This window comes from Alphaproteobacteria bacterium LSUCC0684 (assembly GCA_041228335.1).
In the GTDB taxonomy this organism is placed as follows: Bacteria; Pseudomonadota; Alphaproteobacteria; order Puniceispirillales; family UBA1172.
This window is the reverse complement of the sequence record CP166130.1, coordinates 745,283-1,206,655: the sequence shown is the minus strand read 5'-3', so window position 1 is coordinate 1,206,655 and position 461,373 is coordinate 745,283. Positions and strand designations below refer to the sequence as shown.

The following is a 461,373-nucleotide window of genomic DNA, read 5'->3' as shown; positions in this document are numbered from 1 at the left end:
CGAAAAACGCGATCACCTTCAACGCGACGCTGTTTGACCTGATCAGCGCCTATGGCAAGATCGCCTCGGCCAAAGAGACCGGCACGCTCACCATCGCCTCAAGTCGTCTTTACAGCGTCGAGGAAGCGATGAAACGCCTTGGTGAGTTGCTCAAGGTCAGTCCGGGCTGGGCAACCTTGCAATCCTTCCTGCCCCGGGATTATTCAGGTCCGCTCGATGAACGCTCGGCGCTGGCGTCCCATTTCACCGCCTCGCTTGAACTGGTGCGTGACGGCGCCTTGAAACTGCGCCAGGATTCTGCCTTCGGCCCGATCTGGCTTGCCACAACCAGGAGAAGACAAGTGCCATGACCACCTCCGATGTTCTTGCAACGCCGAGCCGGGTTATCGAGGCGATGATTTTTGCCTCAACCGAACCCGTGCCGGAACATTTGCTCAAAAAACATCTGCCGGAAGATATCGAACTTGCCGATATCCTTGCCCGGATTTCGGCGCGCTACGGGGAAGACAGCGGGCTTGAACTGCGAAAAGTTGGTGCATCCTGGGCTATTCGCACCCGCGCCGATATCGCCGCCCTGCTGACCGTGGAAAAGCAGTCCGAACGGCCCCTGTCGCGGGCGGCGCTGGAAGTGCTGTCCATTATCGCCTATCACCAGCCGGTCACCCGCGCCGAGATTGAGGAGATACGCGGCGTGTCGATCTCACGCGGGACCATGGACATTCTTCTTGAACTGGGCTGGATCAAGCCCCGTGGACGTCGCCGGTCTCCCGGTCGGCCCCTGACCTGGGGCACCACCGAAGGATTTCTTGATCATTTCGGCCTTGAGGATATCAACGCCTTGCCCGGTCTTGAGGAATTGGAGCAGGCAGGGCTACTCAGGTCCGGCCAGAGCATTTCCGATGCGAACGGTATCGGCGACATGCTCAATACCATGTGGGATGAAGATGACAGCGAAGATACCGGCGATGACCTGATGGAAGATCATCCCGATTTTGAATTTCCCGAAGACCTTGATGAAGACGAAGGGGAGTGAGCCGCCATGCTGACTTTTGAGAATGTCAGCCATGCCTATGGTGAAACCCCGTCGGTCGAGGATATTTCAATCCAGATCCGGAAAGGTGAGGTGGTTAGCCTTTTGGGTCCGTCCGGCTGCGGGAAATCGACCATTCTGCGCCTCGCATCAGGGCTGGAAAAGCTCCGGTCCGGCACGATCATGCTTGATGGCAGGGTGGTGGCGAGCGCGGATATGTTCATCCCGCCCGAAGAGCGCGGGATCGGGCTTGTCTTTCAGGATTACGCGCTGTTTCCGCATATGTCGGTGCGCCGGAACATCCTGTTCGGGCTTGATGGCGTCCATACGGGGATGAGCCGGGAAGACAAGGAGGCCCGGGTCAACACCGTTCTTGAACATGTTGATCTTGCCGGTCTCGGGGACGTCATGCCGGATGAGCTTTCCGGCGGCCAGCAGCAGCGGGTTGCGCTGGCCCGGGCGCTGGCGCCTGAGCCGAGACTGATCCTCATGGATGAGCCTTACGCCGGACTGGACAGCCGCCTGCGTGAACGTATCCGGGATGACATGCTTCATATCCTGAAGGAAACAGGCACCGCCGTCCTGATGGTCACCCATGACAGCGAGGAAGCCATGTTCATGTCAGACCGCATCTATGTCATGCGCTCGGGCCGGATCGAACAGACAGGCAGGCCGATCGATCTCTATTGCCGCCCTAGCAATGCGTTTGTCGCCGAATTCTTCGGTGAGGTAAACCGGGTCGAAGGCGTCATTCGCCAGGGCCATCTTGTCACGCCGCTGGGCGAGTTTGACATGCCGGAAGGAACAACAGGCCATAATGCCGCGCTCATTATCCGCAATGAAGGCCTCGTCATCGGCAATGGCAGCAAACCCAATGCCGAAGTCATGGAAACCCGCCTTCTCGGGCGCTACAGCCTTGTTCACCTGTCAATGCCTCTGCCGGGAGGAGAAGATCTTCATCTTCACGCAAGGGTGCCCGGCCTCAACATGCTTTCCCCCGGCCAGCAGGTGACCCTTTCGGTCGATCCGAGCCAGGTTTTCATCTTTGCCGAAGGATGATATGAATATCTCGGCCATAATGATCAAATGTACCGTTGCGGTTTGCTTGGCGATGGGGCTATAGTCATTCGGTAATTAACCTGACGGAGAGATTGTCACATGGGCATCACCGGTATCTGGCAGTGGATTCTTATCCTCGCCATTGTTCTTATTCTGTTTGCTCGCCCCGGAAAGATTTCGGGCATCATGGGTGATTTCGGCAAAGGTCTCAGGAATTTCAAGACCGGCATGAAAGATGAAAATGCCGTTGAAGCCGAAGATGTTGAAGTGATCGAGGCTGATCCCGAGCCGGCACCTGCACCAGCCAGGAAGAGAGCGACCAAGAAAAAGACTGCCAGGAAAAAGAAGGCCGCGAAAAAAGCGTCTCGCAAGGTCAAGGCCAAAAGCTGATCGCATCATCTCTTTTTCAGAGGAAAGTCTGTAACCGATGCTGGATCTAGGCTGGCAGGAATTCATGGTAATTGCGCTGGTGCTTGTGGTCGTGGTCGGCCCCAAGGACCTGCCAAAGGTGTTGCGTGCTTTTGCCAAATTCATGGGCAAGGCGCGCGGGATGGCACGCGAATTTCAGACCTCGATGATGGAAGTTGCCAATCAGGAGGAATTTCGTGATGTCAAAAAGGCCTTCGATGATGCGAAAAGCGGCCGCATCGAAGATCTTTCTGCTCCCATGGCGGAAGTCAAGGACGCTTTTGATGAAGCCCAGAAGGATGCCGGCCTCGACGAAAGCGTCAAGAGCATCAAATCCACCGCCGATGAGCTGAAAACAGCAACCGCGAAGGAAGCCGACAAGGTCGTTGCCGGGAGCAAAACTGAAAAATCCCGAAACGAACCCATTTCCTCCAAAACCCCCGTTTCTTCCAAAACACCGGGCGATAGTGCGTCATCATGAATGAAAAGGTCAGTGAAGATAATCTCGACGACGGATCGATGCCGCTGCTCTCGCATCTGGCGGAGCTGCGCAATCGGCTGATTGTCTGTATCGTTGTTTTTGTCGTGCTTTTCATCGCTTGTCTTGTGCGGCCCTTTGGTTCCGATACGCCGAATATCGCGGATATCGTCTACCTCTTCCTGCAGCAGCCGCTGGCGGATATTCTCAGGGCCCAGGGCGGGCGGATGATCTTCACCGCCCTGCATGAAGCGTTTTTCACCCAGATCAAGGTCGCCTTCTTCGTCTCGCTCTTCGTCGCCTTTCCCATCATCCTGATGCAGATCTGGCGGTTTGTTGCCCCGGGGCTCTACAAATCCGAGAAAAAGGCCTTCCTGCCGTTTCTCATCGCAACCCCGGTCCTGTTCTTTCTCGGCGGGGCGATGGTCTATTATCTGGTGATCCCGCTGGCCTGGAATTTCTTCCTTTCCTTTCAGATAGCCGGCGGCGACACCTCTCTCGCCATCGAAGTCGAGCCGAGGATTTCCGAATATCTCAGCCTCGTGATGCGGCTGATCTTTGCCTTCGGCCTTTCCTTCGAGCTTCCGGTTGTCATTCTGCTTCTGGCCAAGGCCGGGCTGGTGACGGCGCGCGGACTTGCTGAAAAACGGAAATACGCCATCCTGTTTTCATTCATTGCCGCGGCGATCATGACGCCACCGGATGTGATCAGCCAGGTGATGCTGGCGGTACCGGTGATCTTCCTTTATGAGTTATCCATCATTGCCACCCGTATCATGGTGCCGCAACCGGAAGAGGACCCGGAAAATGCGTAGCTTGCGCTTGTTAAATGGAGTTGCCGATGCATGACATCCGTTTCATTCGTGACGATGCGGATGGGTTTGACCGGGCGCTGGCCCGCCGGGGGATTGCCCCGCAGGCGGCGGATATTCTCGCCCTTGATACGGAACGCCGGCAGATTCAGACCAGCCTTCAGGAAATGCAGCAGCGCCGCAACGACGCCTCCCGCCAGATCGGACAGATCAAGAAAGAGGGGGGCGATGCCAGCGCCATCATGGCCGAAGTCGCCGCGATGAAGGATTCCATGGGGCAGATGGAAGAACGTGAACGGCAACTGGCCGAAGACCTCGGCGCCTTGCTCATGGGTCTTCCCAATATCCTTGATGAAAAGGTCCCTGATGGCGCCGATGAAGTAGAGAATCAGCTTGTCCGCAGCGTGGGCGAAGCCGTAAAGCTTCCTTTTCCGGCCCGTGATCACGTCGATATCGGCGAAGGGCTCGGCATGATGGATTTTGCCGCCGGGGCCAAACTTTCCGGTGCCCGGTTCGTCGTGCTTAAAGGCGGTCTTGCGCGGCTGGAACGTGCGCTTGCGGCCTTCATGCTGGATATCCATTGCGGGGAGTTCGGCTATCAGGAAATTCTCCCGCCCGCCCTCGTGAAGGGGGAGACCATGGCCGGCACCGGCCAGTTGCCGAAATTCGCCGAAGATCTCTTTCATACCGAAGACGACCGCTGGCTTATCCCCACCGCCGAAGTGCCGCTGACCAATCTTGTCGCCGGTGACATTCTGCCCGCCGATCAGCTGCCGATGCGGCTGACGGCCTATACCCCGTGTTTCCGTGCCGAGGCAGGTGCCGCAGGCCGTGATACGCGCGGCATGATACGCCAGCACCAGTTCTCCAAGGTGGAACTGGTTTCCATTTCTCATCCCGATCATTCCGATGAAGAGCTTGAGCGGATGACGTCATGCGCGGAGACCATTCTTCAGCGCCTCGGTCTTTCGTATCGGGTGATGCTGCTGTGCTCGGGGGATACCGGTTTTTCCGCCCGGCGGACTTATGATATCGAGGTATGGCTTCCCGGCCAGGATGAAGGCAGGGGCATGTACCGGGAGATATCCTCCTGCTCGAATTGCGGCCCGTTCCAGGCCCGGCGGATGAAAGCACGTTTCCGCGATTCCGGCAGCAAGGATACGCGTTTTGTCCATACGCTCAACGGCTCCGGCCTTGCCGTCGGCAGGACCATGATTGCCGTTCTTGAAAACTACCAGCAGGAAGATGGCTCTGTCCTCATCCCTGACGTGCTTCAGCCCTATATGGGAGGCATGTCCGAACTTCGTCGGGACGGGAGCTGACATGTTGCGGTCATCATCCGGTAAAATCGGGCGCGTGCTTATCACCAACGACGACGGGATTGACGCAAAAGGCCTTGCCATCCTTGAAGAGATCGCAACCGGCATCGCCGATGAAGTCTGGGTTTTCGCCCCGGATGACAATTGTTCGGGCTATGGCAGATCATTGACCCTCAAGCGTGAGTTGAAAGTCACCCATCATGGCGAGCGGCGGATGACCTGCGATGGAACGCCGACGGATTGCATGATCCTTGCCCTTAATCACTTCATGAACGATACCCGCCCCGATCTGGTCTTGAGCGGCATCAATCTCGGCATGAATGTCGCCGATGACATCACCTGTTCGGGAACGATTGGCGCGGCCTGGGAAGCGGTGGTGCATGGTGTGCCGGCCATCGCGCTTTCCCAGAAATACAGCATCGAAATTCCCCGGGATAATCCGGATGTTTTCGCCGCCGCCGGGGCACATGCCGGCAATGTCATCCGGATGCTGCTTGCCGAAGGCTGGCCGGAAGGCGTCATCATGAACGTCAACTTTCCGAGCCTTCCTGCCGATGAGGTAAAAGGGATCAAGCCGATCATGGTCGGCCGACACAAGAATTCCGATGATGTGATGCCGGGATCAGGGGAGAACACCTACCGTATCGGCATGGCCCGCCAGCGTCTCGACGTCGAAGAGGGGACCGATATCGGCGCGCTCCTCGATGGACATATCGCATTATGCCCGCTCAGCATCAACATGACAGATCGTGAGTTTCTGGGAACGCTTACGCAAAAGATCGCCTGACCATCATGACAGAAGAACCACTTCTGGAAAAAAAGGCCATGCTCATCATGCAGTTGCGTGGTCTTGGCATCCGGAACACCAACGTGCTGAAAGCGATAGAAATGACGCCGCGGGAAGGTTTTGTCCCCGCGGCATTACGTCCCCATGCCTACGATAATGTATCCTTGCCGATCAGCCAGGGGCAGACGATCAGCCAGCCCTATGTGGTCGCGCGCATGACAGCGGAGCTTGAACTTACCGGAAAGGAACGTGTGCTCGAAATAGGCACCGGGTCCGGATATCAGGCGGCGGTTTTGTCGCATATATGCCGCCGGGTCTATACGATTGAACGCCTGCGGCCTCTTCTGGTCGAAGCCGAACGCCGCCTTCAGGCGCTCAAGGTGACGAACCTGACCGCACGCCATGGTGATGGGGCGCTTGGCTGGCCGGAAGCCGCCCCGTTTGATCGCATCATTCTGACCTGCGCGATAAAAACGTCCCCTGAAAATCTGCTCAGGCAATTGAAGCCTGGCGGTATTCTGGTCGCGCCCGTAGGGGAGGCTGACATGCCACAGAAACTCAGGAAATATCGCATGGGTGATGATGGGGTGCATAAATCCGAAGATCTCTTTGATGTGCGATTTGTCCCGCTCATCACAGATGTTGGTATTGATCGGGGCGCAGACCCAATATAAAGTAAGGTATTACCGCGCAACAGGGTTTGTGACAGGCATTTATCATGTGGCATCTCCGCCTTTTCCTTATTTCGGTTCTTTTGCTTTCGGGCTGTGCCGGACTGAACACGGAACGTGCACTTCTGCCGGTGAAGGATGCCCCGAAACGCCAGAACCAGCAGGAAGTCCCGCCTGACGGGATTATCAGGGTTGAGCCTGGCGATACGATCTACACCATCGCCAACCGTTATGGGGTCACGCCAAGGCGGATCATTCTGGCCAATAATCTGGCCCCGCCCTATGAGTTGACGGGGCTTGACACGCTCGAGGTTCCCAAACCGCGATCACATATCATTGCGGCAGGCGATACATTGCAGAAAATCTCCAAACGCTATTCGGTGAGCGTCAGCGACATCATTCGCCTCAACGGTCTTGAAGAGCCGTATAGCCTGCGGCAGGGAATGGCGGTGGCGATACCGCGGCGTCTTGATTATTCCCTGCTTGATCTGCCGGTGGATCAATCCACCCCGGAAACGATAACCCCCGCAGAAAATATCGCCGTCAATCCGGTGCCGAAATCGGTCGGACAGCGCGTTGCATTCACCAGCGGGGGGACGTTTTCATGGCCGGTTGATGGCACGATCATCGAAACCTTTGGCGAAACCGCCCGCGGCGTGCATAACGACGGCGTGAATATCGGCGCCGAAACTGGCAGTGCCGTGAGGGCGGCGCAAAAAGGGCAGGTGGCCTTTGTCGGGGCCGGGCTTAAATCCTTTGGCAATCTTGTGCTGGTCAAGCATGATGGCGGCTGGATCACGGCCTATGCCCATCTTGGCTCGATTGAGGTGGAAGAGGGGCAGCGTCTCGATCAGGGTGATGTGATCGGCACCGTCGGGATGACGGGCCGCGTTGATTCACCGCAACTGCATTTTGAATTGCGCAAGGCCCGCAAGCCCGTCAATCCCCAGGATTACCTGACCTGATATCAGTTTTCCCGGATCAGAAAGTGATCTTGATACCGGCCTCACCGGCCGTGTCGACGATAAACTGCCAGGCAACACGCCCCGAACGGCTCCCGCGTGAGACGGACCAGGCGAGACTCTGCTTCTCAAGCTCCGCCCGCGCCGATCCCTTGGCAAGGCCGATGGCGTCGGCATAGCCGTTGATCATGGCAAGATAGGTGTCCTGATCAATCGAATGAAAACCTAGCCAGAGACCAAATCGATCGGAAAGGGAGACTTTCTCCTCCACCGCTTCCGAAGGATTGATGGCGGTGGAACGCTCATTTTCGATCATGTCCCGGGCCATCAGGTGACGCCGGTTTGATGTGGCATAGAAGATCACGTTCTCAGGCCGGCCCTCTATCCCGCCTTCGAGAATGGCTTTGAGCGATTTGTAAGAGCTTTCCCCGCTTTCAAAGGCGAGATCATCACAGAATACGATAAAACGCCGCCTGTCGGTTCCTATGGCGCTTAAAAGCTGGGGCAGGGTTGCCAGATCCTCGCGGTGAATTTCGACAAGCACCAGTGGATTTGCCACCGAAACCTCACCATGAATTGCCTTGACGAGCGACGACTTGCCGGTTCCCCGCGCCCCCCAGAGAAGAGCGTTGTTGGCGGCAAAACCTCTGGCAAAGCGCAAGGTGTTTTCCATCAGCTTGTCCTGCTGATAGTCAATTCCCCTGAGCAGGGACAAGGGAATGCGGTTCACGCTGCGGACAGGGTCAAAATCAAGGGTCGCTGACTGCCATACAAAAGCTGAAAATTCATCTGAAGGCGCGGAGACGCGCGCGGTTGCATTCCTCTCTTCCAGCGCCGAAGCTATCCGTTCAAGAAGTGCATAAAGAGCAGGATCAGCAACGTTCTTTTCAGTCATGTTCAGATTTCATCCGGTCAGTCAAAGCAATATGAAAGACATCCTAGCGAAAAACTTGACGTTTTGCTAAGGTTTATCATTGCGCATCCCAAGCTCAAGGTAGTATCGTGCCGCAACATCACGCTTGAAAAATTTGGAGATGGCCATGATCATTTCACCTGCCTTTGCTCAGTCCGCCGGTGCTGGTGGCCCTGGTGCCCTTGCCCAGTTGCTGCCGTTCCTGCTTATTTTTGTTGTTTTCTATTTTCTGCTGATCCGCCCGCAGCAGAAACGCGCCAAGGAACATCGCCTTCTGGTGAACAGCCTCAAGAAAGGTGATCAGGTGATCACTTCAGGTGGTATCGCCGGCAAGGTGACCAAAGCCGTGGATGAAAAAGACACCGTCGAGGTTGAGATTGCGTCAGGCGTGGTTGTGAATGTGGTTCGCGCGATGATCGCCGAGGTTCGCGACAAGAATGGCGAGCTGATGAAACCTGAAAAAGGCAAGAAGTAACCTTTACCACCTGACCTGAGCGTATCTTTGATGATTGTTTTCGAGAAATGGAAGATTGTCCTCATCAGCATGGTCTGTGCCATCGGGGTTGTGCTTGCACTGCCCAATCTGATGAACGGGCAGGATGAGGGGTTCTTCGCCGACCGGCAGATAAATCTCGGGCTTGACCTGCAGGGCGGCTCCTATCTGCTGCTTCAGGTTGAGCTTGATAAAGTGGTGACCGAACGGCTTGAAAACATGGCTGAGGCCATTCGAGTTGAGATGCGCGAAAACCGTATTGGAATCCGCGGGCTTGTTTCCGATGATACAAAGGTTGTCTTTTCGATCCGGGATGCAGAAGAGATTGCCGCGGCCAGGGAGGCGATACGGGATTTTATCGGCCAGGACATGCAGATTGAGGAAAGTTCAGGCCGTTTTGTCATAAACTATTCCGATACCGGTATGCAGGACCTTGCCCGGATTACCGTAGATCAGGCGATTGAAATTGTCCGCAACCGGATTGATGAAACCGGAACGAAAGAACCGATCATCCAGCGTCAGGGCCAGGACCGGATACTTGTGCAGCTTCCCGGTGTTGATAATCCGGATGATATCAAACGTCTTCTCGGCCGGACGGCGCGGCTTGGCTTTCAGCTGGTTGATATTTCGGCTTCAGCCGTTGAGGTTGAAGCTTCTGGCCGTATTCCGCCCGGATCGGAAATTCTGCCTGCCGCTGATGGTAGCGGCCAGCTTTATCTTGTCCGCAAGCGGGTGCTGATCTCGGGTGACATGCTTGATGATGCCCGGCCGGGTTTTGGTGAGAATAACGACCCTGTTGTCAACTTCACCCTCAACGCCACCGGCGGCGCCCGGTTTGGCAAGGTGACGGGGCAGAATATCGGCCGGCCCTTTGCCATCGTGCTTGATGACAAGGTGGTGAGCGCGCCGGTCATCCGGGCGCAGATTTTCTCCAATGGGCAGATATCAGGCAATTTCACCGTTGAAGAATCCGATGAACTTGCCTTGCTGTTGCGTGCAGGGGCTCTGCCGGCCCCGCTGGCTGTCCTCGAAGAGCGTTCCGTTGGCCCGGGCCTCGGTAGCGACAGTATCGAAGCCGGGAAACTTGCTTCCATCATCGGCCTGATTGGTGTTGTCGTCTTCATGGTGTTGAGTTACGGAAGATTCGGCATCTTCGCCACCATGGCTCTTGCCATCAACATGATCCTGCTGATCGCGGCTCTGTCCCTGTTGCAGGCGACGCTTACCCTGCCCGGTATAGCCGGGATCGTCCTGACCATGGGGATGGCGGTGGACGCCAATGTCCTTATTTTTGAGCGTATCCGCGAGGAATACGCAAAAGGCAGAACGATTGCATCATCGGTCAATACCGGCTTCAAACAGGCCACCGCGACCATTATTGACGCCAATCTCACGACACTGGCCGCAGCGCTTTTCCTCTTTTTCCTGGGGTCAGGTCCGGTCAAGGGCTTTTCGGTCACCCTCGCCATCGGGGTGGTGACATCCATGTTCTCGGCCGTGATGGTGACACGGATGATTGTGGTCTTGTGGCTTAATCGCACCAAACCCGGTCAGCTGGTTTTATAGGTGAAGCGATGCGTTTGCTGAAAATTGTCCCGCAGAATACCAACATCCCTTTTCTTGCCGCCCGCAGGATAGCGCTGATCTTCTCTCTTCTTCTTGTTCTTGGTTCACTCGCATCCTGGGCATTTATCGGTCTTAATACCGGTATTGATTTCCGTGGCGGATTTCTGGTTGAAGTCCGCTCCAAGAATGGGCCTGCTGATATTCAGGCCTTGCGTCAACAGCTCGGCCAGCTTGACCTTGGCGATGTCTCCTTGCAGGAATTCGGTCTTGATACCGACGTGTTGATCCGTGTTCAATCCCAGAATCTTGAAGACAGCGAAAGCCTTTCCGATGTTGACAAGGCGGCGGTGGCGCTGGTCCAGACGACCCTGGGCGAAGAATACACGATCCGCCGGACGGAATATGTCGGTGCGGTTGTTGGCGGGGAGTTGCGCCAGAAAGCGCTCATGGCAATCATCGCGGCGATCGGCGCCATCATGATCTATATCTGGTTCCGTTTTGAATGGCCTTTTGCCGTCAGTGCCATTATCGCGCTGAGCCATGATGTGATTACCACGGTCGGGGTTTTCTCGATCACGGGGTTTGAGTTTAATCTGGCAACCGTGGCCGCATTGCTGACCATCGCCGGATACTCGATCAACGATACCGTCGTCGTGTTTGATCGGGTCCGCGATAATCTCAAGCGATATAAATCCCGTCCTATTCCTGAGATTCTGACCATTTCACTTAATGAGACCCTGAACCGGACCGTCATGACATCACTGACAACGCTTCTGGCGCTCGTGTCGATCAGTGTTTTTGGTGGCGCGGTGCTGGCGGATTTTGCCCTGGCCATGATCTGGGGAATCGTTATCGGGACGTATTCATCGATTTTTGTCGCCGTGGGAACACTTGTCTGGTTCAATATCATCCCGGACGATGACGAAGATGTGCCCACCCCTGAATACGAACGCTGATGTCGGCATCTCTTCCCACGGCCCCCGTTATCAGCGACTACAGCGGCGGCAAGTTTGTTTTCAGCGACCAGTCCCATGAAGGGCCGATCATGATCATCGGGGAGGATGGGAGCGGATTTTCGATCCTGCCCTGGTATGTCAGGGATCGTGAAACCCTCAGCATTGATGACTTTGCGGCGGCTCTTGCCTCACCGCACCGGCCTGACCTGATGATTGTCGGCGTGGGTGAGATGATGAATCATCCCTTCATGGAACTGCGCCGTGATCTGAATGCTGCGGGCTTGCCTGCTGAAATTCTCACCACGGCCGCGGCCTGCCGAACCTGGAATCTTCTCTTGAGCGAAGGCCGGAAGGTTGCCCTGGCAGCGCTGGAGGTTTCGGAAAAGGGATAAGGATGGATTCCGTTTCCGCATTACGTCATGAATTCCCGGCGCTGGCGCTGACAACAGGATTTGCTGCCCGCAGGGACCGGGCATTTCTTGCTGATATGCTTCTTTTGTGGCTTGAATATCGGCGCGCAACCAGAGCATCGGAAAACCTGATCGCTGCCGCAAGGCTGACCTTTTGGCGTGAGGCGTTTGAAACGGGAAAGACCGATCATGTTCCCCTTGCTGAACGGATTTTGGATTGGTCCGGTCAACGTCTTGATCGCGCAAGGCTTGCCCATGCAACTGAGCGCCTCGTGGCCGCCGTGCTCGATGGCAGTGACGGTGGTTTCATCCATAAGGAATTTGCGGTGCTTATTGAAGATGGGCTGAAACTGGATGGCGAAGCTGAGGCCATGGCTTCCGTGCTGGCATGTCTTGCTGATGTGATGGAAGGAGGGGAGGCGCACTTTCCCGTCAAGCCTGGCTATCCGCCAATGGCGCTCATCGCCTGGTTGTGCCAGGATGCGTCACGCCTTGATTATCCCTCAAGACATCCCATGCTGGCGTTCAGGATGATGGTAGAGGTGCTTGCGCGCTGATATAGTCTTCCATAGATTTCAGCGCCCGTGCCGCAAAAAGTGCTTTACGGTCCCGTCCCTTGGGCCGGCGGGGTCTGCGGCCGGTCACCGGATCAGGCGTCATTTCACCTGTATCGAGATCGGGAAAGAGACCAAAATTGACATTCATGGGCTGGAACGTATCGGCATTGGCCCCGCCCGTGATATGGGCAAGGAGAGCGCCATGCGCCGTTTCAGGCGGCGGCGGGGTGAACTCAGCCCCCTTTTCCTGCGCAGCGGCCATGCGACCGGCCATGAGGCCGATGGCGGCGGATTCAACATATCCTTCAACACCGGTCATCTGGCCGGCAAAACGAAGCCGGGGCATGGATTTGAGCCGCAATTCCCTGTCAAGAAGCTTCGGGGAGCGGATGAAAGTGTTTCGATGCAGCCCGCCAAGTCGCGCAAAGGAAGCATTCTCAAGGCCAGGGATAAGCCTGAATACCTCTGTCTGCGGTCCATGGCGCATCTTTGTCTGGAAGCCGACAATGTTATAAAGCGTTCCGAGGGCGTTATCCTGCCTGAGCTGGACAACCGCATAAGGGCGTTTGCCGGTCCGGGGATCTGTGAGCCCGACCGGTTTCATCGGCCCGAAGCGTGGCGTGTCCACCCCCCGTTCCGCCATCACTTCGATGGGCATACAGCCCTCGAAATAAGGTGTGTTGGCTTCCCATTCACGAAAATCCATCTTTTCCGCTTCCAGCATAGCGGTGATCAGATGCGAATACTGCTCTTTATCAAGCGGGCAGTTGATATAGTCACTGCCATCCCCTTTATCATAGCGGGACTGAAACCAGGCGATATCCATATTAATACTGTCGCGATGCACGATCGGGGCGATGGCATCAAAGAAGGCCAGGTCCGCTTCGCCGGTAACCTCACGGATAGCCGCGCTGAGGTCAGGTGAGGTGAGGGGCCCCGTCGCAATGATCACGTTGGACCAGTCGTCCGGAGGCATGCCGCTGATCTCTTCCCGCTCAACATGGATCATGGGATGGGTGTTGATTTTCTCTTCGACCGCCTCGGAAAAAAGGTTCCGGTCAACGGCAAGCGCGCCGCCTGCCGGAACTGCTGTTTTATCGGCCATGGCAAGGATGAGGGAATTGAGCCGCCGCATTTCCTCATGCAAGACGCCAACCGCGTTTCCTGTTGCATCATCCGAGCGGAATGAATTTGAACAGACCAGCTCAGCCAGGCCATCCGTTTCATGGGCATCGGTGCCCCGGTGGGGGCGCATTTCATGCAAGATCACCCGAATACCCGCCTCGGCCACCTGCCAGGCGGCCTCACATCCGGCCATGCCGCCCCCGATGATATGCACAAGGCCGTTTGTCCCATCACGCATCGGATTATCTGGCTTTCTTCTTGCGCTGGCGCTGGCGCGCCATGACCATGGAAAGATACTGCCCGGTGATGGAAACCGCCGATGCCGCAATATCTTCCGGGGTGCCAACCGCAACAACCTCACCGCCGCCATCACCACCTTCAGGGCCGATATCAACAATCCAGTCCGCCGTCTTGATGACGTCAAGGTTGTGCTCAATCACGATAACGGTATTGCCGCTTTCGACGAGTTCTTTCAGAACGTCGAGAAGTTTGCGGATATCCTCGAAATGCAGCCCGGTTGTGGGCTCATCCAGAATGTAGACGGTCCGTCCCGTGGCCCGTCGTGACAATTCCTTGGAAAGTTTGATCCGCTGGGCCTCACCACCGGAAAGCGTGGTGGCCTGCTGGCCTATCTTGATATAGCCAAGACCGACGCGCATCATGGTTTCAAGCTTCTCACGCACGGTTGGAACCGCCTTGAAAAAGGACAAACCGTCTTCCACCGTCATGTCAAGAATATCAGCGATGGATTTGTTTCTCCAGGTAATTTCCAAGGTTTCCCTGTTGTACCTCTTTCCCTTGCAGGTATCGCAGGTCACATAGACATCAGGCAGGAAATGCATCTCGATCTTGATCAGCCCGTCGCCCTGGCAGGCTTCACATCGCCCACCTTTCACATTGAAGCTGAACCGGCCTGGCGCATATCCCCTCGTTTTGGCTTCGGGCAGACCGGCAAACCATTCCCGTATCGGGGTGAAGGCACCGGTATAGGTGGCAGGGTTTGACCGTGGCGTCCGGCCGATCGGGGACTGATCGATATCAACCACTTTATCCACCAGATGGAGACCTTCGATTTTTTCAAGCGGTGCCGGCACTTCGCGCGCATTGTTGAGCAGACGCGCCATGGTTTTCCACAACGTTTCCAGCACCAGCGTGGATTTCCCGCTTCCCGAAACGCCGGTAACGCAGGTCATCACCCCGAGGGGGAAGGAAACATTGACCTTCTTGAGGTTGTTGCCCGTAGCCCCTTTGAGGTGGATCATCCGCTCCTTGTTCAGTCGCCGGCGCTCATCCGGGATCATGATTTCCCGCGATCCGTTGAGGTACTGGCCGGTCAGCGATGCATCGACGCGGCAGATATCATCCGGCTTGCCTTTGGCGACAATATGCCCGCCATGAACGCCCGCACCCGGCCCCATGTCAATGACATGATCTGCGGCAAGAATGGCTTCTTCGTCATGCTCGACTACCAGCACGGTATTGCCGAGATCACGCAACCTCTTGAGGGTCTGCAGAAGACGATCATTGTCACGCTGATGCAGGCCGATCGAAGGTTCATCCAGCACATAGAGCACGCCCGTAAGCCCGGAGCCGATCTGCGAGGCAAGACGGATGCGTTGGGACTCACCCCCCGAAAGCGTGCCGGAAGCCCGCCCGAGGGAAAGATAACTCAACCCGACATTGGCAAGGAACATCAACCGCTCATTGATCTCCTTCAGGATCCGGCTGGCGATGGTGTTTTCCTGCTCGTTCAACTGAGATGATACCGAGCCGAACCAGTCAACGGCCTCGCCGATGGACAGCGTGGAAATCTCGGCAATGTCGTATTGGGCGACCTTGACGGCAAGCGCTTCGGGCTTGAGCCTCTTGCCGCCGCAACTGTCGCAGGGGTGATCTGCCTGGAATTTGGCCAACTCTTCCCGTATCCAGGCGGAATCGGTTTCCCGCATCCGGCGTTGCAGGTTTGGGATGACGCCTTCGAAAGGCTTGCTGGTGCGGTATGATCTCAGTCCGTCATCATATTGCATCTGCACCGTTTCCCCGCCGGATCCGAACAGGATGATCTCCTGATGGTTTTGGCTCAGTTTCTCAAACGGTGTATCCATATTGAACTTGTAATGGCGGCCAAGGGATTCGAGCGTCTGGATATAGTATTTCGCCGTCGAGGACGCCCAGGGCGCCACCGCCCCGTCGCGCAGGGTCTTGGCCGGATTGGGGATGACAAGCTGGCGGTCAAAGTGACTGGATTTGCCAAGCCCGTCGCAATCCGGGCAGGCCCCGAACGGGTTGTTGAAGGAAAACAGTCTGGGTTCGATCTCATCGATGGTGAACCCGGATTCGGGGCAGGCAAAGCGGGCGGAAAAAACATGTTCCCTGCCGCTGTCAGCTTCTTCTGCAATGACCAGTCCATCGGTGAGTTTCAGCGCGGTTTCAATGGAATCGGCCAGCCGTGTCGGCAGGTCATCGTCATCATGGCGGATCACCAGCCTGTCCACCACGATGGAGATATTGTGCTTCTTCTTCTTGTCGAGAGCAGGAAGCGATTCCATGTCGAACATTTCGCCATCGATCTTGACCCGCTGAAATCCGCGCGCGTGCAGGCTCAAAAGCTCCTTGCGGTATTCACCTTTCCGTCCCCGCACGATCGGGGCCAGAAGATAGAGCCGGGTGCCCGCCTCAAGGCCAAGCACCCCATCGACCATCTGGCTGACGGTCTGGCTGCGGATGGGCAGGCCGGTGGCCGGGGAATAGGGGATGCCGACCCGTGCCCAGAGCAGGCGCATGTAATCATAGATTTCGGTCACCGTCCCGACGGTTGAGCGCGGGTTTCGGGACGTGGTTTTCTGTTCGATGGAAATTGCCGGGCTGAGGCCTTCGATCAGGTCAACATCCGGTTTCTGCATCATCTCGAGAAACTGGCGTGCATAGGCTGAAAGCGATTCCACATATCGGCGCTGCCCTTCGGCGTAGATCGTATCAAACGCGAGGCTTGACTTGCCTGAACCTGAAAGCCCCGTCAGGACAACAAAGGAATCACGCGGGATATCGGCGGTGATATCCTTGAGGTTATGCTCACGGGCACCGCGGACATGGATAAGGCGTTTGGCTTCGGCGGGAGATGAAACCGTGGCGGAATTGCTGGTTGTTGTGTCAGGCATATCGGAACTATAGGGGGCAAGGTGGAAATTGCTATAAAAATTTTGTCTTACGCTCAATAAAATTGGCCGTATTCATCAGTTGTCAATTGCCCGTCTGCAAATGGTTTCGTATGCTGTTGCTGGTTATCAAGGGAGAAATACATCATGGCCGGAAGCGTGAACAAAGTCATCCTTTTGGGGCGCCTGGGGCGCGACCCTGAAGTGGTCAGCCTCAACGATGGCAACAAGATCATCAAGTTTTCCGTGGCGACCTCGGAACGCTGGAAAGACCGGAACAGCGGTGAGCAGCGCGAACGCACGGAATGGCACAATGTCGTCATCTTCAACGAGAATCTGGGCCGGATTGCCGAACAGTATTTGCGCAAGGGAAGCCAGGTGTATCTGGAAGGCCAGATGCAGACCCGGAAATGGCAGGATCAATCCGGGGCGGACCGGTATTCGACCGAAGTGGTGCTGGCCCGCTTCAGGGGGGAGCTTGCCCTTGTAGGTGGTCGTGACAGCGGCGATTCGGGGGGCTATGTCAGCAATGAGTCGAGTTCCTATCAGGTTTCTGACCAAAGCCCGCGTCCAGCCCCGCCCATGGGTGGTGATCTGGATGATGATATCCCGTTCTGATCTGTTTTCAGGTATTGAACCGCCAGGATTTTTTGAAATCAAAGAGCACCGCTCAGGCGGTGCTCTTTTCACTTTTGTGACAACAATATCTGGTATTTTTTCGTCAATTTTGCTAAATTATTAACAAGATTTTCTCTGTTGGAGTAAAGCGATTGACGGATCAGTCACGTCCCGGCGAAACCGGGATTTCCATCACCGAAGAAATGCGGAAATCCTATCTCGATTACGCGATGAGCGTCATTGTCTCGCGGGCCTTGCCCGATGTTCGGGATGGGCTGAAGCCGGTGCATCGCCGCATTCTCTATGCCATGATGGAAGGCGGCTACGACTGGTCGAAACAATATCGTAAATCGGCCCGTGTTGTCGGGGACGTGATGGGGAACTATCACCCCCATGGCGACAGCGCGATTTATGAATCCATGGTTCGGATGGCGCAGGATTTCTCCATGCGTGTCACGCTGGTGGACGGGCAGGGGAATTTCGGCTCCGTCGATGGCGATCCCCCGGCTGCCATGCGTTACACCGAATCCCGGCTTGCCAAGGTGGCCGAAGCCCTGCTTCGGGATATTGATCGCGATACCGTCGATTTCATCCCCAATTACGATGAAACGCAGGAAGAGCCATCTGTTCTGCCCGCGGAATATCCCAATCTTCTCGTCAATGGCGCCGGCGGTATTGCGGTTGGTATGGCGACAAATATCCCGCCGCATAATCCCACCGAGGTCATTGATGCCTGCATGGCCTATATCCGTAATCCGGCTATTACGCTTGATGAAGTGATGGAAATCGTCCCCGGGCCTGATTTTCCGACAGGCGGGATCATCATGGGCCGGGCCGGAATACGTAGCGCTTTTGAAACCGGACGCGGCAGCATTCCTGTTCGGGCCAAGGCAGAGGTGGAGCAGGGAGACAGGGACCGCATCGTCATCCATGAACTTCCATATCAGGTGAACAAGGCCCAGCTTCTGGAGCGTATCGGCGAACTCGTTCGGGACAAAACCATCGAGGGTATAAGCGATATCCGCGATGAATCCGACCGCAGCGGCATGCGGGTTGTCATTGACATGAAACGTGATGCCCAGGGTGATGTGGTGCTCAACCAGCTCTACCGTCATACCCGTCTGCAAACGACGTTTTCGGTCAATCTGCTGGTGCTTAATGGCGGCAAACCGGAACAGATGGGGATTCTCGATGTTATCCGGGCGTTCTGTTCCTTCCGTGAAGAGGTAGTCACCCGCCGGACCCGTCATCTGCTCACCAAGGCGAGAGACCGGGCACATATTCTGGCCGGGTTGATGGTGGCACTTACCAGCATTGATGAAGTGATCGAACTTATCCGCAAGGCACCGGATGCCGAACATGCCAGAAAATCACTGATGGAGCGGCTCTGGCCTGCCGAAGAAGTCGCGCCGTTCATCGCGCTGATCGCCGAGCCGGGGCGTGAGGTGGAGGATGGAAAATATCGTCTTTCCGAAACCCAAGCAAAAGCCATTCTTGAACTCAGGCTTCAGCGCCTGACTGGCATGGAGCGCGACAAACTTGCCGAAGAAACGCGAGAACTTGCTGAAAAGATCAGCGATTATCTTGAAATCCTTTCCAATCGCGAACGTCTAATCGAAGTCATTCTCGGGGAGTTTGCCCAGTCGCGTGAAATGGTTGGCGATGAACGTCGCACCGAAATCAGCGATCAGATTGGTGATCAGGATGATGAGGATCTCATCCAGTCCGAAGACATGGTGGTGACCGTAAGCCATCGCGGCTATATCAAACGGGTCCCGCTCTCGGTTTATCGGGCCCAGCGCCGCGGCGGCAAGGGGCGTGCCGGAATGCGGACGCGCGACGAAGACTTTGTGACGAGGCTTTTTGTCGCCAACACCCACACGCCGATCCTGTTCTTCACCTCCAAAGGAACGGTATATCAGTTGAAATGCTATCGCCTGCCGGAATCTGCACCGCAAGCGCAGGGCAAGGCAATGGTCAATCTCCTGCCCATTGATCCGGATGAGACGATCCAGACCGTCATGCCGATGCCGGACAATCCGGAACTCTGGGAAAGCCTTAATGTTGTCTTTGCGACCTCCGAAGGAAATATTCGCCGCAACATGCTCTCTGATTTCACCAATATCAAGCGCAACGGCAAGATCGCCATGAAACTGAAGGAGGGGGACAGCCTGATCTCCGTTCACCCCTGCACCGAGAATGATGATATCATGATGGCGACCCGGAACGGCAAGGCGATCCGTTTCAAGGCTGAGGCGGTTCGCCTGTTTCGTGGCCGCGACAGCACCGGCGTAAGGGGCGTGCGTCTTCTTGGCGATGACCGGGTTGTTTCCATGTCGGTGCTCGATGATCCTGAAAATCAGTATGTTCTTGCCGTGACTGAAAACGGCTACGGCAAGAGAACCAAGGCAGATGACTACCGCATCACCGGACGTGGCGGCCAGGGGGTTGCCAATATTGAGACTTCAGAACGCAACGGCAAGGTTGTGGCCTCATTTCCCGTGCTTGAAGATGACCAGTTGATGCTCGCCACCGATGGCGGAACGGTGATCCGTATCCGCGTTCACGCCCAGGACGGTGACAGTATCCGTATCGCCGGACGCAAGACTCAAGGGGTGACATTGTTCAGCATCGGCAAGGATGAAAAGGTGGTGTCCATCGGCCTCATCCAGGAAAAGGATGATGATGAGATAAGCGAGGATGAAGACATCTCAGCCGATGATTCCCCCGGAAGAACATCCGAAACAGCGGATAGTGACACATCCGAGACCGATGCTGCGAAGGGAGAAGACGGCAAATGAGCTTGATCGCAATCTACCCCGGCAGTTTTGATCCGGTGACAAACGGTCATCTGGATATCATCGAACGTGGGGCGACACTGACCGACCGCCTGATTGTGTCGGTGGCCATCAATATCGGTAAATCCCCGATGTTTACCATCGATGAGCGGGTAGAACTTCTCCGCCAGGAAGTCGATGCCATGAAGATCGAAAAGGGATTGACGGCGGATATTGAAGTTCAGACCTTTTCAGGTCTCCTCATCGATTATGCCCAGAGTGTTGGCGCCAAGATGATTCTGCGCGGGCTAAGGGCGGTGACAGATTTTGATTACGAATTCCAGATGACCGGCATGAACAGGCGGATGAGACGTGATATTGAAACCGTTTTTCTCATGGCATCGGAACGTAATCAGTTCATCGCATCAAGAATGGTCAAAGAGGTGGCACTTCTTGGTGGTGATGTCAGCGTTTTTGTCCCCAAACGAGTGGCTGAAGCCCTGAAGGAACGCTGCGCTGAGAAAAAATAACCGATCAGAAAAAGAGGGGGTTGAAAAAGCAGGCTGTTTCTCCTAAACCTGTCATCACCCTTACGGGCGGTTAGCTCAGTTGGTAGAGCAAGTGACTTTTAATCACTGGGTCACAGGTTCGAATCCTGTACCGCTCACCATGTAAACCCCTCGGGATACCTGGCGGTTCTTGCCTCGGATCCCGGGGGTTTTTATGTTCAGGCAGGGCGGCGATCCTCACAGATATAGAAATCACCAACCACGCGTTGATAAAGCGTGTCGATTCTGCGGTCTCGATCATAGATGAACGTCCAGGCCTGGTTTTCAAAAGCAAGCAGATCAAGATAATTATGCTTGCTGGTATCCAGCCAGAAGACATCCTGCGGCCGTGAGGGATTGTAGATCAGCATGGCATCCGTATGTGCCGTTAACAGCCGCGTGCGACCGTGCTGATCATGGCAGATCAATTCGAGCGTATCTGCCCGCGCGGTTTTGATGGCAAGACATGTAAGAACAATGGCAAGCGATACGCCAAAAACCTTGAACTTGAATGAAGCCGGGAAAAAATATCTCATACTAGGGAAACTCCTTTCCCTGTAACGGTACCAACAAGATATTAATAAATGCTTATGATCAGGATCACGTTTTCGTTATCGCTTCATCCTCTGTTGAGGCGGTTGCTTAATGAGGCAATCTTCTTCAGAATTGATGGAATATCGGCAAGGGAGAACCAGCATGACGGCACTTGACCTGGATTACGTGCGAAAGCAGTTTCCTGCTTTTGCGACCCCATCACTTGAAGGGCAGGCGTTTTTTGAAAATGCCGGAGGGTCCTATATGTGCCAGCAGGTAATTGACCGGTTTGCACGCTATTTTGAGCAACGCAAGGTTCAGCCCTATTATGCCTTCGCCGCGTCAAAGGAAGCCGGTATGGAAATGGATCAGGCGCATATAAGGCTGGCAGCCTATCTGAATGTACCGGTTGATGAAGTCATGTTCGGGCCGTCCACCTCGCAGAACACCTATGTGCTGGCCCAGGCTTTCGCGGGCAGGCTCAACGAAGGTGACGTGATCATTGTCTCCGGTCAGGAACATGAGGCGAATAGCGGTGTCTGGCGGCGGTTGCAAAATCGCGGAATAGATGTGCTGATCTGGAAGGTTGATCCCGAAGACGGACGCCTTCACCTCGATGATCTGCTGCCGCTTCTTGATGATCGCACCCGCCTCGTTGCCATGACACATTGCTCGAATGTCGTAGGAGAGATCAATCCCGTTCGCAAGGTGTCGGATATAGCGCATGATGCAGGTGCCTTGCTGCTGGTCGATGGGGTATCCTACTGTCCCCACGGGTTCCCTGATATCGATGCATTGGGGGCAGATATCTATCTCTTTTCCACCTACAAGACGTATGGTCCGCATCAGGGGGTAATGGTGATCCGGCGTTCGGCGCGGGCACTGCTTGAACCTCAGGCGCATTACTTCAATCACGATAATCCTTCAAAATGGATGGTACCGGCAGGGCCTGATCATGCCCAGGTTGCAGCATCCAATGGAATGATCGATTATTTTGATGCGCTCGATATCCATCATGGTGGCCGCGATGAAGAAGGCCGGCCCAGGCGGATAGAGAAACTTTTCCGGGATGCGGAAAAGTCCAATCTGGCACCGATGCTTGAATATATTACCGCCCGCAACGATTTGCGGCTGATCGGCCCGTCTGATCCTGCCTTGAGGGCGCCAACGGTTGCGTTTGTTTCAAGTCGGCTTTCTTCCCAAGAGATTGCCCGAAGGCTTGCGGATCACGGCGTGATGGCCGGAGGCGGTGATTACTACGCCGTGCGTGTCCTTGAAGAGATGGGGATTGATACGAATGACGGCGCGGTGCGTCTTTCCTTTGTCCATTACACATCCCGGGATGAGATCAGCCAGGCGCTGGCGGCTCTTGATGCGGTTCTGTAGATTCAGCCGGCGCTGTTTCGGATACGGGTCAGCGTGGTGGTAGGGGAAATAGCCTCGGGATCAATCGGCAGATGAATGAGGGATGGCTTTCCTGAGTTCAGGCAACGTGTAAATGCTTCAGCAAAATCATCTGTTTTTATTACTTTTTCTGCGTGAAATCCAAAACTCTCAGCCAGACTGGTAAAATCAGGGTTGATGAGGGATGTGTGATTGACTCGTCCGGGGAAATGGCGTTCCTGATGCATGCGGATCGTTCCATACATGCCGTTATCCACCACCAGGACAATGATATTCGCCCCGATCTGCCGGGCCGTGGCCAGTTCATTCATGGTCATCTGAAAACAGCCGTCGCCGGCGAAAGCCAGCACCGGACGGTCAGGATATCTGGCCTTGGCAGCAACAGCGGCAGGAATACCGTATCCCATCGAGCCCGACGTCGGCGCAAGCTGGCTCATGAAGTCACGGAAATGGTAAAACCGGTGAAGCCAGGTTGCGTAATTTCCCGCGCCATTGGTCATGATGGCATTATCTGGCAGATTCTCCCTGAGCCAGACCATGATTCTGGCCATATTCACTTCGCCAGGTGGGGAAGGTATCGTGTCCGTCCAACGCTGATAGGATAGATGCTCATCACAGCCTGCCATGGGGGAGAGATCCTGCGCCCGGGCCAGCATAGCTTTAACAAACGCCCCCGGCCTTCCATGGAGCGCAAGGGCAGGGGAGTAGACACGTCCCAACTCATTTATATCACTGTGCAGATGGATGAGCGGCATCTGCGGCTCAGGCATCGATAACAGCGTATAGGATTGCGATGGAATTTCAGAAAGCCTTCCTCCCAGCATGATCAGCAGATCAGCGGTCCTGATCCGGTCGAGCAGCTCCGGATTGCAGCCAAGGCCGAGATCACCGGCATAAAAAGGATCCCGTGCATCCATCAGGCGCTGACGGCGAAACGAGCAAGCCACCGGCACCCCGTATATCGCAGCCATTCGGGAAAGATCAGCGACAGCATATTTGTCCCAGCATGATCCGCCAGCGATAATGATGGGTCTTTTCGCCTTGCTGATCATTTCATGCGCCTGATTGAGCGCCGCATCATCAAGGGAAGGTGACGCAATTTCAACTCGCCCCGGAACAGATACCGATGCCGTATCATAGAGCATGTCTTCCGGAAGGCTTAGCACCACCGGCCCCGGCCTTCCTTCCATGGCAATCCTGAAGGCATTGGCGATGGCCTCAGGCAGGTTCCGGACGTCATGGATTTCTTCGACATGTTTGGCCATGTCGCCGAACATTCGCTCAAAATTCACTTCCTGAAAGGCATCGCGGCCACGCATGTCGCGCGCCACCTGTCCCACCAGCATCACAAGAGGGGTTGAATCCTGCTGGGCCACATGTATTCCGGCCGAAGCATTGGTAGCCCCGGGGCCGCGGGTAACAATCACCACCCCCGGCCGGCCGGTCATTTTGCCGTCAGCTTCGGCCATCATGGCGGCACCGCCTTCATGCCGTGCCAGCACGGTTTCGATCCGGCATTGCTGAAGCCCATCGAGCACCGGCAGAAAACTTTCACCCGGCACGCAGAACACCCGGTCAATGCCCTGTTCTTCAAGGCAGCGAACAATCATTTCGCCGCCATTCATGGAGGTGGTCATCAATACTCCTCAACGTCAAAAAAATACTGAAATGATCTTAGGTCGGTGATCCATCCCACGGCAAGGAGAAAACTTCCGCGTCAAGATCAAATGCATCCGCCGGATCATGGCTGACAATAAGTGCCGTCATCCCAACATCATCAATGAGAAGCCGGACAGCGGCAAGACAGTCCTTCCGGGTTGCTGGATCAAGGGCCGTAAAAGGCTCATCCAGCAGGATCAGCGGCTTTTCTCGCCCTTTGGCCCTGACCAGCGCGCGGGCCAGTGCCACACGCTGCTGCTGGCCACCTGAAAGCCGGGGAGGGAGCCGGTCTTTGAGCTGGTGAATGCCAAGTTGCTCCATGGATAGATCAACAAGATGTTTTTCCGCGTCCGATATTTTCAGTCGGGGATCAAGACCGAGGGCAATATTCGTCCAGGCATCAAGGTGGTCGAAAAGGTTGTTATCCTGAAAAAGCATGGAAAGCGGCCGTTCCGATGGGGGCAGCGCCACGATGGAGTCATCCTGCCATCGAATGTCACCGCTCACCGGAGAAAGAAACCCGGCCACAAGCAGCAGAAGCGTTGACTTGCCTACGCCAGAAGGGCCCTGAATGACGGTAGCAGCACCACGCCGGACATCAAGATCATAGGTGAACCTTGTTTGATCCCCATAGCTGAACTCAACAGAACGGATCTCAAGCATGCACTTTCTCCATGAACCGGAACAGGCGTGCAGCGGATTTGCCCGCCATCAGCAGAAAAACGGTCACGCCGAGCAGAAGAAGAGCAAGCGCCGCGGCTTCATCGCCGGCATATCGGCCTGTTGCCTGATAGAGCATCCAGGGCAATGTCTGGAAATGCTGGCTGGCAAAAAGTGCAATCACCCCAAGATCTCCCACCGAAAGTGCAGCCGAAAGCCCAAGGATGAGCCCGATCTCACGTTCAAGCAAGGGCAGGGTGATCATTCTCCATCTTGCCATCCCATCTATTCCAAGCATCAGGGCGAGCCTGTCCTGCTGGCGGAAAAGCCTTGTCATCCTTGGCTCCAGCACACGCACCGCCAGTGGCAGTGCAAGAAGGGTATTGGCCGCGACAACAACCATCCAGGCGGCAGCGAAAACATCACCCGCCGACCTCAGAAGAATAAAGGCAGATGTTCCGAGGACGATAGCCGGGATCACCAGATAGAGCATAATGCCCCCATCAAGAACGACCAGCGCAATGGATTTCCGTGGCGCGCTTGTCTGTTGCCGCATGATGAGGCCTGAACGGGCACCCGCCAGCACAAATGCCAGTGACGTGACCGCAATGGCGCTTCCGATTGCTATACTCAAACTGGTGGTGAGCGCGCGCCAGAAAATCGGCCTTTCCATCACCATTGCAAGCGCCGGGTCGAGACCTTTGATGATTACCATCGCAACAGGCAGAATGATGAGAAACCCAAGCAGGCCATGGACCAACACTATCCAGAAGGAAAGGGGGGATCTTTCACTTTTGCTCCATGTTTCGGCAAGATTCAGCGACATATCCTGGGTGGTGCGGACAAGAGGCTGTTTTCTGTTCAGGATGGCGATTACCGATACAACAAGGGCGGCACAGGCAAATTGCAGGAGACTCAACCCCGAAGCCGCCACCAGATCAAAGGAAAACCTAATCGCGGCGTAGATTTCAACTTCCATCGTCGTGACTTTTGGCCCGCCACCCAGCATCAGCACCAGTGAAAACGACGTGAAACAGAAGAGGAAGACAAGCAGGGCCGATGCAGGGATGGCTGATCGTATCTGCGGCCACTCAATGTGACGAAACCTTGCAACCCCCGTGATATTCAACTGGCTTGCCAGGCGATGATGGGCGGCAGGTATCGCTTCAAGCTGAGGCAGGAATATCCGAATAAGAAGCGGCACATTAAAAAACATATGCGCAAGAATAACGCCGTGCAGTCCATAGATCGTGATATTGCCGCAACCGGACATATCAAAAAGAGGCTCACATAAAGACGCAAGAAGACCTTTTCGCCCCCATATGGCAATCAACCCTCCGGCCGCCACCGTCGTCGGGATGACAAGGGCAAGCCCCAGCATCATTCGCATCATCCGGGTCCACCGCCAACCCGCCGTCCGATTGAGCGCTATTGACGAAGGTATCGCCAAAAACAGGCTGAACAGCACCGACAGGCTTGCCTGAATTAAGGCACTCCTCAGAACATATCCGGTCCGCTCATCAATACCGCCCAAAAGGCGTCCTTCTCCACTAAATGCAAGCGCAAGAATTGCCGCAAGGCCGAGCATCAGCAGAAGTAAAGCCGCCCCCAGCCCAATGGCCACAAGATATTGATGCTGATGGGAAGGGCGTGGCTCCATGTGTTGATCTATCCTACCTGCTCAACCCGTTAACCCAGGCTTTCGTCCAGGCATCGCGATTGCGCTGGACTTCTTCAGGCGAGAAGAGAAAGGCTCTGGCAGGTTCAATGAGTCCTCCAAAGCCCTCAGGGATATTTGCCTCCTTTGCCGCCGGATACATCCAGTTCGTTGTCGGCAGAAGGGACTGCATTTGCGGCTCAAGAAGCTTTTGCAGGAACAATCGGGCGAGAGCAGGCTTGGTGGATGATTTCAGCACGCCCGCCACTTCGACTTGCGCATAATGGCCATCGCTGAACGCCGCGGCGGCGAAGTTCGTTTTGCCTTCCGCTATCAGATGATAGGCTGGTGAGGTTGAATAAGAGAGAACCATGTCAGCTTCACCTTCAAGAAACATGGAATAGGAATCCCACCATCCTTTGGTGACCGTGACAATTTTTGGCGCGAGCTTTGCCCAGATTTCCGGGGCCTTGTCTCCATAAACGGCGTTGACCCATAGCATCAGCCCAAGGCCAGGTGTTGCCGTGCGCGGATCCTGAATGACGATACGGATATCCTTTGCCGGATCAATCAGTTCCGCAAAAGACCGGGGAGGGGTTTTCAACGTCTCGGTATTATAGACAAAAGCAAAATATCCCCAGTCAACCGGCACGAATTTGCGGTCATCCCAGAAACCGACATCATCCGGCAGCGCAAGTTTTCCCTTGAGATTTGACTGATGATCAGCAAAAAGACCTGTTTCCGATGCAATCGCGGTAAGAGACGTGTCAAGTCCAAGGGCGATATCAGCTTTCGATGTTGCCCCTTCAAGTTGGATGCGCCCTAGAATACCCACCGAACTGTCGAGGCCTATAAAGGTAACGATACAGTTGCAGGTTTTTTCGAATTCCGCCTTGATAGCAGGGCCGGGGCCCCATTCCGATGCAAAACTGTCATAGGTATAGATAACGAGTTCCGGCTTGTCTTGCGCCGTTGCCGGCAGACTCATCAGGCCTATCGCAGACCACAATATAAATATGTATTTCAGCATCTTGCACTCCGTTACTGCAGTTACATGCCAAGATGCTGTCGGTGGGAAAATTTCAAAAGCGCTTTTCGACTTCTGATCCTCTTTCCTCCGCCAGCATGACCTGGTTCAGGTTCAATGGGTTTATCTCAGCCGTAGTGTGAAGCCACGGCACCCCAAGAGTTCTTCTAATTTAGGGCGATGGATCGCCTTTGTCAAAGTCTTGCGCGTGTTATTTTAAATCGCGTAGCGCTTTCAGATTCAGCTGTACTTGATATGTCTTGATATTTTTTCAATCTTTATTCTCTGCTTCTATATCCAGGCTTTCTTTACATGGTTCAATTGATGTTCGTTTTTTTCTTGCCACCTTATTCGCGAATTTCCCTGCATTTACGGCAGCAGATATTTTTGTTCTGTTACGGGCAGCAGGTAGTTTTATTCTGTCGATGTATTCTTACTCCCTGGTAAGAGAGGATATATTTCGTAAATGTCGCATAATTTATATTATGTAAAATATGGGAAATATATTAAAGGGAAACGCAAAGCCCGTCATAACCCGGCTCAACCCCATCGGGACAAATAGCAAGAAGCTCATCATAATCAGCCTCCAGGCCAAGATGAGTCAGCACTGCACGTTTTGGCCTGCAGCGCTTGATCCAGGAAAAGGTCAGCTCATAATGCGCATGGGCCTGATGCTCTGTTTCACGCAAACTTTCGACAATCCACAAATCAAGGTCATTGAGATGGGCAAAACTATCTTCAGGAATATCAACAACATCGGTTGAATACCCGACGCGTTCATCAAAGACAAAGCCAAGGCTGTCCACCCGGCCATGATGCTGGAGCAAAACCTTGATATCAATCCCGCCAAGGTTCAGCCGATCCCCCGGGGAAATGACATGGGATTCAAGCGACGGTTTGAAATATGAAGGTGATTTTTCAGATTTAATAAAAAGATACTGAAACTTGCCGGTGATATCGTCGAGATGACCTGCCGTGCCATAAACGGGAATTTTGATAAAATCAGGAAAAAAGAACGTCCTCAAATCATCCATCCCGGCAATGTGATCGGAATGTGTATGGGTGATCAGTACGGCATGTATCCGCGGATTACCGGCAGCAAGAAGCTGGTTGCGAATATCAGGCCCGGCATCGACAAGAAGATTGAACCCGTCTTTCTGCACCAGCAATGCGCAGCGCTGGCGGCGGTTTTTGGGGTTGTCCGGGTTGCATTTCCCCCATCCAGCAGCTCCAAGCGCGGGCACTCCAACCGACGTTCCGCATCCCAGCATGGTCACCTTCATGAATGCGGCCCCATTTTATGAAATAATCTGCGGGTATTCGCGGCCGTAATTCGTGCCATGTCAACAACACTCTGCCTCTTGATCTCCGCAAGACAGGAAAGCGTATGAACAACATGTGCAGGCTCATTGCGCTTGATGTTCCTCACCGGCTCAGGGCTAAGGTAAGGAGCGTCGGTTTCAACAAGAAGCCGGTCATCAGGTATCGAGGCCGCGATGTCGCGTAAATTTTCAGAACGGGCAAAGGTCAGTATCCCGGAAAACGAAACATAAAACCCGATTTTCAACGCTCTTTCAGCAAGTTCAGCCCCGCTGCTAAAGCAGTGCATTACACCGCGAATCTCCCCTTTGGCGGCAAATTCTTCCAGCGTATTGGCCATATCTTCATCAGCATCGCGGGAATGGATCACAATCGGCAGGCCGGTTTCAAGGGCAATGGTCAACTGGGCACGGAAGGAGGCCATCTGCCGCGCCGGATCAGCTCGATCATAAAAATAGTCAAGCCCGGCCTCGCCCACCCCGACGCAGCGAGGATGATCAACGGCGGCGCGATAGGCGTTGAGATTATCGTAATCCTCCTGATCCTGGGCGTGGTTGGGGTGAACACCGGCGGTGAACCAGATATTATCCGCGCGCTCGGCAAGCTCACGCGGTCCATCCTGATGCGTCAGCCGTGTCCCGATACAGATCACATCCGAAACCCCGGCCTCCTTCATGCGTTCAAGCATGGCGTCACGATCATCGGTATAATGGGGGAAATCGATATGGGCGTGGCTGTCAATCACGCCCAAAGAGGCGGTATTCATTCAGCTTCCTCTTCAACATATCTTGGGAAGACAGGCTGCGGGCGATCAAGCCCCTGCCCGCCTGCCATGCGGTTGCCCGCACCTAGTTCGGCAAAGGAACGCTTATCCCCCTCTACCCCAAGCTGCTCGAGCATATTGGCCGCGGCTTCAGGCATGACAGGCTGAACAAGAATAGCCACCTGACGCAAGGTTTCGGCCAGGACCCAGAGCACCACCTTCATGCGTTCCGGGTCGGTTTTGCGCAGCGCCCAGGGGGCCATCTCATCGACATAGCGGTTTGCCGCACCCACAACATCCCACAGAGATTTGAGCGCTTCATGGAAAAGTTGGCTGTCGTAATGGTTACGCTGCACCTCAAGAAGATCATCCACCTGATTGAGCAGCACCATATCCGCATCAGCCAGCGATCCCGGAGCTTCCGGCATCACCCCGTCGCAGTTCTTGAAAATCATGGAAAGAACCCGCTGGCTGAGATTGCCGAGATCATTGGCAAGATCACCATTCATCCGGTGAACCATCGCCGCATGCGAAAAATCACCATCATTGCCAAAAGGGACTTCGCGCAGGAGGAAATATCGCATCTGATCAAGCCCGTAGGTTTCCGCAACCTTGATGGGATCGATCACATTCCCCAGCGATTTGGAAATCTTCTGGCCTTCATTTGTCCACCAGCCATGGGCGAAAACACGTTTTGGCAGCGGAACACCGGCAGCCATGAGAAAAGCCGGCCAGTACACCGAATGAAACCTGAGGATATCCTTGCCCACCATATGCAGATCAGCAGGCCAGCGCCGGGCGAAACGCGCCTCGCCATCTTCCTGCCCGTACCCTGCGGCGGTGATGTAGTTGGTCAGCGCATCAAGCCAGACATACATGACATGGGCATCATCACCTGGTACCGGCACGCCCCAGGAAAAACTGGCCCGGCTGACCGAAAGATCATTGAGCCCGCCAGAAACAAAGCTTTTGACTTCGTTGAACCGGGACCGTGGCGCGACAAAATCCGGGTTGTTTTCATAATGGGTGAGAAGCTTGTCCTGATAGGCGGAGAGCCGGAAGAAATAGGAAGGTTCTTCCACCCATTCTACCGGCGCACCGGTCGGGGCCTTGCCATCGACGATCTCGCTTTCACTGTAGAACGCTTCGTCGCGAACCGCGTACCAGCCCGCGTAACTGCCGAGATAGATATCTCCGTTGTCAACGAGCGTTTTCCAGAGCAACTGGCAAGCCTGATGATGTCGATCTTCCGTGGTGCGGATGAAATCATCGTTGCTGAAATTGAGTTCGGTTGTCAGATCACGAAAATTCTGGCTGACCTGATCGGTGAAATTCTTTGGGTCGATACCTTTTTCTTCGGCAGATTTCTGCACTTTCTGACCATGTTCATCGGTTCCGGTAAGGAACATGACATCATAACCGTCAAGACGCTTGAACCGTGCCAGCGCGTCACAGGCAAGCGTGGTATAGGCATGACCGATATGAGGTTTGTCGTTCACATAGTAAATCGGCGTCGTGATGTAATAGGACGTCTTCATGGGCAACAGGTTTCTCGAGGAACTTTTTCAATTAACCACAATGATTTAGCCCGAACACTCCGCATGTGCAAGGGGCATCTGCCCCCCGATCAGATCACCTCAACCCCTGGCCAGCCTCGCAAGAATGCCTGCGGCGACAATCGTCATGTCGAGATTAAGCCGTTCGGCCTCATCTATCCTGCGGAGAAGATCCTGCTGGTACTCGGCAAGTTTTGCGGCAGGAATGCGGGTTGTTATGGCATCAATGGCCTGATTTTCGATATCGAGTCCCGCCTGCCCCGGAGCAGATATGTATCCTGCCGCCTTCCGGGCAGACATCCGCGTGAGCCGGTCAAAAAGGAGGCGCATCATCGCCCTGCGTGAGGTATTCTTTGCCCCTCCCTGCCCCCATTGCTGCGCGAGCTCATCCAGCGATAGAGCCGATGGCCGGGCGCTTGCCAACACGGAACAGGTCTCGGCGTAAAGGTCCATGGCCCCGCTTTGGGCAAAAATCTGTGCCCGTCCCGGCGCACCTTCGGTGAGATGCGCTGCCACGTCAACCCAGCCGGAATCAGCTTCAGGGAAAAGCCGCCTGATAACATTGCGCGTATCCTCCACGCCAAGGGGCGACATTCTCAGCACCTGGCAGCGTGAGCGGATGGTCGGCAAGATCGGGATAGTGCAATGATGGATGAGGATGATCAATGCCTGTTCCGGCGGTTCCTCAAGGGTTTTCAGCATCGCATTGGCGCCATTGAAATTCATTTCATCCAGCGCATCAAGTATCACGATCCGCCTTTTTCCTCGTGCAGGTGTATGTGAAAGGAAGGGCGGGATGCGCCGTATCTGCTCAACGCTGATGCGTGAAGTGGCTTTGTCTTCTTCAAGTTCAACCACCATCATATCGGGATGCGAGCCTGCCCTGATGAGCGGTGTTTCAGGGCTGTTTTCAGGCCCCGCGGTATTTCCGAACATATCCTGCCCGCTGGGACCTGCAAAAAGATGCTCGGCCACACGATAGGCAAGAGATGCTTTGCCAATTCCGCGCGGTCCTGAAAGGATCACGCCGTGATGACGACGGCTGTGGCCGGAGATCAGCAGATCAAGGATATCGTCATGCCCGCGCACCTCCTCGCAATATCGGGGATGCGTTGAGATTTCCGCCGCCTCATTCATCGAAACTGGCCAAGTCTGGGTTCAACCTGCGCAATGATATCATCATGGATGACTTTTTCGTTCCGGCTTGCATCAATGACAATGAACCTCTCCGGATTCTGTTTCGCGAGTTGAAGATACCCTGCCCGGACCTGTTCATGGAAGGCATGACCTTTGTTTTCAAACCGTGTTTCCTCGTTTTCACCCCGTGTGCTTCGCTTGAGACCGATAGCCGGGTCGATATCAAGAAGGATGGTGATATCCGGAATGACGCCATCAAGTGAGCGTGTATTCAGTGTCGCGATAAGCTCCGGGTCCACACCGCCGACAATTCCCTGATATACGGTCGTGCTGTCAAAGAAACGGTCCGTAATCACTGCATCACCATCTTTGAGCGCCGGAAGAATGATACGGCAGAGATTATCACGCCTTGAAGCGGTCATGAGCAGGGCTTCGGTAACGCTGTCCCATCTCGCCTCGTCTCCCTTGACGAGGAGTTCACGGATAAGTTCCGCACCGTGGGTGCCCCCGGGCTCGCGTGTCTGCGTGACCTTGCCGGGCCAGACACCACTCAGCCAGTTTGCGAGCAGCTTGATCTGGGTGGTCTTGCCGCTCCCCTCTCCTCCCTCGAATGACAGAAACACACCCGGCATGACGCCATCAGTTTCCTTCAGCCGGTGCGGGCGCATTAACGCCGAAAATCAATTGCTTGAAAAACGCACCTATCCTGCGATGGAAAGGCAGTTGCGGAATATCTTTGGTGGCCAGCAGCGGGTATCGTTCATCATTTCCATCGATGGTGAGAATAACCTCACCCAGTTGCTGCCCCTTGACCACCGGGGCATTGATCGGGTCCTGAATTTCGGTTCGGCGGATGATATTCGTATGGGTCTTGCGATCCAGCACCGCACTGACGGTTTCCTTGACCGCAAGCGGAACACTTTCCTCTTCCCCCATCCAGACCTGGGCATTGAGGACGATCTCATCGCTTTGTATGAGATCATATTTCTGGAACAACCGGAAAGAAAGATCCATTAGCCGGGTACTTTCAAGGCGGCGTTCCTTCATGCTGCCAAGGCCATTGACCACCATGATGATCCGCATGCCGTCCCGTTCGGCCGAGGCCGTCAACCCGTATCCCGACTCCTGGGTGTGTCCTGTCTTGAGCCCATCGGCATATTCCAGACTATAGAGAAGCGGATTACGGTTGCTCTGCTTGATGTTGTTATAGGTGAAGGATGTTTCCGAATATATTTTATAGAGTTCGGGAAAATCACGGATGATTGATCGCGCCAGGATGGCGAGATCACGGGCGGTGGTCATGGTGACCTCATCTGGCCAGCCGGTCGAATTTCCGAACACCGTGTTTTCCATGCCAAGTTTTTTTGCCTGAATGGTCATTTCCTCGGCAAAGGCATCTTCGGTTCCGGCAAGCCCTTCGGCAATGACGATAGCGGCGTCATTTCCGCTTTGCACGATGATCCCGCGCAAAAGATCACCGACGGTAACCTGTTTCCCAACCTCGACAAAAGTCCGCGATCCACCTTTTCGGTAGGCTTTCTCCGATACAATGAATTTGTCATCCATCTTGAGGCTGCCTTTTTTGATCTGTCTGAAGGCAAGATAGGTTGTCATCATCTTGGCCATGGAGGCGGGTTTCATCGGTGCATCGGCATTTTTTTCATACAATGTCTTGCCGGAGTCAAAATCCATGATCATGACATATTCCGAAGGCGTGATGATATCGGCATGCACAGGTGCCGTGGCCAGAATTAGACCAAAAAGACATGCCGCAATCTGGCGATAAAGATGTAAACGTGATCGCATTGCGGTAAATTTCATGAAAAACATCCTCTTATGTATCAGATCTTTAAAAGACTATCCTCGTTATGTGGTCAAAAAACGGCCTATTCAAGGATAATTTTTGCTCCGGTAAATCCGCGTGAGATAACGCGGTCAAGGGCCTGATCGGCGGCATTGACCGATAGGAGAGGGCCGACCCGGACACGATGAATATACTGGCCGTCATTCTCGAAGGTGGAGATCCGGGCCGTCACATGATCTTTAAGCTTGTTTACGACATTTTCGGCGTTGCTCAGCTCGCTGAAGGCGCCAACCTGTACCCAGATCGTTGTATCCACCGGTGGAAGTTCAATAATCTCGGTGGAACGTGAAGATGTAATCAGGTCAATCGCCGAAACGGCATTGGTGCCAGCTTCAACTTCAGCCTCTCCCTTTTTACTGGAATTGAGCGACACTTTCGGCACCGCGGCAGCATTGGTCGGGGGGAGCTCAACCGAGGATGTTGTGCCGATGGAAGGAAATCTCCCCTCCTTGGCTTCACGTTCAAGGCGCAGGCTTTCTTCAGCCAGGATCTGCACCCGGACACGGGCAATGCCCTGTTCTTTGAACCCGAGAAGACGTGCCGCCTCCCGCGAAAGATCTATTATCCGTGAGGCAACAAACGGGCCGCGATCATTGATGCGAATAACAAGTGAACGCCCGTTTTCAAGATTGATTACCCGCACCGCCGAGGGCATGGGTAGCGTCTTGTGGGCAGCCGAAACCACCTCGGGGTCGAATATCTCACCATTAGCCGTCAGCCTGCCGGCAAATTCGTCGCCATACCAGGAGGCAATTCCGGTTTCGTCATAGGTAAGATCACGTTCAGGGTAATACCATATCCCCTTGACTTCATAGGGATTGCCGACTTTATACCGGGGGTCTGCCTTTACCTCGGCTGTCTCGGCTGATTTGCTTTCTTCGGCACGCTGGATTTTCTTGGCCACATCCACCGCCACTTCCAGCGTGGTGCACCCCGAAAGAAGAAAAACGATGCCGATGATACCAAAAACAAAGCGCATATATTATCTCATCGCGTCGGACAGGGTGCCCACCGCAATCGCAAAATAGTTTGACCTGTTCCATTTCAGGATAGCTTCAAAATTTCTGTAGACAAGATAGGCTCGTCCATCCTTGCCATCCGGCAGAACAAGCCTGGCCTCAATGTTCCGTTCAGGGAGTGCGGACCCATCAGCTCTGGTCACCCCCAACCCGGCCCAGTCGTTCAGCCCTTTCCATGTTTTGGCATCATGCAGCGCCATGGCGTTATCGGCCGCCGCCGCCCCACTTTTAGGAAGTCGCACCTCCCTGCCCCAGGTGATATCATCCCGCCAGCCGACCTGTTTGAGGTAATTTGCCGCCGAAGCAAAAACATCACCCTGCGTGCCCCAGATATCGCGGCGTCCGTCGCCATCATAATCCTGGGCATAGCGGATGAAGGATGACGGCATGAACTGGCTCTGGCCCATCGCGCCAGCCCAGCTCCCCATCATGGCATCGGCGGTGATATGTCCTTCATTGATGACCTGGAGCGCATAGAAAAGCTCCTTTCGGAAAAATTCCGAACGGCGACCGTCATAGGCAAGACTGGCAAGGGCGGGAATAACCTTGAAACTGCCCATGACGCGGCCGAAATCCGTTTCAATCCCCCAGAGCGCTACGATGAATCTGGGCTGAACACCATATTTCTTGCCGATCTTGGTGAGCAGATCCTGATGTGTCCTGAACCGGTCTCTTGCCCGTTCCTTCCTTGAATCCGGAACGACAAGATTGAGATATTCGGCAAAGGTCAGGGTGAATTCAGGTTGCTTGCGGTCAAGTTCAATCACCCTTGGAATAGGTTCTATTCCGGTCAGCGCCGCATCGAGGGTGGCTTCGCTGATCCCTTTGCTGATGGCTTCCTTTCTCAGGTTGGCAAGCCAGCTGTCAAAGCTTTCTTCATTGGCGGCGGCGTGAAAGGAAATACACGACGCCCCCAAAAGCAAAGCAATACCGCCCATCAAGTAACGCTGCATGAATGCCTCCCTCGGTGTTTATAAAAACAAGCCTATATCCAGCCCGGGGTTGTGACAACAGGAAACGCGATCTTGTGGTCAATCAAAGCAGAAAAACCAGATATAGCACGACCGGCACCGTCAAGGTGGCGACCATCGTGCTGAGGAAGATGGTGGAAGCCGTTCGCCCGGAATAGGCACCATAGACATGCGACAGCATGAAAACATTGGCCGCAACCGGCAGGCAGGAAGAAATGATGGCAACCTTGACCCAGAGGATATCCTGGCCGGGAAAAAAGATGAACAGCGCGGCAATCAGCCAGGGGTGGATAACCAGTTTGATCATGGTCAGGGTATTCAGTTCGGCCATGGCGCTGCGGATAGGTTGTCCGTAAAGTGTCGCCCCAAGCGCAAAGAGGGCAACAGGCGCCGCGGCCCCGGCGAGCATCATGATGAAACGATGCGCAATCACCGGCATTTCAACTCCCAAGGCAGAAAAGGCAAGGCCGGAGATCACCGAAATCATCAGCGGGTTGCGCGCCATGGTGCGGATGATCTGCAACGGCACATCCAGCATACCCTGCCCTTCCTTGGAGACGAAAATTGACGTCAGCGCCAGCAGGACAATCGTATCGGCCAGCAGGATCAGCGCCATCGGCAGGGCCGCCGCTTCGCCAAAGGCCAGTATCGCCAGCGGCACCCCCATATATCCATAATTCGGATAAACGCTATTGAGCCCGAAAATACCGGTTTCGGATCGGGTAAGACGAAATAAACTTCGCGCAATAAAGGCACTGATCAGGAAAATCACGATCGTGCCGGTCTCATATCTCCAGACAAACCCCCAGTTGAGGATATCCTGCGCATTGCTGGCGGCGATATTGATGAACATGAACGGCGGCAGCGCCACAAAGAACGCAAACCGGGAGAGCAGCTTCGCCCCGTTTTCATCGCAGAACGATATCGCGCGCGCGCCAAGACCCAGAAAAATAAGCGCAAAAAAGGGAATGGAGAGCGAAAGAACATCAAGCATGCCCTTCTCATAGCATAAACTTCCGTTAAGAAAATCTTCTAAATTCGCGGTTGCTGCATCCGCTTCATCCCTGTCTTTGCGATGAAACCAAAAAACCTCTCCTCTTGAGCCGACATGATCCGGCCTGGGGCAAATATTTCGATCATATAGGTTGTGATGGCTGGACTTCCCGCCCAAGTATGCTATAGAACGCAGCACCGGACGGGTGGCAGAGCGGTTGAATGCACCGGTCTTGAAAACCGGCAAGGGTTAACGCCCTTCGTGGGTTCGAATCCCACCCCGTCCGCCATCTTCCTCCCAGGTTTGTGATCTGTTTTCTGATGGACTCACCCGCTTTCCGGCGGGTTTTTGGCCGTTGGAAAGCAGGCCACCTCTTTAAATTATAAAAAACTAATATAAATTAATGCCATGGGCAGCACGGTGACTATTCAGGAATAGCCGCAGTGATTTCATTTTTGCCTTTGACTCTGGGTCCAATGGCGGCACAATGGCATTTCAAAAGTCATGCAAGCAGCCATCCCTTTGTCGGGTTGACTGCTGAATACAACAGCCCGTCTGGCAGCGATTAGCTACCGTCGCCTTGGGTAAATAAGCAGTATCGTTGCTTGCAATGACTTTTGGCGGCCCGATGCCAGGGTGACGGGCCAATCATCTGGAAACCAAGGGACAGACATGAATATCAAAAAATCGAGCGAAGCACCCATGATTGCTTCATCTCTGGTGAAGGATTTGAAACCTCCCTCGCCGGGTGAAGTTGATGTGCAGCGATACCCGCATCCCTCATGTCAGCAGAAATATCCCGAAGGCTATATCGAGTTTCCCATCGGCCATGCCGTTATTCGTGTGTTCAAGCACGATACCCTTTCCTTGTCCTATCGCCAGCGCATTGTTCTCGGCTATGCCATTCAGGGAAAATCCGACAAGGTCATCGCCCGGGAGCTTAATCTTTCGCCGGTAACCATCAAACAGCATCTTATGGCGATTCGCCGCCATCTTAATGCGTCATCCCGGAGCGAGCTCTGTTTTCGTTGTATTCTCTGCGGCCTTATCGAAATCATTCCGCTAAAGTCAGGTATCGATGATCAGGCGCTTGATGAGCCGGAAAGGACAGCCAGTTTCGGCAGGTTGCCGTAATTCGCCATCCTCCCCCCCTCCGAGGGGAAAACCTTTCTGGATTTCAAAGAAAGGCTTGGCTCAGATATCGAGGGTGTTTTCCTTTTCCCAGCTGGAGAAATGCGACACATAGGAATTCCATTCCTGCATCTTGAGCTTGAGATAGGCGGAAGAGAATTCATCCCCCATCGCCGATTTAAGCTCCTTATCCTTGTCATAGGCACGCAAGGCATCAAGCAGGTTGAGCGGCAGTTTCGGCGCCCCTTTGACCTTGTGCCCTTCGGCATACATGTCAATGTCATATCTCTTGCCGGGGTCGGCTTTATGGCGCAGCCCGTCAAGCCCTGCCGCGATGATGACCGATTGCAACAGATAGGGGTTGGCAGCCCCGTCCGGCAGGCGCAACTCGAACCGGCCTGGCCCGGGGACGCGCACCATATGGGTCCGGTTGTTGCTGGTCCAGGTCACGGTGTTGGGTGCCCAGGTAGCACCTGAAATGGTGCGCGGCGCGTTGATCCGCTTATAGCTGTTGACCGTCGGGTTGGTAATCGCCGCCAGCGCGCTTGCATGTTTCATGATCCCGCCAAGGAAATGCCGGCCGGATTGCGACAATCCCAGTTCCATGCTGTCATCAGCAAAGGCATTGGCCTTGCCGTCCTTGTCCCAGACCGAAATATGAACATGGCATCCGTTACCGGTCAGGCCTTCGACAGGTTTCGGCATGAACGTCGCGCGGTATCCGTGTTTTTCGGCAACGGATTTGGTCATGAATTTGAAGAAACTGTGCTTGTCAGCGGTATTCATGACGTCATCGAATTCCCAGTTCATCTCAAACTGGCCATTGGCATCTTCGTGATCGTTCTGATACGGCCCCCAGCCGAGCGCCAGCATATGATCACAGATCTCGGAAATAACATCATAGCGGCGCATCACCGCCTGCTGATCATAGCAGGGTTTTGGGCTGGTATCGAATTCATCTGAAATTTCGCTTCCATCCGGCGTCAGCAGAAAGAATTCGGCTTCAACGCCCGTCTTCACCCGCAAGCCTTCCTTTGCCGCCGCATCGATCAGTTTTGTCAGCACATTGCGCGGCGCCTGCTCGACCAGCTGGTCTTCCATCACGCAGTTTGCGGCAACCCAGGCGACTTCAGGCTTCCATGGAAGCTGGATTACCGAGTTCGGGTCTGGCACGGCCAGCATATCGGGATGTGCCGGGGTCATGTCGAGCCAGGTTGCAAAACCGGCAAAACCCGCCCCGTCTTTCTGCATGTCGGCGATGGCCTGGGCGGGGACCAGTTTGGCCCGCTGTCCACCGAAAAGATCGGTAAAGGAAATCATAAAATATTTGACGCCCTTTTCCCGGGCAAATGCGGCAAGATCAACGCTCATCTTCATTTCTCCTTCATCATTGGCCTTCTGGCCGGCAGTAATACACCTTGGCTCTTTTCTAAAAACTCCCCTGGCCCGGTATCCAGTTTGTTCCGGCAAGCGGAACACCGGCCATGGCTGATGCTTCGATGGTCAACGCGCAGAGATCTTCCGGCTCAAGGTTGTGCACATGGCTTTTGCCGCAGGCTCTGGCGATTGTTTGCGCTTCAAGTGTCATGACCTTCAGATAATTGCGCAAACGTCGTCCGCCTGCAACAGGATCAAGCCTTGACATGAGATCGGGGTCCTGGGTGGTGATGCCCGCAGGGTCACGGCCTTCGTGCCAGTCATCATAAGCACCTGCCGTGGTACCAAGACGCTGATATTCCTCTTCCCAGCGCGGGTCATTATCGCCAAGGGCAATCAGCGCCGCCGTACCGATGGAAACGGCATCCGCACCAAGAGCAAGGGCTTTTGCCACATCAGCACCTGTTCTGATCCCGCCGGAGACGATGAGCTGAACTTCACGATGCATATCTAGGTCCTGCAGGGCTTTGACCGCTGGCCGGATACAGGCAAGTGTAGGCTGGCCGACATGTTCGATAAAGACATCCTGGGTGGCCGCCGTGCCGCCCTGCATGCCGTCGATGACCACGACATCCGCCCCGGCCTTGACCGCAAGGGTGGTGTCAAAATAGGGTCTCGCCCCGCCGATCTTGACATAGATCGGTTTTTCCCAGTTTGTAATCTCCCGCAGCTCAAGGATCTTGATCTCAAGGTCATCGGGCCCCGTCCAGTCCGGATGCCGGCACGCCGACCGCTGATCAATACCGGCGGGCAGATCACGCATCCCCGCCACCCGGTCACTGATCTTCTGCCCCAGCAGCATGCCGCCGCCCCCGGGCTTGGCGCCCTGCCCGACCACAACCTCGATCGCATCCGCCCGGCGCAGATCATTCGGGTTCATGCCGTATCGTGACGGCAGATACTGATAGACGAGTATCTTTGAATGCCCGCGTTCTTCTTCGGTCATCCCTCCATCACCGGTGGTGGTTGAGGTTCCGGCCATGGTTGCCCCGCGACCAAGCGCTTCCTTGGCAGGTCCCGAAAGCGCCCCGAAACTCATGCCGGCAATGGTGATCGGGATATCAATTTCGATGGGTTTCGATGCAAATCTCGTCCCCAGCGTGACATTTGTTGCGCATTTTTCACGATACCCCTCAAGCGGATACCGTGAAATCGATGCCCCGAGGAAGAGCAGATCATCAAAATGCGGCACTTTCCTCTTGGCACCGCCACCGCGGATATCATAGATCCCTGTTGCCGCTGCCCGCCGGATCTCGGCATTGACGGGATCGGTAAAGGTCGCTGATTTAATCGGTGCTGTTGGCGGGATTGCTTTTTTCGATGCGTCATCCATGTTTTTATGTCCCTCAATAGCTGTCCGCGTGATCAATGTCGAAATGATAGAGGTTGCGGGCTGAACCGTAGCGCCGGAATTCTTCTGGCTTGGCATCCGCTCCGGCGTCTTCAAGCAGGGTCTTCAGCACCTCGATATGTTCGGGGCGCATTTCCTTCTCGATACAGTCAGCCCCAAGGCTTTTGACCGAACCACGGACGAAAATCTGCGCTTCATAGAGGGAATCGCCAAGCGCTTCGCCGGCATCACCAAGCACCACCAGATTGCCTTTCTGCGCCATGAAGGCCGACATATGGCCGATATTTCCATGAACGACAATATTGATCCCTTTCATTGAAATACCGCAGCGCGACGCCGCATTGCCCTTGATCACCAGCAGCCCGCCCCGCCCTGTTGCTCCGGCATACTGGCTTGCATCCCCTTCGATGATGACCTTGCCGGACATCATGTTTTCAGCAACACCTGGTCCGGCGGAACCATCGACGATGATCGTGGCCTGTTTGTTCATGCCCCCGCAGTAATACCCCGTTGACCCCCGGACAGTGACCTCGATGGGCACATCAAGTCCAACCGCAATGGCATGGCTGCCGCGCGGGTTGATGACCTCCCAGGTCTTCTGATTGGTATCATTACCGAGCGCGTGCAGCGTCTGGTTGAGTTTTCTAAGACCTTCGGCTTCAAGATCAAATTGCTGCATTTCAATGTTTCCAGAAATAGACGGTTGCTGGTTCCGGCTCCCATACGCGAGCCATCTCGATATCCGGCAGATTAACAAGCGCGCGATATTCTGAACCGAAAGCAACATAGCGGTCGGTTTCAGCCATCACGGCAGGTTTGCAGGCGATGGGATCACGCAAGACGCCAAAACCGTCTCTTGTGCCGACAACGAACGTATAAAACCCGTCCAGATCGGAAAGGCTGCTCTCAAGAGCTTCGCCGAGGCTCGCCCCCTCCATCATCCGATAGCTGAGATAGCTTGCCGCAACTTCGGTATCGTTATCGGTTTCAAAGGGCATGCCCTGATGCCGGAGCTTGCGGCGCAGGCTGTTGTGATTGGACAGCGAGCCATTATGCACAAGACATTGATCCGCCCCGGTTGAAAACGGATGCGCCCCCATGGTGGTCACCGCGGATTCCGTTGCCATGCGCGTGTGACCGATGCCATGGGTCCCGCCCATCCCGGAAAGATCGAAACGCGCCGCGACGTCCCTGGGCTGCCCGACTTCCTTGTAAATCTCGATGTGTTGGCCACGGCTCATCACGCGCATGGCGGCAAAATCGGCACGCAGGAGCGTATGAAAACGCTCTTCCTCCGCCACGGGGAGGCTGAACACCGCATGCGTATCCTTGATTTCCATTGAAACATTGATCCCCGCCTGCTCAAGGCTTTTGGAAAGATCAGGAAAATCTGTTTCCGGCCGGGATGACTGTATCGTGATCTTGCTTCGGCCTTCCTTGCCCTCTCCATAGATCGCGATACCTGCACTGTCCGGCCCGCGATCCGACATCTTGACCAGCATATCCGCCAGTAAAGAGCCGAGGCGAGGTTCAAGCGATCTGTCTTTCAGAAAAAGTCCGACAATGCCGCACATCTCATTTCACTCCATCATTCCATCGGTGAATGTAAATGATAGTAGCGAAATTATGGAAACTCACAAGAAACTTTTATTCTTGAGGGGATAAAAAATGGATGAGATGACCCCTGTCACCGGCCTGTGCCTATTTTGACTGGGGATAGGAGATCACCGAAAGATAGCGCGCCGGAAGTTCGACCAGCACTTCAGGCCCATGCGGGGCATCGGCCTCAAAAAAGAGCGTATCCCCGGCCTCAAGACGGAACAATCGGTCCCCATGCCGATACTCGACAATTCCTTCAAGCATATAGATCATTTCAACACCATCATGCTGAAAGGCGGGAAAGGTATCTGATGTTTCGGTCAGGGTGATCATATAGGGTTCAACCACCACCCCGCTGGCCACGGATTGCAGGTGACCAAGCAGGTTATACTGATGCCCGGCCCTTGTGCCCGCCCGCTTGACCTCGACGCTTTCACCGGCTTTGGTATGGCTGACATGGCGTGTTTCCTCAAAGCCGCGCAGAAACCCGGTAAGCGGCACGCCGAGCGCGGTAGCAAGACTCTGCAGGGTTGAAAGAGATGGGGAGATATTGCCGTTTTCAATCTTTGAAAGCATGCCTCTTGAAAGGCCCGTGCGTTCGGCGAGGTCGGCAACCGTGATCTCCTGCTGGCGGCGAAAGCCGCGTATAGCCCGTCCGATAGCGATCTCAAGCACTTTCTCACGTGCGTGACTTGCCTGATGCGGATTCTGGCTCAGCGTTATCTTTTTACTCATGACATCCGCCCCTGTCCTGCGATGCGATCTTCGGATGAGGGTGGCACAGATTTGCCCCGCTTGACCAGATCCGAGTGATGAGGCCGCAAGGTAACAGGCTCAGCATGAAGGCACATCATCAGGCGTTCAGGCGGGCCGAAAAATGGCCGGGGCGATGTTCACCAATATCAAGCATCCTGGCCATTTTCTCCCATATTTCGGTGACTTCATCAGCCTCTGCCTCGCCGACAAGATCGACGATTTTCTTGCGCAACGGCCCCTTGAGTTCGGCAAGTTCATCACGGGCTTTCATCTTGTACCAGTCGTTGCGATCCCTGAGGGAGATATCCTCAAACCCGGCCGCCGCGAGCGCTTGCTGATATCTTTCAAGCGAACACATATGCATATCAAGACCTTCGCTTTTGATATATTCCCGCATCTCCGGTGACGGAGGATTGTCATCAATGCGCATCCAGTCGCTGGCAGCGATTATCCCGCCCGGACGCAGGATTCGCGCGCAATCACGCATCAGGGCCTCCTTGTCAGGAATATGCAGAAAGGCATCCTTGCTGAAAATCACGTCAAAACTGTCCTCGTCAAATGGGAGCGGTCCGGGTTCAACGGTGTTGAAACCGGCGCGTGACTGAAGTTGATATTTCATCGCCAGTTCGGTGGCCCTCGCGATGACCAGCGGCTCGATATCAATGCCCATCACGGTATCGGCCCCGTGCTGACGTAAAAGATGAAAAGCCGCCCCGCCGCAGCCGCACCCGATATCCAGCACCCGCATCCCCTTAAGATCAATGCCCTTGAGCACCAGATCAATCTCTTCAACCCCGCCGGGTGAAAGAAACCCCTCCCCCCACACGGTTTCAAGAAAGCGGATCTGCTTGTCGCCGTAATGGCCTTCATCGGTGATGCTCATCAACGTCTCCCCATATCCTGTTGAGCGCCTTTACTTCATGTCATCATATATGACATAGATTGAGGCTTGTTATCGAAAAATTCGACCCATCTGAAGAATGGCGTATTGAAAACTCATCCACAGGACACGGAAATTGACACAGAAAAACAACCCCCTTCATGATTTCGGATTTGGCACCCAGATCAGGAAAAGCCCCTTTTTTGATGCCACCGTTCGCTGGGGTGCTAAGGGGTTTTCGGTCTATAATCACATGTATATACCCCGTGATTTCGGTGACCCGGAACAGAATTTCTGGAATCTCGTCAATGATGCCATTCTTTGCGATGTTGCGGTGGAACGCCAGGTCCAGATCAAGGGGCGGGATGCAAGCCGCTTCGTCCAGATGATGACGCCGCGCGATTTGTCCACCATGGCCGTCGGCCAGTGCAAATACGTGATCCTGACCAACCAGCATGGCGGGGTGCTGAACGATCCTGTTCTGCTCCGCATCGACGAAGACTGCTACTGGTTTTCACTTGCCGACAGCGATGTTCTTTTCTGGGCACAGGGGCTGGCCGCGCATGGCGGCTACGACGTCGACATCACCGAACCGGACGTCTCCCCGCTTCAGCTTCAGGGGCCGAAATCGCGCGAGATCATGACCGCCCTTTTCGGCGACATGATCCTTGATCTGAAATATTACTGGTTCAGGCGCGCAACACTCGGCCGGATTGAACTGATCATCTCCCGGACCGGCTGGTCCAGTGAACTTGGCTATGAGATTTTTCTGCTCGACAGCAAGGATGGAGATGAACTCTATCAGACCATCATGGAAACCGGCAGCCCGCTTGGCCTCAAGCCCGGGCACACCTCGACGATCCGCCGGATCGAAGGCGGCATGCTTTCCTATCACGCCGATATGGATATCAACACCAACCCGCTGGAACTCGGAATGGACCGGCTGATCAATCTTGATGGTGATGTTGATTTCATCGGCAAGGATGCGTTGAAGAAAGTTGCCGCCGAAGGTATCAGCCGCAAACTGGTGGGGCTGATCCTTGAAGGCACGCCGCTGGCCGGGCCGAACACCCGCTTCTGGCCAATCGGCAAAGATGGCCATCAGGTCGGCAAGGTGACGTCGGCGGTTTATTCGCCCAGGCTAAAGCAGAATATCGCGCTGGCCATGGTCGATATTGCGCATGTCGCGATGGATACAGCCCTCATGGTCGATACCGGAACGGAGTTTCGGCAGGCACGGGTAACGGAAATGCCGTTCCACGATCCCAAAAAATCCATCGCCAAATCCTGATCACTTTCCTTTCAGGTCAGGAATGGGGAAAACAAAATCAGCCAGCATGTATTGAGGGTAATGGATCTTTGCCAAGCACCATATCAGCGCCTTTTTCCGCGATCATCAGCACCCCTGCATTGAGATTTGCTGAAAGCATGGTCGGCATGATGGAGGCGTCGATCACCCGCAGATTATCCATGCCGTGAACACGAAGCTGGTGATCAACAACCGCCGTCGGGTCGGTCTTGGGCCCCATCCGGCAGGTCCCCATCAGATGATAAAGGGTGGTGCTTCGCTGCCGCGCAACATCCAGCAGTTCATCATCGCTCTGGATATCCTTTCCCGGATAGGCTTCATAATCGAAAAATGGCGCCAGCGGGGCGGTATTCATGAGTCTGCGGCTTAGCTTGATGCCGGCAAGCAGGACTCGCCGGTCTTCTTCATGGGCAAGGTAGTTCGGCTGGATGATCGGTTTATCAAAGGGATTGCTGCTCCGGGCACGAACATAGCCCAGGCTTTCGGGGCGTTGTTGCCATGAAGCCAGGGTAAATCCCGGCTCATCATCGAGCCATGCTTGCAGGCCTTCCTTGTAACTTGCCGGGGTAAAACTGATCTGAAGGTCGGAGTTCCGCACCATTTCATCCGAGTGCCAGAAACAGTAAACCAGCGTCGGGCCAAGTTCGAGAATTGACCGCCTGCCGAGAAAATATTTCGCAATTTCACCAACCAGCAGCGGCCCGCGCGCCAGCTCATTGATGGTGCGGATATTCTTGGCCCGTGCCGTAAGCCGTGTGCCGTAATGATCGCGCAGATTTTCACCTACGCCCGCCAGATCATGATGAACCTCAATCCCGAGATCCCGAAGCCATGCCCCGGGCCCGATACCGGAAAGCTGGAGCAATTGCGGCGAATTGATCGTCCCGCCGGAAACGATTACCTCACGCCCGGCAAAGATTTCGGTCTCTCTCCCATTGTTGTCTCCACGACGATAGGCAACACCGATGGCGCGCTTGCCTTCGAGCAGTATCCGTGTTGCATGCGCCCGGGTGATAACATGAAGGTTATGGCGTTTTCGTGCCGGTTTGAGGAATGCCCGAGCCGCACTCATCCGCAATTTGCCCGTGGATGTCCGCTGGATATAGGAGGTCCCCTCCTGCACCGCGCCGTTATAGTCAGGATTGCGGGGAATACCGATACTTTCCGCCCCCTCGATAAAGGCGTCGCAGAGTGGGTCACGCCAGGCGAGATCGGTGATCTTCATCTCCCCTGATTGGCCACGGAAAGTGGTATCCGCCTCCGTCTCGTAGGACTCGAAGCGCCGGAAATAGGGCAATATATCGTCATAGGACCAGCCTTGATTGCCTTTCTGCGCCCAGACATCGAAATCTAGCCGCTGGCCGCGATTGAAAATCAACCCGTTGATTGAACTTGAACCGCCGATCACCTTTCCCCTTGGTGTCGGGATCCGGCGACCGTTGGTGCCATCACTTGGCTCACTTTCATACATCCAGTTCACACTTGGATTGACCAGCGTCTTGATAAAACCGGCGGGAATATGGATCATCGGATTCCAGTCCGGCGGACCGGCTTCAAGAAGACAGACCTTGTATCGGCCACAAGAGGTGAGCCTGTTTGCCAGCACGCATCCGGCACTGCCAGCGCCAACTATTATGTAATCATATTGTTCTGTCATAGGCGGTATCTGGCATCCCTTACCAACTCCGGAAATTTGAATTCTGATCTTAACTTGGGGTTAATTTTCCCGGCAATAGTGATGCCGGCAGAAATCATACTGAAAAACGACATCATGTATTGACACGATGCAGTGATACCCCGGAAAAATACATCAAAAATTTCATAAAATCATGAAGATTATAAATTTTAGATGCTTCGGATCACCGTTTGCACACTTCTTGCATGTTTTCGATCACCTTACGCAAAGCCAATGAGGAGATGAGCCCATGTATTCGCCGGTTTTTCCAAGTGTGAAAACCAACGCCTTCTTTTTCTTTGAAACAGAAACAAGAAGAAAAGACAGGCAAGCCAAAACGCTTATGATGACGTTGAGTGTCATTGCCATCTTCATGTTTGCCGGTTTCGCACCACTCTAGCTGATCACCGCCCATCGTGATCTATCTTGAAGTCCACGGCCTTTATCCAGGGCCCGCCTGACTTCATGTCCACCTGCATGTCAAAATGCTGACATGAAGGGATGGCGATTCCGGCAGGACTCGAACCTGCAACCTGCTGATTAGAAGTCAGCTGCTCTATCCAGTTGAGCTACGGAACCGTACCCTTGATATATCAGATCCATGCGGAAAAATCTAAAGCGGAAATCCGCCCGATGCGTAAAATCTGCCTAATGTGTGCCTAATGTGTCCAGGCCTGACGTTTGCCGAAGGCAAAATTATCCGCATAGGCCCTGAGTTTTTGGCGGCGTTGCCCTGTTCTGAGAAGGACATACTCCATCCCGTTTGCCTCCGCATAGGCGATGGCATCCGCCGAAGTATCGAAATGAAGGTGAACCGTCTTCAGCGTATCAGCTGAAGACTGCCAGCCCATCAGGGCATCAGGCACGGCCTTGTCCTGCCGCGGGTATTCAAGCACCCATTCCGCTGACTTGGCCTTGCCGGACTGCATGGCCGTCCTGGCTGGCTGATAAATACGAACACGCATGTTCTTCTCCCATTCTATGCATCATTTCTAGGCCTGCTATCGGGCAAAATCAAGTTATCTTGCACCGCGCCTTGAGGCGGTGAAAGATCCAATATAAACAGAACGGGAAAAATGGTCGGAGCGAGAGGATTCGAACCTCCGACCCCCTGCTCCCGAAGCAGGTGCGCTACCAGGCTGCGCTACGCTCCGATCGGATGATTTCGTCTTAAATCGCCTGCTTCACCCTGTCAACAGGATAGGTGCCATGGATGAAAAAATCGAGGCGCGTTTGCAGAGAAGCGAGATATAAAGAAAAGCCTTCGGGAAATGGTCGGAGTGGAGAGATTCGAACTCCCGACCCTCTGGTCCCAAACCAGATGCGCTACCAGGCTGCGCTACACTCCGACACTGGCTTTCTATCCAGTATTTTTCTTTAAATCAACCCTCAAGTCACTTTCGCCAGATTATTCCGGCAGTTTCAGGTAAGTTCCCTCACCCAGGCCGAGTTTCAGCGCAGTTCCGGCAGGCAATTCCAGCACATATCTGGCCGGAGCTTCAGAAGGCAGGCTTTCGGTGCTGAACGGTGTCGTATGCGCATGGGTATTGATCCAGGAGCCGTCATCCGCAAAAAAGATGATATCAAGGGAAACATGCGTATCTTTCATCCAGAAGGCCCTTGGGGCCGCTTCGGGAAAAACAAAGAGCATCGCGTCCCCTGCCCCGAAATCCTCCCGCCACATGAGCCCGTGCGCCCGTTCCGCTGGTGTATCGGCAAGTTCTGCCGCTAGCTGATGCTGCCCTTTATCGGTATTCAGTATGAGGGTAATCGTATCCGCGGCACCGGCGGCAGCCGAAAGCAGAATCCCGACAAAAGCAAGCCTAACCGTGCGCAACATAGATCAATATCAGCAGCAGCGTCAGCACCCCAAGCTGAACAAGTGCCGCCGGACCTGGTATCACCGGCCCTGCCATCGGCAGATGCGAAAGATACCGCACGCCTGCAATAATTGTTCTGGCTGACCGGATGACCAGCCCGTCGAGACCTTGCGCAAGCCTCAGCACCCCGCGCATCACCGGCCCGAGGATCATCGGCGCAAGACGGCGATAAAACCAGTCGGCGTTCAGCACAGTAGAACGGATTTCTGGCGGATAATAACCCGATCGCATGAGGAAAACAAAAGCGAGCATGGCAAATATCAGCACCTGAAGCTGCCCGACGATATGGCTGGCATCATAGGGCTGGTAGTCGATGGCGAAGGGCAGTATCTGATAAAACAGCTGTGGCAATACCCCAATGCCAATACAGAAAACACTCGCCAAACCCATGGCTATCAGCATATTCACCGGCGCCTCTTTAACGTCATGGCCACCATCATGTCCAAAGAAGGTGAAATATGGAATCTTTATACCCGAATGATGCAGCACCCCGGCCGATGCGGCAAGGAGTATAATATAAATCACAACAAGACCTTCATAACCGGTGGCCGACATGATCAGCGCTTTGGCCACAAATCCGCTAAACAGCGGAAAGGCCGAAATCGACATCGCCCCGATGATACAAAATACCATGGTCATGGGCATGCACCGGTATAGCCCGCCAAGTTCGGACGCCTTTACCGTACCGACGCGATACAGCACCGCCCCCATCGACATGAACAAAAGGGATTTGTAGATAATATGGGCAAACGCATGCGCCACCGCGCCATTGATCGCGAGTTCGGTTCCAATACCTATTGCGACGATCATGAAGCCTAACTGGTTATTGAGGCTGAACGAAAGAACCCGGCGGAGATCATTTTCAATAACTGCGAAGAAAACAGGAAAGGCTGTCATGGCTGCGCCAATCCAGATGAGTTCCGGCGTTCCGGCAAATCCGCGTGCCAGCGCATAGATCGCCAGTTTAGTTGTGAAGGCTGAAAGCATGACCGTGCCGATAACCGTGGCTTCGGGATAGGCATCCTGCAACCAGCCATTAAGAAACGGAAATGCGGCCTTTATCCCGAAGGCAAGGAAGATGCACCATGTGCCGACGGATCCGAGCTCCATCGCACCAAACCACCAGCTTCCGGTTTCCTGCCAGAGAAAAGCCGCCCCTGCAATAAGCAACACACCTGAAGCGACTTGGACGAGAAGATACCGCATGGCGGCGTTCTTGGCCCGCTCTCCACCCGACGCGAGGATGAGGAATACCGACGTGACCGCTGTGGCTTCCCACCAGATAAAGAGGCTGATAAGATCGCCTGCATGCACCGCCGCTATCGCTGCCCCTGCATAGGCAAGGCCAGCGGTATGTTCCATCGGTTTTCTCTCATGCCAGCCATAAATTACATTGAGCGCGGCGGCGAGATGAAAAATCACCCCGAATGGAAACGTCAGATTATCCGCATGGTGAAGGATGAGATGCTGGCCAAGAACCGGTACTATCCAATGAAAACCTTCGCCGGCGGAAAGGCTCATGGCGGACAGGGCTATGGCCCCAAGCATGACAATCTGGCGAATATGATGAGGGATAAACGGCACAACAAATGCCGCCAGCATCATAACCAATCCGGGAGTGAGATCAATCATCGCCATAATAATCCTCACTCCGCATGATAAATTTACGCAAAATGATTCCGCCAATCACCACAAAAACGGACGACCCAAAAGCATAGAAAGCCGGAAACAGCGGAATATCCTCAAGATTGGTTTCACCATGACGGTGAACAATAAATTCCAGAACGATGAGCAAAACACCAAGGCCAAAAAGAATGAGTGTCATCCACGCGCCCATCTCCTTTAGTCGAATACTTGTTTCCGTAATTTTTTTCATGGCGAGACCATCATCTGGCTGAAAGGGGTCAGGTAACCGATGGCAAAGAACAGCACCAGGCTAAGTATGGCTGTCGCGACCGGCGGCAGAACGGTCAGGATCGGGCTGTCTATCTTGATCTCGGTGTTTGTGGGGCGGAAAAATGCCCGGAAGACCGGCTCAAGGAGGTAATACACATTCAGCAGGGATGATATCGCCAGCACCGCGACCATCACCGGCATTCCGGCCTCGATGGATCCCGTCATCAGCATGAATTTGGACCAGCTGCCTCCCATCGGCGGAATACCGATGATCGAAAGCGCCCCGAGGAAGAAGGCAATAAAAACAAGCGGCATCCTCGGCCCTAATCCATCAAGTTCGGAAATCTTTGTCAGATGCGCGCCCACATAAATCGCCCCGGCACAGAAAAAGAGGGTGATCTTGGCGCTGGCATGCATCACGATATGCACAACCCCGCCCTCGACCGCCGATGATGTCGCCAGTGCCGCACCAAGCACAATATAGGAAAGCTGGCTGATGGTGGAATAGGCAAGCCTTGCCTTCAGGTCATCCTTGGTGATCGCCACGATCGATGACGCGAGGATGGTAAACCCGGCAAGCCACGCGAGCCACTCCGATGCACCTGTTATCCGCAGAAAATCTATCCCGAAGATATACACCATGACCATCAGGATGGTGAATACCCCTGCCTTGACCACCGCAACCGCGTGGAGCAGCGCTGAAACCGGCGTTGGCGCCACCATGGCCGCAGGCAGCCAGCGGTGGATCGGCATCAGGGCCGCCTTGCCGACGCCAAAGGCGAAAAGCGCCACCATGGCCGCGGCATATTCAGGCGCAAGCCTGCCCGCCAGTACGCCGCCTTTGGTGAAATCGAGTGTTCCCGCCACCATCCAGACCCAGACGACCGCCGGCAGCAGCAGGATCACTGATGTGCCGACCAGTATCCCCATGTAAAGCCGTCCGGCACGGATGGCTTCCTGGCTTTCCTTATGTGTAACAAGAGGATACGTCGAAAAGGTCAGAATCTCATAGAAGATAAACAGCACCATCAGATTGCCGGACCAGGCGATCGCCATGGCCGCATGCACCGCGATGGCATAGCAGACCGCAAACCGTGTCTGGTGCTTTTCATGATTGCCGCGCATGTATCCGGTAGAATAGAGCGCGGCCGCAATCCAGAGGCCGGAGGCAACGCATCCGAACACCGCCCCGAGCGGGGTGACACGGAAACTGATCTCAAGCCCTTCGGCAATCGTGACCAGTACGAGTTCGGGCGTGTTTCCTGCCAGAACATCCTGCGCCACGGTCAGGGCCGCGACAAAGCTGATAACCGCCCCGAGAGGCCCGGCGCCGTCACGCCAGTTCGACCGCACGGCAAGCCACGGGATCAGGATTGCCACCACCAGAGGGGCGAATATTCCAACCCACATAGCCGTCGTGACATCCATCATGATCCGGCTCCTGCCATCAGGGCGGCGGCGGCGGCTTCAGCCGATGACGTCACCAGGGTTGCATCAATCCCGAACCAGATATTGGCAAGCGCGATCAGCCATAGCGGCAGGTAAACGGCTGGATTCTCCTTTATGATCACACCATGCGGAGCAGGTTTCATCCACAAGGCCTCCATCATTTTCCAGAGATAGATCAGCGAAAGCGCGCTCGACAACAGCACCAGCGCCGCAATCATCCAGTAATCGGATGCGATGATCGCCAGCACAAGATAGACCTTGGAAATGAACCCGGCGGTCAGGGGCAGACCGATCAGCGAGAGCCCGCAAATCGTCAGGGCCGACGCGGTAACAGGCATGAGCCGGCCAAATCCCTCGATCGTACCGATCCCGGCCCTTTTCCCAAGCGCGAGCGCGATCGCTCCCACCGCCATGAACATCCCGCCCTTGATCAGCGCGTGATTGGCGATATGGATGAAACCGGCGCTGATACCGGCGCTTGTCCCAAGCCCGAAGCCAAGCGTGATATACCCGATCTGGGCAATCGACGACTGGGCCAAAAGCGTCTTGAGGTCACGCGCCCAGATGGCCAGAATAGTGCCGACAAAAATCGCCATGAGCGATACCGGCAGCACCACCCATTCAAGCATGAGATCCACGATCTCGCCGAGATCATGAAACACGGTGAAGATCAGGCGGCCCAGCACATAGATGGAGGCTTTCGTTGCCACCGCGGCAAGCAGGGCAGAGACGGCCGTCGGCGCAAATCCATAGGCGGCTGGAAGCCACATATGCACCGGAAATACCGCGGCTTTAACGAAAATCCCCGCCACCATGAACGCCATGCCGACATATACCGGCGCCCGCGACGTTACATCAGGCAGGCGTTCGGCCAGGTCAGCCATGTTGAGCGTGCCGGTCATGGCATAGAGAAACCCGACCCCCATGACGTAAAATGTCGCCCCGACCGCGCCGATCACGAGGTAATTATAGGCCGCGATAAGGGCACGCCGGTCTTTCCCTGCCCCCATGGCAATCAATGTCACCGCCGAAAGGGCGGAGATTTCAAGGAAGACAAAAAGATTGAAAGCATCCGCCGTCATCACCAGACCAAGCAGCGCACCAACCGTCAGCTGCCAGGCGGCATAAACACGGGGAATATCACCCTTTGCAATTTCATTTTCTATCAATGGCTTGGCGTAAATAGTTGAAGCAAAGGCCAAGCTTGAAATCACCACCGTGACAAGACCGGATGCCCCGTCGGTCACGAATTCAATCCCCCAGGGAGGCGGCCATCCGCCAAGCGCATAGGAGATCCTCTCCCCCCCGGCGGCGGCTTTGTTCAGCCATGCGGCGATCAGGCTTGTCGCGGTGCTGGCAAGGGCCAGCATCCACGCGAGATTGGCCAGACGTGCTGGCATGACCGCTGTGACCGCCGCCATAAGCAGCGGCGTTACGACCACGAGTGCCGGAAGATTTTCGAAAAACACACTCATTCGGCCCTGCTCTCCTGGTCTTCTTTCGTCTTCATGGCAAGAATTTCATCTTCCTCGATGCTGCCGAAGGCTTCACGGATGCGGAGCACCAGCGCCAGCCCGAGCGCCGTTGTCGCAACGCCGACCACAATGGCCGTCAGGATCAGGACATGTGGAAGCGGATTTGAATAGAGAACACCGCTTTCGGCGCCATCAGGAACAATGATCGGCGCCGTCCCGCCCGCAACCTTGCCAAGGGAGATATAGAACAGAAACAACGCGGTCTGGAAAATGCTGAGACCGATCAGTTTCTTGACCAGATTCCGGCGTGAAATCACGATGTAAAGTCCGGTCATCATCAACATGACAAAGACAAGATAGTTCCACTGCATCAGGAGTGTTTCAAGCATCAGCCATCATCTCCCCTCCCGGCACCGTTAAAACCGGCAAAAGCATAGTAGAGCCCCAGCATGACGCTGGTCACCGTGACCCCCACGCCCAGTTCCACCAGCAATATCCCGTAATGCTGGCCATGGGCCATGTCATGGGCAAGAACACTGTAATTGAGATACGCACCACCAAGAATGAGGCTTGCGACACCAACCCCGCCATAGATCATCACGCCGACGGCCATGAGCACGGCAACAATCCCGGGCGGCGCAACTTTCTTGACATCCTTGAGCCCGAAAACAATTCCGTAGAGAATAAAGGCCGCCGCAATGATCACCCCGGCCTGGAACCCCCCGCCGGGCCCGAAATCACCATGAAACTGGACATAGAGACCATAAAGAATGATCGGTGCAAACAGGATCTTGGTTGTCGTGCGGAAGACAGGATTGGATTTCATCACTCGCCCTCCTCCTCACGGCGATCATCTTCCGCCGCATCCCGGGTCCGGCCCGCGAGCAGCAGCAGCACCCCGAGACCGGCGGCAAAGATCACGATGGTCTCGCCCAATGTATCAAACCCGCGATAGCTGGCCAGCACCGTGGTGACGACATTGGGGATATGAAGGACGTCATTGCTTTCCGCGAGGTACCGAGGCGCCACATGCAGATGGACAACCGCATCAGGTGCCCCGAACGGCGGCAGGCTGAAAACAGCCACCACCAGCATCCCCCCGGCGATGAGGCAGATCAAAAGCGGAAGAGCAACCTGCACCCTTCCTTCCTTTTCCTCGGCAGGCAGGCGGGCCATGGCCGCGAGCAGGAGCACGGTTGAAATGCCGGCCCCGACCGCAGCTTCGGTAAAGGCCACATCCACCGCATCCAGATTGACGAACATCGCAGCAGAGATGAGCGAATATGCCCCCGCCATCACGATCGCCGCAAACAATCGGCGGGTGCGCAAGACAAGCACCGCAATGACCACCATCATCGACACAAGGAAAATATTGATCAGCAGCACGGTCACGACTTTTTCCCCTTTTTGCTGGTGGAAACGGTCAGGTCCCTGCCCTCGGGCTTGACCCCGCATTGCCTGGCAACAAGGGCGATGGCATGCCCCGAAATGGGGCTGGTGAAGAAAAGAAAAACACCAATGAGCAAAAGCTTCACCGTCACGAGCCATGACGGTGAGATAAATATCATCCCGAGGATCATGAACGCCACGCCGGCGGTATCCACCATCCCCGCGGCATGAATGCGTGAAAACACATCCGGCATCCGGACAAGACCGAACGCCCCGATCAGGATGGCAAGACTGCCGATGGCAAAGCAGATAGCGGCAAGGATGAAAATCACGCTATCCATTATCTGTCCCCTAGCGTGCCGGTGCTGAACAGTTTGAGCACGGCAAAGGTGCCAATGAAATTCAGAATGGCGTAGAGAACCGAAATATCTACAAATTCAGGGCGTCCCATGGCAAATCCATGCAGCGCTATGCCGAGGATGATCATCGTGCCGATACTGTTGACCGCCAGCACCCGATCAAATGCCGTCGGCCCGAGCGCAACCCGGATCAGCGAAATCAGAATTGCCACCGCAAGGGCGGCGAGAGCGGCAACAGCGATCATCCCGCACCGCCTTCCGTTATGCTCATCCGGCGGTCCATCTCACCTGACCGGACGTCATCGCCGAAACTGCCATCAAGCGCATGCACCAGAAACCCGGTCTCATCGATATCAACCGTCACCGTGCCCGGGGTCAGGGTGATGGAATTTGCATAAGCCGCAACACCGGCTGGCGTCTTCTGGCTGTAGGGGACATGGAAAATTTCCGGATCAGGCCTGTTCCCCAGAATGACTCTGGCCGTGGCGATATTGGACATCAGAATTTCACGGAAAAGCCAGATCGAATATCCGGGCAGTCGCTTGACCATGTGAAGGGGGAGGCCTTCGGCATCGGCGGCATTGATCCTTTTTGCCATCAGCACGGCGAAAGCCACGCTCACCACGCCGAGCCCGGTGACCAGCACCGTGTAATGGCCGGACATCAACAGCCAGAGCAGCATCAGGATGACAAAATGAAGACCGGTCCTCAACATGATAAATACACTGCCCCCTATCCTGGAAGCATTCTAAACGGAAAATTCATCATTACAATACCGATAGCCCTCATGCGGAACGATTTTCCTGATCAATCCATGACGCCTGCGTTGTGCTCAAGCCCGAATCTCGATATATTTAAAGTTAACCGGATATTAAAGGGAGTGAAACCATGGCCGAGAAAACCGTCACAAGACCAAGCGGCGTACCTGAGGAAAACGTCTATGATGGCATGCATTGGACTCTGTACATCGCCATGATTGCCGTCATCGCCACGCTTTATGTCATGGTGAATGCTGGCTGACCTGCGGATGGGTTATTCCGGTGATACGGAAAACCGTGCAAAGGCCATCAGCGCAAGGACCAGTGAAAGCGGAAAGCCTATCACCAGAAATAAACCGATTGTCGGATCCATAACCAAATATCTCCCTCATTCGTTTTCTTTATGTATTAGTATACCGGCCCTGCCTTGGCTAGCCCAAACATGAATTTCGGGTGAACAAATTGGGAAAGAGGATGTCAACGCTCATCATGGCCGCGCCGAACGGTGCCCGCAAAACCAAAGCTGACCACCCCAATCTGCCGATTACCGTCGATGAAGTTGTCGCCGAAGCCCGCGCCTGCCGTGAGGCCGGGGCCGCGATGCTTCACGCCCATGTCCGGAACAGGGATGGGGCACATGTTCTTGATCACGGCCTTTACCGGGAGCTTCTTGACGCCATGAAGCGTGATGTTCCGGATATGCTCTGCCAGATTACCACCGAAGCCGTTGGCGTGTTCACCCCGAAAGAACAGGCCTCCTGCCTTCTTCAGGTCCAGCCTGCCTATGCTTCAGTGGCAATCCGTGAGATAACAGCCGATCAGTCACCGTCGGCGATTGATTTTGCCCGGAATGCGCTGGGCGATGCGGTGGCAAGCGGCACAAGAATTCAATATATTCTTTATGATATCAGCGATCTTGAGCTTCTGCGCCAGCTTCACGCGCGCGAAATGCTGCCTGACCGCCCGCTGGATGTGCTCTATGTTCTTGGCAAATACAATCCCGGCTTTGTATCAAGCCCCGAAGAGCTTGATCCGTTTCTTGCGGCGGACAAGGGCTTCATCCGCTCCTGGATGATCTGTGCCTTTGGCCCAGAGGAATATGATTCCATGCTCAAGGCCGCGGCTGCAGGCGGCCATGCGCGGGTTGGTTTTGAAAACAATCTCGCCCTTAAGGATGGCAGCACGGCCACGTCAAGTTCGGCCCTTGTTGCCCAACTGGCAGAACGCCTCACCCCGAAATCACCTGCCGAAGCCGCCCGGCTTTTCGCTTGACCCGTCCCGACGACAAATTCCGAAAGCAATTCCTCCTCAGGCGTTGAATTCCTTTTCCTTCAGCCGGACGAGCGCGGCAAGGGCATGGTTAACCGGTGCATCCATACCGACTTCTTGTGCAAGAACAGGCACCATCCCGTTGAGGATATCGATCTCCGAAGGTCGCCGGGCCAGATGATCCAGCGCCATCGAAGGCCGGGCTTCCCCCAGTTTGTCCGCAAATGCGGTGACATAGGCAACCGGATCATCATAGGAAAAGGCAACGCCCTTTGCCTTGCCCACGGCATAGGCTTCCTTGCCGCAGGCAAGAGCCATCTGCCAGAGTTCAGGTTCAGCCCGCAACTCGGCGATATTCAGGCCACTCACGGTGCAGGCTGCGCTCAGCGTGACATTGCAGACAAATTTCTCCCAGATCAACTGGTCGATATCACCATAGGATTCAGCCGGGAAACCAGCCCCTGTCCAGATATCGGTGATGGATTGCAGGCGTTCGGTCATGCCGCCGTTATATTCCCCCAGTCTGATCCGGGTCATCCCGGAATGATGGGCATGGCCGGGCGCTTTCAGCGATGCCCCGAACCCTTCGGCAACGCCGAGAAGAAGGCGATCAGCCGAAATTTCCTCCGCGGCAATGGCGCCGCTGCCGAACCCGTTCTGGATCGTCAGAACAGGGGCAGCAGATATGCCTTCCCGGGCAATCTTGCGCGCCGCCGCCCTGACCCCGGATGCCTTTGTCGCGATGATATAGAGATCGGCTTCAGGGAGGTGATCCTCCGCCCCGAGGGCGGTGATATTCCCGGCCGTATGATCACCGGAAAACCCGCTGACACGAAGCCCGTTCTGCTGGATTGCCTTGATATGATCCTGCCAGATATCAACAACCGAAACCGCCGCCCCGGATTTGGCAAAAAGTCCTGCATAAACAGAGCCCATGGCCCCTGCCCCGATAATAACAATCATGACCCAACACCTTTTATTTCCCTGATGAAGGTTGGCGTAGCCTTTCCCTTAAGGCAAGCAAAAACCGGCCCATTATGGGCCGGTTCGAGGGGGACTGCCTTGATATGATCAGGATTGGCGGGTGAAATCCGGGTAGGATTCAAGCCCGCATTCGGAAAGGTCAAGACCGCTCACCTCATCCTCTTCCGAAGGACGAAGCCCCATGATGGCTTTCAGCACATACCAGATGATAGCTGAGGTTACGGTGACAAAGACCCCGATGGCGATGATGCCGGTCAGCTGCACACCGAAACTGGCCCCGCCTGAAATACACACGGCAAGCGTGCCCCAGATACCGGCCACAAGGTGAACCGGAATGGCCCCCACAACATCATCAATCTTGAACTTGTCCAGGAGAGGAACGGTGATCACCACCAGGAGAGCCCCGACACCGCCGATGAAAGCCGAAAGCATCGGCGTCGGCGCAAGCGGTTCGGCCGTGATGGCAACCAGCCCGCCCAGTGCGCCGTTCAGCGCCATGGTCAGGTCGATCTTTCCATAGAGGATTTGCGTTGCGAGGATGGCAACCACGACACCGGCGGCAGCCGCGATATTCGTATTGACGAAGATATTGGCGATAGCCGCGACATCCGCCGCCGAGCCCATGGCCAGCTGGGAGCCGCCATTGAAGCCAAACCAGCCGAACCAGAGAATGAACGTCCCCAGTGTCGCCAGCGGCAGATTGGATCCTGGCATGGGGCGGATACCCCCGTCAGCTGTGTACTTGCCTTTGCGTGCGCCGATGATGATCGCACCGGTGAGCGCGGCCCAGCCACCAACAGAGTGAACGATGGTGGACCCGGCAAAGTCACTGAAGCCCATCTCACTGAGCCAGCCGCCACCCCATGTCCAGGAACCCTGAATAGGATAGATGATCCCCGTCAAAACAGCGGAGAAGATAAGAAATGTTGTCAGTTTGACACGTTCGGCGACGGCACCTGATACGATCGAGGCGGCGGCGGCGACAAACACCATCTGGAAAAACCAGTCCGAGGAGGCGGCATAATCCGTGCCATCCCCTGTATATCCGGCATCGGTTATGGACGCATCTGCAGGCGACCAGGGCAGCACCGTGCCAATATAGCCCGATACATCCATATACATGAGGTTGTAGCCGCAAAGCCAGTACATCAGGCCGGCGATGGAATAAAGACCGATATTCTTGGTGGACTGAACCGTCGCGTTCTTGGACCGTACGAGGCCGACCTCAAGCATGCAGAATCCAGCCGCCATGAGCATGACGATAAAGCCATGCACCAGAAAGGACAGGCTGTTGAAAATGAAAGCTGTTTCGGCATCCGGCGCGGCAAGCGCTGGAAGCGGGGCCAGGATCACGCCAAGACTGGCAGGACCGGCGAATTTGGCAAAACGTGAACGTAACATCGGGGGTACTCCTTGAAAAAACGTGCTTATAAAGCAGCCTGACCAGTTTCACCTGTCCGGATCCGCATGGCCTCGCTGAGCTCAAAGGTGAAAATCTTGCCATCGCCGATACGTCCGGTTTTGCAGACATCGGTGATCGCTTCGGTGACCTTGGCCGCGAGCGTTGCTTCAACAGCCAGTTCAACCTTGATTTTCGGCATGAAATCGATGGTGTATTCCGCGCCTCGGTAGATTTCGGTCTTTCCCTTCTGGCGTCCGTACCCCTTGACTTCGGAAACGGTCATGCCTGAAACACCAATTTCACTGAGTGCCCGCTGGATATCCTCGATCCGGCTGGGCTGAACAATCGCAATGATGTATTTCATCTTGGGCTTTCCTTTCTCTGTTTAGCCTGACGGGGGTCAAGCACATTTTTCTAATACCAGCTTGAAGTGATATGTAATTCTGCTAATTTTGCAGGAAGGTGATGCATTTTTTGCATCACACCATATCAGCACATGGAGTTGCCGGAATGCGGGCCTTGATCAATCTGAAATATGTTGAAACCGTCGGCCGCGAGGGATCTATCCGCAAAGCTGCGGAAAAGCTTGCGATTACGTCAACGGCGCTGAACCGCCGCATCCTCGCCCTTGAGGAAGAGCTTGGATACCCGCTTTTTGAGCGCCTGCCGTCAGGGGTAAGGCTGAACACGGCCGGCGAGATCTTCGTTGATTTTGTCCGCCGCCAGTTTTCCGATCTTGAACGCGTCAGATCCCAGATGGCGGATCTTGCCGGCATGCGCCGGGGTCATATCCGGATTATCAGCTCACCTGAAGCGCTGAAAACCTTTCTGCCGGAACAGCTCGCCCTTTATCGGGATCAATATCCGCAAGTCACGTTTGAGGTCAAACGCGCCCACGGAGCGGAAGCCGAAACCGCCCTCACCCGGATCGAAGCTGATATCGCGCTGACGATGGAACCTGTCCAATCACCGCAATTCAAGGTCATGGCAACGGCACCGCAGAAAGTCCATGTCCTGATGGCGGCAGATCATCCGCTTGCCGGGAAGAGTGAAATGCGCCTGCGGGACTGTATCGGATACCCGGTTATCCTGCCGTCAAAGAGGAACGGCATACGCCAGCTGATTGATCTCAGCCTGCTGATCACTCCCCTGCCCCTTGCCGTGGTCGGGGAAAGCGACAGCCTCGATTTTCTCCACACCTATCTTGAAAAGGAACATGCCCTGTCCTTTCAGGTTCCGATAGCGGTAAAGGCAGGCGGAGAAAGCAGGCTCCGCGCGATCCCCCTCAGCGAGCGGGATGTCAAACACGGGGTGCTGCATGTCGGGCATCTGAAGGACCGCGTTCTTTCGGTTGCGGCATCAAAATTTCTTGAACAGATCATCACCGCGCTTGCGGCAACCTTCCCTGAAACCTCCTGATCCGGCAGATCACGTGTCGTCTTTGACGATATTTCCGGGCCTGACCGTCAGCAAGAAAAGAAACACCAGTCCGGCAAGACAGGAAAGAACAACCATCGCCTTGAAATAGATCGCGCTGCCCATGAGAAACAGCATGCCGCCGACACTTGGGCCGATGGCATTGCCCAGCGCCCGAGGCGTCGTGATCCAGCCTTTTGCCCTGCCATAGACCTCCGCCCGAAAATACATATTGGTCACATAGCCGAAAGATACCGTCAGAATGCCATGCCCCATGCCGAAGATCATCATGCCCGCCATCACCAGAATGAGGCTCTGGCTCTGCGCCAGCAATATCGAAAACGGGATCATGGCAAAGGCGATAACGCCGGTGTAGCGCGCGTCGAACTGATGCCCGAACCGCATCTCCAGCAATCGCCCCACCACCTGAAACGGCCCATAGAGACTGGCGAGCAAAACCCCTGTCTCCGGCCCGAATTGCTGGCTGAACCATTTGATCCAGAGCAGGGTCGTGCCGGCAAACACCATATATTCAAAGGCGCTGGATGCGGCGAGCGTCACCAGAGCAACCTTTTCCTCACGCGACATGGCCGACCAGCGGAAAGGCTTGACCTCACTTTTCTGCCTTCCGGCCCCGAAATTGATCGAACGGTCAAGGGTACCGGCCCGCATCCCCATGGCAAAAAGAATAACCGCAATCACCGCACAGGTGATCTCAAGCCCGAAATTTGACAGCAATGGCGCCACCGATATCCAGGTGATCGAGCTTGCCACTCCGCCATAGAAGGTAATGTAGGAGATATTCTTTCGCGCCCGGGCCTCGTTCATCTGCACCGCCGCCCCGAAGGCGATTTCATAGGTCGTCATGGCAAAGGCTATCCCGATGGGAATCATCGAGATCACGATCCAGACAAATGAGGAGACCATCGGCAGGATAAGCATTCCTAAAGCCCCGAGGAAAAAGCCATGTTTCATGACCCATAATGCTCCGAGCCTGTCCACGAGAGAGCCGACCCACGGCGCCACCATGGCCTGTATCAGGAGGCATCCGGTAAGCGCCGCGAGGATCCGGCTTTCCTCGACCCCGGCATTGGCTGCAAGCGGCGTCTTCAGGAGAGCAAAGACATAGAACATGAGCCCATAGGCGGCAATCTGGCTGATGCCCAGGGAATGCACGGGCACCGGCAGCGAAAGCCTTGAAGAAGTCTCGGATTGGGTCAATTTTACCAAAATTGTCTGCGGTGATAATATTTCGTCTTATCATGAAACCCGAATGTGGAAAGTCAAAGAAAAACTGAAAATCAGGGCACATCTCCCCCTTCCCCGATCTGAAAAACGGATTTATCTTGGGGCCTGTTGAAAGGAAATTCTGTCATGGCAACATTTCTGGTCACCGGCGGCGCAGGTTTTATCGGCAGCAATGCCGCCCGTCATCTTTCATCCGAAGGTCATGACATCGTGATTGCCGATCTGTTTGAAAAGGATGACAAGTGGCGCAATCTGCATCATCTCGCGCCCCGGGACATCATCACCGCAAGCCAGCTTCCAGGCTGGCTTGCGTCTCTTGATGGAGGTATTGACGGCATCGTCCATATGGGGGCCGTGTCGGCGACAACCGAGCGCGACATCAACCTCATCATTGAAACAAACTTCCAGCTTTCAAAACTTGTCTGGCAGACAGCAACCCGCCTTGCCATCCCGCTGGTCTACGCGTCATCGGCGGCGGTTTACGGGGATGGCAAGGAAGGCTTCAGCGATGATCCTGAACTGATGCCGCAGCTTCGGCCGCTCAACCCCTATGGCTGGTCAAAACTTGTATTTGATCGTTGGGCGGTGATTGAGGCTGAACAAGGCAATGCGCCGCCGCGCTGGGCAGGGTTGCGGTTTTTCAATGTCTACGGGCCGGGCGAAGGCCACAAGGGCAGCATGCGAAGCCTTGTCCACAAATCCTTTTTCGATATCAGCAAAGGTGAGCCCATCCGTCTTTTTCGTGATCATGCAGGCCGGTTTGGTGATGGTGAGCAGAAGCGCGACTTCATCTATGTTCGGGATTGCGCTGCGATCATCGGCTGGCTGTTGTCATCCGGCACCCGAAATGGGATTTTCAATCTCGGCACCGGCGAGGCACGGAGCTGGAACGATCTGGCAAGAGCGGTGCTGGCATTGACCCCGTCGCCGACGTCGATCGAATATATCGACATGCCGGAACATCTTCGCGCGCAGTATCAGGATTACACCTGTTCGGACCAGTCAAGCCTGAAGGCCGCGGGCTGGAACGGAAAACCCACCAGCCTCGAAGATGGCATCGCCGACTATATTTCAGCTCATCTGCTGCCCGGCAGGGTTGACTGAGGATCGATCTCCATCACGTCCATGCCGGATAAATCCAGCCCGAAGAATGGAAAATTTCCTTTCCCGACGTCATCAAACACCTCATAATCATCAATAGTTCACTTTAACCAGGGTAGCCCCGCTCATGAATCTGCGTTTTGGTATCGGCCAGCCTGTCCGCCGTCTTGAAGATGCATCTCTTCTCACTGGCCAGGGCCGGTACACGGATGATCATTTTCCGGGCCAGGGTCTTGCCGTTGCATTTCTTCGCGCGCCTTTTGCCCATGCGAGACTGACCGAACTTGACCTGAGCGCTGCCCGCACCGCCGAAGGGGTGCATCTGGTTGCAGGACAGGCGGATCTCGATGCCGATCAGGTGGGGGAAATCCACTGCCAGCATTATGTCCCCTGGCACGATGGCCGCCCCATGGCAAGGACGACGAAACCGCCGATGGTGCGCGATATCAATCGCTATGCCGGGGATATCGTGGCCATGGTGGTGGCCGATACCCGCCAGCAGGCACGCGATGCGATCGAGCTCATCACCATGGATTTTGAACCCATGGAGGCGGTGACCGATATCTATGATGCGCTTGCGGAAACCGCGCCCCGGCTTTACCCGGAATATCCCGGCAATCTTGCCTTTGAATGGCATGCCGGCCGCCTTGAAGAGGCGAGGCAGGCACTCGCCGAGGCCGAAGGTGAAGGCCGCCGCATCATCTCCGTCGACGTGATCAACAACCGGATCCTGACCAACGCCATGGAAACACGCCCCATGGTGGCCATGCCGCTTGAAGACGGCGAGGATGGGCTCCGGATCTGGACGGGATCGCAGGGCGTTGTCGGCTTGGGCGAACAGATCGCCGCCGCCCTGAACATGGAGCGTGATCAGGTCCATCTCCTGACCGATGATGTCGGCGGCGGCTTTGGTTTCAAGATATTTCTGCACCCGGAGCAGGTCTGCATCGCCTGGGCGGCCCGCAAACTCGGCCGGATGGTCCGCTGGCAGCAGGACCGCAGCGAAGCATTTATCTCTGATCTTCATGGCAGGGATAATCGTTCGGTTGCCCGGGCCGTTGTCAGCGATGAAGGCCGCATCGAGGCGCTTGAGGTCACGGTCCATGCCAATATGGGGGCCTGGCTGTCTAATTTCGGCGTCTATATCCCCACTCTTTCCGGCAGCCGGACCCCGACAGGCGTCTACGATATCCAGATCGCCGGGCTGATCGTCAAGGGCGTGATGACCAACACCCCGGCGGTTGATGCCTATCGCGGCGCTGGCCGGCCGGAGGCGAATTACCTGATGGAACGCCTGCTTGACCATATCGCGCATGAACTCGGGATAGACCGGTTTGAGCTGCGTCGCCGCAACATGATCAAGGCCGAACAGATCCCCTATTCCATGGTGCTTGGCGGCACCATCGATAGCGGCGATATGCCCGGACTTATGGAAGACGCACTTGAAAAAGCTGACTGGAAGGGGGTTGAAACGCGCCGCACCGAAGCCGCCGCTCGCGGCAAGAAACTCGGTCTTGGTCTTTCCATGTATCTGGAACAATGCGGCGGCGGTGAGGAAAACGACATTGAGCTTGAATTCAGCCATGACGGCAATCTTACCGTCTACGCCTCCCAGCACGATAACGGTCAGGCGCATCGCACGACCCTGACCCAGATCGTCTCGCATCATCTGGGCTATGACGTGGATAAAATTCACATCGTTCAGGGAGATTCGCGCCGCACCCCGCGGGGAACAACCGGTGGCGCCAGAATGACGGCGGTTCTTGGCTCAACTCTGGCCGAAGCCGCTAAAACCGTCATCGCCCGCGCCAGCAAGGATGCCGCCGATTTTCTCGAAGTCGAAGGCGACGACATCACTTTTGAAGATGGTGTTTTTTCGGCGCCGGGGACGAACCGGTCCATCTCCATCCTTGAGATGGTGACCGAAAGAGGTCAGGATGGCGAACCCCATCCCTATAGCCTCAAGCAGAGCTACGCCACCAGGGGGGCCAGCTATCCGTACGGGTGCCACATCGCTGAAATCGAGGTGGATGCGGCAACCCTTGTGCCTGAAATTGTGCGTTACACGGTGGTGGATGATTTCGGCGTCGTGCTCAATCCGCTGACCCTGGAAGGTCAGATCCATGGCGGCATCGCCCAGGGCATCGGCCAGGCGCTTTACGAATACCTGCCCTATGATGAAGATGGCCAGCTCCTCGCCGGATCCCTGATGGATTACACCCTTCCCCGGGCTGATCATCTCCCGAATTTCCGCATTTTCACCCGCAACACGCCTTGCCGAAACAACACGCTCGGGGTGAAGGGATCAGGCGAAGCCGGGGCGATTGGCGCACCGCCGGCTGTTATTTCAGCTCTCTGCGATGCGCTCGGGATCGTCCATATTGACATGCCGGCAACGCCCCAGGCCATCTGGCAGAGGATGCAGCGGGAAAACTGAACCTATCACGAAGGTCACGGGGCAAGATCGGTTATCTCGGGGATACCGAAAATGGACGTCGTGTCCTCGCCGTTTTCCAGCCGCTCAAGAACGCCAGCCTCGAATTTCAGCCGCTCTCTTGCCGTTTTCAGCACCTCCGCATGACGCGCCAGCGGCACGACCACAACACCATCCTCGTCACCGATGATCAGGTCTCCGGGGGTGACCGAAACGCCACCACAGGCAATCGGCCCGTCAATCGTCCCGCCCCAGCCCTTGGAAGGTCCAGCCGGGCTTGCCGCAACAGCGAAAACCGGCATATCCCCTTCTTTGAGTTCGGTAATGTCACGCACCGCGCCGTCAAGAACGACTCCCGCAATCTTGCGCCGCCGGGCGAGAGCCGTGAGAATACCGCCCCATACAGCCCGGTTTTCAAATCCTCCCCCGTTGATCACCAGCACCTCCCCCGGCTCCAGCAATGAGACCGCGGCATGGATGGCGGCATTGTCTCCTTCGACGGCATCGACGCATCTTGCCTGCCCGACCAGTCGCATCCCCGGGGCAAGAGGCTTGATGCGGGCCGCCATGACCTGCTGCCGGTTCAGGCTGTCACCGGCTATGGCCGATGGAATATCCTTCCAGGACGCCAGCACGTCTTCGGGAAGCCGCGTAAAACCTGCGGTATATCGCTGAACACTCATCCGTTTTTCTCGCCTGAACCAAAACCTGAACCCGGGCGGGTATATTCCGGTCTTGCCGGCGCGAAGATATCGAAAATGACCGCTCCTTCCGGGCCGGCGATGATACCATGTTCAACGCCACCCGGCGCGACCCAGAAATCACCTTTGGCCACGCTGATCTCCTCCCCGCCCTGTAATCGGGTGGCGCTGCCTTCGATCAGCAGGCTCCATTGCTCCTGTGGATGGCTGTGCAGTTTGCCCCTGGCGTTGGGTTCAAGCCGGACGACGGAAACCATGGATTGGTCCGCCGCAAAAATATGGGTGGTGATCCCCTCAGCAAGTTCACGAAACATCCCTTTTTCAAGATTATTGAGGGAATAGAAAAAATTCTGCTGGTCCGTCACGATCGGCCTCCTCGACGCAAGAAAAATTAACCAAAGCGGCACATTCAGTCATCCGCCATATTCAGTCACGGTACTGGAAATAAAGCGGCTGTTCCAGCACCAAGCGTGCCGAGCAGACCGATAATTCAAGGGAATGAAGTGGCGAGAGTGACGGGACTCGAACCCGCGACCTCCGGCGTGACAGGCCGGCGCTCTAACCAACTGAGCTACACCCCCGCGAAGGGAAAGCCGCCGAAGCAGCTAAAAGGGTGATACGCAACACCACCAGAGGTGTCAAGTATCGAGTTACTTCATTACCGCTTGCCGCAATCCTGAAGTGAATGGTGGGCGGTGAGGGGTTCGAACCCCCGACCTACTGGGTGTAAACCAGTCGCTCTCCCAGCTGAGCTAACCGCCCACGGTTTTCCGTATAGAAGAAAAAAGAATGGCCGGCAAGTCTTTACCGGCCATTCAGGGAAATATCTGCAGATTAGTTGTTAACAGCCTGCTTCAATGGAGCTCCTGCCTTGAACTTCGGCTGTTTTGAAGCAGGAATGGAAATCGTTTCACCGGTGCGCGGGTTACGGCCTGTCGTGGCAGCACGGGCGCTCACTGAAAAAGTACCAAATCCAACAATGCGCACTTCATCACCGGCCTTCAGGGCAGATTCGATGGAACCAACAATACCATCAACTGCTTTTGCGGCATCAGCTTTTGAAAGACCAGAACGAGCGGCAACATCTGCAATAAGTTCGTTTTTGTTCACGGGATACCCCCCATATATCTAAAGGTTTGAAGCTCTAAGCTCTTCAGACATACTACGCAGAAAAGACCTAAATGCCAACGAAAAACGCAAGTTCCGGCCAAATCTCCAACACATTAAACTAGACTAATGCGCTGTAATTGCATCGGCGCCGTCAGGCGTGTCATCCTCATGAGTTACGCTTGCGGAATTCTCGTCATCATCACTCAACGGCACGGGTTGCGATACCAGCGCATGCATCAGCACTTCATCGACCACCGATACCGGAATGATCGTCAGCGCAGATTTGACGTTATCCGGAATTTCAGCCAGATCCTTTTGATTTTCTTGAGGAATTAGTACCGTCTTAATCCCGCCGCGCACCGCAGCGAGCAGTTTTTCCTTAAGCCCGCCAATGGCAAGAACCCGGCCACGCAGGGTAATCTCACCTGTCATGGCCACATCCCCGCGGATGCCGATACCCGTCATCACCGAGACAAGCGAGGTGATCATCGCCACCCCGGCCGATGGCCCGTCCTTGGGTGTCGCCCCTTCCGGCACATGAACATGGATATCGTATTTTTGCAGTTTTTCGGCAGAAATTCCCAGCATGGAGGCCCGGCTCTTGATGAAATATTCCGATGCCTGAATCGATTCTTTCATGACATCGCCAAGCTTGCCGGTGGAACTGACACGCCCCTTCCCCGGCACGGTGACGGATTCGATATTCAGCAACTCGCCGCCGACTTCGGTCCAGGCCAGACCGGTGACCACGCCCACCTGATCGGTGCCGTCAATCTCGCTGTGGCGATACTTCGGCACCCCGAGATAATGCTCAAGATTGTCTTCGGTAATCGCAACGGACACAGCCTTGCCTGAGACGATTTCCGTGACAGCCTTTCGGGCCAGACGTGCAATCTCACGTTCCATGTTGCGCACGCCCGCTTCCCTCGTGTAGCGCTGGATCGTCAGCCGCAAGGCCGCATCGGAAAGGGAGAACTCATCTTGCTTGAGACCGTGATTCTTGATCTGCTTGGCGATGAGGTGACGTTTGGCAATCTCGACCTTCTCATCTTCGGTATAGCCGGAAAGACGGATGATCTCCATCCGGTCAAGCAGGGGCTGCGGCATGTTCAGCGTATTGGCCGTGGTGATGAACATGATATCCGAAAGATCATAATCAACTTCCAGATAATGATCCTGGAAGGTGCTGTTCTGTTCCGGATCGAGCACTTCAAGCAGCGCCGATGAAGGATCACCCCGCCAGTCCGCGCCGAGTTTATCCACCTCGTCCAGCAGGATGAGCGGATTGTTCGTCCCCACTTTCTTGAGACTCTGGATAATTTTGCCTGGCATCGAGCCGATATAGGTCCGGCGATGGCCGCGGATTTCGCTTTCATCACGCACCCCGCCCAGCGCCATGCGGGTGAATTTCCGCCCCGTAGCCCTTGCGATCGACTGGCCGAGCGAGGTCTTGCCCACCCCGGGCGGGCCGACAAGGCAGAGGATGGAGCCTTTGACCTTCTTCATCCGCTGCTGAACGGCCAGATATTCAATGATCCGGTCCTTGACCTTTTCAAGCCCGTAGTGATCTGCATCGAGAATTTCGCGGGCAGCGATAATATCGCGCTTGATCCGGGATTTTTTGGTCCATGGAAGGGAAAGGATCGTGTCGATATAATTACGCACCACGGTAGCTTCGGCGCTCATCGGGCTCATATTCTTGAGTTTTTTGACTTCCGCCGTCACCTTCTGAAGCGCATCCTTGGAAAGTTTGACAACCGAAAGCTTTTCCTCGATTTCATCGATTTCACTGCGGCCGTCTTCGCCCTCGCCCAGTTCTTTCTGGATCGCCTTGATCTGTTCGTTCAGATAATATTCCCGCTGTGATTTTTCCATCTGCCGCTTGACGCGGTTCCGGATACGTTTTTCCACCTGCATGACGCCGATTTCGTTGTTCATCAGGCTGTATATTTTATCCAGCCTTTGCGTCACATCGATCATTTCAAGCAGGTCCTGCTTTTCCGTCAGATTGACCACCAGGTGCGATGCAACCGTATCCGCAAGTTTGCTCGGGTCTTCGATCTGGGCGAGGGAAACCATCACCTCGGATGGGATTTTCTTGTTCAGTTTGATGTAATCTTCAAATAGTTGCAGCGTCGCCCTGCTGAGCGCCGTGGATTCAGCCAGATTATCGCCAAAATCATCATCCGGGAAGGTAACGTCAGCTTTCAGAAACCCGTCGCTTTCGCTGAAATGCTGGATATGCGCCCGGCTGCCTCCTTCAACCAGGACCTTGATGGCCCCGTCCGGGAGTTTCAACAGCTGCAGAACGGTGCCCAATGTACCGGTTTGATAGAGATCATCGGCAACCGGATTTTCATCACTCGCCTGTTTCTGGGCCACCAGCATGATCTGCTTGTCACCGTTCATGACTTCTTCAAGCGCACGGACGGATTTTTCGCGCCCGACAAACAGCGGCACGATCATATGGGGAAAGACAACAATATCCCTGAGCGGCAATACAGGAAACGTCTGAACGCGTTGCGGTTCCGGTCCTTCTGTCATGGCAACCTTCCTTGGCATAACTATCCGTGGTTAGAATGACTTAAGAAGTATTTGGGTACTGGCCAGGCGTAAATCAAGAGCGGGGCCCGGCTGATCCTTGAAAAGAGGAGCGAAATCAAGCGGAAGAATCCGCTTCACTCTTCTTTTTGCCTTCCGAATGGACGATGATCGGCGGCGTGGCCTTGTCGATCACATCCGCGCTGACGATCACTTCGGCGACATCATCGGAGGTCGGGATATCGAACATCGGATCCATGAGCACGGTTTCGAGAATGGCCCGCAAGCCGCGCGCGCCGGTCTTTCGCTCGATCGCCTTCTTGGCGATGGATTCGAGCGCATCCGGCCTGAATTCAAGCGTCACGTCATTCATGGCAAAGAGAGACTGATATTGCTTGGTCAGCGCGTTCCGCGGCTCCGTGAGAATGCGGATCAGGGCCTCTTCATCAAGATCTTCAAGCGTTGCCAGCACCGGCAGTCGGCCGACAAATTCAGGGATGAGACCGAACTTGATCAGATCCTCAGGTTCGACATCCGCCAGCATCTGGCCGGTGGTCATATCGTCATCGGCCTTCACATCCGCCCCGAAACCTATGCCGGAGCCCTTGTTCCGGCCGGCAATCAGCTTTTCAAGCCCGGCAAAGGCACCACCGCAGATAAACAGGATATTGGTGGTATCGACTTGCAGGAACTCCTGCTGGGGATGCTTGCGTCCGCCCTGGGGCGGCACCGATGCAACCGTGCCTTCCATGATCTTCAGAAGCGCCTGCTGCACCCCTTCGCCTGAAACATCACGGGTGATGGAAGGGTTGTCGGATTTGCGCGAGATCTTGTCCACCTCATCGATATAGACGATCCCCCGCTGGGCGCGCTCGACGTTGTAATCCGCCGCCTGCAGGAGCTTTAGGATGATATTCTCCACATCCTCCCCGACATATCCGGCTTCGGTGAGCGTGGTCGCATCAGCCATGGTGAACGGCACATCGAGGATCCGCGCCAGCGTCTGCGCCAGCAGGGTCTTGCCGCATCCCGTCGGGCCGATCAGCATGATATTGGATTTGGAAATCTCCACATCACCCGGCTTGCCGGCATGGGCCAGTCGCTTGTAATGGTTGTGGACCGCGACCGAAAGAACCTTCTTGGCGCGTGGCTGGCCAATCACGTATTCATCGAGAAAATCACATATTTCACGCGGCGTCGGCACGCCATCTGAAGATTTGTTCAGGGATGCCTTATGCTCTTCCTTGATGATATCCATGCAGAGTTCCACGCATTCATCGCAGATGAACACCGTCGGCCCGGCAATGAGTTTTTTGACCTCATGCTGGCTTTTGCCGCAGAACGAGCAGAAAAGTGTATTTTTTGAATCAGATGTATCGCCGATGTTTGACATGTCGAACTCCTACAGCGCCATATTAGACAGGGATGGTCCGTCAGCACAAACAAAAATTGCCATGGTTTCGGATAAAGCCGGTAACGCGTCGATGATCAGCTTTCATCCTTCGGCTTCGGGCGCTTGTCCACCACTTCGTCGATAAGCCCCAGTTTGAGCGCTTCTTCAGGTGCCATGAACGTATCACGATCCATGATCTTTTCGATATCCTTCAGGGTCTTGCCCGTATGCTTGACATAGATACCGTTGAGCCTTTCTCGCAGATTAAGGATCTCCCTTGCATGGATTTCGATATCCGATGCCTGCCCGGAAAACCCGCCCGAAGGCTGGTGCGTCATGATCCGGGAATGGGGCAGGCTGTAGCGCTTGCCCGCAGCCCCGGCGGTCAGCAAAAGCGATCCCATGGAAGCGGCCTGCCCGATGCAGACGGTGGAAACATCGGGGCGGATATATTCCATCGTATCGTAGATGGCGAGCCCCGAGGTCACGACCCCGCCCGGCGAATTGATATACATCGAAATATCCTGTTTCGGATTCTCCGATTCAAGGAACAGAAGCTGGGCGCACACAACCGAGGAGACGGCATCGTCAATCGGGCCGACGATGAAGATGATCCGCTCTTTCAGCAGACGCGAGTATATATCGAATGCGCGCTCGCCTCGGCTGGTCTGTTCCACCACCATCGGCACCAGGGCTGAGGCTGTTTCCGCCATGCGGGAGAAATCGGTCATCGGGTCATCCTTCATCTAATCATGTGGCTGAAAAGCGCCTGCCGCTTTCCAGCATTATTTTTTCTTCGCCGCCTTCTTGGCCGCCGCCTTTTTGGCGCTTCCATCCTTGCCGGCAGCTTTCTTGGATGCGGCCTTTTTCGCCCCCGCCTTTTCTTCTGATGCCTTTGCCGGGGCCTTTTTCGCCGCCTTCTTGGCTGTCTTCTTGGCCGCTTCCCTTTCGTCGTCGTCGTCGGAACGGTAAAGTTCCTCTACCGAGATCACATGTTCATTGACCGTCGCCATTTCAAGAATGTAGTCGACAACTTTATCTTCAAAAATGGGCCCGGCCAGTTGCTGAGCTGCCTGCGGGTTCTGCTGGAAATATTCCAGCACTTCCTTTTCCTGCCCGCGATAGCGCTGGGCTTCGGCGAAGATGGCGCGTTTCTTCTCCTCATCAGTGACCTGAAGATTGTTGAGCCGGCCGATTTCGGTCAGCACCATGCCAAGGCGGACACGGCGACGGGCGATGCTGTCCGCATCTGCCTTCTCTTCATCCGAAAGATGCTCATCCGCCGCGTGATCATGGTCGTGATCGTGATCGTGATCATGATCGTGGTCATGGTCCTGCTGCCCCATCACCCGGCAGATGCTTTCATATTCCTGCATAACGAGGGTTGGCGGCACGTCAAATTCCCCGGCAACCTCATCGAGCGCGTCGAGCACCGAGGTCTTGACCTTGGCACGGATCGCGGTCTGATGCTGGCGATTGATCTGGTCACGCACCGCAGCTTTCAGGGCCTCGAGATTATCCATGCCGAGGCTTGCGGCAAATTCATCATCGATCTTGACTTCACCCGGCTCACGCAGCTCATGGATGGTGACCTCGAAGATGCTCTGCTTGCCGGCAAGGTGATTTGCCGGGTAGTCTTCGGGGAAGCTCACCGGTACATCCACGGTTGTCCCCGGCTTGGCGCCGATCAGCCCGTCTTCAAACCCCGGAATAAAGGTATTTGACCCGATCCCGAGGCTATGACCTTCGGCTGAACCGCCTTCAAAAGCCTCGCCATCGATACGGCCGATGAAATCGATCACCACCGTGTCACCGGATTTGACGGCCCGCGGCTTTGCAACAGGAATGGTGGGCTTGTTTTCTTCGGCAATTCGCGCCACCGCTTCATCGACTTCGGCTTCATCGACCTCGACAGCAGGCTTGCTGATGGAAAGCCCTGAAAGATCAACCGGCTCGATTTCAGGCATCACTTCAAGCGAGATGGAGGCCTTGAGATCACCGCCATCTTCATAGGTCTCGACATTCATGTTCGGGTTTGTCGCAACCCGGAGGTTGTTGTCATTGATGATCGAGCGTGTCGCTTCATCCAGCGCACCCTGCAGCACTTCACCGAGCACCTGTTTGCCATAGCGTGTCTTGACAACACTGGCCGGCACTTTACCGGGTCTGAAGCCGGGCATCTTGACTTCCGTTGCAAGGCTGGCGATCCGGGCATCAACGCGCTCATTGATCTGGGCGGCGGTAAGAGTGATGCTGTATTCGCGCTTCAGGCCTTCCGAGTTTGTCTGGGTAACATCCATGATGACGTCCTGTCTTTAGCATAAATTCAGTGGGGCGAGTGACCGGATTTGAACCGGCGGCCTCCAGAGCCACAATCTGGCGCTCTAACCAACTGAGCTACACCCGCCACGGGATAGAAAGGTCCTATACAAATGCCAATTCGGCGTCAACCCATACTTCATCAAACTGGCTTCATTTCGCCTGTCTTTTCTGGACAAGCAATATCACCTGTGCCTATTGTTGAAAAAACATCCTGCGGAGACAACCATGGCTTCCATCACCGAACGCGCCTCATGCCTTGGCACCGAAACTGCTTTCACCGTCTTGCAGCGGGCAGCACAACTCACGGCCGCCGGGCGGGATATCATCAATCTGGGCATCGGCCAGCCTGATTTTCCCACGCCTGCACATATCGTGGATGCCGGGATAAAGGCCCTCAAGGATGGCCATCACGGCTACACGCCTTCCGGCGGCGTCTTGCCCCTGAAAGAAGCCGTCGCGGCAGATCTCCATCGCCGTCATGGGGTTGAGATTTCACCTGAACATGTACAGATCCTCCCCGGTGGCAAGGTGATCATCTTCTTTTCCGCCATGCTTCTGGGGGAACCGGGGCGTGAGATCATCTATCCTGATCCCGGTTTTCCCATCTATCAGTCGGCGATCGCCTTCAGCGGGGCAACACCCCGCCCCTACCCGCTTAGAGAAGATCTCAATTTCGCCTTTTCCGCGGATGACGTTTTGGAACGCATCACGGAGAAAACATCGCTCATCATCGTCAACTCGCCGGCCAATCCCACCGGCGGCGTTACCCCGCGTGAAGAGATTGAAAAACTGGTCCGCGGGCTTGAGCGGCACCCGCAGGTGGCCATCATGTCCGATGAGATTTACGACCAGCTTGTCTTTTCCGGTCATACCATGACAAGTCTGCTGGATTTTCCTGAAATCCGCGACCGGCTCATCATCCTCAATGGCTGGTCCAAAACCTACGCCATGACGGGCTGGCGTCTCGGCTACGCCGTCTGGCCTTCATCGATGGTTGAAGCCGCCGACCGGCTTGCGGTCAATATCCATTCTTGCGTCAATGCCGCCGCCCAGCAGGCGGCGCTGGCCGCACTTACCGGCCCGCAGGACTGTATTGAAGAGATGCGGCAGGCCTTTGAACGTCGAGCCGCGCTGATCAGCCAGGGGCTCAATACCCTTCCCGGTATCACCTGCCAGACACCCGCCGGGGCATTTTACGCCTTCCCGAATATCACCGGCACCGGGATATCATCCCAGTCCCTCCAGTCATCCCTGCTTGAGGAGGCGGGCGTCGCGCTCGTAAGCGGCACGAGTTTCGGCGATATGGGGGAAGGCTTTATCCGGTTTTCCTGCGCCAATTCCGATGCGGCGATTACGACTGCCCTTGAACGGATTGAGCGCTGGCTTGCTGAAAATCTCGCCTGATCTCGCCTGACCTCACCACCCCCCATATCCCCTGCCTTTATTTTCATCATTGCTGATTAAATATTAGGCAATAATTATCTTCCTCGATGCGGGCCTGAACATTTCCCCGAATTTCATCTGCAAAACCAGCATGTTGCATGTATTTTTTCTCTGGAACAAAAGTTGCTTATTCTACTGTGTAATCCTTTGAGGAGATGTTGCCATGAAAAAACTTGAAGCCATCATCAAGCCCTTCAAGCTTGATGAAGTCAAAGAAGCCCTTCATGAAGTCGGGATCCAGGGCATCACCATCACCGAGGCAAAAGGATTTGGGCGTCAGAAAGGCCATACGGAACTTTATCGCGGGGCCGAATATGTCGTTGATTTCCTGCCCAAGGTCAAGATCGAAGTGATTATCAAGGATGATCTGGTGGAAGCTTCGGTTGATGCCATTCTTGGTGCGGCTGCCACCGGCCGGATCGGTGATGGCAAGATTTTCATTTCCCCCATCGAAGATGTCATCCGCATTCGCACAGGTGAACGCGGGTCGGATGCCATCTGATAACCTACAATAACCCCTAAATAGGAGCTTGCTCATGTCTGATGCAAAAAACATTTTGAAAATGATCAAGGAAAACGAGATCACCTATGTTGACCTCCGCTTCACTGATCCTCGTGGTAAGATGCAGCACGTTACCCAGCACATCGACACGATCGACGAGGAAAGCCTGACCGAAGGTTTCATGTTCGACGGCTCGTCCATTGCCGGCTGGAAGGCGATTAACGAGTCGGATATGACGCTGATACCTGATCTTTCCCGCGCGTATATCGACCCGTTCTTCACCCACCCGACGCTGGCGATTTTCTGCGACGTGCATGAGCCCTCAACCGGTGAGCCCTATTCGCGTGACCCGCGCTCCACCGCCAAGGCAGCGCTTGCACATATGGCATCGGTAGGCATTGCCGACACCGCCTTCTTCGGCCCTGAAGCTGAATTCTTCATCTTTGAAGACGTCAAGATCGACGTCTCCATGCACCGCGCCATGTATGCGCTGGACAGCGTTGAAGGCCCGTATAACTCGGCCCGTGAATACGAAGAAGGCAACCTCGGCCATCGCCCGGGTGTCAAAGGCGGTTACTTCCCTGTGCCGCCGGTGGATAGCGGCCAGGATATCCGTTCCGAAATGCTCAGTGTCATGGCTGAAATGGGCGTGCCGGTTGAAAAGCACCACCACGAAGTTGCCCCGTCCCAGCATGAGCTTGGGATGAAGTTCGGCACCCTCATCGAAACCGCCGACAACCTGCAGCTCTACAAATATGCGGTCCACAATGTCGCCAACGCGTATGGTGTTTCGGCAACCTTCATGCCCAAGCCGATTTCCGGCGATAACGGCTCCGGGATGCACGTTCACCAGTCGCTCTGGATGGATGGCAAGCCTCTCTTTGCCGGCAACGGCTATGCCGATCTTTCGGAAACCGCCCTGCATTATATCGGCGGCGTGATCAAGCATGCCAAGGCACTGAATGCTTTCACCAACCCGAGCACGAACTCCTACAAGCGTCTGATCCCAGGTTATGAAGCTCCGGTTCTGCTGGCGTATTCGTCACGCAACCGTTCCGCTTCCTGCCGGATTCCGTTCGTGAACAACCCCAAGGGCAAGCGCGTTGAAGTCCGTTTCCCGGATGCCACCGCAAACCCGTATCTTGCCTTCTCGGCCCTCCTGATGGCTGGTCTTGACGGTATCCGGAACAAGATCAACCCGGGCGATGCGATGGACAAGGATCTTTATGATCTGCCGCCGGAAGAGCTGAAAGATATCCCGACCGTCTGCGCATCCCTGCGTGAGGCGCTCGACAGCCTTGATGCGGATCGTGAATTCCTGACCCAGGGTGATGTCTTCACCAACGATCAGATCGATGCCTATATCGAGCTGAAGATGGAAGAAGTCGTTGCGTTCGAGCACACCCCGCACCCGATCGAATTCCAGATGTATTATTCATCGTAAACACACCTCATCTTTCAGGAAAGGCGGTCTTCGGGCCGCCTTTTTTGTTGCCGCAACTCCACAACCTCTTGTATTCATGCTTGCTCTTGCGTCAAGATGATGTAGAAATTGGGGGAGTTTTTAGAGGTAATACCCATGGCTGATCTCTTTAATACCGCCACCGCCGCTGAATACAACGCGGCTGAAATCGAAGTTCTCGAAGGGCTTGAGCCTGTCCGGCGTCGTCCCGGCATGTATATCGGCGGTACCGACACCCGCGCCCTGCATCACATGGCAGCAGAGATTCTCGATAATTCCATGGATGAGACCGTCGCCGGCCATGCCAGCCGCATCGATGTGTCGCTCAACGAGGATGGCAGCCTGACCATCGGCGATAATGGCCGCGGCATCCCGACGGATCCGCACCCGAAATTCCCGAAGAAATCAGCCCTTGAAGTCATCATGACGACCCTGCATGCCGGCGGCAAGTTCGAAGGCAAGGCCTACACCACCTCAGGCGGCCTGCATGGTGTCGGGGCCTCGGTGGTCAACGCGCTCTCCGAACAGATGGTGGTGGATGTGGCCCGGAACAGGACTCTTTACCGGCAGGAGTTTTCAAGGGGGGTGGCGGTCACAAAACTCGAAGAGGTTGGCGCTGTACCCAACCGCCGCGGCACGGAAGTCACCTTTCTTCCCGATGCGGAGATTTTCGGCGCCAACTGGGCATTCCGTCCGTCGACGCTGTTCCGGATGGTCAAATCGAAAGCCTATCTTTTTGCCGGCGTTGAAATCCGCTGGAAATGCGCCGCGAAATGGCTCGAAGATGCCGGCGATACACCTGCCGAAGCCGTGATCAAATACCCCGGCGGGCTCACCGATTACCTCAATGATGTAACGAGGGACCGGGCGCTCATTACCGCAAGCCCCTTTGCCGATATGGTGGAGCTCAAGGGGGAGAAAGTCGAATTTGCCATCACCTGGCTTGGCCCGGGTGAGGATGGTTTCGTCCAGTCCTATTGCAACACCGTCCCGACGCCGGATGGCGGCACCCATGAAACAGGTCTCCGGCAGGCGCTAACCCGCGGCATGCGCAGCTATGGTGAGATTGCGAGCAACAGGAAAGCCGCCGACCTGACCGCCGATGACGTCATGGCGGGCACCGGCGCCGTTCTCAGCGTCTTTGTTCGTGAGCCGCATTTTCAGGGCCAGACAAAAGACCGGCTTGTCAGTCAGGATGCCACCAGACTGGTGGAAACCAGCCTCAGGGACAGGTTCGAAACCTGGCTTTCGAGCGATCCGGAACGGGCGGGTTTTCTCCTTGATGCGGCGATTGAGCGGATGGAAGAACGCAAACGCCGCAAGCGGGACAAGGATGTGGCGCGTAAAACCGCAACCCGCAAGCTTCGCCTGCCCGGAAAACTTGCCGACTGCTCTTCGACCGACGCCATTGAAACCGAACTATTTCTGGTTGAGGGCGACAGCGCCGGGGGGTCAGCCAAACAGGCCCGGGACCGCCGCACCCAGGCCGTGCTGCCGCTTCGGGGCAAGATCCTCAATGTCGCCTCTGCCAGCGACGATAAACTGATGCAGAACCAGGAATTATCCGATCTCGCGCTGGCGCTCGGGGTGCAGGCAGGCAAGAACTTCAATCTCGAATCCCTGCGCTATGGCCGCATCATCATCATGACCGATGCCGATGTCGATGGCGCCCATATCGCCGCCCTGCTCATGACCTATTTCTATCAGCAGATGCCGGGGTTGATCGAAAGCGGCCGCCTTTTCATCGCCCAGCCTCCCCTTTACCGGCTGGCCCAGGGCGGGACCGTTCTCTATGCCCTTGATGATGCGCATAAGGACGAACTGATTGAACGTGAATTCAAGGGACGCGGCAAGATCGATATCAGCCGCTTCAAGGGACTTGGGGAAATGCCCCCGGCCCAGCTCAAGGAAACCACCATGAACATGGCTACCCGCCGACTGCTGCAGGTCAACCTGCCGAAACGTGACGCCGAAGGGGCCGATGATCGCCGCCGCGTCGATGGGCTGGTCAATACCCTGATGGGGCGCAAGCCGGAATTGCGTTTTGCCTATATCCGGGATCACGCCGCCGAGGTGCTGGCGGAACTCGATATCTGAACGCCTTCACTAAAGCCCGGACAGAAACTTCTCAACTTCGAGATTGACCGCCGCCGGTGCTTCGAGCGGCGGCAGATGGCCGCTGCCTTCAATCTCGACATAGGTGCTGCCTGCCATCGCATCGGCCATCGCCCGGACCTGATCCGGCGGGGTCAGCAGATCAAGGCTTCCGACAAGGAAGAGCCCGGGCATGGAGAGACCTGAAAGGGTGCTGAACTGCTCGCGCCGGGTCATGATCGCCTTCTGTTGCAGGATAAAATTATCGCGGCCGATCTCTGCCGCCATTTCAGTCACCGCGTCAGTGATCCGTGCATCATTGAGGTGCTGCTCGGCGATGAATTTCGGCATCAGCACCGATGTCACGCCCTTGAACCGGCCGATATTGCTCATGGCGATAAGTTTCTGCCGCTCTTCACGTTTCGCCTCGGTATCGGCTGTGGCGTTGCTGTCCATGATGATGAGCGCAGAGAGACGTTCAGGCGCCAGCCGCGCTATTTCGAGCGTGATATATCCCCCCATGGAAAGCCCGATGGGGATGATCGGGCCATCGGTTTCATCGATGACGCGTTCCGCCATGGCCGTGATCGTGTCAAGGCCTGTCGTATCGGTATGATGGACGGGGTACCTGCCGGCAAGATGGTCTTCAAGGCTGGCGTAAAGCTTCCTGGTGAGCAGAAGACCGGGGGAAAGAATAAGAGTTGCCACGTCGTTCATGCAGAATGCCGGTCAAGAGGATGAATATCGCGCCCCGCCATGCCATATCGGTTGACGCGGGGCATGCAATTCTGTATGTCTCATTTTGTTTTGCGGCGCAACACATAAAGGCGCCGGTCCATTCGCACAGAAATCGGATGATATTTTGACTTTCCATGATCTTGGTTTAAGCGACAAGCTGCTCGATGCCATAGCTTCCATTGGCTATGAAACCCCCACCCCTATCCAGCAGAAATCCATTCCGGTTGTGTTGATGGGACGTGACGTTCTGGGTTCTGCCCAGACCGGAACAGGGAAAACCGCGTCGTTCACGCTGCCCATGATCGACATTCTCGATTCAGGCCGGGCCAGAGCCCGCCTGCCACGCTCGCTGATCCTCACCCCGACCCGGGAACTCGCCGCCCAGGTGGCGGAATCCTTCAAGGCATTTTCCAAAAACCAGAATCTCTCCATGGCCTTGCTGATTGGCGGCATCAGCTTTGCCGAACAGGAAACCGCCCTTGATAAAGGGGTGGATGTGCTCATCGCAACCCCGGGCCGCCTCCTGGACCATGTTGAACGTGGCAAGGTCATGCTCACCGATGTCAAGATTCTCGTCATCGACGAAGCTGACCGGATGCTTGATATGGGCTTCATTCCGGATGTTGAGCGGATCACCTCCCTGTTGCCGAAAATCCGGCAGACTCTCTTTTATTCCGCCACGCTTGATGAAACCATGCACGGGATTGCATCCAAATTCGTGATGAACCCGAAGATCATTGAAATCGCGCCACCTGCCTCGACCGCCGATACGGTGGAGCAGTTCGTCACCCATACCGGCACCAGGATGAAGCGCGAAACCCTGCGCCAGCTGCTCAATCAGGAAGACGTTTCAAATGCCGTTATCTTCTGCAATCGCAAACGTGATATCAGCACCCTGAAATCGTCGCTTGAACGTCATGGCTTCAACGTGCTGGCGCTCCATGGCGACATGACCCAATCTGCCCGCAACGATGCGCTTGCGAGGTTCAAGGAAGGCTCGGTTCCTCTTCTTGTGGCCAGTGACGTTGCCGCCCGCGGCATCGATATCGTCGGGCTTTCCCATGTCTTCAATTTCGACGTGCCGATGAATGCCGAAGATTATGTTCATCGCATCGGGCGCACCGGCCGGGCCGGGCGATCGGGGCGGGCCTTCACCCTTGTCGCCACCGAAGATGACCGGCATTATCTCGCCGCCATCGAAAAACTGATCGGCAAATCCATCAACGTATTGGCCACCGATGCCTGCTCCACTGGCAAATCCGATCCCGCTGGCAGGAATACTTCCCGTCCCGCCAGATCCTCTATTGAGAAAAAAGCCGCCAAACGCCCCCAGAAAACCTTCAAGGGCGAACGGCCGATGCCGCCCGATTGCAGCGGCGACAGTTTCCGTGATTCCGATCACGTCCCGGCATTCTTGACTTCATAAAATTATTTTAACTCAGTGCTTTACTTATCACTTCTGATAAATCACTTGAAAGACTTGCGCTGGTTTTGATACGGGTCAGCGCCCCTTTCATCAGCGATTGCCGCTCTTCATCGTAGCGTGAAAATCTGGTCAGCGGCAGGACCATGCGGGCGGCGATCTGGGGATTCCTGTTGTCGATCTTGGCGATATGCTTGGCGAGGAACATATACCCCGTGCCATCGGCGGCATGGAAGTTGCGCGGGTTGGATGAGGCAAATACCGACAAAACCGAGCGCAGCTTGTTGGGATTGGTGGCATCGAAAGCCTGATGTTTCATCAACTGGGTGCAGTATTCCGGGGTTGAGATCATGGGCGCCGAACTTTCAAGCATGAACCATTTTTCCATCACCAGCGCATTGCCGGTCCAGCGCTCGCCAAAATCACGGACAGCATCCGCGCGCTGCGTGCTGTCTCCCTGATTGAGCGCATGAAGCGCGGCTTCGGAGAGAGTCATGTTCGGGGAGGTGGAAAGCTCTCTTGCCGCATCAGCAATGCCGTCGTAATCAGCCAGCACCGCAAGGCCGAGGATTCGGGCCGCCAGCGCGCGTTCCTTGGCATCGAGTTTGTCGGGCGCGGCCAGATATCCATCCAGAACCGGACCGATGACACCACTGAGCGCCGCGCCGATCTTTTTGGCAACCTGGCGCCGCGCTTTCCAGATCAGGATCGGATCAGGCCGATCAACGGCAGATTCGAGGATCGCCTGCGATGGCAGGGAAAGCATCTGGGCTTTTTCCGCGCCATCGAGGCGGCCATCCTTGAGCACGGCGGCAAGACCGTCGCAGAGATTTCCGATGAGGATTGATGTTCCCGCATCGGACGGCGCATCCATCATGGCCCGCACCGCATCACTCATCAGGGTCTGGCCGGCATCCCAGCGGCCGAAGGAATCGCTGTCCCCCGAAAGAAGCGTGATCCGGTCACGGGTATTGAGATCCGTTTCGATCCGCACCGGGGCCGAAAATCCCCGAAAATACGATGGCACCGCGTCCACCGGCACATCTGAAAGCGTAATGCTTTTCTCAAATGTATCGAGGATGACGGTATCATCCATGATCGCGCCCCCCTGCTCGATCATCTTGAGCGGCAGATCCCTGCCTTCAGGCGTGACCAGCCCCAGACGGATGGGGATCACCAGAGGCTTGCGCGGTGTTTTCGCGGCGGTATCGGGCAGGATCTGCTGGAAGGTCAGCGTCAGGCTCCGGCTTTTTTCATCAAAATGCCGCGCGATCGAGATCACCGGCGTTCCGGCCTGACTGTACCAGTTGCGAAACTGGCTGAGATCTGTGCCGCTCTTGTCTTCCATCGCCGTGATGAAATCCTCGCAGGTTGCGGCGGTGCCGTCATGACGCTCGATATAGAGGCGGATTCCCTTCATGAAAATATCGGCCCCGAGCATCACGCTTAACATGCGGATGACTTCGGCACCTTTCTCATAGACCGTCGGGGTGTAGAAATTATTGATCTCGGTATATTCTTCAGGCCGGATCGGGTGGGCCGTCGGCCCGCTGTCTTCGGGAAACTGGATGGAACGCAAGAGCGCGACGTCATCGGCTCGCTTCACCCCCCGCGAATGCATATCAGCGGTGAATTCCTGATCACGAAAGACGGTCAGCCCTTCCTTCAGGGTCAGCTGAAACCAGTCACGGCAGGTGATCCGGTTGCCGGTCCAGTTATGGAAATATTCATGGGCAACGATACCTTCGACGCGTTCAAGATCGGCATCGCTGGCGGTTTCCGGATCCGCAAGGATGAACTTGGAATTGAAGATATTGAGCCCCTTGTTTTCCATTGCCCCCATGTTGAAATGGCTCACCGCCACGATCATGAAGATATCGAGATCATAGGAAAGCCCGTAGACATCCTCATCCCAGCGCATCGATCGCTTGAGGCTGTCCATGGCATGAGCGGTGCGGCCGACATTGCCATGTTCGACATAGATCCTGAGGTCAACCTTCCGTCCGTCGCGCGTGGTGTAGTGATCCTCGACATGCTCAAGATCCCCCGCAACCATGGCAAAAAGATAACTCGGCTTCGGGAAAGGATCATGCCAGACCGCGTAATGACGCCCCCCTTCGATCTCGCCTTCCTCGATCAGATTGCCGTTGGAAAGGAGAACCGGCAGGCTCTTGTCCGCCTCGATCCGTGTGGTATATACCCCCATCACGTCGGGCCGGTCCGGATGCCAGGTGATATGACGGAACCCTTCGGGCTCGCACTGGGTGCAGAACATGTCACCGGATTGATAGAGCCCCTCAAGCGCCGTGTTTTCCGAAGGATTAATGGTGCTGATGGTTTCGACCAGCGCCTCACCGCCCGTGGGAATGCTGATCTCGCCCGAGGCCGGATCAAGGCCGGATTTATCGATCATCTCCCCATCGACATGGACCTGTTCAAGCGTGAGCCCCGGGCCGCCTTTCAGCACAAGGGGCGCATCGCCTCCATCAAGACGGCGGACCGACAGGCGCGAGGTCACCACCGCCCGGTCTTCATAAAGGGCAATCACAAGATCCACCTTGTCCACCGCATGGGATGGCGGCGCATAGGCATCACGCCGAACAGGGGCCGCAGCCAGGGAATCTCGCATCAATCAGTTCCCGCTGCTGCTGTCACGATTGGTGGTATAGGCTTCAAAGCAATGATCATTGCAATAGGGTTTGCCGACAACCACATCCTCACCGCAGAATTTGAAAGCGGTGGATTTGGGGTCACCGATAGGCCAGCTGCATTTGCTGCGGGACCAGGAAATCTTCCTGAGCGCGAGTTTGAGCGGCAGATTATCCACTTCCGCATCCTGCAATTCGACCGCAGGCGCGACCTTGACCTGGGGCTTTGATACCGATTTGGTGGAGATGGGGGACTGGCGCTTCGGCAGCCCGAGGCGGTAGACCTTCCCGGCAATGGCGTTCCTTGACACATCAAGCTCTTCGCCGATCTGGGAGATGGAAAGCCCCTTTTCCCAGAGCTGACGGAGTTTGTTTAGCCGGTCTTCTGTCCAGACGGGTGTATCTGCCATAATATAAATCCTCTTCCGGCCTCAGGCGGCCATTTTCAAAAACCTGAACATCAGATCACGTTGGTAATCCAGCATATGACGTCCGGGATGAGTTTTCAGCCCTTTTTTATGTGCCTCAATCATCCAGGGGGTAATCGGCGGTATCATGATTATATCAGCGATGACCGTTTGAGGGCCAGCACTATCCAGCCCGCAGGGGAGCGCATCACCCGCATGAAGACCAAGAGACGTGGTGTTGATCACCATATCCATCCCCGCAAGATCAGGCCCGCCTGCCTCAAGCTTCATCACCTCAACGGAAAGATCGGGAAAATACTGTCTGAGCCGGGCGGTCAGATCTTCGGCCCTGTCAATGCTCCGGTTGGCGACGGTCAGATGCGCGATCTCGTTTTCGGCAAGAGCAGCGGCGACAGCCCGCGCCGCGCCCCCGGCCCCGAGCATCAGGATTTTTCTGTCCCTGATCTCAATTCCCTCACCAAGACATCCGGCAACGAACCCCGCCCCGTCGAAATTATCGCCGATCAACCTGCCGCCATCAAAGCGAACCGCGTTGACCGCCCCCGTGATCTCTGCCGCCGTGCCAAGCTCATCGCAAAGCCGCGCCAGCGCCATCTTGTGCGGTATCGTCACGCATACCCCGCCCATGTTCGGCATGGCGGCAAGAACGCGGATCGTCTCTTCCAGCTTTCCCTCGGGAATATGCAGCGGCACCAGAACAGCGTCCACCCCTCTTTCGGCAAAAACGGGGTTGAAGACCATCGGCGCGCGCACATGCGCGATCGGGTCGGCAATGACGCCGAATACCCGGGTGGTGCCGGTGATCGAATGCTCTGGAGGTGTTTTGCTCATGGCGCGTATCCTAGCGTTTCCTGCGCAGGGAGCAAGAAAAATTGGCAATACATTCAGGTCGTGTCACCAAGCTGGTAGAGCGCGCCCTGATCCATGAGCGGCGGCGCCGGCCTGAAGGAGGTGATGGCCCGTTCCAGCTGCTGCGCCCCGGCTCGGGCCAGCGCTTCGGCTTCGGCGACAGAGACAGCCTCAAAACGGATTTTCTGCCCGGGTTTGAGCCGCGCCAGCGACGGCAGATCCGCGGAAATCACCGTTGCGATCTTGGTATAGCCTCCCGTTGTCTGGTGGTCAGCAAGAAGGATGATGGGCTTGCCCTCCCCCGGCACCTGAACAGACCCGGTGACGATCCCGTCCGAAAGGATATCCGCCGTATCAAGATGCATCAGTTGCGGCCCGTCCAGCCGCATCCCCATGCGATTCAACACCGGCGAGACCTCGAACATCTCCCCGAAAAATGTCTTCATTGCCGCATCGGTGAAACGGTCATCCTGCGGGCCGGGCACGCAGCGGATAGACGCGCGCGGGGAAAGCCGGTACTCCGAGATCCATTCCGGCGCCCCCGCCGTTTCGGAAGGTTTGAGCGGCAGGATATCGCCATCACGCAAGAGTCGGCCTTCCATTCCGCCTATTCCGGCGCTTGGTGACGTTGCCATCGATCCGAACAGGGGCGCAACATCAATTCCGCCAGCAAAAGCCAGCGTTGCCGTATTCGTATCTGGCAGGATGCCTAGGCGAATCACCCGCCCTGCGCTGAGATCAACGGACCTGTTCGATGGCACGTCAAGCACCTGCCCGGTCTCGTCCTGAACGGTCATGACCCCGCCGGTTGTTCCGGTGAGGGCGACGCGGCACGGGGAGAGAAGCTCAATCCCGACCCCACCAAGACAGATCTCAAGCCCCGCCGCATCCGCGCTATTGCCGACAAGAGCATTGCCGAGAAGTAGCGCCTCCTGGTCCAGCGCCCCGCCTTCGGGCACGCCAAGTCCCTGATATCCGGCGCGGCCCTTATCCTGCACGCTCGTATGCGGCCCGGCGGAGCGAATACGGATCATCGGCGTCATGAGGGCAGCTCCGGGCTGATGATGGCCTCGCCCGCTTCTGCCTTCTGCCACAGTTCTCTGAACATGGTTTCATCGACGGGCTCGAACGCCACCCGGTCACCGGGCCGGAACAGCACCGGATCTTCCCGCACCGGGTCAAAGAGCCGGACAGGGACACGCCCGATCAGGTTCCACCCCCCGGGGCTCGCCAGCGGGTAGATCACCGTCTGATCCATGGCGATACCGACAGTCAGGGCCGGAACATGTTGACGTGGCCGAGGTCGGCGCGGCAGGTAGAGCGCCGGGTCAACGCCTTTCATATACCCGAGCCCCGGCATGAACCCCATGATGGCGACGGTGAGAATATTGGCCGAATGGCGCGTGATCACCTCATCCGTGCTCAAGCCGGTCTTCGCCGCCACCTCGTTGAGATCAGGTCCGGCCTCGCCACCATAAAGAACCGGCAGGCGCCAGAGCCTGCCTTCCGGAATGGCATCGATCTTGAGGGCAGAAAGACGCGGCGCGACCAGCGAGATGAGCTCCGCCGCCGTTATCCTGAGCGGATCATACTGGATCAAGAGATTGGCCATGCCGGGGATGTAATCCCGCACCCCGGCCAGAAGGGGATCATCTTCGGCGCGCATCGTGTCGGCCAGCCCCCGCGCCAGCAGCGTGGCCTCGTTCTGGTCATGGTCGGCGAAATTGACAATAACACCGCTGTCGCCGGCGGCAAGATACCGCTTGAAAGGGTGAGCCCCTGATGTCGATGCAGCCTTGTTCATCCTGTTCCATCACATGAAGTTGCCGCATTTGCGGTTGAAATTACCTTTCAAAGCCAAGATACTGGCCAAAGCCAAGATACTGGTCGAAGCCAAGATACTGGACTGAATTGGCCGCTTCCGCAACCGTGGGATAGACACATGAAGTATAATCTCAACTCCGATATGGCAGAAGGCTACGGCCCGTGGAAGATGGGGGATGACGAAGGTCTTCTCGATCTGGTCCATTCGGCGAATATTGCCTGCGGCCTGCATGCCGGCGATTACAACATCATGGCCAGCGTCATGCGTATGGCCAGCGCGAAAGGTGTCAGCATCGGCGCCCATCCCGGCTTTCATGATCTGCATGGGTTCGGCCGCCGCCAGATCAGGCTGAGCGAGGCGGAAATTGAAAATCTGATCGCCTATCAGCTTGGTGCCGCGCTCGCCATGGCCGAACTGGTCGGCGCCAGGGTCACCCATGTCAAGCCACATGGCGCGCTCAACAACATGGCGGCGACGGATCAGGGCATGTCCATGGCCATCGCCCGTGCCGTCAAGGCCGTTGACCCGAGCCAGATTCTCCTCGCCCCTGTCCTGAGCGAGATGGTCACCACAGGCCGCAAGACAGGTCTTGCCGTTGCCGAGGAAATCTTCGCCGATCGCGCCTATATGCCCGATGGTCAGCTGGTGCCGCGCAGCCGGCCGGATGCCATGATCCATGATGCTGAAACCGCGCTTGAAAACTGCCTCAGAATGCTTGGCGACGGGATACTTCGCGCCGTCGATGGAACCGAACGCCCCATCAAGGGCCAGTCCATCTGCGTCCATGGGGATGAGCCGTCTGCCCTTGCGATGGTGAGGTCTCTCAAGTCAGGGCTTGAAGCCGCCGGTTTCACCCCGGCAACCTTGCCCCAGATCGTCAATGCCGCCTAGCCCGGATCACGCCGGAACTTCAGCGACGCTGAATTGATGCAGTAGCGAAGCCCGGTCGGCTCCGGCCCGTCGGGGAAGACATGGCCAAGATGCGCCGCGCAGGCATGGCAGTGAACTTCCGTTCGGGTCATGAAAAAAGACCGGTCCGTCGTCGTCCCGATGGATGCGTCATCCACGGGTTCGAAAAAACTCGGCCAGCCGGTGCCGGAATCATATTTTGTCGAGGAGGAAAACAGCGGCGCCCCGCAGCAGATGCAATCATACATGCCCTCGCCCTTTTCATCCCAATACGCTCCTGAAAAGGCAGGCTCAGTGCCGTGTTTACGGGTGACGCGAAACTGCTCATCGGTGAGCTGCGCCTTCCATTCCATGTCCGATTTTTCAATTTTCGCCATTGTTATCCTCAATCCTTTATCAGTCGGCATCGCCAAAAGCCTCGACCGCTGATGCGATCCGCGTTGCCGTGGTGATCCAGCATAAAGCGCCAAAACCGAAGGCCAGCGGGATGAAATACTCCGGCAGCACGCAGAACAGCACCATGACCGCGATGGTCTCCGCACCCTCGGTCAACCCGCCAAGATAATAGAGTGATTTGCGGGCAGGTTCAGCGGTGTTGATCCCTCTTTTCTCGGCCATGATGGCGAAGGCCAGAAACGACGTGCCGGTGCCGACAAAACTGACAATCAGGAACGCCGCGGCCACCGCGCGATCAGGCTCGGCAACAGCAAACCCCAGAGGCACGAGCGCGTAAAAGATGAAATCGAAAACGATATCAAGATACCCGCCGAGATCGGTGATCCCTTCATGCCGGGCAATCGCCCCGTCAAGCCCGTCGGCCAGCCTGTTGAGAAGAATAAGGCCAAGCCCGAGCATATAATGCCCAAGAGAGAGCGCAACAAAAGCCCCTGCCCCGATCACGAACCCGGCAACCGTCATCCTGTTGGCGCTGATACCAAGGCGGGAGCAGATCTTCCCCATCCGGTCCGTCACCGGATCGATGATCTGCCGGATGCGGGCATCAAGCATGGTTGGCCCCGGGCATGTTCAGGAATTGGGGATGACGAATACCTGATCAGGATAGATCAGATCAGGATCATCAATCTGTTTCTGGTTTTTCCGGTAAATGTCGATATATCGAATTCCCTCGCCATAGGTGCGGTAAGCGATACGCCAGAGCGCATCCCCTCGCTGCACCACCAAGAGGCTGTTATTTCCAAGGCTCTGCTGGATCTGGGCCCGGCTAAGCCTGAGGCTGGCCCGCGCCAGCACCTCCCCGCCATCCCCCTTGAGCTCGACCCTGAGCCGGAAGCTTTCCGCATCGGGATCAATATCGGCAACGGCAGCAAACATGCCCCTGTCATCGAGATCAGCGGCAACCGATACGTCATTGACGGTGAGATTTGCCGTAATGCCGCCGGTTGAATTGCCGCTGACCGCAAGACGTTTCGCCGTGAGCGCCTGTATCGTCCGGATCTGGACCGACGGCGACATCAGGGCCGGGCCGGCCGCGTCATCAGTATTCCCGCTTTCGCTCGGGGATGCGGCATTTCCCTGCCCGGCCACGCCTGAAGATCCCGCACCTGCCGAACTCGATATCTGCCCGGCCACGCCGGAAGATCCCGCACCTGCCGAACTCGATATCTGGCCGGTTACACCTGAAGATACCGCACCTGCCGAACTTGATACCTGCCCGGCCACCCCGGTTTGGCCCGCCACCACGGTTTGACCTCCATCAGATTGCTGGTCAGGGGCCTGCAGGACCCGGGCCACCGCATCCGTATCATCGGTAAAGGGAACAAGCGCCACAAGCGGCGTTTCCTCGCTGCCTGAAGGAATATCGATCACCACCGCCATGGGGCCGACGATCCGGTCTCCATCCGGCGGGATAATATCAACGCTCAGGAGATGCGAGCCCGGGTCGAGCAGCATATCGGGCACAATGACCCATTCCCCGGCCTCATTGGCCATCGTTGTGCCGATGATCTTGCCATCACGGATGAGATTGACGGTGCTATCCGCCAGCGCCTGACCGGCAACCACCATCGTGCCATCCTGCCGTACCCGGGCAAGGTTGATGCCAATCTCGATCTCGCCTCTTGCCTCACTTGTCAACTCGCCCGCAGGCGCGGCTGTCCCGGATGCGTTAGCGGTGTCTTCTGCGGCTCCTGCATCGCCTGCCGTTCTCGCGACGGAAGATCCGCCGGTTTCCGGCGATTTGCCTGCATCACCGCTCTCGGGCTGGCCTTCAACGGTCAGGCTTGCGCCGGGGGCTGTTTCGTCATCACCCGTGGAATAGAGAAAGAGGATGAGGGCAAGGCCTGCCGTGACCACCGATGCCAGAATGAGCAGATATGGTGCTGACTTCATCTATGCCCCCCTGGAAACATTGATTACATGTTACCCCAGGCCTGCTCAAATCGCAAAGAACAAAGCGCAGGCGTTTAATCATAAAGGGGGGCTAGCCAGAAGATGAAATTCATTCCAGTATGAAACATGTCCTGCCCGCGCAGGATTAAACGACCCGCGCAGGATTAAGCGAAAGGAACCGCCGCCATGAAAAATATCTGCATATTTGCCGGCTCCTCCAAAGGTCACGATCCGGCCCATGTTGATCACGCCTGGCGCATCGGGGCAATGATTGCCGCGCGCGGCCTCGGGATGGTCTATGGCGGGGGGCGGACAGGGCTCATGGGTGCCGTTGCCGATGGCGCCACGGAAAACGGCGGTCAGGTGCACGGGATCATCCCCCGCTTTCTCGATACGCTTGAGATCGCGCATCAGGGTATAAGCAAGCTCACCATCACCGAAACCATGCATGAACGCAAGACCATCATGTATGATGCAAGCGATGCTTTCCTCGCCCTGCCCGGCGGCTTCGGCACGATGGAAGAAGTGCTTGAAATCATCACCTGGCGTCAGCTCAAGGTGCATGACAAGCCCATCTGCCTCTTCAATGCGGATGGCTTCTGGGATCATCTGGTGACGATGTTTCACCTCTCGAGCGAGGCCGGATTCATCCGCCCCCATCAGCTCAATCTTGTCGCGTCTGCCGACAGTCTGGATGCTCTTGCCGATCACCTTGATCTTCTCGCCAACAGGGCTTGATATCATCCGTTGACGGGCATATAAATCACCCACGCCAACACGCATGACTAGAGGGGATGATCAATGTCCAGGATTAAAGTTAAAACACCTGTTGTCGAACTCGACGGCGATGAAATGACCAGAATTATCTGGCAGAAAATCAAGGACAAACTGATCCACCCCTATCTTGACATTGATCTGAAATATTATGATCTCGGCATGGAATATCGTGACGAGACCGAAGATCAGGTCACGATCGATGCGGCCAACGCCATCCGGGAATACGGTGTCGGCGTCAAATGCGCGACCATCACCCCCGATGAAGACCGGGTAGAGGAATTCGGCCTCAAGAAAATGTATCGCTCGCCCAATGGCACGATCCGCAACATTCTCGGCGGCACCGTCTTTCGCCAGCCGATCATCTGCAGCAACGTGCCGCGGCTGGTGCCGGGCTGGACGTCGCCGATCGTGATCGGCCGCCATGCCTTCGGTGATCAGTACCGCGCAACCGACATGCTGATCGACCGTCCCGGCACCCTGACCATGACCTTCACCCCCGAAGACGGATCCGAGCCGGTGACAAGGGAAATCTTCACCTTCCCGGATTCCGGGGTTGCGATGGGCATGTACAACCTTGATGAATCGATCCGCGGTTTTGCCCGGGCCTGCATGAATTACGGGCTTGATCTTGGCTGGCCGGTCTATCTGTCGACCAAGAACACGATCCTCAAGGTCTATGATGGCCGTTTCAAGGATATTTTCGAAGAAATCTACCAGTCCGAATACAAGGAAAAATTCGCCGCCGCCGGCATCACCTATGAGCATCGCCTGATCGACGACATGGTTGCCTGCGCCCTCAAATGGAGCGGCAAGTTCGTCTGGGCCTGCAAGAACTACGATGGCGATGTTCAGTCGGATACCGTCGCCCAGGGTTTTGGCTCCCTCGGCCTGATGACATCGGTGCTGTTGACCCCGGATGGCAAATGCGTTGAAGCCGAAGCCGCCCACGGCACGGTCACCCGCCATTACCGCCAGCATCAGCAGGGCAAGGCGACCTCGACCAACCCGATCGCATCGATTTTCGCCTGGACTCAAGGTCTGCGCTTCCGGGCCAAGTTTGATAACACCCCGGATCTGGCGCAATTCGCCGCCACCCTTGAAGACGTCTGCATCAAGACCGTTGAATCCGGAAAAATGACCAAGGATCTTGCGCTTCTGGTGGGGCCGGATCAGGAATTCCAGACAACCGATACCTTCCTCGACACCCTGGATGAAAACATGAAAAAAGCCGCCAATTTCTAAGCGGCTTTCTCAATAAATCAATATATTAAAGGGTGATATTCACCCTTTAATCAACCTTGCGATCGCCTCCAGCGCGGCCTCGGAACGGCTTGCATCAGGCCCGCCGGCCTGGGCCATGTCGGCCCTTCCGCCTCCGCCCTTCCCCCCGAGCGCTTCCGCACCGGCACGGACCAGCGTGACGGCATCGATCCGGCCTGAAATTTCAGGACTCACCGCCACCACCAGCGATGCCTTGCCCTCCTCGCGGGAGATGACCGCAACCACCCCCGAGGCACCGAGATTCTTGCGGATGGTCTCCGCCATGGGCTTGAGATCACGGGCCGGGGTATCATCAAGGATACGCGCCTCAAAGGTAACGCCGCCAATCTCTTTCGTCTCGGCATTGCCGCCGCCACCTTCCGCCAGCGCTTTGCGGAGCTCGGCGATGGTCTGCTCGGCCTTGCGCCGCTCGGCCATCAGGCTTTCAAGCCGGTCTTTCAGCATTTCAGGCGATGTCTTGAGCGACGCGGCCGCCTCCTCAAGCGATTTCAGCCTTGCATTAACCCAGTCCATCGCGCCGAGATTTGTCACCGCCTCGATCCGGCGCACGCCGCCTGCGACCGCGCTCTCACTGGTGATCTTGAAGACGCTGATATCACCGGTACGCCCCACATGCGTGCCGCCGCAGAGCTCCACCGACCAGGCAGATCGCCCCTCGATATCCGCAGGCCCGCCCATGGAAACAACACGGACTTCATCACCGTATTTCTCCCCGAAGAGAGCAAGCGCCCCTTCGGCAATCGCGGCATCCGGCGTCATCAGCCTCGTTGTGACCTCGGCGTTGAGCCGGATCCGGCTGTTGACGATATCTTCCACCTTGCGCAATTCATCCTTTTCAACGGCGCGGTTATGGCTGAAATCAAAGCGCAGCCGGTCCGGCGCAACCATCGATCCTTTCTGCATGACGTGATCACCGAGCACCTCGCGCAAGGCTTCATGCATGAGATGGGTGGCCGAATGATTGGATCGGAGCAGGTTGCGCCTGGCATGATCGATTTTCATGACCACCGCATCACCGACGGCAATTTTTTCCGCCATGATCTCGGCCTTATGGACAAAAAGACCCGAAGGCGTTTTCCAGGTATCCGTGATGCGGGCAATCACCTGATCCGTGCCCGGCCGAAGAAAGACGCCTTTATCCCCGATCTGGCCACCTGATTCGGCATAAAACGGGGTCTGGTTGCAGATCAGCGCGACGGACTGGCCGGCAGCGGCAGCCTCGCTTTCCTTTTCATCGGCAATGATGGCGGTGATCAGGCCCTCGGCACTGTCACGTTCATAGCCGAGAAATTCACTGGCGCCCAGCCTGTCGGCGGCGGCAAGATAGACCGGCGCAAGCGCGCTGTCACCCGAGCCTGCCCAGGCAGCCCGTGCCTTGGTCTTCTGTTCTTCCATCGCGGCATTGAACCCGTCCAGATCAACCGTCCATTTATAGCCGCGCATCACGTCCTGGGTCAGATCAAGGGGAAAGCCGTAGGTGTCATAGAGTTTGAACGCCGTAGCGCCGTCCAGCACCCCGCCTTCGGCGCGGCCTTCGACCTCATCAACCAGAATTTTCATCCCGCGGCCAAGCGTTTCCTTGAACCTCGTTTCTTCCATCTTGAGCGTTTCCGCAATCAGGTGTTCCGACCGCTGGAGTTCGGTGTAATGCCCGCCCATCTCGCGCACGAGCGCCGGCACCAGCCTGTACATCGTGGGTTCAGCAGACCCCATCTGATGGGCATGGCGCATGGCCCGCCGCATGATCCGCCTGAGGACATAGCCGCGACCTTCATTCGACGGCAGAACCCCGTCAGCGATCAGGAAGGCCGAGGCGCGCAGGTGATCCGCCATCACCCGGTGCGAGACGGCATGCGCCCCGTCCTTGGCGACGCCCGACACTTCGACCGAGGCATTGATCAGCGCCTGCATCAGGTCCGTGTCGTAATTGTCATGCACGCCCTGCATCACCGCGGCAATACGCTCAAGCCCCATGCCCGTGTCGATGGAAGGTTTCGGCAGGTTGATGCGCTCCCCGCCCTCGAGCTGTTCAAACTGCATGAAGACGAGATTCCAGATCTCGATGAAACGGTCTCCATCCTCATCGGGGGAACCGGGAGGGCCGCCGGGGATATGATCGCCATGGTCATAGAAAATCTCGGAACACGGCCCGCATGGCCCGGTATCCCCCATTGACCAGAAATTATCGGACGTGGCGATACGGATGATCCGGTCATCGCCGAGCCCGGCGATTTTCTTCCACCAGCCCGCCGCCTCGTCGTCATCGTGATAGATGGTCACCAGAAGGCGATCCTTCGGCAGGCCGTACACATCCGTGATCAGCGTCCAGGCATGGTGAATGGCCTGTTCCTTGAAATAGTCACCAAAGGAGAAATTGCCCAGCATCTCGAAAAAGGTATGATGCCGCGCGGTATGGCCGACATTTTCAAGATCATTGTGCTTGCCCCCGGCGCGGACACATTTCTGCGAGGTGACCGCCCGCGGGATCGCGCGCCGCTCACCGCCGGTAAAGACGTTCTTGAACTGCACCATGCCGGCATTGGTGAACATCAGCGTCGGATCATTGAGCGGCACAAGAGGCGACGAGCCGACAATCTCATGGCCGTTCTCGCCAAAATAATTCAGGAATGTATCGCGGATATCGCTGACGGTTTTCATGGTTCATCCTCATGACGTATGCTTGTGTTTTAGGTTGCACACAGCCCTTTGTCCAGTCCCGGATTGCAGATAACATGCCATGAAAAAGGGGCGGAAAACCCGCCCCTTCATGCTTTTCTGTATATGCCCTTCCCGTCCCGGGCGAAGGTAGGTCCGGTTATTCGCCGGCGCTTTCCTCCATCAGAGGATCGGCAAGGTTTTCGGCCGCGTCTTCCGCCGCCGAGGCCTGATCAAGCATCACCTCATCGAAAAGCCCGGCGTTCTGGCGCAGCGCCAGTTCGATTTCCTCGGCAATTTCAGGATGATCGCGCATGAACTGCTTGGCGTTTTCACGTCCCTGACCGATCCGCTGATCCTTGTAGGAGAACCAGGAGCCTGATTTCTCAATCAGGTTTGCGGCCACCCCGAGATCGATCAGCTCGCCTGTCTTGGAAATCCCTTCGCCATACATGATATCAAATTCGACCGTCCGGAACGGGGCCGCAACCTTGTTCTTGACCACCTTGACCCGTGTCTGGTTGCCGACCACCTCATCCCGGTCCTTGATGGCGCCGATCCGCCGGATATCCAGCCGCACCGAAGCATAGAACTTGAGCGCATTGCCGCCGGTGGTGGTTTCGGGATTGCCGAACATCACGCCGATCTTGAGCCGGATCTGGTTGATGAAGATCACAAGGCAGTTGGACCGGGCAATCGATGACGTGAGTTTACGCAGTGCCTGGCTCATCAGTCGTGCATGCAGGCCGACATGGGTGTCCCCCATCTCGCCTTCGAGTTCGGCACGCGGTACAAGCGCGGCAACGCTGTCGATGACCAGCACGTCGATGGCCCCGGACCGGACCAGTGTATCGGCAATCTCAAGCGCCTGTTCACCGGCATCGGGCTGGGAGATGAGCAACTCATCGAGATCCACCCCGAGTTTGCGTGCATAGCTCGGATCAAGCGCATGTTCCGCATCGACGAACGCGCAGGAGCCGCCGTTTTTCTGTGCTTCGGCCACCGCGTGGAGCGCCAGCGTCGTCTTGCCCGAGGATTCCGGCCCGTAGATTTCGATGATCCTGCCCTTGGGCAGCCCGCCAATACCCAGCGCGATATCAAGCCCGAGGGAGCCCGTTGAAACCGCCTCGATATCGTCAACGACATCCTGCTGGCCCATGCGCATGACCGACCCCTTGCCGAAATTCTTTTCAATCTGGCCGATCGCAGCTTCAAGCGCTTTCAGTTTTTCATCTTTTTTCATGCCGAGTTCCACTACCTGTGCCGTCATTTTCTGCTCCCTTATGTTGCACAGACTGCCGCGACTGACAATTGATGAAATGCGCGGGCCCGCCTGTCACTTCCGGTTGATCCGCCCCATGCTCGTCGGCTTTGCTGCTGCCAGGAAAACGTGGCGGAGGCGAATCCAAATATCCCATATATTTTCATGTTTTGTTCTTATTTGCAACAGGTTTTCTTGTTTTGTTCTCATTTTTCGTAAGAACAGCATGTTTTCAATGCCTTGGATGGCGATAGACCGTAATAAATTAAAGGGAGATCAGGTGGGAGCAAGCGGCAGGCGTATCCAGAACCGGCAGCCGGTATCACCGGCAATAGTATCGACCCCGTACTCCCCGTCCCAGTTGCTGACCGCGGAGGCAACGGTGGAAAGCCCGTAACCCCGGGCGCCGGTCGTATCCTTGGAGGTGAAACCGGGCTTGAAAATATCGTCCTTGTCGATGCCGGTGATCCCCGGCCCGTTATCGGCGACGGAAATCTCGCACCAGGTATCGACAAGCCGCACGGAGATGAAAGCCAGGGGATGCGGCACATTTACATCACCCACATTGCGGATGATCTGCATCAGGACCCGGAGCAGCGGTTTCGTATGCACCTTGACCGGTTTGGTATAGACCGGGCCAAGTTCAATCGTGACATGCGGCCCGGCAACATATCTGAGCGACGGCAGGATGCCATTCAGAAAGTTTCTGAGCTGTGTCTTGTCCATGATCGTCGGGGTATCGCTGCTCTGGGAGCGGACCATGTCGCGCATCAGGCCGGTGATGGCGCGGGCATTGGTGCGGATGGTTTCGATCGCTTCGGCGTTGATTTGGGTGATTTTTCTGTTTTCAAGCTGGTCACATGCGGCAAATACCGCCATCAGCATGTTGTTCACGTCATGGGCGACGCCCCGGATGACGATCTCGCGCTGGTCAATATCCTCAAGGGAAACCATACCGGTTCCCCCCCTCTTGGTGGAGGGTGGAGCGGTACTGTACTCAAATGGGACAGATTGCTTTTTGCCCATTCATCGTCCCTTCGCAGGTTGTATCAGTCCCGGACCGGGTTGGGAAAAGACGATGTACTGATTTATGGTTACTGTAACAGAAAGATATTAAAAAATCGTTAAAGGGAAACGTAATGGTAGATAAAATCAGAAACCCGCGGAAAACCCGAAAAAAACCCCCGTATCACGGGGGTTTTTAGTAAACTGGATATCCTGATCCGCCGTGCCGGGGCACCGCTGCCGCAATCAGTCGTCGCGATGGGTGCGTTCCATGCGTTCGTGGCGCTCCTGGGCATCGAGCGAAAGCGAGGCGATCGGCCGTGCTTCGAGTCGTTTCAGGCTGATCGGCTCATCGGTTTCTTCGCAATACCCGTAAGTGCCGTTTTCGATCCGCCGTAGCGCTGCTTCAATCTTGGAGAGAAGCTTGCGTTCACGATCTCTTGTCCGGAGTTGAAGTGACGCGTCGCTTTCCATCTGGGCACGGTCGGTGATATCCGGCTTCTGGAAATTTTCTTCCGAAAGTGTTGAGAGTGTCTCTGTTGCTTCGGAAAGGAGTTCCTGGCGCCATCTCATCAGTTTCTGACGGAAATATTCCGTCTGCAGCGGGTTCATGAACTCTTCTTTTTCCGATGGCCGGTAGCCGTCGGGCAAAACAATCGGGCTGTTCAGATTGACGATACTGGCGGTCTTGTTGGCAGTGTTTTTTGTGGCCATTGGTCTTCCATCCATCCTTTTGATCATTCAAATCGATGTTCTACACCTGCGACATTCAAAACATTCAACGGCGGAAGGGTACCGAACCAACTGAGGCATGGCTCAATATCTCCCCGTGAGATGGGTTTATAATTTCATCAAGGTGCTCTGGCAAGACTTTTATCACCAGACCCGAAGTCACAAAAATTTGATCAAAATCATTGAATTATCACGATTTAGTGATTTGCTAACGAAACGAAGTCAAAACAATAATATTCCGTTTATCGGGGCTGGGACCAGTTTCGGTAAAGGCAACAGAAACGCAACCCGAATGAGAGGGAAGAACGTGAGAGGGAAGAACGTGAGAGGGAAGAACGTGAGAGGGAAGAACGATTGAAGGACTGTTGAACAACATGGACCGAAGGCACGGAAGGAGTTGAACTTGGTTGCGGAGGGAAGACGTGTTTTCCAATGAGTAAACCGAAGAATTCAGTGACTTGAAAGGGTGACAGAATGAATATTCTAATTATCGAAGATGATCCCATTTGCGCCAAAAGCCTGGCGATCGCCGTCAAGAATGAGGGGCATTTCTACTATATCTGCGACAATGGCACCGAAGGGCTGAACGCGGCCCGTGAAGGACTTTACGATGCCATCCTTCTTGATATCAATCTTCCCGACAGTGACGGGTTCCAGCTTGCCCGGACCATCCGGCAGAGCAATACCGACACGCCGGTTCTTGTGGTTTCCGGCCGGTCATCGGTCACCGACCGGGTGGTGGCGCTTTCCGCCGGGGCTGATGGTTATCTGATCAAGCCTTTTGACCGCCAGGAATTGCTCGCCAACCTGACCGCCATCATCCGCCGCACCAATGGTCATGCGGATTCGCGCATCGTCACGGGGCCGATCGCGGTGGATATCAACAAGCATGAAGTCATGGTCGGCAAGAAGCGGCTCAAACTGACCTCCAAGGAATATCATATTCTGGAATTGCTCAGTCTCCGCAAGGGCTCGACCCTGACCAAATCTCATTTCATCAACCATCTCTATGGCGGAATTGATGAGCCGGAATCAAAGATCATTGACGTTTTCATCTGCAAACTCAGGAAAAAACTGGCTGATCTCACCGGCGGCAAGAACTATATCCACACGGTCTGGGGTCAGGGATATGTGTTGCGGGACACCGCCTCGGATTGATTTTCTCTTGCCCCCGGCAGGCGCTCCCCTATCTTGAAACACTATGGACAAGGGGGGCGTCATGAAAGAAAACCCGGGGGCAGATTTCAATCTGGGGGATTTCGTCTATCTTCCCCATGCCGCGGATTGGGGAATTGGCCAGGTCCAGTCCGTCATCGGCGCGCGCGTCACCGTGAATTTTGAACATCAGGGCAAGCAGCTGATCGACACAAGCCAGGTCCGCCTCCTGCCGGCGGAGATGAAAAACCGCTGAAAGCTCGCGGCCTCTTTCCCCCTTCCCGGGTATTCCCCCCGCGCCTCTAGCCCCGGCTGATCCTGCGTCATTTTCCCCCCATCCATCCGTCATCCGGGGCTTGCCGAAGCCGGGATGGCGCCTCATATAGAAAGGCATGAGCGTCAAACCTGTTCCTTCCGATCACCCGTCCCTGCCCGGCCATCCCAGAACCGGCATCCTGCTTGTCAATCTGGGCACGCCCGATGCAACCGATTTCCGGTCCATGCGTCGCTATCTCAAAGAGTTTCTTTCCGACCGGCGCGTGGTGGAAGCGCCGCGCTGGCTCTGGTGGATCATCCTTAATGGTATCATCCTGAACACAAGGCCCGGCAAATCCGGCGCCGCCTATGACCGGATCTGGCTGCATGATGACCCGGATGGCTCACCTTTACGGAAATACACCCGCGAGCAGGCGGAATTTCTGGCCGCTGACATGAACGAGGCCGTCGCCTCGGGCCGCGTCGTCATCACCTACGCGATGCGGTACGGCCAGCCGTCGATCCCCGATCGCCTGCAGGAATTGAAGGATGCGGGATGCAACCGCCTTTTGATCGTGCCGCTCTACCCGCAATACGCGGCGGCGACCACGGCGACCGTGAATGATGAGGTTTTTGCCTGGATGCTGAAACAGCGCTGGCAGCCCGCCATCCGCACCGTCGCCCCCTGGCATGATCATGGGGTCTATATCAACGCCCTTGCCGCCAGCGTTGAAGAGTCGCTCAAGGGCAAGCCCCGTGATCATCTGCTGGTCTCTTTCCATGGCATCCCGGAGCGATATTTCGTCCAGGGTGATCCCTATCACTGCCATTGCATGAAGACCGCCCGCTTGCTGCGCGAACGTCTCGGCTGGGATCCGGACCGCTATCACGTCGCCTTCCAGTCTCGCTTTGGCCGTGAGCCATGGATCAGGCCCTATACCGATGAGACGATAGAACGCCTGGCCCATGCAGGGGTGAAATCCCTTGCCATCATGGCCCCGGGCTTTGCCGCGGATTGCCTTGAGACACTGGAAGAGCTCAATATGGAAGGACGGGAGGAGTTCAAGGCCGCAGGCGGCGGGGAATTCACCTATATTCCCTGCCTTAACGCCGGCCCGCTGGGGATGGAGGTGATCCGCACGCTGGTTGAGGAAAACATGGGCGGCTGGCACTGATCCCCCGGGCATTGACCGCCCGAAAAGTGAAAATCCCGAAACGAACCCATTTCAGGGAAGATCAAACAGAAAGTTATGGAAAAACAAGGCGCTGTCGATATTGATCACCTCATCGGTGGTAAAATCGAGCAGAACCATGACGAGGATATCGTCGCTGTCATCTGATGTCGTTCCATTCCTGTTGAAGATCAGCAGATCCTTCATCTCGTCGTCATCATCAACATTTTCTTCAGGGATACGGCGATTGCTGAATTGCTCGAAGTAATGCTCCACGGAAAACCGCAGGTTTTCAAGCGGTTTCTTCGATGCATCTTTACCTGTCTCGATAATAAGGATATCACTTCCGGATGTAGCTCTTCCCGTAGTCGCATCCTTCTCCCATTTGAAATCGGTGACAACCTGGCGGTTGGTCTCCCCTTCCGCGTGGTCACCCAGATAGATATGAATGAAATCACCCCCGCTCCCCGTGGCGATGATGTCATTGCCCTTGCCGCCTTTGATGATATCTCTGCCCTGGCCTCCCTTGATCATGTCATCGCCTGCCCCGCCTTCGATTTCATCATCCCCGTTCTTGCCTTCGATCGTATCATCGCCGTCTTGACCATAGAGCTGATCATCCCCCTGGCCGCCTTTGATACGGTCATCTCCGCCGCCAGCCCAGATAAGGTCATCGCCTCTGCCAGTTATGAACACATCGTCGTAATTGCCGGTGGTGACGATGCGATCAGCCGCGTTTCCTATACCTGAAATCTCGAAACGTTCCACATTCCGGAGATAGGTGATCCGGTCAAGCGTTTCATCATCGCCGGGGAAATCATAGATCAGCCGGGTATAATCATAAACATGCCCGTCATTGCTCCCCCCGTCGGCCTGCACCCATTCCCCTTGATAACTGTCATATCTCCACTTGAGTTCGGCTGCATCCATCCGGATCGCGATATCAAGATGATTGCCGTTCTCATCAACACCGAACGTGGCCGCGCCAGGCGCCACCGATGCATACATATCCACCCCGCCGCCGCCATCAATGACATCCTGACCAGACCCGCTGGCAAGGCTATCATCGCCTCCCATGCCGATGAGGATGTTTCTGCCCCGGCCACCATCAAGTAGGGTATTCTTTGTTTGGGACGCGATGAGGTAGTCATCACCGTCTCCACCCGTGAACGTGTGTTTTCCATTGAATAAGAGATTTGTGAGATGGCTGCCATCGATGATATCATCCCCCGCCCCGCCGGATATCGAATTGGCAGCGGTTATATCGGAGCCGAAGAAATAATCCTCCTCTCCGTCAATCGAAATATGGGTCTTCCCTCTGCTGCTCTCGACCACCTTTGACGTTCCCAGTATCGTCACCCGGAGAGGCTGGCTGAAGCGGATCACCTCCCCTCCGTCGTCGGTGCGGCGAAACTCGACCGTCACCGTATCGGTAAGGGAATTGCTGGCGATATTGTCGCGGCTGCCGGTCAGCGCATTCACCTGCGCATGATCGCTGTTGAGGTCATACTGCCACCTGCCGCTCGGAAAGATGGTGAATTTGCCATAGGTACTGGTGACCTCTTTTCCTGTTTCTGTATCCGTGATTTCCTCTCCCCCGGTATAGAGGCTGAACTCGTCGATCATCTGAACGGTGTCGCTGTTGAGCTCAACGATCCCCAGCGCCCGCGACAACGGAATATGTATGGGGTCCTGAAGCGGCGCGTCATCCCGGACCGTGCCGGAGCTTCTCTTGTCTTTGACCGGCTCCTTGATCGTGACAAGGATCGTCTTGGTGCTGGTGCCGCCACGCGCGTCCATAACCGGAATGGTAAATGTGACCGATCCCGTGAAATCCGTGTTCGGGGTGAAGGTCCCCGTGCCCCCCACCGCCTTGTAGATGCCAAATCCCGTATCGATATCCTCGGTGGTGGCGGCAGGCGTGATCAGGTCCTCATCATCCAGGTCCTTTTCATTTGTTTCCAAAATACCATCCCCCTGCAGCGTGATGGTGAGCGCGATATTCTTGAAGGCATCATAGCTTCGCGGCGTCTCTGCGACCCTGATTGTATTGAAACTGACCGTTACATCCTCCGTGATGGTGGTTTCACCTTCGGTTGACGTGGTGAATCTCAGCCTGTGGGTTGAACCTGCGGTGTGATCTTTCCTCAACTCGATTGTCGTGTCATCGAGGGTGAAAACCAGGTCCTTCTCCGAAAATTCATTACCGTCGCTGTCAAGTTCAGCCAGGGTGGTGGTGATCGTCTGCCCCATCGGCGCGGAAACGGTGATACTGCCCACCGTGTCACCATCCAAAAGCCCGGCGCTGGGAACCTGAATGATATTGGGATGATCCGCAGAGCCAATAGACACATCAAGGGTAAACGGGATATTCTTGATCGTGATTGGGCTGATCCGGGATGATGCAATTTTACTTCCTATCCCGGTTGTCCCGTTTTCATAATCGAAATTCATATACATATCGATCCCGCCAGCGAACTGGCTGATCGCTTCATAATCGAGATAGGCATTTTCCTTGAGCCAGATTTCCCTTATGAGCGGATTATCCGTCTCCCGGTATTCAAACTGGCTTTCAAAACTGGGCAGTCTTGAGCTGAAACTTCCCTTTCCTCTCAGGATCAGGCTTGGCACGACATCTCCATACCCGTCATCTGAAATGGTCAGCGTGCCGATCCTCTCCGCGGCGTACCTGCCCTCATCAAAAGAAATCTTGTGGCCGTTATAGGAAAGCCCGGTCGGCCTCTTGTCGATGGTCAGCGTGAAGGTTGCAGGCGAAAGCTCTACCCCGGTGCCGGTCGTGCTCGGGGTGATGGTCAGCTCATGCGGGCCCGAATTCTTCGCGTTATGATTAACGGCCTTGAGCCAGATCTGGTTGCCCCCTTGGATTTCATAGTTTTCCGTATCTGAAATCGTGAACGTGTTTGTTCCTTTCGCGTCATCGGTAAAGGAAACCGTGGTCAGCTTGATCGCGCTGCTGGCAAGGCTGTTGTCATTGAGCGTATAGGCAGCAGGCGTAAAGACCATCCCGGTCGGCCTTTCATCAATGTCGTTCACCGTCAGGGTGAAATTCACCGTGGAAGGTTCCTGGCCGATGCCGGTGCTCGCGGATTTGATCGTCAGGGTGACTTGCCCGCCGGCTATGTCTTCATAGTCAAGGACAGACCCGGCCTTCAATACAAGCGCAACATAACTGTCATTGATCTTGATGGTGAGTTTGCCAATCGTCGCACTGCTTACAAATCCCTCGATAAAAGCGGTATTTGTACCACGCCCATCATCGGTGAAGGAAATGGAAGAAAGGGTTGTATCTGCTGCTATACTGCCTTCATCAAGGCTGACGGCCGTTGGCGCAAGCGACAATCCTGTTGGCTTGCGATCAATATCAGGCACGGCATCAAGATCAAAGTGATCAACGGTCAGGGTTTCACTGTAATCCTCCAGCACCATCACCAGGGTCCGGACGCCGCTGTCAAACACACGATAGATCAGCGTATCGACGATACTGCCATCATTGCTGGATCCGGTTGGGAAATGTCCCGGGAAACTCTGAAGCGTGTTGTAAATCGCAAGATATGCAGCCGCATCGGTGGTATTGGAAAGCCGTATTCGGTCATCTCCCCCGGCCGTGCTGCCATTGAAATTGGCATCGCCGGAAACCGTGCCACGGCTGAAATCGGAAATGACATCGGCATGACCGGTGCCGGCCTTGTGCAGATCATGGCTGTAGAGAACGATATCATCCCCCGCGCCAAGCGTGATCTGGTCCTGTTGCTTGCCGCCGGAAAGCAGGTCATCCCCGGCCCCGCCATCGAGACTGTCCTGCCCGTCGCCACCGGAAAGTGTATCCGCACCGGCCCCGCCCCGGATGATATCATTGACCGAGCCCCCGGTGATCGTATCGGCGGCATCGCCGAGGCCCGTGAAATTGATCTTTTCTATTTCGGTCAGGTAATCGTATTCATCATTTTCGTCCTGAACCCCGTCCCGATCGAGGTCAAACCAGGAACGGATATAGGAATACCCTGCCCCCGTCCCTGTTTTCCAGGTTGAACTCGCCCGGTCAAATCCCCAGAAATCCGTTGAACCAAGATCCAGATTGACCGCCGTATTCTCCCCGGAAACCCGGTCATCCGGATCAATGAAATAGGTATCTTCATCCAGATCACCCAGGGCGGCATCGCCACCATCAATGATATCATTGCCGACCCCGCCGGAAATCGAATCCAGTTTCGGACCACCGAAAATGATATCATCTCCCGCGCCAGCCTTGATCACAAGAAGCCCGGCATTGGCATTCCCGTAGATGATATCATCACCATCCCCCGCATTGATGGAACCACCCGATATTCCGGCGGTTTCGGCAATGGCATCAAAGATATCATCTCCGGAAGATGTAATGATGAAGGGAGTAGACGGAAGGGTGATTGTATTATCCTGATAAAGATAGTAATCATCTCCTGCCGTGAGCCTGAACAGACTTTCATCTGGCCCGAGCACATCAGTGACGCCATGGATCGTGATCGAAAAGGATTGGGTGAGTGTCTCCGCTTCATCAATTCCTGTCGTCAGCGGATCATCTTCACGGGACATGGAAAAATTTATTGTCTCGGTGAGGTTGCCGTTTGCGCCATCGGCATCATCGTCATCACCGTCAAGGGCATTCACCGTCGCATTGCTGTTGTCCAGCACATAGCGCCAGGAACCATCCCGATCAAAGGTAATGGTTCCATAACTGCCATCAATGGCCGTGCCATCAGCCGCAACATCGGTGCCGTTCACGCTTGCGATCATGTAAAGGGCGATATTGCGCCCCGGATCAATCGATGAAACACGCCCTGAGGTCGCCCCCGCCAGCCTGTTATCGGGCAGGGTTTCAGGTGCATTTTCCCGGACCCCGAGATCGCCTTTGACATCAAGCGCCTTTGCCACACTGACATTGACCTCAGCGGTCCCTTCAGCCCCGTGCTCATCCTTGATATTGATAGTGAATGTATCAGTACCGATGAAATCACTGTCCGGGGTATAGACAAGCTCGCCCGTGTTCGAAACCGTATAGGAGCCGTCGTTTGTCTGGACAGCGGCCGCGGTCTCGGCAAAGGAAACACTGTCGCCATCGCTGTCGGTGGTCGTTGAAACATGGGAAACCGATCTGTCCTCAAACCCCATCAGATCGAAAGCATCAGCATTGGTGAGATTGATCTCTATCCTGACCTGCTGATCAAGGTTATCCTCCGCTTCCGCCATGGCCGTGATCGTGACGGTTGTGGACATGCTGGACGTCACCGCAGCCTTGGTGCTGATCGCCCCGGTGTCTTTGTCGATGCTGAAAAGTCCTGCCGGGTCGGTCAGGGCAAAGGTGATCGTCGTATTCATTGGCCCGCTTGCCGTGACCGTGCCGATCTCGTCATCCGCCGCCTTCGCGCCGTTTAACCGCCAGCCGCCGGTGATGGACTCCCCGTTCGGAATATTGACCGTGATCGCAAGATCAGTATTGGCAATGAGCAGGTTTACAGCCTTGCTATCAAGATCTTCACCCACGCCGCTTGTCGTACTGCTGATATTGAGTGTGTAAACATAAATGGAGTTAAGGCCATTCACCAGACTGTCCCCGTCCAGAAGCACCCCGTCCTTTATCTGGAGAATGTAACTGTTGCGGATGGTATCGCCATCTTCATCCGTGCTGGCAACAATCTGAAAATCATCATCCATGAGCACATTCGGGCGTTTGTCATAATCCACAACACCCGTTCTCGAGATGCTGACAGAGGGAGTGTTGACCCCCGTCAGGTCATCACCCCCATATGTAATGGTAAAGAGGTCCATCGCGCCGCTGACCCGGCCTTCATGCACTGTTTTAATAGACGGGCTGATATTTATACGCTCAGGTTTCTCATCAACATCGCTCACCTGCAGCGTGAAGGTCTGGGCCGCGGGTGCGCTCCCTGTTCCGCTCACGCTCGGCGTCACCGTCACCACATGGCTCGTGGCCGTCTCATGGTCCAGATCAACCCCCGCCTTCAGCCACAATTGCGTCCCGCTTCGGATCTCGAACAGCACCTTGCCGCCAACCTCGACCGTATTCACCTCCGCCGTGTTCACCCCCGGCACATCATCCGTAAATCCGATTTCCGCCAGCTGCCGCGCTGCCGTCACCCCCTCCGCAACCCTCCCCGTGCTCGCCGTGAGCGTCATCGCGCTCGGCGCTTCGTCAACATCGCTCACCGCAAGGGTCACCTGCTGATCCGCCGTCAGAAGCCCCGAGGTTGCCCGAACCGTGAACGTGTATGTATCCTTCGTCTCAAAATCCGGCGTCACCGCCGCCTTGAACGTCACCTCGCCGCTGTCCTTGTCGATCTCGAACAGATTGCCGTCATCACCAGCCACCAACGACCAGATGATCGACGCCAGGTCATACGTCCCCTCCGCCGTATACACCACCTTCTCTGCCTCGACCTTCACCCTCTCCGGCAGAACAAGACCAGACCCGCCGGACGTGATCTCCGGCGCCTCATTCTCATCCGTCACCTGCAGCGTGAAGGTCTGCGCGGGCGGTGCGCTCCCTGTTCCGCTCACGCTCGGCGTCACCGTCACCACATGGCTCGTGGCCGTCTCATGGTCCAGATCAACCCCCGCCTTCAGCCACAATTGCGTCCCGCTTCGGATCTCGAACAGCACCTTCCCGCCGACCTCGACCGTATTCACCTCCGCCGTGTTCACCCCCGGCACATCATCCGTAAATCCGATTTCCGCCAGCTGCCGCGCCGCCGTCACCCCCTCGGCAACGCTCCCCGTGCTCGCCGTGAGCGTCATCGCGCTCGGCGCTTCGTCAACATCGCTCACCGCAAGGGTCACCTGCTGATCCGCCGTCAGAAGCCCCGAGGTTGCCCGAACCGTGAACGTGTATGTATCCTTCGTCTCAAAGTCCGGCGTCACCGCCGCCTTGAACGTCACCTTGCCGCTGTCCTTGTCGATCTCGAACAGATTGCCATCATCACCAGCCACCAACGACCAGATGATCGACGCCAGGTCATACGTCCCCTCCGCCGTATACACCACCTTCTCTGCCTCGACCTTCACCCTCTCCGGCAGAACAAGACCAGACCCGCCGGACGTGATCTCCGGCGCCTCATTCTCATCCGATACCTGCAGCGTGAAGGTCTGCGCGGGCGGTGCGCTCCCTGTTCCGCTCACGCTCGGCGTCACCGTCACCACATGGCTCGTGGCCGTCTCATGGTCCAGATCAACCCCCGCCTTCAGCCACAATTGCGTCCCGCTTCGGATCTCGAACAGCACCTTGCCGCCAACCTCGACCGTATTGACTGTCGCCGTGTTTGTCCCCGGCACATCATCCGTAAATCCGATTTCCGCCAGCTGCCGCGCTGCCGTCACCCCCTCCGCAACGCTCCCCGTGCTCGCCGTGAGCGTCATCGCGCTCGGCGCTTCGTCAACATCGCTCACCGCAAGGGTCACCACCTGATCCGCCGTCAGAAGCCCCGAGGTTGCCCGAACCGTGAACGTGTATGTATCCTTCGTCTCAAAATCCGGCGTCGTGCCCTTCTGGAACGTCACCTCGCCGCTGTCCTTGTCGATCTCGAACAGATTGCCGTCATCACCAGCCACCAACGACCAGATGATCGCCGCCAGGTCATACGTCCCCTCCGCCGTATACACCACCTTCTCTGCCTCGACCTTCACCCTCTCCGGCAGAACAAGACCAGACCCGCCGGACGTGATCTCCGGCGCCTCATTCTCATCCGATACCTGCAGCGTGAAGGTCTGCGCGGGCGGTGCGCTCCCTGTTCCGCTCACGCTCGGCGTCACCGTCACCACATGGCTCGTGGCCGTCTCATGGTCCAGATCAACCCCCGCCTTCAGCCACAATTGCGTCCCGCTTCGGATCTCGAACAGCACCTTGCCGCCGACCTCGACCGTATTCACCTCCGCCGTGTTCACCCCCGGCACATCATCCGTAAATCCTATTGCCGCAAGTTGCCGCGCTGCCGTCACCCCCTCCGCAACGCTCCCCGTGCTCGCCGTGAGCGTCATCGCGCTCGGCGCTTCGTCAACATCGCTCACCGCAAGGGTCACCACCTGATCCGCCGTCAGAAGCCCCGAGGTTGCCCGAACCGTGAACGTGTATGTATCCTTCGTCTCAAAGTCCGGCGTCGTGCCCTTCTGGAACGTCACCTCGCCGCTGTCCTTGTCGATCTCGAACAGATTGCCGTCATCACCAGCCACCAACGACCAGATGATCGCCGCCAGGTCATACGTCCCCTCCGCCGTATACACCACCTTGTCTGCCTCGACCTTCACCCTCTCCGGCAGAACAAGACCAGACCCGCCGGACGTGATCTCGAGCACATCGTTCTCATCCGTCACCTGCAGCGTGAAGGTCTGCGCGGGCGGTGCGCTCCCTGTTCCGCTCACGCTCGGCGTCACCGTCACCACATGGCTCGTGGCCGTCTCATGGTCCAGATCAACCCCCGCCTTCAGCCACAATTGCGTCCCGCTTCGGATCTCGAACAGCACCTTGCCGCCGACCTCGACCGTATTCACTGTCGCCGTGTTCACCCCCGGCACATCATCCGTAAATCCTATTGCCGCAAGTTGCCGCGCCGCCGTCACTCCCTCCGCAACGCTCGCCGTGCTCGCCGTGAGCGTCATCGCCGTCGGCACCTCATCCACGTCCTCAACCGCAAGGGTCACCTGCTGATCCGCCGTCAGAAGCCCCGAGGTTGCCCGAACCGTGAACGTGTATGTATCCTTCGTCTCAAAATCCGGCGTCGTGCCCTTCTGGAACGTCACCTCGCCGCTGTCCTTGTCGATCTCGAACAGATTGCCGTCATCACCAGCCACCAACGACCAGATGATCGCCGCCAGGTCATACGTCCCCTCCGCCGTATACACCACCTTCTCTGCCTCGACCTTCACCCTCTCCGGCAGAACAAGACCAGACCCGCCGGACGTGATCTCGAGCACATCGTTCTCATCCGTCACCTGCAGCGTGAAGGTCTGCGCGGGCGGTGCGCTCCCTGTTCCGCTCACGCTCGGCGTCACCGTCACCACATGGCTCGTGGCCGTCTCATGGTCCAGATCAACCCCCGCCTTCAGCCACAATTGCGTCCCGCTTCGGATCTCGAACAGCACCTTCCCGCCGACCTCGACCGTATTCACCTCCGCCGTGTTCACCCCCGGCACATCATCCGTAAATCCGATATCCGCCAGCTTCCGCGCCGCCGTCACCCCCTCGGCAACGCTCCCCGTGCTCGCCGTGAGCGTCATCGCCGTCGGCACCTCATCCACGTCCTCAACCGCAAGGGTCACCTGCTGATCCGCCGTCAGAAGCCCCGAGGTTGCCCGAACCGTGAACGTGTATGTATCCTTCGTCTCAAAATCCGGCGTCACCGCCGCCTTGAACGTCACCTTGCCGCTGTCCTTGTCGATCTCGAACAGATTGCCGTCATCACCAGCCACCAACGACCAGATGATCGCCGCCAGGTCATACGTCCCTTCCGCCGTATACACCACCTTCTCTGCCTCGACCTTCACCCTCTCCGGCAGAACAAGACCAGACCCGCCGGACGTGATCTCCGGCGCCTCATTCTCATCCGATACCTGCAGCGTGAAGGTCTGCGCGGGCGGTGCGCTCCCTGTTCCGCTCACGCTCGGCGTCACCGTCACCACATGGCTCGTGGCCGTCTCATGGTCCAGATCAACCCCCGCCTTCAGCCACAATTGCGTCCCGCTTCGGATCTCGAACAGCACCTTCCCGCCGACCTCGACCGTATTCACCTCCGCCGTGTTCACCCCCGGCACGTCATCCGTAAATCCGATTTCCGCCAGCTGCCGCGCCGCCGTCACTCCCTCCGCAACCCTCCCCGTGCTCGCCGTGAGCGTCATCGCCGTCGGCACCTCATCCACGTCCTCAACCGCAAGGGTCACCACCTGATCCGCCGTCAGAAGCCCCGAGGTTGCCCGAACCGTGAACGTGTATGTATCCTTCGTCTCAAAGTCCGGCGTCGTGCCCTTCTGGAACGTCACCTTGCCGCTGTCCTTGTCGATCTCGAACAAATTGCCGTCATCACCAGCCACCAACGACCAGATGATCGCCGCCAGGTCATACGTCCCCTCCGCCGTATACACCACCTTCTCTGCCTCGACCTTCACCCTCTCCGGCAGAACAAGACCAGACCCGCCGGACGTGATCTCGAGCACATCGTTCTCATCGATTATATCGTCGGTGTTATCTTTATTATCGCTGTCTTCTTGATCATCTGGGGCTGTATTATCATCAGGGTCTGTATTATCATCGGTGCCTGAGGATGCGTCGTCTTCCTCGGTTGGGTTGATCTCATCTGTTTCATTATTTCCTTCTTCCGATGTGTTAACCTCGGGATCATCCCTGTTTTCATTGCCAGTATCGTCGATATCTGCATTCCCTTCCACGGGCGGTGTTTTTTCACGATCAATTACCGGACGGATAAAAGACCCATCTTCTCCATCTGATCTATTGTTAATAAGAAGAACAGGGATTATAAAATCGCCCAGGTCAGGAACAAGATGCTCTGTATCGGGAAGATTTGTATTGATATCCGGTACATGTTCCGGTGTATTTACAGGCCCGGGTTCATGTAAACTCTGCACACTGGCATGAGTGGTATCAGTGGTATCAATTTTTGGCGTTGGGTCAGCGTTGATTGTGGGAATTGCTGTTTGACCACTAATGGGCAGGTCCGTTGTGGATATGTTGTTCTTTTCCGCAACAAAAGGTTCAAGTTCAGCAATATGCGATCTTACATCTTTATTGCGCGATGCCAGGGGCGGATGACGCCCTTCAAGATCAAGAAAATATAGAGGGACAAAGAGAGTTTCGGTATCTGGGAGAGATATTCTGGCTACATCATTCGGCTGGCTCTCACCCTCATCGCTCTCAAGTAATGTGAAGAGATACGCAATAAGAATACCGTCAATCAATAAAAGCAATAAAATTGCGTTTTTGCCTCTATTGTCTTTTTCCCCTTTGCGTTTGGGGTAGTTTATATGTCGGGCCTCTTCCCTTTGTCTGACCGTCTTCATTGCTTCATCCCCAGCGAAGTATTCATCTACTTGGATTTAAAGCACTTACCAGAACGGCATTAAAACTATAAATTTTATTCATATATAGTGATGCAATGAAAAGTGTAATTCAAGTAAAAAGCGACATCACATCCGATATGAAATCAGAAGATCAATATGCTTAAGGCTTTCCAAGTCTGAGCGCTGATGCTATAAAAACGCGTGCTGCGGTCGTGGTGTAGTGGTAGCACAAGAGCCTTCCAAGCTCTTAGGGCCGGTTCGAGTCCGGTCGACCGCTCCATTTATTTTTACTATAAATTTTAAGTGTTTGGCAAATTATTGTCATTGGGTAGTGTTCACACGTTCTTGACTTGGCTTATCCATCGCCAACGCCCATTCCTGGCGAACGCTTTGTTCCTTTTCTTTTTTGATGGATACTTTCGCCAGTGCATCAATCTCATATGGGGACATCAGGCAAGAGAGCGCCCAGACCGACGAGCCCCGAACGATGGGATCATAACTATCAAGGTGGACCTTGATCCAAGGGATAAGAGATTTCATGCCGGAATTTCCAGCAGCAATAAGCACGTTACGAAGATAACGGATATACCCGACACGTCGTACCGGCGTTCCAGCATACCGTTTCCTGAATCCAGTCTCGTCAAGGTTCAGCATCACCTCCAGAGGAGTCAGGCCCAAATCGGGCAACGGCTGAAACTTTATCTCGGCCGAGCGTTGGGCAAAACTGTTCCATGGACAAACAGCAAGACAATCATCACAGCCGAAGATACGGTTGCCCATCGCAGTCCTGAATTCACGCGGTATAGCCCCCTTATGTTCAATCGTAAGATAGGAAATACAGCGGCGGGCATCGAGTTGATATGGTCGAGGAAAAGCATTTGTCGGGCATATATCAAGGCATTTTGTGCAACTGCCGCAATGATCGGTGTTTTCCGTCCCCACAGCCCAATCCGCATCGGTAAGGATCACCCCCAAAAAGAGCCAGGAGCCATAGTCGCGGGAAACAAGGTTTGTATGCTTTCCCTGCCAGCCCAGACCTGCGCGGGCTGCGAGCGGTTTTTCCATTAGTGGCGCTGTGTCCACAAAGACCTTGACGGCAACCTTTTCCCTTACGGCAATTCTGCTGGCGATCTGCTTGAGTCTGCCTTTGATGACATCGTGATAATCCCTGCCGCGGGCATATACCGATATATTTCCACATCCTCTGGCATTGAGATTTTCCATCGGGTCGTGATCAGGGCCGTAATTCATTGACAGAACAATGGCGGTCCTGGCATCAGGCCACATAGCCTGGGCGTGAATTCGCCTGTCTCGAGTTTCCTCAAGCCAATGCATGTCCCCCATGAAACCATTTTCGATAAAGGCATCAAGTTGCTTGGCTTGTTGCTTGTCCGGGCCTGCCGAAGTAAAGCCTATACGATCAAACCCTGCATTATTTGCATCTTCACGAATGCGCGCACGAATTTTATCAGCATCGTCCTTCATAAAGTCACCATGCCCCAAAACGGCCAAAGATCAAAGTGAGCAGATGGTGAAAGATGGGACTGGTTACAATGGGTCTATATCACCCGAAGCTCGATTGGCTTCAAATTCTTTCTGAAATCTTTGAAATTCCCCAGCCTCAATCGCATCGCGAATGCCACGAGTCAGATCCTGATAATAGGTTATGTTATGACGGCTCAACAGCATCAGCCCAAGAACTTCATCAGCCTTGAAAAGGTGATGAAGATATGCCCGGGAATAGCGCGTGCAAGCCGGGCAATGGCACCCCGCATCGAGAGGGCGGGTATCATCTGCGTGCCGCGCGTTCTTGATATTCACAGCTCCCCGCCTCGTAAATGCCTGCCCCGTGCGACCAGAACGTGTCGGCAGAACGCAATCGAACATGTCAATTCCTCTTGCCACGGCACCAACAATGTCATCCGGTTTGCCAACCCCCATAAGGTAACGGGGTTTATCTGCCCGCATCAGAGGCGTGGTTACATCAAGGGTTTCGAACATGGCGTTCTGCCCTTCCCCTACGGCAAGCCCCCCCACGGCATAGCCTTCAAAATTCAACTCTTCCAGTGCGGCCACACTCTCAGCCCGCAGATCTGGAAAAATCGATCCCTGAACAATACCAAACTGCCCATATCCAGGACGATGAACAAATGCCTCCCGGCAGCGCTTCGCCCAGGCCATAGAAAGACGCATGGAGGAAGCTGCAACATCCTTTTCTGCAGGAAATGGCGTGCATTCATCAAAGGCCATGGTGATGGTTGCATCCAGCATACGCTGAATATCCGTAGATCTTTCTGGTGTAAGACGATGCTCAGAGCCATCAAGATGCGAACGGAAAGTCACCCCGTCATCATCAATTTTTCTGAGCGCCCCAAGTGACATGACCTGGAAGCCTCCGGAATCCGTGAGCAAGGGACCATCCCAGCCCATCATCCGGCGCACGCCACCCAACCGCTCAACCCGTTCAGGTCCGGGGCGCAACATCAGATGATAGGTGTTTGCCAGAATGATCATTGCCCCTGTTGCCCAGACATCATCCACCGTCATGGCTTTAACAGTCGCGGCCGTCCCTACAGGCATGAAAACAGGTGTCTGGATCACGCCATGCGCAGTTTTAACTTCACCTCGGCGAGCTGCACCATCGGTTGTCTTGAGGGTGAAGGAAAATTCAGTCATCACGGCGCTCCATCAGGCAGGCATCACCATAGGAAAAGAAACGGTACCCATGAGCAATGGCATGGGCGTAGGCAGCATCAACCAAGCTTTTGCCGGTAAAGGCCGATACCAGCATCAGAAGCGTGGATTTCGGCAGGTGAAAATTGGTCAGCAATATGTCAATGACACCAAACTTGTATCCAGGCAGGATATAGAGATCGGTTTCCGCCTCATACGGGCGAATATCACCATGATCCCGCCAACAGCTTTCAAGGATTCGTAATGACGTTGTTCCAACCGCAACGATACGCCCACCCTCTTTCTTTGTGCGAGTAATCATCTCGGCGGTCTTGTCTGGTATCACTCCCCATTCCTTGTGCATGACATGATCACGCGGGTCTTCGACCTTTACAGGCAGGAAAGTCCCCGCCCCGACATGGAGCGTTACTTGACTTATTGAGGCACCGGATGCCTTGATACGATCAAGCAGGCCAGGGGTGAAATGAAGTCCTGCGGTTGGCGCGGCAACAGCACCTGTGTGGCTTGCAAACATCGTCTGGTAATGATCAGCATCATCATTTCTGACACCTTGAGGTCGTGGAATATATGGTGGCAGCGGCATGGTACCGTGCGTCTCAAGCATGCGCTCTAAATCGTCCCCTCCATTAGAAAACGCAAGACCGCGCTCTCCATCCTCGCCGATAAAATCCACTTCAGCAGAAAATCTTTCGGAAAAAATTACCTGATCTCCCAGCCGAAGTTTTTTTGCCGGCCTTGCAAAGCATCGCCAGCGATGATCGTCCATTCGCCGATGGAGCGTAATGGAGATGGAGGCATCACCCCTCTTGCCAATTAACCTTGCAGGCAACACTTTTGTATTGTTGACGATAAGCAGATCCCCAGGGTTGAGGCAAAAGGGAAGATCTGAGATTTGCCGATCCTCGAGCTTTCCTCCCCGCATATCAAGGAGACGCGCGGAATCCCTTGGGTTAGCAGGTTCTGCCGCAATACATTCCGGCGGCAGAATATAATCAAAATCGGAAAGCCTCATCACAGATAAACCAGATTGATCAGAAAATCTGCACCACGCCTAGTACCGCACCGCTATCTTCGGTGACTACAAGACATTGCACACGGGCTTCCTGCATACGCTGTTCTGCGTCGGCCATTCGAACATGTGGCTGAGTTGTAAGTACGCTTCGCGTCATTAGGTCTTCGGCGGTGGCAGTGCTGATATCAATATCATCGACCATCGCACGCCGCAGATCACCATCGGTAATTATCCCCTCAAGTTTATCCGGGCTACCAACAATCGCTATGCCAAGACGACCATGTGTCATGGTGACAATCACATTCTTCATCACTTCATCAGGAGATACAAAGGGCAGATTATCCCGGATCATGGTATCTCCAACGGTGGAAAGAAGTCGGCGCCCAAGGGCACCACCCGGGTGAGTTGCTGCGAAATCCTCAGGTTTGAAATCACGCTTTTCCATCAGCGCAATAGCAAGCGCATCACCTACAACAAGCGTCACCAGTCCAGATGTAGTGGGTGCAAGGTTCAGCGGACAAGCCTCCCTGTCGACCGAGATGTCCAGTATTGTATCGGCATGTTTACCAAGAGTGGAATGAGAAGCCCCGGTAAGGGCGATAATCGGCGCCTCAAGCCTTTTGAACGCAGGTAGAAGACGGATAATTTCTTCGGTTTCGCCAGAATTGGAAATCATTATGACGACTTCACCACGGCGGACTTTACCAAGATCACCGTGAATAGCTTCCGCTGGATGCAGAAAAATGGAAGGCGTACCGGTTGATGCAAGGGTGGAGGAAATCTTGCGCCCAAAAAGGCCAGACTTTCCCATCCCGCACACGATAACATGACCTTCGGCGCCATAGATCAGGTCAACGGCCTTGCTGAAATTATCATTAAGATTTTGGGCAAATCGATCTATTGCCGCGGTATAGATCTTGGCCATGTGACGGGCGGATTCAATGGTCTTCATCGGATGTCCTTTTCTTTCGAGCTTTTACGCTTCTTTTGAAGATTTTGCAAAACCTTCTCCATCACGTCTCTGCGCTGATAGTATTCGTATCGCTTCGTCACGATCCTCTGGCGTATTGATATTGAAAAAAGGGTCGGGCACACCGGTGAAATCAACCTCGGTGATATCATACGCAGCGGTAAAGAGATCTATCTTTCGCATCTCTTGGTTCACAAGCTTATCGCGAAGATCTGCCCGGACACGAACCGGCCAGATAGCAAACACGGGATGACGCTGACCAAAGGATTTCGCCCTTGCCATATCAGCACCAGCCAAGATGGGCTTCATCAAATGCGCTACCAGATCACGGGGAATGAACGGGGCATCACCAGCAAAGCTCATGATATGTGTTACCATCGGGCTGTTCTGTGCCGCCCAGTCCATCGATGCTAGCACCCCGGCAAGCGGCCCTGGATACCCTTCGATACCGTCTGGAACCACTGGCAGACCAAATGACTGAAACCTTGCCGGATCACCATTGGCATTGATGATCATCCCATTGCATTGAGGTCGGGTGCGCTCCAAAACGTGGTCAAGGATAGAACGGCCGAGAAGATCGGTCATGGGCTTATCCCCGCCCCCCATGCGGCGGCCCAATCCCCCGGCGAGGACTACGCCTAGCACCTTTTGTTTCGATATCATCGGTGCTGCCTCTGCTGCCGACGCTGATAGGAAAGAGTATCCGCTTCATCGCCATCATCATCAGAGGCATCGAATATAATGCGCTCAAGCCCGGAAAGAGCAGTGAACCTCCGCCCCCGAGCTCGGCCAATCAGAGTCAACCCAGCTTTGCGTGCAAGATCTACTCCGCTTTCGGTGAACCCGGAACGTGAGACAAGTATGGGGATCTCCATCTGCACGGTCTTGATCACCATCTCACTTGTCAACCTGCCGGTAGTATAAAATATTTTGTCCTCTCCCCTCACTTTGTTCAAAAACATCCAGCCAGCGATTTTATCAACCGCATTATGGCGACCGATATCTTCCATATAAACAAGTGCCTCTTCACCTGATGCAAGGACACAGCCATGAATGGCCCCGGCAGAAAGATAAAGGCTCGGGGTGGTATTAATGGTCTTGGTCAGTCGCATCAACTTGCTTGTGTGTATTCGGGCATCCGGGTTCAGCGAGATGCGCTCAAAACGTTCCATCATATCACCGAAAACCGTACCTTGGGCGCATCCACTTGTTCGTATCTTTTTCTGAAGTTTAACTTCGTAATCGGTTTCACGCTCAGTCCGGACGACAATCACCCCAAGATCTTCATCAACATCGACCGCTGTCACCGTATCATCATCATGGAGCATGTGCTGATTACGCAAAAATCCAACCGCCATATATTCCGGCCAGTCCCCAAGCGTCATCGAGGTAACTATTTCCTGTCGGTTGAGAAAGATTGTCATGGGTTTTTCAACAACCACCGGCACTGTCACCGATGCCCCGCTTTCATCCACCCCGTTGATTTCCGCCGTCAACCCTTCAGCATCTGGATCAGGAAAAATCCGAGGATGAATATTTGCTTCTGCTATGCCTGTCATTGCCATCCTTCCTGTTGCCATGCCGCTTCAGAAGATTGCATCATAGCCAATTCGAGGGGAATATGCTAATACCCCGCAGAGGAGACCGGCATGAAAATGCATTTCACCGCATCCAGCAACCCGGATGCCATTGCCAGATGTGATGCCCTGATAACCCGATATGGCCAGTCCGGCCCCGGGGAGTGCGATATTGTTATCGCGCTTGGTGGTGACGGACATATGCTGAACACCCTTAAAGATGAGCGTTTCAGCGCCAAGCCTGTTTACGGCATGAATTGTGGAACCGTAGGCTTTCTGATGAATGATTATGAGTTGAGCGGGCTTGAAGATCGACTTCAGACTGCTGAAGAGACCATCATCCATCCCCTCAAGATGGTTGCAACTGACCGCAACGGTGTTGTGACTACGGCCCATGGGATCAACGAAGTATCCCTTTTGCGTGAAAGTCAACAGGCAGCCAGGCTTTCAATCAAGGTTGATGGTATCACCCGAATGGAAGAACTGGTCTGCGATGGGGCGCTTGTCGCAACACCTGCAGGCAGTACGGCCTATAATTTTTCTGCCCATGGACCGATTATTCCGCTGGGCGCGTCAGTCCTTGCTTTGACACCTATAAGTGCCTTCCGTCCAAGACGTTGGCGTGGCGCATTGCTACCCAATCATTCTGAAGTTGAATTCGTTGTGAAAGATGCTGAATTTCGCCCTGTATCTGCGACATCAGATTCTTTTAGAATCAGTTTTGTAGAGAAGGTTATTGTTAAAGAGGATAAACATATATCCTTGCGCATTCTCAGCGACCCTGGCCATGGTCTCGAAGAACGGGTCATGCGCGAACAGTTCCCTATATAACGTCTCTTCCATCCCAAGATAACCAAGCCTGGCCTGGACGATCAGATATATCTTTCAACAAAATCTTCCACACGTCGCCAAAATAACTGACGCACCTCTGGCAATTCCAGAAGCAGTTCATGCCGCGCATCTGCGTATTCGTGAATTTCTATTCCCGGTACTGCAGGCAGGCAATTTAAGCTATGTTTCAGCGAGACGACAACCTCGTCAAGAGGAATATGGGCTGAAACCGGCAGATCAACTGTCGACATCCATGAGGAGTCGGCTGTAGTTTCAGTGCAGGACTGGTAGGCAGCCCGAACCCAGCCATAGCTTGGACCTGTAGTCTTCAAGGCAGGGTTTTTGTTCCACCAATTCACTTGCAAAGCGTAGCCTTCGGGGTCACGCGTAAGTACATTCTGGGGGTTAAAGATCTCATCTCGAGCCTTGGACTGACGAAACATCACCGGCAGTTTGGACATGCCTGGAAGCAGGCATATCACTTGAGCGAGAGCCTCAATAAGCCATGGTGGTTGAACAGGCGGCATGATCATGGGGGCGGAGAGAATGACCCCGCTCAGAAAATCCCTCATCATTTTCGAATATCGAAGGGCAAGATGCCCGCCCATGGAATGCCCGAACAGGAATAAAGGAAGACGATGATCAACGAATCCCGCTTCTTGAGCAACTGCGGTCAGGGCTTTCAGATGCAGATCAAACCCATCGGTATGAACAACCATCGGGTATTTGGGAGACAAACGGCCACTAAGCCCCTGCCCCGGCCAGTCAAGGATCAGGCTATCAATCCCCATATTGGCAAAATGTGCAACGGTTTCAGCATGTTTTTCGATGAATTCCGTGAAACCCGGAAGGATAAGTACCTTGGCCCTTGACCGAGCCCCGTTCAAATGGCTACGATATCGGACATCGACCCCATCAACTTTGAGCCTCAAATCCAATACATCAGACATTCAGCAGCAGGTATTCCCTCTCCCATGGGCTGATGACTTGAAGATAGGCATCGCTTTCCGCCCGCTTGATCTCGTCAAAAATCGTAACAAAACGGTCACCAAGAATTTCGTGAAGAGCTGTTTCCTTCGAAAGCTTGTCAAGAGCGGTATCAAGATTGCGGGGAATAGTCGTAAGATCTTCACCTGATTTTGTCCGCTCTTTTTTAGCCTTGATCTGACGTTCAAGGCCAAGGCAAACCGCGGCCAGTGTTGCGGCAACGGCAAGGTATGGGTTTGAATCCGCCCCAGGGATACGGTTTTCAATCCGGCGGTGTTCCGGGGCTGACCGCGGGACTCTCAATCCTACCGTACGATTATCCACCCCCCAGGCAAGGTTTGTAGGTGAGTCTTCACCAGACAAAAGACGCCTATAGGAATTGATATAAGGTGCCATCAGGGGCATCGCTGCTGCAAGATACCTTTGCATACCACCAAGAGCATGGGTGAACATTTCTGAAGGACTGCCATCTTCATTGCTGAAAATGTTCCGGCCCGTAACCTTATCTACAACGGAAACATGGATATGCATGGCGCTACCGGGTTGATTCTGCATAGGCTTAGCCATGAAGGTTGCGTGCACATTATGATCGAGCGCCGCCTGACGAACGGTTCGCTTGAAAAGAAAAGTCTGGTCGGCAAGATCAAGAGCATCACCATGATTAAAGTTGATTTCCATCTGGGCCGCTCCGGCCTCGTGGCTCAGCGTATCAACGTCGAGGTGCTGCGCATCGCAGTAATCGTAGATATCCTCAAAAAGAGGGTCAAATTCATTCACCGCATCAATTCCATAGGCCTGCCGCGCCATTTCTGCTCGACCAGACCTGCCCACCGGCGGCGATAACGGCGTATTTGCCTCATCTTCCTTGCGAACCAGAAAGAATTCAAGTTCTGGTGCTATAATGGGCTTAAGACCAAGGGCATCAAAACGTGAAATAACCGCTTTCAACACCTGCCTCGGGGCCACATCCACCATCGATCCATCATGATAGATAGCATCATGGATGATCTGTGCCGTTGGCTCCTTGTACCAGGGAACAAGTCGCTGGGACATCATATCCGGAACCAGATATATGTCCGATACGGTTTCCAGAAGAACTTCGCTGCTAACGTATTCGCCCGTGACAAGTTGACCAAAGACATATTCAGGCAGACGCAAAGATCCGTCCTGAAGGCTGGTCTTGAATTTGTTAACTGGCACGATCTTGCCGCGAGGAATGCCTGCCATATCGCTGACGAGACATTCAACTTCAGTGATGGACTGCTCTTCGAGCCAGGCCATTAATGCATCAATCATAAAACATCCTGAATTCTGTTTGTCTGATTATCATTCCAAGCAGGTAAAAGGACAAGCCCTATCTTTCGTGACTATCTTCACCAGCATCGGAGTCTTCTGCGGCCTGGCGCATCCACATGTCATAATACATCCCCTTTGCAGCAAGCAGTGCCTGATGGGTTCCTCGCTCAGCAATCCGGCCTTCATTGAGCACAAAAATCTCATCGCAATTGACCACTGTTGAAAGACGATGTGCAATCACAAGTGTGGTTCGGCCCTTGGAAATGGTATCAAGAGAATGCTGAATTTCCTTTTCCGTTCGACTATCCAGGGCTGAAGTGGCCTCATCAAAAAGAAAGATGGAAGGGTTCTTGAGAATAGCTCTTGCAATGGCCACGCGTTGCTTCTCACCGCCTGAAAGCTTGAGCCCCCGCTCGCCGACCTTGGTATCATATCCATCCGGAAGATCAGCAATGAACGTATCCAATGATGCCAATTTGGCGGCGGCCCTGATATCAGACAAACTCGCATCCAGTCGACCATAGGAAATATTTTCGGCAATCGTTGAATTGAACAGCACCGTATCCTGTGGAACAACAGCAATTTCACTTCGAAGGCTAGCCTGCTGCACCATGTTGATCGGCTGATCATCAATACGGATAACGCCTTCTTCGGGATCATAAAACCGGAAAAGAAGTCGGGAAATGGTGGATTTTCCAGCACCACTCGGCCCAACAATAGCCACCCTCTGACCGGGCTCAACCGTGAGGTTCAGCCCACGAAGAACCCCGCGAGGCCCATAGGAAAAAACAACATTTTCAAAACTGATCCTGCCACCGCTAATTTTCAATGGCGGGGCATCTTTGGTATCAGTGATATCCTGCGTCTCCCGCAGAAGCGAGAACATGCGTTCCATATCCGCAAGAGATTGCCGAATTTCCCGATAGATATACCCAAGAAAATTCAACGGCAGATAGAGCTGGATCAGATAAGTGTTCACAACAACAAAACTACCGATGCTGAAATTGCCCGCATGGATATCATGTCCGGCAAGGCCCATCACCAGCATGAGCCCCGTTGCAATAATCAGCCCCTGACCGATATTGACAACCGAAAGTGACGTTCGAGACTGAACCGCTGCATTCTCATACCTGGAGAGAGCTTTGGAATATCTCTCAGCTTCAATCTCTTCAGCATTGAAATATTTTACAGTTTCATAATTGAGAAGTGAATCAACCGCCCGGGTAGCGGCGTGTTCATCCGCCTCGTTCATCTGCCGGCGAAACTTGATCCTCCACTCAGTCACGGTCAAGGTGAAACCGGTATATATAAGGACCGTTAGAAAGGTCACTGCAGCGTAGCCAAACCCGAAGAGTGACCACATGATGCCTGAAACAAGCACAAGCTCAATGAATAGCGGAGCAACCTCAAGGAGGGCAAAGGTGAGTAGGAACTCCATCCCTTTTGCACCGCGCTCGATTGCTCTGGTCATGCCGCCTGTCTGTCGGTCAAGATGAAACTTCAGGCTTAGTGAATGCAGATGGCGAAAGGTTGTGAGGGCGGCACCATGAACCGCTTTCTGCGCCACACGAACAAAGACAAATTCACTGCCTTCATCAAAAATCTGCTGGCTGACACGCGAAAGAGCATAAGCACCAAGAAGCCACCACATGATCTGAAGATCAAAACTGCCTTCACTGCCCGCAACGTGGTCAACCACCCATCCGTAAGCAAGCGGCGTCATCAGGGTTGCAGTTCTGGCAAGCGCAATCAGAACAAGCGCAAGGCCTATTCTGCCGGCTACCGTCCGATCACCCTTCGGGGAAACATACGATGCAAGGTCCCTTAAGGCAGGGCCAATGCCAATCCGTGCCCCTGTCCACTGGACGATCTGTTCTTTTGCCATGTTGGTCTATGGTCCTTAAATCAGGAAACCGAAAAGCTTTCGCCACATCCGCATCGTGCGGTTTCATTCGGATTGTTAAAGACAAAACCAGATGAAAACTTGTCTTCGCTCCAATCCATCTCAGAGCCGATAATAAACATTACCGCTGCCGGGTCCACAAGCACCGTAACGCCTTTTTCGGTTATAGCGTCTTCAAAAGGTTTTTTCTCGGTGGCGTACTCGACCTCATATTTCATGCCGGAACAACCCGCTGTTTTGATACCTACGCGAATACCAATCACGCCATCGCCCCCTTTTTCAACAAGGGCACGAACATGACTTGCAGCTTTTTCCGTCAAGGAAAGAATGGGTTTGTTTGGATCAAACATGACCTACCATATCATATCTAGTGCCAGTCTTGCATCATCACTCATCCGGTCTTTCGTCCATCCCGGCTCCCAGACAAGATCAACATGGACACATCCGGCTTCCGGAATAGCCGCAACGGCCTCAGCGACCTGTCCTGGCATCTCCCCGGCAACCGGACATCCCGGTGCTGTCAGGGACATGGTGATGCTGATATTACCATTGTCATGCCTGATAATATCGTAAATCAGGCCGAGATCATAGATATTTACCGGAATTTCAGGATCATGAACTGTTTTCAGCGCATCCACAATAAGCGCAAGATCAACAGCCTTTCCATCCGCCAGTTCTTTTCCGGCCGAGGCGCGAAATCCTTCCGGCGTAACTTCAGACTGGTAAGGCATGAAATGTTCGAGCCCAAGGGGATGGTCAGAGTCAGTATTTGTTTTACTCATCATCCGAAAATCTTTCTGACGGTTTCAAGCGCATCAGCAAGGGCATCAAAATCTTCCCGCCTTGAATACATCCCGACGCTTGCTCTTGCCGTAGAGCCGAGATCAAGGAAATCCATCAGCGGTTGGGCACAGTGATGACCTGCCCTGACAGCTACCCCCTTTCGATCAACAATGGTGGCAATATCATGGGCATGCGCGCAATCCATGACAAATGAGACCACCCCGGACTTTCCGGGAGCCGTTCCCACCAGTTTCAGCCCTTCGACCGATGACAGGCGCTGATGCGCATAAGCCAACAGATCACGTTCATGATCCCTTATGGTCTCCATACCGATGGATTGTACATAATCAATAGCAGCCCCAAGACCAATGGTTTCAACGATCGGCGGGGTTCCCGCCTCAAATCGCTGGGGCGGGTCAGCATAGGTGGAATGTTCAATTTTAACCCGGTCAATCATGTCTCCACCGCCAAGAAAGGGGGGCATATCCTCAAGCAGATCCATCTTACCCCAGCACACACCTACCCCATTTGGACCATAGAGTTTATGTGCAGAGAAAACATAAAAATCACAGCCAATCGCCTGCACATCCACGGGCATGTGAACAACGCCCTGGCAGCCATCGACGACGAATATTGCCCCTACCCTATGTGCCGCTTCGGCAATAGCCTCAACTGGAAAGACTGTTCCCAGAACATTTGAAACATGGGGCATTGCAACAATACGAGTGCGATCGGTAATAAGAGATGTAATCTCGTCTATCGATACACTGCCATCCGAATTCACCGGCGCTGCCTTAACAATCGCCCCTTTCTCCTGAGCAATCATCTGCCAAGGGACAATATTTGCGTGGTGATCGGCAACCGAAATCAAAATCTCATCTCCCTTGTTAAGGAAAGTCCCACCCCATGAACGGGCAATGAGATTGAGCGACATGGTTGCACCGGAAGTCAGGACAACCTCATCAGCAGAAGACGCATTGATCAGTCCTGCCACTTTCTTTCGCGTCGCCTCATAGGCGTCGGTGGCCTCCTCCGAAAGAACATGCAGGCCGCGATGCACGTTGGCGTAATGTCCGCGATAGACCTCCATCATCGCGTTGATGACATAATCCGGCTTCTGTGCCGAGGCGGCGCTGTCTAGATAGACAAGCGGATGGCCATGCACCTCACGAGTCAGGATGGGAAAATCATCCCGTATGGATGCAATATCACGTCTTGGCAGTGACTGCTCATTCATCGTTCAAATCCCGTCATTCTGGGCAGAACCTATTCCGGAAAGCCATGATAAAACCTGTGGCCGGATAAATTCCGCCAGCATCGGGTTATCTATTTCACCAATGGCATCATCAAGAAAGGCTTCAATCAGCATCTGCCGCGCCTCTTCCAATGCAATACCACGGCTCATCAGATAAAAAAGCTCCGTATCATCAATCTCACCAACGGTAGCGCCGTGGGAGCAGGCCACATCATCGGCATAGATTTCCAGTTCAGGCTTCGCGTCTGCTTCACATTTTCGCGACAGAAGCAAGGCGCGGCTCATCTGATTTCCGTCTGTTTTCTGTGCATCAGGCGCAACCTTAACCTTACCCTGGAAAATTCCCCTGGCCGTGTCATCGAGCACGCCGCGCACTATCTGCATGGAGGTGCAGGAAGGCATATCGTGATTGATCTGGGTCGTGACATCCATCACCTGATCACGCCGGGCAAGATAGAATGTGGTCAGGGTGGCGTCGGCGCCTTCTCCTGCCATGGCAATGTGATTTTCGGTGCGTGAGAGCACCCCGCCCGTCTGAAGTGAAACCCCGCGATAAATCGCGTTTGATGAAACCGTAAATACCGCCTGGCCAAGGTGATGGCGCAACGCGCCTTCAGCCTGTATGCGGCCATGGTTGAAAACAGCCCCTTCTCCGACATACACAGCCACAACCGGTAAGGAAAGACCACTTCCCTCCCCTATATGATGCTCAAGCAGTGTTACTTCTGCTCCATCGGTTATATGCACAGCAATAACAGGATGGCTTGATGTATCATTTCCATCATTTATAAAAACAATGTTAAGGGGGGCATCAACCTTACCGCTAACGTGAAGCCCTTTGCCGGATCCAAGCAGCGCCATAGATGCATCAGCCACCGGATGACCAGCAAGGCGTCCATCTTCGAGTAGCGTGGCGCAGGTGGATCCATCCACGAGTTCTTCAAGCGTGATAGCCTGCGGCAGATCAGTTGATAGCTCTGGCTGGTAGATACCGTTGAAAAAAACAACTCGATGACCATCAGGCAACTCAAGCCCTGAAGGGGCTATGCCGGCCAAAGCCGGATCAAAGACACGTTTATTGAGTCGTGCAAGATTCGTAAAACGCCAGGCCTCCACCGAAGCAGAAGGCCAACCGGTGGTATTGAACCTTGCAGCTGCGGCTTGCCTGAGCGAAGACAGAGGGCCTTCAGCGGCCCGTTGTTTCATCAATTCAGGCTGCATTTGTAAAGCTCGAATATCCTGATTTTTCAACTTCTAGTGCGAGGTTCTTGTCACCTGACTTTAATATTTTTCCATCGACCAGAATATGCACATGGTCGGGGATAATGTGATCTAGCAGGCGCTGGTAATGCGTGATCACCAGCATACCGATATTGCCACCTCGCAGGGCGTTCACGCCTTCAGAAACGATTTTAAGCGCATCCACATCAAGACCGGAATCGGTCTCATCAAGAATAGCCATTGAAGGCTCAAGCAAGGCCATCTGGAGAATTTCAAACCGTTTTTTCTCTCCCCCGGAAAACCCGACATTCACCGCACGTTTCAGCATATCATCCTTAATACCAAGATCAGCGGCTTTGGCCCGAACAAGTTTCACAAATTCAAGATTGTCAATGTCATCCTGACCATTTTCACGACGTCTGGCATTGACAGCGCCCCGCAGGAAACTCATCCCGCCAACACCCGGAAGTTCAACCGGATACTGAAACGCAAGAAACATGCCGGCTCTGGCACGTTCATCGGCTTCCATCTCAAGGATGGAAGACCCGTCAAGAAGTATATCTCCACCGGTAACCTCATACCCGTCGCGACCGGCAAGCACGTAAGAAAGTGTGCTTTTACCAGAGCCGTTGGGCCCCATGATGGCATGGATTTCTCCGCGATCTATTTTCAGGCTTATTCCTCTAAGGATTTCTGTTGACCCGATACTGGCATGAAGATCTTTGATTTCAAGCAATGGCATGATGATATTCCTGTTCTCTTGCCGATTATCCAACACTGCCTTCCAGAGAAATGCCAATGAGCTTCTGGGCTTCAACGGCAAATTCCATGGGAAGTTCTTTCATGACTTCCTTGCAGAAGCCATTCACGATTAGCGAGACCGCATCTTCTTCTGTCATCCCGCGTTGCAGACAGTAGAAAAGCTGATCTTCCGAAATACGGGAGGTGGTCGCTTCATGTTCAATTCGCGCACTCGGGTTGCGCGAGATGATATAAGGTACGGTATGGGCACCACATTTATCCCCCACCAGTAGACTGTCACACTGGGTGAAGTTGCGCCCTCCTTCGGCCCCGGGCATCATTCGCACCAACCCACGATATGTGCTGTCAGATTTGCCCGCGGCAATGCCTTTTGCGATAATGGTTGACCTCGTTCTAGGCCCTATATGGATCATTTTGGTACCGGTATCCGCCTGCTGGGCATTGTTCGTTACGGCAACGGAATAGAACTCACCGATGGAATCTGCCCCTTGCAGGATGCAGGATGGATATTTCCAGGTAATTGCTGAACCTGTTTCCACCTGCGTCCAGGATATCTTGGACCGGTCACCACGGCAGGCACCACGCTTGGTGACAAAATTATAAATTCCGCCTTTGCCGTTTTCATCTCCAGGATACCAGTTCTGAACCGTGGAATATTTGATTTCAGCATCAGTCATCGTAACAAGTTCAACGACCGCGGCATGGAGCTGATTCTCGTCACGTTGGGGCGCCGTGCATCCCTCAAGATACGATACATAGCTTTCTTCATCGGCAATGATAAGAGTTCGCTCAAACTGGCCGGTATTTTTCTCATTGATGCGAAAATAAGTGGAAAGTTCCATCGGGCACCGCACCCCTTTCGGGATATAGACAAATGATCCATCGGTGAACACCGCAGAATTCAACGCGGAGAAATAGTTATCGGCCTGGGGCACGACTGAGCCGAGATATTCACGCACCATTTCGGGATGTTTTTGGATGGCTTCTGAAATCGGGCAGAAAATCACCCCGGCTTCAGCCAGTTTCTCCCTGAATGTTGTAGCAACAGAAACCGAGTCAAAGACTGCATCCACCGCGACGCCGGCCAGCATTTCCTGCTCTTTGAGAGGTATACCCAGCTTCTCGTAGGTTCGGAGCAGTTCCGGATCCACCTCATCAAGGCTTTTTGGGCCTTCCGCCTTTTTTGGGGCCGCGTAATAGTGAATATCCTGATAGTCAATGGCAGGATAGTTAAGTTTGGCCCAGTCCGGCTCCGGCATGGTCAACCAGTGGCGATAAGCCTTTAATCGCCATTCAAGCATCCATTCCGGTTCATTTTTCTTTGCCGAAATAAGGCGGATGGTATCCTCATTAAGCCCCTTTGGGGCCTTGTCCACCTCAATATCCGTAACAAAGCCGTATTTATACTTGCCCGTGGCTTCTTCGACCTGACGGATGGTTTCAACTGTTGCCGACATGAAATCTATCACTCCCTGTGGTAACTTCGGCGGAAGGATGACGCACCCCTTCCTGAGCAAAAAGGCTGTCCGGGTTCACGAGATCTGCGAGGGTAACGCTTGCCAGTGCATCAGCGATAGCGACGTTGACACGTTCCCAGTTCCCGCCAAGAAAACAACTATATCTTGAGGCACAGGCGTCAACAGATGTCTCAACACAGGCGGTAAGAGCAATCGGGCCCTCAAGAGCCTCAATGATTGCCGCAACTGAAATCGAAGCAGGATCCTGCATCAATGCATATCCACCTGACTTGCCTCTGGTAGCCGAAACAAGGTCTGCTGCCGCCAGCATTTTTAGTATTTTGGCAACGGTGGGCTGAGAAAGACCGGTCCTTCCTGATATGTCCGCCGCAGAGAGACACGTATCCTCATCATGACGCTGCTCATATGCCAGCAGGCTTAAGAGGATTGCTGCGTAATCTGTCATGCGATTCAGCTTGATCACATTAACCTCGTTAAATTCAATGATTGCCGGATGGAGTGTCTCCAGAACCTGCAAGTTTTCCTCACCAAAATCGATTTTTCCAGACTGAGCAGGACTATTCACGATCAGGGCAAGTTTTAATCAGGACCAATTTGGTCCTGAATGTTATATGGAATGTTTATAAACATAATGCAAGCCCTATCTTTGCGTATGAAAATGCGAATTAATCGCAATAATTCAAGAGATTGAACGAACTGAAACAATCAGATACCAGCATCGAAATATAAAAAAAACCCCGCTATTCTAAAACAGCGGGGCTGGATCCCATGCGTAAGGTTCCAACTTCATCTTGACCGAAACACTTACCGAACAGAAATCAAATTTCCGTGATATTCTTGCTTTATAGGTAAAAAATTTGTCGTCAACAGGGTTAGTTGATGCTATCGCGTCGCGGTAGATATTTGCCGTCATCAAACTCTTCAAACATTTCGGTCAGTTCAGGGTGATCAACAGGCCCTGATTCGCCATCGGGCAGCAGATTCTGCTGGCTCACATACGCTGTGTAGTAACTGTCCTCATTTTCAGCAAGCAAGTGATAAAAAGGTTGCTCACGGCTCGGGCGAATTTCAGCCGGAATAGCCTCATACCATTCTTCGGTATTGGCAAATTCAGGATCGACATCAAAAATGACGCCACGGAAGGAGAAATGACGATGCCGAACAACATCACCGATTGAAAAAATCGGCAACCGCTCGACTTTTACATCCTTGGACATAGCATTCCCCATATGGAAGATTTTAAAAAAGGCCGCATGAAGCGGCCTTCATGTGAAACATGATCTGAATTATCAGATACGTTCTTTAACTTTAAGCACCTGGCGACCACGATACATACCGGTTTTCGGATCCATATGGTGCGGGCGATGCAGTTCACCTGTTGTTTTATCTTCAACATAGGCATCGGCCTTGATCGCGTCATGAGCCCGGCGCATGCCACGCTTGGAAGGAGTTGTTTTACGCTTTGGAACAGCCATGGTGGTGTCTCCTGAAAAAATCAGTCTGTTGGTGGAGCCAGACGGGATCGAACCGACGACCTCCTGCTTGCAAAGCAGGCGCTCTCCCAGCTGAGCTATGGCCCCAAACAGAAACCCACGCGATATCGCGTGGAACGGCAGTCTTTATTCACCAGCAAGGGCCTGACGTCAAGCCCTTACTAGTAAAAAGTTTAAATTATTCGGCCGCAGGTGTTTCCAGTTTCGGGTTTTGCCCGAGGCTTTCAATCACTGCAGGGTGAATAATTTTTCCGGCCTTCACGTTCAGGCCATTTTTAAGGTGTGGATCGTCTTCAAGTGCCGCAACACCTTTTTCCGCCAATGCCAAAGTAAATGGCAAGGTTGCGTTGTTCAGGGCATGAGACGAAGTCAGCGGCACTGAACCTGGCATATTAGCCACGCAATAATGCACGATTCCATCAACATCATACACCGGATCTTCATGGGTTGTGGCACGGGAAGTTTCAAAACATCCCCCCTGATCAATTGCCACGTCACAGAGAACCGCCCCCGGACGCATGCTGGCAAGATGCTCGCGACGAACCAGGCGAGGTGCTGCGGCCCCCGGGATAAGCACCGCACCAACAACAAGGTCAGCCGTAGCAAGGGCATCTTCAATGGCCTTGCCGGTAGAATACTTCGTGGTGAGGCGGCCACCGAAAACATCGTCAAGGTAGCGAAGACGTGGAACAGAACGATCAAGAATTGTTACATTTGCCCCTACACCAACAGCAAGTTTGGCCGCGTTCGTGCCAACCACTCCACCACCGATGACAACAATATTTGCCGGATCGGTTCCAGGCACGCCCGATAGAAGCAAGCCACGACCACCAGCTGATTTCTTGAGGAAATATCCACCTTCGATGATTGAAAGCCGACCGGCAACTTCGCTCATCGGGGCAAGAAGCGGCAATCCACCCTGCTGATCGGTTACAGTTTCATAAGCGATCGCCGTGCAGCCCGATTCCATTAATCCGATTGTCTGTGCCGGATCTGGCGCAAGATGCAGATAAGTGAAAAGGATATGATCTTCACGCAGCTGCTTCCATTCAACTTCCTGCGGCTCTTTGACTTTGACGATCATCTCGCTTTCAGCAAAGACCGTTGCCGCATCAGGAGCGATATCAGCTCCGGCGGCACGATAATCATCGTCACTTGAACCAATGCCTGTACCGGCACCTGACTGCATGAGCACATGATGGCCACGCGACGTCAGCTCTTTCACGGATTCAGGCACAAGCCCAACACGGAATTCCCTGTTTTTAATTTCTGTTGGCACACCAATACGCATGGCGATACTCCTTATGTTTATTTATCGCAATCCTTATACCTCAAATCGCACGCAGGGTGATTGCAATTTCATTGATTCCAACACAAAGAAATGATATATTATTTAATTATTTTGTGAATTATTAATATATTATACGAAAATAATGAAAATAAGGTATTAATCATGTCATTTGACCGCGCAGACCGTGCCATCATCAGCGCCTTACAGGACAATGCACGACTGACCAATGTAGAACTGGCGGATCGAGTGGGTCTTTCACCTTCTGCCTGCCTGCGTCGGGTCAACCTTCTGGAGAAAAAAGGGATCATTTCAGGTTACAATGCTGAGATTGATGCCGCAAAAGTCGGCTATGATGTGGTGGTTCTGGTTCAGATTACCCTGACCGGCCAGTCCGCCTCCATATTACGCGATTTCGAAGAAGCTGTTGTACGAATTCCCAACCTTCTCGCTTGTTTTCTGATGGCTGGTGCAAAAGATTATATTCTGCGGATTGCGGCCCGGGATGTATCAGATTACGGCATCATTCACAGCGATCATCTTGCCGCTCTCCCCCATGTGCAGAGCATGGAATCAAACTTTGTCCTGCGCACGGTTGCTAATCGGGGTCTCCCGGTAGAGCTTCTATAACCCTATGCGGATTTTCGGCTTTGTGGTTGCAAGCCCGCAGGCTTCCGACATCTGATGAATATCTTCAATTTTTGCCGCCAGAAATGACCAGTCGTCCTCCCTTGCAATGGGAGCCCAGATTGCTTCAACTTCATCTATCAGCATCGTCACCGGATGAGTTCGACTGAAATACGGATGATCTGGCGTTGCCCCCTCTTTTGTTGGGGCTGAGCCAAGATACGACGTAAGAATTTCAAAACCCGGGCTTTTATAGATAGACCCGCGAGGGCCATCATAGGCGCGATCCCTGCTTGCTGCCCCGCCATACCAATCGAAGAAGACAGATTCAAAGTTGATATCCTCCGCCTTGAGCGTCTTGAAGAATGTCTCGCTCATGGCTTCGGCTTCATCCCATGTCTCATCAATTCCAAGACGGCGGCACAAGGATTTAATCATTGCACCATTAATTTTCTCCTGATACCTGCTAACAGATTTCTGCATCGCTTCTATCCCCGTGATATCGACAAAGCAGTCCGCCAGTCTGCAGAGAGCCCAGAACGTGGCTTCAGGTTGACGGCCATAGGCATAACGCCCCTGATGGTCAAAATAGGCAGCGGTAAAGCCCGGGTCCAATTTTGGCAGAAACCGCCAGGGGCCGTAGTCGAAACTCTCACCACTGATGTTGAAGTTGTCGGTATTCAAAACACCATGAACAAAGCCTGCCGCCATCCAGCTTGCAGCCAATTCGGCCAGCACTCCCCCCACATGGCCAACAAAAGCTTCAGCAAGGGCAGCGTCGTCCATATTTTCCTGGAAAATTGCAGGGTAATAATTATGGGCCGCGTATTGCAACAACATGACCAGCCGATCTTTGTCACCGTTATAGGCCAGCCGCTGAAAGGAGCCTATACGAATATGACCATGGCTGAGACGCACCAGAACAGCGGAACGTGTCGGCGACGGTTCATCATTACGTTGTAGCTTTTCGCCCGTTTCGATAACCGAGAAAGTTTTGGATGTATTCACTCCCAAGGCATCAAGCATCTCTGTTGCAAGAATTTCGCGGACTGCTCCCTTTAAGGTCAATCTGCCATCCGCTGTGCGTGAAAAGGGCGTCAACCCAGAGCCTTTTGTACCAAAGTCAAGCAATCTTCCATCCACAGGGTCTTCCATCTGGGCATAGAGAAACCCTCTTCCATCACCGATCTCTGGATTATAGACACCGAACTGATGGCCATGATAGGCAAGGGCGAGCGGAGCTTTGAAGGAACCGGGGAATCCCTCAAATCGAGCAAAACGACGACACCATTCCGAGTTGTTTGACGCTAATTCGCCAAGTCCGAGACGCTCCGCCCAAGCCAGGTTCTGATAGCAAATTAGGGTTTCCGGAAATGATGCTGCTTTTACACGCCGAAACAAGTCGCGACTAAGATAGAGATGATTGCGTTTGGGAATAAATTCACCCATATAATATCCTTATTGGCTTGTCATGGAGGCGATAATGGCATCCTCACTTCACTCTGATCTTAACGATGTATTCAAACCCATAGAAGAGGCTTGTGGCCTGCCAAGTCAACTCTACATTGACACCGCCTCTCTTGAAGATGAGCGTCAGCACGTTTTTTTTGACAACTGGTCTGCCCTGACCAACGGATTTCAGGTGCCAGAGGCAGGATGCGTTCAACCCGTTGACTTCCTCGGCATGCCTCTTCTGGTTGTCCGAAACCGTCAAGGAGAGATACGTGTCTTTGAGAATGTGTGCCGCCACCGTGGCATGAAACTTATCGAAGAACAAGGCAAACTCAAAGGGCCCATAACCTGCCCCTATCATGCCTGGGCCTATGATCTGGATGGTGCATTAAAGGCAACACCTCATGTTGGTGGTCCAAACGTCAACACCCACCCGGTCATCGACCCTGATGAAATGGGGCTTCTTGTTGTTCCAAGCCATGTCTGGAGAGATGTTGTCTTCGTCAATATCAATGGTAATGCCCCTCCATTTGAAGACGTGCATCGTGATGTGATTGAACGCTGGCGTGAGTTTGATCAACCGATCCACCATGGCGGTGCTGATTCGAGCTTTTCGCTTGAACTCAAAAGCAACTGGAAACTGGCCGTTGATAATTACTGCGAAAGCTATCATCTTCCGTTTGTTCACCCTGACCTCAATAGTTACTCGAGGCTTGAGGATCACTACAATATCGTCGGCAAGGCTGGTTTTGCCGGTCAGGGAACTCTTGTCTATAACCCATCTTTGAGTGAAGATGGGTTTGCATTCCCGGATTTTGAAAATCTCTCCCAAAAGTGGGAAAAAGCAGCTGAATATATAGCTGTTTTTCCCAATCTTTTGCTTGGGGTACATCGAGACCATGCGTTCAGCATCATTATCGAACCTGCAGGCCATGACCGAACCATCGAGCATGTCGAACTTTACTACCCGACAAATGACTGTACACAGGATGAATATGCCAAGCTGAGGCAGGCCAATACCAAGCTTTGGCATACGGTATTTAAAGAAGATATCGGTGTTGTTGAGGGCATGTATGAAGGTCGTAAAGCTCCCGGTTATGATGGAGGCAAATTCTCTCCCGTCATGGAAGAGCCAACCTGGCGATTTCATCACTGGATTGCCGAGCAGATGCTGAAAGCCGAAGCAGCAGAGTAATGTACTAACTGGAAAATCCAAGGCCTTTAGCTGCGCCGGGTGAAATATGTATTGCGGCAGGGTAATTACCGGCCAGGGCCGCCATTTTTCTTGTAGCCTGATGATCAAAACCCCGCTGTAAAACCAAAGCATGAAACTCCTTTAATTCACGTTCAGCCTTGGACGGTTTTAATTTATGTTGTGTTTTTTCACGAAGTACTGCTTTCGTGAAATTGGTCGCGGTCACTACCCGAAAGAATAGTGAGCCAAAAACATCAGCATCACGCAGAATCGCGGTAGCATGATCCATCTTTATAGCTGACTTGGCACCGTCCCTTGCGGTTGACATAATCATTGCCTCAAAACGTCGCCGCAAAATCCCAGATCCAGACCTGGTGAAAAGCAGACGCCCAGCCTTGAGAGCTGATCGACGTTCTTCCCTACCAGTTTTCAGACTTGCAAATCGTCCACGATGATCAAAATCATGGCATAGTGCGGCCAGCAGCAACATTCGCTGATCCCGAGGGGGCAATCTTGCCCATCTCCCGATAAGCGCTGCCTGAACGACCACCGCTACAGTATGCCATGGATGATGATAACTATTGCAATGAGGATTTAGCGTCACTTCCCGACAAAGACGCTTTCTTATTTTATGAGGAGTGTATGATGGCCAGCCCCCAGCCCAGATCACTATCTTCTGGAAGAACGGCGCCTGTCTTTGTTGTATCATCTGTTCCAGAAAATAAAGACTGGAAGGCCAGCGGCATAAAACATATCGAAGTTCAGGGATGGCGATACCTGATTGCCGTATTTTTACTCTCATAGATCAGCCATCTTCAAGAGCAAAAACCAGGTGAAAAAGATTGCCCGTTCGCCCGGAGGTAATTTCATATTTTTCAGTAAGAGTTTGTATCAGCCCAAGCCCTAGTCCTCCATCTTCAGGTTTGCGGTGCAATTCATGTGAAAACCACTCCCCTGCCATTGCCGGCGGGGCTGTGTCCCTTATCCAGCAAAACATCTGCCTTGAGGAATGATTGCAGTAGATCTTGATGGTAATTTGGCCACTAGTATCCCCACCTCCATATCCATGACGGATAATGTTCTGCATCACTTCACCGACCGCCAGCTGGATATCCGTCTCATATTCATCAAGATTAAATGAAACTAACGCCTGCCTGATGAATTTCCTGCTCTTAGCAAGACTGGAAAGTGTCGCCGGGAACATTGTTCTCATGGCATGGGGGCTCATCATGCATCCCTCATCTGGCCCGTGCCAGTGACGACCAGAAGACTTGCATCATCATGGGTGATCAACTTACCTTCCAAGAAGCGGCGCATGATCGAGGTAACCCGCTTCGAGCTGGAAAGATTACGGTGAGTTTTGATGATTTGAGCAAGACCTTCAATTCCCAACTCCTTGCCATCTGAAAGAGCTTCGGTAATCCCATCGGTAGCCAAATAAAGCGCGGAACAGGCAAGATTTCCTTTCCATGGAACAAGTGTTTCAACAAAAAGATCAGCAATACCAAGCGGCACAGTATGCGATGGGATCATTTCAATCTTACCGGTCTGGTCATCCTGCCAGATGATCGGGCCGTGTCCACAATTGATTAGCTCCGCCTCTCCTGTTTGGATATCAAGCCATCCCAGAACAAATGTGATATATTGATCTGAGCCATTACGAATAAATTCATCATTAAGCTGGCTTGCAATCACGCGAATATTTTTCTCCTGCCTTGCCAGAAGACGAAAAACAGAGACCACCTGCGCCATCAACAGCGCCGCTGTAATTCCTTTACCCGCCACGTCCCCCTGGCAGAACATTATGCGGGAGCCAATATGCCGAAAATCCATGAAATCACCGGAAAGTTGCCGCGCAGGCAAGACCTTCCCAGCGATATGTCCCGTTGGATCAATATCAGGTATAAGGGTTGCCTGCGCTTCGGTTGCCTGATCAAGATCACGTTGCAGTATCTGATCAGAAATAACTTTTTCAGCGAGGCGCATGTTGACTACTGCCATAGCGAGTACAGATGCAAGTGAAGATAGCAGAGAGAGATCAGAAGGCTCAAAAAAACAAATGGTTTCAGAGATGTTTTCTTTTCTGCGATTGATTGCCTCTATGACGCCGAAGCGGTCATCTCCCAGCTTTACGGGGGCTGTTATGGTGGTAATCGTGCGAAACCCTGATCTTGCATCTGCGAGATGGTAATGCGCCCCATCTGTTTCGGCGTTGGATACGATTTCAGCTTCACCAGTGGAAAAAGCCCGCCCAACCAGCCCTTGCTCCACCGGTACCAACATGCCTGTTATATCCACCGGCCCTAGGCATACCACACATTCAAGCATGGCATCCTCATCACGGTACATAAAAAGGGATCCAGCCTCCGCCTTCACCTCCTCCAGAACTTTCGGCAGAGCCCATCGCAAGGCCACCACAGCATCGCCTGTTTCCCCGAACTTCTGCATGAGCCCGGCAACCAGATTGAGCCCGTTAGTTTCTTCCATGTTTTCGGTGATGCTTTTTTCGATCATAGGGAAAGCGGCCCGCCAGTTCAACGAAATGTCCCAGGTTTGATATCAGGAGCCGTTTCAGAATCAGTGCTCAGGTCTGTATCCGGATCCGTTAAGCTATTGTCGATATCACTACCAGTTAGCGCCTTATCCTTTGGGGCTTTTTGATCAACTTCATCCAACGTGGTGAGACCAAAATTTTCCGTTACCGCATCCTCGACCGGCACCACTTCTCCGATCGGAAGAAGTGTATCCAGCTTTGCCACCTCCAGAACCCGGAAAACAGGAGCGCTGATCACGGGCACCTGCAATTCGATCCCATATTCATGGCAACGCTGTCGGGCTATCAAGAGCACGGCAATACCGCTCGAGTCGATATATCTTACGGAACTGGCATTGATTTCCAAGAGCACAATTCCTGAAAGTTGCTGAATTTCAGCCTTAAGGTCTGCGGTTGTCTGGAGGTCAATATCCCCGGCAAGAACCAGGTGAGCTGTGCCATCAATGATATCAATCGAATACATTATTGAAAAACGAGGCCCGTGAAGGCCTCGTTCCCCTCATTCTACCAGGTAACCGTGTCTACGCTGGCAAAGGCTCCATTGCCGTCATTGCCGTTGCAATACCCGATTTCGATATCATTGCTGTCGGAGTTGTGGTCATATGTGCCCGATGACATCCGAAGAACTACCTTGCCATGATTGCTGGCATCGCTACAACTCGGATCTCCCTCGCTACCAGAAACGCTGGCATTATCATGAATGGTTGTGCTCGCATCATACGCATTGTGATAGGGATTAGTGATATCAGCAAGAGGTCCGGTGCTTGCCGTGGCATTGGAAAGACAAGCGGTCATGTTATCACCAACGCCCTTCTTGCATTGTTCAGGTTCAAGCGCGATTCCCCCGGCACGGGCAATGCCGCTCGTTTTCATCCAGCGAGCCACCGACTGCGCGTTTGTTTTGGCAACATCTGCCTTGGTACTGTCGATATATCGTTGATAGCCAACTATACCAACGGAAGCCAGAATACCGATGATGGCAACCACCACCAGAAGCTCTATGAGGGAAAAACCCTTTTGTTTTGATGGAAAAGACATAGTTTAATACCTCAATTTCAGGTGGCTGAGATTAGCCAGTCATGTCTCCCGAAATGATGGATCAAATGCGCCAATGCAACTAAATTCTGACTTTTCTATGCTTAAGATTTTTATTTAGCTTTTGGTGTTATCTAATTGATTAGGTTCTTTTGTTTAAGAATATCAATATACTTATCCATTGTAATCATGCCATATTGAGCCCCTGTCTGCATGATCGTTTCAATCTGTATGATTTTTGCCTCCCGGATAAGGTTTGCAACAGCCGTGACATTGACCATGACTTCGAACGCACCTATGCGGCCACCACCCTGCCTGGGTAGGAGACGCTGGGTTAGAACAAGACGGAGTGACTGCGAAAGCTGTGACCTTGCCTGTGGTTGTTCGGCGGCTGGAAACACATCGATAATTCGGTTGATTGTCTCCGGTGCCCCATTTGTATGAAGCGTGCCAAAAACAAGATGTCCGGTCTCCGCAGCCGTCATTGCCATGGAAACGGTTTCATAATCCCGCAACTCTCCCATGAGGATGATATCGGGATCCTGCCGCAAAGCACCTTTAAGTGCCCGGGCAAAACTTTCTGTATCACGTCCAACCTCACGTTGAGTGATCAGAGATTTCTGTGAAACATGAATAAACTCGATTGGATCCTCTATGGTGATGATATTCTCGCTTCTTTCACGGTTGATCTTGTCGATCATCGCGGCAAGGCTCGTGGACTTACCCGAACCTGTGGCTCCAGTGACCAGAACGAGTCCATCCCTTTCAGACAAGACATCATGCACCGCCGCCGGCAGGCCTAGCATATCAATATGCGGTACCTCGGAAACAATAACCCTGAGAACAAGCGCATACCCCCCCATCATCCGATAGCCGCTGGCTCGAAAACGCTGGCCTTTGTATTGAACCGCAAAATCAACATCCCCGTTGGATTTGAAGAGCTGAAATTCCTCTTCCCCCAGTTCAACCCTTAAGAAAGACTCAATCTCATCCGGCGAGATGATGAGATCTTCACGTCTTATGATTTTCCCGTCCGAGCGAAAGGCGAGCGGCGCATTGGCGTGAAGATGAAAATCGGAAACCTTTTGCGTAGTTATAATGTCCAAAAGATATTCGTAGATTGCGTTTTCCATATCATTCCTCTGCCATGGTCGGGAAACATATTTGAAATGTTCTTAAATCTTCCACACAGCCTGATTTTCGCAATAGCCACTAAGATCACTTGCATGCTGATCATCAGCGCTGGTGCCGCAGCAACTTCTGGGAAAAGTCCAGATAACACCCTGGCCGAACATCTTATTTTGGCAAGGCGTGGCAGTCCGGAGGCAATGGTTGAAGTTGCCAAACTTCTCCTGGAAGACAGACGTTGGAGAAATGACGATACGCTTCATAGCGACGCTTTTGGCTGGGCGTTAATTGCAGCTCGTCTAGGTCATCCCGAGGCCGCAACCCTCACCGGAAGCCTTTATCGTTCAGGTACTGGTGTTAAGCAGAATTTCGTGAAATCAGGTAAATGGTTGTGGCGCGCGAGGCAGCGCCAGGCGCGAGGCGCAGATTTTGAACTGGCGCTATTCTATCAGGATGAACGGAATCCGGTCCAAGATAAGGCTAAAGCGTCTTATCATTTGAAAGCCGCGCTAAATAAAAAAGACCCCAGGGCCTGCGTTCTGGCCGCGCAACAGAAAATACAGCGGCAGATCCCGACGCGCGAGACCTTGAAAGAACTTACCTGCGCTGCCGAAGGTGGGATAATTCCGGCCATGCTTATTCTGGCAACCTACTATGAAAAGAAAAGCTCCCCCAATGCTTTGTTCAAGGCAGAAGCCTGGTTGAAAAAAGCAGTTGCCGCTGGCAGTTCAACTGCCTTGGAACGACTTTACCCTCTACCATAGGGAAACAGGCCTCCGTGATATTTTCCCACCACCTTGAATTTTTTTTCATTCCGGCCACTATACCTGAATTTTCGGGCACCCTTGGCGCCGTCTTCTTTGGCGCAGTATTTATTGCAGGCATAAGTCTTGGCTCATTCATCCATACAGCGGCACTAAGGCTGAACAGAAGTGTCGATTTCATTTTCACTCCTTCGTCCTGCCAATATTGCAATAGACCTCTGTCTTGGCGGCAAAATCTCCCCTTGATCGGCTATCTTCATCATTATGGAAAATGCCGTCTCTGTAATGCTCGAATATCACCCTTGTATTTTTGGACGGAACTGGTGATGGGCGGGTTCTGCCTCATGATCGCCTTTCTCTATCCTCTGCCTGTTGCACTAGCCTGGATTGGTGGAGGCAGCCTGATGTTACTATGTGGCCTGACTGATCTTGACCGGATGATCCTCCATTTACCGGTGATGCTTCTTCTTGGGGCAGCAGGTTGCGTTCTCTCCTTATTCTCGTTCTGGCCAGTTACATTAATCGGCGCACTTCTGGGCATGATACTGATGATACTTGGGCTTTCAGCCATCAACATGCTTTATCGCTTCTGGCGCGGGATGGATGGATTTGGCGAAGGTGATATCTGGTTACTGGGCGCAGTCGGATGCTGGCTCGGGCCATTCTCAGCTATGATGGTTTTTATTACCGCATCCATGCTTGGAGCGATTACGGGGCTAATCCTGATCAGAACGGGTAGAGGTAACGCTTCGACCGCCCTGCCCTTTGCCAGTTTTGTTTCTCTTGTTTTTATTTGCTGGCCGATAATCAATCTATTGCTTATTGTATATGTTTAGGTTTTTGAGTTGCATAAAGCAATTATCTGCATGGAGAATGCTTTCTAATCATGACCATCATAAACCAAGCACAAAACAGGGATGCGGCGCTTGCCCGCATCAAAACTTTATGGCAGGAAGCGGAAAAGATTACCGCACCTGAGGAAACCGTTCCTGATCCGGCCCGGTCTGAGATCATGGGCCGGATAGATGCTCTTATGTATCAAGCTGAAAAACTTGATCAAAATCAATCTGCCGAAGAAATTGATCATTTTAATGCTGAAAGCAAGGTATCAACTGATATTTCAGCATCTGCATTTGACACAAATCAGGCTCTGCCAACTGAAGAAGATTTAATCGACGAAATCGCCGCACGGGTAAATACCGCCGCACTTGCCGGCCCTGACATCGCCGAGACCGAAGATTTTGACAATGTCAAAACCCGGATGGAAGCCGTTTCGCGTATTCGACCATCCCATCAGGATAATAGCCAAACCCAAAGTCCTGAATATGCTTTTGGAGATGCTTTTTCGACGCTGATCCGTCATGTGGTTCGCCAGTACATCGATGATGAATTTGAAGATGTCATGCGCCACGCCATCAAGAATGAGTTAACCCGGCTGAATTGGGAAGTTGATGATACCGAAAATAAAACTTCCCCGAAAAAGCGAAAGAAATAAAGCCGGGATCAGCTCACCTCCTCGACTGTTTATCTTCCTTAATTCAAGTATTATCACTCTTGCACTGCTGGTGCTAGCATCTTGCGGTGGTCCGGCCCGGCTACCCCAGGATGTCAGCCTCGATGAGTCACGCAAACTTGTGCAGGAACGCTTGATTGCACCACTCAGCCGGAACAATTCAGCAACAACACAACTGCCGAAACCCAAGCCTCGCCGTCAATTGCTTCAGGTTCGATATCATCAAGACAGCTTTTATAACACGAGCTTTATCAGCACCCTTAAACGCCTTTCCAGCATTCATGGGTTTAGAAATTCGTCCCTTGCGCTATCTCAGTCAGAACCAGAACTCACATATGATCCGCCTGCTACTGACAAGCGTGAAAACCCTGATACCACCAGTGACCGGGCGAATTACATCATTCGACAAGGCTTGCAGCTTGAGCAATATCTTTTCTCCCAACTCAAGACAATCGATAAGAACTTCATTGCCGCAACACAGGATCTCAATGCAAATCTTCAGACACAGATTGCTGAAATTGATACTTCAATAAATAACAATTTGAGCAAATTTGCATCCTCAACCGACGCGCTGAGCCAAGAATTGCATCAACAAATAGGAAGACTTGAGGATGAAATCCGCAACCTCCAACAAAAACAGATACCCGGCCTTCAGCAGCCAACGCCCGGCCAAATTTTCGGGATGAATCTGACGCGGGACCAGGATGGATATCTTGATCTGCCGCCGGATCTTGCTCTCATTGGCAGCAACTCAACCGGATTGATGTCAAGCAAAATTGCCAATCTTGATATCAATCTGCCCAATCCTGTTGTCTGGGTTCGCTTTCACCATCTCTCCCTTGCTGAAGCAATTCGCTTCCTTGCTGGCCATGCCGGACTTCCCGTTCTTATCTCACATGAGGTTGAGAACATGGAAAGGAACTTCAGTCTAGATACCGAAGCTCGTATCCTTTCTATTCTCGATGCAGTTTTTCATCAGCACAATGTTTCGATCCTGTACGACAGCGATCTTGAAGTTGCCCAGATAACAAGCGATTTAGAATTTAATAATCACATAAATAAAATCAGGCAAGCTATTGAAAACTATAATTCATACCTGCATAAAACTCGACGACTTACCGAACTTGAACACCATCAAGATATCCTGACCTCATTGCTGAATATTATCAATCAGATAAAGAACGACATGCCTCAAGATGAGAATGTCTCAAACCTGATACCACAAGAGTTGGTCGACCTCGAAGTGATGCTTCCTACTCTCGGACAGGATACAACAGGCCAACTGCTTAATACCTTTCTGGCTGACCTTGCCGCTTTATCTACACTCGCATCATTCAGGAAAAAGCAGGATTGGCTTCGCGAACTTGCCGGTCATATAGATGGAAACTTTGCTGATCATACCTTGACCTTACCTATGCAGGCAAATCTCCCGCAACCCACACTGACCGGGATGAAAAAGCTGGAGCAACTTAAGGATGATCGAAGAAGGCTTCTTGAAATGTTTGCTCTCGCCCAGCATTTGCTTGATGGCAAGGCCAGCACCTTCCTGGATCAGGCCGCAGACTTTCCTCGAAACACTGGCGGTGAAGTCCTGTCCTCATCTCTACATCACCTTACGCTTTTTCGTCTCGACCTTATGGATAAACTTAAAACCTATGATACCGAAATTATCCCTGCCACCTTTGGCCACGGGCAATCTGCCCTTCGGACCGGGGGGGCCAGTGATGTTAGAAACCTTCACTATCTTACTTCCACCTTTCCGGAACTTGAGACCATTGCTGTTCATGATCCCTGTATTCATCCAGGGCGGGAAGTCTTCAGTGAGAAGATAGCTGTCTTTGGGGGTGAGACATCGGTCACGAAAATCGAAGCTATTCTGGAAAGTTATTTTTCCAATAACGCCAGTAAACTTTCGATCAGTCCAGATGAAAGCCTCGTTCAGGATAAACCAGAAACGCCAGCAAATACTGAGACTGGTAAAGATACTTTACCAGATGACATAAATAACCATTCAATTTCCAACTTAACTACTGCACGAGTTGATGAACGCCGCGCAACAGGAGAAGCAAACAGGATTAATGAAAGCTGCGCTGAAGATCCAGCGGCCCATTCTCCCCATTATGTTCGCGCCGATGACTTTTCGGGCTTTGTTGTCTATGGACTGATTTCAGATATAGAACTTGTACTCAAGCTCATTGAGGAATTTGACCAGCCTCAGCGACAGGTTCTCATCGAAGTCTTCATGATCAATATCACGAGGGATTTCGGCCGCCGCCTCAATCTTACCTTCCAGACCGATGCACTTGCTGAAAATCTTGAAGATACCGAAGAGTTCTTTCTTCGCCGTGATTTGACCGAACTCAGCCATACGGTCACCTCCGGCAACCCAGGTGGTTTTGTTTCCGGATTGATCTCCCCCAATCATCAGGTTCAGGCACTGGTAGATTTCATTGAAACCAACAATCTTGGGCGAACGATCTCAAGTCCGACTATTCTGGTGGAAGATGGTGGCCAAGCCGAGGTCTCCCGAACCTTGAAGAAAACCGTCATCATTCCGGTGATTGAGCAGATCACGGATGCAAACGGAAATCTTGTCAATATCACGAATAACCGGCCCGAGAAGAAAGAGGTAAAATTCAAACTCGATGTGAAAAAGATCCAGATCAACCCCAACAACAACAACGTCACGATTGAGTATGAGCTTACCGATTCCTCCTTTGATGCGCCACTTGCCAGCGTCACCGCTGATACCGGAGAAAAATCTGATTTCATCAAAACAAGATTTGTGGCGGCCCCAGGAGACGTGATTATTATGGCCGGTCTTTTCAAACAAGCTGACAGCGTGAACGTAACGGGCCTGCCCGGTACCACCACCTCTGGGTTGCCAACATCATTTCTGCTGGGAGGTGAAGATAATATAGCCAACTCCGTTGAGGAGATGATTATCCTCATGGCACCAACGGTAATTGAGCCTGAAATCGGCAAGACAGACGCAAATTCTGCACGCCTTCCGGCAATCAATCAAAACCTGAGGTAAAACATGATAAATTTGAGATCAGAACAGCGATTTGGCTTTTTGATAAAGATCTCTGGTCTCTTCCAGAAAAACCGAGGCATCTATTCGCCCGGCATCATGGAGTTCACGCAAGGTGATCATGTCTCGCTCTATTTGAGCAAGCTCATCCTGACTATTCTCAATTTCCGAAATTTCTCTTTCCTCAGGGGCAATCGTTTCTGCGCCCATCGTTCTCGAAGTTGTTTCTGTCAAGGAAATTGCATCATCTGCATCGGCTCCAAGTCGTGGATTCCCCTGTTGAGACGTTGGTGTGGCCCTGAACATCAGCATTATAATCAGAAACAGGAGCAGCAGAAGCGAAATCCCGCCCCCAATAACCATCAGGGCAAGTGCTTCTTTACTGATCCCGATGCTGAGGGCGTGATCGGTGAGAGTGTTTCCTGCCTCAAGCAAAAACGATGCCCCTTGGAGAATCTTATCCTTGATGTCTTGAAACCATTGCATCGTTATACCAGATCGAGCGTTTTTTCAGTTAAGACTGCCGGCAACACGCTAACCATTATCTTTCTACCTTTGCAATCAAGTTAAAAGCAAGTTTAAGATGCCAAATTCACTTGCCAAGATCTCAAAAGTACTAAAACCGCTAGGCGGAAAGATTGATGCCGTCGTTGCCATCAAACTTCACCATCAGGAAATTTCCATTGCTGAAATAAGGGCAAGTGGCAAGAGCTTCCATGTCATTACCCTTGGCAATATTCGTTTACCGCGACCAGTTGATCCTGCCGCCATCCATCTAAATCAGGAGATGATCACTGATGCTATCCGGAGTTTGAAGGATCAAATCGGCCTTACGGTAGTTGATGCTGCAATTATCATCCCCGGGCAGATTATTCAGATCCGTGAGATTAATCTGCCGTATCTCAGCCCCAAGGAAATTACCCGAGAAACAAAAGACATGGCTTTCTGGATCGAGTATGAACCTGATCTGGAAAAATTTGACGACCCCGTTTTATCGTTTCAAATCCTTCAGTCTTCAGAAGATGATGACCTGACCCGTATTCTTCTTACCTTTGCTGAAAGCGCACATATCCAGCCTTGGATAGATATTGTGCTTGCTGCCCATCTCAATCCAGTTTTTCTTGAAAGCGATGCGCTCTCACTAATCAATCTTAGATACATAACCCTGCCAATAGAAGACCAGCGGCAGGGTCAGATGATCATTCAGCTTGACCGTAACTTCTGCCAGTGTTTGGCTTTTGAGCGCCACCACGTGCATCGTATCAAGCTTGAGATCAGCGAATTTGATCTGGTTCTGCTGGATCAGGCAAGAGAAACAAACCCTCTTGAGGGAGATTTCTGGGAAGAGGTTTCAGGACGAGTAGCGAACGTTATCCGCCAGGCAATTCTCTATCTTAAGGAAGAGCAGGATTTCGAACCTCCGTCAAAGGTGTATCTTGTCTCCGAATATGACAAATGTGAGAATATTCTGCCGCTTCTCAGCAAACAGTTTGATCTGGCCCCTCTCATTCTGTGGAATCCATTTCAAGGAATAAGCCTGTCGCTTCAGGCAAGTGCATGTGCAGATAGGTGCAGTAACCCAACTAAATTTGCATCTACAATTGGGACCAGTTTGCAGAAATTGGGCATCTATGGAGAAAAAGGGCACACCCCTTTTTCAGTAAATATTCTTCCTCGCCACAAAATACTGCAACGCAATCGTCAGATCTCCGTCATTACGACAACATTTTCACGCGGCCTGATGATATCTATTTTTCTGCTTGCAGGATGGACAGCTGGCTTCATTGTACCCCAATACATTGATAGTGAGCGGATCAGCCGTGATTACAAAAGTCTTGAATTCAACTCAGATCATATAAATGCCCAGATTAATGAGGCGATGGAAGCGCTCCAGAAGATTGGTCATGAAATTGAAATTATGCGAATTCTTCAATCTTCATCTTTCAGGACTTCATTTCTTGAAACCCTGCCCGATCTACTTCCAGACAGGATGGAACTTGCCTCTCTTGAAATGAAGCAATCAAATGAAGTTAAAATTACCGGCTTTGCCAGGATGGAACAGGCTATCACCCTTTTTCAGCAGGAATTACATCAAAGTGGCTTCATCGATCAGAGCAGCATAGAGACCGTCAAAGATAAAGATTTCATCTCCTTTACCCTAATCGGAAAGCTGAGGAAGACAGAATGAAATTTCTATTTCGCCAGAAATCTGAAGGTAAAAACCATACTGCAGGAGACTTGAATGACGTGATGGATAAAAAAAACCATCCCGGGCCAGCGGAACTTTCCCGCGACGCAGAACAACTGCTTAAAAGACTTGAGGAAAAATACGGAGAGCCTGAATCAAATCAGCCGTCACAACAAAAAGAAGAACACCTTAAACCTGTAAACAGCATTAATATTGATTCAAAAATCATTGATAAAAATGAAATAAACCTGAATTCAAAATTTCTATTTTTTCGACGCCGACCCAAAGCTGGCACACTGAGACCCAAAGGAAAACAGCCTTGTCAGACGACGACTACCGCACATCGAAAGCCCCTGCAGCAATACCGGTTTTCACGTCGCCGTTATTTGCGCGAATGCAACGGCACCAATATTCCACAACTGGTTTTCACTTTATCAATATTTCTATTCATTAATGCAGGAACCATTATCATCAATACTGTTTTTTTTATTCCCGAGACAAAAATCAATCAGGATATAGGCAAGCAATCCGGTGATCTGGCCCAACAGATCAATTCGGATCAACCCAGATTATCTGCCTTGCTGAAACGCAGGCAGTCATTAGCTCAACAGGCAGAGACCAGTTTTGCCGCATTTGAAACGATACCAGATATCCGCAAAACTTTTTCCGCGATGGCCCATCAGCTCAGCACTGCTCCTCAAGCCAAACTTCGACATCATCGTATCGAAGAGAAGGATAACGACCTGCCCGGGACAAAAACACTAGCGCTGACACTCGAAGTGGAAACAGCATTTCTTGACTGGCTTGCACTTCGAGATCAGTTGAAAGACATGAGTGGCGGTGCACAAATCCTTGAAGAGACCCTGATAGCACCGCCAGAAAAATCCACCCTTAACATCCATATCAGATTGGCCAAAACCGGAAGGCTCAAAGGATAGGCAATCATCCTTCATGGCAAGGCATATGACCTTTTTCGCAAACCGGTCATTACATTAGAATATTGTCATGAATTTTTACCATAAATTCATCATCGGGTTGCTATTGGCTGGGCAAAGCGCAGGCATGCTTAAGGCGGAAACAGATGCCGTAAATTCCAGCCAGGCGGTAATTGATACCACGCCTCCAGAAGTTCTCGATATTGACGACCCATTTTCGCGTGACTTGAAGCGTGCGGCAGACGATGCAACGGGCGGTCTGATATTTGGCGGCCAGGAGTTGAATTTCCTGGCAGAAGAAAAAATCGGCAAAGCACTTTTGGGAAAGGAAAGCCAGGCAGCAGTTATTGCCTCTCGGTTCCGGGTAATGGGCCTTGCGCTGGCACGCCCATCGATAGTTGATATCCATTTTAGAAATTCCAGTGTCAATGAAAAGGCCGGGGTAAAACCGCTTCTGCCGTATCTGCGGGTCGGGCAGGATTTATCCATTGATCAAGCCCGCCAGCAAGCAATTGACCTGATGACGTCCTATAGCGATTTCATGGACATGTATTTCATCATATCTACAAAAGACAGGAGGAAAGAAGTTGATCTGGATCTCGGCCCCTTTCGGAGCATCAGCCATGCAGAAGGGTTTTGTGATCTTCTGATTGACTTTACAGAAGGCCAGGTCAGCAACTGCCATGCTCTTCTCCACTATCCCGGAGATGAACCGAACAAAAGCTTCACTTCATCCGCAATCATCCGTCTTTCCCCTGAAACGGTTGCTAATGTGCTTAAAGATCGTGCCGTTTTTGATCTTGCTGCCGCCGCCAACCAGATTATCACCATCCGGGAAGGTGAAACGATTGGCAGTAATGGCGCCATCGCCGTAAAGATCATCCCAAGTGGGATCATGCTGGTGGATCAGATTGGGAATATTGCAAAACTGCCGACGACATTTATTCCCGAAGAAGCTTTTCAGACAGGAAACAGCCAGAACAGCAACCTGATACCGTCGCTTGATCCGCAACTGCCTGAACCGGAGATCAAAAATGAATCTCAAAATGGAACAGGAAAACACTCCTCCAAGACTGCAGCTGATTTACTAATCAATCAGAACTAAGCCAAAACCGGGAAAGGGAAATGAATGACCATCTATAAAGATGATGTGGCTGAGAAAGTGATCCGCGTTCTGAAAACCGCCAACCGTCTTGATCTGGAAAAACTGAAAATGGTTCAAGATGAGCTTAGCGCCCCAAGTGATGTGCTTGAGGCTCTTCTTCAAGATGGCAACATAGATGAGGATCTTGTGCAGACGGTGCTATCCCGTGCCTATGCAATTCGGCGGCTGAAACTCAATCCGGGTAGTCGCGCGGTTAGCCTTCTGCCAAAAGACGTAATTGAAACCAACAAAGCACTTCCTTATGCCGTTGAAGGAAGATTTCTTAAAGTGGCCATCGTTGATCCTACAACTTCATCTCAAGCCGGAAATTTCAAATCTCTTTCAAATTACAATATTGAATTCCAATTGATCCCGCTTTCAACTTTCGAGAATTTGCGAGCACATGAAAAACTGCGGCTGGTGCTTGATCCCAAAAAATCTGATGAGGCACAACCCCGTCTTCACGCAGGCCCTTCACGAAGTCGCCGGGGCAGATACCAGCCGGAAAATGAAGAAAGAATCCCGAAATTCTGTGATGATATTCTGCTTACCGCCATAAATTGCAATGCCAGTGATATTCATATCGAAATCTTTCGCGAAACCGCCCGCCTTCGCTTTCGGATTGATGGAAGACTTGTTGTGAGGAATGAATTTTCAGACTTTCTCACCCGTCATTATCTCAGCGTTATCACGCGATTAAAAATTCAGGCTGATTGCGATATTTCGGAAAAACGGCTTCCCCAGGACGGGGCCATCACCATCCGGCATGAAAGTGAAGACATTGATTTCCGTTTCAATGTCCTGCCAGGGAAGAATGGTGAGCGCATTGTCATGCGTATTCTCAAGGGTGATCCCGCTTTGAAACTGGATAGTATCGGACTCTCAGAAACAAGTTTTAAGAAAGTATTGGAGGCGATTTCAGCCCCGCAAGGTATGGTTCTGGTGACCGGACCAACCGGGTCAGGCAAAACGACCACGCTTTACGGTGCGCTCCAGTGGATAAACAATCCCGCGCTTAATATCATGACTGCTGAAGACCCGGTTGAATATTACCTTGAAGGAATAGGTCAGGTTCAGGCTAATGAAAAGATAGGGCTCACCTTTTCCAATATTCTGCGGGCATTTCTTCGCCAGGACCCCGAAGTCATTCTTGTGGGTGAGATACGTGATCAGGAAACCGTGGATATTGCGATCAAGGCAGCTCTCACCGGGCACCTTTTATTGTCAACACTTCATACAAACGATGCCATCTCGACGATATCCCGGCTCATGAACATGGGCGTGCCGCCTTTCATGGTTTCGGCGGCGGTATCACTGATTGTTGCTCAGCGACTGGCTCGTGCCAATTGTTCGAACTGCCTTGTTGAAGATAATGCCGCCAGCCCGGAAAGCCTTATCCGTCTCGGATTTTCGGAAGACCAGGCCGGGAATGTAATTCCTCATCGTGGCGCTGGATGCGATGTCTGCAACCACACAGGCTATAAGGGTCGACGGGGAATTTACGAAGTTCTCAAGATTAATTCAGAACTGGAAGGAGCCATCCTGAATGGAGCAAACCCGCAGGAGATTCTGAGCGCTGCTCGGGTAGATGGGTTTAAAACCATGCAGGAGATTGCCCGAGACATGATCCGTGAAAAACTGATCAGTGTGGAGGAATACACAAGAGTCCTGGTGCTAGGTTGATCCCAAACTCATGTTGATCCGAAGGGAGAGTACAACCTTCATTTCCTGTGTTCTATACTTGCATATGATCAGGATCCGGCCATGCCCACCACATTCAGATACAAAGGCAAGAAGAATGGCCGCCACATGAAGGGTGAAATCGCCGCTAATGGGCCGGTAGAGGCACGCTCGAAGCTTCGAGCTGAAGGCATGAGGGAAATCACACTCATCCGCCTGAAAGACAAAACACCATCGGCACTTGATCTCCAGATCACCTGGGGTCCCTTCGGATCAATTCCGCGAAAGGAAATTCTGATTTTCTCCAAAAAACTGGCAACGATGATTCGTTCCGGTTTGCCGATCATGGATGCTCTTATTCTTGTCAGGGAACAGACCAGGAACAAGAATCTCATCGCCGTTATCGGTAAGATGATCAGCCGATTAAATAGTGGAGCTTCACTTTCGGCGGCATTTCGGGATCATGTTCGCCATTTCGATAACGTTTACATCAACATGGTAGATGCAGGTGAAATATCCGGAAAGCTGGACAGTTTTCTCGACCGACTTGTTGAAATGCTGGAAAAACAACAGAAAATTCGGGCTGGAATAAAAACTGCCATGTTTTATCCGGTCACCTTGGTGGTGATTACCCTGCTTATCTCCTATGGCATGCTGACCCGCGTTGTCCCGACATTTCAGGAAATGTACGAAGGACTTGGTGCCGAACTCCCTGCTCCAACCCAGAAAATTGTCGATGCATCGGACTGGATCAGGGATGGAAGCAACCTTGCTTTTGTTTCAGGCACCGCTTTTACGATCTGGCTTGCCGACAGACTCCTTTCAAGATTTCTGCGCCCGTATCTCAAGATGAAAGGACGTATTTTTCTGAAACTCCCTCTTTTCGGTGATATTATCATGAAGGCGACCATAGCCCGAATGTCCCTGCTCATGGCAAATCTCCTGGCCGCAGGTGTCAGTGTGATCGATACGCTCGAAGTGGCACAAACCGTCTCAGGAAATCTGGTTTTTGTAGATGCCACCAGCCGGATCAGGGGGAGAATAACCAGCGGGCTAGAACTTTCGACGCTGTTCCGGGATGAACCTGCCTTTCCCCTCGCCTTGTCGCAACTTCTGGCCGTGGGTGAGCGCACCGGCAACATGGACGAAATGCTGACGTCCATTGCAAGATACTATGAAGAGGAATTCGACACAGTCGTTGAGGGCCTTTCAGCCATTATCGAACCTTTGATGATCGTCTTTGTGGGGGCAATGATCGGCGTAATGGTGGTAGCGTTATATCTGCCGATTTTCTCCGCCGGCGACGCCTTTTCCTGACCGATGGGAAAAGGGCGCTTTCATCTCCTTATTTCCACGATACTTCTGCTGATTTGCGCAAGCGTAATGTTGGCAGGGGTAAGCAATACAGGTGGATTTACCACACGCACGCAAAATGCATCTCATGATCTTTTGAACCGCCTCTATCCTTTTGAAGGCAATGACGAGATTGCGCAAAAACTGGTGCTCATAGATATCGACGAAACCAGCATCAGCGAACTGGGTCAATGGCCTTGGCCCAGAGCCGTAATGGCAGAGATGCTCGATCGCATTGATCGTGCAGGTCCACTGGTGATCGGGATTGATATTCTGATGACCGAAGAAGACAGGTTCAGCCCGGCAAATATTGCTCGCCTTTCAAATACCAGCGAAACGATGCTTGCGGCCATTCTGCCAGATGGCGATACTCTCTTGGGTCAGGTTCTATCCCGCATACCGGCGGTACAGGCAACTAGTCTCCTTGAAATGGAAACATCTCGCCCGATACATGCACCGGTGCCCATCACGTCTATTGGCTTCCCCTCCCCCTCCATTCTAAGCGCCTCTGGCGCTCTCACCCCAGTTGAAGCACTCGCCACCTCGCCAGGGGCAGGATTTGTCAGCCTTGGACTTCATGCGGATAAAACAGTCCGCCGGATGCCTATGATAGCCAGAATAAAAGACCGGATTATTCCATCTTTTTCACTTGAAATGCTCCGACTTGCTGACAAAGGCAAAAGTCACGTCATGAAACAAGATAGAAAGACTGGCCGGGCTCTTACACAAATCAAGACAGCTGATCATATCATCACCACAGATACGGACGGGCATCTACTTCTCCACCATGGGTATAATTCACGTTTTCCCCGCATCTCCGGGGTATCGATACTAGGTAAAACTGACAACACTGACTGGGCTGAAACTATATCTGGCAGTTTCGTGGTAATTGGCAGTACCGCTGCCGGGCTTAAGGATGTACACTCAACTTCACTGGAACCGGTGCTTCCTGGTCCATATCTGCACCTTCAGGTTCTACATCAGATCCTATCTGGCCGAACCTTGTATTCCGGGCCGGCAATCAAAAGCCTTGAAATTATGCTGGCGGGCATGATCAGCTACATCTTGGCACTTTTGATGCTTCGGCTTCCCTTTATATGGTCCATCAGCCTCCTTTCCGGGTGTGCAGTTAGTGCGGCCGTATTCTACACCGAAGCCTTTATTCGCATCGGACTCATTGGAAATATATATTTCACGCTTGGACTCATGCTGGGATTGAGCGTGATAGCGATCAGCGCGCGGGCGGGGTTTGAAGAAAGTCGCCGCCGGAAACTTAAACTTGCCTTCAGCCAGTATCTCTCTCCAGCGATGGTCCGAGAAATTGATTCATCAGGCAGTGCAGTTTCCCTCGGCGGGCGAACTATGGAACTCACAGTACTTTTTATGGATATCCGCGGCTTCACAAACTTAAGCGAAAAGCTGGCTGAAAACCCCCAGCGTCTCACATCGGTGGTGAACTTCATTATGGATCAAGCAACTGCCATCATTCTGGAACATGGCGGTACACTCGACAAATATATCGGCGATTCCTTGATGGCGTTCTGGAATGCACCTATTGCGCGAGAAGATCATGCGGCCTGTGCGATCCGTGCCGCAATCGCCCTTGAAGAAGCCCTGCCAACTATCAACAGGTCTATCAAAACGGAAACAGATGACCTTGATCAATTCCCGGAAATCCAAATTGGAATCGGCATTGCAACAGGAAAAACCCTGGTCGGAAATCTTGGATCAAGCTTTCGATTCAACTATTCATGCATTGGCGATGCGGTCAATCTTGCCGCCAGACTGGAGCCGTTCAGTAAAAAAACTGGTCTTCCCATTTCGGTCTCGAAGGCAACCGCACTTGCCTCCGGCAGATGTGATTTGATTGAAGTGGACCGGATCACTCTTCGAGGCAAGCGAGAAAAAACAACTGTTTTCTCCCCTCTCTTGCTCTCATCAAAAACCCTTCACCTGCATGAACATCTTCAGCAAGAACGCGCAGCAGGTAACACCACAGAAATGAATAGTATCCTCCGCAAGCTCAAAAACAGAAAGGATTACCCCCAAACGCTCTGGTCCTACTATCTTGGGAAATAGGGCACGGAAATCTTTTGCGATCCTCTTTCATCGTTCCTCTGTTGATCGATTATGGATTGAAGCAAAAAACGATGCATTTTGATATCTCGCTTAAGATTTTTCAAGCGATCACGTGTGGCAGGCTCCGGGTTGAACCGGATAAAATATATACGGCGGGCAAGGCTACATGTCTGGGCTTTCAGCCTTTCAGGCCAGTTCACACAGGATCTTTCCGCATAATCAATAAGTCCTTCGCCAGCTTGTCGCGGCGAGGCAACCTGCATCAACAGATGTTCAAGCTGCCCTTCCAACCTCCGCCCCTGATCTGGGTGTGATATGAAATGCAGGCCGGAAAATAAGACTCTGACTCCAATGAGCATGATCGCAACAAGACTTCCTGATATCATCAAGCCAGCCAATATCCAGAAAAGAGCGACGAAGTCGAGACCAGGAAAGCGTTTGAATAACGTCTTCACTGGCGAGGCATCATATTGAAGGATCATATGTGTAACCCGGGTATTCAGTGAATCTATCCAATATACTGTCTCAACCCAAAAGGGGTTCTGGCGGGTCTTTGGTCTTGTCTTGAGTAGCTCCTGCCCGAAATCCAGTTGTGCGACCTGTTCGGCGACTGAGACGGAAACCATTGCCGATGGATCGAAACGCTGCCAGGCGCCTCCATCAAGCCTCGCTTCTACCCAGGCATGTGCCATGTTATTTCGGACTATCCAGTATCGGCCATAGCTGTTCCATTCTCCACCAAGATAGCCGGTCACAACATTTGCCTTTATTCCTGCGGCCCTGAAGGCCGTTGCCAGTGCCTGGGCATAGAGAGAACAATGCCCAGATTTCCCCTTAAAAAAGAACGAGTCGAGCACCTGACTTGATGTACCAGCGACATAACTTGATGTGAGTGAATACGCATAATTCTGCCTGAAGTTTGCCATAAGAAAATTGGCAAAATCACGATCGGAAGACATTTTTTGCCGTTTATCCTTCGCCCATTTTGCAAGCCTGCCCTCATCTCCAAGATGAGTTGAGCCTTGCCATGGTCTCGGGTCCAATGAAATCTCAACCATGACGTCATAAGCTTTTACTGTGGCGTGCTGATGGGATGAACTGCGGTTTTCAAGCTCAGCGAAGGGCGTGAGATAATATTCATCATCTCCAAGATGTGCAGGCCATCCCGGAACCGGAAGATAGCCAAGGTCATGCCTGTCGGCCAAAATTTGAAAACTGCGGTATGGCGCATCAAGTGATAACATCTTGATTGTTTTCTCACTTTTACGTTCCCCCCTGCTCCAGCCATTTTCATTCTGCTGATCAAGGGCGAATACTCGCCAATATGGAGTAAGACTGGGGACATCATCTTGGGGAAAGGCACGAAAGGCAATCGTATCATCTGCCAGAAGGTTGCTGAACCCTTCGGCAGTCAGCTGATCGGTCAACCTGATCTGTTTCTGTACATGGGCTAAAAACGGTGTTGCTCCTATGTTTATTCTTGGAACAAGTGCAAAGATCAGAACAACTATAAATGAAATACTAAAGGCTAGGCTGAGCAGTCTCCACCAGTGGATGCGAATTTCTCGAAAAGACCATCCCGCATAGATCATCGAAAACCAGAGCAGAAACGAGAGTAACCAGACAATAAGCAACATCAGCAGAAAAAACTGAACGTGAAATATGAAGACTGTTCCAACCAGAAAAATAGTTGGCGCAAGACCACCTGGTGAAAGTGGTCGATGATCACCAGATTGCCAACTCAAGGGAAGTATCATGATGAGCATACCAATAAAAAACTCGACCCTTGGGGCTGGAAAGATCATGTGCAGATAAAGCAGCGACAGACCAAGTAGAAGCAGCATCCACCGCCATCGCTGAACCGCCATCAGAAGAAGACTGGCAATCCAGCAGAGAAGCACATATGGCCCGGGGTCAATGGCAAAGACCAACACAAGCGGAAATTGCCACAAAATGAGGACTGCTTCGTGATAACGACCCAGACAGGGGATGTTTTCACGCCATCGCCAGAGCATCCAGCGCCTCCCCGCCATTACCGGCATCAATACTGAGACGAATATCGGGTAACGTAATCACAAAAGCCTGATGATAATGCATCGCGTTCAAGACTGCCGCAGACATGATGCCGAGTGCCGTCTCATGCCCGAAATGCCTGACAACATCATAATCAATCTCAAGCGGTACAAAAGTTGTGTCTTCAGCTGATTTGACAGTGAGGCGCCGCGTTCCTGCATATCTTTTCCAATGGATGCGCGAAAGCGACATGCCCTGCCGCCAGTCTTCAATAGAATCAGCAATTTGGGCGTCACCTGACCATGGAATGCAACCATCCTGAAATACATGCTCCTGGCCATAGTTCGGGCGAGGCGCAACCAGTATCCTGCCGGGGGAAATCCGGCACCAGCTTCGAGCAATTCCAAAGGGAAAATCGCTTTCGATCCGTAACGAAGGCAGAGATTGCCAGCCACGGTCATCGCATTTGATCCTTAGTTTTAATCTCGACGATCCTTCGCTGAGATCAAATCCATGTCGGTCTGCCCCCATGACAAGAACCAGATGATGCCTTGGAGATGTTGCCCGGATGATAAACGTGATCTGCTGTTCTATGCTTGCAATCAACCTCTGGCCATGTTGAAGTTCAACCTTGATCCCCACAACATTTTTGCAAGACAAGATAAATGACAATAGAAAGAGAACAGCGAGTCCAACCGCCAGCAATAAGAGTATATTGTTCTGCACTCTCAGGCTGATGGCAAAAATGCCAAGGATGGCAAGACCTGACATGCATCCCTCACGACGCGGCAGAACCATCATGCGGAACTTGAGTAATTCATGAGAGAACCATGGCCTTTCTCGCCTTAAGCGATGATTGAATATATGCAACAATGAACACTCCACATCATTATCCATTGCGCATCTCACCATCAGGGCAGATTTGTCAGAGCAATGACCGAACTTGCCAGCGCCTGACGCTCATTCCGATCAAGACCAATAAGCCGATGGCGAAGGCTGGGATAAAAGACATTCTGAATATCTTCAGGAAAGACAAACTCCCGGCCATCCATCAACGCAGACGCCTGGGCAAGACGAACAAGCTGCTTTCGATAACGCATTGACAACATAGCCTGACCTTCGGCCTCAATCCTGTCCGCAAGATCAATCGCGTAACCGATGATGGCATGGTCTACCACCACCTCAGATACTCTCTTCTGCCAGGCTGAGACCTTCTCGGCATCCGCCAGAATTTTAACCTGATCAGGTGCGCGCTCCTTCCCTGAATTTCCCAAAATCATTTTCTGCACAGATTTTTCAGGGCGCCCAATAGTCATGGAAAGGGAAAAGCGGTCAAGTTGGGATTCCGGTAGATCAAAAGTACCGATAAACTCCCTCGGGTTCTGAGTTGCCACAACCAGAAACGGTCGGGGCAGCGGGTGAGTATCGCGGTCAATGGTTACCCAGCCTTCTTCCATGGCCTGCAACAATGAAGACTGGGTGCGGGAAGGTGCACGATTTAGCTCATCCGCAAGAACGATCTGGCTGAATACCGGCCCCTTCCTGAAGACAAAATTACCACTTGTGCTGTCAAAAACTGACATGCCGGTGATATCCGCTGGCAGTAGATCATTCGTGCATTGGATGCGTTTGAAATCAAGACCAAGACATGAAGACAAAGCTCTGGAAAGTGCCGTTTTCCCTGTTCCCGGAGCATCTTCAATAAGCAGGTGGCCACCCGCAAGAACAGCATTCAGCGCGAGACGGACCGCTCTCTTTCTGCCGATGAAAACAGAACTAATCTCCTCGGTGATTTCATCAAAACACCGGGCCAGATCATCGGCGGTTTCATCATCACTTGAAACCGGATCATGAAGCACTGTCTTCCCCCTCCAACTTAAAGGAAAAGACAACTCTACCGTTTCGGGTTGGTCAGTTTCTATAGACCAAATCGCCCAGAATTTAATCCGAAAGTATGGTTAATACCTCATTCTCTTGAGTAGAGTTGAAACTTCGCGGTCACTTCGGGTCAACATAAGCCCGAACAGGATTACCGCCATAGCGAGGATTGTATCGAGGCTGATCATCTCATCCAGTAGGACAAGACCGATCAGCACGGCAAAAACAGGGATCAGATACCCAACATAGGAAACAAAACTGTACCCCGCACGTTTGATAAGAAAATACCGCAGATAAAAAGCTAACCCGGATGGGAAAAGTCCCAGCCACAACAAGGCGGTCATTACATCCAGTGGCAGTGAAGTGAAAGCCGGGACCTGGTCCTGAAGCACAAAGGGGAGAACAAAAGTGCCGGAGGACAACAGCACCACCGCCGCAATGACTTCTGCCGAAACATTAACCATCCGCTTCGCCATCAAGCCGCCGATAGCATAACAGCATGCGGCTCCCATAGCCGCAAGAGGATAGACTATCTCAACAGCGTCGAAACCTGTCATCCCACCACGCAGAAGATAAATGGTGGCTAAAAAGCCGAACCCTATTCCAACGACTTTACTTCGGGTTATTTTCTCGTCTTCCGTTGCGGCATGGGCAAGAATAATTGAAATGATCGGCCCGATGGTCATCAATATTGCCGTCATCCCGGAGGAAATCTGCTGTTCTGCAAATGCAATCAGATAAAAGGGTGTGGCGGTGGAAATCACTCCCGTCATGGCAAGCCATAACCAGGCCTTGATCCCACGCGGCCATGTGGCGCGCCTGACCATAAGGCTTACCGTGAGCATAAGAAATCCGCCGATCAGGCAACGTGCTGCAACAATATAGGCAGGGCCCACTTCAGGAACGGCAATCTTGATCGCACCAAAGGATGACGCCCAGATCAACGACAGGATCAGAAGGATGGGAACATCCCAGTAACGTGGCACCATCATCAAAAAACCTGAAAGATTATCAGGCCGAGCAATCCACGCAACAGGTGGTGGCAGGGTCAGCCAATAACCTCTTATAGGGAATATCCTCACCACAGGCAAGGCAATACCCGTATTCATCGCTGTCCAGACGATCAAGGGCCGCTCGGATAAGTTTCAGCCTGCGCTGCCGTCTTTCTTCTCTTGCAACATTCATAGACTGCTGCTGTATCGCATCCATGCGTGACAGTCTCCCGACCGACTGCTGATCAAGTTCGACCGGTGCCCGTGCCTCCTTCGTCGTTTGGCTCAGGGAAGATAATTCTTCATGCTCTGAACAAAGTTTTAATTTTAATTCATTGTAATCATTATTATTCATTGGAAAATCTTTTGATGATATCTTTGACGACAGCAGCTCTCCATGCCTCTTCGGTCAGGCTCATCTTTGTTGCCTGACCTCGGCCCCAGACAGGTTCTGGCCAGGCCGGGTCGCCAGTCTGCCGCGCAACAATATGAATATGAAGCATTGGTACGATATTTCCGATTGCCCCGATATTGATCTTGACGGCATTGGTCGCCCGCTTCAATTCAGCAGAGCAGTGATGAATCAACTTGCTGACAAAGACTACCTCGCTGTCGTTCAAATCATGCCATTCCACCAACCCCTCCTTCTCAGGAATGATAAGTAGCCAGAAATACCGCTGATCCTGCACCAGTCTTAGCTGACAGAATTTCACATGGCCTATTAATAGGCTTGTGTTTTCGATGCGTTTATCAATGGCAACCATCTTTCAAGTGAACCAAAAAAATTGATATACGACAACTATGTCATCCTTGACCACTAACCTGCCTGCCCCCATGATATGGCATGTTCGCCTCGATTTTTGGAAAAACCAAACCTGCAACCGAATGGTGTCAATTTACCATAGGTGGTGAATTATACGAAGTATGCTGGCGACGACGTCGTAACGCACGCAAACTGACCATGCGCTGGCAAAATAAGGGGCTACAGATCACATCTCCACACGGTGTTACTGCGAAAGTGATTGAAAATTTCATCATTGAAAACAGGCACTGGATCAGAGCAGAAAAGGAGAGGTTGAACCATCTTGCCCGCATCCCCTCCTCTGATCTGTGTGACGCCGATGGAGAAACCCCCGTTATATTCTTTCGTGGTGAGCCCACGACTGTCAAACTCATGCATAACCCGGGGCAAAAGGGGAAAAGCCGAATTACTGTTGAAGACGGAAATCTTATAATTCATCTGCCGTATGAAAGCCGCCTCAACCCCTCGCGCGTACTGGAAAACTGGCTGAAATCCATGGCCAAGGAGGCCATTCAAGAAGAACTGGCAAGTATTCTTCCAGAACTGGGCGAAAAACCTGTGCAAATTTCCATTCGCGATCAAAAATCCCGCTGGGGAAGTTGTTCGACCAGACGCCGAATGTCATTCAACTGGCGGTTAATCATGGCACCAACCTTATCGCTTCGATATGTCGTTATTCATGAAGCGGCGCATTTGCACCATCACGATCACTCACCTCATTTCTGGCATCTTGTCGAGAAAATCATGCCTGATTATCGTACCCACCAGCACTGGCTGAAGCAGAACCAGATTGCCCTTTTCACTGATATCAACACACGCCTGCTGAAATTAACACCAGAAGGCCAACCGACCTCCTGACTCCAGCGCATAGAGGATATGTATGATACTTGGAATCGCACTTGCCCTGCTGGCTGGAGTTTCCCTGGGCTGCATCACCAGTTTTGCATCACTTTCATATAATCATGGAATAGAGCCCTTGAGCCTGATCCTGCTCCGGGGACTTGTTGCTACACTTGTCATGATAGGTGCAAGCCGAGTCCTAGGTGAGCCGATTTTTCAGGATAGAAGAGGCATGGGTTTTGCCCTCAGGCAAGGAATTGCCTTGTCCATGGTTGGGTTTGGTTATATGAGCGCGGTTGCCTATATCTCCCCAGGGCTTGCGGTGGCAATTCTCTACCTTTTTCCAATGCTTGTGCTTGTTGCCGATAGCCTGAGGATCAAGGCCATTCCACCTTTGATGACGATAATTGCTTTTAGTATTGCGCTTGCAGGCATCATCACCTGTGTGGGCGTGGGCGGGCCTATTGCTCCTGAAGGTATTATGCTGGCTCTGCTAGCTTCCCTTGGGATGGCCGCCTTCCTGTTGATCAGCGCTGATGCCTCACGCCATGGGTATGGTGGCGGAATTGCGGTCTGGGGAAATATCATCATTATTCTGATTTCCGGACTAGCAATATTATGGAGATATTTTTCGGCGGATGTTGCAATCAGCCTGCCGGAAGATTCCATCGGCCTTACCGCCACGATCGCGGCCTCACTGCTCTACGCCCTGGGTGTCATGTTTTCAGTCCTGGCTGTGCGACATGCACCTGCATCCCTGGTTGCACTCGTCATGAATATCGAGCCGATTATCACTCTCCTGGCGGCGCGGGTTTTGGTGGAAGAACATCTCACCAGTATACAGTATTTCGGGATGGTTGCCGCGGTGGCTGGTATTATGCTTGGAAGCTGGGCCTATAGCGGAAATAAATCCACCCTCCCACATATATCAGGAAATCAGACCTGAATTTTGCTCTCCTGATAAAAAAACTCCGCCATAAGACCGGGAGGTTGCCCGGACTCAATCGCAATTATTTTATCTTCAATAAGACGTCCAGCACCCAGCATCTCAAGCCAAGCCTGAAGTCTGCCCGCATCCGGATAGAGGCATTTCAATTGCCCAAACACCGGACCCTTGAAAGCCATCCCATATTGAGGCGGTACTCCCTGCCATTCGATAAGGGCAGGAATACACCCAGAAAAGGGCGGAACTCCATCTGTATTCAGTGTGATTTTCCAGCGAAGATCTCCTCTGGACGCCAAGGTTGCCGGACCCAGCATTTCGAGCAATTCCTCATCAAGTCCTGCAAGGGTTGCGGCCATGTCATCCGTTCGCAATACATAATGCACAAGCACAGGGGCAACGTCCAATCGGTCCTGAAGCGTTCTTGTATCAAGACCAAACCAGCGCGGTCCGGGCGGCGCGGGGAGCTTTGGGTCTACGGCAATAACCTCAAGATAAATTCCGTCACCAACAGCCATAACCGCATTATGTGTGCCCATAAAATGATGCTGGCCACCTGCTGGGATATCGACCCCAAATGTATGTTTTATATAAGCTATCCCTGCGGCAAGATCCGAACAGGCGATCACCAGATGATCAAATTCAAGTATTGGTTTTGACATAAGGAAAAGTATTGATCAGGAAGGCATGTGCTTGCAACATATAAACAAGATTGAAATATATCACTGGCTAAGTCCTGCCACCGAAAGAAAAATACGGAAGTAGAAATGTCAAAGACAACCTTTGCGAACGGCATAAATATCAACTACCACCTTGACGACCAGATAAAAGGTGATGCCACAGCGCCTGTGGTCATGCTCAGCAACAGCCTCATGTCCGCCTACGGAATGTGGGATGATCAGATCACGGCGCTTACTGATTATTTTCAGGTACTTCGCTACGACACGCGTGGTCATGGCAGGACAGATGCACCGGAAGGCCCATATTCAATTGAACTCTTTGTTGATGATGCGATCGCACTTCTGGATAATCTGGAAATCGAACAAGTGCATTTTGTCGGCCTTTCGATGGGCGGCTTTATAGGCCAACTCATTGCCGTCAGACATCCGGAACGCATCCTTTCCCTGACCTTGTGCGATACCGCCTGTGTCATGCCGCCACCATCTCTGTGGGATGACCGCATACAAATAGCGGAACGTGACGGGATAGAAGCTCTTATTGAAGCAACGCTGGGGCGATGGTTCACCGCGCCGTTCCGGCAACGCGATCCTGAGGCTATTCAAAAAATCATCGACATGATCAGGGCAACACCGGTCAAGGGATACATAAATTGCGCCAGAGCCATCCGCGACATGAACCAGTGTGCAATGCTCAAAGATATCAAGGCCCCGACCAATATCATTGTTGGAGACTGTGACCCGGCCTGCCCGGTCAGTGCGGCCGAAACACTTAAGGCTGGCATAAAAGGATCACGGATGGTTATTCTGAAAGATGCCGCACATTTGCCAAATATTGAAAAAAGGGACGAGTTCAACGAAGCTTTCGTTGGTTTCCTTAAGGATCAGATCTTGACGTGATGACTTAACTGACGCGCGCCGTGCTGATGATTTGAAAGATAAGGATGGTGGACGCGGTAAAGTTTTCTTGTATTTCTGTCTTTATGGCGCCCGGCCTGAAGGATCGAACATGATCAATGGCATCTTGGGACATAAACCCAAGATCAACGAGTATAATCATGGGAAATGTATTCATCTCCCATGATGTCGGGATTGCCCGCCGGATGGTGGAGGAAAAATCCAAATTCTCTCACCACCTACGCAAAAAACAGAAAAAGTCACTTGAAGCGCATTGCCACTGGCCGACATGTGATCAGGATTTCCTTCATCAGGAAAACCTCAACCTGCATGCCTTCCGATGACCAGACAATCCAGAAGCAGGACGTCTCTTCCAGAGAGAACATCTTTCTGGTCTATGAAAAAGGCAGCTCCGACGATCACATCCATCACAAAAAATTTCACATGCCAATTTAAAGGCTGCAGATGCTATCAATGTCTAATACGGTAGCAGCCTGTGCTAGCCTTTTGCCAGATGCTCAAACAGGCGAGCAACAGCCTCGGCACCCGGATCATTATGGCCCACGAGCTTGTCCTCACTGATATAGCTGGCACGTCCTGCCCGGGCGCGGCCAATCATTGCGGTCGTGTCGGCCCCTTCGCGTGCCGCCCTGGCTGCTGCTGCCAGGCCTTGCGAAAAAGATTCCAGTGCCGGGGCGAGGGCATCGATCATCGTCCGGTCACCTGGTTTAGCGCCGCCAACTTCCTGAATCCTGGCCAGCCCTGCTTTCAACGAGCCGAGCATATCTTCGCCATTGGCCGAGGCATCCCCTGCAGCCGCAAAGAAAATGGCCAGAAGAACGCCGGAAGATCCCCCCATCGCCTGACTCAATTCCTGCCCGATGGCGCGATAAAGTTGGGTGATATCCGCCTGAGGCAACCGCTCCAGCGCATCGAGCAGCGCCCGTGACGCGGTAGCAAGCGTGCTGCCAGTGTCGCCATCGCCAGATTTCTGGTCCAGGGCATTGAGATCATCTTCGGCGGCGATAAAGAGATGGCAGCATTTCTCGATAAAGGCGCTGTTGGCAGTGTTTTTTGACGGCATGGGCGCGATCGGGGCCAGCCCGTCGGGCAGCGGCTGGAGGTCGATATCGCCAACCGCATTGCAGCCCGGCCAGGCGGCGCAACCCACCGGCGCCGCCAGCGCTGCCTCATCGGATTTGCTTACGGGCAGAAGAGAGATGGAAAATCCACGCATATCAAGCGATGTCATCAGCGGTGCAGGCCCGATCACCCAGCGAATTTGTTTGCTGATCTGCGATTTCATCAACTCTTCGACAAGTACCGACATTTCAAGCGGCGTGGTGCTGCCAAGATTGTTCACCAGTGCCGCATGTGGGCCTGGCCCGATGCTCGCCGCCAGGCGTTCGGCAACCATGGCGATGGCTGTCTTTGCGTCCCTGAAATCAACTTGTTCTATGCCCGGCTCTCCGTGGATGCCCAGGCCGAGTTCGGCCTTGTCTTCGGGGATGCGGTTGTCCTTTTTGTTGCCCGGCACGGTACAGGAGTCGAGCGACATGCCAATTGACGCCGTGCCATTGATGACGCGGCGTGCTGTTTCGGTAATGGTGTCAAGATCGGCGCCTTGCTCGGCCAGCATCCCGGCAATCTTGTGCACGAACAGCGTGCCGGCGACGCCACGTGCCTGCGGCAGGTCGGGCAGGGCTATATCATCATCGACAATCACCATATTCACCTTTAGCCCAAAGGCCCGCGCGCGTTCGGCTGCAAGCCCGAAATTGAGCCGGTCGCCTGTATAGTTCTTGACGATGAGCAAGCATCCGGCCGGGCCGGTCACCGCCAGGATGCCGGCCAATACAGCATCGACCGATGGCGAGGCGAACACCTCGCCACATACCGCCGCGGTCAACATGCCTTCGCCGACAAAGCCGGCATGGCTGGGTTCATGGCCGGATCCGCCGCCTGAGACCAGTGCCACCCGGCTGCGATCCCAGTCATTGCGGATGACAACCTTGATATGAGGATAGCCATCAAGACGCGCCAATCTTCCGCCAGCGTGCCTGAGCATGCCATCAATGGCCTCGGTGACAAGGGTCTCCTTTGAATTGATAAACTGATTCATGGCTTTCTTCCTCTTTTTATGCGATTGCCGTCGGCGTCAAAATAGAGCGCGCTACGTGGTTTAATCTTGACCAGGTCGCCAGTGGCGAGCTGCGTCTGGCTATCGGCCAGTGTCACAATGTCATGGCCATTGAGCGAAAGATGCAGTCTTGTCTGGTCACCCAGATGTTCAATCCGCATCACCGAGGCGGGCTGGCCCGCCCCTAACCGGATATGCTCGGGCCGAAGCCCGATGGTTGCAGCACCTTCAGGTGCGCCCGAAAAAAGATCGGCAGGCAGGACATTGATTCGGGGCAAGCCCAGCCGGCCAGCGACATAGAGGCTCACGGGATCCTCATAGATTTCGCGCGGGGTGCCGAACTGCACCAGATGACCCTGGTTGAGCACGCCAATTTTGGTGGCCATGGTCATCGCTTCGATCTGGTCATGGGTGACGTAAAGCAGCGTCGCGCCAAGCTGTGCGTGTATTCGTTTCAACTCCAGCCGTAAATCAGCCCGGAGTTTGGCATCAAGTGAACTAAGGGGTTCGTCCATCAGGTAGATGGATGGGTTGCGAACCAGGGCACGGCCGATCGAAACGCGCTGCATTTCACCGCCGGAAAGAGCGGTCGCGCGATTATCCAGCTTGTGGGATATGTGCAGCACCTCGGCAATTTCGCGCACCTTACGTTGGATTTCGTCTTCAGGTGTGTTGAGGATAGGGGAGCGTAATGGAAAGGCCAGATTATCCTTTACGCTCATATGCGGGTAGAGCGAGTATTGCTGAAATACCATCGCCACATCGCGTTGCGCCGGTGTCCGGCCGATAACCGACTGGCCTGCGATCCTGATATCGCCGGCATCCGGTTGCTCAAGTCCGGCAATGAGGCGTAGCGTCGTGGTTTTCCCGGCGCCGGTTGGGCCGAGCAGTACCACAAAGGAACCATCTTCTATGTCCAAATTCAGCGATGCGACGGCATTGGACGTGGCGAAGGTTTTCCGGATTCCCTGCAGGACGACATCAGCCATGTGACTTAACCCCTTCATTCAACGCCGAGCGGATAGCATGCCCGGACGGGCGATCAAACAGCGTGATTTTGCTGTCCTCGAACACAAGCCCGACCTGCTCACCGACGCGCGCCACCTGATCAGAAGCAATGCGCGCCTTGACTTCGCCATTTGGTGTGTTGAGCGTGACGATCTGCGTTGTGCCAAGATATTCTGTCGCGGTAATCTCCCCGCGATACCTGGTGCTGTCCGAAAGACGAACATGTTCCGGCCGCACGCCGAAAACAAGTTTGCCGGCGCAGGTCTGGTGGAGCTGAGGCACCTTGAAGGCCTCTTCATGGAGCGAAACAGTTGACGCACCGGTTTCAAGCTCGGCCTCGAAATCAAGGAAGTTCATGGGTGGTGATCCGATGAATTGAGCCACGAACATGGTCATCGGGGTGTCATAGATCTGCTGCGGAGTGCCGAACTGTTCGATCACGCCATGATTCATCACTACGATCTTGTCGCCCATCTGCATCGCCTCAAGCTGATCATGAGTGACATAGACAGTGGTCGCGCCCATTCGGTCATGCAGTTTGCGCAGCTCTTCGGCCATGTGTTCGCGGAATTCGGCATCAAGCGCACCAAGCGGTTCATCCATCAGAAAACACTTCGGGCTGCGGACAATGGCGCGCCCCAACGCGACACGTTGGCGGTCGCCACCGGAAAGTCCGCTCACCGGCTGATCAAGCAGGTTTTCGATCTCCAATGTTGCCGCGACTTCCGCCACCTTGCGCTGAACTTCGTCTCTGGACATTCCCTGGCTTGTCAGGGGATAGCTGATATTCTTGCGCACATTCATATGTGGATAAAGGGCGAACATCTGGAAAACAAAGGCTATATCCCGCTGGCTCGCCGGCATCTGGCTGACATCCTCGCCATCTATGGTTATCTCGCCGGAGGTTGGCAGCTCAAGGCCGGCGATCATGCGCAGCGTGGTGGTCTTGCCGCATCCCGACGGGCCGAGCAGCATGAAGAACTCACCATCCTCAACTTTAAAGGACGAAGATTGAACAGCGGTAAAGTCACCGAATTCCTTGCGCAGATTCTTGATCCGGATTTCAGCCACCTGCACGCTCCTGTGGCAATATCGCCGGCACGCATTTCAGCCCTGCCGGAACGTTTTGGGATGGGCAACCCGGGGCGATGGTCATCTGGCTTAACAACATGCGGTCCTCTTATCTATTCCGGAAAATGGCTGACAATGATGAACATCACCGTGCCGGTCAGTGTCACGATGAAGGAATAGGTAAAGGCGAAAAGCGTGAAGGGCTGCATCAGCATGAACACCCCGACAGCGATGATAACCGACGCCATCATTTCCCAGGGGCCGCGGCGAAACCGCAGCAGCTCGTTGAAAAACTTGCTCATTTTCGCACGGCTCCGAAGGTTATTCCGCGCAGCAGGTGGCGACGCAGCAGAATGGTGAAAACCATGACCGGCAACAGGAAAATGGTTGCACCCGCCGCCATCGCCGGCCAGTCCTGCCCGGCCACCCCGATAATCGTCGGGATGAAGGGCGGCGCGGTCTGTGCAGTGCCCGAGGTGAGCAGCACCGCAAAGGCATATTCGTTCCAGGCGAATATCAGGCAGAAAATGGCGGTTGAGGCGATGCCCGTTGCCGCCTGCGGCAGCACGACTTTGTAAAAAGCCTGGAAACGCGTGTATCCATCGATTAGGGCTGCTTCCTCATATTCGCGGGGTATTTCGTCGATGAACCCCTTGAGGAGCCAGACCGACAGCGACAGGTTGACCGCGGTATAGAGAAGAATCATGCCAGCATGCGTATCCGACAGGCCAACCGCGCGGAACATCAGGAAGATCGGGATGGCAACGGCGATAGGCGGCATCATCCGCGTTGACAGGATGAAAAACAACAGATCATCCTTGAGCGGCACTGGGTAGCGGGAGAAGGCATAGGCTGCAAGCGTGCCAAGAAACACAGACAGGAAAGTCGAACCAAACCCGATGATGGTCGAATTGAGGAATCTTTCGCCAAATCGTGACGGCCCGGCAATGACCATGCCTTTTGCATGCACGATCTGCTCATACCATGTCTGGGGCGGGTTCGCTTCCATATAGTCTTGTGTCTGGCGTGTCTGCGTCGTGAAGAGGTTAACATAGCCCTCCAGCGACGGCTCAAAGGCGATTTTGGGAGGATAGGCGATGGAGTCAGCGCCGGATTTAAAACCGGTAGCGATAATCCAGAGCAACGGCATCAACGTGATCAGCGCATAGATCGATACCAGCGCGCCCGCAATCCATTTTTGTTTTGCCGAAGGTTCGGTGATCGAATAGCTGCTCATCGTTCTTTTACCTTATTCAATGCCTTGACGTAAATCGACGCAAGGCCGAACACGGTGACGAAGAGGATGATGGCATAGGCCGAAGAATAGCCGGTGCGCCATTTTTCGAAAGCCTCTCGCTTGAGGTTTATTGACGTCAACTCGGTGGTGGAACCGGGGCCGCCGCCCGTCAGTTGCACAACAAGGTCGAACATCTTGAAATTCTCTATGCCCCGGAAAAGCACCGCCAGCATCAGGAAAGGCAGCACCATGGGCACGGTGATGGTCCAGAACTGCCGCCATTTCGTCGCGCGGTCGCATTCGGCGGCTTCATAGATATAGTCGGGTATTGAGCGCAGCCCGGCAAGACAGATAAGCATGACGAACGGCGTCCACATCCAGGTGTCAACAATGATGATGGACCAGGGAGCCAGATCGACATCACCGATCATCGAAAAGCTGGTCGGATCAGATTGCGTGAAGAAAGCGATCACATAGTTGAAGAGGCCGATCTGGGGCTGATAGAGAAAGGTCCAGAAATTGCCCACCACTGCCGGCGACAGCATCATGGGCAACACGATGATCGTCGTCCACAGATCATTGCCCTTGAATTTCCGGTTGATCAACCAGGCCAGCGCAAAGCCGATCAGCACCTGCAGGACCAATGTCCAGACGAGGAAATGCGCGGTCGCCTGCATCGTCAGCCAGATATCGCTGTCGGTCAGGATGCGCTCGTAATTTCGCAGCCCGATCCATTTGACCTCGGCATTGGGCCGGTTGGCGCGATAATTCGTAAAGCTGAGCCAGATGGTCCAGAAAAGCGGGAAAATGTTGATCGCCAGCAAGAGCATGATTGTTGGCGTGATGAAGATCCAGGCAATGGCACGATCTGAAAGCCCTCTGATCTTCCGTGCAACCGCAACAGGCGTCATGTCGGCTGTTCGCTCAATTACGCCTTTCACCATGATCCGGGGCTCCCCAAACGATTCATCAGGATAACAGGCGGGGCCATACAGGCCTGATGGCCCCGCTTCGTATGTTCGCCCAAACACTTGGGCCGGGCAACAGGTTTGACCTAGAGTTTGCCTTCGTCCTCGAAGACTTCCTTCCAGTCCTTAACCAGTGCATCAAGCGCTTCCTTGGCGGTGCCTTCACCAGCAATGACGTATTTGTGGATACGATCCTGCATGGGCAGCAGCAGCGAAGCATAGGATGGTTCAGCCCAGAAATCCTTCACGATTGCCATGGAATCGAGGAAGGTCTGCGCATAAGGTTGGCTGGATGCAAAACCTGGGTCTTCAACCACGGCGCGCAGGGCAGAATAGCCGCCCAACTCCCACCATTTCTTTTGAATCTGCGGCTGAGCAAACCACTGGATATATTCCAGCGCAGCTTTCTGGCTATCCGAATAGGATACAACAGATATGCCCTGGCCTCCCAGCTGGGCAAAATGCCCGCCCGGACCGGCTGGATTAGGGAAGTAGCCTGACTTGTCGCCGCCGACATTCGGGTCGGCATGAACACCTGGCCAGATAAAAGCAAAGTTCATCTGCAACGCAACCTGTCCTGATTTGTAGGCGTCGATATTCTCGGACATATACCAGTCGGATGAACCTGGAGGCGTGCAGCAATCATAAAGTGCCTTGTAATATTCAAGGCCGGCAACTGCCCCATCCGAGTTGACGAAGCCATCGAGATCGTATGGCTTGTTCGGATTGTTGTATTCGAAGCCGTAGTTATAAAGTGCGTTGGTCACCCCCATGGTGATCCCTTCGGAGCCACGCTCGGTATAGATTGCGGCGCCATAGACCGTCTTGCCGTCGATTTCCCGTCCCTGGAAAAACTCGGCAATGTCCTTGAGTTCGGCCAGCGTCTTGGGCACATCAAGATCGCGCCCGTATTTGCCCTTGAACTCTGCCTTCAGATCAGCCCGGTTGAACCAGTCCTTACGGTAGGTCCAACCCACGACATCGCCAAATGCCGGCAGGGCCCAGTAATTGGGTGTTCCCTTCGGCCATTCCGAATAACCGGTGACGGTTGCCGGGATAAAGTCGCCCATCGAAATACCATTGGCATCGAAAAAGTCGTTCAGCTTGATGTAATGACCAGCTTCTGCACCAAGGCCGATCCACTGACTGTCGCCAATCATAAGATCACAGAGTTTGCCGCCCGAGTTGAGCTCGTTCAGCATCCGGTCGGCAAAGTTTGGCCATGGCACGAACTCAAAGCTCATATTGTGGCCGGATTTTGCCTCAAAATCCTTGGATAGTTCAATCAGGGCATTGGCAGGGTCCCACGCCGCCCAGCACAAGGTCAGGTCATCTGCCTGCGCTGCTGGTGAGAACGCTGCGGCCGCACAAGCCACCGTCATTGCGGCGGTTAGCGTTTTAAGTCTCATTGTCATTCCTCCTGTTTTATAAAGCGATCACGTTTGGCTCTGGCATCATGACCAGTTATTTGTGCCACTCACACAAAGATTAATTGAGGTACGTAACTCATGCAAATCAAAAATGACATACGTATGTCAAAAAATTCTAACGCAGAAATTTTTGCTAATGTGCAAATCAGGGAATGTTTTCCCGGGTGATGATATCAATCCTGATACGTTCTTGCGCTTCGAAAATGGCTACGCCGTCGCATTTCGCGCGCAGAACCCGCAGCGTGCTGCGGGCCAGATGCCCCACATTCTGCGCGATGACGACATCAATCTCATCGTTTTGCAGCGCTTCTATTGTATGGGGAGTAATTTCATGGACGATATACACCATATCTTTCAGGCGTCCTGTTTCCCTGAAAATATCGATCAGATAGCGATTACCCGGCCCCATTGAATACACACCCAGCAGATCCGGGTAGGTGGACACGATTCGGTGAATAATGTTTCGCGCCCGTTCAGGATCGTTATGGGTTTCGACCGAAGGCATTACAGTGAGCGAAGAAAACTCGGCAAGCATGACTGCATCAAATCCAAGGCGGCGATCGATATTGTCACGGGAAATCATGGAATTCGTGACAACAAGTATCTTTCCAGTTGTATTATTTGAAAACTTTCCCATGAGATGGGCGGCGGTGCGTCCGGCGGAAACACTGTTGATGCCGACAAAATAATCCCGTTCTGAGCTTGGCAAATCTGAAAGCAGGGCGGCAACAGCGATACCATCGCTTTTGAGCCGGTTAATCGCGTCCCGGACCTGAGGAGTCTCCGGGGCTGTGATCGCAATGCCATCCAGTTGCAAGGTACGAAGATGATGCAGTGTTCGTGCCACGGCATGCGCATCACCGGTAGGGGCGGTGACGATCCGCACGGATACCCGATCGACCATTTGTGCTTCGGCAGCTTCGCGCAAGGCATTTTTCAACGTCTCGTTAAATTGGCTAGCATCGTCAGGCAGGACAATTGCAAATCGATATTCACGCTGGCGTGCAAGATTGGCAGCGGAAGTATCGCGGATATATCCGATGCGTTTGACAGCTTCAAAAACCCGCTTTGCTGTTTGGTCACGAACACCGGTGCGGCGGTTCAGAACACGGTCAACCGTGGCCAGACTTACCCCTGCCTCATTGGCAACATCATGTACCGTTGGCCGCACTACTTTTCTCATCATACCCATAATGTGATAAAGTTTTTGAGTTACGTCAATCAGTTGATTAAGTATACTCGCTGGGGAGATGGCACTGTTCAGTCTCCATAGAGCCTCCGGCTTATTCTGTGTCGTTGCCAAAAGACAGATCGGTTCTATATGCGAAACTCACACGCCGCCATGGCATATTTCAACAGAGGTGCACCGGATCGCAGGCCATTTTAATCTTTCTGAACTGGCCTTACCCCAAAGCAGATACACAAAACGCCAGCCGCCAATGCGCGCGCCTCTGCCCTTGTAGAAAAACTTGCAGACCTTGAGAAGGATCCATTCTGACCTGCGCCTGATAGCGTCCACTTCTTTTACGAATCGACGCCATAAAAACATCCTGTGACACAGTGTAACAGAAGGACTAAAAGGCCTAATTTAAGCCTTTTATGAAACTGAAATTATTATAAAAATGGTGGACGCGGCTGGGATTGAACCAGCGACCCCTACGATGTCAACGTAGTGCTCTCCCGCTGAGCTACGCGTCCCCTGAAAGTGAACATAGCGAAAATCCAGATAGAAGCAAGCCTATGCTGATTGTTTTTTTACATATCTTCGCGCTACAATCCAACTAATTGATGTTAGCATCGCTAATACACCGCTTATTTGTAGGATTAATCGTTGACCACTCCACCTTCGCAGCATGCTATCACAACGGATTGCTCCGCCATGATTGTCCAGCAAATGGAGCAACCGTTTTGTGTTATCCCGCCAAAAGGCAATCGGCAAAGCCAGGTCATTGCTGCCTCCCCCCATAGTGGGCGCAAATATCTAAGCCACTTTATTCATCAGTCAAATCTATCCCTTCAGGAATTGCGTAAGGTTGAAGATGCGGGCATGGATCGCCTCCTGACTTTTCAACCCCTGCCATCGGCGCTCATTCTGGCGGAATTTCCCCGCAGTTTTGTCGATCTGAACCGGCACCCTGATGAGATCGATCATCTTATGTTTGATAATCCGGTGCATTTTGCCAACAAATCCGTAACACGATATCTCAGATCAGGACTTGGTGTGATTCCAAGCAAGGCCGCCAATCAACAGGATATATATACCGATAGCCTGCCCGCAGCCGAAGCGGATTTTAGGCTTGGTCAGTTCTATCGGCCATATCATCAGGAACTTGAAAAACTGATTACGATGGCAAGAACACAAGGCCACGCCCTGCTGATTGACTGTCATTCCATGCCTTCCGGGTTGTTTGGCATTCATAGCGACGTAATCATCGGCAGTAACCACGGTCAATCCACGCTAAACTGGATCGTGAATGAAGCGCAGGCGTATTTTACCCGCGAAGGCATGACGGTAAAACTGAATGCTCCCTTTGCTGGCGGATATATTACTCGTCACTATGGGCAACCGGATAACGGGGTTTCGGCGTTGCAGATCGAAATCTGCCGCTCGCTCTACCTTGACGAAACAAACCAGACGCTAAAGGATGGCTGGCAGGAAACCGCATCCATTCTCACCCGTTTTATCATGCGAATGGATGAAATGATGTCACGCTACAAAAACGGCTAAGCCTTTTTCTTTGTGGAAAAGCGCAAAGGATCAACCACCCTTTCCATCCCAAGATCAAGCGGTGATGGCTCCCCTGTAATCCTTGAAGCAACAAATTCACCAAGCAGAGGGCCGGTTACCATTCCCCGCGCGCCCAATGCAGTCAAAATAAAAAGACCGTCTTCAATCTGCCCGGCAAGCGGCTGGCGATCAGGTGACGCAAGGCGCAAACTTGTCCGTCCACCCCAGTTACTAAATTCAGAAGAAGGAAAGGGCAACATTTTGGCGGGCAGCAGCCCAAGATTAGCCTCATGGACTATCTCTTCCAATTCTGGCATGGGTAAAGCCGGATCATGATGGTCAAAGCTTGCACCGAGTGCCGTGCCGCCGTCCGGCATCTCAGCCATATATCCGCCAAAGCTCATACCGCTTTGGGGTGCTTTAAGCAGATGATCAGGTATATGGCTGACATGCCCCGCAGTTACTTGAAACCCAGGCAGAACCTTCTCTTTTGGATGGATGAGAAGAGGCAAGCCTGCGCCCATCGCAATCACCACTATATCAGAGAATATTGGGCCGGTATCCGTCTGGATTTTCCAACATGAAAGCTGTTTGGTGATGGAACGAACGACCACTTCAGGGCAGAAATCGATATCCCCAAGGAGAAATTGAACAAGGCGCGTCGGGATTGCGGTCCCGCCTTCGGGAAATACCATTCCTCCAAGTCCTGTCTTATACCCGGTAATCGCCTCTGCTTCGGTGCAATCCACCAGGCGGAAGACAGTTTCAGGCCAACCGAGCGATGCGAGCTTGGACTGCCTGATCTTTTCCCGCTCATTCCAGGCAAGGAGAACTGTTTTATCCGCAACACTTGCACCACTCTCCCGTGCAAGAGCGCGCGCGTATCCATAGGCTGTAAGTGACAGACGGGCCGCAGATGTATCTGTCGCCGTCAGCCGAGGCGCCTGCACGGCTATCCTGTTCCCCGACGCTCCATCAGCTGAACCGGCACTACACCCAAACACCGTGACATCATATCCGCGCCGTCTTAGCCCTGCTGCAACCGAGGCCCCGGCAATACCAGCACCGATTACCGCGACATGGCCTGAATGCGTAGGAATTTCTTCCGGCAAGCCATCGTATTCAGCGATGATGCGGTGACGTTTGGCCCCATACCCTTTAAGTCGGTGAACACGGAACCCGGCTTCTTCCAGTCCTCGACGCACGTGTCCGGCAGCGGTAAAACTGGCGAGAGTTCCCTTTTCAGCGGTATGGGATGCAATAAGCCCGAACAGATCACCTGCCCACATATCCGGATTCAGCGCTGGAGCAAACCCATCAAGAAACCAGGCATCAGCGCGAAAATCTGCCTTTTTGATCATGGCGGTACTATCACCATAAAGAAGTTCCAGCACAACATTGCCGCCGTTCAATACGACCCGATGCCGTCCTGGCCAGCGAGGTGGTAGATGCGTGATCAGCGTTTCACAGTTTTTCGCCAGTTCAGGGAAACACGACAACGACTTTCGTATCATCTTGCCATCAAGAGGTGCCAGCTCTGTCGCAATATATGTAAGTCGCGGGGCAGAGCTGCCAAACTGATCAAGAAGGGCAAGTGTTGCAAGGAAATTAAGCCCTGTTCCAAACCCTGTTTCTGCGATGGTGAAATGACCACGCCCGGGCATGCGCTCGGGGAGTTGATTGCCTTCTATAAACACATGACGTGTTTCGGCCAAACCATCCGAAATTGAGAAATAGATGTCTCCAAATCGGCGACTGACCAGCGCGGTCATCCCGTTCCTGTCTTCGATTTCAACATCAGCTGGCAGAAGTCGCTCAATCATAAAACTGGCTTAGCAGAAGCGAGACTGGCAAGCCAGTCTTGGGGGTGATTTCTCTAATCAATCCGCCCCCGCAAGGTGATTGGCAATTGCGCAAGCATAAACACCCCGCTCAGCGGCGCAAAGACAAATGTCTTAACCCATACCCACCCGGTGCTGTCAAGGTTACGCCAGGCAAGCTCATTGGCCATTGCAAGAAAACCGAAGAAAATCCCCCAGCGAAGGCTTAACGTCATCCAGGTTTGATTATCGAGATTAAACTGTTGTCCAAAGAAATACTTCATCACAGCAATCCTGCGGATCACGCCGACGAGAAGGACAAAACTGAAAATTCCATTGAATATTGTTGGCTGAATCTTGATAAATGTCTCCTCCCCACTAATGATAGCAATTAAGGTGAAGGTTGCCGATAAGAGCACTGTAAAAATTGGAAAAAATGCAACTCGATGCTGAGCGATCCAGCCATGGAGAAGAATTATCACCCCAACACCACTTGAGAGCCCTGCGGCTACAAAAAGCCCAAACCATTCATAGCCAATAAAGAAGACGACAAGAGGCAGTATTTCCATGAAAAAGGCGAAAAGCCGCATCGAAATTACCAGGATGAAAGGTCAAGAGGGCCAAGCGTCTCTGCAGCCTTCCCCCTCAAAAACACAAGCGTAACGGAACCGATTTCAACACCAAATTTTTTGACATAGGCGCGGTTAATTGCGACATGCTCATCCTGCTGGTAGATCCAGTCATTGAACTTGACTCGAAGTGTGTTGCCGCCAGTTTCCAGATCAATAATATAAGACCAGTTCAGCGCGTTACCAGCAACAGCACCTGTGGCAACCCCCACAATATCCTCAGCCTCACCTCTATACTGGATATTGCCCTCAGCATCTCTGCCCATGTTGGTGATCATCCAAATACGATTTGCCTTCTCTCCATCATCGTAGAGAAAATCTTCATCAAGGATGAGTGTATTTCCATCCACCTTGCCCGTGATGTTTACCCGGAACTGGCGGCGCAACTTGCCAAAACGATCTTCGAAAATACCGTATGCCACCGTTTGTCCGGCAAAGAATTCTTCCAAGGAAAACATGGGTTTTCTATCTTTCATTTCTGATAAACTGTTCTCGCTGCAACCGGCCATCACAAACATTAACATCATCGTGGCAAAAGCATGTTTCAGGCTGCGCATATCAAATCTCGCTGAATGAAATCCAATCATAGCCTAAAATTAGATCACTTTGCTTCCCTGGGAAGGGTTAGTGTCCTGCTTCGTGCGTATCGAAAGTGTTGACGATCTTCTTTACGATCATACTCTCAACTTGAGCCGCAAATTCCTGGTAATGCGCACTTTCCAGATGGAGATCAAAAGCAACCCTGTCCCTGTAAAGTTCATAGAGAAAAATATGATCAGGCTGGTTTGCTTCATAGGCAATATCAAATTGATGGCAACCATCCTCAAGCCGGCGTGAGTTCACTGCCTGTGCACGCATGAGACGCATAAAGTCATCAACGCTTTCTGGATTTATCTCAAAACTGACCGTCACGACATACATGTTAAAACTCTCTATGTAAGATGATTGAGTATTGCTTTCGTCATCGCTTTTGTACCCATATTGCCACCAAATTCAATCGGGCGTAGCTCATGGCTGGCAAAACCGCTTTCTACAGCCCGCTCAATCCGCACCGCCGCCTCGGCAAACCCAGCATGTCCTGATTTTTCCGCAAGATAATCCAGCAACAAGCCTGCACTCAAAATGGTTGCAATCGGATTGGCCTTATCCTGACCCATGATATCGGGGGCGCTTCCATGGGCAGGTTGGAAAAGGCCGGTATGATCCCCGATTTCCGCGCAAGGCGCCATCCCCATCCCGCCGACAAGCCCGGCGGCAAGATCAGAAAGTATATCACCGAACATGTTCTCTGTAACGAGGACATCAAACCTCCATGGCTTACGGATCAATTCAAGCGCCATGGCATCCACATAAGAATATAGCCGTGGAATAGCGGGATAATTTTCCGCAACTTCATCAAAAATTTTTCGGAAAAAGGCAAAAGCTCTAAAGACATTGGCTTTATCAACGCAAGTGACGCTGTGCCCTTTGCCTAGATTTTTCCGCTTTTCTGCCAGGCGAAAAGCAAAATGATGCAACCGTTCAGAAGTGGAACGGGTGATCCGAAGCATTTCCTCAACGGCATCATCCCCCTCAACCTTGCTCCTTGCATGAACTGCAGCAGAATAGAAAAGTCCTTCGGTGCTTTCCCTTATCAGTACAAGATCAATCTTGGCGGCTTCTGGCGCCACTAGCTTTGGTGGCACATTAGGGAAAGCACGGACCGGCCGAACTCCGGCATAAAGACCATATTGATCTCTGAGACGGAGATGCGGAGAAATCTCCGTCCCATCCTGGTAACGTATCTTTGGCAAACCGATTGCACCAAGAAAAATGGCATCTGCTTGCCCAGCACGTTCTTCTCCACCCTTTTCAATATCGCAGCCGGTTTCGGTGAAATATGCTGCCCCTGCGTCAAGAGAAATACATTCAGGCGTGGGAAGACCGCTGAGCAAAAGCGCCTTTTCCATAACCGCAAGACCGGCATCAATGCAGTCACCGCCTATGCCATCTCCGCGGATAACCGCAATGCTTGTTTTCATGCCTCAACCCCTTTGCTGAAACGGTATGGTGACATGGCATTGCAAGTTGCCGTATCGGGAGTAGGCGTCTGCCCCATAAGGAGATCAAAAGCATATTGAGCCATTGCAGGAGATGTCTGGATACCATACCCGCCCTGACCGGCCAGCCAGAAAAAACCGGCGTGTTGAGGGTCAAATCCAGCAACAGGATTATGATCTGGCGCAAAACTCCTAAGACCTGCCCAACGATGACTCACCCGCGTCACCTTGCAGGTAGTAGCATTTTCAAATCGGTGTATGCCCATGGCCAGCACCATGTCATCGGGATATATATCCTGGGCTTCAACAGGGTCTTCATCCGCAGGCGAGACCATTAGATTGCCGGCATCTGGGCGGCAATACCAGTCTTCACTGGCAGAAGCAACCAGAGGCCATCGGCTGATATCATGGCCATCCGGTGGCGGGATCAAGGCAGCTGACCGCCGCATAGGCTGAATGCCCTTGGGGTCTATATCAGCCAGCATTGCCACCTGATCTGCCCAGCCGCCTGCCGCATTTATGACAACCGGCGCACTGACTTTCCCGATTGCCGTTTCAACACGCCAGCTTCCCCTTTCCCATTTCATGTCTTGTACCCTGGCTCGGGTGATAATCTCCCCACCCTGGCGCCTGAGTATCGCTGCATATCCCTGAAATAAAGCTGCAACATTTATATCTGCAGCCCCGGCTTCATAGGCGGCAGCATGGATATATTGCGGGTTCAGAATTGGCATGAGATCAACCGCCGCTCTTGCGTCGATCCGTTCCATGCCCTCGCTACCATCGAGGTATTTTTCAAGATCGGGAATTTCATCTTCCCGCGCGACAATAAGCTCCCCTCTTGGCGATAGCAAAGGTGCATCGGTAATACCGGCCGGATTTTCAAATACAGACCCCGATAGTTTTGTCATCACTCGTATGGCGGGAGGGCCGTAATTGGCAATATACATCGCCGCCGAGCGACCGGTTGAGTGAAAACCAATCACATCCTCGGATTCCAACACAACAACACTTGCTTCTGCCGAAAGCAAAGCTGCGACACTGATCCCCGCGATGCCGCCGCCAATGACGCAGAAATCCGCTTCGGCGCGCATGTGCTAGCGGCCACGCTTTTCAAATCTGGGGAGCATGGCAGAAAAATCCATGCCCCGACCGTCTTCTTCCTCCACAAATATACGATAAAGTTCCGCTGCCGCCGCACCGAGAGGTGTATCGGCATTAGCGGTTTTTGCGGCCATTTGCGACAGGTTGAGATCCTTGAGCATAAGCTCGGCGGCAAACCCGGGACGATAGCTGTTATCCGCGGGAGATTTAGGGCCTACTCCTGGCGCGGGACAATAGACATTCATGGTCCAGCTATATCCTGAGGATGTGCTTACAACATCAAACATCTTCTGCCGGTCCAGCCCCAACTTGTCTGCGAGAGCAAATGCTTCACAGGTTCCTATCATGGTAATCCCGAGGATCATATTATTGCAGATCTTCGCGGCCTGCCCGGAACCACTGCCACCGCAATGAACCGCTTTCTGGCCCATAATATCAAAAAGTGGGGCTGCTTTTTCAAAAGCATCGTTGCTACCGCCGGCCATGAACGTCAATGTTCCGGCTTCGGCTCCGCCTACACCACCGGATACTGGCGCATCCACCGGTAAAAGCCCTGCAGCCTCCGCCATCTCGGCTACAGCACGGGCACTTTCGACATCTACGGTAGAACAATCAACAAACCCTGTCCCAGGCTCCATATGCGGAATTATTTCCTCGGCAACCTTACGCAGGACCGCACCATCTGGCAGCATGGTGATGACTACATCCCGGCCTGATACAGCTTCGGCTGCGGTCAAGACCATCGTGACGTTTTCAATAGAAATCTTCGCAACATCATAACCGGTTACGTCATAGCCGGCCTTGACCAGATTTGCGGCCATGGGCGCTCCCATGTTTCCAAGACCAATGAAACCGATGCGCATTTCACTTCCTCCAATTATTACATTCCCACCTTACCAGCACGGGAGAAGAGCTCAACAGCAATTAAGGACGGCATGATCGGGTAGCATCTGCCAGATCATACATCAGTGTAGCATAGAGATTGGCACCTGGAGGGATATCCTGTCCAATTGGGTCAAGCTCAAGAACTGGAATATCATCGATCATTGCCAGTGCATTCACGAGCCGTAAGGAATATTGCGGTTCGGCAAAAATGCAATCGGCCTGATGGTCTTCGACCAGATGCCGCAACCGCAACAGTCGTGAAGGCGTAATCTGTCCGTCATGGTGATCAAGAATGCTGGAAATAACCTTAAGATCATATCTTTTTTCAAAATACTGATAGGCATCATGAAAAACAATAAACTGCTGACCCTTATACGCATTAAGTTTCTTATGAATATCCAGATGCAATTGCCCCAGGTCATCATAAGCCTTTTGTGCATTGGCGAGAAAAGTAGGCGCATAGGCAGGATAGGCTTCACCCAGGATTTCCGCAATAGGTAATAGCGTTTGCCTTGCCCGAAGTGGGTCAAGCCAAAAATGAAAGTCAACGATCGCACCAGGCCCGTGATAATGATCGTGGCTATCGAGCATATCGTGATCATGCGTTTTCTTGTGGCCATCATCTCCACCATGACCATCATGATCATGTTCGTCATGATCTTCGAGCTTTTGATGATCGTCATCTTCATGTTGATCTTTGTGATCATGATCGTGATCATGATCGTGATGGTCATCGTGATCACCATGCCGATGAAAAGTTCCGATTTCTGCCGAAATAAACTCATCATCGCGACGGCGAGTCAACAGACTCAACTCCTTGATAGAGGCAATCTGGAAGATCTTGGCATCGCTATTTTCCAGCATTTTGGTGAGACCTGTTTCCATCCCCTCATGAATAATGAAAATCACCTCTGACTGGGCCATGATGCGGCGCTGAGAAGGTTTGAGGGAAAATCCATGGGGCGATGCCCCATCACCCATGATAAGCATGGGTTCACCCATCTCTCCCATCACCATCGACACCAGTGAATGAATTGGCTTGATGCTCACAGACACCCTTAAATTTTCAGCCAATGCCGCCTTCGTACCCATCAGGGTCAATGAAAGCACAATCAACACCCTGGACAGAAATCGGGTCGGTAAGAACATAATTGCCTCGTTAAGGAAAAAGGTGGATATCATTTTTTGTTATGTTATAACATTACTTAAACAAGAGGAACCCAAAAGATGACATTTTGTCAGGATCATCGTTCTTGCCGCAGGACTGCGCTCAAAGCAGCGGAGATGATTTGCTCACGCAACGGAACCAGGCTGACCAAAATTCGTCGGCGGGTACTTGAAATGATCTGGGAAAGCCATCAGCCGATCAAGGCATATGATCTTCTCCAAAAAATCAGTGAAGATAACTTTTCCATGAGCGCCGCACCACCGACAGTCTATCGAGCGCTGGATTTTCTCATCGATGAAGGTCTTGTGCATAAAATAGACAGCATGAACGCCTATGTCGGTTGCATCCATCCAGAACAGCGTCATGATTGTTATTTCATGATCTGCCGCGATTGTGGCACCGCTGCAGAATGTTGTAATACCGACCTGGCTGAAGCGATTGGCAATGCCGCGAAGCACCATCGTTTTACTCCAACCGTCACCACGCTTGAGATATTGGGCACCTGCACCCAGTGCCAGGGCAATGCCGCATGAATGCGCTTATCGCAGCTGAAAATCTGACGGTATACCGAGACAGAAGACCGCTTCTTGATCGCGTTTCAATTGAAGTTGTGCCCTCAGATTTTCTGACTATTATCGGCCCAAATGGCGCCGGAAAAACCACCCTCCTTCGTTGTCTTGCTGGCGTGATGAAACCTGATGACGGGGTGATACGCCGCCGAGCAGGACTGCGGACAAGCTATATCCCGCAACGTATGACCGCTGAAGCAAGCCTGCCGATGGACGTGAAGTCTTTCCTTAAGCTGAACACCCGATCCAGCCAGCATGATCTGGACGAAGTTGCCACTGAAACCGATATTAATTCCCTTATGAACCGGTCTATCCATGTCCTTTCCGGAGGAGAATGGCAGCGTGTTCTGCTGGCGCGTTCGCTGATCAACAGACCTGATCTTATCATCCTTGACGAGCCTGCCCAGAATCTTGACCTTTCTGGCCAGCTTGCATTTTACGAACATTTGAACCGTGTCCACAGGGAGCGGAATATTGCCCTTGTCATGGTTTCGCATGATCTGCATATGGTCATGGCCTCCACCCGAAAGGTTGTGTGCCTTTATCATCATGTGTGCTGTTCAGGAGAGCCCACTGCAGTTACCCGGGATCCAGAGTTTATCCAGCTTTTCGGTAAGGATATGGCCCGAATGATGGCCGTCTATCAGCATGACCATGATCACCATCATGATCATGATCACCCTGCTGCACAGGATCAGTGACAATGGATAGTTTTATTCTTATGGCACTGATCGCCGGCACAGGTATTGCCATTGTTACCGGCGTTATGGGCTGCTTTGTTGTCTGGAGACGGATGGCCTATTTTGGTGACTCCCTCGCCCATAGCGCAATGCTTGGGATAGCTATCGGTTTCGGTTTCGGGATAGGCATTTCAACCGGCATCCTTCTGGTATGTTCAGGCTTTGCAATCCTCCTACTCTGGCTGCAGCAACGCGGCGTTCTCGCAACAGATACCCTTCTTGGAATACTGGCCCATGGAGCGCTTTCCTCCGGGGTAGTTCTGATCAGTCTCTCCGGAATTAGCGTTGATCTTCATGCCCTTCTTTTTGGTGATATCCTGACGGTGATGCCGACGGATATTGCTGTAATTCTTGGTGGTGGAACGCTCGTACTGATCCTGGTGTATACTGTCTGGCCACGCCTTGTGCTCATGACATTAAGTGAAGACCTGGCCAGCGCCGAAGGCATTGATATTTTCCGGATGCGGTTACTCTTTCTATTTCTCATGACGCTGGTTGTTGCTGTATCAGTTCGCATGGTTGGAATTCTGCTCATCACATCAATGCTCATCATCCCGGCCGCGACCGCACGCCCTTTTGCTCGCAGTCCTGAAACAATGGCATTGCTGGCGGTGCTTGTAGGCATTATCGGGGTCATTTCAGGGGTCAATCTGTCGCTAGCCGCAGACATCCCCACCGGCCCGAGTATCGTGCTTATCCTGACAAGTCTTTTCGCCTTCAGCATGATCGCAAGCGCTCTATCTGCCCGGCTTCAAATACGCTAGGATAGAGCGGTCTTTTTGTGGAGGGTATCTTGGATTACCGCAATGTGATGGATAAAGACACCTGGGATTTCATTGAGACAACCCAAAGTTTCTACCCAGATTCCCGCAATGATCTGACGATTGAAGATCAACGGCAAATTTACACATCGCTCTGCACTCATTTTGCGAAAAGTCGCCCGGAAGGGGTTACATCAGAAGATCAGAAACTTGGTGATGTGCCTGTCCGCCGCTATCGCACCAGCGTTGCCCATGCCCGGGTAATCTACTTTCATGGTGGCGGGTTTGTTGTCGGCGGCCTGGATAGTCATGATGATATCTGCGCGGAGATTTGTAACACGACGCAACTTGAAGTGATTGCCGTTGATTATCGCCTTGCCCCGGAACACAAACATCCCGCCGCGCTCGAAGACTGTCTTGCGGTTTTGGATGCCGTTCTTGGTGAAGATGACACCCCTTTTCTGCTGGCGGGGGACAGCGCGGGTGCCTGGCTCGCTGCCATGGTTTCCGTCGCACGGCCGGGCAAACCCATAGGCCAGGTATTGATCTACCCGATGCTTGGCGGCGCACTTGATCAGGGGAGTTACATGACCCATGCCAATGCCCCCCTTCTCAGCACCGAACAAGTGGCGATATACTGGCAGACATATTTTGATTGCCCCCATAACAGGAATAACCTGACGCCGCCGATGGCGCTTGCTGATCTTGGGAAATCGCCCCCGACTTTCATGCTTGCCGCAGGCTGCGATCCGCTGGCTTCAGACACACCTGACTTTGCCCGAAAGATCGGTCTTTCCGGCGGCAAGGTCGCGTTCAAGATTGCCGATGGTCTTCCCCATGGGTTTTTGAGGGGGCGTCACACTGCCGCCGCGGCTAAAGAGAGTTTTGATGAAATCACCTCGGCCATCACGGCGCTCAGCCGCCTAGAGTGGCCCTATTGATCTTATCGGCAAATTCACGGCGCGCTGAAAATTGTTTATCCGCTAAATAAACTCAAAATCAGCATAGGTTATATTGGTTGCGGTTTCATTCTCCAGCACCATCACAACATCATTCGCGCCATCCGGATAATAGGTGATGATGGTGTGGTTAGCATCCGCCGTTCCAGTACCTTGTGCGATGGTGATATCCAGTTTAGTGAGAAAATTACCTGAATTAATCTCGGACGGGGTTTCCACATCCACCTCGATCTTATCCGTGCCATCGGCGAAATTCCGCACAATATCCCGGCTACGTTCACCATCGGCAAGGGTCAGGAAAAATCTATCAGCCCCGCTTGTGCCGTCCACCGGCTCCCTCCTGCTGACAAACTCAAAATCATCAAAAGTGATGTTGGTTGCGGTCTCACCCTCCAGCACCATCACAACCACCTCATCCACGCCGTCTTTATCATAGGTAATGATGGTGTGGTTAGCATCCGCCGTTCCAGTACCTTGTGCGATGTCTATTCCTATTTCACTTTTGAAATTGTCATTCGTGAGGATCACCGGGTCCGCCACAATAACCCGTATCTTATCCGTGCCATCGTCGAAATCTCTCACAATATCCCGGCTACGTTCACCATCGGCAAGTGTCAGGACAAAGGTGTCAACCTCGCTTGTACCGATTTTCGGCTTCCTCAGGCTGGCAAACTCAAAATCATCAAAGGTGATGTTGGCTTCGGCCACATTCTCCAGCACCATCACAACCGCCTCATCCACGCCGTCCTTATCATAGGTAATGATGGTATGGTTTTCATCTGCTGTTTCAGCAATACCCTGCGCAATGTCTATTCCTATTTTACCTTTGAAATTGGCATCCGTGAGGATCACCGGATCCGGCACGGTAACCTGTATCTTATCCGTGCCATCTTCGAAATCTTGCACAGCATCCCGGCCACGTTGACCATCGGCAAGAGTCAGGACAAATTTATCAGCTCCGCCATTCCCGATCATGAGATCATCCCCTGCCCGGCTGTCGAGTACACTGCCGCTAATCTCGGCGTAGAGAGTTTCAACAATCTCCATATTGATATGCTGGGTAGCAGTGACACCGTCACTATCCTGTGCGGTCAATGTAAGATTATAAATGCCATCAGATGGTTTGGTGAAGTCCTTACCAGAGTCTGGCAGATCAAAGGTAATCTCATAGGAGTTCCCATTGGCTGTGCCAGTGAATAAACTTGCATCTCCATCAACGCTACCTAAGGTAAAAGTAATGTTGTTCAGTTCGTTGTTCTTATCCGGGTCGTCCACTATGGCAGTATAGATGACTCCCGGTGCGGTCGTTGAGTATTCCTCGATACGGATTGACGTTGGAGGCGCGGTGATAAACTCTATCGGGTCTTCTTGTCCTTTTATGATGACAGTTTCGGATGCTTCAACCACCGTACCGCCGCTATCGGTGATAGAAAGTTTGATTACTTCTTCTATTTCTTCACCGTTACCCAAAGCGTTGACCTTGGCCTTGTCGCCCTGACTTAGCCCCGTAAAACTGTGCCATAATTTGATAGAGACGGAGGATCGAAATTATGGCTAGGAAGCGTTATTCGGACGAAGATATTTTGAAGCTGTTACGTGAGATTGAAGTTCATATTCATGGTGGCATGGATGTTGTTAGCGCTTGTCGCAAGGCAGGAGTTTCGGACAAAACCTATTACGGCTGGCGCAAGAAATTCGGCGGCATGGGGCGGTCTCAGCTCAGCGAGATGAAGTCGCTGCAAAAAGAGAATGATCGGCTCAAAAAGATTGTAGCGGAACTTGAGTTGGACAAGTTGATCTTGAAGGAAAGCTTGGATTTTTTAAAGCCAAAGGTCTGACGCAAGAGCAACAACGTCAGGCCGTCATTCATACAAGACAAAAGCTCAACACATCTGAGCGACGAACATGCAAGGTCTTGGATATTGCTCGTTCAACGCTGAACTACAAGGCGGTTCAGCACGATGATGATGCCCTACGCTTGGCCATGATGAGATTGGCCAAGGCGTATGGCCGCTACGGCTATCGGAAGATAACTCAGTTGCTGCAGATCGAGGGCTGGAAGGTCAACCACAAGCGAGTAGAACGATTATGGCGTGAAGAAGGGTTGCAACTTCCACAGCGTCACAAGAAACGAAAACGCCTGTATCACAAAGACAGCTCTGTCATCAGGCTAAGACCTCAGCATTCAAATCATATTTGGTCGATTGACTTTGTCCACGATAAGCTAACAAATGGACGCAGCTACAAAATGCTGACCGTTATCGATGAATACACACGAGAAGCTTTGTGCGTGGCCGTCAGGCCGAAGATGAATGCCAATGACGTGCTGGACGTATTGTTTGATCTGATCCTTAAGCGAGGAAAACCAAGGTTCATCAGATCGGACAACGGCCCCGAGTTCATTGCAGAGCATCTTCAAACTTGGCTTAGGAAGGTTGGCATCGAGCCAATCCAAATCTATCCAGGCTCGCCTTGGGAAAATGGCTATAACGAGCGCTTCAATGGCACGTTACGCAATGAAGTGCTAAACGCAGAATGGTTCCACACTGTCCATCAAGCGCAAACTGCAATCAATGTATGGCTCCGCCAATACAATCACATCAGACCACATCATGGACTAAATATGCGACCGCCCGTACCTGAAACACTAATAGAGTAATCGAAAATTAGTGGCACAGAAAATTGGGGCTAGACACCCCTGTAATTCGAGCAGCCCATGAGCGGGAAGGCGGTTCAGCGTATAGATAAGCGATGTTGCATCCGTATCCGGCATATCATTGAACATCATCAGCGCTTCATGACTGAGCACTTGCATATCGCCTTCAGCAACTTTCTGGCCATTATAAGCGGCAAAAACACCGTTCTCTTTGCCATGCTTTTCATTATCAGCGTTATCAGCACCTGTATTCAGGTAATCGCCCTGGCGATAGGCGGATGGAGTGAAATTGCTATCTAGCGTCAGTCCAAACAGAGTAGTGAATGTTTCATGATTGCTGGCGGCCAGATCCATACCAATTCCATTGGGAAGGTTGATCCCCTCGGGACCTGCGGCAATATCATCAACAAGCTCAGCTATCCGGGCCGGAGCATCAAGGTTTTCGCCGTCCCGTGTTCTTATAACCAGCACTCCTCTATCGGCATCAATCTCCTCGACAAAGCCTGTTTCAGCACCATTGGCAGGTTTGAATTCAATCGTCCAGCCACTGATCGACCTGCCGTCTTTTGCATAAAGAACCATCCCGTGTATTGAGATGAATTGCGCATCTATATACGCGCCATCCAGTGGATAGGACGTCGGAAGAACGGTTTCTGTATCCAGAACATTGCCGATCAGACCTGCAGGATCGTATCCCTCTGTTACCCTGGGATTTTCTATGCTTGTTGCGGTCAGTTGATCAGTTTCTATTAAACCGTTCAGCTTTTCGACAATCTCGTTCCAGGTCATGTTTCCATCGCTGGGAATATAGAAATATCCAAGAAACCCTTTGGGAAAGGTAGGATCATTAAGGGATGGGTCGAAAACGGAGAATTCGGTTAAGGATGAGTGCGCCTGAAATGCAATTCCAACAAAATCCTTTGAAATGACCTCAAATGTCAATCCATGTATGGTATGGGTTATGGGAAAATCTTCTGTAGTCGGCACTATGTCAGGTGCGTCATCATAGGGAAGAACATTAAAGGTGACTGTCTTCGGATCACTTTCAAGTTCGCCATCATTCAATATAAGGGTCAACGTAGTCGGTCTTGGGATATTCGTTAGAACACCGTTTTCAATTTCAAAAAGCTCACTTCCATCACGAACAAACTCGACCTGACCTGTTCGCAACTCATCTATCGTGAAAGTGGTTCGATCTTCTCTACCAACTTCTACATGACCATTTGTCGATCCGCTGACGGTAAAGCTGAACCCGCTTCCAAGCGTGCCATCTTCAGCCTGGTCAGCAATATCGACATCGCTCAACATGAACATGTTTTCTCTAAGAACAAGTCGATTATCACCAATATCAGGGTTGCCGTCGTCTTCGGTCAACTGCCCAATACCCATGGACGCTCCGGCAGCACTATCAATAATGGGGGCGTCATTTCCGTCTGAAAGATAGATCAGGTAGTTTTCACTGATAACGACGCCTTGGCTTGTTGTCATGCTGATGGAAACAACGATTGTTTCAGCCTTTTCGAAATCTCCTGAATCGGCTCCCGTATATACAAGACTTCCATTGACGATATCAAAATCATCATTGCCCTCAACACCAGCCTCAAGATGATAGGATATGGCTTCAAGATGATCACCAAGAGCACCAATCACTACCCCTTCTGCGGCTCCATTGGTGTTTTCAGCAAGCAGGCCATGGCCATTTTCATCCTGATATTTTGTATAACGCGCAGAGATTCCATCTTCAGCATCTAGGATGAAAAGTGATCCTTCTATAATTTCCACCACTTCGGGTTCAGGCAATGAGAGCCCTCCCATGTCCGTCACATTCAGGGTTATATGATACACTTGACCCAAAGGTTTGCGGCCACCACTTTCGGGACGAATTGCAGCCTCATCTCTGAACCTGATCTGGACATCACCATCTTCATCTACCATCTCGAATTGAGCACTGTCCTGGCCGCCTATAATGAAATCCTGTGCCCGGAAATTTTCGCTGATGTTAGGATCTTCAACATGAACGAGGCCAATTACACGATCTTCCTGCACCGCGGCATTGCGACTCAGGCTGATACTGATTGGCCTCATATCCATTTCCTCAACCTGGATGGTCAGAGCCAGTGACTGCGTTTTTATAACTGGATCAGACCCACCTAGCAGGGAAGTTGAACTCGCTTCGATGATGATCGAAAGGTCACCCACTTCGCTGTAATCCAGCGCTGCCTCGCTCGCCAGCGTCAACTCACCTGTCTCAGGTGCAATAGAAAACCAGTCAAGCGGCATCTCCTCACCGGATGTTCTGGTCACGCTGTGGATACTGTAGGTGATCACATCCGGCGCATCAGCATCAACCGCTCGTGCCTGATAGAGGCTGATGCCAACGTCACTGTCTTCGGAGATCGAAATGCTGTGCCTGTTGATTTCCGCCCCATGTTCATCGGTAAACCGGGGGCTGTTATCATCCGCATCCATTAGATGGATGACATAGTTCTCAGTGATTGCGTTCACATCGCTTGCATCCACGGAGTTGATTGATACCGTCAGTATCTCGTTCGCCTCAAAATCCCCGGAATTCGGACCCCTGTAATAGAGTTTGCCCGAGTTAATCTCAAACAGATCGTTGTCGTTCCCAGCCCCTGATACGAGCGTGAAGATCGTATTCCCGCCTTCATGTCTCAAAGCGCCAATTTCAACCTTGTCGGTACTGCCATCGATGTTTTCTGTCAAAAGCCCTATTGAATCGCCCGAGAAAGCCTTGGAGGCGTCAGAACGCTCGATATAGATACTTCCAACATTAATCGTGAAATCCTTTTGATATTTCAGGGTATTGTCATCCGGGTCCGCCACTATAAGCGTGATCGCGTAGGTTTGTTGCGGAACAGGTGTTGCGCCGATATAGCGTAACTCAATCGCACCGGTCCCGACATTGGCCTGGACCTCAAAATTTGTCTGATCGGACACCGAAATATTATCTGCCGTGTAATTTTCCCCAGCATCCGGGTCCGTCACCGTAACCGTGCCGACAACACCGCCCGTCGGCAGCAAAATTGTCTTGCTCAGACTGATCCCCGTCGGTGCTTCATCCATATTTGCAAGATGAATGACATAGCTTAGCAGTTTCTTTTCAGGTTGGCTGGCATCTGCCAGATCAAGGGTTAAATTATCCTGACCTTCAAAATCTCCGGCATCACCACCATTGAAAACCAACATGTTCCCTTGTGTAATCTCAAATAGATTATTGCTGTTCTCACCGTCCGCAGGCATCAATGCAAATGATGCAACCATACCGGAAACATCTTTAAGCTCACCAAGTTCTATCGGGTTTGTGGTGCCGTCCGCATGTTCTGCCAAAATACCCTGACCATCCTCTTCAAATCCTGAACTGAGCCTTCGGTTTGAGATATCCTCCAGAAAAAAGGTCGAGGTCTCATAGATAGTCAATATCTGGGTATATGCTGGAACCGTGCTGTCCTGGGCATCCGCAACCTGCACGCGCACCTGATAGTTTTCAAGTTCTGCCTTGCGATCACCTTCTCCGGCCACCTCTCCTGCACCGATAAAATAGAGCGCATCCCCACGTATTTCAAAGAGAGGTGTATCGGCCGCAGCAGCATCGTCTGCACCCCCGGCCTCGTTATCCGTGATCAGCGAAAAGACATGATTATGTGGCCCCGCATCGGGGTCATTCGCCACGAGGCGCCCAATTTCGGGGTTCCCTTGCATTAGAACATTTTCGGTAATGCGGATTTCAGTCGCGGCCTCATTCGCATCACCTAGCTCAAGCCGAAGCGTCTGCTGCGTAAGCCGTAAATGCTGCCCGCCAGCGAGAAGGGAAGTTGAGCTTGCCGTCACCGTTATCTCAATATTGCCAGCCTCAAAATCCAGCGCATCCGGATCTAGGAGTGTCAGCACACCACTTTGGCTGTCTATTGCAAAACGCCTCTCTGTCGGGTCAAGGCTGAAACTGACCGTATCACCATCTGCGTCCTCTGCCGTAACCTCAGCCAGCATTGTTCCGGAAGCAGCATTTTCCTGAACCTGCACTACCGCCGGACTTGTAAATACAGGGCCGTGCTCATCCACGTTGATCAGCGGAATGATATATTCTTCGGTTACTTCTATTTCTTGATCATCAAGACTGGTAGCCGTGATAACGAGCCTGATATTGTCACCTGATTCAAAATCCCCGCTATGTGAACCGGTGAAAAGAAGTTTGAAAATTCCATCCTCTTCAATGATGGAAAACATGTCATTCCCGGCACCAGATGCATTCGGCGCCAGCAAAAAGGAGGCAGGTCCCATTTCATGGCGGATTTCACCGATGATGAACTCGCTGGAAAAGTTTTCCTCAATTTCTCGCTGGCCACTGCTGTATTTTGTAATTCCATCCTGATCCAGAATGTAGAGTGAACCTGTAAGCCTGATGGTTTCGGTAACAGAAATATTCTGCCCCGGGTGATCAGGGTCAGGTGCAGTGAGTATGATCTCATATTCAACACCTTCGTCAGGTCTTTGGCCAATAAAGTGCAGCTCAGGGATGCCGGTACTCTCATCTATCTGAATCTCAAACAGATTGGCATCATTACCTTCAATGCGGATCAACTCAGGGTCAACAGGCTCTCCTGCGGCATTGGTGATCGTGATTACGCCCACGAGGCTGTCACCAGGCTCAACTATCGTCTCACTCAGCGTTATCTCACCGGTCGGGTCAGGAGTGGTTGTTGGTGGTGTTGTAACCGGCGGTGTTTCATCCGATGGCGTGACCCTTATGGTGAATGTCGCATCTTCTGAAATATTTTCACCATCCCAGACGCGGAAAATCACGTTGATCTCCCCTGTATGACCTGCCACGGGTTTGATCACCAGATTTGGAAGCGAATTGAAATTGACATAGGCATATTCCTGCCCAATTTCCGCCTCGATAGAATCATCCAGCCCCGCCGGACCACCAAGAACCAACGGCGTTAGAGCTGCATCGGGTTTATCGGCGTCGACAAGCCCGATCATGGCGACAATCACTTCGGCAGAATTTTCTCCCTCAATGGTGATGACTGTCATGCCATTCTCATCTAGTTTCACCTTGAGCAAGATGCCATGCAGATAGGATCTTATCCCCTCAACATTACCGCCCGGGTCGATAAAGCCGAAAAATGTATCGATTTGCTCATGGCTTACCGTGCCATCAACAATAAAGTGATCTATGAACCTGAATTCCTCACCACTCATGGTTTCAAGATCAAGTTGATCGTGATTGGGTGCGGCAACAGGCTTTCCACTGGCAATCTCCACCGCATCATCTAGTCTGTCCTGGAGCGTGCCGGAGATGGCATCCACGGCGGATTTTACCGACGCATCCTCCACATTGCCCGTCAGCACCTCACCATCACCTGAAATGATCTCTCGAAGCACTGCCGCTGTTTTAACGGGGTTATCCTCAAGGCTTGAGCGAATGCTTGGATTGTTGCGCAGTTCAATGAGCGATATGCAAATCTGGGCAAACTTGTATTCAACAGAGTCTTGATATATTGCCAGCTCTTCCGCGGAAGCCGGCGGCGCAGGCAGACTATAAAAATCAGGATCGTTGACATCAGCAAGGGTGACTATGCCAATTCCGAAAATAGCGTCCAGAAGAGCTTGAGGATCCTCTGACCGAGCAAGAAGATCGGTCAGCGGCGTTGCCAGCAACATTGCATCCGGATCAACAGGCTCAAGCGATCGGAAGGTAAGATCAGGCGCAACGCCACCTGCAACCGCTTCACCACCAAGAACTGCACCTGACTGCACATCAACGGCGCCGTTGAAATCTGCAATAACCGGAAATTTCGTATACTGGCCGGGAACTTCAACCAGTCCGTCTTCATCGGTCACGAAATACTCGGCATCCGGGTCAATACTACCGGTTCTGTCTTTATCGATATAAATCTTTGCTCCCTTCACGGGGCCATCAAATGCGCCCCTCAGAGCAGCTTGATCAGAATCCTCCTCAAGAGTGAATAATGCGGTCGTATTCTTGCCATGACTGCAAGCTGCCAGAACGACTCCACCAACAATCCAGGTGGATATCGTCACCCCCCCTTCCTTAACCTTGCGGCGGGACTCGGTCTTGTTCAGTGCGGGAGATGTTGCGAATTCAGGGCTCTTGAATATGTTTGGCATGGATCTGTTCCTGATATGTTTATCATGGGTACAGAACCGGCTTACAGGATCAGGAAAACACAAACGCCATTAAAACAATAAGACCATGCGATTCCGCAATTGCAAGAACAGAAGGTATCTAAAAATATTTAAATTTTACTTAATAAAAATACGTTTTTGATTCTTAAAGCGGATTTTTATAAAATTTTATTATTAATTAATAGTTAAATTCTTATTTAATTATAATTAATTCATTATATATCAAAGACTTATTCCATGTCATAAACATCATTTTTCCTGCCAGGTTGTATCTCAGGCTTTGCCCGCCGCTTTCTCCGCGGTACGAAGTGTCCCAAGTCCAAGGATTCCGAAGAGCACGGTATTTAGGGTGCTGAGATCAAACCTGGGCCAGGTAGATGTATCGATTCCCTCCCGGGCAAGCAGAAATTCCCCGATCGGGCTTAGAAGAAAATGCCAGGCAAGAGCAAGCCCGCATATCCATCCAATGAACGGTCGCCATCCAGCAATAAAGAGAGAACGATGTCTGGCCTCTATAAGGTTGACGTTTGTTTGCAGGCGGTCGGCTTCCTGCGCAATGCGTGCCAGCATTGCTTTTTTATCAAGCCTTTCATCGTCGGTAGTGTAGAGTTCATCCACAAGACGAGCGGCTGAGCTGACAAAATCAGGGGGTATTTGGGCAGATTTTGATGTTGCGGCAGAAGCCATGCCGGCCAAGCCGCCGACAAAGGCGCTGAATAGGCCCATTGGTATCTCCTGATAGGATTTGAGGGATCATAACTCTCGCTACATGGAGGGAACAAAACCCAGATATCAGCGAGAATTTACATTCTACAAGGCAATATACTCAAAACAATTACCCGTGCGTATCATGGCAATATCTATCTGGAGATATCTTCTCATCAAACACCAAGTTCATCCTGTCCACTGCCACCAGTCGGCAAGATGTTCTTCGAGCAGAAATTCAATGTCATCAAGCCCCGCCATCTTCAGTGCATGTCTTGCCTGAATAAGCACTCGCGGCATATGGCGGAGATAACCAGGCTTGCCATCACGCCGGGCAAGACGGATGAATACACCAGCAATCCTGAGGTGACGCTGGGCTGCCAGACGCCAATAGCTGACCATGAAATCCAACCTGTCCAGGTTAGGAAATGCATCAAGGTAGCGGCGGATCATGGCATCCTCAAGACCTTGGGGCAGATCACGCCGTGCATCCTGCAGCATTGAGACAAGATCATAGGCTTGCGCCCCGATCAGCGCATCCTGAAAATCAAGGATGCCGCACCCCCTGACCCCTTCCCTTTGCTCAACAAGCATCAGATTATCAACGTGAAAATCACGCAAGGTCAGGGATGTATTGCCCTGATCGTGATATCGAAGGGGCTCTTCCCACATAGAAAGAAAATTCTCACGAAAGCGCTCCGTCCTGTCTGTACCCGGATCGTGGCCTGTCACCCCGGGCACAAACCAGTCAGGAAAGACTGCAAGTTCTTCCATCAGCACATTTGCGTTATAGAAGGGCAGATCAAGCTTCAGGGCATCCGGATGCTGATGCAGGCTGATCAGCAAATCGACCGCAAGCGAGTAAAGCGGTGCCGGGTCTCTTCCGGCATCGAGAGCACGGGTAAATGTCATCTCACCAAAATCTTCAATCAAAGCAAGACCGGTATCCGCATCCTCAGCCCTGACCGATGGTGCTGAAAATCCAAGCTGGCAGAGATGTGATGAAACCTTAACGAAAGCTTCAAAATCTGGAGAGCCGGGCACCTCTTCAAGAAGCAGAAGTCCAATCCCCTCCAGACGGTAGTAACGACGAGGAGAAGCATCTGATGGCAAAGCTATTAGTTTGGCGGAATCAAGACTGTTTTTCGCGAGAAATCTAAACCTGGCCTTTTGCCGACTTTCTTCACTTATATCAGGATCAATGAATTCCATCATCCCTCTCGGCTCTTCAATTCGAGTCTGGTGAAATTTCGGCTTCCGGCAGACGAATAGCTGTGATCAGGCCAAGTATGCATGAAAGAAGGATAACCCCGAAAGCCAGACGATAATCAGCCGGAGCATAGTATCTGGCGCCATCGATCATCTGGCCACTCCAGGACAGGTCCAAACCCAGACCGACAATCGGCTGAAGCACCGCCCCTGATGCTACCGTCATTGAATTTACAATTCCCACAGAAGCCCCTGCAAGACGTTCCGGCATCACTTCCCTTACCAAGGCAAAAGTTGACGTCATGGCAGCTCCAAAGACGCCCGTCAACACCAGAAGAGATATGGTCAGGGCAAGGGGCAGGTCAGGCAGGATTACGATGACGCCAACTAAAAACACAAGTCCGGCCAAGCCCGTGACAAGCATGGGTTTACGTCGGCCGAGCCTGTCAGAGATGCGGCCGCTCAGCGGCGCGCTGACCGCCCAGCCAATAAGAAGGAGTGAAACAAGACTCGCAGCCTCTGGCCGCTGAAGCCCATATGCTGAAATAAGATAGGGGGTACCCCATAATGCCCCGAGTGTCAGCATCGGTCCGGACATGGTGGCTGCGACAAAGGCAATCGCCCAGACCTTTTTTGAGCATAGGACAAGACGCAGATTTTCCCTCATCTCCATCCAAGTGGCGGATAAGGGTGGTCGCCCGGTTGAGATTGCAGCAACTTTTGGGGCATTCCGAACAAGAGCAAAAACAACAGCTGCCAGAACTGCACCGGCAACAGCCAACATGATCATGCAACTCCGCCAACCGAATGTCTCAACAAGCACAGCCAGAGGCCCTTGACCAAAAACCCCGGAAATCATCCCAAAAAACATGGTGAAGCCGGCAAGAAAGGCAAAACGGTCCGGGGGAAACCATGCGCCGGCAAGAGCAAGCGAACCCAGAAAACCCACGCTTGAACCAATCCCGATCAACACCCGCCCGAGGTATGCCACCTCCGGCACTTCTGCTATACCAAAAATCAGGGATCCAATCGCAGCCAGACTCAACGCACCGGTCAAAATCAGTCTAGTGCCAATAATTGACAAAGCCGCACCTAGCGGCACCTGAAGCAGCACATAGGGATAGAAATAGAGCGCGGATAAAACGCCAAGCATCGCTCCCCCAAGGGAAAATTCAGCCATCAGGTCTTGGACCATCACACCAGGAGCTACCCGATGAATAAATGCGTAGCCAAAAGCAATAGCTGCAAGTCCCCAGATAATCCAGGCCCGGGCATCGCTATGGTCAATTTCGGCTTTTTCAGGATGCTCGTTCATCATGCCTTTTCCCAGAGCGCCGCAGAAATCACAAAAAGACATCCGGGGAACAGTCGCCGGATGTCTTTTCTTATATCCCTGATGATGGGGAGTTGGCTATGCGTAATTCATCTCATCACTGATGACAGTTGAAGTATCTCCAGGCAATCTTTCCTGAGCGTATTCTGATTTCTGGGAAATGCTGCTCCGTACCAGAACAGGATTACCCGTAAATCTGCCGGTCAGATAAGTGCAAAATCCCCCACGTTGAGAGGATCGGTGTAATCTTCCAGCACCATTAATATATACTCATCCGCCAGGTCTTTCGATCCTGTTGAATGATAGATGATCAGATCATCAATATTGACATCATTGGTGCCTGTTTCCGTAACCTGATACTGCCCCGCTTCCCAACGGATATTTAGATCGGAGCGTATCGCATCCAGAGTGTTCACGATTCCTTCCGTTACATCCACAGCAATAGCATCACCTTTCACAAAATCAGTCACTATATTCAGCTGATCAATCAGATCAAGATAGATCCGGTCGCTTCCGGCTCCGGAACTTATGATATTAGTGCCTGTATCACCAAGCAGATGATCATCGCCAGCACCACCATAGATAAAATCATCGCCACTATCGCCGGAAATCAGATCATCTCCGTCATAGCCATAGATGATATCGTTATCTTCGCCTCCACGAATGAAATCATTACCAGTTCCACCATCGATGGTGTCATTGCCTGTACCACCAATAATGAAATCATCCTGATCGCCACCGGAAATATAGTCATCGCCACCCATACCGTAGATTACGTCGTAACCAGAATCGCCATGGAGCGTATCATTGCCGTCGAAACCTGCAATACTGTCATTCCCGCTACCGCCAAAAATGATGTCAACATTGTTTCCACCACTCAGATTATCATTTCCGCCATAGCCATAGATGCGATTGAAGATATTATTTCCAGTAACATGATTGGGCGCGTCACTTCCAAGGAAGAGGAAGTGGCTATCTTCCGGAGCAAAGTGAGTGCTAAAATACTCGTGAGGCCTTAAATCATATATGACGAACTTGACTCCCCCATCATAATAAAGAAGAAATTGTGGCGTTTCAGGAATTGGCCAGAGTTCATCTAGTGATGTGATTATTTTATCCATGTTATCTCTCCTTATTTTTGGTGAGACCGCAGAAACCCAGTGATGGCGGCTCGCATCCGGACATGGACGCTGAACAAAACATCCTCAAGCCTAGGCCTAAGACCAGAGAATTTATCCTATCCATCAAGTACAAAAATTTGAAAAAATCATGCCAATAGGATCATGGCATCCTAGTCTTTGTGGTAAGGAATTGCCCTTAATGCCAATCCAAATAGGTCAATGTTGTCCTATCGGGTGATTACCCCCATTGATCGCGACATGGCTGATGTTGTGTTATAGAGAACGATGCCACCACTCCCGACGGAATTGCCTGTAATTGCACTTATTACAACCTGATGGGTAACCATCAGCACCAGTTTACCCGGCGGAAGACTGTCCAGCCTCTCCCGGAGTTTTGCGAGGGTCTTCTCTCTGTCCGCGTAGCCTTGAAAAAAAGAATTCAATCCATCAAAACTCTGCCACGCACCAAGGCCAAGCTCATCTGCTGTATCTTTGCACCGGCACCATTCACTTGAGAGTATCTGGTCAAAACTGACCCTCTCCTCACGAAAGATGCGCCCGAGCTGTCTTGCCTGCTCTCTGCCACGTTGATCAAGATTGCGCTGGGTTGAACAATCATCGATCTTAAAATCAGCTGGATCCCCATATCCGGGGGCCAGCGCATGACGCATGAAGATAACATTAGCGGGAAAATCTTTTATAGCGTCCTTGAGGCTTTCGGCGTGTCCCGACTGTGATGCAATAAGACAAATAAAAATTAGAAGAAAGCGCATCGATGGCCTGAAAATTTTTCAATAAGATACCAGTTACCAAATTTATATAGGGCAAGCGCGATGAAAAACAGCTAAAAGAGGTTTCTATTTTGCTGCCTATAATTCAAGGCAGTATGTTTCTTACACCAGTTCAACCGTTGCTTCTTCGATTACACCACAAACTGAGGCCTCCCTTGCCTCAACCAGCATTTCACCTGTAAGAAAATTCTCTTCTGCAAGCAAGGCTTGGCTCACTATATCTTCTGAATTTACTTCATCTTCGAATAAATGAGACGCAATGGACTCGCAAGGCTGAATTAAAGAAAATGCATTTTCCATCGCCACCTTGAAATCATCCGGGGAAGCATCAAGTATCATTTGAGCTATCGAATTTGCATTGAGAACCCGTATCGCGTGATCTGGGTTTTCATTACCGCTATATGGGTTGAATTGCGTGATATCTATATCGCTGGGCAAGTGCAGAAACTCGTTAAACTTCTCAGGAAGAAGTGCCGATGCCGTGAGCAATTCCGTCAATGGTGAAATCACGCTACTGCCTGCCGGTGCGCGCCACGATAGTATCGCCGCATCGGAATTGTCCGGCGTCCCGAGAATGGCAAGAAGCGGCCTGTCCGTATAGTCAAGCGGTATATATCCTGAGAAATATCCCTGTTCTTGCAATACCCCGATAAAGATATCACCAGAACTGTTGCGACCGTTTGAATCGCTATCAACAAAGACTGCTCCACCCACAGAGATATATTCCGGATGAGATGCCTGAACAAATCCAGCAACCTCAATTAGTGTTTGTGTATCTTGCGCCAAATGATCCGGATCAAAATCTTCCTGCCAAGGAAAAGTTTCCTCAAGGAAGGTATTTTCATCAACAGCTTCCACGTCATTTAACAGAGGCATGAGATGTATAGTGCTGAATTCAGCATCTTTGAAATTGACTGGAACGGGAATATGAACATCCCTGTCCGCACCAAGTGTAAATTCAAGTTCTGAGAAATTACAGGATGCCATCGCAAGAGAGATCAACGAAAGCGATGGAGGAAACAACTGTACCGGCGATATTAGATGTGCTGCTCTATTTCTGGCATTCGTGATCATGGGTTTTCCTCCATATATCACCCGGCTCTGATGATTTAGTTAAACCGCGCATCATGAAGTATCCAATACACATCACTTCCCTGGATCAGAGGATTACCATCGGCAAAATCAGCCGGCACCATGCCGTGTATGGTCCTGGCTTTGATATCCGCGCCTGCAGCAATCAACACACGAAGTTTAGCGGGCATTCCTTTTTTTGCAGCCCAGTGCAACGGGGTGTATCCATTGCGGTCACGGGCTTCGAGCATCGCACCTTCATCGATCAGTTTCTGTACTATACGGACTGAACCGAACTGCGCCGCCCAATGCAGGGGCGTGCCTCCCTTGATACAGCGCGACTCGATATTGGCCCCCGCCAAGATAAGAGCTTCAATATTTTCAACTTTCCCCGAACCAACCGCCGAATGCAATGGCGTCTGACCATTGAATTCGGTTATCGCTTCAAGAGATGCACCCGCATTGACCAAAACCTCGATCACTTCAGGCTTGCCCCAGCGCGCGGCAAGATGCAGAGGAGTCCAGTCGTATTCATCCCGGCCTTTGATTTCGCTCTCAGCCTTGCTGTCAAGAACATCTCTTAATTCAACCTCATCAACCTGTGCGAGCCACTCGACATCACAGAGAATATGGCAGGTGTCCACGCTGGCATGGGCAAGGGGTGCCAGCAAAAGGCTGACAATCAATCCCGATCTTTTGGCAAAATATTTCATGGCTTTCCGATCCTTTAGGATCAGAAGGTACACGAAGCCAATGAAAAAATGATTAACACAAGCCAAAATAATTGCTTGCCGATTTCAGTCTCAGGCCGATCCGCTCCAGGTTTTATCATGCTGGGCTAAAAGAACACCACCCCCGACAACAACAGCTCCTGCCAGCCTGAAAAGATCCCATTCCCCTCCATAACTGAAAACCATGATTGCCATTACATAGACTGGAACGGCGTTGAGATGAAAGGATGCCACCGCCACACCAAGTCCCCGGGCCCCTGCAATCCATAGAGGCTGGGAGATCGCTGCAGAGAGAACAGAAAAGGCAAAAATTGTTGCCAGTGTATCCTGGTTTATTCTACCCATGCGGATTTCCTGTGGGAAAAAGATTAAAACGAACGCCCAGACAACGGCAATCAGGACCCCTGCCCCGGCTAGGGTGACTGCGGTCTGCCCCATAGATGACAAATCATCCAGCCGCTTGTTGGTTGCTCTGGTTGCCCAGGCATAAAGAAGCGTTGCCAGAAGACACCAGATCAGGCCAACGCCAATATCATAACCTTGCAACCGCACTCCGGCGGCCATCAACCCACCAATGATGGCACAGATCAATCCGGCAACAAGCAACGGACGTATACGTCTGCCGTCAAGCATCACCTCCAGCACGGCACCCATGATAGGCATCATGGAGGCAGCGATTGCAGGCGTGACCGGATTTGAAACCTGCTGGCCATAGAGGAGGAGCATGGTGCCAAACCCAAAGCCGATACCACCGATAATCATGCCTTCCAGCCACAACCTGCGATCAGGCATGACGCGTCCATCGATAATCCACCAGAAAAAAATCAGCAGAAAGGTACTTGGTACTAACCGAAGCAAAAGCAGCGACAGCAGGTCCCAGGAAACCATCAGACTTGTTCCGGCCGGAAACCCGAAAGACCAGGCCAGTGCCGCCAGCACGCAGAACAGATTTGACATAAGAGGCGAAGATCCCGGACGAGGCGATATTAAGGATCCAGCATTTGTCATGGCTTTGCCCAAAAAAAGAAATAAACCGCAATATCGAAAAAACTGGCGGTAAAAAAGATATAACCAAAAAATTGGGATTGCCAAGCGGCATTGGAAGTTTTCCTCTATCTTCCACACCCTATCACCAGGGCTGGTTTTGAGGCAGACATCGGCAAAGATGAAAGCTTTAAAAGCTTAATGATTTAAGTTCTCATTCGTGAAAGATTTTGCCAAAGTTCAAAAAGTGACCAAAGCTTGCATGAAAGGGGCCACGGTGCAGAAAGTTCAGTCCAAACTGCAAATGGATGGCAAACGCATAACCGTTAATTCTGATGATGCCATTGCACGCATAACCGCTATTTTTCAGGCTATCGGCGAGACTGCAAATACGGCACGGCAGATCGCTGAGCATCTTGCCGATGCCAGCCTTTCAGGCGTTGAAAGCCACGGGTTAATGCGGGTCCTTCAATATGTAAGCCAATATCGCTCAGGCTATTTGAAGGCCGGGGTGCAACCTTTTCATAAAATGACCGAGACGGGCGCACATGAAGTAGATGGCCTTGGGGGTATCGGTATACCTGCCATGCAGCTTGCGTTTAATGAAAACTCAAATCTGGCAAGGGTAAATGGAATTGCGGCAATAGCCATACGGAATTGCGGTCATACCGGCCGCCATGGCACATTTGCAGATGAAGCTGCAAGTCAGGGTTTTCTTACTATCCTTGTAGGTGGAGGCAACCGAAAAACATGGCGGCAGGTGGCCCCATATGGCGGTGCCAAAGGCATGCTGCCAACAAACCCATGGTGCGTTGGCATCCCGGGTGGTGAGCACGGGCCAGTAGTGCTTGACTTCGCGACTTCAAAAATTGCCGGTGGATGGATTTATGCTGCACGCTCAGCCGGAGCGCTTCTTCCCGAAGGATGCATTATTGATACGAATGGCAACCCGACGCAAGATCCCGAAGATTACTTTAATGGCGGCGCAATTTTGCCATCGGGTGAGCATAAGGGGTATGGGCTTGCGTTAATCGGTGAGTTGATAGGCGAGGCAATGCTAGGACCGGCGACAACTGAATGCAACTGGTTGCTTGTTACCATCGATACCACCCGCTACCGCGCGGCACCCCGCATGCAGGAAATCACCGAAGAAATCCTCGCTGAAATGAGATCTTGCCCACCTGCGCCCGGATTTGATCGCGTTGAAATTCCGGGTGAGCGCGAGAGGACCTACAAGAAGAGAGCAAATCACCACATTGCTGTACCTGAAAAAACTTGGGGGGAGATCATGGCGCTGTCCAAATCTTTAGGGGTGAAATGATATGAATTCAAATTTCCATTTCAGTAAAAAGAGCAGCAATCTGTGCACCATGCATATCACGATCTTCACGACTTCCTTGAGGTGCCTGCCTCACCACACTTATTTTGATGACCTTAAGTTCAGTGATTTCAAAGTGTTTCAATGTTGACGCATTACATCCAAGGAGATTGCAGATAGCAGAAACATAAAGCCTGCTGCGAATAAAATCAAAATTATCACCACAAAATATATCCACCGTGATCCAAAATGGACCGGCATTTTTGGATCTGATTTTTCTGGCAAGTTCAACCAATTTAGGCATGCTCAATCCGATCTGTCTTAAGTCTGAACCCATCCATTGGATTATTGAGGACCAACACGTGATTCATAGTGAATTCATAGAGAGCCCCCCTTTCCGTATGGGCTGGTGAATATGGAAAAGAGAACGTCGGCAAATCTTCATCCTTTGTGAGCGGATGATGCAGCAGAAAAGGATTTATCAGTTTTGACAAATCGGTGAACTGGGCGTGATCCGGATCGAACCTCATATGAGTCATGAGGCCGAAGCCTATAAAGAGATCTCGGCGGCGGCGGAAAGGCTTGATGAAGATGCGCCTGAATTTAGGGATCTCTGGAAACGCATCGTGGAAACAACCTTTCTTCACCGGCTTACACTTGAGATGGAAGACAAGGGCGTCTTGGATCTGGCATTTGGTCAGCATGCTAAACTTCATTCCATCCCGATTGAAGAAGCGAAGTCGCGTTTTCTCATCAGCATAGGCGCGTTTTCGGCCAGTTTCATGCCGATACACACCGCTCGCTTCGCTGTCCCTTTTGAGGCCTGGATCCGGCAAGGCGGACACCTTCGTTTTGAACTCAGGCCAGATACGCCCTTCAGTCTTGATCGGGTGCTCGAGATCCTTACCTCGAACTCCGGCGGTGGCATCACCAAGCCTGATCTTCTGCTGACCTATCTTAACCCTCGCCTCGAGCACCGACCTTGAGAGCGGGCAACTATTTTTTCACTTTCTTGCCACCGCAAGGATTTCTGAATTCTTTTGAGTGTAAACACAACTGTGACTGTTCTTAAGTCGTTCCATTAACTTTACTGGCAATATAGCATCGGGATTGGTGACCAATCCCGATGCCTTGTCAAGAACATTGGTTCAATTGGGGAATACACCGTGGATGATAAATTAGAATAGCTATTAGGCAGCGACCGTGTATTTGTGACCCTCACTACAATTACTGTGTTTGATCTTGATCTGATTATTGCGAATAGTAGCAGTACGTTCCTGGCTTAATTCTTCAATGGATTTATCCATTTCAAGACCAAGTTTTTCTGCAACATGCTTTCGGACCAGCATATCTTGTGCGGGGTCAATATTCATTCTGGATTTTTCCCAACGGGCTACTGTTTGTTTGTCACGATGAAGCAATTTACCCAATTCAGACTGTGTCATGCCCATTTCGGTTCTAAGAAACCGAATTTCCTTGCCATTCATCAGACCTGGTGAATCAATAATACTTTTTGCAATAACTTTGTGGAGCTGGTTGATTGCAGGTATCGTAATTACACTATTCCCTGCGTCATCTTCCTCAAGGAAGTCTGTATCGATGATGATATTATCCAGTCCACATTCTTCATAATGATACAGCATGGTTCTTTCCTCTATTTTCGTTTCCAGAAAAGCATTTACTTCTTAAGTATCATCAACCCACATAATAGTTATGATCTTTAGAGTATTTGTTTGAAAGTCAGGAATAACAACCGCCGCTATCTGCCTCTGGTTTGAATTTGGTGTTTCTCCTTGTATTTTATATTTCCAGTAATTTGGGTCTGTCGATGGTTCAGGCTCTTCATACACGAATCCATTTTTAAACAGATAAAGCAAATCACCAGTTACAATCTCCCTTTTGGTAATTTGTTTTTTCGCATGTGAGGTCATGCAAAAATCAAACTGATCACTTTGTGCTAACTTTCTAATGGCATCTGTGGCGTCTGCTGGCCCCATTCTGTTCATCACATAACCCGTATTATTGTTATTGTTTGATAAAGTATCGGTAAAACAACAAACTATCATTTTGATACTTTGTTTCGTGGCTGAGGTCAACGATCATTAAGTATCAATTGATGGTTTTCTCACATCGTCAACAAATGCTGAACAGGTAAATTTGTAATCAAATTTTGTAACGTCCTCAATCTTCTTATCTTCAGGTTGGATTTAATATGGCAAAATGGAGATGGCACACCAAAAAAGAAGTCTTGCCTTTAGGAGATTGGAGTAAGCATAGTCTGAACTTAGTGGCCAACTACGAAGTTGGTCACAATAAGGAAGCAAAACAGGCACTGAGATGGATAATATTATAGCCTATCTTTCGGCCATCTTTGTGTTGATGATCATTCCGGGGGCGGATATGGCCTATGTCATGGCGAATGGTATCGCCTATGGCAGGACTGGGGCAGCAATGGCGGCCTTGGGGATCAGCCTGGGTGGCCTTGTCATGACAGGTTTCCTCTGGGCAGTATTACATTTTGCCATTGCGTTATCACCTGAAGCTCTCATTTACTTTCAATATATTGGCGCATGCTATCTGATATATCTGTCCCTAACGCTACTAAGGGCTTCAGATGTATCAGAAAGTGTTCATCCGACCGTGCCGCCACTAAAAGCATTGATATTAAGAGGGGTAATGACCAACATATCCAACCCAAAGGTGAGTATATTTTTCTTTGCCTTTATCCCCCCATTTATACCGCCACATATCCCCGATCCAGCACTCTACGCTTTCTTTCTTGGCGTTCTGCTATGTGTGGTGGGCGGGGTTATGAATTTTGTCTTTGGTTTATCTGGAAGCCTCCTTCAGGGCGTGTTTGCTCGCCAGATCAAAGGCCGTCCCGTGGCAAACCTTATCCTCTCGGCACTGTTTGGCCTTATAGGTTTCAGCATCATAATTTTGGGCCTGATGAAATGACTATTCAATATCTCGCTCAATTCGTTATTTTCCGTATATTGAAACGGTCGCAAAATTATCATATGTTCTGGATGCAATCGTGTTCCGGTTTGTGGTTTTGCTGAAATTCGAGTAAAGGCCGATTGCTCGCCTTCGTGGATAAGGCGGGGTCACAAGCTGGTTGTATCTTTATTTTCTGTTCTGTCCCCGGGTTTTCTACGCGCAAGGCGAGATACGTGGCCTGGAGGTTCTATGACAGATATCATCTACCTGCTCACCAATCCTATCATGCCGGGGCTTGTCAAGATCGGCCGGACAACCCACGACATCAGGGTTCACATCAAAGATCTCTATGGCGACGGTGTGTCAGGCCCGAAGAAGGTGCGATTTCAGGATAAAGTGATGTCACTCTCGGAGGCTACCCGGATCATGCGGTCCGTCGACCATCCACTGCGCCCAGCCCTTTTTTGGCGTTATCAGGGCGAGTTGTTGCTGAATATCTACAACCGCACCTATGTCGAAAGGGAGGGGTAAGCGATGCCGGTACTGGACTGGATTGGTAAAGAGGCGGTAGTCAACCATCACAGGGAAGTTCCCTACCGGTTGATGCATTGCGATGGAGAGCTTTCGGCGGGGGATCGGGACTGTGGAAATCTGCTGGTTGAGGGAGATAACCTGGAGGCGCTGAAGGCTCTGCTTCCCTATTATCGGGGCCAGATCAAATGCATCTATATTGATCCGCCCTATAACACCGGCAACGAGGGCTGGGTCTATAACGACAATGTCAATTCACCAGATTTTATCTGGTTCCAAGGGTAAACGGCTCTATAGTTCAAGCCACCCTCTTCAGTTTTGGAGAACGGGGTGGTGCTGAAGTAACGGCAATTGAGCCCTCTCTCTTTTCTTCTTTTGAAAGGATATAGAGCAGCTTAACCGCCCTTAACTCTTTTTTAAGAAGGCACATGCTAGCGTTGGCTAAACGGGAAAAGGGAGGAGATGATGCAGACAATTGCTAGAATTTATAGATTCATGGTGATGACAATGATGGCCCTGTTACTAGGGGTCGGAGTTCCATACCTTGTTTATTTGTCTCAAGAGATTGGTTTTGCCAGGGCTTGGCTTGGCCTTCCGCTAGCTGGGATTTATATTATCATGACATTCGGATTTACAGCGCTGCTGTTTCACATATCCGATACGCTTGAACATATTCTTGATGAGTTGAAAAACTCTGGTGGGAAGAAAAATCAAGCTGCTGACAAGATCAAAAAAGACTATACAACTTCAAGGAAAGAGCCGCAGTTAAGCAGTTGAAGTACAAAAGAATACTGTATGCTAGCATAGGAGATCGTGGACTATCATTAGGAGATCGCAATGGTGATGCTTAAAAATCCGGTTCATCCGGGCGAGGTATTGAAAACTGAGTTTCTTGACGAAATGGGATTGAGCGCTGGTAAAGTGGCAAAAGCGATCAAGGTGCCGCGTACACGCATTGAAAGGATCATAAACCGGCAAACCGGTGTGACAGCCGATACCGCAAGCCGACTTGCCGTCTTTTTTGGCACATCCACCGAATACTGGATGAATCTGCAACGTAATTATGAACTTGGCCTTGCCCAAAGAGATGAGCAGCTGCTGCATGATCTGGGACAGATCGAAAGAGCAGTAATCCAATCCTTGTAATCTTGCCTAAAACCTATGGTCAGCTGAAAATCGATATCATGCAAAATGAGTTGGCGGAGAGAGATCAAGATCAACCCCTTTGCCGCCATTGATGCTGAGGCCATAAAGGATGATCAGGATTTTGCCCATACCGCAATTTCTATTCTGGTCAATTTCCTTTCCGCGCTTTGTCACCCTGGCAGTGAACCGAGCGATCCTGAACGCAGCGTACTGACTTCATCGAAGGGGTCGCCCACCGGGCAAGAAAATACTTCAGGTGGCTGATCACCGCCACTTAAGGGGTTGATGATTACTTCCGGTCGGAAGCCGCACGGGCCGCCCGGCCTCATGCTCAAGATCGAAGAATTACCGCTGAACCCCGGAGGCGCCCTCCGCCCGGGAGGACGGCCATGATTGAGCAGATGCTGGCTTTAACTGAACATGTCACGAAGCACCTGCTTGATCTGGTTTGCGGTTTTATCATCTACATGGCCAAGGAAGCGGCGGCCGCGGCTCCGAGCATCAACGCAACGCATTTGATCAAGCGCTACTTCTCCAGCGACATGCTGAAACTGGCATCTAACACGACAAGACCAGTTACGAATAGTGCTGGTCAAAGGAGCAACAAGTCGTGTTTTGAGTTTATCCATTTCATTGGGCGAGATAATCACACAGGGCCGTGTTTTGCTGATTTCGTGGCCTTTTGCAGGGTCAAGTGCAACCAGCCATACTTCAAACTGCTTCATGTCTTGTCACTGCCAGACGGAGGGGAGTTTTCGCCAGTATCATCCATGCCTTCGGGCCATGTCCACCAGCTGAAATCATCATCCTCAACATACTCATCCCAGAAAAATGGATCATTGGCCGCTTCGACGGGATCAATGCTTTCTGCCCAACCCTCACGCGGGTTCCGGGATGGCGTGATGACAATCGCCCCGTCTTCAAGCCGCATCTCAACCCGGTCTTCAAGCCCAGCCTCGGCCAGCATCGGTTTGGGAATGCGTACCCCCTGGGAATTACCCATCTTCACGAGTTTGGTTTGCATCTGTCTTTTCCCTCTTCAAGCCTTTCGTAAGTATATACAAAGGGCTTACGCAATTCAATATCTTTCATGGGGCGCCCTCCGCCAGGGAGGCAAGCCATTATCGAGCAGGCCTGCATTTTTCTACTCGGCGTCGGATGGCTTCGCAGATTGTGCGGGTTTGAGCACCAGGAGTTGGTTATCGAGCGGGTGGTAGATGGTTATACGGTGATCGTGTCTTTGATCAACAATCAGGGTGATCGGAGCGATCTTAATCCAATCCGGGTGCGCATCATGAACATGTAATGAAAAATGCTGATAAACCCTGCCTTGTGGTCAGTCATGTTCCTCTTTCAGGACATAGTCAGATTGGAAATTACTATTTTGAAAACCAACCCGCCTGTTCAAAATATGATGCCGATAGGGAAATACGTGCAATTCTCACCAATTGCCCTCAACCTGTTATCTGTCTTTCAGGTCATGTCCACTGGAATACTGTTACGAATATTAATGGAATTTACTATTTTACCCAGCAATCATTAACGGAAACATTCGCGACCCAAGGAAAACCAGCAGCTGCCTGGGGCACTCTTGAGCTGAACAATTCCGTTAACTGGAATGTATATGGGTATGATGAATTCTCTTTTTGTACAACGCCAAATTCTGAACGATGGAAAGACCCAAGGCCGGGTAAAGCATTTTATTAAAATTTACATATGTAAATACGTGGTTAAGATTGGTTGCGGGGGCGAAAATGTCCTTAAAACTATACCATATATGCATTATCTCTATCGGCTGACTTCTGTTCATCGACATGAAACAGCTCGAATGCTGGATCAAGACCCAGAGAGTGGGCACCCCGCCACCCGGCCCGAATGAATGATCTATAAATAGAGCAATAAGACAATTAACGTTCTGTTTATAGAACGTCGACTTGCGGTATTGGCTTGAAACATGCTAGATTGATCCTTAAATAAACCATAAGGGTATTTTATGCCCTGTTTATGAAACAGGATTGATCGAGATGGCAAAGCCAAACACCCGTCCTTACTCCCGATACGGGCTGGAAGCCGCCGAGCTGCTGGGGCTGCTCATTCATGACGCCCGCATTGCGCGAGGGATGACGGTTGCCGAGGCTGCCGAACGTGCAGGCATATCGCGCGGGTTGGTCCACAGGATCGAAAATGGCGAGATGGGGTGTTCCATCGGCGCTGCCTTCGAACTCGCCGCTATTGTCGGCGTGCAGCTCTTTGAAGCGGAACCCTCCAACCTGAACCAGCACCTTGCAACGGCACGAAGCAAGCTGACCCTGCTGCCGAAGAAGGTACGCAAAAGAACAAAGGCGGTAAAGGATGACTTCTAACTTCCGTCATGCGGAAGCCCCAAGAGAAGCGTATGTGTGGGTATGGTTACCCGGCGCAACTGAGCCGGTTGTCGCCGGACGCCTCGCCCGTGATGGCGCAAGCCTTATTTTCAACTATGGCCGCAGCTATCTGGAGCTTGAAGGGGCAATCCCCCTTTATCTGCCTGAACTGCCCTTGCGCCCCGGCGCCATTCCCCCTGAGCCGGGCCTGAGCATGGCAGGGTGCCTGCGTGATGGTGCGCCAGACGCCTGGGGGCGACGTGTGATCCTGAACAGAACCTTTGGCATCAAGGGCAAGGATGCTGATATCGGCGCGATAGACGAGCTGACCTATCTGCTGGAATCCGGCTCAGACCGTATCGGCGCGCTGGATTTCCAGCTGTCCCCCAAAGACTATGTTCCTCGTATGGCACAGGCGGCCACGCTGGAGGAACTGCTTACGGCTGCCGAGAAGGTCGAAAAGGGCATCCCTCTTACCCTTGAGCTGGATCAAGCCCTGTTTCATGGCAGTTCGCTAGGGGGTGCGCGGCCCAAGGCCATGATAGAGGATGGCCACAAGAAGATGATTGCGAAGTTTTCATCGTCTTCCGACACGTACAACGTGGTCAAGGCGGAGTTCATCGCCATGCGGCTTGCCGCCAAGGCCGGATTAGACGTTGCGCCGGTACGCCTAACCCAGGTAGCGGGGAAGGACGTGCTGCTGGTCGAACGGTTTGACCGGCTGCGCAGAGGTGACGGCTGGCAGCGCAAGGCTATAGTCTCGGCGCTGACGATATTCGGGCTTGATGAGATGATGGCCCGCTATGCCAGCTATGCCGACCTGACCGAGGTTATCCGGCATCGTTTCAGCCAGCCAAAGGATACACTGCGCGAGATGTTCGGGCGGCTGGTGTTCAATATCCTATGCGGTAATACCGATGACCATGCCCGTAACCATGCCGCCTTCTGGGATGGCAAAATGCTCCAGCTGACGCCGGCCTATGATATCTGCCCGCAAAGCAGGGCAGGCAATGAGGCCAGCCAGGCCATGCTGATTACCGGAAACAACCGTCGAAGCACGCTCGCGACCAGCATGGAGGCATCTCCCAACTTCCTGCTCGACAAGCAGACCGCTGCGGAGATTATTCAGGACATGCTAGCAACCGTACGCACGGAATGGGAAGCAACCTGCAATGAGGCTAGCCTCTCTGACGTCGACCGCAACCTGTTATGGGAACGGATATTCCTCAACCCATATATTTTTGAGGGCAGTGAGGGCTTCTGACGTCGTGCCTGAGGCACAGCTTCGCGGCTCTTGGGCGGCAAAGAGTGTTCAAGGCTGTTGGGAACTATTGGCGGCAACTGCCCCTGAATGTGCCTCAATTGTGCCTGAACGACAAAATTGCCCCAATTAGGAGAGTGAGGCGATTTTGTAACGCGTTGTATTTGCTTTGATTTTTTGGTTGCGGGGGCAGGATTTGTTCAAGACCCTACCATTAAAAAATGGGTTTAAATTGATGTATGGTGCCGCAACTGCCGTTACCTGCACCTTGATTCTGCAGTGATTTGAGCCTTAGTAGTAGTCATTTTAGAGTAATGTAATCACCTTGGTAATCTATGATGTATCAACCACTTTTGGCATTGTTTTATGTCTATTTATGATACGTTAGAGATAGTGGCCGTGCTTCGGGATACATCTCCGGACACAACCCTGGCGTGAATATGAAACTCCGGCGCGGACGAATGTTCAAGTTATCGGTCATTGGTCTTTTCCTCACTCTTTTTTATGAATTATTTCAGGCGGATCAAATGCCGTAATCTTTTGAACGGGGCCGTCATAGAGTTCGACTTCAGCAAGACAACTATGGGCCGCTGGTCCCTGGCTCAGTTTTGACGTGGCAATATCCGGTGAAAGCATGTTGGGATTGCCATGCTTGCACATGCTGCTGGCGTCAGCCGGATCAACAGGATCATACCATGATCCCGTACTGATGATTATAACCCCCGGCATAACATCTGCCGTAACGGCAACGCCACAAAGACAGGCACCTCTATCATTGAATACGCGCACGATATCCCCATCCGAAAGGCCCCGTGCCTTGGCATCAATGGGGTTCATCTCAACCGGTTCATGCCCTTTTATCTTGATCGACCGGCTAAAGGCTCCATTATCCATTTGGGAATGCAGTTTTGTTCTCGGCTGGTTTGATACCAGATGAAGCGGATACTGTTTATCTTTCGCACCCAGCCATTCAAGGGGCTCCATCCAGGCAGGATGACCGGGGCAATCATCGTAAGAAAAGCTGTCCACGGTTTTTGAAAACAATTCAATCTTCCCACTCGGGGTTCCCAGAGGGTTTGCTTCGGGATCGGCAATAAACTCAGAGAGGAAAATACGATCTTCATCCAAGTCAGGTGATTTGAAGAAACCGGCTTTGCAGAAATTTTCATAGTCAGGCATATCTATATTCAATTCTGCCGCTTTCTCGCGAGATCTGTCCCAGATCCAGCACTGCCAGTCTTCTGCTGTGCGACCTTCGGTAAAGGCGCCCTCTGCGTTCATGCGGCGGGCAATTCCGGCAAGGATATCGTAATCATTTCTGGCCCCGGCAACAGGTTCAATGGCCTTATCCATCGAAATCACATAAGGATCGCGCGGAGTCATGCCAATATCCTGTCTTTCCAGCGTGGTTGTACAGGGAAGGACGATATCGGCATGCCGCGCCAGTGCATTCCAGCACCAGTCGTGTACGATGACTGTTGATGGTTTTTCCCACGCCTTACGCATACGGGAAAGATCCTGGTGATGATGAAACGGATTGCCGCCTGCCCAGTAGACAAGATCAATATCCGGATAGGTATATTTCCCGCCATCATAAACGAATTTCTCGCCCGGATTGAGCAGCATGTCGCTCACCCGGGCAACAGGAATAAAATCAGCAACAGGATTATTACCCTGCGGCAGGGGCGAATACGGCATCTTGAAGATATTATTGCCAAGATAATTGGTCACCGTATAACCAAAGGCAACACCTCCACCGGGCTTACCCATCTGCCCGAGCATGGCGGCAAGGGCAACGACTGCCCAAAAGGGTTGCTCCCCAAACTGCTGCCGTGTCAGGGACCAACTGACGGTCAGCATGGTACGTTTTCGGGCCATTTCGCGTGTCAGCGCAACGATATTGGCCTCGGCCATGCCGCTTATGCCAGCAGCCCAGGTGGCGGTTTTCGGGATGCCGTCTTTCTGCCCCAGTAAATAGGCCTGAAACCGATCAAATCCAGTGGTGTAGCGATCAAGAAAGGATGGGTCATGCAAATCTTCAACAAGCAAGGTATGCGCCATGGCCAGCATAACGGCAACATCGGTATTTGGCCGCAAGTGGATCCAGTCTTCATCAATATCGGTTTTTACATCGGAACGGCGCGGCGACAGATTGACAAACCGTGTTCCCGCCGCCGCTGCTTCCCGAACCCTGAGACGCTGAATATGCGCACCGGTTCCACCATTGCTGATCTGGCTGTTGAACGCTGGCAATCCGCCAAAGGCCACCATCAGTTCAGTGTTGTGGCAAACAGATTTCCAACTTGTCTGCAGGGCCAGCAATTCCATCAGGTTGTCCCCCAGAACATGGGGAATAATGACTTCAGCCGCGGCAAAACTATAAGTATTCTTTGATTTTGTGTACCCCCCTATGGAGTTAAGAAACCGGTGCACCTGGCTTTGCGCATGATGAAAGCGTCCGGCGCTGGCCCAACCGTAGGACCCGGCATAGATAGCCTGATTGCCTTTAGTTTTTATCACTCGTTCAAGTTCTGAGGCTGCCAGCGTTTCTGCCTCATCCCAACTCACCTCAACAAATCGGTCACTGCCGCGTTTATGGGTGGCGGCTCCCGGGCCATCGATAAGCCAGCTCTCACGAATGGCCGGGGCCGTGATCCGTGTTTTATCCTCAAGCAGGTCAATGATTGAATGGCCAATGGGCGAAGGGTCAGGATCCTGGCCAAAAGGTTTCAGCGCTGAAAGCCGTCCATTTTTAACGACAAATTCGTAAACGCCCCAATGTGAACTTGTAAGCCCCATTCTTAATCCCCACTTCGTTCACTGGTATACTCGGCATCAGTTTCTCTAGTTGGGTCAAGATTTGCTGTTCTGGGAATAGTCCGGTCCAATCCCCTGACGATAAGGTGATCCTTGTCAAAGAAGGGTGTTTCTACAATTTCGCAATCATGCTGGCTGCCATCAGGGAGTTTCAGCACCATCTTTCGGCCCACCCATTCACCAGGCGCATGAAATCTCGCATAGCCTATCCCTAAACCCAATGTTGGTGATGGCACGCCTGCGGTGATGTGACCAACCTCTCTCCCCTTATCAAGAATCATGCTTCCCGAAGAAGGGGTTGCCGTCCTGCAGGTAAGTCCCATCAGCAAGGGGCGCCTGTCCGCCTCAATGAGGGCATTACGGCCGATAAACTCCCCCTTCTCCATATCGACAAAATTCCCGAGCCCGGCCCCAAACGGGGTCATTGTTGTATCCATGTCAGTTGTATTGCCAAGGATGCCTCCTTCAATCCGACGGATGTTCATCGCCCGGGTGGAGGAAAATTCCATCCCGAATGGCTCGCCAACCCGCATCAGATGATCCCAGAGCGCAAGATGATCCGTCCTGGCGCCATCACAGTAAATCTCAAACCCAAGCTCATTGGTAAAACCTGAGCGAGAGACATAAAGTCTCTGCCCGCCGAGATCAAAGAAGCCTGACCGGAAATACCCCATATTCTCATCGATCTGACCAGCCGATGCCGCTTTCATGATATCGAAGGAGGCTGGCCCCTGGATTTGCAGCACCCGTGAATTCGGATCAGAAATCTTGACATTAAAGCCGCCACTATGCGCCATCAGCCAGGTTTCAAAAGGGCCGTCCGCCTGCACATACCAGAAACGATCTTTGGCAATCTTGAAGATAACGCCATCCATGAAAATGCCGCCCTGCGGCGTCAAGGCAAGCGCGTAATAGCCGCGTCCTTCGGTCATCGTCGACACTTTGCGGGTCAGCACCCACTCTAGAAACGGCACGGCATCTTCGCCTGAAATTTCGACCGGTTTTTCGGGCACGTCGAAAATTAATGCCTTGCGGCGAAGCGTCCAGTATTTGGCAAGATAATCTTCCCCGTTATACACCGCAAAAAAACGACCCGCATATACACCACGAACCATCCTGGACGTGTCATGTCGGTCAATGAACGGGGACTCCTCATAGCGCCTTGCGCTGATGGCAACATTATTCTCCAAGTCTTTTTCTTCCTGCAAATTCACCATTACATCGCACTTTCTGCATTAGAAACTTCTAAAAGTTTTTATGAACAACGTTGATGGGTGATTAATACTGCATATCACAAAGTAATCTTTCTCCATGCTATGGTTTCAGCACGACTCTACCCACAATTTCTCCCTCCTGAAGATCATTAAGCGCCGCATTAGCCTCAGTGAGTAACCGTATTTCCACAGGAAGCTCCATTCTCAGCCCATTCCGTACAAGCGATACCAACTCCCTAAATTCTTCCAGAGTACCCACATAGGAACCTCTGATTTGCAACATTCTGAATGAAAGTGGCGGAAGGGAGAGTTGGAACGCTCCGCCAAAAAGCCCAACATGGACATGCACACCTCCCTTTCTTAAACTGTCGAGGCCAAGTTGCATTGTTTGGGGAAGGCCGACAAAATCAAGACTTGCAGCTAGCCCGTTGCCAGATGCCGCAAACTCCTTGATTTGAGTGCTGGCATTTTTAGAACTTGAAAGGATGCTTTCATCAGCTCCTAGATCCATTGCTGCGTCTAGTTTTGCCTCATCAATATCTGCAATGACAATCCGGGCTTTACTCAATGATTTAGCAAGCATCACTGCTGTAAGACCAAGCCCCCCTGCACCAATAATGAGAATAGTGTCCTGCCTATTAAGGTCCTGGGGCATAATTTTCTTCAATGCACTAAACACCGTAAGCCCAGAACAGGCCAAGGTGCAGGCAAGAGCGGGGTTGATATCGCCATACTCAACAAGAAATTTCTCATCAGGAACAATTACATGGTCTGCATAGGCGCCATCAACGCGTGTCCCAATGATTTTAGGGGCATCACATATCTGAGGAAGGCTATTTTGGCATGGCTCGCACTCTTCACAGTTAATCCAGGGGTAAATTACAAAAGATCGGCCAAGCAAATCGGGATTTGCCTCAGGACCAACGGCAACAACACAGCCCACAGGTTCATGCCCCATGGTGAATGGCGGGTGAACACCGCGCGCCGAAATTGGAAATTTTACGCCATTTCCCAGATCAAAAAAGCCCTCACGTATGTGTAAGTCACTATGACAAACCCCGCAATATTCCACCGCAACCAGAATTTGTTTTCCTTCAGGGACAGGTGTCTCGCTATGGCGCATCTCAAGTGGTTTTCCCCACTCAAGGATCTGCATGGATTTCATGTTGCTACTCCGGCTCTTTGAATAAACTTGATCATGGCGTTGAAAAGTGGACTTCTATCATCTCCGAGCTGAATAACGCTTGTGGAATGATTGGCATCAAGGATCAACTGTTTCACCGGTAAGCGCTGGTTTTTCCACCTCTTAGCAATCACATCACTCTGCCTGGCAAATTCAACCCCTTCACTGGCTCCATAAGCAAATAATCCAGAACATGGATTTTCTGGTGTCAGAGCGTTGATCCCATAAGCATCGATTACAGACTGATCCAGAAAACCGATCTCGTTCAGAAAGGAATTTGCAAGAGGCTCAAGATCATAAACCCCTGATATGCCTACCATTCCAGCTATCGCTGGGTTGTTACATGCAACATGCGCCGCCAGATGGGCGCCGGCCGAATGTCCGCAAACAATGATATTTTCTACTTTTCCGACAAATCCCTCTATATTGTGGACAATCCAGTCTACAGCTATGCGCGCATCTTCAACAATATTTGCCAAAGTAACGTATGGAAGAAGACGATAATTCACCAGAACTACTGTTACTCCCATGGACGTGAAGGGCGGAGCAATGAAACTGAATTGAGATTTATTCATCATTCGCCAATACCCGCCGTGAAGAAAAATCAGCACTGATTGATTTTGTTGATCCTGATCTGAAGGAAAGATATCCATCACCTGACGACTAACGTTGCCATAGGAAATATCCTGATGACAAAGCGAGGAATTTCTTACAATCTGACTAAGGTTGGCACAATCAGCTAAGTTATCATCCCATTCGGGCAATCTTCCACGGATAAAATAATGATAATCAATACTGGCACGATCAGTGGCTGGCATCATTAAATCCATGGCATTTACCCCTATCAGCAAAACAGCGCCTGATGAAACAGACTTTCATAGTCCGTGACATCGAGTGAAACGGGATTGGTGGCAGAACAGAAGTCAATTGAAGCATGAAGGGCCAGATCAGGGATCATGTCGGGCGTTATGCCCATCTCAGCCAAGTTTGCTGGCAAACCTAACTTGCTATTTAATGATAAAAAGAACGAAGCAAGGTCAGATTTACAGGGGATTCCGATTGCATCTGCAATACGAGGATATTTTTCACCAGCAACAGTTTCGTTACGCTGCAACACCACAGGCAAAAGAACCGCATTCAACGTACCATGATGTAGGCGAAGTTTTTCATCTTTACCACAGGCATGACTCATTGCATGGACAGCCCCCAACCCTTTAGAGAAAGCCATCGCACCTTGTGTTGAAACAGCCATCATGCTGTTACGGGCAGCCTCGTTATTTCCATCTTCGACAGCAGCAAGCAATGCCCCTTCTCCAAGGGCTACAGACAAGCCGCAAAGCCCGATTGCTTCAGCGGTAGGATTGATAATCGGTGAAAGCACCGCTTCAATACAGTGCGTGACCGCATCCATGCCGGTTGCTGCAGTCAGCAAAGGGGGGAGCCCAATAGTCAACATCGGATCGAGAATAGCCACATCAGGCACCAGTTTAGGACTGGCTATAATCCGCTTTTCTCCATTTTCAAGGATGATAACAGCCGCCCGCGCTACCTCACTACCTGTTCCTGCTGTTGTTGGAATTGCAATCAGTGGCGGTGTTTTTCCTATAATTCTTACGCCCTGGTTCTGCGTGGTGTATATATCAAGCGATCCCTCATGGGTTGCTCGTAAGCCAGCGGCTTTTGCAAGGTCAAGGGATGAGCCCCCTCCAAAGCCAATGATTGAATCGCAACTGTCAGACCTGAATTTTGACGCAGCAGCTTCAACGGAGGCCTCGTTAGGATTTGATGGCGTTTCCAGAAAGACCGAGTGACCTGGAAAACCTGATATACGAGCTAAAAGCTTTTCCAAAAGACCTGCATTTAGAATACCTTGATCTGTAATAATGAGTGGGCGGCTTACCCCAAGTGCCAGAAGATTCTCTGAGAGATGATCAATGGCACCTTTCCCGAAAATACTATTGCCATTGTTCGCAATTGATAGAGTGCCCAAAGCCATAGCCATTTGCCTTAACTGAATTTGTCATACCTTATCTGGTTATCAGCAACATCAGCATCCTCGCGGAGCATAGATTGCGCCGCTTCAACCATTTGCGATGGACCGGCAAGAAAGTAAACAGCGTTGGATGGCGCGGGCCTTGAGACCAAATCTCGCCTCGCAACTTCATGGATATTTCCTGATGAAATATAGAGATTACCTTGAGGCAAAGGTTCAGAAGGCGGACTTTCTGAAAAGGCAACTGTCACAGATAATTTTCCATCGGCCTTGTCGACCATATCTGATAATTCATCATTGAAGAAGATAGCGTCAGGGTTTCTGACGCCAAAAAAGACACGAGCCTGCCTGCTGGAAAGATGAGGAGTTTCGATGGCATCTTCAAGAATAGCCATCATGCCAGCAATACCACTTCCCCCGGCAATAATCACAATATCTCCATCACTTTCAGGCTTGAGAACAGCCTTGCCAACCGGGCCAAAAAACCTGATCTCATGACCTGTTCTGTCGCCTGAAAACAACCATTCAGAAAAAAGGCCGCCGGTCTTTTTTCTTATGACAAAGGTCAATTGGGTTGTGCCATTGCGAGATGATCGGCTTGTCATTGAATATGCGCGCCATCCCTCTACTTCGGGGATGCTCAACAAACCAAACTGTCCCGCAATATATGTACAGGTCTCTTCAAGTTTCAGGTTGAAAGCCATGACATCATCATTCAACCTGCGTTGCCTTTGCAGTGTTGCCGAAAAATAATCCGGCGAATTGATATGCTCATCACGATCACGTAATGAGCCAAACAATTTGAATTCTGCCGTTCGGCTTACAGCAGTTTGACACATCAACACCCGCCCTGCTCCTTCAGGCAAAAAGGATTTGCCAGGGGCTTCGTCCCACATTGACAGGATTGATGCTTCATCAAGTGCCTGAGCCTGACAGGTGCCACATGTCCCGCTACAACATTCATGAGGCAAATCAAGTCCAGCCCTTAATCCCGCAAAAAGGATTGTCTCTCCGGGTAATATTTCAAACTGTTTTTGAGATCTTTTGGTTAAGAGGGTAATTAAATTTGCCATTAATAGTAACCATATAAATAATCATTAGAATTCTCATTAGGTGACATTGATTCCATTAATGCCAGGTTCACCTCATCAAGCCTTTGTTGACTGCTATAACTTCTGTGGTGGCGTGATTTGCGCTCAAGAAGCAAGGCTCGGGCCATTTTGAAGTTTTCTGTTTTGATTGCCGCTTCGATTAAAAATATATTAAATATATCGCGTTGAGCATGACTGCCGCCAATAGGTTGATATTGATATCGGATAGGCCACAGCAATTCGATCACTCGCGGATAGTTTTTTTGATAAAATGCCTCAATAGCTCTGCAAACAGGAACGGCAATATCTCGTGTCACTCGCCCAGCAAAATCATCTCGACTAGCCATGGTTTTTTCAAGGGAATCTATCTGATTTTCAATATGATCAAACTGGGAAGTGCTACCAAAAGCCATGGTGTAGTGAGGTTCTGTAAAAAGCAGAACATGATCACCAGTACGTTCTTGCGCCTTTACGGCCAGTGATTTCCATCGGTCGCCCACATCTACCCCGGCAAATTCAAGCCTCGCCAACATTGAAGCAGAATTCTGAATATCAAGATAGAAACTGGAATCATCAGGCCATATAGATGTGTCGTAAAGTTCTAGTACCCGATCGTAAGCCCCCGTTTCAAAAGCAAAAAGAGCTGTATGCCACCAAAGATGATCTTTGAACGGATTTCGATCATGCCAGGTGCCATATGGCTGATCCAGCCATGAGATCCCTGCATCCAAGTCGTTCTTCATTTCGTAAACATGGGCGACTGCATGTACAGCCCAAAGATCATCTGGATCCATTTCCACAGCCATGCGACCTAGGGATTCTGCTTTTTTGTAGTCTCCCATTTCTTCATGAGCGAAAGCCTGCATGCCCAGAAGATTTGCATATCCCGGCATGTTATCCCGCCAATTCGGAAGAACCCGTGAAATTACATCCATCATATGATGAGGGCGCCCCATCCAGAATAAAGTGAAATGCTGGAGTTTCACCGCCAGTAGATCTCGCGGCTCGGCAATTGTGATCATGTCCCAATTATAGCATGCCAATTCACTATCCAGATTTATCCATGCCCTTAATGCTGACAGATGAAGATTTTCATTTGGGGTTAGATGATCACTTAGATTACGCACATGATCAGCGCAGTTTTCAGCGGCCGGGAATGTGCTTTGCGTACCCATTGAAAGAAGCAGGTAGCCTTTGAAGATATGTGCCATTGCAAATGACGGAGCATCTTCACATAGAGTTTTGAGCTGTGGGAAAACGCTAAGTCTATATGCAAAATAATCTTTAATTATTAAATCAAGCAACTGGCCCTGTTCAGGAGTTGCCCCGCTCCACTCGAAACCAAACTGATTAGTTATTTTCATTGCTCTAGGATCCAGCCAGTTTGACAAATACTTTACCGTCTTCAAGTTTCACTTCGAAGGTTTCGATTGGAGCTGAGACAGGTGCGCTCAACGCTTTTCCTGTTTTCAGGCAAAAGCGCCCCTGATGGAGAGGGCATTCAATCACCTCGCCAACAACAACTCCTTCTGAAAGATAGGCATCTCCGTGGGTGCATTTATCGCTGGTAGCGTAGAAGTTATCATTGAACCGGTAGATGGCAATTTCACGTTTGCCTATTTCAACTGGCATCACATCTTCATCTTCAATTTCGTTAGCATTTATCGCAAACTGCCACTCACTAATCATCTCACTGCCCCTTTTATCTTCTATTCTGCCGGAGGTGATGATTTTCTAGATGGCCAGAAACCTGACATATGTTTTGTCAGAATTTCCCACTGGATCGCAATATACCCCTTTTTGACTGGATTCATTTCATGACCGACTGCCTTATGCAGGCCCGGCAGTTGATGAAAAGGTACAGCGGGAGCAAGATGATGCTCGCAATGATAGGACATATTCCAACAGAAAAAGCGTGTGATGAAATCTGTTGTCACTGTCCTAGCATATCTACGCAAATCCGGCTTCTCATCACAACCTGTATGATCAGCAACCCTTAGCATCCGAGCTACCGGAACACCAATCAAGGTCGGGATCAACCAGTAATGGAGAACAACCATTGATCCCGTGCTGATGGTGAAAACTGCCAGTGCTGCATATATAGTGAGCATGATGCGTGCTTCCATGTAGATACGTGGCAATTCTTCGTCCGGGACAAACTGACGGTTGAACGGATGCATATATCCAAGCGCATGGCGGAAGAGCCACCCTCCGTTCTTAATCCACAAGTGAATTGCCGAAACATAATAGATATATCCCAAAATTGAACGTGGAGCGGGCAGCACGAATTCAGGATCCTTGCCAGCAACCTGAGCATAGGTATGGTGACCTGCATGATCATATCTGAAGTAAAGTGGCGGCCAGATCGTAACGATGCCACAAAACCAAAGCACGGTTTCATTAATCCATCGTGTCCTGAACGCTGTTCCATGGCTGGTTTCATGGAGAGGGGCAAAAAGATGCCCGAGCATGATGCCGTGCAGAAGCATGGCAGGCCAAATCCACCATCCATAAGGTTCGGCAAGATAGACAAGAAAACCTGAAGCTCCGATGCAAGACAGCAGACCGAAAAAATAGAGTAACCCCGGGAGATCACGTCGTTTTGTAAATGACTTGAGATCTTGGCGTGAAATGATTTCGCGTTGCCGTTTGAGTAAATCAGCGTTGGCATCAAGTTCAGTCATCTATATTCTCCAAGCATATATTTCTAAAATTAGATTTTAATTGCTGCATATCTCTTATTTCTTATTCATGTGTATTCGCTATAATAAGTTCAGTCAAAACAATCTAATTGATTAATATCTTCAGCAATGCTTAAGTAATAAGATGCTTATTCGCCACCTGAAAACTTTCCTCGCCATTGCTGATACGGGCAGTTTCAACGCTGCAGCCGAAAAGATGAATATCACCCAGTCCGCGGTCAGCATGCAGATGAAAAATCTCGAAATTCACATGAATCTTGAGCTTTTTGAAAGGTCAATGCGACCTCCCAGATTAAGCAATGCAGGGGCGATGATGCTTGAGAAGGCACGAGCTATTGTCGAGATTTATGATGATTTGATGCAAATCTCTCCAGTGGCCAGCCAGATGGCCGGTTCAATAAATATTGGCACCATCCCAGGAGCATCATTTGTTTTGCCCGAAGCAATCAAAAATCTCAGAAAATCTTATCGTCAGCTTCAAGTCAGAGTATCATCAAATCTCACCAGCGAGTTAAGCAATCAGGTTCTGAACGGTAAGATTGACGGCGCCCTAATAACGCTGCCAGACAATCTAGACAAGGAATTAATAGTTCGCCCTATTCTGAACGAACCGTTAATGGTTCTTGCGCCCATTGATCAAAGCGGCAAAACTGATGTTGAACTGCTGAAGAGAAACAGCTTTATCAGTTTTAACAGACGCGCAGCTGTCAGCCGTATCATAGAAATTGAGTTACGGCGCATGAAGATTGAAGTTGATGCGATCATGGAGTTGGATACTCTTGAAATTTTCCACACGATGATTCTAGAGGGCCTTGGGGTTGGTATATTACCAATGTCTTCGGTGCGAAATCATCTGAGAGAAAAACTATATATGGTACCCTTTGGCTCGCCTCCTGTTCAACGTAAGATCGTGATGGTTCAACTGGAAAACCATCATCGCCAGCCCATGCTTGATAGGGTGTATAATGCGCTTGTGACTTCTGCACAAAAAGCAATAGTAAAGTATGATTAAATGTTGCAGGGCTGAATTGGCACCTGTGCTACACTCATTACTTAGACTAAAATGAGAGAAATACTTCTATTTCCTTGGGTGATCAGGCGGTTTTGGCGCAACAAACGGATATCTGGCCAAACCCTTAACCTGGGTCGGGCTATTCCCTGTTCTGAGATACTGTTTTGAAGCATCAAATTCTGGCTGAAAGTCCCAAAGAACAGAGGTTCCCTTCATCAATATACGCTGGACAAAATGGCGACGTTTTTGGCTGGAAATTATATCTTCCTTTAACTTTACTGGGTCCCAACGACGCAGGATTTCCTTTTCCATCTCTGCAGCTTTGAAAGCATACGCGGGATCCTGACATAAATTATTCAACTCGTTGGGATCTTCTTCAAGATTGAACATCATGCCGGGATCGGTTTCACAATAGACATATTTAAAAGCACCTTGCCGCAAAATCAGAGCTGGTGCGTAAGTCCCCTCCGCAGTAAATTCGATCATCACTTCATCCGCAAGGCCAGTCTTCTGCCCATAGAGAAGTGGCTTCAAACTGCGGCCATCAATCTGGTCTACCGGCTGGAAGGACGAGCCCGCCCCACCCATATCAGCAAATGTTGGCAACATATCAACCAAAGAAACAAGTGCCTTTTCATGCTTACCCTTCACCCCACCGGGCGCTGAAATCACCAGGGGAATGCGCACAGACCATTCATAAGGATTGAATTTATACCACATGCCGCGCTCGCCAAGCATATCGCCATGATCTGCAGTAAAGATAACAACGGTATTTTCGCGCAAACCGCTCTCATCCAGAACTTTCATTAAACGACCGACCATGTCATCCATATAGGTAACCATGCCATAATAGGCATGGCGTGCATTACGTACATCTTCATCGGTCACATCGTGCTCATCATTACGGATAAGATAATAATAGCGTTGCGACCAAGGATCTTTTTCTTCAACCGGTATTGCCGGTACGATTGGCATATTTATCTTTTCATGTTCATAGAGATCCCAGTATTTGGACTGGGTGGTAAATGGATTGTGGGGATGGGTGAATGATACGGCCAGGAAAAAGGGCTTTTTCTCTGATGATCGAGCATATTCCCAGAGTTTGACCTCTGCCTGATGGCAGGTTTCCTCATCGTAATCTATCTGCAGGGATCGCTCAGAAACACCGGCTTCAACCACCGACCGCATTGACATCCCAGACGGCGCCGGTTGGAGACCTTCACATAGCCAGTCTGGAGTCCAGCCAAAGTCAGAAGGGTATATATCAGTCGTCACACGTTCTTGAAATCCGTGCAATTGGTCCGGTCCTACAAAATGCATCTTACCTGAAAGGCAGGTAGTGTAACCGAGATCTACCAGATAATGAGCAAACGTCGGCGTCTGTGCGGGAAACTCTGCTGCATTGTCATAAGCCCCCACACGGGATGACAATTGACCTGACATCATGGAAAATCTCGACGACGCACAGATCGGATTGTTGCAATAGGCATTATCAAAAACCACCCCTTCTTTAGCCAGTTTATCAATGTGAGGTGTTTTACATACAGGATTACCATACTGTTCGAGCGCAAAAGCCGTCATCTGATCGGTTTGGATGAAAAGAAAATTGGGTTGATCTGATTTTGACATTTTATCTCTCGTCTTTCACAGCGTTGAATAAATCAGGAACTAGCTCTTTGGCAGCAACATGGTTGCCGTCCATGGTGAAAAAGTTATGAAACCCCATAAAAGGAAAAGCGGTATAAGGAGTTTTAGGATATTTCGCATTACTGACGGGTAGGGAACATTCATCACGCCAGACACCACAAAGAGGTTAAGACCATACGGAGGTGTCACAAAGCCAATCGTGGTGCCAATAACAAACACGACTCCCCAATGGATCGGGTCGATGTTGAAATAATCTGCAATAGGGGCAAGTATAGGACCAAGAATTAGAACTACTGCGGTCGACTCGGTAATTGCTCCAACCATCAGGATAATCAGCATCATCAGCAGGATAGAAACGGCCATTCCGTAATCTGATCCGATTGCTGTAATTGTATCCTGGAGAAACTGTGGCAAACCCATCACCGAAGCCACCTGCTGAAACTGAACCGAGAATACCACAAGAGGCACTATCAATCCGGTCAGGGTCGCACTTTGCATTAGGATATTTGGAATATCCCTGAATTTCAGTTCACGACTAATGAATACCCCTGCAAGCATGCAATAGAGCGTCACGACACCTGCAGCTTCCGTCGGGCTGAAATACCCCCAGTAAATGCCGAACAAAATAATCCCGATTGCGATGAACCCCAGCCATGCTTTGACCGCATTGCTCATTATTGCACTCAAACTAAATGCCTTAAAGCCAGCAGACGGTTCCTTAGCGCGCGTATAGAATACGGCCATCAAGATCAGAACCATGACCATCATGATCCCTGGAATTATTCCACCCACAAAGAGATCAACTGAGGACACATCCACAGTAACGGCATAGATAAGGAACATCACTGAAGGTGGTATGATCACGCCGACCGTTCCACCTGCAGCCACCAAAGCCGCAGCCATTCCCGGCTCAATTCCCTGTCTGTTAAGCTCGGGGCCCAACAGCCTACCCATAGTTGCCGCCGTTGCAGCGTTAGAACCGCTTACAGCTGAAAAGAGACCGCAAGATACCATTGTTGTTGCCGCCGTTGCTCCGGGGAGAAATGGCACTGTGCTTCGGGCAAAGGTTACCAATTTCTGGGAGATCCCACCAGCGGTGAGAAGATCTCCTGTTGCCACAAACAATGGAACAGCAAGGAAGACGTAGATCAAAACCGCTTCATTAGCAACAACGCCCACATTTATAAGCGGAAAATCAACCACCCAAACTGATGTTGCAATAACCCAACCTGATATGACCAGCAAGATAGGTGTACCGGTCAGAAAAAGGAAAATAGCAAGTCCAGAAATTAAATAGGTCAAATCCATTACATCAACTCTGGCTAATGCTATTTTCAGTTCTGAGTGGAGGATGGGGATTTTGTCTACGCAACAAAGCGATAAGTATCTGCAAAATGCGTATCATTGAAAAAGACCATCCCAAGGGCACTGCCGCACTAGCTAGCGCCATGGGAATGTCTGTACCAAATACATTACGGCCCAGCCGGAGGTCATTCAAGACAACATTATAGGAAGTAGTAATAACGACCGTACCGATTGTCAGCCAGATAAAACAATCCAGGATTTCAAAATATCGTCTGGTTTCGTTAGTCATCTTGGAACGAAAAGTCATGAAAGCCAACTGGTTGCCTGCGCGCAAATTGGCAGACATGGAAAACCATGCCAACCAGACAAATGCATACATCGAAACATCTGGACCCCAACCAAACTGGTCACCAGTGATCATGCGTCGAATTGTTTCAAGACTAACTATAAGTATTAGCGTGAGATAACTTGACAGCATGACAACTCTTTCAATCCGGCTTAAAATTCGATCAAAAGACAAGGTCATCTCACTACTCTTAAATTTAATAAACTCTTATACATTGAGACATTTCAAACTTAGGCATTATGATCACATAAATTAAGGAATGTATGCCCACCCGCATCCTGTGCAGGTGGGCGAGGCAGGAGAGTTAATTATGCCCACCATTTTTGCATGTTAATCGGCTTGCCTACCCAATTGCTGGCCTGCTCTTTCATTGCTCCATAAACATCATAACCACCGATATCATCCATCTGGGAGCGCATGGCGCCATACATATCCATGTTCTTTTCAACACCGCCAGCTTCGGCGAAGGCAGCCCGTTCTTCATCGGTCAACCGGACATCACGCATATCAAGTGACCTGTAATTGCTGTCTGCAGCAGGGTTGTCTCCACTACCTACGACAACATTGTTTGCAACAATGCCATCTTCATATGCCAGTTTTTGCCCTTCCCATGCGGCCTCATACACAACTTCCTTAAGCCTATCGGACATTTTGTCCATAGAACGAGAGGAAATGAATGCCGGGCAGACCCCAGGTGAGAAATTCACATCCACTGCCTGCGCCGATACTTTGGTCATACCATATCCAGCAGCTGCTGATGGGAATGTTTCCATCGCGTCAACCACACCGGATTTCATTCCTTCCAGCGTTTCCACCCATGCCAGAGGGATAGGGTTCATCCCAAGGCTCTTGGTGAAATTTTCAAACATTTCACTACCTGAAATCCGAATCTTTGCACCAGCAAAGGCCTCTGGCGTACGCATTTCATCACGATCAGAATATTTGAGCCCCATATAAATACTACGCATGTCACCATAGTAATGAAGCACCTCAATCCCGTAGGTTTTTCGCATCACGCTTCGATAAAGTTTTTCACTCTCCGGGCTGAACAGGAAGTTAAATATTTCATCACGCCCAGTCCACATCATCGGCCAGTCAATTGCATTCGAGAACGCTGCTACAAGGCTCAGGTTCGTTGACGATGCGGTACCCATATCAATGACGCCTGTGGATACCTTTTGCGCACATGCAGTCTCTGCACAAACCTGCGCCTTGTCGAGCATCTGGATAGAAATTTCACCATCACTTTTTTCTTCTATAGCTTTTGCGAGATGGTAAAAGCCAGTTGCCAAATATCTGTCTGCTTTTGGCGCCACAATCGTACCAAACCTAAGTTTGTGTTTCGCACTTGTGGCAGCTTTAGCATCTGAAACAGCAAACTTCACCAAGTCAGGCATCAGACCGGTAGTTGCAAGTGTTACAGAAGCATAACCGAGCGCTTTAAGGCCAAAACGACGAGAAATTTCAACATTTTCTTCATGGGTTAATGTTTTCTTATCCATAATCTACCCCTCCACCATTGAAATAATTTATTCATTTGAGGGAACATAATTAATTTAGACCAGAAAATATTTGTGAACTTGTTTATAAGGAAATGTGAAGATAAATAAGTTTAAGGCAAAGAAAACTTGATATGATTAAATAATTAACCAATTTCTGAAGTCATCAAAAGTTCCAAAATGCCTGTGTTTCATAAGATTTGCTTAAGTTTAAATCAATAAAATTTCGATATACTGAAGATGGGCCGCCGCATTAATACTATTTAACTAAATCAATGAACAATTTCATGAAGTCGGCTGGGTTACAATGTCATTATCGTCAAGAAATAATACTTCCCCCCTCTCAGGTATTCGGATTCTTGACCTTTCGAGAATTCTTGCCGGCCCAACTTGTACGCAACTGCTCGGGGATTACGGCGCTGATGTAATAAAAATTGAAAAGCCGGGCACAGGTGATGACACTAGGACATGGGGGCCACCTTTTCTCAAGGATGATGGAGGAAATATTTCACGGGAAAGCGCCTATTATCTCTGCGCTAACAGAAACAAACGAAGCCTTGCCGTTGATATCACCAGTGATGAAGGGGCTTCTCTCATCCACAGACTTGTAAAACATTGCGATGTTGTCATAGAAAATTTCAAGGTTGGAGGGCTTGCTAAATATGGCCTGGATTATGAAGGGCTTAGCATGACAAACCCTGATATCATCTATTGTTCAATTTCAGGGTTTGGACAGACAGGACCAAATGCACATAAACCAGGATATGATCTTCTGGCTCAAGCTTATGGCGGGATTATGAGCATTACCGGTGATCCTGACGGTGAACCCATGAAGGTGGGGCTTGGAATAGCGGATGTCATGTGTGGGATGTATGCAACAACCGCAATTCTGGCAGCCCTTAGGCATCGCGACAGAACCGGTGAAGGTCAACACATTGATCTTGCACTGGTAGATTCACAGGTAGCGTGGTTGATCAATGCTGGGACGAACTATCTGGTGTCAGGTTTGGATCAACCTCGTTTGGGCAACCAGCACCCGAACATTGTGCCTTATCAGGTTTTTTCCACAACCGATGGTCATGTAGTCATTGCTGTTGGAAATGACGCCCAATATGAGCGTTTCTGCACAATTTTACAGCGTGAGGACCTGGCGTCTGATCCTCTATATGCAACAAATCAAATGCGTCTCAAAAATCGTCAGGAATTAATCCCAATCCTTGTCGCGGAGATTGTAAAGTGGAAACGCGATGAACTGGTTGCCGCCCTTGATGAAGCAGGTGTCCCCGGTGGCGCGATCAACACAATTCAAGATGTGTTTGAGACAGATCAGGTAACAGCCCGAGATATGAAGATCATCATGGCGCATCCTGATGCCGGATCAGTGGGCGTTAGCTTGATCGGGAATCCGGTAAAGTTCAGTAAATCAAAAATATCTTATCGCCGTCCGCCACCAAGATGTGGCGAGCATACTAAAGAAATACTAGCTGAATTGGCCAAATGGGAAAAGAAACAGGGGCAACCAACATGACACAATTGAGCAAAAACCAACAAAAACTCAAAGAAACAGCACGTGACCTTGCAACAAATGTTTTTCTGCCCACTGCTGCCGAGACGGATAGAACAGAAGCCTATCCATGGGATAATATCGCAGCACTTCGTGACGCCGGTTTTATGGGCATGACAATCCCCGAGGCCTATGGTGGCCGGGGCTTGAGCTATATGGATACGGTACTAGTCATCGAGGAAATGGCGCGCGCCTGCTCGACCATGGGCCGCATCACGGTTGAGGCGAATATGGGCGCGATTGGCGCGGTCATGAAATACGGCACCGAAGCACAAAAGCGCATGGCGGCTGAATTTGTTCTTTCTGGTGACAAACCGGCCATCTGTATCACCGAACCCAATGCCGGAAGCGCCGCCACCGAGATGACAACAACCGCGGTCAAGCGCGGTGATACTTATATCATCAATGGCAAAAAACACTGGATCACCGGCGGCGGCGTGTCCAAATTTCATCTGGTGTTTGCCCGGGTGATGGAAAATGGTGTGAGCCAGGGCATCGCCGGCTTTATTGCTGTTCTGAATGAAACTCCAGGTCTTGTCATCGGTCGGCGCACTCCAGCCATGGGCGTGCGCGGCATTCCGGAAACCGATGTGACTTTCAAAGATATGGAAGTGCATGAAAGCATGGTGGTGATCCCACCATCGGGCCTGAAAAAAGGCTTTGCTGGCCTGATGAATGCCTATAACGCCCAGCGTGTAGGTGCCGGCACCGTCGCCTTAGGCATTGCCCAGCGCGCCTTTGACGAGGCAAGAGATTATGCGCTGAACCGCATGCAGTTTGGCCGCCCGATTGCCGAGTTTCAGGGACTGCAATGGATGCTGGCTGATATGTCGATATCCCTAAAGGCCGCCCGCGCGCTGTTGCATGACGCCGCGGCGGGGGCCAGCGACAATGATGGTGGCTTCCCTGACATGATGGCGGCGGCGCAGGCCAAGGTGCTGGCATCTGAGACGGCACTGAAGGTGACGCAGGATGCGTTGCAGATTCATGGTTCAATGGGCTATTCGCGCGACTTACCAATGGAGCGGCTGACCCGCGACGCCCGCATGTTCACCATCGCTGGTGGCACGGCGCAGATTTTGCGCACCCAAGTGGCCAGTTCAATCCTTGGCATAAAAGCACCGCAGACCCGCGATGGCTATGCCCGCCTGCATGACAAGGCAGCGGAGTAATTTTAAAACATGCGATGGTTTGAAATTGTTGCATTTGTTCATTCAGGGGTATTTTTTGCTTTCGAAGAGTAAAGTGGTGCCCAGGGGCGGGTTCGAACCCCCGACACGCGGATTTTCAGAATACTGCTTCAACTTTTCCTGTTTTATTTCAGTGATTTGCAGGCCCAAAAATCAGGTGTGTTAAATAGTGTGTAATGGAATTTAGTTGCGGGGGCATGTAAGCGCCGTTACCTGCACATTCATTTCGAGAGCGTCTAGTGTCTCGATGGTTGCAGGGGCGGGAATGCCCTTAAAACTATTCCATATAAGCATTGTCTCTATCGGTGGATGGCACCCATAAAGACTGAGCCGACTTGCCTGTAGTTTTTCCATGCACCGTAACAGTATTGTGGCAATCTGATCATATGATTTGCTCCTGGATAATGGATGACCGATCGCATCTATCAGCAGTATCGACAGCCTGAACCTTTCGCTTTTGATTATGAGCGTTTGCAGGATCATCTCGCCACGACACCGGCGGATGAAGTTTTTCATCTGGTTGAAAAGCCAGAGATCACCCGCACCATTGACGGCGCCTACGCCATCCGCAAGATCTGTCCCAACTGGATTTTCATGCCAAAAGTCACGGATGATACGCCTGCACCCCGAAAACGGATGGCATGAGATCAAGGAGGCCGGCCCGGGCCTTGCGCGTCATTCCACGAAGATAGCCGCCCGGTTTGGTTACATGTCCCCGCGCGTGCTTGACTGCGATGATCAGCATCGCCAGCGCCGCGCCGTCCTGCCCCAGCACCTGGCACGCCTCCTGCCAGGCATCACGGCTGATCCCCAGCTCACTGCGCAGCTCCCGGGCAAGCGTGATCATATCTCGCCAGCCGGGGGTTACGGGCAATCGCGCCCGCAGCTCTTCCGGCAGGTGACGGGCCAACTGGCCGAGATCGCACTTCTCTGCCCAGCCAGTCATTCGGGCAGGCGTTGCCCCTGCCGCAGGAAGGCAACCCTTGCCCGGGAGGCAGCCCCTGCCCGGGAGGCAGCCCCTGCCCGGGAGACAGCCCCTTCCCGGGTAGACCGGCACCGGCATCTGCCAGGGTTCAGCTGGTGCAGGATCAGACGCCTGCCCTGAAGATGGAATGTCATCCGCTCCCGCTTTTTGATGGTGAGCGACATCAGGTGAGCCTGCGCTACCTTCCCCTTCCTGGCCTCGTGGTCTTTCAGCCGGTCGCGACCCTTTGGGGGTTGCTTCCGCGTCACGACAGTGGCGCTGGCATGGTTCGGGCGGTGCCGAAGGCGGCGTGCCGAGCGTCGGCGGCGTGCCGAGCGTCGGCGGCGTCCCGGCCGCCGGATCAGCCGCCATGTCATTGATATGGGGGCTACCTGTGGTGGTATTCTCTTCAGGAATTCTCTCTTGTATTCTATGTGCGTCGCATTCATTTGACCCCGGGGTTGTATCTTCCTGACCCCTGGGTCCTAAATCATCTGCATTGATGGCGGAATTCTGCGCTTTAGCGCTGTGTCCGGAGGCGGGCGTGCCGGTTTCGGGATCAGATACCGGTATCAGCGTCTCATCCAGGCGCTCAAGAAAGGTCTCAAGCAGGCAGGTCCAGCTCCGGATCTGCTCCGACCGGATACCGCGCTTGATGCTCATTTCTGCCACCAGCTCGTTGAACTCCACCTCTGCGGGGGTGAGATCAGTCTCCCAGGCATCAGGGCAGGAAAATATTCCCCTGATGTGGCGACGCAATGATGTAAACGCGGTCTTGACCATCTTCCATTCCTGGCGCTCACGCTCGATCAGCTCCTCCATCTCGGCAAGGTAGCGGGTCAGCTGGCCGAGCGGCGCAAGATTGATGCCCCAGGCCTCGATGATCCGGCCACGTTCATCACGCCGACCCCAGCGTTTGTGGTTGGCGCTGTCGGTCCAGGTGACGGCACCCAGTTGCAGGAGCTGGTTCTCGTTGTAATTGACCTGACTGGGAGAGATACCGAGGCGGACGGCCGTCTCGGCCACGCTCATCCAGACCACCGGTCGGCCTTCGATCCAGTCACGTTCCCGGGTCATGGAAACAAGCAACTCAAGATGGTCAATCAGCTGGCGGCTCCAGCGGGGCCTGCCTTTCTTTTGCGGCAGACGTGTGCCAATGCGTTTCAGAATATGGACGGGCCTGAACCGGTCAAAATCATGTCCGGGGGTAAATTCACGGCTAAATTTAGTCGCCAGCCGATGGGCCGGCGTGATCTTTCGCCCGCCGACCGGACGTTGTCCCGCCGGCAGGGTGATATGATTCGACGTCATGTTTGCATACAGAACCCTTTTTTTCGGCAAATTCAGAAAAACCGAAACCGTTCAGAAAAGTGATTTTTCTGTTGACATGAGAGCCAGCTGTGCTATGAAAAGTGTGCGTTACTACTTTTCATGACAGCCGCCCTCCGGGGCGGTTTTCTTTATCCGCTTGAAATTATGGGCTTTTCTGCTCCTCTTGACCCCATCCGTAATTTGTGACTATGCTCAGAGTGAGCCTGTTATCTTGTTATGCCCCGGATGGGGGTTGGCGGAGAGAGGGGGATTCGAACCCCCGAGGGGCGTTAACCCCAACACGCTTTCCAGGCGTGCGCCTTAAACCGCTCGGCCATCTCTCCATCTTGTGGTGATCTGTTTACAAAACTTGGACAACAAGCGCAACGGCAAACCGCCCTCCGGGCACAAATTTACCACATTCATGCAAGATGATTTGCCAACACAAGGCAGAGAGGCCATAATCCGACACATGTTACTCATCCTGCGCATACTTGGTCTGACTTTCGGGGTATTTGGGCTTGCGTCCATGCTAAAAGATCTCATGGATGATGGGAGAAGCTGGTATCTGATCGGCGAAATCTGGTATGAGTGGGCACCCACCAGCCTGCAGGTCAGTGAAAGCATCATCAGCCGCTATATCGACCCATGTGGCCTGCTTGTCTCGCTTAATTGCGAGCCCTTTTTATGGCATCCCTTCATCTCGTCTATTCTGGTTCTGCCGGCGGCGCCAAGTTTCATTATCACGTCTCTTTTGCTTATTCTGGCGCATCGCTGGTTCAAGCGGAAGAGATCGGTCTAGTTATCTCCCATTTTCAGCGCTTCGAGGAAGGCTGTCTGCGGGATATCGACATTGCCGAACTGGCGCATCCTCTTCTTGCCTTCCTTCTGCTTTTCAAGGAGTTTCTTTTTCCGGCTGATATCGCCACCATAACATTTGGCCGTCACATCCTTGCGGAGAGCGCCAACGGTCTCACGGGCGATGACCTTGCCGCCAATGGCTGCCTGAAGAGCAATCTTGAACAACTGCCGCGGGATCAGGTCTTTCAGCCTTGAGCAGATAGCCCGGCCGCGATGTTCAGCCTGTTCCCGATGAACGATCATGGCCAGCGCATCAACCGGATCGGAATTCACCAATATCGAAACCTTCACAAGGTCACCTTCCCTGTAATCCGAGATCTGGTAGTCCAGCGAAGCGTAACCCTTGGTTACGGATTTCAGCCGGTCATAGAAATCAAACACCACCTCGTTGAGCGGCAACCGGTAGACAACCATCGCCCTTGATCCTGCATAGGTGAGGTTGACCTGCTCGCCGCGACGTTCAGTGCAAAGGGTGAGCACCGGGCCAAGAAACTCATCCGGCGTCATGATGGTGGCTTCAATCCATGGCTCTTCAATACTTTTGATCTTGGTTACTTCAGGCATATCCGCCGGATTGTGCAGCTCACGGCTGGATCCATCGGTCATGTTGATCCGGTACACAACCGAAGGCGCCGTGGCGATAAGCTCAAGATTGAATTCACGCATCAGGCGCTCGCGAATGATCTCCATGTGAAGCAAGCCGAGGAAGCCGCAACGGAACCCGAACCCGAGCGCCGCGGATGTTTCGGCCTCAAAGGAAAAGGAACTGTCATTGAGGCTGAGCTTTTCAAGCGCATCACGCAGATCACCGAATTCTCCGGCATCAAGAGGAAACAACCCGCAAAAAACCACCGAAATCGAAGGTTTGAACCCGGGCAGGGCTTCTGATGCGGGACGTCGGTCATCGGTAAGTGTATCTCCGATTTTTGCATCTGAAACCGTCTTGATACCGGCATTGATAAATCCGATCTCGCCCGGGCCAAGGCTGTCGGTCACTTCAGGTTTAGGGCAGAAAAAGCCAACACGCTCAACCGTATGGACCGCACCTGACGCCATCATGCGTACCTTCATTCCCTTTTTGAGGATGCCATCCTTGACCCTTACCAGAGTCATGACACCGAGATAGGAATCATACCAGCTGTCCACAAGCATGGCCTTGAGCGGCGCATCGACATCTCCTTCCGGCGGCGGCAGGCGATGGACCAGCGCTTCAAGAACATCTTCAATCCCCTGCCCTGTCTTGGCCGAAACCTCGATGGCATCACTGGCATCAAGGCCGATCACATCTTCGATCTGGGCACGGACACGATCCGGCTCGGCGGCGGGAAGATCAATCTTGTTCAAGACGGGAACAATCTCATGATCAACGTCGATGGCCTGGTAGACATTGGCCAGAGTCTGGGCCTCAACGCCCTGGGATGCGTCGACGACCAGCACCGAGCCTTCGCAGGCATCTAGAGACCGTGAAACCTCATAGGCGAAATCCACATGTCCCGGTGTATCCATCAGGTTGATGATGTAGGTCTCACCATTCTTGGCGTTGTATTTAAGCCGCACCGTCTGGGCCTTGATCGTTATTCCGCGCTCACGTTCCAGTTCCATGTTATCAAGGACCTGTTCTTTCATCTCGCGATCAGTCAGACCACCGCATTGCTGGATAAGACGATCGGCAAGCGTTGACTTACCGTGATCAATATGCGCGATAATCGCAAAATTCCTGATATGGGAAAGATGTGTCATTGAGACCACCGATACTGGATAAAAGCTGCGTTTGCTTCCATCCTACATAAGGCGTAGCACGATCAGTTGCAACTGCCAGATTGACACGCTATCGATGGATTTTACCTAAGTATGGTAAACAGCCGCCTTTACCCCTAGAACCAATTGACTTGACCACCATGGCCGACTTGCCTTAGAAAAAGGCATGAGCATCTTGATGAAGATCATGCTGAACCTACGACTTTTGTGCCCGGCTCTCGCTGCTGCAAAGGGCTAGGGTCGGGATATTGCCGCGCCATTAAGGCATCCGCAACAAAAACAACAGAGCTTCATCATGACACATCCAACGGATCGATCCCCAAACTACACCGCTTACAGGAAATACAAACCCTATGAGCCGGTTGACCTCGGCAGCCGCAACTGGCCGGGCAAAACCATCACCGAGGCCCCCATCTGGTGCAGCGTTGATCTTCGTGATGGCAATCAGGCGCTGATCGAACCCATGGACAGCGCCCGCAAGATGGCCATGTTCAACCTGCTGGTTGAAATGGGGTTCAAGGAAATCGAGGTTGGCTTCCCTGCTGCTTCCGAGACTGATTTCAACTTCTGCCGTGAACTGATTGAAGGTGACCATATTCCTGATGATGTGAGCATTCAGGTGCTCACCCAGGCACGAGAGCATCTCGTTGACGCCACCTTTGATGCGATCAAAGGGTCAAAAAACGCCATTCTCCATATCTATAATTCGACCTCAACCCTGCAACGTCGGGTAGTCTTCCGGGAAGACCGGGCCGGGGTCAAGCAGATCGCCGTTGACGGGGCGAAAATGGTTGCAGACCGCATCAGCCGCCTTGAAGGCACGCGTCTTCAACTCCAGTATTCACCTGAATCCTTTACCGGCACGGAGCTTGATTACGCTCTTGAAGTTTGTGAAGCCGTGATGGATGTCTGGCAGCCAACCCCGGAGAACCGGACGATTATCAACCTGCCTGCGACAGTGGAAATGTCGACGCCCAATATCTATGCCGATCAGATTGAATGGATGTCCGGGCAGTTCACCCGCCGTGACAGCCTCATCCTCTCACTGCACCCGCATAATGATCGCGGTACCGGCGTTGCGGCAACAGAACTTGGCCTCATGGCCGGGGGAGATCGCGTCGAAGGCACGCTCTTCGGCAATGGTGAGCGTACCGGAAATGTCGATATCATCACGCTTGGGCTCAACATGATGACGCAAGGGGTCAATCCGAGGCTTGATTTCTCCAATATCAATCACCTGATCGAGACAGCTGAATACTGCAACCAGTTGCCTGTTCATCCACGACATCCCTATGCTGGCTCTCTTGTGCATACCGCTTTCTCCGGCAGTCACCAGGATGCGATCCGCAAAGGCATGGACGCCATTGCAAAGTCGAACGAATCCTATTGGGAGGTTCCCTATCTGCCGGTTGATCCGGGCGATATCGGCCGCACCTTTGAAGCCATCATCCGGGTGAACTCCCAATCCGGAAAAGGCGGGGTTGCCTATCTTCTTGAAGTCGATCATCACATCCGCCTGCCTCGAGGTGCGGAGATCGAGCTCAGCAAAGCGGTCCAGAAAGTAGCCGATTCCAGCGGCAAGGAAATCACCAGCAAGGATATCTTTGAGATTTTCTCAAAAGAATATCTTGAACTGAAAACACCATTCAGCCTCGTCAGTTTTGAAAGCCAGAAAGTCAGCCGTGGCGGTGAGATGGAAATGGTGACGGCAACCATCCGCCATAACGGAGAAGATGTGACCTTCACCGCCCAGGGCAATGGTCCGATATCCGCTTTTGTTGAAGGGATGCGGAAAACCTTTGATCTTCGCTTCAGGCTTGCGGATTTTGGCCAGAACACGAGGAGCGCCACCTCAAAAGCCGAGGCAGCGGCCTATGTTGAGCTTCATGTTCCCGATGATAAAGGCCAAAGCGTCTTTGGTGCAGGGATTGATACCTCTATCACCAAAGCCCCGATCAAGGCAGTGATTTCGGCAATCAACCGTATGCTGGCCTAGACACATTCATCAGCCGACAGGATGGAAAACAGCCTCGGATGCGCAATCAGGATCTGAGGCTGCCACCGCAGTGCCTGGCTACTGCCGCGATAATCGCATCGGAGACAGTTTCGATTTCCTCTTCGGTCAGGGTGCCCCTGGTCGGCTGGAGCGTAACCTGAACCGCAATGGATTTCCGGCCTTCAGGAATGCCTTTGCCCTGATAGACATCAAAGACGATCGCATCGACGGGAAGAGGCTTTCCTGCGCCTTTCATGGCGCGAAGAAGCTGCTCAGCACTCATATCCTGATCCACCACGAAAGCAAAATCACGCTGAACCGCCTGATAAGGAGGCAGCGCGGCAAGCGGCCGGGCCGGACCTTTTGATTTGGGCAGCATGATATCTTCGAGCGTGAGGTCAAATGCTACCGCCGGACCTTTGAGATCATAGTCTTCAAGCAATGACGGGTGGAGTGTCCCGAATGTTGCCAGCACTTTTCGGCCCTGGCAGAGTGACCCTGACTGCCCGGGATGATACCAGCCGGGGGCTTCCGCTACTGTTTGAAGGCTGGCCGTGTTGATGCCAAGAGCTGAAAGTATGGCCATGGCATCTGCCTTGGCATCGCTCCAGTCCACTTGCCGGGCCGAGCCTGTCCATTCCCGCGGAGATGTCATGCCAAGGCGTATGCCGGTCGCATGTGTCCGCTGATCATCGGGGCCGTCGCCCGGAAATACCGGTCCGACTTCAAAAATCGCGGCATCAGCCTCGCCACGGGCGGTGTTGCGGGAAAGCGCCGCCAGAAGATTTGGCAGGATGGATGGCCGCATGACCGACAGATCCGTGCTGATGGGGTTGACCAGCGTCAACGACTCCTGCCCACCGCCAAATCTGGCCGCCGTTCCGGCATCAAGGAAGGAGAAAGTGACGGCTTCCATCATCCCGCGGCCAGCAAGCAGGCGGCGGATGGTATGAGGCCGCTTCTGGGCTGTGTTGACCGCCGGTTGACTGACAACAGCAAGGCGCGGCAGTGCAACCTCAGGAATGGCATCGAAACCTTCGATGCGCACAATCTCTTCGACAAGATCAGCTTCACCGACGATATCGCCGCGCCATGGCGGCGGAGATACCTGCCATTTTTCCGCTGACTCCTGCCGCACATCAAACCCAAGATCTTCAAGGATGCTCGCCTGCCTTGCCGGCGCCACCACCACCCCGGTGAGGGCTTCGGTGCGCGCAGGCCGGAGGGTTATCTGACGTTGCCAGCCTGCTCCCGGTCCAGCCAGTTCAACGGCACTGGCCTCACCCCCACATATATCGATCACCAGCGCCGAGACGTAATCCATCGCCCAATCCGGCGTGGTGACGTCAAGACCGCGTTCAAAGCGGTAGCGTGCATCGGAATGGATATTCAGCTTGCGGCCGGTGGCAGCGACGCTGATCGGATCGAACACCGCCATTTCAAGAAACATGTTGGTGGTGCCATCGGAGACGCCGGTGCGCTGGCCACCCATGATCCCTGCCAGATCGTCAGCGCCGTCCGCATCGCCAATGACAAGCATCGTTTCATCAAGGTTGTAGGTTTTCTCATTCAGCGCTTCCACCGTCTCGCCATCACGGCCCAGGCGGATTGTCAGGGTATCCCCTTTGATCTTGTCGATATCATAGGCATGAAGGGGTCGGCCCAGATCAATCATCACGTAGTTGGTGATATCAACAAGGGCTGAAATGGGGCGTTGCCCCACGGCATTCAATCGCTGCTGCATCCAGGCCGGCGCATCGCCATTGCGGACACCGGCAAATGTCCGCCCCGCGACGCGTGGCGCCAGATGCACCTGATCCGGCGGCAGATCGATGAGCCAGGAAATCCGGCCTGGCGCCCTCGACTCCAGCTTTACCTCTGCAAGCGGCTTGAGATGCCCCAGTCCGGCAGCGGCAAGATCACGGGCAATGCCACGCACACCAAGGCAATCCGCTCGATTGGGTGTGATGGCAATCTCGATCACCGGATCATCAAGTCCGGCAAAAGCTGCAAAAGAGGTGCCTATCGGGGCATCACCGGCAAGTTCGATAATGCCGTCATGTTCATCCGAGAGCATCATCTCACGCTCGGAGCACATCATGCCGCTGGATTTGACGCCGCGAATTTCAGCTTCCGTCAGGGTGACATCGATACCGGGAACATATGCCCCGACCGGCGCAAACACGCCGACAAGTCCGGCTTTTGCGTTGGGCGCACCGCAGACCACCTCAACCGTGCCCTGACCTGTATCAACCGTGCAGCATCGGAGACTGTCGGCATTGGGATGCTTTTCAGCCCTGATTATCCGGGCGATGGTAAAGGGTGCCAGTGCCTCGCCCTTGTCCTCGACACTCTCAACCTCAAGCCCGAGCATGGGCAGGGCATCCAGAACGGAAGCCATGTCGTGATCTGTTTCAAGGTGATCTTTCAGCCATCTCCAGGTGAACTTCATCTACGCCTCCAGCCCGAGATGGATCGAAGGCGGATCAAACGGCAGGAAGCCGTAATGGCGCATCCAGCGCAGATCGCTGTCATAGAATGGCCTGAGATCGGGAATACCGTATTTGAGCATGGCAATCCGCTCAAGCCCCATGCCGAAGGCAAAGCCCTGATATTCGTTCGGATCAATGCCGCAATTTTCCAGCACCCGGGGATTGACCATGCCGCTGCCCAGGATTTCAAGCCAGTCATCACCAGCGCCGATCTTGAGCCCACCACCTTCACGGGTGCAGCCGATATCGACTTCCGCCGACGGCTCCGTGAAGGGGAAATACGACGGCCGGAAACGGACCGGCAGATCATCAACACCGAAAAAGGCCCGGCAGAAATCAATCAGGCAACCCTTGAGATGCCCCATATGAATATCCTTGCCGATGACCAGACCTTCACATTGGTGGAACATGGGCGAATGGGTCGCGTCATGATCAGAGCGATAGGTGCGCCCGGGAGCGATGATACGGATCGGAGGCTTGATCGCTTCCATGGTGCGGATCTGCACCGGTGACGTATGAGTCCGGAGGACCTTGCGGCGGCCTTCATCATCGGGGGTCAGATAGAAGGTATCATGTTCCTGCCTTGCCGGATGTTCGGGCGGGATATTAAGCGCGGTAAAATTGTAGTAATCGCTTTCAATATCCGGACCTTCGGCCACGGTGAAGCCCATTTCCGCAAAGATCGCGGTGATCTCTTCAAGCGTGCGGGAAAGCGGGTGAATGCGGCCTTCGGCTTCGGGCCGCGGCGCCAGGCTGACATCAACCTTTTCCTTGGCCAGACGGGCATCAAGGGCCTTAAGAGAAAGCTCGGCCTTGCGCTTGTCGATGGCATCGCTGATTTCGGTCTTGATCGCGTTCAGCGCCTGCCCTGCCTCACGCCTTGCTTCGGCATCAATCTGGCCAAGTTCTTTCATGGCCAGTGATACGCTGCTCTTCTTGCCAAGCGCTTCGATACGAAGGCTCTCAAGCGCATCAAGGCTTTCCGCAGCCTCGATTGCGCCAAGAGTCTTGTCTTTAAGTGCGGACGGGTCCGGCAAAGCCATGGCCTGCGCCTCTACTTGGCGGCGCTACGGGCCTGATCAACGATGCTGGCAAAAACCTGCGGCTCACGAACAGCCAGATCTGCGAGCACCTTGCGATCCATCTCAATACCAGCGGATTTGATCCCGTTGATGAACTGGGAATAGCTCATGCCATGCAGGCGCACGGCCGCATTGATACGCTGGATCCAGAGGGCGCGCATTTCACGCTTGCGGACCCGGCGATCGCGATACGCATATTGACGGGCCTTGTCCACGGCCTGCTTGGCGACGCGAAAGACGTTCTTGCGACGACCATAATAGCCTTTGGCGGCCTTGATGACCTTGTCATGACGGGCTTTAGCCGTCGTTCCGGAAGTAACTCGTGCCATGTGAAATCTCCTTTAGGCGTAAGGCAGGAAGCGCTTGACGATACGGGCGTCGGCATCACAAAGGATCATGGTGCCACGCGCCTGGCGCTTCATTTTCTGGCTACGACGACGGAGATTGTGCTGAAGAAACGCGGAACTGCCGCGTACCTTCCCGGAAGCGGTCAGACGAAAACGCTTTTTCGCCCCGCTTTTGGTTTTCATTTTGGGCATTTCATCCTCATCATTCAAAGGGTTAACGGCAAAGCCGGGGAATCCGGTCAGGCAGCCCTTTTTAGCCTGATCGCGGAACAATGGCGTCTTATACCGTCCACCTCCCCGGGATGCAAGGAAAATTGCGACTTCGCAAGACCTGTTGTCGTCCTGCGGCAGGTCACGGTCAGGTGAACGGACAGGTTATGGTCAGGCCGGGGCGAGCACCATGACCATCTGCCGGCCTTCCAGTTTGGGCATGGCTTCGACCTTGGTGAGTTCTTCCATCTCCTCGCGCACCCGATCAAGCACCTGGGCGCCGAGTTCCTGATGCGCCATTTCACGACCACGGAAGCGAAGCGTCACCTTTACCTTGTCGCCGGCGCCGATGAATTTGCGGACATTGCGCATTTTCACCTGATAATCATGTTCATCGATATTGGGGCGGAGCTTGATTTCCTTGACGTCCACAACCTTCTGCCGTTTCTTGGCTTCGTTGGCGCGCTTCTGGGCCTCATACTTGAATTTGCCGTAATCAAGGATCTTGCATACCGGCGGATCAACATTCGGCTGCACTTCTACCAGATCAAGACCAGCAAGATCGGCGCGTCGCAGCGCCTCATCTACGCTGATGATACCTAGCTGTTCACCATTTTCATCTATGCAACGAATTCGGGGGGCAGTGATGGCACCGTTAACACGGGGACCTGACTTTGCCGGGGGGGCCTTGGCGCCTATGGGTGGTCGGACTATGGAAGTTTCTCCTGTTTTGCAGTTTCAGATATGTATTATTCGGCCGCGTTGCGTTTCATGTCGGGCGGCAGAATTTCATCGCCTAGTGTATTCAGGGCATCCAAAAGGGCAAGCGTTTCTTGGTTCGGTGAGCCAAGACGGCGCAAAGCGATAGTGCGATCTTCGGCTTCACGGCCGCCGACCGCGATAATATAGGGCACTTTCATGACCGAGTGTTCACGCACCTTGTAGCTGATCTTCTCATTCCGGAGATCGGTTTCAACACGGAAGCCCTTGCGCTTGAACGCATCCGCAACTTCGCGGGCGTACTCATTCGCGCTTTCGCTGATCGGCGCAACGACGCATTGCACCGGCGCAAGCCAAGCCGGCAGGCGGCCGGAATACTGTTCAATCAGTATCCCGATCCAGCGTTCGAGCGAGCCGAGGATGGCACGGTGGAGCATCACGGGACGTTTTCTTTCCCCGGTTTCGGTAACATATTCGGCGTCAAGCCGGTCCGGCAGAACGAAATCCACCTGCAGGGTGCCGCATTGCCAATCGCGGCCGATGGCATCGCGCAGCACAAATTCCAGTTTCGGGCCATAGAAGGCCCCTTCCCCCGGATTTGGGGTTGTTTGAAGACCGGCGGCGTCCGTCGCCGCCTTCAAGGCGGCCTCGGCGCGGTCCCATGTCGCGTCATCGCCGGCACGGATTTCGGGCCGGTCGGAAAACTTCACCCGCACATCTTCGAACCCGAAGTCACGATAGACGTCGAGCAGGAGATTGCAGAAGGCCACCGATTCCGAATTGATCTGGTCTTCGGTGCAGAAAATATGGGCGTCGTCCTGGGTGAACGCCCGGACACGCATGATGCCATGCAGCGCCCCTGAAGGTTCATTGCGATGGCAGGAGCCAAATTCGGCCATGCGCACCGGCAGATCACGATAGGAGGTAATCCCCTGACGATAGATCTGGACGTGGCCGGGGCAGTTCATCGGTTTGAGCGCAAGCGTGCGATTATCTTCGGAGGCCGCGGTGAACATGTTCTGACCAAATTTGTCCCAATGCCCCGACGCTTCCCAGAGGCTGCGATCAACCAGCTGCGGGGTCTTCACCTCGTTATATCCGGCGACATCGAGACGGCGACGCATATAGGCCTCGATTTCCCGATAGAGGGTCCAGCCCTTTGCATGCCAGAAGACGGACCCGGCGGCCTCTTCCTGCATATGGAAAAGATCAAGCCCGCGGCCAAGCTTGCGGTGATCACGCTTTTCCGCTTCTTCAAGCATGGTGAGATATGCGGAAAGTTCTTTTTCGGTGCCGAAAGCCGTGCCGTAAATCCGCTGCAGCATGGGACGGGTGGAATCCCCGCGCCAATACGCGCCGGCGACTTTCATCAGTTTGAACGCATGCCCGAGCTTGCCGGTGGAGGCAAGATGCGGGCCGCGGCAGAGGTCAATGAAGTTCCCCTGACGGTAGAAGGTCACCACCTCATCTTCTGGAATTGAATCGACAAGTTCGACCTTGAAGGGCTCGTTATTATTACGATAAAACTGAATGGCTTCGTTTCGGGAAAAAACTTCTCGCGTGATCGTCTCGTCGCGATCGACGATCTCATGCATGCGGGTTTCGATGGCCACAAGATCATCTTCGGAGAACGGGGTGTCACGATGAAAGTCATAGTAGAAGCCGTTTTCAATCGCCGGGCCGATCGTCACCTGGGTTTCCGGGAAGAGCTCCTGCACCGCTTCCGCCATCACATGGGCGCAGTCATGACGCAAAAGGGCCAGTGCATCCTCATCCTTAAGGGTGACAAGCGAAAGTTCGGTATCTTCATCAAGCTCAAGGCTCAGATCGATCATCCTGCCATTGGCTCTTGCCGCCAGCGCTGCCTTCGCCAGCCCCGGGCCGATATCGGCTGCGACCCTGGCAGGGGTGACAGGAGTATCATAGATTTTCTGGGCGCCATCCGGCAGGGTTATGACAGGCATGTCCGATCTTTATCTTTGCTTTAGTTTACGCGCGAGTGCATGAGGCTAGGGTTTACCGCATTTCCACCTCTAACTGCAAGATCTATGCGCAATCGAGGCAGAAGCATCACTTTTTGAGCAGTTTTCTGTAAAGCGCGATGGTTTTCGCGCACATCATGGCGGTGGAGAATTTTTCCTCCACCCGCTTGCGGGCCGCCTTGCCCATCGCCCGACGCTCACGAAGATTGAGGCCCAGCGCCCGGCGCAGGCAATCAGCAAGAGACGCGGCATCACCGGGCGTTGCAAGCCAGCCCGTCACGCCATGCTCGACGGTTTCGGACGCGCCGCCATGATCAAACGCCACCACCGGCCGCCCCATGGCGGAAGCTTCCACCGCCACCCGGCCGAAAGGTTCGGGCGTTATCGATGGCATGGCCACCACATCGGCCAGCATCAATGTTGCCGGCATGTCATCCTGCGACGGGCAGAGCCGGATTTTTTCAGTCAGGCCGGCTTCCTCGATCTTTCGCACCAGCGCCGATTGAAATGCCGCCGACCCATCTGCCGCCCCGACCAGCAGGACAAGAAATTTCATGTCGTTCATCATCGCGCAGGCATCGATCAGGATTTCGGCCCCTTTCCATCCTGTCGGACGGGCAGGCAACATGATGACCGGCGTTCCATCCGGCACGCTCAACATGGAGGCCATTTTCACCACCCGCTGGGGAGACACGCTGGCGGCGGCAAACATATCAAGATCAACACCGCGATGAATAACCAAAAGACGAGAACTGACCGCGGAAAACTGGGACGCGGCCAGATCCTGAACATAACGTGAGATGGCGATCACCTGATCACCTTTGGTCATGATGCTGTTATAGAAGAGCTTTAATCTTGAACTGGCGGCAAACCTGCCATGGATGGTTGTCACCACCGGCAGACCAAGAGACCGGGCAGCGGGAATACTGATCCAGGCTGGTGCCCGGGAACGAACATGAACAAGATCAGCCCCGCATGCCTTCAGCGCCTCCCGGACCTTTTTGCGGCGCCAGGGCCATTTGAGCGGGTTTTTTGTATCAACGCCGAGATCGATATGCTCGCCGCCAACCCGCTTCAGGTTCGGCACCAGCAGACCGCCGGTGCTGAAGACGACGGCGCGGCCTCCGGCTTCGACAATGGCGCGGGCAGTTTCCACGGTACCGCGCTCAACACCGCCGCGATTAAGGGCAGGCAGAATCTGGACGATGACCTTGCCTTTCAACACTTTCGGCGAGCTCGGTCGAGTGGTGTTTTTCGGTCTTGATTTCAAAGATTATTGCCATAAATCCGGGACATGCCCTAAGATTTCATCATGGCCCCAATTGAGGTGGTGGATATTTAAGCCCTTTTGTATACGCTATTCCTGTCTCAAGGCAAAGATGGAAAGACCGGATCGTGGAAAAAGAAACGCAAATCGTTGAATTTCTCAATACAAGTCATGGCGCAAGGATTGCCTGGACCGGCGCCGAAGTTGCCGGGGCACCGACCATCGTTTTCTTTGCCGGCCACGGCTCCGATATGGACGGCACCAAGGCGTTGGCCGTTGACGCCTGGGCCAGGGAAAACGGGTTCGGCATCATCAGGTTTGATTATTCCGGCCATGGCCGGTCTTCGGGCGCGTTCCTCGATGGCACGATCAGCACCTGGAAAGCCGATTGCCTTGCCGTGGTGGACGAATTGACCACAGGCGCGATCATTCTTGTCGGCTCATCGCTCGGCGGCTGGCTGATGACGCTGGTGGCGCGGGAGCGGTCATCGAGAATAGCCGGCATTATCGGCATTGCCGCGGCGCCGGATTTCACCGATGAGCTGATCTGGAACAGGCTCAGCCCGGCCCAGCAGGATGACATGAAAACCACGGGCCGTATCGCGCTGCCCAACCCCTATGCCCCCGAGGACGTGATCTATACCTATGCCCTTATTGAGGATGGGAGGAAGAATTTCGTCCTTGGTGCGCGTATCCCCGTTGGCGGGCCCGTGCGCCTTCTCCATGGCATGAAAGACGAGGAAGTGCCGCATGTGTCATCGGAAAAGCTCGCTTCTGTCTTTCAGCACCCCGATATCGAAGTCATTCTTGATCAGGATGCGGGCCACCGTTTCTCGGAGCCGGACCAGATCGAGCTCATTCTTTCATGCCTTGACGAGATTTCCCGCTATATCGGCTGAGGGACAGATCAGAAATCAAGATCAGCGTAATGGGCGGGCGGCGTCAGGCCGGTGACGGTATCGGCAAGAAGAGGACGAAAAGATGGCCGGGATTTGATGCGGGAATACCATGTTTTTGCCTCCGGCCAGTCCTGCCAGAACACATCGCCAAGATAATCCAGCACCGACAGCGAGGCGGCGGCGTGAAGATCCGCTAGGCTGAGCCTGTTGCCTGCCAGCCATTTACGACGTTCCGCCAGATAGTTGACGTATTCAAGATGTGATGAAAGATTGCCCATGGCCGCCCGGATGATTTCGGATGATGGAACGCCATCGCCGGTCATGCGGCGAAAATGCTTCTCCTTGAGGACGGGGGTGACCACCTCACGCTCGAACTTGCCGTGAAACCAGTCCACCAGGCGGCGGGCCTCGGCCCGGGCGGCCGGCGTTCCGGGCAGAAGCGAGGCCTCTTTTTCGGTATCTTCGAAATATTCGGCAATGGACCAGACCCCGCTCAGCACCGTGCCGTCATCCTCCACCAGAACCGGCACCGTACCGGCGGGATTGATCGCAAGGAAGGCGGGCTGCGCTTCCCAGGGCAGTTCGAGTTTCTGCAGGGCGTCGAGCTTCCGTTCGGCCAGCATCAGACGGCAGAAACGTGATCCGGAGGAAAGCCAGTAATGGTGAAGCACACGCATGAATTTACCGGTATATATGCAGACTTTTCTTCAGGTTTCTGCCACCACAGGGCGGATGCTCCAGGGTCGCGGCGGCATATCAGAAAGACTATCCCCCGAAACAGAGATCAGATGCAAGCGTTCTTCTTCAATCGGTGCGGGCAGATCGACATCGCTCGCGGCAAGTTTGCTGAAGCCAAGCCGCGGGTAGTAATCCCGCTCTCCCGAGACAAAGCACCAGCGCCAGGGGCCCTTCTCCGCCAGCGCGAGGCTCTCCCGCACCAGCTGCCGGCCGATACCCTGCCCCCGCAATTCGGGATCAACGGCAAGCGGCCCGAGAAGAACCGATGCAAATCCGGCAATCGTGATCGGCCAATACCTGATCGAACCAAGGAGATGGCCGGGCCGGGCGTCATCTTCGGCGACAAGGCAGAGTTCAGCGAGCGGCGCCCCCGGCCGCAGGGCCCAGATATTCCGGCGCGCATGATGCGCCGGAAACCCTAGGCCCAGCAGGCGTTCGATTTCTGCCTGATCCGATGAGGTTTCAGGTCGCAAATGGTGCATTCATCTACCCTCAGGCAGTGGCCTGGCCTGCCGTATCTCCGGTCAACGGGTGCTCCAGCGTCCTGAGGATTTCGGTCGGCACCACATGCCAGAATTTTGGCAGGCTTTTCTCCCAGTCGTCAAGGATCCGTGTGGCGATCGCCGATCCGGTATAATGCACCTGCTTTTCCAGATGCACCTTAAGAACCTCGGCCCAATGCGTGGTCATGATCCGCGACAATTCAAGGGTTGCCGGATTGATATTGCCGGGCAAACTGCCATCCTCATCGTAGACGAAAGCCATGCCGCCGGTCATGCCGGCACCGAAATTGCTGCCGACGGCGCCCAGAATGACCACTGTTCCGCCGGTCATGTACTCGCAACCGTTAGACCCGCAGCCTTCAACCACGGCGGTAGCGCCGGAATTCCGCACCGCCATGCGCTCACCTGCCTGACCGGCGGCATAAAGCGCGCCGGAAGTGGCGCCATAAAGAACCGTGTTGCCGATGATCGTGTTCTTATGGGCGATGAGGTTGGAGGCGGCCATTTTCCTCAAGGTGATCAGCCCGCCGGAGAGACCCTTGCCAACATAGTCATTGGCGTCGCCCAGCACTTCGAGCTTGAGGCCCTTGACGGCAAACGCCCCGAGGGACTGACCGGCCGAGCCACGAAGCCGGACGGTGATCGTCTCTTCCTTGAGGCCTGTCATGCCGAAACGCCGCGTGATATGCGAGGACAGACGCGTGCCGATAGCACGCTGGGTATTGGCCACGTTATAGGAAAGCTGCATCCGCTGGCCACGCTCGAGCGCTTCGCGGGCATCCTTTACCATGAGCGCATCCAGCGTATCCGGCACCTCGTTGCGGCCGGTTTTCATGGGTTGATGCGCGGCGGTGCTGTCCGCCCGCACCAGGATCGGATTGAGATCAAGATCATCGAGCGCCGCATTACCGCGGCTGACCTGGGTCAGCATATCGGTACGGCCGATGATTTCCTCAAGGCTGGCGACCCCGAGATCAGCCAGAATTTCACGCACCTCTTCAGCCAGATGGGTGAAGAGCTGGACAACCTTTTCCGGGGTGCCGGTGAATTTCGCGCGCAGATCCTCGCGCTGGGTGCAGACCCCGACCGGACAGGTGTTGGAATGGCATTGACGAACCATGATACATCCCATGGCAATCAACGACGCGGTCCCGATGCCGTATTCATCAGCCCCGAGCATGGCGGCCATGACGATATCACGTCCGGTCTTGAGCCCGCCATCGGTGCGCAGGACAACCTTGTCCCTTAAGTCATTCATTGTCAGGACCTGATGGACTTCCGACAGCCCCATTTCCCACGGAAGGCCGGCATGCTTGATGGAGGATTGCGGGCTTGCGCCGGTGCCGCCGCCATGGCCCGAGATCAGGATTGTATCAGCTTTCGCCTTGGCAACGCCGGCGGCGATGGTTCCGATCCCGGTGGAGGCAACCAGTTTGACGCAGACACGGGCATCGGGGTTGATCTGCTTGAGATCATAGATCAGCTGCGCCAGATCCTCGATCGAATAGATATCGTGATGCGGCGGCGGCGATATGAGCGTCACCCCAGGCGTCGAATGGCGAAGCCTGGCGATCAGGCTGTCCACCTTGATACCGGGAAGCTGCCCCCCTTCCCCGGGCTTGGCGCCCTGGGCGATCTTGATTTCGATCTCCTGGCAGTTGTTGAGGTATTCCGCCGTCACCCCGAAGCGGCCCGACGCGATCTGCTTGATTGCGCTCGAGGGATTATCGCCGTTATCGCGCAGGACAAATCTTGCCGGATCCTCGCCGCCTTCGCCGCTGTCGGATTTTGCCCCGATACGGTTCATCGCGATGGACAGCGTTTCATGACTTTCGGGGCTGAGCGCACCGAGAGAAATACCGGGGGAAACCAGTCTTTTCCGGATTTCGGTGATGCTCTGGACCTGTTCGAGCGGCAGGCTTTCCCGGGCATTGGTAAAATCAAGCAGATCACGAAGATTGACCGGACCTGCCTTATACACTTTGGACGTGTAGGATTTCCAGCTGTCGTAGCTCCCCGTATCGCAGGCATGCTGCATCGAATGGATGACGTCGGCATCAAAGGCATGGGCCTCACCGGATTTCCGGAAGCGGAAAAACCCGCCAACCGGCAGCATTACCGATGCCTCGGCCCAGGCGTTTTCGTGAATGGTCCTGAGCTGGGATTCAATCCCGCTCAACCCGATGCCGGAAATGCGTGAGGTCATGGGCGGGAAATATCGAGACACGAGCGAACGTGACAGGCCGAGCGATTCAAAATTATAGCCGCCACGATACGAAGACAGGACCGAAATGCCCATCTTCGACATGATTTTCAAAAGGCCGTTTTCAATCGCCATCTTGTAATTATGGATTGCATCCTCAAGCGTGATGCCGGGGAGAAGGCCGCGGTCGTGACGGTCGCGGATGGATTCTTCCGCAACCCACGGATTGACCGTCGTCGCCCCAACCCCCATCAGCACCGCGAAATGATGCACATCAAGACATTCGCCAGAAGAGACATTGATCGAGGCAAAGGTGCGCAATTGCTGGCGGACGAGATGGGCATGCACCGCGCCTGCCGCCAGAATAGTCGGGATAGCCATCCTTCTGTCGCTGACATTGCGATCCAAGAGCATGATATGTTCAGCCCCGCCCCGGACGGCTTCTTCGGCCTCACGTTCGATCCGGTTGAGCGAGACTTCAAGCCCTTCCGCCGCATCACCGGGGATGAAGGTGGCGTCAATGATGGCGGCCTTGTCGCCAAGCCATGCGATCAGGGCGGCAAATTCGCTGCTGTTGAGTACCGGTGAGTTGAGCAGAAGATGGTCGCATTGCTCCGGCGTCTCATCCAGAATATTGCCAAGATTTCCAAGCCGAGTCCGCAAGGTCATGACGTGACGTTCCCTGAGGCTGTCAATCGGAGGGTTCGTGACCTGGGAGAAGTTCTGCCGGAAGAAATGATGCAGGCCGCGATATTTGTTCGACAGCACGGCAAGCGGCGTGTCATCGCCCATGGACCCGGTGGCTTCCTTGCCGCCTTCGGCCATCGGCTGAAGCAGAAGTTCCATATCTTCAAGCGTCCAGCCTGCCGAATACTGGCGCCGCCGCAGCATATCCTGATCCAGCATGGTCTCGGATCTGGCGCCGGTCTCGCTCAACAGGTCATCCATGACCCTCGAGCGGCCAAGCCATCTGCCCCAGTCCCGCCGCTGCATCAACCGGGCTTTCAGTTCGGCGTCGTGATAGAGTTTGCCTTCCTTCATGTTGACGCCGATGATCTGGCCCGGGCCGAGTTTGCTTTTTTCGATGATGCCCGCCTCATCAAGGCTGACCATGCCGGTCTCCGACCCTGCCAGCAAGAGGCCGCTTTCGGTGATCGTCACCCGCATCGGGCGCAGGCCATTGCGGTCCACCGATGCGATAACCCAGTCACCGGAAACCGCTGCAAGAGCGGCAGGTCCGTCCCAGGGCTCCATTACCGCGTTGCAGTAGCCATAAAGATTTTTCATCTCCTGCGAGGCGTTTTCGAGCACCGCTTCAGGCACCATCATGGTCTTTACCATGGGCAGATCACGCCCGGCATGAAGCATGAGTTCAAAGACGCCATCAAGGGCGGAACTGTCTGATGCGCCGCCTTCGATCACCGGCTTCAGATGCCGGATATCATCGCCGAAGAGAGGTGATGCCATTCTGTCTTCGTGGCAGAGCATCCAGTTCTGGTTGCCGCGCAGGGTGTTGATCTCCCCGTTATGGGCCAGCACCCGGAAAGGCTGGGCCAGTTTCCAGGTCGGGAACGTATTGGTGGAATAGCGCTGATGATAGAGCGCAAACCGGGACACAAAGCGTTCATCCAGCAGATCGGGGTAGAAGGCCGTCACCTGTTCGGCCAGGAACATCCCCTTGTAGATGATCGACTGGCTGGAGAAGGAACAGAGATAGAATTCCATGATCCGCTGGGCGAGAACCGCGTTCTCGATCTTGCGGCGGATGACATAGAGTTCACGTTCCGCGGTGGTGGCGTCTTCGGCTTCCGGCATGGAGAACATGACCTGCTCGATTTCGGGCCGCGTGGCATTGGCTTTCTCGCCAATAATGGAGATATCAACCGGCACCTGCCGCCAGCCGTAAATCCGGTACCCCGCCCGCAGAATTTCCTCTTCGACAATGCAGCGGCATCTTTCCTGCGCGGCCATATCCGTTCGCGGCAGGAAAACCATGCCGACGGCAAGCCTGCCATCATCAAGGCTGTGACCGGTGCGGGCGATGTGTTCACGGAAGAAATCAAGAGGGATTTCAAGATGGATACCGGCACCGTCTCCTGTCTTGCCATCGGCGTCTACCGCGCCGCGATGCCAGATAGCCTGCAATGCTTCGATGCCCTTTTCGACCACCTCACGCCGGGGCTTGCCGTCAATCGCCACGACCAGCCCGACGCCGCAGGCGTCATGTTCCATTTCAGGTGACCAGACACCGGCTTTGATCAGCTTGTCTTCCATGGCCTTGCGCCGCTTGAGCCATTCAATGCCGGCAAGGGCGCTATGGGCGTTCATTTCAGCTTTCGTCATCTTCCGTCTCCTCAGGACGCCAGTTTATCGGCGCCGCTGGCCTTTTGTTTTAGCCAGGCGTCAATCTGCTCCGCCGCATCACGTCCATCACGGACAGCCCAGACAACAAGCGAGGCCCCGCGGACGATATCGCCGGCCGCGAAAACACCGTCAACGCTCGTCATCATCGACTTCCAGTCAATCGCAATCGTCCCCCAGCGTGAGACCTTCAGCCGAGGCTCGGCAAACATGCCCGGAATATCTTCGGGATCAAAACCGAGCGCCTTGATCACCATATCGGCAGGTTTCGAGAAACCCGAGCCGTCGATCGGCTGCGGTACCCGCCTGCCGGTGGCATCCGGCTGGCCAAGATGAATTTTCGAACAGCGGACCGCCTCGACATGGCCATCGCCGTCAAATCCGTCCGGCTGGGTCAACCATTCAAAGACCACGCCTTCTTCTTCGGCATTCATGACTTCGCGCACCGACCCCGGCATATTGGCGCGATCACGACGATAAAGACAGGTGACGCTGGCGGCCTCCTGACGGATGGCCGTCCGCACGCAATCCATGGCCGTGTCACCGCCGCCGATCACCACCACATTGCGGCCTTTGGCGGAATAGGTTTCCTTTTCATCGGCACTCAATTCATCGCCCATGCCAAGCCGGTTGGATGCCGTCAGGTAATCGAGGGCCGGGATGATCCCCTTTTGCCCATCGCCATCGGTATCAAGATCGCGGGCCTTGTAGACGCCGGTTGCAATCAGCACCGCGTCATGCGCGTCCCGGATCGCGCTGAAACTTGTATCCTTGCCGATCTCGCAGTTGAGGGTGAATTTGACCCCGGCATCCCTGAGCAGACGTTCCCGCCGCTCAACAACATGCTTTTCAAGCTTGAAGCCGGGAATTCCATAGATCAGCAGCCCGCCAACCCTGTCATAGCGATCATAGATCTCAATCTGGTACCCGCGTCGGCGCAGGAGATCGGCTGCCGCCAGCCCCGCCGGGCCGGCGCCGATGATCCCGATGCTCTGCGGGCGCTCTTCGCGTGGAAGCGGCGGCTTGACCCAGCCATTTTCAAAAGCGGTTTCGGTTATGTGTTTTTCCACCGCGCCGATGGTGACCGATTCAAATCCTTTCTCAAGCACGCAATTGCCTTCACACAGGCGATCCTGCGGGCAGATACGGCCGCAGATCTCCGGAAAGGTGTTGGTGGCCGACGAAACTTCCCATGCTTCCTTCATCCGGCCTTCGGCGGTCAGCATCAGCCAGTCCGGGATATTGTTGTGCAGCGGGCAGTTTGTCTGGCAGAACGGCACCCCGCATTGCGAGCACCGCGAGGCCTGCATCGTTGCGGCGGTTTCCGAGAACGCATCATAGATTTCATCGAAATCATCCTTTCGCGCATCCGCGGCGCGTTTCTCCGGCATGGCTTTGCCGGTATGAACAAACTGAAGCATGCGATCGGTCGTCATCACTCAATCCTCAACGTGGAATTTATCTGGAAGAGTTCTCGTACCGGGTTACCCGTACATGCCCATCATATAGGCGCCGCTGTAAAAGGTCAACATATTTACCCTTTTTAGGATATTGGCGCCAATTCTGACCATCAAGGACCCATGAATTTGTGATCTTTTGTATATTTTAGGCCCGATTCGGACCTTTTAGTGAGGGTAAAGAAGAACCATAAAGTATCAGAACCGGGAAAGAAATTGCCGGAAGGATGATTTTGTGCGATACAGACAGGAAATGAAGTGAGACAAGTCAGGGCATGATTGAGCAGATCCTTCTAATTGCCGTTCTTCAGGGCATCACCGAATTCCTGCCAATTTCGTCTTCCGGCCATCTCAACCTCTTGCATGGCCTCTCGATCCAGCCTGATCAGGGGCTGACCATGGATGTTGCCGTACATATGGGCACGCTGGTGGCCGTCGTGATCTACAACTGGCGGGATATCACCCGCATGTTCATTTCCTTCTTCACCTTCGGTCGGCAATACAGGGAATTTTACGGGGTTTCGGTTTCCGCTCTCATCGCCACTATTCCTGTACTTGTAGCGGGCTTCCTCTTGAACCGGAACCATGCGCTTCTTGAAATCCTGCGGAGTGTCGAAGTCATCGCCTGGGCCACGCTCATCTTCGGTATTGTGCTGGGCATTGCTGACCGTTCAACAGGTCATCGCCGATTAACTACAACAAGCATGCTGGATGCCGTCATCATCGGGCTTGCGCAGGTCCTGGCCCTGATCCCGGGGACAAGCCGTTCCGGCATCACCATGACCGCCGCCCGCGGCATGGGGCTCAGCCGCCGCGCCGCCGCCAGATTTTCCATGATCCTTTCGATCCCGGTCATCCTCGGGTCAGGCGTGCTCAAGGGGATTGATCTGCTGGCCGTGGGGGGCGGCGAAAAATGGGTGGAAATCACCCTTGCCGCCGTCATTGCCATGGTGGTGGCGCTGGGTTCCATCAACGTCATGATGGCCATCCTCGCGCGCGTCGGATTCATGCCTTTCGTGATCTACCGGATCATTCTTGGCGGTGCTCTTCTCGGCATGGTCTATTTCGTCTAGCGGGAAGAGAACCTGCCGCCGGGGCGGAACCGTTCGAGATATCCCGGAACAACAAGGCTGATCGGGGTCGGCGTAATCCCGAGATCAGCGAGCCCCTTTGCATTGGCGCCGACAATATTATCAATCTTGAGTTGCTTGAGTTGATCGCGCGTCACCGGCGGATCCGGCAAAAGCCCCAAAGGTATGGCAGCAAGCGACATAAGCCCGAACGGAACCGGGATAAGGGCCCGGCGGCGTCTGATCTCTTTCAGGATATACGCCATGGTATCACGAAAGCTCATCTGCTCCGGCCCGCCAAGCTCAAAGATCTGGCCTTCGGTGCCGTCATTTGCAAGCGAAACCTTCACCGCTTGAGCCACATCCCCGACAAAGACCGGCTGAACAAGATTGCTGCCGCCGCCGATCACCGGCAGGCCGGGCGCCAGCACGGCCATTCTGGCAAATCTGTTGAAAAACCCGTCTCCTTCACCAAAAACAAGCGATGGACGCAGGATCGTTGCCTTCGGGAAAGCGTGATGCAGGTTCTGCTCCCCCTGCCCCTTGGAGGCCGCGTAGCGGATATGGGAGGATGGATCAGCGCCGATGGCCGAAAGATGCACCACTTTCTTAAGCCCGAGTTCAGCCGCAAGACGGCCGATCTGCCCCGGCAGTTCCGCCTGCAGGGCTGAAAACCGCTGCTGCCCGCTTTCGGCAAGAATACCGATCGTGTTGACCACCGCATCCGCCCCGGACATGATTTCGGTCAGTGCCTTTGCATTGAGGGCGTTCCCCGAAATGATGGAAATCTGCCCTACACCGCCCATGGGCTTGAGGAATTTGGCCCGGTCGGCGTTACGGGCGAGCACCTTGATGCGCGCGCCCTCTTCGGCCAGGACCTCCACGATCCGGCGGCCGATGAACCCTGTCCCACCGATGATGGCAATGGTTGAACGCTTGATTTCCATCCGTATTCCTTCTCATAAAACAGCTTGGGCGATATGTTTTTTTCACCTTAAATATATAGGGTGCCGGACGGGTTCTGCACAGGGTAATTTTTCACCGCCGCGAAGGAGGAAAACAATTGACAGCGGCGTTAAGGTGATTATTGTGGCCACAAATGTTCCACCCCTGTGCCCAGGTGGCGGAATTGGTAGACGCGCTGGCTTCAGGTGCCAGTGGCCGCAAGGTCGTGGAAGTTCGAGTCTTCTCCTGGGCACCAGTTTATTGTAAATTTATTAATTAAATCAATTAATTAAATTAATAATCGGATTTTATATCCACCTTTTTATCCACCTTTTATTTTGTTTTTTGATGGACAACAAAAGTACTACAGAGAGCCAAAGAACAGAAAAGGCAGAAGTTTTCCTTGAAAACTTGATAGCTGACAATCTGGACTAGATGACAAGTTGGTTATCTAAAAAAGGAAATGAAGCATTCGATGCGGATATGATATTTCTGCGTTTGAATAAATACCATTATGACAATGGATATAGATTCAACAAAACGACTGCAAAAATTGCACTGGATCTATTTTATCAAATGCCTGGCGGAAGAATTGCTGCTGGAGTTGTGTTAAATAGTTACATTGGAAATCAGCGAAAAATTCCAGTGTTTTTTTCTGAACTTCATTCAGACTTGCTTTTGCTTAATCTCGATAAGTTTTCTAACGCTATTTCTTACCGCAAAAAAGATAGGCGTGACTATCTGATGGCGTGGTTAACTCATTTATTGAGTCAACTCTTTCATCTACCATTGTCCCCACGTTCAAATAGAAAATCAGATATCGGAAATACTGCCGTTGAGATCGTTCACAATTCCCTAAGAAATCATTTTAACAATCATGGATTTGGGAATATTACTTCACGTGCAATTACTAAAGCCGTTGATCGTTTCACTAAGCGTTATCCATTTGTTGCCAACATTTAGCGTGCTACAAGGATAGTCGTTCATTTGTAGCACCCTAACTTCATTCCTCTTGGTTATGTTTTTCAGAAGCAACCAAGAGGTGTCATAATGAAATTTTACCGAGTAAATGATTTAGTTACACTAACTGGCTTGAGTCGTTCAACCATTTACAGGCTTGTCGACAAAGGTGAATTCCCAAAACCCGTCAAATTGAGCGCCCGCGTAATAGGTTGGGAGGAAGAGGTTTTATTCAAGTGGAAAGAAGATAAAATTTCCACAAATTTTGGCAAAATAGGTGATGGGGATGAGTAACACCGTCCTCAGACTCTCTTTACTAGCTAATGGTTTTCATCCAATTCCAATTCTGAATGGGACTAAAAGGCCCGCACTCAAAAACTGGAATAAAGATGAAGGTTATCCTACTAAAGAGGACATTTTGACTTGGGAAGCTAAATATCCCACAGCAACTGGTACTGGAGTGCTTTGCGGAAAAGTTGTTGCTGTCGACATTGATGTATTAGATCCAGACCTATCAACTAAAATTAAAAACGCAATTTTTGACCTTATGGGCACTAGTGCTCCCGAAAGACAAGGAAACAAGCCGAAAACTTGCCTTCTTTTCAGGAATAGAACCCCAATTACAAAAAAAAGCACTAATCGCTTCGGAACAGTTTTTTCGAAAAATCATCAAGTGGAAGTACTCGGAAAAGGACAGCAGTTGATTGTTGATCATATTCATCCAGATACCAATCAACCATATAACTGGCCGAATAATGATCTTGAACAATTAAAATTTGATGATCTTCCAGAAATTACGTCAGAACAAATTGATCAAATCATTGAGGCTTCAGAAAAAATATTCAGGAACGCTGGACTTATTTCAGATAAAAAAGAAGAAATCCAAAAAATGTCTGAAATTACATCCTGCAAGAATGATGAATACCCCGCCCTCACGGTTGAGGATATTGAAGACATATTGGCATTCTACCCCAATTCAGATCTTCCTTACGATAATTGGATAAAAGTAGCTATGTGTTTGAATTCATGGGGTGGGGAAAAAGGGCGTGAAATTTTTGAAACCTGGTCTGCTCAATCGTCAAAAAACGACCCTGAATTTACATCCATTAAATATGGACAATGCGCGAACCCAACCAGTATCACCATAGCGTCATTAATTTTCTTGGCAAAAAGAAATGGGTTCCAATTTAAGCAGAAAAGCTCGAACAAGCAAAACAACCAAATCGATGGCAAAACCAAAATTAAAATGTATGAGGGCAAAACCCATGAAACTTTGAATGAATTTGAAAAGGTAATGAGGGCATCTTTATTGGAATTTTATCGCTTTAATGGCCAACTTGTGGAGGTGCTAAAAGATGATCAAAAATGATAAAACCGAAAAAGTAAGAGTTCTCATTCATGACAAAGATACTCTGTTAGATCGCCTTGGAATTATAATACAGGGCATGGAGTTCAAACCAAGATACGGATGGGTCAATGCAGACCCTTCCCAACAAACACTTCGATCACTTCTTGCAAGGGGTAAATTCTCTTTATTGCCTACAGTAAGAACAATCTCACAATGCCCTTATCTGAACAGAAATCTAGAGGCAGAATTTAAATATGGTTATAACGCCGAAACTGAGGTTTTCTTGACCAGGGATGTCCCCCTTCTCTCTACCCTTCCCCACAATCCATCAAGAGAAGAAGCCATATCTAGTTTGTATTACTTGAGGGACTTTTTCAAAACCTTCCCTTTTGCAAGCGAAACAGACTTCAGTGTTGCTTTATCCGCACTTTTATCAGCAGTAAATCAGGTGAATTTAGACAATATCCCTTTACATGCGTTTAATGCTCCCGCGGCTGGCACAGGAAAATCCTTACTTGCTGATGTGATATCACTAATCACCACAGGAAAAACAATTTCAGTTATGTCCCAAGGAAAAGACGAAGCAGAAACAGAAAAACGTCTTCATTCAGCAATGCTCGCTGGAGATACATTAATAAGCCTAGACAATTGTGATGAACCGCTAGGTGGCGATGTTCTTTGCCAAATATTAACGCAACCATCAATTAGAATTAGACCACTCGGCGTATCCAAACTCATTGATGCAGAAAAAACCTGCATGATCGTCGCAACAGGTAACAACATGGTGTTTGAAGGTGACATAACCAGAAGAACATTGATCTGTGAATTAGATGCACAAATGGAGAGACCAGAAACAAGAAAATTCGATTTTGATATAAAAGAAAGAGCAGTTGCTGAAAGGGATAATATTATCTTTCATTGTATGATTATTTTTAAAGCCCATGGCACAAGAGCAAATGTAACAAAATCAAATACAACTCCCTTGGGCTCTTTCGAAAAATGGTCAAGGTTAATCAGGGATCCATTAGTTTGGTTAGGAATGCCTAATCCCGTTGATAGTCAGAAAAACATAAGAGCAACTGACCCTACTCTGTATGCTCAGCAGGTTTTGCTCGAGACACTCAAAAAGCATTTTGGTGAGGGAAAGTTCAAAACAAGGGATATTATGAATTCGCCTGAGTGTCGAAGGGATCAGTATCTTCTAGAGGCACTCGAAACGCTAGGTTGTATAAATAGAGGTGAAATTAGCACAGCATCAGTTGGCAGGCATTTGAAGAAGATAAAAAGTAAAATAATCAATGGATTACAACTAATTCAAGTTGGCCAAAGCGGCAATGCTGTTGACTGGAAGATTTGCACAATGGGTTAGGATAGTTAGGATAGTTAGGTCATTACATCCTGTTTATTTTTAAAATCATCAAACTGATGTGTTTCATCTATTTTTTATGTAGTCAAAAAACCCAACTAACCTAACTAACCTAACCATGCTCATATTTGCTAATCAATAACACCAGCAGCACGTAGCCTAATTTCAATCATTTTTGTCCTTGCCCAGAACTCTTTCGAAATTTTCGCATTTTCTTTTCGTTTTAAAATTTTATCTTTTGTATATTCACCATGCTTGGTATTTGCTTTTGTAATCATTGCACGTCCAGTATCTGTTTTAGGGCCTGTGCTTGCTCCACCATGTAGTCTGCAACGGCCATTCTTCTTATTGGCGGGGCGTTGGCACGCAGTGCCTCGACGGGTTTTAGCACCACATCTTTGGCCGGGCCAATCAGCCCCAAAACGACATTCTATACCTATTTTTACGTTACCTTTTGCTATCATTTATAACACCCCGACTAAGGGTATTATTATATCAAATTATATGACTATCCGTAAGTCGCCACACATAGGGCGCGCAACCGCCGTTATTTGCACCTTGATTTTACGTGGATGTAGATGCTTTATACCGCATCGCTGGTCAGGCCAATCAGCACCAAAACGCCATTCAATACCTATTTTTAGGTTACCTTTTGCTATCATTTATTACACCCCGATTAAGTGTATTATTATACCAAAAGAAGTTGTCACCTGTAAGGCATCTCGCACTAAACGCCCTGACCATAATGCAATAATATTGACCACAGAAAATTTATTTATTACGATAATTCAATTCGGATATAGGCTTTACATATCCGATATACAAAAGGGCTTATAACGCTTTTATGCTCCAGCCCAACATTCATAATTCGCTCCGTCAATCATAGTGCGCATGGTTATGTACTGTAATCCGCTCATTTGATTGAATAACTTTGACAAATGCATTTTGTCTTAGTGTTTAATGTATGTTGGGAAACAAAATGTCAGACCTTGAATATGACTTCGGTAAGGAATTAGCAGGTTATAAGTCTATAATGGATGGCGGTGAGTCAGACGTTATTCCGGTTACAACACAGATGGCAGAGTTCTGCATGGCTTATGGTGGACACAACGGCCATGAGTTTTTCCGTAACCCTGAATTATTTGTTCGCGGCAGCCTGGATGTGCAGAAAGAGATGGGTTTTCATGTCCCTGATATGGTTTGGGATGTCTATTCCGTCGAAGCAGAAGCCTTGGGCGGGAAAATGGCATGGTTTGACACCCTATATCCTGCACTGGATAATACAGAAGTCATCATAGCCAATGAAAAAGATCTTGCTAAGGCAAAAGCACCTGATCCGCTGAAAACAGCGCGCATGCCATGGGTGATGGAAGTCCTGCAGATTTGTCATGAACTCACCGGATACACCCATCCGATACATTATTGCTCACCAATCAATCTTGCCGCTCAGGTGATGCAATTTGAAAATCTAATCTTAGCCATGAACGAAAACCCAAAATTTGTACATAAACTACTGAACTTTCTTGTTGAGGAAGTTCTTGCACCTTACATCAATACCTATTTCAAAGTTGTTCCTGGAGCTTACATTGCCAACGGGAAAGATGCCGTAGGCTCTCTTCCATTCATCACTGAAGATATCCTCCAGGAATTTTCAGTTCCCTATCTTGATAAGTTAAGACAGCTCTGCGGCGGAGGCCGCGGTATCCGGTCAGATAACTGGTGGGGTGACAGTTTTGCTGAAAATATCGAAAATTACTGGGATGTGAAACTCCATGTGACGCCGCAATATCTGAAGATACAGGATCCTGACTGTTTCCGGGTAGGAACTGAACGGGCCCGCGCTTATGCGGACACTAAAGGCTGCGCTCTTAGTTTCGGAGTTGGCACGCTGTTGCTTCAGAACGGTAACAAAGAACAAATAACCCAACGGATACATGAATATATGGAAGTGGGAAGCCGTGGGGAACACGGAAAAAAATTCTTCCTATACTTGTGTTCGTTCTCAGCCCAAACGCCTCCTGAAAATGTTCGCTTTGCCATTGATGCCGTGAATGATTTTAACAAAGGCATTCGCCCTTACGAAGGTGAAGTATTTTCCGGGCCGGATGGTATTGCCCCTGAAATTGCCGGTGGCAAGGGCTTTATGGGAATAAACACCGACAATGCCGGAACCAGCGATTTCCGCAACGACAAAGCAGATCAAATTTATCAGGATATTTATCAGTCAGTTATGGATTTTGATGAGGACGCCTGCCCTGAACTGGTTCAGGAAGCCCTTGATATGGGCTGTGATGCGCTGGCTATTCTTGATGAGGGATTAATCCCGCCAATGGGTGAGGTTGGCGATCTCTTTGCTGCAGGGGAATTGTTTGTTCCTGAAATGCTTTTGGCAGCCCGCGCCATGAAAGCAGGCCTTGCTGTCCTGAAGCCTATTCTGACGGCAACCCAAACTGAAAGCAAGGGCACAATCGTTCTCGCAACAGTCTTTGGTGATTTACATGATATTGGCAAGAATCTTGTCGGTATGATGCTTGAAGGGGCCGGGTTCAAAGTGATCGACCTTGGCGTTAACACCAAGGCCGAAGTAATTATCGAAACAGCCCGTGAAGTGAAGGCTGACGTGATCGGCCTGTCTGCCTTGCTTACAACGACCATGCCGTTCATGCAGATGTCGATTAAGGAAATTGAAGAAGCTGGCCTCAACATCCCCGTTATTGTCGGGGGAGCACCGGTAACAGAAGATTTTGCTAATAGCATCAACGCCACCGGCTATGGTGACAATGCACCTATTGCCGTTGATATCTGCAAAAAACTGATCGGCGTCAGAGCCTGAATCAATTAATGAGCCCTGTTCTCAGGGCTCATTTCTGAAAATTCAAAGATAAAGAACAATTATAGTAACGACTGATGATGAAAAGGAAATTATAATGCAGGAAAACGCCCTTCAGATCATTGGAGAGAATTTCAACGCAACTCGGCGTATCAAGGCAACCAGCCCGCGAATCCATGTTGACGGCGGCAAAGCGATGTTAAAATATCGGAATCTTGCTGGCGATGATGCCTTTCTTGATGTCAGCAGTGTCTATCCTGAAGATCCCAAGGAATTACGCAAAACCCAAATTACACACATTGCCCAAGCCATGCGGATCAAGGATATGGATTATATTTCATGGATTGTCATGGCCCAGGTTGAAGCCGGTGCTACAATCATTGATGTCTGCATTGATGAAATTGCCGTTGACCCAAATGAACGCCATGAATGGATGAAATGGATCATCCCTGTTGTTCAGGGAATGACTGATCTGCCGCTTGCCATCGACTCATCAGACTCAAAGACGATAGAAGCCGGTCTTTCGGTTTATGACACTACCAAAAGCCGTCCTGCGATTAATTCCGTCAACCTTGAAGATGGCCGGCAGGATCTCATCCCCATGGCCCGCGAGTTCAATGCCATGCTGTTTGCCAATGCATCTGGCCGAGAAACAATGCCGAACAATGCAGAAGAACGGGTTGAGAATCTGAAGCAGATCATGAAGATGATGGATGATGATGATATTCCCATGAAAGACCGCTTTCTTGACCCTCTGGCTTTCCCCGTTGGTGCCGGTGGTGATTTTGCCAAACATTATCTTGATGCGGTCAGGATGATCCATGAAGAATTTCCTGATGTTCATATCTTTGGCGGCCATTCAAATACATCATTTGGACTGCCCCAGCGCAAGGTGATCAATGAAGCATTCTGCATTCTTGCTGTCATCGCAGGATGCGACACACTGATGATAGATCCTATTCTCAATAGTCCCGCAATTTTTAATCAGTTTCACCTCGCCAATGAGGCACTGATGGGACGCGATGAAATGTGCATGAACTACATCATGGCTCATCGCTAAATCGTTTTTGTCTTGTATTGAGAGACAGTCAATGCCTGAAACAGATATGGTCACGGTTACTTTCAAGAATATTGCTGATTCAACATCTTCAACGGTTGATTTGAAGGTTGCCAGAGGTACTCCAGTCCTTGAGGCTGCACTGAAAGCCAAAATCGATATCGAGACCACCTGCGGCAAACGCGGCAGTTGCCGTAGTTGCCGCATCAAAATCCTATCAGGTAAGGTTTCACAAGAAACCATGCAGGACAGGTTACAGCTTAGCCCTGAAGAATTGCAGGAACAGTTCCGGCTTGGCTGCCAGACCAAAGTGGAAGCGGATTGTGTCATATCGCCGTCTTCACCCAAGTCAGAATCAGGGCTTAAGGTGCTAAATGCCCAGCCCGCAGTCGATCTTCTGAATGATGGTATTGAAAGCGGCGTTGAAAAGTATTTCGTCACCCCCAAGCCCCCTATGGATGAAAATGAGGAAACTTCCGATCTTGAAGAAATCATCCGCGGTATTGATGGTGCCCGACAGTTAAAGCCAACCTTTGCCGTTGTCCGTCGCATTCCCGAATTATTGCGCAATGCCCGCAATGGTTTGACCGTGACTGTCTTTGACAACCTCATTGTTGATCTCGAACCAGGTGATACAACTGCCCATGCCTATGGCATGGCTTTTGATATCGGCACAACGACAATTGCCGGAAGTTTGCTCAATTTAAAGACAGGTGAACAGATAGTTTCTGTCAGTGGCGTCAACCCTCAGGCTGTTCATGGCGGTGACCTCATGTCACGAATTTCCTTTGCCCAGTTTGACGCCAAAAAACTGGCAACTCTGCGGGGCAAGGTCCTCACTGCAATCAATGATTTTGTTGATGAAGCCAGTACCAAGGCAGGAATTGATGCCGCCAACATCTATAAGATTGTTGTGGTTGGCAATACCTGCATGCATCACATGTTTCTTGGTATTGATACAAGTTACGTAGGGCTTGCCCCCTATGCGCCGGTTCTGCGTCAGCCGCTGACAATTCCGGCAGCTGAAATTCCACTCAAACGCGTGCCAAATGCCCATATCTGCACCCTCCCCATAATCGCAGGTTTTGTGGGTGCTGATACGATAGCTGCTCTCCTTGCCAGCAGACTTTACGAAAGCGACCAGATACAGGCGCTCGTTGATATCGGCACAAATGGTGAGGTTGTGCTCGGCAATAAAGACCGAATGATGGCCTGCTCAGCTCCAGCAGGCCCCGCACTGGAAGGAGGGGAAATTTCAAATGGTATGCGGGCCGCCATGGGGGCTATTGATGCCATTGAAATTGAGGATGATGTTGCTGTCAGAACAATTGAGGGTACTCCCGCTATAGGGATTTGCGGTTCCGGCCTTATAGATATTGTAGCCAAAATGCGAGACCGTGACCTTGTCAACAACCGTGGCCGTTTAATGCACAAGGATTTTGACACACTGCCCGAAACATTGGCTGAACGCTTCGTTCAGAATGAGAAAACCCGCGGCTTCAGGCTCGTGGACTCAAAAGACTCAGGCAATGATCAGGAAATCATTATTACGCAGACGGATATCCGCCAGTTACAACTTGCCAAAGGCGCGATTTATTCTGCCATCCTGATGCTGCAGCGCGTCATGAATATTTCCGATGCGGAAATAGACAAGTTGTTACTGGCGGGAGGGTTTGGAAATTATATTAATCTGGCTAGCGCAATCCGAATAAGGCTTCTGCCTGACCTGGAACAGGATCGTATTATTTATATAGGTAATGCCGCCCAGCAAGGGGCAGAACTGGCATTGCTATCAGAAACTGAACGACAATTGACAACTTCTATCGCATCCAGGATTGAACATGTCGCACTGGCCACTCGCATGGAATTCCAGGAGCTTTTTGTCGATGCCTGCGATATGCAATAACATCCATAACAAGGTTCAGGCATCATATAAAAGGATTAGTGAACGTTTATTTCTGGAAGATCCAGCCTGTTTCCCTGCCCTTTTGTTTGCGTACTTTACCAATAGCCTCACCACGGCGAAGCCAGGCCTGAACCTGCATCTGTTCAAGCCCGAAATATTCAGCAATTTCAGCTTCGGTTCTGATATTGGCGGCAAAAGTTTTAAGTTCTTTCATAAAAAGTCTGAACAAGCTGGAATTGTTTATTTCCACGAAATTATTCTGATCTCCCTGTCGCTTAAAACCATGATCCTGGTGATCAAGGAAAAATTGCTGCAGGTTTTCAGCATCAGCAATATCTCCAAACGAAACAGGTTGCAGACCAAGATGCATCAATGCCCTGTTACCCGGGGGAATATCGTCACTGTATCTGACAAAGGCGGGAACCCACTTCTTTTTCCGGTTTTCCTCCGCACCTTTCCAGACACCGCCGGTTCTGCGGGTTTCCGCCACCACTGTGATATCAGAAAGCGCATATTGATAGCGGTTGGCGCGGATCGCATTACCAATGGAAAATCCTACATTTGGAGCAAATGGGGTGATAAAAGTTATGCGGCCATTATCGACAGCCGTCTCATACCGAGGATGTTCAATCGCTTTTTCAAGCCGGTCGGACAGCACCATTTTAACCTGCCCCTGATTGGCCAGAACTGTCTGGATGGCCATTCTATCAACACCACGCATATCACTGGAAATTACAGTGATATTTTCATCAGCGCAGCGTTCTGCCAGTTTTTCAGAAAAGATCAACGCCTCAGGCGAGCTGCGTCGCGACCCGACAATGCAGAGCCCACCGCTGTCAAGCCCCTCACAGGAGCCAAATCCAAACAGCAATGGTGGACAGGATGTTGTCAGTCGGTGCTTGAGTCGCCGGGGAAAGAATTGATCCTGATCACCAAGTATCCAGATGCCACGCTGCAACCAGGATGTGATCAATTCATTGATTGCAGCCGAACGCCGTCGCAAGGCGATAACACGGCGCGCAATATCCACATTCTTGTGGAACAGTGCCAGCAGCGTTGCCTCAGGCAATGTGATGATATCCGACAAAAGTTTGCCGCCAGATTCCATTATATGACAAAGCGCACGAAATTCGCGCTGAGACAATGGTTTGAGTGGTCCATCCTCAGGCATGCGAAGACAGAGCAATGCTGTGATGCTGGTATGTTCAGACAGAGATTGCATTATTTCAGCCTGTCTCGCCTATATGTTCGGCAAATCGATAAACCCGTCTTCAGATTTAATTGTAGCATCAATGCGATGGGAAAACCGGCTTTTCAACTTTTCCGCCCGCATATCAGGAGCTTCATTACTGGGGAAAACATCATCACTACCCTGCTCTGTCATAGCAGCCCAGATGGCACTTGGTACAGAATAAGTCGTCTGGTTGTAGCGTTTGAAGAGAACACCGACACCGGGCGGCACTTGCAAAAACCCTTTTTCCACCAGCGCATCAAACAAATCTTCTTCATCAAGGGCAATTACAACACGCCTTTTGATCAGCAGAAGGTATTCCAGAAAAGCCCGCGCCTCTTCATCCAGTGCCTTAACAGACTCTTTCAGATTGCCAGCAATTTGCTGTCCTTCACGCTTGTCGACAAAACTTTGCTTGGTTGTTTCCGCTGCCTTGTCATAAGCTTCCCGTTTGGAAGCATCCCAAAAAGATTGACGCTGTCTGGAATTCGTCATGACCTGATCCGAACTAAAGTTAAACCATTGTTATTCTATCATATATTTTTCTATTCTTTGATTGAAAAAACACTCACATCACATACAAATCACTATCTTCCGAAAGGAACAATACGATGAATAGTCGTCGAGACCCGGAAGTTACAATGCAGTCTCTTGACGGCAGTAATAACCTGTTCCGGATGAACTGTGCGGCACCTAAAGTCGATTTGAACCGTGTGCTGAAAACATATGGTTACAAGGATCCCGCTAAGGTTCCTGCCAAGGTCAGGCTAGGCGCAATTGAAGCGATTGAGATCGCTCGCGGCCTGGCTATCCCTCAATCCTATATGACTGTAGCCGCGATCAGAAGTCTGGAGAAAGGCGTGATCGTTCTGGAAGACAACACGATTTTCACCTGTCCTGCCTTTGACAGGAATCTGGCAGGTTGCGATGCGGTCTGCATCTTCGTTACCACCTTAGGTGATAAGATCGACAAACGGATACAGCAGTGTTTCGGCGATGATTTTCAGCCCCTTCATGCGCTCTGTATCGGCACTTCCGGTTGGCTTATGATTGAATCAGTAACGCGTCTTTTCATGATCCATCTTAAAGAACATTTCTCACACCAAGACAAGACGCTTACGATGCGAATGGGACCCGGATACAGTTACCCCCATGGCAAGGGTAAGCGCGTTTCATGGGATTTGTCTGAGCAGCATCAGTTATTTAGTCTGTTTGCCGACATTGACCTCCCCATAACCTTGACCAAGGGTTTTTCCATGCAACCAAGCATGTCCCGTTCAGGCATGGCCGGATTGCGTTCACCCAAGGCCAGTTAAGGTTGTCTATGAAGATGGGGTATCCTTTGTTAATTCGCCCATGACAAGACGACTTTCTGTGAGCAGGTCTGCCTTTTCCAACTGTGGATAGGCTACTGAAGCAACACGGCCATTAATTTCCCTGAAGGAATGTAAAATTTCCAAATGCATGTTACTTGATTGTACACTTTGTCCTGAGCCTCTGCGAATACGCTCAAAATGCATTTTCTGACTTTTACGCAGTAATTTTGAAATTTCATCCTTGTTTTCAATGACCAGTTTCGCCGTATTGATTTCGATGGCGAGCAGAAGATTAGAAGCAATAGCGATATTGGCTTTCAGCTTTTCATGAATTTCCATCAATTCTTCTTCACCAGCAGTGGAAAACTGAATCCCTGCCTTTGCATCATCCTCGATACCGGGCAGCAGATTATTGACAATGATCTCGCCTGTACGGCTTAACTGCGTTGCATATTCAAACAGGTTGCGAACCTGCTTTTTTTGTTTTTTCTGCAACTCTATCGCAGACAGTGCTGAGACATAATTTCTGACCATATCAAAAGCATCTGACAAATGGTTGTTTTCTCTATTCAGCTCTGCCTGACTTTCATTGTCACAGTTTTTAAGCATGAGCATAAGGGGATTAATCATCGATGATACAAGATACGACATACGCAAGACTTCACGACGCAGGTTGGCCAGTGCCAGATCAGTATTTTCAATAATATTAAAATCAAGTACCGAACGATGATTGACATCTTTTGGTTCGCTGTTCTGCTGATCAGTGTTGATCATGTGTTCCACAAAACGTCCGACAGCATGTCGTAATGGCAAGGCAAGAATGAGGCTGGTGTTAAAGATCACGTGCAAAGCAACCAGCGCCTGGGCCTCGGACATGCCGCTGACATCGACCGATTGCATAATATTCTGCATTACAAAAAGGTAGATAACGGCACCTACTCCCCTGAAAACAAAATTTCCCCAGGGCACACGCCGCGACAGACTGTTCATCCCGCGACATAGCCAGACAGGGACGAGCGCACTGCCAAAATTGGCTCCCAGCACCAGAAAAACACCAGCTTCAAGGCTGATGAATCCGGTCGAAACAAGGGTCAGGATCATGAGAATTGTTGCGAGTGATGAATGCATCGCAAATGCCAGACCACCACCGATCAGAAATGCTGTGACCGCATCCTTTTCAAAAATTTCCGAAAGGAGGGGCAAAGCATCACTGGCAGCTATTGGCGCCACTGCTGTCCGTATCAGTTGAAGTGAGACAAGAACAAGTGCAACCCCTAGCAGCACACGCCCGATCTGTTTTGTTTTCCGAATATCTGAACGCAGAAACATTGTCCCGCCGGCAAACATCAGTAGCGGTGCAAGCCATTGCAGATTAAGAGACAATACCTGGACCATGATGGCTGATCCAAGATCTGCACCCACGACAATCGCCAATGCCGTTCCGAACTGCAGTATGCCCGTACCTGCCATAACGGAGGCCAGACCGGCCACAGCAATCGAACTCTGCATCACCAGTGCGATGATAATACCTATCATAACTGATCCGGGCACAGAGGTTGTTGCACTCAACCGAGCCCGGAAATTGGCTCCATAGGCACGATCAATACCTGTCTGGATCATGCGCACTGAATAGAGGAGTAGTGTTGTCGCCGCAAGCACCTGAAGCACAAAGGAAAGTAACCCCATCAGTTTATCTCCCTGAACCGGCTCCGGTTACAAGGATGATCATGTCCGGGACCAGGCAGTTAAAAACCACCTTCATTGCGAACAGGTCAAACATCAGAACACCAGAACATTGCGCAACATTGATCCTTCCACCATCATGTCAAAGGCTTCATTGAGTTCATCAAGTTTGACTGTATTGCTGGCAAGTTTATCGATTGCAAATTTGCCGCTCTTAAACATGTTCATAAACAATGGGATATCCCTGGACGGAACACAACTCCCCATATAACTGCCAAGAAGTTTACGTTCTTGCGCAACAAGTGTGAAATGAGAAATTTTGATCTCACGTTTCGGATTGGGCAAACCTGCGGCAACGGTGCTCCCTGAAACCGCTGTAATAGCAAATGCAAGTTCAAGCGCACCGGGAACACCCGCAGCTTCAATGGCAACATCAACACCGCCATTGGTAGCTGACATGACTTTCTTGATAATATCTGCATCCTTGGCGTTGAAGACTGCTGTTGCGCCAATTTCAAGAGCGCTTTCCAGCTTTGACGCATTGATGTCAATTCCAATGATATCTGATGCCCCTCCTGCCTTTGATGCCATTAGTGCACTAAGGCCAACACCTCCCAGACCGATAACAGCGACACTGTCTCCTACCTTCAGGGGCGATGTGTTTAATACAGCACCGACCCCGGTCATGACACCGCATCCGAATAAAGCTGCATGCTTGAACTGAATATCATTTTCTATTTTGACCAGTGAATGTTCAGAGACTACAGCGTATTCAGCAAACGCCGCAACTCCAGAATGGTGAAAAATGCGTTCTCCATTCAGATGCAGGCGGCTGTGCCCCCCGAACAGTAAGCCGGCGGCATTAGCTTCAGACGCAGGCATACACAGTGATGGTCGGCCCGTTGTACACATTCTGCATTTTCCGCAGCTCGCAACAAAAGAAGGGACCACAATATCCCCGACTTCAAACCTGCTGACCCCTTCGCCACATTCTGCAATCACCCCCACTGCTTCATGGCCGAGGACGATGGGCATTGGCTTTGCACGTTCGCCGTCAATTGCCACAAGATCAGAATGACAGAGACCAGCTGCCTTGATTTCAATAAGCACTTCATAAGAACCCGGCGGATCAAGTTCAACAGTTTCTATAGAAAGAGGTTTACTGTCGCGATACGGAAGTGGCAGACCACATTGCCTTAAAACCGCTGCTTTTATTTTCATACCCCTCTCCTGAAATACATCTGTAATTTCCGTACATAATCAAATCTGGTGTTTCACATAACGAAACTGACTCTTGAGGTAGGCCTGTGTCATCTCAATCCCGCCCTCGATGCCTATACCGCTATCCTTCCAGCCGCCAAGCGGAATATCAGCGGTATGGGTCGGGATATCATTGATACCGATTGTCCCCACCTGCAGGCGGTCAGCGAGATACGCCTGTCTGCGTTCATCATTGGTAAAAATATACCCTGCAAGGCCGTAATCGGTGCTATTCGCCTGCTTCAGAACTTCATCATCATCATTGAAACCATTGATCGGGACCACCGGGCCAAAAGGTTCAATCGTCATCAGGTCACTTTGTGGCGATACGTTTCTAAGTACTGTCGGCGGATAAAAATAGCCGGGCCTGTTGAGACGGGCACCCCCTAGAACAAGTTCTGCCCCACGTTTAACAGCATCAGCTACTAATAATTCCATCGCCTCGAGCCGTCGCTGATTTGCAAGTGGCCCCATGTTCACTTCAGGTTCTGTCCCCTCACCAATTGTCAGTGCTGAAGCCTTGGTGCAGAACTTTTCGGTAAAACTGTCAATAATATCGTCATGAATGAAGAACCTGTTTGGTGAAACGCAAACTTGTGCCGAATTGGCAAACTTCCTCGCCACAAGAATATCTGTGACATGTTCAAGATCAACATCTGGATAGACAATAACAGGGGAATGCCCACCAAGCTCCATAGTCGATGATTTCATATACTTACCTGCTTCTGACGCAAGCAATTTGCCTACAGGCACAGACCCCGTGAAAGTGATTTTGGCAATACGCTCATCCCGGATAAGACAGGATGAAATTGCCGCTGGCTCCCCATAAACAAGGTTGATCACATGAGGGGGCAAACCTGCATCAAGAAGGCATTGCAGCAACGCATTAGTGGATGCAGGCGTTTCTTCCGCCGGCTTGAGAATACAGGAACATCCGGCTCCAAGAGATGCCGCCAGTTTTTTTGACGGTTGAAGTACAGGATAATTCCAGGGGGCAAAAGCCGCAATGACTCCGACGGGCACATATTCGATCATTACACGCGCATCAGCATCGCGGGCAGCAAACATCCGTGAAGAAATACGCCGCGCCTCTTCTCCACCCCATTCAATAAAATCTGCCGCACGGGTAATCTCGACATCTGCTTCTGCGAGCGTCTTGCCATGCTCACGTGTCATCAGCATTGCAATATCTTTGCTTCTGCTACGGATCAGACCGGCCGCGTCTTTCATGATCGTCCCCCGTGTCCAGGGCGAGACAAGGCCCCAGTCTTTCAGCCCCTGTTCGGCAGAAACAAGGGCTCTTTCAAGATCAGCCCCGTTGGCCATGCATAGCTGGCCGATGGTTTCCTCTGTTGCTGGATTGATAATATCCTGCGTCTGACCACCACCACCTTCGACCCATTCGCCGGCGATGAACATCTTAAACATTGTTGTTTTTGCCATCGATGCGTTGCTTTCAGTGCTAGATGTTAACTTTCAGACCGTCATAGGCACATTCTTCAGGGACGCGGTTTGCCATTGCCAGCATTTCCGGGCCCATATGTGTGAGAATGATCCTCTTGGCATTGAATTCATCCCAATGTTCAACAACATCGGGATAATTGAGATGAAACCGGATTGGCTTTTCATAAAAATACGATTCACAAATGAACAGGTCAGCACCATCTGATACCTTTGTGACATGTTCGGTCCAGGCCGTGTCCCCCGAATACGCGACGATCTTGCCCCCTGCTTCAATGCGGAGCGAGGTTGGATGTGTTTTCGGTGTATGATCTGCCGGATATGGCGTGACGATCATATGCTCACCAACCTTATTGGGCTGATGGAGTTCCATTTCAACAAAACTAAGGTCAAATTTTGGTACCATGATATTACTGCCCGGCAACATACTCTCCATCATGTCCCGCAAGCGTTGTTCCGTATCTTTCGGGCCAGCGATAATGAGAGGCTTTGTCCGTTTCGCCGCCAGCATGGAATCCAGCAGCATAGACGGAATACCTGAACAATGATCAGCATGAATATGTGAGATTACAACAACATCAATGGAAGAATGCAAAATATCAACCTGTTTTAATGCAACCAGGGAAGTAGCTCCAAAATCGATAGCGTATCGCAGACCTTCCACATCAACGACAAAACAGGTGTTAAACCGCCCGCCAGAACCGAAAGCATCACCACAGCCGGCGAAGGTCACGGTATTTTTTTGCACTGTACTCATCATGGTCTCCATCTCTGACTTGGTTCTAAATAATTCCGTTCTGGCGCAATGATCTCGTTTCTTCACTTGTCATACCGAGAACTTCCTTAAGGATCTCATCTGTATGTTGTCCCAGTGTTGGCGGGGCCTGCCTGTAACTGACAGGGGTTTCCGAAAATTTCATTGGACTTGCAATCAAATCAACCGGCTCAGATGGCCTCAGGGAATGTTGCATCTGTATAACCATTTCCCGGGCAGCAACCTGCGGGTCTGCAAGTGCCTGATCCATTGTATTGACCTTTGAACAGACAAGTTTGATTTCTGACAAGGCCTCAACCCAGTAATCAGATGTGTTGCCCGCTAGGATATCTTCGATTTCCCTGTCAACTTCAGCCCTGTTATTTACACGTTCAGCATTGTTTCTGAACCCGTGGCGTTCAAGCAGGTCACGCCTTCCGGTAAGATCACAGAATTTTTCAAACTGGTAATCGCTGGCAATGCCTAGCAGCATAAACCCGTCAGCTGTCTTGAAAATCTTGTAGGGAACGATATTCGGATGGCTTGTCCCGAGACGCGATGGTATTTCACCATTAAGCAGATAATTTACACCCTGATTATAAAGCCAGGCAATTTGAACATCGAGAAGACCAAGATCAATCTGCTGCCCTGCCCCTGTGTGGTCACGATGACGCAAAGCTGCCAGTATTGCTATACTGGCATACATGCCTGTCATGATATCATTGATCGCAACAGGCACTTTGGCCGGGGGACTGTCTTCTTCACCTATAATACTGATAAGTCCACCAAGGCATTGCGCCACCATGTCATATCCGGGCCTGTCTCGGTAAGGCCCTGTCTGGCCATAACCTGTAATTGAACAATAGATTAAGCTGGGATGAATGCGGTGGACAGTTTCGTAATCGAGTCCATATTTCTTGAGCCCGTCCACCTTATAGTTTTCAACAAAAATATCACTTTCTGCCATGAGTTTGATGAGCAGGTCCCGGCCTTCAGGTCTGGAAAAATCAATCGTAATTGAACGCTTATTTCTGCCTGTGGACATGTAATAACCGCTCTCCGTGGTATCACTGCCTTGATCATCTTTCAGAAAGGGCGGGCCCCAGGTTCTGATGTCATCACCTTTTTCAGGATGTTCGACTTTGATGATATCAGCACCGAGATCACCCAGCGTCTGAGTACAGGACGGGGCAGCAAGGATTCGTCCGAGATCAAGAACCCTGACCCCTGACAAAGGACCTGAAGCAGGCTTTCCGGAAGTGTTGTCTTTTGTCATAACTGGCACCTGCTGGCCTGAACTCTGGCAACTGATAAAGAAATTAAATTCTGTATGTCAAAGTATGGATTGTTCTGTACTTGTGCTGCCCACTGGCATTTCACCAGTGGACAGCCCAATAGTCAGAGAGATCTTACTTTGGAAGAAGATCTGAAGTTTCTTCCATCAGCTCTTCCTGAAGATCGGCCATATCGTCATATTCACCTGTGACGATACCTTCAATGCCATCGTAGATTACCTGAGTAATCGCAAGGCCCTTATCACCAGGATAGGCAAGCCAGTCTCTCAACAATGGCAGCTGGTCAACGGCTGTCTTATTATTAGGATTCTTCTCATAGAAATCCGCAAGGATGATCTCGTTGGCAGCCTTGTTTGGTGGCATATATCCTGTTGTCTGGGCAACCGCCGCTGCACCTTCACCGGAGGTGATATATTTGAGGAAAGTCCAGGCTGCTGCCACTCGAGCCGGATCATCAGATGCAGATGTCAGCATAGCAGCATTGCCCCCGGCAGGCAGACCCATTGGTGTGCCGGTCATTCCAGGAAATGGTCCTGTTTTCAGCTCAAAGGCATCGCCTTTAGCACGGGTTACTGAGCCAAGAGCAGATGTTGACCAGAACAGCATCCCTATTTCGCCGGCAGAGAATGAAGCCAGAGCATCCTTGAATGAAAGGTTCTGCATGTCACAGCCCCTGAAGATCTTTTTCATAGTTTCAAGGGATTTCAATCCTTCAGAACCACCAAAGTTCATCTTGCCATCCTTGACAATTGGCGTGTCCTGAGTCCACATCAGGGCCTGCATGAACCAGTTCCCTGTAATGTTCCAGCCCCAGAACATTGGGTTTTTGATCCCTTTGGCATGCATTTTCTTACATGCCGCAACAACTTCATCCCATGTTTTTGGCTGGCTGGTGATGCCTGCTTCCTTCATAAGGTCTTCGTTGTAATAGCCAACCGGCAATGAAATTGAAAATGGCAGGCCATAGACATCACCGCCAAAAGTTGAAAGCCCCAGCATTGCCTGATGGTAACCATCTTTTTCAAAATCAGCTTCCTTTGCAATGAATGGTTCCAGTGACTTGGCAATACCCTTTTCAACCAGCAGTGCCTGTCTGTTCAGGCCCTGCATGGTGACATCAGGCAGATTCCCGGCAACAGCTTCACGAAGAACCGTATTGGTGGCATCCTCGTAGTTTTCGTATGTCGCACGGAATTTAACCTCAATATCAGGATGTGCGGCATTGAAACCAGGCATTATCTTCTGAAAGGTCACATCAAACAGGTGGGAATAGGGATATCCTACCTCAATCGTTACCTTGTCTGCTGCGACAGCATTGGATGACATCACCGCAGCCGCAAGCATTCCGATCAACATTTTCTTCATTTTTTCCTCCTTATACAATTTCACCGCAACATCTTTGCGTGTGAAAATTTCATGACGCTGCTTCATTGGAGTCAGGCAACGCCTTGTGGTTGTGATGTGGGATAACTCTCCTTTCTATTTCATCCCGCTGAGTGTTATGCCTTCGATAAATCGTTTCTGCGCGAGCAAGAAACCGACAATCAAAGGAGCAACAATGATCATGGCTGTTGCCATCATCGGACCGTATGCACTGCCATCGGCATCGCCTTTGAATTCTCTTAATCCAAGCGGCGGGGTAAAAAGATCCCGGTTGCCTGTGATCACCACCCGCGGCCAGAAATAGTCATTCCAGTGCGCGACCACAGAGAAAATGGCAAAGGCCATCAGGGCCGGAATGGCCGTCGGCAGCATAACTTTCCAGATGATTGAAAATTCCGACATCCCATCCATACGCGCGGCATCAAGCAGATCATCCGGGACTGTCATAAAAAATTGTCGCATGAGGAATATGCCGAAGACTGAGATCGTCCAGGGAATGATCAGCGCGGCATAGGTATTGGTAAGCCCCAGTTTTGCCAGCATGATATAAAGTGGTAATGCTATTGCATGAACCGGGATCAGCAGACAGAAAAGGACCATGGTGAAAACCAGTTCCCGGCCCCAGAAACGTAATTTTGCCAACGCATAAGCACATGGCAGGGCAATCAGCACCTGTAAGATAAATATGGAAACAGTGACAAAAACCCCATTAAGGAGGTATCGCAGCAAGGGTGCTTTTTTGAAGGCCATTGTATAGTTATAGACAACAGGCCGGAAATAACATTCTTCCACATCTCCCTTAATGGCTGTGCATTTGTCATCTTCCATCAATTGCTGTGCGCCGATGAATCCTCCCCGATTGGCTTCGATCTCGCTGGGAGATTTGAGCGAATAAGAGCTCATCACATAGAACGGCAAAATAACAATGATTGCTGCAACTATGAGCACAGCGTGTTTCAGGGTTTCCTTGATATCAAAGATGTGTGTCATGAATAATGCACCTTCTTTTCAACAAATTGACGCTGAAACAGTGTCATCAGTAATACCAGCACCAGAAATACAATGGTGATGGCCGCACCCAGACCGATCTGGTTTTCCTTGATCGCCTTTTCATAAATCGCAAACATCATCACGAATGTTGTCTTGCTCGGGCCGCCCTGTGTCAGGGCTTCGACCGTATCAAAAACCTGAAAAGATCGGATTGAGGTGATCGTCACAACAAAAACATTGGTTGGCCCCAGCATTGGCCAGGTGACAAGCCAGAACCTGTCCCAGGCTGATTTTGCGCCGTCAACCTGTGCAGCGTGATAGAGTTCCCGTGGCACGGAAGTCAGCCCGGCGAGATAAAGAACCATATTGAAACCAAACCCTTGCCATATGCCGATAAAGCAGATCGTCCAAATGGCATAATCCCTGTCACCCAGCCAGAGAGGGAAACCCTCTGAGCAGCCTGTCGCAAACCAGCTGGCGGAAGGATCTGTCCAGGGCAGGAACCCGAAGGATAAAAGGAATTTTACCCAGGGCACCGCACAGCCGTCTTCGAGAATTTCATTGACAATGCCGATGGTTGGATGCAGGGCGAATTCCCAGACTATAGCCATAGCCAGTAATGCCGCCATAACAGGGAGAAAATATATTGTCTTGTAGATCGCCTGGCCAAATTTGAGCGAATTTATCAACAGCGCAGCACATAATCCGAGGATCAGTGATGCCGGCACAACGACCCCCACATAGGTAACTGTGGCAATGATCATTTTGATATAGGTCCGCCGCGTCAGCATGCGTTCATAATTTTCAAACGCCACCCATTCAGCACCCGCATTGCCGAGACTGTAATCAGTAAAGGAAAGTATAGCTGCAATAATGATGGGCAGGATCAGAATGAGGAACATCAACGCCACTGCAGGAAATGTGAGCCAAAACGGCGTGGAAGATGAATGCCCAGGTCTCATCTAACGACCCTCTTTTATGGGGATACGGCTGTTATCGTCAGCAAACAAAAAGGCTTTGGAGAAATCGATCACCAGATTGATCTTGCTGCCCGGCTCAAGCAACTCGAGCTGATCCATCTCTGCCCGGACTATCACCACCTCGCCACCGGCATCCGGCTGGCAATGGGCGTAAAGCTCAGAACCCAGATTTTCCACATGCCGGGTAACGGCACTCATATACCCCTTGCTTTTGGCAAAGGTTACATGTTCAGGGCGAAAACCAACAAAACCAGCCCCCTGATAACCCTTTGCGGTAAGTGGAACAGCTCCTAATCCATCAATGGAAATCTTGCCCTTGCTGTCAATGGTAGCCGATAACATATTCATCTTGGGTGAACCTATGAACTCTGCAACACGCTTATCTTTTGGATCTGAATAAACTTTTCCGGGTGTATCGAATTGCAGGATATTTCCTCCCATCATTACAGCGATGCGGTCAGACATTGTCAGTGCTTCGGCCTGATCATGAGTGACATAAATGAATGTTGCTTTCAGCTGGCGATGCAGGTCAGCAATTTCTGCCCGCATGTGAACACGCAGGGCAGCATCCAGATTAGACAAAGGTTCATCCATCAGGAACGCAACCGGATTCCGGACCATGGCACGCCCTACGGCAACTCGCTGCCGTTGCCCCCCTGAAAGCTGTCCTGGCTTTCGATCCAGCAGCTCCGTGATCTTGAGCATCCCGGCTACATCACTCACCGCCTGCTTGATCACCTGAAGTTTTTGCTTTGAGCCGGGCAGGAAACGGCCGATTAACGGTAGCCGCTGAAAAAATGACATATCCCGCAGCCGCAATGGAACTGTAAGGTTTTCTTTAACCGTAAGATGGGGATAAAGCGCATAGGACTGAAACACCATGGCAAGATCACGTTCACTGGCGGCAAGATCATTCACAACCTTGTCATCAATGATAACTTCACCACCATTTTGAGTTTCAAGACCTGCCAGAATTCTCAATAAAGTGGATTTGCCACAACCAGACGGGCCAACTAATGAAATGAACTCTCCATCGGTTATAGATAAACTGACACCATTGAGAACATTTGTATGGCCAAATGATTTTGCAATATTATTAAGCGTTATTTTTGCCACAGACCGTTAATCCCCCCCGATTAACAAATTTTATAAAGCTTTTATATTAGGCTTTTATGAAACAATTATGACTGCGTATTAGTATTTACAAAATATGTAATATTGTATTTTATTATAATTTAAAATTATAATAGAGTGCGGAATGAAGTTAACTTTGCGACAGTTGTCATATGTTGTTGCTGTTGTTGAACATGGCAGTGTTACTGCAGCAGCGGAACATCTCAGAATATCTCAGCCAGCAATCAGCTCTGTTCTGAATGAAGTGGAACAGGAATATAAGGTCAGTCTTTTTGTGAGGGAACGCCCTCATAAAATCACGCCCACACCGGTTGGCCGCCAGTTTGTAGTCAATGCTAAAAAATTGCTCGAACAGGCCGAAGATTTTGATTCACAGGCCCAAAGTCTGAGCACTTCTCTCAAAGGGTCAGTTGATCTTGGCTGCTTCACACCCACGGCTCCTTTTATAATACCCGTAATCCTTGAACGGTTAAAAATGTACTTTCCCAATATCAATATCAAAATTCATGAAGCTGATATTGATGAACTTAACAAACTCCTGTCGAACGGGCATATCGAAATGGCCCTGACATATGATATGCAGCCTATTTTTGCGGTTGAATTTGAATCCCTGACAGAAATGCGCCCCTATGCGCTGCTCTCGGCAAATGACCCGCTTTCAAAACAGGAAACCGTTACGCTCGAAGAATTGATTAAACGTGACATGGTCGGCTTTGATCTGCCGGTCACGAACCAGTTTTTTATGTCTCTCTTCACCCAGCGCGGCCTCCGTCCCAGAATACGGCACACCGTCAAAGGGTATGAGATGCTGCGCAGTCTGGTTGCCCTAGATGAAGGGTTTTCAATTATGCTGATGCGCCCCTCTCATGACCAGAGTTATACAGGTGATCAACTGACCTATCGCAGAATATCTGATGTTGTTCCTGTCACCCGCTTTGGTATGGCTTTCAGAACGCATTACCAGCCGACAAATCTCGTGCATACGCTGGCAAATGTCTGCCGTGATGTTTTTGCCACCGATGAACGGATTAAAAATTTTACTTTTCAATAAATCCAATCATCACTTAAATAACCGTGACATAAACCATTGAATGCAGACCTGTTCAGCATTTATGCCAAATATTTTATCGGAGAAATCCATTGTCTTTTTCAGGCAAAGAAATGTCGAACTGGCAGGTATTCTTAGCTGTTGCAATTCTGGCCTGGAATTCAGTGATTGCCCGCCTTGCCTTTGTTGAACAAACCATCGACCCGGGCAGTTTTGCTCTGATACGTCTTGCTTCTGGTGCTGTCGCCCTATGGCTGATCCTGTTGTTACTCGGCCGGGCCGGACAATTTCGTTTGCTGGACATATCAGCAACAGTAAAATCGGCGGTTGCCATTTCTGTTTATATGGTGTTTTTCGCCTTTGCTCATACCCGCCTTGATGCAGGGGCCGGGGCACTGATCCAGTTTGCTGTTGTTCAGGTTGTAATGTTTGGCGCAGCATTTTTTGTTGGTGAAACAATCCCGAAAACACGCAGTATTGGAGCAGTTATCGCGCTTATAGGCCTCGCAGTCATGCTCTGGCCAAAAGGGGCAAATGCGCCTGAAATGACGGCTGTCATGGCGATGATTGCCGCTGCCAGCGGTTGGGCAATGTATTCTTTCTATGGCCGGCAGACCCGATATTCCATGGCATCGACCGGAGCTAATTTTGCCTTAGCATTACCTGTTTCTCTCGTGATGCTCCTTATTCTTCCTCATGATGGACCAGTTGTATTGACAGAAAAAGGGATCGTATTAGCGCTGTTATCAGGTGCTGTGACATCGGGGCTGAGCTATGCATACTGGTACAGCATCCTTCCCCGAACTAAAACTTCTATAGCAGGGGTTGCCCAGCTTTTAATCCCTGCAATCACCATGCTTGGAGGTATGGTAATTCTTGACGAAGTTTTGACAATGCGTTTTCTTGTTTCTTTGATCATCCTTGTTTTCGGGGTAGGCCTCTCTTTCGGATATTTCACCCCCGGAAAAAGATGAAGACGTTTTTTTTGATGTAAGTGAAATGATTACAACACGTATAGCCATTATTACCGATATTCATCACGGCCCGTCTTCAGCAACTAAATCAGGCGATCAGGCGCTTGGGTTGCTAAAGAATTTTGCTGAATTTGCTCACAAGGAACAGCCTGATCTCATTCTTGAGATGGGAGATCGCATTTCAGATATGGATGGTGATACAGATATCAAAAATCAAACTGAAATCGCTGATATATTCAAAACCATGGACTCGCCTGTGTTTCACATTTGTGGCAATCATGATCGCGTCAACCTTTCGATTGAACAAAACGAAGTGATACTTGGCCAGGAACTTGCTTCCGAAGTTATTGACGCGGGCGATTGGCAGATTGTGCTCTGGCGTGCAAATACAAAAATTGATCTCAGCAATATAAATGTTGGTTTTCTGGTTGATAATCATGAATTGATATGGCTTGAACATGTAATGAAAAATGCTGATAAACCCTGCCTTGTGGTCAGTCATGTTCCTCTTTCAGGACATAGTCAGATCGGAAATTACTATTTTGAAAACCAACCCGCCTGTTCAAAATATGATGCCGATAGGGAAATACGTGCAATTCTCACCAATTGCCCTCAACCTGTTATCTGTCTTTCAGGTCATGTCCACTGGAATACTGTTACGAATATTAATGGAATTTACTATTTTACCCAGCAATCATTAACGGAAACATTCACGACCCAAGGAAAACCAGCAGCTGCCTGGGGCACTCTTGAACTGAACAATTCCGTTAACTGGAATGTATATGGGTATGATGAATTCTCTTTTTGTACAACGCCAAATTCTGAACGATGGAAAGACCCAAGGCCGGGTAAAGCATTTTATTAAAATTTACATATGTAAATACGTGGTTAAGATTGGTTGCGGGGGCAGGATTTGAACCTGTTGAAGGTATATTTTGAATTTACTTAACCAAGTAAGTATGCGGCCCAGTTCTCCATGATTTCTTTGCGCTGATCCAGAAAATCAGTTCGCTCATATGCCCTGACCACTTTAGAGGCTGGACGATGCGCTAGAACCATTTCTTTCACTTCAAAACTAACGCTTTGTGTTTCTGTTATCCATGTTCTTAATGTTGATCTGAACCCTTGTGGTCTTGCTTTAATCTCTGCCCTTTTCATAATGCTCGACATGGCAGCATCACTGAGGATTTTTCCTTTATGGTTGGAGAAAATAAACTCATTCTGCGATCTATCTTTAGCGATGTTAATAATCCGTTTTGCCTCTGAAGATAATGGCACTCTGAAATCTGGGGTTTGGTTCTTTTTGCCCTTCATTTTATCTCCTGGAACTGTCCAAATATCTCCATAAAATTCATATACATGAGCTAGCCTTATTGGTTTTGACCTTAAACCAGTTATCATTAGTAATTTTAAAGCCAATCCAGCTTGAGTAGTTTCATTTAGTGATTTGTAAAATGCTGGGGCGTCTACCCATAACATAGAGGGAATATGACTCTTTATCTGTTTGGATTGACCAAGCAGAGCTTTAGCTTTTTCAACAGCTCCAATATCTACATCCAAGCCCATTGCAGCAGCGTGCTTAATCACAATGTTAAGCCTATGCATGGCTTTCTTTGCAGTTTCCCCCTTGCTGTGCCAAATGGGGCTTATACAGGTCTTTATGTCATGCTGGTTGACTTGCTCTATTGGCATTTTCCCGATCTTTGGCAGAACATGCAATTCCAATGGAGAAAACCATCTGCCATTCTTTCCGTCACCTTTGAGCTCTGCCTTCTTTGCTTCAAATGCAAGCGAGGCAATCATACTTATTGTGTTTGATGATCTGGCATAATCATTTTTCAGTCGTTGCTTTTCATTTATCGGGTCAATATTGGATGCAACTAACGCCCTAGCATGGTCCGCCTTCTTTCTGGCATTTGCTAAATTAACATTATTTAATCCACCAAGCCCTGTTTCTTTTCTTTGGCCAAACAATGTATAACGGAAAAACCATTGGCCGCCGCCATCAGGCCTTTTATGGAGCCACAGCCCTGCCCCATCATTATATTTTCCTGGGCCACATGATTTTATGAATGCTTGAGAAAGTTTAAATCTGGCACCCATTATTTATCCACCTATTTATCCACCTTTATATCCGAGATGTCATGGCATCACATGACACATGCTGAAACAATTATATGTTTTATATTGTTGTAATATATCATATTTTTTTCGATTTTGAAATAATTTGAAAAACTCTGGGATAAAAATGCAGTGCATCTCCTGGGCACCATAAACCAAGTATCAAGGTCTTAGATTCAAGGCTCATGTGTCTGTTTCCAAATGATTAATGTTCGGGAACAGGAGTTTGAATTGCTATGGTGTGGGTAAGGTCTCCGGTATATTTAAACAAAAGAAACGACATATTTTACTTCTCGAGGGCGGTGCCTTCGGATCTCCGTCATCGGTTTAACAAGAAAAAGATCGAGGTTTGCGTTCGCGCCAAGTCTGAGGCAAAAGCGGCCAAGTCTGCGGCGGCACTCTCTGACAGGCTTGAGCGGTACTGGTATAGCATCAGGATGGAGATGATCTATTCCCGTGAGTTGGGGATAAGAGTTTTTCTCGATACGGCAGTAGAGGCTGGCACATTTGGCCAAGGTGTCAGGCAACAAACAAATCGTTGACAGATTTATTTCAGATTTTTTCACCACGGCGAAGGCGTAGCGCACCCGGCATTCTTTTCACCATAATGCCGCTGGCAACAATCAGAACCATGCCGATCCACGAAATAGCGTCTGGCACGGTTCCAAACATGATTAAACCGATGATGACCGCCGCAACAATTTCAACATAGGTGAAGGGGGCGATCCTGCCTGCCGGAGCCAATGACATCGCGAAAATCATCAATGTCTGGCTTAATGCGGTCATTAACGCAAGACCCATGATCAGAATCATCTCTGACTTTGTCGGCATGCCCCAGACAAAGGGAAGGGTAAAGCCGGATAAAATGGTAGCCGTAAATGCACCCCATACGGCGACGATAACCGGGTCCATCATGACACCCAATTTACGGTTGAGAAGCATCTGGATGGCAACCATCAAACCGGTAAAAACGATAAACAAGCCATTCAAATCAATCCCGGCAACCTCCGGTCTCATCACCAGAACAACACCGCAAAATCCACCAAAAACTCCAAGCCAGGCCTTCTGTGACACGGACTCACCCAAGACCCAGGTCGACAGGCTGACCATAATGAAGGGATAGACATAAACAATGGCAATTGCATTGGCGTAATCAACATACTGAACACCATACATGAATGCCATGTTTCCCAGAGCCAGTGTCAGCCCACGGATAATTTGTACAAGAGGCCGCCGCGGTCTGAGCACTCGCCACCCATGCCGGAAAAGGGCAAGCGGCAGCAACAGGAGGAAATAGCCGGCAAAGCGAAAAAAGCTGATGAGCGGCGGCGACATGGTTTCTGCCAGAAGCTTCATAAAGGCGGCGCTCAACGCTGCCAGAGTAAGTGCAAAAACCATAACCAGCACGGCTTTATGCTGTCTTGGGGCCGGCATATCCATATGCTGGCTATCTAATGACAAAATGAGCCTGGTTGATGGTTTGATGTTTATGGGAAAGCATTTGCTGAAAACAGAATGTGGTCATCTCTATGGCTTTGGACAACTTGGACATATCATCTTCTTTCTGATCTATAGTATCAGATCGTGTCATAGCCGGATCGAAACATTGCATCAACAGGATGAAAGACAGCGCCATTTGCGCCATAACAGGAATGGTGATGCCATGGATGTGCACTTGCGTCCGCCAGCGTCGCGATTTCCTCGAGATAGCCAAGACTACCGTCAGCAAGCCCCTCGACGACTTTATCCCAATCAGGATAAGCTGCAAAAGCATCCTGCCATATAGCACGACCGGCAAGAAAACCTGAAGCGCCAGCTTTGAAGGCATGCGAGAGAATATCACGGAAAGCTTCTTTTCCAGCACCTGCAGACAACATAACCCAAGGTCGCCCGGCAAGCCGGCCCATTTCATCAAATAATGCCTGCACATTGGTTGAGCCATCAATCGCGTCGGCGTTCACCGGGCTTTCCAACTTGAACATATCCACCCCGTATTCCGGGCGGGCAAACTCCTCAACTGAGGCCAATACCTGATCACTTGCCTTTGCCTTCATCTCTACATATCCGCGCGATGTGGCCGCCTCGCTGGCCAAAGGATAGAGCAACAGTTCAAGCAAAAACGGAATATCAAAACGGGCGCATTCATCGCCAACCCGTTTCACATAATCTTTTTGAAAAGCTATATTTTCAGGTGATGCGTCCGGCCTATACCACGCAAGAACCTTAACCGCGTCACCGCCAAGCCGCTTGATTTTACCAACCGACCATTCATCAATATTTGCCGAAAAACGCCCCTCACCAGTCTCCTTAAAGACCGAGTCCTCAAGCGTGACGACAAGCCCCTTGCTTCTCCCGAGAACATCAAAGGCCGCCGGGATTCCGTAATGCGGATCCAGCAAGACAGCTGAACTCGGCCCTTGAAGTTGACGGACAATTTCCATTTTAAATCTGGCCACTTCGGACCATGGTGCTTCGGGCAGGTCAAGCTTCTTTGCTATCGGATCCTTGATTGGTGGCCGCTGGTCAGCAGCCACCATTTTAAACAATCCGTTTTCGTCCGCCATTCTGCGCATGCCCAAAAGCTTTCCCGGTGTCAATTGCATATCGATTTTTCCTCCATGAAGGCATCGCAGCTTTGCCGGTCAGGTGATGCCTTTATTCCACCAAATTGTCTGCATTTCATCGCCGCTGCGGCATTCGCCGTTCTGATCGCGGCTATTTCATCCTGTCCTTCACCAAGGCAAAGGGTAAAAATACCGTGCCAGACATCACCTGCGCCAATGGTATCGATGGCATCAACCGGAAATGCCGGGACATTTTTCATCGCATTACCCTGCAAATACCAGACACCGTTCTCGCCATCCGTTGCACATACCCAACACCCGGTATCTTCACGCGCATGTCTTAATCCGGCTTCAATGCTTTGACCCGACGCAAAGGAGTCTAGGCCCTGTCTCGAAAACGCAAGGTGCGTTGCACCGCGGGCATGATCTGCGGTAAACGGCGCTTCAGCATCAATCACGACCGGAACTCCATGCAGGCGTCCAAGGTCAATTGCCCAAACTGTCAATTCCGGATGACGGTTGTCGGCCAAAACCGCACATGGCGCCTCACCAGTTGCAATGACCGGAGACAGTTTGCTGAACCCCTGCCCAGCAAAATTTATTGTCTGGCGCTCACCCTTTTGGTTAACAAATGCCGCCGAGACCGATGATCGCGCACCAGGTATTGGCGGACTCATTGACATATCAACCGACTCACCCCTGAGCGTCTGATGGATGAATTGCCCCATCATATCATCACCGATATAGCTCACGAGCGCGGGAAGGCTACCAAAACGAGCCATGGCAATGCTTGCATTCGCCCCAGGGCCACCAACCACAAAACTTGAATTATGCGCACGCATCTTTTCACCTCGTGCCGAAAACTGATCGATTTCCATAATCAAATCAACGGTGGCACGACCAGCCACAATTATTCTCAAAGGCTCATTCATTTGCGAAAGTCGGGGCACCAAACCCACGGATCCTGACGTTGATACAGGCCGGTTTGCCACTTGCAAAGGCACGCTCAAACGCAGGCGCAATTTCGGCATTTGTTATGAGTTCAAGTTCAGAGGTTTGACAAATCCGCTGAGAAAATTTGGTCACCGCTCTGGTGATCTGGACCTGATCCATTTCTTGGAAACTACCCCTGTTATCGAGACTAGCCTCGGAATCACCGCTGAGCAAAAGAACCGGCGTTTGCGATTGCGTCGCGGTGAACAAAGGGGCAATTGCATTGCAAAGACCGGCACCAGCGGTAACCATGGCGACTCCGATGCCACCGGTAATGCGGGCATGTGCTTCTGCCATGTAGAGCGCTGCGGCTTCATGACAGACATGGACAATGCGGACACCCTCATCAAGACAGGCATCAAAAAGTGGCATAATCTGATTGCCGGACAGCGCAAAAATTGTCTCTACACCTGAAGCCTTCAATATTTTTATCAAACCCGCTGATGCTCTCAAAACGCCATCCTCTAATATCTGCACCTGCTTCTATCGATGACCGAAATCCCGAAAAACTTCGCTCTAACCAATGGAATAGCCCCCATCCACAACAAGGGTGTGACCTGTAATGAACGCCGCTTGCTGGCTGGCCAGAAAAAGGGCCGGGCCAGCAATGTCATCAGGCACCCCCCAACGGGCAAATGGTGTGCGTGCGATTACCGCTTCATAATGCAGGGTATCAGCGCGACCTCGTTCGGTTTGTTCGGTAACAACAAATCCTGGAGCGATGGCATTAACTCTCACGCCTTGCGGTGCATATTTAAGCGCCAGTGATCTAGTTAGCTGATGTATCGCGGCTTTGCTTGCCCCATAAGCAGGCACTTTTGGACTGCCCAGAAAACTGTACATGGAAGCAATATTGATAACCGTCCCTTTTGCTGCAATTAGCGCATTTTCAAATTTCCTCACCACGTCAAAATTGCCGATAAGGTTGACGTCTATAACATGGCGAAACACTTCAAGATCGTCTTCAAGATCCCGCCGCGAAATCGCGGCGCAATTTACAAGCACATCAAGGTGGGAAAACTCGCTCGCAAGCGAGATCACCGCCGATGTGTCACACACATCAAGCTGATGGTATGCGGAAACCCCTGCCGGCATGGACAATGGTTCAGGTTCAGCGCCTGTGATCACCACCCGGTCGCCTTGGGCGGCCGCGGCTTTGGCAATGGCAGCACCAATACCGTCTCGGCTTGCACCAATCACCAGCCAGACACGCTGGTCAATATCACTCATCACATCGTCCTATCATTCAAATAACAAAACCACCGCCGCCAAGGTTGATTAATGACCCACTTGCATATTTGAATTTTCCGGAAATCAGTTCAATCACCGGCGTCGCAATATCCACAGGTTCAGCCACCTTGCCGCAGGCAATTGATGCCTCAATTGATGCCTTGGTAACCGGATCGGCAAGCACATCACCAGTCATATCGGTACGGGTTACGCCAGGGCGGACCGAAAACATCGAAATGCCATGCGGCGCAAGTTCTTTTGCCGCACCGATGGTAAACACATCTACTGCACCCTTGCTGGCCGCATAAACACTTTTAAGTGACCGACCACCAATAGTGGCTGCCATTGATGACACATTGACGACAACTCCACCCTCGCCTTTTTTGATGGCGCGTGCAGCGAATTCCCGACAACAAAGTATCAGGCCAACCACATTTATCGCCATTGTCGAGTGAACAAACTCATGATCAATCTCAGCAATTGACCGGGGTCCTTTATCAATGCCGGCGGCTGTAACCAGTGCGCTTGCCGATCCCATTTCAGATTCAACGCAGGCGAAGAACGACGTGACGCTATCAGGGTTGGAAACATCCAGCGCAAAAGCCTTCATTCTGCCATTTGAGCCGGCAACCATTTCATCGGCCAATTGTCGGTTTTGGCCATAGCTTATTGCAACCCGCCATCCTGCATCCACCGCGGACAGGGCAACTTGTCTGCCTATGCCCCTGTTGCCACCTGTAACGACAAGAAGACTGTCTTTGATCATAGTGCATCCTTCAATCTAGGTAACATGAACTGCCCTTCGCCAATCGCTTCTGCAGCGGTATCAGCACCGTTGAAAACCATATTCATCCTGGAAAGTACGGCTATTTGCGCGTCAACACGGTCAAGTTCACCCGTAAAATAGCCATCTAATTCAACATCTATATCATCACCCCAATGACGCAAAGTTTTTGGATTGCCACAGATTTTTATTGTGGGGCACAACGGATTTCCGGAAGGGTTGAACACACCCATTGCAAATAGTCCAAGGTTACAGCCAGCCATCATCATGCCGGTAAGAGAAACCGGACTGAAGAAAGGGGTATCCATAAAATGCAAGCCTGGTGCATTTGGTGACATTCCAAATTCAAGTGCGGAGATAAAATCTGTTGTTCCTGTCTTACTCACCGCGCCCATCGACTTCTCAATCAAAGTGGTCAGTCCACCGTCAATATTTTCCTGTGTCGGGTTAGTGCCACGGTAATCTTTACCACAGTCCTGTTCTATTAATTCGGCACGATAGGTAATGAAATCAAGCACAGCCTGCTTTACTGCCGGGTCAGGGCACCGATGATCGAACACCATCTCCGCGCCAATGAACTCTGAGGTTTCAGAAACCACGGCCGATCCGCCGCCATGGACTATGAGGTCACAAATATCGCCGATGACAGGGTTGGTGCATATGCTGCTGGACATATCACTACCACCGCATTCCAGCGCCATCGAAACAGCCCCCAAACTGACGTTGCTTCGGTGTTGCTCCAGCTTTTCCTGTCGCCAGGCAAGCGTCTGCAGTTTCTCAACACCTTCGGCAACCGCTTGCCGACGGCCAGCACATTTCATGAAAGCAAGATATTCAGTTGGGACTATCTCATTGATTTTTTTTGACAGATTCTCTGAAGATGCGGCGTCATGTGTGATCACCAGCGCTGCGCCTATGTTGGGGTGAGTCAACACGCTTTGGATAAAGCGCTCAACCATGGCTTCATCAACTTGCTGCAAACCTCTGGGAATGGCTCCGACGATACACAATGCGGCTTCATCGGTAGCAGCAATCGCGCCAGCAAGCCAGTCGGTCAGCGCAACAGTTGACAGTACAATTCTATGATTGCGGACACCTACCCGGCCATCAGGTCTTCGATACCCTCGCCATTCGAGGCTGTTGGCAAAATCAAGAATTTCAGGTTCACTGACAGTTATGGACATGCACATGCTCACCCTTTTTGATAGGCTTTGTAGCCATCCCAATCATTACGCCATATTTGACAATTGCATCACCAACGGCAATGGGGTGCAGGCTAACTTTATGACCGAAGGGCACATGATCTGCGATGCGCATACCGTCGCTGAGCCGATTAACTTCGGTTTTCTCATCCAACAAGGTTGCCACGTTATCGGATGGGTTCAGCACTACAAACCGTCTACCAACCTCGACGTCTAGCTGCATATGATGCCCCCATCAACATTTATCACCTGACCGGTGACATACGCCGAGTCAGGACCCAGCAGGAACTGAATTACGCTTGCCACCTCATCCGCAGTGCCAAGCCGCTTCATTGGTATCTCTCCAAGAACTGTGTCAATGCCACGCTTGGCGATAATTTTCTGCGGCATTGTAGTATCGATGAAGCCAGGCGCCACAACATTCACCAAGATCTGTGGCGCATCTTTTCTAGCCAGTGACCGCGCCAACCCAACAAGGGCGCCTTTGGCGGCACTGTAGGCGGTATGGCCTGGCGCACCTCGTCGAAAGGCCAGTGAACTAACCAGCACAACACGCGCGCAAATTTCTTCCAGCAGAGCCGCCCGGATTGTAGTGTAAAGGGCATAGACATTACGAACATTTGCTGCCATTACCGGGTCATAAACTGTCTCCAAATCGCCGAAAGTCATATCATCCGGCACGAAAATGCCGGCAAGATGAACAAGTCCATAAATACGAGTCTCCTGATCCAAAATCGCGCGACACGCTGCCTCATCTTCAAGAGAGGAACAGTGATAAACAAGCCGACTTGTATCGGATATTTGAGATTGTAAAATCTCCGCCCCGCGTGGATTGACATCTATGGCGATTACCCTGGCGCCAAGATCGGTTAGACGACTGACCAGAGGAACACCAATACCACCCGATGCGCCTGTCACTATTATTGTCTTTCCGTCAAACATATGCACCCACCAGATACAGGTTGTTGAGCTAAGTTTTAGCTCATATAAAAGGCGGGCCCATAGTTCTACGGGCCCGCCAAAAGTCCAAAATCAAGATCGTTTTGGAGGATTAACGGCCGATAACACGCTTGTTCCTGTCGGCAACATCAGCTTCGGCATCAGCAACAGCTTTCTCGAATTTCTTCAGCCATGTGTCACCGTATTTGTTAGCGAACCAAACTTTCATTTTATCGCGCGCCTCTACAAAGGTTGCTTTTTCCTCTGGCGATGGCACATAAATTTCACCACCAAAACCAACAAACTCCTTGAGTGCACGGGCGTCATATTCCTTGTTCCAGTCAGACTGAATCATTGACGCCTGCTGTACGCCGTCAATCACCAGATCCTGCAGATCGGCAGGCAAGCTCTGGAGCCAAGCGTCTGACATCCACCAGAAGGCAAAGAGATACGCATGCTCATCAAGCGTTACATATTTCACAGCCTCATACATCTTTGTCGGAATGATATCGGTTGCCGCATTCTTTGTCCCCTCAACAACACCTGTTTGCAAAGACGTATACAGCTCACCCCAGGCAACTGGCGTGGGGTTGCCGCCAAGCGCCTTAATAAATTCGATCTGCAATGGTGAGTTGATGGTTCTCATCTTAACGCCCTTCATGTCGGCGGCAGACTTGATCAGTTTATTAGTGGTAAAGAAATTCCGCCAACGGCCAGTGTTGCCAACAGCAACAAGGCGCACATTTCCAGTCGTTTTCAAAATCTCTTCACGCACTTCATCAAAGAATGGGCTCTGTGAAATACGCTCGGCAATCGAATCCCCGTTCATCATATAAGGGATATCTGTTACCTGAAGTTCAGGCCAGAAGCTGGCAATGCCACCAACCGTTGTATGCGTAAGCTCCAGTGTGTTCAATTGCACCTGTTCGATCATATCGCGGAAGTTTCCAAGCTGAGCGCCAGGATAGATTTCAACAGCAATACGCCCATTAGAACGGCTCTCAAGGAATGACTTCAGAAATTCACCAGGCACCTGGTCATCTGAAGTTACTGGACCCACATGGCCGTATTTTAATGTGAATTCAGCCGCAAATGAGGCCACAGGCAGACAAGTGGCCACAATACTTGCTACGATTATGTTGCGGATAAGAGATTTCATTTTGATTCCTCCCAATTGATTGTTTAAAAAATAATGACACCGGTATCATAAATTGTAAATAAATTAAATAAACGTAATTTAAGGTCTAACCAAATCCCAGAAGCTTTGGCACCGTCATGGAAATCGCAGGCACATATGTGACAAGAATGATAATAGCGATATGAACGATGTAAAAGGGCACCATCTCCGATACCACGGACTCAATCCTCTCACGGCTGACAGCTGACGCCACAAACAGAATCAGTCCCATTGGGGGCGTGGCTAGACCGATCGTCAGATTCACGCACATAATGATGGCGAAATGCAGAGGATCAACCCCAACAGCAATTGCCGTCGGGGTTAAGATTGGCCCAAGGACCAGTATCGCCGGGCCAGCGTCAAGAAACATACCTACAATCACGAGCAGCAGATTAATCAGCAACAAAACGACATATTTGTTGTCAGTGTATTCAAACAAAAAGGCCGTCAGGATCTTTGGCACGCCGGAGAGGGTGGCGATCCAAGCGAATACACTGGCCATACCAACCGCCAACAATATCACGCTGGATGATACCGCTGTACGAAACAGCATGTTTTTTACCCTGGTCAATGGCAGACTTTTCATGAATGCGCATAATATAACGGCATAGACCACAGCAGCACCGGCTGCCTCAGTCGGGGTAAAGACACCAGACAGAATACCACCCATGATGATAATTGGCGTCAGAAGTGGCCAGAAGGCATCAAGGCCAGCGCGAACAGCAACGCGCATTCCCGGGAAACTGTCAGCAACCGGATATTTGCGGCGGCGCGCAATGATTGACACCATCATCATCAGCCCAGCCCCGGTCAGCAAGCCCGGCACGATACCAGCAAGGAACAACGCGGCAACTGATATTTCCATGATGTAGGCATAAACAACCATGATGATGCTTGGCGGTATGATCGGCCCGATCACTGACGATGCTGCTGTCACGGCAGCAGAAAATTTACGCGAATACCCCTGTTTTTCCATCGCTGGTATAAGCATTGAGCCAAGAGCCGACGTGTCAGCAACTGCAGATCCACTCAGACCGGCAAACAAAATTGACGAGATAACATTAACATGTGCCAGCCCCCCTCGCAGATGCCCCACCAGAACCCTTGCAAAATAGACCAGGCGCTCAGTGATTCCGCCAACATTCATGATCTCCCCTGCAAGGATAAACATTGGTATCGCGAGAAGGGGAAATTGATTAATCCCAATGTACAATTTCTGCGCTATAATCGCCAGGAAGGCTTCTTTGTCAGCCAGAATCAAGCCCAGCATCGGAGCTGCTCCAAGCGCAAAGACAATCGGCATTCCGACACTGATCAGGCCAAGCAAGATCCAAATAAAAGTGACAGGAATCATTTCAGAGCCCTCATAATTACCCTACTTAAAACTCTTCAAGAACCGGCTTGTGTTTAGCCACGAAAGCATCCTGTTCTAACCTGCTATTTTTAAAAAGAGAGGATGCGTCTTCTAAAAATTGCTGCAGGGACACGAGTGCCATGCTAGCCATCCCCAAAGGTATTGAGACGAAAAACCAATACATCGAGATATCGCCTACCGAAATGGCAACCTGCGTTCGTCCATTCCAAGCGAAATCGTGACTTTTAATGGCAAGGAAGGCACAAAACAGACATACCGCCAAATGCATGATAGTCAGTATGAGCCGAGTCATCCGTGACGGGAATCTCGAAATGACGACCTCTATATTCGGGTGAGCGCCAAGGCGTAGCGCAATCGGTGCACCAAGGAACACCAGCCACAACATTGCATATTTGGCCAGTTCTTCTGACCATGACAGACTATCATTAAGAGCATATCGAAAGAACACACCAGCCGACACAATAGCTGCGATCGCCAGCACAAGTAACATCGCCCCCCACCGAAACACACCCAGTTGAACCCCATTGATTGCTGACAAAAATCTGATTGCCCAAGTCATGCCTGTGTTACCTCCCACCACAAGATAGTCATCCCGACATTATCGTAACATCAACACCTTTTTCCATCATCCTGGACAAATCCGGAACAATACCGATACCATCGCCCGTTGGCAGGTGTATGCGCCCGTCCTCCGCTGGATTCAGATCCCAACCCGCCAAACTTTCCCTGATCGGGTTTTCATTCACATCTATCTCAAGAAAACCAGCATCGCCGACAATAGTCAACATATGTGCCGATGCAGCAAGACCGATCATTCCACCCAACCAGTGCGGACAATACACACCATCCGTTAGGGGATGGGCAGTGGCAGGATTGCCAAAGATGCGAAGCAATCCGGTGAAACCGCCAATTTTTCCGATATCTGGCTGAATGAAGGAAAACAGTTTTTTTCGCCAATAGGCGTCAACTTTATCCAATGTCGGCAAATTTTCTCCACCTGCAAGTGGCACATCAATCATTTCAGCCATGGACCGCCACTCTTTTTGCCTGGCGCTGGCACGCAGCGGCTCCTCAACCCATGCCAAATTGAACCGACGCAACGTATTAATGTTATCGGCGGCCTGCTCTGGCGACAGCCAAGCCTGATTGGCATCGATCATTAACCGGTTATCGTCACCAATAACATCTCGGGCGGCAACCAAGCCTTTTTGGTCAATATCCCCACCAAACCCTACTTTAACCTTAAACGCCCTAAACCCACAATCTCGGGCAAGCCCGGCACGATCGCTTGCTTCTTTGGGATGAATTCCGCTAGCGTAGGCCTTTACAGATTTGCCTGGCGAGCCAAATAACTCACAAAGTCTTACCCCTTGACGGCGCGCAACCAGATCCCATAAGGCCTGATCCACGCCAGCAATTACCTGCGACACCGTGCCGGGGTCGGCAGTCTGCAAAGCTAACACCTTAAAGGCATCGTTTAACCCATCAAATATTTCTGTTGGGGAACTGAAACACCGTCCCTTAAGCCAGTGCGCAAATTCATTGACCAACAGGGCAGCCTTGTATTCAGCGCCATGTGATGGAAAATTGCACCATATCTCTCCATGCCCGACACAACCATCTGCGTCGGTGACCCGCACAAGCAATGCTGGACGGTCGTTCATGGTGCCAAATGATGTTCGCACCGGGACTTCAATCTTTGCTCGTAAAAGAATAGCCTCAACATGCTTGATTTCCTGAGTTTGGCCAGATAGTTGCCTTACTGCAACGCTAAGCGCACCCTCTTCATCAACATTCTTTTTTTTCATTTCCATTTTGCGTATCGGAGAGGATCTCAAAAAATTAATGACACCGGTATCATCACGATGTATTTTTGAAATGTCAATGCAATCAACTGTGCTACAAAAGTTGAGTAATATGGAACACAATTACGATTTTATTATTGTTGGCGCAGGTTCAGCAGGCTGCCTCATTGCCAATAGATTATCCGCAAATCCCGATCACAAAGTTCTTCTGTTAGAGGCCGGCGGTTCCGACCGCAGATTTTGGTCTCGCCTGCCAATTGGGTACTACAAAACAATATATAATCAGGCATTTTCACGCGTTTTCGAAACAGAGCCATGCGAGGGTAGCGGTGGTCGGGCCATAAAATGGCCTCGTGGACGCATCATCGGTGGATCAAGCAGCATAAACGGCCTAATCTTTATCCGGGGTCAGAGAGAGGACTTTGACGACTGGCAAGCACTGGGCGCAACAGGTTGGGACTTTCAGACGGTTCTACCCTTTTTCAGAAAACTGGAGGGGTATAAGGGTGGCGAGAGTCAGTTCAGGGGCAGTTTTGGCGAACTCAAGGTTGACGATCTTCGTCTGCAGCACCCCGCCTGTGAGGCGTGGCTAAAGGCAGCGATTGAATGGGGTCTACCCGAAATTGACGATTTCAACGGCAGTCAGTCGCTTGGTGCCGGCAGGTACCAACTCACGCTTGATGGACGATGGCGGTCGAGCTCGGCGCGCGCTTTCCTGCACCCTGTTGCCCACCGCGATAATCTGACTGTTATTTCTGATACACTGGTAGAAAAGATCACTTTTTCGGGTAACCGCGCAACCGGCATCATTGCCCGGCGCAACGGTGTTCAAGAAGTCTATCAAGCGAGAAAAATCGTTGTCAGTGCGGGCGCCCTGCAATCACCACAGATCTTGCAGTTGTCTGGCATTGGTCCTGCCGAATTGCTTCGCAAGCACAATATCTCTGTTATTCATCGGTCAGATGAGGTGGGCCAGAACCTTCAGGATCACTATCAAATGCGAACAATCGTCCAAATGCGAAACGGGATGTCATTGAACACAGACAGCCGTAATCCGCTAAAAATGGCCCTTCATGGTCTGAAGTGGCTGAAGGACGGATCTGGAATTTTGTCAGTTGGTGCCGGCCAGGTTGGTGCCGGTGCCTGCACAAAATATGCTAAAAACGGCCGCCCTGATGTGCAACTTCTTGTCATGCCTCTTTCCGTCGACAAACCAGGCGAACCCTTGCATGACTATCCCGGCTTCACCGCAACCGTATGGCAATGTCATCCAAAGTCTCGGGGGTCTGTTGAAATCCGGTCAACAGACCCAACCGAGAGCCCCAAAATACAACCAAACTACATGTCTGACAAACATGATCAAAAAGTTATGGTTGAAGGCGTCAAAATCATGCGGGAAATTTATCACATGTCTGCTTTTCGGGGTTTGTGGGATACCGAAATTGTCCCCGGTAGCGATGTTGATAACGATGAGAAGATTCTAAATTACATCCGTAACAACGGAGGTACAGTTTTCCATCCTGTGGGGACATGCCGTATGGGGGCAGATTCCAGCGCAGTGGTCGATCCAGAATTGCGCGTCAATGGAGTTGAGGGGCTATATGTCGCAGACGCCTCAGTTATGCCAAAGATTACATCGGCCAACACAAATGCACCTTCACTCATGATTGGTGAAAAAGCCGCCCATCATATTCTGCAACATTGCACTCAATAAGCATATTTAAATCCTTAACGATCTTCAGACTGTCTGTGATACTAATGTTCATCATATGACGGGCTCTTGTGTTATATTTACCTTGGGTAAAAGCTTGCCCAGCATATATGGACGGGTAGCATTTGATCAGATCGTAAGCCGGAGATAGTCTGTCTTACCCAAGTCAATGCGCAAGCAGTATACGAGGTCAACCGTGCCACCAAAATTGCATCACAAGCCGGTTACTATTCGTGATGTAGCACGAATTGCCGGCGTTTCGCCGATCACCGCGTCCCGTGCCCTAAGCAAGTCGCATCTGGTCAAACCTGCCACACGAAAAAAAGTCGAAGCGGCGGCTATTGAACTTAACTTTATCAGCAATGCTGCTGCTGGCAGCCTGTCAAACCGCCGCAGCAATATGGTTGGCATCATCGTGCCAACGCTATCCAATTCAATCTTTGCCGACACAATTCAGTCTATCACCAGCAGCCTGATGCCCGAAGGTTTTCAGGTTTTGATTGGTAGCAATGAATATTGCCTGCAACGAGAAGAAGACATTATCCGCACCTTTATTTCTCACCGTGCTGATGCACTGATACTGACTGGCCACACACATACCAAAGCGGCAGAAGAACTGATTGCTCAATATCGGATACCAACAGTTGAGATCTGGAATATATCAGACAAAAGCAACCATATCTGTGTGGGCATGTCGAATTATCAAGCATCATTTGAAATGACATCGTTCCTGATTTCGCGTGGATATAAGAACATCGGCTATATTGGCGGAATTCTAGAGAACAATGACAGATCCCAAGACCGTTTGCGCGGCTACAAGGCAGCAATTCAAAAGCATGGCTGGCCATTTGATCCCTCAATAACACGCGAAGCGACGTATGAGTTTGCCAGTGGCGCAGCAGCGATGAAAAGCTTGCTGACCAAAGGACATGGCCTTGACTGTGTTTTTGCTTCGTCGGATATCATCGCGTTTGGTGCACTCATGGAATGCCAGCGTAACGATATCAAAATACCAGATGACGTCGCGCTGGCAGGCTTTGACAATACCTCCATAGGCGCAATTCACAAGCCTGCACTGACAACTATTTCGGTACCGCGCCAACGTATTGGCCTGAAAGCCGCCGAGATTGCCATCCGCCTTATAAAAGGTGAAAATGACATCAACCGAATTAATGATGTCGGGTTTGACTTGAAAGTCCGTGATACCGCATGAACTATGAGATCGCGGTATTGAATACAAAGCTCTGATATCACCACCAAATGCTCTCCCAGTTACCCTGATCCGTCATTCCAGACATAAAACTTACTTGATTTGGAATATGATACCGGTATCATTCAGAAGGTCTACCACTTCCCGGGAACAGATGAAGGTGTTTTAAGCCGAGAAGAAGGGAAAAAAGATGATACAGGGCCGGAAACTGCATGAAAACAGGTAACAGAACAAAACTGAGTGAGTTACAAGCCATCGCTAAAACCATACGCAAGGATGTAATCCGCATGGTTGCACGCCATGGTCAAGGCTATGTTCAGCAAGGTCTTGGAGCAACAGATCTGTTCACCCATCTCTTTTTTCAGGAACTCCGTTTCGACAGCAATAATCCTGAATGGCCAGACCGAGACCGGTTCATACTGTCAACGGCACATAACACAGCAGTTTATTACGGCACCCTCGCCAGAGCTGGATTGATTGCTCTGGAGATGCTGGAAGATTACTGCCTTGACGGATCTGTGCTGGAAATCAACGCTTCCGAGCGGTTGAAGCCACTGATTGAATGCACTTGTGGATCACTTGGGCAGGGTTTGTCCGTTGCCGCAGGGCTGGCAATGGGCGCCAAGCTTCAACAGAGGAACTCAAACATCTATTTGATGCTTGGTGACGGCGAGTTGGAAGAGGGCCAGGTATGGGAAGCGGCTATGTTTGCAGCTACGCACAACCTCTCAAATCTGATCATGATTATCGATCTAAACTACATGCAGGTTGAAGGGGACGCGCGTGATGTTGCAGCAATAGATCCAGTTGACACCAAGCTCGAAAATTTTGGGTGGCATACAATGGTTATCGATGGGCATGATTTCGATGCGATGTTTGCCAGTTTCGAAGCGGCCAAGGCTAACAAGGAACGTCCATCCTGCATTATTGCCCATACCATACCGGGAAAGGGTGTACCCTTTCTTGAAGGCCGGAAGAGTCACAATATGGTGTTGCCGAAGGACGCTGCTGTTGAAGCCCTTGGCTGGCTGGAGGCAGGCCATGACTGAATCAGATAAAGAGATAGCAAAGGCTAATGCCCTGCATCTTGATGATTTCACTGTCAAACAGCAAGCAAGCCAGAAATCGGTTCCCAAATACTATGGCGAGGCACTGCTTGCCGCCGCACGAGCTAATAGATCAATTTTGGCGCTGACTGCTGACCTCACGGCACCGACAGAAACCGATTTAGTCCGCGATCATCTACCTGACCAATTTATCATGGCAGGAATCGCCGAAGCCAATATGGTTGGCGTCGGGGCTGGTCTTGCCCGGGCAGGTTTCATTCCGTTTGTGCATTCCTTTTCAGTTTTTTTGTCAAGACGCAGCTTCGATCAAATCGCGATGCAGGTTGCGTACCCCAAAACAAATGTAAAACTGGTCGGATTCATGCCCGGTATTGACTCGCTTCTGGGAGTTTCACATCAGGCGATCGACGATATTGCACTAATGCGGGCATTGCCGAATATGACTGTGCTGGAACCTGCCAACCCTGCCGATTACGCGGATGCGGTGGTGGCGGCACTGGCGCATGACGGACCAGTCTACTTGCGCTTATATCGAGCAACAAAACAAGATTTACGTCCCGACAACTTCCCTTCTCTGCAGATCGGTAAAGTCAGATGTCTTCATCAGGGGAGCGACGCCGCAATTTTTGCCACAGGCCTGATGATTGAACAAGCGTTGCAAGCCGCACGGGATTTAAAGCAGCAAGGTATCAGCATCAGTGTTATTGATTGCGCGAGCATCAAGCCTCTTGATATTGGAGGTGTTCTCAACGTGATCAGGCAAAGCAAAATCATTGTCACTGCGGAGAACCACACCGTCGTTGGCGGGCTTGGGTCAGCCATTGCCGAGGTAATGGCTGACAACAATATCGCGCGACCATTCTTTCGCATCGGTGTTCAGGATTGTTTCGCTGAAGGTGGAAGCCGGGATTTTCTTTTTGAAAAATATGGACTGACCGCAGACGACATCACGTCGAAGATCAAACAGGCCATGGCGTCATGAAAAGGCGACAGGAGAGGATTGGCTTCATCGGGCTTGGCACAATGGGCGCGCCGATGGCGGCTCATCTCATCAAGACAGGATGGGATCTAGTTGTCTACGACATCGACAAGACAAAATGCAGTTACTTCGAAGAAACCACAAACTGTGTGATAGCCCAATCCCCAGAGGAAGCAATGAAACTTGCATCCCGCCTTATCACCATCCTACCGACCAGCGGGCATGTTGAAGAGGTGCTTTTTGGTGACAACGGTGCTTCTGCCGGAATCCAATCCGGAGACATTGTAATCGAAATGTCGACTGGCCAAATTGACCAGCTTGAACGGCAGGCGCAACAGATTCAGAACCTGGGTGCTATCCTCATTGACGCACCTGTCTGCCTTTCACCAGCCGAGGCTGCAACAGGCAATCTGATAAGTCTTGTCGGTGGCGATACGGGCGATATTGAACGTATCTCTGATCTGCTTAAGGCATTGTCACAACGTGTGGTTCACGCAGGACCCATCGGCTATGGTCTGCGGTTGAAACTGGTGAACAACTATATGAGCATGATCAATCATGTGTTAACCGCTGAGGTGCTTGCACTTGCTAAAGCAGCAGGGCTGGACCGTCCGTTAACCGTTGATCTATTGCAGAACACCGCAGCTGGACGCGGCCAGTTGTTGACCAATTTTCCGAAAAAGGTTCTGCGCGGGGACACCGCCGCCGACTTTCCGATCAACATGGGTATCAAGGATTTGTCCATGGCCATGGCCATGTTCAGCAACATGAAAGGCAATGCCGTCTTTGGACCACTCGCAAGGCAAATTTTTGATGACGCAGCAAAAGCTGGATTTGGCGGCAAGGATTGCACAGCCGTACTTGAATATTTTGATGAAAAATTTTCAAAAGAAACCCTTGAGAACTCCAATTTAGAATAATGCTGACCTCTATCTTGGCTCAATGCACCGAGTTGTAATCGCAGGTGACACCAGCAGCTTACACGCAATTTTAAAAAACAGATTATATGTTGAACCAAGAGTGCAAAAGTCATGAGGCGAATTTCGTTACCAGTGACCGTGGCCACATGTTTGTCAGATCTCAAATATGTCGAATGATGAGAATTCAATCAAACCAGGCATGAAGGCATCATCTTCTGCCCCAATTTACGAAATGTGCAATTTCTGGCCTTACAGCAACATGGTCATTGCCATGACCCACCCTGGAATGGCGATAGCCGACACCAACGTCTGTACGGTAATGATCTCAGCCATGAGCGGGACATCTCCTCCAAGCTGCTGTGCCAGCGTGTAGGATGAAGCGGCTGTAGGGGCCGCCGCTAAAACAACCAGCACGAGCAGAACCTGTTTTTCCAAACCAAGGAAAAGGCCGGCGATCATCATGATGGATGGCAGGACAATAAGCTTTGACAACACTGCCAAAAACAATGCCATCTTGTGAGCCCCTAATCCGGCAATTCTGATTGATGCCCCCACGCATAACAACAGCATGGGCAATGAAGATCGGCCGAGCAGTTCGGTTGATACATTGACAAAACCCGGGATCGGAACAGCAAAGACATTGACCAGCCCACCGAGGATGATCGCCCCGATAAGGGGGTTGCGGGCACATTCAGTAAAAATAGCCTGGCCAAGATCGGCGTCCTTCTTACTGTCGCCCAACAAGAAAATCACCAGAACGGAAACGATATTGGCGATTGGAACGAGTATCGCAACACTCAGGGCACCAATCTCAAGGGCAGCCATGCCAAAGGCACCCTGTACAAATGCCAACATCAAGAAACCGTTGCATCTCAACCCACCCTGAACAAGCGATGAGGTGGTTGACCCACTTGCTCCAATCAGCCATCCCGAGAAAAGTCCGAAGAAAACCACTGAAGTCGAGCCCACAAGTATCGTAAGACCAAATGGCAGCAAAAACGGTGCATCCAACTGAAGCGTGGACATCAAATCAAAGAGCAGACATGGAAACAAAATCCAATAGCAGATCTTTGAGAGTCCATCCCAAAAAGAGACAGGAACAAATTTTTGGCGCCAAAGTATATGCCCGGCGAATACCAGTAACAAAACAGCAGAGATTGTTGAAAAAATGTCACTCACGGTGGGATATTGGTATCACAATGAAATCAATAAAGAGACCAAATTCGTTACCCTGCATTCCATGCATCTTTCATCTGGTCAAAATCCAATTCACCCGCCATCATCCGGTCAATGATGTCTGCGGCAAGATCAGGCATATCAGGCGGTATTGTAGCCACTCGCGGCAGTCGAAGTCGCGATTTCGTTCCATCAACACCGTCCCGGCGAACATAGCGTTCAGCATCACCCTGATACGCGATATAATCCCATGATGGTTGACGCCCGCCAACGGTCGCCACAAAACGGCGATATCGCTGGCTGATTATTATCTCTTCCATCAACCCGACCGGATCATAATCTTTCATTGCCACCTGTTTCAACTCATCAAGTGCCGGTTCATGCTTAGCGTCGAGCGCAAGATTGTTCAATTCCTGCGGGTCATCGACAAGATCAAAAAGTAGATCAGGCTTGCCATGCGTGAATATATACTTATAGCGCCCCTTCCTGACCATCCGGCACGGCACACAAGGGCCAATGGCCAGATAATCGGCAATGACACAATCAGGCCAATCTTCATCATCTCCAGTTAAAAAAGCGCCAAGATCTGTTCCCGCAAGGCCATGAACCATCTCTTCAGGCAGCCCTGCAGCGCCACCAGCCAACCCTATCAGTGTTGGAAGCAAATCTACCAGAGACGTGTTTACAGCAACCTGTTCATTCCGGCGGCCGCCCGGCACCGAAATCACCAGCGGCACCCGGGCAGACCACTCCCAGAAACATTGCTTGAACCACATGCCACGCTCGCCGAGCATCTCACCATGATCCGATGTAAACATCACCACCGTGTTATCAAGTAGTCCGGTGTCATCCAGTTGTTCTAAAATATTACCAATCTTTTCATCCAGATAGGAGATCATTGCAAAATAGGCGTGGCGTGCATTTCGCAGATGATTCTCGGTGACGGTATGTCGATGCCGCCCATGCGCAAAAAACAACGCTTTGGAAAAGTAATCAAGTTCGGCAAAGGGAATCGCTGGCACATCGGGAAGGCCTATTTGTTCATGATCATAGAGGTCCCAAAATTTCTGAGTGACATTGAAGGGCGTGTGCGGGCTCGTGAACGAAATCACACCAAAGAACGGTTTTCCATCTTCCTGCCGCGCCAAATCAAAGATCTTGCGGCGCGCCTGAAACTCGACATCATCATCATAATCTTCTTGCATCGTGCGGATACAGGGGCCCGCCTCAACAACCCCATTCAACGCCGTTCCTGACGGGACGAATGCCGGCCCCGCTGACCAATCGGCAATCCACTGAAAATCCGCCGGATAAACATCGGTGGTCAGGCGCTCCTCAAATCCATGAAGTTGGTCAGGGCCAATAAAATGCATCTTGCCGGATAGAAACGTCTGATAGCCCAGTGCGCGCATGTAATGCGCCATCGTCGGCAATGATGAGGCAATTTCATTGGCATTGTCATAGACCTTGATTTCAGGGCTGAGTTTGCCCGTTAACATGGATGCCCGGCTCGGAACACATAGCGGATTGTTTGAATAATTGTTCGTAAAGGTCACACCTTGTGAGGCAAGACGCTCAAGATTGGGGGTCTGGCATATCCCATTCCCGTAAACAGACAGAGCCTGCGCGGCCAACTGATCCGCCATTATCATCAAGATGTTGGGTTTTTTGGTCATTTCGCATGCTTCCCGGGAACAGCAAAACCAAATCGATGATAGGATTCATCCGGTGCATCAAGGTTAATCATATTTTTGATGATCTGTTGACGCAAGCGCTCCACTATGTCGGGGGCCTCGAGTGGCTTAAGTTGCCCCGGATCATTTACCAGATCAAACAATTGCGATTGTGTATCGACAAAGTCCATGCCTTGGACTTCGACTGGCTCTCCCTCATCATTTATTTTAGGGTCAAGGCGCAACACCGGCACACCCTTGGTGAAAGCAAAGGATGGGTGCAAGGTGGCGCCAAGCAACTCACGGATAGAAAAACGGGTCGTCATCCGTGTGGGCATCAATGTATATTCATGAAGATGATCGGCGCCCGAGACGGTCGGATAATGGAAATAGCTGTAGCGTCCGTCACAAACGTTCACCGCCGCACCAAAATAGCCGAAGATCACGCTCTCCCGTTTGCTTTTCTGACCCTGCAAAACCGGCATCAGTGAATGTCCGGTAACATCGTCGGGAATGGGTATACCCGCCATATCCAGCATAGTGGGCATAATATCCGTGGTCTGTGTCAAGGCGCTATTTCGGCTACCGCCCATATTGGCAAAATCAGGGTGATAGATCATCAGTGGAATATGTGCGATCTCGTCATAGACGGGCATACGGTTCTTTGCCCACCAATCATGCTCACCAAGAAGGAACCCGTGATCGGTAGTCAGAACAAGTGCGGTATCGGCCCACAGGTTTTTCTCGTCAAAAAAATCAAGCAAGCGACCGAAATATTCATCTGTCATCGTCACCAATGCTGAATAATTGGCGCGCAATTCAGCAATTTCTTCGGGGGTTTCTGTAACTCTGTCATAAATTGGCCAATCCAGAATAGGCCCTTCATATTGCGTTTTGTAGAGCTCACGGAAGCGTGATGGCGCGTGAAACGGCTCATGAGGGTCAAAGCATTCAAGCTGTAAAAGCCAGTTCTTGGCATGATGATTGCGGTGTAGAAATTCATCTGCGAGTGCAAATAATTGCGGCGCACAATAATCAACTTCCTCGGGCATGAATTGCCGATTGATCATATAATTGGTGCGATGGTGCTGAACAGGGTGATAGGCTGATTTCAACGCCTCAAGATCAGGCGCAACCTCGGCTTTCCAGCGGTCTATTGCCTGCCCCCTCACCAGCTCCCATGACGAAAAACGCTGATGATAGGTAGCGCCGCCGTCAGCAAAATAATGATGATGGTCGGTGATCAAATGCGTGTAGGTGCCATTCTGCTTCATCAATTCGGGAAAAGAATCGTCAAATGGCTCAAGCGGCCCCCAACTGCGATGCAGGAAATGGCTTCGGCCGGTGTGAAGATCGCGCCTTGCCGGCATACAGGGCAGGCTACCGACATAATGATTGTCAAAAGTGACCGCACGCTGCTGAAACCGTGTGAAATTTGGTGTATGAACAGATGTCGAACCATAAGGCGTCATTGCATTACGATTCAGCGAGTCCAGCAGTACAAAGACGATTTTCATTGGCTCAGAATTCTATAAAAATAGGGAGAAGCCACACGCCCAATAGGACGTGTGGCCAAAACATCAGTTTCCGACGCGTTTGGCAAACTCTTCGATGCCTGCAACGCCTGCTTCCCTGTAATAGCGCAAGGCACCCGGATGAACTGGTATTGTAAACCCGTTTACGATCGCATCTTTCTGAACGGTCTTCCAAGCCGGGTGAACCGTTGCCATGAAATCAAGGTTCTCCATCACCGCCTTCGTCGCCTGATACACGATCTCCTCCGGCATGTCTGCCTTGATCAGCAGAACATTCCCGAGCATGTATGACTTCACTTCATTTGGCTGGTCCGCATAGACATTGGCCTTCAGATCCCCTTTCGTATAGGCGGGTGACACCTTCATTATTTTCTCCGAGATATCGCGGGGAATGTCGAGAAACCGAACATCATGCTGTGATTTAAGCTTGATAACAGGCGGCATGGGAGGCGTTCCGCTCCAGATCAGTGCATCAAGTTGATTATCCCCAAGCATGTCTACCATTGTCGGTAGTTTCACCCTGAATTCCTTGAAATCCTGTCCGGGCGTCAATCCAACTGTCTCCATCAACAAATCAGCATCAAGCATTGAGGTTCCACCCGGCTGCCCCATGCCAACCCGCTTGCCCCTGAGATCCGAGAGCGATCTGATGTCAGAGTCCTCTTTAACAATAACCTGCATATAAATCGGCTTGACCGACATCCAACCCACAATCTGGCCTTGCTTTTGCCCTTTGTAGGAGCCCTGAGAATGATGGGCTTCATAGGCAAGCCGCGTGTTTGAAAACCCGGCTTCGACCTTGCCATCGAGCATCAGCTGCACATTGGCTACATAACCCTTGGTGCCCTCTGCTGCGGCCTTTACTCCTGGAACATTCTTGTTGACCAACTCAGAAATTCCTGCCGCCCATTGATACGCCGTATTGCCGACCGGATTTGAGCCGATAGATAAATAGGTTTCAGCAATGGCACTAGATCCGAACATCAAGCCCAGAGCTGCAAAAGCACCTGTAACAAATTTTGATTTTTTCATTTTCTCCTCCGAATTAGAGCTGATCTGGTGTTGTCTTCGATCGCGCTAGGTGCCAGCCCCCCTAGCCGATAGGCCGATCTTCCAAACTGCCCCCATGGCCAAAAGAACAGCTATTCCGATTGCAGTTAAAATTGTACCCGGCATCAGCAACGCAAATGCAGCCAACGGCAGGATACACCGCTCCAGGATTGATAATTTGGTGAAGGCATACCCCTGAATTGCACAGACCAGCGCCAGGACAGCTATTGTTGCCAAGACGAACATCTCCAGCACTTCAATCAGCTGCCCCTCAGCCAGCAAGCGAGGCTCAAGCACGAAAAAATAAGGGATTATAAATGCCACAAATCCAAACTTGACCGATATTACAGCCACCCGCATTGGTGGCTCTCTGCATATCGCGGCAGCTGCAAATGCCGCCAACGCCACCGGCGGCGTGATTGAAGACAACATTGCTGAATAAAACACGAACATATGTGCTGCCATAAGGTCCACGCCCATATTGACGAGTGCCGGTGCTGTCAGCGTGGCGACCAGAATATAGGATGCTGCAGTCGGCAATCCCATACCAAGGACCAACGAGGCAGACATTGTCAGGATCAAGGCAACAACCAGATTGTTTCCTGAAATGGTTACGATAAAAGAACTGAATTTGAGTCCCAATCCGGTCAGGGTCACAACACCGATAACAATGCCCGCCGTCGCGGTAGCCAGCGCGACTGGTACAATGGCCTCACAGGCAGATGACGCCGCCTCCACCAACTGCCTGAAGCCAAGACGACTCGATTTTCGCAGCAGTGAGAGGAACATAAGGCAAACAATGCCAGCTAACGATGAATACATCACCGAATAGCCCATTATGAGCGCGCCGATAAAAACCGGTATGGAGATCAGAACATGACCATTTCGTCGTAACGAACCGGATACACTGGGCACATCGACATCCAGCAATGGCTTCAACCCTGTTCGCACCGCCTCAAGGTGAACCGAGGCAAAAACCGCGACATAGAAAATAATTGCTGGAATGATTGCCGCTTTGGTGATCTCCAGATATGGCACTTCCATGATGTCGGCCATGAGAAAGGCTGCTGCGCCCATGATCGGCGGCATCAACTGACCTCCTGTCGATGCCACAGCCTCGACGGCGCCAGCAACAGCGGGTTTGTAGCCACCGCGGCGCATGAGGGGGATGCTGATCGTTCCGGTGGTTAGAACATTTGCAACGGCAGTTCCCGAAATCATCCCCATGAGGCTACTACCGATAACAGCAGATTTCGCCGGGCCGCCGCGGGAAGTCCTTGTTGCCGCCACTGCAATGTCCATAAGAACACCGCTGGCCCCCGTCTTTTCCAACAAAGCGCCCAAAACAACAATGATGATGACAAAAGTCGCGCTTACGCCCAGTGGGGTCCCGTAAATACCGTCGGCACCCAAATACACCTGTTCAAGAATACGCTGAAGATCATATCCGCGATGCGAGATCAAATCCGGGAAGTGCCGCCCAAATGACGCGTAAAAGAGGAAAAATACAGCCAAACCGACCATTGACCAGCCGATTGTACGGCGCGTCGCATCAAGCAACAGGATAATGGCGATAATCGCGACGGGGATTTCAAAAGTGGTGATCTCACCATACCGGGCTACCACTTCATCATAGAAGATAAACTGATACCCCGCACCAAAGGCGGCCAAAATACCAAAGACAAAAAATTTGATTCGGTGAAGGTATGTCAGGATACCACCACCCTCAGTGCCGGTGTCCCCAAAAAACTTTGCATAAACCAGCAACAGAACCGTGGAGAGATGGACTCCACGCTGGATAATATCAGGAAGTACACCAAAAAGCGCCGTGTAGAGTGAAAACAAAACCAGTCCAACACATAGACATTTTGTGACGAAATTTGCCATTTCACTGACGCGCAGGGCGTTTGATGTTGTCATTTGATAGCCGCCTTAATGCCTGAATGGCGCCTGGAGATTTGATCAAAGTCAAATCTGGATGAATAAACGATATCTGAAAGCGCCAAATAGACAGTTGCCATGGCAGGTGACATGATTTCCTCTTCACTGGCTGTGATAACACGGCATGGCAGGCTGCTTTCAGCCATCCTCTTTTTGAAAGCATTGGCATATGCAGGGTGACGCCCCAATGGTCCGGTAAGACAGATTGCCTCGGGGTCATACGCCTGACAGATCGGCGACACATACGCGGCCAGTTTCTCACCCGCCACAGTCAACGCATCTACGACATCCGGAGATGCCTTTGCCTCATCAGATACCAGTTCGGACAAACGCGCATTCTGCTGCTGGAACTGATTGATCGTTGCATAGGAAACAATAGCGTCACCAAGCATGTGCATCACTGCCCAGCCAGACGCTATTGTGTTCAAGCAACCTCTTTTCCCACATGAGCACAGGCCTCCATCGGGTTCAGCACAAACATGGCCAAGATCACCTGCAAAATTCTGACTGCCTTCAAGTACCCGTCTTTCAGAAATGAACGCACCGCCCAAGCCAAGACCGGACCTGATCAAAATCAGATCCTTATATCTGGACAGAACGCCATAGCGATTCTCTGCAAGGGCAACAGAACGCGTGACATTTCCGACCACCAAATCACACTGAAATAATTGTTTAAGACGCGCTGTCAGATCGAACGGAGGCCAACCGATATACGGTGCCCTCTTCAACTCGCCGGTGCGCTGATCGAGAAAGCCGGCGATTGCAAACCCCACCCCGAACAGGCGATTGGCCGGCACATTGTTTCTCTCGAGAAGCTCGTTCTTTGCGACTTTCAACTCATCAAGCGTTTTGTTTGGATCTTCAATTCGACGCGGATTGAGGTCCACACGGTCAATTACACGACCACAAATATCTGCCAAAACAACACTGACATTCGTCGCCAGGACATTGACGCCAAGCACAAAGCCACCCTGGCCATTTATTTTCAGGCCCACCGGTTTACGGCCTCTGTTTACCGTACTCTTGTCCGTTTTGACCTCTTCAATCAGATCAGCCGCCAGCAGTTCGCCTGTGATGTTTGTTATGGCAGCGTTGCTGACTCCGATTCTCGCGGCCAGTTCAGTCCGGTCAATTTTTGGATTCTCAAAAATGAGCGCCATGACCTGCGCCCTATTTTGTCGGCGGATATTTTGAGTCTCTTTGAATTGGAACTGCATGAACTTCTATATTTAATGTTTAACGTTGCTGATTTTTTCATATTTCGTATTTATTTTTTTAACTTAATTAATTATTGTCAACTGAATATTACAATTTGTTAATAATCCTCGGTTAATCACATGCCAGCGAACCCGCAAGAAACCAAGCCTAACATCGTTTTAATAATGACCGATCAGCAACGTGCAGACACGATCAGTCAGCTCGGTTGCCCCTGGATGAACACCCCGAATCTTGACCGTCTGGTGAAAGAAGGGCTTTCTTTTACAAACTGCTTTGTCACATCGCCTGTATGCGTTTCTTCACGTGCAAGCGTCTTTCTTGGCGCCTATCCACACACCACCAATGTCTATACAAATTTCGAAACCTGGCAGCCGAATTGGGTGAAATGGCTGGCAGAGGCCGGGTATCATTGCGTCAACATCGGCAAAATGCACATCAATCCATATGACGCCAAGGGAGGGTTTCATCAACGCTTCTTTGTCGAAAACAAGGACCGCCCCCTATTTCTGGAGGATCATGAGAGAGCGCTTTACGATGAATGGGACAAGGCACTGAAAGCAAAAGGGCTTGAAAAACCATCCCGATATACGCGGGTCAGGGACGACCGGGACGCATTCATGAAAAATCTCGGTTGCTTTACCTGGGAAATCGATGACGAGATGCATCCTGACAATTTTGTCGGGGATACCGCCCTTTGGTGGCTTGAGGATCGCAAGGCAGAAAGCCCGTTTTTCCTGCAGATTGGATTTCCGGGCCCCCATCCTCCATATGATCCGACAGATGATTTTCTAAAACTATACGAGGACACAGCCTTTCCTCACCGTTCTGCATCATCACATGAATTATCCAAACAGCCGAAAATGCACCGTCAACTCCGCCAGAGTATGGTTGATTTCAATATCGACAGTGTTGCCTGGCGAAAAAACATAACTGACGACGACATCCAAAGATTGCACCGGTATTACTCGGCAAATGTCTCAATGATTGATCATAAAGTGGGGCAGATAATGTCCTGCCTCGACAAGTGTGGCTATCTGGAAAATACCATTGTTATTTTTTGCTCGGATCACGCCGATGCTCTTGGCGAGCATGGCCATATCCAAAAATGGACCATGTATGACTGCGTGACACGCGTTCCACTCATATTCCGGGCACCGGGCAAGATTATGCAAAATCTGCAATGCGATGATTTGGTCCAACTCATGGACCTGGCGCCCACCATTTTGAATTTTGCGGGCATCACCCCACCAAAAAACTGGGAAGCTCTGGCGCTAAACAATATGCTCGCTGACGGCGTATGGGATCATGCCAATCCCGATGCAAAGCTTCGTGATTATGTCTACGCCGAGCTCGGCCGCGATCACATCCAATCCGGTGCCGAATATTTGATCATGCGCAGAGATATACGCTGGAAATATGTTGTCTATCCGGGGTCTAAAGACGGCGAACTCTATGACCTTGCCAACGATCCTGATGAAGTTCATAACTTATGGCATGATCCAAAGATGCTTGAGCAGAAAAAAGACGCCACAATCGAAATCCTTTCATGGTCAAATCTCGGCAATTTTCGTGGCAACCGACCTCCATCCAAGAAACCTCAGGATCCGATGAGGATCTAAAACCGGACGAAACCCAATCAAATGAGCAAACAGCCCAACATTCTGGTAATTCAAGCCGACCAACTTACCGCATTATGTCTGAACACATACGGCACACCGTTCGCCAAGACACCAAATATCGACAAGATTGCCACAAACGGAACCGTATTTGTTAATGCATATTGCAACAGTCCTGTCTGCGGCCCATCGCGCGCATCCATGATGACGGGGCGCCTGCCATCAAATATCGGTGTTTATGATAATGCCGGGGAATTTCTATCATCTGAACCAACCTATGCCCATTATCTGCGTATGCTCGGCTACCAGACAACACTTGTTGGCAAGATGCATTTTGTTGGGCCGGATCAACTGCATGGATTTGAGCGCCGTCTAACCACAGACATATACCCCTCGGATTATGGCTGGACTGCCGACTGGTCAAAGATTGACGAGGAATACTCACCCTCGAGGATGAGCCTTCACAGCGTTGTTGAGGCAGGTATCTGCCAACGAAGCCTGCAAATTGATTACGATGACCATGTTTTCAACACTGCACGACAAGAGTTGTTTGACATTGCCAGGAGCGCCGACCAACGCCCGTTTCTGGTCCACGCATCATTCACTCATCCCCACAACCCCTTCGTGACAACGCAAGAATTCTGGGATCTCTATGACCACGACGCGATCCCCATGCCAACTGTAGACTATATCCCCTACCCCGAACGCGATCCCTGGTCACAACGCTATTTCATGACCATACGTCAGGATGAATTCGACATCACTGAAGACCAATTGCGAACAGCACGGCATGCCTATTTTGCCATGACAAGCTATTTTGACTCACTGGTTGGTGGCCTCGTTGAGACACTTGAAAGAACCAATCTCATGGACAACACCTATATCTTCGTGATCTCCGATCATGGCGACATGATTGGTGAGCGCGGCATGTGGTATAAATTCAATCCCTATGAAGGGTCTGTCCGCGTCCCGATGATTTCCATGGGTCCAGAGATCAAGAAGGGACATTGTGAGACCGCCCTGACAACGCTTGCCGATTTACTGCCGACTTTCACCGACATTGCAACAAACAAGAACAAATATGAATTCGTAGCACCAGTGGATGGCAAAAGCCTGTTTGATCTGCCCGCCGCCGACAGCGATGATGATCTGATATTTTTCGAATATTGTGGTGAGGGTGTGCATGCACCGGCATTGATGTGTCGCCATCGGCAAATGAAATATGTTCGCTGTGGCGACGACCCGGAAATGCTTTTTGATTTGGCCGATGATCCGCACGAGCAGCACAATCTGGCGCAGGATACGGTATTTTCACACATCATCAGAGAGATGCGCGCTAAAGTGTCATCGCGCTGGGACGAAACGGCTCTTGCTGAGCGTGTGATGGCATCACAAAAGATGCGGTTATTCGTGCAGGAGGCAATGAAACAGGGTGTATTCCCTTCATGGGATTACACCCCGCCATTTGACGCAACCAGAGCCTATGTTCGTGGAGCGATTGATCCGAACACCACCGCAACAAAGGCGCGTAAACGATTTCCCTTTGTTCCAACCACGCCGCCACAAACCCCCCGCAATCAGGGATAAACTGACGGCGAGAGGATCAAACGGATCTAGCTATAAATCTCGCTTGAATATTTGGTAGCAAGGAACACTTCAAGCCCCTCAATACCCCCTTCGTAGCCATACCCGCTGAATTTCAGCCCGCCAAATGGCGTTTCTACCGAATGGACATGCAGTGAATTGATCGCCAGCATTCCGGTTTCAATTTCAGTTTTCAGCACGCCAGCTGTTTTTGGGCTGCCGGTAAAGGCATAGGCCGCAAGGCCAAAGGGCAGGCTGTTCGCTCTGTCAATGACCTCATCAAGGGATGAAAAACTTGCAGTGGGAGCAATCGGACCAAACGGCTCTTCAGTCATAATCCTCGCCGTGTCAGGCACATTCTGCAAAAGGGTTGGCATGAAGAAGGAGCCCGGACTCTGAATGCGTGACCCGCCAGTCAGCAACTCGGCCCCTTTGTCAATGGCGTCAGCGACGAACCCGTCCATGATGTCGATCCGCCGCTCGGCAACAAGCGGCCCCATATTCATTGTCTCATCAAGGCCATCACCCACCTTCACCGCCTCAACATGCTTCTTGAATTCGGCAAGAAACTTGTCGTGAATGCTGTCCTGAACAAAAAACCTTGTCGGTGAAATGCAGACCTGTCCGGCATTACGGAATTTTCCTGCCGCACAAAGTTGTGCCGCAGTTTCTATATCGCAATCCTCAAACACCATCACCGGCGAATGTCCGCCAAGCTCCATCGTGCAACGGATCATGTTCTTTGCGGCAAGCTGTTGCAAATGGATGCCCACCGGAACACTGCCGGTAAAGCTGAGTTTACGGGGAATTCGTGACGCAAGAAGGTGCTCTGAGACCTCTGGCGGTACGCCAAATACGATGTTCAAAACTCCCGCTGGCAACCCCGCATCGGTTAACGCCTTGCCGATTGCGATTGCCGTTGCCGGCGTTTCTTCACTAGGCTTGATGGTGATTGAACAGCCAGCAGCAAGCGCCCCTGCAACTTTGCGCATCATGTTAGTGGCTGGAAAATTCCACGCAATGAAGGCCACAACCGGCCCAACTGGTGCCTTACGGGCTTCATGCTGCATGTTTGGAAAGCGGGACGGGATGATACGGCCATAAAGACGTTTTCCTTCTTCCGCGTACCATCTGAGAAGATCAATCGCAACGCGCATCTCCACACGCGCCTCAGCGATAGGTTTTCCCATCTCCCGGGTAAGATTGGAACTGATATCTTCAAACCGCTCTTCAAGCAACCTTGCCGCTTTTTCCAGCACATTTTGACGACTGTGCGGCGTCATCTTGCGCCACACATTAAACCCTTCGAGACTACTATCCAACGCAGCGTCAAGGTCTACCGAGCTCGCATGAGGCAGGTGACCAAGCGTGCTTCCATCAGCTGGACAAATGACCGCTTCAGTCTTGCCCGAACTGCCATCTGTCCAATCTCCGGCTATAAGCATCTTCAATTCTGGGTAGGCCATTCAAAACTCCCTTGATTTTTGATACGCTGAAATTTAGCAAAACATGAGATGAGAAAAATTCTTACCAATCTTTTAGATTTCAGCAAAAAAGCTAGCGGTTAAAGAGGGACTTGCCTCGCAAACACACGTATTATGATTCCGCCACTCTAACCAAAATGCCAATCCCCTAATTTTTTCAACCCAAATTCTACAAACGTAAATCTACAAATAGAGTTTATAACTTCTCTGGATATTTGTTTATGTTTAATTTATGCCTTCAAGAAAAAAACAATCTATCCACCTCAATTTATGATTCTGAGGCAATAGAAATAGCTTTAGCGCTTGCTTGCGCCAGTTCAACTTGTAGGAGGGTTGGCGGCAATATTAGAGTTTGCTGTGGCCAAACAACAAAAAACCGCCATCCCATCGAATAGCGTTAATGATAGGGTTTTCATGGCTGCGAGGGGCAGGATATGCCCGGGAGGCCCTATAATTGATTAGTGGATATGAGGTTGTTTTCTGATGGTTCTGCAACTCACAAATCACCGAACTTTCGCTCGACCCGCAATTCCTGCTGCTGCATCAGCTTTTCGGCAAAAGCCATATGTTGGGCCATGATCTCCCTTGCCTCTTGGGCGTCACCCGTCTCCAGCGCCTGCAGAAGTTTAAGCTGAAACTCACGCCCCCTTGCCCAGAGCTGGTGGTTCGGGGGCTCAAAAAGGCGCCGGGTCGTTGTCACTTCGGACAAGACCTCAGCCATGAAGCCAATAATAAATCCCAGGAGATGGTTTTTGGCATGGGCGGCAAGTCTGGCATGAAAGCGAAGGGAGGCTTCGTGGTGACGCCGGTCATCTTCCCTGCTCTGTGGCGGTGTTTCATATTCTTCGGTAATGGCCTTGAGTTCCGCAATAGCCGCTGCATCCAGTTTGCCGGCGAGACCTGCCGCAAGTTCCGGTTCCAGCTGTTTGCGCAACTGGTAAATGTCGCTGATGGTCAGGTGCCGGAAATAGAAATAGTTGGCAAGAAGCGCCCGTGTTCTGGTTTCCGAGACTTCATGGACAAAACATCCTCCACCCGGCCCTGTTCTGGTTTTGACAAGCCCCTGGGCTTCCAGAATGCGCATCGCCTCGCGGATGGTGCCTTTTGCCATGCCGAAAAGCGTTATGAGCTCGGCTTCGTTCGGCAGTTTGTCGCCGGGCTGAAGCGCGTTGGAGACAACAAATTCCTTGATGGCTTCAGCTACCTGCAGAGGTCGGCTGGCCCGGCTTTCGGCTGCATTTTCACCGATTGAGCGGGAAGTGGCATGCGACATGTGAACTGGCCTTCTGTGATGATAATTCAGGTTTCTTCTGGTGGCAGATTTTTTCTGCCCTGGGGCATCTGGCGGCAAAAGCACAGCCTGTTGGAGGGCTTAACGGGTCGGGCAACTCGATCTGATGCTCGGTATAGAGATCAGCATCCTGACGCGGCGCTGTTCTGGCCAGCAGATCTGTGTAGGGATGCAACGCCTGACCAAAAAGTTTATCCGCGCGCCCGATTTCAACGATTTCTCCATGATACATGACAGCCACTCTATCACAAAAGGCTTCTATCACGGCAAGATCATGTGAAATGAAAATATAGGTCAGGCCAAACCGGGCTTTCAGATCAACCAGCAATTCGAGAATTTGCGCCTGTACCGAAACATCAAGCGCCGAGACAGGTTCATCAAGCACGAGGATGCGTGATCCGGCCAGCAATGCCCGCGCGATGCCGATACGCTGGGCCTGTCCGCCCGAAAACTCGTGGGGATAGCGGTCAAGCACGGATAATGGCATGTTCACCGCTGCCATGATTTCTTCCAGTTTAACCTCAGCCTCTTGGTGGTTGAGCCCGGCGAGCGCCTTGAGCGGCGTTGACAGGATCTGGCGAATGGAATTGCGTGGATTGAGGCTGCCCACAGGATCTTGGAAAACATATTGGATCGTGCGATGGCGCATAGCTGGCGGCATCTCCAGCAAGGGCCTGCCTTCAAGCCGCACCTCGCCGCTATCTGCGGCATGGAGCCCGACCATTACCCGCGCTAGCGTTGACTTCCCACAACCGGACTCGCCGATAATGCCAAAACTTTCCCCGGGCTCGATGGTAAGTGATACATTCTTGACGGCACGTAATAGCCGCTGTGGCGAAAAGATGCTTTTCCGCTTCAGGGAAAAATTTTTGCTGACCCCATTGAGTTCCATAATCGGATCAACCATTGGCAATCTCCGATCTGATGCATCGCAACGAACGCCCCTGAACCAGATTGATATCGATCGGCCCTTTACGGCAGGCGTGTTCTGCAAACTCGCATCTGGGCGCAAAAGCGCATCCTTCCGGAAGGTCATCCAGCAGCGGCGGGCTGCCCTTGATGGCCTGTGGCAGGCCTTGACCTGATCCTATCTGCGGTGAGCAGGCCAGGAGCGCTTTTGTGTAGGGATGCCGGGGGTTGCCAAGCACCTTTTTTGTCGGCCCTGCTTCGACAATCTGGCCGGCATACATGACCGCAATCCTGTCACTGATTTGCGCTATGACATTCATGTCATGCGAGATAAAGAGCAGCGCCAACCCGCGCTCACGCCGCAAGCGGTTGAGGATATGCAGAATTTGCGCCTGCACCGTTACATCAAGTGCGGTGGTGGGCTCATCGGCGATGATCAGTTCAGGGTCATTTGCCAGTGCCATGGCAATGCCGATACGCTGCCGCATTCCGCCAGAAAGCTCATGCGGATAGGACTCCATCACGCGTTCTGGATTGGCAATCCTGACATCGTTGAGAAGCTGGATTGCCCTTATCTCGAGATCACGCCGACGGATCCCAGCATCATGCACCTTAATAGCCTCAATAAGCTGGTCGCCGATATTGTGCAGGGGATGCAGGCTTGAATTCGGGTCCTGAAAGACATAAGCAATGCGGCTCCCACGATAGTTGCGCATCTGCTCAAATTCCAAAGAAAGAAGGTCCGTACCATCGAAATGGATCGTTCCACCAGCGATCACCGCAGGTGGCGAAGCGACAAGACCGGTCAGTGAAAGTGCCGTGACCGATTTACCAGAACCACTTTCGCCGACAAGCGCAAGGCATTCGCCCTTGCTGATGTATAAACTCACCTCACGGATAGCCTTGATGGTTTTGCGACCCATGCGGAAATCTGTTTTCAGCCCGGTGACCGAAAGCAGCCCACCCTCTTCAGATGCTGGCAGCGGCATGTCGCGCTCTATTTTTGTTATGGGTTGTGATCGCCGGAGCGCTCCTTGCGCCAGCCGCGGATCCAGCGCATCACGGATCCCGTCGCCAAGGAGATTGATCCCCATGACGATGGCAAAGATCATCATCCCCGGAATAAGCGATGTATGTGGATGGGTGATGAGAGCGGCACGTCCTTCGCCAAGCATGGAGCCAAGATCGGATTGTGGCGGCTGCGAGCCAAGCCCCAGAAAAGACAGGCCAGCCGTTTCCAGAATCATCCAGCCCACCGTGGTGGAAAAGGCAACGATAATCACGGAGACAAGATTGGGCAGCAATTCAAACAGCAGGAGTGAGAATGTATTTCGCCCCGAAAGCCTTGCGGCGGCAATGAAATCAGACTGCGCGATGGCCAGCGTCGCCCCACGGACATTACGGGCAAAGAACGGGATATTGACGACAGCAACGGCGATCAGCGCATTCATCAACCCCGGGCCCAGCACGGCAACAATTGCCAGCGCGAGCAGAATATAGGGAAAGGCCATCAGCACATCGATGGAGCGCATCAGCATCATATCCAGACGCCCCCCGTAGAAGCCGGCAAAAATACCGATCAGCGATCCGGCGGTAGCGGCGATGAGCGCGGCTGCCATACCCACCATGAGGCTGAGACGGGTGCCCCAGAGGAGGCGCGAGAGAATGTCTCTGCCCAGATGATCCGCGCCGAGAAGATGGCCGCCTTCAAAGGGCAGCATGAACCGGTTCGATGTATCAATCACGTTGGGGTCGGGCAGGCCGAGCACCGGCGTCAACAGCGAGAGGATAAAAATCAGCATGAGCACGGCTGCGCCAAAAGCAGCAAGGCGGTTGCGGATGATTCTCTTCGCCAGCGCCATCATCAGCTTTTGATCCTCGGATCAAGCCACAACTGGGCCGCATCAACGAGTATATTGAAGATGACGTAACAACTTGCGACAAAAAGAACACCGCCCTGAACCAGAATGATGTCACGGGCAAGGATTGCATCCACCAGCATGCGTCCCACCCCCGGCCATTGAAAGACGATCTCGATATACACCGCGCCCGAGAGCACAAAACCGGCCTGCAGGCCAAGAATTGGGAGGATCGAGACAATCGCATGGCGCAACGCGTGGCGGAGGATAACGCGTCTTTCAGGCGCGCCCTTGGCCCGGGCGGTGCGGATGAAATCGAGCCGCAGCACCTCCAGCATCGCGGCCCGCGACAAGCGGGCTATGACCCCGGTGGCGACGGCGGCCAACGCCAGCGCCGGCATGACAAGATGGCTGAGAAGATCAGCAAGATCGCCACCGCCATAAAGGGCATACATCCCGGAGGCGGGAAACCATCGAAGCCGGACGGCAAAATAGAGGATCATCATCATTCCGAGAAAGAAGGATGGAACAGAAATACCTATCAGCACTGAAAAGGTGATGATTTTATCGGCCAAGCCATATTGACGGGTTGCCGAAATGACGCCCGCGGCAATCCCGGCGAGCGAGCAGATGATAAAAGCTGTCCCGGAAAGAATCAGCGTCGCATGGAACCGGTCAAGAATTTCATCGATCACCGGGCGGTTGAGGGCGAAGGAGCGGCCGAAATCCCCCTGAAGAAGATTGCCAAGCCAGATGAAGTATCGCTGAAATAGCGGCCGGTCCAGGCCAAGCTGCTGATTAAGCCGTGCCACATTTTCCGGGGTCGCGTAGGAGCCGAGTATCGCCATTGCCGGATCACCGGGGATCAGGGAGAGAATGACAAAGACGATCAGCGTTATGCCAAGCAGGACAGGCACCGCCGCCAGAATTCTGAAAAATAGATAGCGAGTCATGGCAAAGAGACCAAATCGCAGAAGTTGTGCTGGCCATCAGTATAATGGCCAGCACCAAGTTTATTATTATTATTTTTTCTCAACGTCCTTCAGGAGGAGGAGGAAGGACGGTTGCAGGGAGAAGTTCTGCACCTTGCTGCTGGTCACGGCATTCTGTTTCCAGTTTGCCACAAACACCCAGGGGGCATCTTCCTGAACGATGGTCTGCATTTCCTTGTAGAGACGTGCCCGTTCAGCCTGATCGGTTGAGGAACGCGCGGCTTCCAGCAACTCATCCACCTTTGGGTTGGAATAGTAGCCAGAATTGAAGCCGCCCTTGTCCGGCCAGGCTGCCGTCCGCAGGGCCAGATAAGGCAGGGTGTCCGGATCGTTCGTCATCCAGGCCATTTCCGCCATGTCTGCCTTGCCTTCAAGCCCGGGATTCACTTCACCGAGAAACGCGTTCCATTCAAATGTCTTGATTTCAACGTCAAAACCAACCGCGGCGAGATCTGCCTGAATGGCCGTGCCCATGGCCACCGGGTCAAGCATGCCCGATCCACCCTGGGTGACATAGAAGGTGAGCTTGGCGTCGGAAACCCCGGCTTCCTTCAAGAGAGCCCTGGCCTTTGCCGGATCGTAAGGATAGGGTTCAAGCGCATCATTATAGGCCCAGGCAAAAGCTGGCGGAGTAGGTCCTGCCGCAATGGCTGCCGTGCCTTCGAGTACGTTTTCAACAATCGCCTTCTTGTTGATGGCGTAGTTCGCGGCCTGACGCACCAATCTGTTGGCAAAAGGACCTTCCTTGGCGTTCAGGATGAGGAACCAGACATGCGGGCCTGCCTGCTCGGCTACAGCAAAGTCATTGCCGGAGAACTGCGCCAGCGACGTGGGAGGAACCTCGACCATCATGTCGATGCCGCCGGAAAGCATTTCAGCAACACGCGTATTGCCATCGGTGATAGGACGGAAAATCACGGCTTCGGTGCCGGCTTTGCCATCCCAGTGCCCGTCATGCCTGGAAACGATAACAGCTTCATTGGACTTCCATGTGTCAAACTTGAAAGCCCCGGTACCGACCGGATTGCGACCGAAATCCTTGCCATGCTTCTTAATTGCAGCAGGCGAGGCGATCAGCCCTGTCGGATAGGCAAGATTTGAAAGAAATGGCGCATAGGGCGCATTCAGCGTGAAGCGAACGGTGCTGCTGTTCACCGCTTCAACCTTTTCAATGGCCGAGAAAAAGAAGCTCAGCGGAAACGGCCCGGTATTGTGGTAGGGATGTTTTTCGTCGAGCATCCGGTCAAAGTTGAACTTGACGGCATCGGCATCGACGGCGGTGCCATCATGGAATTTCACCCCGGCGCGGAGCTTGAAAGTGTAGGTCTTGCCATCGGCGCTGATATCCCAACTCTCGGCAAGAGCAGGCTCAACCTCAAGAGCGCCATCTTTGTAACGCACGAGGCCATCATAGATGTTCATCAGGATACGGAAGTCATTGACCGCCGTCACGGTAGCCGGATCAAGCGATTTGGGTTCGGCGATCTGCCCCACCACCAGCACATTGTCCGGTGTGCTGGCTTGAACAGAGCCCAGAAACAATCCACTTGATACTACCAGCATAACAGCCGCAAATACGGTGCGGTAAGCCGTCTTAATGATTGTCATGGTAGTTACCTTCCATTAGGTTGACATTGCAACATTCAAATTATCATGATAAATATTGATCATGATAAATAGACAAATCAAGCAAAAAATGGTTTTATCCAATCAAGTAAATTTGACGAAGAGCACTCATGACTTTTTCACTTCTCAGTCTAGATAAAAATACCGGCACCTTTGCCGGGGCCACGGCCACCGGTAATCTCTGTGTTGGCGGCTGGGTGTTGCGTGGCCAAACCCATGTTGGCCTGACCGCATCTCAAGGCGCGGAACCAAGCGTTCTCTGGGGGGAAGAGGCGCTCGTCCAGATGCAGAAGGGATTATCGGCACCTGCTGCAGTTGACCAGGTCACGCGAACCGACCCGCGGCGGGAGTGGCGGCAGATGGCGGCTATTGACGGCGATGGCACGGCAAGCGCTTTCAGCGGCAAGCAGAACGGATCGATCATCGATGAAATTGTTGAAGATGGGCTGATCCTGACGGGAAACATTCTCAGCAATGACACCGTGCTGGCCCGGATGCGTGATACATTTATCGGATCTGGCGCCTCCATTGAAGACAAGCTCATTGCCACTCTCAGGGCTGGCGCCGAAGCCGGCGGCGACAGCCGCGGATTGATGTCGGCGGCACTGCTTGTCTTGCCACCAGATGCCCCTCCCCTGACGCTTCGGGTGGATTTCGATGAAGCACCGATTGACCGGCTGGAAGCACTGCTACAGAAAACACGGGAGCCAGCCTATCGCGCCTGGCTGAAGACGCTTCCCACCCATCCGTATCCCAATGCCGATGGCCTCACCCAGAGCGCTGAATAAAGGATGGGCGGGCCGATAACAGCTATGCTGGATGATATTGCCTCCTGTTCTGGTGAAGGACCGGGTGTAACGCGGCTACCCTTTACACAAGAGCATCACAGCGCGGCCGCCAAAATCAGGAAATGGATGCAGGATACAGGCCTTGCTGTCCATATGGATGCGGCTGGCACGATCATCGGCAGGCGTGAAGGCGCGGAAGGCGGCCCAACCCTGCTCTTCGGCTCGCATCAGGACACGGTGCGGCATGGCGGCAAATATGATGGCATCATGGGGGTTTTGCTGCCCATTCTGGCGCTGCGGGCAATTGACGATCTGCAACTTCCCTTTTCTGTTCAGGTGATGGCCTTTGCCGATGAAGAAGGGGTTCGTTTCCCGACGGCATTGATAGGGCCACGAGCTCTTGCGGGAAATTTCGACCCGGCGGTGCTGGATCTTGAAGATCAGGACGGAATTTCCATCCGTGATGCGATGGTTGATTTCGGCCTCAGGCCGGATGAGATAAAATCCCTTGATCGCAGAAACACGCCGATCATCGGTTATATCGAAACGCATATCGAACAGGGGCCGGTGCTGGATGATGAAAATCTGCCGCTTGGAATCGTCACGGCCATTGCCGGCATAGAACGCCACCAGATTACCTTGAGGGGGAGCGCAGGTCATGCCGGAACAACACCGATGCGCGGGCGGCAGGATACGCTTGCCTGTGCCGCGGAACTTGTGCTGGCGGCGGAAAAAATTGCCGGAGAAACACCTGAACTGATAGCCACCATCGGCAAGCTGGATGTGTCGCCGAATGCCGTCAATGTCATCCCGGGTGAGGTTTCAATGATCCTGGAGGTAAGATCTGCCGTTGATGAAACGCGTGAGCAGGGCGGTGAAACCATTGTCGGCAGGATGAAGGAGATTGCCGCACGCCGCTCCATCGGTTTCGCCTGCCGCAAGACGTATACTCAACCGGCGGTACCTTGCGACGGGAAACTTAAATCCCTGTTGAAAGAAGCAGTTTCTTCGCTGCAGCATCACCCCATAGAGATACCTTCCGGCGCCACCCATGACGCTTCCGCCATGGCGGATCTATGCCCGATGGCAATGCTGTTCGTGCGATGTCGTCAGGGGATAAGCCACACACCGGAAGAATTTGCTGAAGAAGCAGATATGCAGGCAGCGGTGGATAGCCTGGTTAATTTTATAAAACTTTTGAAATGATAAACCGCCATAAAGGCAGACTATTTCATCAGAAGATCTATGTTGCCTCCGGATGCCGTCACATCGCGGCAGATATGTTTTTCAGACCGAAGCCAGACATAGTCACCCGCATCCATAATCAGGGGGATCACCCTCTGACTGGTCTCACATAATGCCTTGCGCAAGACACCAGCATCGTGGCTGTTTTCCAGTTGCGTCATCACCACATCAATACCAGCGAGCGTCTCAGGGAGGATTTCAGCCATCTTGACCCTGTTCCCAAAGCCTGCTGCTGTTCTGGCAAGTTTTTCGCGTATCCTGGCATCTTCATGAAGTACCAGCACTTTGCCATTTCTCGGTGTCAGCATATAGCTATTGCGCTCACCAGACGGGCCCGGGCAGTCAAATGCTGCAGGTGTTCTGCAATGCTCTCTTCCCTTTTTTTTCAAAAATGCGTTGAGGTATAACGGCCCGCCCGCCTTTGGTCCGGTACCTGAAAGGCCATGACCACCAAAAGGCTGGGAGCCGACAACCGCGCCAATCTGATTGCGGTTGATATAGACATTGCCAACGTTGACAGTAGCGCTCACCGCCTCGATATTGGCGTCAATCCGGCTATGCATACCGAAGGTGAGGCCATAGCCTGACTTGTTGATCGCATCGACCACCGCAGCTTCGCCACCTGCCTTATAGGTGGCTATATGCAGGACCGGGCCGAAAACCTCGCCCTCAAGATCAGCGATGCCAGCGATACCCAACATAGACGGCGGGCAGAAACATCCCGTTACAGGCGCAATGCCCTGCCAGATGAGCCGGCCCTCCTTGCGGGCCTTTGCCACATAATCGTCTATGACGGCTTTTGCTTCCCCATCAATGACGGGGCCGATATCTGTATCGGTCTGAGACGGATCACCCACCTTGAGCATGGCCGCCGCCTCACCCAACATGCGGGTCAGGTCAGCGGCAATATTCTCCTGCACATAAAGTATCCGCAGGGCCGAGCATCGCTGGCCCGCTGAACGAAAGGCGGAGTTGATAATATCATCCACGGCCCGTTCGAGAAGTGCCGAACTGTCAACGATCATGGCATTAAGGCCGCCGTTCTCAGCAATGAGGGGCGCATCGGGCTTGGCTGAATGGGCAATAGCCCTTTCGATCAGTTTTGCAGTTTCGGTTGAGCCGGTGAACACGACCATATCCGCCTGCCCTGCCATGGTCAGCGCCGCGCCGACTTCAGTTCCGTTGCCGCACAGGAGTTGAACCCCGTCTTCGGGAACGCCGGCCATATGCATCAGGGACACCGCAAGGGCGGCAATTCGCGGCGTCTGTTCGGCAGGCTTTGCCAGGACCATGTTGCCAGCCCCAAGTGCCGCCACAATCTGGCCGGTGAAGATTGCAAGCGGGAAATTCCAGGGCGAGATGGCAACAACGATGCCGCGTGCTATCGAGGCGGGATCAAGCTTGCGCGCCTGAGCCGCATAGTAGCGGCAGAAATCCACGGCCTCACGCAATTCACCCGCCGCATCATCGATGGTTTTCCCGGCTTCATGAACAAGCAGATGGTAGATTTCACCCGCAGCTTCTTCATAGTGATCGGCGATACGGTCAAGAATATCGCCGCGCTGGATTGCGCTATGGGATTGCCATGATGAGCGCCGTGCTCCCTCAAAAGCGCATGCAACATCTTGCGGGCGAGCGTCACGCGGAGGCGCGGGCAATCGGGTTTTCGCAACAGCGGCGGCGAAGGCGCGCAACGTGCCTTTATCTGCATCGTCAAAGCCAGGGCTGTTTTTGCGTTCAGGCGCGAAAATCTGCTCCCCTGTGGGCAGATCTGTCTTGGGGATCGCTCTTTCGTAGGGATCACGGACCAGCGTTTCAATGGCAACCGTTTCATCGGCAAACTGGTTCATGAAGGACGAGCTTGCCCCGTTTTCCAGAATCCGCCGGACAAGATAGGCCAGCAAATCATGATGCAGGCCAACCGGCGCATAAACACGCAAGGGTGCTGACGTGATTTTTCTGACCTGCCGGTGAACATCATCCCCCATGCCATGAAGTTTCTGAAGCTCATATGACTTTGGCTCAAGAATTTCCGCAAGATGGGCCACCGCCGCAAGGGTATAGGCGTTATGGCTTGCAAACTGTGGGTGGATATAGATTGAAGCCGCCATCAGGCGCCTTGCATGGGTAATATACGCAAGATCGGTATGATTTTTTGCGGTATAAACAGGGAAATCCGCCAGCCCCTTTTCCTGCGCAATCTTTATTTCCGTGTCCCAATATGCGCCTTTCACCAGCCGCACCGAAATTCGGGTCTGATATTCGCGAGCCTTTGCTTCAAGCCAGTCAATCACCACACCGGCATGACGCGCATAGGCCTGAACCACCATCCCGAGTCCCGGCCAGCCCTTTAAGTCGGGATGCGCCAGCAGACATTCAAAAACATGAAGGCTTGGCTCTAATCGGCCAAATTCCTCGGCATCAATCGTCAGCGGAATGTTGTGGCGCCGCGCCTCCATCGCCAGCATCACCATGCGCCGCGTCAACTCCTTGTGGCTTACCGGCCAATAGCGCGGCTGAAACCGGCAGGACAGAGCAGAGAGTTTGACGGACACACCGGAATTCTGGTTGACGTCATTATTTGCGGCCTGCGCACCAACAACTTCGATTGCCCTGGCATAGGCATTGAAATACCGCTCGCAATCCTCGGCTGAACGCGCCGCCTCCCCCAGCATGTCAAAGGAGAAGAGTGTCTTCGCGTTGACGGCATTCTTCGTGGCGCGTTCGATCGTTTCAGCAAAGACAAACTGCCCGCCCATCTGGCGCATCGCTGTTTCGATGGCACGGCGTACGGTAGGCACACCAAGCCTGGAGACGATCGTCTTCAGGCCATTATCATGTTTATGCCGGACGATACTCCCCGCAAGGGCAAGCGCGGATTCCATACCACGCAAAAACCCGCTGGCGTCACCATCAAGCCAGTGACCGGGTGCAAGCTTGTCGAAGATCAGAAAATCGCGTGTTGTCTCATCCGGCACACGCAACAAGGCTTCGGCAAGCTCCATGATCATGCGCCCTTCCGCGGTTGACAGTTTATAGACCGCCATAATCTTTTCCGCCGACATCATGGCGCTGGTTCGGCGCGCCGAAGCCGCAATCTTTCTGGCCTTCAGCAAGACATTTGCACGGTCTTCCGCGGCAAGGGCAGGAGTGCGATAAAAACCGGCAACAAGCTCCTGCTCATCCGCAACAGGCCCCAGTTGTGGGAAAAGACCCTGACCCCATGAAACCGTTTTCGACACGCTTTTAATAGCATTCATCCCAAGCGCTCCCGCAAATTGGATTTACAACACCATTCTACCAAAAGCCTGAATTAAATTTTTCCCGTATTTTATCAAATTTCATATTTTTTATACTTTAATTTTAAAATTTTTGATTTATATTGACTGTCATTATCAATATATCGGGATTATTTCCTTTTGGACTCCATCGATCTCAAGATACTTGATCAGCTTTCTCGTGATAGCAAAACAACACTGAAGCGACTTTCTGAACATGTGGGCCTGTCGCCCTCTCCGCTGCAGGCAAGGATCAAAAAACTTGAAAAAGAAGGCTACATTCGCGGATATGCTGCGCAGCTTGACTACACAAAACTTGGGCAGGACCATATTGCCTTTGTTCAGGTAACCTTGTCGGATACACGCGCCGAGGCGCTGGCGGCATTCAACACTGCTGTCCGTCAGCTCAACTCCGTTGAGCAATGCCATATGATTGCAGGAAATTTTGACTATCTCTTAAAGGTCCGCACGAAAGATATCCGCACCTACCGAACCGAGCTTGCGGAAAAAATCTCGTCCCTGCCTCATGTGGCATCAACGTCAACCTTCGTTTCCATGGAAACCGTGCGGGAATAGTTTGAGCCCATCACGCACCAGCAACACAAGCTCCCTGAATACAAACAATTTGCCGACTTATGATCAATATCGGCGATGGCAATCCGGGTGTTGCCCAATGATTTAGCCAGCACCATTTCCCCGTCAAATCACAGGCTAACATGACTGGCATTGAAGCATTTTTACATGACAAAGTCTTGATGCAACCTGGCTGCCCTTGAGACCAGAGGCGATGGAGATGGGTATTCGCTACATGCTTGGATTGGCACTATTCAGAAACCTAATCATCCTGGACAACCAGTCTTGCAGCCAATGCCAGAAAGGTGACGGATGCAAACTTGTTAGCAAGAACCAGGAATAGTGTATTGTTAGTTGCGACCATTCTGAACCTGGCTACCAAAGCCACGATCACACCAATCCCGGCGACCGCCATCAATGCCAATGTGATACCAAGTATCAGGCTTTGAAGGGCAACATTTCCGGCGGCAATCTCAATGAACTGGGGGAAAAAGGCTATGAAGAATGGAATCATCTTGGGGTTAACAAGGTTATTCACCAGCCCCTGAAAATAATACCGAAAGCCAGTCCCTGTTCTTGAAGACAATGATGTGTCCAATTCCAGCCTTGCCGGAGACCGCCAGAGCACCACGGCCAGATATATCAAATACACCGCGCCAACATACTTCAGGACTGTAAAAGCCCAAGGCAGCATCAAGACCAGCGTGGATACACCCAAGCCTGCCAGCAAGGCGTGGATGATGTTACCTGTCTGCGTACCCAACAACGTCATAAACCCGGCGGATCCACCCGTGGCAACAGTGCGTGAAAGTACAAGAACCGTGTCTGGTCCCGGCGTCACAACCAATATCAAAGACGTCAGCAAAAACAGTTGATAAACATCGATATCGATCATAATACAGTGCCCGCGACCATTGGTATGTGTTTGTGTTTGTGTTTGTGTTTGTGTTTTGATTGGTGAGTTCATGCCAGGCATGTGGCTGGAAATTCAAATTCCTGCAACCTCCAGGTTAAACATATCTTCTGAAAGGTAAGGAGCAAACTTACCGCCTCTCCTGATGGGTAATGCAGATATAATGCCCGTCAGTCAAACTTATATGCAGATATTTTAGCCCCCAGAACAGTTTCATTGTAATCAATCATGCTTTTACCGCCAGCTGCGGCACCGGCAACCACATGAAGGGGTATCAGATGCTCTTCTCTGGGATGACAAAGCCTTGCAAATGGGGCAGATGACCAGTTGAGCAATCTTTCTTCTCTTTCCCCAGATGGCATCAGGACAGTTTCAGCAAGCCATTTGTCAAACTCATCTGAGCCTGAAACGTCTTTCCTTCCCATCAACGCCCCGACGTCGTGATAACTCATTCCAGAGCCAATTATCAAAACGCCTTCATCACGGAGCGGTTCAAGCAGTCTTCCGATGTTGAGGTGCATCTCAGGAGATAGATTGGAGCATAGAGAAATCTGGATGGTTGGAATATCGGCATTTGGAAAAGCCAGGAGAAGCGGAATAAACACCCCGTGGTCAAATCCTCTCTCCTCATCCACCACACACGCAATTCCCCCGGCATTGAGCGTTGCAGAAACCTGAATGGCCAAATCCCTGCTTCCTTGCGCTGGCCACTTCAAGTCATATGTATGTGGAGGAAATCCATGATAATCATAGATAAGTTCAGGATTTGGACTGCCTGTCACGTTGATGATGTCTTCTTCCCAATGCGCGGAAATCACCAGTATTGCCTTGATGTCATCTCGCACATCATCGGCAAAGCACCTGAGGTATTCCGCCATACCATCCCAGACACCTTTGGGATGCCAATCCATAAAAAAGCATGGGCCACCACCATGGGGAATGAAGAACGTTGGCAATCTTGACATCCGGTCACCCCGCATCCAATCAAAGAATATAACAATGCTTCAACCATAGCACATTGGTGACTGAGGGCCTATGGCAACGGAAGAGCCAGAAAATCAATATCCTGCGAAACTGGAAACCGCCGATACATGGATTTTGATCATCAATCTTAAACGTGTGCTGGAATTGCATATGAAATTGCTTGATATGGCAACAGATGATTAAATGACTTCCCGTGCAGTTAAGGTGACGTTTCCCGCATGACTTCTCTTTTTCGTTGATCCCACGCATTGACTGTGATTTCCGATATGCAGAAAATAATGGAATACCACGAAGAATTTAAAACTCATCGCGGCATTACTCCAATTTTAACCTGGGAAACCGAATTAGTTTACCTTGACTTTTCGCAGATACGGCAAGTCTTTTTTGAAGAGACCGAATTTCTTTTCAGCTTCTTCGTCATTTAGAGTAGCAGGGATAATTACGTCCTGACCAGCCTGCCAATCTGCAGGTGTTGCGACCCCTTTTTGGGATGAAAGCTGAAGAGCATCAAGTGCCCTGATAACCTCAGCAAAATTTCTTCCTACAGTCATCGGGTATGTCATGGAAAGTTTGAGTTTCTTGTCTGGTCCGATGATGAACACTGACCGAACGGTTGCGGTGTCATTTGGCGTGCGCCCATCTGGCAAATATGCTTCGCCTGGAAGCATGTCAAACGCCTTAGATACGACCAAATCAATGTCGGAAATTATTGGGAAGGTAGGTTTATGCTTGCCGTATGTTTCTATATCCCTCTTCCATTTTTTGTGGTCTTCAACACTGTCTACCGAAACGCCAATTACTTTTGTATTTCGCGCTTTCCATTCATCTTCAAGTTTTGCAACAGCACTGAATTCAGTTGTGCAGACGGGTGTAAAATCTTTGGGGTGAGAAAACAGTATTGCCCATTGGTCGCCAACCCATTCGTGCAAGTCGAAACTCCCCGCATCTGTGTTCACGTGAATATTTGGTATGGTGTCATTTATCCGGATGCTCATGGTTTTATCCTTGTGTAAAACAGCAGTCATCTAAACCAATAAAGGAATTATTTTTCAGTAAATACTGTTAACTGGAGCATGGGAAAATAATTTTTCAAAATAAGAAATAAATTAGCAAAATATTTTAAAATTATAGCATAAACCATTCTTTTCGCCCCCATGACAACAATGACAGGAATGACGTCTTTATGGAAATCAGAAGAAGGAAAATCAGGCATTCACCCGCCGGTGTATTGGCAACAAGCCCCAGCGTGTCTTGCTGTTGTTTTTAGATTGTCATCGCTGCCGCAGATATAAAGAAAGCCCTGTCATGAAGACAGGGCTTTCCATAACATTATGTGCCGGTCATAGAGACCGTGCCGGCTTGCCGATTTAACTGTAGCGATAAGGCCGACCTGCCTTTTCCATATCGGCGTTGTAGTTCTTGAAGATCTCTACAACCTTGGCCTTGGTTTCGGACTCGGAGGCAATTTCATCCCAGAACTTGCGCGCCGCTGCCTCAACCTGTGCCCATTCAGCATCCGGAATAGATGTCAGCTTCATTTTCGGCCCATTCACACGAAGGGCAGCTTCACCACCCCAATACCACCATTGACGATAATAATGCGACTGTTCCATGCAGACTTTCAGCAACATCTGAAGATCTTCGGGAAGCTCTTCCCAACGCCCCATATTGGCGAAGAAATGGCCGATCCACGCCCCGGAGATATTGTTGGTCAGGAAGTAATTGGTCACATCCGCCCAGCCAACGGTGTAATCCTCGGTGATGCCGGACCAGGCAATGCCGTCAAGCTCGCCTGTCTGAACGGCAACCTCGATATCTTCCCATGGCAGTGTCACCGGCACGACGCCAAACTGGCTGAGGAAGCGGCCCGCCGTGGGGAAGGTAAAGACTCTCTTGCCCTTCAGATCGGCAAGGCTGTTGATCGGGTCCTTGGTTGCGAAATGGCACGGATCCCAGGACCCGGCGCTGATATGCTTGACGCCGACTTTCGAATATTCGGCGTCCCAGATCTCATTCAGGCCATACTGGTTGAACAGCACCGGCACGTCGAGGGAATACCGGCTGGCGAATGGAAAGTAGCCGCCAAAAACCGTCACTTCCGTCGGGGATGCCATCGAATCATCATCCGACTGGACCGCATCGATGGTTCCGCGCTGCATGGCACGGAAGAGCTCACCCGTCGGCACAAGCTGATCGGCGAAATACAGTTCAATCTGCATGCGATCGCCGGCAATCTTGTTGAACATGTCGATCGCGGGCTTGACGACATGCTCGGCCAGTGCCGCACCGGCATAGGTCTGCATGCGCCATTTGATAGTGGACTGTGCTATTGCCGGAGCGGCAAGCGGCACCGCCACGGCACCGACAGCAGCTCCTTTGATAAACGAACGTCTATTTGTCATGTGAGGTTCCTTCCCTTGTTTTGTTGTTATGTTGTCATCGCGGCCTCTTGATAAGGCTCTTGTTGTTTTATCCCTTGTAAACCAGTTCCGGCAACCACAAGGCAATCTCCGGAAACACCATTACGAGGACCAATGCCAATATCATGACCAGCACAAACGGAATGATCGACCGGTAAATATCACGCAGACTGATTTCAGGTGGTGCCATTGCACGCATCAGAAAAAGATTATACCCAAATGGTGGTGTCATATATGCAATCTGCGTTGTGATCGTATAAAGAACACCATACCAGATAAGGTCAAAGCCTAGCAACCCGACGAGGGGCACATAGAGCGGGGCGACAATCACCAGCATTGCGGTATCGTCCAGAAATGTGCCCATCAGGATAAAGCTGAGCTGCATCAGGATCAGGATCATCCAGGGCGACAGGCCAAGCTGCTCGGTGAACAGATTTTCAATCGCACGCACGGCCCCGAGACCATCGAAGATTGCCCCGAAACCCAGCGCCGCAAGAATGATCCACATGAACATGCAGGAAATCGCCAGAGTCTGCCGCACCGATGTTTCAAACACGGCACGCGACATGCGGCCTTTCAGGATGGCCGCAAGAAAGGCCGTCATTGCTCCGATGGCGGAACTTTCGACCAGCGATGTCCAGCCACTTACGAACGGCACCATCATCGCGGCAAAAATGCCGATGGGCAGAATGCCTGCACGAAGCAGCCGCAGCTTTTCAGCCATGGGCACCTGGCGTTCGTCTTCCGGCAGGGCCGGCCCCAGTTCAGGTTGAAGGCGGCAGCGAATATAGATATAGACGATGAACATGCCGGCCATCATGAGCCCTGGCACCACGCCGGCAAGCCACAACTGCCCCACCGGCTGGCGCGCGATCATCGCATAGAGAACCAGAACAACCGAGGGCGGCACCAGAATACCAAGACTTGACCCGGCCTGAATAACCCCGGTTACCATCAGTTTGTCGTAATTGCGGCGCAGCAGCTCAGGCAGGGCAATCGTTGCCCCAATCGCCATACCGGCAACCGATAACCCGTTCATCGCCGATATCAGCACCATCAATCCGATCGTGCCAATGGCAAGACCGCCGCGCACCGGCCCCATCCAGACATGAAACATTTTATAGAGATCATCGGCAATCCTGCTTTCGGACAGCACATATCCCATGAAAATGAACATCGGCAGCGTCAGCAACGGATACCATTTCATCAGTTTCATCGCGGCTGAAAAGGGAACGTCCACACCGCCCGTCCCCCATAACAGGAGACCCGCCAAAGCACCGACAAAACCGATGGCGCCAAAGACGCGCTGACCGGTCATCAGCATCAGCATCATGGCGGCAAACATGGTGATGGCGATCATTTCATGTGACATCAGTCAAGCACCCCGCGAAGCCGGCCTATGTCACGAAACAATTCGGCCAGCGCCTGCAAAAACATCAGGAAAACGCCAAGACACAGCAGCAGCTTGATCGGCCAAAGATGCGGCCGCCAGGCCGTTGAACTGCGCTCCAGATAGCCAAACTTGCCGCTGGCCGCGTCAGCCCCCTCGGTGACAAAGGTCACAAAAAGGTCGGCAAAAAAGGCAAAGGGCTCGGTGCCGAAATAGCCAAGCGAATAGGCCATCGACCCGATGGCCCCATAAAGAAGAACACCAAGATAAAAGAGAAGAAACAGCACCGTGACAGTATCAACCCTGGCCTTTGTCTTCAATGACCATTCCCCATAGAAAAGATCCATCCGCACATTCGAGCCAAGCTGAATAGAATACGGCCCGCCGAGAATATAATAGGCCACCATCACGAACTGCGCCGTTTCCAAGGTCCATAATGACGGAGTGAAAAAGGTCTTGGAGAGGGACGACCACAACAGAACACCGACAAGAACGAAGATCAGATACATCGCCATACGGCCAATAAAGCGGTTCATCCGGTCCACGACGCGAACATAATGCATGCAATATTCAAACATTGCTCATCCGTTCGGGCGTCTCATTGAGGCGGAAGAGCGTGCCTCTGATGCTGCCGGCATCCTGCGCCGCATCACCGAGCCGAAAGACACCATCTGGACCGGAGCAGGTAACAGTTAAACCATCCTTTTCCTTACTTTCCCTATGGTTTCCAACCATTTTTCCGCCTCAGTCTTTTTAAAACCTTTCCATGTAACGCCTTTTGCGTCAATGATTTTTAATGAATAGAAAGGCCCAGCCCCTTGTTTCGGGAACATGCCGCGGCCTCATTACCTTGCCAGCCGTCAACACCGTTATCCGTCAGCAAGCCAATATCCTGAAACCTGTGGGGGGATGCCTTTATATTTCGCGCCGTTAATCGGTTGTTAATCTGTCCCTGATAGACTGGCCGTATTGTATATCCTGAAGAGGATGGCATAACAAAAACAGCCATTTTAAGGTTCATAGAGATATTTTTTCTTAAAAATCGCCACCGCATTACCAGTAATTCTTATGAATTTACTTTCGTTGTCTCTTTAAGTTTTGATAGGAGATTTTGCAGATGAACTAGTAATTCATCATAGAGAATAAAGTTAACATCCTTTAAGCTCTCTCTTAAAACTTTGAATTGTTTTTGTTTCTTTATGCAATCAAGTTGATTTGAAGTACCTGCAACGATAAATGCCTTGGGGTTAATTACCTTTACCTGCATCCCCTTTTCTTCCTCTATTTTCTGCGAGAAATTAGGGGCATTATTTTTTAGCTCATGCAGGTAAAAGCTGGCCTGCGCTATTGTTGCAGCCATCTCATCTGACCAATAGTAATTTTTATGGCTTTTGTCATACCTAAGAAGGCTAGTTTTGCATCTCTTCAATTCATACAAATCTATGAAGCCATATACATCTAAAAGGATTAGGTCTGGGTATTTTGTTGAGCCAAGTGAGATGTTTTTAAGATCAATGTTATTTTGATAACGGCTGTCGAATAATGTCACAAAATCATCAAAAAATTTCTGCCACTCATTTTCTAAAGGGTCTTCCCTTAGTAACTTTTCATATCTTGAAATCAATTCATTAAGAGACAGAATTTTTGCTTGCTCAGCAAGCAGACGAATTCGCTTTTTTCTTATTCTGGCACTCTTATGCTTTTCTAATGCTTCAAAATAGAACTCTCCAAATTTGTCAATTTCATCACCCGTTAGTTGTTTTAACAGCTTATCATTTAAATTTCGCAGGATTAGAGACTTGTTAGAGTTTAGCGCTTCGCTTGAAAGGCCAAGTTTAGGCACTTTAGAAGACCAGAAGTTATGCATAATTGCCTTTATTTCTGAGCTGTTAGCTTTCTTTTGAATGTTCAAGTCCTGAATTAACTTATTTAAGTCTTCCTTATTGACATTTATTTCACCACTCCCCTTGAACTTTGTAGGTTTCTCAGAGATCATAATAGTTTTCATGTAGGGTATTTGATTTTTAATAAAGTATCTTAAAGCTTTATTATCGAACCCTCCACCAAAAGGGTCAAAGAGATTGTCCGTCGCATCCCCAACACCTTTTACTGTTTTTAAATTTTGGGGGTCAAAATCACCTTCAAACACAATTTTCTTTAATTCCCCCAATGGCTTACAGATTAAAAAAATAATTCTATTTTTTTGTATCTCATGAGTGTGAAAGAGGCGCCCGTCTTGCTTGGACTCAAAATAACAATGCCTTTTCCCACTCTGCACGCCTGAACATCTCAAAATGACTTTTTCAGTTTGATGATATTGGTTTGGTTTTCTTTTTTGTAATGTGTTGTTTGACATGCTTGCATTCCTTTCTTGTAGAAGCAGCAACAACTGGCGAGAACATATTGGCCGAAAAAGTGAGTTAAATCATTGCTGCAAATGATATATAAGTATTACCACAATAGATTGCAAGGCTGAGCCATGATAATTTGGTATCAATTCAACTGAGGTTGAAGAGTACGGTCCACCCGCTCAAGCGGTCAGCGCCGGGCGGGACCTTTCGGTGCCGAGGCGGGGGTTGAGCTTTCCGGCGATCATCCAGGACATCAGCAGCAGGCTGCCGCCAAAAACAAACACCGTCGACAGGGGCGCTAGCAACAATACCACCGCCGATGCCCCGGGGGTGACAATCGCGGAGACATCTCGAAAACTGGAATATACAGCCGACATCTCATTGCGGTCAGATGGCTTGACCGCCATCAGAAACGGCAACCCGCCACAGATATCAAGGAAAATCATGGCAAACGAGCCCGCGAAAAGCAGGCTGATCGTCACCAGCGGCCAATCCCCCATGGCGCCCGCCAGGCTGAACAAAATACCGGCCACCAGAAATCCGGACCGTATCGCCGTCTTCACCCCGACGCGGCGAAGCAGGAACAGCATCAACGGTGTTATGAAAAGCGCGCTATTGGTCAGCGACAGCAATACCCCGCCAACAGATGAACCCAGCCCGTTTTCAAGCGCATAAATCGGCAGATAGACAACATATACCCACCAGCCACAAGATCGGGTGACGGCGAAAATCCACCCGGCGACAAGACGTTTCTGGCGGAAAAAACGGCCCAGATAGGCAAGCGGGTTGATGGCGGGGGCGCTGGCCCTGACGATCAACTTCCCGTTGCCAAGTCGCATGATCCAGAAAATTATCAGCAACATTACCGCGGCGGCCATGGAGACAAGAAACGGCATAGGTCGCCACCATTCCCAGAGCATGACGCCCGCCACCGGCCCCAATGTCCAGCCAACGGCCGAATACAGCATACGCAAGGTTTCACATCTGCCAAAATCATGTCGCCTGACATAATCCAGCACATAGGCATTAAGGCAGACAAAAAGAACCACCGTGGCAAAGGTGGTCAGCATCAGCCCGGCAATAACCCCGTAAGGATGGCCGGATGCGGCAAGACCAGGCCCGCAGAACATCATCACGCCCCCGAGACTGTAGGTCCACCGGCGCGATAACTTGCGGCTGATCGTCGGCACCAGAAGACCAACCATAAGCGAGGCAAGACCAATCAGAAAATAGGCCTCGCTGACGACCTGCGCTTCTTTGAGGGCCTTATACATTTCAAGCGGAAATACCGAGACAAGACTGCCCCTGGCAACAGCCTCCACACCTGTCAGGGTTGCAAACCCGTGTACGCTGGGTGCCGGAGCGTGGCGTACAAGTTCAGGTATGTTACGCTCAAACATCGTGTCACCTCATTGATATGAGGCTGGCACGACTTCGGCTTGCTGTCTAACACAGGCACGACAATCCTGAATGTCGAATTTACAACAGTATCCTGGCTTCAAGACGCCACAAATACCGTGCATGCGCGTCGGCCATGGTCAAGAGGCCAAGGAAGATGGCGGCGACGTTACGGCAGGACGCAACCCTTAAATCCGTCCCCCACGCCCTATTGAAGACATGGGGGATGCAAATACCATGGGTTAGATGACCTTGACTGTCAGCTCACAGATGCCTTCAAGTTCGCAATGAACGGTATCTCCACGCTGCACCGGACCAACACCGGAAGGCGTGCCCGACATGATGAGATCACCCGCGGCAATGTCATAAAACCGTGACAGATAGGCGATCTGCTCTGGCACTTTCCAGATCATCTGGCCAAGGTCACCTTCCTGACGCAATTCACCATTGACACTGAGGCTGATGCGGCCGCGATCAGGGTGACCTATCTCTGCTGCAGGGACGATCTCGCTCACCGGGGCGGAACGCTCAAAGGCTTTTCCCGGCTCCCATGGACGGCGCAATTCCTTGGCAACGGACTGAAGATCACGGCGTGTCATGTCAATACCGACCCCGTAGCCATAAACATAATCAAGCGCGTCTTCAACGGCGATATTGTCTCCCCCGCCTTTGAGCGCAACAATCATTTCAACTTCGTGATGCACATCACTGGTTTCGGGGGGATAGGGAAATTCGCCTGAACTGTCGGCGTTCTGGGCGTTTTTCTGGAAGAAAAACGGATCTTCACGATCAGGGTCTCCCCCCATTTCAATCGTATGTGCGGCATAGTTCCGGCCTATGCAATAGATGCGCCTGATCGGAAATACTCCATCCGTGCCTCGCACCAACAAAGACGTAACGGCAGGTTGTTCAATAACATATTTGGTCATCAAGACTTTCTCCTTCTAGGTGTTAACGGCGCGAGGCATAGTAATCTACACGGCGTTCCAAATAAGCCAAAAATTCAGCAATAACAAAGGCAAGAGCAAACAAGACGATGAGCACCGCCCAGAAATGTTTCATCAGGAAGTTAGAAGCATAAAGTTCAAACAACGAACCAAATCCTACTATTGAAATCAGCAACTGGCCGATGATGACCCCTTTCACCGCGCGGATAAATCCAATCCGGACACCGCCCAGAATTTCAGGCAAAGCTGCCCAGAAATAGATCTTGGTAAAGGCAGCCATGGGGGATGCGCCAAAGGAATGGGCCATTTCGACCAGCGAGCGGTTGATCTGCATGACGCCGGCGCGCGAATTCAAGACAATGATCCAGATGGCAAACAGGGCCGTGGTGATAATGATCGCCTTTATGCCAAAGCCGAAAAGCACCATGAGCACCGGCACAAGCGCCGTCAGCGGCGCGCTGAGAAAAAGGTTAACCCATGGAAGAAGAAGTTCATCGATCAATCGGCTTTTACCCATAAGAATCCCGACAGGAACACCGATGGCAATGGCCGAGAATGTTCCGACGGCAAAGGCATGTGCTGTTTCCTGCAGGGCTTTGATGAAAGCCTTGGTTCCGCCGATTTCAATAAGTGTGGCGAAAATGGCCGAGAGCGGCGGCAAGAAGAAGGTCAGCTCAATCTGACCGACGAATTCCCACAAAAGACCCCAGAGGATCAGCGATGACATATTGGGAAGGGTGACGCCAAAAACTTTCATCTGATATCACCTACTCCACATAGGATCGCAAGGATGCCCAGATGCGATCGACAATATCGAGATATTCGGAATCACGCCGGATGTGATCGACGTTTTTATTGCGGAATCCCTGTGGGCGGATGATTTCCATCACCCGGCTCGGGCGCGGCAGCAGTATGGCGATCTGGTCCGAGACATAGACCGCTTCTTCTATCGAGTGGGTGACGAAGATAAAGGTCTTGTTCTCGTTCTGGACAAGACCAAGGAGATCTTCCTGAAATTTCCGCCGTGTCTGTTCATCGACCGCTGAAAACGGCTCATCCATCAGCAGCACCTGCGCGTCAACACAAAGCGCTCTTGCAAGGCCAACACGCTGCCGCATGCCACCGGACAATTCATGGGGAAAACTGTTCTCAAAACCCGAAAGACCCACTTCGGCAATGTATTTCTCGGCAATCGCCTCACGCTCGGATCGCGCAACACCGCGCAATTCCAGGCCAAAGGCGACATTGCGGATCACCGTTGCCCATGGCATCAGGGCGAAATCCTGGAAGACGAAGGCGCGATCCGGCCCGGGGCCTTTTACCACTTCACCATTAACCAGAACCTCGCCGCTTGTGGCTGGAAGCAAGCCTGCGATGATTTTCAGAAGTGTTGTCTTGCCGCAACCCGACGGCCCCAAAAGAGACGTCAGTTGCCCACGAGGAAAATCAAGGCTGAGATCTCTTAAGGCTTCAACGTCACCATAGTTTTTATAGACATTGCGAACAGTAACGGCGTTTTCAGGAGTTTTTGTCATAAGGTCCATATCTTTCGGTCAGGTCAGCGCCTTAATCTGTGGCCAGCAACCGCCGGTTGCCTTGCAGAAGGTGATTTTCGATGCGCTCCAGAATATTCAGAAACAGCACCGCCAGAATGATGATCGAGGCAATGGCCGCATACATGCTCGGGTAATCGGCAATAGAGCGACTATAGGTGATAATGTCGCCGACACCGGTGGGGGTGATTTTCAGCTCTGAAAGAATTGCCCCGATGAACCCCGCTGAAACACCCAGCCTGAGGCCGGCGAAAATGATCGGAAAGGCTGAGGGCAAAATGATCTTGAGGATAATGTCACGGCGTGACCCGAGAAACGACTGGCCCATTTCAATCAGCGATGCGGACGTGTTGCGCACGGCACCGCCGGTATTAAGCACAATAACCGGCATCGCCATGATACAGACAACGAATACCTTGGATGTCAGCCCGATCCCGTACGCCATCACCAGCAGCGGGATGAGGGCCGCAAGAGGCGCCGTCTGCATGACGACGAAGATCGGCGATACCAGCCAGTCAAACGCACGGCTCAGACCAATCCAAAGGCCAAGACCAATGCCGATGACGGCTGAAATAAAGACACCGATAACAAGCGGTTTCAGCGTTTCGGCATAGGCTTTGAACATGGTGCCGTCAATGAGCAGGGCCCAGAAGGCCGCAAGGGATTCAAGAAATGTCGGAAAGGCAAAACTGACCGGGATCCGGCCAGCAATTTCCCAGGCACCAAACACGATCAGTGCGGAGACAATCTTGAGAATGACGGCACGATTTTGAGCAAGCATCGCTTTTACTCTATGAGGATTTTCAATGTCTGGCCGGCAGAAAAAACCTGCCGGCCAAACCATTCAGGTTATTTCGTTGCTTTGTCAAGCGGTGCAAAATACCAGAAATCATTCGGATCCAGTGAAGATGCATCACCTTCGAGCTGGCCGGCTTTCGAGTACCATTCCAGATCGGCCATGGCAGCTTTCATCCCGCCACCATTCGGATCATAAAGACCGCCCGCAACCGCATCAGCGAAGAAGGAGTCAAGCCCGTCAAGGACTTCCTTGGGAAGCTGGCCAATCGGTCCATCCGGATCCGTCTCGCGCTTGATGATGCTCGGATCCTTGTGCATGTCCTGATACACGCTGACCAGGGCCTTGACGAAAATATCGACTGCCTCGCTGTTATCTTTCATCCAGTTCAGGTTGGCAAAGAGAGCTTCGTCGCTGGCATCAACCTCAAACATGGGCAATACATTGAATTTATCACCCTGAAGTTTGACGAGTTTGTTTTTGTTCGACAAATCAACGATGGTCGCATCGGTCTGGCCCGCGATGAGTGCGGCAATCCTGTTCGATGAGCCTGGGACATAAGAACGTTCACCGAATTTGATGTTCAACCTGTCTTCAATGACGTTAGCGATGGAATCGGTGCCGCCACCACGGGAATGCAGCATGATCGGCTCACCATCGAGATCTTCCAGTTTGGAATATTTCTGCGAGGAAACCGGGAAGAATTTCAATTTTGACATCTGGAAGATGATCCGGACAGGCGCCTTGGAGCGCTGCATGACCGAATATGGGGTGCCGAAGCCGATATCCATCTGGCCGCTGAGAATTGCCTGAATAGCCAGTTCTTCATCCGAAAATGCCGTCCATTCGTAATCAAGCCCCATCGCCTTGGCGCGATCCAGCGCAACGAAGATATGGGCCAGTTCATCCGATGGTGGCTCGGCAAGAGCGATCTTGATCGTATCCGCCTGGGCCGTGCTGACAAAGCCAGCTATCGCGGTGACCAATGAAGCCATCACGATTTTAAGACGATGTAAAAGTGTACGCATTGCGTTTCCTCCCTGAAGTTCCAAGGTCACGAAAATTGAGGCCGTGTACCTGTTTTTGATCCCGGCGCAGCCATCTGATGCACCACACCATTTAACCAATAATAAAATTGATTGCATGAAATATTGGATTGGTCAAGCATTGGTCAGACCATTGACGTATATTGTTATGCTGTGCCATCAAGGGTTAGATATATAGGAGAAAGCAAGTGACATCAGCCGATGGAGCGTTGATCCAATTAAGAGCCTGGCTTGCCCAACGCAAATTGCCGAGCGATGGCCGCCTCCCCCCGGAGCGCGAGTTTGCTGAAATACTGGGGGTATCGCGAGGTGACCTGCGCAAGGCACTGGCCACACTTGAGCGCAATGGGGAATTGTGGCGCCAGGTCGGCAAGGGCACGTTTATCGGCGCGAAACCTGAAAACGAACTTTCGGCGGTTGGCATGATAGCGGATCAGTCTAATCCACTTGAAGTCATGCGGGCGCGCATCCTCATCGAACCCATTATCTGCCAGCAGGCGGCGATAAATGCCACCGGCATGCATATTGAGGAATTAAACCGTTGCCTGATTGCCCAGCGTGAAGCACAAAACTGGCGGCAATATGAAAATGCGGACAACCGGTTGCACCGGATGATCGCCGTAGCTTCCGGCAATATTGTTCTCCTGGCACTTTTCGATCAGTTGAATGCCATCCGGCGCGCGGTTGTCTGGGGACGGTTGCGCCAGGATTCAGATATCCCTCCAGCAGACCATCATAGTTTTGCCCAGCATGAAGCCATCATTGGCTCAATTGCCGAACGTGACCCTGAGGCCGCATCACAGGTGATGCGCACGCATCTTGAAGAAGTCCGGGATAAATTGATCCATCCCATGCAGGCCGCACAGATCTGATGTGGCAGGATTAGCCGAGGATGCGATACCCCTTTTCCGATGCCTGATCCTTGCGCTTCTTGGCCGCTGACCTATTCATTTTATCCCTTCGGTGCGCGCAAAAAGCTTCTGGCTCAACGCTCTTGCGGTCTGCATCTGTTCTTTTAATTCATCATCCGGCAGAACGGTGTGAGAAATCACCGGCTTTCGGCAGACATGTTCAAGAGGATTGCCGGCGGCAAGCATGCCGAGCCGGGCCGCCCCCAGCGCGGCGCCGGTATCCGCATCTTCAGGCACCGCAATACGGCAATCTGTTACGCTGGCAATGAGGCCCAGCCAGTAGCTGTTTTTGGCACCGCCTCCGGTGGCAATGATCATCTCCGGCTTGCCATCGGTGCTATCCAGAACGTCCATTGCATCGGCAATCGCAAAACTTACCCCTTGCAGGACAGATCGCGTCAGATCACCGGCATCATCAGCCCTTGAGAGGCCAAAGAACCCGCCTCTCGCATCCGGCATGTTATGGGGGGTGCGTTCGCCACTGAGATAGGGATGAAATATCGGCCAGATCTTGTGGTGGTCTTCATCCTTCATCTGCGCCAGCAGCTGCGGCAGGGGCTGGGCGGTGACTTCAGCAAGCCAGGCCAGGCTGTCACCTGCCGACAAGATGACCCCCATCTGATGCCAGCTCTCGGGAAGAGCGTGGCAGAAGGCATGCACCGCTTTCCCGGCGCGTTCATGGAACCCGTCGGTGACCTTGAAGACAACCCCGGATGTTCCCAAGGACACAAAGCAATCCCCCGGCTCTTTCAAGCCCAGACCGATGGCCGCAGCAGCATTGTCGCCGGCGCCACCTGCAACAATGACATCGCCTTTGATCCCCCACCTCCGGGCCAGATCCGGAAGAAGATATGCGCTGGCTTCACTGCCTTCAACCAGACGGGGCATCTGATCAGGCCGCAACCCGCAAAAAGACAGCAACGGCTCAGACCAGCTGCGATGAGAAACATCAAGCCAGAGCGTGCCTGATGCATCGGACATATCGGATATCTTTTTCCCGGTAAGGCGGAAACGGACATAATCTTTGGGCAGAAGGATCGTCCTGATCCTGGCAAAAAGATCCGGCTCATGCCTTGCCATCCAGACCGCCTTGGGGGCAGTGAAGCCCGCCATCACCATATTGCCGCCTGTGGTGCGGAACTCTTCATGTGACCGGTCAAGCATCAAAGCTTCCTCACTTGACCGGGTATCGTTCCACAAGATCGCATCACGCAAGGGCTGATCATCCGTATCAAGCGCCACCAGCCCATGCATCTGGCCAGACATGCCGATGGCATTGAGCTCAGCCATTTCAACAGGATGATCGCCTGCGATCTGTGAAATCGCCCGGTCTACACCCTGCCACCATGCTTCGGGGTCTTGCTCGGACCAGCCCGGCCTCGGCCGGGATACGGCAAGGGGGACAGCGTGAGACGCCTTTATCTGCTGATCGGCATCAAGCAGGATTACCTTGATCGCCGATGTGCCGATATCAACGCCGAGATAATAGGTCATTGCGGCAGCCCCGTGATTTTTTCCCCAAGTTTATCAGCCTGCCATTTCAAGACAAAACGTCAGCCCAGATAGGAGGCTATCGTTGCCTCAATCCCATCGTTATAGATGGCGGAAAGCCATTTTTCAAAAGCCGTGGCGAAACGATCATCACGGGCAAGATCACCATAGACTTTTTGCATTTCAAGCCATACGAGCGGGGTGTGACGTGCAGCGGCTGCTCTTTCGGTCAAGATGCTCCAGATCGGGTCATTCGGTGCAATCAGGCTGCCATCTTCCCGGCTTCCCAAACACATGCGCGCCCAGATCGCTTCGACAAGGGCCAGGCCATCAATCGAACCTCCGGCATTAAGGCCATCCCGGATCGAGGGCAGAAGAAAACCTGCATGGCGCGCGGCACCATCAAAGGCAACCCGCCGGACCGTATCTACAATCGCCTTGTTGGCAAAGCGGGTTTCGATCAGATCAAGGTAGTCGAGCACCGATATATTTGGCACAGGCGTTATATGGGGCGTGATTTCTTCTCGCTGAACTTTACGGAACATTGCCTTGATCAACGGGTTTTCCATCGCCTCGGCTATGGTTTTTATCCCCATGATTTCGGCAGCATTCGCCAGAATCTGATGGCCGCCATTGAGAATACGAATCTTCTGGGTTTCATGATGATGGACATGTTCGGAGAATTCCGCCCCTACCCTGTTCCAATCCGGCCGGCCGGTGCAAAAACTGTCTTCGATAACCCATTGGCGGAAATTTTCATGGGTGACCGGCGCCTGATCGCCAATCCCGAGGGTCTGGACAAGATCAATTTCATCAGGGCCCGTGGCAGGCACGATACAATCCACCATCGAGTTCGGGAAGGTGCAATTCCTGTCAATCCACTCGGCCAGTTCAGGATCGCCAAGGCGCGCCAGACCAATGATCGTCTGCTTGAGAATCTCCCCATTTCCCTGCAGGTTGTCGCAGCAAAGGCCGGCGAACGGCCCTGTTCCCTGATCTCGCCGGATGCGAAGGGCAGCCACCATGGCGCCAAACGCGGTACGCGGGCGTTCCGGGTTTTCAGCATCATGCACGATATCGGGATGCGAGATGTCCAGCCCGTTGCTGGCAGCGTCGATATAATACCCGCCTTCGGTGATGGTAAGCGAAACAATCCTGATCCTCGCATCAGCCATCATCGCGATGAGAGACCTGTTATCCTGCTCAACGGGAAGGAAATCGAGCATCGAGCCGATGATCTCTGTTGCCCGCCCGCCCTGAGGGTCAAGTTCAATCAGTGTAGTGAGGCAATCCTGTTTCAGGAGTTTTTCGCGCATTGCCTGATCCTGCTCACGCACACCTGCCCCGATAATGGCCCAGTCCATGGCAAGACCCTCTTGCATCAGACGGTGGATGTACCAGGCAAAATGCGCGCGATGAAAATTGCCGACGCCAATATGCACAATCCCGGGTGTCATCCTGTTGCGGTCATATTGAGGTACGGATACATGGGCAGGCATAATGCCCAAGGTTTCATTACCAAGGTCTACAGGATTTGATTTCATCGAAGTAAGGCTCATCAACTCATCCATTGTCCGCCGTCAACATTATAGGTCTGGGCGATGATGTATTCGGCTTCATCACTGGCAAGGAAAATGGCCATCCCGGCAAGATCTTCCGGTCGTCCCATCCTGCCATACGGCACACCTGCCCCAACTTCTTTCTTTTTCTGCCCCGGCTGCTTGTTTTCATATTTCGCGAAAAAGGCATCGACGCCGTCCCAGTGCTCGCCATCGACAACACCTGGGGAAATCGCATTCACGTTGATGCCATGCTTGATCAGATTCAATCCTGCCGACTGGGTGAGCGAAATAACCGCCGCTTTTGTCGCGCAATACACCGCAACCAGCGGCTCACCCCGGCGGCCTGCCTGGCTCGCCATATTGATGATCCGGCCGCCCCGACCACGTTCGATCATGTGGCGGGCAACAGCCTGCATGGTAAAGAGCGTTCCGGAAACATTGATATCAAACACGCGCTGATAATCTTCACGGCTGATTTCAGCAATCGGCGCGGCGGTGAATACGGCCGCGTTATTGATGAGAATATCGATGCCGCCAAATGCTCTGACCGTTTCCTCAACAGCCTGATCAATGCTCGCCTGGCTGGTGACATCCATCCTGACGGCAATGGCCTGCTCCCCGATTTCATCGGCAGCATGTTGTGCGCGTTCTTCTTCAATATCCGCGATAGCCACGCGCGCGCCTTCCTTGACATAGGCCTCGGCAAAATGGCGCCCGATCCCCCTTGCTGCACCTGTAATCAGGGCTGTTTTTCCCGCAAGACGCTTCATTTTACCTTCAGGCCCTTATCATCAAATCTGTGCAGATGCGCGGCATCCGGGGTCAGGAATACTTTCGCGCCATAGGCCAGTTCAACCTCACCGGTTGCGCGCACCGTCAATATTTCGGAAAACAGAGGGCAGTTGACGTGGAAAAACGTATCTGATCCCAGATGCTCGGAGACGCCAACCGTGCCTTCCCAATCCCCGGCATCGATCGATATGCCGAGATGTTCCGGCCTGATCCCTATGGTATGTGCGCTGTATTTCTGCGCCTCACTGCCCTCGAGAAGATTCATCCTGGGCGAGCCGATAAATCCGGCGACGAATGTATTGCACGGGTTATGATAGAGTTCCAGCGGGCTGCCCACCTGCTCAATAACACCTGCCTGCAACACCACAATCTTGTCTGCCATGGTCATGGCTTCCACCTGATCATGGGTCACATAGATCATCGTGGTGGCAAGCCGTTTATGCAACTCACTGATTTCCAGCCGCATGCCGACACGAAGCGCCGCATCAAGGTTTGATAAAGGCTCATCAAAGAGGAAAGCGGTGGGTTCCCGCACAATAGCACGGCCGATGGCGACACGCTGGCGCTGGCCACCCGAAAGCTGGCCGGGGCGCCGGTCAAGATAATCGGTAAGGTTCAGCACCCTGGCGGCGGTTTCAACACGCGTGTTTTGTTCGGCCTTGTCAAGACCAGCCATCCGCAAGGGGAAGGCGATATTGTTGCGCACCGACATATGAGGATAAAGCGCATAAGACTGAAACACCATCGCCAGACCGCGATTGGCCGGAGGTATCGCCGTCGCATCTTCACCATTGATCAGTATCTGCCCTGAGGTCACATCTTCGAGACCGGCAATCAGCCGCAGCAGAGTCGATTTCCCGCATCCGGACGGGCCAACGAATACGACAAACTCGCCTTCTTCGATATCCAGATCAAGAGGGGAAATCACTTCCACATCGTCAAAGCATTTCGATACCTGTTTCAACTGTATCTGTTTCATGTCCATTTTCCTATTTTACCGCACCAAAGGTCATGCCCCGGACAAGCTGTTTCTGGCTGAACCAGCCCATGATCAGGATTGGCGTGATCGCCATCACCGAGGCGGCGCTGAGTTTTGCATAAAAAAGACCTTCAGGACTTGAATAGCTGGCGATGAAGGCCGTAAGCGGCGCCGCTTTAGCCGCCGTCAGATTGAGTGTCCAGAAGGCTTCATTCCAGGAGAGGATAATGTTCAGCAACAGGGTTGAAGCGATGCCCGGTATCGCCATCGGTGTCAGAACATAGAGAATTTCCGATCGCAGGCCTGCGCCGTCCATTCGGGCAGCCTCAAGAATTTCCCCTGGAATTTCCCTGAAATAGGTATAGAGCATCCAGACAATGATCGGCAGATTGATGAGCATCAGAACCACGACAAGTCCGATGCGGCTGTCCAGAAGACCAAGTTCGATGAAGAGCAGGTAGATCGGATAGAGAACGCCAACCGCCGGCAGCATTTTCGTTGACAGCATCCACATCAGAATCCCGCGCGTCCTTCTGGACGGCACGAAAGCCATCGACCAGGCCGCCGGAACAGCGACAAGAATCCCAAGCAAGGTCGACCCGAGGGCAATGATGATCGAGTTGGTGAAATGCTTGAAATAATCCGACCTGTCCTGGACAACGGCGTAACTTTCAAATGTCCATAGAGAGGTCAGGACTTCAAGAGGTGTCTTGATGGCGTCACCTTCGGTCTTGAAGGACAGCACGGCGATCCAGAAAATGGGAAAGAAAATCGCAAGTCCGACCGTCCAGGCAATAATGGTGTTGATTATCTTGCGGCGGTGGGTGACAGCGCGAGCCATATGCTTATCTCCTCACCTGTCCAGATTCTTGCCGACAACGCGCATCAGAAAGATGGCGACAATATTTGCCAGAATAATCGCGTAGACACCGCCTGCCGAGCCCAGACCGACATTCTGACTTTCAAGCACCCGCTGAAAAATCAGGTAGGTCAATGTCTTGGTGCCGAAAGCCCCGGCCGTGGTGACAAAAATTTCAGCAAAGATCGAGAGCAGGAAAATCGTCTGGATCAGCACAACAACCGTGATCGCTCTGGCCAGATGAGGCAGGATGATGAAGAAAAAACGTCCCACTGGACGCGCCCCATCCATTTCGGCCGCTTCAATCTGTTCCCGGTCAAGAGACTGAATGGCCGTGAGCAGGATCAAGGTTGCAAAGGGCAGCCATTGCCAGGAGATGATCATCACAAGCGACGACATCGAAGCCTGGCTGAGCCATTGCACCGGTTCGGCGCCGAAGGCCCGCCATAAATGGGCAAAAAATCCGTTCACCGGATCCATGAACATGTTTTTCCAGACGAGCCCCGAAACCGTGGGCATCACAAAGAACGGGGCAATCACAAGAAGCCGGACAATCCCCTGCCCCCAGATCGGCTGATCGAGCAGCAATGCCAGCAACACCCCCAGCATCACCGTTATGACAAGAACCCCGCCAACGATGATCAGTGTTGTTGCAACCGCGGGCCAGAACGAACTCGAGGTAATGAAGCGGGTATAGTTTTCAAAACCAACCCAGCCCAGATCACCACCACGCAGGGGAAGATATTTTTTGAATGAGAAATAAAGGGTCATGCCAAGGGGAACAAGCATCCAGGCAAGAAGCAAGGTTGTTGCAGGCGCTATCATCAACCGGGCAATGGAACGGGAATGCTGGGTCGCCACGGCAATGCCTCCTTGATTGATGGGTGATTATCCCTTGGATAAGAAAATCATTAAAGCAAAAAGAGGGGGCAGGATATACCCGCCCCCTCGTGCAGGAAAGGCCTAGCGGTAACCTGCCGCTTCCATTGCATCGTTGGTCAGCGCCTGAGCTTTGGCAAGAGCTTCTGCAACACTCTGCTTGCCAGCATAGACGGCTGAAAATTCCTGGCTGACTTCGGTGGCGATACCAGCGAATTCCGGGATAGCCGCAAACTGAATCCCGACATATGGGCTCGGATCAACCGTTGAGTTATTCGGATCAGCCGAAAGGATTGAATCGAGGGTCATCTTGGCAAATGGAACATCCTTGTAGTTTGGGTTCTCGTAAAGTGAGGTCCGCGCACCTGGAGGAACGTTTGCCCAACCTTCTTTGGATGCCACCAGTTCGATATAGCCGTTGGACGTGGCCCATTCGATGAACTGCTTGGCAGCGGCTTCCTTCTGGGTACCGGCAGGGATAGCAAGCGCCCAGGCCCAGAGCCAGTTGGAGCGTACACCCATGCCATTATCCGGTGCGAGCGCAAAGCCAACCTTATCCGCAACGGTGGAATCCTTCGGATTGGTCACAAAAGATGCTGCCACGGTGGCATCAATCCACATGCCGCATTTGCCCTGCTGGAAAAGCGAGAGGTTTTCGTTAAAGCCGTTGGTGGCATAACCTGCCGGGCCTGAATCGGTCATCATGTTGACAAAGAAGTTCAGGGTATCGGACCACTCTCTTGTATCAAACTGCGCATTCCAGTTTTCATCAAACCAGCGGGCACCGAAGGAGTTTGACATGGCGGTGATGAATGCACCGCCCTCACCCCAGCCTGCCTTGCCACGAAGACAGATGCCGTTGATGCCGTTGTCGCGATCCGTCATTTCACGGGCAGCTTTGGCAATGAACGACCAGGACGGAGCCTCAGGCATGGTCAGACCTGCTTTTTTCATCAGATCCGTGCGGTACATGATCATGGAGCTTTCGCCATAGAACGGTGCCGCGTAAAGGGTACCTTCATAGCTCAGCCCACCAGCCATTGCCGGCAGGATATCGCCGACATTGTAATCCGCGCTCAGATCATTGAGCGGGACCAGCCAGCCATTCTTGCCCCAGATCGGTGTTTCATACATCCCGATGGTCATGATGTCGAAAGCACCGCCCTTGGTGGTGATGTCGGTTGTCACGCGCTGACGAAGCACGTTTTCTTCCAGTGTCACCCACTCCACCGTGTGACCGGTCTTTGAGGTAAAGTCATCGGTAAGACCCTGCATACGGATCATGTCACCGTTGTTGACGGTTGCGATGGTGAGGGTTTCTGCGTAGGCCACGCCTGACGCCATCACCGACGCCGCAGCGGCTGCTGCAATTAGTTTCTTAAGTCGCATTTTAGTCCTCCTAAAAGTAGATAAAAAATAGGACCAAAATTTTTTTCTCGCGTCAATAATTATTTTACGCGCGTAAATTTATGATTGTTTATCAAGTCCATGTAACGAACAGGTCAGGCCGAACCGCGCATGATCAGTCGTGCCGCAAACAGCGTTTCTTCACGTTTATCAAGTTTGCCGCCGGCTTCGATCAGGCGGAACAGGGTTTCAACGGCATGGCTGGAGACCGCTTCGTAATCATGGGCCGCGGTGGTCAGGGAGGGACAGGTGAACCGGGAATACGGGTGATCATCATGTGAGGCGACGCGAAGCGTGCAACCTTCGCCGCGGCCAACCTTGATTCCCAGTTCATGACAGGCAGAAAGAAAACCAATGGCCAGCCGGTCGTTACTGCAGAGGACCGTATCCGTTGGTAATGAATTCTCCCGCAGAACCTTGAGGGCACCCTGGCGGCCGATTTCTTCAAACCCCCAGCCCGTACCATCAATCTTCACGATATGTGGTTCAAGATTAAGCCGCTTCATCATTTCAATATAGGCATGACGGCGTTTATTGGCGTTCGGATTTGCCGGATCACGCATCTCAAAAAAACAGGGAACATTTCCTGTTCTGCTAAGATACTCAACAGTTTGCGAAACAAAACTGAAATTATCCGAACCTATAAATGCCGCCCCTACCCCTTCAATGTTGCTGTCAAATAATATCGTCGGCACATCATTGCAGAAGTCTTCCACATATTTCCTGTCCGAGAGCCGACCCAAAGGGGCGAGCAGCACACCTGCCGGTTTTATGGCGCGCAAGGTATCAAGAATCGCGTTTTCATTAGCGGGCTCGCCATGCGAGGAAAAAAGTGTCGGCGTGTAGCCGGCGTCTATACATCGGCGTTCCAATACCCGGGCAATTTCAGCAAAAAAGGGATCCGCCAGATACGGGACCACGATACCGATATTTTTCGTCAACCGGCGATTCTGGTTAATGGCATAGATATTCGGGCGATAATCATATTCTTTGAGGGCGGCTTCAATCTTTTGCCGCGTTGATGACCTCACGCTGTCGGGATCATTAAAATATTTTGAAACCGTGGGACGGGAAATGCCGATCAGTGCGGCAAACTCATCCATATTTCTAATCATCTTATCGCTCATCACCTTATCGCTCATCACCTGGTGTTGCACAGCCTCCTGAAAGCAGAAATTACTTGACAATTTCTTTCACAAGAATACACATAATATTAACGCGTGTAAAGTTTTGTGCAAGGCAACATGACATCGATTTGGCAAACTTTTCTTTCGCGTGAACGAAAACCTATTTGCTCAAATGGCACCTGACGTGAAACCAGCGACAATCAACATCGATCAGGCGGCAGAAGGCATAGCCGCGCTGGCCCCGTGGGGCGGGATCACGCTCATCGCCATAGCCGGGCCGCCCGGCAGCGGGAAATCCACCCTGGCCGAAAAGATGACCCAGCGTCTAGGCAAGAGATGCTGCGCCGTGCCGATGGATGGGTTTCATCTGGATAATGCCATCCTTGAAGAACGCGGGATGCTCGCGTCAAAGGGCGCACCTGAAACCTTTGACCATGGAGGTTTTGCAACATTGATCGATGATTTGAAGGCTGGCAAAACCCGACGCTTTCCAACTTTTGACCGGGATACGGACAGCGTGATTGAAGATGGCGGGTTGGTGCCTGATGGCGTGTCGATTTTACTTTTTGAAGGAAACTATCTGCTGTTTGATGAACCCGGCTGGTCTGGCCTGGCGCGTAAATGGGATGCCAGCATCTGGCTTGATGTTCCTGAGGATGTGCTGGAAGAACGCCTTACCAAGCGCTGGCGTGATCAGGGCATGCCTGAAGATCTGGCCATCAAACGTGCGCAGTCAAATGACCTTGTGAATGCACGGCGGATTTTATCAAGAGCTCTGCCTTCAACCTGGATAATCGGAAATGGTTACCAAGACTGATATTTTCGGAAATAATGCACCTGATGACAGGCGGCATGTGCATGAAAACCCTCCACGAGGAAGATGATGTCAGTTTCGTACAAGATTGTTGTTGGTGGTGAGAACCTGATCGATTTTGTCGAAAATGAGGTTGTCGATGGGATACCCCGATACAGCGCCTATCCCGGTGGCTCCCCCTTCAATCTGGCCCTGGCATCAGCACGTCAGGGGTGTGACGTGGATTATGTCACGCCAATGTCAAACGACCGGCTGGGCAAATTGCTGGCAGATCGGTTGATCGAGGCTGGCGTGAACCTCAAAGGTCCTCGGCTGGATGCCCCGGCATCACTTGCGGTGGTATCGCTTGAGCAAGGCCAGCCCAGCTATCAGTTCTACCGCAACGGCACCGCCGAACGGTGCATCACAAAAGATCAGTTTGGCGCCATCCTGCAGGAAGGAGCATGGCTCTTTCATATCGGCTCCCTTGCGCTTTCCGGCGGTGATGATGCCGCATTATGGGAAGAGTTCTTTATTACCTGCCATCAACATGGTGTAATCACTTCACTTGACCCGAATGTTCGCCCATTGCTGGTTGCAGATCGGGTGAGCTATATCAACAGGCTGGAGCGCATGTTCAGATTTGCGGATATCATCAAACTCAGCGATGAGGATCTGGCGTGGCTCTATCCGGAGATGGAAATGTCGGCGGCGTTTGATCATCTTATTTCAATTTCATCCACCGGGTTGCGGGTTCTGACCAAAGGTGCCGATGGTGCCCGGGCTTGCAGCGGCGCTGCCGAGATCGAGGCACCCGCCCATCCTGTCCGATCTCTCGTTGATACGGTTGGCGCCGGTGATACATTCATGGCGTCCATGCTGGCCTGGCTTGTTGACCATGATATCAGCGACGCGCATGCCATCCATGCTCTCTCCTCGGAAGAGCTTGAGGCGATGGTGGCGCGTGCGGCAAAAGCAGCGGCGTTGAACTGCGAAAAACAAGGGTGCAATCCTCCAACCCGGGAAGATCTGTTGTCATGAGTGAAACCTTACCTCAATCGGCCGTGGTACCTGCCAGCGACTATGTGATCATTGGCGGAACAGGTGATCTCTCGTTGCGGAAAATATTTCCGGCGCTCTTACTGCGTTATGCGGCGGGGCAGGTAACCGATGACTTCCGGCTTTTTGTCGTCGGCCGGCAGGAGATCAGCCCCGAAGAGTTCAAAACTAAACTGGAGCCGCATTGCCAGCCAGCCCTATCCGGCCTTGATGATGGCGCGAGGTTGCTGGACCGGTTCATGGGTCTTGTTGAATTTGCCTGTATCGATATGAGCAAACCGATGAGCATGACCGGCCTTGCTGACAGTTTACTGGCAAAGGCCGACGCGAACCGTCCGGTTATTTTCTATCTGTCGATTGCGCCGTCACTTTTCAGCGCTGCCTGCCAGCGCATTCATGAAGCCGGACTTGTTCTGCCCCAGAGCCGGCTGGTGGTGGAAAAACCCCTCGGCCATGACCGCGCTTCATCGCAAGAGATCAATGATGAGCTTCTTTCGGTCTTCAGGGAAGATCAGATCTACCGTATTGATCATTATCTGGGCAAGGAAACGGTGCAGAATCTCATGGCTCTGCGCTTTGCCAACGTGATTTTTGAAGCGCTGTGGAACAACCGCTATATCGACAATATCCAGATCACCGTGGCGGAAACGGTCGGGGCTGGCAATCGTGCCAGCTACTACGACAATTATGGTGCGATCCGGGACATGCTCCAGAACCACCTCCTGCAGTTGCTCTGCCTTGTGGCGATGGAGCCACCGGCCCGGTTCAATGCCGATCAGGTCCGCAATGAAAAAAAGAGAGTCCTTGAAGCGCTGAGACCTGTCAGGCCCGAGAATGTCGTTCTTGGCCAGTATCAGGAATACGCCCAGGAAGTGGGAGTGCCGACAACAACCGAGACATATGTTGCGCTGAAGGTTTTGATCGACAACTGGCGCTGGGCCGGGGTGCCGTTCTATATCCGGACGGGGAAAAAGCTCAAAACCCGGGCTTCTGAAATCGTGATTACTTTCAAAAACCGCCCCCATGATATTTTCGCAAGAGACGGGATCACCGATGAGATCAATGAAATTCCCAATCGGCTGATCATCAGGGTGCAGCCTCATGAAGGGCTGCGGTTGCTGCTCACTTCCAAGGAACCCGGACCGGGGGGGATGCGGCTCTTCCCATCCGAACTCAACCTCAGTTTCGGGGAAACCTTCAACGAACGCCTGCCGGAAGCCTATGAACGTCTGTTGATGGATATAGCCCGGGGCAACCAGACATTGTTCATGCGTCTTGATGAAGTGCTGGCGGCGTGGGAATTCATCGACCCTCTTGTCGATCTCGCCACCAAACGCATCCCGCTGATGTATCGTGAGGGCACCATGGGGCCGACGGATGATTTGCTGACAAGTACCGGCCGCGCGTGGTTCGACCCGAAAGAAGATGTATGACACTGATTGATGACATTGCCTCCGCCCTCGGGGACAGGATAGACAGAAACGGCAAGGTGAGCCTTGCACTTTCCGGCGGCTCAAGCCCTGTTCTACTCTATCAAGGGTTGTCGGTTCGCGATCTTGACTGGTCAGGGGTTACCGTGACCCTGATTGATGACCGGCTTGTGCCTTCGTCCCATGACGACAGCAACCAGAAACTGATCCGGGAGATGTTCCTGAAAGACAGGGCCATGGCGGCACAATTCATCCCTCTTCAGGACTGGCCCGCAGATCAGGTGCCCGATATCGGCATTTTGGGGATGGGCGCTGATGGCCATTTCGCCTCTCTCTTTCCCTCCATGATGGATGATGGGACTGCTTTTGATGTGGGTGCAGACCCGGCAATCATTACCACGGCGCCGATGGGCAACCCGCTTCATCCGCGTATCACCATGAACCTGCCGATGATCCTGGCCATCCCCTATCGGGTGCTGATGGTTGTTGGCGAGGAGAAAAAAACCGTATTGCATGAAGCCCTCAATGGTGCTGATCTGCCTGTCACCAGATTGCTGGCCCATGGCGGAACACGCATCACGCATGAAAGGATTTGACGATGGCTGACCTCAATCCCGCGGTTGAGAAAACGATAGCAACCATCAGAAAAAGAAGCCGGACCACACGAGCAAATTACCTCGAACGTATCCTGCGGATGGAAAACGACCCCGATAGCAACCGCGGGATGATCGGGTGTTCCAACCTGGCCCATGCCGCCGCCGGGGCGCTCGAGGATCAGGCGGAACTGCTATCGGGCCGCAAGCCGCATATCGGGATTATCACGGCCTATAATGACATGCTGTCGGCGCATCAGCCCTATGAGCAGTTTCCTCAAATCCTCAAAGCGGCGATCCGGCAGGCTGGCGGCACCGCCCAGGTGGCGGCAGGTGTTCCTGCCATGTGCGATGGGGTTACGCAAGGCCGGCCGGGGATGGAGTTGTCGCTGGCATCAAGAGATGTGATTGCCCTGGCCACCGCCGTGGGGTTGAGCCATGGTGTTTTCGATGCCGCGTTGTGCCTGGGGATCTGCGACAAGATTGTCCCGGGACTGGTGATCGGCGCGCTCAGCCATGGTCATATCCCTGTCATCATGGTACCGGCCGGGCCGATGTCAAGCGGGTTGCCAAATGCGGAAAAGGCCGCCCGTCGCAAGGCTTTTGCCCGCGGGGAGATTGGCCGCAAGGAATTGCTGCAGGCCGAAGCCTCATCCTATCATGGCCCCGGCACCTGCACCTTCTACGGCACGGCGAATTCGAACCAGATGCTGATGGAGGTGATGGGTCTTCATCTGCCCGGGGCGGCGTTTGAGCATCCCCATAGCGATTTGCGCCATGCCCTCAATATCGAAACCGGCATGCGTTCTGTCGCCATCAGCCGCCGCGGGGCATCACCGAGGCCGATAGGCCGGATGCTGGATGAACGCAGTTTCGTCAACGCGATTGTCGGGCTTCATGCCACGGGGGGATCGACCAACCACACGCTGCATCTTCCGGCCATGGCGGCGGCAGCGGGGATTGATCTGCGCTGGGATGATTTTGCTGCCCTGTCCGACGTGGTGCCGCTTCTGACCCGTATCTACCCCAATGGAAACGCGGATGTGAACCATTTCCACGCCGCCGGCGGGATGGGATATGTCATGGCAGAACTGCTGGCGGCCGGGCTCATTGACGGCTCTGCCCTGACCGTATGGGGAGACTGTCTTGCAGATTACGCCGTTGAACCCAAACTGGGTGAGTCTGGTGTTATCTTCACTCCTGCGCCAAAAACTTCGCTTGACCACGATATCCTGCGGCCGGTTGCCAACCCGCATCACCCCAATGGCGGTCTTGCCATGCTGTCGGGCAATCTGGGCCGGGCCGTGATCAAAATTTCGGCGGTAGACCCCGCGCATCACCGCATCACCGCCCCGGCGGCCGTGTTCGATCATGAGACAGAAGTCAAGGCGGCCTTTGCCGAAGGACGGTTGAACCGTGACCTGGCCGTGGTGGTGCGCAACCAGGGCCCGCAAGCCAATGGCATGCCGGAGTTGCACAGCCTGACACCAATCCTGGGCAATCTTCAGGATCAGGGGCATGCGGTCATGCTGATCACCGATGGACGTATGTCCGGTGCATCGGGGCGGGTGCCTGCTGCAATTCATGTGACGCCGGAGGCTATAAATGGCGGCGCGATCGGCCGGATCAGGGATGGCGACGTGATCACCCTTGATGCCAATACCGGCACGCTGGAGGTTGCGGCAGATTTAAGCCGACGCCCCGATGCCAACGCCAACGCCTTCGAAGGCGGTTTTGGCCGTGAGCTCTTTGCCGATATGCGCGAGAAGGCAGCATCAGCAGAGGCTGGCGGCGGCATCAATCTCTTGAGGAGATACAAATGAGCGTTAAATCCATCATGGCCATCGGGCCGGTGATCCCCGTGGTGATCATTGAAAAAGCCGATGATGCCATCCCGCTGGCTGATGCACTGGCCGAAGGCGGGATCAGCGTGATCGAAATCACCCTGCGGAGTGACGCAGCCCTTGATGCCATCGCGCGTATCGCCAGGGAACGTCCGGATATGACCGTCGGTGCGGGGACCGTTCTGCGCCCGGGGCAGATGACATCGGTAAAAGACGCCGGGGCGGATTTCGTGGTCTCCCCCGGGGCATATCCTGAATTGCTGCAATCCGCCCGGGATGAAGGCATGCCGTTTTTGCCAGGTGCCGCCACCGCCTCTGAAATGATGGGGCTCCTTGCCGAAGGCTTTCCCGCCATGAAGTTCTTTCCGGCGACGGCGGCGGGCGGCCCTGAATATCTGAAGGCGCTGGCCTCACCGCTGGCGGATGCGATTTTCTGCCCGACCGGTGGTATCACCGTTCAAACCGCTCCTGACTGGCTGGCTTTGCCCAATGTCGCTTGCGTCGGTGGATCATGGGTCGCGTCAAAAGACCTGCTGGCGGCTGGTAACTTTGACGCGATCAGCGCCAATGCCAGGGCATGTTCCGCCTTAACCCCTCGCGTGTGATTTGCCGGCTCGGAATATTCAGGCAGGATCTAATGGAGCAATCTGGCGATGGATTGCTGCCAGCCGTCATAAAGCCTGTTTGCTTCTTCGGCGGAAATCTGCGGCTCAAACCTTCTATCAAGCGACCATGACGTCGCGAATTCTTCTGGCGGCGGGCAAATGCCGGCAGCAAGCCCGGCCAGATACGCCGCGCCAGATGCCGTTGTTTCCGTCACCACCGGCCGATCCACCGGGGCGAGCAACTGATTGGCCAGTGTCTGCATTGCCCAGTCATTGGCCACCATCCCGCCATCGATCCGCAAAACCGTCTGGCTTGCGCCTTTCCAGTCCTGCCGCATGGCCTCAATCAGATCACGGGTCTGATAGGCGACGCTTTCCAGCGCGGCTTTGGCGATTTCGGCCGGGCCGGTATTACGCGTCAGGCCGAAGATTGCGCCGCGGCATTCCGCATTCCAGTACGGCGCCCCAAGCCCGGTGAAGGCCGGGACAAGATAGATCTGTTCGGTTGGATTGGCCGATTTCGCAAGGGCTTCGGTTTCACCGGCACTTCCGATGAGTTTCAGCCCGTCGCGAAGCCATTGCACCACCGCCCCGGCGATAAAGATCGAACCTTCCAGCGCATAGACCGGCCTGCCATCAAGCTGATAGGCAATGGTGGTGAGCAGTTTATTGCTCGAAAAAACAGGCTTCTTGCCGGTATTCATGAGCGCAAAGCACCCCGTGCCATAAGTGGATTTGGTCATCCCCGGCTCAAAACATGCCTGCCCTACCGTCGCTGCCTGCTGGTCACCGGCAACACCCATAATGGGCAGCGATGCCCCGCCAAAAAGATCAGGACGGGTGGTGCCAAAATCACCGGAACTGTCGCGCACTTCGGGAAGCATCTGGCGGGGGATGTTGAACAGCTCCAGCAAATCATCATCCCAGCCGCCTTTATTGATATTATACATCATGGTGCGGGCGGCATTGGTGGCGTCGGTGACATGGGAGGCGCCGCCGGTCAGCCGCCAGATCAGGTATGTATCCACCGTGCCGAAAAGAAGATCCCCTGCCTCTGCTTTCGCCCTTGCGCCGTCGACATTATCAAGAATCCAGGCCAATTTGGTGGCCGAAAAATAGGGGTCGAGCAGAAGGCCTGTTCTGGCCGTCACCATCGGCTCATGCCCTTCCTGCCTGAGTTTCTGACAGTATTCCGCCGTACGGCGATCCTGCCAGACAATGGCCCTGTAAACAGCCCTGCCCGTCTTGCGATCCCAGACAAGCGTGGTTTCTCGCTGGTTGGTGATGCCGATGGCGGCTATGTCACCCGGCTCGATATGCTCGCGTTCCATCGCCTGCAAACACATGGCGATCGTTGTTGACCACAAATCTTCCGGATCATGTTCAACCCAGCCTGATTGCGGGAAATACTGTTCGAACTCTTCCTGGGCGGTGACCAGCGGTTTCAGGTTGCGGTCAAAGATGATGGCACGGCTCGATGTCGTGCCCTGGTCTATGGCGAGGATATAGTCTTTTGACATGGCCCGTTAAACCTTCCAGAAACAGAATATGCTCCAGCAGATTGCAATCAGGAGCGGCCACCATAATGGCGTGCCAAAAAGCCCAAGCCAAGCCAGAAATCCGGAAATAGTTAAAAGGTGCCATCCATCAGAATGAAAACCTCACATCAGGACAATCCTGATCACCATCCCGACCGCCGTGATGGTGAGCACGCCACCCGCCCATAAAGCCATAAACCAGAAGAGACGCTTCGTAAATGACTTCGCCATCAATGATACCCTTCACCTGATCTGGTCTTGCCCCTGAATACCCAGTAGCTATAGGCGGTGTAGATCACGATTACCGGCAGCAAGACAACAGTGCCTGTCAGCAGGAAACGCAGGCTTTCATCTGGCGCGGCCGCCTGCCATATCGTGATGGAAGGCGGGATCATGAAGGGATACATGCTTATTCCAAGACCGATATAACTGATCAGAAAGAGGGCGAGGGAAATCAGAAACGGCCTGCCATCTCTCTTGGCATTGAGGCTGAGCACAAGCGCCACAAAAAGGGCAAAGGTGATGACGGGGACAACACTCACGTAATAGATAGACGGGGCTGAAAACCAGCGCTGCATGAATTTCGGGTCGAGGAACGGGGTCCAGATACTGACAATCCCCATCACAAGAGCCATGCCTGCGGCAAGAAACCAGCTCAAGTGATATGCCCTGCTGTTGAGCGTTCCATCCGTTTTCATGATCAGCCATGTCGCCCCAAGGAGCCCGTAGCCGACGACCAGCGCCACCCCGCACATCAGACTGAATGGCGTCAGCCAGTCCCACCACCCCCCGGCATAGGCCCGGCCAGAGACCTCGATCCCCTGGATGAGGGCACCCAGCGTCACCCCCTGGGCGAAAGATGCCGTCAGCGAGCCCAGGAAAAAGGACATATCCCAGGTTGTCTTCCAGCGGTTTGTGCGCCAGCGGAATTCAAATGCAACCCCCCTGAAGATCAGGCCGATGAGCATCGCGATTATTGGCGCGTAAAGGGCGGGCAGAATGATGGCATAGGCCAGCGGGAAGACAGCAAACAACCCGCCGCCGCCAAGCACAAGCCAAGTTTCATTTCCATCCCATACCGGCGCCACCGTATTCATCGCCTGATCGCGATGACGCACACCTTTGAGAAACGGAAACAGAATGCCTATCCCGAGATCAAAACCATCCAGAATGACATAGGCGAGAATAGCAACAGCGATCAGCCCTGCCCAGATAAACGCGAGGTCAATACCCATAGCTTTCCTCCTTTATTCCGCCGGCTGGGACTGGTTGGTATCAGCGTAGACTGCAATACCGCCGGCGGCACGGGACGGAACGCCTGCATCAAGGCCGGATTCCCCGCTATCGGGACTCTTGCCCATGAGGCGAAGGATATAGAAAACGCCAGCGCCAAAGACCACAAAATATACCCCGGCAAATACCGCCAGCGAAACGGCGACAGCCGGTGCATCCAGCGGCGAGGCGGAATCCAGGGTTTTCAGCAGCCCGTAGACAGTATAGGGCTGACGACCGACTTCCGTTGTAATCCATCCCGCCAGGACAGCGATGAAACCCGATGGCCCCATGATCATTGCCGCAAGATAGGTGCCTTTTGCATCATAAAGCGACTTTCGCAATCGCAGCCACAGGCTCCACGCGCCAAGCGCCATCATCGCAAAACCAATGCCGACCATGACCCGGAACGACCAGAACACCAGTGTTGCGTTCGGCCTTTCCTCTGGGGGCCATTCCTTGAGTCCCTTGACCTCACCATTCCAGTCATGGGTCAGGATCATTGAGCCCAGCCGGGGAATTTCGATGGCATATCTGGTCTCTTCGGCTTCCATATCCGGCAGACCGAAAAGGATGAGCGGAGCACCTCTCTGCGTTTCAAAATGACCTTCCATGGCGGCCACTTTCGCTGGCTGATGCTCCAGTGTATTCAGCCCATGCAGATCCCCGGCAACAATCTGGACCGGAGCCACAATCGCGGCCATCCACATGGCCATGGAGAACATCACCCGTGCCGCCTGATTGCTGCGATCCCTCAAGAGATGATAGGCCCCTACCCCGCCGACCACGAAAGCAGTTGTCAGATAGGCGGCCAGAACCATATGCACCAGCCGGTAGGGAAATGATGGATTGAAGATGATCTCAACCCAGTTTACCGGGATGAACTGCCCCATCTCATTGATGCCATATCCTGCCGGGGTCTGCATCCAGCTGTTGACCGAAAGTATCCAGAACGCGGAAAAGAGCGTCCCGGCAGCAACCATCAGGGTTGCCAGAAAATGCAGCCCTTTGCCAACCTTGTTCATCCCGAACAGCATCACCCCAAGGAAGCCGGCTTCAAGAAAGAAGGCAGAGAGCACTTCATACCCCATGAGCGGGCCAAGGACAGGCCCGGTCTTGTCCGAGAATACGGACCAGTTCGTCCCGAACTGGTAGCTCATGACAATGCCGGAGACGACACCCATCCCGAAGGCCAGCGCGAAAATCTTCACCCAATACTGGAAGAGATCGATATAGACCTGCCTGCCGGTCTTCAGCCACAGGGCTTCAAGCACCGCAAGATATGATGCAAGACCAATGGAAAAGGCAGGGAAAACAATATGAAAGGATACCGTGAACGCAAACTGCATTCGGGCAAGATCTATTGCCAGCGGAAGTTCTGTCATTGTGTTCCTCCTTATGCCTCGGCCACCTGCACAGCTTTGCCTTTTTGAGGTTTTCCAGCACTGAGTTTTCCCTTGCTGCGGGTCAGGGCTTTGACGGCATCGATCTGGGATAGGAAAACCTGCCCTGAGATATGCCTGGTGAAATTGATCCGATCCAGCCGGTCCATGACCGGGCCCTTGACTTCGGAAAGGTGAAATTCGACATTCATGGAAGCGAGTTTTTCATTAATTGCCTCAAGCGATTCCACCGCGCTTGCATCAATCTCGTTCACCGCCGAACATTGCAGCACAACATGCCTGATATCAGGATAATCGGCTAATCTCGCGGTGATGAAATCTTCGAGCGAGCGCGCATTGGCAAAATATAGGCTTTGATCAACACGGATGGACAGCAACTCATCCCATATCCGGACACGATGGCGATGAATATTGCGGAAATGTTCGCTTTCGCCTACCTGCCCGACAATCGCTATATGCGGGCGGGCGGTTTTGAGAAGATAGAGAAGGATCGAGGTCACCACACCAAGGGTGACGCCAATCTCCACCCCGAGCAGGAGGGTGCCGGAAAGTGTCAGAAACACCGCCATGAAATCAGCTTTCGAGTAAATCCACGTGCGGCGGAGAACAGAAAAATCAACAAGCGACAGCACCGCCACGATGATCGTTGCCGCCAATGCCGCCTTGGGAAGATAGAACAGAAACGGCGTCAGGAACATCGTGGCAAAGGCGATGCCAAGCGCCGAAAATGCCCCGGCCGCGGGAGTTGCCGCGCCGGCGTCAAAATTGACCACCGACCGGGCAAATCCGCCTGTAACCGGATATCCGCCCGAAAGAGATGAGGCGATATTCGAGGCCCCGAGACCGATCAGTTCCTGATCAGGATAGATGCGCTGGCGTTTCTTGGCGGCCAGTGTCTGGGCAACAGAGACGGATTCAACAAATCCGATGATGGAAATGAGAAAAGCAGATCCGGCAAGTTCCATCCACAGCCCGGAGCCAAGATCAGGTATGCCGAGACCGGGCAGCCCTTGCGGGATTATCCCGACGATCGCCACCCCTTCATGATCGAGATGCAGCACCCGGGTCACCAGAATTGTCATCACGATAACGAGCACCGGCCCGAGTTTGGTCATGAGCCCGGCCATGCGCGCGCTCATGCCAAGCCCGGTCAAGACAGGTTTGAGACCTGACCTGACCCAAAAAAGAAAGGCCAGCGCTGTAAACCCGATCAGGGCTGTTGGCATGTTGATCTGGCTTATCTTCGCCATCAGCGACGCGATGAGTTCAATCAGATTATGACCGGATGCCTCCACCCCAAGCAGATGTTTGAGCTGGCTGAAAGCAATGACCATGCCGGATGCGCTGATAAATCCGGCGATAACCGGGTGGCTGAGGAAATTGGCAAGAAACCCGAGACGCAGCACCCCCATCAGGATGAGCATACCGCCGGAAAGTCCTGCCAAAATCGTTGCCGCGAGGATGATTTCTTCGAGGCTTTCAAGACCGAGATTGCCGATCGCCGCAGCCGTCATCAGGGATACGACCGCAACCGGCCCGACCGCCAGCGCCGAGCTTGTGCCGAAGATCGCGTAGGCCACAAGAGGCAGGATCGAGGCATAGAGACCCAAATGGGCGGGAAGCCCGGCCAGTAACGCATAGGCAAGAGACTGCGGGATGAGCATTACCGTCACGATCACGGCGGCTATTGCATCATCGGTCAACTGGCTCGATGAATACTCCCGGCCCCATGTCAAAATTGGAAAATACTGTTTCAGCACCGCTGGCCACCCTTATTCATGAACTAGCTTGCCTGCCGACGAGGCTTTGCCATCCATTCCTTGCCCTTGAGCATCCCATGCCAGTAGAGCGATGGGAGAATTTTCTCTTTCAGGAACCAGGCGAGACGTGTCGGCCTTTCGCCATTGATCAGCCATTTCGGGAAGGTGGGCTGAAGAACCCCACCATAGCCGAATTCCGCCAGAACAATCCGGCCTCGCTCAACCGTGAGCGGGCATGATCCATAGCCTTTATAGACCATCTCCGGGGTTTTACCCGAAGATACGGCAAGAAGATTTTCAGCAACAACGGGGGCCTGCTTGCGCACCGCCGCCGCCGTCTTTGCATTGGACGTGCCCGCGGTATCACCAAGCGACCAGATATTCTTAAAACGCTTATGCTGCAAGGTTGATGGATCCACCTCCACCCAGCCGGCGGCATCGGCCAGCGGCGAGGCGCTGATGAACCCATGCGCCTTCTGGGGCGGGCAGACATGGATCATATCAAAAGTCTTTTTGACCTTTCGGGTTTTGCCGTTTTCATCGGTGCAGGCGAAGGTTGCCACCCTGGCCGGACCATCGATGGCAACAAGATTTGAATTGAAACTCAACTGCGCCTGATATTTTTCCACATATTCCATCAGGGCCGGGATATATTCCTTGACCCCGAAAAGAACCCCGCCCGCATTACAGAATTCGATATCGATATCTTTCAGAACACCTTTTCTGTGCCAGTGATCAGAGGACAGATACATTGCCTTCTGCGGCGCGCCAGCGCATTTGATGGGCATGGGCGGCTGGGTGAAAATGGCCTTGCCGGATTTGAGATTGCTGACCAGGTCCCAGGTATAGGGGGCGAGATCAAATCTGTAATTCGACGTAACTCCGTTGCGCCCCAGTGTTTCCTCAAGCCCGTCAATGGCCTGCCAGTCGAGAGCAAGGCCCGGGCAGACAACCAGCTGATCATAGCCGATCCCCTCGCCCCCCTTGACAAAGACCATGTTGCTTTCAGGGTCAAATCGCTCAACCGAATTCCTAATCCATCTGACGCCGCCGGGGATCTGGCTGGCCATGGTACGAACCGTGGTTTCGCTCTCGAAAACGCCGCCGCCAACCATTGTCCATCCGGGCTGATAGAAATGCACATCCGACGGCTCGATGATGGTGATGTTCACACCCGCCGATCTTTCCATGAGACTGCAAGCCGTGGCAATGCCCGCGGCCCCGCCACCAACAATAACAACTTGAAGGCCGTGATCCGTATCACGCCGGGTTGAACGGCCTGGCTTCACCATGGCTTGCACCGCTTGATAGAGGCTTTCTGATCTTTTGCCTGATCGGCAATACGCCAGAACAGGATGCGGCAGCTTTTCAATCAATGCCGCGGCTTGCACCACATTTTCTTCTGTAATGCCTGTTCCGGCAACAGGAAGATAATGCAGCTCAAGGCCGCAATTTTTCGCTTCTGCAGCAATCAACCCATGGGCCACCGCCCCCATTTCATCATCCGGACGGTTGCAGATGATGGCCTTGAACCCCTTGGCCGCGATCTCTTTCACGTCATCGACCTGAATTTGACCGGTGACCGAAAAACCTGATGCAATTTGTTTAATATCCATCTTTTACCTCTTCAAACCTGATCTCTATTGATTGCCTTCCAATCGAAGACCGGGATCAGGACCGCAACCCTGATACCGGCACTTTCAGGTAGGTTTCACCATTGTCTTCTGCCGCCGGCATGTGGCCTGCCCGCATATTGACCTGGATGGACGGCATGATCAGTTTGGGCATGTTCAAGGTCGCATCCCGCGCTTCACGTTTGGCCACGAACGCATCTTCGCCTACCCCGTTGCCAATATGAATGTTCTTTTCACGCTGTTCCTTTATGGTTGTCTGCCACATCACTTCACGTCCGCCGGGCTGGTAGTCATGGCAGACAAAAACCCGCGTCTCATCCGGAAGTGCCAGAATTTTATGGATCGAACGAAAGAGGGTGCGTGCATCTCCACCCGGAAAATCCGCGCGCGCGGTTCCGCCATCAGGCATGAAAAGCGTATCGCCGACAAAAACCGCATCACCGATCACATGCGCCATACAGGCCGGTGTGTGGCCAGGGGTATGGATGGCCCGCCCTTCGAGATTGCCAATTCGATATGTGTCGCCATCTTCGAGCAGTCTGTCAAACTGGCTGCCATCGCGTTCGAACTCCGTTCCTGCGTTGAACACTTTTCCAAAGATGTTCTGAACCGCCGAAATCTCTTTGGAAATCATGATCTCGCCGCCACATTTCTCCTGAATGTAGGGGGCCGCCGAAAGATGGTCAGCGTGTACATGGGTTTCAATCAGCCATTCCAGCTTGAGCCCTGATGCGCCGATAAATTCGATGATCTCATCGGCCTGTTCATAGGAAATCGTTCCCGACGCGTAATCAAAGTTGAGCACCGAATCCACCACCGCACATGCATTTGTCGTGCGATCAATCACAATGTAGCTGACCGTATTGGTATCCGTATCGTAATAGGCCCTGACTTCAGGTGATGTATTTGCAGGCATATCACTCCTCCAAAAGATAGATTGCTTATATAACCTTAAACTTATATACTAAATGTATCTTTACAGGTCAATATAAAACTTATATCAAAAATATAAGTTTTGGAGAATGCGGTGATGCGACTGACCCAATATTCAAATTATGCCTTGCGGACATTGATGTTTGCCAATCTGCATTCGGACCGTCTGTGCCAGTGCCAGGAAGTAGCCGATGCCTTCAACATTTCAAAGGCGCATCTCGTCAAATGTGTGCATCAGCTTGGCCAATGGGGGTTCATCCAGAGCGTACGCGGCCGCAATGGCGGGTTCAGGCTGGCTCGTCCTGCGGAAGACATTACGGTTGGCGCGGTGATCCGCAAGACAGAAGATACGCTTGAACTTGTCGAATGTTTCAATAGCGAGACAAACACCTGCCCGCTGATCAGCCAATGCAAGCTTAATCTTGTGCTGATGCGGGCAATGAAGCGTTTCATGGATGAAATGGATCAGGTGACCATCGCCGACATAACCGCCAATCAGCGCAGTCTTCTCAATCTGCTGAAGCCCTGAATGGGCTTTTTCGATATCGCGGGCGTTGCGATGATTTCGCCCATCTGTTCAGCATGAAATGCGGCTCACTTTGCCTGCCGGATTTATATCTTTCTGTCAGATTGGTTGATGGCCAAGCGCGGCCCTGAACCTGTTCTTGATATATACTCCATCACGCGGCGGCAGAACACGGGGAAGGTTTTCACCTTTGATCTTGATCGTGGCAAGCCGGGGGCCATCACGATCATGAAGCCGGGCGCGAAGAACTTCCAGATCATCCTGATCACGGATAATTCCGGTCCACGCAAACTCCATGCTTTCGGCAATGCGCGATATCTCAACCCCATGGCCGGTATGGCTTCGCTGCAGGCCTGTTTCACCGAAAAGACCGTTATCAAGTACGGCAATGGTGAGGTTGGCGGGTTTTGCAACCGCAATCGTGGCAAGGCCGCCCATCCCCATCATCAGCTCACCATCACCGGTGAGGACCAGAACAGACCGATGCGGCTGTGCCCTGGCCAGGCCCAGACCGATCATGGCCGCGCTGCCCATCGCCCCCCAGAGATAGTAATTGCTGTCGTGATCACCGGCGGCCATGACGTCATAGGCCGGTGATCCAAGCCCGGTCACAACCAGGAGATCACCTCGATCACGGAGCAGCGTTGCCACCGCATGGCGGCGGTCAAGGACGTGTTGATCCTTCAGCCTGTCCATTTCTTCTCTCCTATCAGTCGCTGGCCAAGGATAAGCGCGCAAGCCGCATCACCATTAAAGGCCATGGTTGCCGCCCCATGCAGAAGCGGGATGACGTCATCTTCCTTATCGGCGCGCCAGGTCCGCACCCCCATCATTTCAAGAGCTTTTTCCGTTGCCTCTCCCATCGGGTTCTGCCAGGCGTTGAATTCCGCCCAGTCTCCCCGCATGGTCACCAGCATGAGCAGGGGAAATCTCGCGCATGTACTGAGTGAGAGCGTATTGATGCAATTGCCCACACCGCTCGACTGCAAAAGAAGCGCCCCTCGGTCACCGCCAAGCCAGGCCCCGGCAAGATAGCCTATCCCCTCTTCTTCGGTGGTCAGGGGAAGGGAGATGATATCCTTATCCTCTTCTGCGGCACGGATCGCTGTGCTGTGCCCGGCATCGGGGACATAGACAACATGCCTCACATCAAACCCTTTGAGGGTCGGCATGATCAGATCCTGCCAGCCCCGGATTGCCGTATCCTGACCACCATCCATAGCAACTTCCCTCCCCCTTGTGCCGCAAGATCGCGGCGATCCTGATACTGATAAATCTTGAAACCGACCTAACGCATGATGAAAGGATTGGCGGCGGTGGTTTGCTGGGCGATCCAGACGGATTTGACCTGCAGGAATTCCTTGATGGCCTCCTGCCCGCTTTCGCGCCCCTGCCCTGAACGCTTGTAGCCGCCGAAGGGTGACATGAAACTCACCGCCCGGTAGGTATTCACCCAGACCGTGCCTGCCTTGAGTTTCTCCGACATGCGGATCGCCCGGCCGATATCTGAAGTCCAGACCCCGGCAGCAAGACCGAAGACGATATCATTGCCGATGCGGAGTGCTTCTTCTTCATCGTCGAACGGAATGACCGAAAGGATCGGGCCGAAAACCTCTTCCTGGGCGATGCGCATATCGTTCTTCACATTGGTGAAAATCGTCGGCTCGACAAAACGGTTGCCTTTCGCGCCTTCACCGGTATAGGGCTTGCCCCCAAGAACGCAGGTCGCGCCATCTTCCCGCGCCACATCCATGTAATGCAGGATCTTCTCATATTGCGGCTGGGTGGTAACGGGCCCGACATGGGTTTCCATCGACATGGGATCACCGATCCTGGCCGCGCCCGCCACTTCCACGAGACGTGTGACGAAATCATCATGGATGGACCGCTGAACCAGAAGCCGGGAGCCCGCAATACAGGTCTGGCCGGTTGCGGCGAAAATGCCGGAGATCGCCCCCATCACGGCGGCTTCGAAATCCGCGTCCTCGAACACGATATTGGGGGATTTGCCACCAAGCTCAAGCGTTACCGGCATAATCTTTCGCGCCGCGCTCTCATAGATCTTCTGCCCAGCGACATCAGAGCCGGTGAAGGCAACCTTGGCCACATCAGGGTGATCCACCATCGGCTGGCCGACTTCCAGCCCCATGCCAGTGATGCAGTTCACGACGCCATCGGGGATGCCTGCTTCCTTAATGAGTTCCATAAATTCAAGGCTTGAGGCGGAGGTGAATTCCGACGGTTTGACCACCGCCGTATTGCCCGCCGCCAGCGCCGGTGCAAGTTTCCATGCAAGAAGCAGAAGCGGTGAGTTCCACGCCGTGATCATGCCCACCACGCCAAGCGGCTCATACCGGGTGAAGTTGAAAATACCGGGCTTGTCCGACGGCAGGACCGCGCCTTCCACCTTGTCGGCCAGCCCGCCGAAATAACGGTACCATTCGGCAAGATATTTTGTCTGTGCCCCCATTTCGGCTATCAGCTTGCCGTTGTCGCGCACCTCAAGTTCACCAAGACGGACAGATTCGCGCTCAATGATCTCCGCAAGCCGCACCAGAAGCTTGCCGCGCGTGGTCGGGCGCATCCCTGCCCATTCGCCCTGATCGAAGGCGGCCTTGGCGGCTTTCACTGCCTTGTCTGCGTCTTCTGCATTGCCGCGGGCAACACGGGCCCAGACTTCGCCGGTATAGGGGTTTTCGGTGTCGAAATATTCCCCCGATGAGGGCTCAACCCAGGCGCCGTTGATAAAGTGATTATAGGTTTTCATGATTAAAATTTCCCTAATTCTTATATTTCAGTCAAGAGACCTGGCCCTTCTGATCTTCGGAAAAAACCCCCTTCAATGCTCACGCAAGAGCCTTCCGAATCCGGGGATAACATCGCTGATGCCGCTTTGACGCAGGCAATGCCAGGCCATCGCCTGATTTGAGCAGATCACGTGTTTGCCCAATTTTTGTTCGAGGCGATCAACTATTTCAAGCGATCGTAACGCGCCACAGGAAATAAACAGCGCGTCGGCATCGGGTTGGTCGACGGATGCGGCAAACTCATAGAGAAATTCGGGCCTCACCCGCACCATGTCGCTGTCTTTTTCGAGATTGAGCCCCTCAATCGCCAGTACATCGAACCCGTTGGCGGTGAGATATTCGGCCTCCGTCTTATTGATTTCATCAAGATACGGGGTTGCAACGGCGATACGCTCTGCGCCAACCGCTCGTAAAGCTGCCATGACCGATGTAATCAGGGAAGTGGGCCGGGCATATGGCGCCCCCTTGCTGAGCGCGTCGAAAATCCTCGCCTCCCCCATGACGATACTGCCGGAGGTGCAGGCGTAGCAGATAACATCCAGGCTGCCATCGGGAAGCAACGTCGAGGCGGCACGGGACAGATCAGGCAATTGTTCATTGAACGTCTTGATTGTGATGCTGTCCGGATTGGCGGCACGGGTAAAATGAAGCCCAACCCCATCAGGACATAACCTGAACATATCATCTTCAATCGTCTGTTCGGTTGCCAAAAGGACAAACCCGATCTTGGCGCGGTGATGGGTGCCGATATCAAACATTTCCGGCATCTGGCTGATCTCTGATCCTTGAGATGGTGTTTCAGGCATGACGCAAACTCCCCTGCCCGGGCATAAGATAAACCTGCCCGGCATCTTCTGAGCGTAGCGCATTACAACACATTCTTCCAACAGTATCGGGCTTCCAACAGTATCGGGCTTCCAACAGTATCGGGCTTCCAACAGTATCGGGCTTCCATCAGTATCGGGCTTTCATCAGTATCGGGACTTTTGTAATCAACTTCCCCTTAACCTAGACTTTCATGCCTGGACCGGATAGATATCCAGAGGCTCCGGCCAAAACAGTGCAATACGGATGAGGGAGGTCAACATGCTTAAAAATGATCAACTGGAGCAATGGGATCGGGACAATTTTTTCCACCCCTCAACGCATCTTGCGCAATTTTCCCGTGGTGAATTGCCAAACCGAGTCATCACCGGCGGCCATGGATGCATGATCGAAGATCGTGATGGCACCAGGCTGCTTGATGCCTTTGCCGGGCTTTACTGCGTCAATGTCGGATATGGAAGGCCGGAAATTGCCGAGGCCATCGCTGAACAGGCAAAAGAACTTGCCTATTATCATGCCTATGTCGGGCACGGAACCGAAGCAGCCATCACCCTTGCAAAAATGGTTCTCGATCGCGCCCCCGCGAATATGAGCAAGGTCTATTTCGGTCTATCAGGATCCGATGCCAATGAAACGAATATCAAACTCGTCTGGTACTATAACAATATCCTCGGCAGGCCTGAGAAGAAAAAGATCATTTCACGCTGGCGCGGCTATCATGGATCCGGGTTGATGACGGGCTCACTCACGGGCCTTGAACTTTTTCACCGGAAATTCGATCTGCCGCTTTCAACTATCCTGCATACCGAAGCCCCCTATTACTATCGGCGCGAAAACCTCGAGCAAAGCGAAGATGAATTCGTTGAGCATTGCGTTCAGTCCCTGGAAAGTCTCATCGCCCGGGAGGGAGCGGATACGATTGCCGCGTTCATTGGCGAGCCGGTACTGGGCACCGGCGGCATCGTCCCGCCACCGGCAGGATACTGGCAGGCGATTGAGGCTGTTCTCAAGAAGCATGACATCCTGCTGATCGCGGATGAAGTGGTGACGGGCTTTGGTCGGCTCGGCTCGATGTTCGGCTCGGATCATTACGGCATGACCCCTGACCTGATCACCATCGCCAAAGGACTGACATCCGCCTATGCGCCTTTATCCGGCAGCATCGTTTCAACAAAAATGTGGAAGGTGCTCGAAGACGGCACCGATGAGAATGGACCCATTGGTCATGGATGGACCTATTCCGCCCATCCGATCGGCGCGGCAAGTGGTGTTGCCAATCTCAAACTGATTGATACGCTTGACCTGATCAGCAATGCGCGTGAGACCGGCGCATATTTCAACGCCGCCCTTGCCGATGCCCTTGCCGGCCATGCGCATGTCGGGGAAGTCCGGGGCGAAGGCATGATTGCCGCCGTTGAATTTGTGGCCGATAAAGATGATCGCAAATTCTTCGATGCCGCGGAAAAAATCGGCCCCCGGATAGCCGCAAGGCTTCTTGAAGAAAGCAGGATCATTGCCCGGGCCATGCCGCAGGGTGATATTCTCGGCTTTGCGCCGCCCTTCTGCCTGACAAGGCAAGAAGCGGATCAGGTTGTCGAAGGAACCGCCAGGGCAGTCAACGCTGTCCTTGGATAGGAAAACCGGATCAATCTGGCAGATTCAGGAGAAAATCGAGAACAACCTGGTTAAATGCCTCCGGCTCCTCGATATTCGACAAATGACCTGCGCCTGCGATGATTTCCAGCCGCGCGGACGGAATTTGTGCTGTGATCTCACGGGCCAGCGACGGCGGCGTCAGCCTGTCCTCCGAACCGACAACAACAAGGGTCGGGATATCTATCTTATCGAGATTATCGGTGTGATCGCTATGGACCGATGCTTCGATGGATTTAATGTAACTTTCCTTATGAAGCCGGGACATTGAATCGACAAGCGCCGCGAAAGCCGAGGTGTTTTCAGGGTTTCCGATAAGTGTTTCGGCTACCACCGGCGCTATGTCCCGTGGCTCCTTGCCTGCAAGTAGCGGCTCTTTCCTCAGGCGAATGAATTCTTCCTGCTGATCCTTGCTGAAATGCCGAAAACCCTTATAGGTATCGCAGAGGGTGAGGGAAGAAACCCGGCCGGGATGTTTTTCATAAAACGACAGGGCAATACGTCCGCCCATGGAAAGGCCGAGCAGATGGGCTTTCCCGGCACCGAAATGATCCATGACGCGCGCCAGATCTTCGGCGAAATCACCAAAAACCAGATCTTGCTGATAGTCATCACTTTCACCATATCCCCGCGCATCCCAGGCCACCGTCTTGAAATGACGGCCGAACTCCTCGATGTTCAATGCCCAGTTTCTTTTGTTGCCGCCTATGCCATGAAGAAGGAAGAGCCATTCTCCCTCGCCACATATATCAACGGCGATATGCGGGTCAGGACCTATGCGGCGGGATGCAATCTTCACGTCAAGCCTCCATCAGGCCGGATTGAATATTTCCGGCCCCAGGATACGGTACACGGGCATGTTCAATCCTTAACGGAAAAATCATATCAGTTTGCCGCGAAGATTAACACCGGATACGAACACTTCCCGCAACCCGGGACCGGAGCCGGATACATCGGATGGATTAGCCAAAACGGGATGGGCAAAATGGCTTGAGCGACACCTTTGTCTGCCGCGCTATCACCAGATCGGCCAGGACTTCTCCCACCCCTGGCCCAAGCTGAAACCCGTGGGCAGAAAACCCGAAACCATGCACGAGCCCGGGCAGACCCCCCATCCCGATGACCGGCAGATCATCCGGCATATATCCTTCGATCCCGGACCAGCACCGAAGTATACCTGCCACCGATATCCCGGGAAGAAGCTGGCAGGCAAGACGGATGGAAGTCGCCATCTCAGGGATCTTCAATCCGGCTTTATCGGTTTCAAGATCAGCGGTGGCGCGCACTCCTCCGCCAATCAGAAACTGGCCGGTATCAAGCTGTTTGAGCGAAAGCGTATGGCCGAGCACTCCAAGAACCGCGGGCAGTACCGGAGCTCTCCTTTCAGTTATCGCCAGCATCGGGGCATGGGCGGAAAGAGGAAAATCGAGATCACCTGCCTTACGCGCAAGCCGAGCTGCCCAGGCCCCGGCGCAGTTCACCACCCAATCGGATTCAAGGCTCCCCGTTGCGGTCTCAATCTTCCAGACACCGGAAGAATGACGGGAAAACTGCACCACCTGGCATCCTTCAAGAATTTCCGCGCCATGATCAAGAGCCGCTTTGGCAAAGCCGCGCACGATCCGCCAGGGTACTGCCCAGCCATCACCTTCAACCAGCACCCCGCCGAGAAGCGGACCTTCCAGTTGGGGCAGCCTTTTCTTCAACTCACGCTTGCTCAACCAGATCTCATGCTGATACCCGGCATTCTCAAGCATGCGGATACGGTCGAGCCCTAATCCGTGGCCTTTATCATCGATCGCAACCTTCATGTAAAACGAAGGATGAAACGCCGCAGCAGCTTCCTCGCCAATATATGCCGGCAAATCCTTCCAGATATCCATTGCTGCAAGACTGAGCGGAACTTCCCGAAGGTCCCGGCCCAGTCGACGGACTCCACCGGCATTCGCCCCGGAAGCGTGACGCCCGATATTATCCTTCTCCAGCACGGTGACCGACCAGCCTGCTCTGGCAAGGAAATATGCCGCGGCGCAACCCTGAATCCCGCCGCCGACAATGACGACACGTTCGCTAGATTGCCTGCCCATCGTTCTCTGCCAGCATTGCCAACTCCCCGACCGTGACAGGCCGGATGGGGGGACGGAGACGGAAATAGTCAAGATCCCGGACAGGCCGCCCTGAATGTTCGGCAAGAATATGCTGAACCGTGATCCCGCACATGCGTGCCTGGCATCGGCCCATCCCTGCCCGGCAATAGCTTTTCAACTGATTGGGCCCGGCCACCCCCATCTTCGCGGCCTGATCAATCTCCCCCCTCGTCAGCCCTTCGCAACGACAGACGATAACCTTTTCATCTTCCGGCACGATCCAGTCTGTCGGGGGGCGAAACATGGCATCGAGAAAGGGCCTTGGTGCCTTGTTCAGCCAGTGGCGCAGACGCAGAAATGCTGGCAGGCCGCGAGGCGTTTTCCCGCCAAGCCTGATGATCCGGGCAGCTGCCAGCTGACCTGATGTTACGGCCACCGATGCGCCGGCAATGCCGCCACCGTCGCCGGCGACAAATACGGTCTTCCGGCTGCTCTGCCCATGCTGATCAAGAACAGGACGCCAGCAAAGCTGACCTTCATCCCAACGATAATCGAGCCCCGCAGCCATGCCAAGATTGACATTGGGGATAACTCCCTGATGCAGGAATGCATGCCCGGCCTTGATTTCCCGTTCTTTTCCAAGCCGATCAATAAAACTGATCTTTTCAAGCTTTCCATCGCCGCTCAAACTGACGCCGCGCACCCCGTTCTGATACGATGTCCGCTTTCTGACCTCAGCACGCCATGCCCAGCCCTTGGCCAGTATCCCGGCTTGCAAAAGAGCAGGCAAAATCCACCGGAACGCCCCGGCTGGCGGTATGGCCGTGGCGGTATCCAATACAGCCTTGACCCCAAAACCGGCGCGCAGGTATTGCCAGATCGTCAGATAGAAAAGAGGGCCCGTGCCAATGAAGACCGCTCCATCCGCACCTGTTGCCGACATTTTCAGCAAGGTCTGTGCCGCACCCACGGTCATAACCCCGGGAAGAGTCCAGCCGGGAATGGGCATCGGCCGTTCCTGAGCACCGCTGGCCATGAGGATGAAATCTGCCCGAATACTGGCTGCCGCCCCTTTCCTGCTGTAAAATACCTCATTGTCTTCCGTGATCTGCCAGACATGGGCCTGATGGATGCAGTCAACACCACTGGCTTCAAGTTTCCCGGCAAGATCACCTCCCCTGAAATACTCCTCACCGAGAAAGCCGAATGTTTTCGCATTCCGGCTGTTTGGTCCGATCTGGCGGTAGACCTGGCCACCTGCGCCGGGTTGGTCATCAAGCATGAGCACCGACAGTCCCGATCTATCCGCCAATAGAGCCGCCGCCATGCCCGCCGGTCCGCTGCCGATGATGATGAGATCATAGTCCCGGGCATTGCTCATCTTGACCCCCCATACGTCTGGCTGGTGCTGCGATAGATTTTCAACCCTTCTTCAACCGGCGTAAGGCAGGCCTGTTCATTTCGCCCATCCGCAAGCGTGATCATGCAGTCGTAACACACTCCCATCATGCAATACGGCCCTCGCGGCTGTCCTTGCGGTGACGCATGCGTGGCGGTCATGTTTTCACGCATCAGCACCGCGGCCACCATCTCGCCATCCAGCGCCGTGCAGGGCTTGTCATCAATGAAGACCGTGACCGAGTTCCGATCATTCCGTTTGCTGCGAAACATCAAAACGCCTTTCTGAAAATGGAGCAAGTGTATCGGCCAGCTGGCCTTTCGCTATATCCGATGCCAGATCAAAACAATGCGCCGCCGCCAGCGTCACCCCGCTATGGCAGGCAACCGCAAAAGCGCCGGGGCAGGTTTGAGACTGGTCGTAAACAGGATACCCATCGGGTGACATGACCCGCAAGGCCCCCCAGCTGCGGATAATGCGCATATGCCGCAGGCGTGGCATCGTCCGGCAGGCACGCTTGGCGATATTGGCCATGATGTCCGGCGTGGACGAGATATCAAACCCGACCTCCTCCTTGCTGTCGCCGATCATGATACTGCCTTCCTGTGTCTGGCGCAGAAGTGTCATGGGCCGGTGGATCATCGGTGCGGTTTTCTCGGTTACCAGTATCTGGCCCTTTTGTGGGCGCAGGGGCTGGCTGAGGCCAACCATCGGAGCAAGAAGCCGGTTGCCAAGACCTGCAGCAAGAACAATCTTATCCGATGAAAAATCACCTCTGGCGCAATGCACCGTAAAGCCGCCCTTTTGCGGCCTGATGCTGGAAATTCCTGCATTCGACCTGAACTCCCCACCAAGATGAAAAAGCCCGTGATGCAGGGAACGCAAAAGATAGAGAGGATTAACATGCCCGTCATGACGCGAAAACGATGCGCCAATAACGTCTTCACCAAGGTCAGGCTGGAGATCCAGCAAATCCTTCCGATCCAGCATCTCATACTTGAAGCGGCCATTCTGATGGCTCTGCAGGAGATCCATCATTTCCTTGCGGCGATCAAATTCATCCTGGCTGAGGCAGATATCTATCCCGCCTTCCTGTTCGAGCCCGAGACGCAACCCGCTTGTCTCCTCAAGCTCTTCCCGCAGTCTGGACCAGAGTTCGGCTGAACGCATGGTCCAGTCCGCATAAGGGGGAAAGCCAGCACCTTTTCCCTGAACCCAGACAAGACCGAAATTACCCCGCGCCGCCCTGAAGTCCGTGTCTCCTTCATCGAGAACAAGGCAAGCCAACCCTTTGCGGGCCAGACCATAGGCAATCGCCATCCCCACAAGACCGCCGCCAGCAACAATGACATCAAAATTCTTTTTCATCTGAAGCGGTCGATCCGGTAAGGGGCCAGATCCGTATCCGGTTTCCGGCCTGTCAGGCAGTCGGCGATGATCTGGCCTGTTTTCGGGGCCTGGCTCAATCCGTAATGGCTATGACCAAAAGCCGCAAACAATCCTGGCTGGCCCGGCACAGGGCCAATACATGGAAGACTATCCGGAAAAGAAGGGCGTCGCCCCATCCACGGTTCCTGTTCATCAAGATTGATGGCTGGAAACAGGCTTTTCAGCGATTCCGTGAAAACCTCGGCGCGGCGATAGTCCGGCGCGGCTTCGATACCGGCAAATTCAGCCGTGCCGGCAACACGCACCCCTGCCTCCATCTGGCTTGCAACACACATTCTTTCCGTGTCCATGATCGAATTATTTATGGTCACGCCAGCGTTTCGGACAAGGAGATGATAGCCGCGTTCCGCCTCAAGCGGCAAGGAAATGCCAAGAGGTTTCAGCAATCGGGCCGACCATACCCCGGCAGCCAGCACGATATGCCCGGCTTTGATCTCACCATCGCCTGCATGAACGGACCAGCTGCTGTCATGACGCGATATCGCGCTTACTTCGGCCTGCCGGAAGGAAATCCCCAGACGTTTTGCCTTGCCGGCCAGAGCATGACCTATCCCGGCAGGATCAAGAGCACGCGCCTGATCATGAATGACGATTGCAGCGTCGTATTGATCGGAAATATCAGGTTCGAGGCTTTTGAGTTCATCACGTCCGATCCGGCTGAGCGGAACATCTCTGGCCTGACGCATCCGCCAGGGCAGAAGACCCAGATCCGCCTGTTCCTTATTCCGGTAGGCGAAAATATAGAGTGAATCACGAACAAGATTTACGGCATTTGTTCCTTCCAGCAAGGCACGATAGTTAAATGGGGCATTTCTGCTCAGCGCCTGCATGGCGTCACCCAGAAGATCAATCCGGTCAGGCCTTCCGGCGATCAAAAATCTCCATGCCCAGGGCAGGAAACGTGCCAGATACCGGGGACGGACAAATACCGGACCTTCAGGATCAAGCAACCAGCGCGGAATCCTGCGCCATACATCAGGCGTGGATTGCGGCACGCAACTCCAGGGCGAGATCACCCCGGCATTTCCATAACTTGTTTCCTGACAAGGGGGATTACGGTCGACAAGGGTGACGGAAAGATTCCGCTCAGCCAGTTGAAGCGCGCAGGAAACACCGACAATCCCTGCCCCGATGACAACAACATTGCTTCCGGTTTTCCTGCCCCCTTTCATCTCAGCCCTCCTTGTCGGAATCGGGCTGAAGGCGGTCCTCATATGTTGATGGCGACGAGATCACCAGCAGTGACGCAGTCTTGGTGCCGTCATTCGCGATGAGATGCCTTGTTCCTGGCGGAATTTCCACCATCTCACCGGCGGCAAGCTGGCAGGTTTCGCCGTCCAGTTCCACCCGGAGCGATCCGGAAAGGATGTAATATACCTGCCTTGCTTTCGCATGGTAATGAAGATTTTCGGCCGTGCCTGGCGGAAGCTCTTCCTCGATGACCTGAAGCTTTGCCTCATCGCAGAGACGCCACCCCCGGCCATCCTGTCCCCATGAATAGGGCGTGACTGTCTGCCGGGAACGAATGCCGGTCATATCGCTTACGCTCCAGACTGCTGAACCTTCGGTTGACGACGTTCAGCAATAAACTGCCAGATCAATACCGGCGCGCAGAACACAACCGCATAAATATCCGAAACCAGGCTGGGGGCGACAAAACAGAGTCCCGCAAGGGCGAAAAGTATCCGGCTTGGCCCGTTCATATGAACACGGAAAAACCCGGCAACCGAAGCCGAAAGGAAATAGACCCCAAGCCCGCAGGTAATGACCGTATGCAGGAATTCCTGCCAGGTGAAATAGTCTTCGAGAACAATGAGCATCGCAGGCGAATAGACAAAGACCATCGGCACAAGCAGTTTGCCAATTCCGAGCGAAAAGGCATTGAGACCGGTTCGGAACGGATTTGCGTTGGCGATACCTGCCGCAGCATAAGCCGAAGCACAGACAGGCGGGGTAATTTCTGAAATCACGCCGTAATAGAGCACAAACAGATGTGAGGCCAGTGGTGGGATCCCCAGATTTCCGAGCGCCGGCTGGGCAACAGTGGCAAGCATCACGTAAAGCGCCGTCGTCGGCAGACCTGCCCCCATCAGAATACAGGTCATCGCGATCAGGATAAGGGATATCAGCAAGGTGATATCTTCAATCGAGAAATCAAGGAGTGGAATAAACGCCAGGACGCTCTGGATTTGCTCACCTATTCCGAGCGCACTCTGCGCCACCATGAAACCCAGCCTGAAGCCAAGACCGGTTGAATTCACCACGCCGACCACAATCCCGATCGCCGCACAGACCGCGCCTACCGAAAGCGTATATTTGACACCAAGAACACAGGCATCGATCAGATCCGAAATTCCGATCCGGCCACGGGGATTGATCAGACCGACGACCAGCGTGCCCGTGATGCCCCAGAATGCCGCCATATGCGGAGAATATCCGGAGAACAGCACATATATCAGGACAACGAGGGGGACGACCGTCAGCCAGCCTTCCCGGATGACTTTCCAGGCATTTGGAATTTCTTCGGGCGGCAGACCTTTCAGGCCAAGTTTCTTTGCCTGAAAATGTACAATCGACATGACTCCCAGATAATGCATGAGAGCTGGAATAGCTGCTGCAATCACCACGGTGCTGTAAGGTATCTCCAAAAATTCCGCCATGACGAATGCTGCTGCACCCATGATCGGCGGCGTGATCTGCCCGCCTGCACTGGCCGCAGCTTCCACCCCGCCTGCAAGGTGGCCCGGGTATCCCATCCGTTTCATGTTCGGGATGGTCAGGGAGCCCGTCGATACGGTATTGGCAATGGATGAGCCTGAAATCGTGCCGAAGAAAGCTGAAGACACCACGCTGACCTTTGCAAGCCCACCGGTATAACGGCCAGCAAATACCGTTGCGATATCGACAAAAAACTGCCCGAGCCCTATACGCTGCGCCAGCACCCCGAAAAGGACAAAGTGAAAGACAACCGTAGATACGATCCACAAGGTCAGGCCGTAGATACCGATATCAGGAAAATACATGTTGTTGATATAACTGGACCAGCTGATCCCAGGATGCATCAGGATCTGAACGGGAATATGGGGGCCGAAAATCGCATAGGCCGTAAAAATCAGTATAATGATTGGAACCACAATTCCGATAGTCCGGCGAACAGCCTCAAGCAGGACAATGATCAGCATGGTTCCGAAAACCACATCGATTGGCAGCGGCGCGCCCTGGCGCATCACCTGTTCGGGCAAAAAGAAATTGATCCCGAAGAGCGTGAAATTGATCTCATACCAGGTGATACCGATATAGAGTGATGAGGCAATACCGCCCATGATCAGCATCCAGTCCCAGATCGGCACATGACCGAGGACCCAGAACCTGCGCTTGTCTTCCAGGGAAGAAAGCTTGCCGCCGAATGCAGGAAACCCTACGAAAACAAGGAAAATCACGCCCGAAAGGTGAATGCCCATATGCCAGTAATCCACGGGCACACCCAGCCCGGAAGTCACATAGTGATAAATGGCATAGACAACGCTGAACGCAACAACAAAACCAAAGAGCCATTTCGGAAGCGGGCGTGTGGTCAGCCCCTTGTCATATTTTTCTTCCAGCGCAAGAGCGGTTTTAAGCTCAAATCGTTGCATGACCATGCCCCCATCATTTTTAACAAGATAGCTGGTATCTCGGTAAAGGAATTAAATTATTCGTCAAATCTGCTGTTAAAAAGGGAAGACAGTTAATGCTGTCTTCCCTTGAAATAAAGTGATGCCTAGTTCATCAGACCGGCTTCTTTATAGTAGCGCTCTGCGCCCGGGTGCAGCGGAATAAGCACCCCTTTAAGGGCAGTCTCAGCCTTGATGGCCTTGCCTTTTGAATGGCCCTTGTCCAGCAGTTTGCGGGTGTTGTTGTTCCACAATGCCTTGGTGACTTCATAGATCAGGTCATCAGGCTGGTTGGCAGAGGTGATCAACTGGCCGTTCACGGCAACCGTGTTGACATCATAGCCGATATTTTCATATTCGCCGGCCGGGATGGAGCTTTCCACATAGAACGGGATAATGCCGTTAATGGTCTTCTGCTCTTCTGCGCTGAAGCTGTAGAGTTCAAAACCCTTGGAGGCACCGAGCTGGATAAGCGCTGCCAGCGGGGTGCCGGCTGCGTAGAAGAATGCATCGATCTGGCCGTCGGCAAGACGCTGGGCAGACTGGGTCACATTCAGCTCATACTCTTCCGCCTTGATGCCATAATGGTTGAGGATCATCCGCACGGATACCTGTGTCCCCGACCCTGCAGCAGCAACGCCAACCTTCATGCCGTTCAGATCCATCAGGCTGCTGAGTTTCTTGCCTTTTGGCAGAACAAGGTGCATGTCTTCGGGATACAGATTAGCAATCACCCGCAGATCCGGGCGTGGATTGCCGGTGAACTTGCCTTCACCTCTGTAGCCCTGAACGACGGACTGGGCACCAGCCAGACCAGCATCAAGCTCCCCTGCGTGAATAGCGTTGACGTTGGCCACTGACGCATTGGTGGAAACGGCGATGGCAACCAGACCGGGAACACCACAGCTCCCACCTTTGTCGCATGGGCGCGAGCCAGGAGGATTGGAAATTGCATTCGCAATCAGGCCGCCGATCGGATAATAGGTCCCGCCTGTGCCACCTGTTCCAATCTTCCAGAATTTCATCTCCTGTGCCGAGGCAACCCCTGCAAAGGCGAAACTGGCCGCCAGCAAGGTGATTGCTGCTTTCATCCATCTGTTCATAATTTCTACTCCCTGTAGTTTGTCTTCAATCACTTGGATTAGCCTTTGGACAGATCATGCGGTTTTGCAATGCTGCCGACCCAAGACCGGTTCGTCTCTCTTTTTGATAGTTGAAAGAAGATCCCCCTAAATCCAATACCCTTACTATTGAAGACACCAAAATCTATTTACTCAAGTAATAAATTCTGTTTATTCTATAAAAAAAACAAATATATTTTGCTGCTCCTTCTTTCCGCTTATCGAGGCCGAAATGCTGAAATTATGGCACTTGAAAGTTATCCGGGAAGTCATAAAGACAGGATCCATTTCCAAAGCAGCTTCAGCGCTATCAAGGTCACAGCCAGCCCTGAGCCTGGTTATTGCGGATGTGGAATCCCGAATAGGATACAAGCTTTTTGAGCGTGTAAACGGCCGACTGCATCCGGTGCCGGAAGCGTATTTTTTTCTCGAAAGATCCGAAGAAATTCTGGAACAGATCAACAGCCTTGAGCGATCCATGCAGCAGGGTGGCGGCCGGATATTTGAAATCCGTATCGCCTGTATGCCTGTCCTTTCGGAATTCTTCATGCCGCGTCAGATCGCCAGATTCGCGGAGATACATCCCGGTGTCCGCTTTTACATGCGGGCGCAACCATCCGAACGGGTGCTGGAAAGTCTGGCATCGCAGCATTTTGACCTGGGTTTTGCCGAACGCCCGCAACCTTCAGAACTCTATGAGGTGGTGAATTTCACGTCCGAAACAGTTGTCGGCCTGTCTGCTGATGACCCGCTGGCTCTAGAATCTGCCCTTACTCCAAAATTGCTGGATGGCCGGGCGTTTGCCGGGTTTCTGCCTGAACATCACCTCATGCAGGCCCTGCGGGATACGTTCGATAACGAAAACTGTGAGTTGAACATTCCATTTGCCCTGCAAAACGGGGCCGCCCAATATGCGCTGGTAGAAAGCCGTCAAGCATTGGGGTTCATGTCGCTGCTGAATGTCTGGCTCTATCATCAGCTGAGAAGCAAACAAGCGACAGACGCACCGCCAGCCATTGTCTTCCGACGTTTTCGACCCATGATCAAGCAGACCATCAGCCTTGTCCGGCCGCGGCATCGCACGCTTTCGCAAATCAGCCAGCTTTTCGCCAGTGAAGTTGAAACAGCAATCAGGGACGTGCTGATGGAAGGGGAGCGTTTAATCGATACCTAAGAGACAGGTGATTTCATCAACTGCCGCATATGGCTTGCCATGGGGCACCCCGAAGAGAATGGCATCAACCTTCAGGTCCTGCCAGTTCGTGCATACCGGCCAGTTCAGAAAGCTCCTCCCCATTCGAGGCGATTGTTTCTGGTGCTCCCATGATCCTGCTCCCTTCTGGCCGACCTAGCCTGTCATCATCGCCGCAAGTTCTGTCTGATAGGCAAAAAACCCCCCGAGACCACCGGTATGCACAAAGAGAACACGGCTGCCTTTCTTGATCCTGCCAGAACGGACAAGTTCAGGCACGGCAGCAAAGGATTTGGCTGTATAGACCGGGTCCAGAATATATCCTTCCCGGCGCGCCATAAGCATCATCGCTTCACGTGCAACCGGGCCAGTCTTGCCATAGCCTGGGTCAAAAGCACCATCCCAAAGCTCAAAATCTTCCACCTTGAGAAAATCCGGCTTGCCAAGGAGATCATTAAACTGCTGGCTTAACCGGGTCACCCGGTTTTCCTGCAATGGCAGATTCCGGCGGACACAGGAACCTATGACGTCGGTTGAAGGAAAATAGAGTTTCATCCCCGCAACGGTTCCGATATGCGTGGCGGCGCTTCCGGAAGCAACGATAACAGTATCAAAAGGGTTTTCGGTCTGACCTGTAATTTCAGCCGCCGCCCGGACATACCCGCAAGCACCTATCGGCGGCTTGTTCTCACCCAGAGGTATCACATAGGGTTTGCGGCCCGCCTTCCGCAATTCCTCAACCCTGGTATAAAGTGCATCATCTGCCCCGGCTTCATCCTCGCCTTCGGGGTATGAGATGATCTCCGCCCCGAGAATCTGGTTCAAGAGAACATTTCCGGATTGATGATAGAGTTTGTCAGCGGTAGCGACACGCTGTTCAAGCTGGATGATCGCCTTCATCCCGAACCGGACGGCAACCGCCGCCGCTAGGCGAACGAAGTTGGATTGAACGGCCCCGGTGATCAGGATCGTATCGGCATCTTGAGCTATCGCTGCCCCGAAATAATATTCAAGCTGTCGGGCCTTGTTGCCACCAAAACTTGGCCCGGCCAGATCATCACGCTTCATCCAGAGATCGATATCCAGCACATCAGATATCTGCCTGAGCGGCACAAGAGGTGTCGGACTATCGAGAATCTCCGCCCGCGGCATGGCATCGAGAGCATTGAGTACAGATTGATACGGTGACATGTTGATCCATTTTCCCCAGGATTTGATCTGGTCAAAAGATAATCCAGCCAGCCTGAAGGAGAAAGGATTTTAATCCAAAAGAAGGCAGAGAAAGATGAAAACCCATCCAATGCCCACCCTTCAGCGTAGTGATCCAAATCAGAAGAAGGCAAATTCCTTGCCCATAATTTTGTTTTATTAACATTTTGACTAACCTATCATAATTTGAACCAAACATGCGATTCACCGGTGCTGGAGAGACGAAAGTTGAAAGATGTTTTCATAGCAGGATATAGCGACCGACTTTCTGCAAGACCGGGTGAAACGATACGGTTTTCTGTATCCAGCCATGCAACATCCTCATTTTCAGCAAGCCTGCATCGATCGATCTGCGCGGACCCTAACCCTGAAGGGCCGGGAATTATCGAAGAAGATGCAAGCGCATATTTCCCGCAAGCCAGTTTCCCCTCGCGTGTGCAGCCTATCCATCCCGGGTCCTGTGCCGAGACAACCACATCTCTTGACGTGAAGGCGTCATCTGAGTTTGAGGTGAATTTCTGGTTCATGCCAGGGGTTATTACGGGCGGTAACCAGATCATGTTTGCCTGGGGTGGTCTGTCTATTTTCCTGAAAAAGGATGGCCGAGTTGCCGCCGAATTCGCCCATAATCTGCTGGTAACGTCGGCTTCGGCCGTCCGCAAGCGGCGCTGGTATAAATGCACGCTGCACCTAACCAAAGAGGGGACGGTGACACTTACCCTCGCCAGCAAGGCTGAAAGCAAAGGCCAAGAGGAGACCAGAACAGGTGAGACCAGCAGCGGCAAAATGGAAAAACCTGTTTTTTCAGCCTTGAGCGGCCAGCGCGCTCCTCTTCGCATTGCTGCCGGGTTCGGTGAGGCGCGCCAGCATTTCAACGGCAAGATTGAAGCACCGCAAATCCTTGCTGATGGCGAGATTGCCGCTGCCTGGGATTTTTCCGTCAATATCCCTTCCCTTATCGTCAAGGCAACCCGGGGGCCGGACCTGATCCTCTACAATGCCCCGACAAGGGGCGTTACCGGCAGGAAATGGGATGCGAGTGAATTCTGCTGGAAACACAAGCCAGAACATTATGCAGCCATTCATTTTCACGATGACGATATCTATGACTTCAACTGGGAATGCGATTTCGAGTTCACCATCCCGGCGGATATGCCATCAGGCATTTATGTGATGCGGATTGAGGCAGAAGACCATTATGACGCAATGCCCTTTTTTGTCTGCCCGCCCCTGGGCAAGCCAGGGTCAGATCTGTGCCTCCTGGTTTCAACCTTCACCTATACGGTTTACGGCAACCATGCCCGGCCCGATTTCAACCCAACCTGGATTGAGCGGATCAACAAATGGAAGGCGTATCCCCATAACCCGGCGGAACATCCCGATTATGGACTTTCCACCTACAACACCCATAGAGATGGTTCCGGGATCTGCCATGCATCCCACAAGCGCGTGCTGTTCAATCTCAGGCCCGGCTATTCGACCTTTGGCGAGTCAACCTGTTCAGGGCTTCGGCATTTTCAGGCCGACAGCCACCTTGTTGCATGGCTGCATCATCAGGGGATCACCTATGATATCATTACCGATGATGAGCTTGATCGTGATGGGCTGACGGCCATTTCATCTTATAAAACAGTCATGACCGGCAGTCATCCCGAATACCACACGGCCAGCATGATTGATGCACTGAAAGAGTACCGGGATGATGGAGGCAGACTGATCTATCTTGGCGGTAACGGATTTTACTGGCGTATTGTCCGCCATAGTGAAGATCCTTCACTCATTGAAATCAGACGCTCCGAAGATGGGCTCAGGGCCTGGGCCGCCGAGCCCGGTGAATATTACAACGCCTTTGATGGCAGCTATGGCGGCCTCTGGCGACGCAATGGCAGGCCACCGCAACAGCTGGTCGGTATTGGTTTCACCGCCCAGGGAAATTTTGTCGGCATGCCCTATAAGAGGACCTGCTTTGATCCGGAATTCGACTGGGTTTTCGACGGCATTGAAACAGATACGCTGGGAGATTTCGGCTTCAGCGGCCATGGTGCCGCCGGATTTGAACTTGATCGCGTTGATGAGAACCTCGATGAAGGCGAAAACATCACTGTTCTGGCTCAATCCTTTGACAGGGATAAGAGGTTTATTCTGGTGCCGGAAGAAGTGCTGACCCATCTGACCAATCTCTCGGGCGGGCCTGAAGATGAGGTCAGGCGTGCCGATATGGTCTATTTCAAAACAGCTTCTGGTGGCGAGGTCTTCGGCGTCGGCTCCATCACCTTCTGCGGGTCCCTGCCATGGAACAATTTTGAAAACAATATTTCAACACTGCTGGCCAACGTGATCCGAAAATTCAGATCTGGCTGAAATGCCAGTCCTTTCCCGGAACAGCCGCCAATAATGCCTTGGTGTATTCGTGTTTCGGGTTGCTGAACAGTTTAACGGTAGGGCCAATTTCGACAACCTTTCCATATTGCATCACCGCGACGTTATCGCATACCTGAGCGGCGACCCTGAGGTCATGGGTGATAAACAGCATGGAAAGATCCATCTGCTTGCGGATTTTATCGAGCAGCTCAAGGATCTGTGCCTGTATGGAAACATCCAGCGCTGATACCGGCTCATCAGCAATCAGGATATCAGGTCTTAAAGCCAGTGCCCGGGCAATCCCGATCCGCTGCCGCTGGCCACCCGAGAATTCATGGGGAAAACGATCGAAGGATCTGGGGTCCAGTCCAACAATGTCAAGGAGCTCACGGGCGCGGGCATGGGCATCTTCCTTGCCGACGCCCTGCAAAATAGGACCTTGTGAAATAATGTAACCGACGCGTGACCGCGGATTGAGTGAGGCAAACGGGTCCTGAAACACCATCTGGATACGCTTGCGATGCGACCGCATCATGTTGCGGTCCAGTTTTGAGATATCCACGCCGTCCAGCTCGATCTTGCCTTCATCACTTTCCATGAGTTTGATAATGCAGCGCGCCAACGTGGATTTGCCCGATCCGCTCTCCCCCACAATACCAAGGGTTTCACCTTTGCGGAGTTCGATATTCACCTTCTGCACCGCCTTGACTTCACGTCCAGGTTTGCCGAGACCGAAAAAGCTCCGGCCGGACCCGAATGATTTGCAGATTTCATCCGTGCAAAGAACGACTTTCTCGGAACGACCGCGAGCCTTCCTGGGTTTGAGCCTAGGTATTGCGGCAATCAGGGACTGGGTATAGGGATGACTGGGTTTATTTAGCACCTGTTTTGCGGTGCCTGTTTCAACAATCTTACCTTCCTGCATCACCACGACACGGTCCGCAATATCGGCCACAACCCCAAAATCATGAGTGATGAACAAAACACCGGTATCCAGACGTTTCTGCATATCCTTGATCAGTTCCAGTATCTGGGCCTGGGTGGTCACATCAAGGGCGGTGGTCGGCTCATCGGCAATCAGAATTTTAGGCCCGAGCGCCAAGGCCATCGCGATCATGGCACGTTGCCGCTGGCCGCCGGAAAGTTCATGCGGGTAGGCATTGATGATGCGGGCCGGGTCAGGAAGATTAACATCTTCCATCAGTTTAAGTGCCCGTTCCGCACGCTCCTTCCTCGTCATGGAAACGTGGTAGCGGAAAATTTCATCAACCTGATCACCGATGGTCATCACCGGGTTCAGCGCCGTCATGGGTTCCTGAAATATCATGGATATCTCGCTGCCCCGCAACTCCCGCATCCGCTCGCTGTCGAATTTGGTGATATCCTCTCCACCAAACAGGATCTCGCCATTACCGATCCGGACATGGGGCGCTGGCAGCAAGCCCATCACGGCACGGGCCGTCAGGGATTTACCGGAGCCGCTCTCGCCGACGACACATACGGTTTCGCCAGCATGAAGCTTAAGATCAACATGCTGAACAGCATGGGTGCGATCAGATCCTTCAGGCAGAAGAATGGACAGATCATTAATGGCGAGCAGCTGATTTTTCATTGGCGTTCCTTAAGACGGGGATTGAGCGCATCGTTAAGGCCCTCACCAATCAGGTTGATTGCCAGAACCGTAATCAGAATGGCAATTCCCGGAAATGTGCAAACCCACCAGGCGGAACGAAGCATGGTCCGTCCAGCGCCAATCTGGAAGCCCCAGCTCATGATATTCGGATCGCCAAGACCAAGAAAGGCAAGCCCGCTTTCTATCAGAATGGCCGTTGCCACCATCAGGGAGCCGATGACGATGATCGGGCTCAGGCAGTTTGGCAGAATCTCCCTCAGCATGATCCGCAGATCATCCATGCCAAGGGTATGGCAGGCCTGAACAAATTCACGATTTTTCAGCGAAAGAAACTCCCCCCGAACAAGCCGGGCAACCCCGGGCCAGGAAACCACGGCAATGGCAATCACAATACTGTAAATGGAAGGTTTCATGATCGCCACCAGCAGAATGGCAAAGATAAAGGATGGAATTGTCTGAAAAATCTCCGTCACCCGCATCAGGAAATCATCGAGACGGCCACCATAATACCCGGCAAAGGCACCAAAAAAGATACCGATAAACACCGAGACAAGCGTCGCTATCAATCCGATCAGAAGGGAGGTTTTCGCGCCATGCACAATTCCCGATGCGACATCACGGCCAAGCGAGTCGCTACCCAGCAGAAAGCCGTTTTCAAAAGGGCCGGATAATGGCTTGCCAACAAGGCGAAACGGATCATCGGGGTAAAACAGGCTTGCCGTCGATGCCATGATGAGGATCAAGGCGATGATGAACAGGCCTAAAACCGCCATCCGGTTTCGTTTGTATCTGCTCCAGAAGTCAGCCATGTCAATCCACCTCGATTCTTGGATCAAGAAAGCAGTAAATGATATCCACCACCAGATTGACGGCCACTACAAGGATTGAAGAAAGCAGGAAAATCCCCAGCAACAGATTGAGATCACGGGCAAAGAGCGATTCAAAGGCCAGCATCCCGAGCCCCGGCCAGGCAAAGACCGATTCCACAATCACCGACCCGCCAATGAGGGCGCCAACCTGAACCCCGGCCATGGTAACCACCGGAAGAAGGGCGTTGCGGAGAACATGGACAAATGTGATGCGCCGTTCCGTCAAGCCTTTCGCCCGGGCGGTGACAACATAATCCTGGCCATATTGTTCCAGCATTGATGCCCGCATCATCCGCGTGTACAGGGCCAGATAGAACAAGGACAGGGTTATGGTCGGCAGAACAAGGTGATGAGCGATATCAACAACGCGATCCCATCCCTCGTAAAACGCCGCGACATTTTCCATGCCGCTGGTGGGAAACCAGCCAAGGTTAAGTGAAAACACCACGATCATCATCAAGCCAACCCAGAATAGCGGGGTGGCGTAGGTGATCAGGGCAAAGACGGTTATCACCGCATCTTTCCATGTATTGAGGCGCATGGCCGCCAGCAGACCCAGCAGAATGCCAAATCCGACCGCGAGAATGATGGTGCTGGTCATCAAGAGGGCCGTTGCCCCGAAACGGTCAAAAATCAACTGGTTCACCGGCATCTCGTGGCGAAAGGAATAGCCAAGATCAAGCATCACCACATTTTTGAGGTAAACCATCAGTTGAACCGGCAAAGGCTGATCAAGGCCAAATTTCTTGCGCAGTTCTGCCATATATTCAGGTGTTGCCGAACCCGCCTCACCCGCGAGCACATCGACGGCATCGCCTTCTGCCATATTCAACAGAAAAAAATTGATAACAACAATCGCCAGAATGATCGGCACACCCTGGGCTAATCTTTTCAAAACATATTTCAGGATCTTGTTTGATCGTATCATTTTATGAATTTCTATGGATAAAAATTTGGAGAGAGGAGCAGTCGGGCCGGGGAGAACCCCGGCCCGTCCATGGCTGACTAGTCGTCCAGATAGGCTTCTCTGAATGAGCCATATGCACCCATTGCAGACCCGTAAGCACCTTTGAGCTTGGTGTTGTATACCGTCAGGAACTGAAGTTCAAAGAGGTTAACAACCGGCATGTCATTGGCAAGGATGGACTGAATTTCCTTGTATGTAGCCGTCCGCTTGGCGGCATCTGGCTCTTTTGAGCCGGAGTCAAGCAGTGCGTCAAGAGTCGGGTTGCTGTACCGTGATGAGTTCACGAAATGCGTGCCCTGACGAATCTGGTTGGTACCATAATGACGATGGACCCCCAGAACCGGATCAGGCAGCTGGTAGAAGTAGTTTACGTTCATCTCAAAGTCATAATTGTGATAAACGCGCTTCAGCCAGGTTGGCACGTCTTCGTAACGAAGCTCAAGCTGAATACCGATATCGCCCATTGCCTGCTTCAGGTATTCACCGGCACGGCGCCAGTCTTCACCATAAGGAATGATATCGAGCACAGCTTTCATGCGTACGCCATTGCCGTCTTTCTTGTACCCAGCCTTGTCCAGAATTGCATTGGCCGCGCCCACATCACCCTTTTCAGGATAATTCGGCATCTGGGCATGCAGATTGGTGGCGCTGAAGTTGCTGCTGAGCGCACTTGTCGCCGGCTTGCCGTAGCCAAAGAAAATCGTATCAATCATGAAACGACGATCAATGGCCGTTGAAATGGCCCGGCGAACGGCCGGATCAACGAACGGTCCTTCCTTGGTGTTGAATTCAATCAACGCCATCGGGTTGATCATGGAATAGCCATCTGTTGTCACATCGATATCGTCGCGTTCCTTGAGGCGAACGGCATCAATATTCGGCACCGCGTTATAGGCAGCATAGAGAACTTCCCCGTTTTCCATTGCTGCTGTCCGGGTTGACGCATCAGGGATGAATCTGCCGACGATCCGGTCAAGATAGGGCAGGCCCTCCTGCCAGTAATTCTCATTCTTGTCGAGGCGGATATACTGGCCTTTCTTCCACTCAACAAATTTGAACGGACCTGTTCCGACAGGATTGTTCGCCAGAGAAGCAGATTTGACATCCTGGCCTTCAAGAAGATGCTTGGGGACGATCGGGGATTCATACGCGGAAAAAGACCGCATCATGTATGGTGCAGGATTATCCAGATTGAAGATCGCCGTATGATCATCCGGCGTATCGATGCTGCTGACCTCACGGAATGAATTCGGCCCGCGCGGATGAACTTTTTTCAGTACTTCAAGAATCGTGAACTTGACATCCGCCGAAGTGAAAGGCTTGCCGTCATGCCACTTCACGCCCTTGCGCAACTTGAAGGTCACGGTCTTGCCATCCGGAGTGATCGAATAGCTTTCGGCGAGCATGGGCACCATTTTCCCATCATTATCGTAATCAAAAAGCCCTTCATAGACTTTCGGCATGACAAGACCGATTGGCCCTGAAGTCGACACATAGGATGCCAGGGTAGGTGGTTCAGGCTGAACAAGGAACGAGAGCGTTCCGCCATATTTTTCAGCATGAGCCGAGATTGAACTTAAAATAATCGATCCTGCAAAGAGGATCGACGCTAAAATTTTCTTCATTATGTTCCTCCATATGTGGCAATACGCAAACAGCCACATCTTAGTTTTGCCCACATTATTTTTTAGAGCTTCTAAAATACTAATATGAATTTTCCACAGGCACAATCAGAATAGGCGCCTTTAGATCCAAAGAATTGACGGAACCATCAATCACCAATGATTTCAGCCAGTTCCAGAACAGCACGGTAAAGTACATTCGTGCTTGCCTCGGCCCATTCGGGGCTGATTTCCTCTGCCTCATTATGCGAAAGGCCATCAACACAAGGGCACATGATCATCGCTGATGGCGCAACCTTGCTGACCCAGAACGCATCGTGACCAGCACCAGACACGATTTCCAGATACTCATAATTAAGTGACTTTGCAGCATTTGAAAGAAGACGCACACATTCAGGGTCAAAAGCAACCGGCGCAACCTTGCTGAGTTGCTCGAACTCAATCTCAAGGCCGATTTCACGAGCGATTTCAGTGCTTTTCTTCTCCAGCTCACCTTGCATGGAATTGAGCTTGTTCGGGTCAGGACTTCTGAAGTCGATGGTAAAAACAGCTTTCCCCGGAATTATGTTGATGGAATTTGGAAAAATTTCACAACTCCCTACAGCCCCCACCGCATTAGGCGCATGGCCGTGCGCGATATCATCCACCAACGTTGTGATGCGCGCCATGCCAAGGCCGGCATTTATGCGGCGGTCCATCGGGGTTGATCCGGTATGCGCTTCTTTTCCCTTGAGGGTTATTCGTGTCCAGATCGATCCTTGCCCATGGGTAACAACCCCGATGGGAATATCCGCCCCTTCAAGAATAGGACCCTGTTCGATATGCAGCTCAAAATATGCTTTCAGCGGGTGCTGGCCCGGCTTTTCATCCCCGATCCATCCGATACGCTTGAGCTCATCCCCAAAGCGAACCCCATCATTATCGGTGCGGTCATAGGCCCAGTCCAAATCATAAATGCCCGAAAAAACCCCCGACGACATCATGGGAGGCGAAAACCTGCACCCTTCTTCATTGGTCCAGTTGACGACTTCGATCGGGTGACGTGTCTTTATGCCGGACTCCTTGATGCTCCGGATGATTTCAAGTCCTGCCAAAACCCCAAGAACACCATCATATTTGCCGCCGGTCGGCTGGGTGTCGAGATGGCTGCCTACCATGATGGGCAAAGCATCAGGGTCACTCCCCTCGTGACGTGCGAACATATTGCCCATCTGGTCAATCGTGACAGACATGCCCGCATCCTCGCACCATTTCATGAAAAGATGCCGGGCTTCGCTATCCGCATCGGTAAGCGTCTGCCTGTTATTGCCGCCGGCAACACCGGGGCCGATCTTTGCCATCTCCATCAGGCTCTGCCAGAGCCGGTCACCATTCACAGAAGTATTCGCAAGCACGCCAGTCATCTTTTTCAGTCACTCCCCAACCTGTCCTGTTTCCGGAAATACTAGTGCAAGGATGAGATTATTACACTTAAAATCACCTGAAGCCCGATCCCGGCCGTGTACAGGACCAGACATGGATTGACATCCTCAAGGGAAAGGCGCATGTAACGCCGGAGTTATGCTGCCCTTTGAGTGGCGATACATAGCCATGAGAAGCCAGCGCGCTAGAAAACACGTTCATGTCAGAAAAAAATCACGCTCCTGCTCAACCGGCAGCCTGGAGCCACACACCCGATCAGACCCGTATCGAAACCTTTGCTGATTTCGGGCTTCCCGCCCAACTCCTTGAGACCCTGTCAAAAGAATCCTTTATCACACCCACACCTATTCAACTCATGGCGATCCCTGCCCTGCTTGAAGGCCGTGATCTTGCCGGGCTTGCCCAGACAGGTACCGGCAAGACCGCCGCCTTTCTTTTGCCGATCATCACGCATCTGATGGTGGGCGAGCCTGTTCGTCCCGGCCAATCGCCTCGGGCGCTGATCCTTGCGCCGACCCGGGAGCTTGCCAACCAGCTGCGCGACAATACCCGCAAACTGGTGATGGATCTCAACCTGCGTCATCTGGCGGTATTCGGCGGCGCTCGATACGATGAGCAGATAGGCGGGTTACGGCGCGGTGTTGACATTGTCATCGCCACGCCGGGACGTCTTGAAGATCTGATGAAACGCGGGGTTATCCAGCTTGATGCAATTTCGCATTTCGTGCTCGATGAAGCCGATCACATGCTTGATCTCGGCTTTTATCCGGCGATGAAGCGGATATCCGCCGCCTTGCCAGATCATCACCAGACGATGCTGTTTTCCGCGACCATGCCCCAGGAGATCCGGAAACTCACCGCTGAATTCCTGACGGACCCTGTTGAAGTCAAAGCCCCGCAATCGGGCAATATCGCCGATAAGATCAATCAGCGCACCATCCTGATGCCGGAAAAGGAAAAGGGACAGGCGCTTGCAGAATTGCTTGGCAATCACCCCGATGAGCAGGTCCTTGTCTTTGTCCGCACCAAACGACGCGCCGATATGCTGGCAAGCAACATGGCCACGCGCGGTTTTGCGATCGACGCCCTGCATGGCGACATGAACCAGCGCATCCGCCAGAAAGTGCTGAACAAGTTTCGCCGCGGTGATCTGAGGGCCCTGATCGCCACCGACGTCGCCGCCCGCGGTATTGATGTTGCCGGCATCGGTCTCGTCGTCAATTTCGATCTGAGCGATACGCCGGAGACCTATGTTCACCGTATCGGGCGAACAGGACGCGCCGGGCTGACGGGCCTTGCGGTTTCGTTCTGCGCCCCGGATGAAACCCGCAAGCTTCGCCCCATCCTTGCCATCGCTGGAGAGCGGATGGTCATCACGGATGCCGAAGGCAGGCAAGTGGATGATGTGTCCGTATCCGGCAACAGATCAGCGCGCGCCCGTCCTCCGGCACGGCAGCGCCGGAAACCTGAGCAACCGGCAAGACCAAGACGCGATAAATCACGACAGGAGCGATCAGCCAGGCCTGATGCTCCTCGCCCCAACCCGCGCAAAGGCAAAACGCCGGATAAGAGACCCCGGCATGCGGCGGAAGATGATTTTGCCAAGGTGGTGACCGAAGCAAAACCCGGCCGCAAAAAACCATCACCTGGCAAAGACCGGGCGGCAAAGCCCCATAAACCTGGAAAATCATCAAAGGCAAGGAACCCTGCAAAGGCCGGACGCTCTTCGGTGAAGCGCGGAAAACCCGGCGGGTTTGGTCGCCTCAAGAGGTCAAAAAAATCATCCCGCGGTTGAGGCGGAACTCAGCAGGCGGACAGGCTTTCCTGCCAGAAATGCTTCAACCGATTCGAGCATCTGGCCATGGAAGACCTGCATCGTCTCTTCGGTGACATAGCCGATATGCGGGGTGAGGATGAGATTGGGCACGGACCTCAACCTGTCTTCTGCGGGCAGGGGTTCGGTGTCATAGACATCGAGCGCCGCCCCGGCAATCCGGCCTTCTTCCAGCGCCGTGATCAGCGCCGACTGATCGACAATAGGTGCCCGTGAGGTATTGACCAGAAAGGATGTCGGCTTCATGAGGGCAAGTTCAGGCGCACCCACCAGCCCGACCACCCGCGCCGACAGTTTGAGATGGATCGAAATAAAATCCGATGAAGCGAAGAAGTTATCCTTTTCGCAATAGATCACCCCTTCTTCTGCGGCCCGTTCAGGGGTGAGGTTCTGCGACCAGGCCTGCACATTCATCCCGTAAGCCTGCCCCAGTTTCGCCACCGCTGTTCCGAGACGCCCAAGCCCGAGAATCCCGAGCCTTGCGCCTTTAAGATCACGTCCTGCCGTGATCTGCCATGCGCCATTTTGCATCGAATTGGCGTTGGGCACGATCTGGCGGGCCAGCGCCCCGATCAGGGTCATGGCCAGTTCGGCGGTGGCATGGCCCGGGGAATCCGTCCCGCTGACAACGATGCCGGCCGCATCACAGGCCGCAAGATCAATCGCCGCGTTGCGCATGCCGCTGGTGATGATGGCCTTTAGTTTTGGCAGGCTTTCAATGACCTCGCGGGAAAAGGATGTGCGTTCCCGCATGGCGCAGATGATATCGGCATCCTGAAGCCTCTTGATCAACGCCTGCCCTGAGACGGTATCGGTAAAGATTTCCACTTCATGTTCACTGCCGAGGCGCTGCCAGTCAGCGGATTTCGCCGCGTCCTGCGTCCAGTCATCAAGAATGGCAATTTTCATGGGAATATCCTTCCACCGGTGAAATACATGCAAAAGCAAGGTAGGATTTTATTTTTTACTGGGCGATGGTGGTTGTGCAATAGTAAATTCAAGTCATGTTCGGAAAGCATGGTGTTCAAGGGGGGTCAAATGAACAGCGACGCATCCATCAAGACAACCGAAGCCGATATGCTGATATCGCAGGACTGGGCATTTCCGGTGCCGATTGCCTATGGGCCGGGGCGGCTTGCTGAAATCGGTGCGCATTGCATCACGCTTGGCATTTCAAACCCGCTCATCGTCACCGACCGGGGAAGCCGCGATCTGCCGTTCATCTCTGAGACCCGGGAGCATCTCAGGCACGCCCGGTTGAAATCTGCTGTTTTTGCCGAAATTTCCCCAAACCCCCGCGATGATGAAATCGGCGCCGGCAAGGATGCCTTTCTGACCGGCGGCCATGACGCCGTCATCGCCATCGGCGGTGGCAGTGCGATGGATGGCGGCAAATCCATCGGGCTCACGGCCCATAACGATTTCGATCTCTGGGATTTCGAATGGGAACTCCCGGCCCCGGAAATCCGCGCCGATCAGGCTTTTCCCAAACTTATCACCATCCCCACCACCGCCGGAACCGGTGCCGAAACCGAAGGCACGGCCATGGTGACCCATACCGGAAAAGGGATGAAATTCTGTATCTGCCATCCCGAATACAGCCCCGTGCTGGCGCTGCTGGACCCGGAACTTACCGCCGGGCTGCCGCCGCACCTGACCGCCTGGACCGGGGCTGATGCCATGACGCATGCAATCGAGGCCTATATCGTTCCCGGGTTTCATCCCCTCTGCGATGCCATGGCGCTGGAAGGCCTCCACCTGATCCGGCGATGGCTGCCTGTGGTGATGAAAGAGCCGGGCAATCTGGCGGCACGCGGCGGGATGCTGGTTGGCTCCTGCCTTGCCGGGATTGCCTTTGCCAAGGGGCTGGGCATGGTTCACGCCATCTCCCATATGGTCGGGGCGGAATATGACACCCAGCACGGGCTTACCAATGCCATCGTTCTGCCGGTGGTTCTGCGGTTCAATCTGCCGGGGCTTGAAGATAAAACCCAAAGGATGGCCCAGGCCATGGGCATGGAGGAATATTCCGTCGATGCCTTCATCGCCGAAGTTGAGCGCCTGCTTGATGAAATCGGCATCCCGAAAGGACTGGAAGAGATTGGCGTGCCGCTCGACTGCGCGGAACGCATCTCACACAAGGCGCTTCTTGACAGTGCCGCGGGGACCAACCCGCGCCAGGCAACCGCATCAGAAATCCAGCAATTAATCGAAACATCCATCACGGGGGCAAGATAACCATCATGGAAAACCTGTCTAAATTCTACATCAACGGCGAATGGGTCGCACCGATCTCAACCCAGACCATGCCGGTGATGAATCCCGCCACCGAAGAGCAAATCGGCACCGTCGCGCTCGGTAATGAGGCTGATGTGGACCGGGCTGTCGCCGCCGCCAATGCCGCGTTTGAGCATTTCTCCCGGACCAGCACAGCTGAACGGCTGGCCCTCCTCAAAAAGGTGAAAACCATCACCGAAAGGCGTTTCGAGGATCTGGCCCAGGCCATGAGCATGGAGATGGGTGCGCCGATCACCATGTCACGGAGCGCCCAGGCCGATGCCGCCATCGGCCATCTGGACGGGTTCATCGCCGCGCTTGAGAAACTTGAGGAACGAGTCACGCTGGATAACGGCGATATCATGGTGCGTGAGCCCATCGGGGTATGCGGGCTGATCACGCCGTGGAACTGGCCGATGAACCAGATCACGCTCAAGGTGCTGCCAGCACTGGCCACGGGATGCACCTGTATCCTCAAGCCCAGCGAGCACACGCCGATCTCAGCCGTGATCTACGCCGAAATCCTCGATGAGGCAGGATATCCGGCCGGCGTTTTCAATCTCGTCCAGGGGGAAGGCCCGGTGGTGGGGGCGGCCATGTCTCGCCATCCCGATATCCAGATGATGTCCTTTACCGGCTCCACCCGGGCGGGCACCGCCGTGACCCGCGATGCCGCCGACACCGTGAAGCGGGTGACGCTGGAACTGGGCGGCAAATCCCCCAATCTTGTCTTCGCGGATTGCGACCTTGAAGAGCGCGTGACCGCGTCGGTGGGTGAATGCATGTTCAATACCGGCCAATCCTGCGATGCGCCGACACGGCTTCTGGTGGAACGCTCCTGCTATGACGAGGTGCTGCGGATCGCCAAGAAAGCCGCTGAAGACACAGAAGTCGGCAACCCTGCCGAAGAAGGCGATCATATCGGCCCCTTGTTCGACAGAATCCAGTTTGATCGTGTCCAGACCATGATCAAGGTCGGCATCGACGAAGGCGCAACCTTGCTGGCAGGCGGGATGGGCAGGCCGGACGGGATGGAAAAAGGCTGGTTTGTCCGGCCCACCATCTTTGCCGATGTCAACAACCAGATGCGCATCGCACGCGAAGAGATCTTTGGCCCGGTGCTCTCCATCATTCCCTTTGAAGACGAAGCCGAGGCCATTTCGATTGCCAATGACACGCCGTACGGGCTTGCCGCCTATCTGCAGACAGGTGATCCGGCCCGCGCCGAACGTGTGGCCGCAAAACTGAAGGCTGGTGCCGTGCATATCAATGGCGGCGGTTTTAACTATGGCTCACCTTTTGGCGGCTACAAGCAATCGGGTAATGGCCGTGAAGGTGGCATGATGGGGCTTGAAGACTACCTTGAGACCAAAACTCTTCATGGTATCGGTTAAGCCGGGTCGGAGGCCGGCATTCCCCTGTTCCTGCTTTGAAACAACAGCAGGAATTGAGGTGATGGATTTGACAAAATTGAATTTTTTTCCTATTTTCGACTAAAGGTCGGAAACAGGATAAAATATGCCAATCAAGACATCATCTTCCAATGTTCTTTCGGACGGGAATGTCGAAACCACCCTCGGCGGGCGGATCTTCAAATGTCGAGAGCGGGCGGGTCTGAGTGTGCAGATGCTGGCAAACCTGACCGGCGTCAGACCTTCTACGCTGAAATCCTGGGAAAGCGATCGCAGTGAGCCCAGGGTCAACAAACTTGTGGCCATGGCCGGGATTCTTGGTGTCAGCCCCACCTATTTCATCGCCGAAGAAGGCAACAGTGGTGTTGCCAAGAAACGTGCCCGCGGCCGCGGCGGTAAATTGATTTCAAATCTCAAAGCCGAAATGGCGGAAATCAACGAGCAACAGAAAATCCTGGCCAAGCACCTTAGAAAAATCAACACCATCATCCAGAAGCTTTAGGCCAAATCCTGAACTTCACTTCCCTTCCGTGTAACCTTGTGCTTGGTTCTTGCTGATCCCTCAGGCATGGGCCAATCGCCTTTATTTAAACAATTATTTTCATATTGTATACAAAATTAAAGAATCTTGTTGCATATCATTTACGAATCCTATTCAATTTTTGTTTAAATAATGAAGTTGAACTGTCACAGGCATTTCACGAACAAAAGGGAGATGAAAATGCGCGAACATATGAGAAAACTGACAACTCTGGCTGGAGCAGCAACGCTCGCCGCCGGGGTAGCCTTCAGTGCCATGACGGCACAGGCTGCCAATGAAGTCCTTAAAATCGGCTTTGTTGGCGTGACCAGCGGCCCGGCCGCCGCCTGGGGGACTTCAAATGTCCGCTCCATGCAGACCCGGGCTGAATGGATCAATGAGATGGGCGGTGTCAAGATCGGCAACACGACTTATGATGTGGAAATTGTCACCTTTGATGACCAGAAAGACCCGAAGCGGGCTATTGCCGGCATGGAAAAAATGGCCAAGGAAGGCATTCATTATGTGGTTGGACCAAACGTGGATGATGGCGCGGCTGCTGTCCGTCCTGTCGCCGAGCAGAACGATATCATCTATTTCCCCTATGCTTTCCCGAAAGAGCTCTACACCGCCCCGGCGTCCAACGCCGTTCTCGGAATGATTGCAAACTATCAGTCCGGTCCGGCCATCTACAAGTACCTTCGTGACAACAAGGGCGTGAAGAAAGTTGCCTTTGTCGCGGCCAATGAATCGGACCCGCTGAGCCAGCGTGATGGCGGGGTTGCCGCCGCCAAGGCACTTGGCCTTGACGTCGTTTCAAGCAACGTGACCTATCAGGTCGACACTACTGACTTCACCCCGGTGCTGACCCCGGTTCTGCAAAAGCGTCCGGACCTGCTGGTTCTTTCCGGCGTGGCACCAGCCAATGCCCCGCAGCTGATCCGTTCAGCACGTGAGCTTGGTTATCAGGGCCTGATTTCGACGGAAACCGCCCAGGACGCGACGGTGCTGAAAGAAGGTGCCGGCGATCTGGCGAACGGATTCATTTCCGTCGGCGGTGCCTCGACACCTGAAATTGCCTCCGAAAAGATGAAGGAATTCGTCACGCGCTACACCAAGATGTTCGGTGAGTACAATGACGAATCCAACACCAAGGTATACGCGCTTGAGTATATCCTTGAGACCATGAAGGCAAACCCGAAAGCCATCGATGATGTCAATGAGTTCAAGAAGACCATCAATACGCTTTCCGTCCCCAACATCTACATGAAGGGCGACAGCAAGCTGAAATATGTTGGCAACAGTTCATTCGGCCAGAAGCGTCAGATCTTCGTGCCGATGGTTGTCAATGAATACAGGAACGGTGCGTTCGAAACACTGTTCATTGCCGAAGTCGACTAAATCCTCCCAAGTTGGCCCTGGCCAGTGCATTGCGCTGGCCGGGGTTTACCACGAAACAGAAAGCATCTATCTGTTTCAACCCAAATGTTCTGGAGCCCCAAGATGGAACAGATCATCGTCAACGGATTATACTTAGGCGCCCAATATGCGCTGATTGCGCTTGGCCTGACCTTGATTTTCTCCTTGATGAATGTGCTGAATTTCGCCCATGGACAGCTTTATGTCATCGGCGGATTCGTGACCTACACGGTTTCGGTCAAGCTTGGCATGCCCTATATTGTGGCCCTGATCAGCGCCGGTGTGTCTCTTGCCATCATCGGGGCCATTCTTGAAAAATTCCTTTTCCGGCCGGTGATCCGAAAATCCGTGCGGGAAGAAAGCACGATGTTGCTGGCCGCTGGCGTGGCCTTTTTCCTCGATGCGCTGATCCTCCTGCTGTTTGGTGAAAAACAACGGGGTATTCCCAAGATCGTCAATGGCGTCTTCAACTGGGATTTCCGCATCATCATGCCTTACGACCGGATTCTGATCGGCTGCCTTGCGGTACTTTTCATCGTTCTTTTCATCACCTATATGCAGTATTCCAAAACCGGGCGGGCGATGCGTGCCCTTGCCCAGGACAAGGTGGCGGCCCAACTGATGGGGGTGAATGTCGAATTGTATTCGATGATCGGCTTCGCGCTTGCGGCGATGCTGGCCGGAACTGTGGGGGGACTGCTCGTCAGCATAACCGGGGTTAACCTCGGCATGGGCGGGCCGACCTCGATCAAGGCGTTCATGATGGTCATGATCGGTGGCGCCGGGGTGATTTCAGGCGCTATCGCGGGCGGTTTCATCCTCGGCATGCTCGAATCCATCGGCCTAACGGTTCTGTCGGATTTCGGCGATATCACCTATCTGGTCATTTTTGCCAGCCTCATGGTGTTTCTTGCCATCCGGCCCCAGGGCCTCATGGGCAAACCCTGGGGGTAGAATCATGCCGGTAATGATCAGCTTGAGCCGGCGATGCAACTGGCGGGAGATTGGAACATGTTAACATTGCAGGCAAAGATATCTGCCCTGGCCTTCGCGCTGTTGCTCATTTTCGGCGTGCCGTATCTGATTGAGATATCCGGACGCTGGGATCTTTATTACACGCTGACTTCGGTTGCCCTTCTTTCGATTGCGAGCGCCGGCGTCTGGCTCACCTTCTATATTGGGCGGATCAATATCGGCCAGGGGGCCTTTGCCCTTGTCGGCGGATATACTTCGGCCATTCTGGTGGTCAAATATGGCGTATCGTTCTGGTTGACGATCCCTCTTGCCGGGCTGATGTGCATTCTGGTGGCGGTGCTTGTCGGCCTGCCCATCCTGCGTCTGCGCGGGGTGTATTTTGCCATGGTCACGCTGGTGATGACCGAGGTTGCCCGCCTTACGGCTCTGGCGCTGCCCATCACCAATGGCGCCAAGGGGATTTCCTCCATCCCGCTTCCGGGCGGGGTCAGCCTGTTCGGCCTGACCCTGATCCCGGATTTCGCCGAGCTTGAGAATGTCAAACGCGGGTTCTTCTATGTCGCGGTTGTGCTGATGCTGATAACCTTTGCGGGCATGTATCGGCTGGTCAATTCCAGGATCGGGCATCTTTGCCGATCCCTTCAGCAGAACGAGGAACTGGCCTCCTCCATCGGGGTCAATATCGCCAAGCTCCGGCTTATCGCCTTTTCCATATCCTCCTTTATGGGCGGGGTGGCCGGAGCGATTTTCGTGGGCATCTCGCAGTCCATCTACCCGGCAAGCTTTCCGGTGAAGGACTCCGTTGACTTCATGCTCAACTGTTTCCTTGGCGGGCTTGGCTATGTCTTCGGGCCGATGCTGGGCACGCTCGTCAACTACTTTGGCTGGGATCTTCTCTTTACCGCGGGTGAATACCAGCTCCTGATCTATTCCTCGCTACTCATTTTCCTGATGCTGACCCTTCCCAACGGGCTTTTGAGCATCTTCAGCAAGATGAAGAATTAGGAGCCGGCATGACAACAATCCTCGAAGTCAGAAACCTCACCAAGAAATTCGGCGGCCTCACCGCTGTTTCGGATGTCAGTTTTTCTGTCCACACGAATGAGATCCTGTCGGTGATCGGGCCGAACGGGGCGGGCAAATCCACCCTCTTCAAACTGATCGCCTCCTTCCTGCGCACCACATCAGGCGAAGTGCTGTTCGAGGGGCGGAAAATCTCCAACATGTCGCCGCATCAGGCCGCCAAACTCGGCGTGGTGCGGACATTTCAGGAAACAACCGTATTCAAGAGCATGACCGTGCGCGACAATATCATCGTCTCACATCACTTGAGCTCCAGCGCTGGTCTTTTCGGGTTTTTTCTCGGCACGCCGGCGGCCATCGCGGATGAAGCCGCTTTCGGGAAATCCGCCGATGACATTATCTCCTTCCTCGGCATGGATGATATCCGCAATGAACTGGCCAGCAATCTGCCCCAGGGTCATTTGCGGGCGCTCGGCATGGCGATCGGTCTTGCAACCAAGCCAAAACTCCTCCTGCTGGATGAACCTTTTGCAGGGATGAACCACGATGAAACCATGCATATGGTGGAACTTGTACGCGGGGTGCGTGACCGCGACGTAACCGTGCTTCTGGTTGAGCACGACATGGCGGCAGTGATGAAGATCTCGGACCGGCTGGTCGTGCTCAATTTCGGGGAAAAGATCGCCGAAGGTACCCCTTCGGAAATTCAGAACAATCCCAGGGTTATCGAAGCATACCTTGGCAGTGAAGATGATGCGGTAGGGTTTTAGAGATGGAACCGTTGCTGAAATTTGAAGATGTCGAACTTTATTATGACCATGTCTATGCGCTGAAAGGTGTTTCCATCCGGCTGGATGTTGGCGAGACCGTTGCCCTGATCGGGGCCAATGGCGCGGGCAAATCCTCCATTCTGCGCGCCATTACCGGCCTTGCCCGTCCGCGATCCGGCAGCATCACCTATAAGCAGGAAAGCCTGCTTGACTATGATGCGGCCTCCATCGTGAAAAAAGGGATCGCCATGGTACCGGAAGGACGGCGGGTCTTCCCCTATATGAGCGTGAAGGACAACCTCCTGATGGGGGCTTTCAGCCGCTCCGACAAGGACGGGATCAAGGATACGCTCGAAAGCGTGCTGACCCGCTTTCCCCGCCTGCGTGAACGCTATGGACAGATGGCCGGAACATTGAGCGGCGGCGAGCAGCAGATGATGGTTATCGGCCGGGCTCTGATGGCCAGGCCCAACCTGCTTCTGCTTGATGAGCCATCGCTTGGTATCGCCCCGAAACTGGTGCAGGAAATCGCCCGTTCCATCATCTCGATCAATCGTGAAGAGAATGTGTCGGTTCTGCTGGTGGAACAGAACTCTAAAATGGCACTCAGCATTTCAAACCGCGCCTATGCTCTTACCACAGGATCGGTTGCGGTAGAGGGTAAATCCGCTGATCTCCTTGATGATCCAAGGATCAAGGCGGCGTATCTCGGGGGGGAGATTTAGGGATGGACGGCAAGCCTGAAATCGTGGTGATCAACCCGAATACGACCGCCGCCATGACCGATCGCATACGCGTTGTTGCCGCAGAAGCGGCGGGAGATCGGCTTGATCTGAATGTATTGAACCCTGAGCACGGCCCCGTCAGCATCGAAGGATATTATGATGAGGCGCTGTCCCTTGCAGGACTGCTCGAGGTTGTCAGTTCCTTTCCGAAAGCGGATGGGTTCGTCATCGCCTGTTTTGATGATACCGGACTTGATGCAGCACGCTGCGCAACAGCGGCACCGGTGGTGGGAATTGGCGAGGCGGCGTATCATATGGCCTCGATGATCGCCAATAAATTCGGGGTGGTGACCACGCTTTCACGGTCGGTGCCGGCGCTTGAACATAATCTGGTGCGATACGGGCTTGCTGCCAGATGTTCGGGCGTGCGGGCAAGTGATATCCCGGTGCTTGAACTCGAGACAGGGAACGGGGATGCCCTGGCGCGCATCAATACCGAAATACGCAATGCCATTGAAGTGGACAAGGCTGAAGCCATTGTTCTGGGATGTGCCGGCATGTCTGACCTTGCGGCCCATCTTGGCCAGGAGCATCAGGTGCCGATACTGGATGGAATTTCCTGTGCTGTTCGACTGGTTGAATCCATGGTTGCACTTGGACTTGAAAACAGTAAGATTGGCGGCTATGCATGGCCAAGAATGAAATTCTCGTCATGATAAGCAGAGGTTAAAGAGGATTTTTTTAGTCATGACAGCGGCGCGAAAACATGAACCAACCTGGTTAGCTGTGATGGAAAACCTTAAGGAGGCGATCATTTCGCACCGTCTGGCGCCAGGTACACGCTTGGCCGAGGATGAACTGTGCAACATTTATGGGCTGGGGCGCACGGTGATACGCACCGCGCTCAGGGCCCTTACACATGAAGGTCTGCTTACTCACCTGCCCAATCGTGGCGTTCATGTCTCCAAACCAACCAAGAGAGAGGCCCGGGATGTGTTTGAAGCGCGCTCACTGGTTGAGCCTTATATTGCCGGGCTGGCCTCATCCAGGGCAACCGCCGATGATATTGAAGAGCTTTCACGGCACCTCCTCAAGGAAAACGAGGCCCTCAAGGCTGGAAACAACAGCGACGCCATCACTTTATCCGCCGGATTTCATATCAAGATAGCGCGTATCGCCAACCACTCTATTCTGACCAATATTGTCGAAGAACTGGTATCAAGATCATCGCTGATTGTGTCGCTCTACTGGCGGCGCCAGGATACGATGTGTGAATGCAACGCCCATGATGCGCTGGTCCAGGCCATAGCTTCAGGTAATGAGGCCAGGGCAGGTCAGCTGATGGAAGATCATCTTGAGGATCTGGTCTCAGGCCTTGATCTGGATGATCGCCCGGATACGCGCCCCCTGCCCCTCCATGAAACACTCGGTTTCTGAAATCCATTCCTCCGGAGTTGTGCCATGCATGAGACTGAACTGAACGACAACTACCCCCGGGACATGGTCGGATACGGCCAGAACCCGCCGCAGGCCACCTGGCCTGGCGGGGCCCGGGTCGCGGTGCAGTTTGTGCTCAATTACGAAGAAGGTGGCGAGAACGCAATCCTCCATGGCGATGCAGCCTCGGAAGCCTTTCTTTCCGAGATCATCGGTGCATTGCCCTTTGAAGGCGCACGTCACATGTCCATGGAATCCATCTATGAATATGGCTCACGCGCCGGGGTCTGGCGTATCCTTGATCTGTTCCGCTCGCGTGGTGTGCCGCTCACGGTGTTCGGGGTGGCAATGGCAATGCAGCGCCACCCGGCGGTGATCGAACAGGCCCTCAAAGACGGTCATGAGATTGCCTCCCACGGATTGCGGTGGATCAATTATCACGGCATGGATATGGCCACCGAACGCGCCCATATGCAGGAAGCCATCGCCATTCACTCGGCAATTTGCGGGGAGCGTCCTCTTGGCTGGTATACCGGAAGGACCAGCGAAAATACCCGCGCTCTCGTGGCCGAGGAAGGTGGCTTTGTCTACGATGCCGATGACTATTCGGATGATCTGCCTTTCTGGTCCCGGATGTTGGATCGCCCGCATCTGGTCGTTCCCTACACGCTGGATACAAACGACATGCGCTTTGCCACCGCGCAAGGATTTCATACAGGCGAGCAGTTTGCCCGCTATCTGATCGATGCTTTTGATGTGCTCTATGAAGAAGGGGCAATAACGCCGAAGATGATGTCGATCGGTCTTCATTGCCGGCTGATCGGCCGGCCGGGGCGTTTCCGGGGGCTTGTCAAGTTTCTTGATCACGTCATGTCCCATGACAAGGCCTGGATCGCCCGGCGCATCGATATCGCAAATCATTGGATCAAGACCCATCCTTATCCGGGACCTGCGGCATAACCTGTCCGGATAGGCAATGGTTTTTCAGGTCATCGAATTCCCCTGAGGGGAAATCTGCGGGCATTATGTATGCTTGAGCTGCCTGTTTTCAGGATCATAAGGGCTCGGGGCAATCACGGTTGCCGCCTCTGGTATCCCGAGCACATCAACTTCCAGCCGGGTGCCAGTCTCCGCCTGATCGGGATCAACAAAGGCAAGGGCAAGGTTCATCCCAACCCGATATCCCCAGGCCGCCGAGGTGACGGTTCCGATCACCTGCCCATCCTTGCTGACCGACGCGCCGCCATGGCTCGGCGCATGGGTGCAATCAAACGCAAGGGTGACGAGATTTCGGCGCGGACCTTGATCCATCATCTTCTCGAGCGCTGCCTTGCCGATAAAGTCCTTGCCCATATCCACAAAACGGCCGAGGCCTGTCTCAAAAGGATTAAACTCGGTGATCAGATCCGCTTTCCAGTGCAGGTATCCCTTTTCCAGCCGCATCGATTCAATCGCCATTGAGCCGAAGAGACGCAAGCCATGGGCCTCGCCCGCTTTTCTGAGCGCGAGGTAACCGGCATAAAGCTGGTTATTTGGCAGATGGATTTCAAACGCCTCTTCGCCGGAAAAACTCACCGACATGATCACCGCAGGGGCGATACCGACAAAGCCTTCTCTCACCTGAAGCCAGCCAAATGCTTTGGCCGAACAGTCCATCCGGGTGACATCATCAAGCACCGCCCGGGCTTTCGGGCCCGCCAGCACAAGCGTGGTCATATCGTTTGTCAACCCCTTGAGACGGATCGAACCATCGGCCGGCAGATGCGCCTTGAGCCATTCCATGTCATGATATTCCGCCGCCGCCGCGGACCCGTACCAAAGGCGTCCTTCGCTGATATTGGCAATCGTAGCCTCAGCCTTGACGTTGCCGTGATGATTGAGCATATAGCCAAGACCGACCCGGCCGATATCACGTCTGACGCGGCCGCAGAAAAGACCATCAAGCCAGTCATGAATCCCGGCGCCGGTGATTTCGATACGGTTGAAACCGCTGACTTCGGTCAGGCCAACAGTTGTATGGACAGCGTTGACCTCCTCGGCCACCACATCAAAGGTCTCATTAAAACGGAAACTGTGGGTTTCGCTGAAATCATCCGATGGTTTTATATAGGCTATCCGCTCCCAGCCATTGACGACGCCAAACTCCGCCCCTTCCGACGCCAGGACAGGTGTCAGCGGCGTGGTCTTTATCGGTCGTCCCGCTGGCCGGTGCTCATGGGGGAAATGAAACCGGAATTCATTCTGATAATCCTCAACAGCCTTGAGCGCGGTCAACTCGACATTGCCGTGACCAGTAAACCTTCTAGGATCAAGACACCAGGTATCGTAGCAGGCCTCGCCATGGGCAATCATCTGGGCCAGCAGCCAGCCATGGCCGCCGCCTTCCCCGACACCGGCACGCAGACCAATGATGCAGAAGGCGTTACGCCGGCCCGGCACAGGACCGACAAGAGGCGTTCCATCGATCGTATAGGTGATAGGGCCGTTCACCACGGTATGAATACCGGCATCCATCAGTGCAGGCATGCGTGCAAACGCCCCTTCCAGCACATCGGTCACCCGGTCAAGATCATCGGGGCAGAGGGCGTTGACAAAATTGGGATCAATGCCGTCCATCCCCCATGTCTTGCAGTTCTGCTCATAAAACCCGAGCAGAAGACCCTGTTTTTCCTGTCGGCAGTAATAATCCGAGATCGGGCAGCGCAGGAGTGGCATCCGGTGGCCGGCATCAATGATCCCCTGGATGGGTTCGGTGACAAAATACTGATGCTCCATGGACATGACCGGATGGTGCACCCCCATCATGGCACCGACCTCATTTACCCGATAGCCGCAGGCATTGACGACGATTTCGCAATCGATATCACCTTTGGTGGTGTGAACCACCCATGTATCGTCCTTCAACTGCGTCAGGGCAGTGACCGGGGTATGACGGTAGATTTCGGCTCCGGCGTTGCGGGCGCGGCGGGCCAGCGCCTGGCAAAGCTGGGCTGGGTCTATATCTCCATCGAGCGGATCCCACAGCCCGCCAAGCAGATTATCGGTGGAAATGAGTGGATGGCGGCGCGCGCATTCGGCCGCGTCGATTACCTCGAAATTCACCCCCATCCCCCGCGCCATGGAAGCAAAGTGACGATACCCTTCCATCTGGCTTTCGGTATTGGCAAGCCTGATCCCGCCATCGGCGTGATGATAGTTGATCGGATAATCGGGATCCGCGGCCAGTTCCTTGTAAAGCGCGATGGAATGGCTTTTCAGCCCGACCATCGTCTGATTCATGCCGAAATTGGTGACCTGCGCGGCCGAATGCCAGGTGGTTCCGGAGGTCAGTTCATCGCGCTCAACCAGCACCACATCTGTCCAGCCTTCCCGGGTCAGGTGATACAAGGTTGAACACCCCGCAATACCACCGCCGATAACAACCACGCGTGCTGAGGATTTCATTTGCCCGGCCCCCTTTTCCACCTTGCTATCTTGCACGGTCTGAAACCAAAGTTACAATGAAATTGATGCAGGTTGACGATATTGAATTAAACTTCCTGATTAATCTTGCCGGGATAAAGGCATGGAGAAAAGACCACAACGAAGCGGCGGGCGAAGCTCAAGACAAAAGCTGCGCGCCAGCAAAGGCAAGACTCCCAACCCGGCACCGCCTGGGCAGAAGGGCGGGCAGTACAGGCCGCTCAGTGATGCGGATATTGACCAGATCATCACCGCCGCGCTCAATCTCCTTGATACTCTCGGTATGGGAGAGGTGCCGCCTAGGCTGGCTGAACTCTTCCTCAGTAAAGGCGCGGAAAGACGGGACGATGGGCGCATCACCTTTCCCCTCTCCCTGACCGAAGATACGATAGCGCTTGCGGCCAGAAAGTTTGTTCTGCATGGCCGAGATCCGGACCGATCGATTGAAGTGGGCGGGGATAGCGTGCATTTCGGCACCGGTGGCGCCGCGGTGCAGACGCTTGATCTTGAAACCGGCACCTATCGCCCTTCCACCTTGCAGGATCTTTACGATTTCACCCGGCTGCAGGATCAACTCCAAAACGTGAGTTGGTTTACGCGTTGCTGCGTTGCCACGGATATTCCGGATAATTTCGATCTTGATGTGAATACCGTCTATGCTCTTCTTTGCGGAACAACAAAGCCCGTTGCCACTTCCTTCACCCTTGCCGAACATGTCGCGCCGATCGTGGCGATGCTTGATATCGCCGAAGGCGGCGACGGCAGGTTTTCCGCGCGTCCCTTCGTCAAGGCACATATCAGCCCGGTCATCTCGCCGATGCGTTTCGGCGAGGATGCGGTGGACGTCACCTATGCCTGTATTGAACATAATATCCCTTTATCCTGCATCACCGCCGCCCAGGCTGGCGCCACGGCACCTGCTACGCTTGCCGGTTTTCTGGTTCAGTCACTTGCCGAAACGCTTGCAAGCCTTCTGATGGTCAATCTCATACGCCCGGGCTATCCGATGGTTTTTTCAAACTGGCCTCTGGTGATTGACCTGCGCACCGGTGCCTTTTCTGGCGGCGGCGGTGAAACGGCTTTGCTCAATGCCGCCTCGGCCCAGCTCAGCAATGCTTTGGGGCTTCCCTCGGGCGTGGCGTCATCAATGACCGACGCCAAGGCCATCGATGCGCAATATGGAGCAGAAAAGGGAATAACCGCGCTTGCCGCCGGGCTGGCGGGAGGAAATCTCATCTATGAAAGCTCCGGGATGACCGCGGCCCTTCTAGGCGCCTCTTTTGAAGCATTTCTGCTGGATAACGACATGCACAGCGCCATCTATCGAACCCTTCGCGGCATTGAAGTCAACGACGACACCATTGCGCTTGAACATATTGAACATGCCATTCTCGGCGATGGCCATTTCCTCGGCCAGGACCAGACAATTGCCGCAATGGAACGAGATTATGTCTATCCCGTGCTTGCGAATCGCGACCCCCCTGTCACCTGGGATGAAACCGGCCGGATGACGATCTGGCAGAACGCCAACCAGCGGGCCCGGGAAATTCTGGCACAGTATCACCCGGAATATCTGGACACGAAATGCGCCACTAAAATTAAGGAAAAATTCAAAATTTATTTGTAAGATCCCTGCCGAGGGAGGGATTATTTTATCAGTTTTTTAAATTTAAGAACGCCAATTCAACGGCACCCAACACAAAAATCAAACTAAGTTATTGAGGAAATCGATATATAAATTAATGGCTTGAAGGTTCATCGAAAAAAGGGCTAATCTTTTTTCATCAAAACTGGGAGGAACTCCATGATTAAAACCATTACCAAAAATATTCTGGCCGGGGCGGTATGCTCTGCGCTGCTTGCTCCTGCGGCTTTTGCTGCGGATGTCGTGATCGGTGTGCCGAACTGGCCCTCGGTTCGAGTGACCGCGCATGTGCTGAAGGTTGCGCTTGAAGACAACCTTGGCCTTGAAGTCGAACTGCAGAACGGCACCAACCCCGTGGTTTTCGAAGCCATGGATGCCGGCTCCATGCACGTGCATCCCGAAGTGTGGCTGCCGAACCAGACCAACCTGCATAACAAATACGTGAAGGAAAACAAGACCGTCCGGATTAACCCCAATGGCGTTGCTGGTGACCAGGCGATGTGCGTGACCAAGGGAACCGCAGATCGCATCGGCATTACCGATCTGTCCCAGCTTTCCAACCCTGACATGGCCAAGAATTTTGACACCGATGGCGACGGCAAGGGCGAGATCTGGATCGGCGCAGCCGGCTGGGCTTCAACCAATGTTGAGAAAATCCGTGCCAAGTCCTATGGCTATAATGAAACCATGCAGCTCAAGGAAATGGATGAGTCCCTGGCACTTGCAGAAGTCGATGCCGCTGTTGCCGGCAACAAGAACATTGTTTTCTTCTGCTACACGCCGCACCACATGTTTGCCCTGCATGAGCTGGTCATCCTGAAAGAGCCGAAACATGATCCCGCCAAGTGGAATGTCAAGCAGCCTACCGATGGCGCAGACTGGCTTGAAGTCTCCGAGGCAGGCGTTGCATGGGATACGGCGTATCTGCATATCCATTACGCGGCAAACCTGGAATCCAGCCACCCGGAAGCAGCCAAACTGCTGGGTAATGCAAAGTTTGACACGGATACGATTTCCCAGATGACCTATGCGGTTGTTGTGGAAAAACAGGATCCGGCAGCCTTTGCCAAGGACTGGGTCAGCAAGAACGGCGATGCCGTGGACAGCTGGCTGAAATAATCCCTCTGATTTGAGGATGAATGGCAGCGTTCCTTCATGGCGCTGCCATTCTATCAGATACAAGACGCATCAAAATCCGCGGCGATTGTCCTTTGAGGGAACGACGCTATAGTCAAGCCCGGGGGGAATAATGATATGCAGCCAGCAACCCACAACGATATGATCGTTCTTGAAAACGTATGGAAGATTTTTGGCCATAATGCCGATGAAGCGATGGCCGCGATCAAGGAACGCAATCTTTCCAAAAATGACGTGCTGGCTGAATTCGGCTGTGTGGTCGGCATTGCGGACTGCTCCTTTTCCGTCAGGAAAGGCGAAGTCTTCTGCGTCATGGGGCTTTCCGGCTCCGGCAAATCGACGATGGTCCGGCATCTTAACCGGCTGATCGAACCAACCGCTGGCCGCATCCATGTGCTTGGCCGGGATATGCTGGCGCTCAATGATGCGGACCTTCGGGCCATGCGGGCACGGGAAATCGGCATGGTTTTTCAGCATATGGCCCTGCTCCCCCATCGCACGGTCCGGGACAATGTCGCCTTCCCGCTTCAGATCAGGGGTGAGTCGAAAGCCAAAAGGTGGGACGTCTCCCAGCGCTGTCTTGCAATGGTAAATCTCGAAGGGTATGAAGACCGCTTTCCGAGCGAGCTTTCAGGCGGCATGCAGCAGCGTGTCGGCCTCGCACGGGCGCTGGCATCAGACCCGGATGTTCTCCTGATGGATGAGCCTTTTTCCGCCCTTGACCCGCTGATCCGGCGTCAGTTGCAGGACCAGTTCATGGAACTGTCGCAGAAACTCCACAAGACCACGGTTTTTATCACCCATGATCTCGATGAAGCCATTCGCATCGGGGACCGCATCGCCATCATGAAGGACGGCCGGATTGTGCAGATCGGCACACCTGAGGAAATCGTGACCCAACCTGCCGATGATTACGTGCGTGATTTTGTCGAAGGCATTTCCAAACTGAAACTTGTTTTCGCCCATTCGATCATGGTGCCGCTTGCTGAATTCAAGCCCCCGCGGGGCCAGAAACTGGATGCAGCACCCAGAGCAAGCCATTCGGCCAGCCTGGATGAGTTGATTGATATTTCGGCCACCACCACGCATCCCATCGTCATTCAGGATGATAAAGGAAAAGATATCGGCGTGGTCGACAAGACAACCCTGCTCAAGGGAATTCAGGGAGGCAAAGCATGACCGAACCCGTGGACAAGCAGAATCTCTCAGCTTCGATTGACACATTTGCCGTAAGCCAGACCGATTTCTACGCCCGCGAGTTTACCCGCATTCAGGAAGCGGAAGGATTTGTTTTCACCTGGAACAGCATGGCCGCGCTCTTTGGCCCGTTATGGGGAGCGATGCGCGGTATCTGGGGATTTTTCTGGATCTTTCTCGTGCTGGAAATGTTTGCACTCGTGCAGGTAGGGCGCGGATTATGGGGGGAACTTGGCGGCGACAAACTTGAGCGCTACGAAAGACTGGCCACGAATATTGCGAAACGTGAATCGCAGGCAGCCGAATTGCTGGCCGCGGGCGATGCCGCGGGCGCGGAAAGCAAACTCAAGATTGCCAATAACCTCAAAAAAGCGGCCGAAACCGCCTTGCTGGAGGCCCAGGAAGCGGCATCTCAGGCCACGACGGTGCTTGTCACCGGCCTCCTCTTGCTTTTGGCGGTCAAGCTTCTTGAAGGTTTCTACGCCAATCATGCCTATGAGCGGCAGTATCTCAAATGGCGCTCCAACCCCAGAATCCAGGCTGGCACAAGCATCAAGGGAGCCATCTGGGGAATAGTGCTTGTCATCTGTATCCTGCCGCTGACGCTGATCCGTTTCACGGTGGTGAAGACCGATGAAGCCTTGTCGGGTTTCACCGGCGGCGTGCTGGGGGATAACCTGCCCATGACCGAATTCCCTATCGGCAAGGAATATTTCACCATTCTTTCGGCCTATGGCGATGACGGGTTTGACTGGCTTGCCGATCGATTTGGCGGTGTCTTTGATGGCATAACCCATATGATCCGGACGGTTCTTGACAGTATTGAAATCCTTCTCATCGGCACCCCCTGGCCGGTGGTGATGGTCGTGATCGTGGTGGCCGCTTTCCGTCTTGCCGGGGTAAGGGTTGCTATTTTCACCGCCGCAGCGCTTGCCTATCTCGCCTTCATGGGATTGTGGGAAATTTCCATGATCACCGTTGCGCTGATCGGCACGGGGGCGTTTCTGTGCATCCTCTTCGGCATCCCGCTTGGGATCTGGTTTGGCAAAAGCCAGCGCGCCTACAGAACAGCTGAACCCGTGCTGGATTTCATGCAGACCATGCCGGCTTTTGTCTATCTCATCCCGATCATCGCCTTCTTCGGCACCGGCAAGCCTCCGGGGGTTCTGGCAACGTTGATCTTTGCCATGCCGCCGGTGATCCGCCTGACCGCGCTCGGTATGCGCGGCGTGCCTGAAACCACCAAGGAAGCAGCGCTGGCGTTTGGCTGTTCACGCCGTCAACTGCTCTGGAACGTGGAATTGCCGCTGGCCATGCCATCGATCATGACCGGAATCAACCAGACGATCCTGATGAGCCTTTCCATGGTGGTGATTGCCTCGCTGATCGGAGCGGAAGGCCTGGGTGCACTGATCCTTGAAGCATTGCAATACGCCGCCAAGGGGCAAGGGTTGCTCGGCGGGCTTGCGATCCTTTTCTGCGCCATGGTCATCGACCGAGTGGCGCAAGGAGCGTATAGAAAACGCTAGAACCGGTTTTTATCGCTTTGATCTTTAGGGTGAGATGACATGGGAAAAACGATTTCAGCTCGCATGAGTGTCAGGGTCAGGCGATGAAAGAGGAGAAGGACAAAACCGGTTTTGCTGGAAAATGGAATCATGTCCCGCCGGTACCTATCGGCGTATCCCCTCTCTTTTCCTTGCCCCTTGATCTCAGCGCCATTCTGCGCTGGACCGCCCGGCAATGGCTGGTCGTGACCGAGCGGTCGATCCTGATCCTCATCAGCCTTCTGTCGTGGATATTCTTCCAGCCGTCTCTTGAAGTGACGGCAACACTTTCCCCTGACTGGATCGCGCTTCTCTATATCCGGAATCTTGTGCTGATGATTGCGGTGGCGGGCGGGCTGCATCTCTATTTCTATGGCCGGAAAAGACAGGGTGACAGGCTGCGCTATGACACGCGTGATCTATCGGACATGAAGAAGCTATTTTCGTTCAACAGCCAGTTTGCCGATAATGTCTTCTGGACGCTGGTAAGCGGCGTTACTGTCTGGACCTTCTATGAAGTGCTGATGTTCTGGGCCATGGGCAACGGATACACGCCTGTTCTCTTATGGGCAGACAACCCCTTGTGGTTCGTTCTTCTGTTTCTGCTGACCCCGATCTGGATTTCGTTTCATTTCTACTGGGTGCATCGCTGGCTTCACTGGCCGCCGCTCTATCGGCTGGCGCATGCACTGCATCACCGCAACACCAATATCGGCCCCTGGTCCGGGCTTTCGATGCATCCCGTCGAGCATGTGATTTTCTTCTCTTCAATCCTGATCCATTTCATTCTGCCCTCAAGCCCTGTTCATATCCTTTTCCATATGCAGCATCAGTCCCTGACCGCCGCAACATCCCATACAGGTTATGAAGCCTTGCTGATGAAGGACAAGAAGCATCTGGCGCTCGGCACCTTTCATCACCAGATGCATCACCGCTATTTTGACTGCAATTACGGCAATCTGGAAATGCCATGGGATAAATGGTTCGGCTCCTTCCATGATGGAACGGAAAGCTCCCATTCAGCCTTCCGGGAACGGCGACGGCGTCTCCTGGCAAAGGGATAGGAGCGCCCTGCCACCTGCTGATGAGATCACAACTTGCCAAAATTCAGGATGCACCATACGATCATTTCAATCGGGATGACTCCTGTCCTGAAATGACAGGCTCGATGATTTACGCACTTTTTCAAAGGCCCTGACCTTGACCGGAAGCTCTTTCACCAAACCTTTCACCCAGCAGGAAGCCATTCCCGCCACCGGCATCGCCCGCGCGGTTGAAGTCATGCAGAGCGGCAGGCTTCACCGCTATAATCTTGCCAAGGGCGAAGAAAGCGAAGCCAGCCTGCTTGAGATGGAATATGCCCGGTGGCAGGGGGTTGATTACTGCATTGCCTGCACTTCGGGCGGTTACGCCATTCAGCTCGCCCTGCGGGTGACGGGGGTAAAGCCCGGGGACAAGGTGCTCGCCAACGCCTATACGCTCGCACCGGTGCCGGGGGCGATCCATAATGTCGGGGCTGAGCCGGTGCTGGTGGATATTGATGATAACTATCACATTGACCTTGATGATCTGGATGCGAAAGCTGCCCGGAGTGGCGCGAAGTTTCTTTTGCTGTCGCATATGCGCGGACATATCGCGGATATGGACAGGGTTGTTGAGATCTGCACCAAACACGATATCTGCCTTATAGAAGACTGCGCCCACACGATGGGAGCCAAATGGCGCGGCATCAGATCAGGAAATTTCGGCAAGGTCGCGGCGTTTTCCACCCAGACCTACAAGCACATGAATTCCGGCGAAGGCGGGTTTCTCACCACCAATGACGCCGAGATCGCCGCGCGTGCTGTTGTCTCTTCGGGGTCCTATATGCTGTATGGAAGGCATGGCGCTATCCCTGCCGAAGACGTGTTTCAGAAAATCCGTCTTAACGCACCGAATTATTCTGGCCGGATGGACCATCTGCGGGCGGCTATTCTGCGGGCGCAGCTTCCTCTGCTCGAAGAGAATTTGTCCCGCTGGAATGAACTTTATGATCATCTTTTTGCCCGTCTTGCGCAGTTGAGCGGGGTTGTCATCCCAAAACGCAAACAGGAAGAATTCTATGTCGGCTCCTCGATCCAGTTCCGTGCAGAAGGATTGAGCCGGGCGCAAATTCCCCAATTCGTCGAAGCCTGCGGCAAACGCGGGGTTGAGCTCAAATGGTTTGGCGATGACGAACCCAAAGCCTTCACCAGCCGTTACGACAGCTGGCGGTATATCAACGACATGCCGGTCCTTCCCAATACGCTTCGTGTGCTGGAAAAGACACTTGATATGCGGGTGCCGCTGACCTTCAACACCCGTGACTGTGACCTTATTTCCGATATCATCGACGATGAGATGCGCCGGCTCATGTCCGGATGAGCGGATCGCCTCATCCTGAATACAAAAGGAAGCTTTCCGGCATTTTCAAAAAAGGGGTAATACGATGGCAAGAGAACACGATCAGAGCATGATGGACAACCTCTACTGGTGGGGAGTGCCGACACTTTTCCGCGCGCCCCATGCCGCGGCAGATGGTGCGGACATTGCCCTTGTTGGCGTGCCACACTCCACCGGCAATGGCACCACCGAGCGTGATCAGCATCTTGGCCCGCGCGCTGTCCGGAATGTGTCCGCGCTCCAGCGGCGTGTGCATGGTGATTTCCGGATTGATCCCTGGTCATCTGCCCGTATCGTTGATGCAGGTGATGTTCCCTTCCCCCGCGCCAATGACAACGAAGACTGCATCCAGCGTATCACGGATTTTTTCACGGAGATTGATCATGCCGGTGCCCGGCCGGTTTCGATCGGTGGAGATCATTCCATCACCGGCGGCATTGTTCAGGCTCTGGGCTGCGGCAGGATTTCCGGGGGTGAGCCTCTGTCCTTCCTGCATCTTGATGCGCATACCGATGTCTTTACCAAGGTCGATCATTTCCTTGGTGCCGAAAAGTCAGCCGCGCATTGGGGGGCCTATCTTGCCGATCAGGGCAAGGTTGACCCGAAGCGTTCGATGCAGATCGGCCTTCGTGGACATCCGCGGACACTTGACTGGCTCCAGCCATCCTATGATTACGGATATAATATCGTCACCATGGCGGATTATCGCCGAAGAGGCGCTGCTGATGTGGTGCGCGAAATCAAATCCGTGCTCGATGGGCGGCCGGTCTATATCACCTTTGATCTGGATTGCCTTGATCCATCGGTTGCGCCCGCTGTTTCGAATATCGAACCTGGCGTGGGCGGGTTTTCCATCGATGAGGCGGTGGAACTGCTGCGCGCCGTCCGCGGGATGAATATCGTTGGCGGTGATGTTGTCTGCATGATGCCGACCAAGGACAGCCCCAACCAGATCACGGCCATGGTTGGGGCCGCCGTCATGTTTGAAATGATCTCCATGATCGCGGAAAACTGCGCGCAACCGGCCTAGAGCCGGTCATGTAGCGCGGGGTGCAAGGATGCGGCAGGCTGAGGGGCCTGACCTTTCCTATCCCCCGCCGGATGCAAAAAGGACGACGGTGAGCGTCACGTCATCCGTCAGGGATGGCGAGCCATCATCCGCAAGTTGCACCTCGAGAGAGAAAGTAGTGTCGTTGTTACTGCTCTTGGTAGAGTCGGTTGGGTTATCCTTCCAGGATATTTCAATATCTTGATTCTCTTTCGTTTTAAATTCAAACAGGTCAGTATCCGCAGAACCCGAAACCAGCGACCAGGTCAGGGTGGTACTTGCGTCCGGATCGGTGCCAGAAAGCGTGAAAAGAACGGTATTCTCATCATTCGTGCCAACAAAGAATGAAATAGCGGTTTCAACGTCGTTAGATATGTCCTCATTGTCAGTGACGGTGATTGAGGGGGTCTCGTTCACATTGGTCACATCCAGCGTGAAGTTCAGTGTGGCTGGCGCGCTCCCTGTTCCGCTCACGCTCGGCGTCACCGTCACCGTATGGCTGGTGGCCGTCTCAAAATCCAGATCAACTCCCGCTTTCAGCCACAACTCTGTCCCATTCCGGATCTCGAACAGCGTTTCCCCACCAACCTCGACCGTATTGACCGTCGCCGTGTTCGTCCCAAGATCATCATCAGTGAACGTGATTACCGCAAGTTCCTGCGCCGTCGTGGTGCCCTCGGCTACGCTCCCCGTGCCGGTGGAAAGAGTCATCGCCGTCGGCGCCTCATCCACGTCTGTCACCGCGATGGTGACCGTCTGATCGGTGGTGAGACCACCCGAATTTGCCTGAACCGTGAACGTGTATGTATCCTTCGTCTCGTGGTCCGGTATGGTGTGGGAATTGAACGTCACCGCCCCGCTGGTGGCGTTGATATCGAACAGATCGTCATTGCCATCACCAGGAACCTTCACCAAGGACCAGGTGATCGCTGCCCCTGCCACATCAGGGTCGGCCGTTGCCGTGTAGACCGCCGTGCTCGCCGAAACCAGCGTATTCTCCGCAAGCGCTGTGCCCGTCGCACCCGAGGTGATCACCGGTGCTACGTCGTTCAAATCCGTCACCGCGATGGTCACTACCTGATCGGTGTTGAGACCGCCCGAATTTGCCTGAACCGTGAACGTGTATTCCTCCTTCACCTCATGGTTCGGCGTCGTGTCACTCTGGAACGTCACCTCTCCGCTACCGGCGTTGATACTGAACAGCCCGTCATCATCCGAACCTGACAAGGACCAAGTGATCGCCGCCCCTGCCACATCAGGGGTGCCCGTTGCCGTGTAGACCGCCGTGCTCGCCGAAACCAGCGTATTCTCCGCAAGCGCTGTGCCCGTCGCACCCGAGGTGATCACCGGTGCTACGTCGTTCAAATCCGTCACCGCGATGGTCACCACCTGATCGGTGGTCAAACCACCCGAATTTGCCTGAACCGTGAACGTGTATTCCTCCTTCACCTCATGGTTCGGCGTCGTGTCACTCTGGAACGTCACCTCTCCGCTACCGGCGTTGATACTGAACAGCCCGTCATCATCCGAACCCGACAAGGACCAGGTGATCGCCGCCCCTGCCACATCAGGGGTGCCCGTTGCCGTGTAGACCGCCGTGCTCGCCGAAACCAGCGTATTCTCCGCAAGCGCCGTGCCCGTCGCACCCGAGGTGATCACCGGTGCCACGTCATTCGCATCCGTTACATTCAGGGTGAAGGTCTGTGCGGCTGGGGCACTCCCTGATCCACTCACGCTCGGCGTCACTGTCACCGTATGGCTGGTGGCCGTCTCAAAGTCCAGTGCGGCCCCCGCCTTCAGCCATAATTGAGTGCCATTCCGGATCTCAAACCGCGTCGTGTCATCTACCGTCGCTGTGTTCGTGCCAAGATCATCATCGGTAAACGTGATTACCGCAAGTTCCTGCGCCGCAGATCCCTCTGCCACGCTCTCCGTGCCGGGGGAAAGAGTCATCGCCGTCGGCGCCTCATCAACATCCGTCACCGCGATGGTGACCGTCCGATCGGTGGTCAAACCGCCCGAATTTGCCTGAACCGTGAACGTGTATTCCTCCTTCACCTCATGGTTCGGCGTCGTGTCACTCTGGAACGTCACCACCCCGGTGTTGCTGTCGATATTGAACAGATCGTCATTGCCATCACCAGCAACCTTCACCAAGGACCAGGTGATCGCCGCCCCTGCCACATCAGGCTCACCCGTTGCCGTGTAGACCGGCGTGCTCGCCGAAACCAGCGTATTCTCCGCAAGCGCCGTGCCCGTCGCACCCGAGGTGATCACCGGTGCCACGTCATTCGCATCCGTTACATTCAGCGTGAAAGTCTGTGTCAGCGCTGAGTTCGTGCTCGCCGTCACCGTCACCGTATGGCTGGTGGCCGTCTCAAAGTCCAGTGCGGCCCCCGCCTTCAGCCACAACGCCTTCACCCCCAGGGTGCTGGTACTGTCAAGGATCTCAAAAAGCGTCGTGTCATCTACCGTCGCCGTATTCACCCCGAGCGCGTCATCCGTAAAATCTATTACCGCAAGTTCCCGCGCCGCAGTTGTGCCTTCCGCCACGCTCCCCGTGCCGGGGGAAAGAGTCATCGCCGTCGGCGCCTCATCAACATCCGTCACCGCGATGGTGACCGTCTGATCGTCGGTGAGATTGCTCGAGGAAGCCCGAACCGTGAACGTGTATGTATTCTTCACCTCAAAGTTCGGCGTCGTGTCACTCTTGAACGTCACCGCCCCGGTGTTGCTGTCGATCTCGAACAGATCGTCATTGCCATCACCAGGAACCTTCACCAAGGACCAGGTGATCGCCGCCCCTGCCACATCAGGGTCGGCCGTTGCCGTGTAGACCGCCGTGCTCGCCGAAACCGCTGTGTTCTCCGCAAGCGCCGTGCCCGTCACGTCCGAGGTGATCTCCGGCGCTTCGTCATTCGCATCCGTCACATTCAGGGTGAAGGTCTGGGCGGCTGGTGCGCTCCCTGATCCCGTCACGCTCGGCGTCACTGTCACCGTATGGCTGGTGGCCGTCTCATAATCCAGCGCCACACCAGCATTCAGCCACAACGCCTTCTTCCCCGGGGTGGTGGTACTGTCACGGATATCGAACAGTTTTTTCTCCCCGACAGCGACATAATTCACCTCCGCCGTGTTCGTGCCAAGCGCGTCATCGGTAAACGTGATTACCGCAAGTTCCCGCGCCGCAGTCGTGTCCTCTGCCACGCTTGCCGTGCTGGGGGAAAGCGTCATCGCCGTCGGTGCCTCATCAACATCGTCAACATCCAGCGTGAAGGTCAACACGTCGTCTAGTAGTGAGGCCCCTGTTCCCGTCACGCTCGGCGTCAATGTCACCGTATGGCTGGTGGCCGTCTCATAATCCAGCGCCACCCCGTCTTTGAGCCATAACTCCGTCCTGTTCTGGATCTCAAACAGCGTCGAGCCACTACCACTCAACGTTACCGTATCCGTGCCAATTGTGTCACCACCGGTGAAGATGATATCCGCAAGCTTACGTGCCCCGGTCGCGTCCTCTGACACTCTTGCCCCGGGCTCTCCGGGAAAAGTCATCGCCGTCGGGGCTTCATCCACGTTCCTCACCGCGATGGTCACCACCTGATCGGTGAAGAGCTCTTCCGAGGTCGCCCGAACCGTGAACGTATAGCTACCCTGCGTCTCAAAATCCGGCGTCGTGTCATTCTGGAACGTTACCACCCCGCTGGCGTCGATCTTGAACAGACCGCCATCACCAGACTCCAGCAACGACCAGACAATTATGTCATCGTCATCCGTCCCCGTTGCCGTGTAGACCGGCGTGTTGTTCAAAACCAGCGAATTTTCCACAAGTTCCGTGCCTGTAGCACCCGAGATGATCTCCGGTGCTTCATCTATACTGATCACCGTCACGGTGAGGGTTGACGCTGCCGAGAAATTCTCCCCGTCCCAGACCCGAAATTCAATCTCAAGATCCCCATGGTAATTGGTATTCGGCGTCACGATCAGATCGGGGATGGATGCAAGGTCCACAAACGCGTATGAAGCCTGAAGATTTGTAAGAGTTATACCTCCTGGAATAAATTTGCCTGACAGTTGATCCTTAAGGTCCTCGGTAAATCCCATTCCGGCGGTCAGGGCGGTATTCCCTCCCTCATTGACCAGCCCGATACTGGCATTAGCAATGTTATTGCCATCAGCAGCACTCTTGACCTTGATAAATATGCCCTCAAGTTTGGATGACGGACCGTCCGAGTTTCCGCCCGGATCAAAAAAACCGAAGGCCTCAGAAAGGCCTCTTGCGTTGATTGCGCCGCTATCGTCGGTGATCACACCTCCAAGACGGAAGACGGTATCTTCATCAATTTCGTAGGTGCCACCATTCGCGATCGGCTTGCCTGACTGGATAGCCCCCGCCAGTTCGATACGATCCAGAACGGCTTTTCTGAGCGCTTCATAGATGTCCGTGTTGTTAGGGTTGTTAGGGTCGCCTAAATAGTATCCGAAATAGCCGTCCAATACGCGTTCCAACTGGTCAGGATTCAGCACGGTTGAACTTGTTACACCGTCTATGTTGCTATAATGAGGATTATATCTCAATTCCGTCAGGCTGATAGCGGCATGGCTGATCAGCGTGCTGATATAATCGCTGATTTCTGCTGCGCTGGCGCCTAGTCCGGGATCGGTTATGCTCCCGTGGTAGGAGCGCCCATACGAGGGCAGGACGTAATTTGCCGGATCCGTCACATCCGAAATCGTCACCACATTTTCACCGAAAATACTATTCAGAATACCTTGATAATCGCCGCCACGTTGCACCAGAAAGTCCGTCAGTGGTGTTGCGATCACCCTTACTTCACCTCCCAACGGTTCGATTCCGTAGTAAGTCCCGGTCAGCTGCGCGCCCGTTTCAACATCAATCGCCCCGTTGACATCCGCAATGATGGGGTGACCTTCAAGATTGTTTCCGGGCAATATTTCAGCATAGCCGGTTTCATCGGTGATACCGAACGGCTCGCCTGGGTCATACCTGCCATTGCCATCGACATCGGCAAAGACCCGTGCGCCCCAAACCGGGCCGTCAGCGACAAAAGCTGTATTAAGGTCATCGGCGGCATGGTCGCTATCCACGCAGGCTGCCAGAACAACCCCGCCCATCGTCCAGACCATGACACCGGTATATCCCTCTCGGGGACGGGAGGGCGTGGCTTTACCGGGTTTTGCGGTGATTACTTGTTTCGACGAATCAAAAAGGTTCTTAATTTCGTTTGGCATGGTCAGGCATCCTCGTGGTCTGTGCGTACTGGTTTCATCACAAGCCCGTCAGCACCAATCACAGAACTTCCCCCGAAGACACAAACCAAACCTGATAGCCAACACATGGCGATTCTGCTGAAGCAGGCCTGCTATCCAATGTACAGCAGAAAGGTTAATAAAAAGTTAACAAAACATAATTTTTTCAGCGACGGCACCCCCCCCCCCGCCTTTATTAGGCAAATATAATTATTATATGTTTTCAATAGTATAAACCCAATTTCTGCCGATAAAACATCCCATGGCACCGGGGGGCCAAAGGTTAAATTATGGGCATGCCGGGGAGTTTTGAGCATGCCGGGGTAAAAGACCTGTTTTTCCGGCCACGCGGCCGGTAAAGGCGATATTAGCCCCGCCAGTGGCAAAGGCTTGCTTTTGCACCGCAGGTAATAAAAATTGTGGACAATTGGCAAATTATATGTGAAATCGGTCCTAATTTGCCCCATTGGCAAATTGGTTCGCAGTTTTTCTTCGTCACTGAATGGAGGTTGCAGACCATAACCCCGATCAACGGAGAATAAGATGACTGTTGGAACAGTGAAATGGTTTAACCCTGTCAAAGGCTACGGCTTCATCGAGCCGGAAGATGGCAAGCAGGACGTTTTCGTTCATATCAGCGCCGTGCAGAATTCCGGCATGAGTGAACTCAAAGAAGGCCAGAGCGTTTCTTTTGAGCTTGAGACCCAGAAGAACGGCAAACAGGCTGCCGTCAATCTCAAAGCCAACTAAAGCTCTGACTTCAACCTGCTTTCAGGTTGAGGACATTACCTGCACATAAATCGCTGAGCTGTCTTTATGGCTCAGCGATTTCGTGTCTGAACAGGGGGAAGCCGGCTTGCCTTACCGGCTTTTCAGGAAAGATGCTCGCGGCGGCATTCAGTTTGAAAAACTGCTTCCCATCCCCTTGAAGATTCCCTTGAGCCTTTTTGATACATGCGCCGACGGCTCGTCTGGTGCGAAAGCATCGTTATTCGGCCGCAGATATGGCGCCACCGCGAAAGACCCCGCGGCAATAACCACCACTGCTATGATGACAATAATCAGGTTTCGCATATCCTGAGTATACCCACGATCCGTGCTTTTCATCCAACCTTAATCTGTATTTTCAATAATCTGCGTTTTCATTGCGCCCGGGGTTGCATCCATAATTTTTCCGTAAATATGTTTTTTTTACATGATTTTTGAAATTATCGCATTATAATGCCGGAATGGATATTTACTGGGAATCTGTTTCAACCGCTTTCCGGCTTCTTGCAACGGCCGACAGGGAATTGATGGAAATCATCCTGCTTTCGGTGCAGGTCAGCCTCACCGCGCTTGGGGTATCCTGCCTTCTTGGCCTGCCAATAGGCACGTTTCTGGCGATCCAGCGCTTCCCCGGGCGCGGCACGGCCATCAGCATGCTGAATTCGCTCATGGGTCTGCCGCCGGTCGTGGTGGGACTGCTTGTCTACCTGCATCTGTCGCGTTCCGGCCCGCTCGGCTGGCTTGGCCTGCTTTACACGCCGACGGCGATGATCATTGCCCAGATACTGCTGATCACGCCAATTGTCGCCGCCTTGAGCTGCCAGATCATCGAAGACCTGCAGGAGGATTACCGTGATCTTTTCACATCGCTCGTCGTGTCAAGATCAGCCGCGGTAAAAGCCTATATCATCGATGCCAGATATTCCCTTCTCACCGTCGTGCTGGCGGGGTTCGGGCGCGCCATCTCGGAGGTTGGCGCCGTGATCATTGTCGGCGGCAATATCGATCACGTCACCCGGGTGATGACCACCACGATTGCCCTTGAGACATCGAAAGGTGAGCTGGCGCTGGCGCTGGCGCTTGGTTTAATTCTGCTTGCAATGGCCATGCTGGTGAACTTTCTGGCAACCTGGCTCAAGCAATCTGCAAAAGACAAAGCCTATGTCTAGCGAGATACTCCCCATTTGCGTTGAAAATATTTCCGTGACCCGGGGAGGACGCCGGCTTCTTCATGACGTCAGCTGCACGATTGAACGTGAAGGGATATCCGTGATCATGGGCCCGAACGGGGCTGGCAAAAGTCTCTTTATCCGGTGCCTTCACGGGCTTACGGAAATCGATGCCGGCACGATGCTTTTCGGAAACCTGCCCCTCAATGCCGGCATACGGCAGCAGCAGTCCATGGTTTTTCAGACCTCGACCATGATGCGGCGCAGTGTTCTTGCAAACATGCTCTTTGCGGCACACCAGCAACACCAAACAGATCACCGACATATTCACGAGATACTGGAAAAGGTTGGCCTCGACCATCTTTCCCAACAATCCGCCCGGCTGCTTTCGGGTGGTGAGAAGCAGCGGCTGGCGCTCGCGCGCGCGCTCGTCACCCGCCCGAAAATTCTCTTTCTTGATGAAGCCACGTCCAATCTTGACCCAGCCTCGACCAAGATCATCGAAGATATCATCTCAGCAGAAAGCCAGTCCGGCACCAAGGTGGTGGCCGTCACCCATGATATCAGCCAGGCCAGGCGACTTGCCGATGACGTGATTTTCCTCAACGCGGGCAGGCTTTGCGAGCACAGCCCGGCATCGCGGTTTTTCAAGAAACCCTCTTCCGACAAAGCTCAAGCCTATCTGGCGGGCAAGATCGTCATCTAGCAAGGACCTCACCTCAACCATGAAAGGAAACACCCATGATGATTAAATACTTTCTCCTCCCTCTGTTCCTCGCCTCATTGATCGCGGGCCCGGCGCTTTCCGAAAGCTCAATCATCGTCCAGTCAACCACCTCGACCAAAAACTCAGGTCTTTATGACTATATCCTGCCCCGGGTGAAGGCGGATACCGGCATAACCGTCCATGTCGTGGCCGTTGGCACCGGTGCGGCGATCAAGAACGCCATGAACTGCGATGGAGATGTTCTGCTCGTCCACAGCCGCAAGCGCGAAGACAAGTTTGTCGCCGATGGATATGCCTCCCGCCGCTATGACGTCATGTATAACGATTTTGTCATCATAGGACCTGCAGCTGATCCGGCCGGGATTGCCGGCCTCAATGATGCCGCAACAGTAATGAAGAAAATTGCTGCAACACAAGCGTTCTTTGCCTCCCGCGGGGATGACTCCGGCACCCACAGCAAGGAAAAATCACTCTGGGCCGCCGCCGGTGTTGATCAGGAAGCCGCATCAGGCAGCTGGTATCGTAAAACCGGGTCCGGCATGGGCGCGACGATCAATACGGCAATCGGCATGGGCGCCTATACCCTGACGGACCGTGCAACATGGATAAATTTTGGCAATAAGGATGATTTCAGGATCATGGTCGAGGGGGACAAGACCATGTTCAATCCCTATGGCGTGATGCTGATCAGCCCTGAAAAATGCCCCACCGTCAAAGCCAAAGAAGGCCAGGCCTTCATTGACTGGCTGATTTCGGCGAAAGGGCAGGATGCTATCGCGTCCTATGAAGTGAATGGCAAAAAACTGTTTTTCCCCAGCGCCGAATAAATCCGGCACTATCTTTCCGGCGGCGGTCGTTCTGCCACCGGAACATTACAGCGAATTGAAATGAACAGCCCCGAGATGGCCAAAATCATACCCGGGGTAGTCCTTTCTGATCCGTTCAAATTCGGGGCTTTTACAGAAACCGAGAAACTGCTGAAACCCTTCCTCGAAATAAAACTGCCGTGAGACCAGAAGATCCACACGTTCTTCCAGCATTGGCACAAAACCAAGACGATACCTCCTGGCAAGATACTCAAGCCCGAAGGAAATATCCGCCACCCCTTCAATCAATGCCAGAACCGCTTCAAGTTCGGTGTGTTTTTCGGCCGTTTTGTGGATTGCCCCCGGATCGATCTTGTGTTCCGCCATCAGGCTGTCAAAAAGTAACTGGCTGCCAGAACCTTTCTGCCGGACACAGATACGATGGCCGATTATTTCCCTGAATTCATTGATCTGACCTTCGAGATCACGCGCGGTGATCAACCCCCGCTGTCGCCTTGCCCATTCGATCAGCACAAAATTTCCCGAAGCAAATCGTTCCCGGACGGCATTAATGTTCCATGATCCGGCATCGGGGTCAAAGATATGCAGGGCACTCGCCGCTGCATTGCCTTCTTCAACAAGATCAAGCCCTTCGCTGCTGCCATTCCAGATGGTTGCAATCTTGACGCCGGACTGCCGCAATACATCCTCAAGACATGGATCATGGCTGCCCGTGATTGTGGCTGGCACGTTGAGCGGCTTCCGGCCCTTTTCAAGCCAGTGCATGATTTCATCCCGCGGGAAAAGAAGCTTGCCCGTTGTCTTGTGAAACGGGATGAGCGAGCGGGCAACCAGATCATAGATCTTGCGCTCCTTGACACGCATCAGGGCGGCGACTTCCTTTGTTGTCAGATATGTGCTCATTTCAAAACATGGAGGCGCGTTGAGGTTTCATCCATCATGATAGGATAGAGTTGTGCAAGATCAAATCAGAAAAGGCCTGACGCCTGATCAGAAAAGCCGATGGAAAAAATCACCTGAGTCTTTTGGCAAGCCCCGGATCAACCGCCGCCACTGAACGTATTCTTGAGCCCGTCCGTCACGCCCCGCTGTCTTTCGCCAAAAGAGCAATCCGCTGTCACCCGCTGAAATTCGCTGGCCTTGAATATCATCCCGTCGTATTCAACATCTTTATATTTCGGGCTCAGCACCAGCTGGAGTTTCTCCCCCTTTATCGCATCGATGCTGGCCTGACCCTTGGCGAGGGAATAGGTTCGGCCGGATTCAAGTTTCTTGACGGCAAAGTAGGCTGACGGAACATCACATTCGTTCACAAGCACAATTTCAGCGGTGATTTCGCGCCGCTCTTCATTGGTGATTCCAGTCTGAATATAGAGATAGGTGCCGATAGCAATCAGCGGAACAGCCAGGAAGACAAGATTTTTCATTTCAATTCAACCGGTGCTGACAATATAAAAGATTGTGGTGTCTTTATCGCTTAATAAGGCTAGCCACGCAAGGGCACAACATTCGTGTCGCTGTAGATCTCATCAAGTTTGCCCGTCAGCACATAATCGCAGATGAATTGCCCAAAGCGTTCAAATTCTTCAAAAAATCTGGTGCCATGGGTACCGATCAGCCCGGAAAACTGCTCTGATTTGTGTTTGATGACCGATAGTTCCGACAAGCCTGGAGCAATGACGACATCAAGATCCGTCAACGCCTTTGCCAGATAGTTCAAGTTGCGCTGCTGGGGCGCAAGCCTGTTCGGCACAACAATGATATGAGGCGTAAGGCTGCCTGCGTTGTCTTTCAGCTCCTGTATCTCACGAATGAAATCTGAAGTCGGGCGGATATCCGTCCAGGAGAGGGAAACAGGGACAAGGAGGCATTTGCACATCATCATCGCCTGATGAAGGGTTTCAGGTTTTCCCGCCGACGTGTCGAGCAGCATGACATGATTGCTGTAAGAAAGCTCACTCCGCATCAAGGTATCAAGGGTCATGACATTGACCGCATCGTAACGCCCGCTGATCGGCAGATGCTTGACCTTGCCTGCGGGAAAGACCGGCGACAGGCTTTCATAGCTGCTGCCCTGCAGGTCTGTGTCTATAACGGTCATGGAAAGCCGCGGCTTGCGCATGCGCAAATAGTCCGCAAGATAGCAGGTAAGAGTGCTCTTCCCCACCCCGCCTTTCACATTTGCTATCATGATGCCTGAAGTAATCATGAATGAAGTCAATTGCCCGGGCTTATTATCAAAACAAAACGCTACAACAAATAATTACATAAATTCAAACAAATAGCGCTTTCTATTGAATTACCTATTTAAGAATAATTCTTTCATTAAACTCTTATATCGAAACTAGCATGTTTCAAACGTAAGTCACAGAGCCCATTTGTATCAGTGCCTATCCCGGGTTCTGTTCAGGATTTTGACATCAACCGCCGAGCTTCCTCAAATAATTGCCGACTTTGCTCGGCATAAATAGCTGATGAAATATGACCGTTCTGATAAAACTGTTTCAACTGCTTCATCCTGGCCTCGATCTTGCCCAGTTCAATCAGGGTTACGTCTTCTGATCGATCCATCGAAAATGACGGGGCAGCGGCCGCCGATGCTTCAACCGCCGAGAATTGGGAACTTTCCTCCGGATCAATCTTGTTGGCGTGCGTTGCCGCGGCCGGTGCTCTGCGGCTGCGCTGCTTGATAATAAATCCGTCAATACTGTCTTCACTCTGTTCCGTCACCTTAGCCGCCAGCGTTTCCTCTTCCGGAGCGGTTTTCGGCTGGTTGAAATAGAGCGGGCCTATTCTGCTGCCTTCGGTCGGCTGTTCTGCCAGCACCACTCCTGCGCTGTCCCGGTTGTTCCGGTTGAGATAGGTGACATTAAGCGGCATCTCCTCCATGCTGACGCCGGGTGGTGTCGGCTGGCCGCCGGTCTGGGATGCCGCCGCCATCCTGGGATGGGCCTTATCGAAACGAATATCCGGCTCCATTTGCCTTGCCGCTGCCTCGGTGGGCTGGGGCTCTCTCTTATCTTCGATCTGCCCCCACGAGACCCGAAGAACAGGCTGATCCTTTGAGGTGGAACCAGTTGACGCCTTGCTCATGGAAGGATTGCTGCTGGTTGAATTTCCCCGGTCAGTCTCAGGCTTGCGGATGCGGGACAATTGAAAACTGACCAGCGACAAGAGAAGCAGTATGAGCGACGCAACAAACAGAAGCACAACCAGCTGCGCCATGGTTGCCGACTGCCCGAACAGATCACTCCAAATAAAATCCAGCCGGTCAGGCATTTGCCCTGTCATCTTCCTGTCTCATTATCCAGAAATTTGCATTTCAGATATAAAATAGCCTCTATCGCCGATCAAATAAAGACATTTGCTCAACGGGCTTGCGCCCGGTCCATGGACAGGCTGAATTTCCACTAATGATCAAAGCCAGTCTTTAAGATTGGCTTCCGCATCCCCGGCAATATCTTTCGGCAGATTTTTACCCGCATCGATAAGACGTTTTGCGATCATGTAGGCACGCGGATCCCCGAGCGCATCAACAGCGATAAGCTGGTCGGCCGCATAGTACCAGACAGATTGCGTCCCTTCCCTCGGGCCCGGACGGACGATCGTATCATCATATCCTCTGTTCAGCCCGGCTATCTGCAATGTCAGGTCATACTGATCTGACCAGAACCAGGGTTTCGGCATATAGGCGGCCTTATGTCCGGCGAGATTGGCGGCGACGACTTCACCCTGATCAATGGCGTTGCCCACGCTTTCAAGCCTGATCTGCTCGCCCTTGTATTCAAATCTTGTGCAATCCCCGCAAGCATAGATATCAGGATCACTTGTCCGGCATTCTCCATTGATGAGAATACCCTCATCGCAACGTATGTCCGCCTCTTCGGCAAGTTCGGTATTGGCAAGAATACCGATCCCGGCAATCACAAAATCAACCTTGAGCCGGGTTCCGTCGGTCAGGGTTGCTCCGGCAACACGGCCCGCCGAAACATCCAGCGAGGCAAGGCCTTTGCCTTCATGAAATTCAACCCCTTTACCAAGATGCATATCACGGATGAAGTCAGCCGTTTCCTCACTGGCAACACGGCCCAGAATACGCGGGGCAGCCTCAACAACCGTGACATCAAGCCCGAGTTTGCGGGCAATGGCAGCAGCCTCAAGGCCGATATACCCGCCACCGATCACCAGCAGTCGGCGACCTGCCTGAAATTCCGGCCGCATGGAGTCAATATCCTCAAGACCGCGCAGGGTATAGATCCCCGCCGCATCAGCCGTAATTTCCCGGGGAAGCGGCCGTGCCCGCGCCCCTGTCGCCAGCACCAGCTTGTCATAGGCCAGGTGTTCACCACCATCGAGCCGAACTGATTTTTCCGACCTGTTGATCGCTTCGATCCGGCATCCCGGGCGCATCGTGATATTGTTTTTTTCAAACCATTCCCGGGGCCGGAGATAAAGCCGCTCAAGGGGCATGTCTCCGGCAAGATAGGCTTTGGACAAAGGTGGCCGCTGATACGGCAAAACAGGCTCTTCACCAAGGATGATCAGTTCATCCTCTCCACCCATGGCACGATATTTTTCAGCGGTGGTCAGCGCGGCCTGCCCTGCCCCTATTATAAGAATTGGCATTGTCTCACCCTGATATTTACCCACCTCTATCAAGAACAGAGCGACATGACCAGTGCTAGTTTTGACGGTTCTGGCTGGCGAAAGGAAACCCTCACGTCATTGCCGATCACCTGCATCATGCAACTTTGCGGTATGAAGGATATTGCGCCCGCTAGTCTCAACCACCTTCACCCTTGTTGGTGAGTTTCCTTTTTCTGTTCGAGTGCTGATCAAGACGCGCGCTGATAATGTTCTTGAAACGTGTCTCCACCCGGTCCGGCTTCTGGTCATGACTGGTAATCATTGCAAGATCATGAAAGATGGGCGGGTCAAACGGGCGGCTGACCACTCCATCGGTATTCGGCACCGAGCCGTTGATCGGATCTACAATGGCAAGGTAATTTCCCGAAGATACAAGACGACGTGCCAGGGCAAAATACGTGCATGAAACCTTGTATTTCAACTCCACACCCTCAATGGACATGACTTTCTGCAATTGCCTGTCAACGTTGTGATCTCCGGTGATGGCAATGATATGCCGATCTTTGAGGTCCCTGGGGCCGATGCGGTCAAGATGCGTTAACGCATCATCCTCCCGCATGATACAGACACATGGCAGCGGGTGGATTTCCGCCTCAAGACCGGCAACAGGTACAGGCGTATCGATAAAACCGATATCTATCTGGCGACTGGCCACCCAGGATGAGATCTGGCGTGATGCCTGTATTATTATTTCAATGTAGACATCCGGATAGTCCTGCTGAAATTCGGCGATAATGCCGGGCAGGAAATTAAAGGCAAGAGTTCCATTGGTCCCGATACGGATTGCCCCGGATTCACCGGAACGAATCTCATCGGCGCGTTTCTCCACCCTTGAAAGCGCGGCCATGCTTTTCTGCACCTCATCGTAAAGCAACAAGGCTTCGCTGGTTGGCGCGAAAAACCCGCGATCACGATGAAACAACTGAAAGCCAAGCTCTTTTTCCAGATTGCCAAGAGCAAGGCTGACCGCGGGCTGAGAGATATTCAGCCGCTCCGCCGCGCGCGAGACTGAACCTGCATCAAACAATGCATCAAACACATCCAGATGACGCATTTTCAATTTCATCGGATAAATTCCCCCATAAATAAATCGAATAAAAAAATATTTTATATTAATTTGACTTATCAAAACAGAAAATTGATAGTTTTTCATATGATTGTTTTTGCGTCCGGATCGGTGCAGAAGTGATCTGATATAGGGGGAGTTTCTCGCAAGAGAAAATTTCAGATGAACGATATCTGGATAAGCAACTGGTCTCGCAATTCCTACTGGCTCGACGGGATGCCGGAACTGGCAGCGCAATCACATGCCCTTCCCTCCTCAACAGATGTGCTGATTGTCGGTTCCGGCTATACCGGCCTGAATGCCGCCCTTGAAACAGCGCGGGCAGGCCGGTCCACGCTGGTCCTGGATGCCGGCGAGCCCGGTTCAGGATGCAGCACACGAAATGGTGGCCAGATCAGTACCAGCATCAAGCCATCGCTCGCCATGCTCAACCGTAAATATGGTGAAACCAGGGCCCGTGCCATTCGAAATGAAGGCAAGGATGCACTGGACTGGATTGAAGAACGCATCAAGGCCGAAAAGATCGACTGCAGCTTTCAGCGATGCGGCCGATTCCATGCCGCGCACTCGGCCCGGGCCTATGAGGATCTGGCCCGTGACTCAGAACAGCTCAACTCCATTGAAGGTATCCCTTGCGCCGCCATCCCAAGGCAGGAGCAACATGGCGAGATTGGCACCGATTTCTATCATGGCGGCGTTGTCTTCCCCCACCACGCATCGGTGAACCCGGCGCGATATCACCGCGGGCTTCTGGAACGTGCGCGGAAAGCCGGGGCAACGGTTATTGGAAATTGCGCGGTGACCGGAATTGAGCGCAACAATACCGGATTTGAAGTGACCACCACCAGCGGCAGCATAAATGCAAGAGAGGTGATTGTCGCCACCAATGGATATACCGGCAACGCTACGCCATGGCTCAAGAGGCGCATCATTCCCATCGGCAGCTACATTATTGCCACCGAGCAATTGCCGCCGGAATTGATGGATCGACTTTTCCCGAAGAACAGGGTGATCAGCGATACCCGCAAGGTAGTCTATTACTTCAGGCCCTCACCTGACCGGACCCGGATTCTCTTTGGTGGACGTGTCTCTGCCGATGAAACCGACGCCGCTGTCAGCGGCCCGCGACTTTATGATGACATGTGCCGCATCTTCCCTGAACTGCGTAGCTACAAGATTTCGCATTCCTGGATGGGAACGGTCGCTTACAGTTTTGACGAACTCCCCCATACCGGCATCAAGGATGGCGTCTATTATGCCATGGGATATTGCGGAACCGGGGTCTCTCTTTCAAGCTATCTCGGCATGCGTGTCGGGCAGAAACTGCTTGGCCTCAAGGAAGGTACGACCGCTTTTGATGATCTGTCTTTTCCCACCAGACCTCTTTACACGGGCAAGCCATGGTTTCTGCCGCCGATGGTTGCCTGGTACCGATGGCGTGATCGCATGCAATCCAGAAGGAGCGCATAGACGTTGGGATTTTTTTCTGAAACCGGATGGAAAACTGCCACCACATCTGGAAAAATAAAACGGCAAAACAACGACCTGCAAAAGGCCTATCTAATCATGGGAAGGGTTACCATCATGAAACTGAAAACACTACTCGCCTTGGGTGCTGGCTTGCTGGCATCAACCGCCTACGCGGCGGACAAAAGCGTCACCATCGCCTCCTGGGGTGGATCCTACCAGGAAGCCCAGAGCAAGGCACTGTTTGAGCCTGCCCAGGCCAATACCGGCATTACCGTCAAGCAGGAAACCTATGGCGGCATGTCTGATGTTCGCCTGCAGGTATCCACCGGACAGGTGACGCTTGATATCGTTGCCAGCGGTTCGGGTTCGGCGGCACGTGCAGCCGCGGAAGGCCTTCTTGAAAAACTCGATTACAACGTCATCGATGTTTCCACCTTCTATCCGAACCTCTATACGGATTACTGCGTTGGCGGTGATGTTTTCTCAACGGTCTATGCCTGGAACACCGAAACCTATGGCGATGCCGGACCAAACAGCTGGGCGGATTTCTTCGATGTGAAGAAATTCCCGGGCAAGCGGGCCTATCGCGGCAAGGTTGCCGGTGCACTTGAGCCAGCCATCATGGCTGATGGCGTTGCCCCGGAAGATGTCTATAAGGTGCTGGATTCCGAAGAAGGCATTGAACGCGCCATCAACAAGATCCGCGAACTCAAGCCACATATCGATGTTTTCTGGACTTCAGGCGCACAGCACGCCCAGCTCATGAAAGATGGTGAAGTTGACATGACCACCGGCTGGAACGGCCGTTTTGACAATGCCAAGAAAGACGGCGCCAAGGTCAAGTACAGTTTCAATCAGGCGCTGCTTGATTATGACTGCTTTGCCGTGCCGAAGGGCGCGCCGAACCGTGATACCGCGATGGAGTTCCTCGCCGAGATTTCCAAGCCGGAATATCAGGATGATCTGCCGAAATACATCACCTACGGCCCGACCAACGAGGCGGCATACAATACCGGCGTGATTGATGCAGCAACGGCTGCAAGCCTGCCATCTTCGCCAAAGAACGTGGCATCGCAGGTTCCTGTATCTCTCGAGTGGTACGCCAAGTGGGAAACCGTCGCGGCTGAAATGTATCAGGAAATGCTGACGGAATAATCTCAAAAAGACCATCTACCGTGCTGCGGGCAGATCAACGCCCGCAGCATGAATCTCATTCAATTCCCGAAGAGACTGAAATGACCCGCACTGCCGAAGCCCTGCCGATCACCATCCGCAATGTCACCAAGACATATGGTCAGGTTTATGCGTTGGACAATGTGTCTCTCGATGTGAAAAGTGGTGAATTTCTGACTCTTCTGGGGCCGTCAGGCTCCGGCAAGACGACCTTGCTGATGGTGCTGGCCGGCTTCACCCGTCCGGATATGGGCAGCCTCAAATTCGGTGATGATGAAGTGATCCGCACGCCGCCGCACTTGCGTAATCTTGGCATGGTGTTTCAGAACTATGCCCTGTTTCCGCACATGACCGTTGCCGGCAATGTCGGGTATCCGCTTCGGCTGCGCAAAACCCCCAAAAAGGAAATACAGGATCGCGTGGAAAATGCGCTTGAACTTGTGCAACTGGGCGGACTTGGTGAACGGCGGATCAACCAGCTTTCAGGCGGCCAGAAACAACGGGTGGCTCTCGCACGTTCAATTGTTTTCGAGCCGCGTATTCTCTTGATGGATGAACCGCTCTCGGCCCTTGACAAGAAACTCCGTGACCAGATGCAGATTGAACTGCGCCGCCTCCACGAACGGCTCGGCATGACCACGGTCTACGTAACCCATGACCAACGTGAAGCGCTGACCATGTCCGACCGGATAGCCGTACTTAACCATGGCCGGATCATGCAACTGGCGACACCGCAGGAACTCTACGATTACCCCCAGAACAAATTTGTGGCGGATTTCATCGGCGAGTCCACCTTCCTCAAAGTGGAAAAGAGTGGATCTTCCCTGGTGGCAGGCGGGGTCAAGATCAGGACCAGCCGCCCCGTGCCGGAGACAGAATCCCTTGTGCTGCTCATCCGTCCTGAACGGATACGCCTGATCGAGGGAAAGCCGGCCCGCAACGTCAATGTCTTCACCGCAACGGTAACAAATGTTGTCTACCAGGGGGAAAGTTTCCTGCTCTACGCCAACCTTCAGGATGGCACTGAGGTGGCGGTGCGCGGCACGATCAGAAGTGATAACTTCGCCCGCCTGCCCAGACCTGGCGAAACCGTCAGCCTCGGGCTTGAGAACGCCGATACTGTCATCATTGAAGATGGGGACAACTGACATGATCCAGACGGATCAACGCATGGGCAGTGATTTCAATGCCGCAGGGCTGCGACGTGATGAGCGGCTTGAACGGCTTAGACTCTTCGGGCTCAGTTCACCTGCGCTGATCCTGATCCTGATCATACTGGTGATCCCCGTCGGCTGGCTTTTCTATGTTTCCTTCATCGGTGCCGACGGAACATTCTCTCTTGAAAACTATGAGCGGATGACCCGAAGCAAATCCTATGCGAGGATTTTCCGCACAACCTTTGAAGTCAGTTTTCTGACCACGATTTTCTGCATCCTGATCGGGTATCCTCTCGCCTATTTCATGTCGCAGCTTCCCAGCCGGATCGCCAATCTGTGCATGATTACGGTTTTACTGCCGTTCTGGACCTCGCTCCTTGTGCGGACCTATGCCTGGCTGGTCCTTTTGCAGAAACGCGGGCTCGTCAACAACTGGGCGATTTCAGCCGGACTCTGGGATGATCCGATCAAATTCGTGCATAACCTCAATGGGACGCTGATCGGGATGGTGCATATCATGCTGCCATTCCTCATCCTCCCCGTCTATGGCGCGATGCGGGCGATTGACCGGGATTACCTCAAGGCGGCGTCCAATCTTGGCGCATCTCCTGTCCGATCTTTCTGGACGGTGTTCTTCCCTCTCACCACCCCGGGACTCTTTGCCGGCGCGTTGATGGTTTTCGTGCTTTGCCTTGGATTCTTTGTGACGCCAGCGGTTCTGGGCGGCGGCAAGGTGATCATGGTATCGATGAAAATCGTCTCCAATATCGAGCTCTTCGTGAACTGGGGGGCGGCAAGCGCCCTCGGGGTCATCCTTTTGATCATCACCATTGCGACGCTGTGGATAGCTTCACGCTTTCTTAATCTGCAAAATATGGTCGGGGGAGGCCACTAGATGCTGAAATGGCTCAACCAACCGGCGACCGAGACCCAGGTCTCCCACGGACAGCGACTCTGGCTCTATGCGCTCGCGACGGTCATCATGATCCTGCTGGTCACCCCGACCCTGATTGTGATCCCGATGTCCTTTTCCGACTCCCAGTACCTCGAATTCCCGCCTGAGATCTGGTCCACTCGCTGGTACGACAATTATTTCGGCTCCGATGAATGGATGATCGCCACCCGGACCTCCTTCAAGGCGGCCTTTCTGACCATGCTTGTTGCAACACCGCTTGGCGTGATTGCCGCCTACGGGCTTCACACCTCGCGCATCCCGTTTATGCGGCTGGCATTTGTCACGCTCATCATGCCGATGATGGTGCCTGTTGTACTGGTCGCCATCGGGGCGTTCTATGCTTTCGTCAAACTGAAAATCCTCTACACGATTACGGGGCTCGTGCTGGCGCATACGATCATGGCGGTGCCGCTGGTGCTGATTGTCACGGGCGCTGCGCTGAAGAGTTATGACATGAATCAGGAAAACGCTGCCCGTGCACTCGGTGCGCCACGCTGGAAAGCTTTTCTGACGATCACCTTGCCGCAGATACGCTTTGCGGTGGTGACCGGCGCGCTTCTCTCCTTCCTTACATCTTTTGATGAAGTGGTGATTGCCATGTTCATTTCAGGTGGAGACAATCCCACCCTGACCCGAAACATGTTTAATGCCTTGCGTGACCAGATAGATCCTACTATTGCAGCAATATCTACAATCATGATCATCGTGACAACACTGATGATGGTGCTTGCCCAGATATTTGGTCGTGAAAAATCGTGAGTTCCGGATGGATGAATTCGATTACGTTATTGTCGGGGCAGGTTCAGCCGGGTCCGCCATCGCCGCAAGGCTGAGCGAAGACAAGCAAACCCGCGTGCTTGTGCTAGAAGCCGGACCATGGGGCAAGCACCCATGGCTGCATATCCCCATCGGCTATGGCAAGGTTTTCTATGATCAGCGCTATAACTGGAAATACCACACAGAGCCTGAACCCAATCTCAACAACCGATCTGTCTACTGGCCACGCGGCAAGGTACTCGGCGGGTCATCTTCCATTAACGCGATGGTCTATGTGCGTGGCCACCGGGACGATTACGACGAATGGGGGGAAGTCGCCCCGGGCTGGAGCTGGCAGGATGTCGAGCCGGTCTTCCGCCGCATGGAAAACTGGCTTGGCGATGCGCGGGCAGAACGCGGTAAAGGCGGCCCGCTCGGTGTTACCGATGTCAGCCCCATGGTGCATCCGTTGTCGCGCGCCTATATCAATGCTGCCGCGGAAGCGGGGATTCCGCCCAACAGCGACTATAACGCCGGAGATATGGAAGGCGCCTCCTTCTTTCAGATCACAACCCAAAACGGGTTGAGAGCGTCCGCCGCAAGAGCGTATCTCAAACCGGCGGCCTCACGGCAAAACCTCTCAATCGTCACCAAAGCACATGTGACGCGTATTCTTGTTGATGGACGCGCCGCCACGGGGGTGGAATATATCCGAGGTGGCCGGATCATGAAGGTGAGTGCCCGCCGTGAGGTCATTCTCTCAGGCGGGGCAATCAACACGCCCCAACTGTTGCAGCTTTCCGGCATTGGCCCGGCGGCCCTGCTGAAGACGATGGGTATTGAAGTTGTGCTGAATCAGCCTCATGTCGGGCGGAATCTTGCTGATCATCTCGGGCTTGAACTCGTTTACGGCGCAACGGTACCAACCCTCAACCAGGATCTGCGGCCTTTTTTCGGCAAGATCAAGGTCGGGCTTCAGTATCTTCTTACCCGTAAGGGCCCTCTCGGCATGAGTCTTAATCAGGGTGGAGGCTTTGTCTGGCTGAAGGAGAAATCCGGGCCTCCTGATCTGCAGCTCTATTTCATGCCGATGAGCTATACACGCGCACCGGTGGGCACAAGACCACTGATGAGCCCTGATCCCTTCCCCGCCTACAAGATCGGGTTTAATCCCTGCAAACCCGAAAGCCGGGGATATCTGGAAATTCGCTCACCTGATCCGATGCAGGCACCGCGACTGCATGGCAACTATCTTGCCACCGAAGAAGACTGCCGGCAGATGATCGCCGGCACCCGCCTTGTTCGCCATATCGCCAGCATGCCCTCTCTTGCACGACTGACCGACAAGGAGATCCATCCCGGCCCGCAGATGCAGACCGATGAGGAGATCCTTGAAACCGCCCGGGATATCAGCTGGACGGTGTTCCACCAATGCGGCACCTGCCGGATGGGCAGGAACGCGAAAACTTCCGTGGTGGATGAACATCTCAGGGTGCATGGCATTGCCAGGCTGAGGATTGCGGACGCGTCGATCTTTCCAACGATTCCATCAGGCAACACCAATGCCCCCGCAATTATGGTGGGGGAAAAAGCCGCCAGTATCATCAGGGGCGAAGCATAAGTGAGGACACGACATGAAGCTCAGATCCATTGAAACCTTTTGCAATCCTTATGTCGGATTTGTTCGCGTCACCGCCGAAGACGGGGCCGAGGGCTGGGGACAGGTTTCCACCTATCACAGCGATATCACCTGTCAGGTGCTGCATCGGCAGGTTGCCCCATGGATGCTGGGCAAGGATACAACCGACCTTGATGATCTTCTTGATCTGGTCACGGAACGTGAACATAAATTCCCCGGCTCTTATCTCAGGCGCGCCATGGCCGGGGTGGATACGGCGATCTGGGATTTGCGCGGCAAGATTGCCGGGAAACCCGTGGTTTCCCTGCTCGGCGGAGCGCCAGGGCCTATCCGTGCTTATGCCAGCTCGATGAAACGCGACATCACCCCGGCCGAAGAAGCCGACCGGCTGAAAGCGCTCAGGGACAAATACGGATTTGATGCGTTCAAGATGCGGGCCGGGGCAGAAGTCGGCCGCAATCAGGATGAATGGCCGGGCCGTACCGAGGAGATCATCCCGACCATGCGCCGGGAGTTGGGCGAGAAAGTGGACCTCTTGATCGATGCGAACAGCTGCTACAGCCCCGAACGGGCGATCGAAATCGGCCATATCCTCGAAGATCACGGGTTCTGTCACTATGAAGAGCCTTGCCCCTACTGGGAGCTTGAACAGACCAAGCAAGTCACCGATGCGCTCAAGATTGATGTTACCGGTGGCGAGCAGGATTGCGACCTGCCCACCTGGCAGCGGATGATTGACATGCGGGCGGTGGATATTGTCCAGCCGGATATCCTCTACCTCGGCGGGATCAGCCGGACGCTACGTGTTTGCAGGATGGCGGAAAAAGCCGGGCTCCCCGTGACTCCGCATTGCGCCAATCTTTCGCTGGTGACCTTGTTTACCATGCATCTCCTGCGGGCGATTCCAAATGCCGGCAAGTATCTCGAATTTTCCATTGAAGGTCCGGATTACTACCCCTGGCAGGAGGGACTTTATGTTGAAACACCTTACCAAATCGAAAATGGTCATGCTAGTATATCCGACAAGCCGGGCTGGGGGATTGAAATCAACCCCGAGTGGCTGGCCCGCTCCAGCTATCAGTCCAGTGCGGTTTAGCACGGACAGGATCGAAGATAGGCCGGGGTAAGAGAATTTTGGCTTTGGAGGATATTATGACAACAGCACTGCACTGGGATGATCTCGTCCCCATGGTCGAGAACAGGCAGATTGATACGGTCCTGGCCTGTATTGTTGATATGCAGGGCCGTCTCATGGGCAAGAGGTTCCACGCCCGTCATTTTATCGATACCGCATGGGAAGAAACCCATTGCTGCAACTACCTGCTCGCAACTGACCTTGAAATGGCAACGCCGGATGGGTACCAGGCCACGTCATGGGAAAGGGGATATGGCGATTACACCATGAAGCCTGACCTTAAATCCCTTCGTCTTGTGCCCTGGCTTGAAGGCACGGTAATGGTGCTGTGCGATGTGCTCGATCATCACACCCATGCGCCGGTCCCTCATTCTCCGCGCGCGGTTCTGCAAGCGCAGGTGGCGCGTCTGCGCGAGATGGGATTTGAGGCGATGATGGCCACCGAGCTTGAATTCTTCCTCTTTGCCAAAAGCCTGGATGAGATCAGAAAAGAAGGCTTCCGTGATCTTGAACCCATCTCAGGATATAACGAGGATTACCATATCCTCCAGACAACCAAGGAAGAGCACATCCTGCGGCCGGTGCGCAACCATCTCTATACCGCCGGCATTCCGATTGAAAACTCCAAAGGTGAAGCCGAAGCCGGGCAGGAAGAAATCAATATCAAATATGCCGAAGCCATGCTGACGGCGGATTACCACACGATCGCCAAACACGCGATCAAGGAAATTGCCTGGCAGCAAGGACATTCGGCCAGTTTCCTTGCCAAATGGGACCATAATCGTGTCGGTTCATCCAGTCATATCCATCAGTCACTGTGGAAAGATGGCCAGAACGCTTTTTTTGACCCATCTGGTGAATACGGCATGTCGCCGCTGATGAAGAACTATATGGCAGGTTTGTTGAAATACGCCCCGGACAGCACCTATTTCCTTGCACCCTATATCAACAGCTACAAGCGTTTCATGAAGGGCACGTTTGCGCCCACCCGCACCATCTGGTCGGTGGATAACCGCACCGCCGGGTTCAGACTTTGCGGTGAAGGAACCAAATCTGTTCGCGTGGAATGCCGGATCGGCGGCTCGGATATCAACCCCTATCTTGCCATGGCCGCCCAGATTGCCGCTGGCATTGCCGGGATTGAAGAAGGTCTTGAACTTCAGCCTCCGACAATGGGCGATGTCTATAAGGGAAAAACTGGCAGTATCCCCCAGACCCTGCGCGATGCTCGCGACAAGCTCATCCGGTCGAAAATGCTGCGCGCCGCGATGGGGGACTGGGTGGTGGACCATTACGCCCGCTGTGCTGAATGGGAAATAGAAGAATTCAACCGCGTCGTCACCGATTGGGAAGTCGCCCGCGGTTTCGAAAAAGCCTGATTGAGCTATTGGTGATCACATGACAAAGACCCTGACCTGCCTCTCCCCTGTTGATGGCTCGGTTTTCGCAACAAGGGAAACCGTATCGCTTGAAACCGCCTGCAAACAGATTTCAGCCCTGCGGCAGGCACAGGCCGCATGGGCAGCACGCCCGCTCGAAGAGCGGATCGAACTGGTCAAGGCTGGTGTTGCCGCGCTTGGAGCGATGAGTGATGAAATCGTGCCTGAACTTGCCCATATGATGGGCCGCCCCATTCGCTTTGGCGGCGAATTTCGCGGCGTAGATGAACGCGCAAGTTACATGGCGGAAATTGCCCACACGGCGCTCGCTGATATCGAGGTTGGCGAAGACGCAAATTTCAGGCGCTTCATCCGGAAAGTTCCCCATGGGGTCGTGTTTGTCATCGCGCCATGGAATTACCCTTACATGACGGCTATCAACACGGTGGCGCCTGCGCTGATTGCCGGTAATACGGTGGTGCTGAAACATTCAACCCAGACCCTGCTGGTGGGTGAGCGCATGGCCAGGGCCTTTCATCAGGCCGGTATTCCCGAAGATGTGTTCATGAATATCTTCCTTGATCATGAAACAACCACCCGGCTGATCGAAGAACGCATGTTTGATTTCATCAATTTCACCGGCTCCGTTGGTGCCGGACGTGCCATGGAAAAGGCAGCAGCGGGGACTTTTGTCGGTGTCAGCACCGAGCTTGGCGGCAAGGACCCGGGTTATGTGATGGATGATGCGGATCTCGATGCCGCCGTCGATACGCTGATGGATGGCGCGATGTTCAATTCCGGCCAGTGCTGCTGCGGGATTGAACGGATCTATGTCCATGAAAGCATCTATGATGCCTTTCTGGAAAAATCGATTTCCTGGGTGAATGCGCTTAAACTTGGCAATCCTCTTGACCCTGAAACCACGCTTGGCCCCATGGCCCATCCACGCTTTGCTGAAACCGTCCGCCAGCAGATCAATGATGCGATCAAAATGGGGGCAACCGCATATATCGAACCTTTTGCCGAAGATGATGGGGCGGCCTATCTGACGCCGCAGATCCTCACGAACGTCACCCATGAGATGGACGTCATGCGCGAGGAAAGCTTCGGGCCGGTGGTCGGGATCATGCCGGTCAGCGACGATGCTGAAGCCATCCGCCTGATGAACGATTCATCCTATGGACTGACCGCAAGCCTGTGGACAAAGGATATCGAGCGGGCCGAGCGGATCGGCAACGCGCTCGAAACCGGCACCGTCTTCATGAACAGGGCGGATTATCTGGACCCGGGTTTGTGCTGGACCGGCTGCAAGGACACTGGCCGCGGCGGCGGGCTGTCGGTCATCGGCTATCAGAATCTGACACGGCCAAAATCATTCCATCTTAAAAAGGGTACATCATGACACCATCTGCCAACTGGTCCTATCCCACTGCCATCCGCTTTGGGGCTGGCCGTATCAAGGAACTTCCCGAAGCCTGTGCCCAGGCTGGCATTAAAAAGCCGCTGCTGGTCACGGATCGCGGCCTTGCCAGCGTGGATATCACGGCCCATGCGCTGGATATTCTTGATGCAGCCGGGCTTGGACGGGCGATTTTCGCTGAGGTGGACCCCAACCCAGATGAAGTCAACCTCACCAACGGGATCAAGGCATTCCATGACGGCGGCCATGACGGTGTGATCGCCTTCGGCGGCGGCTCCGGTCTTGATCTTGGAAAGATGGTTGCCTTCATGTGCGGGCAGACACGGCCTGTATGGGATTTTGAAGATATCGGCGATTGGTGGACCCGCGCCGATGCCGATGCGATCAAACCCATCATTGCCGTGCCTACCACCGCAGGCACCGGCTCTGAGGTCGGGCGCGCCAGCGTCATCACCAATTCAGAAACCCATGTGAAGAAAATCATCTTCCATCCCAAAGTGCTGCCATCGGTGGTGATCGCTGATCCGGAACTTACCGTCAGCATGCCGAAATTCATCACCGCCGGAACCGGACTTGATGCCTTCGCCCATTCGGTCGAGGCATTTTCAAGCCCGCATTACCACCCCATGTCGCAAGGGATTGCGCTTGAAGGCATGAAACTCGTGATCGAAAACCTGCCGCTTGTCTACCAGGATGGCAGCAATCTTGAAGCCCGGGCCCATATGATGAGCGCGGCAATGATGGGGGCAACAGCCTTTCAGAAAGGTCTTGGCGCGATCCACGCCATGAGCCACCCCATCGGCGCGGTCTTCAATACCCATCACGGCACAACCAACGCGGTCTGCATGCCGGCGGTGCTGGAACTCAATGCTCCTGTTATCCGGGAGAGGTTTGATCGCGCCACCTCGTATCTTGGGGTAGATGGCGGGTTTGACGGGTTCTGCGCCTTTGTGCAGGAATTCAACGATCAGTTTGCCATTCCCCGGACCTTGACCGATCTTGGGGCGGATGCGGCACGGATGGAGGATCTGATCACCATGGCCCTTGACGATCCTTCATGCGGCGGCAACCCGGTCCAGCTTGACCGCCAGAATCTCCAATGGCTTTTTGAGCAGAGTTTCTGATCATGCCCTGGTCTTGAAGGGCCAGAAAAGGTTTGGTCTTGAACCGGGCGGAAAAAGGGCCGAGGGTTGAGATATAAGGCAGGTGTTTATTGATGCTTCAGCATATCCAGCATAAATCTGTTCGGGATATTTTTATCAATATCAGCCATTTCCTTGACCATTTCATGATGTTGATCTTTGCCAAGGCTGCCTATGATGCGGCCCGGCATTTCGGGATCGGATATCAGGATATCATCAGCTACGGGACATTGGGGTTTGTGCTTTTTGGCGCGATGGCGCCTGTTTCTGCAAGGCTTGCTGATCGATATTCGCGATCACTCATGATGGTGATCTTTCATTTCGGCATCGGTGTTGCGGCCATTCTTGCAAGCCAGGCCCGGACACTGGATGAGCTTATGGCCGGACTTGCCCTGATCGGGATCTTTGCATCGATCTTTCATCCCGTCGGTATAGCGATGCTGTTGCGACGTGAAGGCAGGGTCGGGCTCAGGCTTGGCATCAATGGTGTGTTCGGCAATATGGGGGTTGCCGCCGCGCCGCTGATTGTGGGTGTTCTTCTGCTTCTCGGCGACTGGCGGGTTAGTTTCTGGGTTTGCGGCGGGGTCTGCCTTGCCTATGGGATTATCTTCATCCTCGCGCTCAGGCCTGAAACCCGGGCAACCGCGTCAGGCAAGAACACCGGCCAGGCTACCTCCGGGTTTTCAAGGGGATGGCTTCGCGCCCTTCTCGCCCTTGGGCTTTCCACCACCGCAGGCGGCTTTATCTTCGGGGCCATGACCTTTCTGGTGCCGCGATATTTTGAAATTTCCATGACCAGTGTCAGTGTTTCTGTCGCCGTCACCGGGCTTCTTGCCTCGATCGTCTACGCGGTAGCCTCCTTTGCCCAGATTGGCGTAGGCTGGCTGATAGATCGGGGCTCGCCGCGAATGGTGCTGTTCTGTATGGCCACCGGCCAGGGTATTTTTCTTTATGCGGCATCGCAGTTCACGGATCTTGCGCTGATGGCGGTGATGACCATGGCCATGAGCTTTGTTTTCGGTCAGATCCCCATCACCGATGCCATTATGGTCCGCTATGTGCCCGATGAATGGCGGGGAAGAATTCTCAGCATCAAGTTTCTGCTTAATCTATCGGTGGGGGCCAGTGTTCTTCCCCTCTGTGCCATGCTCTTGCAGAACGGCTATTCGATGGCAAATCTTTTCATGATCATGAGTGCCACCGCCGCGCTGATCATGGCAGCGGCGCTGTTCCTGCCGAGCCAGGGTATGACAAAGGAGCTTCAGGAAAAAACGGCCTGAGCTCCTTTGTTAAAAATTTCTGAATGTATCAGCTATCGCTTGCGCCGACTTGTGCCCAATCCGGCACCCAGGAAGGGTAGCTCGAACAACCCGCAGCACCGAAAAGGGTCAGTGTCAGCAATACACCTGCAACAATCTTTCTCATCAAATGACTCCCTTAAGACTAATTATGCTCTATGACGCTAACATATCTCTTGATAGGTGTCATGCACCTTGCGTTGGGCTTCTCCATTATCGCGGTAGGTCAAAGCCTGGCCATTTCCGCATATCGTGATGGATCATCGAGGCGGAGAATACCCCCCACCCCCAGACGGGGCGCGAATTGCTGAAATGCTTCTGTTTCGGCAAAACCAAGCAGATGCTGGATCATGTGTTCCACCTGATCTGCGGGAAGATTCCCCGGGGCAACGAAAGGCAGGCCTGGATAATCACCTGTCTGACCAAGAACACGGATATGCTGGATAAGTTCTGGCTGTTCATATATTGCCATATTAAAGCTGAGCCGGTCGATCGCAGCCAGCTTCACCTTGCCTTCGGCCACCAGCTGCACCGACTTGACATGCCCGCCACTCAAGACGTACCGGGGGAAACCGGCATCCCCCCTGCCCAGCATGTGAGATGAAAAAACAACCGATCCTGAAAAGGACCCGAGTTCATTGATGGCAACCTTGTGCCGCGCCGGATCAAAATCTTCCAGTTCCTCCAGCCCGCCTTGCCGCGGGGTGATCAGCACGGAATGGTAATAGCCAGCGGGAGCCGATTTATCGGCAAGCCACAGGGTTGCCAGATAGGAATATGTGCCAGCATCGGCTTTGGCAAATTCAATCCCGCAAATCTGGCCGAAGGCAAAGCCCGCAAGGTCGTGATACTGGTCGATTTCACCACATGCCTCCCGCATCCAGTCTTCAAGTGCGTTGAACAGGGGTTCAGTTGAGGCTGACAGATACATATCGAGTTTGGCAAAGGATCGTCTTGGCATGATCGCCTTCCCCGTCAACTGGCGCCGGTTTGTTCCATGGCACGCCGATAGCGGATGATTTCATCGCCCTCATCCCACGCAATATCATCCCAGGTCAGCATCTGGCCAGCCTTTACCTGCCTGATAAGATTCACATCACCCGCAAGACCTATGGGCAGGCCGCCAAGAGAAAGTGATCGCTCCGCTGGGATGAGTTTACCCCAGACCGAATGCCCCCCTTCCCCATCGAGCCTTGTGCCCGTAGGCATAGCTCTTTTGGCTGTGGCCACGACATCACTACGAAAATATCGCGTGGATCCCGTCGCACGGCCAAGCAACCCTGCCGCCAGAACCGAGATATTCAACTCAAGACCGATCAGGTGAAACGGTTTATACATGGCGGAAAATTGACCGGTCGTATCGGTGTTCATGCCGTATTGACGGAAACAGGCGGCAGCGTAATCGTTTGGCGCTTCCAGCACCACATAAACGCCCCAGCGCAAGTCCCTTTCGACATCGCTTCCGTCACGGTTAAGGGAGGATACCGCCTCAACCATGCCCTCAGCCTCAAGCACGCCGCCCTTTTCCGCGGGCCGCAACACCTGGGCCAGATCATCCATCCCGCAGGGCGGGAAAGCCAGCCCATCGGAAGGCGGCATCAGATCACAGGCATTGGCAATCGCGGCCATTTCCAGCGCTGATTTCGTGCCATCGAGAAAGGAATTGAACATCTTTGAATTCATGCCTGCCTCAGCGGCCTCTTCCGCGCTCAATCCATAATGATCCCAGACACTATCAGGTGTAGAAGCATGATAGGCAGGCAGATATTTTGTCCCCTTGCCGGCAGCCATGACACGAAACCCGCAAGCCCGCGCCCATTCCACCATCTCAGCTGTCAGCGCCGGCTGATCGCCATAAGCCATGGAATAAACACATCCGGTGGCGCGCGCTTCAGCCGCCAGGCTGGCGCCAGCAAGCACATCAGCCTCGACATTTACCATAATGATATGCACCCCCTCCCGGATGGCGGCGCGCGCATGGCGAATACCCGCATGGGGATGACCGGTGGCTTCGATGATCACATCAACTTCAGGCGTGATGGCGGCAAGTCCGTCCTCAACGAACCGGGTCCAGGCAATGCGATCTTCATCCCATCCCACATCCCGGCAGGATTGACGCGCCTTCTCCGGATCAAGATCAGCAATGATGACGACCTGAAGGCCTGGTGTTGTCGGCACCTGGGCCAGAAACATGGAGCCGAATTTGCCGGCCCCGACAAGCGCCACACGGACCGAGCCGCCTGCTTCGATGCGCGCCATCAATTCAGTAAATAGAAACATCGCCCTCTCCTTTTGCCATGGGGCAATATCGGTCTTCAGAAAAGGCCCACCGCAATCAGCCGGGCTCCCATGCAAAGAAACGCGATCAGCACAATCTTGCGGAAAGTCTGCTGCGGGACATGGTTGCGCAAAATCTCACCAATGCGAAACCCGGTCAGCACCACCACCATGCCGATGAGCGACTGCAGCATCGTTTCAACGGTCAGCGTTCCCGCAAGATAAAGACCGAGGGCCAGCGGAAAGCATCCAGCCAGAAACAGGAACCCGGTTGCGGCAATGAAATCATCCTTTTCCAGGTTACGGGCGATCAGATACATCGCAACCGTAGGCGACCAGATGGAACTGAGCCCGCCAAGGATACCGGAAACCAAGCCGAAACCAGCCTGCCAGCCCCTGCCAGGTCCGATCGGCAGGCGTATCCCGTAAAGACCGTTCAAGGCAAAGACGATCATCGCAATACCGATCGAAACGGTAAGAAAGGAGGTCGGATATCGGTTGATGAATAGCGAGGTGACGAAAATCGCAATCATGATCGCCAGCGCGAATACCCAATAGGTCTTTGCTATCTCCACCTTGTTTGCCGCACGGCCGAATTGGGTCAGATTTGTGAAAATGATCGGCAGGGTCAGCAAGGCAATCGCATGCGTCGGGGTTGTGACAAGCGTGAGCAGCCCCATGGCAGCGGCGGGCAGACCAATCCCGAGAAATCCCTTAACAGTGCCAGAGATGAAAAAAGTCACCATCATCACGAGAAGAACAGTGATATCCAGCGACGGCATGATGAGACTGAGAAAATTTTCTGGCACAGCCGCTGTCTTCCTTTCTATCCCTGATCCGGATAGACCAGAGGTTTAAGCTTCATCCGTTGCACCTTGCCCGAAGGACCCTTGGGCAGATCATCCAGCACATGAACCATGTCGGGCGACTTGAATTTACCCAGCCGTTCCTGGCAATGCCGGATGAGATGATCAATTTCGACATCTTTGCCATCTTTGAGACGGATACAGGCTTCGACACGCTCACCATATTTGTCGCAAGGCATGGAGAAGGCCGCCGCTTCAAGCACGGATGGATGCTCAAGCAGAACTTCATCAATCTCACGCGGCGCAATATTCTCTCCCCCCTTGATGATCAGCTCCTTGATCCGGCCGGAAACGAAGACATATCCGTCTTCATCCATATGACCAAGATCACCCGTTCTGAGCCAGCCATCGGCGGTGATTGTCTTGGCCGTTTCATCGGGCTGGTTAAGATATCCAAGCATCACGTTGTCACCTCGAACGAGGATTTCCCCGGTGACACCGGGGGCAACAGGCTGCTGATTTTCATCACCAATGATGACTTCATTGCCAACCGCCACGCCAGGGGATCCGATTTTGCGTTCAGCCGGCGGCATGGGATTGGAAAGTATCTGCGCGCCGGTTTCCGTCAGGCCCATTGTTTCAATGATCGGAATCCCGAAACGATCTTCAAAGCGGCGGTGAATTTCCGGCGGCAGCGGCGAGGAAGCGGAACGCGAGAACCGAAGACGTCCAAGGTCACCCGCATCATCCGGACTGTTGAGCAAATACGCAAACAATGTCGGTACCGCTGAAAACCAGCTGCAGTTGTTGGATTTGATCTGATCCCAGAAACGGTTGACCGAAAACCGGTACGGCATGACCAGCGTGCTTGCGGAAACAAGTGTTCCCATCACCGTCACGCAAAGCCCGTTGATATGATAGATCGGCAGAACACATAATCCGGCATCGTCGGGACCTATGCCATGGCCATCAGCGACGTTCCGCCCTGCCGCCAGCAGATTGGCATGGCTGAGCATTACCCCTTTGGGGTTGCCCGTTGTCCCGGATGTGTACATCAGCAGCGCCGGGGCCTCGGAAGAGGGAATGACTGGCTCCGAAGGTGTGGCCCCCTCTGGCCAGTCTGGTCCCTTTTCAGGATGCAGCGCAACAAGTTGGGGTGAAGTTCCTGCCTCGGCCGCCGCTTCTTCGATTTCGACCCGGCAATCATCGGCAACAAAAATCAGCCCGGCGCCTGAGTGATTGAGCACATAGGCCATGACCCTGGCTCCAGCCACAAGATTTAAAGGGGTGGCGTGAAAACCGCCATAGGTGATACCCATGAAAGCAAGACATGAGCCGATGGAATTATGCGCCGCAACCGCGATCCTGTCTCCGGGCCTGAAGCCGAGACCGGCAAGATGGGCGGCGATTTCCCTTACTCTGGAGACCGCCTCCGCATAGCTCACGGTCTTACCTGTTTCAGGTGAAACCAGCCATTGTTTATCGCCATGGGTCCTTGCGTTGAATTCGATCTGCTGGCGGAGATCACGCGGAAGATCAGCCATATTACTTCCCGAACGTATTCCAGTAGTTACCAAAAATATCTTCCAGTTCCGGCTTGTTTTCAGCTATTTCGCGAACAACCCGGACACGGTTGATGAAGTGACGCCAATTCAGGTTGTCGTCGATCGAATTTCCGCCCCAACTGCCGCAACCCATGGACAGGGAGAACGGAAGACCATTATTAAAAAACCCGCCATTGGCAAAACAATGCGCCTGATTGACGATCACCCGGCAGGTCCTTGCTGCCATGGCAAGGTGCCGCGCCCTTTCATCCAGTGATGAATGCAGGCTGAGCGAATGCCCCGCGCCCTGATAATCCTGTATCGTCCTTGCGAGATCCACCGCGGCATCAAAATCCTCGGCGCGATAGAGGGCAAGAAAACGAGACATTTTCTCCCCGGAAATGATCGCGTCAGGACCGGCCTTTTCCGCTGGTGCAATCAGAAATCTAGTATTGGCGCCGGCCCTTGATTTCAGATCAAGCGCGTCGATGATGACATCGATATCCTTGGCCAGCAGCATTGTTGTCATCCTGCCGTCGTGCCAGTGCACCTCCTCAAGGCGTTTAACCTCATCCGGATTGAGAAGAAGACCTCCCGCCGCCTCCAGTTCGGCCACGACCTCATCATAGACGGACGAGACGGCAATCACGGCGTTTTCCGACGAACAGGACGTGGCATTATCAAAGACTTTGGACGCGGCGATCTTTTCCGCGGCACCCGGAATATCAGCTGTTTCATCGATAATACTGACAACATTTCCCTGCCCGACACCTATCGCCGGCGTGCCCGAGGAATATCCTGCCCGGACATTGTTTTGCGAGCCTGTCACGACAAGAAGATCAGCAATCTCCATCAATCTCCTGGTCTTGTCCTTGGACGGCGGAGCCGGAACCATCTGAACAAGATCACGCGACACCCCGATCTTGTCGAGTTCAGCGTGAATATAGCCAAGAAGACGTATCATCGGCTTCGCCCCCTTGGGAGACGGCGCCACGATGATGGCGTTACCTGTCTTGAGGGCGTTGATGATGTTGTTGGTTGGTGTTGCCAGTGGATTGGTCGACGGCACAATGGCGGCGATCACGCCCTTGGGCCGGTAATATATCGAAAGACCTTTCGCATCATCATCTTCAATATGGCCAAACGCCTTGACGTCCTTGATGTCGCGCATCAGACCCAAGGTCTTGTTATGGTTCTTTCTGATCTTGTCTTCGGCGTTGCCGAGCCCTGTTTCATCAACTGCCATCACCGCAAGTTCGGCATTCCGTCCCGGCTCCATCAGCGCCCAGGCAACAGCCTGACACGCACGATCAAACAGCTCCTGTGCGCCGTTTTTCTCATATTCGGCCTGGGCTGCACGGGCACGGGCAACAATCGCATCAATGGCGGCGATATCATCTTCAGCTGTTGTCATGTCTTACCTTTACAAATCACTTACCACCTGCGAAATGCACAATCCTGAGGTCTCGATATCCCTTGCATGGAAAGGCCCGTCAAACTGCCTCCGTTGACCTTGATGACTGAATTGCTGAATACACCCCCCTCAACAGGGTGAGCGCTCCGGCGACAATCAGAATAGTGCAAATCGGGCGTGAAAAATATGTAACCAGATCATAATGGACCATCTGCATCCCCTGGGCGAAATTCTGCTCACCGATTTTTCCGAGAATCAACCCGAGCACGATACCTGGAATGGAATAGCCGGAACGGCGCAGAAGAAAACCGATTATGCCTGCGGCAAACATCACCATCACATCAAGCACCAGGCCGCGACCGATATACGCCCCGATGCTGGCCAGCATCAGGATGAGTGGCGCCAGAAACTGAAACGGGATTTTCAGAAGATAGAGAATTGTCTTTGTTTCCAGCAGCCCGATGAAAAGAATAGACAGATTTGCGTAGAACATGGCCGCGAAAACAATCCAGATCAGATCGGGAGAGTTGTAGAAGACAAGTGGCCCCGGCTCAAGATCATGCATCTGGAAAACAGCCACCATCATCGCGGTCAGCGCACCACCCGGAAGACCAAGCGCAAGAAGCGGAATCATCGCAGCTCCGGTGGCAGCATTGTTTGCTGTTTCCGAAGAGATCACGCCCTCAAGCTTGCCTTTGCCGAATTCTTCCTTGTTCTTTGACCAGCGCACCGCTTCACCATACCCCATGAAGGCCGCAAGCGTGGCGCCAATCCCGGGAAGGATCCCGCAGAAGAACCCGACAAAAATAGATCTGATAACTGCAATTTTATGCGCCCAGAGCTCCCGGAATGTGGGGAAGTTGACGCTCAGTTCAGGTGCTTCGTATTTGCCGCTTGCCTTCTTTTCGGCCTGTACGAAAACTTCGGATACCGCAAAGAAACCCAATATCGCCGGCACAAAGGCGATACCGGCGGCAAGATCGGAAAAGCCGAAATTATAGCGGTTTATCCCGCCAACTGGATCCTGGCCGATCGTCGCAATCAAGAGACCGAGAAGCACCGAAAGCCAGCCTTTCCAGATCGTCCGCCCGCCAACGGTGGAAGCCACCGCAAGCCCGAAGAAGACCAGCGCGAAGATTTCTGGCGGGCCGATATTCATGATCGCCCATTTCGCCAGAGGTTCGGTCGCCAACATCATCACAAGGGCCGATGCGGTCCCGCCAATGGCAGAACACAACACCGCAGCGCCGACAGCCTTGGCCGCCTTCCCCTGACGTGTCATGGGGTAGCCATCAAATGACGTGGGGGCGTTTTCAGGCGCGCCGGGAATATTGAAGAGAATAGCCGTGATGGCTCCACCATAGGTGCCGGTACAGTAGATCACCGCAAACAGCATCACCCCCTGGGCCGGATCAAGATCAGCGGTAAATGGCAGAAGAATGGCGGCAAGCGTAAGCATGCTCACACCCGGGATCGCCCCGAACAGCATTCCGCCAAGCACCCCGAAAATGAAAATCGCAATTGTGAAAGGGTCGCCAAAAAGCGTCGCCGTACCTGTCAGAAAATTCTCCCACATGGTCTTCCCCTTACATCAACTGCTGAAGCTGCGTTTTTGTCTTGAGCATGAACGCACTGAAATCATAGAACGGCGAGACATTGCCCTGCGGCAAGGGCGCATTAAGGAGAAACATGAATAAAAAGATCAGAAACGCGTAGATCACGAGGGTAACCAGCAGGATCTTGCCAACACGCCGCTCTCCCCAGGCCAGCATGATCAGGGCGATGAAAAACGGTGTTCCGGCGTAAAACCCGACCGGTTTAAGCAGGATTGCATAAAAGAGAGGCAGTAAAAGGATAAAGGATGTCTTGATCACCTGCCCCATGGAATTGTAGCTGACTTCACTGCTTTCCTCGCTGAAGCCGACACGGCCTTTCTGCGTCTCGGAGCCGTTATTCCACGCGTAATAGAGATTGCCAGCCCCGACAAGGATCAAGAGAAGAAGGATGGATCTCGGCCAGCCTGTTGCACCAAATTTATAAATTTCAATTGTTTTGTTGAATTCAAAGGAAAAACCGAAAAAAACAATGCAAATAAACAGCCATATTCCGGTCTCGACAAGATGCGCGCGCGTTAGATTGCCCATGGCTGAGGTCCTGATCAGGTAAGATGCTGCACAAGGTAAGGAGACCTGCCCGGCCGAATGCCGGACAGGTCAAGATCATCATAAGACCTTACTTAACGTCAAGGCCCATCTCCTTGTAGACCTCACGATACTGGTTGATCGAGTTGCTGATCAGCTTGATGGCACCTTCGGTATCACGGTAGCTGTCAATGACATTCATGAACTTGCTGTCATTATATTTCTGATAGCTGTCCTGACAGTAGGCACGCTGGAAAGCCCATTTAAGCCAGTTGAGGCGATCTTCGGGAATGCCCTTGTGGACATAGAAACCACGGAACCGCAGAAGAGGTTCGAAATCCATGCCCATTTCCCTATGGGTCGGAACATCGGCAAAGATGCCCGGGCGCTCGTTGAAAATGCTGAGAATCGGCTTGAAATTGCCGGCATCGAGGAATTTCCGGACATCACCCGGCTGCTCGAACAGGGCATCAACCTGGCCGCCGAGAAGTGCGCCATAACGTGGTGCACCCTTATCGAAGGAAATCTGCTGAATCTTCATGCCCGTGGCATCGGTGATGAATTTCATCGTCACCCGTTCCATGGATCCTTCGGCCGAAACATTGGCGATCGTGGCCTTGCCATCCTGCGCCTTGACCCATTCAACAAAGCTTGGCCAGTCGGTAAAGCGTGTTTCGTTGCTGCGAATATAGATCTGGGAGAAGGTCACCTGCGAAACAACCAGCGGGGTGAGATCGCTGGCCGGGTTGGGCTTGCTTGAATCAAGCGCATGTGCCGATGAGGCGTCATCGATATGTTCAAGCACGTTGTAACCATCTGCTGGCATGGCCATATAGGCGGTCATCCCGACCGAGCCTGACCCGCCTGGCTTGTGGTCACGGTTGATGCTGACGCCGGTAAGTTCAGTCACAGCTTCAGCCATGGCTGCGGCAACCTGACCGGAACCTCCGGCAGGGCCATAGGGTACAATCATGGTCAGGGCACGATCAGGGAAGCCACCCGGCTTGTCCATGCTGGCTTCGGCGCGGCGGCACTCTCCTGCATTTGCGATGCTTGCCACGCCTGCGATCGTGGCGGCGACAGCAACCGCTGTCAGTGTCTTTGTTGAAAAAATTGTCACGATTTCCTCCAATCAGTATTGTCTTCCGCTTTTGGCGCGGCCTTATTTGATAGGTGAATTTAACGAAGCGGAACCGGAGAGTGTCAACAAAAACTTTAATTTTTTTAGATTTATTACAAAAAACACCCCCGCAAGAAGGTGTTTTAATGTCGAGAATACTCGCTTCAGCCTTGCAAAAATTGCTGCTGATAACTGAGGTTTCTTTCCCCGATCGCATTGAGCCAGTATTTTTCCGGCATCCGCATGACCACATCAGGGGACAATGCCAATTCCGTGAACCCGCATTCGAGGGCATGGCGAAACTGCCCGACATGGAGATGGCCTTCCGCCCGCAAGGCCCCTTCATATCCGAGGTTACGCAGTTTTCGGGCCAGCGAGAAGCCACGCCCGTCATGCGGTGAAGGAAAGTGAACAGAAATCGCATCAAGTCGGGAAAGGATCGGGATCAGGTTTTCGACTTCGGCTGTATTCTCAAGACGGAGATGCGCATCCCGGGGGAGTTTGCGCTGCAACGCATCGTCCAAACCTGCCTGGGGCCGTTCAGCCCAATTATCGGCGGAAAAACCTTCTCTTGAAACAATGGTAAGCATGGTCACGCTCTAGCCTGTCTTTCGCATTGCAGTGTCGGGATAAAGAACCGTCTTGAATGGCGCCAAACCAACCCGGCGGTAGAATGCAAGGAACGTCTCATCCCTGTTATGTCGATGCCCGAGATAGAACTGGATGATCCTTTCAATGGCAAGCAGCAAGTCTTCGGCGGCAAATCCAGGGCCTGTCCGCTCCCCCAGCGTGGCATCCTCTGTTCCGTCGCCTCCAAGGGTGATCTGATAGTTTTCAACCCCCGCGCGATCAAGCCCGAGTATGCCGATATGACCGACATGATGATGCCCGCAGGCATTGATGCATCCGGATATCTTGATCTTGAGCGGCCCGATCTCATGCTCCTTGCGTAAGGCTGCAAATCTCAGCGCGATATCCTTGGCAACAGGGATAGACCGTGCGGTGGCCAGCGCACAGTAATCCATCCCCGGGCAGGCAATGATGTCGGACAACAGCCCGATATTGCTTGTGGCAAGTCCGGCTTTGGCAAGTTCGGTATAGACGGCAAGAAGATGCTCCGCCGGTACATGGGGAAGAATGATATTCTGCTCATGGCTGACACGGATTTCATCATGGGCATAGTGTTCAGCCAGATCGGCCAGCACCCGCATCTGTTCGGCCGAGGCATCTCCAGGTGTCTGGCCGGGTGCCTTGAGGGAAATGCTCACGATACGATGAAGCGGATCACGATGCCTTGCCAGATTGTTCTCGCACCATTGGGCAAAACCGGGGGAAATCAACTTGTCCTGCTCAAGATCATGATCCCGGGCGCGGCTGAAATCCGGCGTGGTGAAACTCTCCCTGATCCGGTGCATCATCTCATCCGGTGGAGATACCGTTCCGCGGATAGACTGAAAATGACTGTTGATCCAGTGCCTCGCTTCGTCAATCCCAATCTCGTCAATCAGGATCTTGATCCGCGCCTTGTACTTGTTATCGCGGCGGCCGAAACGGTTATAGACATGAAGGATGGAATCGATATAGGCCAGCAGGTCCTTCTCGGGCAGGAATTCCGTCAGCACCCGGCCGACGCGTGGCGTCCGCCCAAGGCCGCCGCCAACCCAGATCTTGTATCCCTTTTCCCCAACCTCGTTAAGAAGAGCCCTGATCCCGATATCATGGAATGCCACCACCGCACGATCGTCGGCGGAACCGGTGACGGCAATCTTGAACTTGCGCGGCAGGAAGGCGTATTCCGGATGCCCGGTTGACCACTGGCGCAGCATTTCGGCGATGATGCGGGGGTCCTCCACCTCATCGGCCACAGCACCGGCAAAGTGATCCGCCGTGACATTGCGGATACAGTTTCCCGAGGTCTGGATGGTGTGCATATCCACCTCGGCCAGCGCCTCAAGCGCATCGGGAACATCCGGAAGACGGATCCAGTTGAACTGGATATTCTGCCGGGTGGTGAAATGCCCGTAGCCTTTGTCATAGGCCTCGGCAATATCGGCAAGTTTGCGCATCTGACGACCGCTGAGCGTCCCATAGGGGATGGCAACCCGGAGCATATAGGCATGAAGCTGGAGATAAAGCCCGTTCTGAAGCCGCAGCGGCTTGAATTCATCTTCGGTCAGCACCCCCTGAACACGCAGCTTTACATGTTCACGAAATTCCCTGATCCGGTGCTTGAGATAGGTGTGGTCAAAATCAGTATACTGATACATGTTCAGCCTCATCACCGGCTTGCTTGCCATGGTAATAGTTGCCCGGCCCGAGAGCCCGAATGCGCTCACGCACCGATAGAGGCGAAATCGCATCACCAATCACGCGTACCTCGATCGCGTAAGCACCGATCAGACGGTCCGGCATGGCATTTGCGTTTCGGAGAGATTCCTCCACCTCTTCATCAGTAGTGAAAACCCGTGCTTCGGCAATCTCGCTGACCCAACGCGACGCCCCGAGATAGACAACCGCGCCACGGTCAAACGTATTTGCTGTAATGACTTTTCCTGCCATCAACCGATCTCCCGCAACTCAACGGAGTCGTGCATTTCAGGACCTGAAACAGGCATGATCTGCTCCAGCCTGCTTGCATGGGGCTCAAGACCATAAAGAACGACGGCGGGGCCCTTCAGGCCTTGATCCGCGCTGTCTTCCACCATCGCCGCCAAGGTTGTCGCCAGCCATTTTTCCCCCGCATGCCCTACCGATTGACCAATGGTGACCGGTGTTGCGGGATGTGCTCCCTGCATCATCAACCGGCTGCGGATATAGGGAAGCGCACGCATGCCCATGTAAATCGCGGCAACCGAGCCTGGTTTTGCGAGACGCCGCCAGTCCTGATCAGCAAACCCCTCACGGTCATGGCCCGTGATCAGATGCACGGCCTGATTGCGGCCACGGCGGGTGAGCGAGACCCCCATATCCGCTGCTGCTGCTGCCGCCGCGGTGATGCCCGGGATAATCTCAAACGCAAGCCCAGCTACATGCAGGGCATCAATCTCTTCATCGAGGCGTCCAAAGATTCCCGCATCTCCGGATTTCAGCCGGACAACACGATGCCCGGCCCGTGCTTTTTCAATGATAAGCGCGTTGATATCATCCTGCGTCCAGGAAGGACCAAAGCCTGTTTTGCCAACCTCGACAATCTCTGCTTCACGTCGGCAGAGTTCAAGGACAGGACCGGGTACAAGACGATCATGAAGGACGATATCGGCATCATCCATGGCCTTTATGGCCTTGCGGGTCAGAAGATCAGGATCCCCCGGCCCGGCACCGACGAATTGAACCGGATGGATGTGCAGGGTCTCTCCATCACTCTTACCCGCATGCAGGTGTTTGCCGAGCAGATCACGCAACCCTTTTTCATAGACCGCGGCCCATGCCGTGCTGCCCTGCGCCGTGCTCTTGCTACGGATAGACGGGACCACCCGGTCAAGAAATTCCCCCCAGAACTGTCGCCGTGCCGTTCCCGGGGCAAGTGTCTCCACCTCGGGGCGGAATGCCCCCATGATGCCTGCCAGCAGGCCTGTATCGTGATCAAGCAGCATCTCGATCTGGCTCTTGATCCGGCGCGCCAGCACCGGTGATGTTCCCTCCGAACCTATGGCGATCATGACCGGATTTCTGTCCACGAGGGCAGGCGTGATAAAACGTGATCTTTCCTTGTCATCGATCACGCAATACGGCAGATTAGTCGCTTCAAAGACGCTGATCGCGGCATCGCGTTCAACCACGTCATCACTGCCGATATAGGCAAAGACAGCCTCGGCGCAGTCCTCCGGACAGACTGAACGGTCATGGTGACCAAGCCGCCCGTCCCGCACGAGTTGTGCGAGATTCGGGTCCGTGACAGACCCGAAGAGGACCAGATCGGCCGAGGTTTTGGACAGCAGCCGGATCTTGGGGAGGGTGATCAAACCACTGCCCACAAATAGCACCTGACGGCCGTTCATCTGCATGTAAACTGGAAAATAATTCATCGGATGCTGCCTGTCCTTTCACGCAAAGGAAACAGCAATTCATCAAGCATGAAATCTCTAAACAGGTGCTAAAAACAAAAGGGGCTGTACCAGATAACTAGTACAAGTTATAGGTATAGTGATGAGAAAGAGCAGATTAAGCCGATTGAAGCAGACTAAATTGATGGAGCATTATGTTGCGGGAACGACGGCGAGATGTGCCGCTGATTTGGTGGGTGTAAACTTCAAAACAGCAGCATATTACTTTCATCGTCTGCGGGAAATCATCGCCCTTGAGACGCAAAATAACGATGTGCTTTCAGGTGAATTTGAGGTGGATGAGAGTTACTTTGGAGGCACACGTAAAGGCAAACGCGGGCGAGGTTCTGCGGGCAAAGTTCCTGTGTTTGGTATCCTCAAACGTGGCGGTAAGGTTTACACACAGATCATTCCAGATGCGTCAGGTCAAACGCTTATACCTATCATAGAAGATCGTATTATGCCTGATAGCATCGTATATTCAGATTGCTGGCGTGGATACAATGTCCTTGATGTATCTGAATTTAAGCATTACCGCATTAATCATTCAGTATTGTTTGCAGATAAGAAAAACCACATTAACGGCATTGAGAACTTCTGGAACCAGGCGAAACGGCATATGCGTAAATTTAACGGTATTCCTGCCAAGCATTTTCCGCTATTTTTAAAGGAGTGCGAGTGGCGATTCAACAACCCATCACCACAGACGCAATTAAAACAAGTCAAACAATGGGTTAACAAACATATGGGCTAGTTATCTGGTACAGCCCCAAACAAAATTTTTCTCATTTCACCGGTTTTGAAGAACAAAATTCCCTTCAAGGGACAGGTGAGCGAATTTCTTTCAGCACCCGTTCTGGAATGGCGGGATCAATTCCGAACAAACTGGCTGGGGCTATTCTCTCGTCTTCCAGTATTCTTCGCCGTAATCCTGAAAGATCTCCTCGCCCGGCTCAATATCCCGAAGCGCCGAGAAACGGACGAAGCGATTATCCTCGTCTATTTCCCATTCCGAGTTGGCATCGGAGGAGTGATTGTACATCATGCCATATCCCATCACGACAAGGTAATCCGTCTTGGCATCCGGGCTGGTGAAAAGATAGTCATTCAGGCGATTTTCTTCCTGAAGATCATCATCATCAATCACGATATAGGGGCAGCGTTCAATCACCTCGCCTTTCCTGATCGGAACAGCGGCGAAAACACCCTGGCCATGGATCGGGGAGTCGCCAATGATGATCTTTGATTCATTTGGCAGGCCGGACCCGGATGCGGGCTGAGGCACAGTCCCGGGTCTGTTTTGCGAACGCTTGGCCATGATTTCATCCTCAACCTGTTCCGGTTGAGGTTCTTTCATGACCCGGCATTTCTTTCAAGCGAAAAATCATCCACCTGCAGAGCGGTGCGTCATGCAGGTGCAGAGACTTGCCGGATATCCCGCCTCGCAGGCAAAAAAAGAAGGGGCATTACTGCCCCTTCCCTTGTTTCAGATCATTTTAAACCTTGCGGTTTATCCCTGATGTTACTGAGCCATCCAGGCGTTGAAACGCTCGGAGATTTCAGCGCCGTTATCTGCCCACCAGTCCGGATCGGCAATGATTGTCCGATCGTTAACTTCGGCGCGGTTCGGCATATGCTCAAGGATGCGGGCACCGGTGTTGAACCATGGCTCACCAGCTTCGATGATCTTCAGCGCGGAATTCCGCATCGGACCATAGTTGATGTAACGAGCCTGTTCAGCCTGTGCCTCGGTTGAAGACATATGTGCTGCCAGTTTGAAGGCTTCTTCCTTGTTCGGAGCACCTTTAACAACAACCAGCCATTCCTCTTCGAGCACCTGACCGTCCCAGATGGTCACGAAAGGCTGGCCATCGTTGAGGATCGCGGAACCAATACGTCCGTTATAGGCAAGTGACATGGCCACTTCACCGGAAGCAACCAGTTCAAGCGGCTTGGCACCGGATGACCAGAAGACAACATGGTCCTTGATGGTATCAAGTTTGGCAAAAGCACGATCGATCCCGGCCGCGGTATCCATCACGTCATAGACTTCGTCAATGGCGACACCATCGGCAACCAGCGCCATTTCGATGAGTGCGTTACCCCAGGTGTGGATGCCACGCTTGCCGGGGAATTTTTCCACGTCAAAGAAATCTGCGATGGTTGAAGGCTGAATCCCGAAGGATTTCTGGTGCTTGGTCTGGCCGTTTGAGGGATAGTCTTTCTCGCTGAAGAAGGCAGCATAGGACCACCAGATCTGCGGCACCACGCATTTGTTTGGCAGCGGAACCATCAGGTCTTCAGACATCGGCACGCCATCTGGAGTTGGCAGACGATACTCATCCGGAATTTCTTCAAACAGGCCTTCGTCACAACCAACCCGGGCTTCGCCAGGAAGAACGTCAACGATATCCCACTGAACATTGCCGGACTCAACCTGAGCGCGGACTTCACCAAGACCACCATTGTAGTTGATCCAGTTGATTTTCTCACCAGTCCAGGTTGGCTCATACCCCTTCTGCTGGGATGCGGTATATGCGCCACCCCAAGAAACAACATTGACCTCAGCCATAGCAGAGGCAGCCAATGTCATCGAAGCCAGCGCAGCCGAAGCCACTATGGTTTTTACAGACATTTTCAAAATAAATTCTCCCAATTCTGTGTACTGTCGGGGTTCATCCCCTTACTTGATACATATCACACCAAGATATCATGCGGCGTGTCAA

414 protein-coding genes, 13 tRNA genes, 2 pseudogenes and 1 riboswitch (1 of these 430 running past the window's edge) are annotated in these 461,373 nt (G+C 52.6%); of the genes and pseudogenes, 156 read left to right on the top strand and 273 right to left on the bottom strand.

Going from position 1 to position 461,373, the window contains the following annotated elements; all coding sequences use genetic code 11:
• The 10 genes from AB8880_05705 to AB8880_05660 form a co-directional block, all read left to right on the top strand.
• Positions 1-350, top strand: the 3' end of a protein-coding gene (locus AB8880_05705; GenBank protein XDZ66880.1) for a ScpA family protein. Its footprint begins 448 nt before the window's first position; the window shows 350 of its 798 coding nt (coding positions 449-798); the start codon falls outside the window, past its left edge; it ends in the stop codon at positions 348-350.
• Complete coding sequence (gene scpB / locus AB8880_05700; GenBank protein ID XDZ66879.1) at positions 347-1,033, top strand: SMC-Scp complex subunit ScpB; 687 nt, start codon at positions 347-349, stop codon at positions 1,031-1,033. Before AB8880_05705 ends, scpB begins: the two co-directional genes overlap by 4 nt.
• Positions 1,034-1,039: 6 nt before the next feature.
• The gene (locus AB8880_05695) at positions 1,040-2,089 is read left to right on the top strand and encodes an ABC transporter ATP-binding protein (protein XDZ66878.1); all 1,050 of its coding nucleotides are present in this window, start codon (positions 1,040-1,042) and stop codon (positions 2,087-2,089) included.
• Positions 2,090-2,188: 99 nt separating this feature from the next.
• Positions 2,189-2,479 carry a twin-arginine translocase TatA/TatE family subunit gene (locus AB8880_05690; GenBank protein ID XDZ66877.1) on the top strand — a complete coding sequence of 97 codons (291 nt, stop codon included), beginning with the start codon at positions 2,189-2,191 and terminating at the stop codon, positions 2,477-2,479.
• A gap of 37 nt (positions 2,480-2,516) precedes the next feature.
• Positions 2,517-2,978: a Sec-independent protein translocase protein TatB gene (tatB, locus tag AB8880_05685; protein ID XDZ66876.1), complete on the top strand. Its 462-nt coding sequence runs from the start codon at positions 2,517-2,519 to the stop codon at positions 2,976-2,978.
• Positions 2,975-3,790 carry a twin-arginine translocase subunit TatC gene (gene tatC / locus AB8880_05680; GenBank protein XDZ66875.1) on the top strand — a complete coding sequence of 272 codons (816 nt, stop codon included), beginning with the start codon at positions 2,975-2,977 and terminating at the stop codon, positions 3,788-3,790. The genes tatB and tatC overlap by 4 nt, the downstream gene beginning before the upstream one ends.
• Positions 3,791-3,816: 26 nt before the next feature.
• Positions 3,817-5,109, top strand: coding sequence for a serine--tRNA ligase (serS, locus tag AB8880_05675; protein XDZ66874.1), 1,293 nt, complete (start codon positions 3,817-3,819; stop codon positions 5,107-5,109).
• 1 nt (position 5,110) lies between these two features.
• On the top strand, positions 5,111-5,893 hold the full coding sequence (gene surE, locus AB8880_05670; protein ID XDZ66873.1) for a 5'/3'-nucleotidase SurE: 783 nt from the start codon (positions 5,111-5,113) through the stop codon (positions 5,891-5,893).
• Between the two features lie 5 nt (positions 5,894-5,898).
• Positions 5,899-6,567, top strand: a complete 669-nt coding sequence (locus AB8880_05665) for a protein-L-isoaspartate(D-aspartate) O-methyltransferase (protein ID XDZ66872.1) — start codon at positions 5,899-5,901, stop codon at positions 6,565-6,567.
• Between the two features lie 44 nt (positions 6,568-6,611).
• The gene (locus AB8880_05660) at positions 6,612-7,529 is read left to right on the top strand and encodes a peptidoglycan DD-metalloendopeptidase family protein (protein XDZ66871.1); all 918 of its coding nucleotides are present in this window, start codon (positions 6,612-6,614) and stop codon (positions 7,527-7,529) included.
• 16 nt (positions 7,530-7,545) lie between these two features.
• Here the strand turns inward: AB8880_05660 and AB8880_05655 are convergent, their stop codons facing one another.
• Entirely contained in the window at positions 7,546-8,421 is an 876-nt protein-coding gene (locus AB8880_05655) for an ATP-binding protein (GenBank protein ID XDZ66870.1), read from the bottom strand.
• Positions 8,422-8,566: 145 nt separating this feature from the next.
• Between AB8880_05655 and yajC the strand changes: the two genes are divergently transcribed.
• From yajC to AB8880_05630, 5 genes are read left to right on the top strand one after another with little or no spacing between them, the layout of a single operon-like run.
• A complete protein-coding gene (gene yajC / locus AB8880_05650; protein ID XDZ66869.1) occupies positions 8,567-8,914 on the top strand; it encodes a preprotein translocase subunit YajC in 348 nt (115 codons plus the stop codon).
• A 30-nt stretch (positions 8,915-8,944) separates the two neighbouring features.
• Positions 8,945-10,498 (top strand): protein translocase subunit SecD, encoded by a 1,554-nt coding sequence (secD, locus tag AB8880_05645; GenBank protein XDZ66868.1) that lies wholly within the window; start codon positions 8,945-8,947, stop codon positions 10,496-10,498.
• An 8-nt stretch (positions 10,499-10,506) separates the two neighbouring features.
• Positions 10,507-11,454, top strand: coding sequence for a protein translocase subunit SecF (gene secF, locus AB8880_05640; protein XDZ66867.1), 948 nt, complete (start codon positions 10,507-10,509; stop codon positions 11,452-11,454).
• Positions 11,454-11,846 (top strand): MTH938/NDUFAF3 family protein, encoded by a 393-nt coding sequence (locus AB8880_05635; GenBank protein XDZ66866.1) that lies wholly within the window; start codon positions 11,454-11,456, stop codon positions 11,844-11,846. The genes secF and AB8880_05635 overlap by 1 nt, the downstream gene beginning before the upstream one ends.
• A gap of 2 nt (positions 11,847-11,848) precedes the next feature.
• Positions 11,849-12,421, top strand: coding sequence for a hypothetical protein (locus tag AB8880_05630; GenBank protein XDZ66865.1), 573 nt, complete (start codon positions 11,849-11,851; stop codon positions 12,419-12,421).
• Here AB8880_05630 and trmFO read toward each other — a convergent pair.
• A complete protein-coding gene (gene trmFO / locus AB8880_05625) occupies positions 12,390-13,784 on the bottom strand; it encodes a methylenetetrahydrofolate--tRNA-(uracil(54)-C(5))-methyltransferase (FADH(2)-oxidizing) TrmFO (GenBank protein XDZ66864.1) in 1,395 nt (464 codons plus the stop codon). The two genes, AB8880_05630 and trmFO, sit on opposite strands and share 32 nt — an antisense overlap.
• A gap of 4 nt (positions 13,785-13,788) precedes the next feature.
• The gene (gene uvrA, locus AB8880_05620) at positions 13,789-16,704 is read right to left on the bottom strand and encodes an excinuclease ABC subunit UvrA (GenBank protein XDZ66863.1); all 2,916 of its coding nucleotides are present in this window, start codon (positions 16,702-16,704) and stop codon (positions 13,789-13,791) included.
• 144 nt (positions 16,705-16,848) lie between these two features.
• Here uvrA and ssb point away from each other — a divergent pair, with 144 nt between their 5' ends.
• The 4 genes from ssb to AB8880_05600 all read left to right on the top strand — a co-directional run bounded on the left by ssb (position 16,849) and on the right by AB8880_05600 (position 20,766).
• Complete coding sequence (ssb, locus tag AB8880_05615) at positions 16,849-17,319, top strand: single-stranded DNA-binding protein (GenBank protein XDZ66862.1); 471 nt, start codon at positions 16,849-16,851, stop codon at positions 17,317-17,319.
• 203 nt (positions 17,320-17,522) lie between these two features.
• A complete protein-coding gene (gyrA, locus tag AB8880_05610) occupies positions 17,523-20,120 on the top strand; it encodes a DNA gyrase subunit A (protein ID XDZ67027.1) in 2,598 nt (865 codons plus the stop codon).
• A complete protein-coding gene (coaD, locus tag AB8880_05605; protein XDZ66861.1) occupies positions 20,117-20,626 on the top strand; it encodes a pantetheine-phosphate adenylyltransferase in 510 nt (169 codons plus the stop codon). The genes gyrA and coaD overlap by 4 nt, the downstream gene beginning before the upstream one ends.
• Before the next feature lie 64 nt (positions 20,627-20,690).
• A tRNA-Lys gene (locus tag AB8880_05600) sits at positions 20,691-20,766 on the top strand.
• Between the two features lie 57 nt (positions 20,767-20,823).
• Here AB8880_05600 and AB8880_05595 read toward each other — a convergent pair.
• The gene (locus tag AB8880_05595; GenBank protein XDZ66860.1) at positions 20,824-21,180 is read right to left on the bottom strand and encodes a hypothetical protein; all 357 of its coding nucleotides are present in this window, start codon (positions 21,178-21,180) and stop codon (positions 20,824-20,826) included.
• Positions 21,181-21,340: 160 nt separating this feature from the next.
• On the opposite strand from AB8880_05595, the gene AB8880_05590 reads away from it, so the two are divergent.
• Positions 21,341-22,564 (top strand): aminotransferase class V-fold PLP-dependent enzyme, encoded by a 1,224-nt coding sequence (locus AB8880_05590; GenBank protein ID XDZ66859.1) that lies wholly within the window; start codon positions 21,341-21,343, stop codon positions 22,562-22,564.
• A 2-nt stretch (positions 22,565-22,566) separates the two neighbouring features.
• Here AB8880_05590 and AB8880_05585 read toward each other — a convergent pair whose 3' ends face one another.
• From AB8880_05585 to AB8880_05525, 13 genes are all read right to left on the bottom strand, one after another.
• Positions 22,567-24,219 carry a thiamine pyrophosphate-binding protein gene (locus AB8880_05585; protein ID XDZ66858.1) on the bottom strand — a complete coding sequence of 551 codons (1,653 nt, stop codon included), beginning with the start codon at positions 24,217-24,219 and terminating at the stop codon, positions 22,567-22,569.
• Between the two features lie 37 nt (positions 24,220-24,256).
• Entirely contained in the window at positions 24,257-24,904 is a 648-nt protein-coding gene (locus tag AB8880_05580; GenBank protein ID XDZ66857.1) for an ATP-binding cassette domain-containing protein, read from the bottom strand.
• Positions 24,897-26,561: a thiamine/thiamine pyrophosphate ABC transporter permease ThiP gene (thiP, locus tag AB8880_05575; GenBank protein XDZ66856.1), complete on the bottom strand. Its 1,665-nt coding sequence runs from the start codon at positions 26,559-26,561 to the stop codon at positions 24,897-24,899. The genes AB8880_05580 and thiP overlap by 8 nt, the downstream gene beginning before the upstream one ends.
• A 13-nt stretch (positions 26,562-26,574) precedes the next feature.
• Positions 26,575-27,588: a thiamine ABC transporter substrate binding subunit gene (gene thiB / locus AB8880_05570; GenBank protein ID XDZ66855.1), complete on the bottom strand. Its 1,014-nt coding sequence runs from the start codon at positions 27,586-27,588 to the stop codon at positions 26,575-26,577.
• A 65-nt stretch (positions 27,589-27,653) separates the two neighbouring features.
• A riboswitch (TPP riboswitch) is annotated at positions 27,654-27,753 on the bottom strand.
• Between the two features lie 338 nt (positions 27,754-28,091).
• On the bottom strand, positions 28,092-28,868 hold the full coding sequence (locus AB8880_05565) for an MBL fold metallo-hydrolase (protein ID XDZ66854.1): 777 nt from the start codon (positions 28,866-28,868) through the stop codon (positions 28,092-28,094).
• Positions 28,865-29,671, bottom strand: coding sequence for a TatD family hydrolase (locus AB8880_05560; GenBank protein XDZ66853.1), 807 nt, complete (start codon positions 29,669-29,671; stop codon positions 28,865-28,867). Before AB8880_05560 ends, AB8880_05565 begins: the two co-directional genes overlap by 4 nt.
• Entirely contained in the window at positions 29,668-31,206 is a 1,539-nt protein-coding gene (gene metG, locus AB8880_05555) for a methionine--tRNA ligase (GenBank protein ID XDZ66852.1), read from the bottom strand. Before metG ends, AB8880_05560 begins: the two co-directional genes overlap by 4 nt.
• A gap of 99 nt (positions 31,207-31,305) precedes the next feature.
• Positions 31,306-32,361, bottom strand: a complete 1,056-nt coding sequence (locus tag AB8880_05550) for a hypothetical protein (GenBank protein ID XDZ66851.1) — start codon at positions 32,359-32,361, stop codon at positions 31,306-31,308.
• Positions 32,358-32,993, bottom strand: coding sequence for a dTMP kinase (gene tmk / locus AB8880_05545; GenBank protein ID XDZ66850.1), 636 nt, complete (start codon positions 32,991-32,993; stop codon positions 32,358-32,360). The genes AB8880_05550 and tmk overlap by 4 nt, the downstream gene beginning before the upstream one ends.
• Before the next feature lie 7 nt (positions 32,994-33,000).
• Positions 33,001-34,182: a D-alanyl-D-alanine carboxypeptidase family protein gene (locus AB8880_05540; GenBank protein ID XDZ66849.1), complete on the bottom strand. Its 1,182-nt coding sequence runs from the start codon at positions 34,180-34,182 to the stop codon at positions 33,001-33,003.
• A gap of 65 nt (positions 34,183-34,247) precedes the next feature.
• On the bottom strand, positions 34,248-35,204 hold the full coding sequence (locus AB8880_05535) for a septal ring lytic transglycosylase RlpA family protein (GenBank protein ID XDZ66848.1): 957 nt from the start codon (positions 35,202-35,204) through the stop codon (positions 34,248-34,250).
• A gap of 3 nt (positions 35,205-35,207) precedes the next feature.
• On the bottom strand, positions 35,208-36,197 hold the full coding sequence (locus tag AB8880_05530; protein ID XDZ66847.1) for a lytic transglycosylase domain-containing protein: 990 nt from the start codon (positions 36,195-36,197) through the stop codon (positions 35,208-35,210).
• 82 nt (positions 36,198-36,279) lie between these two features.
• Entirely contained in the window at positions 36,280-37,209 is a 930-nt protein-coding gene (locus AB8880_05525; protein ID XDZ66846.1) for an AEC family transporter, read from the bottom strand.
• 199 nt (positions 37,210-37,408) lie between these two features.
• On the opposite strand from AB8880_05525, the gene AB8880_05520 reads away from it, so the two are divergent.
• A tRNA-Ser gene (locus tag AB8880_05520) sits at positions 37,409-37,498 on the top strand.
• A 383-nt stretch (positions 37,499-37,881) separates the two neighbouring features.
• A complete protein-coding gene (locus tag AB8880_05515; protein XDZ66845.1) occupies positions 37,882-38,343 on the top strand; it encodes a helix-turn-helix transcriptional regulator in 462 nt (153 codons plus the stop codon).
• 60 nt (positions 38,344-38,403) lie between these two features.
• On the opposite strand, the gene glnT is transcribed toward AB8880_05515, so the two are convergent.
• The 6 genes from glnT to AB8880_05485 form a co-directional block, all read right to left on the bottom strand.
• Positions 38,404-39,711: a type III glutamate--ammonia ligase gene (glnT, locus tag AB8880_05510; GenBank protein XDZ66844.1), complete on the bottom strand. Its 1,308-nt coding sequence runs from the start codon at positions 39,709-39,711 to the stop codon at positions 38,404-38,406.
• Positions 39,712-39,769: 58 nt separating this feature from the next.
• Positions 39,770-41,110 carry an FMN-binding glutamate synthase family protein gene (locus AB8880_05505; GenBank protein ID XDZ66843.1) on the bottom strand — a complete coding sequence of 447 codons (1,341 nt, stop codon included), beginning with the start codon at positions 41,108-41,110 and terminating at the stop codon, positions 39,770-39,772.
• 13 nt (positions 41,111-41,123) lie between these two features.
• Entirely contained in the window at positions 41,124-41,807 is a 684-nt protein-coding gene (locus AB8880_05500) for a protein GlxC (protein XDZ66842.1), read from the bottom strand.
• A 1-nt stretch (position 41,808) separates the two neighbouring features.
• The gene (locus tag AB8880_05495) at positions 41,809-42,702 is read right to left on the bottom strand and encodes a glutamine amidotransferase family protein (protein ID XDZ66841.1); all 894 of its coding nucleotides are present in this window, start codon (positions 42,700-42,702) and stop codon (positions 41,809-41,811) included.
• Positions 42,703-42,829: 127 nt separating this feature from the next.
• Entirely contained in the window at positions 42,830-43,462 is a 633-nt protein-coding gene (locus AB8880_05490) for a helix-turn-helix domain-containing protein (GenBank protein ID XDZ66840.1), read from the bottom strand.
• A 118-nt stretch (positions 43,463-43,580) separates the two neighbouring features.
• Positions 43,581-44,366, bottom strand: a complete 786-nt coding sequence (locus tag AB8880_05485) for a methyltransferase domain-containing protein (protein ID XDZ66839.1) — start codon at positions 44,364-44,366, stop codon at positions 43,581-43,583.
• Positions 44,367-44,499: 133 nt separating this feature from the next.
• Here AB8880_05485 and AB8880_05480 point away from each other — a divergent pair, with 133 nt between their 5' ends.
• On the top strand, positions 44,500-45,654 hold the full coding sequence (locus AB8880_05480) for a glycine cleavage T C-terminal barrel domain-containing protein (GenBank protein XDZ66838.1): 1,155 nt from the start codon (positions 44,500-44,502) through the stop codon (positions 45,652-45,654).
• Between the two features lie 37 nt (positions 45,655-45,691).
• Here AB8880_05480 and AB8880_05475 read toward each other — a convergent pair whose 3' ends face one another.
• Entirely contained in the window at positions 45,692-47,329 is a 1,638-nt protein-coding gene (locus AB8880_05475) for a GMC family oxidoreductase (protein ID XDZ66837.1), read from the bottom strand.
• A gap of 268 nt (positions 47,330-47,597) precedes the next feature.
• On the opposite strand from AB8880_05475, the gene AB8880_05470 reads away from it, so the two are divergent.
• A complete protein-coding gene (locus AB8880_05470) occupies positions 47,598-47,747 on the top strand; it encodes a hypothetical protein (protein XDZ66836.1) in 150 nt (49 codons plus the stop codon).
• A 102-nt stretch (positions 47,748-47,849) separates the two neighbouring features.
• Here the strand turns inward: AB8880_05470 and AB8880_05465 are convergent.
• From AB8880_05465 to AB8880_05395, 15 genes are all read right to left on the bottom strand, one after another.
• Positions 47,850-47,926 (bottom strand) — tRNA-Arg (locus AB8880_05465).
• A gap of 80 nt (positions 47,927-48,006) precedes the next feature.
• Positions 48,007-48,312: an ETC complex I subunit gene (locus AB8880_05460; protein ID XDZ66835.1), complete on the bottom strand. Its 306-nt coding sequence runs from the start codon at positions 48,310-48,312 to the stop codon at positions 48,007-48,009.
• Between the two features lie 112 nt (positions 48,313-48,424).
• Positions 48,425-48,501, bottom strand: a tRNA-Pro gene (locus tag AB8880_05455).
• 118 nt (positions 48,502-48,619) lie between these two features.
• Positions 48,620-48,696, bottom strand: a tRNA-Pro gene (locus AB8880_05450).
• 59 nt (positions 48,697-48,755) lie between these two features.
• Positions 48,756-49,187 carry a DUF192 domain-containing protein gene (locus AB8880_05445; GenBank protein XDZ66834.1) on the bottom strand — a complete coding sequence of 144 codons (432 nt, stop codon included), beginning with the start codon at positions 49,185-49,187 and terminating at the stop codon, positions 48,756-48,758.
• Positions 49,171-50,859 carry a Na(+)/H(+) antiporter subunit D gene (locus tag AB8880_05440; protein XDZ66833.1) on the bottom strand — a complete coding sequence of 563 codons (1,689 nt, stop codon included), beginning with the start codon at positions 50,857-50,859 and terminating at the stop codon, positions 49,171-49,173. Before AB8880_05440 ends, AB8880_05445 begins: the two co-directional genes overlap by 17 nt.
• Positions 50,852-51,103, bottom strand: a complete 252-nt coding sequence (locus AB8880_05435; protein XDZ66832.1) for a hypothetical protein — start codon at positions 51,101-51,103, stop codon at positions 50,852-50,854. The genes AB8880_05440 and AB8880_05435 overlap by 8 nt, the downstream gene beginning before the upstream one ends.
• A complete protein-coding gene (locus tag AB8880_05430) occupies positions 51,100-52,554 on the bottom strand; it encodes a proton-conducting transporter membrane subunit (protein XDZ66831.1) in 1,455 nt (484 codons plus the stop codon). Before AB8880_05430 ends, AB8880_05435 begins: the two co-directional genes overlap by 4 nt.
• On the bottom strand, positions 52,551-54,047 hold the full coding sequence (locus AB8880_05425) for a proton-conducting transporter membrane subunit (GenBank protein XDZ66830.1): 1,497 nt from the start codon (positions 54,045-54,047) through the stop codon (positions 52,551-52,553). Before AB8880_05425 ends, AB8880_05430 begins: the two co-directional genes overlap by 4 nt.
• Positions 54,044-54,436, bottom strand: coding sequence for a cation:proton antiporter subunit C (locus AB8880_05420; protein XDZ66829.1), 393 nt, complete (start codon positions 54,434-54,436; stop codon positions 54,044-54,046). Before AB8880_05420 ends, AB8880_05425 begins: the two co-directional genes overlap by 4 nt.
• The gene (locus tag AB8880_05415; protein XDZ66828.1) at positions 54,436-54,873 is read right to left on the bottom strand and encodes a Na(+)/H(+) antiporter subunit B; all 438 of its coding nucleotides are present in this window, start codon (positions 54,871-54,873) and stop codon (positions 54,436-54,438) included. Before AB8880_05415 ends, AB8880_05420 begins: the two co-directional genes overlap by 1 nt.
• On the bottom strand, positions 54,873-55,439 hold the full coding sequence (locus AB8880_05410; protein XDZ66827.1) for a DUF4040 domain-containing protein: 567 nt from the start codon (positions 55,437-55,439) through the stop codon (positions 54,873-54,875). Before AB8880_05410 ends, AB8880_05415 begins: the two co-directional genes overlap by 1 nt.
• On the bottom strand, positions 55,436-55,777 hold the full coding sequence (gene mnhG, locus AB8880_05405; GenBank protein XDZ66826.1) for a monovalent cation/H(+) antiporter subunit G: 342 nt from the start codon (positions 55,775-55,777) through the stop codon (positions 55,436-55,438). Before mnhG ends, AB8880_05410 begins: the two co-directional genes overlap by 4 nt.
• A complete protein-coding gene (locus tag AB8880_05400; GenBank protein XDZ66825.1) occupies positions 55,777-56,040 on the bottom strand; it encodes a monovalent cation/H+ antiporter complex subunit F in 264 nt (87 codons plus the stop codon). Before AB8880_05400 ends, mnhG begins: the two co-directional genes overlap by 1 nt.
• Positions 56,037-56,510, bottom strand: coding sequence for a Na+/H+ antiporter subunit E (locus AB8880_05395; GenBank protein ID XDZ66824.1), 474 nt, complete (start codon positions 56,508-56,510; stop codon positions 56,037-56,039). The genes AB8880_05400 and AB8880_05395 overlap by 4 nt, the downstream gene beginning before the upstream one ends.
• Positions 56,511-56,683: 173 nt before the next feature.
• Here AB8880_05395 and AB8880_05390 point away from each other — a divergent pair, with 173 nt between their 5' ends.
• The gene (locus tag AB8880_05390; protein XDZ66823.1) at positions 56,684-56,815 is read left to right on the top strand and encodes a hypothetical protein; all 132 of its coding nucleotides are present in this window, start codon (positions 56,684-56,686) and stop codon (positions 56,813-56,815) included.
• 212 nt (positions 56,816-57,027) lie between these two features.
• Complete coding sequence (locus tag AB8880_05385; GenBank protein ID XDZ66822.1) at positions 57,028-57,825, top strand: 3-keto-5-aminohexanoate cleavage protein; 798 nt, start codon at positions 57,028-57,030, stop codon at positions 57,823-57,825.
• Positions 57,826-57,861: 36 nt separating this feature from the next.
• Here the strand turns inward: AB8880_05385 and AB8880_05380 are convergent, their stop codons facing one another.
• The 3 genes from AB8880_05380 to AB8880_05370 all read right to left on the bottom strand — a co-directional run bounded on the left by AB8880_05380 (position 57,862) and on the right by AB8880_05370 (position 60,572).
• Positions 57,862-58,785 carry a ketopantoate reductase family protein gene (locus AB8880_05380; protein XDZ66821.1) on the bottom strand — a complete coding sequence of 308 codons (924 nt, stop codon included), beginning with the start codon at positions 58,783-58,785 and terminating at the stop codon, positions 57,862-57,864.
• A 108-nt stretch (positions 58,786-58,893) separates the two neighbouring features.
• Positions 58,894-60,207 (bottom strand): ammonium transporter, encoded by a 1,314-nt coding sequence (locus tag AB8880_05375; protein XDZ66820.1) that lies wholly within the window; start codon positions 60,205-60,207, stop codon positions 58,894-58,896.
• Positions 60,208-60,233: 26 nt separating this feature from the next.
• Complete coding sequence (locus AB8880_05370; protein XDZ66819.1) at positions 60,234-60,572, bottom strand: P-II family nitrogen regulator; 339 nt, start codon at positions 60,570-60,572, stop codon at positions 60,234-60,236.
• A gap of 146 nt (positions 60,573-60,718) precedes the next feature.
• On the opposite strand from AB8880_05370, the gene AB8880_05365 reads away from it, so the two are divergent.
• Positions 60,719-61,627, top strand: a complete 909-nt coding sequence (locus AB8880_05365) for a LysR family transcriptional regulator (GenBank protein XDZ66818.1) — start codon at positions 60,719-60,721, stop codon at positions 61,625-61,627.
• 9 nt (positions 61,628-61,636) lie between these two features.
• Here AB8880_05365 and AB8880_05360 read toward each other — a convergent pair whose 3' ends face one another.
• Positions 61,637-62,854, bottom strand: a complete 1,218-nt coding sequence (locus tag AB8880_05360; GenBank protein XDZ66817.1) for an MFS transporter — start codon at positions 62,852-62,854, stop codon at positions 61,637-61,639.
• A 144-nt stretch (positions 62,855-62,998) separates the two neighbouring features.
• On the opposite strand from AB8880_05360, the gene rfaD reads away from it, so the two are divergent.
• Positions 62,999-63,976: an ADP-glyceromanno-heptose 6-epimerase gene (gene rfaD, locus AB8880_05355; GenBank protein ID XDZ66816.1), complete on the top strand. Its 978-nt coding sequence runs from the start codon at positions 62,999-63,001 to the stop codon at positions 63,974-63,976.
• A gap of 124 nt (positions 63,977-64,100) precedes the next feature.
• The gene (locus AB8880_05350) at positions 64,101-66,410 is read left to right on the top strand and encodes a xanthine dehydrogenase family protein molybdopterin-binding subunit (protein XDZ66815.1); all 2,310 of its coding nucleotides are present in this window, start codon (positions 64,101-64,103) and stop codon (positions 66,408-66,410) included.
• A gap of 14 nt (positions 66,411-66,424) precedes the next feature.
• Here the strand turns inward: AB8880_05350 and AB8880_05345 are convergent, their stop codons facing one another.
• From AB8880_05345 to AB8880_05300, 10 genes are all read right to left on the bottom strand, one after another.
• On the bottom strand, positions 66,425-67,090 hold the full coding sequence (locus AB8880_05345; protein ID XDZ66814.1) for an RraA family protein: 666 nt from the start codon (positions 67,088-67,090) through the stop codon (positions 66,425-66,427).
• On the bottom strand, positions 67,087-67,422 hold the full coding sequence (locus tag AB8880_05340; protein ID XDZ67026.1) for a cupin domain-containing protein: 336 nt from the start codon (positions 67,420-67,422) through the stop codon (positions 67,087-67,089). Before AB8880_05340 ends, AB8880_05345 begins: the two co-directional genes overlap by 4 nt.
• Before the next feature lie 190 nt (positions 67,423-67,612).
• Positions 67,613-67,689: transfer RNA gene (locus AB8880_05335), tRNA-Asp, on the bottom strand.
• Between the two features lie 105 nt (positions 67,690-67,794).
• Positions 67,795-67,870 (bottom strand) — tRNA-Val (locus tag AB8880_05330).
• 72 nt (positions 67,871-67,942) lie between these two features.
• Positions 67,943-68,218: an HU family DNA-binding protein gene (locus AB8880_05325; protein XDZ66813.1), complete on the bottom strand. Its 276-nt coding sequence runs from the start codon at positions 68,216-68,218 to the stop codon at positions 67,943-67,945.
• Between the two features lie 123 nt (positions 68,219-68,341).
• Entirely contained in the window at positions 68,342-70,762 is a 2,421-nt protein-coding gene (lon, locus tag AB8880_05320) for an endopeptidase La (protein XDZ66812.1), read from the bottom strand.
• A 115-nt stretch (positions 70,763-70,877) separates the two neighbouring features.
• Positions 70,878-72,152: an ATP-dependent Clp protease ATP-binding subunit ClpX gene (clpX, locus tag AB8880_05315; protein XDZ66811.1), complete on the bottom strand. Its 1,275-nt coding sequence runs from the start codon at positions 72,150-72,152 to the stop codon at positions 70,878-70,880.
• Positions 72,153-72,247: 95 nt separating this feature from the next.
• On the bottom strand, positions 72,248-72,865 hold the full coding sequence (locus AB8880_05310; protein ID XDZ67025.1) for an ATP-dependent Clp protease proteolytic subunit: 618 nt from the start codon (positions 72,863-72,865) through the stop codon (positions 72,248-72,250).
• Positions 72,866-72,937: 72 nt separating this feature from the next.
• Positions 72,938-74,452 (bottom strand): trigger factor, encoded by a 1,515-nt coding sequence (tig, locus tag AB8880_05305; GenBank protein ID XDZ66810.1) that lies wholly within the window; start codon positions 74,450-74,452, stop codon positions 72,938-72,940.
• Between the two features lie 30 nt (positions 74,453-74,482).
• Positions 74,483-74,559 (bottom strand) — tRNA-His (locus tag AB8880_05300).
• 140 nt (positions 74,560-74,699) lie between these two features.
• On the opposite strand from AB8880_05300, the gene AB8880_05295 reads away from it, so the two are divergent.
• The 4 genes from AB8880_05295 (at position 74,700) to parE (ending at position 79,978) form a co-directional block, all read left to right on the top strand.
• A complete protein-coding gene (locus AB8880_05295; protein ID XDZ66809.1) occupies positions 74,700-75,878 on the top strand; it encodes a pyridoxal phosphate-dependent aminotransferase in 1,179 nt (392 codons plus the stop codon).
• Positions 75,879-76,080: 202 nt separating this feature from the next.
• Positions 76,081-76,419, top strand: a complete 339-nt coding sequence (locus tag AB8880_05290) for a P-II family nitrogen regulator (GenBank protein ID XDZ66808.1) — start codon at positions 76,081-76,083, stop codon at positions 76,417-76,419.
• Between the two features lie 34 nt (positions 76,420-76,453).
• On the top strand, positions 76,454-77,863 hold the full coding sequence (glnA, locus tag AB8880_05285) for a type I glutamate--ammonia ligase (protein ID XDZ66807.1): 1,410 nt from the start codon (positions 76,454-76,456) through the stop codon (positions 77,861-77,863).
• Between the two features lie 135 nt (positions 77,864-77,998).
• A complete protein-coding gene (gene parE / locus AB8880_05280; GenBank protein ID XDZ66806.1) occupies positions 77,999-79,978 on the top strand; it encodes a DNA topoisomerase IV subunit B in 1,980 nt (659 codons plus the stop codon).
• A gap of 9 nt (positions 79,979-79,987) precedes the next feature.
• Here the strand turns inward: parE and AB8880_05275 are convergent, their stop codons facing one another.
• Positions 79,988-80,692 carry an alpha/beta fold hydrolase gene (locus tag AB8880_05275; protein ID XDZ66805.1) on the bottom strand — a complete coding sequence of 235 codons (705 nt, stop codon included), beginning with the start codon at positions 80,690-80,692 and terminating at the stop codon, positions 79,988-79,990.
• Between the two features lie 145 nt (positions 80,693-80,837).
• Here AB8880_05275 and AB8880_05270 point away from each other — a divergent pair, with 145 nt between their 5' ends.
• Positions 80,838-82,139, top strand: a complete 1,302-nt coding sequence (locus tag AB8880_05270; GenBank protein ID XDZ66804.1) for a DEAD/DEAH box helicase — start codon at positions 80,838-80,840, stop codon at positions 82,137-82,139.
• Positions 82,140-82,146: 7 nt separating this feature from the next.
• Here the strand turns inward: AB8880_05270 and pepN are convergent, their stop codons facing one another.
• Genes pepN through pxpB form a run of 5 tightly spaced genes read right to left on the bottom strand, consistent with a single transcriptional unit; the run spans position 82,147 to position 87,865 of the window.
• Positions 82,147-84,765, bottom strand: a complete 2,619-nt coding sequence (gene pepN, locus AB8880_05265) for an aminopeptidase N (protein ID XDZ66803.1) — start codon at positions 84,763-84,765, stop codon at positions 82,147-82,149.
• Between the two features lie 3 nt (positions 84,766-84,768).
• On the bottom strand, positions 84,769-85,194 hold the full coding sequence (locus AB8880_05260; GenBank protein XDZ66802.1) for a GcrA family cell cycle regulator: 426 nt from the start codon (positions 85,192-85,194) through the stop codon (positions 84,769-84,771).
• Between the two features lie 21 nt (positions 85,195-85,215).
• Positions 85,216-86,043 carry a shikimate dehydrogenase gene (locus tag AB8880_05255; protein ID XDZ66801.1) on the bottom strand — a complete coding sequence of 276 codons (828 nt, stop codon included), beginning with the start codon at positions 86,041-86,043 and terminating at the stop codon, positions 85,216-85,218.
• Between the two features lie 53 nt (positions 86,044-86,096).
• A complete protein-coding gene (locus AB8880_05250) occupies positions 86,097-87,104 on the bottom strand; it encodes a biotin-dependent carboxyltransferase family protein (GenBank protein XDZ66800.1) in 1,008 nt (335 codons plus the stop codon).
• Positions 87,101-87,865, bottom strand: a complete 765-nt coding sequence (gene pxpB, locus AB8880_05245) for a 5-oxoprolinase subunit PxpB (GenBank protein XDZ66799.1) — start codon at positions 87,863-87,865, stop codon at positions 87,101-87,103. The genes AB8880_05250 and pxpB overlap by 4 nt, the downstream gene beginning before the upstream one ends.
• Before the next feature lie 138 nt (positions 87,866-88,003).
• Here pxpB and AB8880_05240 point away from each other — a divergent pair, with 138 nt between their 5' ends.
• On the top strand, positions 88,004-88,777 hold the full coding sequence (locus AB8880_05240) for a LamB/YcsF family protein (protein XDZ66798.1): 774 nt from the start codon (positions 88,004-88,006) through the stop codon (positions 88,775-88,777).
• Here AB8880_05240 and msrB read toward each other — a convergent pair.
• Genes msrB through AB8880_05225 form a run of 3 tightly spaced genes read right to left on the bottom strand, consistent with a single transcriptional unit; the run spans position 88,774 to position 91,144 of the window.
• Positions 88,774-89,172 (bottom strand): peptide-methionine (R)-S-oxide reductase MsrB, encoded by a 399-nt coding sequence (msrB, locus tag AB8880_05235; protein XDZ66797.1) that lies wholly within the window; start codon positions 89,170-89,172, stop codon positions 88,774-88,776. The two genes, AB8880_05240 and msrB, sit on opposite strands and share 4 nt — an antisense overlap.
• A 19-nt stretch (positions 89,173-89,191) precedes the next feature.
• Complete coding sequence (locus AB8880_05230; GenBank protein XDZ66796.1) at positions 89,192-89,803, bottom strand: CDP-alcohol phosphatidyltransferase family protein; 612 nt, start codon at positions 89,801-89,803, stop codon at positions 89,192-89,194.
• Between the two features lie 18 nt (positions 89,804-89,821).
• Positions 89,822-91,144, bottom strand: coding sequence for a LysM peptidoglycan-binding domain-containing protein (locus tag AB8880_05225; GenBank protein XDZ66795.1), 1,323 nt, complete (start codon positions 91,142-91,144; stop codon positions 89,822-89,824).
• Positions 91,145-91,330: 186 nt separating this feature from the next.
• Between AB8880_05225 and AB8880_05220 the strand changes: the two genes are divergently transcribed.
• Together AB8880_05220 and AB8880_05215 are read left to right on the top strand one after the other, a co-directional pair.
• Positions 91,331-91,882 (top strand): TIGR00730 family Rossman fold protein, encoded by a 552-nt coding sequence (locus tag AB8880_05220; protein ID XDZ66794.1) that lies wholly within the window; start codon positions 91,331-91,333, stop codon positions 91,880-91,882.
• A 63-nt stretch (positions 91,883-91,945) separates the two neighbouring features.
• Complete coding sequence (locus AB8880_05215) at positions 91,946-93,163, top strand: NADP-dependent isocitrate dehydrogenase (GenBank protein XDZ66793.1); 1,218 nt, start codon at positions 91,946-91,948, stop codon at positions 93,161-93,163.
• Positions 93,164-93,202: 39 nt separating this feature from the next.
• Here AB8880_05215 and alaS read toward each other — a convergent pair whose 3' ends face one another.
• The 4 genes from alaS to dksA form a co-directional block, all read right to left on the bottom strand.
• A complete protein-coding gene (gene alaS / locus AB8880_05210) occupies positions 93,203-95,860 on the bottom strand; it encodes an alanine--tRNA ligase (protein XDZ66792.1) in 2,658 nt (885 codons plus the stop codon).
• A 157-nt stretch (positions 95,861-96,017) separates the two neighbouring features.
• Positions 96,018-97,127 (bottom strand): recombinase RecA, encoded by a 1,110-nt coding sequence (recA, locus tag AB8880_05205; protein XDZ66791.1) that lies wholly within the window; start codon positions 97,125-97,127, stop codon positions 96,018-96,020.
• Between the two features lie 267 nt (positions 97,128-97,394).
• Positions 97,395-98,072, bottom strand: coding sequence for an ATP-binding protein (locus AB8880_05200; protein XDZ66790.1), 678 nt, complete (start codon positions 98,070-98,072; stop codon positions 97,395-97,397).
• Between the two features lie 297 nt (positions 98,073-98,369).
• Entirely contained in the window at positions 98,370-98,837 is a 468-nt protein-coding gene (gene dksA / locus AB8880_05195; GenBank protein XDZ66789.1) for an RNA polymerase-binding protein DksA, read from the bottom strand.
• 492 nt (positions 98,838-99,329) lie between these two features.
• Here dksA and AB8880_05190 point away from each other — a divergent pair, with 492 nt between their 5' ends.
• The 3 genes from AB8880_05190 to hemH all read left to right on the top strand — a co-directional run bounded on the left by AB8880_05190 (position 99,330) and on the right by hemH (position 101,440).
• Positions 99,330-100,013: a response regulator transcription factor gene (locus AB8880_05190; GenBank protein XDZ66788.1), complete on the top strand. Its 684-nt coding sequence runs from the start codon at positions 99,330-99,332 to the stop codon at positions 100,011-100,013.
• Between the two features lie 61 nt (positions 100,014-100,074).
• Positions 100,075-100,266, top strand: coding sequence for a DUF3553 domain-containing protein (locus AB8880_05185; protein ID XDZ66787.1), 192 nt, complete (start codon positions 100,075-100,077; stop codon positions 100,264-100,266).
• Between the two features lie 136 nt (positions 100,267-100,402).
• Positions 100,403-101,440 (top strand): ferrochelatase, encoded by a 1,038-nt coding sequence (gene hemH, locus AB8880_05180; GenBank protein ID XDZ66786.1) that lies wholly within the window; start codon positions 100,403-100,405, stop codon positions 101,438-101,440.
• Between the two features lie 51 nt (positions 101,441-101,491).
• Here hemH and AB8880_05175 read toward each other — a convergent pair whose 3' ends face one another.
• On the bottom strand, positions 101,492-111,883 hold the full coding sequence (locus tag AB8880_05175) for a cadherin-like domain-containing protein (GenBank protein ID XDZ66785.1): 10,392 nt from the start codon (positions 111,881-111,883) through the stop codon (positions 101,492-101,494).
• Between the two features lie 836 nt (positions 111,884-112,719).
• Here AB8880_05175 and AB8880_05170 point away from each other — a divergent pair.
• Positions 112,720-112,793 (top strand) — tRNA-Gly (locus AB8880_05170).
• A gap of 41 nt (positions 112,794-112,834) precedes the next feature.
• Here AB8880_05170 and queG read toward each other — a convergent pair.
• From queG to AB8880_05135, 7 genes are all read right to left on the bottom strand, one after another.
• A complete protein-coding gene (gene queG / locus AB8880_05165; protein ID XDZ66784.1) occupies positions 112,835-113,998 on the bottom strand; it encodes a tRNA epoxyqueuosine(34) reductase QueG in 1,164 nt (387 codons plus the stop codon).
• A gap of 63 nt (positions 113,999-114,061) precedes the next feature.
• The gene (tgt, locus tag AB8880_05160; protein ID XDZ66783.1) at positions 114,062-115,189 is read right to left on the bottom strand and encodes a tRNA guanosine(34) transglycosylase Tgt; all 1,128 of its coding nucleotides are present in this window, start codon (positions 115,187-115,189) and stop codon (positions 114,062-114,064) included.
• The gene (gene queA / locus AB8880_05155; protein XDZ66782.1) at positions 115,182-116,219 is read right to left on the bottom strand and encodes a tRNA preQ1(34) S-adenosylmethionine ribosyltransferase-isomerase QueA; all 1,038 of its coding nucleotides are present in this window, start codon (positions 116,217-116,219) and stop codon (positions 115,182-115,184) included. The genes tgt and queA overlap by 8 nt, the downstream gene beginning before the upstream one ends.
• Before the next feature lie 19 nt (positions 116,220-116,238).
• Entirely contained in the window at positions 116,239-117,171 is a 933-nt protein-coding gene (locus AB8880_05150) for an SIS domain-containing protein (GenBank protein XDZ66781.1), read from the bottom strand.
• Positions 117,172-117,195: 24 nt separating this feature from the next.
• Positions 117,196-117,852, bottom strand: coding sequence for a molybdenum cofactor guanylyltransferase MobA (gene mobA / locus AB8880_05145; protein ID XDZ66780.1), 657 nt, complete (start codon positions 117,850-117,852; stop codon positions 117,196-117,198).
• Positions 117,849-118,748, bottom strand: coding sequence for a formate dehydrogenase accessory sulfurtransferase FdhD (locus AB8880_05140; protein XDZ66779.1), 900 nt, complete (start codon positions 118,746-118,748; stop codon positions 117,849-117,851). Before AB8880_05140 ends, mobA begins: the two co-directional genes overlap by 4 nt.
• Positions 118,749-118,775: 27 nt before the next feature.
• On the bottom strand, positions 118,776-118,967 hold the full coding sequence (locus tag AB8880_05135; protein XDZ67098.1) for a hypothetical protein: 192 nt from the start codon (positions 118,965-118,967) through the stop codon (positions 118,776-118,778).
• Between AB8880_05135 and AB8880_05130 the strand changes: the two genes are divergently transcribed.
• The gene (locus AB8880_05130; GenBank protein XDZ67024.1) at positions 118,878-119,597 is read left to right on the top strand and encodes an NAD kinase; all 720 of its coding nucleotides are present in this window, start codon (positions 118,878-118,880) and stop codon (positions 119,595-119,597) included. The two genes, AB8880_05135 and AB8880_05130, sit on opposite strands and share 90 nt — an antisense overlap.
• A gap of 41 nt (positions 119,598-119,638) precedes the next feature.
• Here AB8880_05130 and AB8880_05125 read toward each other — a convergent pair whose 3' ends face one another.
• The 14 genes from AB8880_05125 to ald all read right to left on the bottom strand — a co-directional run bounded on the left by AB8880_05125 (position 119,639) and on the right by ald (position 132,066).
• Positions 119,639-120,547, bottom strand: coding sequence for an alpha/beta fold hydrolase (locus AB8880_05125; GenBank protein ID XDZ66778.1), 909 nt, complete (start codon positions 120,545-120,547; stop codon positions 119,639-119,641).
• The gene (locus AB8880_05120) at positions 120,540-121,880 is read right to left on the bottom strand and encodes a glutamine synthetase family protein (GenBank protein XDZ66777.1); all 1,341 of its coding nucleotides are present in this window, start codon (positions 121,878-121,880) and stop codon (positions 120,540-120,542) included. Before AB8880_05120 ends, AB8880_05125 begins: the two co-directional genes overlap by 8 nt.
• 58 nt (positions 121,881-121,938) lie before the next feature.
• Positions 121,939-123,765, bottom strand: coding sequence for an ABC transporter ATP-binding protein/permease (locus AB8880_05115; protein XDZ66776.1), 1,827 nt, complete (start codon positions 123,763-123,765; stop codon positions 121,939-121,941).
• Between the two features lie 20 nt (positions 123,766-123,785).
• Positions 123,786-124,133, bottom strand: coding sequence for a HesB/IscA family protein (locus AB8880_05110; protein XDZ66775.1), 348 nt, complete (start codon positions 124,131-124,133; stop codon positions 123,786-123,788).
• Between the two features lie 3 nt (positions 124,134-124,136).
• Positions 124,137-124,568: a DUF59 domain-containing protein gene (locus AB8880_05105; GenBank protein XDZ66774.1), complete on the bottom strand. Its 432-nt coding sequence runs from the start codon at positions 124,566-124,568 to the stop codon at positions 124,137-124,139.
• Positions 124,565-125,803 carry a cysteine desulfurase gene (locus AB8880_05100; protein XDZ66773.1) on the bottom strand — a complete coding sequence of 413 codons (1,239 nt, stop codon included), beginning with the start codon at positions 125,801-125,803 and terminating at the stop codon, positions 124,565-124,567. The genes AB8880_05105 and AB8880_05100 overlap by 4 nt, the downstream gene beginning before the upstream one ends.
• A gap of 3 nt (positions 125,804-125,806) precedes the next feature.
• Positions 125,807-127,042, bottom strand: a complete 1,236-nt coding sequence (gene sufD, locus AB8880_05095; GenBank protein ID XDZ66772.1) for a Fe-S cluster assembly protein SufD — start codon at positions 127,040-127,042, stop codon at positions 125,807-125,809.
• The gene (gene sufC / locus AB8880_05090) at positions 127,032-127,784 is read right to left on the bottom strand and encodes a Fe-S cluster assembly ATPase SufC (GenBank protein ID XDZ66771.1); all 753 of its coding nucleotides are present in this window, start codon (positions 127,782-127,784) and stop codon (positions 127,032-127,034) included. The genes sufD and sufC overlap by 11 nt, the downstream gene beginning before the upstream one ends.
• A gap of 25 nt (positions 127,785-127,809) precedes the next feature.
• On the bottom strand, positions 127,810-129,261 hold the full coding sequence (sufB, locus tag AB8880_05085) for a Fe-S cluster assembly protein SufB (protein ID XDZ66770.1): 1,452 nt from the start codon (positions 129,259-129,261) through the stop codon (positions 127,810-127,812).
• Positions 129,245-129,727: an SUF system Fe-S cluster assembly regulator gene (locus AB8880_05080; protein XDZ66769.1), complete on the bottom strand. Its 483-nt coding sequence runs from the start codon at positions 129,725-129,727 to the stop codon at positions 129,245-129,247. The genes sufB and AB8880_05080 overlap by 17 nt, the downstream gene beginning before the upstream one ends.
• 427 nt (positions 129,728-130,154) lie before the next feature.
• Positions 130,155-130,499 carry a heat shock protein HspQ gene (gene hspQ, locus AB8880_05075; protein XDZ66768.1) on the bottom strand — a complete coding sequence of 115 codons (345 nt, stop codon included), beginning with the start codon at positions 130,497-130,499 and terminating at the stop codon, positions 130,155-130,157.
• 72 nt (positions 130,500-130,571) lie between these two features.
• On the bottom strand, positions 130,572-130,757 hold the full coding sequence (rpmF, locus tag AB8880_05070) for a 50S ribosomal protein L32 (GenBank protein XDZ66767.1): 186 nt from the start codon (positions 130,755-130,757) through the stop codon (positions 130,572-130,574).
• A gap of 29 nt (positions 130,758-130,786) precedes the next feature.
• Positions 130,787-130,862 (bottom strand) — tRNA-Ala (locus tag AB8880_05065).
• 91 nt (positions 130,863-130,953) lie between these two features.
• Positions 130,954-132,066 carry an alanine dehydrogenase gene (ald, locus tag AB8880_05060; protein XDZ66766.1) on the bottom strand — a complete coding sequence of 371 codons (1,113 nt, stop codon included), beginning with the start codon at positions 132,064-132,066 and terminating at the stop codon, positions 130,954-130,956.
• A 162-nt stretch (positions 132,067-132,228) separates the two neighbouring features.
• On the opposite strand from ald, the gene AB8880_05055 reads away from it, so the two are divergent.
• Entirely contained in the window at positions 132,229-132,693 is a 465-nt protein-coding gene (locus AB8880_05055; protein XDZ66765.1) for an Lrp/AsnC family transcriptional regulator, read from the top strand.
• On the opposite strand, the gene AB8880_05050 is transcribed toward AB8880_05055, so the two are convergent.
• Positions 132,688-134,139: a protein adenylyltransferase SelO family protein gene (locus AB8880_05050; protein ID XDZ66764.1), complete on the bottom strand. Its 1,452-nt coding sequence runs from the start codon at positions 134,137-134,139 to the stop codon at positions 132,688-132,690. The genes AB8880_05055 and AB8880_05050 overlap by 6 nt on opposite strands.
• 34 nt (positions 134,140-134,173) lie before the next feature.
• On the opposite strand from AB8880_05050, the gene AB8880_05045 reads away from it, so the two are divergent.
• Positions 134,174-135,337, top strand: coding sequence for an aromatic ring-hydroxylating dioxygenase subunit alpha (locus tag AB8880_05045; GenBank protein ID XDZ66763.1), 1,164 nt, complete (start codon positions 134,174-134,176; stop codon positions 135,335-135,337).
• A 4-nt stretch (positions 135,338-135,341) separates the two neighbouring features.
• On the opposite strand, the gene AB8880_05040 is transcribed toward AB8880_05045, so the two are convergent.
• The gene (locus AB8880_05040; protein XDZ66762.1) at positions 135,342-135,827 is read right to left on the bottom strand and encodes a hypothetical protein; all 486 of its coding nucleotides are present in this window, start codon (positions 135,825-135,827) and stop codon (positions 135,342-135,344) included.
• Positions 135,828-135,901: 74 nt separating this feature from the next.
• On the opposite strand from AB8880_05040, the gene AB8880_05035 reads away from it, so the two are divergent.
• Entirely contained in the window at positions 135,902-136,141 is a 240-nt protein-coding gene (locus AB8880_05035) for a hypothetical protein (GenBank protein ID XDZ66761.1), read from the top strand.
• A 1-nt stretch (position 136,142) separates the two neighbouring features.
• On the opposite strand, the gene AB8880_05030 is transcribed toward AB8880_05035, so the two are convergent.
• From AB8880_05030 to AB8880_05010, 5 genes are all read right to left on the bottom strand, one after another.
• Complete coding sequence (locus AB8880_05030) at positions 136,143-136,568, bottom strand: ATP-binding protein (protein XDZ66760.1); 426 nt, start codon at positions 136,566-136,568, stop codon at positions 136,143-136,145.
• Complete coding sequence (locus tag AB8880_05025) at positions 136,565-137,851, bottom strand: SpoIIE family protein phosphatase (GenBank protein XDZ66759.1); 1,287 nt, start codon at positions 137,849-137,851, stop codon at positions 136,565-136,567. Before AB8880_05025 ends, AB8880_05030 begins: the two co-directional genes overlap by 4 nt.
• 20 nt (positions 137,852-137,871) lie before the next feature.
• The gene (locus tag AB8880_05020; GenBank protein ID XDZ66758.1) at positions 137,872-138,354 is read right to left on the bottom strand and encodes an STAS domain-containing protein; all 483 of its coding nucleotides are present in this window, start codon (positions 138,352-138,354) and stop codon (positions 137,872-137,874) included.
• Positions 138,355-138,395: 41 nt separating this feature from the next.
• Positions 138,396-138,929, bottom strand: a complete 534-nt coding sequence (locus AB8880_05015; GenBank protein XDZ66757.1) for a type IV pilin protein — start codon at positions 138,927-138,929, stop codon at positions 138,396-138,398.
• A 131-nt stretch (positions 138,930-139,060) separates the two neighbouring features.
• A complete protein-coding gene (locus AB8880_05010) occupies positions 139,061-140,059 on the bottom strand; it encodes a type IV pilus twitching motility protein PilT (protein XDZ66756.1) in 999 nt (332 codons plus the stop codon).
• Between the two features lie 93 nt (positions 140,060-140,152).
• Here AB8880_05010 and AB8880_05005 point away from each other — a divergent pair, with 93 nt between their 5' ends.
• From AB8880_05005 to AB8880_04990, 4 genes are read left to right on the top strand one after another with little or no spacing between them, the layout of a single operon-like run.
• A complete protein-coding gene (locus AB8880_05005) occupies positions 140,153-140,818 on the top strand; it encodes a tetratricopeptide repeat protein (protein ID XDZ66755.1) in 666 nt (221 codons plus the stop codon).
• 14 nt (positions 140,819-140,832) lie between these two features.
• Positions 140,833-141,654, top strand: coding sequence for an A24 family peptidase (locus tag AB8880_05000; protein ID XDZ66754.1), 822 nt, complete (start codon positions 140,833-140,835; stop codon positions 141,652-141,654).
• A gap of 50 nt (positions 141,655-141,704) precedes the next feature.
• The gene (locus tag AB8880_04995; protein ID XDZ66753.1) at positions 141,705-142,313 is read left to right on the top strand and encodes a hypothetical protein; all 609 of its coding nucleotides are present in this window, start codon (positions 141,705-141,707) and stop codon (positions 142,311-142,313) included.
• A complete protein-coding gene (locus tag AB8880_04990) occupies positions 142,270-145,368 on the top strand; it encodes a type II secretion system protein GspD (GenBank protein XDZ66752.1) in 3,099 nt (1,032 codons plus the stop codon). The genes AB8880_04995 and AB8880_04990 overlap by 44 nt, the downstream gene beginning before the upstream one ends.
• 18 nt (positions 145,369-145,386) lie before the next feature.
• On the opposite strand, the gene AB8880_04985 is transcribed toward AB8880_04990, so the two are convergent.
• On the bottom strand, positions 145,387-145,851 hold the full coding sequence (locus AB8880_04985) for a hypothetical protein (GenBank protein XDZ66751.1): 465 nt from the start codon (positions 145,849-145,851) through the stop codon (positions 145,387-145,389).
• Between the two features lie 97 nt (positions 145,852-145,948).
• On the opposite strand from AB8880_04985, the gene AB8880_04980 reads away from it, so the two are divergent.
• From AB8880_04980 to AB8880_04955, 6 genes are all read left to right on the top strand, one after another.
• On the top strand, positions 145,949-147,553 hold the full coding sequence (locus AB8880_04980; GenBank protein ID XDZ66750.1) for a PilN domain-containing protein: 1,605 nt from the start codon (positions 145,949-145,951) through the stop codon (positions 147,551-147,553).
• Positions 147,550-148,491, top strand: a complete 942-nt coding sequence (locus tag AB8880_04975; protein XDZ66749.1) for a hypothetical protein — start codon at positions 147,550-147,552, stop codon at positions 148,489-148,491. The genes AB8880_04980 and AB8880_04975 overlap by 4 nt, the downstream gene beginning before the upstream one ends.
• A 67-nt stretch (positions 148,492-148,558) precedes the next feature.
• Positions 148,559-149,593 (top strand): hypothetical protein, encoded by a 1,035-nt coding sequence (locus AB8880_04970; GenBank protein ID XDZ66748.1) that lies wholly within the window; start codon positions 148,559-148,561, stop codon positions 149,591-149,593.
• 24 nt (positions 149,594-149,617) lie between these two features.
• A complete protein-coding gene (locus tag AB8880_04965; protein XDZ66747.1) occupies positions 149,618-151,315 on the top strand; it encodes a GspE/PulE family protein in 1,698 nt (565 codons plus the stop codon).
• A gap of 81 nt (positions 151,316-151,396) precedes the next feature.
• Positions 151,397-152,629, top strand: a complete 1,233-nt coding sequence (locus tag AB8880_04960; GenBank protein XDZ66746.1) for a type II secretion system F family protein — start codon at positions 151,397-151,399, stop codon at positions 152,627-152,629.
• 66 nt (positions 152,630-152,695) lie between these two features.
• Entirely contained in the window at positions 152,696-154,744 is a 2,049-nt protein-coding gene (locus AB8880_04955; GenBank protein XDZ66745.1) for a CHASE2 domain-containing protein, read from the top strand.
• Here the strand turns inward: AB8880_04955 and AB8880_04950 are convergent.
• The 6 genes from AB8880_04950 to AB8880_04925 form a co-directional block, all read right to left on the bottom strand.
• Positions 154,729-156,759: a transglutaminaseTgpA domain-containing protein gene (locus AB8880_04950; protein XDZ66744.1), complete on the bottom strand. Its 2,031-nt coding sequence runs from the start codon at positions 156,757-156,759 to the stop codon at positions 154,729-154,731. The two genes, AB8880_04955 and AB8880_04950, sit on opposite strands and share 16 nt — an antisense overlap.
• Entirely contained in the window at positions 156,740-157,558 is an 819-nt protein-coding gene (locus AB8880_04945; GenBank protein XDZ66743.1) for a DUF58 domain-containing protein, read from the bottom strand. The genes AB8880_04950 and AB8880_04945 overlap by 20 nt, the downstream gene beginning before the upstream one ends.
• Positions 157,559-157,668: 110 nt before the next feature.
• Entirely contained in the window at positions 157,669-158,616 is a 948-nt protein-coding gene (locus tag AB8880_04940; protein XDZ66742.1) for an AAA family ATPase, read from the bottom strand.
• A gap of 99 nt (positions 158,617-158,715) precedes the next feature.
• Positions 158,716-159,627 carry a DMT family transporter gene (locus AB8880_04935; GenBank protein ID XDZ66741.1) on the bottom strand — a complete coding sequence of 304 codons (912 nt, stop codon included), beginning with the start codon at positions 159,625-159,627 and terminating at the stop codon, positions 158,716-158,718.
• Positions 159,628-159,646: 19 nt separating this feature from the next.
• On the bottom strand, positions 159,647-159,844 hold the full coding sequence (locus AB8880_04930) for a TraR/DksA family transcriptional regulator (protein XDZ66740.1): 198 nt from the start codon (positions 159,842-159,844) through the stop codon (positions 159,647-159,649).
• Between the two features lie 130 nt (positions 159,845-159,974).
• The gene (locus AB8880_04925) at positions 159,975-160,391 is read right to left on the bottom strand and encodes an HIT family protein (GenBank protein ID XDZ66739.1); all 417 of its coding nucleotides are present in this window, start codon (positions 160,389-160,391) and stop codon (positions 159,975-159,977) included.
• An 80-nt stretch (positions 160,392-160,471) separates the two neighbouring features.
• On the opposite strand from AB8880_04925, the gene AB8880_04920 reads away from it, so the two are divergent.
• Both AB8880_04920 and AB8880_04915 read left to right on the top strand, forming a co-directional pair.
• Positions 160,472-161,287: a M48 family metallopeptidase gene (locus AB8880_04920; protein ID XDZ66738.1), complete on the top strand. Its 816-nt coding sequence runs from the start codon at positions 160,472-160,474 to the stop codon at positions 161,285-161,287.
• A gap of 22 nt (positions 161,288-161,309) precedes the next feature.
• A complete protein-coding gene (locus AB8880_04915; protein XDZ66737.1) occupies positions 161,310-162,215 on the top strand; it encodes an EamA family transporter in 906 nt (301 codons plus the stop codon).
• On the opposite strand, the gene AB8880_04910 is transcribed toward AB8880_04915, so the two are convergent.
• Complete coding sequence (locus AB8880_04910; GenBank protein ID XDZ66736.1) at positions 162,206-162,841, bottom strand: VOC family protein; 636 nt, start codon at positions 162,839-162,841, stop codon at positions 162,206-162,208. The genes AB8880_04915 and AB8880_04910 overlap by 10 nt on opposite strands.
• Positions 162,842-162,979: 138 nt before the next feature.
• On the opposite strand from AB8880_04910, the gene pcaD reads away from it, so the two are divergent.
• Complete coding sequence (pcaD, locus tag AB8880_04905; protein ID XDZ66735.1) at positions 162,980-163,789, top strand: 3-oxoadipate enol-lactonase; 810 nt, start codon at positions 162,980-162,982, stop codon at positions 163,787-163,789.
• A gap of 158 nt (positions 163,790-163,947) precedes the next feature.
• Complete coding sequence (locus AB8880_04900; protein XDZ66734.1) at positions 163,948-164,130, top strand: hypothetical protein; 183 nt, start codon at positions 163,948-163,950, stop codon at positions 164,128-164,130.
• Positions 164,131-164,285: 155 nt separating this feature from the next.
• Here AB8880_04900 and AB8880_04895 read toward each other — a convergent pair whose 3' ends face one another.
• The 9 genes from AB8880_04895 to AB8880_04855 form a co-directional block, all read right to left on the bottom strand.
• On the bottom strand, positions 164,286-165,908 hold the full coding sequence (locus AB8880_04895; protein XDZ66733.1) for a dihydroxyacetone kinase subunit DhaK: 1,623 nt from the start codon (positions 165,906-165,908) through the stop codon (positions 164,286-164,288).
• Entirely contained in the window at positions 165,905-166,915 is a 1,011-nt protein-coding gene (locus AB8880_04890) for an ABC transporter ATP-binding protein (GenBank protein ID XDZ66732.1), read from the bottom strand. The genes AB8880_04895 and AB8880_04890 overlap by 4 nt, the downstream gene beginning before the upstream one ends.
• Positions 166,908-168,005 (bottom strand): ABC transporter ATP-binding protein, encoded by a 1,098-nt coding sequence (locus AB8880_04885; GenBank protein XDZ66731.1) that lies wholly within the window; start codon positions 168,003-168,005, stop codon positions 166,908-166,910. Before AB8880_04885 ends, AB8880_04890 begins: the two co-directional genes overlap by 8 nt.
• Positions 168,006-168,118: 113 nt before the next feature.
• Positions 168,119-168,307, bottom strand: a complete 189-nt coding sequence (locus AB8880_04880; protein XDZ66730.1) for a hypothetical protein — start codon at positions 168,305-168,307, stop codon at positions 168,119-168,121.
• Positions 168,304-169,242, bottom strand: a complete 939-nt coding sequence (locus AB8880_04875; protein ID XDZ66729.1) for a carbohydrate ABC transporter permease — start codon at positions 169,240-169,242, stop codon at positions 168,304-168,306. Before AB8880_04875 ends, AB8880_04880 begins: the two co-directional genes overlap by 4 nt.
• Complete coding sequence (locus AB8880_04870) at positions 169,239-170,186, bottom strand: carbohydrate ABC transporter permease (GenBank protein ID XDZ66728.1); 948 nt, start codon at positions 170,184-170,186, stop codon at positions 169,239-169,241. The genes AB8880_04875 and AB8880_04870 overlap by 4 nt, the downstream gene beginning before the upstream one ends.
• 110 nt (positions 170,187-170,296) lie before the next feature.
• A complete protein-coding gene (locus AB8880_04865) occupies positions 170,297-171,592 on the bottom strand; it encodes an ABC transporter substrate-binding protein (protein XDZ67023.1) in 1,296 nt (431 codons plus the stop codon).
• A gap of 193 nt (positions 171,593-171,785) precedes the next feature.
• Positions 171,786-172,811: a LacI family DNA-binding transcriptional regulator gene (locus AB8880_04860; protein ID XDZ66727.1), complete on the bottom strand. Its 1,026-nt coding sequence runs from the start codon at positions 172,809-172,811 to the stop codon at positions 171,786-171,788.
• Between the two features lie 452 nt (positions 172,812-173,263).
• A tRNA-Val gene (locus tag AB8880_04855) sits at positions 173,264-173,338 on the bottom strand.
• A 181-nt stretch (positions 173,339-173,519) separates the two neighbouring features.
• On the opposite strand from AB8880_04855, the gene AB8880_04850 reads away from it, so the two are divergent.
• Positions 173,520-174,368: an N-formylglutamate amidohydrolase gene (locus tag AB8880_04850; GenBank protein ID XDZ66726.1), complete on the top strand. Its 849-nt coding sequence runs from the start codon at positions 173,520-173,522 to the stop codon at positions 174,366-174,368.
• On the opposite strand, the gene mnmC is transcribed toward AB8880_04850, so the two are convergent.
• The 8 genes from mnmC to AB8880_04810 form a co-directional block, all read right to left on the bottom strand.
• The gene (mnmC, locus tag AB8880_04845; GenBank protein ID XDZ66725.1) at positions 174,365-176,191 is read right to left on the bottom strand and encodes an FAD-dependent 5-carboxymethylaminomethyl-2-thiouridine(34) oxidoreductase MnmC; all 1,827 of its coding nucleotides are present in this window, start codon (positions 176,189-176,191) and stop codon (positions 174,365-174,367) included. The genes AB8880_04850 and mnmC overlap by 4 nt on opposite strands.
• Positions 176,192-176,244: 53 nt before the next feature.
• Complete coding sequence (locus AB8880_04840; protein ID XDZ66724.1) at positions 176,245-176,778, bottom strand: inner membrane-spanning protein YciB; 534 nt, start codon at positions 176,776-176,778, stop codon at positions 176,245-176,247.
• A gap of 5 nt (positions 176,779-176,783) precedes the next feature.
• Positions 176,784-177,374: a DUF3833 domain-containing protein gene (locus tag AB8880_04835; protein XDZ66723.1), complete on the bottom strand. Its 591-nt coding sequence runs from the start codon at positions 177,372-177,374 to the stop codon at positions 176,784-176,786.
• Positions 177,375-177,441: 67 nt separating this feature from the next.
• Positions 177,442-177,738, bottom strand: coding sequence for a putative quinol monooxygenase (locus AB8880_04830; GenBank protein ID XDZ66722.1), 297 nt, complete (start codon positions 177,736-177,738; stop codon positions 177,442-177,444).
• An 11-nt stretch (positions 177,739-177,749) separates the two neighbouring features.
• Positions 177,750-178,838, bottom strand: a complete 1,089-nt coding sequence (locus tag AB8880_04825) for an isocitrate/isopropylmalate dehydrogenase family protein (GenBank protein ID XDZ66721.1) — start codon at positions 178,836-178,838, stop codon at positions 177,750-177,752.
• Positions 178,835-179,950, bottom strand: coding sequence for an NAD(P)/FAD-dependent oxidoreductase (locus AB8880_04820; protein XDZ66720.1), 1,116 nt, complete (start codon positions 179,948-179,950; stop codon positions 178,835-178,837). The genes AB8880_04825 and AB8880_04820 overlap by 4 nt, the downstream gene beginning before the upstream one ends.
• Positions 179,951-179,953: 3 nt before the next feature.
• Positions 179,954-180,823: a 3-hydroxyisobutyrate dehydrogenase gene (gene mmsB / locus AB8880_04815; GenBank protein XDZ66719.1), complete on the bottom strand. Its 870-nt coding sequence runs from the start codon at positions 180,821-180,823 to the stop codon at positions 179,954-179,956.
• 61 nt (positions 180,824-180,884) lie between these two features.
• Complete coding sequence (locus AB8880_04810; GenBank protein XDZ66718.1) at positions 180,885-182,027, bottom strand: zinc ABC transporter substrate-binding protein; 1,143 nt, start codon at positions 182,025-182,027, stop codon at positions 180,885-180,887.
• Positions 182,028-182,186: 159 nt separating this feature from the next.
• Here AB8880_04810 and AB8880_04805 point away from each other — a divergent pair, with 159 nt between their 5' ends.
• From AB8880_04805 to AB8880_04790, 4 genes are read left to right on the top strand one after another with little or no spacing between them, the layout of a single operon-like run.
• Positions 182,187-182,546: a Fur family transcriptional regulator gene (locus tag AB8880_04805; protein ID XDZ66717.1), complete on the top strand. Its 360-nt coding sequence runs from the start codon at positions 182,187-182,189 to the stop codon at positions 182,544-182,546.
• Positions 182,543-183,283 carry an ATP-binding cassette domain-containing protein gene (locus AB8880_04800; GenBank protein ID XDZ66716.1) on the top strand — a complete coding sequence of 247 codons (741 nt, stop codon included), beginning with the start codon at positions 182,543-182,545 and terminating at the stop codon, positions 183,281-183,283. Before AB8880_04805 ends, AB8880_04800 begins: the two co-directional genes overlap by 4 nt.
• A gap of 2 nt (positions 183,284-183,285) precedes the next feature.
• Entirely contained in the window at positions 183,286-184,086 is an 801-nt protein-coding gene (locus tag AB8880_04795; protein ID XDZ66715.1) for a metal ABC transporter permease, read from the top strand.
• Between the two features lie 29 nt (positions 184,087-184,115).
• Positions 184,116-185,024, top strand: coding sequence for an alpha/beta hydrolase (locus tag AB8880_04790; GenBank protein XDZ66714.1), 909 nt, complete (start codon positions 184,116-184,118; stop codon positions 185,022-185,024).
• A gap of 42 nt (positions 185,025-185,066) precedes the next feature.
• Here the strand turns inward: AB8880_04790 and AB8880_04785 are convergent, their stop codons facing one another.
• A complete protein-coding gene (locus AB8880_04785) occupies positions 185,067-186,512 on the bottom strand; it encodes a hypothetical protein (GenBank protein XDZ66713.1) in 1,446 nt (481 codons plus the stop codon).
• A gap of 80 nt (positions 186,513-186,592) precedes the next feature.
• Here AB8880_04785 and AB8880_04780 point away from each other — a divergent pair.
• A pseudogene (locus AB8880_04780) lies at positions 186,593-187,701 on the top strand (IS3 family transposase).
• On the opposite strand, the gene AB8880_04775 reads toward AB8880_04780, so the two are convergent.
• From AB8880_04775 to AB8880_04735, 9 genes are all read right to left on the bottom strand, one after another.
• Positions 187,690-193,851: a cadherin repeat domain-containing protein gene (locus AB8880_04775; GenBank protein ID XDZ66712.1), complete on the bottom strand. Its 6,162-nt coding sequence runs from the start codon at positions 193,849-193,851 to the stop codon at positions 187,690-187,692. The pseudogene AB8880_04780 and the gene AB8880_04775 overlap by 12 nt on opposite strands.
• 291 nt (positions 193,852-194,142) lie before the next feature.
• Positions 194,143-194,595, bottom strand: coding sequence for a 3TM-type holin (locus tag AB8880_04770; protein XDZ66711.1), 453 nt, complete (start codon positions 194,593-194,595; stop codon positions 194,143-194,145).
• Between the two features lie 168 nt (positions 194,596-194,763).
• Positions 194,764-195,789 (bottom strand): aminoglycoside phosphotransferase family protein, encoded by a 1,026-nt coding sequence (locus tag AB8880_04765; protein ID XDZ66710.1) that lies wholly within the window; start codon positions 195,787-195,789, stop codon positions 194,764-194,766.
• Positions 195,790-195,802: 13 nt separating this feature from the next.
• On the bottom strand, positions 195,803-197,101 hold the full coding sequence (locus tag AB8880_04760) for a nitrate/nitrite transporter (GenBank protein ID XDZ66709.1): 1,299 nt from the start codon (positions 197,099-197,101) through the stop codon (positions 195,803-195,805).
• A gap of 218 nt (positions 197,102-197,319) precedes the next feature.
• Positions 197,320-198,237 (bottom strand): calcium-binding protein, encoded by a 918-nt coding sequence (locus AB8880_04755; protein ID XDZ66708.1) that lies wholly within the window; start codon positions 198,235-198,237, stop codon positions 197,320-197,322.
• 227 nt (positions 198,238-198,464) lie between these two features.
• Entirely contained in the window at positions 198,465-198,908 is a 444-nt protein-coding gene (locus AB8880_04750) for a histidine phosphatase family protein (GenBank protein XDZ66707.1), read from the bottom strand.
• A 222-nt stretch (positions 198,909-199,130) separates the two neighbouring features.
• Positions 199,131-200,102, bottom strand: coding sequence for a hypothetical protein (locus AB8880_04745; protein XDZ66706.1), 972 nt, complete (start codon positions 200,100-200,102; stop codon positions 199,131-199,133).
• 35 nt (positions 200,103-200,137) lie between these two features.
• A complete protein-coding gene (locus AB8880_04740) occupies positions 200,138-200,812 on the bottom strand; it encodes an ankyrin repeat domain-containing protein (GenBank protein ID XDZ66705.1) in 675 nt (224 codons plus the stop codon).
• 90 nt (positions 200,813-200,902) lie between these two features.
• A complete protein-coding gene (locus tag AB8880_04735; protein ID XDZ66704.1) occupies positions 200,903-201,787 on the bottom strand; it encodes a DMT family transporter in 885 nt (294 codons plus the stop codon).
• A 247-nt stretch (positions 201,788-202,034) separates the two neighbouring features.
• On the opposite strand from AB8880_04735, the gene AB8880_04730 reads away from it, so the two are divergent.
• Positions 202,035-203,135 (top strand): Ldh family oxidoreductase, encoded by a 1,101-nt coding sequence (locus AB8880_04730; protein XDZ66703.1) that lies wholly within the window; start codon positions 202,035-202,037, stop codon positions 203,133-203,135.
• Between the two features lie 7 nt (positions 203,136-203,142).
• Here the strand turns inward: AB8880_04730 and AB8880_04725 are convergent, their stop codons facing one another.
• Positions 203,143-203,436 carry a DUF4387 family protein gene (locus tag AB8880_04725; protein ID XDZ66702.1) on the bottom strand — a complete coding sequence of 98 codons (294 nt, stop codon included), beginning with the start codon at positions 203,434-203,436 and terminating at the stop codon, positions 203,143-203,145.
• 226 nt (positions 203,437-203,662) lie between these two features.
• Here AB8880_04725 and AB8880_04720 point away from each other — a divergent pair, with 226 nt between their 5' ends.
• Positions 203,663-204,118 (top strand): hypothetical protein, encoded by a 456-nt coding sequence (locus AB8880_04720; protein ID XDZ66701.1) that lies wholly within the window; start codon positions 203,663-203,665, stop codon positions 204,116-204,118.
• 204 nt (positions 204,119-204,322) lie between these two features.
• Here the strand turns inward: AB8880_04720 and AB8880_04715 are convergent, their stop codons facing one another.
• Both AB8880_04715 and AB8880_04710 read right to left on the bottom strand, forming a co-directional pair.
• Positions 204,323-204,775: a helix-turn-helix domain-containing protein gene (locus AB8880_04715; GenBank protein ID XDZ66700.1), complete on the bottom strand. Its 453-nt coding sequence runs from the start codon at positions 204,773-204,775 to the stop codon at positions 204,323-204,325.
• Between the two features lie 42 nt (positions 204,776-204,817).
• Positions 204,818-205,129 (bottom strand): DUF4258 domain-containing protein, encoded by a 312-nt coding sequence (locus tag AB8880_04710; protein XDZ66699.1) that lies wholly within the window; start codon positions 205,127-205,129, stop codon positions 204,818-204,820.
• Positions 205,130-205,469: 340 nt separating this feature from the next.
• On the opposite strand from AB8880_04710, the gene AB8880_04705 reads away from it, so the two are divergent.
• From AB8880_04705 to AB8880_04680, 6 genes and pseudogenes are all read left to right on the top strand, one after another.
• Positions 205,470-206,090 (top strand): LysE family translocator, encoded by a 621-nt coding sequence (locus AB8880_04705; protein ID XDZ66698.1) that lies wholly within the window; start codon positions 205,470-205,472, stop codon positions 206,088-206,090.
• A gap of 231 nt (positions 206,091-206,321) precedes the next feature.
• Positions 206,322-206,603: a GIY-YIG nuclease family protein gene (locus AB8880_04700; GenBank protein XDZ66697.1), complete on the top strand. Its 282-nt coding sequence runs from the start codon at positions 206,322-206,324 to the stop codon at positions 206,601-206,603.
• A gap of 3 nt (positions 206,604-206,606) precedes the next feature.
• Positions 206,607-206,867 (top strand): annotated as a pseudogene (locus AB8880_04695) (site-specific DNA-methyltransferase).
• Positions 206,868-207,065: 198 nt separating this feature from the next.
• Positions 207,066-207,380, top strand: coding sequence for a hypothetical protein (locus AB8880_04690; protein XDZ66696.1), 315 nt, complete (start codon positions 207,066-207,068; stop codon positions 207,378-207,380).
• Positions 207,381-207,440: 60 nt separating this feature from the next.
• On the top strand, positions 207,441-207,749 hold the full coding sequence (locus tag AB8880_04685; protein ID XDZ66695.1) for a HigA family addiction module antitoxin: 309 nt from the start codon (positions 207,441-207,443) through the stop codon (positions 207,747-207,749).
• A gap of 45 nt (positions 207,750-207,794) precedes the next feature.
• A complete protein-coding gene (locus AB8880_04680; GenBank protein XDZ66694.1) occupies positions 207,795-208,013 on the top strand; it encodes a hypothetical protein in 219 nt (72 codons plus the stop codon).
• A 146-nt stretch (positions 208,014-208,159) separates the two neighbouring features.
• Here the strand turns inward: AB8880_04680 and AB8880_04675 are convergent, their stop codons facing one another.
• Together AB8880_04675 and AB8880_04670 are read right to left on the bottom strand one after the other, a co-directional pair.
• A complete protein-coding gene (locus AB8880_04675) occupies positions 208,160-208,474 on the bottom strand; it encodes a type II toxin-antitoxin system PemK/MazF family toxin (GenBank protein XDZ66693.1) in 315 nt (104 codons plus the stop codon).
• On the bottom strand, positions 208,471-208,773 hold the full coding sequence (locus AB8880_04670; protein ID XDZ66692.1) for an AbrB/MazE/SpoVT family DNA-binding domain-containing protein: 303 nt from the start codon (positions 208,771-208,773) through the stop codon (positions 208,471-208,473). Before AB8880_04670 ends, AB8880_04675 begins: the two co-directional genes overlap by 4 nt.
• 281 nt (positions 208,774-209,054) lie before the next feature.
• On the opposite strand from AB8880_04670, the gene AB8880_04665 reads away from it, so the two are divergent.
• The 3 genes from AB8880_04665 (at position 209,055) to AB8880_04655 (ending at position 211,376) form a co-directional block, all read left to right on the top strand.
• Complete coding sequence (locus AB8880_04665; protein ID XDZ66691.1) at positions 209,055-209,456, top strand: metallophosphoesterase; 402 nt, start codon at positions 209,055-209,057, stop codon at positions 209,454-209,456.
• A gap of 317 nt (positions 209,457-209,773) precedes the next feature.
• Positions 209,774-210,112, top strand: coding sequence for a helix-turn-helix transcriptional regulator (locus AB8880_04660; protein ID XDZ66690.1), 339 nt, complete (start codon positions 209,774-209,776; stop codon positions 210,110-210,112).
• A complete protein-coding gene (locus AB8880_04655) occupies positions 210,102-211,376 on the top strand; it encodes a type II toxin-antitoxin system HipA family toxin (protein XDZ66689.1) in 1,275 nt (424 codons plus the stop codon). Before AB8880_04660 ends, AB8880_04655 begins: the two co-directional genes overlap by 11 nt.
• A 489-nt stretch (positions 211,377-211,865) precedes the next feature.
• On the opposite strand, the gene AB8880_04650 is transcribed toward AB8880_04655, so the two are convergent.
• From AB8880_04650 to AB8880_04610, 9 genes are all read right to left on the bottom strand, one after another.
• A complete protein-coding gene (locus tag AB8880_04650; protein XDZ66688.1) occupies positions 211,866-214,172 on the bottom strand; it encodes a molybdopterin guanine dinucleotide-containing S/N-oxide reductase in 2,307 nt (768 codons plus the stop codon).
• Between the two features lie 2 nt (positions 214,173-214,174).
• On the bottom strand, positions 214,175-215,380 hold the full coding sequence (locus AB8880_04645) for a glycine cleavage T C-terminal barrel domain-containing protein (GenBank protein XDZ66687.1): 1,206 nt from the start codon (positions 215,378-215,380) through the stop codon (positions 214,175-214,177).
• A 124-nt stretch (positions 215,381-215,504) separates the two neighbouring features.
• A complete protein-coding gene (locus tag AB8880_04640) occupies positions 215,505-216,569 on the bottom strand; it encodes an alcohol dehydrogenase (GenBank protein XDZ66686.1) in 1,065 nt (354 codons plus the stop codon).
• Complete coding sequence (locus tag AB8880_04635) at positions 216,566-217,417, bottom strand: alpha/beta hydrolase (GenBank protein XDZ66685.1); 852 nt, start codon at positions 217,415-217,417, stop codon at positions 216,566-216,568. The genes AB8880_04640 and AB8880_04635 overlap by 4 nt, the downstream gene beginning before the upstream one ends.
• 14 nt (positions 217,418-217,431) lie before the next feature.
• A complete protein-coding gene (locus tag AB8880_04630; GenBank protein ID XDZ66684.1) occupies positions 217,432-218,583 on the bottom strand; it encodes an iron-containing alcohol dehydrogenase in 1,152 nt (383 codons plus the stop codon).
• Between the two features lie 11 nt (positions 218,584-218,594).
• A complete protein-coding gene (locus tag AB8880_04625; protein XDZ66683.1) occupies positions 218,595-219,653 on the bottom strand; it encodes a 2Fe-2S iron-sulfur cluster binding domain-containing protein in 1,059 nt (352 codons plus the stop codon).
• On the bottom strand, positions 219,653-221,035 hold the full coding sequence (locus tag AB8880_04620) for a tetratricopeptide repeat protein (protein XDZ66682.1): 1,383 nt from the start codon (positions 221,033-221,035) through the stop codon (positions 219,653-219,655). The genes AB8880_04625 and AB8880_04620 overlap by 1 nt, the downstream gene beginning before the upstream one ends.
• A gap of 4 nt (positions 221,036-221,039) precedes the next feature.
• A complete protein-coding gene (gene nirD, locus AB8880_04615; GenBank protein XDZ66681.1) occupies positions 221,040-221,360 on the bottom strand; it encodes a nitrite reductase small subunit NirD in 321 nt (106 codons plus the stop codon).
• Positions 221,361-221,380: 20 nt separating this feature from the next.
• The gene (locus AB8880_04610) at positions 221,381-222,355 is read right to left on the bottom strand and encodes a fatty acid desaturase (protein ID XDZ66680.1); all 975 of its coding nucleotides are present in this window, start codon (positions 222,353-222,355) and stop codon (positions 221,381-221,383) included.
• A gap of 142 nt (positions 222,356-222,497) precedes the next feature.
• Here AB8880_04610 and AB8880_04605 point away from each other — a divergent pair, with 142 nt between their 5' ends.
• Entirely contained in the window at positions 222,498-223,385 is an 888-nt protein-coding gene (locus AB8880_04605; protein XDZ66679.1) for a LysR family transcriptional regulator, read from the top strand.
• A 66-nt stretch (positions 223,386-223,451) separates the two neighbouring features.
• Here the strand turns inward: AB8880_04605 and betC (AB8880_04600) are convergent, their stop codons facing one another.
• The 4 genes from betC (AB8880_04600) to AB8880_04585 form a co-directional block, all read right to left on the bottom strand.
• Positions 223,452-225,014 carry a choline-sulfatase gene (gene betC / locus AB8880_04600; protein XDZ66678.1) on the bottom strand — a complete coding sequence of 521 codons (1,563 nt, stop codon included), beginning with the start codon at positions 225,012-225,014 and terminating at the stop codon, positions 223,452-223,454.
• A gap of 39 nt (positions 225,015-225,053) precedes the next feature.
• Entirely contained in the window at positions 225,054-226,340 is a 1,287-nt protein-coding gene (locus AB8880_04595; GenBank protein XDZ66677.1) for a TRAP transporter large permease, read from the bottom strand.
• A gap of 4 nt (positions 226,341-226,344) precedes the next feature.
• The gene (locus AB8880_04590; GenBank protein XDZ66676.1) at positions 226,345-226,863 is read right to left on the bottom strand and encodes a TRAP transporter small permease; all 519 of its coding nucleotides are present in this window, start codon (positions 226,861-226,863) and stop codon (positions 226,345-226,347) included.
• Positions 226,864-226,991: 128 nt separating this feature from the next.
• Positions 226,992-228,185: a TRAP transporter substrate-binding protein gene (locus AB8880_04585; protein ID XDZ66675.1), complete on the bottom strand. Its 1,194-nt coding sequence runs from the start codon at positions 228,183-228,185 to the stop codon at positions 226,992-226,994.
• Between the two features lie 304 nt (positions 228,186-228,489).
• Between AB8880_04585 and AB8880_04580 the strand changes: the two genes are divergently transcribed.
• From AB8880_04580 to AB8880_04570, 3 genes are all read left to right on the top strand, one after another.
• Complete coding sequence (locus AB8880_04580) at positions 228,490-229,710, top strand: CaiB/BaiF CoA transferase family protein (GenBank protein ID XDZ66674.1); 1,221 nt, start codon at positions 228,490-228,492, stop codon at positions 229,708-229,710.
• A complete protein-coding gene (acdA, locus tag AB8880_04575) occupies positions 229,707-230,918 on the top strand; it encodes a 3-sulfinopropanoyl-CoA desulfinase (GenBank protein XDZ66673.1) in 1,212 nt (403 codons plus the stop codon). The genes AB8880_04580 and acdA overlap by 4 nt, the downstream gene beginning before the upstream one ends.
• 426 nt (positions 230,919-231,344) lie before the next feature.
• Positions 231,345-231,581 carry a hypothetical protein gene (locus tag AB8880_04570; protein XDZ66672.1) on the top strand — a complete coding sequence of 79 codons (237 nt, stop codon included), beginning with the start codon at positions 231,345-231,347 and terminating at the stop codon, positions 231,579-231,581.
• Here the strand turns inward: AB8880_04570 and repC are convergent.
• Together repC and AB8880_04560 are read right to left on the bottom strand one after the other, a co-directional pair.
• A complete protein-coding gene (gene repC / locus AB8880_04565; GenBank protein XDZ66671.1) occupies positions 231,541-233,211 on the bottom strand; it encodes a plasmid replication protein RepC in 1,671 nt (556 codons plus the stop codon). The genes AB8880_04570 and repC overlap by 41 nt on opposite strands.
• A gap of 254 nt (positions 233,212-233,465) precedes the next feature.
• Positions 233,466-233,555 (bottom strand) — tRNA-Ser (locus AB8880_04560).
• A gap of 185 nt (positions 233,556-233,740) precedes the next feature.
• Between AB8880_04560 and AB8880_04555 the strand changes: the two genes are divergently transcribed.
• Positions 233,741-234,013, top strand: coding sequence for a hypothetical protein (locus tag AB8880_04555; protein XDZ66670.1), 273 nt, complete (start codon positions 233,741-233,743; stop codon positions 234,011-234,013).
• On the opposite strand, the gene lepA is transcribed toward AB8880_04555, so the two are convergent.
• On the bottom strand, positions 234,010-235,812 hold the full coding sequence (lepA, locus tag AB8880_04550) for a translation elongation factor 4 (GenBank protein ID XDZ66669.1): 1,803 nt from the start codon (positions 235,810-235,812) through the stop codon (positions 234,010-234,012). The two genes, AB8880_04555 and lepA, sit on opposite strands and share 4 nt — an antisense overlap.
• Before the next feature lie 313 nt (positions 235,813-236,125).
• On the opposite strand from lepA, the gene leuA reads away from it, so the two are divergent.
• Positions 236,126-237,826 (top strand): 2-isopropylmalate synthase, encoded by a 1,701-nt coding sequence (gene leuA / locus AB8880_04545; GenBank protein XDZ66668.1) that lies wholly within the window; start codon positions 236,126-236,128, stop codon positions 237,824-237,826.
• Between the two features lie 46 nt (positions 237,827-237,872).
• On the opposite strand, the gene pheT is transcribed toward leuA, so the two are convergent.
• The 7 genes from pheT to AB8880_04510 all read right to left on the bottom strand — a co-directional run bounded on the left by pheT (position 237,873) and on the right by AB8880_04510 (position 245,884).
• The gene (gene pheT, locus AB8880_04540) at positions 237,873-240,278 is read right to left on the bottom strand and encodes a phenylalanine--tRNA ligase subunit beta (protein XDZ66667.1); all 2,406 of its coding nucleotides are present in this window, start codon (positions 240,276-240,278) and stop codon (positions 237,873-237,875) included.
• Positions 240,279-241,361, bottom strand: a complete 1,083-nt coding sequence (gene pheS, locus AB8880_04535; GenBank protein ID XDZ66666.1) for a phenylalanine--tRNA ligase subunit alpha — start codon at positions 241,359-241,361, stop codon at positions 240,279-240,281.
• 11 nt (positions 241,362-241,372) lie between these two features.
• On the bottom strand, positions 241,373-241,729 hold the full coding sequence (gene rplT, locus AB8880_04530; protein ID XDZ66665.1) for a 50S ribosomal protein L20: 357 nt from the start codon (positions 241,727-241,729) through the stop codon (positions 241,373-241,375).
• Positions 241,730-241,741: 12 nt separating this feature from the next.
• Positions 241,742-241,939 carry a 50S ribosomal protein L35 gene (gene rpmI / locus AB8880_04525; protein XDZ67022.1) on the bottom strand — a complete coding sequence of 66 codons (198 nt, stop codon included), beginning with the start codon at positions 241,937-241,939 and terminating at the stop codon, positions 241,742-241,744.
• Between the two features lie 189 nt (positions 241,940-242,128).
• Entirely contained in the window at positions 242,129-242,656 is a 528-nt protein-coding gene (gene infC, locus AB8880_04520) for a translation initiation factor IF-3 (protein XDZ67021.1), read from the bottom strand.
• Between the two features lie 50 nt (positions 242,657-242,706).
• On the bottom strand, positions 242,707-244,641 hold the full coding sequence (gene thrS / locus AB8880_04515) for a threonine--tRNA ligase (GenBank protein ID XDZ66664.1): 1,935 nt from the start codon (positions 244,639-244,641) through the stop codon (positions 242,707-242,709).
• Between the two features lie 106 nt (positions 244,642-244,747).
• Positions 244,748-245,884 carry a glycosyltransferase family 4 protein gene (locus AB8880_04510; GenBank protein ID XDZ66663.1) on the bottom strand — a complete coding sequence of 379 codons (1,137 nt, stop codon included), beginning with the start codon at positions 245,882-245,884 and terminating at the stop codon, positions 244,748-244,750.
• Positions 245,885-246,054: 170 nt separating this feature from the next.
• Between AB8880_04510 and AB8880_04505 the strand changes: the two genes are divergently transcribed.
• Positions 246,055-246,825: an alpha/beta fold hydrolase gene (locus AB8880_04505; GenBank protein ID XDZ66662.1), complete on the top strand. Its 771-nt coding sequence runs from the start codon at positions 246,055-246,057 to the stop codon at positions 246,823-246,825.
• Between the two features lie 8 nt (positions 246,826-246,833).
• Here AB8880_04505 and AB8880_04500 read toward each other — a convergent pair whose 3' ends face one another.
• The 4 genes from AB8880_04500 to AB8880_04485 form a co-directional block, all read right to left on the bottom strand.
• A complete protein-coding gene (locus AB8880_04500; protein XDZ66661.1) occupies positions 246,834-247,502 on the bottom strand; it encodes a glutathione S-transferase family protein in 669 nt (222 codons plus the stop codon).
• Between the two features lie 30 nt (positions 247,503-247,532).
• On the bottom strand, positions 247,533-248,045 hold the full coding sequence (locus AB8880_04495) for a GNAT family N-acetyltransferase (protein ID XDZ66660.1): 513 nt from the start codon (positions 248,043-248,045) through the stop codon (positions 247,533-247,535).
• Positions 248,046-248,055: 10 nt separating this feature from the next.
• Positions 248,056-252,543, bottom strand: coding sequence for a glutamate synthase large subunit (gltB, locus tag AB8880_04490; protein ID XDZ67020.1), 4,488 nt, complete (start codon positions 252,541-252,543; stop codon positions 248,056-248,058).
• Between the two features lie 80 nt (positions 252,544-252,623).
• Positions 252,624-254,066 carry an NAD(P)-dependent oxidoreductase gene (locus AB8880_04485; GenBank protein XDZ66659.1) on the bottom strand — a complete coding sequence of 481 codons (1,443 nt, stop codon included), beginning with the start codon at positions 254,064-254,066 and terminating at the stop codon, positions 252,624-252,626.
• A gap of 296 nt (positions 254,067-254,362) precedes the next feature.
• Between AB8880_04485 and AB8880_04480 the strand changes: the two genes are divergently transcribed.
• Entirely contained in the window at positions 254,363-255,160 is a 798-nt protein-coding gene (locus AB8880_04480; protein ID XDZ66658.1) for an undecaprenyl-diphosphate phosphatase, read from the top strand.
• Here the strand turns inward: AB8880_04480 and AB8880_04475 are convergent.
• Positions 255,157-256,104 carry a complex I NDUFA9 subunit family protein gene (locus AB8880_04475; GenBank protein XDZ66657.1) on the bottom strand — a complete coding sequence of 316 codons (948 nt, stop codon included), beginning with the start codon at positions 256,102-256,104 and terminating at the stop codon, positions 255,157-255,159. The genes AB8880_04480 and AB8880_04475 overlap by 4 nt on opposite strands.
• Positions 256,105-256,271: 167 nt before the next feature.
• Between AB8880_04475 and AB8880_04470 the strand changes: the two genes are divergently transcribed.
• The 5 genes from AB8880_04470 (at position 256,272) to AB8880_04450 (ending at position 259,779) form a co-directional block, all read left to right on the top strand.
• Positions 256,272-256,358, top strand: a tRNA-Leu gene (locus tag AB8880_04470).
• Positions 256,359-256,537: 179 nt separating this feature from the next.
• Positions 256,538-257,065 (top strand): hypothetical protein, encoded by a 528-nt coding sequence (locus tag AB8880_04465; protein XDZ66656.1) that lies wholly within the window; start codon positions 256,538-256,540, stop codon positions 257,063-257,065.
• Positions 257,066-257,152: 87 nt separating this feature from the next.
• Complete coding sequence (locus AB8880_04460; protein XDZ66655.1) at positions 257,153-257,356, top strand: helix-turn-helix transcriptional regulator; 204 nt, start codon at positions 257,153-257,155, stop codon at positions 257,354-257,356.
• The gene (locus AB8880_04455) at positions 257,349-258,431 is read left to right on the top strand and encodes a bifunctional DNA primase/polymerase (protein XDZ66654.1); all 1,083 of its coding nucleotides are present in this window, start codon (positions 257,349-257,351) and stop codon (positions 258,429-258,431) included. The genes AB8880_04460 and AB8880_04455 overlap by 8 nt, the downstream gene beginning before the upstream one ends.
• Positions 258,418-259,779, top strand: a complete 1,362-nt coding sequence (locus AB8880_04450) for a hypothetical protein (protein XDZ66653.1) — start codon at positions 258,418-258,420, stop codon at positions 259,777-259,779. Before AB8880_04455 ends, AB8880_04450 begins: the two co-directional genes overlap by 14 nt.
• A gap of 128 nt (positions 259,780-259,907) precedes the next feature.
• On the opposite strand, the gene AB8880_04445 is transcribed toward AB8880_04450, so the two are convergent.
• Entirely contained in the window at positions 259,908-260,240 is a 333-nt protein-coding gene (locus AB8880_04445) for an HGGxSTG domain-containing protein (protein ID XDZ66652.1), read from the bottom strand.
• Between the two features lie 515 nt (positions 260,241-260,755).
• Between AB8880_04445 and AB8880_04440 the strand changes: the two genes are divergently transcribed.
• The 3 genes from AB8880_04440 (at position 260,756) to AB8880_04430 (ending at position 265,569) form a co-directional block, all read left to right on the top strand.
• On the top strand, positions 260,756-262,609 hold the full coding sequence (locus AB8880_04440; GenBank protein XDZ66651.1) for a cobalamin-dependent protein: 1,854 nt from the start codon (positions 260,756-260,758) through the stop codon (positions 262,607-262,609).
• 94 nt (positions 262,610-262,703) lie between these two features.
• Positions 262,704-263,666, top strand: coding sequence for a dihydropteroate synthase (locus tag AB8880_04435; protein XDZ66650.1), 963 nt, complete (start codon positions 262,704-262,706; stop codon positions 263,664-263,666).
• Positions 263,667-263,697: 31 nt separating this feature from the next.
• Complete coding sequence (locus AB8880_04430) at positions 263,698-265,569, top strand: ASKHA domain-containing protein (protein ID XDZ66649.1); 1,872 nt, start codon at positions 263,698-263,700, stop codon at positions 265,567-265,569.
• Positions 265,570-265,615: 46 nt separating this feature from the next.
• On the opposite strand, the gene AB8880_04425 is transcribed toward AB8880_04430, so the two are convergent.
• Both AB8880_04425 and AB8880_04420 read right to left on the bottom strand, forming a co-directional pair.
• Positions 265,616-266,740 carry a DNA-processing protein DprA gene (locus tag AB8880_04425; protein XDZ66648.1) on the bottom strand — a complete coding sequence of 375 codons (1,125 nt, stop codon included), beginning with the start codon at positions 266,738-266,740 and terminating at the stop codon, positions 265,616-265,618.
• Between the two features lie 69 nt (positions 266,741-266,809).
• Positions 266,810-267,295: a hypothetical protein gene (locus AB8880_04420; GenBank protein ID XDZ66647.1), complete on the bottom strand. Its 486-nt coding sequence runs from the start codon at positions 267,293-267,295 to the stop codon at positions 266,810-266,812.
• Positions 267,296-267,411: 116 nt separating this feature from the next.
• Here AB8880_04420 and AB8880_04415 point away from each other — a divergent pair, with 116 nt between their 5' ends.
• Positions 267,412-268,116, top strand: coding sequence for a hypothetical protein (locus tag AB8880_04415; GenBank protein ID XDZ66646.1), 705 nt, complete (start codon positions 267,412-267,414; stop codon positions 268,114-268,116).
• 6 nt (positions 268,117-268,122) lie between these two features.
• On the opposite strand, the gene AB8880_04410 is transcribed toward AB8880_04415, so the two are convergent.
• The 9 genes from AB8880_04410 to AB8880_04370 all read right to left on the bottom strand — a co-directional run bounded on the left by AB8880_04410 (position 268,123) and on the right by AB8880_04370 (position 279,038).
• On the bottom strand, positions 268,123-269,802 hold the full coding sequence (locus tag AB8880_04410) for a Na/Pi cotransporter family protein (GenBank protein ID XDZ66645.1): 1,680 nt from the start codon (positions 269,800-269,802) through the stop codon (positions 268,123-268,125).
• Between the two features lie 93 nt (positions 269,803-269,895).
• Positions 269,896-271,020 (bottom strand): zinc-dependent alcohol dehydrogenase family protein, encoded by a 1,125-nt coding sequence (locus tag AB8880_04405; GenBank protein ID XDZ66644.1) that lies wholly within the window; start codon positions 271,018-271,020, stop codon positions 269,896-269,898.
• Positions 271,021-271,059: 39 nt separating this feature from the next.
• The gene (locus AB8880_04400) at positions 271,060-272,478 is read right to left on the bottom strand and encodes an NAD-dependent succinate-semialdehyde dehydrogenase (protein ID XDZ67019.1); all 1,419 of its coding nucleotides are present in this window, start codon (positions 272,476-272,478) and stop codon (positions 271,060-271,062) included.
• Positions 272,479-272,521: 43 nt separating this feature from the next.
• Positions 272,522-273,280, bottom strand: coding sequence for an MBL fold metallo-hydrolase (locus tag AB8880_04395; protein ID XDZ66643.1), 759 nt, complete (start codon positions 273,278-273,280; stop codon positions 272,522-272,524).
• A 22-nt stretch (positions 273,281-273,302) separates the two neighbouring features.
• Positions 273,303-274,550, bottom strand: coding sequence for a CaiB/BaiF CoA transferase family protein (locus tag AB8880_04390; GenBank protein XDZ66642.1), 1,248 nt, complete (start codon positions 274,548-274,550; stop codon positions 273,303-273,305).
• A gap of 133 nt (positions 274,551-274,683) precedes the next feature.
• The gene (locus AB8880_04385; GenBank protein ID XDZ67018.1) at positions 274,684-275,934 is read right to left on the bottom strand and encodes an extracellular solute-binding protein; all 1,251 of its coding nucleotides are present in this window, start codon (positions 275,932-275,934) and stop codon (positions 274,684-274,686) included.
• Between the two features lie 114 nt (positions 275,935-276,048).
• A complete protein-coding gene (locus AB8880_04380; protein ID XDZ66641.1) occupies positions 276,049-276,942 on the bottom strand; it encodes a carbohydrate ABC transporter permease in 894 nt (297 codons plus the stop codon).
• On the bottom strand, positions 276,939-277,904 hold the full coding sequence (locus tag AB8880_04375; protein ID XDZ66640.1) for a carbohydrate ABC transporter permease: 966 nt from the start codon (positions 277,902-277,904) through the stop codon (positions 276,939-276,941). The genes AB8880_04380 and AB8880_04375 overlap by 4 nt, the downstream gene beginning before the upstream one ends.
• Entirely contained in the window at positions 277,905-279,038 is a 1,134-nt protein-coding gene (locus tag AB8880_04370) for an ABC transporter ATP-binding protein (protein ID XDZ66639.1), read from the bottom strand.
• A gap of 142 nt (positions 279,039-279,180) precedes the next feature.
• Between AB8880_04370 and AB8880_04365 the strand changes: the two genes are divergently transcribed.
• The 3 genes from AB8880_04365 (at position 279,181) to AB8880_04355 (ending at position 281,943) form a co-directional block, all read left to right on the top strand.
• The gene (locus tag AB8880_04365; GenBank protein ID XDZ66638.1) at positions 279,181-280,107 is read left to right on the top strand and encodes a LysR substrate-binding domain-containing protein; all 927 of its coding nucleotides are present in this window, start codon (positions 279,181-279,183) and stop codon (positions 280,105-280,107) included.
• 89 nt (positions 280,108-280,196) lie between these two features.
• On the top strand, positions 280,197-281,078 hold the full coding sequence (locus tag AB8880_04360; protein XDZ66637.1) for a DMT family transporter: 882 nt from the start codon (positions 280,197-280,199) through the stop codon (positions 281,076-281,078).
• A 25-nt stretch (positions 281,079-281,103) separates the two neighbouring features.
• Entirely contained in the window at positions 281,104-281,943 is an 840-nt protein-coding gene (locus AB8880_04355; GenBank protein XDZ66636.1) for a metallophosphoesterase, read from the top strand.
• An 80-nt stretch (positions 281,944-282,023) separates the two neighbouring features.
• On the opposite strand, the gene AB8880_04350 is transcribed toward AB8880_04355, so the two are convergent.
• Positions 282,024-283,181: a tyrosine-type recombinase/integrase gene (locus tag AB8880_04350; GenBank protein ID XDZ66635.1), complete on the bottom strand. Its 1,158-nt coding sequence runs from the start codon at positions 283,179-283,181 to the stop codon at positions 282,024-282,026.
• Positions 283,182-283,435: 254 nt separating this feature from the next.
• On the opposite strand from AB8880_04350, the gene AB8880_04345 reads away from it, so the two are divergent.
• Complete coding sequence (locus AB8880_04345; protein ID XDZ66634.1) at positions 283,436-283,741, top strand: DUF6538 domain-containing protein; 306 nt, start codon at positions 283,436-283,438, stop codon at positions 283,739-283,741.
• A gap of 10 nt (positions 283,742-283,751) precedes the next feature.
• Here AB8880_04345 and AB8880_04340 read toward each other — a convergent pair whose 3' ends face one another.
• From AB8880_04340 to AB8880_04280, 13 genes are all read right to left on the bottom strand, one after another.
• Positions 283,752-284,639, bottom strand: coding sequence for a DMT family transporter (locus AB8880_04340; GenBank protein XDZ66633.1), 888 nt, complete (start codon positions 284,637-284,639; stop codon positions 283,752-283,754).
• Between the two features lie 137 nt (positions 284,640-284,776).
• Positions 284,777-285,763, bottom strand: a complete 987-nt coding sequence (locus AB8880_04335) for a tagatose 1,6-diphosphate aldolase (GenBank protein XDZ66632.1) — start codon at positions 285,761-285,763, stop codon at positions 284,777-284,779.
• A gap of 29 nt (positions 285,764-285,792) precedes the next feature.
• Positions 285,793-286,794, bottom strand: a complete 1,002-nt coding sequence (locus AB8880_04330) for a carbohydrate kinase family protein (protein ID XDZ66631.1) — start codon at positions 286,792-286,794, stop codon at positions 285,793-285,795.
• The gene (locus AB8880_04325; protein XDZ66630.1) at positions 286,688-287,209 is read right to left on the bottom strand and encodes a thiamine pyrophosphate-binding protein; all 522 of its coding nucleotides are present in this window, start codon (positions 287,207-287,209) and stop codon (positions 286,688-286,690) included. The genes AB8880_04330 and AB8880_04325 overlap by 107 nt, the downstream gene beginning before the upstream one ends.
• Before the next feature lie 63 nt (positions 287,210-287,272).
• The gene (locus AB8880_04320; GenBank protein XDZ66629.1) at positions 287,273-287,986 is read right to left on the bottom strand and encodes an SDR family NAD(P)-dependent oxidoreductase; all 714 of its coding nucleotides are present in this window, start codon (positions 287,984-287,986) and stop codon (positions 287,273-287,275) included.
• A gap of 16 nt (positions 287,987-288,002) precedes the next feature.
• Positions 288,003-288,752 carry an SDR family NAD(P)-dependent oxidoreductase gene (locus AB8880_04315; protein XDZ66628.1) on the bottom strand — a complete coding sequence of 250 codons (750 nt, stop codon included), beginning with the start codon at positions 288,750-288,752 and terminating at the stop codon, positions 288,003-288,005.
• Complete coding sequence (locus AB8880_04310; GenBank protein ID XDZ66627.1) at positions 288,749-289,954, bottom strand: UxaA family hydrolase; 1,206 nt, start codon at positions 289,952-289,954, stop codon at positions 288,749-288,751. Before AB8880_04310 ends, AB8880_04315 begins: the two co-directional genes overlap by 4 nt.
• Complete coding sequence (locus tag AB8880_04305; protein ID XDZ66626.1) at positions 289,935-290,195, bottom strand: UxaA family hydrolase; 261 nt, start codon at positions 290,193-290,195, stop codon at positions 289,935-289,937. The genes AB8880_04310 and AB8880_04305 overlap by 20 nt, the downstream gene beginning before the upstream one ends.
• Positions 290,186-290,914, bottom strand: coding sequence for an SDR family oxidoreductase (locus AB8880_04300; protein XDZ66625.1), 729 nt, complete (start codon positions 290,912-290,914; stop codon positions 290,186-290,188). Before AB8880_04300 ends, AB8880_04305 begins: the two co-directional genes overlap by 10 nt.
• Positions 290,915-291,023: 109 nt before the next feature.
• Positions 291,024-292,070 carry a TRAP transporter substrate-binding protein DctP gene (gene dctP / locus AB8880_04295; GenBank protein ID XDZ66624.1) on the bottom strand — a complete coding sequence of 349 codons (1,047 nt, stop codon included), beginning with the start codon at positions 292,068-292,070 and terminating at the stop codon, positions 291,024-291,026.
• Between the two features lie 85 nt (positions 292,071-292,155).
• Complete coding sequence (locus tag AB8880_04290) at positions 292,156-293,439, bottom strand: TRAP transporter large permease (GenBank protein ID XDZ67017.1); 1,284 nt, start codon at positions 293,437-293,439, stop codon at positions 292,156-292,158.
• A 28-nt stretch (positions 293,440-293,467) separates the two neighbouring features.
• A complete protein-coding gene (locus AB8880_04285; protein XDZ66623.1) occupies positions 293,468-294,022 on the bottom strand; it encodes a TRAP transporter small permease in 555 nt (184 codons plus the stop codon).
• Positions 294,023-294,050: 28 nt separating this feature from the next.
• Positions 294,051-295,277, bottom strand: a complete 1,227-nt coding sequence (locus AB8880_04280; GenBank protein ID XDZ66622.1) for a mandelate racemase/muconate lactonizing enzyme family protein — start codon at positions 295,275-295,277, stop codon at positions 294,051-294,053.
• A gap of 70 nt (positions 295,278-295,347) precedes the next feature.
• Between AB8880_04280 and AB8880_04275 the strand changes: the two genes are divergently transcribed.
• The 5 genes from AB8880_04275 to AB8880_04255 all read left to right on the top strand — a co-directional run bounded on the left by AB8880_04275 (position 295,348) and on the right by AB8880_04255 (position 301,155).
• A complete protein-coding gene (locus AB8880_04275) occupies positions 295,348-296,982 on the top strand; it encodes a GMC family oxidoreductase (GenBank protein ID XDZ66621.1) in 1,635 nt (544 codons plus the stop codon).
• 193 nt (positions 296,983-297,175) lie between these two features.
• The gene (locus AB8880_04270) at positions 297,176-298,192 is read left to right on the top strand and encodes a LacI family DNA-binding transcriptional regulator (protein ID XDZ66620.1); all 1,017 of its coding nucleotides are present in this window, start codon (positions 297,176-297,178) and stop codon (positions 298,190-298,192) included.
• Between the two features lie 209 nt (positions 298,193-298,401).
• Positions 298,402-299,238, top strand: coding sequence for a transketolase (locus tag AB8880_04265; GenBank protein ID XDZ66619.1), 837 nt, complete (start codon positions 298,402-298,404; stop codon positions 299,236-299,238).
• Entirely contained in the window at positions 299,231-300,238 is a 1,008-nt protein-coding gene (locus AB8880_04260; protein XDZ66618.1) for a transketolase family protein, read from the top strand. Before AB8880_04265 ends, AB8880_04260 begins: the two co-directional genes overlap by 8 nt.
• Positions 300,235-301,155 carry an NAD(P)-dependent oxidoreductase gene (locus AB8880_04255; GenBank protein ID XDZ66617.1) on the top strand — a complete coding sequence of 307 codons (921 nt, stop codon included), beginning with the start codon at positions 300,235-300,237 and terminating at the stop codon, positions 301,153-301,155. Before AB8880_04260 ends, AB8880_04255 begins: the two co-directional genes overlap by 4 nt.
• 249 nt (positions 301,156-301,404) lie before the next feature.
• Here the strand turns inward: AB8880_04255 and AB8880_04250 are convergent, their stop codons facing one another.
• From AB8880_04250 to AB8880_04225, 6 genes are all read right to left on the bottom strand, one after another.
• Positions 301,405-302,334, bottom strand: coding sequence for an AEC family transporter (locus AB8880_04250; protein ID XDZ66616.1), 930 nt, complete (start codon positions 302,332-302,334; stop codon positions 301,405-301,407).
• Between the two features lie 47 nt (positions 302,335-302,381).
• Positions 302,382-304,007: a choline-sulfatase gene (betC, locus tag AB8880_04245; protein ID XDZ66615.1), complete on the bottom strand. Its 1,626-nt coding sequence runs from the start codon at positions 304,005-304,007 to the stop codon at positions 302,382-302,384.
• Entirely contained in the window at positions 304,004-305,521 is a 1,518-nt protein-coding gene (locus AB8880_04240) for a sulfatase-like hydrolase/transferase (GenBank protein XDZ66614.1), read from the bottom strand. Before AB8880_04240 ends, betC (AB8880_04245) begins: the two co-directional genes overlap by 4 nt.
• A 63-nt stretch (positions 305,522-305,584) precedes the next feature.
• Positions 305,585-306,571 (bottom strand): TAXI family TRAP transporter solute-binding subunit, encoded by a 987-nt coding sequence (locus tag AB8880_04235; protein ID XDZ66613.1) that lies wholly within the window; start codon positions 306,569-306,571, stop codon positions 305,585-305,587.
• A gap of 45 nt (positions 306,572-306,616) precedes the next feature.
• Positions 306,617-308,509, bottom strand: a complete 1,893-nt coding sequence (locus AB8880_04230) for a TRAP transporter permease (protein ID XDZ66612.1) — start codon at positions 308,507-308,509, stop codon at positions 306,617-306,619.
• Positions 308,506-309,747, bottom strand: a complete 1,242-nt coding sequence (locus AB8880_04225) for an ROK family protein (protein XDZ66611.1) — start codon at positions 309,745-309,747, stop codon at positions 308,506-308,508. The genes AB8880_04230 and AB8880_04225 overlap by 4 nt, the downstream gene beginning before the upstream one ends.
• A 120-nt stretch (positions 309,748-309,867) precedes the next feature.
• Here AB8880_04225 and AB8880_04220 point away from each other — a divergent pair, with 120 nt between their 5' ends.
• Positions 309,868-311,367 carry a sulfatase gene (locus AB8880_04220; protein XDZ66610.1) on the top strand — a complete coding sequence of 500 codons (1,500 nt, stop codon included), beginning with the start codon at positions 309,868-309,870 and terminating at the stop codon, positions 311,365-311,367.
• A gap of 21 nt (positions 311,368-311,388) precedes the next feature.
• Complete coding sequence (gene betC, locus AB8880_04215) at positions 311,389-312,951, top strand: choline-sulfatase (protein XDZ66609.1); 1,563 nt, start codon at positions 311,389-311,391, stop codon at positions 312,949-312,951.
• A 26-nt stretch (positions 312,952-312,977) separates the two neighbouring features.
• On the opposite strand, the gene AB8880_04210 is transcribed toward betC (AB8880_04215), so the two are convergent.
• The 6 genes from AB8880_04210 to AB8880_04185 form a co-directional block, all read right to left on the bottom strand.
• Complete coding sequence (locus AB8880_04210; protein XDZ66608.1) at positions 312,978-314,414, bottom strand: NAD-dependent succinate-semialdehyde dehydrogenase; 1,437 nt, start codon at positions 314,412-314,414, stop codon at positions 312,978-312,980.
• A 514-nt stretch (positions 314,415-314,928) separates the two neighbouring features.
• A complete protein-coding gene (locus tag AB8880_04205) occupies positions 314,929-315,705 on the bottom strand; it encodes a FadR/GntR family transcriptional regulator (GenBank protein XDZ66607.1) in 777 nt (258 codons plus the stop codon).
• The gene (locus tag AB8880_04200) at positions 315,674-316,630 is read right to left on the bottom strand and encodes an oligopeptide/dipeptide ABC transporter ATP-binding protein (GenBank protein ID XDZ66606.1); all 957 of its coding nucleotides are present in this window, start codon (positions 316,628-316,630) and stop codon (positions 315,674-315,676) included. Before AB8880_04200 ends, AB8880_04205 begins: the two co-directional genes overlap by 32 nt.
• Positions 316,623-318,494 (bottom strand): dipeptide/oligopeptide/nickel ABC transporter permease/ATP-binding protein, encoded by a 1,872-nt coding sequence (locus AB8880_04195; protein ID XDZ67016.1) that lies wholly within the window; start codon positions 318,492-318,494, stop codon positions 316,623-316,625. Before AB8880_04195 ends, AB8880_04200 begins: the two co-directional genes overlap by 8 nt.
• A gap of 2 nt (positions 318,495-318,496) precedes the next feature.
• The gene (locus AB8880_04190; GenBank protein ID XDZ66605.1) at positions 318,497-319,444 is read right to left on the bottom strand and encodes an ABC transporter permease; all 948 of its coding nucleotides are present in this window, start codon (positions 319,442-319,444) and stop codon (positions 318,497-318,499) included.
• 69 nt (positions 319,445-319,513) lie between these two features.
• Positions 319,514-321,046, bottom strand: a complete 1,533-nt coding sequence (locus AB8880_04185) for an ABC transporter substrate-binding protein (GenBank protein ID XDZ67015.1) — start codon at positions 321,044-321,046, stop codon at positions 319,514-319,516.
• Between the two features lie 173 nt (positions 321,047-321,219).
• Between AB8880_04185 and AB8880_04180 the strand changes: the two genes are divergently transcribed.
• Together AB8880_04180 and AB8880_04175 are read left to right on the top strand one after the other, a co-directional pair.
• Complete coding sequence (locus AB8880_04180; protein XDZ66604.1) at positions 321,220-321,897, top strand: DUF1028 domain-containing protein; 678 nt, start codon at positions 321,220-321,222, stop codon at positions 321,895-321,897.
• A gap of 24 nt (positions 321,898-321,921) precedes the next feature.
• Entirely contained in the window at positions 321,922-323,103 is a 1,182-nt protein-coding gene (locus AB8880_04175; protein ID XDZ66603.1) for a M20 family metallo-hydrolase, read from the top strand.
• A gap of 20 nt (positions 323,104-323,123) precedes the next feature.
• Here the strand turns inward: AB8880_04175 and AB8880_04170 are convergent, their stop codons facing one another.
• Entirely contained in the window at positions 323,124-326,402 is a 3,279-nt protein-coding gene (locus AB8880_04170; GenBank protein XDZ66602.1) for an L-glutamate gamma-semialdehyde dehydrogenase, read from the bottom strand.
• Positions 326,403-326,561: 159 nt separating this feature from the next.
• On the opposite strand from AB8880_04170, the gene AB8880_04165 reads away from it, so the two are divergent.
• Positions 326,562-326,996 carry an Lrp/AsnC family transcriptional regulator gene (locus tag AB8880_04165; GenBank protein XDZ66601.1) on the top strand — a complete coding sequence of 145 codons (435 nt, stop codon included), beginning with the start codon at positions 326,562-326,564 and terminating at the stop codon, positions 326,994-326,996.
• 259 nt (positions 326,997-327,255) lie between these two features.
• Here the strand turns inward: AB8880_04165 and AB8880_04160 are convergent, their stop codons facing one another.
• Together AB8880_04160 and AB8880_04155 are read right to left on the bottom strand one after the other, a co-directional pair.
• Complete coding sequence (locus AB8880_04160; protein ID XDZ66600.1) at positions 327,256-327,888, bottom strand: LysE family translocator; 633 nt, start codon at positions 327,886-327,888, stop codon at positions 327,256-327,258.
• Positions 327,889-328,076: 188 nt separating this feature from the next.
• Positions 328,077-328,871, bottom strand: coding sequence for a class III extradiol ring-cleavage dioxygenase (locus AB8880_04155; protein ID XDZ66599.1), 795 nt, complete (start codon positions 328,869-328,871; stop codon positions 328,077-328,079).
• Positions 328,872-328,941: 70 nt separating this feature from the next.
• Here AB8880_04155 and AB8880_04150 point away from each other — a divergent pair, with 70 nt between their 5' ends.
• Positions 328,942-329,073 (top strand): hypothetical protein, encoded by a 132-nt coding sequence (locus tag AB8880_04150; protein ID XDZ66598.1) that lies wholly within the window; start codon positions 328,942-328,944, stop codon positions 329,071-329,073.
• Positions 329,074-329,234: 161 nt separating this feature from the next.
• Here the strand turns inward: AB8880_04150 and AB8880_04145 are convergent, their stop codons facing one another.
• From AB8880_04145 to AB8880_04130, 4 genes are all read right to left on the bottom strand, one after another.
• Positions 329,235-329,885: a peroxiredoxin gene (locus tag AB8880_04145; protein XDZ66597.1), complete on the bottom strand. Its 651-nt coding sequence runs from the start codon at positions 329,883-329,885 to the stop codon at positions 329,235-329,237.
• Positions 329,886-330,257: 372 nt separating this feature from the next.
• Positions 330,258-331,292 carry a TRAP transporter substrate-binding protein gene (locus AB8880_04140; protein XDZ66596.1) on the bottom strand — a complete coding sequence of 345 codons (1,035 nt, stop codon included), beginning with the start codon at positions 331,290-331,292 and terminating at the stop codon, positions 330,258-330,260.
• A gap of 67 nt (positions 331,293-331,359) precedes the next feature.
• Complete coding sequence (locus AB8880_04135) at positions 331,360-332,682, bottom strand: TRAP transporter large permease subunit (GenBank protein ID XDZ66595.1); 1,323 nt, start codon at positions 332,680-332,682, stop codon at positions 331,360-331,362.
• Entirely contained in the window at positions 332,682-333,263 is a 582-nt protein-coding gene (locus tag AB8880_04130) for a TRAP transporter small permease subunit (protein XDZ66594.1), read from the bottom strand. The genes AB8880_04135 and AB8880_04130 overlap by 1 nt, the downstream gene beginning before the upstream one ends.
• Between AB8880_04130 and AB8880_04125 the strand changes: the two genes are divergently transcribed.
• Positions 333,262-333,396, top strand: a complete 135-nt coding sequence (locus AB8880_04125; protein ID XDZ66593.1) for a hypothetical protein — start codon at positions 333,262-333,264, stop codon at positions 333,394-333,396. The two genes, AB8880_04130 and AB8880_04125, sit on opposite strands and share 2 nt — an antisense overlap.
• 370 nt (positions 333,397-333,766) lie before the next feature.
• Here the strand turns inward: AB8880_04125 and AB8880_04120 are convergent, their stop codons facing one another.
• From AB8880_04120 to AB8880_04090, 7 genes are all read right to left on the bottom strand, one after another.
• Positions 333,767-335,056: a Shedu immune nuclease family protein gene (locus tag AB8880_04120; protein ID XDZ66592.1), complete on the bottom strand. Its 1,290-nt coding sequence runs from the start codon at positions 335,054-335,056 to the stop codon at positions 333,767-333,769.
• Positions 335,057-335,230: 174 nt separating this feature from the next.
• Complete coding sequence (locus tag AB8880_04115; protein XDZ66591.1) at positions 335,231-336,451, bottom strand: MFS transporter; 1,221 nt, start codon at positions 336,449-336,451, stop codon at positions 335,231-335,233.
• A 240-nt stretch (positions 336,452-336,691) separates the two neighbouring features.
• Positions 336,692-337,378, bottom strand: coding sequence for a fumarylacetoacetate hydrolase family protein (locus AB8880_04110; protein XDZ66590.1), 687 nt, complete (start codon positions 337,376-337,378; stop codon positions 336,692-336,694).
• Positions 337,379-337,400: 22 nt separating this feature from the next.
• The gene (locus AB8880_04105) at positions 337,401-338,153 is read right to left on the bottom strand and encodes an ABC transporter permease (protein ID XDZ66589.1); all 753 of its coding nucleotides are present in this window, start codon (positions 338,151-338,153) and stop codon (positions 337,401-337,403) included.
• 10 nt (positions 338,154-338,163) lie between these two features.
• Positions 338,164-338,931 (bottom strand): ABC transporter ATP-binding protein, encoded by a 768-nt coding sequence (locus tag AB8880_04100; GenBank protein ID XDZ66588.1) that lies wholly within the window; start codon positions 338,929-338,931, stop codon positions 338,164-338,166.
• A 31-nt stretch (positions 338,932-338,962) separates the two neighbouring features.
• Positions 338,963-339,730, bottom strand: coding sequence for an ABC transporter permease (locus tag AB8880_04095; protein XDZ66587.1), 768 nt, complete (start codon positions 339,728-339,730; stop codon positions 338,963-338,965).
• A gap of 68 nt (positions 339,731-339,798) precedes the next feature.
• Positions 339,799-340,773: an ABC transporter substrate-binding protein gene (locus tag AB8880_04090; protein XDZ66586.1), complete on the bottom strand. Its 975-nt coding sequence runs from the start codon at positions 340,771-340,773 to the stop codon at positions 339,799-339,801.
• A gap of 206 nt (positions 340,774-340,979) precedes the next feature.
• On the opposite strand from AB8880_04090, the gene AB8880_04085 reads away from it, so the two are divergent.
• Positions 340,980-341,663 carry a FadR/GntR family transcriptional regulator gene (locus AB8880_04085; GenBank protein ID XDZ66585.1) on the top strand — a complete coding sequence of 228 codons (684 nt, stop codon included), beginning with the start codon at positions 340,980-340,982 and terminating at the stop codon, positions 341,661-341,663.
• 75 nt (positions 341,664-341,738) lie between these two features.
• Here the strand turns inward: AB8880_04085 and xylB are convergent, their stop codons facing one another.
• The 8 genes from xylB to AB8880_04045 all read right to left on the bottom strand — a co-directional run bounded on the left by xylB (position 341,739) and on the right by AB8880_04045 (position 350,798).
• Entirely contained in the window at positions 341,739-343,196 is a 1,458-nt protein-coding gene (gene xylB / locus AB8880_04080; GenBank protein ID XDZ66584.1) for a xylulokinase, read from the bottom strand.
• 59 nt (positions 343,197-343,255) lie between these two features.
• The gene (locus tag AB8880_04075) at positions 343,256-344,752 is read right to left on the bottom strand and encodes a mannitol dehydrogenase family protein (GenBank protein XDZ66583.1); all 1,497 of its coding nucleotides are present in this window, start codon (positions 344,750-344,752) and stop codon (positions 343,256-343,258) included.
• Positions 344,752-345,525 (bottom strand): L-iditol 2-dehydrogenase, encoded by a 774-nt coding sequence (locus AB8880_04070; GenBank protein XDZ66582.1) that lies wholly within the window; start codon positions 345,523-345,525, stop codon positions 344,752-344,754. The genes AB8880_04075 and AB8880_04070 overlap by 1 nt, the downstream gene beginning before the upstream one ends.
• Positions 345,522-346,526, bottom strand: a complete 1,005-nt coding sequence (locus AB8880_04065; GenBank protein ID XDZ66581.1) for an ABC transporter ATP-binding protein — start codon at positions 346,524-346,526, stop codon at positions 345,522-345,524. The genes AB8880_04070 and AB8880_04065 overlap by 4 nt, the downstream gene beginning before the upstream one ends.
• A 10-nt stretch (positions 346,527-346,536) precedes the next feature.
• The gene (locus AB8880_04060; GenBank protein ID XDZ66580.1) at positions 346,537-347,367 is read right to left on the bottom strand and encodes a carbohydrate ABC transporter permease; all 831 of its coding nucleotides are present in this window, start codon (positions 347,365-347,367) and stop codon (positions 346,537-346,539) included.
• 12 nt (positions 347,368-347,379) lie between these two features.
• Entirely contained in the window at positions 347,380-348,246 is an 867-nt protein-coding gene (locus AB8880_04055; protein XDZ66579.1) for a carbohydrate ABC transporter permease, read from the bottom strand.
• Between the two features lie 102 nt (positions 348,247-348,348).
• Complete coding sequence (locus tag AB8880_04050) at positions 348,349-349,653, bottom strand: sugar ABC transporter substrate-binding protein (protein XDZ66578.1); 1,305 nt, start codon at positions 349,651-349,653, stop codon at positions 348,349-348,351.
• 113 nt (positions 349,654-349,766) lie between these two features.
• Positions 349,767-350,798, bottom strand: a complete 1,032-nt coding sequence (locus tag AB8880_04045; protein ID XDZ67014.1) for a LacI family DNA-binding transcriptional regulator — start codon at positions 350,796-350,798, stop codon at positions 349,767-349,769.
• Between the two features lie 184 nt (positions 350,799-350,982).
• Here AB8880_04045 and AB8880_04040 point away from each other — a divergent pair, with 184 nt between their 5' ends.
• The 6 genes from AB8880_04040 (at position 350,983) to eda (ending at position 357,122) form a co-directional block, all read left to right on the top strand.
• Positions 350,983-351,615: an AAA family ATPase gene (locus AB8880_04040; GenBank protein XDZ66577.1), complete on the top strand. Its 633-nt coding sequence runs from the start codon at positions 350,983-350,985 to the stop codon at positions 351,613-351,615.
• A 63-nt stretch (positions 351,616-351,678) separates the two neighbouring features.
• Positions 351,679-352,632: a carbohydrate kinase gene (locus AB8880_04035; protein ID XDZ66576.1), complete on the top strand. Its 954-nt coding sequence runs from the start codon at positions 351,679-351,681 to the stop codon at positions 352,630-352,632.
• Positions 352,629-354,083 (top strand): glucose-6-phosphate dehydrogenase, encoded by a 1,455-nt coding sequence (gene zwf, locus AB8880_04030; protein XDZ66575.1) that lies wholly within the window; start codon positions 352,629-352,631, stop codon positions 354,081-354,083. The genes AB8880_04035 and zwf overlap by 4 nt, the downstream gene beginning before the upstream one ends.
• Positions 354,080-354,676: a 6-phosphogluconolactonase gene (locus AB8880_04025; GenBank protein XDZ66574.1), complete on the top strand. Its 597-nt coding sequence runs from the start codon at positions 354,080-354,082 to the stop codon at positions 354,674-354,676. The genes zwf and AB8880_04025 overlap by 4 nt, the downstream gene beginning before the upstream one ends.
• Positions 354,677-354,678: 2 nt before the next feature.
• Positions 354,679-356,496, top strand: coding sequence for a phosphogluconate dehydratase (edd, locus tag AB8880_04020; GenBank protein XDZ66573.1), 1,818 nt, complete (start codon positions 354,679-354,681; stop codon positions 356,494-356,496).
• Complete coding sequence (gene eda / locus AB8880_04015; GenBank protein XDZ66572.1) at positions 356,493-357,122, top strand: bifunctional 4-hydroxy-2-oxoglutarate aldolase/2-dehydro-3-deoxy-phosphogluconate aldolase; 630 nt, start codon at positions 356,493-356,495, stop codon at positions 357,120-357,122. Before edd ends, eda begins: the two co-directional genes overlap by 4 nt.
• A 29-nt stretch (positions 357,123-357,151) precedes the next feature.
• On the opposite strand, the gene glpK is transcribed toward eda, so the two are convergent.
• From glpK to AB8880_03980, 7 genes are all read right to left on the bottom strand, one after another.
• Complete coding sequence (glpK, locus tag AB8880_04010; GenBank protein ID XDZ66571.1) at positions 357,152-358,642, bottom strand: glycerol kinase GlpK; 1,491 nt, start codon at positions 358,640-358,642, stop codon at positions 357,152-357,154.
• Positions 358,643-358,783: 141 nt separating this feature from the next.
• Entirely contained in the window at positions 358,784-358,891 is a 108-nt protein-coding gene (locus AB8880_04005) for a DUF2474 domain-containing protein (protein XDZ66570.1), read from the bottom strand.
• Complete coding sequence (gene cydB / locus AB8880_04000; protein XDZ66569.1) at positions 358,891-359,895, bottom strand: cytochrome d ubiquinol oxidase subunit II; 1,005 nt, start codon at positions 359,893-359,895, stop codon at positions 358,891-358,893. The genes AB8880_04005 and cydB overlap by 1 nt, the downstream gene beginning before the upstream one ends.
• Before the next feature lie 12 nt (positions 359,896-359,907).
• Positions 359,908-361,317, bottom strand: a complete 1,410-nt coding sequence (locus AB8880_03995; protein ID XDZ66568.1) for a cytochrome ubiquinol oxidase subunit I — start codon at positions 361,315-361,317, stop codon at positions 359,908-359,910.
• A gap of 11 nt (positions 361,318-361,328) precedes the next feature.
• A complete protein-coding gene (locus AB8880_03990) occupies positions 361,329-363,095 on the bottom strand; it encodes a SulP family inorganic anion transporter (GenBank protein ID XDZ66567.1) in 1,767 nt (588 codons plus the stop codon).
• 23 nt (positions 363,096-363,118) lie between these two features.
• Entirely contained in the window at positions 363,119-364,711 is a 1,593-nt protein-coding gene (locus tag AB8880_03985; GenBank protein ID XDZ66566.1) for a sulfur transferase domain-containing protein, read from the bottom strand.
• 55 nt (positions 364,712-364,766) lie between these two features.
• On the bottom strand, positions 364,767-365,645 hold the full coding sequence (locus AB8880_03980) for an MBL fold metallo-hydrolase (protein XDZ66565.1): 879 nt from the start codon (positions 365,643-365,645) through the stop codon (positions 364,767-364,769).
• Between the two features lie 114 nt (positions 365,646-365,759).
• On the opposite strand from AB8880_03980, the gene AB8880_03975 reads away from it, so the two are divergent.
• Positions 365,760-366,191 carry an Rrf2 family transcriptional regulator gene (locus tag AB8880_03975; GenBank protein XDZ66564.1) on the top strand — a complete coding sequence of 144 codons (432 nt, stop codon included), beginning with the start codon at positions 365,760-365,762 and terminating at the stop codon, positions 366,189-366,191.
• A 96-nt stretch (positions 366,192-366,287) separates the two neighbouring features.
• Here the strand turns inward: AB8880_03975 and AB8880_03970 are convergent, their stop codons facing one another.
• The 4 genes from AB8880_03970 to AB8880_03955 all read right to left on the bottom strand — a co-directional run bounded on the left by AB8880_03970 (position 366,288) and on the right by AB8880_03955 (position 369,801).
• Entirely contained in the window at positions 366,288-366,884 is a 597-nt protein-coding gene (locus tag AB8880_03970; GenBank protein ID XDZ66563.1) for a thiamine pyrophosphate-dependent enzyme, read from the bottom strand.
• Entirely contained in the window at positions 366,872-367,408 is a 537-nt protein-coding gene (locus AB8880_03965; GenBank protein ID XDZ66562.1) for a thiamine pyrophosphate-binding protein, read from the bottom strand. Before AB8880_03965 ends, AB8880_03970 begins: the two co-directional genes overlap by 13 nt.
• A gap of 68 nt (positions 367,409-367,476) precedes the next feature.
• Complete coding sequence (locus AB8880_03960; GenBank protein ID XDZ66561.1) at positions 367,477-368,955, bottom strand: aldehyde dehydrogenase; 1,479 nt, start codon at positions 368,953-368,955, stop codon at positions 367,477-367,479.
• A 72-nt stretch (positions 368,956-369,027) separates the two neighbouring features.
• Positions 369,028-369,801 (bottom strand): arylmalonate decarboxylase, encoded by a 774-nt coding sequence (locus AB8880_03955; protein ID XDZ66560.1) that lies wholly within the window; start codon positions 369,799-369,801, stop codon positions 369,028-369,030.
• A gap of 280 nt (positions 369,802-370,081) precedes the next feature.
• Between AB8880_03955 and AB8880_03950 the strand changes: the two genes are divergently transcribed.
• Entirely contained in the window at positions 370,082-371,455 is a 1,374-nt protein-coding gene (locus AB8880_03950; GenBank protein ID XDZ66559.1) for an aspartate aminotransferase family protein, read from the top strand.
• 10 nt (positions 371,456-371,465) lie between these two features.
• Here AB8880_03950 and AB8880_03945 read toward each other — a convergent pair whose 3' ends face one another.
• The 9 genes from AB8880_03945 to AB8880_03905 form a co-directional block, all read right to left on the bottom strand.
• The gene (locus AB8880_03945) at positions 371,466-372,272 is read right to left on the bottom strand and encodes an alpha/beta fold hydrolase (protein ID XDZ66558.1); all 807 of its coding nucleotides are present in this window, start codon (positions 372,270-372,272) and stop codon (positions 371,466-371,468) included.
• Between the two features lie 163 nt (positions 372,273-372,435).
• Positions 372,436-373,560 (bottom strand): NAD(P)/FAD-dependent oxidoreductase, encoded by a 1,125-nt coding sequence (locus tag AB8880_03940; GenBank protein ID XDZ66557.1) that lies wholly within the window; start codon positions 373,558-373,560, stop codon positions 372,436-372,438.
• Positions 373,544-374,941, bottom strand: coding sequence for an FAD-dependent oxidoreductase (locus tag AB8880_03935; protein XDZ66556.1), 1,398 nt, complete (start codon positions 374,939-374,941; stop codon positions 373,544-373,546). The genes AB8880_03940 and AB8880_03935 overlap by 17 nt, the downstream gene beginning before the upstream one ends.
• Positions 374,938-375,231, bottom strand: coding sequence for a (2Fe-2S)-binding protein (locus AB8880_03930; protein XDZ66555.1), 294 nt, complete (start codon positions 375,229-375,231; stop codon positions 374,938-374,940). The genes AB8880_03935 and AB8880_03930 overlap by 4 nt, the downstream gene beginning before the upstream one ends.
• Positions 375,209-376,327, bottom strand: a complete 1,119-nt coding sequence (locus tag AB8880_03925) for an NAD(P)/FAD-dependent oxidoreductase (protein XDZ66554.1) — start codon at positions 376,325-376,327, stop codon at positions 375,209-375,211. Before AB8880_03925 ends, AB8880_03930 begins: the two co-directional genes overlap by 23 nt.
• Positions 376,324-377,580, bottom strand: coding sequence for an NAD(P)/FAD-dependent oxidoreductase (locus AB8880_03920; protein ID XDZ66553.1), 1,257 nt, complete (start codon positions 377,578-377,580; stop codon positions 376,324-376,326). Before AB8880_03920 ends, AB8880_03925 begins: the two co-directional genes overlap by 4 nt.
• A 1-nt stretch (position 377,581) precedes the next feature.
• The gene (locus AB8880_03915) at positions 377,582-377,944 is read right to left on the bottom strand and encodes a cupin domain-containing protein (GenBank protein ID XDZ66552.1); all 363 of its coding nucleotides are present in this window, start codon (positions 377,942-377,944) and stop codon (positions 377,582-377,584) included.
• Positions 377,945-377,949: 5 nt separating this feature from the next.
• Positions 377,950-380,043 carry a TRAP transporter permease gene (locus AB8880_03910; protein ID XDZ66551.1) on the bottom strand — a complete coding sequence of 698 codons (2,094 nt, stop codon included), beginning with the start codon at positions 380,041-380,043 and terminating at the stop codon, positions 377,950-377,952.
• Between the two features lie 125 nt (positions 380,044-380,168).
• Positions 380,169-381,152: a TAXI family TRAP transporter solute-binding subunit gene (locus AB8880_03905; GenBank protein XDZ66550.1), complete on the bottom strand. Its 984-nt coding sequence runs from the start codon at positions 381,150-381,152 to the stop codon at positions 380,169-380,171.
• Between the two features lie 262 nt (positions 381,153-381,414).
• Here AB8880_03905 and AB8880_03900 point away from each other — a divergent pair, with 262 nt between their 5' ends.
• Positions 381,415-382,356: a LysR family transcriptional regulator gene (locus AB8880_03900; GenBank protein XDZ66549.1), complete on the top strand. Its 942-nt coding sequence runs from the start codon at positions 381,415-381,417 to the stop codon at positions 382,354-382,356.
• Here the strand turns inward: AB8880_03900 and AB8880_03895 are convergent.
• Together AB8880_03895 and AB8880_03890 are read right to left on the bottom strand one after the other, a co-directional pair.
• Entirely contained in the window at positions 382,342-382,479 is a 138-nt protein-coding gene (locus AB8880_03895; protein XDZ66548.1) for a hypothetical protein, read from the bottom strand. The genes AB8880_03900 and AB8880_03895 overlap by 15 nt on opposite strands.
• Before the next feature lie 51 nt (positions 382,480-382,530).
• Positions 382,531-383,565 carry a D-cysteine desulfhydrase family protein gene (locus AB8880_03890; GenBank protein ID XDZ66547.1) on the bottom strand — a complete coding sequence of 345 codons (1,035 nt, stop codon included), beginning with the start codon at positions 383,563-383,565 and terminating at the stop codon, positions 382,531-382,533.
• A 246-nt stretch (positions 383,566-383,811) separates the two neighbouring features.
• Here AB8880_03890 and AB8880_03885 point away from each other — a divergent pair, with 246 nt between their 5' ends.
• Positions 383,812-385,944 (top strand): N,N-dimethylformamidase beta subunit family domain-containing protein, encoded by a 2,133-nt coding sequence (locus AB8880_03885; protein XDZ66546.1) that lies wholly within the window; start codon positions 383,812-383,814, stop codon positions 385,942-385,944.
• Here AB8880_03885 and AB8880_03880 read toward each other — a convergent pair.
• The 5 genes from AB8880_03880 to AB8880_03860 form a co-directional block, all read right to left on the bottom strand.
• Complete coding sequence (locus tag AB8880_03880) at positions 385,931-387,556, bottom strand: ABC transporter ATP-binding protein (GenBank protein ID XDZ66545.1); 1,626 nt, start codon at positions 387,554-387,556, stop codon at positions 385,931-385,933. The two genes, AB8880_03885 and AB8880_03880, sit on opposite strands and share 14 nt — an antisense overlap.
• Positions 387,553-388,386: an ABC transporter permease gene (locus AB8880_03875; GenBank protein ID XDZ66544.1), complete on the bottom strand. Its 834-nt coding sequence runs from the start codon at positions 388,384-388,386 to the stop codon at positions 387,553-387,555. The genes AB8880_03880 and AB8880_03875 overlap by 4 nt, the downstream gene beginning before the upstream one ends.
• Before the next feature lies 1 nt (position 388,387).
• Positions 388,388-389,374 carry an ABC transporter permease gene (locus tag AB8880_03870; protein ID XDZ66543.1) on the bottom strand — a complete coding sequence of 329 codons (987 nt, stop codon included), beginning with the start codon at positions 389,372-389,374 and terminating at the stop codon, positions 388,388-388,390.
• A gap of 77 nt (positions 389,375-389,451) precedes the next feature.
• Positions 389,452-391,038 carry an ABC transporter substrate-binding protein gene (locus AB8880_03865; protein XDZ66542.1) on the bottom strand — a complete coding sequence of 529 codons (1,587 nt, stop codon included), beginning with the start codon at positions 391,036-391,038 and terminating at the stop codon, positions 389,452-389,454.
• Positions 391,039-391,184: 146 nt separating this feature from the next.
• Positions 391,185-392,438: a Zn-dependent hydrolase gene (locus tag AB8880_03860; protein XDZ66541.1), complete on the bottom strand. Its 1,254-nt coding sequence runs from the start codon at positions 392,436-392,438 to the stop codon at positions 391,185-391,187.
• Between the two features lie 218 nt (positions 392,439-392,656).
• Here AB8880_03860 and AB8880_03855 point away from each other — a divergent pair, with 218 nt between their 5' ends.
• Entirely contained in the window at positions 392,657-394,252 is a 1,596-nt protein-coding gene (locus tag AB8880_03855) for a DEAD/DEAH box helicase (GenBank protein XDZ66540.1), read from the top strand.
• Here the strand turns inward: AB8880_03855 and AB8880_03850 are convergent.
• Entirely contained in the window at positions 394,238-395,200 is a 963-nt protein-coding gene (locus AB8880_03850; protein ID XDZ66539.1) for a D-2-hydroxyacid dehydrogenase family protein, read from the bottom strand. The two genes, AB8880_03855 and AB8880_03850, sit on opposite strands and share 15 nt — an antisense overlap.
• A 129-nt stretch (positions 395,201-395,329) precedes the next feature.
• Between AB8880_03850 and AB8880_03845 the strand changes: the two genes are divergently transcribed.
• From AB8880_03845 to puuE, 11 genes are all read left to right on the top strand, one after another.
• Positions 395,330-396,529: an iron-containing alcohol dehydrogenase gene (locus AB8880_03845; GenBank protein XDZ66538.1), complete on the top strand. Its 1,200-nt coding sequence runs from the start codon at positions 395,330-395,332 to the stop codon at positions 396,527-396,529.
• 5 nt (positions 396,530-396,534) lie between these two features.
• Entirely contained in the window at positions 396,535-397,962 is a 1,428-nt protein-coding gene (locus tag AB8880_03840; GenBank protein XDZ66537.1) for an aldehyde dehydrogenase family protein, read from the top strand.
• Between the two features lie 124 nt (positions 397,963-398,086).
• A complete protein-coding gene (locus AB8880_03835; GenBank protein ID XDZ66536.1) occupies positions 398,087-398,482 on the top strand; it encodes a helix-turn-helix domain-containing protein in 396 nt (131 codons plus the stop codon).
• A 231-nt stretch (positions 398,483-398,713) separates the two neighbouring features.
• Entirely contained in the window at positions 398,714-399,901 is a 1,188-nt protein-coding gene (locus tag AB8880_03830) for an ABC transporter substrate-binding protein (protein ID XDZ67013.1), read from the top strand.
• A gap of 102 nt (positions 399,902-400,003) precedes the next feature.
• Entirely contained in the window at positions 400,004-400,873 is an 870-nt protein-coding gene (locus AB8880_03825; GenBank protein XDZ66535.1) for a branched-chain amino acid ABC transporter permease, read from the top strand.
• 57 nt (positions 400,874-400,930) lie between these two features.
• Positions 400,931-401,899, top strand: coding sequence for a branched-chain amino acid ABC transporter permease (locus AB8880_03820; GenBank protein XDZ66534.1), 969 nt, complete (start codon positions 400,931-400,933; stop codon positions 401,897-401,899).
• 8 nt (positions 401,900-401,907) lie between these two features.
• Positions 401,908-402,687 (top strand): ABC transporter ATP-binding protein, encoded by a 780-nt coding sequence (locus tag AB8880_03815; protein XDZ66533.1) that lies wholly within the window; start codon positions 401,908-401,910, stop codon positions 402,685-402,687.
• 2 nt (positions 402,688-402,689) lie between these two features.
• Positions 402,690-403,412, top strand: a complete 723-nt coding sequence (locus AB8880_03810) for an ABC transporter ATP-binding protein (GenBank protein XDZ66532.1) — start codon at positions 402,690-402,692, stop codon at positions 403,410-403,412.
• A 2-nt stretch (positions 403,413-403,414) separates the two neighbouring features.
• Entirely contained in the window at positions 403,415-404,128 is a 714-nt protein-coding gene (locus tag AB8880_03805) for an aspartate/glutamate racemase family protein (GenBank protein ID XDZ66531.1), read from the top strand.
• A 73-nt stretch (positions 404,129-404,201) separates the two neighbouring features.
• A complete protein-coding gene (locus AB8880_03800; protein XDZ66530.1) occupies positions 404,202-404,849 on the top strand; it encodes a GntR family transcriptional regulator in 648 nt (215 codons plus the stop codon).
• Between the two features lie 24 nt (positions 404,850-404,873).
• Positions 404,874-405,809, top strand: coding sequence for an allantoinase PuuE (puuE, locus tag AB8880_03795; protein XDZ66529.1), 936 nt, complete (start codon positions 404,874-404,876; stop codon positions 405,807-405,809).
• A 63-nt stretch (positions 405,810-405,872) separates the two neighbouring features.
• On the opposite strand, the gene AB8880_03790 is transcribed toward puuE, so the two are convergent.
• Positions 405,873-408,293: an FAD-dependent oxidoreductase gene (locus tag AB8880_03790; protein ID XDZ66528.1), complete on the bottom strand. Its 2,421-nt coding sequence runs from the start codon at positions 408,291-408,293 to the stop codon at positions 405,873-405,875.
• Positions 408,294-408,414: 121 nt separating this feature from the next.
• On the opposite strand from AB8880_03790, the gene AB8880_03785 reads away from it, so the two are divergent.
• From AB8880_03785 to AB8880_03755, 7 genes are all read left to right on the top strand, one after another.
• Positions 408,415-409,938, top strand: a complete 1,524-nt coding sequence (locus AB8880_03785) for a trimethylamine methyltransferase family protein (protein ID XDZ66527.1) — start codon at positions 408,415-408,417, stop codon at positions 409,936-409,938.
• A 177-nt stretch (positions 409,939-410,115) separates the two neighbouring features.
• Positions 410,116-411,075, top strand: a complete 960-nt coding sequence (locus tag AB8880_03780; GenBank protein XDZ66526.1) for a glycine betaine ABC transporter substrate-binding protein — start codon at positions 410,116-410,118, stop codon at positions 411,073-411,075.
• A gap of 135 nt (positions 411,076-411,210) precedes the next feature.
• Complete coding sequence (locus AB8880_03775) at positions 411,211-412,272, top strand: glycine betaine/L-proline ABC transporter ATP-binding protein (protein XDZ66525.1); 1,062 nt, start codon at positions 411,211-411,213, stop codon at positions 412,270-412,272.
• A complete protein-coding gene (locus AB8880_03770) occupies positions 412,269-413,819 on the top strand; it encodes an ABC transporter permease (protein ID XDZ66524.1) in 1,551 nt (516 codons plus the stop codon). The genes AB8880_03775 and AB8880_03770 overlap by 4 nt, the downstream gene beginning before the upstream one ends.
• 83 nt (positions 413,820-413,902) lie before the next feature.
• Positions 413,903-414,901, top strand: coding sequence for a sterol desaturase family protein (locus AB8880_03765; GenBank protein XDZ66523.1), 999 nt, complete (start codon positions 413,903-413,905; stop codon positions 414,899-414,901).
• A gap of 136 nt (positions 414,902-415,037) precedes the next feature.
• A complete protein-coding gene (locus tag AB8880_03760) occupies positions 415,038-416,240 on the top strand; it encodes a DegT/DnrJ/EryC1/StrS family aminotransferase (GenBank protein XDZ66522.1) in 1,203 nt (400 codons plus the stop codon).
• Between the two features lie 64 nt (positions 416,241-416,304).
• A complete protein-coding gene (locus tag AB8880_03755; protein XDZ66521.1) occupies positions 416,305-417,288 on the top strand; it encodes an arginase family protein in 984 nt (327 codons plus the stop codon).
• 57 nt (positions 417,289-417,345) lie between these two features.
• On the opposite strand, the gene AB8880_03750 is transcribed toward AB8880_03755, so the two are convergent.
• On the bottom strand, positions 417,346-422,556 hold the full coding sequence (locus AB8880_03750) for a beta strand repeat-containing protein (protein ID XDZ66520.1): 5,211 nt from the start codon (positions 422,554-422,556) through the stop codon (positions 417,346-417,348).
• Between the two features lie 561 nt (positions 422,557-423,117).
• On the opposite strand from AB8880_03750, the gene AB8880_03745 reads away from it, so the two are divergent.
• The 4 genes from AB8880_03745 to AB8880_03730 all read left to right on the top strand — a co-directional run bounded on the left by AB8880_03745 (position 423,118) and on the right by AB8880_03730 (position 426,065).
• Complete coding sequence (locus tag AB8880_03745; protein XDZ66519.1) at positions 423,118-423,324, top strand: cold-shock protein; 207 nt, start codon at positions 423,118-423,120, stop codon at positions 423,322-423,324.
• 479 nt (positions 423,325-423,803) lie between these two features.
• Positions 423,804-424,511 carry an ABC transporter permease gene (locus AB8880_03740; GenBank protein XDZ66518.1) on the top strand — a complete coding sequence of 236 codons (708 nt, stop codon included), beginning with the start codon at positions 423,804-423,806 and terminating at the stop codon, positions 424,509-424,511.
• Positions 424,504-425,217: an ATP-binding cassette domain-containing protein gene (locus AB8880_03735; GenBank protein XDZ66517.1), complete on the top strand. Its 714-nt coding sequence runs from the start codon at positions 424,504-424,506 to the stop codon at positions 425,215-425,217. Before AB8880_03740 ends, AB8880_03735 begins: the two co-directional genes overlap by 8 nt.
• Before the next feature lie 38 nt (positions 425,218-425,255).
• Positions 425,256-426,065, top strand: a complete 810-nt coding sequence (locus AB8880_03730) for a substrate-binding domain-containing protein (protein ID XDZ67012.1) — start codon at positions 425,256-425,258, stop codon at positions 426,063-426,065.
• A gap of 45 nt (positions 426,066-426,110) precedes the next feature.
• On the opposite strand, the gene AB8880_03725 is transcribed toward AB8880_03730, so the two are convergent.
• The 6 genes from AB8880_03725 to AB8880_03700 all read right to left on the bottom strand — a co-directional run bounded on the left by AB8880_03725 (position 426,111) and on the right by AB8880_03700 (position 431,778).
• The gene (locus AB8880_03725) at positions 426,111-426,968 is read right to left on the bottom strand and encodes a substrate-binding domain-containing protein (GenBank protein ID XDZ66516.1); all 858 of its coding nucleotides are present in this window, start codon (positions 426,966-426,968) and stop codon (positions 426,111-426,113) included.
• 137 nt (positions 426,969-427,105) lie between these two features.
• A complete protein-coding gene (locus AB8880_03720; protein ID XDZ66515.1) occupies positions 427,106-427,492 on the bottom strand; it encodes a hypothetical protein in 387 nt (128 codons plus the stop codon).
• 59 nt (positions 427,493-427,551) lie between these two features.
• Positions 427,552-428,256 carry a ParA family protein gene (locus tag AB8880_03715; GenBank protein XDZ66514.1) on the bottom strand — a complete coding sequence of 235 codons (705 nt, stop codon included), beginning with the start codon at positions 428,254-428,256 and terminating at the stop codon, positions 427,552-427,554.
• Positions 428,257-428,471: 215 nt separating this feature from the next.
• Complete coding sequence (locus AB8880_03710; GenBank protein ID XDZ66513.1) at positions 428,472-429,356, bottom strand: hypothetical protein; 885 nt, start codon at positions 429,354-429,356, stop codon at positions 428,472-428,474.
• A 126-nt stretch (positions 429,357-429,482) separates the two neighbouring features.
• A complete protein-coding gene (locus AB8880_03705; protein XDZ66512.1) occupies positions 429,483-430,691 on the bottom strand; it encodes an NAD(P)/FAD-dependent oxidoreductase in 1,209 nt (402 codons plus the stop codon).
• 157 nt (positions 430,692-430,848) lie between these two features.
• On the bottom strand, positions 430,849-431,778 hold the full coding sequence (locus AB8880_03700; protein XDZ66511.1) for a LysR family transcriptional regulator: 930 nt from the start codon (positions 431,776-431,778) through the stop codon (positions 430,849-430,851).
• A 162-nt stretch (positions 431,779-431,940) separates the two neighbouring features.
• Here AB8880_03700 and AB8880_03695 point away from each other — a divergent pair, with 162 nt between their 5' ends.
• From AB8880_03695 to AB8880_03645, 11 genes are all read left to right on the top strand, one after another.
• Positions 431,941-433,248, top strand: coding sequence for an NAD(P)/FAD-dependent oxidoreductase (locus AB8880_03695; GenBank protein ID XDZ66510.1), 1,308 nt, complete (start codon positions 431,941-431,943; stop codon positions 433,246-433,248).
• Positions 433,249-433,362: 114 nt separating this feature from the next.
• Complete coding sequence (locus AB8880_03690; GenBank protein ID XDZ66509.1) at positions 433,363-434,403, top strand: ABC transporter substrate-binding protein; 1,041 nt, start codon at positions 433,363-433,365, stop codon at positions 434,401-434,403.
• An 80-nt stretch (positions 434,404-434,483) separates the two neighbouring features.
• Positions 434,484-435,569: an ABC transporter ATP-binding protein gene (locus AB8880_03685; GenBank protein XDZ66508.1), complete on the top strand. Its 1,086-nt coding sequence runs from the start codon at positions 434,484-434,486 to the stop codon at positions 435,567-435,569.
• Position 435,570: 1 nt separating this feature from the next.
• A complete protein-coding gene (locus AB8880_03680) occupies positions 435,571-436,473 on the top strand; it encodes an ABC transporter permease (protein XDZ66507.1) in 903 nt (300 codons plus the stop codon).
• Positions 436,474-437,292 (top strand): ABC transporter permease, encoded by an 819-nt coding sequence (locus AB8880_03675; GenBank protein XDZ66506.1) that lies wholly within the window; start codon positions 436,474-436,476, stop codon positions 437,290-437,292.
• A complete protein-coding gene (locus AB8880_03670) occupies positions 437,279-438,910 on the top strand; it encodes a GMC family oxidoreductase (protein XDZ66505.1) in 1,632 nt (543 codons plus the stop codon). The genes AB8880_03675 and AB8880_03670 overlap by 14 nt, the downstream gene beginning before the upstream one ends.
• Before the next feature lie 13 nt (positions 438,911-438,923).
• The gene (locus AB8880_03665; protein ID XDZ66504.1) at positions 438,924-440,024 is read left to right on the top strand and encodes a mandelate racemase/muconate lactonizing enzyme family protein; all 1,101 of its coding nucleotides are present in this window, start codon (positions 438,924-438,926) and stop codon (positions 440,022-440,024) included.
• A 56-nt stretch (positions 440,025-440,080) separates the two neighbouring features.
• Positions 440,081-441,442, top strand: coding sequence for a glutamine synthetase family protein (locus tag AB8880_03660; protein XDZ66503.1), 1,362 nt, complete (start codon positions 440,081-440,083; stop codon positions 441,440-441,442).
• Positions 441,443-441,461: 19 nt separating this feature from the next.
• Entirely contained in the window at positions 441,462-442,844 is a 1,383-nt protein-coding gene (locus AB8880_03655) for an aldehyde dehydrogenase family protein (protein XDZ66502.1), read from the top strand.
• A complete protein-coding gene (locus tag AB8880_03650; protein ID XDZ66501.1) occupies positions 442,841-443,986 on the top strand; it encodes an iron-containing alcohol dehydrogenase in 1,146 nt (381 codons plus the stop codon). The genes AB8880_03655 and AB8880_03650 overlap by 4 nt, the downstream gene beginning before the upstream one ends.
• 92 nt (positions 443,987-444,078) lie before the next feature.
• A complete protein-coding gene (locus AB8880_03645) occupies positions 444,079-445,284 on the top strand; it encodes an MFS transporter (protein ID XDZ66500.1) in 1,206 nt (401 codons plus the stop codon).
• 244 nt (positions 445,285-445,528) lie between these two features.
• On the opposite strand, the gene AB8880_03640 is transcribed toward AB8880_03645, so the two are convergent.
• From AB8880_03640 to cysG, 12 genes are all read right to left on the bottom strand, one after another.
• A complete protein-coding gene (locus AB8880_03640; GenBank protein XDZ66499.1) occupies positions 445,529-446,263 on the bottom strand; it encodes a phosphate/phosphite/phosphonate ABC transporter substrate-binding protein in 735 nt (244 codons plus the stop codon).
• A 14-nt stretch (positions 446,264-446,277) separates the two neighbouring features.
• Positions 446,278-447,582: an NAD(P)H-dependent oxidoreductase gene (locus tag AB8880_03635; GenBank protein ID XDZ66498.1), complete on the bottom strand. Its 1,305-nt coding sequence runs from the start codon at positions 447,580-447,582 to the stop codon at positions 446,278-446,280.
• Positions 447,583-447,617: 35 nt separating this feature from the next.
• Positions 447,618-448,388 (bottom strand): sulfite exporter TauE/SafE family protein, encoded by a 771-nt coding sequence (locus AB8880_03630; protein ID XDZ66497.1) that lies wholly within the window; start codon positions 448,386-448,388, stop codon positions 447,618-447,620.
• Positions 448,389-448,405: 17 nt separating this feature from the next.
• Positions 448,406-449,929 (bottom strand): class I adenylate-forming enzyme family protein, encoded by a 1,524-nt coding sequence (locus tag AB8880_03625; GenBank protein ID XDZ66496.1) that lies wholly within the window; start codon positions 449,927-449,929, stop codon positions 448,406-448,408.
• 1 nt (position 449,930) lies between these two features.
• Positions 449,931-451,343, bottom strand: coding sequence for an aldehyde dehydrogenase family protein (locus AB8880_03620; GenBank protein XDZ66495.1), 1,413 nt, complete (start codon positions 451,341-451,343; stop codon positions 449,931-449,933).
• A 79-nt stretch (positions 451,344-451,422) separates the two neighbouring features.
• Positions 451,423-452,919: a tripartite tricarboxylate transporter permease gene (locus AB8880_03615; protein ID XDZ66494.1), complete on the bottom strand. Its 1,497-nt coding sequence runs from the start codon at positions 452,917-452,919 to the stop codon at positions 451,423-451,425.
• A 10-nt stretch (positions 452,920-452,929) separates the two neighbouring features.
• Entirely contained in the window at positions 452,930-453,487 is a 558-nt protein-coding gene (locus AB8880_03610) for a tripartite tricarboxylate transporter TctB family protein (protein XDZ66493.1), read from the bottom strand.
• A gap of 88 nt (positions 453,488-453,575) precedes the next feature.
• Positions 453,576-454,604, bottom strand: a complete 1,029-nt coding sequence (locus AB8880_03605) for a tripartite tricarboxylate transporter substrate binding protein (GenBank protein XDZ66492.1) — start codon at positions 454,602-454,604, stop codon at positions 453,576-453,578.
• A gap of 164 nt (positions 454,605-454,768) precedes the next feature.
• Positions 454,769-455,194, bottom strand: a complete 426-nt coding sequence (locus tag AB8880_03600) for a DUF934 domain-containing protein (GenBank protein ID XDZ66491.1) — start codon at positions 455,192-455,194, stop codon at positions 454,769-454,771.
• A 9-nt stretch (positions 455,195-455,203) separates the two neighbouring features.
• A complete protein-coding gene (locus AB8880_03595; GenBank protein ID XDZ66490.1) occupies positions 455,204-456,871 on the bottom strand; it encodes a nitrite/sulfite reductase in 1,668 nt (555 codons plus the stop codon).
• Entirely contained in the window at positions 456,855-457,163 is a 309-nt protein-coding gene (locus tag AB8880_03590) for a DUF2849 domain-containing protein (protein XDZ66489.1), read from the bottom strand. The genes AB8880_03595 and AB8880_03590 overlap by 17 nt, the downstream gene beginning before the upstream one ends.
• Positions 457,163-458,629 carry a siroheme synthase CysG gene (gene cysG / locus AB8880_03585; protein XDZ66488.1) on the bottom strand — a complete coding sequence of 489 codons (1,467 nt, stop codon included), beginning with the start codon at positions 458,627-458,629 and terminating at the stop codon, positions 457,163-457,165. The genes AB8880_03590 and cysG overlap by 1 nt, the downstream gene beginning before the upstream one ends.
• A gap of 121 nt (positions 458,630-458,750) precedes the next feature.
• Between cysG and AB8880_03580 the strand changes: the two genes are divergently transcribed.
• Positions 458,751-459,401 carry an IS1595 family transposase gene (locus AB8880_03580; protein ID XDZ66487.1) on the top strand — a complete coding sequence of 217 codons (651 nt, stop codon included), beginning with the start codon at positions 458,751-458,753 and terminating at the stop codon, positions 459,399-459,401.
• Between the two features lie 141 nt (positions 459,402-459,542).
• Here the strand turns inward: AB8880_03580 and AB8880_03575 are convergent, their stop codons facing one another.
• Positions 459,543-460,004: an SET domain-containing protein gene (locus tag AB8880_03575; GenBank protein XDZ66486.1), complete on the bottom strand. Its 462-nt coding sequence runs from the start codon at positions 460,002-460,004 to the stop codon at positions 459,543-459,545.
• Between AB8880_03575 and AB8880_03570 the strand changes: the two genes are divergently transcribed.
• Positions 460,003-460,167 (top strand): hypothetical protein, encoded by a 165-nt coding sequence (locus tag AB8880_03570; protein ID XDZ66485.1) that lies wholly within the window; start codon positions 460,003-460,005, stop codon positions 460,165-460,167. The two genes, AB8880_03575 and AB8880_03570, sit on opposite strands and share 2 nt — an antisense overlap.
• A gap of 2 nt (positions 460,168-460,169) precedes the next feature.
• On the opposite strand, the gene AB8880_03565 is transcribed toward AB8880_03570, so the two are convergent.
• The gene (locus AB8880_03565) at positions 460,170-461,282 is read right to left on the bottom strand and encodes an extracellular solute-binding protein (GenBank protein ID XDZ66484.1); all 1,113 of its coding nucleotides are present in this window, start codon (positions 461,280-461,282) and stop codon (positions 460,170-460,172) included.
• Between the last annotated feature and the right edge of the window lie 91 nt (positions 461,283-461,373).

Excerpts from the sequence above, each read along its gene's own strand:
- scpB (XDZ66879.1), top strand. The coding sequence starts at position 347 with ATGACCACCTCCGATGTTCTTGCAACGCCGAGCCGGGTTATCGAGGCG.
- AB8880_05695 (XDZ66878.1), top strand. The coding sequence starts at position 1,040 with ATGCTGACTTTTGAGAATGTCAGCCATGCCTATGGTGAAACCCCGTCG.
- AB8880_05690 (XDZ66877.1), top strand. The coding sequence starts at position 2,189 with ATGGGCATCACCGGTATCTGGCAGTGGATTCTTATCCTCGCCATTGTT.
- tatB (XDZ66876.1), top strand. The coding sequence starts at position 2,517 with ATGCTGGATCTAGGCTGGCAGGAATTCATGGTAATTGCGCTGGTGCTT.
- tatC (XDZ66875.1), top strand. The coding sequence starts at position 2,975 with ATGAATGAAAAGGTCAGTGAAGATAATCTCGACGACGGATCGATGCCG.
- serS (XDZ66874.1), top strand. The coding sequence starts at position 3,817 with ATGCATGACATCCGTTTCATTCGTGACGATGCGGATGGGTTTGACCGG.
- surE (XDZ66873.1), top strand. The coding sequence starts at position 5,111 with ATGTTGCGGTCATCATCCGGTAAAATCGGGCGCGTGCTTATCACCAAC.
- AB8880_05665 (XDZ66872.1), top strand. The coding sequence starts at position 5,899 with ATGACAGAAGAACCACTTCTGGAAAAAAAGGCCATGCTCATCATGCAG.
- AB8880_05660 (XDZ66871.1), top strand. The coding sequence starts at position 6,612 with ATGTGGCATCTCCGCCTTTTCCTTATTTCGGTTCTTTTGCTTTCGGGC.
- AB8880_05655 (XDZ66870.1), bottom strand. The coding sequence starts at position 8,421 with ATGACTGAAAAGAACGTTGCTGATCCTGCTCTTTATGCACTTCTTGAA.
- yajC (XDZ66869.1), top strand. The coding sequence starts at position 8,567 with ATGATCATTTCACCTGCCTTTGCTCAGTCCGCCGGTGCTGGTGGCCCT.
- secD (XDZ66868.1), top strand. The coding sequence starts at position 8,945 with ATGATTGTTTTCGAGAAATGGAAGATTGTCCTCATCAGCATGGTCTGT.
- secF (XDZ66867.1), top strand. The coding sequence starts at position 10,507 with ATGCGTTTGCTGAAAATTGTCCCGCAGAATACCAACATCCCTTTTCTT.
- AB8880_05635 (XDZ66866.1), top strand. The coding sequence starts at position 11,454 with ATGTCGGCATCTCTTCCCACGGCCCCCGTTATCAGCGACTACAGCGGC.
- AB8880_05630 (XDZ66865.1), top strand. The coding sequence starts at position 11,849 with ATGGATTCCGTTTCCGCATTACGTCATGAATTCCCGGCGCTGGCGCTG.
- trmFO (XDZ66864.1), bottom strand. The coding sequence starts at position 13,784 with ATGCGTGATGGGACAAACGGCCTTGTGCATATCATCGGGGGCGGCATG.
- uvrA (XDZ66863.1), bottom strand. The coding sequence starts at position 16,704 with ATGCCTGACACAACAACCAGCAATTCCGCCACGGTTTCATCTCCCGCC.
- ssb (XDZ66862.1), top strand. The coding sequence starts at position 16,849 with ATGGCCGGAAGCGTGAACAAAGTCATCCTTTTGGGGCGCCTGGGGCGC.
- gyrA (XDZ67027.1), top strand. The coding sequence starts at position 17,523 with ATGCGGAAATCCTATCTCGATTACGCGATGAGCGTCATTGTCTCGCGG.
- coaD (XDZ66861.1), top strand. The coding sequence starts at position 20,117 with ATGAGCTTGATCGCAATCTACCCCGGCAGTTTTGATCCGGTGACAAAC.
- AB8880_05595 (XDZ66860.1), bottom strand. The coding sequence starts at position 21,180 with ATGAGATATTTTTTCCCGGCTTCATTCAAGTTCAAGGTTTTTGGCGTA.
- AB8880_05590 (XDZ66859.1), top strand. The coding sequence starts at position 21,341 with ATGACGGCACTTGACCTGGATTACGTGCGAAAGCAGTTTCCTGCTTTT.
- AB8880_05585 (XDZ66858.1), bottom strand. The coding sequence starts at position 24,219 with ATGACCACCTCCATGAATGGCGGCGAAATGATTGTTCGCTGCCTTGAA.
- AB8880_05580 (XDZ66857.1), bottom strand. The coding sequence starts at position 24,904 with ATGCTTGAGATCCGTTCTGTTGAGTTCAGCTATGGGGATCAAACAAGG.
- thiP (XDZ66856.1), bottom strand. The coding sequence starts at position 26,561 with ATGGAGCCACGCCCTTCCCATCAGCATCAATATCTTGTGGCCATTGGG.
- thiB (XDZ66855.1), bottom strand. The coding sequence starts at position 27,588 with ATGCTGAAATACATATTTATATTGTGGTCTGCGATAGGCCTGATGAGT.
- AB8880_05565 (XDZ66854.1), bottom strand. The coding sequence starts at position 28,868 with ATGAAGGTGACCATGCTGGGATGCGGAACGTCGGTTGGAGTGCCCGCG.
- AB8880_05560 (XDZ66853.1), bottom strand. The coding sequence starts at position 29,671 with ATGAATACCGCCTCTTTGGGCGTGATTGACAGCCACGCCCATATCGAT.
- metG (XDZ66852.1), bottom strand. The coding sequence starts at position 31,206 with ATGAAGACGTCCTATTACATCACGACGCCGATTTACTATGTGAACGAC.
- AB8880_05550 (XDZ66851.1), bottom strand. The coding sequence starts at position 32,361 with ATGAATGAGGCGGCGGAAATCTCAACGCATCCCCGATATTGCGAGGAG.
- tmk (XDZ66850.1), bottom strand. The coding sequence starts at position 32,993 with ATGCCGGGTGTGTTTCTGTCATTCGAGGGAGGAGAGGGGAGCGGCAAG.
- AB8880_05540 (XDZ66849.1), bottom strand. The coding sequence starts at position 34,182 with ATGAAATTTACCGCAATGCGATCACGTTTACATCTTTATCGCCAGATT.
- AB8880_05535 (XDZ66848.1), bottom strand. The coding sequence starts at position 35,204 with ATGCGCTTTGTTTTTGGTATCATCGGCATCGTTTTTCTTCTTTCGGGG.
- AB8880_05530 (XDZ66847.1), bottom strand. The coding sequence starts at position 36,197 with ATGCAGCGTTACTTGATGGGCGGTATTGCTTTGCTTTTGGGGGCGTCG.
- AB8880_05525 (XDZ66846.1), bottom strand. The coding sequence starts at position 37,209 with ATGCTTGATGTTCTTTCGCTCTCCATTCCCTTTTTTGCGCTTATTTTT.
- AB8880_05515 (XDZ66845.1), top strand. The coding sequence starts at position 37,882 with ATGAATATCAAAAAATCGAGCGAAGCACCCATGATTGCTTCATCTCTG.
- glnT (XDZ66844.1), bottom strand. The coding sequence starts at position 39,711 with ATGAGCGTTGATCTTGCCGCATTTGCCCGGGAAAAGGGCGTCAAATAT.
- AB8880_05505 (XDZ66843.1), bottom strand. The coding sequence starts at position 41,110 with ATGGATGACGCATCGAAAAAAGCAATCCCGCCAACAGCACCGATTAAA.
- AB8880_05500 (XDZ66842.1), bottom strand. The coding sequence starts at position 41,807 with ATGCAGCAATTTGATCTTGAAGCCGAAGGTCTTAGAAAACTCAACCAG.
- AB8880_05495 (XDZ66841.1), bottom strand. The coding sequence starts at position 42,702 with ATGTGCGGCATTGTCGGACTTTTTCTGAAAGACAGATCGCTTGAACCT.
- AB8880_05490 (XDZ66840.1), bottom strand. The coding sequence starts at position 43,462 with ATGAGTAAAAAGATAACGCTGAGCCAGAATCCGCATCAGGCAAGTCAC.
- AB8880_05485 (XDZ66839.1), bottom strand. The coding sequence starts at position 44,366 with ATGAGCATCACCGATGAAGGCCATTACGGCGACAAGCAGATCCGCTTT.
- AB8880_05475 (XDZ66837.1), bottom strand. The coding sequence starts at position 47,329 with ATGACAGAACAATATGATTACATAATAGTTGGCGCTGGCAGTGCCGGA.
- AB8880_05470 (XDZ66836.1), top strand. The coding sequence starts at position 47,598 with ATGTATTCGCCGGTTTTTCCAAGTGTGAAAACCAACGCCTTCTTTTTC.
- AB8880_05460 (XDZ66835.1), bottom strand. The coding sequence starts at position 48,312 with ATGCGTGTTCGTATTTATCAGCCAGCCAGGACGGCCATGCAGTCCGGC.
- AB8880_05445 (XDZ66834.1), bottom strand. The coding sequence starts at position 49,187 with ATGTTGCGCACGGTTAGGCTTGCTTTTGTCGGGATTCTGCTTTCGGCT.
- AB8880_05440 (XDZ66833.1), bottom strand. The coding sequence starts at position 50,859 with ATGATTGATCTCACTCCCGGATTGGTTATGATGCTGGCGGCATTTGTT.
- AB8880_05435 (XDZ66832.1), bottom strand. The coding sequence starts at position 51,103 with ATGAAAAAAATTACGGAAACAAGTATTCGACTAAAGGAGATGGGCGCG.
- AB8880_05430 (XDZ66831.1), bottom strand. The coding sequence starts at position 52,554 with ATGATGGATGTCACGACGGCTATGTGGGTTGGAATATTCGCCCCTCTG.
- AB8880_05425 (XDZ66830.1), bottom strand. The coding sequence starts at position 54,047 with ATGAGTGTGTTTTTCGAAAATCTTCCGGCACTCGTGGTCGTAACGCCG.
- AB8880_05420 (XDZ66829.1), bottom strand. The coding sequence starts at position 54,436 with ATGCTTGAAACACTCCTGATGCAGTGGAACTATCTTGTCTTTGTCATG.
- AB8880_05415 (XDZ66828.1), bottom strand. The coding sequence starts at position 54,873 with ATGAAATCCAATCCTGTCTTCCGCACGACAACCAAGATCCTGTTTGCA.
- mnhG (XDZ66826.1), bottom strand. The coding sequence starts at position 55,777 with ATGGATAGCGTGATTTTCATCCTTGCCGCTATCTGCTTTGCCATCGGC.
- AB8880_05400 (XDZ66825.1), bottom strand. The coding sequence starts at position 56,040 with ATGATCGCTGTTGCCGCTCTCGCCGCCCTTGCGGTGGCAATTCTGATT.
- AB8880_05395 (XDZ66824.1), bottom strand. The coding sequence starts at position 56,510 with ATGTTGAGGACCGGTCTTCATTTTGTCATCCTGATGCTGCTCTGGCTG.
- AB8880_05390 (XDZ66823.1), top strand. The coding sequence starts at position 56,684 with ATGGCCGAGAAAACCGTCACAAGACCAAGCGGCGTACCTGAGGAAAAC.
- AB8880_05385 (XDZ66822.1), top strand. The coding sequence starts at position 57,028 with ATGTCAACGCTCATCATGGCCGCGCCGAACGGTGCCCGCAAAACCAAA.
- AB8880_05380 (XDZ66821.1), bottom strand. The coding sequence starts at position 58,785 with ATGATTGTTATTATCGGGGCAGGGGCCATGGGCTCTGTTTATGCAGGA.
- AB8880_05375 (XDZ66820.1), bottom strand. The coding sequence starts at position 60,207 with ATGTTACGTTCACGTTTTGCCAAATTCGCCGGTCCTGCCAGTCTTGGC.
- AB8880_05370 (XDZ66819.1), bottom strand. The coding sequence starts at position 60,572 with ATGAAATACATCATTGCGATTGTTCAGCCCAGCCGGATCGAGGATATC.
- AB8880_05365 (XDZ66818.1), top strand. The coding sequence starts at position 60,719 with ATGCGGGCCTTGATCAATCTGAAATATGTTGAAACCGTCGGCCGCGAG.
- rfaD (XDZ66816.1), top strand. The coding sequence starts at position 62,999 with ATGGCAACATTTCTGGTCACCGGCGGCGCAGGTTTTATCGGCAGCAAT.
- AB8880_05350 (XDZ66815.1), top strand. The coding sequence starts at position 64,101 with ATGAATCTGCGTTTTGGTATCGGCCAGCCTGTCCGCCGTCTTGAAGAT.
- AB8880_05345 (XDZ66814.1), bottom strand. The coding sequence starts at position 67,090 with ATGAGTGTTCAGCGATATACCGCAGGTTTTACGCGGCTTCCCGAAGAC.
- AB8880_05340 (XDZ67026.1), bottom strand. The coding sequence starts at position 67,422 with ATGTTTCGTGAACTTGCTGAGGGGATCACCACCCATATTTTTGCGGCG.
- lon (XDZ66812.1), bottom strand. The coding sequence starts at position 70,762 with ATGACAGAAGGACCGGAACCGCAACGCGTTCAGACGTTTCCTGTATTG.
- clpX (XDZ66811.1), bottom strand. The coding sequence starts at position 72,152 with ATGTCAAACATCGGCGATACATCTGATTCAAAAAATACACTTTTCTGC.
- AB8880_05310 (XDZ67025.1), bottom strand. The coding sequence starts at position 72,865 with ATGGCGGAAACAGCCTCAGCCCTGGTGCCGATGGTGGTGGAACAGACC.
- tig (XDZ66810.1), bottom strand. The coding sequence starts at position 74,452 with ATGGATGTTACCCAGACAAACTCGGAAGGCCTGAAGCGCGAATACAGC.
- AB8880_05295 (XDZ66809.1), top strand. The coding sequence starts at position 74,700 with ATGGCTTCCATCACCGAACGCGCCTCATGCCTTGGCACCGAAACTGCT.
- AB8880_05290 (XDZ66808.1), top strand. The coding sequence starts at position 76,081 with ATGAAAAAACTTGAAGCCATCATCAAGCCCTTCAAGCTTGATGAAGTC.
- glnA (XDZ66807.1), top strand. The coding sequence starts at position 76,454 with ATGTCTGATGCAAAAAACATTTTGAAAATGATCAAGGAAAACGAGATC.
- parE (XDZ66806.1), top strand. The coding sequence starts at position 77,999 with ATGGCTGATCTCTTTAATACCGCCACCGCCGCTGAATACAACGCGGCT.
- AB8880_05275 (XDZ66805.1), bottom strand. The coding sequence starts at position 80,692 with ATGAACGACGTGGCAACTCTTATTCTTTCCCCCGGTCTTCTGCTCACC.
- pepN (XDZ66803.1), bottom strand. The coding sequence starts at position 84,765 with ATGCGAGATTCCCTGGCTGCGGCCCCTGTTCGGCGTGATGCCTATGCG.
- AB8880_05260 (XDZ66802.1), bottom strand. The coding sequence starts at position 85,194 with ATGGCAGATACACCCGTCTGGACAGAAGACCGGCTAAACAAACTCCGT.
- AB8880_05255 (XDZ66801.1), bottom strand. The coding sequence starts at position 86,043 with ATGAGCAAAACACCTCCAGAGCATTCGATCACCGGCACCACCCGGGTA.
- AB8880_05250 (XDZ66800.1), bottom strand. The coding sequence starts at position 87,104 with ATGACGCCGATGATCCGTATTCGCTCCGCCGGGCCGCATACGAGCGTG.
- pxpB (XDZ66799.1), bottom strand. The coding sequence starts at position 87,865 with ATGAACAAGGCTGCATCGACATCAGGGGCTCACCCTTTCAAGCGGTAT.
- AB8880_05240 (XDZ66798.1), top strand. The coding sequence starts at position 88,004 with ATGAAGTATAATCTCAACTCCGATATGGCAGAAGGCTACGGCCCGTGG.
- msrB (XDZ66797.1), bottom strand. The coding sequence starts at position 89,172 with ATGGCGAAAATTGAAAAATCGGACATGGAATGGAAGGCGCAGCTCACC.
- AB8880_05230 (XDZ66796.1), bottom strand. The coding sequence starts at position 89,803 with ATGCTTGATGCCCGCATCCGGCAGATCATCGATCCGGTGACGGACCGG.
- AB8880_05225 (XDZ66795.1), bottom strand. The coding sequence starts at position 91,144 with ATGAAGTCAGCACCATATCTGCTCATTCTGGCATCGGTGGTCACGGCA.
- AB8880_05220 (XDZ66794.1), top strand. The coding sequence starts at position 91,331 with ATGAAAAATATCTGCATATTTGCCGGCTCCTCCAAAGGTCACGATCCG.
- AB8880_05215 (XDZ66793.1), top strand. The coding sequence starts at position 91,946 with ATGTCCAGGATTAAAGTTAAAACACCTGTTGTCGAACTCGACGGCGAT.
- alaS (XDZ66792.1), bottom strand. The coding sequence starts at position 95,860 with ATGAAAACCGTCAGCGATATCCGCGATACATTCCTGAATTATTTTGGC.
- recA (XDZ66791.1), bottom strand. The coding sequence starts at position 97,127 with ATGACGGCACAGGTAGTGGAACTCGGCATGAAAAAAGATGAAAAACTG.
- AB8880_05200 (XDZ66790.1), bottom strand. The coding sequence starts at position 98,072 with ATGGTTTCCCTTGAGGATATTGACCAGCGCGAGATCGTCATCCGGGGC.
- dksA (XDZ66789.1), bottom strand. The coding sequence starts at position 98,837 with ATGGCCACAAAAAACACTGCCAACAAGACCGCCAGTATCGTCAATCTG.
- AB8880_05190 (XDZ66788.1), top strand. The coding sequence starts at position 99,330 with ATGAATATTCTAATTATCGAAGATGATCCCATTTGCGCCAAAAGCCTG.
- AB8880_05185 (XDZ66787.1), top strand. The coding sequence starts at position 100,075 with ATGAAAGAAAACCCGGGGGCAGATTTCAATCTGGGGGATTTCGTCTAT.
- hemH (XDZ66786.1), top strand. The coding sequence starts at position 100,403 with ATGAGCGTCAAACCTGTTCCTTCCGATCACCCGTCCCTGCCCGGCCAT.
- queG (XDZ66784.1), bottom strand. The coding sequence starts at position 113,998 with ATGAAGGACGATGCTGATAAAATTCGTGCGCGCATTCGTGAAGATGCA.
- tgt (XDZ66783.1), bottom strand. The coding sequence starts at position 115,189 with ATGACTGAATTTTCCTTCACCCTCAAGACAACCGATGGTGCAGCTCGC.
- queA (XDZ66782.1), bottom strand. The coding sequence starts at position 116,219 with ATGAGGCTTTCCGATTTTGATTATATTCTGCCGCCGGAATGTATTGCG.
- AB8880_05150 (XDZ66781.1), bottom strand. The coding sequence starts at position 117,171 with ATGAAGACCATTGAATCCGCCCGTCACATGGCCAAGATCTATACCGCG.
- mobA (XDZ66780.1), bottom strand. The coding sequence starts at position 117,852 with ATGATATCGAAACAAAAGGTGCTAGGCGTAGTCCTCGCCGGGGGATTG.
- AB8880_05140 (XDZ66779.1), bottom strand. The coding sequence starts at position 118,748 with ATGACAGGCATAGCAGAAGCAAATATTCATCCTCGGATTTTTCCTGAT.
- AB8880_05135 (XDZ67098.1), bottom strand. The coding sequence starts at position 118,967 with ATGTCCGTCACCACCAAGCGCGATAACAATATCGCACTCCCCGGGGCC.
- AB8880_05125 (XDZ66778.1), bottom strand. The coding sequence starts at position 120,547 with ATGTCTGATGTATTGGATTTGAGGCTCAAAGTTGATGGGGTCGATGTC.
- AB8880_05120 (XDZ66777.1), bottom strand. The coding sequence starts at position 121,880 with ATGATTGATGCATTAATGGCCTGGCTCGAAGAGCAGTCCATCACTGAA.
- AB8880_05115 (XDZ66776.1), bottom strand. The coding sequence starts at position 123,765 with ATGGCAAAAGAACAGATCGTCCAGTGGACAGGGGCACGGATTGGCATT.
- AB8880_05110 (XDZ66775.1), bottom strand. The coding sequence starts at position 124,133 with ATGTTTGATCCAAACAAACCCATTCTTTCCTTGACGGAAAAAGCTGCA.
- AB8880_05105 (XDZ66774.1), bottom strand. The coding sequence starts at position 124,568 with ATGATGAGTAAAACAAATACTGACTCTGACCATCCCCTTGGGCTCGAA.
- AB8880_05100 (XDZ66773.1), bottom strand. The coding sequence starts at position 125,803 with ATGAATGAGCAGTCACTGCCAAGACGTGATATTGCATCCATACGGGAT.
- sufD (XDZ66772.1), bottom strand. The coding sequence starts at position 127,042 with ATGCAGCCTGAATTGATGAAACAACGGGCCGCTGAAGGCCCTCTGTCT.
- sufC (XDZ66771.1), bottom strand. The coding sequence starts at position 127,784 with ATGCCATTGCTTGAAATCAAAGATCTTCATGCCAGTATCGGGTCAACA.
- sufB (XDZ66770.1), bottom strand. The coding sequence starts at position 129,261 with ATGTCGGCAACAGTTGAAACCATCCGTCAGGTCGAAGAAGCCACGGGC.
- AB8880_05080 (XDZ66769.1), bottom strand. The coding sequence starts at position 129,727 with ATGACAGATTACGCAGCAATCCTCTTAAGCCTGCTGGCATATGAGCAG.
- hspQ (XDZ66768.1), bottom strand. The coding sequence starts at position 130,499 with ATGTCCAAGGATGTAAAAGTCGAGCGGTTGCCGATTTTTTCAATCGGT.
- rpmF (XDZ66767.1), bottom strand. The coding sequence starts at position 130,757 with ATGGCTGTTCCAAAGCGTAAAACAACTCCTTCCAAGCGTGGCATGCGC.
- ald (XDZ66766.1), bottom strand. The coding sequence starts at position 132,066 with ATGCGTATTGGTGTGCCAACAGAAATTAAAAACAGGGAATTCCGTGTT.
- AB8880_05055 (XDZ66765.1), top strand. The coding sequence starts at position 132,229 with ATGTCATTTGACCGCGCAGACCGTGCCATCATCAGCGCCTTACAGGAC.
- AB8880_05050 (XDZ66764.1), bottom strand. The coding sequence starts at position 134,139 with ATGGGTGAATTTATTCCCAAACGCAATCATCTCTATCTTAGTCGCGAC.
- AB8880_05045 (XDZ66763.1), top strand. The coding sequence starts at position 134,174 with ATGGCATCCTCACTTCACTCTGATCTTAACGATGTATTCAAACCCATA.
- AB8880_05040 (XDZ66762.1), bottom strand. The coding sequence starts at position 135,827 with ATGTTGCTGCTGGCCGCACTATGCCATGATTTTGATCATCGTGGACGA.
- AB8880_05035 (XDZ66761.1), top strand. The coding sequence starts at position 135,902 with ATGGATGATGATAACTATTGCAATGAGGATTTAGCGTCACTTCCCGAC.
- AB8880_05030 (XDZ66760.1), bottom strand. The coding sequence starts at position 136,568 with ATGATGAGCCCCCATGCCATGAGAACAATGTTCCCGGCGACACTTTCC.
- AB8880_05025 (XDZ66759.1), bottom strand. The coding sequence starts at position 137,851 with ATGATCGAAAAAAGCATCACCGAAAACATGGAAGAAACTAACGGGCTC.
- AB8880_05020 (XDZ66758.1), bottom strand. The coding sequence starts at position 138,354 with ATGTATTCGATTGATATCATTGATGGCACAGCTCACCTGGTTCTTGCC.
- AB8880_05015 (XDZ66757.1), bottom strand. The coding sequence starts at position 138,929 with ATGTCTTTTCCATCAAAACAAAAGGGTTTTTCCCTCATAGAGCTTCTG.
- AB8880_05010 (XDZ66756.1), bottom strand. The coding sequence starts at position 140,059 with ATGGAAAACGCAATCTACGAATATCTTTTGGACATTATAACTACGCAA.
- AB8880_05005 (XDZ66755.1), top strand. The coding sequence starts at position 140,153 with ATGCTGATCATCAGCGCTGGTGCCGCAGCAACTTCTGGGAAAAGTCCA.
- AB8880_04995 (XDZ66753.1), top strand. The coding sequence starts at position 141,705 with ATGACCATCATAAACCAAGCACAAAACAGGGATGCGGCGCTTGCCCGC.
- AB8880_04990 (XDZ66752.1), top strand. The coding sequence starts at position 142,270 with ATGATACCGAAAATAAAACTTCCCCGAAAAAGCGAAAGAAATAAAGCC.
- AB8880_04985 (XDZ66751.1), bottom strand. The coding sequence starts at position 145,851 with ATGCAATGGTTTCAAGACATCAAGGATAAGATTCTCCAAGGGGCATCG.
- AB8880_04980 (XDZ66750.1), top strand. The coding sequence starts at position 145,949 with ATGCCAAATTCACTTGCCAAGATCTCAAAAGTACTAAAACCGCTAGGC.
- AB8880_04975 (XDZ66749.1), top strand. The coding sequence starts at position 147,550 with ATGAAATTTCTATTTCGCCAGAAATCTGAAGGTAAAAACCATACTGCA.
- AB8880_04970 (XDZ66748.1), top strand. The coding sequence starts at position 148,559 with ATGAATTTTTACCATAAATTCATCATCGGGTTGCTATTGGCTGGGCAA.
- AB8880_04965 (XDZ66747.1), top strand. The coding sequence starts at position 149,618 with ATGACCATCTATAAAGATGATGTGGCTGAGAAAGTGATCCGCGTTCTG.
- AB8880_04960 (XDZ66746.1), top strand. The coding sequence starts at position 151,397 with ATGCCCACCACATTCAGATACAAAGGCAAGAAGAATGGCCGCCACATG.
- AB8880_04955 (XDZ66745.1), top strand. The coding sequence starts at position 152,696 with ATGTTGGCAGGGGTAAGCAATACAGGTGGATTTACCACACGCACGCAA.
- AB8880_04950 (XDZ66744.1), bottom strand. The coding sequence starts at position 156,759 with ATGCTCTGGCGATGGCGTGAAAACATCCCCTGTCTGGGTCGTTATCAC.
- AB8880_04945 (XDZ66743.1), bottom strand. The coding sequence starts at position 157,558 with ATGATGGTTCTGCCGCGTCGTGAGGGATGCATGTCAGGTCTTGCCATC.
- AB8880_04935 (XDZ66741.1), bottom strand. The coding sequence starts at position 159,627 with ATGATGGTGCCACGTTACTGGGATGTTCCCATCCTTCTGATCCTGTCG.
- AB8880_04930 (XDZ66740.1), bottom strand. The coding sequence starts at position 159,844 with ATGGATGCGATACAGCAGCAGTCTATGAATGTTGCAAGAGAAGAAAGA.
- AB8880_04925 (XDZ66739.1), bottom strand. The coding sequence starts at position 160,391 with ATGGTTGCCATTGATAAACGCATCGAAAACACAAGCCTATTAATAGGC.
- AB8880_04920 (XDZ66738.1), top strand. The coding sequence starts at position 160,472 with ATGTTCGCCTCGATTTTTGGAAAAACCAAACCTGCAACCGAATGGTGT.
- AB8880_04915 (XDZ66737.1), top strand. The coding sequence starts at position 161,310 with ATGATACTTGGAATCGCACTTGCCCTGCTGGCTGGAGTTTCCCTGGGC.
- pcaD (XDZ66735.1), top strand. The coding sequence starts at position 162,980 with ATGTCAAAGACAACCTTTGCGAACGGCATAAATATCAACTACCACCTT.
- AB8880_04900 (XDZ66734.1), top strand. The coding sequence starts at position 163,948 with ATGGGAAATGTATTCATCTCCCATGATGTCGGGATTGCCCGCCGGATG.
- AB8880_04895 (XDZ66733.1), bottom strand. The coding sequence starts at position 165,908 with ATGAATCAGTTTATCAATTCAAAGGAGACCCTTGTCACCGAGGCCATT.
- AB8880_04890 (XDZ66732.1), bottom strand. The coding sequence starts at position 166,915 with ATGGCTGATGTCGTCCTGCAGGGAATCCGGAAAACCTTCGCCACGTCC.
- AB8880_04880 (XDZ66730.1), bottom strand. The coding sequence starts at position 168,307 with ATGAGCAAGTTTTTCAACGAGCTGCTGCGGTTTCGCCGCGGCCCCTGG.
- AB8880_04875 (XDZ66729.1), bottom strand. The coding sequence starts at position 169,242 with ATGAGCAGCTATTCGATCACCGAACCTTCGGCAAAACAAAAATGGATT.
- AB8880_04870 (XDZ66728.1), bottom strand. The coding sequence starts at position 170,186 with ATGGTGAAAGGCGTAATTGAGCGAACAGCCGACATGACGCCTGTTGCG.
- AB8880_04865 (XDZ67023.1), bottom strand. The coding sequence starts at position 171,592 with ATGACGGTGGCTTGTGCGGCCGCAGCGTTCTCACCAGCAGCGCAGGCA.
- AB8880_04850 (XDZ66726.1), top strand. The coding sequence starts at position 173,520 with ATGATTGTCCAGCAAATGGAGCAACCGTTTTGTGTTATCCCGCCAAAA.
- mnmC (XDZ66725.1), bottom strand. The coding sequence starts at position 176,191 with ATGATTGAGCGACTTCTGCCAGCTGATGTTGAAATCGAAGACAGGAAC.
- AB8880_04840 (XDZ66724.1), bottom strand. The coding sequence starts at position 176,778 with ATGCGGCTTTTCGCCTTTTTCATGGAAATACTGCCTCTTGTCGTCTTC.
- AB8880_04835 (XDZ66723.1), bottom strand. The coding sequence starts at position 177,374 with ATGCGCAGCCTGAAACATGCTTTTGCCACGATGATGTTAATGTTTGTG.
- AB8880_04830 (XDZ66722.1), bottom strand. The coding sequence starts at position 177,738 with ATGTATGTCGTGACGGTCAGTTTTGAGATAAATCCAGAAAGCGTTGAT.
- AB8880_04825 (XDZ66721.1), bottom strand. The coding sequence starts at position 178,838 with ATGAAAACAAGCATTGCGGTTATCCGCGGAGATGGCATAGGCGGTGAC.
- AB8880_04820 (XDZ66720.1), bottom strand. The coding sequence starts at position 179,950 with ATGCGCGCCGAAGCGGATTTCTGCGTCATTGGCGGCGGCATCGCGGGG.
- mmsB (XDZ66719.1), bottom strand. The coding sequence starts at position 180,823 with ATGCGCATCGGTTTCATTGGTCTTGGAAACATGGGAGCGCCCATGGCC.
- AB8880_04810 (XDZ66718.1), bottom strand. The coding sequence starts at position 182,027 with ATGATATCCACCTTTTTCCTTAACGAGGCAATTATGTTCTTACCGACC.
- AB8880_04805 (XDZ66717.1), top strand. The coding sequence starts at position 182,187 with ATGATCTGGGAAAGCCATCAGCCGATCAAGGCATATGATCTTCTCCAA.
- AB8880_04800 (XDZ66716.1), top strand. The coding sequence starts at position 182,543 with ATGAATGCGCTTATCGCAGCTGAAAATCTGACGGTATACCGAGACAGA.
- AB8880_04795 (XDZ66715.1), top strand. The coding sequence starts at position 183,286 with ATGGATAGTTTTATTCTTATGGCACTGATCGCCGGCACAGGTATTGCC.
- AB8880_04775 (XDZ66712.1), bottom strand. The coding sequence starts at position 193,851 with ATGCCAAACATATTCAAGAGCCCTGAATTCGCAACATCTCCCGCACTG.
- AB8880_04770 (XDZ66711.1), bottom strand. The coding sequence starts at position 194,595 with ATGGGCCTATTCAGCGCCTTTGTCGGCGGCTTGGCCGGCATGGCTTCT.
- AB8880_04765 (XDZ66710.1), bottom strand. The coding sequence starts at position 195,789 with ATGATGGAATTCATTGATCCTGATATAAGTGAAGAAAGTCGGCAAAAG.
- AB8880_04760 (XDZ66709.1), bottom strand. The coding sequence starts at position 197,101 with ATGATGAACGAGCATCCTGAAAAAGCCGAAATTGACCATAGCGATGCC.
- AB8880_04755 (XDZ66708.1), bottom strand. The coding sequence starts at position 198,237 with ATGGATAAAATAATCACATCACTAGATGAACTCTGGCCAATTCCTGAA.
- AB8880_04750 (XDZ66707.1), bottom strand. The coding sequence starts at position 198,908 with ATGCGTCATGCGCTGGCCCCCGGATATGGGGATCCAGCTGATTTTAAG.
- AB8880_04745 (XDZ66706.1), bottom strand. The coding sequence starts at position 200,102 with ATGATCACGAATGCCAGAAATAGAGCAGCACATCTAATATCGCCGGTA.
- AB8880_04740 (XDZ66705.1), bottom strand. The coding sequence starts at position 200,812 with ATGAAATATTTTGCCAAAAGATCGGGATTGATTGTCAGCCTTTTGCTG.
- AB8880_04735 (XDZ66704.1), bottom strand. The coding sequence starts at position 201,787 with ATGTCAAATCTGTTCTGCGTGCTGGCGGCACTGGCCTGGTCTTTCGGG.
- AB8880_04725 (XDZ66702.1), bottom strand. The coding sequence starts at position 203,436 with ATGCCTAAATTGGTTGAACTTGCCAGAAAAATCAGATCCAAAAATGCC.
- AB8880_04720 (XDZ66701.1), top strand. The coding sequence starts at position 203,663 with ATGAGTCATGAGGCCGAAGCCTATAAAGAGATCTCGGCGGCGGCGGAA.
- AB8880_04715 (XDZ66700.1), bottom strand. The coding sequence starts at position 204,775 with ATGCTGTATCATTATGAAGAATGTGGACTGGATAATATCATCATCGAT.
- AB8880_04710 (XDZ66699.1), bottom strand. The coding sequence starts at position 205,129 with ATGGGGCCAGCAGACGCCACAGATGCCATTAGAAAGTTAGCACAAAGT.
- AB8880_04705 (XDZ66698.1), top strand. The coding sequence starts at position 205,470 with ATGGATAATATTATAGCCTATCTTTCGGCCATCTTTGTGTTGATGATC.
- AB8880_04700 (XDZ66697.1), top strand. The coding sequence starts at position 206,322 with ATGACAGATATCATCTACCTGCTCACCAATCCTATCATGCCGGGGCTT.
- AB8880_04690 (XDZ66696.1), top strand. The coding sequence starts at position 207,066 with ATGATGCAGACAATTGCTAGAATTTATAGATTCATGGTGATGACAATG.
- AB8880_04685 (XDZ66695.1), top strand. The coding sequence starts at position 207,441 with ATGGTGATGCTTAAAAATCCGGTTCATCCGGGCGAGGTATTGAAAACT.
- AB8880_04680 (XDZ66694.1), top strand. The coding sequence starts at position 207,795 with ATGAGTTGGCGGAGAGAGATCAAGATCAACCCCTTTGCCGCCATTGAT.
- AB8880_04675 (XDZ66693.1), bottom strand. The coding sequence starts at position 208,474 with ATGAAGCAGTTTGAAGTATGGCTGGTTGCACTTGACCCTGCAAAAGGC.
- AB8880_04670 (XDZ66692.1), bottom strand. The coding sequence starts at position 208,773 with ATGCAAACCAAACTCGTGAAGATGGGTAATTCCCAGGGGGTACGCATT.
- AB8880_04665 (XDZ66691.1), top strand. The coding sequence starts at position 209,055 with ATGAAAAATGCTGATAAACCCTGCCTTGTGGTCAGTCATGTTCCTCTT.
- AB8880_04660 (XDZ66690.1), top strand. The coding sequence starts at position 209,774 with ATGGCAAAGCCAAACACCCGTCCTTACTCCCGATACGGGCTGGAAGCC.
- AB8880_04655 (XDZ66689.1), top strand. The coding sequence starts at position 210,102 with ATGACTTCTAACTTCCGTCATGCGGAAGCCCCAAGAGAAGCGTATGTG.
- AB8880_04650 (XDZ66688.1), bottom strand. The coding sequence starts at position 214,172 with ATGGGGCTTACAAGTTCACATTGGGGCGTTTACGAATTTGTCGTTAAA.
- AB8880_04640 (XDZ66686.1), bottom strand. The coding sequence starts at position 216,569 with ATGAAATCCATGCAGATCCTTGAGTGGGGAAAACCACTTGAGATGCGC.
- AB8880_04635 (XDZ66685.1), bottom strand. The coding sequence starts at position 217,417 with ATGGATTTAATGATGCCAGCCACTGATCGTGCCAGTATTGATTATCAT.
- AB8880_04630 (XDZ66684.1), bottom strand. The coding sequence starts at position 218,583 with ATGGCTTTGGGCACTCTATCAATTGCGAACAATGGCAATAGTATTTTC.
- AB8880_04625 (XDZ66683.1), bottom strand. The coding sequence starts at position 219,653 with ATGGCAAATTTAATTACCCTCTTAACCAAAAGATCTCAAAAACAGTTT.
- AB8880_04620 (XDZ66682.1), bottom strand. The coding sequence starts at position 221,035 with ATGAAAATAACTAATCAGTTTGGTTTCGAGTGGAGCGGGGCAACTCCT.
- nirD (XDZ66681.1), bottom strand. The coding sequence starts at position 221,360 with ATGATTAGTGAGTGGCAGTTTGCGATAAATGCTAACGAAATTGAAGAT.
- AB8880_04610 (XDZ66680.1), bottom strand. The coding sequence starts at position 222,355 with ATGACTGAACTTGATGCCAACGCTGATTTACTCAAACGGCAACGCGAA.
- AB8880_04605 (XDZ66679.1), top strand. The coding sequence starts at position 222,498 with ATGCTTATTCGCCACCTGAAAACTTTCCTCGCCATTGCTGATACGGGC.
- betC (XDZ66678.1), bottom strand. The coding sequence starts at position 225,014 with ATGTCAAAATCAGATCAACCCAATTTTCTTTTCATCCAAACCGATCAG.
- AB8880_04595 (XDZ66677.1), bottom strand. The coding sequence starts at position 226,340 with ATGGATTTGACCTATTTAATTTCTGGACTTGCTATTTTCCTTTTTCTG.
- AB8880_04590 (XDZ66676.1), bottom strand. The coding sequence starts at position 226,863 with ATGACCTTGTCTTTTGATCGAATTTTAAGCCGGATTGAAAGAGTTGTC.
- AB8880_04585 (XDZ66675.1), bottom strand. The coding sequence starts at position 228,185 with ATGGATAAGAAAACATTAACCCATGAAGAAAATGTTGAAATTTCTCGT.
- AB8880_04580 (XDZ66674.1), top strand. The coding sequence starts at position 228,490 with ATGTCATTATCGTCAAGAAATAATACTTCCCCCCTCTCAGGTATTCGG.
- acdA (XDZ66673.1), top strand. The coding sequence starts at position 229,707 with ATGACACAATTGAGCAAAAACCAACAAAAACTCAAAGAAACAGCACGT.
- AB8880_04570 (XDZ66672.1), top strand. The coding sequence starts at position 231,345 with ATGACCGATCGCATCTATCAGCAGTATCGACAGCCTGAACCTTTCGCT.
- repC (XDZ66671.1), bottom strand. The coding sequence starts at position 233,211 with ATGACGTCGAATCATATCACCCTGCCGGCGGGACAACGTCCGGTCGGC.
- AB8880_04555 (XDZ66670.1), top strand. The coding sequence starts at position 233,741 with ATGCTAAAAGATCTCATGGATGATGGGAGAAGCTGGTATCTGATCGGC.
- lepA (XDZ66669.1), bottom strand. The coding sequence starts at position 235,812 with ATGACACATCTTTCCCATATCAGGAATTTTGCGATTATCGCGCATATT.
- leuA (XDZ66668.1), top strand. The coding sequence starts at position 236,126 with ATGACACATCCAACGGATCGATCCCCAAACTACACCGCTTACAGGAAA.
- pheT (XDZ66667.1), bottom strand. The coding sequence starts at position 240,278 with ATGAAGTTCACCTGGAGATGGCTGAAAGATCACCTTGAAACAGATCAC.
- pheS (XDZ66666.1), bottom strand. The coding sequence starts at position 241,361 with ATGGCTTTGCCGGACCCGTCCGCACTTAAAGACAAGACTCTTGGCGCA.
- rplT (XDZ66665.1), bottom strand. The coding sequence starts at position 241,729 with ATGGCACGAGTTACTTCCGGAACGACGGCTAAAGCCCGTCATGACAAG.
- rpmI (XDZ67022.1), bottom strand. The coding sequence starts at position 241,939 with ATGCCCAAAATGAAAACCAAAAGCGGGGCGAAAAAGCGTTTTCGTCTG.
- thrS (XDZ66664.1), bottom strand. The coding sequence starts at position 244,641 with ATGCCTGTCATAACCCTGCCGGATGGCGCCCAGAAAATCTATGATACT.
- AB8880_04500 (XDZ66661.1), bottom strand. The coding sequence starts at position 247,502 with ATGCGTGTGCTTCACCATTACTGGCTTTCCTCCGGATCACGTTTCTGC.
- AB8880_04495 (XDZ66660.1), bottom strand. The coding sequence starts at position 248,045 with ATGCACCATTTGCGACCTGAAACCTCATCGGATCAGGCAGAAATCGAA.
- gltB (XDZ67020.1), bottom strand. The coding sequence starts at position 252,543 with ATGGAAGACAAGCTGATCAAAGCCGGTGTCTGGTCACCTGAAATGGAA.
- AB8880_04485 (XDZ66659.1), bottom strand. The coding sequence starts at position 254,066 with ATGACGACCGATCGCATGCTTCAGTTTGTTCATACCGGCAAAGCCATG.
- AB8880_04480 (XDZ66658.1), top strand. The coding sequence starts at position 254,363 with ATGATTGAGCAGATCCTTCTAATTGCCGTTCTTCAGGGCATCACCGAA.
- AB8880_04475 (XDZ66657.1), bottom strand. The coding sequence starts at position 256,104 with ATGGAAATCAAGCGTTCAACCATTGCCATCATCGGTGGGACAGGGTTC.
- AB8880_04465 (XDZ66656.1), top strand. The coding sequence starts at position 256,538 with ATGACAAGTTGGTTATCTAAAAAAGGAAATGAAGCATTCGATGCGGAT.
- AB8880_04460 (XDZ66655.1), top strand. The coding sequence starts at position 257,153 with ATGAAATTTTACCGAGTAAATGATTTAGTTACACTAACTGGCTTGAGT.
- AB8880_04455 (XDZ66654.1), top strand. The coding sequence starts at position 257,349 with ATGAGTAACACCGTCCTCAGACTCTCTTTACTAGCTAATGGTTTTCAT.
- AB8880_04450 (XDZ66653.1), top strand. The coding sequence starts at position 258,418 with ATGATCAAAAATGATAAAACCGAAAAAGTAAGAGTTCTCATTCATGAC.
- AB8880_04445 (XDZ66652.1), bottom strand. The coding sequence starts at position 260,240 with ATGATAGCAAAAGGTAACGTAAAAATAGGTATAGAATGTCGTTTTGGG.
- AB8880_04440 (XDZ66651.1), top strand. The coding sequence starts at position 260,756 with ATGTCAGACCTTGAATATGACTTCGGTAAGGAATTAGCAGGTTATAAG.
- AB8880_04435 (XDZ66650.1), top strand. The coding sequence starts at position 262,704 with ATGCAGGAAAACGCCCTTCAGATCATTGGAGAGAATTTCAACGCAACT.
- AB8880_04430 (XDZ66649.1), top strand. The coding sequence starts at position 263,698 with ATGCCTGAAACAGATATGGTCACGGTTACTTTCAAGAATATTGCTGAT.
- AB8880_04425 (XDZ66648.1), bottom strand. The coding sequence starts at position 266,740 with ATGCCTGAGGATGGACCACTCAAACCATTGTCTCAGCGCGAATTTCGT.
- AB8880_04420 (XDZ66647.1), bottom strand. The coding sequence starts at position 267,295 with ATGACGAATTCCAGACAGCGTCAATCTTTTTGGGATGCTTCCAAACGG.
- AB8880_04415 (XDZ66646.1), top strand. The coding sequence starts at position 267,412 with ATGAATAGTCGTCGAGACCCGGAAGTTACAATGCAGTCTCTTGACGGC.
- AB8880_04410 (XDZ66645.1), bottom strand. The coding sequence starts at position 269,802 with ATGGGGTTACTTTCCTTTGTGCTTCAGGTGCTTGCGGCGACAACACTA.
- AB8880_04405 (XDZ66644.1), bottom strand. The coding sequence starts at position 271,020 with ATGAAAATAAAAGCAGCGGTTTTAAGGCAATGTGGTCTGCCACTTCCG.
- AB8880_04400 (XDZ67019.1), bottom strand. The coding sequence starts at position 272,478 with ATGTTCATCGCCGGCGAATGGGTCGAAGGTGGTGGTGGTCAGACGCAG.
- AB8880_04395 (XDZ66643.1), bottom strand. The coding sequence starts at position 273,280 with ATGATGAGTACAGTGCAAAAAAATACCGTGACCTTCGCCGGCTGTGGT.
- AB8880_04390 (XDZ66642.1), bottom strand. The coding sequence starts at position 274,550 with ATGACAAAAGACAACACTTCCGGAAAGCCTGCTTCAGGTCCTTTGTCA.
- AB8880_04385 (XDZ67018.1), bottom strand. The coding sequence starts at position 275,934 with ATGAAGAAAATGTTGATCGGAATGCTTGCGGCTGCGGTGATGTCATCC.
- AB8880_04380 (XDZ66641.1), bottom strand. The coding sequence starts at position 276,942 with ATGACACACATCTTTGATATCAAGGAAACCCTGAAACACGCTGTGCTC.
- AB8880_04375 (XDZ66640.1), bottom strand. The coding sequence starts at position 277,904 with ATGAGACCTGGGCATTCATCTTCCACGCCGTTTTGGCTCACATTTCCT.
- AB8880_04365 (XDZ66638.1), top strand. The coding sequence starts at position 279,181 with ATGAAGTTAACTTTGCGACAGTTGTCATATGTTGTTGCTGTTGTTGAA.
- AB8880_04355 (XDZ66636.1), top strand. The coding sequence starts at position 281,104 with ATGATTACAACACGTATAGCCATTATTACCGATATTCATCACGGCCCG.
- AB8880_04350 (XDZ66635.1), bottom strand. The coding sequence starts at position 283,181 with ATGGGTGCCAGATTTAAACTTTCTCAAGCATTCATAAAATCATGTGGC.
- AB8880_04345 (XDZ66634.1), top strand. The coding sequence starts at position 283,436 with ATGGTGTGGGTAAGGTCTCCGGTATATTTAAACAAAAGAAACGACATA.
- AB8880_04340 (XDZ66633.1), bottom strand. The coding sequence starts at position 284,639 with ATGGATATGCCGGCCCCAAGACAGCATAAAGCCGTGCTGGTTATGGTT.
- AB8880_04335 (XDZ66632.1), bottom strand. The coding sequence starts at position 285,763 with ATGGCGGACGAAAACGGATTGTTTAAAATGGTGGCTGCTGACCAGCGG.
- AB8880_04330 (XDZ66631.1), bottom strand. The coding sequence starts at position 286,794 with ATGCCGAAATTGCGCCTGCGTTTGAGCGTGCCTTTGCAAGTGGCAAAC.
- AB8880_04320 (XDZ66629.1), bottom strand. The coding sequence starts at position 287,986 with ATGAGTGATATTGACCAGCGTGTCTGGCTGGTGATTGGTGCAAGCCGA.
- AB8880_04315 (XDZ66628.1), bottom strand. The coding sequence starts at position 288,752 with ATGATCAAAGACAGTCTTCTTGTCGTTACAGGTGGCAACAGGGGCATA.
- AB8880_04310 (XDZ66627.1), bottom strand. The coding sequence starts at position 289,954 with ATGTCCATAACTGTCAGTGAACCTGAAATTCTTGATTTTGCCAACAGC.
- AB8880_04305 (XDZ66626.1), bottom strand. The coding sequence starts at position 290,195 with ATGCAGCTAGACGTCGAGGTTGGTAGACGGTTTGTAGTGCTGAACCCA.
- AB8880_04300 (XDZ66625.1), bottom strand. The coding sequence starts at position 290,914 with ATGTTTGACGGAAAGACAATAATAGTGACAGGCGCATCGGGTGGTATT.
- dctP (XDZ66624.1), bottom strand. The coding sequence starts at position 292,070 with ATGAAATCTCTTATCCGCAACATAATCGTAGCAAGTATTGTGGCCACT.
- AB8880_04285 (XDZ66623.1), bottom strand. The coding sequence starts at position 294,022 with ATGACTTGGGCAATCAGATTTTTGTCAGCAATCAATGGGGTTCAACTG.
- AB8880_04280 (XDZ66622.1), bottom strand. The coding sequence starts at position 295,277 with ATGGAAATGAAAAAAAAGAATGTTGATGAAGAGGGTGCGCTTAGCGTT.
- AB8880_04275 (XDZ66621.1), top strand. The coding sequence starts at position 295,348 with ATGCAATCAACTGTGCTACAAAAGTTGAGTAATATGGAACACAATTAC.
- AB8880_04265 (XDZ66619.1), top strand. The coding sequence starts at position 298,402 with ATGAAAACAGGTAACAGAACAAAACTGAGTGAGTTACAAGCCATCGCT.
- AB8880_04260 (XDZ66618.1), top strand. The coding sequence starts at position 299,231 with ATGACTGAATCAGATAAAGAGATAGCAAAGGCTAATGCCCTGCATCTT.
- AB8880_04255 (XDZ66617.1), top strand. The coding sequence starts at position 300,235 with ATGAAAAGGCGACAGGAGAGGATTGGCTTCATCGGGCTTGGCACAATG.
- betC (XDZ66615.1), bottom strand. The coding sequence starts at position 304,007 with ATGACCAAAAAACCCAACATCTTGATGATAATGGCGGATCAGTTGGCC.
- AB8880_04240 (XDZ66614.1), bottom strand. The coding sequence starts at position 305,521 with ATGAAAATCGTCTTTGTACTGCTGGACTCGCTGAATCGTAATGCAATG.
- AB8880_04235 (XDZ66613.1), bottom strand. The coding sequence starts at position 306,571 with ATGAAAAAATCAAAATTTGTTACAGGTGCTTTTGCAGCTCTGGGCTTG.
- AB8880_04230 (XDZ66612.1), bottom strand. The coding sequence starts at position 308,509 with ATGACAACATCAAACGCCCTGCGCGTCAGTGAAATGGCAAATTTCGTC.
- AB8880_04225 (XDZ66611.1), bottom strand. The coding sequence starts at position 309,747 with ATGCAGTTCCAATTCAAAGAGACTCAAAATATCCGCCGACAAAATAGG.
- AB8880_04220 (XDZ66610.1), top strand. The coding sequence starts at position 309,868 with ATGCCAGCGAACCCGCAAGAAACCAAGCCTAACATCGTTTTAATAATG.
- betC (XDZ66609.1), top strand. The coding sequence starts at position 311,389 with ATGAGCAAACAGCCCAACATTCTGGTAATTCAAGCCGACCAACTTACC.
- AB8880_04210 (XDZ66608.1), bottom strand. The coding sequence starts at position 314,414 with ATGGCCTACCCAGAATTGAAGATGCTTATAGCCGGAGATTGGACAGAT.
- AB8880_04205 (XDZ66607.1), bottom strand. The coding sequence starts at position 315,705 with ATGTCGCATGCCACTTCCCGCTCAATCGGTGAAAATGCAGCCGAAAGC.
- AB8880_04200 (XDZ66606.1), bottom strand. The coding sequence starts at position 316,630 with ATGGTTGATCCGATTATGGAACTCAATGGGGTCAGCAAAAATTTTTCC.
- AB8880_04195 (XDZ67016.1), bottom strand. The coding sequence starts at position 318,494 with ATGGCGCTGGCGAAGAGAATCATCCGCAACCGCCTTGCTGCTTTTGGC.
- AB8880_04190 (XDZ66605.1), bottom strand. The coding sequence starts at position 319,444 with ATGACTCGCTATCTATTTTTCAGAATTCTGGCGGCGGTGCCTGTCCTG.
- AB8880_04185 (XDZ67015.1), bottom strand. The coding sequence starts at position 321,046 with ATGCTGGTAGTATCAAGTGGATTGTTTCTGGGCTCTGTTCAAGCCAGC.
- AB8880_04180 (XDZ66604.1), top strand. The coding sequence starts at position 321,220 with ATGACTTTTTCACTTCTCAGTCTAGATAAAAATACCGGCACCTTTGCC.
- AB8880_04175 (XDZ66603.1), top strand. The coding sequence starts at position 321,922 with ATGCTGGATGATATTGCCTCCTGTTCTGGTGAAGGACCGGGTGTAACG.
- AB8880_04170 (XDZ66602.1), bottom strand. The coding sequence starts at position 326,402 with ATGAATGCTATTAAAAGCGTGTCGAAAACGGTTTCATGGGGTCAGGGT.
- AB8880_04160 (XDZ66600.1), bottom strand. The coding sequence starts at position 327,888 with ATGATCGATATCGATGTTTATCAACTGTTTTTGCTGACGTCTTTGATA.
- AB8880_04155 (XDZ66599.1), bottom strand. The coding sequence starts at position 328,871 with ATGTCAAGATTGCCAACGTTCTTCATTCCCCATGGTGGTGGCCCATGC.
- AB8880_04150 (XDZ66598.1), top strand. The coding sequence starts at position 328,942 with ATGGCAACGGAAGAGCCAGAAAATCAATATCCTGCGAAACTGGAAACC.
- AB8880_04145 (XDZ66597.1), bottom strand. The coding sequence starts at position 329,885 with ATGAGCATCCGGATAAATGACACCATACCAAATATTCACGTGAACACA.
- AB8880_04140 (XDZ66596.1), bottom strand. The coding sequence starts at position 331,292 with ATGACAAATAGACGTTCGTTTATCAAAGGAGCTGCTGTCGGTGCCGTG.
- AB8880_04135 (XDZ66595.1), bottom strand. The coding sequence starts at position 332,682 with ATGTCACATGAAATGATCGCCATCACCATGTTTGCCGCCATGATGCTG.
- AB8880_04125 (XDZ66593.1), top strand. The coding sequence starts at position 333,262 with ATGCAATATTCAAACATTGCTCATCCGTTCGGGCGTCTCATTGAGGCG.
- AB8880_04130 (XDZ66594.1), bottom strand. The coding sequence starts at position 333,263 with ATGCATTATGTTCGCGTCGTGGACCGGATGAACCGCTTTATTGGCCGT.
- AB8880_04120 (XDZ66592.1), bottom strand. The coding sequence starts at position 335,056 with ATGTCAAACAACACATTACAAAAAAGAAAACCAAACCAATATCATCAA.
- AB8880_04115 (XDZ66591.1), bottom strand. The coding sequence starts at position 336,451 with ATGTTTGAGCGTAACATACCTGAACTTGTACGCCACGCTCCGGCACCC.
- AB8880_04110 (XDZ66590.1), bottom strand. The coding sequence starts at position 337,378 with ATGACCAAATATGTTATTGAACAACCTGCCGTTACGTCTTTGTTGGTG.
- AB8880_04105 (XDZ66589.1), bottom strand. The coding sequence starts at position 338,153 with ATGAAAGTTTTTGGCGTCACCCTTCCCAATATGTCATCGCTGATCCTC.
- AB8880_04100 (XDZ66588.1), bottom strand. The coding sequence starts at position 338,931 with ATGACAAAAACTCCTGAAAACGCCGTTACTGTTCGCAATGTCTATAAA.
- AB8880_04095 (XDZ66587.1), bottom strand. The coding sequence starts at position 339,730 with ATGCTTGCTCAAAATCGTGCCGTCATTCTCAAGATTGTCTCCGCACTG.
- AB8880_04090 (XDZ66586.1), bottom strand. The coding sequence starts at position 340,773 with ATGCGTACACTTTTACATCGTCTTAAAATCGTGATGGCTTCATTGGTC.
- xylB (XDZ66584.1), bottom strand. The coding sequence starts at position 343,196 with ATGACCTATTATCTCGGCGTTGATATCGGCACATCGGCGATCAAGGTA.
- AB8880_04075 (XDZ66583.1), bottom strand. The coding sequence starts at position 344,752 with ATGAGCCTTACTTCGATGAAATCAAATCCTGTAGACCTTGGTAATGAA.
- AB8880_04070 (XDZ66582.1), bottom strand. The coding sequence starts at position 345,525 with ATGAAGCGTCTTGCGGGAAAAACAGCCCTGATTACAGGTGCAGCAAGG.
- AB8880_04065 (XDZ66581.1), bottom strand. The coding sequence starts at position 346,526 with ATGAAACAGATACAGTTGAAACAGGTATCGAAATGCTTTGACGATGTG.
- AB8880_04060 (XDZ66580.1), bottom strand. The coding sequence starts at position 347,367 with ATGGCTCGCGCTGTCACCCACCGCCGCAAGATAATCAACACCATTATT.
- AB8880_04050 (XDZ66578.1), bottom strand. The coding sequence starts at position 349,653 with ATGCGACTTAAGAAACTAATTGCAGCAGCCGCTGCGGCGTCGGTGATG.
- AB8880_04045 (XDZ67014.1), bottom strand. The coding sequence starts at position 350,798 with ATGAGCGATAAGATGATTAGAAATATGGATGAGTTTGCCGCACTGATC.
- AB8880_04035 (XDZ66576.1), top strand. The coding sequence starts at position 351,679 with ATGATGTCAGTTTCGTACAAGATTGTTGTTGGTGGTGAGAACCTGATC.
- zwf (XDZ66575.1), top strand. The coding sequence starts at position 352,629 with ATGAGTGAAACCTTACCTCAATCGGCCGTGGTACCTGCCAGCGACTAT.
- AB8880_04025 (XDZ66574.1), top strand. The coding sequence starts at position 354,080 with ATGACACTGATTGATGACATTGCCTCCGCCCTCGGGGACAGGATAGAC.
- edd (XDZ66573.1), top strand. The coding sequence starts at position 354,679 with ATGGCTGACCTCAATCCCGCGGTTGAGAAAACGATAGCAACCATCAGA.
- eda (XDZ66572.1), top strand. The coding sequence starts at position 356,493 with ATGAGCGTTAAATCCATCATGGCCATCGGGCCGGTGATCCCCGTGGTG.
- glpK (XDZ66571.1), bottom strand. The coding sequence starts at position 358,642 with ATGTCAAAAGACTATATCCTCGCCATAGACCAGGGCACGACATCGAGC.
- AB8880_04005 (XDZ66570.1), bottom strand. The coding sequence starts at position 358,891 with ATGGCGAAGTCATTTACGAAGCGTCTCTTCTGGTTTATGGCTTTATGG.
- cydB (XDZ66569.1), bottom strand. The coding sequence starts at position 359,895 with ATGGGTATTGACCTCGCGTTTATCTGGGCAGGGCTGATCGCTGTTGCT.
- AB8880_03995 (XDZ66568.1), bottom strand. The coding sequence starts at position 361,317 with ATGACAGAACTTCCGCTGGCAATAGATCTTGCCCGAATGCAGTTTGCG.
- AB8880_03985 (XDZ66566.1), bottom strand. The coding sequence starts at position 364,711 with ATGGATATTAAACAAATTGCATCAGGTTTTTCGGTCACCGGTCAAATT.
- AB8880_03980 (XDZ66565.1), bottom strand. The coding sequence starts at position 365,645 with ATGCCTGCAAATACATCACCTGAAGTCAGGGCCTATTACGATACGGAT.
- AB8880_03975 (XDZ66564.1), top strand. The coding sequence starts at position 365,760 with ATGCGACTGACCCAATATTCAAATTATGCCTTGCGGACATTGATGTTT.
- AB8880_03970 (XDZ66563.1), bottom strand. The coding sequence starts at position 366,884 with ATGGACAGGCTGAAGGATCAACACGTCCTTGACCGCCGCCATGCGGTG.
- AB8880_03965 (XDZ66562.1), bottom strand. The coding sequence starts at position 367,408 with ATGGATGGTGGTCAGGATACGGCAATCCGGGGCTGGCAGGATCTGATC.
- AB8880_03960 (XDZ66561.1), bottom strand. The coding sequence starts at position 368,955 with ATGAAAACCTATAATCACTTTATCAACGGCGCCTGGGTTGAGCCCTCA.
- AB8880_03955 (XDZ66560.1), bottom strand. The coding sequence starts at position 369,801 with ATGCCTGAAACACCATCTCAAGGATCAGAGATCAGCCAGATGCCGGAA.
- AB8880_03950 (XDZ66559.1), top strand. The coding sequence starts at position 370,082 with ATGCTTAAAAATGATCAACTGGAGCAATGGGATCGGGACAATTTTTTC.
- AB8880_03940 (XDZ66557.1), bottom strand. The coding sequence starts at position 373,560 with ATGGGCAGGCAATCTAGCGAACGTGTCGTCATTGTCGGCGGCGGGATT.
- AB8880_03935 (XDZ66556.1), bottom strand. The coding sequence starts at position 374,941 with ATGAGCAATGCCCGGGACTATGATCTCATCATCATCGGCAGCGGACCG.
- AB8880_03930 (XDZ66555.1), bottom strand. The coding sequence starts at position 375,231 with ATGTTTCGCAGCAAACGGAATGATCGGAACTCGGTCACGGTCTTCATT.
- AB8880_03925 (XDZ66554.1), bottom strand. The coding sequence starts at position 376,327 with ATGAAAAAGAATTTTGATGTCATTGTTGCTGGCGGCGGTCTTGTGGGG.
- AB8880_03920 (XDZ66553.1), bottom strand. The coding sequence starts at position 377,580 with ATGAAAGGGGGCAGGAAAACCGGAAGCAATGTTGTTGTCATCGGGGCA.
- AB8880_03915 (XDZ66552.1), bottom strand. The coding sequence starts at position 377,944 with ATGACCGGCATTCGTTCCCGGCAGACAGTCACGCCCTATTCATGGGGA.
- AB8880_03910 (XDZ66551.1), bottom strand. The coding sequence starts at position 380,043 with ATGCAACGATTTGAGCTTAAAACCGCTCTTGCGCTGGAAGAAAAATAT.
- AB8880_03905 (XDZ66550.1), bottom strand. The coding sequence starts at position 381,152 with ATGAAAGCAGCAATCACCTTGCTGGCGGCCAGTTTCGCCTTTGCAGGG.
- AB8880_03900 (XDZ66549.1), top strand. The coding sequence starts at position 381,415 with ATGCTGAAATTATGGCACTTGAAAGTTATCCGGGAAGTCATAAAGACA.
- AB8880_03895 (XDZ66548.1), bottom strand. The coding sequence starts at position 382,479 with ATGGGGAGGAGCTTTCTGAACTGGCCGGTATGCACGAACTGGCAGGAC.
- AB8880_03890 (XDZ66547.1), bottom strand. The coding sequence starts at position 383,565 with ATGTCACCGTATCAATCTGTACTCAATGCTCTCGATGCCATGCCGCGG.
- AB8880_03880 (XDZ66545.1), bottom strand. The coding sequence starts at position 387,556 with ATGAAAAATCAGCTGCTCGCCATTAATGATCTGTCCATTCTTCTGCCT.
- AB8880_03875 (XDZ66544.1), bottom strand. The coding sequence starts at position 388,386 with ATGGCTGACTTCTGGAGCAGATACAAACGAAACCGGATGGCGGTTTTA.
- AB8880_03870 (XDZ66543.1), bottom strand. The coding sequence starts at position 389,374 with ATGATACGATCAAACAAGATCCTGAAATATGTTTTGAAAAGATTAGCC.
- AB8880_03865 (XDZ66542.1), bottom strand. The coding sequence starts at position 391,038 with ATGAAGAAAATTTTAGCGTCGATCCTCTTTGCAGGATCGATTATTTTA.
- AB8880_03860 (XDZ66541.1), bottom strand. The coding sequence starts at position 392,438 with ATGACTGGCGTGCTTGCGAATACTTCTGTGAATGGTGACCGGCTCTGG.
- AB8880_03855 (XDZ66540.1), top strand. The coding sequence starts at position 392,657 with ATGTCAGAAAAAAATCACGCTCCTGCTCAACCGGCAGCCTGGAGCCAC.
- AB8880_03850 (XDZ66539.1), bottom strand. The coding sequence starts at position 395,200 with ATGAAAATTGCCATTCTTGATGACTGGACGCAGGACGCGGCGAAATCC.
- AB8880_03845 (XDZ66538.1), top strand. The coding sequence starts at position 395,330 with ATGAACAGCGACGCATCCATCAAGACAACCGAAGCCGATATGCTGATA.
- AB8880_03840 (XDZ66537.1), top strand. The coding sequence starts at position 396,535 with ATGGAAAACCTGTCTAAATTCTACATCAACGGCGAATGGGTCGCACCG.
- AB8880_03835 (XDZ66536.1), top strand. The coding sequence starts at position 398,087 with ATGCCAATCAAGACATCATCTTCCAATGTTCTTTCGGACGGGAATGTC.
- AB8880_03830 (XDZ67013.1), top strand. The coding sequence starts at position 398,714 with ATGAGAAAACTGACAACTCTGGCTGGAGCAGCAACGCTCGCCGCCGGG.
- AB8880_03825 (XDZ66535.1), top strand. The coding sequence starts at position 400,004 with ATGGAACAGATCATCGTCAACGGATTATACTTAGGCGCCCAATATGCG.
- AB8880_03820 (XDZ66534.1), top strand. The coding sequence starts at position 400,931 with ATGTTAACATTGCAGGCAAAGATATCTGCCCTGGCCTTCGCGCTGTTG.
- AB8880_03815 (XDZ66533.1), top strand. The coding sequence starts at position 401,908 with ATGACAACAATCCTCGAAGTCAGAAACCTCACCAAGAAATTCGGCGGC.
- AB8880_03810 (XDZ66532.1), top strand. The coding sequence starts at position 402,690 with ATGGAACCGTTGCTGAAATTTGAAGATGTCGAACTTTATTATGACCAT.
- AB8880_03805 (XDZ66531.1), top strand. The coding sequence starts at position 403,415 with ATGGACGGCAAGCCTGAAATCGTGGTGATCAACCCGAATACGACCGCC.
- AB8880_03800 (XDZ66530.1), top strand. The coding sequence starts at position 404,202 with ATGGAAAACCTTAAGGAGGCGATCATTTCGCACCGTCTGGCGCCAGGT.
- puuE (XDZ66529.1), top strand. The coding sequence starts at position 404,874 with ATGCATGAGACTGAACTGAACGACAACTACCCCCGGGACATGGTCGGA.
- AB8880_03790 (XDZ66528.1), bottom strand. The coding sequence starts at position 408,293 with ATGAAATCCTCAGCACGCGTGGTTGTTATCGGCGGTGGTATTGCGGGG.
- AB8880_03785 (XDZ66527.1), top strand. The coding sequence starts at position 408,415 with ATGGAGAAAAGACCACAACGAAGCGGCGGGCGAAGCTCAAGACAAAAG.
- AB8880_03780 (XDZ66526.1), top strand. The coding sequence starts at position 410,116 with ATGATTAAAACCATTACCAAAAATATTCTGGCCGGGGCGGTATGCTCT.
- AB8880_03775 (XDZ66525.1), top strand. The coding sequence starts at position 411,211 with ATGCAGCCAGCAACCCACAACGATATGATCGTTCTTGAAAACGTATGG.
- AB8880_03770 (XDZ66524.1), top strand. The coding sequence starts at position 412,269 with ATGACCGAACCCGTGGACAAGCAGAATCTCTCAGCTTCGATTGACACA.
- AB8880_03765 (XDZ66523.1), top strand. The coding sequence starts at position 413,903 with ATGAAAGAGGAGAAGGACAAAACCGGTTTTGCTGGAAAATGGAATCAT.
- AB8880_03755 (XDZ66521.1), top strand. The coding sequence starts at position 416,305 with ATGGCAAGAGAACACGATCAGAGCATGATGGACAACCTCTACTGGTGG.
- AB8880_03750 (XDZ66520.1), bottom strand. The coding sequence starts at position 422,556 with ATGCCAAACGAAATTAAGAACCTTTTTGATTCGTCGAAACAAGTAATC.
- AB8880_03745 (XDZ66519.1), top strand. The coding sequence starts at position 423,118 with ATGACTGTTGGAACAGTGAAATGGTTTAACCCTGTCAAAGGCTACGGC.
- AB8880_03740 (XDZ66518.1), top strand. The coding sequence starts at position 423,804 with ATGGATATTTACTGGGAATCTGTTTCAACCGCTTTCCGGCTTCTTGCA.
- AB8880_03735 (XDZ66517.1), top strand. The coding sequence starts at position 424,504 with ATGTCTAGCGAGATACTCCCCATTTGCGTTGAAAATATTTCCGTGACC.
- AB8880_03730 (XDZ67012.1), top strand. The coding sequence starts at position 425,256 with ATGATTAAATACTTTCTCCTCCCTCTGTTCCTCGCCTCATTGATCGCG.
- AB8880_03725 (XDZ66516.1), bottom strand. The coding sequence starts at position 426,968 with ATGAGCACATATCTGACAACAAAGGAAGTCGCCGCCCTGATGCGTGTC.
- AB8880_03720 (XDZ66515.1), bottom strand. The coding sequence starts at position 427,492 with ATGAAAAATCTTGTCTTCCTGGCTGTTCCGCTGATTGCTATCGGCACC.
- AB8880_03715 (XDZ66514.1), bottom strand. The coding sequence starts at position 428,256 with ATGATAGCAAATGTGAAAGGCGGGGTGGGGAAGAGCACTCTTACCTGC.
- AB8880_03710 (XDZ66513.1), bottom strand. The coding sequence starts at position 429,356 with ATGACAGGGCAAATGCCTGACCGGCTGGATTTTATTTGGAGTGATCTG.
- AB8880_03705 (XDZ66512.1), bottom strand. The coding sequence starts at position 430,691 with ATGCCAATTCTTATAATAGGGGCAGGGCAGGCCGCGCTGACCACCGCT.
- AB8880_03700 (XDZ66511.1), bottom strand. The coding sequence starts at position 431,778 with ATGAAATTGAAAATGCGTCATCTGGATGTGTTTGATGCATTGTTTGAT.
- AB8880_03695 (XDZ66510.1), top strand. The coding sequence starts at position 431,941 with ATGAACGATATCTGGATAAGCAACTGGTCTCGCAATTCCTACTGGCTC.
- AB8880_03690 (XDZ66509.1), top strand. The coding sequence starts at position 433,363 with ATGAAACTGAAAACACTACTCGCCTTGGGTGCTGGCTTGCTGGCATCA.
- AB8880_03685 (XDZ66508.1), top strand. The coding sequence starts at position 434,484 with ATGACCCGCACTGCCGAAGCCCTGCCGATCACCATCCGCAATGTCACC.
- AB8880_03680 (XDZ66507.1), top strand. The coding sequence starts at position 435,571 with ATGATCCAGACGGATCAACGCATGGGCAGTGATTTCAATGCCGCAGGG.
- AB8880_03675 (XDZ66506.1), top strand. The coding sequence starts at position 436,474 with ATGCTGAAATGGCTCAACCAACCGGCGACCGAGACCCAGGTCTCCCAC.
- AB8880_03665 (XDZ66504.1), top strand. The coding sequence starts at position 438,924 with ATGAAGCTCAGATCCATTGAAACCTTTTGCAATCCTTATGTCGGATTT.
- AB8880_03660 (XDZ66503.1), top strand. The coding sequence starts at position 440,081 with ATGACAACAGCACTGCACTGGGATGATCTCGTCCCCATGGTCGAGAAC.
- AB8880_03655 (XDZ66502.1), top strand. The coding sequence starts at position 441,462 with ATGACAAAGACCCTGACCTGCCTCTCCCCTGTTGATGGCTCGGTTTTC.
- AB8880_03650 (XDZ66501.1), top strand. The coding sequence starts at position 442,841 with ATGACACCATCTGCCAACTGGTCCTATCCCACTGCCATCCGCTTTGGG.
- AB8880_03645 (XDZ66500.1), top strand. The coding sequence starts at position 444,079 with ATGCTTCAGCATATCCAGCATAAATCTGTTCGGGATATTTTTATCAAT.
- AB8880_03640 (XDZ66499.1), bottom strand. The coding sequence starts at position 446,263 with ATGCCAAGACGATCCTTTGCCAAACTCGATATGTATCTGTCAGCCTCA.
- AB8880_03635 (XDZ66498.1), bottom strand. The coding sequence starts at position 447,582 with ATGTTTCTATTTACTGAATTGATGGCGCGCATCGAAGCAGGCGGCTCG.
- AB8880_03625 (XDZ66496.1), bottom strand. The coding sequence starts at position 449,929 with ATGGCTGATCTTCCGCGTGATCTCCGCCAGCAGATCGAATTCAACGCA.
- AB8880_03620 (XDZ66495.1), bottom strand. The coding sequence starts at position 451,343 with ATGACAACAGCTGAAGATGATATCGCCGCCATTGATGCGATTGTTGCC.
- AB8880_03615 (XDZ66494.1), bottom strand. The coding sequence starts at position 452,919 with ATGTGGGAGAATTTTCTGACAGGTACGGCGACGCTTTTTGGCGACCCT.
- AB8880_03610 (XDZ66493.1), bottom strand. The coding sequence starts at position 453,487 with ATGGGCAATCTAACGCGCGCGCATCTTGTCGAGACCGGAATATGGCTG.
- AB8880_03600 (XDZ66491.1), bottom strand. The coding sequence starts at position 455,194 with ATGCTTACCATTGTTTCAAGAGAAGGTTTTTCCGCCGATAATTGGGCT.
- AB8880_03595 (XDZ66490.1), bottom strand. The coding sequence starts at position 456,871 with ATGTATCAGTATACTGATTTTGACCACACCTATCTCAAGCACCGGATC.
- AB8880_03590 (XDZ66489.1), bottom strand. The coding sequence starts at position 457,163 with ATGGCAGGAAAAGTCATTACAGCAAATACGTTTGACCGTGGCGCGGTT.
- cysG (XDZ66488.1), bottom strand. The coding sequence starts at position 458,629 with ATGAATTATTTTCCAGTTTACATGCAGATGAACGGCCGTCAGGTGCTA.
- AB8880_03580 (XDZ66487.1), top strand. The coding sequence starts at position 458,751 with ATGAGAAAGAGCAGATTAAGCCGATTGAAGCAGACTAAATTGATGGAG.
- AB8880_03570 (XDZ66485.1), top strand. The coding sequence starts at position 460,003 with ATGACCCGGCATTTCTTTCAAGCGAAAAATCATCCACCTGCAGAGCGG.
- AB8880_03575 (XDZ66486.1), bottom strand. The coding sequence starts at position 460,004 with ATGAAAGAACCTCAACCGGAACAGGTTGAGGATGAAATCATGGCCAAG.
- AB8880_03565 (XDZ66484.1), bottom strand. The coding sequence starts at position 461,282 with ATGTCTGTAAAAACCATAGTGGCTTCGGCTGCGCTGGCTTCGATGACA.